Annotated in this window: 448 protein-coding genes, 8 tRNA genes, 2 other RNA genes, 4 pseudogenes and 1 riboswitch (2 of these 463 only partly in view); of the genes and pseudogenes, 198 read left to right on the top strand and 264 right to left on the bottom strand. The window is 56.0% G+C overall.

The window, feature by feature from the left end:
• The 7 genes from gudD to syd form a co-directional block, all read right to left on the bottom strand.
• Positions 1–1,165 carry the 5' portion of a glucarate dehydratase gene (gene gudD / locus F3J31_RS13890; protein ID WP_045908470.1) on the bottom strand. 176 nt of this gene lie to the left of the window's left edge, so the window shows 1,165 of its 1,341 coding nt (coding positions 1–1,165); its start codon is at positions 1,163–1,165; its stop codon lies beyond the left edge, outside the window.
• Between the two features lie 12 nt (positions 1,166–1,177).
• Positions 1,178–2,518, bottom strand: a complete 1,341-nt coding sequence (locus tag F3J31_RS13885; protein ID WP_045908469.1) for an enolase C-terminal domain-like protein — start codon at positions 2,516–2,518, stop codon at positions 1,178–1,180.
• Complete coding sequence (gudP, locus tag F3J31_RS13880) at positions 2,518–3,873, bottom strand: galactarate/glucarate/glycerate transporter GudP (RefSeq protein WP_032675441.1); 1,356 nt, start codon at positions 3,871–3,873, stop codon at positions 2,518–2,520. The genes F3J31_RS13885 and gudP overlap by 1 nt, the downstream gene beginning before the upstream one ends.
• 329 nt (positions 3,874–4,202) lie before the next feature.
• Positions 4,203–4,652 carry a flavodoxin gene (locus F3J31_RS13875; protein WP_023294459.1) on the bottom strand — a complete coding sequence of 150 codons (450 nt, stop codon included), beginning with the start codon at positions 4,650–4,652 and terminating at the stop codon, positions 4,203–4,205.
• Positions 4,653–4,676: 24 nt separating this feature from the next.
• The gene (gene truC / locus F3J31_RS13870) at positions 4,677–5,453 is read right to left on the bottom strand and encodes a tRNA pseudouridine(65) synthase TruC (protein WP_167213654.1); all 777 of its coding nucleotides are present in this window, start codon (positions 5,451–5,453) and stop codon (positions 4,677–4,679) included.
• Positions 5,450–5,779, bottom strand: a complete 330-nt coding sequence (locus F3J31_RS13865; protein ID WP_023309024.1) for a YqcC family protein — start codon at positions 5,777–5,779, stop codon at positions 5,450–5,452. Before F3J31_RS13865 ends, truC begins: the two co-directional genes overlap by 4 nt.
• Before the next feature lie 632 nt (positions 5,780–6,411).
• Positions 6,412–6,957, bottom strand: coding sequence for a SecY-interacting protein (gene syd, locus F3J31_RS13860; protein WP_045908467.1), 546 nt, complete (start codon positions 6,955–6,957; stop codon positions 6,412–6,414).
• Positions 6,958–7,026: 69 nt separating this feature from the next.
• Between syd and queF the strand changes: the two genes are divergently transcribed.
• The 5 genes from queF (at position 7,027) to xni (ending at position 13,462) form a co-directional block, all read left to right on the top strand.
• Positions 7,027–7,869 carry an NADPH-dependent 7-cyano-7-deazaguanine reductase QueF gene (gene queF / locus F3J31_RS13855; RefSeq protein WP_021241894.1) on the top strand — a complete coding sequence of 281 codons (843 nt, stop codon included), beginning with the start codon at positions 7,027–7,029 and terminating at the stop codon, positions 7,867–7,869.
• Positions 7,870–7,985: 116 nt separating this feature from the next.
• Entirely contained in the window at positions 7,986–9,350 is a 1,365-nt protein-coding gene (gene ppnN / locus F3J31_RS13850) for a nucleotide 5'-monophosphate nucleosidase PpnN (RefSeq protein WP_008499641.1), read from the top strand.
• Positions 9,351–9,865: 515 nt separating this feature from the next.
• The gene (locus tag F3J31_RS13845) at positions 9,866–11,161 is read left to right on the top strand and encodes an HAAAP family serine/threonine permease (protein ID WP_045908466.1); all 1,296 of its coding nucleotides are present in this window, start codon (positions 9,866–9,868) and stop codon (positions 11,159–11,161) included.
• 65 nt (positions 11,162–11,226) lie between these two features.
• Entirely contained in the window at positions 11,227–12,594 is a 1,368-nt protein-coding gene (sdaB, locus tag F3J31_RS13840; protein ID WP_008499643.1) for an L-serine ammonia-lyase II, read from the top strand.
• Positions 12,595–12,706: 112 nt separating this feature from the next.
• Positions 12,707–13,462 (top strand): flap endonuclease Xni, encoded by a 756-nt coding sequence (gene xni, locus F3J31_RS13835; RefSeq protein ID WP_021241892.1) that lies wholly within the window; start codon positions 12,707–12,709, stop codon positions 13,460–13,462.
• A 62-nt stretch (positions 13,463–13,524) separates the two neighbouring features.
• Here the strand turns inward: xni and rlmM are convergent, their stop codons facing one another.
• The 4 genes from rlmM to F3J31_RS13815 all read right to left on the bottom strand — a co-directional run bounded on the left by rlmM (position 13,525) and on the right by F3J31_RS13815 (position 16,547).
• Positions 13,525–14,625, bottom strand: a complete 1,101-nt coding sequence (rlmM, locus tag F3J31_RS13830) for a 23S rRNA (cytidine(2498)-2'-O)-methyltransferase RlmM (protein ID WP_048029185.1) — start codon at positions 14,623–14,625, stop codon at positions 13,525–13,527.
• On the bottom strand, positions 14,618–15,013 hold the full coding sequence (locus F3J31_RS13825; RefSeq protein ID WP_008499646.1) for a DUF423 domain-containing protein: 396 nt from the start codon (positions 15,011–15,013) through the stop codon (positions 14,618–14,620). The genes rlmM and F3J31_RS13825 overlap by 8 nt, the downstream gene beginning before the upstream one ends.
• Positions 15,014–15,052: 39 nt before the next feature.
• Positions 15,053–15,970 carry a glycine cleavage system transcriptional regulator GcvA gene (gene gcvA / locus F3J31_RS13820; protein ID WP_008499647.1) on the bottom strand — a complete coding sequence of 306 codons (918 nt, stop codon included), beginning with the start codon at positions 15,968–15,970 and terminating at the stop codon, positions 15,053–15,055.
• Positions 15,971–16,319: 349 nt separating this feature from the next.
• The gene (locus F3J31_RS13815) at positions 16,320–16,547 is read right to left on the bottom strand and encodes a YgdI/YgdR family lipoprotein (RefSeq protein WP_008499648.1); all 228 of its coding nucleotides are present in this window, start codon (positions 16,545–16,547) and stop codon (positions 16,320–16,322) included.
• 192 nt (positions 16,548–16,739) lie between these two features.
• On the opposite strand from F3J31_RS13815, the gene csdA reads away from it, so the two are divergent.
• Both csdA and csdE read left to right on the top strand, forming a co-directional pair.
• Positions 16,740–17,945 (top strand): cysteine desulfurase CsdA, encoded by a 1,206-nt coding sequence (csdA, locus tag F3J31_RS13810; protein WP_167213651.1) that lies wholly within the window; start codon positions 16,740–16,742, stop codon positions 17,943–17,945.
• On the top strand, positions 17,945–18,391 hold the full coding sequence (csdE, locus tag F3J31_RS13805; RefSeq protein ID WP_045908462.1) for a cysteine desulfurase sulfur acceptor subunit CsdE: 447 nt from the start codon (positions 17,945–17,947) through the stop codon (positions 18,389–18,391). The genes csdA and csdE overlap by 1 nt, the downstream gene beginning before the upstream one ends.
• Here csdE and tcdA read toward each other — a convergent pair.
• Both tcdA and mltA read right to left on the bottom strand, forming a co-directional pair.
• The gene (tcdA, locus tag F3J31_RS13800; RefSeq protein WP_006811804.1) at positions 18,382–19,188 is read right to left on the bottom strand and encodes a tRNA cyclic N6-threonylcarbamoyladenosine(37) synthase TcdA; all 807 of its coding nucleotides are present in this window, start codon (positions 19,186–19,188) and stop codon (positions 18,382–18,384) included. The genes csdE and tcdA overlap by 10 nt on opposite strands.
• A 75-nt stretch (positions 19,189–19,263) precedes the next feature.
• Entirely contained in the window at positions 19,264–20,361 is a 1,098-nt protein-coding gene (gene mltA, locus F3J31_RS13795; RefSeq protein WP_021241890.1) for a murein transglycosylase A, read from the bottom strand.
• A gap of 208 nt (positions 20,362–20,569) precedes the next feature.
• Here mltA and F3J31_RS13790 point away from each other — a divergent pair.
• The 3 genes from F3J31_RS13790 (at position 20,570) to F3J31_RS13780 (ending at position 20,888) form a co-directional block, all read left to right on the top strand.
• Positions 20,570–20,646, top strand: a tRNA-Met gene (locus F3J31_RS13790).
• Between the two features lie 44 nt (positions 20,647–20,690).
• A tRNA-Met gene (locus F3J31_RS13785) sits at positions 20,691–20,767 on the top strand.
• Positions 20,768–20,811: 44 nt separating this feature from the next.
• A tRNA-Met gene (locus F3J31_RS13780) sits at positions 20,812–20,888 on the top strand.
• A gap of 87 nt (positions 20,889–20,975) precedes the next feature.
• Here the strand turns inward: F3J31_RS13780 and amiC are convergent.
• Positions 20,976–22,229 (bottom strand): N-acetylmuramoyl-L-alanine amidase AmiC, encoded by a 1,254-nt coding sequence (gene amiC / locus F3J31_RS13775; protein ID WP_021242006.1) that lies wholly within the window; start codon positions 22,227–22,229, stop codon positions 20,976–20,978.
• A gap of 227 nt (positions 22,230–22,456) precedes the next feature.
• On the opposite strand from amiC, the gene argA reads away from it, so the two are divergent.
• The gene (gene argA / locus F3J31_RS13770; protein WP_167213648.1) at positions 22,457–23,788 is read left to right on the top strand and encodes an amino-acid N-acetyltransferase; all 1,332 of its coding nucleotides are present in this window, start codon (positions 22,457–22,459) and stop codon (positions 23,786–23,788) included.
• A 34-nt stretch (positions 23,789–23,822) separates the two neighbouring features.
• Here the strand turns inward: argA and recD are convergent, their stop codons facing one another.
• From recD to rppH, 12 genes are all read right to left on the bottom strand, one after another.
• The gene (gene recD, locus F3J31_RS13765) at positions 23,823–25,643 is read right to left on the bottom strand and encodes an exodeoxyribonuclease V subunit alpha (RefSeq protein WP_167213645.1); all 1,821 of its coding nucleotides are present in this window, start codon (positions 25,641–25,643) and stop codon (positions 23,823–23,825) included.
• On the bottom strand, positions 25,640–29,182 hold the full coding sequence (recB, locus tag F3J31_RS13760) for an exodeoxyribonuclease V subunit beta (protein WP_167213643.1): 3,543 nt from the start codon (positions 29,180–29,182) through the stop codon (positions 25,640–25,642). The genes recD and recB overlap by 4 nt, the downstream gene beginning before the upstream one ends.
• A complete protein-coding gene (gene ptrA / locus F3J31_RS13755; protein ID WP_167213640.1) occupies positions 29,179–32,061 on the bottom strand; it encodes a pitrilysin in 2,883 nt (960 codons plus the stop codon). The genes recB and ptrA overlap by 4 nt, the downstream gene beginning before the upstream one ends.
• Positions 32,062–32,200: 139 nt before the next feature.
• Positions 32,201–35,575: an exodeoxyribonuclease V subunit gamma gene (gene recC, locus F3J31_RS13750; RefSeq protein ID WP_167213637.1), complete on the bottom strand. Its 3,375-nt coding sequence runs from the start codon at positions 35,573–35,575 to the stop codon at positions 32,201–32,203.
• Between the two features lie 12 nt (positions 35,576–35,587).
• A complete protein-coding gene (locus tag F3J31_RS13745) occupies positions 35,588–35,911 on the bottom strand; it encodes a prepilin-type N-terminal cleavage/methylation domain-containing protein (protein WP_048029169.1) in 324 nt (107 codons plus the stop codon).
• The gene (locus tag F3J31_RS13740) at positions 35,896–36,297 is read right to left on the bottom strand and encodes a DUF2509 family protein (protein WP_167213634.1); all 402 of its coding nucleotides are present in this window, start codon (positions 36,295–36,297) and stop codon (positions 35,896–35,898) included. The genes F3J31_RS13745 and F3J31_RS13740 overlap by 16 nt, the downstream gene beginning before the upstream one ends.
• Positions 36,294–36,854 (bottom strand): prepilin peptidase-dependent protein, encoded by a 561-nt coding sequence (locus tag F3J31_RS13735; protein ID WP_167213632.1) that lies wholly within the window; start codon positions 36,852–36,854, stop codon positions 36,294–36,296. The genes F3J31_RS13740 and F3J31_RS13735 overlap by 4 nt, the downstream gene beginning before the upstream one ends.
• Positions 36,848–37,309, bottom strand: coding sequence for a prepilin peptidase-dependent protein (locus F3J31_RS13730; RefSeq protein WP_167213896.1), 462 nt, complete (start codon positions 37,307–37,309; stop codon positions 36,848–36,850). Before F3J31_RS13730 ends, F3J31_RS13735 begins: the two co-directional genes overlap by 7 nt.
• Positions 37,310–37,493: 184 nt before the next feature.
• On the bottom strand, positions 37,494–38,288 hold the full coding sequence (thyA, locus tag F3J31_RS13725; protein ID WP_014885081.1) for a thymidylate synthase: 795 nt from the start codon (positions 38,286–38,288) through the stop codon (positions 37,494–37,496).
• A 6-nt stretch (positions 38,289–38,294) separates the two neighbouring features.
• Positions 38,295–39,170: a prolipoprotein diacylglyceryl transferase gene (gene lgt / locus F3J31_RS13720; RefSeq protein WP_048224706.1), complete on the bottom strand. Its 876-nt coding sequence runs from the start codon at positions 39,168–39,170 to the stop codon at positions 38,295–38,297.
• Positions 39,171–39,374: 204 nt separating this feature from the next.
• Positions 39,375–41,621 (bottom strand): phosphoenolpyruvate--protein phosphotransferase, encoded by a 2,247-nt coding sequence (ptsP, locus tag F3J31_RS13715; RefSeq protein WP_167213629.1) that lies wholly within the window; start codon positions 41,619–41,621, stop codon positions 39,375–39,377.
• 12 nt (positions 41,622–41,633) lie between these two features.
• Complete coding sequence (gene rppH / locus F3J31_RS13710; protein ID WP_013098553.1) at positions 41,634–42,164, bottom strand: RNA pyrophosphohydrolase; 531 nt, start codon at positions 42,162–42,164, stop codon at positions 41,634–41,636.
• Between the two features lie 683 nt (positions 42,165–42,847).
• Between rppH and mutH the strand changes: the two genes are divergently transcribed.
• The 3 genes from mutH to F3J31_RS13695 all read left to right on the top strand — a co-directional run bounded on the left by mutH (position 42,848) and on the right by F3J31_RS13695 (position 45,059).
• Positions 42,848–43,540: a DNA mismatch repair endonuclease MutH gene (gene mutH / locus F3J31_RS13705; RefSeq protein WP_047747241.1), complete on the top strand. Its 693-nt coding sequence runs from the start codon at positions 42,848–42,850 to the stop codon at positions 43,538–43,540.
• 128 nt (positions 43,541–43,668) lie between these two features.
• Positions 43,669–43,887 carry a YgdI/YgdR family lipoprotein gene (locus F3J31_RS13700; RefSeq protein WP_008499668.1) on the top strand — a complete coding sequence of 73 codons (219 nt, stop codon included), beginning with the start codon at positions 43,669–43,671 and terminating at the stop codon, positions 43,885–43,887.
• A 131-nt stretch (positions 43,888–44,018) separates the two neighbouring features.
• Complete coding sequence (locus F3J31_RS13695; protein ID WP_048029159.1) at positions 44,019–45,059, top strand: NADP(H)-dependent aldo-keto reductase; 1,041 nt, start codon at positions 44,019–44,021, stop codon at positions 45,057–45,059.
• A gap of 92 nt (positions 45,060–45,151) precedes the next feature.
• On the opposite strand, the gene lplT is transcribed toward F3J31_RS13695, so the two are convergent.
• Positions 45,152–46,345, bottom strand: coding sequence for a lysophospholipid transporter LplT (gene lplT, locus F3J31_RS13690; RefSeq protein WP_167213627.1), 1,194 nt, complete (start codon positions 46,343–46,345; stop codon positions 45,152–45,154).
• A complete protein-coding gene (gene aas, locus F3J31_RS13685; RefSeq protein WP_167213624.1) occupies positions 46,338–48,497 on the bottom strand; it encodes a bifunctional acyl-ACP--phospholipid O-acyltransferase/long-chain-fatty-acid--ACP ligase in 2,160 nt (719 codons plus the stop codon). Before aas ends, lplT begins: the two co-directional genes overlap by 8 nt.
• Positions 48,498–48,922: 425 nt before the next feature.
• On the opposite strand from aas, the gene galR reads away from it, so the two are divergent.
• Entirely contained in the window at positions 48,923–49,939 is a 1,017-nt protein-coding gene (gene galR, locus F3J31_RS13680; protein WP_021242019.1) for an HTH-type transcriptional regulator GalR, read from the top strand.
• Here the strand turns inward: galR and F3J31_RS13675 are convergent.
• Complete coding sequence (locus F3J31_RS13675) at positions 49,900–50,385, bottom strand: GNAT family N-acetyltransferase (protein WP_048224712.1); 486 nt, start codon at positions 50,383–50,385, stop codon at positions 49,900–49,902. The genes galR and F3J31_RS13675 overlap by 40 nt on opposite strands.
• Before the next feature lie 220 nt (positions 50,386–50,605).
• Here F3J31_RS13675 and F3J31_RS13670 point away from each other — a divergent pair, with 220 nt between their 5' ends.
• On the top strand, positions 50,606–51,643 hold the full coding sequence (locus F3J31_RS13670) for a LacI family DNA-binding transcriptional regulator (protein WP_167213621.1): 1,038 nt from the start codon (positions 50,606–50,608) through the stop codon (positions 51,641–51,643).
• Here F3J31_RS13670 and lysA read toward each other — a convergent pair.
• Positions 51,613–52,875 carry a diaminopimelate decarboxylase gene (gene lysA / locus F3J31_RS13665; protein ID WP_045909895.1) on the bottom strand — a complete coding sequence of 421 codons (1,263 nt, stop codon included), beginning with the start codon at positions 52,873–52,875 and terminating at the stop codon, positions 51,613–51,615. The genes F3J31_RS13670 and lysA overlap by 31 nt on opposite strands.
• A gap of 121 nt (positions 52,876–52,996) precedes the next feature.
• Between lysA and F3J31_RS13660 the strand changes: the two genes are divergently transcribed.
• Positions 52,997–53,929 (top strand): LysR family transcriptional regulator, encoded by a 933-nt coding sequence (locus F3J31_RS13660; RefSeq protein WP_069720001.1) that lies wholly within the window; start codon positions 52,997–52,999, stop codon positions 53,927–53,929.
• Between the two features lie 19 nt (positions 53,930–53,948).
• Here F3J31_RS13660 and F3J31_RS13655 read toward each other — a convergent pair whose 3' ends face one another.
• Positions 53,949–54,500, bottom strand: coding sequence for a flavodoxin family protein (locus F3J31_RS13655; protein ID WP_173647440.1), 552 nt, complete (start codon positions 54,498–54,500; stop codon positions 53,949–53,951).
• Positions 54,501–54,687: 187 nt separating this feature from the next.
• Between F3J31_RS13655 and F3J31_RS13650 the strand changes: the two genes are divergently transcribed.
• Positions 54,688–55,080 carry a helix-turn-helix domain-containing protein gene (locus F3J31_RS13650; RefSeq protein WP_126534001.1) on the top strand — a complete coding sequence of 131 codons (393 nt, stop codon included), beginning with the start codon at positions 54,688–54,690 and terminating at the stop codon, positions 55,078–55,080.
• 14 nt (positions 55,081–55,094) lie between these two features.
• On the opposite strand, the gene F3J31_RS13645 is transcribed toward F3J31_RS13650, so the two are convergent.
• From F3J31_RS13645 to F3J31_RS13620, 6 genes are all read right to left on the bottom strand, one after another.
• The gene (locus F3J31_RS13645; RefSeq protein WP_167213893.1) at positions 55,095–55,787 is read right to left on the bottom strand and encodes an aspartate/glutamate racemase; all 693 of its coding nucleotides are present in this window, start codon (positions 55,785–55,787) and stop codon (positions 55,095–55,097) included.
• Between the two features lie 133 nt (positions 55,788–55,920).
• Positions 55,921–57,336 (bottom strand): sugar porter family MFS transporter, encoded by a 1,416-nt coding sequence (locus F3J31_RS13640; RefSeq protein ID WP_045909900.1) that lies wholly within the window; start codon positions 57,334–57,336, stop codon positions 55,921–55,923.
• Between the two features lie 313 nt (positions 57,337–57,649).
• The gene (kduD, locus tag F3J31_RS13635; RefSeq protein ID WP_048224726.1) at positions 57,650–58,411 is read right to left on the bottom strand and encodes a 2-dehydro-3-deoxy-D-gluconate 5-dehydrogenase KduD; all 762 of its coding nucleotides are present in this window, start codon (positions 58,409–58,411) and stop codon (positions 57,650–57,652) included.
• 63 nt (positions 58,412–58,474) lie between these two features.
• Positions 58,475–59,311 (bottom strand): 5-dehydro-4-deoxy-D-glucuronate isomerase, encoded by an 837-nt coding sequence (gene kduI, locus F3J31_RS13630; RefSeq protein ID WP_045909902.1) that lies wholly within the window; start codon positions 59,309–59,311, stop codon positions 58,475–58,477.
• A gap of 235 nt (positions 59,312–59,546) precedes the next feature.
• Complete coding sequence (locus tag F3J31_RS13625) at positions 59,547–60,725, bottom strand: acetyl-CoA C-acetyltransferase (protein WP_045415627.1); 1,179 nt, start codon at positions 60,723–60,725, stop codon at positions 59,547–59,549.
• A gap of 93 nt (positions 60,726–60,818) precedes the next feature.
• The gene (locus F3J31_RS13620) at positions 60,819–61,685 is read right to left on the bottom strand and encodes a LysR family transcriptional regulator (RefSeq protein WP_045909903.1); all 867 of its coding nucleotides are present in this window, start codon (positions 61,683–61,685) and stop codon (positions 60,819–60,821) included.
• Between the two features lie 105 nt (positions 61,686–61,790).
• On the opposite strand from F3J31_RS13620, the gene F3J31_RS13615 reads away from it, so the two are divergent.
• A complete protein-coding gene (locus tag F3J31_RS13615) occupies positions 61,791–62,252 on the top strand; it encodes a multidrug/biocide efflux PACE transporter (RefSeq protein ID WP_023333288.1) in 462 nt (153 codons plus the stop codon).
• A gap of 119 nt (positions 62,253–62,371) precedes the next feature.
• Entirely contained in the window at positions 62,372–63,601 is a 1,230-nt protein-coding gene (locus F3J31_RS13610; protein ID WP_045909904.1) for an amino acid permease, read from the top strand.
• A gap of 55 nt (positions 63,602–63,656) precedes the next feature.
• On the opposite strand, the gene F3J31_RS13605 is transcribed toward F3J31_RS13610, so the two are convergent.
• Positions 63,657–64,109: an Lrp/AsnC family transcriptional regulator gene (locus tag F3J31_RS13605; protein WP_021242030.1), complete on the bottom strand. Its 453-nt coding sequence runs from the start codon at positions 64,107–64,109 to the stop codon at positions 63,657–63,659.
• A gap of 116 nt (positions 64,110–64,225) precedes the next feature.
• Here F3J31_RS13605 and F3J31_RS13600 point away from each other — a divergent pair, with 116 nt between their 5' ends.
• Positions 64,226–64,837, top strand: a complete 612-nt coding sequence (locus tag F3J31_RS13600; RefSeq protein WP_167213618.1) for a LysE family translocator — start codon at positions 64,226–64,228, stop codon at positions 64,835–64,837.
• Between the two features lie 27 nt (positions 64,838–64,864).
• On the opposite strand, the gene F3J31_RS13595 is transcribed toward F3J31_RS13600, so the two are convergent.
• Together F3J31_RS13595 and yjdI are read right to left on the bottom strand one after the other, a co-directional pair.
• Complete coding sequence (locus F3J31_RS13595; protein WP_008499687.1) at positions 64,865–65,137, bottom strand: GNAT family N-acetyltransferase; 273 nt, start codon at positions 65,135–65,137, stop codon at positions 64,865–64,867.
• 10 nt (positions 65,138–65,147) lie between these two features.
• Positions 65,148–65,378: a 4Fe-4S mono-cluster protein YjdI gene (gene yjdI / locus F3J31_RS13590; RefSeq protein ID WP_008499689.1), complete on the bottom strand. Its 231-nt coding sequence runs from the start codon at positions 65,376–65,378 to the stop codon at positions 65,148–65,150.
• 176 nt (positions 65,379–65,554) lie between these two features.
• On the opposite strand from yjdI, the gene F3J31_RS13585 reads away from it, so the two are divergent.
• The 5 genes from F3J31_RS13585 to F3J31_RS13565 all read left to right on the top strand — a co-directional run bounded on the left by F3J31_RS13585 (position 65,555) and on the right by F3J31_RS13565 (position 72,044).
• Positions 65,555–67,195 (top strand): sensor histidine kinase, encoded by a 1,641-nt coding sequence (locus F3J31_RS13585; protein ID WP_167213615.1) that lies wholly within the window; start codon positions 65,555–65,557, stop codon positions 67,193–67,195.
• The gene (locus F3J31_RS13580) at positions 67,179–67,874 is read left to right on the top strand and encodes a response regulator (RefSeq protein ID WP_023326016.1); all 696 of its coding nucleotides are present in this window, start codon (positions 67,179–67,181) and stop codon (positions 67,872–67,874) included. The genes F3J31_RS13585 and F3J31_RS13580 overlap by 17 nt, the downstream gene beginning before the upstream one ends.
• Before the next feature lie 168 nt (positions 67,875–68,042).
• On the top strand, positions 68,043–69,131 hold the full coding sequence (locus tag F3J31_RS13575; RefSeq protein ID WP_167213611.1) for an ABC transporter substrate-binding protein: 1,089 nt from the start codon (positions 68,043–68,045) through the stop codon (positions 69,129–69,131).
• Positions 69,132–69,211: 80 nt separating this feature from the next.
• Positions 69,212–70,981: an iron ABC transporter permease gene (locus tag F3J31_RS13570; RefSeq protein WP_023294491.1), complete on the top strand. Its 1,770-nt coding sequence runs from the start codon at positions 69,212–69,214 to the stop codon at positions 70,979–70,981.
• Positions 70,974–72,044, top strand: a complete 1,071-nt coding sequence (locus F3J31_RS13565) for an ABC transporter ATP-binding protein (protein ID WP_039265500.1) — start codon at positions 70,974–70,976, stop codon at positions 72,042–72,044. The genes F3J31_RS13570 and F3J31_RS13565 overlap by 8 nt, the downstream gene beginning before the upstream one ends.
• Before the next feature lie 696 nt (positions 72,045–72,740).
• Here the strand turns inward: F3J31_RS13565 and F3J31_RS13555 are convergent.
• The 5 genes from F3J31_RS13555 to vapB form a co-directional block, all read right to left on the bottom strand.
• Positions 72,741–73,775 carry an Abi family protein gene (locus F3J31_RS13555; RefSeq protein ID WP_063622396.1) on the bottom strand — a complete coding sequence of 345 codons (1,035 nt, stop codon included), beginning with the start codon at positions 73,773–73,775 and terminating at the stop codon, positions 72,741–72,743.
• Positions 73,776–73,913: 138 nt separating this feature from the next.
• Positions 73,914–74,495 (bottom strand): hypothetical protein, encoded by a 582-nt coding sequence (locus tag F3J31_RS13550; RefSeq protein WP_063622397.1) that lies wholly within the window; start codon positions 74,493–74,495, stop codon positions 73,914–73,916.
• Positions 74,496–74,719: 224 nt separating this feature from the next.
• Entirely contained in the window at positions 74,720–75,463 is a 744-nt protein-coding gene (locus tag F3J31_RS13545; RefSeq protein WP_167213606.1) for a hypothetical protein, read from the bottom strand.
• A 21-nt stretch (positions 75,464–75,484) separates the two neighbouring features.
• On the bottom strand, positions 75,485–75,901 hold the full coding sequence (locus tag F3J31_RS13540; protein WP_167213603.1) for a type II toxin-antitoxin system VapC family toxin: 417 nt from the start codon (positions 75,899–75,901) through the stop codon (positions 75,485–75,487).
• A complete protein-coding gene (gene vapB, locus F3J31_RS13535; RefSeq protein WP_021312767.1) occupies positions 75,898–76,128 on the bottom strand; it encodes a type II toxin-antitoxin system VapB family antitoxin in 231 nt (76 codons plus the stop codon). The genes F3J31_RS13540 and vapB overlap by 4 nt, the downstream gene beginning before the upstream one ends.
• Between vapB and F3J31_RS13530 the strand changes: the two are divergent.
• A pseudogene (locus F3J31_RS13530) lies at positions 76,085–76,288 on the top strand (hypothetical protein); the annotation flags it as partial. The gene vapB and the pseudogene F3J31_RS13530 overlap by 44 nt on opposite strands.
• Before the next feature lie 1,900 nt (positions 76,289–78,188).
• Here the strand turns inward: F3J31_RS13530 and F3J31_RS13525 are convergent.
• The 4 genes from F3J31_RS13525 to actS all read right to left on the bottom strand — a co-directional run bounded on the left by F3J31_RS13525 (position 78,189) and on the right by actS (position 80,719).
• The gene (locus F3J31_RS13525; protein WP_063622400.1) at positions 78,189–78,545 is read right to left on the bottom strand and encodes a hypothetical protein; all 357 of its coding nucleotides are present in this window, start codon (positions 78,543–78,545) and stop codon (positions 78,189–78,191) included.
• Positions 78,546–78,700: 155 nt separating this feature from the next.
• Positions 78,701–79,276 carry a hypothetical protein gene (locus tag F3J31_RS13520; protein ID WP_154818063.1) on the bottom strand — a complete coding sequence of 192 codons (576 nt, stop codon included), beginning with the start codon at positions 79,274–79,276 and terminating at the stop codon, positions 78,701–78,703.
• Between the two features lie 545 nt (positions 79,277–79,821).
• Positions 79,822–79,895 (bottom strand) — tRNA-Gly (locus F3J31_RS13515).
• Positions 79,896–79,975: 80 nt separating this feature from the next.
• Positions 79,976–80,719 (bottom strand): amidase activator ActS, encoded by a 744-nt coding sequence (gene actS / locus F3J31_RS13510; RefSeq protein ID WP_205246253.1) that lies wholly within the window; start codon positions 80,717–80,719, stop codon positions 79,976–79,978.
• Positions 80,720–80,882: 163 nt separating this feature from the next.
• Here actS and idi point away from each other — a divergent pair, with 163 nt between their 5' ends.
• Positions 80,883–81,425 (top strand): isopentenyl-diphosphate Delta-isomerase, encoded by a 543-nt coding sequence (gene idi, locus F3J31_RS13505; protein WP_167213600.1) that lies wholly within the window; start codon positions 80,883–80,885, stop codon positions 81,423–81,425.
• Between the two features lie 38 nt (positions 81,426–81,463).
• Here idi and lysS read toward each other — a convergent pair whose 3' ends face one another.
• The 5 genes from lysS to xerD all read right to left on the bottom strand — a co-directional run bounded on the left by lysS (position 81,464) and on the right by xerD (position 87,557).
• Positions 81,464–82,981, bottom strand: a complete 1,518-nt coding sequence (lysS, locus tag F3J31_RS13500) for a lysine--tRNA ligase (protein WP_021242046.1) — start codon at positions 82,979–82,981, stop codon at positions 81,464–81,466.
• Between the two features lie 9 nt (positions 82,982–82,990).
• A protein-coding gene (gene prfB, locus F3J31_RS13495) for a peptide chain release factor 2 (protein ID WP_095908218.1) occupies positions 82,991–84,089 on the bottom strand; the annotation gives its coding sequence in 2 pieces (ribosomal slippage) (positions 82,991–84,013 and positions 84,015–84,089; 1,098 coding nt in all).
• Between the two features lie 90 nt (positions 84,090–84,179).
• The gene (gene recJ, locus F3J31_RS13490; RefSeq protein WP_167213598.1) at positions 84,180–85,913 is read right to left on the bottom strand and encodes a single-stranded-DNA-specific exonuclease RecJ; all 1,734 of its coding nucleotides are present in this window, start codon (positions 85,911–85,913) and stop codon (positions 84,180–84,182) included.
• A 5-nt stretch (positions 85,914–85,918) separates the two neighbouring features.
• Positions 85,919–86,632, bottom strand: a complete 714-nt coding sequence (dsbC, locus tag F3J31_RS13485) for a bifunctional protein-disulfide isomerase/oxidoreductase DsbC (RefSeq protein WP_023333302.1) — start codon at positions 86,630–86,632, stop codon at positions 85,919–85,921.
• A gap of 28 nt (positions 86,633–86,660) precedes the next feature.
• Positions 86,661–87,557 (bottom strand): site-specific tyrosine recombinase XerD, encoded by an 897-nt coding sequence (gene xerD, locus F3J31_RS13480; RefSeq protein ID WP_008499709.1) that lies wholly within the window; start codon positions 87,555–87,557, stop codon positions 86,661–86,663.
• Positions 87,558–87,658: 101 nt separating this feature from the next.
• On the opposite strand from xerD, the gene fldB reads away from it, so the two are divergent.
• A complete protein-coding gene (gene fldB / locus F3J31_RS13475; RefSeq protein ID WP_167213595.1) occupies positions 87,659–88,180 on the top strand; it encodes a flavodoxin FldB in 522 nt (173 codons plus the stop codon).
• Between the two features lie 6 nt (positions 88,181–88,186).
• Here the strand turns inward: fldB and F3J31_RS13470 are convergent, their stop codons facing one another.
• Together F3J31_RS13470 and sdhE are read right to left on the bottom strand one after the other, a co-directional pair.
• Positions 88,187–88,597, bottom strand: coding sequence for a protein YgfX (locus F3J31_RS13470; RefSeq protein WP_021242050.1), 411 nt, complete (start codon positions 88,595–88,597; stop codon positions 88,187–88,189).
• Positions 88,578–88,844, bottom strand: coding sequence for an FAD assembly factor SdhE (gene sdhE, locus F3J31_RS13465; RefSeq protein ID WP_006178375.1), 267 nt, complete (start codon positions 88,842–88,844; stop codon positions 88,578–88,580). Before sdhE ends, F3J31_RS13470 begins: the two co-directional genes overlap by 20 nt.
• Before the next feature lie 294 nt (positions 88,845–89,138).
• On the opposite strand from sdhE, the gene ygfZ reads away from it, so the two are divergent.
• A complete protein-coding gene (gene ygfZ / locus F3J31_RS13460) occupies positions 89,139–90,119 on the top strand; it encodes a tRNA-modifying protein YgfZ (protein ID WP_167213592.1) in 981 nt (326 codons plus the stop codon).
• Between the two features lie 84 nt (positions 90,120–90,203).
• Here ygfZ and F3J31_RS13455 read toward each other — a convergent pair whose 3' ends face one another.
• Positions 90,204–90,863 (bottom strand): hemolysin III family protein, encoded by a 660-nt coding sequence (locus tag F3J31_RS13455; RefSeq protein ID WP_045335239.1) that lies wholly within the window; start codon positions 90,861–90,863, stop codon positions 90,204–90,206.
• A 265-nt stretch (positions 90,864–91,128) separates the two neighbouring features.
• On the opposite strand from F3J31_RS13455, the gene F3J31_RS13450 reads away from it, so the two are divergent.
• Both F3J31_RS13450 and F3J31_RS13445 read left to right on the top strand, forming a co-directional pair.
• The gene (locus F3J31_RS13450) at positions 91,129–91,860 is read left to right on the top strand and encodes a MurR/RpiR family transcriptional regulator (RefSeq protein WP_021242053.1); all 732 of its coding nucleotides are present in this window, start codon (positions 91,129–91,131) and stop codon (positions 91,858–91,860) included.
• Between the two features lie 116 nt (positions 91,861–91,976).
• Entirely contained in the window at positions 91,977–93,410 is a 1,434-nt protein-coding gene (locus tag F3J31_RS13445) for a 6-phospho-beta-glucosidase (protein ID WP_048224765.1), read from the top strand.
• Between the two features lie 65 nt (positions 93,411–93,475).
• Here F3J31_RS13445 and F3J31_RS13440 read toward each other — a convergent pair whose 3' ends face one another.
• From F3J31_RS13440 to F3J31_RS13405, 8 genes are all read right to left on the bottom strand, one after another.
• Positions 93,476–94,219 (bottom strand): SDR family oxidoreductase, encoded by a 744-nt coding sequence (locus tag F3J31_RS13440; protein WP_167213589.1) that lies wholly within the window; start codon positions 94,217–94,219, stop codon positions 93,476–93,478.
• A gap of 70 nt (positions 94,220–94,289) precedes the next feature.
• Positions 94,290–97,163: an aminomethyl-transferring glycine dehydrogenase gene (gene gcvP / locus F3J31_RS13435; protein WP_048029111.1), complete on the bottom strand. Its 2,874-nt coding sequence runs from the start codon at positions 97,161–97,163 to the stop codon at positions 94,290–94,292.
• A 127-nt stretch (positions 97,164–97,290) separates the two neighbouring features.
• Positions 97,291–97,680 carry a glycine cleavage system protein GcvH gene (gcvH, locus tag F3J31_RS13430; RefSeq protein WP_008499718.1) on the bottom strand — a complete coding sequence of 130 codons (390 nt, stop codon included), beginning with the start codon at positions 97,678–97,680 and terminating at the stop codon, positions 97,291–97,293.
• A 23-nt stretch (positions 97,681–97,703) separates the two neighbouring features.
• A complete protein-coding gene (gcvT, locus tag F3J31_RS13425; protein ID WP_045910150.1) occupies positions 97,704–98,798 on the bottom strand; it encodes a glycine cleavage system aminomethyltransferase GcvT in 1,095 nt (364 codons plus the stop codon).
• Between the two features lie 397 nt (positions 98,799–99,195).
• Complete coding sequence (ubiI, locus tag F3J31_RS13420; RefSeq protein WP_048029109.1) at positions 99,196–100,398, bottom strand: FAD-dependent 2-octaprenylphenol hydroxylase; 1,203 nt, start codon at positions 100,396–100,398, stop codon at positions 99,196–99,198.
• Between the two features lie 12 nt (positions 100,399–100,410).
• Positions 100,411–101,589 (bottom strand): 2-octaprenyl-6-methoxyphenyl hydroxylase, encoded by a 1,179-nt coding sequence (gene ubiH / locus F3J31_RS13415; protein ID WP_048224774.1) that lies wholly within the window; start codon positions 101,587–101,589, stop codon positions 100,411–100,413.
• Positions 101,586–102,899, bottom strand: coding sequence for a Xaa-Pro aminopeptidase (pepP, locus tag F3J31_RS13410; RefSeq protein ID WP_086374948.1), 1,314 nt, complete (start codon positions 102,897–102,899; stop codon positions 101,586–101,588). Before pepP ends, ubiH begins: the two co-directional genes overlap by 4 nt.
• 31 nt (positions 102,900–102,930) lie before the next feature.
• On the bottom strand, positions 102,931–103,509 hold the full coding sequence (locus F3J31_RS13405) for a YecA family protein (RefSeq protein ID WP_024906571.1): 579 nt from the start codon (positions 103,507–103,509) through the stop codon (positions 102,931–102,933).
• A gap of 168 nt (positions 103,510–103,677) precedes the next feature.
• Between F3J31_RS13405 and zapA the strand changes: the two genes are divergently transcribed.
• The 3 genes from zapA to F3J31_RS13390 all read left to right on the top strand — a co-directional run bounded on the left by zapA (position 103,678) and on the right by F3J31_RS13390 (position 104,853).
• Positions 103,678–104,007: a cell division protein ZapA gene (zapA, locus tag F3J31_RS13400; RefSeq protein ID WP_006811891.1), complete on the top strand. Its 330-nt coding sequence runs from the start codon at positions 103,678–103,680 to the stop codon at positions 104,005–104,007.
• Positions 104,008–104,048: 41 nt separating this feature from the next.
• Positions 104,049–104,232, top strand: a non-coding RNA gene (gene ssrS / locus F3J31_RS13395) — 6S RNA.
• Between the two features lie 24 nt (positions 104,233–104,256).
• Positions 104,257–104,853 (top strand): 5-formyltetrahydrofolate cyclo-ligase, encoded by a 597-nt coding sequence (locus F3J31_RS13390; RefSeq protein WP_167213586.1) that lies wholly within the window; start codon positions 104,257–104,259, stop codon positions 104,851–104,853.
• Positions 104,854–105,007: 154 nt separating this feature from the next.
• On the opposite strand, the gene serA is transcribed toward F3J31_RS13390, so the two are convergent.
• Entirely contained in the window at positions 105,008–106,240 is a 1,233-nt protein-coding gene (gene serA, locus F3J31_RS13385; protein ID WP_021242062.1) for a phosphoglycerate dehydrogenase, read from the bottom strand.
• A 266-nt stretch (positions 106,241–106,506) separates the two neighbouring features.
• Positions 106,507–107,166, bottom strand: a complete 660-nt coding sequence (gene rpiA, locus F3J31_RS13380) for a ribose-5-phosphate isomerase RpiA (protein ID WP_014885151.1) — start codon at positions 107,164–107,166, stop codon at positions 106,507–106,509.
• A 127-nt stretch (positions 107,167–107,293) separates the two neighbouring features.
• Between rpiA and argP the strand changes: the two genes are divergently transcribed.
• Entirely contained in the window at positions 107,294–108,187 is an 894-nt protein-coding gene (gene argP, locus F3J31_RS13375) for a DNA-binding transcriptional regulator ArgP (RefSeq protein ID WP_008499727.1), read from the top strand.
• A gap of 43 nt (positions 108,188–108,230) precedes the next feature.
• On the opposite strand, the gene F3J31_RS13370 is transcribed toward argP, so the two are convergent.
• The 7 genes from F3J31_RS13370 to tkt all read right to left on the bottom strand — a co-directional run bounded on the left by F3J31_RS13370 (position 108,231) and on the right by tkt (position 116,597).
• The gene (locus F3J31_RS13370) at positions 108,231–108,962 is read right to left on the bottom strand and encodes an oxidative stress defense protein (RefSeq protein ID WP_167213583.1); all 732 of its coding nucleotides are present in this window, start codon (positions 108,960–108,962) and stop codon (positions 108,231–108,233) included.
• 91 nt (positions 108,963–109,053) lie between these two features.
• Positions 109,054–109,689, bottom strand: a complete 636-nt coding sequence (argO, locus tag F3J31_RS13365) for an arginine exporter ArgO (RefSeq protein WP_021242063.1) — start codon at positions 109,687–109,689, stop codon at positions 109,054–109,056.
• Positions 109,690–109,834: 145 nt separating this feature from the next.
• Positions 109,835–110,689 (bottom strand): small-conductance mechanosensitive channel MscS, encoded by an 855-nt coding sequence (locus F3J31_RS13360; RefSeq protein ID WP_039265487.1) that lies wholly within the window; start codon positions 110,687–110,689, stop codon positions 109,835–109,837.
• A gap of 186 nt (positions 110,690–110,875) precedes the next feature.
• Positions 110,876–111,955: a class II fructose-bisphosphate aldolase gene (gene fbaA, locus F3J31_RS13355; RefSeq protein ID WP_008499731.1), complete on the bottom strand. Its 1,080-nt coding sequence runs from the start codon at positions 111,953–111,955 to the stop codon at positions 110,876–110,878.
• 92 nt (positions 111,956–112,047) lie between these two features.
• The gene (gene pgk, locus F3J31_RS13350; protein WP_008499732.1) at positions 112,048–113,211 is read right to left on the bottom strand and encodes a phosphoglycerate kinase; all 1,164 of its coding nucleotides are present in this window, start codon (positions 113,209–113,211) and stop codon (positions 112,048–112,050) included.
• 49 nt (positions 113,212–113,260) lie between these two features.
• The gene (epd, locus tag F3J31_RS13345) at positions 113,261–114,280 is read right to left on the bottom strand and encodes an erythrose-4-phosphate dehydrogenase (RefSeq protein WP_039265486.1); all 1,020 of its coding nucleotides are present in this window, start codon (positions 114,278–114,280) and stop codon (positions 113,261–113,263) included.
• A 325-nt stretch (positions 114,281–114,605) separates the two neighbouring features.
• Positions 114,606–116,597, bottom strand: a complete 1,992-nt coding sequence (gene tkt / locus F3J31_RS13340) for a transketolase (RefSeq protein ID WP_045909923.1) — start codon at positions 116,595–116,597, stop codon at positions 114,606–114,608.
• A gap of 272 nt (positions 116,598–116,869) precedes the next feature.
• Between tkt and F3J31_RS13335 the strand changes: the two genes are divergently transcribed.
• Together F3J31_RS13335 and F3J31_RS13330 are read left to right on the top strand one after the other, a co-directional pair.
• The gene (locus tag F3J31_RS13335) at positions 116,870–117,628 is read left to right on the top strand and encodes a M48 family metallopeptidase (protein ID WP_021242066.1); all 759 of its coding nucleotides are present in this window, start codon (positions 116,870–116,872) and stop codon (positions 117,626–117,628) included.
• A 209-nt stretch (positions 117,629–117,837) separates the two neighbouring features.
• On the top strand, positions 117,838–119,106 hold the full coding sequence (locus F3J31_RS13330; protein ID WP_032653315.1) for an OprD family outer membrane porin: 1,269 nt from the start codon (positions 117,838–117,840) through the stop codon (positions 119,104–119,106).
• Between the two features lie 49 nt (positions 119,107–119,155).
• On the opposite strand, the gene speB is transcribed toward F3J31_RS13330, so the two are convergent.
• The 5 genes and pseudogenes from speB to F3J31_RS13300 form a co-directional block, all read right to left on the bottom strand.
• Entirely contained in the window at positions 119,156–120,076 is a 921-nt protein-coding gene (speB, locus tag F3J31_RS13325) for an agmatinase (protein WP_008499737.1), read from the bottom strand.
• 230 nt (positions 120,077–120,306) lie between these two features.
• A complete protein-coding gene (gene speA / locus F3J31_RS13320; protein WP_008499744.1) occupies positions 120,307–122,283 on the bottom strand; it encodes a biosynthetic arginine decarboxylase in 1,977 nt (658 codons plus the stop codon).
• An 8-nt stretch (positions 122,284–122,291) separates the two neighbouring features.
• Complete coding sequence (yqgB, locus tag F3J31_RS13315) at positions 122,292–122,423, bottom strand: acid stress response protein YqgB (RefSeq protein WP_127312443.1); 132 nt, start codon at positions 122,421–122,423, stop codon at positions 122,292–122,294.
• A 94-nt stretch (positions 122,424–122,517) separates the two neighbouring features.
• A pseudogene (locus F3J31_RS23510) lies at positions 122,518–122,607 on the bottom strand (hypothetical protein); the annotation flags it as partial.
• Between the two features lie 170 nt (positions 122,608–122,777).
• Entirely contained in the window at positions 122,778–122,948 is a 171-nt protein-coding gene (locus tag F3J31_RS13300; RefSeq protein ID WP_045335271.1) for a hypothetical protein, read from the bottom strand.
• 138 nt (positions 122,949–123,086) lie between these two features.
• Here F3J31_RS13300 and metK point away from each other — a divergent pair, with 138 nt between their 5' ends.
• The 8 genes from metK (at position 123,087) to ruvX (ending at position 130,239) form a co-directional block, all read left to right on the top strand.
• Positions 123,087–124,241 (top strand): methionine adenosyltransferase, encoded by a 1,155-nt coding sequence (gene metK / locus F3J31_RS13295; RefSeq protein ID WP_014885184.1) that lies wholly within the window; start codon positions 123,087–123,089, stop codon positions 124,239–124,241.
• A gap of 427 nt (positions 124,242–124,668) precedes the next feature.
• A complete protein-coding gene (gene galP / locus F3J31_RS13290; RefSeq protein ID WP_008499747.1) occupies positions 124,669–126,066 on the top strand; it encodes a galactose/proton symporter in 1,398 nt (465 codons plus the stop codon).
• Between the two features lie 58 nt (positions 126,067–126,124).
• Complete coding sequence (locus tag F3J31_RS13285) at positions 126,125–126,622, top strand: SprT family zinc-dependent metalloprotease (RefSeq protein WP_021242073.1); 498 nt, start codon at positions 126,125–126,127, stop codon at positions 126,620–126,622.
• Positions 126,623–126,716: 94 nt separating this feature from the next.
• Entirely contained in the window at positions 126,717–127,424 is a 708-nt protein-coding gene (endA, locus tag F3J31_RS13280) for a deoxyribonuclease I (RefSeq protein WP_021242074.1), read from the top strand.
• A 52-nt stretch (positions 127,425–127,476) separates the two neighbouring features.
• A complete protein-coding gene (gene rsmE, locus F3J31_RS13275; RefSeq protein WP_021242075.1) occupies positions 127,477–128,208 on the top strand; it encodes a 16S rRNA (uracil(1498)-N(3))-methyltransferase in 732 nt (243 codons plus the stop codon).
• 19 nt (positions 128,209–128,227) lie between these two features.
• Entirely contained in the window at positions 128,228–129,175 is a 948-nt protein-coding gene (gene gshB / locus F3J31_RS13270) for a glutathione synthase (RefSeq protein WP_063622415.1), read from the top strand.
• Positions 129,176–129,262: 87 nt separating this feature from the next.
• On the top strand, positions 129,263–129,823 hold the full coding sequence (locus tag F3J31_RS13265) for a YqgE/AlgH family protein (RefSeq protein ID WP_008499752.1): 561 nt from the start codon (positions 129,263–129,265) through the stop codon (positions 129,821–129,823).
• Positions 129,823–130,239 (top strand): Holliday junction resolvase RuvX, encoded by a 417-nt coding sequence (ruvX, locus tag F3J31_RS13260; protein WP_021242076.1) that lies wholly within the window; start codon positions 129,823–129,825, stop codon positions 130,237–130,239. The genes F3J31_RS13265 and ruvX overlap by 1 nt, the downstream gene beginning before the upstream one ends.
• Positions 130,240–130,249: 10 nt before the next feature.
• Here the strand turns inward: ruvX and F3J31_RS13255 are convergent, their stop codons facing one another.
• Complete coding sequence (locus tag F3J31_RS13255; protein ID WP_167213581.1) at positions 130,250–131,230, bottom strand: type IV pilus twitching motility protein PilT; 981 nt, start codon at positions 131,228–131,230, stop codon at positions 130,250–130,252.
• 17 nt (positions 131,231–131,247) lie between these two features.
• Between F3J31_RS13255 and F3J31_RS13250 the strand changes: the two genes are divergently transcribed.
• The 6 genes from F3J31_RS13250 to F3J31_RS13225 all read left to right on the top strand — a co-directional run bounded on the left by F3J31_RS13250 (position 131,248) and on the right by F3J31_RS13225 (position 134,988).
• Positions 131,248–131,949, top strand: a complete 702-nt coding sequence (locus F3J31_RS13250) for a YggS family pyridoxal phosphate-dependent enzyme (protein WP_167213579.1) — start codon at positions 131,248–131,250, stop codon at positions 131,947–131,949.
• A 21-nt stretch (positions 131,950–131,970) separates the two neighbouring features.
• The gene (locus tag F3J31_RS13245; protein ID WP_063622418.1) at positions 131,971–132,537 is read left to right on the top strand and encodes a YggT family protein; all 567 of its coding nucleotides are present in this window, start codon (positions 131,971–131,973) and stop codon (positions 132,535–132,537) included.
• On the top strand, positions 132,534–132,830 hold the full coding sequence (yggU, locus tag F3J31_RS13240; RefSeq protein WP_045909934.1) for a DUF167 family protein YggU: 297 nt from the start codon (positions 132,534–132,536) through the stop codon (positions 132,828–132,830). The genes F3J31_RS13245 and yggU overlap by 4 nt, the downstream gene beginning before the upstream one ends.
• A 3-nt stretch (positions 132,831–132,833) precedes the next feature.
• Positions 132,834–133,427: an XTP/dITP diphosphatase gene (locus F3J31_RS13235; protein WP_025912468.1), complete on the top strand. Its 594-nt coding sequence runs from the start codon at positions 132,834–132,836 to the stop codon at positions 133,425–133,427.
• Positions 133,420–134,562 carry a radical SAM family heme chaperone HemW gene (hemW, locus tag F3J31_RS13230; RefSeq protein ID WP_167213577.1) on the top strand — a complete coding sequence of 381 codons (1,143 nt, stop codon included), beginning with the start codon at positions 133,420–133,422 and terminating at the stop codon, positions 134,560–134,562. The genes F3J31_RS13235 and hemW overlap by 8 nt, the downstream gene beginning before the upstream one ends.
• Before the next feature lie 63 nt (positions 134,563–134,625).
• Positions 134,626–134,988, top strand: coding sequence for an endonuclease domain-containing protein (locus tag F3J31_RS13225; protein ID WP_167213574.1), 363 nt, complete (start codon positions 134,626–134,628; stop codon positions 134,986–134,988).
• Positions 134,989–135,063: 75 nt separating this feature from the next.
• On the opposite strand, the gene F3J31_RS13220 is transcribed toward F3J31_RS13225, so the two are convergent.
• From F3J31_RS13220 to trmB, 3 genes are read right to left on the bottom strand one after another with little or no spacing between them, the layout of a single operon-like run.
• Positions 135,064–135,780 (bottom strand): DUF2884 domain-containing protein, encoded by a 717-nt coding sequence (locus F3J31_RS13220; protein ID WP_008499762.1) that lies wholly within the window; start codon positions 135,778–135,780, stop codon positions 135,064–135,066.
• Between the two features lie 56 nt (positions 135,781–135,836).
• Positions 135,837–136,163, bottom strand: coding sequence for a YggL family protein (locus tag F3J31_RS13215; RefSeq protein ID WP_003862421.1), 327 nt, complete (start codon positions 136,161–136,163; stop codon positions 135,837–135,839).
• The gene (trmB, locus tag F3J31_RS13210) at positions 136,163–136,882 is read right to left on the bottom strand and encodes a tRNA (guanosine(46)-N7)-methyltransferase TrmB (protein ID WP_048224819.1); all 720 of its coding nucleotides are present in this window, start codon (positions 136,880–136,882) and stop codon (positions 136,163–136,165) included. The genes F3J31_RS13215 and trmB overlap by 1 nt, the downstream gene beginning before the upstream one ends.
• A 144-nt stretch (positions 136,883–137,026) precedes the next feature.
• Between trmB and mutY the strand changes: the two genes are divergently transcribed.
• From mutY to F3J31_RS13190, 4 genes are all read left to right on the top strand, one after another.
• On the top strand, positions 137,027–138,079 hold the full coding sequence (gene mutY / locus F3J31_RS13205; protein ID WP_205246251.1) for an A/G-specific adenine glycosylase: 1,053 nt from the start codon (positions 137,027–137,029) through the stop codon (positions 138,077–138,079).
• A gap of 25 nt (positions 138,080–138,104) precedes the next feature.
• Positions 138,105–138,377: an oxidative damage protection protein gene (locus tag F3J31_RS13200; RefSeq protein ID WP_008499765.1), complete on the top strand. Its 273-nt coding sequence runs from the start codon at positions 138,105–138,107 to the stop codon at positions 138,375–138,377.
• Positions 138,378–138,501: 124 nt separating this feature from the next.
• On the top strand, positions 138,502–139,578 hold the full coding sequence (gene mltC, locus F3J31_RS13195; RefSeq protein WP_014885201.1) for a membrane-bound lytic murein transglycosylase MltC: 1,077 nt from the start codon (positions 138,502–138,504) through the stop codon (positions 139,576–139,578).
• A gap of 218 nt (positions 139,579–139,796) precedes the next feature.
• Complete coding sequence (locus F3J31_RS13190; RefSeq protein WP_008499767.1) at positions 139,797–141,053, top strand: nucleoside permease; 1,257 nt, start codon at positions 139,797–139,799, stop codon at positions 141,051–141,053.
• An 80-nt stretch (positions 141,054–141,133) separates the two neighbouring features.
• Here the strand turns inward: F3J31_RS13190 and citG are convergent, their stop codons facing one another.
• The 8 genes from citG to F3J31_RS13150 are packed head-to-tail and all read right to left on the bottom strand — an operon-like array spanning position 141,134 to position 148,445.
• Positions 141,134–141,937: a triphosphoribosyl-dephospho-CoA synthase CitG gene (gene citG / locus F3J31_RS13185; RefSeq protein ID WP_167213567.1), complete on the bottom strand. Its 804-nt coding sequence runs from the start codon at positions 141,935–141,937 to the stop codon at positions 141,134–141,136.
• Positions 141,915–142,454 (bottom strand): citrate lyase holo-[acyl-carrier protein] synthase, encoded by a 540-nt coding sequence (gene citX, locus F3J31_RS13180; protein WP_167213563.1) that lies wholly within the window; start codon positions 142,452–142,454, stop codon positions 141,915–141,917. The genes citG and citX overlap by 23 nt, the downstream gene beginning before the upstream one ends.
• A complete protein-coding gene (citF, locus tag F3J31_RS13175) occupies positions 142,451–143,974 on the bottom strand; it encodes a citrate lyase subunit alpha (protein ID WP_167213560.1) in 1,524 nt (507 codons plus the stop codon). The genes citX and citF overlap by 4 nt, the downstream gene beginning before the upstream one ends.
• Before the next feature lie 10 nt (positions 143,975–143,984).
• On the bottom strand, positions 143,985–144,860 hold the full coding sequence (gene citE, locus F3J31_RS13170; RefSeq protein WP_023344877.1) for a citrate (pro-3S)-lyase subunit beta: 876 nt from the start codon (positions 144,858–144,860) through the stop codon (positions 143,985–143,987).
• The gene (gene citD / locus F3J31_RS13165) at positions 144,857–145,150 is read right to left on the bottom strand and encodes a citrate lyase acyl carrier protein (RefSeq protein WP_167213556.1); all 294 of its coding nucleotides are present in this window, start codon (positions 145,148–145,150) and stop codon (positions 144,857–144,859) included. Before citD ends, citE begins: the two co-directional genes overlap by 4 nt.
• Positions 145,151–145,166: 16 nt before the next feature.
• A complete protein-coding gene (gene citC, locus F3J31_RS13160) occupies positions 145,167–146,189 on the bottom strand; it encodes a [citrate (pro-3S)-lyase] ligase (protein ID WP_167213553.1) in 1,023 nt (340 codons plus the stop codon).
• Between the two features lie 13 nt (positions 146,190–146,202).
• Positions 146,203–147,066: a fumarylacetoacetate hydrolase family protein gene (locus F3J31_RS13155; RefSeq protein ID WP_045134818.1), complete on the bottom strand. Its 864-nt coding sequence runs from the start codon at positions 147,064–147,066 to the stop codon at positions 146,203–146,205.
• 17 nt (positions 147,067–147,083) lie between these two features.
• Positions 147,084–148,445: a 2-hydroxycarboxylate transporter family protein gene (locus F3J31_RS13150; protein WP_021242090.1), complete on the bottom strand. Its 1,362-nt coding sequence runs from the start codon at positions 148,443–148,445 to the stop codon at positions 147,084–147,086.
• Between the two features lie 344 nt (positions 148,446–148,789).
• Between F3J31_RS13150 and F3J31_RS13145 the strand changes: the two genes are divergently transcribed.
• Positions 148,790–150,415: a sensor histidine kinase gene (locus F3J31_RS13145; protein ID WP_167213550.1), complete on the top strand. Its 1,626-nt coding sequence runs from the start codon at positions 148,790–148,792 to the stop codon at positions 150,413–150,415.
• On the top strand, positions 150,405–151,097 hold the full coding sequence (locus F3J31_RS13140; RefSeq protein ID WP_045909944.1) for a response regulator: 693 nt from the start codon (positions 150,405–150,407) through the stop codon (positions 151,095–151,097). The genes F3J31_RS13145 and F3J31_RS13140 overlap by 11 nt, the downstream gene beginning before the upstream one ends.
• An 88-nt stretch (positions 151,098–151,185) precedes the next feature.
• On the opposite strand, the gene F3J31_RS13135 is transcribed toward F3J31_RS13140, so the two are convergent.
• Positions 151,186–153,321 carry an ornithine decarboxylase gene (locus tag F3J31_RS13135; protein ID WP_167213547.1) on the bottom strand — a complete coding sequence of 712 codons (2,136 nt, stop codon included), beginning with the start codon at positions 153,319–153,321 and terminating at the stop codon, positions 151,186–151,188.
• A gap of 181 nt (positions 153,322–153,502) precedes the next feature.
• On the opposite strand from F3J31_RS13135, the gene F3J31_RS13130 reads away from it, so the two are divergent.
• From F3J31_RS13130 to F3J31_RS13120, 3 genes are all read left to right on the top strand, one after another.
• Positions 153,503–154,216, top strand: a complete 714-nt coding sequence (locus F3J31_RS13130; protein WP_032653359.1) for a DUF554 domain-containing protein — start codon at positions 153,503–153,505, stop codon at positions 154,214–154,216.
• Positions 154,217–154,311: 95 nt separating this feature from the next.
• A tRNA-Phe gene (locus F3J31_RS13125) sits at positions 154,312–154,387 on the top strand.
• Between the two features lie 543 nt (positions 154,388–154,930).
• Positions 154,931–155,749, top strand: coding sequence for a DUF4225 domain-containing protein (locus tag F3J31_RS13120; RefSeq protein WP_167213543.1), 819 nt, complete (start codon positions 154,931–154,933; stop codon positions 155,747–155,749).
• Here F3J31_RS13120 and F3J31_RS13115 read toward each other — a convergent pair.
• Together F3J31_RS13115 and F3J31_RS13110 are read right to left on the bottom strand one after the other, a co-directional pair.
• Entirely contained in the window at positions 155,727–156,053 is a 327-nt protein-coding gene (locus F3J31_RS13115) for a hypothetical protein (protein WP_039265473.1), read from the bottom strand. The genes F3J31_RS13120 and F3J31_RS13115 overlap by 23 nt on opposite strands.
• A gap of 282 nt (positions 156,054–156,335) precedes the next feature.
• Positions 156,336–156,863 (bottom strand): LuxR C-terminal-related transcriptional regulator, encoded by a 528-nt coding sequence (locus F3J31_RS13110; RefSeq protein ID WP_045909946.1) that lies wholly within the window; start codon positions 156,861–156,863, stop codon positions 156,336–156,338.
• A gap of 672 nt (positions 156,864–157,535) precedes the next feature.
• Here F3J31_RS13110 and pgaA point away from each other — a divergent pair.
• From pgaA to pgaD, 4 genes are read left to right on the top strand one after another with little or no spacing between them, the layout of a single operon-like run.
• On the top strand, positions 157,536–159,974 hold the full coding sequence (pgaA, locus tag F3J31_RS13105; RefSeq protein ID WP_167213540.1) for a poly-beta-1,6 N-acetyl-D-glucosamine export porin PgaA: 2,439 nt from the start codon (positions 157,536–157,538) through the stop codon (positions 159,972–159,974).
• 2 nt (positions 159,975–159,976) lie between these two features.
• A complete protein-coding gene (gene pgaB, locus F3J31_RS13100; protein ID WP_167213537.1) occupies positions 159,977–161,932 on the top strand; it encodes a poly-beta-1,6-N-acetyl-D-glucosamine N-deacetylase PgaB in 1,956 nt (651 codons plus the stop codon).
• Positions 161,925–163,253 carry a poly-beta-1,6-N-acetyl-D-glucosamine synthase gene (pgaC, locus tag F3J31_RS13095; protein ID WP_048224868.1) on the top strand — a complete coding sequence of 443 codons (1,329 nt, stop codon included), beginning with the start codon at positions 161,925–161,927 and terminating at the stop codon, positions 163,251–163,253. The genes pgaB and pgaC overlap by 8 nt, the downstream gene beginning before the upstream one ends.
• Positions 163,253–163,684 carry a poly-beta-1,6-N-acetyl-D-glucosamine biosynthesis protein PgaD gene (pgaD, locus tag F3J31_RS13090; protein ID WP_048029043.1) on the top strand — a complete coding sequence of 144 codons (432 nt, stop codon included), beginning with the start codon at positions 163,253–163,255 and terminating at the stop codon, positions 163,682–163,684. Before pgaC ends, pgaD begins: the two co-directional genes overlap by 1 nt.
• Positions 163,685–163,736: 52 nt before the next feature.
• Here the strand turns inward: pgaD and gss are convergent, their stop codons facing one another.
• From gss to F3J31_RS13060, 6 genes are all read right to left on the bottom strand, one after another.
• Positions 163,737–165,599 (bottom strand): bifunctional glutathionylspermidine amidase/synthase, encoded by a 1,863-nt coding sequence (gene gss, locus F3J31_RS13085; protein ID WP_167213533.1) that lies wholly within the window; start codon positions 165,597–165,599, stop codon positions 163,737–163,739.
• 183 nt (positions 165,600–165,782) lie between these two features.
• Positions 165,783–166,760 (bottom strand): ABC transporter ATP-binding protein, encoded by a 978-nt coding sequence (locus F3J31_RS13080; protein ID WP_167213530.1) that lies wholly within the window; start codon positions 166,758–166,760, stop codon positions 165,783–165,785.
• Positions 166,757–167,734 carry an ABC transporter ATP-binding protein gene (locus F3J31_RS13075; protein ID WP_045909951.1) on the bottom strand — a complete coding sequence of 326 codons (978 nt, stop codon included), beginning with the start codon at positions 167,732–167,734 and terminating at the stop codon, positions 166,757–166,759. The genes F3J31_RS13080 and F3J31_RS13075 overlap by 4 nt, the downstream gene beginning before the upstream one ends.
• Positions 167,727–168,572 (bottom strand): ABC transporter permease, encoded by an 846-nt coding sequence (locus F3J31_RS13070; RefSeq protein WP_048029034.1) that lies wholly within the window; start codon positions 168,570–168,572, stop codon positions 167,727–167,729. Before F3J31_RS13070 ends, F3J31_RS13075 begins: the two co-directional genes overlap by 8 nt.
• A 5-nt stretch (positions 168,573–168,577) precedes the next feature.
• Positions 168,578–169,531, bottom strand: coding sequence for an ABC transporter permease (locus tag F3J31_RS13065; protein WP_008499794.1), 954 nt, complete (start codon positions 169,529–169,531; stop codon positions 168,578–168,580).
• 45 nt (positions 169,532–169,576) lie between these two features.
• Entirely contained in the window at positions 169,577–171,166 is a 1,590-nt protein-coding gene (locus F3J31_RS13060) for an ABC transporter substrate-binding protein (protein WP_167213527.1), read from the bottom strand.
• A 243-nt stretch (positions 171,167–171,409) separates the two neighbouring features.
• On the opposite strand from F3J31_RS13060, the gene yghU reads away from it, so the two are divergent.
• From yghU to F3J31_RS13040, 4 genes are all read left to right on the top strand, one after another.
• Positions 171,410–172,276, top strand: a complete 867-nt coding sequence (yghU, locus tag F3J31_RS13055) for a glutathione-dependent disulfide-bond oxidoreductase (protein WP_008499796.1) — start codon at positions 171,410–171,412, stop codon at positions 172,274–172,276.
• Positions 172,277–172,434: 158 nt separating this feature from the next.
• Positions 172,435–172,767 (top strand): glycine zipper domain-containing protein, encoded by a 333-nt coding sequence (locus F3J31_RS13050; protein ID WP_008499797.1) that lies wholly within the window; start codon positions 172,435–172,437, stop codon positions 172,765–172,767.
• A 192-nt stretch (positions 172,768–172,959) separates the two neighbouring features.
• Positions 172,960–173,292: a type II toxin-antitoxin system RelE/ParE family toxin gene (locus F3J31_RS13045; RefSeq protein WP_008499798.1), complete on the top strand. Its 333-nt coding sequence runs from the start codon at positions 172,960–172,962 to the stop codon at positions 173,290–173,292.
• Between the two features lie 12 nt (positions 173,293–173,304).
• On the top strand, positions 173,305–173,631 hold the full coding sequence (locus F3J31_RS13040) for a DNA-binding protein (protein WP_008499799.1): 327 nt from the start codon (positions 173,305–173,307) through the stop codon (positions 173,629–173,631).
• A 43-nt stretch (positions 173,632–173,674) separates the two neighbouring features.
• Here the strand turns inward: F3J31_RS13040 and F3J31_RS13035 are convergent, their stop codons facing one another.
• The 3 genes from F3J31_RS13035 to F3J31_RS13025 all read right to left on the bottom strand — a co-directional run bounded on the left by F3J31_RS13035 (position 173,675) and on the right by F3J31_RS13025 (position 176,077).
• Positions 173,675–173,947, bottom strand: a complete 273-nt coding sequence (locus F3J31_RS13035; protein ID WP_063622434.1) for a hypothetical protein — start codon at positions 173,945–173,947, stop codon at positions 173,675–173,677.
• A 202-nt stretch (positions 173,948–174,149) separates the two neighbouring features.
• Entirely contained in the window at positions 174,150–174,404 is a 255-nt protein-coding gene (locus F3J31_RS13030; RefSeq protein ID WP_048029030.1) for a hypothetical protein, read from the bottom strand.
• Between the two features lie 125 nt (positions 174,405–174,529).
• Positions 174,530–176,077 carry a methyl-accepting chemotaxis protein gene (locus F3J31_RS13025; RefSeq protein WP_167213525.1) on the bottom strand — a complete coding sequence of 516 codons (1,548 nt, stop codon included), beginning with the start codon at positions 176,075–176,077 and terminating at the stop codon, positions 174,530–174,532.
• Between the two features lie 219 nt (positions 176,078–176,296).
• Between F3J31_RS13025 and F3J31_RS13020 the strand changes: the two genes are divergently transcribed.
• Positions 176,297–177,337 (top strand): aldo/keto reductase, encoded by a 1,041-nt coding sequence (locus F3J31_RS13020; RefSeq protein ID WP_167213522.1) that lies wholly within the window; start codon positions 176,297–176,299, stop codon positions 177,335–177,337.
• Between the two features lie 62 nt (positions 177,338–177,399).
• Here the strand turns inward: F3J31_RS13020 and F3J31_RS13015 are convergent, their stop codons facing one another.
• On the bottom strand, positions 177,400–177,888 hold the full coding sequence (locus F3J31_RS13015) for a TIGR00645 family protein (RefSeq protein ID WP_008499805.1): 489 nt from the start codon (positions 177,886–177,888) through the stop codon (positions 177,400–177,402).
• 82 nt (positions 177,889–177,970) lie between these two features.
• On the bottom strand, positions 177,971–178,474 hold the full coding sequence (locus tag F3J31_RS13010; protein WP_045909961.1) for a hypothetical protein: 504 nt from the start codon (positions 178,472–178,474) through the stop codon (positions 177,971–177,973).
• A 103-nt stretch (positions 178,475–178,577) separates the two neighbouring features.
• Here F3J31_RS13010 and F3J31_RS13005 point away from each other — a divergent pair, with 103 nt between their 5' ends.
• Together F3J31_RS13005 and F3J31_RS13000 are read left to right on the top strand one after the other, a co-directional pair.
• Positions 178,578–178,982 (top strand): hypothetical protein, encoded by a 405-nt coding sequence (locus F3J31_RS13005; RefSeq protein ID WP_008499807.1) that lies wholly within the window; start codon positions 178,578–178,580, stop codon positions 178,980–178,982.
• Position 178,983: 1 nt separating this feature from the next.
• A complete protein-coding gene (locus F3J31_RS13000) occupies positions 178,984–179,430 on the top strand; it encodes a hypothetical protein (protein ID WP_045909962.1) in 447 nt (148 codons plus the stop codon).
• On the opposite strand, the gene F3J31_RS12995 is transcribed toward F3J31_RS13000, so the two are convergent.
• The 3 genes from F3J31_RS12995 to exbB form a co-directional block, all read right to left on the bottom strand.
• Positions 179,427–180,878, bottom strand: coding sequence for a methyl-accepting chemotaxis protein (locus tag F3J31_RS12995; protein WP_167213519.1), 1,452 nt, complete (start codon positions 180,876–180,878; stop codon positions 179,427–179,429). The genes F3J31_RS13000 and F3J31_RS12995 overlap by 4 nt on opposite strands.
• A 274-nt stretch (positions 180,879–181,152) precedes the next feature.
• Positions 181,153–181,578: a TonB system transport protein ExbD gene (exbD, locus tag F3J31_RS12990; protein WP_045909964.1), complete on the bottom strand. Its 426-nt coding sequence runs from the start codon at positions 181,576–181,578 to the stop codon at positions 181,153–181,155.
• Between the two features lie 4 nt (positions 181,579–181,582).
• Positions 181,583–182,314, bottom strand: a complete 732-nt coding sequence (gene exbB, locus F3J31_RS12985; RefSeq protein WP_021242115.1) for a tol-pal system-associated acyl-CoA thioesterase — start codon at positions 182,312–182,314, stop codon at positions 181,583–181,585.
• Positions 182,315–182,565: 251 nt separating this feature from the next.
• On the opposite strand from exbB, the gene metC reads away from it, so the two are divergent.
• The gene (gene metC / locus F3J31_RS12980) at positions 182,566–183,753 is read left to right on the top strand and encodes a cystathionine beta-lyase (protein ID WP_045909965.1); all 1,188 of its coding nucleotides are present in this window, start codon (positions 182,566–182,568) and stop codon (positions 183,751–183,753) included.
• Between the two features lie 143 nt (positions 183,754–183,896).
• Positions 183,897–184,556, top strand: coding sequence for a DedA family general envelope maintenance protein YghB (gene yghB, locus F3J31_RS12975; RefSeq protein WP_024906512.1), 660 nt, complete (start codon positions 183,897–183,899; stop codon positions 184,554–184,556).
• Positions 184,557–184,604: 48 nt separating this feature from the next.
• Here the strand turns inward: yghB and F3J31_RS12970 are convergent, their stop codons facing one another.
• Positions 184,605–185,504 carry an AraC family transcriptional regulator gene (locus tag F3J31_RS12970; protein ID WP_045909966.1) on the bottom strand — a complete coding sequence of 300 codons (900 nt, stop codon included), beginning with the start codon at positions 185,502–185,504 and terminating at the stop codon, positions 184,605–184,607.
• Between the two features lie 194 nt (positions 185,505–185,698).
• Here F3J31_RS12970 and yqhD point away from each other — a divergent pair, with 194 nt between their 5' ends.
• Both yqhD and dkgA read left to right on the top strand, forming a co-directional pair.
• Positions 185,699–186,862 carry an alcohol dehydrogenase gene (gene yqhD / locus F3J31_RS12965; RefSeq protein ID WP_167213516.1) on the top strand — a complete coding sequence of 388 codons (1,164 nt, stop codon included), beginning with the start codon at positions 185,699–185,701 and terminating at the stop codon, positions 186,860–186,862.
• Between the two features lie 105 nt (positions 186,863–186,967).
• On the top strand, positions 186,968–187,795 hold the full coding sequence (gene dkgA, locus F3J31_RS12960; protein WP_045909968.1) for a 2,5-didehydrogluconate reductase DkgA: 828 nt from the start codon (positions 186,968–186,970) through the stop codon (positions 187,793–187,795).
• A gap of 41 nt (positions 187,796–187,836) precedes the next feature.
• On the opposite strand, the gene F3J31_RS12955 is transcribed toward dkgA, so the two are convergent.
• The 6 genes from F3J31_RS12955 to F3J31_RS12930 form a co-directional block, all read right to left on the bottom strand.
• Positions 187,837–188,238 carry a carboxypeptidase-like regulatory domain-containing protein gene (locus F3J31_RS12955; protein WP_025912494.1) on the bottom strand — a complete coding sequence of 134 codons (402 nt, stop codon included), beginning with the start codon at positions 188,236–188,238 and terminating at the stop codon, positions 187,837–187,839.
• A 115-nt stretch (positions 188,239–188,353) separates the two neighbouring features.
• The gene (locus F3J31_RS12950) at positions 188,354–190,528 is read right to left on the bottom strand and encodes a YgiQ family radical SAM protein (protein WP_205246250.1); all 2,175 of its coding nucleotides are present in this window, start codon (positions 190,526–190,528) and stop codon (positions 188,354–188,356) included.
• A gap of 131 nt (positions 190,529–190,659) precedes the next feature.
• On the bottom strand, positions 190,660–192,072 hold the full coding sequence (gene ftsP, locus F3J31_RS12945) for a cell division protein FtsP (RefSeq protein ID WP_045909971.1): 1,413 nt from the start codon (positions 192,070–192,072) through the stop codon (positions 190,660–190,662).
• 58 nt (positions 192,073–192,130) lie between these two features.
• On the bottom strand, positions 192,131–192,868 hold the full coding sequence (gene plsC / locus F3J31_RS12940) for a 1-acylglycerol-3-phosphate O-acyltransferase (protein ID WP_024906505.1): 738 nt from the start codon (positions 192,866–192,868) through the stop codon (positions 192,131–192,133).
• Between the two features lie 163 nt (positions 192,869–193,031).
• A complete protein-coding gene (gene parC, locus F3J31_RS12935) occupies positions 193,032–195,290 on the bottom strand; it encodes a DNA topoisomerase IV subunit A (RefSeq protein WP_045909972.1) in 2,259 nt (752 codons plus the stop codon).
• A gap of 118 nt (positions 195,291–195,408) precedes the next feature.
• On the bottom strand, positions 195,409–195,810 hold the full coding sequence (locus tag F3J31_RS12930; protein WP_045334456.1) for a NirD/YgiW/YdeI family stress tolerance protein: 402 nt from the start codon (positions 195,808–195,810) through the stop codon (positions 195,409–195,411).
• 138 nt (positions 195,811–195,948) lie between these two features.
• Between F3J31_RS12930 and qseB the strand changes: the two genes are divergently transcribed.
• From qseB to F3J31_RS12910, 4 genes are all read left to right on the top strand, one after another.
• Positions 195,949–196,608, top strand: a complete 660-nt coding sequence (qseB, locus tag F3J31_RS12925; RefSeq protein ID WP_023326078.1) for a quorum sensing response regulator transcription factor QseB — start codon at positions 195,949–195,951, stop codon at positions 196,606–196,608.
• Positions 196,605–197,957, top strand: coding sequence for a quorum sensing histidine kinase QseC (qseC, locus tag F3J31_RS12920; RefSeq protein ID WP_167213514.1), 1,353 nt, complete (start codon positions 196,605–196,607; stop codon positions 197,955–197,957). Before qseB ends, qseC begins: the two co-directional genes overlap by 4 nt.
• Positions 197,958–198,062: 105 nt before the next feature.
• The gene (locus F3J31_RS12915; protein WP_024906501.1) at positions 198,063–198,644 is read left to right on the top strand and encodes an NAD(P)H-dependent oxidoreductase; all 582 of its coding nucleotides are present in this window, start codon (positions 198,063–198,065) and stop codon (positions 198,642–198,644) included.
• Positions 198,645–198,675: 31 nt separating this feature from the next.
• Complete coding sequence (locus tag F3J31_RS12910; protein WP_008502984.1) at positions 198,676–198,990, top strand: putative quinol monooxygenase; 315 nt, start codon at positions 198,676–198,678, stop codon at positions 198,988–198,990.
• Between the two features lie 96 nt (positions 198,991–199,086).
• On the opposite strand, the gene F3J31_RS12905 is transcribed toward F3J31_RS12910, so the two are convergent.
• The 5 genes from F3J31_RS12905 to F3J31_RS12885 are packed head-to-tail and all read right to left on the bottom strand — an operon-like array spanning position 199,087 to position 203,760.
• Complete coding sequence (locus tag F3J31_RS12905; RefSeq protein WP_039025548.1) at positions 199,087–199,974, bottom strand: MurR/RpiR family transcriptional regulator; 888 nt, start codon at positions 199,972–199,974, stop codon at positions 199,087–199,089.
• A complete protein-coding gene (locus F3J31_RS12900; RefSeq protein WP_167213884.1) occupies positions 199,971–200,921 on the bottom strand; it encodes an iron-siderophore ABC transporter substrate-binding protein in 951 nt (316 codons plus the stop codon). The genes F3J31_RS12905 and F3J31_RS12900 overlap by 4 nt, the downstream gene beginning before the upstream one ends.
• Before the next feature lie 9 nt (positions 200,922–200,930).
• Complete coding sequence (locus tag F3J31_RS12895; protein WP_167213511.1) at positions 200,931–201,971, bottom strand: iron ABC transporter permease; 1,041 nt, start codon at positions 201,969–201,971, stop codon at positions 200,931–200,933.
• Positions 201,968–202,951 (bottom strand): iron ABC transporter permease, encoded by a 984-nt coding sequence (locus F3J31_RS12890; protein WP_167213508.1) that lies wholly within the window; start codon positions 202,949–202,951, stop codon positions 201,968–201,970. Before F3J31_RS12890 ends, F3J31_RS12895 begins: the two co-directional genes overlap by 4 nt.
• Positions 202,948–203,760 carry an ABC transporter ATP-binding protein gene (locus F3J31_RS12885; RefSeq protein ID WP_045910158.1) on the bottom strand — a complete coding sequence of 271 codons (813 nt, stop codon included), beginning with the start codon at positions 203,758–203,760 and terminating at the stop codon, positions 202,948–202,950. Before F3J31_RS12885 ends, F3J31_RS12890 begins: the two co-directional genes overlap by 4 nt.
• A 382-nt stretch (positions 203,761–204,142) precedes the next feature.
• On the opposite strand from F3J31_RS12885, the gene F3J31_RS12880 reads away from it, so the two are divergent.
• Positions 204,143–206,284 carry a TonB-dependent siderophore receptor gene (locus tag F3J31_RS12880; protein WP_048224908.1) on the top strand — a complete coding sequence of 714 codons (2,142 nt, stop codon included), beginning with the start codon at positions 204,143–204,145 and terminating at the stop codon, positions 206,282–206,284.
• A 126-nt stretch (positions 206,285–206,410) separates the two neighbouring features.
• On the opposite strand, the gene parE is transcribed toward F3J31_RS12880, so the two are convergent.
• The 5 genes from parE to nudF are packed head-to-tail and all read right to left on the bottom strand — an operon-like array spanning position 206,411 to position 210,819.
• Entirely contained in the window at positions 206,411–208,303 is a 1,893-nt protein-coding gene (parE, locus tag F3J31_RS12875) for a DNA topoisomerase IV subunit B (RefSeq protein WP_014833290.1), read from the bottom strand.
• Positions 208,304–208,331: 28 nt separating this feature from the next.
• Positions 208,332–208,913 carry an esterase YqiA gene (gene yqiA / locus F3J31_RS12870; protein WP_008502976.1) on the bottom strand — a complete coding sequence of 194 codons (582 nt, stop codon included), beginning with the start codon at positions 208,911–208,913 and terminating at the stop codon, positions 208,332–208,334.
• Positions 208,913–209,740 carry a 3',5'-cyclic-AMP phosphodiesterase gene (gene cpdA, locus F3J31_RS12865; protein ID WP_045909978.1) on the bottom strand — a complete coding sequence of 276 codons (828 nt, stop codon included), beginning with the start codon at positions 209,738–209,740 and terminating at the stop codon, positions 208,913–208,915. The genes yqiA and cpdA overlap by 1 nt, the downstream gene beginning before the upstream one ends.
• 27 nt (positions 209,741–209,767) lie before the next feature.
• Positions 209,768–210,190 (bottom strand): DUF1249 family protein, encoded by a 423-nt coding sequence (locus F3J31_RS12860; protein WP_003862516.1) that lies wholly within the window; start codon positions 210,188–210,190, stop codon positions 209,768–209,770.
• The gene (gene nudF / locus F3J31_RS12855; RefSeq protein ID WP_024906492.1) at positions 210,187–210,819 is read right to left on the bottom strand and encodes an ADP-ribose diphosphatase; all 633 of its coding nucleotides are present in this window, start codon (positions 210,817–210,819) and stop codon (positions 210,187–210,189) included. The genes F3J31_RS12860 and nudF overlap by 4 nt, the downstream gene beginning before the upstream one ends.
• Before the next feature lie 204 nt (positions 210,820–211,023).
• Here nudF and tolC point away from each other — a divergent pair, with 204 nt between their 5' ends.
• The 3 genes from tolC (at position 211,024) to F3J31_RS12840 (ending at position 214,528) form a co-directional block, all read left to right on the top strand.
• Positions 211,024–212,502: an outer membrane channel protein TolC gene (gene tolC / locus F3J31_RS12850; protein WP_045909979.1), complete on the top strand. Its 1,479-nt coding sequence runs from the start codon at positions 211,024–211,026 to the stop codon at positions 212,500–212,502.
• Positions 212,503–212,696: 194 nt separating this feature from the next.
• Complete coding sequence (locus tag F3J31_RS12845) at positions 212,697–213,365, top strand: DUF1190 family protein (protein ID WP_048028997.1); 669 nt, start codon at positions 212,697–212,699, stop codon at positions 213,363–213,365.
• A gap of 2 nt (positions 213,366–213,367) precedes the next feature.
• Positions 213,368–214,528, top strand: a complete 1,161-nt coding sequence (locus tag F3J31_RS12840; RefSeq protein WP_048224912.1) for a glutathionylspermidine synthase family protein — start codon at positions 213,368–213,370, stop codon at positions 214,526–214,528.
• An 82-nt stretch (positions 214,529–214,610) separates the two neighbouring features.
• Here the strand turns inward: F3J31_RS12840 and ygiD are convergent, their stop codons facing one another.
• On the bottom strand, positions 214,611–215,399 hold the full coding sequence (gene ygiD / locus F3J31_RS12835) for a 4,5-DOPA dioxygenase extradiol (protein ID WP_032653440.1): 789 nt from the start codon (positions 215,397–215,399) through the stop codon (positions 214,611–214,613).
• A gap of 196 nt (positions 215,400–215,595) precedes the next feature.
• Between ygiD and zupT the strand changes: the two genes are divergently transcribed.
• The 5 genes from zupT to F3J31_RS12810 all read left to right on the top strand — a co-directional run bounded on the left by zupT (position 215,596) and on the right by F3J31_RS12810 (position 221,593).
• Positions 215,596–216,369 carry a zinc transporter ZupT gene (gene zupT, locus F3J31_RS12830; RefSeq protein ID WP_045909982.1) on the top strand — a complete coding sequence of 258 codons (774 nt, stop codon included), beginning with the start codon at positions 215,596–215,598 and terminating at the stop codon, positions 216,367–216,369.
• Between the two features lie 331 nt (positions 216,370–216,700).
• Entirely contained in the window at positions 216,701–217,261 is a 561-nt protein-coding gene (locus F3J31_RS12825) for a fimbrial protein (protein WP_045909983.1), read from the top strand.
• Positions 217,262–217,335: 74 nt separating this feature from the next.
• Positions 217,336–219,780, top strand: a complete 2,445-nt coding sequence (locus F3J31_RS12820; protein WP_167213505.1) for a fimbria/pilus outer membrane usher protein — start codon at positions 217,336–217,338, stop codon at positions 219,778–219,780.
• A 9-nt stretch (positions 219,781–219,789) separates the two neighbouring features.
• Entirely contained in the window at positions 219,790–220,548 is a 759-nt protein-coding gene (locus tag F3J31_RS12815) for a molecular chaperone (RefSeq protein ID WP_128301354.1), read from the top strand.
• Positions 220,532–221,593, top strand: coding sequence for a type 1 fimbrial protein (locus tag F3J31_RS12810; RefSeq protein ID WP_048224920.1), 1,062 nt, complete (start codon positions 220,532–220,534; stop codon positions 221,591–221,593). The genes F3J31_RS12815 and F3J31_RS12810 overlap by 17 nt, the downstream gene beginning before the upstream one ends.
• Before the next feature lie 44 nt (positions 221,594–221,637).
• Here the strand turns inward: F3J31_RS12810 and ribB are convergent, their stop codons facing one another.
• Positions 221,638–222,291, bottom strand: a complete 654-nt coding sequence (ribB, locus tag F3J31_RS12805; protein WP_028017147.1) for a 3,4-dihydroxy-2-butanone-4-phosphate synthase — start codon at positions 222,289–222,291, stop codon at positions 221,638–221,640.
• Positions 222,292–222,397: 106 nt separating this feature from the next.
• Positions 222,398–222,548: riboswitch (FMN riboswitch) on the bottom strand.
• A gap of 119 nt (positions 222,549–222,667) precedes the next feature.
• Between ribB and ubiK the strand changes: the two genes are divergently transcribed.
• Positions 222,668–222,964: a ubiquinone biosynthesis accessory factor UbiK gene (ubiK, locus tag F3J31_RS12800; RefSeq protein WP_008502963.1), complete on the top strand. Its 297-nt coding sequence runs from the start codon at positions 222,668–222,670 to the stop codon at positions 222,962–222,964.
• 116 nt (positions 222,965–223,080) lie between these two features.
• Here the strand turns inward: ubiK and hldE are convergent, their stop codons facing one another.
• From hldE to F3J31_RS12785, 3 genes are read right to left on the bottom strand one after another with little or no spacing between them, the layout of a single operon-like run.
• Positions 223,081–224,511 carry a bifunctional D-glycero-beta-D-manno-heptose-7-phosphate kinase/D-glycero-beta-D-manno-heptose 1-phosphate adenylyltransferase HldE gene (gene hldE / locus F3J31_RS12795; RefSeq protein ID WP_003862540.1) on the bottom strand — a complete coding sequence of 477 codons (1,431 nt, stop codon included), beginning with the start codon at positions 224,509–224,511 and terminating at the stop codon, positions 223,081–223,083.
• Positions 224,512–224,551: 40 nt separating this feature from the next.
• Positions 224,552–227,407 carry a bifunctional [glutamate--ammonia ligase]-adenylyl-L-tyrosine phosphorylase/[glutamate--ammonia-ligase] adenylyltransferase gene (glnE, locus tag F3J31_RS12790; protein ID WP_167213501.1) on the bottom strand — a complete coding sequence of 952 codons (2,856 nt, stop codon included), beginning with the start codon at positions 227,405–227,407 and terminating at the stop codon, positions 224,552–224,554.
• A gap of 21 nt (positions 227,408–227,428) precedes the next feature.
• Positions 227,429–228,730 (bottom strand): inorganic triphosphatase, encoded by a 1,302-nt coding sequence (locus F3J31_RS12785; RefSeq protein WP_069719951.1) that lies wholly within the window; start codon positions 228,728–228,730, stop codon positions 227,429–227,431.
• Between the two features lie 229 nt (positions 228,731–228,959).
• Here F3J31_RS12785 and F3J31_RS12780 point away from each other — a divergent pair, with 229 nt between their 5' ends.
• On the top strand, positions 228,960–229,580 hold the full coding sequence (locus tag F3J31_RS12780) for a TIGR04211 family SH3 domain-containing protein (RefSeq protein ID WP_025912514.1): 621 nt from the start codon (positions 228,960–228,962) through the stop codon (positions 229,578–229,580).
• A 60-nt stretch (positions 229,581–229,640) separates the two neighbouring features.
• Positions 229,641–230,882 (top strand): multifunctional CCA addition/repair protein, encoded by a 1,242-nt coding sequence (locus F3J31_RS12775; RefSeq protein ID WP_167213499.1) that lies wholly within the window; start codon positions 229,641–229,643, stop codon positions 230,880–230,882.
• A 10-nt stretch (positions 230,883–230,892) separates the two neighbouring features.
• Here the strand turns inward: F3J31_RS12775 and bacA are convergent, their stop codons facing one another.
• Together bacA and folB are read right to left on the bottom strand one after the other, a co-directional pair.
• Positions 230,893–231,714, bottom strand: a complete 822-nt coding sequence (gene bacA, locus F3J31_RS12770; RefSeq protein WP_023617357.1) for an undecaprenyl-diphosphate phosphatase — start codon at positions 231,712–231,714, stop codon at positions 230,893–230,895.
• 106 nt (positions 231,715–231,820) lie between these two features.
• Entirely contained in the window at positions 231,821–232,189 is a 369-nt protein-coding gene (gene folB / locus F3J31_RS12765; protein ID WP_167213496.1) for a bifunctional dihydroneopterin aldolase/7,8-dihydroneopterin epimerase, read from the bottom strand.
• 107 nt (positions 232,190–232,296) lie between these two features.
• Here folB and plsY point away from each other — a divergent pair, with 107 nt between their 5' ends.
• Complete coding sequence (gene plsY / locus F3J31_RS12760; RefSeq protein WP_008502955.1) at positions 232,297–232,911, top strand: glycerol-3-phosphate 1-O-acyltransferase PlsY; 615 nt, start codon at positions 232,297–232,299, stop codon at positions 232,909–232,911.
• Between the two features lie 90 nt (positions 232,912–233,001).
• Entirely contained in the window at positions 233,002–234,468 is a 1,467-nt protein-coding gene (locus F3J31_RS12755) for an MFS transporter (RefSeq protein WP_167213494.1), read from the top strand.
• Positions 234,469–234,506: 38 nt separating this feature from the next.
• Here F3J31_RS12755 and F3J31_RS12750 read toward each other — a convergent pair whose 3' ends face one another.
• Positions 234,507–234,929, bottom strand: a complete 423-nt coding sequence (locus F3J31_RS12750) for a MarR family transcriptional regulator (RefSeq protein ID WP_023617355.1) — start codon at positions 234,927–234,929, stop codon at positions 234,507–234,509.
• A gap of 148 nt (positions 234,930–235,077) precedes the next feature.
• Between F3J31_RS12750 and F3J31_RS12745 the strand changes: the two genes are divergently transcribed.
• The 9 genes from F3J31_RS12745 to ureG all read left to right on the top strand — a co-directional run bounded on the left by F3J31_RS12745 (position 235,078) and on the right by ureG (position 241,724).
• Positions 235,078–236,091 (top strand): alpha/beta hydrolase, encoded by a 1,014-nt coding sequence (locus tag F3J31_RS12745; protein ID WP_167213491.1) that lies wholly within the window; start codon positions 235,078–235,080, stop codon positions 236,089–236,091.
• A gap of 147 nt (positions 236,092–236,238) precedes the next feature.
• Entirely contained in the window at positions 236,239–237,066 is an 828-nt protein-coding gene (locus F3J31_RS12740) for an urease accessory protein UreD (RefSeq protein WP_167213488.1), read from the top strand.
• A 10-nt stretch (positions 237,067–237,076) separates the two neighbouring features.
• Positions 237,077–237,379: an urease subunit gamma gene (locus F3J31_RS12735; RefSeq protein ID WP_003862556.1), complete on the top strand. Its 303-nt coding sequence runs from the start codon at positions 237,077–237,079 to the stop codon at positions 237,377–237,379.
• A gap of 10 nt (positions 237,380–237,389) precedes the next feature.
• On the top strand, positions 237,390–237,704 hold the full coding sequence (locus F3J31_RS12730; RefSeq protein ID WP_167213486.1) for an urease subunit beta: 315 nt from the start codon (positions 237,390–237,392) through the stop codon (positions 237,702–237,704).
• On the top strand, positions 237,697–239,400 hold the full coding sequence (gene ureC, locus F3J31_RS12725) for an urease subunit alpha (RefSeq protein ID WP_024906477.1): 1,704 nt from the start codon (positions 237,697–237,699) through the stop codon (positions 239,398–239,400). The genes F3J31_RS12730 and ureC overlap by 8 nt, the downstream gene beginning before the upstream one ends.
• Positions 239,401–239,409: 9 nt before the next feature.
• The gene (gene ureE, locus F3J31_RS12720) at positions 239,410–239,874 is read left to right on the top strand and encodes an urease accessory protein UreE (protein ID WP_045909994.1); all 465 of its coding nucleotides are present in this window, start codon (positions 239,410–239,412) and stop codon (positions 239,872–239,874) included.
• Between the two features lie 9 nt (positions 239,875–239,883).
• A complete protein-coding gene (locus tag F3J31_RS12715; protein ID WP_023619349.1) occupies positions 239,884–240,423 on the top strand; it encodes a HupE/UreJ family protein in 540 nt (179 codons plus the stop codon).
• Positions 240,423–241,097: an urease accessory protein UreF gene (locus F3J31_RS12710; RefSeq protein WP_167213483.1), complete on the top strand. Its 675-nt coding sequence runs from the start codon at positions 240,423–240,425 to the stop codon at positions 241,095–241,097. Before F3J31_RS12715 ends, F3J31_RS12710 begins: the two co-directional genes overlap by 1 nt.
• A 9-nt stretch (positions 241,098–241,106) precedes the next feature.
• Entirely contained in the window at positions 241,107–241,724 is a 618-nt protein-coding gene (gene ureG / locus F3J31_RS12705; protein ID WP_061714451.1) for an urease accessory protein UreG, read from the top strand.
• An 85-nt stretch (positions 241,725–241,809) separates the two neighbouring features.
• Here the strand turns inward: ureG and tsaD are convergent, their stop codons facing one another.
• Positions 241,810–242,823: a tRNA (adenosine(37)-N6)-threonylcarbamoyltransferase complex transferase subunit TsaD gene (gene tsaD, locus F3J31_RS12700; protein WP_028014471.1), complete on the bottom strand. Its 1,014-nt coding sequence runs from the start codon at positions 242,821–242,823 to the stop codon at positions 241,810–241,812.
• 236 nt (positions 242,824–243,059) lie between these two features.
• Here tsaD and rpsU point away from each other — a divergent pair, with 236 nt between their 5' ends.
• The 3 genes from rpsU to rpoD all read left to right on the top strand — a co-directional run bounded on the left by rpsU (position 243,060) and on the right by rpoD (position 247,256).
• On the top strand, positions 243,060–243,275 hold the full coding sequence (gene rpsU / locus F3J31_RS12695) for a 30S ribosomal protein S21 (protein WP_001144069.1): 216 nt from the start codon (positions 243,060–243,062) through the stop codon (positions 243,273–243,275).
• Positions 243,276–243,389: 114 nt separating this feature from the next.
• The gene (gene dnaG, locus F3J31_RS12690) at positions 243,390–245,135 is read left to right on the top strand and encodes a DNA primase (RefSeq protein WP_167213480.1); all 1,746 of its coding nucleotides are present in this window, start codon (positions 243,390–243,392) and stop codon (positions 245,133–245,135) included.
• Between the two features lie 273 nt (positions 245,136–245,408).
• A complete protein-coding gene (rpoD, locus tag F3J31_RS12685; protein ID WP_025758549.1) occupies positions 245,409–247,256 on the top strand; it encodes an RNA polymerase sigma factor RpoD in 1,848 nt (615 codons plus the stop codon).
• A gap of 432 nt (positions 247,257–247,688) precedes the next feature.
• Here rpoD and mug read toward each other — a convergent pair whose 3' ends face one another.
• Positions 247,689–248,195 carry a G/U mismatch-specific DNA glycosylase gene (gene mug / locus F3J31_RS12680; RefSeq protein ID WP_008503183.1) on the bottom strand — a complete coding sequence of 169 codons (507 nt, stop codon included), beginning with the start codon at positions 248,193–248,195 and terminating at the stop codon, positions 247,689–247,691.
• Positions 248,196–248,319: 124 nt separating this feature from the next.
• Between mug and F3J31_RS12675 the strand changes: the two genes are divergently transcribed.
• Together F3J31_RS12675 and F3J31_RS12670 are read left to right on the top strand one after the other, a co-directional pair.
• Positions 248,320–248,395: transfer RNA gene (locus F3J31_RS12675), tRNA-Ile, on the top strand.
• Positions 248,396–248,561: 166 nt separating this feature from the next.
• Positions 248,562–249,056 carry a hypothetical protein gene (locus F3J31_RS12670; RefSeq protein WP_167213477.1) on the top strand — a complete coding sequence of 165 codons (495 nt, stop codon included), beginning with the start codon at positions 248,562–248,564 and terminating at the stop codon, positions 249,054–249,056.
• On the opposite strand, the gene F3J31_RS12665 is transcribed toward F3J31_RS12670, so the two are convergent.
• The 23 genes from F3J31_RS12665 to F3J31_RS12555 form a co-directional block, all read right to left on the bottom strand.
• A complete protein-coding gene (locus tag F3J31_RS12665; protein WP_167213474.1) occupies positions 249,012–249,350 on the bottom strand; it encodes a hypothetical protein in 339 nt (112 codons plus the stop codon). The two genes, F3J31_RS12670 and F3J31_RS12665, sit on opposite strands and share 45 nt — an antisense overlap.
• Before the next feature lie 616 nt (positions 249,351–249,966).
• Entirely contained in the window at positions 249,967–251,664 is a 1,698-nt protein-coding gene (locus F3J31_RS12660; protein ID WP_167213471.1) for a hypothetical protein, read from the bottom strand.
• 1 nt (position 251,665) lies between these two features.
• Positions 251,666–252,217 (bottom strand): hypothetical protein, encoded by a 552-nt coding sequence (locus tag F3J31_RS12655; protein WP_167213468.1) that lies wholly within the window; start codon positions 252,215–252,217, stop codon positions 251,666–251,668.
• Positions 252,189–252,902 carry a hypothetical protein gene (locus F3J31_RS12650; RefSeq protein WP_167213465.1) on the bottom strand — a complete coding sequence of 238 codons (714 nt, stop codon included), beginning with the start codon at positions 252,900–252,902 and terminating at the stop codon, positions 252,189–252,191. Before F3J31_RS12650 ends, F3J31_RS12655 begins: the two co-directional genes overlap by 29 nt.
• A complete protein-coding gene (locus F3J31_RS12645) occupies positions 252,892–253,290 on the bottom strand; it encodes a tail fiber assembly protein (protein ID WP_167213462.1) in 399 nt (132 codons plus the stop codon). The genes F3J31_RS12650 and F3J31_RS12645 overlap by 11 nt, the downstream gene beginning before the upstream one ends.
• Entirely contained in the window at positions 253,287–254,864 is a 1,578-nt protein-coding gene (locus F3J31_RS12640; RefSeq protein ID WP_167213460.1) for a phage tail protein, read from the bottom strand. Before F3J31_RS12640 ends, F3J31_RS12645 begins: the two co-directional genes overlap by 4 nt.
• Positions 254,865–254,872: 8 nt before the next feature.
• Positions 254,873–255,508: a phage tail protein gene (locus F3J31_RS12635; RefSeq protein ID WP_167213457.1), complete on the bottom strand. Its 636-nt coding sequence runs from the start codon at positions 255,506–255,508 to the stop codon at positions 254,873–254,875.
• Positions 255,501–256,685 carry a baseplate J/gp47 family protein gene (locus tag F3J31_RS12630; protein ID WP_167213454.1) on the bottom strand — a complete coding sequence of 395 codons (1,185 nt, stop codon included), beginning with the start codon at positions 256,683–256,685 and terminating at the stop codon, positions 255,501–255,503. The genes F3J31_RS12635 and F3J31_RS12630 overlap by 8 nt, the downstream gene beginning before the upstream one ends.
• A complete protein-coding gene (locus F3J31_RS12625) occupies positions 256,682–257,011 on the bottom strand; it encodes a DUF2590 family protein (protein WP_167213451.1) in 330 nt (109 codons plus the stop codon). Before F3J31_RS12625 ends, F3J31_RS12630 begins: the two co-directional genes overlap by 4 nt.
• On the bottom strand, positions 257,008–258,978 hold the full coding sequence (locus tag F3J31_RS12620) for a phage tail tape measure protein (RefSeq protein WP_167213448.1): 1,971 nt from the start codon (positions 258,976–258,978) through the stop codon (positions 257,008–257,010). Before F3J31_RS12620 ends, F3J31_RS12625 begins: the two co-directional genes overlap by 4 nt.
• Positions 258,979–259,165: 187 nt before the next feature.
• Positions 259,166–259,423 carry a putative phage tail assembly chaperone gene (locus tag F3J31_RS12615; protein WP_135346003.1) on the bottom strand — a complete coding sequence of 86 codons (258 nt, stop codon included), beginning with the start codon at positions 259,421–259,423 and terminating at the stop codon, positions 259,166–259,168.
• Positions 259,424–259,542: 119 nt separating this feature from the next.
• The gene (locus F3J31_RS12610; protein ID WP_167213445.1) at positions 259,543–259,911 is read right to left on the bottom strand and encodes a hypothetical protein; all 369 of its coding nucleotides are present in this window, start codon (positions 259,909–259,911) and stop codon (positions 259,543–259,545) included.
• Positions 259,911–260,252, bottom strand: a complete 342-nt coding sequence (locus tag F3J31_RS12605) for a M15 family metallopeptidase (protein WP_167213442.1) — start codon at positions 260,250–260,252, stop codon at positions 259,911–259,913. Before F3J31_RS12605 ends, F3J31_RS12610 begins: the two co-directional genes overlap by 1 nt.
• Positions 260,249–260,542 carry a phage holin family protein gene (locus F3J31_RS12600; protein WP_135345999.1) on the bottom strand — a complete coding sequence of 98 codons (294 nt, stop codon included), beginning with the start codon at positions 260,540–260,542 and terminating at the stop codon, positions 260,249–260,251. The genes F3J31_RS12605 and F3J31_RS12600 overlap by 4 nt, the downstream gene beginning before the upstream one ends.
• Before the next feature lie 9 nt (positions 260,543–260,551).
• Complete coding sequence (locus F3J31_RS12595) at positions 260,552–261,007, bottom strand: phage protein (protein WP_135345998.1); 456 nt, start codon at positions 261,005–261,007, stop codon at positions 260,552–260,554.
• Positions 261,004–262,131: a DUF2586 domain-containing protein gene (locus F3J31_RS12590; protein ID WP_167213439.1), complete on the bottom strand. Its 1,128-nt coding sequence runs from the start codon at positions 262,129–262,131 to the stop codon at positions 261,004–261,006. The genes F3J31_RS12595 and F3J31_RS12590 overlap by 4 nt, the downstream gene beginning before the upstream one ends.
• Positions 262,128–262,835 carry a phage virion morphogenesis protein gene (locus tag F3J31_RS12585; RefSeq protein WP_167213882.1) on the bottom strand — a complete coding sequence of 236 codons (708 nt, stop codon included), beginning with the start codon at positions 262,833–262,835 and terminating at the stop codon, positions 262,128–262,130. The genes F3J31_RS12590 and F3J31_RS12585 overlap by 4 nt, the downstream gene beginning before the upstream one ends.
• Positions 262,835–263,338 carry a phage tail protein gene (locus tag F3J31_RS12580; RefSeq protein WP_167213436.1) on the bottom strand — a complete coding sequence of 168 codons (504 nt, stop codon included), beginning with the start codon at positions 263,336–263,338 and terminating at the stop codon, positions 262,835–262,837. The genes F3J31_RS12585 and F3J31_RS12580 overlap by 1 nt, the downstream gene beginning before the upstream one ends.
• The gene (locus F3J31_RS12575; RefSeq protein WP_205246249.1) at positions 263,335–263,787 is read right to left on the bottom strand and encodes a head completion/stabilization protein; all 453 of its coding nucleotides are present in this window, start codon (positions 263,785–263,787) and stop codon (positions 263,335–263,337) included. Before F3J31_RS12575 ends, F3J31_RS12580 begins: the two co-directional genes overlap by 4 nt.
• A 98-nt stretch (positions 263,788–263,885) precedes the next feature.
• Positions 263,886–264,083: a hypothetical protein gene (locus F3J31_RS12570; RefSeq protein ID WP_167213431.1), complete on the bottom strand. Its 198-nt coding sequence runs from the start codon at positions 264,081–264,083 to the stop codon at positions 263,886–263,888.
• A gap of 2 nt (positions 264,084–264,085) precedes the next feature.
• A complete protein-coding gene (gene gpM / locus F3J31_RS12565; protein WP_167213428.1) occupies positions 264,086–264,790 on the bottom strand; it encodes a phage terminase small subunit in 705 nt (234 codons plus the stop codon).
• A gap of 3 nt (positions 264,791–264,793) precedes the next feature.
• Entirely contained in the window at positions 264,794–265,816 is a 1,023-nt protein-coding gene (locus F3J31_RS12560) for a phage major capsid protein, P2 family (RefSeq protein ID WP_044857489.1), read from the bottom strand.
• Positions 265,817–265,877: 61 nt separating this feature from the next.
• Complete coding sequence (locus F3J31_RS12555) at positions 265,878–266,675, bottom strand: GPO family capsid scaffolding protein (RefSeq protein ID WP_167213426.1); 798 nt, start codon at positions 266,673–266,675, stop codon at positions 265,878–265,880.
• A gap of 172 nt (positions 266,676–266,847) precedes the next feature.
• Between F3J31_RS12555 and F3J31_RS12550 the strand changes: the two genes are divergently transcribed.
• Genes F3J31_RS12550 through F3J31_RS12540 form a run of 3 tightly spaced genes read left to right on the top strand, consistent with a single transcriptional unit; the run spans position 266,848 to position 269,992 of the window.
• Positions 266,848–268,623, top strand: a complete 1,776-nt coding sequence (locus F3J31_RS12550; RefSeq protein ID WP_167213423.1) for a terminase family protein — start codon at positions 266,848–266,850, stop codon at positions 268,621–268,623.
• The gene (locus F3J31_RS12545) at positions 268,620–269,672 is read left to right on the top strand and encodes a phage portal protein (protein ID WP_167213420.1); all 1,053 of its coding nucleotides are present in this window, start codon (positions 268,620–268,622) and stop codon (positions 269,670–269,672) included. The genes F3J31_RS12550 and F3J31_RS12545 overlap by 4 nt, the downstream gene beginning before the upstream one ends.
• A complete protein-coding gene (locus F3J31_RS12540) occupies positions 269,669–269,992 on the top strand; it encodes an ogr/Delta-like zinc finger family protein (RefSeq protein ID WP_167213417.1) in 324 nt (107 codons plus the stop codon). Before F3J31_RS12545 ends, F3J31_RS12540 begins: the two co-directional genes overlap by 4 nt.
• Here the strand turns inward: F3J31_RS12540 and F3J31_RS12535 are convergent.
• From F3J31_RS12535 to F3J31_RS12495, 9 genes are all read right to left on the bottom strand, one after another.
• The gene (locus F3J31_RS12535) at positions 269,966–270,172 is read right to left on the bottom strand and encodes a hypothetical protein (protein WP_167213413.1); all 207 of its coding nucleotides are present in this window, start codon (positions 270,170–270,172) and stop codon (positions 269,966–269,968) included. The two genes, F3J31_RS12540 and F3J31_RS12535, sit on opposite strands and share 27 nt — an antisense overlap.
• A gap of 122 nt (positions 270,173–270,294) precedes the next feature.
• Entirely contained in the window at positions 270,295–272,316 is a 2,022-nt protein-coding gene (locus tag F3J31_RS12530) for a replication endonuclease (RefSeq protein WP_167213410.1), read from the bottom strand.
• A complete protein-coding gene (locus F3J31_RS12525; protein WP_167213407.1) occupies positions 272,313–273,164 on the bottom strand; it encodes a DNA adenine methylase in 852 nt (283 codons plus the stop codon). Before F3J31_RS12525 ends, F3J31_RS12530 begins: the two co-directional genes overlap by 4 nt.
• Positions 273,155–273,388: a DUF2732 family protein gene (locus F3J31_RS12520; protein WP_167213403.1), complete on the bottom strand. Its 234-nt coding sequence runs from the start codon at positions 273,386–273,388 to the stop codon at positions 273,155–273,157. Before F3J31_RS12520 ends, F3J31_RS12525 begins: the two co-directional genes overlap by 10 nt.
• Positions 273,389–273,454: 66 nt before the next feature.
• A complete protein-coding gene (locus tag F3J31_RS12515) occupies positions 273,455–273,856 on the bottom strand; it encodes a hypothetical protein (RefSeq protein ID WP_167213401.1) in 402 nt (133 codons plus the stop codon).
• Positions 273,856–274,293: a hypothetical protein gene (locus tag F3J31_RS12510; protein WP_044857842.1), complete on the bottom strand. Its 438-nt coding sequence runs from the start codon at positions 274,291–274,293 to the stop codon at positions 273,856–273,858. Before F3J31_RS12510 ends, F3J31_RS12515 begins: the two co-directional genes overlap by 1 nt.
• Complete coding sequence (locus F3J31_RS12505; RefSeq protein WP_044857843.1) at positions 274,283–274,477, bottom strand: phage filamentation protein Fil family protein; 195 nt, start codon at positions 274,475–274,477, stop codon at positions 274,283–274,285. The genes F3J31_RS12510 and F3J31_RS12505 overlap by 11 nt, the downstream gene beginning before the upstream one ends.
• 9 nt (positions 274,478–274,486) lie before the next feature.
• Entirely contained in the window at positions 274,487–274,990 is a 504-nt protein-coding gene (locus F3J31_RS12500) for a phage regulatory CII family protein (protein WP_013097411.1), read from the bottom strand.
• Positions 274,991–275,020: 30 nt separating this feature from the next.
• Positions 275,021–275,242, bottom strand: coding sequence for a hypothetical protein (locus tag F3J31_RS12495; protein ID WP_023136170.1), 222 nt, complete (start codon positions 275,240–275,242; stop codon positions 275,021–275,023).
• A gap of 143 nt (positions 275,243–275,385) precedes the next feature.
• On the opposite strand from F3J31_RS12495, the gene F3J31_RS12490 reads away from it, so the two are divergent.
• From F3J31_RS12490 to F3J31_RS12470, 5 genes are all read left to right on the top strand, one after another.
• Positions 275,386–275,967, top strand: coding sequence for a phage repressor protein CI (locus F3J31_RS12490; RefSeq protein ID WP_167213399.1), 582 nt, complete (start codon positions 275,386–275,388; stop codon positions 275,965–275,967).
• A gap of 1 nt (position 275,968) precedes the next feature.
• On the top strand, positions 275,969–277,006 hold the full coding sequence (locus F3J31_RS12485; RefSeq protein ID WP_167213396.1) for a tyrosine-type recombinase/integrase: 1,038 nt from the start codon (positions 275,969–275,971) through the stop codon (positions 277,004–277,006).
• Between the two features lie 811 nt (positions 277,007–277,817).
• On the top strand, positions 277,818–278,309 hold the full coding sequence (tssD, locus tag F3J31_RS12480) for a type VI secretion system tube protein TssD (protein WP_167213393.1): 492 nt from the start codon (positions 277,818–277,820) through the stop codon (positions 278,307–278,309).
• A gap of 10 nt (positions 278,310–278,319) precedes the next feature.
• Positions 278,320–278,688: a tlde1 domain-containing protein gene (locus F3J31_RS12475; protein WP_167213390.1), complete on the top strand. Its 369-nt coding sequence runs from the start codon at positions 278,320–278,322 to the stop codon at positions 278,686–278,688.
• A complete protein-coding gene (locus F3J31_RS12470; protein ID WP_167213387.1) occupies positions 278,685–279,134 on the top strand; it encodes a Shiga toxin A subunit in 450 nt (149 codons plus the stop codon). The genes F3J31_RS12475 and F3J31_RS12470 overlap by 4 nt, the downstream gene beginning before the upstream one ends.
• A gap of 180 nt (positions 279,135–279,314) precedes the next feature.
• Here the strand turns inward: F3J31_RS12470 and F3J31_RS12465 are convergent, their stop codons facing one another.
• The 9 genes from F3J31_RS12465 to F3J31_RS12425 form a co-directional block, all read right to left on the bottom strand.
• Positions 279,315–279,515: an ogr/Delta-like zinc finger family protein gene (locus F3J31_RS12465; RefSeq protein ID WP_048224951.1), complete on the bottom strand. Its 201-nt coding sequence runs from the start codon at positions 279,513–279,515 to the stop codon at positions 279,315–279,317.
• A gap of 67 nt (positions 279,516–279,582) precedes the next feature.
• A complete protein-coding gene (locus F3J31_RS12460; protein WP_167213384.1) occupies positions 279,583–280,737 on the bottom strand; it encodes a phage late control D family protein in 1,155 nt (384 codons plus the stop codon).
• The gene (locus F3J31_RS12455; protein WP_111967458.1) at positions 280,734–281,198 is read right to left on the bottom strand and encodes a phage tail protein; all 465 of its coding nucleotides are present in this window, start codon (positions 281,196–281,198) and stop codon (positions 280,734–280,736) included. Before F3J31_RS12455 ends, F3J31_RS12460 begins: the two co-directional genes overlap by 4 nt.
• A gap of 11 nt (positions 281,199–281,209) precedes the next feature.
• Complete coding sequence (locus tag F3J31_RS12450) at positions 281,210–283,471, bottom strand: phage tail tape measure protein (protein WP_167213382.1); 2,262 nt, start codon at positions 283,469–283,471, stop codon at positions 281,210–281,212.
• Positions 283,464–283,583 (bottom strand): GpE family phage tail protein, encoded by a 120-nt coding sequence (locus F3J31_RS12445; protein ID WP_023616176.1) that lies wholly within the window; start codon positions 283,581–283,583, stop codon positions 283,464–283,466. The genes F3J31_RS12450 and F3J31_RS12445 overlap by 8 nt, the downstream gene beginning before the upstream one ends.
• Before the next feature lie 32 nt (positions 283,584–283,615).
• Complete coding sequence (locus F3J31_RS12440; RefSeq protein ID WP_045910026.1) at positions 283,616–283,918, bottom strand: phage tail assembly protein; 303 nt, start codon at positions 283,916–283,918, stop codon at positions 283,616–283,618.
• Between the two features lie 56 nt (positions 283,919–283,974).
• A complete protein-coding gene (locus tag F3J31_RS12435) occupies positions 283,975–284,493 on the bottom strand; it encodes a phage major tail tube protein (RefSeq protein ID WP_045910027.1) in 519 nt (172 codons plus the stop codon).
• A gap of 11 nt (positions 284,494–284,504) precedes the next feature.
• Complete coding sequence (locus tag F3J31_RS12430; RefSeq protein WP_167213379.1) at positions 284,505–285,692, bottom strand: phage tail sheath protein; 1,188 nt, start codon at positions 285,690–285,692, stop codon at positions 284,505–284,507.
• Positions 285,693–285,750: 58 nt separating this feature from the next.
• The gene (locus F3J31_RS12425) at positions 285,751–286,344 is read right to left on the bottom strand and encodes a recombinase family protein (RefSeq protein ID WP_167213376.1); all 594 of its coding nucleotides are present in this window, start codon (positions 286,342–286,344) and stop codon (positions 285,751–285,753) included.
• A gap of 402 nt (positions 286,345–286,746) precedes the next feature.
• Between F3J31_RS12425 and F3J31_RS12420 the strand changes: the two genes are divergently transcribed.
• Complete coding sequence (locus F3J31_RS12420; protein ID WP_167213374.1) at positions 286,747–287,172, top strand: tail fiber assembly protein; 426 nt, start codon at positions 286,747–286,749, stop codon at positions 287,170–287,172.
• On the opposite strand, the gene F3J31_RS12415 is transcribed toward F3J31_RS12420, so the two are convergent.
• From F3J31_RS12415 to F3J31_RS12340, 17 genes are all read right to left on the bottom strand, one after another.
• A complete protein-coding gene (locus F3J31_RS12415) occupies positions 287,144–287,551 on the bottom strand; it encodes a tail fiber assembly protein (protein ID WP_167213371.1) in 408 nt (135 codons plus the stop codon). The genes F3J31_RS12420 and F3J31_RS12415 overlap by 29 nt on opposite strands.
• Complete coding sequence (locus tag F3J31_RS12410) at positions 287,551–288,453, bottom strand: phage tail protein (protein WP_240152763.1); 903 nt, start codon at positions 288,451–288,453, stop codon at positions 287,551–287,553. The genes F3J31_RS12415 and F3J31_RS12410 overlap by 1 nt, the downstream gene beginning before the upstream one ends.
• Positions 288,450–289,058, bottom strand: coding sequence for a phage tail protein I (locus tag F3J31_RS12405; RefSeq protein ID WP_167213368.1), 609 nt, complete (start codon positions 289,056–289,058; stop codon positions 288,450–288,452). Before F3J31_RS12405 ends, F3J31_RS12410 begins: the two co-directional genes overlap by 4 nt.
• A complete protein-coding gene (locus tag F3J31_RS12400; RefSeq protein ID WP_167213365.1) occupies positions 289,051–289,959 on the bottom strand; it encodes a baseplate assembly protein in 909 nt (302 codons plus the stop codon). Before F3J31_RS12400 ends, F3J31_RS12405 begins: the two co-directional genes overlap by 8 nt.
• 5 nt (positions 289,960–289,964) lie before the next feature.
• Positions 289,965–290,315 (bottom strand): GPW/gp25 family protein, encoded by a 351-nt coding sequence (locus F3J31_RS12395; RefSeq protein WP_023616182.1) that lies wholly within the window; start codon positions 290,313–290,315, stop codon positions 289,965–289,967.
• A complete protein-coding gene (locus F3J31_RS12390; protein ID WP_045910032.1) occupies positions 290,312–290,953 on the bottom strand; it encodes a phage baseplate assembly protein V in 642 nt (213 codons plus the stop codon). The genes F3J31_RS12395 and F3J31_RS12390 overlap by 4 nt, the downstream gene beginning before the upstream one ends.
• A gap of 112 nt (positions 290,954–291,065) precedes the next feature.
• Positions 291,066–291,533, bottom strand: coding sequence for a phage tail protein (locus F3J31_RS12385; protein WP_048028947.1), 468 nt, complete (start codon positions 291,531–291,533; stop codon positions 291,066–291,068).
• Positions 291,496–291,741 carry an Rz1-like lysis system protein LysC gene (gene lysC, locus F3J31_RS23430; RefSeq protein ID WP_229226321.1) on the bottom strand — a complete coding sequence of 82 codons (246 nt, stop codon included), beginning with the start codon at positions 291,739–291,741 and terminating at the stop codon, positions 291,496–291,498. The genes F3J31_RS12385 and lysC overlap by 38 nt, the downstream gene beginning before the upstream one ends.
• Positions 291,629–292,054: an Rz-like lysis system protein LysB gene (lysB, locus tag F3J31_RS12380; RefSeq protein WP_063622459.1), complete on the bottom strand. Its 426-nt coding sequence runs from the start codon at positions 292,052–292,054 to the stop codon at positions 291,629–291,631. The genes lysC and lysB overlap by 113 nt, the downstream gene beginning before the upstream one ends.
• Complete coding sequence (locus F3J31_RS12375) at positions 292,051–292,560, bottom strand: lysozyme (RefSeq protein WP_045910035.1); 510 nt, start codon at positions 292,558–292,560, stop codon at positions 292,051–292,053. Before F3J31_RS12375 ends, lysB begins: the two co-directional genes overlap by 4 nt.
• Positions 292,544–292,765: an HP1 family phage holin gene (locus tag F3J31_RS12370; RefSeq protein WP_023616187.1), complete on the bottom strand. Its 222-nt coding sequence runs from the start codon at positions 292,763–292,765 to the stop codon at positions 292,544–292,546. Before F3J31_RS12370 ends, F3J31_RS12375 begins: the two co-directional genes overlap by 17 nt.
• The gene (locus tag F3J31_RS12365; RefSeq protein ID WP_024906438.1) at positions 292,756–292,959 is read right to left on the bottom strand and encodes a tail protein X; all 204 of its coding nucleotides are present in this window, start codon (positions 292,957–292,959) and stop codon (positions 292,756–292,758) included. The genes F3J31_RS12370 and F3J31_RS12365 overlap by 10 nt, the downstream gene beginning before the upstream one ends.
• Positions 292,960–293,137: 178 nt before the next feature.
• Complete coding sequence (locus tag F3J31_RS12360) at positions 293,138–293,578, bottom strand: DinI-like family protein (protein WP_023616189.1); 441 nt, start codon at positions 293,576–293,578, stop codon at positions 293,138–293,140.
• Positions 293,579–293,687: 109 nt separating this feature from the next.
• The gene (locus F3J31_RS12355; protein ID WP_167213363.1) at positions 293,688–295,895 is read right to left on the bottom strand and encodes a replication endonuclease; all 2,208 of its coding nucleotides are present in this window, start codon (positions 295,893–295,895) and stop codon (positions 293,688–293,690) included.
• Positions 295,879–296,100, bottom strand: a complete 222-nt coding sequence (locus F3J31_RS12350; RefSeq protein WP_048028939.1) for a TraR/DksA family transcriptional regulator — start codon at positions 296,098–296,100, stop codon at positions 295,879–295,881. The genes F3J31_RS12355 and F3J31_RS12350 overlap by 17 nt, the downstream gene beginning before the upstream one ends.
• Positions 296,100–296,327, bottom strand: coding sequence for a DUF2732 family protein (locus F3J31_RS12345; RefSeq protein ID WP_023616297.1), 228 nt, complete (start codon positions 296,325–296,327; stop codon positions 296,100–296,102). The genes F3J31_RS12350 and F3J31_RS12345 overlap by 1 nt, the downstream gene beginning before the upstream one ends.
• Positions 296,328–296,395: 68 nt before the next feature.
• Positions 296,396–296,734, bottom strand: coding sequence for a DUF5347 domain-containing protein (locus F3J31_RS12340; RefSeq protein ID WP_048028937.1), 339 nt, complete (start codon positions 296,732–296,734; stop codon positions 296,396–296,398).
• Positions 296,735–296,961: 227 nt separating this feature from the next.
• Here F3J31_RS12340 and F3J31_RS12335 point away from each other — a divergent pair, with 227 nt between their 5' ends.
• Positions 296,962–297,537, top strand: a complete 576-nt coding sequence (locus F3J31_RS12335) for a phage repressor protein CI (RefSeq protein WP_048028935.1) — start codon at positions 296,962–296,964, stop codon at positions 297,535–297,537.
• Positions 297,538–297,592: 55 nt separating this feature from the next.
• On the opposite strand, the gene F3J31_RS12330 is transcribed toward F3J31_RS12335, so the two are convergent.
• Positions 297,593–297,940, bottom strand: coding sequence for a hypothetical protein (locus F3J31_RS12330; RefSeq protein WP_048028933.1), 348 nt, complete (start codon positions 297,938–297,940; stop codon positions 297,593–297,595).
• Positions 297,937–298,440 carry a hypothetical protein gene (locus F3J31_RS12325; RefSeq protein ID WP_080347321.1) on the bottom strand — a complete coding sequence of 168 codons (504 nt, stop codon included), beginning with the start codon at positions 298,438–298,440 and terminating at the stop codon, positions 297,937–297,939. The genes F3J31_RS12330 and F3J31_RS12325 overlap by 4 nt, the downstream gene beginning before the upstream one ends.
• Before the next feature lie 397 nt (positions 298,441–298,837).
• On the opposite strand from F3J31_RS12325, the gene F3J31_RS12320 reads away from it, so the two are divergent.
• Positions 298,838–300,007 carry a DNA repair protein gene (locus F3J31_RS12320; protein WP_167213360.1) on the top strand — a complete coding sequence of 390 codons (1,170 nt, stop codon included), beginning with the start codon at positions 298,838–298,840 and terminating at the stop codon, positions 300,005–300,007.
• Here the strand turns inward: F3J31_RS12320 and F3J31_RS12315 are convergent, their stop codons facing one another.
• Positions 300,008–300,772, bottom strand: a complete 765-nt coding sequence (locus F3J31_RS12315; protein ID WP_167213357.1) for a siderophore-interacting protein — start codon at positions 300,770–300,772, stop codon at positions 300,008–300,010.
• A gap of 147 nt (positions 300,773–300,919) precedes the next feature.
• Here F3J31_RS12315 and F3J31_RS12310 point away from each other — a divergent pair, with 147 nt between their 5' ends.
• Positions 300,920–301,414, top strand: coding sequence for a PadR family transcriptional regulator (locus F3J31_RS12310; RefSeq protein WP_045910044.1), 495 nt, complete (start codon positions 300,920–300,922; stop codon positions 301,412–301,414).
• On the opposite strand, the gene F3J31_RS12305 is transcribed toward F3J31_RS12310, so the two are convergent.
• Together F3J31_RS12305 and F3J31_RS12300 are read right to left on the bottom strand one after the other, a co-directional pair.
• Positions 301,411–302,970: a methyl-accepting chemotaxis protein gene (locus F3J31_RS12305; protein ID WP_167213355.1), complete on the bottom strand. Its 1,560-nt coding sequence runs from the start codon at positions 302,968–302,970 to the stop codon at positions 301,411–301,413. The genes F3J31_RS12310 and F3J31_RS12305 overlap by 4 nt on opposite strands.
• A 337-nt stretch (positions 302,971–303,307) precedes the next feature.
• A complete protein-coding gene (locus F3J31_RS12300) occupies positions 303,308–304,828 on the bottom strand; it encodes a PAS domain-containing methyl-accepting chemotaxis protein (RefSeq protein WP_167213352.1) in 1,521 nt (506 codons plus the stop codon).
• Between the two features lie 435 nt (positions 304,829–305,263).
• On the opposite strand from F3J31_RS12300, the gene ygjG reads away from it, so the two are divergent.
• From ygjG to F3J31_RS12255, 9 genes are all read left to right on the top strand, one after another.
• A complete protein-coding gene (gene ygjG, locus F3J31_RS12295) occupies positions 305,264–306,643 on the top strand; it encodes a putrescine aminotransferase (RefSeq protein ID WP_053076392.1) in 1,380 nt (459 codons plus the stop codon).
• 546 nt (positions 306,644–307,189) lie between these two features.
• On the top strand, positions 307,190–307,732 hold the full coding sequence (locus F3J31_RS12290; RefSeq protein WP_167213349.1) for a fimbrial protein BcfA: 543 nt from the start codon (positions 307,190–307,192) through the stop codon (positions 307,730–307,732).
• Between the two features lie 222 nt (positions 307,733–307,954).
• Positions 307,955–308,593: a fimbria/pilus periplasmic chaperone gene (locus tag F3J31_RS12285; protein WP_240152766.1), complete on the top strand. Its 639-nt coding sequence runs from the start codon at positions 307,955–307,957 to the stop codon at positions 308,591–308,593.
• Positions 308,594–308,640: 47 nt separating this feature from the next.
• Positions 308,641–311,259 carry a fimbrial biogenesis usher protein gene (locus F3J31_RS12280; protein ID WP_167213344.1) on the top strand — a complete coding sequence of 873 codons (2,619 nt, stop codon included), beginning with the start codon at positions 308,641–308,643 and terminating at the stop codon, positions 311,257–311,259.
• Positions 311,260–312,276, top strand: coding sequence for a fimbrial protein (locus F3J31_RS12275; RefSeq protein ID WP_167213341.1), 1,017 nt, complete (start codon positions 311,260–311,262; stop codon positions 312,274–312,276).
• Between the two features lie 10 nt (positions 312,277–312,286).
• The gene (locus F3J31_RS12270) at positions 312,287–312,829 is read left to right on the top strand and encodes a fimbrial protein (RefSeq protein WP_048028921.1); all 543 of its coding nucleotides are present in this window, start codon (positions 312,287–312,289) and stop codon (positions 312,827–312,829) included.
• A 9-nt stretch (positions 312,830–312,838) separates the two neighbouring features.
• Positions 312,839–313,369 carry a fimbrial protein gene (locus tag F3J31_RS12265; RefSeq protein WP_223539594.1) on the top strand — a complete coding sequence of 177 codons (531 nt, stop codon included), beginning with the start codon at positions 312,839–312,841 and terminating at the stop codon, positions 313,367–313,369.
• On the top strand, positions 313,335–314,072 hold the full coding sequence (locus F3J31_RS12260; protein ID WP_240152762.1) for a molecular chaperone: 738 nt from the start codon (positions 313,335–313,337) through the stop codon (positions 314,070–314,072). The genes F3J31_RS12265 and F3J31_RS12260 overlap by 35 nt, the downstream gene beginning before the upstream one ends.
• 32 nt (positions 314,073–314,104) lie before the next feature.
• Positions 314,105–314,731: a hypothetical protein gene (locus F3J31_RS12255; RefSeq protein ID WP_167213338.1), complete on the top strand. Its 627-nt coding sequence runs from the start codon at positions 314,105–314,107 to the stop codon at positions 314,729–314,731.
• Positions 314,732–314,784: 53 nt separating this feature from the next.
• On the opposite strand, the gene lsrG is transcribed toward F3J31_RS12255, so the two are convergent.
• From lsrG to lsrA, 6 genes are read right to left on the bottom strand one after another with little or no spacing between them, the layout of a single operon-like run.
• Complete coding sequence (gene lsrG / locus F3J31_RS12250) at positions 314,785–315,078, bottom strand: (4S)-4-hydroxy-5-phosphonooxypentane-2,3-dione isomerase (RefSeq protein WP_010435840.1); 294 nt, start codon at positions 315,076–315,078, stop codon at positions 314,785–314,787.
• Entirely contained in the window at positions 315,075–315,962 is an 888-nt protein-coding gene (lsrF, locus tag F3J31_RS12245; protein WP_032653516.1) for a 3-hydroxy-5-phosphonooxypentane-2,4-dione thiolase, read from the bottom strand. The genes lsrG and lsrF overlap by 4 nt, the downstream gene beginning before the upstream one ends.
• Before the next feature lie 11 nt (positions 315,963–315,973).
• A complete protein-coding gene (gene lsrB, locus F3J31_RS12240) occupies positions 315,974–316,975 on the bottom strand; it encodes an autoinducer 2 ABC transporter substrate-binding protein LsrB (RefSeq protein ID WP_167213335.1) in 1,002 nt (333 codons plus the stop codon).
• Position 316,976: 1 nt separating this feature from the next.
• Entirely contained in the window at positions 316,977–317,954 is a 978-nt protein-coding gene (gene lsrD, locus F3J31_RS12235; protein ID WP_167213333.1) for an autoinducer 2 ABC transporter permease LsrD, read from the bottom strand.
• Complete coding sequence (lsrC, locus tag F3J31_RS12230; RefSeq protein ID WP_167213330.1) at positions 317,955–318,986, bottom strand: autoinducer 2 ABC transporter permease LsrC; 1,032 nt, start codon at positions 318,984–318,986, stop codon at positions 317,955–317,957.
• Entirely contained in the window at positions 318,983–320,470 is a 1,488-nt protein-coding gene (lsrA, locus tag F3J31_RS12225) for an autoinducer 2 ABC transporter ATP-binding protein LsrA (RefSeq protein ID WP_167213873.1), read from the bottom strand. The genes lsrC and lsrA overlap by 4 nt, the downstream gene beginning before the upstream one ends.
• 215 nt (positions 320,471–320,685) lie before the next feature.
• Between lsrA and lsrR the strand changes: the two genes are divergently transcribed.
• The 3 genes from lsrR to F3J31_RS12210 all read left to right on the top strand — a co-directional run bounded on the left by lsrR (position 320,686) and on the right by F3J31_RS12210 (position 325,516).
• Positions 320,686–321,657 carry a transcriptional regulator LsrR gene (gene lsrR / locus F3J31_RS12220; protein ID WP_167213327.1) on the top strand — a complete coding sequence of 324 codons (972 nt, stop codon included), beginning with the start codon at positions 320,686–320,688 and terminating at the stop codon, positions 321,655–321,657.
• Between the two features lie 33 nt (positions 321,658–321,690).
• A complete protein-coding gene (lsrK, locus tag F3J31_RS12215; RefSeq protein WP_167213325.1) occupies positions 321,691–323,319 on the top strand; it encodes an autoinducer-2 kinase in 1,629 nt (542 codons plus the stop codon).
• Positions 323,320–323,494: 175 nt separating this feature from the next.
• A complete protein-coding gene (locus tag F3J31_RS12210; protein ID WP_167213322.1) occupies positions 323,495–325,516 on the top strand; it encodes an NADPH-dependent 2,4-dienoyl-CoA reductase in 2,022 nt (673 codons plus the stop codon).
• 90 nt (positions 325,517–325,606) lie between these two features.
• On the opposite strand, the gene rlmG is transcribed toward F3J31_RS12210, so the two are convergent.
• Positions 325,607–326,743 (bottom strand): 23S rRNA (guanine(1835)-N(2))-methyltransferase RlmG, encoded by a 1,137-nt coding sequence (rlmG, locus tag F3J31_RS12205; protein ID WP_063622490.1) that lies wholly within the window; start codon positions 326,741–326,743, stop codon positions 325,607–325,609.
• Positions 326,744–326,826: 83 nt separating this feature from the next.
• Here rlmG and F3J31_RS12200 point away from each other — a divergent pair, with 83 nt between their 5' ends.
• From F3J31_RS12200 to sstT, 4 genes are all read left to right on the top strand, one after another.
• A complete protein-coding gene (locus F3J31_RS12200; protein ID WP_024906411.1) occupies positions 326,827–327,330 on the top strand; it encodes a M48 family metallopeptidase in 504 nt (167 codons plus the stop codon).
• 70 nt (positions 327,331–327,400) lie between these two features.
• Positions 327,401–328,399 (top strand): Gfo/Idh/MocA family oxidoreductase, encoded by a 999-nt coding sequence (locus F3J31_RS12195; protein WP_045910061.1) that lies wholly within the window; start codon positions 327,401–327,403, stop codon positions 328,397–328,399.
• Between the two features lie 251 nt (positions 328,400–328,650).
• Positions 328,651–329,616 carry a TerC family protein gene (locus tag F3J31_RS12190; protein ID WP_021242367.1) on the top strand — a complete coding sequence of 322 codons (966 nt, stop codon included), beginning with the start codon at positions 328,651–328,653 and terminating at the stop codon, positions 329,614–329,616.
• A 227-nt stretch (positions 329,617–329,843) separates the two neighbouring features.
• On the top strand, positions 329,844–331,085 hold the full coding sequence (gene sstT, locus F3J31_RS12185; protein WP_048028904.1) for a serine/threonine transporter SstT: 1,242 nt from the start codon (positions 329,844–329,846) through the stop codon (positions 331,083–331,085).
• An 86-nt stretch (positions 331,086–331,171) separates the two neighbouring features.
• Here sstT and F3J31_RS12180 read toward each other — a convergent pair whose 3' ends face one another.
• Together F3J31_RS12180 and uxaC are read right to left on the bottom strand one after the other, a co-directional pair.
• On the bottom strand, positions 331,172–332,659 hold the full coding sequence (locus F3J31_RS12180) for an altronate dehydratase family protein (protein WP_167213320.1): 1,488 nt from the start codon (positions 332,657–332,659) through the stop codon (positions 331,172–331,174).
• 17 nt (positions 332,660–332,676) lie between these two features.
• Entirely contained in the window at positions 332,677–334,089 is a 1,413-nt protein-coding gene (gene uxaC / locus F3J31_RS12175; RefSeq protein ID WP_063622497.1) for a glucuronate isomerase, read from the bottom strand.
• A gap of 476 nt (positions 334,090–334,565) precedes the next feature.
• Here uxaC and F3J31_RS12170 point away from each other — a divergent pair, with 476 nt between their 5' ends.
• The 11 genes from F3J31_RS12170 (at position 334,566) to F3J31_RS12120 (ending at position 341,933) form a co-directional block, all read left to right on the top strand.
• Positions 334,566–335,864, top strand: a complete 1,299-nt coding sequence (locus F3J31_RS12170; protein ID WP_045910065.1) for an MFS transporter — start codon at positions 334,566–334,568, stop codon at positions 335,862–335,864.
• A 183-nt stretch (positions 335,865–336,047) separates the two neighbouring features.
• Positions 336,048–336,824: a transcriptional regulator ExuR gene (gene exuR / locus F3J31_RS12165; protein WP_023615584.1), complete on the top strand. Its 777-nt coding sequence runs from the start codon at positions 336,048–336,050 to the stop codon at positions 336,822–336,824.
• A gap of 344 nt (positions 336,825–337,168) precedes the next feature.
• A complete protein-coding gene (yqjA, locus tag F3J31_RS12160) occupies positions 337,169–337,831 on the top strand; it encodes a DedA family general envelope maintenance protein YqjA (RefSeq protein WP_023309289.1) in 663 nt (220 codons plus the stop codon).
• A 2-nt stretch (positions 337,832–337,833) separates the two neighbouring features.
• A complete protein-coding gene (mzrA, locus tag F3J31_RS12155; protein ID WP_167213317.1) occupies positions 337,834–338,217 on the top strand; it encodes an EnvZ/OmpR regulon moderator MzrA in 384 nt (127 codons plus the stop codon).
• Positions 338,218–338,360: 143 nt separating this feature from the next.
• The gene (locus F3J31_RS12150; protein ID WP_008503142.1) at positions 338,361–338,729 is read left to right on the top strand and encodes a DUF1090 domain-containing protein; all 369 of its coding nucleotides are present in this window, start codon (positions 338,361–338,363) and stop codon (positions 338,727–338,729) included.
• 29 nt (positions 338,730–338,758) lie between these two features.
• Positions 338,759–339,064, top strand: a complete 306-nt coding sequence (locus F3J31_RS12145; RefSeq protein ID WP_008503141.1) for a YqjD family protein — start codon at positions 338,759–338,761, stop codon at positions 339,062–339,064.
• A 1-nt stretch (position 339,065) separates the two neighbouring features.
• A complete protein-coding gene (locus tag F3J31_RS12140) occupies positions 339,066–339,464 on the top strand; it encodes a phage holin family protein (RefSeq protein ID WP_014885329.1) in 399 nt (132 codons plus the stop codon).
• The gene (locus F3J31_RS12135) at positions 339,461–339,757 is read left to right on the top strand and encodes a YqjK-like family protein (RefSeq protein WP_008503139.1); all 297 of its coding nucleotides are present in this window, start codon (positions 339,461–339,463) and stop codon (positions 339,755–339,757) included. Before F3J31_RS12140 ends, F3J31_RS12135 begins: the two co-directional genes overlap by 4 nt.
• Before the next feature lie 253 nt (positions 339,758–340,010).
• Positions 340,011–340,403 (top strand): DoxX family protein, encoded by a 393-nt coding sequence (locus F3J31_RS12130; RefSeq protein ID WP_014885331.1) that lies wholly within the window; start codon positions 340,011–340,013, stop codon positions 340,401–340,403.
• 71 nt (positions 340,404–340,474) lie between these two features.
• A complete protein-coding gene (locus F3J31_RS12125; protein ID WP_045910067.1) occupies positions 340,475–341,461 on the top strand; it encodes a glutathione S-transferase family protein in 987 nt (328 codons plus the stop codon).
• A 106-nt stretch (positions 341,462–341,567) separates the two neighbouring features.
• Complete coding sequence (locus F3J31_RS12120; RefSeq protein WP_023615581.1) at positions 341,568–341,933, top strand: DUF805 domain-containing protein; 366 nt, start codon at positions 341,568–341,570, stop codon at positions 341,931–341,933.
• A gap of 39 nt (positions 341,934–341,972) precedes the next feature.
• Here the strand turns inward: F3J31_RS12120 and yhaJ are convergent, their stop codons facing one another.
• Positions 341,973–342,875, bottom strand: coding sequence for a DNA-binding transcriptional regulator YhaJ (gene yhaJ / locus F3J31_RS12115; protein ID WP_008503135.1), 903 nt, complete (start codon positions 342,873–342,875; stop codon positions 341,973–341,975).
• A gap of 104 nt (positions 342,876–342,979) precedes the next feature.
• Here yhaJ and F3J31_RS12110 point away from each other — a divergent pair, with 104 nt between their 5' ends.
• Positions 342,980–343,681 (top strand): pirin family protein, encoded by a 702-nt coding sequence (locus F3J31_RS12110; RefSeq protein ID WP_167213314.1) that lies wholly within the window; start codon positions 342,980–342,982, stop codon positions 343,679–343,681.
• An 80-nt stretch (positions 343,682–343,761) separates the two neighbouring features.
• On the opposite strand, the gene F3J31_RS12105 is transcribed toward F3J31_RS12110, so the two are convergent.
• Positions 343,762–345,066, bottom strand: coding sequence for a serine dehydratase subunit alpha family protein (locus F3J31_RS12105; protein WP_167213311.1), 1,305 nt, complete (start codon positions 345,064–345,066; stop codon positions 343,762–343,764).
• Between the two features lie 20 nt (positions 345,067–345,086).
• Entirely contained in the window at positions 345,087–346,418 is a 1,332-nt protein-coding gene (locus F3J31_RS12100; RefSeq protein WP_167213308.1) for an amino acid permease, read from the bottom strand.
• Positions 346,419–346,766: 348 nt separating this feature from the next.
• Between F3J31_RS12100 and F3J31_RS12095 the strand changes: the two genes are divergently transcribed.
• The 3 genes and pseudogenes from F3J31_RS12095 to tssD (F3J31_RS12085) all read left to right on the top strand — a co-directional run bounded on the left by F3J31_RS12095 (position 346,767) and on the right by tssD (F3J31_RS12085) (position 348,043).
• The gene (locus tag F3J31_RS12095; protein WP_167213305.1) at positions 346,767–347,216 is read left to right on the top strand and encodes an STM2901 family protein; all 450 of its coding nucleotides are present in this window, start codon (positions 346,767–346,769) and stop codon (positions 347,214–347,216) included.
• A 2-nt stretch (positions 347,217–347,218) separates the two neighbouring features.
• Complete coding sequence (locus tag F3J31_RS12090; protein ID WP_167213870.1) at positions 347,219–347,536, top strand: DUF1493 family protein; 318 nt, start codon at positions 347,219–347,221, stop codon at positions 347,534–347,536.
• A 21-nt stretch (positions 347,537–347,557) separates the two neighbouring features.
• Positions 347,558–348,043, top strand: a pseudogene (gene tssD / locus F3J31_RS12085) (type VI secretion system tube protein TssD).
• Between the two features lie 75 nt (positions 348,044–348,118).
• On the opposite strand, the gene F3J31_RS12080 reads toward tssD (F3J31_RS12085), so the two are convergent.
• The 9 genes from F3J31_RS12080 to garL all read right to left on the bottom strand — a co-directional run bounded on the left by F3J31_RS12080 (position 348,119) and on the right by garL (position 358,386).
• Entirely contained in the window at positions 348,119–348,529 is a 411-nt protein-coding gene (locus tag F3J31_RS12080) for a hypothetical protein (RefSeq protein WP_167213303.1), read from the bottom strand.
• Between the two features lie 149 nt (positions 348,530–348,678).
• Positions 348,679–350,973 carry a formate C-acetyltransferase gene (pflB, locus tag F3J31_RS12075; RefSeq protein WP_167213300.1) on the bottom strand — a complete coding sequence of 765 codons (2,295 nt, stop codon included), beginning with the start codon at positions 350,971–350,973 and terminating at the stop codon, positions 348,679–348,681.
• A gap of 15 nt (positions 350,974–350,988) precedes the next feature.
• Positions 350,989–352,197, bottom strand: coding sequence for a propionate kinase (gene tdcD, locus F3J31_RS12070; protein ID WP_167213868.1), 1,209 nt, complete (start codon positions 352,195–352,197; stop codon positions 350,989–350,991).
• 30 nt (positions 352,198–352,227) lie between these two features.
• Positions 352,228–353,559 carry a threonine/serine transporter TdcC gene (gene tdcC / locus F3J31_RS12065; protein WP_045415282.1) on the bottom strand — a complete coding sequence of 444 codons (1,332 nt, stop codon included), beginning with the start codon at positions 353,557–353,559 and terminating at the stop codon, positions 352,228–352,230.
• A gap of 9 nt (positions 353,560–353,568) precedes the next feature.
• Positions 353,569–354,558 (bottom strand): bifunctional threonine ammonia-lyase/L-serine ammonia-lyase TdcB, encoded by a 990-nt coding sequence (gene tdcB / locus F3J31_RS12060; protein WP_167213297.1) that lies wholly within the window; start codon positions 354,556–354,558, stop codon positions 353,569–353,571.
• A gap of 100 nt (positions 354,559–354,658) precedes the next feature.
• Positions 354,659–355,579, bottom strand: a complete 921-nt coding sequence (tdcA, locus tag F3J31_RS12055; RefSeq protein WP_045910073.1) for a transcriptional regulator TdcA — start codon at positions 355,577–355,579, stop codon at positions 354,659–354,661.
• Positions 355,580–356,267: 688 nt separating this feature from the next.
• Positions 356,268–356,644: RNase P RNA component class A (gene rnpB / locus F3J31_RS12050), an RNA gene on the bottom strand.
• Between the two features lie 59 nt (positions 356,645–356,703).
• The gene (gene garR, locus F3J31_RS12045; RefSeq protein ID WP_167213293.1) at positions 356,704–357,594 is read right to left on the bottom strand and encodes a 2-hydroxy-3-oxopropionate reductase; all 891 of its coding nucleotides are present in this window, start codon (positions 357,592–357,594) and stop codon (positions 356,704–356,706) included.
• Between the two features lie 21 nt (positions 357,595–357,615).
• Positions 357,616–358,386 (bottom strand): 2-dehydro-3-deoxyglucarate aldolase, encoded by a 771-nt coding sequence (gene garL / locus F3J31_RS12040; protein WP_045910075.1) that lies wholly within the window; start codon positions 358,384–358,386, stop codon positions 357,616–357,618.
• Between the two features lie 374 nt (positions 358,387–358,760).
• On the opposite strand from garL, the gene garD reads away from it, so the two are divergent.
• A complete protein-coding gene (garD, locus tag F3J31_RS12035) occupies positions 358,761–360,332 on the top strand; it encodes a galactarate dehydratase (RefSeq protein WP_045415288.1) in 1,572 nt (523 codons plus the stop codon).
• A gap of 45 nt (positions 360,333–360,377) precedes the next feature.
• Here the strand turns inward: garD and F3J31_RS12030 are convergent, their stop codons facing one another.
• The gene (locus tag F3J31_RS12030) at positions 360,378–361,181 is read right to left on the bottom strand and encodes a DeoR family transcriptional regulator (RefSeq protein ID WP_045415290.1); all 804 of its coding nucleotides are present in this window, start codon (positions 361,179–361,181) and stop codon (positions 360,378–360,380) included.
• A 239-nt stretch (positions 361,182–361,420) separates the two neighbouring features.
• On the opposite strand from F3J31_RS12030, the gene kbaZ reads away from it, so the two are divergent.
• The 11 genes from kbaZ to F3J31_RS11975 all read left to right on the top strand — a co-directional run bounded on the left by kbaZ (position 361,421) and on the right by F3J31_RS11975 (position 373,514).
• On the top strand, positions 361,421–362,728 hold the full coding sequence (gene kbaZ, locus F3J31_RS12025) for a tagatose-bisphosphate aldolase subunit KbaZ (RefSeq protein WP_167213291.1): 1,308 nt from the start codon (positions 361,421–361,423) through the stop codon (positions 362,726–362,728).
• An 18-nt stretch (positions 362,729–362,746) separates the two neighbouring features.
• Complete coding sequence (gene agaV / locus F3J31_RS12020; RefSeq protein ID WP_167213288.1) at positions 362,747–363,220, top strand: PTS N-acetylgalactosamine transporter subunit IIB; 474 nt, start codon at positions 362,747–362,749, stop codon at positions 363,218–363,220.
• 10 nt (positions 363,221–363,230) lie between these two features.
• Positions 363,231–364,010, top strand: a complete 780-nt coding sequence (gene agaW / locus F3J31_RS12015; RefSeq protein WP_024906387.1) for a PTS N-acetylgalactosamine transporter subunit IIC — start codon at positions 363,231–363,233, stop codon at positions 364,008–364,010.
• Entirely contained in the window at positions 364,000–364,878 is an 879-nt protein-coding gene (gene agaE, locus F3J31_RS12010; RefSeq protein WP_167213285.1) for a PTS N-acetylgalactosamine transporter subunit IID, read from the top strand. The genes agaW and agaE overlap by 11 nt, the downstream gene beginning before the upstream one ends.
• Positions 364,879–364,894: 16 nt before the next feature.
• Entirely contained in the window at positions 364,895–365,329 is a 435-nt protein-coding gene (gene agaF / locus F3J31_RS12005) for a PTS galactosamine/N-acetylgalactosamine transporter subunit IIA (RefSeq protein WP_045355421.1), read from the top strand.
• Complete coding sequence (nagA, locus tag F3J31_RS12000) at positions 365,326–366,459, top strand: N-acetylglucosamine-6-phosphate deacetylase (protein WP_167213282.1); 1,134 nt, start codon at positions 365,326–365,328, stop codon at positions 366,457–366,459. Before agaF ends, nagA begins: the two co-directional genes overlap by 4 nt.
• A gap of 246 nt (positions 366,460–366,705) precedes the next feature.
• The gene (locus F3J31_RS11995; protein ID WP_167213279.1) at positions 366,706–367,851 is read left to right on the top strand and encodes an SIS domain-containing protein; all 1,146 of its coding nucleotides are present in this window, start codon (positions 366,706–366,708) and stop codon (positions 367,849–367,851) included.
• Between the two features lie 12 nt (positions 367,852–367,863).
• Positions 367,864–368,736 (top strand): tagatose-bisphosphate aldolase subunit KbaY, encoded by an 873-nt coding sequence (gene kbaY, locus F3J31_RS11990; RefSeq protein WP_167213276.1) that lies wholly within the window; start codon positions 367,864–367,866, stop codon positions 368,734–368,736.
• Between the two features lie 115 nt (positions 368,737–368,851).
• The gene (gene malX, locus F3J31_RS11985) at positions 368,852–370,423 is read left to right on the top strand and encodes a maltose/glucose-specific PTS transporter subunit IIBC (RefSeq protein ID WP_045415298.1); all 1,572 of its coding nucleotides are present in this window, start codon (positions 368,852–368,854) and stop codon (positions 370,421–370,423) included.
• A 12-nt stretch (positions 370,424–370,435) separates the two neighbouring features.
• Positions 370,436–371,608 carry a PatB family C-S lyase gene (locus tag F3J31_RS11980; protein ID WP_167213273.1) on the top strand — a complete coding sequence of 391 codons (1,173 nt, stop codon included), beginning with the start codon at positions 370,436–370,438 and terminating at the stop codon, positions 371,606–371,608.
• A gap of 16 nt (positions 371,609–371,624) precedes the next feature.
• Positions 371,625–373,514 (top strand): enterotoxin, encoded by a 1,890-nt coding sequence (locus F3J31_RS11975; protein ID WP_167213270.1) that lies wholly within the window; start codon positions 371,625–371,627, stop codon positions 373,512–373,514.
• 69 nt (positions 373,515–373,583) lie between these two features.
• On the opposite strand, the gene rsmI is transcribed toward F3J31_RS11975, so the two are convergent.
• Positions 373,584–374,447, bottom strand: a complete 864-nt coding sequence (gene rsmI, locus F3J31_RS11970; protein WP_048028870.1) for a 16S rRNA (cytidine(1402)-2'-O)-methyltransferase — start codon at positions 374,445–374,447, stop codon at positions 373,584–373,586.
• Between the two features lie 62 nt (positions 374,448–374,509).
• Between rsmI and F3J31_RS11965 the strand changes: the two genes are divergently transcribed.
• The 4 genes from F3J31_RS11965 to dolP are packed head-to-tail and all read left to right on the top strand — an operon-like array spanning position 374,510 to position 378,192.
• Positions 374,510–376,642 (top strand): penicillin-binding protein activator, encoded by a 2,133-nt coding sequence (locus F3J31_RS11965; RefSeq protein ID WP_167213267.1) that lies wholly within the window; start codon positions 374,510–374,512, stop codon positions 376,640–376,642.
• The gene (locus tag F3J31_RS11960) at positions 376,600–376,995 is read left to right on the top strand and encodes a YraN family protein (RefSeq protein ID WP_045910089.1); all 396 of its coding nucleotides are present in this window, start codon (positions 376,600–376,602) and stop codon (positions 376,993–376,995) included. The genes F3J31_RS11965 and F3J31_RS11960 overlap by 43 nt, the downstream gene beginning before the upstream one ends.
• Before the next feature lie 21 nt (positions 376,996–377,016).
• Positions 377,017–377,607, top strand: coding sequence for a DnaA initiator-associating protein DiaA (gene diaA / locus F3J31_RS11955; protein ID WP_003861754.1), 591 nt, complete (start codon positions 377,017–377,019; stop codon positions 377,605–377,607).
• 9 nt (positions 377,608–377,616) lie between these two features.
• The gene (gene dolP, locus F3J31_RS11950) at positions 377,617–378,192 is read left to right on the top strand and encodes a division/outer membrane stress-associated lipid-binding lipoprotein (RefSeq protein ID WP_024906379.1); all 576 of its coding nucleotides are present in this window, start codon (positions 377,617–377,619) and stop codon (positions 378,190–378,192) included.
• A 65-nt stretch (positions 378,193–378,257) separates the two neighbouring features.
• On the opposite strand, the gene F3J31_RS11945 is transcribed toward dolP, so the two are convergent.
• On the bottom strand, positions 378,258–379,295 hold the full coding sequence (locus F3J31_RS11945) for a permease (protein ID WP_167213264.1): 1,038 nt from the start codon (positions 379,293–379,295) through the stop codon (positions 378,258–378,260).
• A gap of 39 nt (positions 379,296–379,334) precedes the next feature.
• Positions 379,335–379,979, bottom strand: coding sequence for an NAD(P)H-binding protein (locus tag F3J31_RS11940; RefSeq protein WP_167213261.1), 645 nt, complete (start codon positions 379,977–379,979; stop codon positions 379,335–379,337).
• 128 nt (positions 379,980–380,107) lie between these two features.
• Between F3J31_RS11940 and F3J31_RS11935 the strand changes: the two genes are divergently transcribed.
• A complete protein-coding gene (locus tag F3J31_RS11935; RefSeq protein WP_023333577.1) occupies positions 380,108–380,626 on the top strand; it encodes a type 1 glutamine amidotransferase domain-containing protein in 519 nt (172 codons plus the stop codon).
• Here the strand turns inward: F3J31_RS11935 and F3J31_RS11930 are convergent.
• Positions 380,606–381,040 (bottom strand): YhbP family protein, encoded by a 435-nt coding sequence (locus tag F3J31_RS11930; RefSeq protein WP_008501485.1) that lies wholly within the window; start codon positions 381,038–381,040, stop codon positions 380,606–380,608. The two genes, F3J31_RS11935 and F3J31_RS11930, sit on opposite strands and share 21 nt — an antisense overlap.
• 14 nt (positions 381,041–381,054) lie before the next feature.
• On the opposite strand from F3J31_RS11930, the gene F3J31_RS11925 reads away from it, so the two are divergent.
• Complete coding sequence (locus F3J31_RS11925; protein ID WP_008501484.1) at positions 381,055–381,384, top strand: GIY-YIG nuclease family protein; 330 nt, start codon at positions 381,055–381,057, stop codon at positions 381,382–381,384.
• Here the strand turns inward: F3J31_RS11925 and F3J31_RS11920 are convergent.
• Together F3J31_RS11920 and F3J31_RS11915 are read right to left on the bottom strand one after the other, a co-directional pair.
• A complete protein-coding gene (locus F3J31_RS11920) occupies positions 381,371–381,874 on the bottom strand; it encodes an N-acetyltransferase (protein ID WP_045910092.1) in 504 nt (167 codons plus the stop codon). The two genes, F3J31_RS11925 and F3J31_RS11920, sit on opposite strands and share 14 nt — an antisense overlap.
• Positions 381,868–382,392: an SCP2 domain-containing protein gene (locus F3J31_RS11915; protein ID WP_045910093.1), complete on the bottom strand. Its 525-nt coding sequence runs from the start codon at positions 382,390–382,392 to the stop codon at positions 381,868–381,870. Before F3J31_RS11915 ends, F3J31_RS11920 begins: the two co-directional genes overlap by 7 nt.
• 211 nt (positions 382,393–382,603) lie before the next feature.
• Here F3J31_RS11915 and F3J31_RS11910 point away from each other — a divergent pair, with 211 nt between their 5' ends.
• From F3J31_RS11910 to F3J31_RS11900, 3 genes are all read left to right on the top strand, one after another.
• Positions 382,604–383,599, top strand: a complete 996-nt coding sequence (locus F3J31_RS11910) for a peptidase U32 family protein (protein WP_021242249.1) — start codon at positions 382,604–382,606, stop codon at positions 383,597–383,599.
• Positions 383,600–383,606: 7 nt separating this feature from the next.
• Positions 383,607–384,485: a U32 family peptidase gene (locus F3J31_RS11905; RefSeq protein ID WP_048028859.1), complete on the top strand. Its 879-nt coding sequence runs from the start codon at positions 383,607–383,609 to the stop codon at positions 384,483–384,485.
• A 78-nt stretch (positions 384,486–384,563) separates the two neighbouring features.
• Positions 384,564–385,571 carry a luciferase-like monooxygenase gene (locus F3J31_RS11900; RefSeq protein ID WP_167213258.1) on the top strand — a complete coding sequence of 336 codons (1,008 nt, stop codon included), beginning with the start codon at positions 384,564–384,566 and terminating at the stop codon, positions 385,569–385,571.
• Between the two features lie 84 nt (positions 385,572–385,655).
• Here the strand turns inward: F3J31_RS11900 and mtr are convergent, their stop codons facing one another.
• The 11 genes and pseudogenes from mtr to F3J31_RS11840 all read right to left on the bottom strand — a co-directional run bounded on the left by mtr (position 385,656) and on the right by F3J31_RS11840 (position 399,340).
• Entirely contained in the window at positions 385,656–386,900 is a 1,245-nt protein-coding gene (gene mtr / locus F3J31_RS11895; protein ID WP_167213255.1) for a tryptophan permease, read from the bottom strand.
• A 142-nt stretch (positions 386,901–387,042) separates the two neighbouring features.
• A complete protein-coding gene (locus tag F3J31_RS11890; RefSeq protein ID WP_048028855.1) occupies positions 387,043–388,938 on the bottom strand; it encodes a DEAD/DEAH family ATP-dependent RNA helicase in 1,896 nt (631 codons plus the stop codon).
• A gap of 180 nt (positions 388,939–389,118) precedes the next feature.
• Entirely contained in the window at positions 389,119–390,003 is an 885-nt protein-coding gene (gene nlpI, locus F3J31_RS11880) for a lipoprotein NlpI (RefSeq protein WP_008501476.1), read from the bottom strand.
• A 50-nt stretch (positions 390,004–390,053) separates the two neighbouring features.
• Positions 390,054–392,250: pseudogene (gene pnp / locus F3J31_RS11875) on the bottom strand (polyribonucleotide nucleotidyltransferase).
• 242 nt (positions 392,251–392,492) lie between these two features.
• Positions 392,493–392,762 carry a 30S ribosomal protein S15 gene (gene rpsO / locus F3J31_RS11870; protein WP_003861789.1) on the bottom strand — a complete coding sequence of 90 codons (270 nt, stop codon included), beginning with the start codon at positions 392,760–392,762 and terminating at the stop codon, positions 392,493–392,495.
• Between the two features lie 154 nt (positions 392,763–392,916).
• Positions 392,917–393,867, bottom strand: coding sequence for a tRNA pseudouridine(55) synthase TruB (gene truB, locus F3J31_RS11865; RefSeq protein WP_063622527.1), 951 nt, complete (start codon positions 393,865–393,867; stop codon positions 392,917–392,919).
• Positions 393,867–394,271, bottom strand: coding sequence for a 30S ribosome-binding factor RbfA (rbfA, locus tag F3J31_RS11860; RefSeq protein ID WP_003024988.1), 405 nt, complete (start codon positions 394,269–394,271; stop codon positions 393,867–393,869). Before rbfA ends, truB begins: the two co-directional genes overlap by 1 nt.
• A gap of 89 nt (positions 394,272–394,360) precedes the next feature.
• Positions 394,361–397,048, bottom strand: coding sequence for a translation initiation factor IF-2 (gene infB / locus F3J31_RS11855; RefSeq protein ID WP_045910098.1), 2,688 nt, complete (start codon positions 397,046–397,048; stop codon positions 394,361–394,363).
• A gap of 24 nt (positions 397,049–397,072) precedes the next feature.
• Positions 397,073–398,575, bottom strand: a complete 1,503-nt coding sequence (gene nusA, locus F3J31_RS11850; RefSeq protein WP_003861798.1) for a transcription termination factor NusA — start codon at positions 398,573–398,575, stop codon at positions 397,073–397,075.
• Positions 398,576–398,603: 28 nt separating this feature from the next.
• Entirely contained in the window at positions 398,604–399,056 is a 453-nt protein-coding gene (rimP, locus tag F3J31_RS11845) for a ribosome maturation factor RimP (RefSeq protein WP_014833432.1), read from the bottom strand.
• Between the two features lie 207 nt (positions 399,057–399,263).
• A tRNA-Met gene (locus F3J31_RS11840) sits at positions 399,264–399,340 on the bottom strand.
• 287 nt (positions 399,341–399,627) lie between these two features.
• Here F3J31_RS11840 and argG point away from each other — a divergent pair.
• Entirely contained in the window at positions 399,628–400,974 is a 1,347-nt protein-coding gene (argG, locus tag F3J31_RS11835; RefSeq protein WP_014833433.1) for an argininosuccinate synthase, read from the top strand.
• 189 nt (positions 400,975–401,163) lie between these two features.
• Here argG and F3J31_RS11830 read toward each other — a convergent pair.
• The 6 genes from F3J31_RS11830 to rlmE all read right to left on the bottom strand — a co-directional run bounded on the left by F3J31_RS11830 (position 401,164) and on the right by rlmE (position 406,756).
• Positions 401,164–401,250, bottom strand: a tRNA-Leu gene (locus tag F3J31_RS11830).
• A 9-nt stretch (positions 401,251–401,259) separates the two neighbouring features.
• Positions 401,260–401,592, bottom strand: a complete 333-nt coding sequence (gene secG / locus F3J31_RS11825; RefSeq protein ID WP_023309338.1) for a preprotein translocase subunit SecG — start codon at positions 401,590–401,592, stop codon at positions 401,260–401,262.
• Between the two features lie 223 nt (positions 401,593–401,815).
• On the bottom strand, positions 401,816–403,153 hold the full coding sequence (glmM, locus tag F3J31_RS11820) for a phosphoglucosamine mutase (RefSeq protein ID WP_021242257.1): 1,338 nt from the start codon (positions 403,151–403,153) through the stop codon (positions 401,816–401,818).
• Positions 403,146–403,994: a dihydropteroate synthase gene (gene folP, locus F3J31_RS11815; protein WP_045910100.1), complete on the bottom strand. Its 849-nt coding sequence runs from the start codon at positions 403,992–403,994 to the stop codon at positions 403,146–403,148. The genes glmM and folP overlap by 8 nt, the downstream gene beginning before the upstream one ends.
• Positions 403,995–404,092: 98 nt before the next feature.
• Positions 404,093–406,027, bottom strand: a complete 1,935-nt coding sequence (gene ftsH / locus F3J31_RS11810) for an ATP-dependent zinc metalloprotease FtsH (RefSeq protein ID WP_013098921.1) — start codon at positions 406,025–406,027, stop codon at positions 404,093–404,095.
• Between the two features lie 102 nt (positions 406,028–406,129).
• A complete protein-coding gene (gene rlmE / locus F3J31_RS11805; RefSeq protein ID WP_003861812.1) occupies positions 406,130–406,756 on the bottom strand; it encodes a 23S rRNA (uridine(2552)-2'-O)-methyltransferase RlmE in 627 nt (208 codons plus the stop codon).
• Positions 406,757–406,883: 127 nt separating this feature from the next.
• Here rlmE and yhbY point away from each other — a divergent pair, with 127 nt between their 5' ends.
• Positions 406,884–407,177, top strand: a complete 294-nt coding sequence (gene yhbY / locus F3J31_RS11800) for a ribosome assembly RNA-binding protein YhbY (RefSeq protein ID WP_003861814.1) — start codon at positions 406,884–406,886, stop codon at positions 407,175–407,177.
• Positions 407,178–407,328: 151 nt separating this feature from the next.
• Here yhbY and greA read toward each other — a convergent pair whose 3' ends face one another.
• Positions 407,329–407,805: a transcription elongation factor GreA gene (gene greA, locus F3J31_RS11795; RefSeq protein ID WP_014171793.1), complete on the bottom strand. Its 477-nt coding sequence runs from the start codon at positions 407,803–407,805 to the stop codon at positions 407,329–407,331.
• Positions 407,806–408,035: 230 nt separating this feature from the next.
• Here greA and dacB point away from each other — a divergent pair, with 230 nt between their 5' ends.
• From dacB to pmrB, 3 genes are read left to right on the top strand one after another with little or no spacing between them, the layout of a single operon-like run.
• Positions 408,036–409,469 (top strand): serine-type D-Ala-D-Ala carboxypeptidase, encoded by a 1,434-nt coding sequence (gene dacB / locus F3J31_RS11790; protein ID WP_021242259.1) that lies wholly within the window; start codon positions 408,036–408,038, stop codon positions 409,467–409,469.
• 2 nt (positions 409,470–409,471) lie between these two features.
• The gene (pmrA, locus tag F3J31_RS11785; protein ID WP_024906362.1) at positions 409,472–410,134 is read left to right on the top strand and encodes a two-component system response regulator PmrA; all 663 of its coding nucleotides are present in this window, start codon (positions 409,472–409,474) and stop codon (positions 410,132–410,134) included.
• Positions 410,131–411,174: a two-component system sensor histidine kinase PmrB gene (gene pmrB / locus F3J31_RS11780; RefSeq protein ID WP_167213252.1), complete on the top strand. Its 1,044-nt coding sequence runs from the start codon at positions 410,131–410,133 to the stop codon at positions 411,172–411,174. The genes pmrA and pmrB overlap by 4 nt, the downstream gene beginning before the upstream one ends.
• Positions 411,175–411,207: 33 nt before the next feature.
• Here pmrB and cgtA read toward each other — a convergent pair whose 3' ends face one another.
• The 4 genes from cgtA to rplU all read right to left on the bottom strand — a co-directional run bounded on the left by cgtA (position 411,208) and on the right by rplU (position 414,049).
• Positions 411,208–412,383, bottom strand: coding sequence for an Obg family GTPase CgtA (gene cgtA / locus F3J31_RS11775; protein WP_021242261.1), 1,176 nt, complete (start codon positions 412,381–412,383; stop codon positions 411,208–411,210).
• Between the two features lie 15 nt (positions 412,384–412,398).
• Complete coding sequence (locus F3J31_RS11770) at positions 412,399–413,364, bottom strand: DMT family transporter (protein ID WP_039260417.1); 966 nt, start codon at positions 413,362–413,364, stop codon at positions 412,399–412,401.
• Between the two features lie 96 nt (positions 413,365–413,460).
• On the bottom strand, positions 413,461–413,718 hold the full coding sequence (gene rpmA, locus F3J31_RS11765) for a 50S ribosomal protein L27 (RefSeq protein ID WP_004385076.1): 258 nt from the start codon (positions 413,716–413,718) through the stop codon (positions 413,461–413,463).
• Between the two features lie 19 nt (positions 413,719–413,737).
• A complete protein-coding gene (rplU, locus tag F3J31_RS11760; RefSeq protein ID WP_003025032.1) occupies positions 413,738–414,049 on the bottom strand; it encodes a 50S ribosomal protein L21 in 312 nt (103 codons plus the stop codon).
• A 257-nt stretch (positions 414,050–414,306) separates the two neighbouring features.
• Here rplU and ispB point away from each other — a divergent pair, with 257 nt between their 5' ends.
• Both ispB and sfsB read left to right on the top strand, forming a co-directional pair.
• Positions 414,307–415,278 (top strand): octaprenyl diphosphate synthase, encoded by a 972-nt coding sequence (ispB, locus tag F3J31_RS11755; RefSeq protein ID WP_048028845.1) that lies wholly within the window; start codon positions 414,307–414,309, stop codon positions 415,276–415,278.
• 229 nt (positions 415,279–415,507) lie between these two features.
• Entirely contained in the window at positions 415,508–415,795 is a 288-nt protein-coding gene (gene sfsB / locus F3J31_RS11750) for a DNA-binding transcriptional regulator SfsB (protein WP_048028843.1), read from the top strand.
• A 61-nt stretch (positions 415,796–415,856) separates the two neighbouring features.
• Here sfsB and murA read toward each other — a convergent pair whose 3' ends face one another.
• The 7 genes from murA to mlaF form a co-directional block, all read right to left on the bottom strand.
• A complete protein-coding gene (murA, locus tag F3J31_RS11745) occupies positions 415,857–417,116 on the bottom strand; it encodes a UDP-N-acetylglucosamine 1-carboxyvinyltransferase (RefSeq protein WP_045910105.1) in 1,260 nt (419 codons plus the stop codon).
• A 50-nt stretch (positions 417,117–417,166) separates the two neighbouring features.
• A complete protein-coding gene (ibaG, locus tag F3J31_RS11740; protein ID WP_008501458.1) occupies positions 417,167–417,421 on the bottom strand; it encodes a BolA family iron metabolism protein IbaG in 255 nt (84 codons plus the stop codon).
• 126 nt (positions 417,422–417,547) lie between these two features.
• Positions 417,548–417,841: a lipid asymmetry maintenance protein MlaB gene (gene mlaB, locus F3J31_RS11735; protein ID WP_048028841.1), complete on the bottom strand. Its 294-nt coding sequence runs from the start codon at positions 417,839–417,841 to the stop codon at positions 417,548–417,550.
• Positions 417,841–418,476: a phospholipid-binding protein MlaC gene (gene mlaC, locus F3J31_RS11730; RefSeq protein WP_045910107.1), complete on the bottom strand. Its 636-nt coding sequence runs from the start codon at positions 418,474–418,476 to the stop codon at positions 417,841–417,843. Before mlaC ends, mlaB begins: the two co-directional genes overlap by 1 nt.
• Positions 418,477–418,494: 18 nt before the next feature.
• Positions 418,495–419,043 carry an outer membrane lipid asymmetry maintenance protein MlaD gene (gene mlaD / locus F3J31_RS11725; RefSeq protein WP_008501455.1) on the bottom strand — a complete coding sequence of 183 codons (549 nt, stop codon included), beginning with the start codon at positions 419,041–419,043 and terminating at the stop codon, positions 418,495–418,497.
• A 4-nt stretch (positions 419,044–419,047) separates the two neighbouring features.
• Positions 419,048–419,830, bottom strand: a complete 783-nt coding sequence (mlaE, locus tag F3J31_RS11720) for a lipid asymmetry maintenance ABC transporter permease subunit MlaE (protein WP_167213249.1) — start codon at positions 419,828–419,830, stop codon at positions 419,048–419,050.
• Positions 419,831–419,837: 7 nt separating this feature from the next.
• Complete coding sequence (gene mlaF / locus F3J31_RS11715) at positions 419,838–420,650, bottom strand: phospholipid ABC transporter ATP-binding protein MlaF (RefSeq protein WP_167213246.1); 813 nt, start codon at positions 420,648–420,650, stop codon at positions 419,838–419,840.
• Positions 420,651–420,877: 227 nt separating this feature from the next.
• Here mlaF and F3J31_RS11710 point away from each other — a divergent pair, with 227 nt between their 5' ends.
• The 11 genes from F3J31_RS11710 (at position 420,878) to npr (ending at position 428,797) form a co-directional block, all read left to right on the top strand.
• Positions 420,878–421,855 (top strand): calcium/sodium antiporter, encoded by a 978-nt coding sequence (locus tag F3J31_RS11710; RefSeq protein WP_045334591.1) that lies wholly within the window; start codon positions 420,878–420,880, stop codon positions 421,853–421,855.
• Positions 421,856–421,868: 13 nt separating this feature from the next.
• Positions 421,869–422,855, top strand: a complete 987-nt coding sequence (gene kdsD / locus F3J31_RS11705; RefSeq protein WP_008501450.1) for an arabinose-5-phosphate isomerase KdsD — start codon at positions 421,869–421,871, stop codon at positions 422,853–422,855.
• 14 nt (positions 422,856–422,869) lie between these two features.
• Positions 422,870–423,436 (top strand): 3-deoxy-manno-octulosonate-8-phosphatase KdsC, encoded by a 567-nt coding sequence (kdsC, locus tag F3J31_RS11700; protein ID WP_048225116.1) that lies wholly within the window; start codon positions 422,870–422,872, stop codon positions 423,434–423,436.
• A complete protein-coding gene (gene lptC / locus F3J31_RS11695) occupies positions 423,433–424,008 on the top strand; it encodes an LPS export ABC transporter periplasmic protein LptC (RefSeq protein WP_024906353.1) in 576 nt (191 codons plus the stop codon). The genes kdsC and lptC overlap by 4 nt, the downstream gene beginning before the upstream one ends.
• Entirely contained in the window at positions 423,977–424,531 is a 555-nt protein-coding gene (lptA, locus tag F3J31_RS11690) for a lipopolysaccharide ABC transporter substrate-binding protein LptA (RefSeq protein WP_020883526.1), read from the top strand. The genes lptC and lptA overlap by 32 nt, the downstream gene beginning before the upstream one ends.
• Before the next feature lie 6 nt (positions 424,532–424,537).
• Positions 424,538–425,263, top strand: coding sequence for an LPS export ABC transporter ATP-binding protein (lptB, locus tag F3J31_RS11685; protein WP_008501446.1), 726 nt, complete (start codon positions 424,538–424,540; stop codon positions 425,261–425,263).
• A gap of 47 nt (positions 425,264–425,310) precedes the next feature.
• A complete protein-coding gene (rpoN, locus tag F3J31_RS11680) occupies positions 425,311–426,744 on the top strand; it encodes an RNA polymerase factor sigma-54 (RefSeq protein WP_167213243.1) in 1,434 nt (477 codons plus the stop codon).
• Positions 426,745–426,766: 22 nt separating this feature from the next.
• Positions 426,767–427,054 (top strand): ribosome hibernation promoting factor, encoded by a 288-nt coding sequence (gene hpf, locus F3J31_RS11675; RefSeq protein WP_013098943.1) that lies wholly within the window; start codon positions 426,767–426,769, stop codon positions 427,052–427,054.
• An 82-nt stretch (positions 427,055–427,136) separates the two neighbouring features.
• Entirely contained in the window at positions 427,137–427,628 is a 492-nt protein-coding gene (gene ptsN / locus F3J31_RS11670; protein WP_008501443.1) for a PTS IIA-like nitrogen regulatory protein PtsN, read from the top strand.
• 45 nt (positions 427,629–427,673) lie between these two features.
• Entirely contained in the window at positions 427,674–428,528 is an 855-nt protein-coding gene (gene rapZ / locus F3J31_RS11665; RefSeq protein WP_045910110.1) for an RNase adapter RapZ, read from the top strand.
• Positions 428,525–428,797 (top strand): PTS phosphocarrier protein NPr, encoded by a 273-nt coding sequence (gene npr / locus F3J31_RS11660; RefSeq protein WP_003861872.1) that lies wholly within the window; start codon positions 428,525–428,527, stop codon positions 428,795–428,797. The genes rapZ and npr overlap by 4 nt, the downstream gene beginning before the upstream one ends.
• 41 nt (positions 428,798–428,838) lie before the next feature.
• Here npr and mtgA read toward each other — a convergent pair whose 3' ends face one another.
• The 5 genes from mtgA to lptF form a co-directional block, all read right to left on the bottom strand.
• A complete protein-coding gene (mtgA, locus tag F3J31_RS11655) occupies positions 428,839–429,564 on the bottom strand; it encodes a monofunctional biosynthetic peptidoglycan transglycosylase (RefSeq protein WP_048225123.1) in 726 nt (241 codons plus the stop codon).
• Positions 429,561–430,214 carry an isoprenoid biosynthesis glyoxalase ElbB gene (elbB, locus tag F3J31_RS11650; protein WP_048029292.1) on the bottom strand — a complete coding sequence of 218 codons (654 nt, stop codon included), beginning with the start codon at positions 430,212–430,214 and terminating at the stop codon, positions 429,561–429,563. The genes mtgA and elbB overlap by 4 nt, the downstream gene beginning before the upstream one ends.
• Before the next feature lie 232 nt (positions 430,215–430,446).
• Positions 430,447–432,780, bottom strand: a complete 2,334-nt coding sequence (arcB, locus tag F3J31_RS11645) for an aerobic respiration two-component sensor histidine kinase ArcB (RefSeq protein ID WP_167213240.1) — start codon at positions 432,778–432,780, stop codon at positions 430,447–430,449.
• Between the two features lie 135 nt (positions 432,781–432,915).
• Positions 432,916–433,998, bottom strand: a complete 1,083-nt coding sequence (lptG, locus tag F3J31_RS11640) for an LPS export ABC transporter permease LptG (protein WP_045910114.1) — start codon at positions 433,996–433,998, stop codon at positions 432,916–432,918.
• Positions 433,998–435,098 (bottom strand): LPS export ABC transporter permease LptF, encoded by a 1,101-nt coding sequence (gene lptF / locus F3J31_RS11635; RefSeq protein WP_048028830.1) that lies wholly within the window; start codon positions 435,096–435,098, stop codon positions 433,998–434,000. The genes lptG and lptF overlap by 1 nt, the downstream gene beginning before the upstream one ends.
• A 266-nt stretch (positions 435,099–435,364) precedes the next feature.
• Between lptF and pepA the strand changes: the two genes are divergently transcribed.
• The 5 genes from pepA (at position 435,365) to F3J31_RS11610 (ending at position 442,024) form a co-directional block, all read left to right on the top strand.
• Positions 435,365–436,876: a leucyl aminopeptidase gene (pepA, locus tag F3J31_RS11630; protein ID WP_024906344.1), complete on the top strand. Its 1,512-nt coding sequence runs from the start codon at positions 435,365–435,367 to the stop codon at positions 436,874–436,876.
• Between the two features lie 119 nt (positions 436,877–436,995).
• The gene (gene holC, locus F3J31_RS11625; protein WP_150057417.1) at positions 436,996–437,439 is read left to right on the top strand and encodes a DNA polymerase III subunit chi; all 444 of its coding nucleotides are present in this window, start codon (positions 436,996–436,998) and stop codon (positions 437,437–437,439) included.
• Positions 437,439–440,294, top strand: a complete 2,856-nt coding sequence (locus tag F3J31_RS11620; RefSeq protein WP_167213237.1) for a valine--tRNA ligase — start codon at positions 437,439–437,441, stop codon at positions 440,292–440,294. The genes holC and F3J31_RS11620 overlap by 1 nt, the downstream gene beginning before the upstream one ends.
• A gap of 123 nt (positions 440,295–440,417) precedes the next feature.
• The gene (locus F3J31_RS11615; protein WP_111967955.1) at positions 440,418–440,921 is read left to right on the top strand and encodes a GNAT family N-acetyltransferase; all 504 of its coding nucleotides are present in this window, start codon (positions 440,418–440,420) and stop codon (positions 440,919–440,921) included.
• An 83-nt stretch (positions 440,922–441,004) separates the two neighbouring features.
• The gene (locus tag F3J31_RS11610; protein WP_045403564.1) at positions 441,005–442,024 is read left to right on the top strand and encodes an NAD(P)-dependent alcohol dehydrogenase; all 1,020 of its coding nucleotides are present in this window, start codon (positions 441,005–441,007) and stop codon (positions 442,022–442,024) included.
• 43 nt (positions 442,025–442,067) lie between these two features.
• On the opposite strand, the gene F3J31_RS11605 is transcribed toward F3J31_RS11610, so the two are convergent.
• Complete coding sequence (locus F3J31_RS11605) at positions 442,068–443,708, bottom strand: dihydroxyacetone kinase subunit DhaK (protein ID WP_167213234.1); 1,641 nt, start codon at positions 443,706–443,708, stop codon at positions 442,068–442,070.
• Positions 443,709–443,845: 137 nt separating this feature from the next.
• Between F3J31_RS11605 and F3J31_RS11600 the strand changes: the two genes are divergently transcribed.
• Positions 443,846–445,348 carry a helicase HerA-like C-terminal domain-containing protein gene (locus F3J31_RS11600; RefSeq protein ID WP_167213231.1) on the top strand — a complete coding sequence of 501 codons (1,503 nt, stop codon included), beginning with the start codon at positions 443,846–443,848 and terminating at the stop codon, positions 445,346–445,348.
• Here the strand turns inward: F3J31_RS11600 and F3J31_RS11595 are convergent.
• Positions 445,328–446,269: a TIGR01212 family radical SAM protein gene (locus tag F3J31_RS11595; protein ID WP_139125313.1), complete on the bottom strand. Its 942-nt coding sequence runs from the start codon at positions 446,267–446,269 to the stop codon at positions 445,328–445,330. The two genes, F3J31_RS11600 and F3J31_RS11595, sit on opposite strands and share 21 nt — an antisense overlap.
• Before the next feature lie 687 nt (positions 446,270–446,956).
• Here F3J31_RS11595 and gltB point away from each other — a divergent pair.
• On the top strand, positions 446,957–451,417 hold the full coding sequence (gene gltB, locus F3J31_RS11590) for a glutamate synthase large subunit (protein WP_048225139.1): 4,461 nt from the start codon (positions 446,957–446,959) through the stop codon (positions 451,415–451,417).
• A gap of 9 nt (positions 451,418–451,426) precedes the next feature.
• Positions 451,427–452,845 (top strand): glutamate synthase subunit GltD, encoded by a 1,419-nt coding sequence (gene gltD / locus F3J31_RS11585; protein ID WP_014833470.1) that lies wholly within the window; start codon positions 451,427–451,429, stop codon positions 452,843–452,845.
• Between the two features lie 65 nt (positions 452,846–452,910).
• Here gltD and F3J31_RS11580 read toward each other — a convergent pair whose 3' ends face one another.
• Together F3J31_RS11580 and F3J31_RS11575 are read right to left on the bottom strand one after the other, a co-directional pair.
• Positions 452,911–453,585, bottom strand: a complete 675-nt coding sequence (locus tag F3J31_RS11580) for a DUF1120 domain-containing protein (protein WP_167213228.1) — start codon at positions 453,583–453,585, stop codon at positions 452,911–452,913.
• Between the two features lie 185 nt (positions 453,586–453,770).
• Positions 453,771–454,234 carry the 3' portion of a hypothetical protein gene (locus tag F3J31_RS11575; RefSeq protein ID WP_048028813.1) on the bottom strand. 97 nt of this gene lie beyond the right edge of the window, so only the last 464 of its 561 coding nucleotides appear in the window; its start codon lies beyond the right edge, outside the window; the stop codon is at positions 453,771–453,773.

The raw sequence follows: 454,234 nt of genomic DNA, 5'->3' as shown, positions 1-454,234 counted from the left end.
TGCCACCTTTGATCTCAAACGGCTGCTTAGTCAGACGCTGATTACCTTCCTGCCAGATCCAGTGGGTGTCGATAGCGGTGATGGTGCCCGGCGCGGCGGCGGCGACGTGCGTGAACATCGCCAGAGAGATATCGAAGTGGTTGTTGGAGTGCGAACCCCAGGTCAGGCCAAACTCATGGCACATCTGTGCCACACGCACCGAGCCCTGCATCGTCCAGAAGTGCGGGTCAGCCAGCGGAATGTCGACTGACTGGAGGGATAAGGTATGCCCCATCTGACGCCAGTCGGTAGCAATCATATTGGTCGCGGTTGGCAGCCCTGTAGCGCGACGGAATTCCGCCATCACTTCACGGCCAGAGAAGCCTTGTTCAGCGCCGCATGGATCTTCCGCATACGCCAGCACGCCTTTCAGCTGCTTGCCGATCGCGATCGCTTCATCAAGCGACCAGGCGCCGTTCGGATCCAGCGTCACGCGCGCCTGCGGGAAGCGTTTTGCCAGCGCGGTGATGGCTTCCGCCTCTTCTTCACCGGCCAGCACGCCGCCCTTCAGTTTAAAATCGTTGAAGCCATATTTCTCGTAAGCGGCTTCCGCCAGGCGCACCACCGCATCCGGGGTCATTGCCTCGTCGTGACGAAGCCGGTACCAGTCGCATTGTTCTTCGGGCTGGCTCTGGTACGGCAGTGGCGTCAGCTTGCGGTCGCCGACAAAGAACAGATAGCCCAGCATTTCCACTTCGCTGCGCTGCTGCCCCTCGCCCAGCAGCGACGCAACGTTAACGCCCAGATGCTGACCCAGCAGATCCAGCATCGCGGCTTCAATTCCGGTCACCACGTGGATAGTGGTGCGCAGATCGAAGGTCTGCAGGCCCCGGCCCCCGGCATCGCGATCGGCAAAGGTATTGCGCACGGTGTTGAGGACATTTTTGTATTCGCCCAGCGTTTTGCCCACCACCAGCGGAATGGCCTCTTCCAGGGTTTTGCGGATCTTCTCCCCGCCCGGAATTTCGCCCACGCCGGTATGGCCAGCATTGTCTTTGATAATGACAATGTTGCGGGTAAAGAACGGCGCGTGCGCGCCGCTCAGGTTCATCAACATGCTGTCATGGCCCGCAACCGGAACGATCTGCATGGCGGTGACGACAGGGGTAGAAAAAGTACTCATCATTCAATCCTTTTATCAGTGACGTCCGAAAACAGGGCGCTTACGGTCAAATGTCCAGCCGGGAATAAGGTACTGCATCGGGCCCGCGTCGTTACGCGCGCCGCCCGGCAATTTTTTATACGCCTCATGGGCTTTCTGGATCCGATCCCAGTCCAGCTCCACGCCCAGGCCCGGCGCATCCGGTACGGCAATTTTGCCCTCTGTGATTTCCAGCGGATTTTTCGTCAGGCGGGCTTCCCCTTCCTGCCAAATCCAGTGGGTGTCGATGGCGGTCGGGTTACCCGGCGCTGCGGCGCCAACGTGGGTAAACATCGCCAGCGAAATATCAAAGTGATTGTTCGAGTGACAGCCCCAGGTGAGCCCCCAGTCATCGCACAGCTGGGCCACGCGCACTGCGCCGGAAAGCGTCCAGAAGTGCGGGTCCGCCAGCGGTATGTCGACGGCGTTCAGCATCACTGCGTGACCCATTTCGCGCCAGTTCGTGGCGATCATATTGGTCGCCACCGGCAGCCCGGTGGCACGACGGAACTCGGCCATCACTTCGCGGCCCGAGAAGCCCTGCTCCGCGCCACAGGGGTCTTCCGCATAGGTCAGGACATCCCCCAGCCCTTTGCACAGGCTAATGGCTTCATCCAGCAGCCATGCGCCGTTGGGATCGACGGTGATCCGTGCATCCGGGAAGCGCCTTTTCAGCGCCCGGGCCGTTTCAATCTCCTGCTCGCCGGGCAGTACGCCGCCCTTCAGCTTGAAATCCTTGAAGCCGTAGCGATCCTGCGCCGCCTCGGCCAGCCGCACCACCGCGTCGCTGGAGAGCGCCTCCTGGTGGCGCAACTGATACCAGTCGTGGTCGCCCGCGGTTCGGGCCAGATAGGGGAGATCGGTTTTATTGCGATCGCCAACGTAGAACAGATAGCCCAGCACGGTGACCGCATCGCGCTGTTTGCCGGGCCCCAGCAGTTCGCAGACCGGGACATTGAGCGCCTTCCCCAGTAAATCAAGCAGAGCCGCTTCCAGGGCGGCAACCGCGTTGACGCGCAGTTCAAACGTCCAGGCACCTTTTCCGAACGTCTCAAAGTCTGCCGACTGATTGCCCTTATGCACCCGCTGAACCACCTTGTTCAGGCGGGCAATCTCCTGCCCCACGACCTGCGGAATGGCATCGACCAGCGTCTGGTAAATCACCTCTCCGCCTGGCGCCTCGCCCACGCCGGTATTTCCTGCGCTGTCTTTCAGCACGACGATATTACGGGTAAACCAGGCGTTATGCGCACCGCCAATATTGAGCAGCATGCTGTCCTGCCCGGCCACCGGGATGACCTTCATCTCAGTGATGGTTGGGCTCGATTGCGTTGTCATCAGCCACGCTCCGCAACAGGTTTAAGTTCGACGCGTTTGATATCCCCCACCAGCACCAGGTAACTCAGCACCGCCACCAGCGCATGCACACCCACGTAGATTAGCGCACCGTTGAACGATCCGGTGGTGCCGACGATGTAGCCGATAGCGATGGGTGTAACAATCCCGGAGATATTGCCAAACATGTTGAACAGACCGCCGCTCAGGCCGCTGATCTCTTTCGGGGCCGTATCCGCCATCACCGCCCAGCCCAGCGCGCCAATGCCTTTGCCGAAGAAGGCCATCGCCATAAAGCCGATAATCATCCACTCGGCATTGACGTAGTTACAGAACACCATGGTCATGGAGAGCAGCATGCCGAGCACGATAGGCGTTTTACGCGCGATGTTCAGGGAACCGGTGCGGCGCATCAGCCAGTCGGAAATGACCCCGCCGAGCACGCCTCCCACGAAGCCGCAGATGGCCGGAACCGAGGCGACAAACCCCGCTTTCAGAATCGACATGCCGCGTGCCTGCACCAGGTAAACCGGGAACCAGGTGATGAAAAAGTAGGTCAAGGCGTTGATACAGTACTGGCCCAGATAGATCCCGATCATCATGCGCGAACCGACGAGCTGCCTGATCTGCGCCCATTTCTGGCTGAACGGGACTTTCGCCGTCGAGGATTTCTGATCCATGTTGATCAGCGCACCGCCTTCTGCAATGTACTCCAGCTCTTTTTTGTTTACGCCAGGATGCTGGTTGGGTTCGTGGATCACTTTCAGCCAGATAAAGCTGATGACGATCCCGAGTCCGCCCATAAAGAAGAACACGTGCGACCAGCCCACCTCATGGGTCAGCCAGCCCATAATGGGCGCAAAGATCACCGTCGCGAAGTACTGTGCGGAGTTAAAAATCGCTACCGCCGTTCCCCTCTCCTGCGCCGGGAACCAGGCCGCCACAATGCGGCTGTTGCCCGGGAAGGAAGGCGCTTCCGCTAACCCCACCAGGAAGCGCAGCGTGAAGAGCGCCACGATAATGCCGAAGCCGCTGAAGATATCGACGAAACCCTGCAGCAGGGTAAAGGCAGACCAGATGAAGATGGACCAGAAATAAACCCGTTTAGAGCCAAAGCGGTCCAGCAGCCAGCCGCCAGGAATTTGCCCGATGACGTAGGCCCACGAGAAGGCGGAGAAAACGTAACCCATGCCCACGGGATCGAGGCCGATATCTTTTGCCATTTCCGAGCCGGCAATCGACAGTGTGGCGCGGTCACCATAGTTAAAGGACGTGACGATAAACAGCATCACCACTATCCAGTAGCGGGCATTGGTGCGCTTTTCAGCGCTGCTCGCTGCGTGGCTTAATGAACTCATTGTTGCACTCCTGAAACATAGCTTTCGCCTGGTTCATTCTGTACAGCACCGGTAGGGTAAGCAGAATGAGATTGATTTTGTCGTTTTGGTACGGCCTGAAGCCGTTTTATCGTGACCGGAAAAGTATATGAAGGAGTGCCTCTTCACCTCACCGTGCAAAAACACAGTATTAAAGGGTGTGAGGGAGGTTGTTTAGGGCATAAGCCCAGAGGAGTGGAAGGTGGTTCACGGAAATGGCGTTGGGGGGGGTAATGCCGGGTGGCGGCTACGCCTGACCCGGCCTGGAAAACCCGTAGGCCCGCGCAAGCGAAGCGCCGCCGGGCAGAGTGTTATTTGAGAAGTGAGGCCCAGTTCTCCACCCACGGGTTTGATTCGCTTTCTGGCTCCGGGTGCTCACCCGCATCAATCAGCAGCATCTCGCCCACGCGCTGGGCGCTCTGCTCCTGCAGGAGCGCATCGAACTGCTTGCCGCCGCCGCAGAAGTTTGCGTAAGAGCTATCGCCGAGGGCGATGATGCCGTAGTGAACATCTGGCTGATAGCCAAGCTGGTCTTTAATGCCCTGGAACAGCGGCACGATGCTGTCCGGCAGATCGCCCTGCCCGGTGGTGGAGGTCACCACCAGAATGTATTTATCTTTATACTTTTCCCAGTCCGCCAGCTCCGGATCTTCATAGACCGTGGCTTTATGGCCCTGGCTTGCCAGAATCGCCTCCGCCTCTTCCGCGACCAGCAGCGAGTTGCCGTACATTGTGCCGACAAAAATGCCTACTTCAGCCATGCTATTTTCCCATATTGAATGCGCTTACTCTTCATCCTGAACGTTGCCCGATACAAACTCAACCCTTTCATTTTCGGGGAGTTGTCCGAGCCAGCCAAACTGTGACAGCGCCTGCATCCAGACGTCGTCCAGCCCCGCACGGATAGTCAGCGGCTCGCCGGTAAACGGGTGCGTCAGGCTGAGCTCGCTTGCGTGTAACATCAGACGATGGCAGCCAAAGTGCTCGGCCGCGCTGCGGTTCTGGCGCAAATCACCGTGTTTGCTGTCGCCAATAATCGGGTGGCGCAGATGCGCAAGATGGCGTCGCAGCTGGTGCTTACGCCCGGTTTTGGGCAGAAGCTCAACCAGGCTGTAGCGTGTGGTCGGAAATTTGCTGGTGGCCACCGGCATTTCCGTCGTCGCCATGCCGCGATAATCCGTCACGGCGGGCTGCGGGCCTTTATCATCGCGGGCAAATTTATCGGCGATTTTGTCCAGTTCCTCCACCAGCTGGTAGTCCAGGGTGGCAGACTCGGTCAGCCAGCCACGCACGACCGCGTGGTAGCGCTTCTGGATCTGGTGCTGTTCGAACTGCTGCGCCAGCAGACGGCCAGCTTCGCTGGAAAGCCCCATCAGCAGCACGCCGGAGGTCGGCCGGTCGAGGCGATGGGCGGTAAATACATGCTGACCAATCTGGTCGCGAACGGTCTGCATCACCACCACTTTCTCGTCGCGATCCAGCCAGCTGCGGTGCACCAGCCAACCTGACGGTTTATTCACCGCCACCAGCCACTCGTCCTGATAGAGGATCTCAAGCGTCATGCATCTTCACCGGCAAACAGGGCATCCAGTTTTTCCAGTTCGACCAGCATGACGTCGCGCGCAGGGTGCGTCGCTTCGAGCGCCATTTCATAATAGGGAGAGACAGCAAACGCCTGCGGCAAGGGGTGCCCCCCCTCAAGCAGGGCGTGCATGCGCGGAATTAACACCCACTGCAGCCACTCAAACGGGGCCAGCGTATCCAGGCAGAAGGGCTGGGTGCTGGCGAACGCTTCTGGCTGCGGCGCGGTCTCCTGCCACAGCTGATGTTGGCGCAAAAGGGCTTCGATGGCGTGCAACTGAGCACGAACGCTATCGTGTTGCGTCATAGTAACCTCAACTGAAAATGTGAACGGCGCGCAGCATAGCATTGCGAAAGGCAGAAATAAAAAAAGGGAGCACTGTAAAAACAGTGCTCCCGGTTCGTTCCGCAGCATTCCAGCTACAATTCGTGCTCCCTGCTCATCCGTGACAACTTTTCCTGAAGCCCGAAGGCCTGGTCATCCGTCTACCTTTCGCATCCTGCACACATCTTCCTGACGTGTTTGTTTCATCCTGAAACGTCCTGGCCTTCCTGACCCACCGACCATCCTGACCGGCTCTCGTTCTCCTTCCTGGAGGTGTCCCTTACGCATCCTGCGTTATCCACTTTGCTTCATCCTGAAGCCTTCCTGCAGCGCCATCCTGACGAGTCCTGTGTGAGAAACGCCATCATCCTGATGTTCGTTTCTCGTGTCGGCTTCCTGTCGACGGAGATAGAATCCGCTATTCCGCTTCGTCTTACAACCCACTCAGCCAGCGTTGTAAGACGCCGGGACTCCCTAAAAATAATAGGATGAACAACTAATCCATTGAAAAATAGAGTGATATTAATCTGAATTTAATGAGGTAATACTGAATGTTCCAGCGATCTCTCACAAACCTTGTAAGAGATCTCTCACACGCGCTGTAGCAGCATGGATTACAGAAGGGGCTCAAGTCGGGTGAGGAAATCCGCAAGAGAGGGGGCGAGAGTCTCGCGATTGCGGGTACCGATAGTCTCTTTAATCACTTCACCTGACAGGTTACAGACGGAGATAACGTCCAGCTCGCTGTCCAGCGTGGCGATAAAGAGCGTCGGAGAAAGCTTAAGGCGCTTTTGCGTGACCAGATGACCGATCAGGTTTTCCTGAACACGCTGCAGATCGTCTTCGCTCCAGGTCTGCAACAGCGTCAGCGTCATGTCCGCAAAGCGCGCAGGCATATCCCCTGCAAACTGCGTGGCATAAAACGCATGAACCGCTGGTTGTACCACAATGTCCATTGCCCGTTCAACCGCATTTACATTCTGCTCGCCGGTATTCGGCTTCGGCTGCCAGATCACGTAATCGTCAAGCGAAGAGATAATGCACGGCGAAGGGACGCCATATAAATCAGCACTTTGCGGCCACGTGCCCTGCTTTTCATGCCATGCATCGCAGTAGCGGGTCGTAAAGGTAGTGAGGGCATTTGCAGTTTCGATGTCCACCGATTTCTCTCTTCTTGTCAGACAGGATAAACTCAGGCCATAAGTGTACCTGTAAAGTGGCTATGAAACATGTCTTACGAAAATCATCAGGCGTTAACCGGCTTAACGCTGGGTAAATCGACCGATTACCGCGATACCTACGATGCAAGCCTGCTGCAGGGCGTGCCGCGTAGCCTGAACCGCGATCCTCTGGGACTGCACGCGGACGCCCTGCCGTTCGTGGGGGGCGATATCTGGACGCTGTACGAACTCTCGTGGCTCAACGCGCGCGGCCTGCCGCAGGTGGCGGTGGGTCACGTTGAGCTGGACTACGCCAGCGTGAATCTCGTCGAGTCGAAAAGCTTTAAGCTCTATCTCAACAGCTTTAACCAGACCAAATTCAACAGCTGGGACGACGTTCAGCACACCCTGGAACGTGATTTAAGCGCCTGCGCGCAGGGAAAGGTGAGCGTCTCACTCTATCGCCTGCACGAGCTGGAAGGCCAGCCGGTCGCCCACTTCAACGGAACCTGCATCGACGATCAGGACATCGAGGTGGAGAATTATGAATTCAGCGCGGACTACCTCGAAAACGCGGCAAGCGGCAAGGTGGTCGAAGAGACGCTGGTCAGCCATCTGCTGAAATCCAACTGTCTGATCACGCATCAGCCGGACTGGGGCTCGGTGCAGATCCAGTACCGAGGCCCGAAAATTGACCGGGAGAAGCTGCTGCGCTACCTGGTGTCGTTCCGCCATCACAATGAATTCCACGAGCAGTGCGTGGAGCGCATCTTTAGCGATATTCAGCGCTTCTGCCAGCCAGAAAAATTGAGCGTTTACGCGCGCTACACCCGCCGCGGCGGTCTGGACATTAACCCGTGGCGCACCAATACCGATTTTGTGCCGGCGACGGGCCGACTGGTGCGTCAGTAATATAAATATTTTCACAATATGCGCGGTATCTTCCGCGCTTTAGGTTGTGAAACGTCACGCGCCAGGGCTATTGTAATCAACAGGGAAAGACGATAATCGTCCCGTAAGGAGCTCACTTGATTACACATATTAGCCCGCTTGGCTCAATGGATATGTTGTCGCAGCTGGAAGTGGACATGCTTAAACGCACGGCCAGCAGCGATCTTTATCAACTGTTTCGTAACTGTTCACTTGCCGTTCTGAACTCCGGAAGCCTGACAGATAACAGTAAAGAACTGCTGTCCCGCTTCGAAAGCTTTGATATCAACGTGCTGCGCCGCGAGCGCGGCGTGAAGCTTGAAGTCATCAACCCGCCGGAAGAGGCGTTTGTCGACGGACGCATCATCCGTTCCCTTCAGGCTAACCTGTTTGCCGTGCTGCGTGACATCCTGTTTGTTAACGGGCAGATCCACAACGCAGGCCGTTTCCAGCATCTCGATCTGGAAAGCTCGGTCCATATCACCAACCTGGTGTTCTCCATTTTGCGCAACGCCCGTGCCCTGCACGTGGGTGAAGCGCCGAACATGGTCGTCTGCTGGGGCGGTCACTCCATTAACGAAACCGAATACCTTTATGCGCGTCGGGTGGGCACCCAGCTTGGCCTGCGCGAACTCAATATCTGTACCGGGTGTGGTCCGGGTGCGATGGAAGCGCCAATGAAAGGTGCCGCAGTGGGTCACGCGCAGCAGCGCTACAAAGAGGGACGGTTTATCGGCATGACCGAGCCGTCCATCATCGCCGCAGAGCCACCTAACCCGCTGGTTAACGAACTGATTATCATGCCGGATATTGAGAAACGTCTTGAAGCGTTTGTCCGTATCGCCCACGGCATCATCATCTTCCCGGGCGGCGTGGGGACAGCGGAAGAGCTGCTCTATCTGCTGGGTATTCTGATGAACCCGGCCAACAAAGATCAGGTTCTGCCGCTGATCCTGACCGGGCCAAAAGAGAGCGCCGACTACTTCCGCGTGCTGGACGAGTTTATCGTGCACACGCTGGGTGAAGCCGCGCGTCGTCACTATCGCATCATCATCGACGATGCTGCGGAAGTGGCGCGCCAGATGAAAAAAGCGATGCCGCTGGTGAAAGAGAACCGTCGCGATACCGGGGATGCCTACAGCTTTAACTGGTCAATCCGCATTGCACCGGATCTGCAGATCCCGTTCGAGCCTTCACACGAGAACATGGCGAACCTGAAACTCTACCCGGATCAGCCGGTGGAAGTCCTGGCCGCCGATCTGCGTCGCGCCTTCTCCGGGATTGTGGCGGGCAACGTCAAAGAGGTCGGTATCCGCGCCATTGAGCAGTACGGTCCGTACAAGATCCACGGCGATCCGGAGATGATGCGCCGTATGGATGACATGCTTCAGGGCTTTGTCGCCCAGCACCGCATGAAGCTGCCGGGCTCAGCCTATATTCCTTGCTACGAAATCTGCACCTAACGCTTAGCGATATCTCATCAAAGCCGGGGCGCCCTGTTGCGCGTCCCGGCTTTTTTTATTCCTGATGTAATTCATAGGCATCACTTATATCTTTTACAAAGTTGTCACATACGCAAACGATTACCTGCATTTTGCAACCGTAAATTATCAGCCTTAATCCAAATTACCTGCCAGAAAATACTAAAAACCCATTTCTTTACAGCGAAAGACACCTATATCACGGGGCGGTCTTTCAGCGCACATGTCGTTGGTGGTAGCCTTCGCGCCCGTAAATTCTCTTTGATGTTTTTTTAACAGATAAATGGTCTAAAGATGCCCACATCATAAGTGGATTATTGCATTTGGGATCACGATCACTGATAGATTCATAACTAGAATGTATCTTTCCGCCCGCCAATAGTTACGGGCAAAAATTATTAAAAAACCGTCACTGAACGAATTTCATATTACCGTCAGGCACTTTTTCATCGGATTTGACTAAAAACCTGACAATTCGCTTCCTCCAGGAGATACAGATGGAAACCACTCAAACCAGCACCGTTGCTTCGATTGAATCCCGAAGTGGTTGGCGCAAAACGGATACCATGTGGATGCTTGGCCTTTACGGCACGGCAATCGGCGCTGGTGTACTGTTCCTTCCTATCAACGCAGGCGTCGGCGGTCTGATCCCGCTGATCATTATGGCTATCATTGCTTTCCCGATGACCTTCTTTGCACACCGCGGTCTGACCCGCTTCGTGCTGTCCGGTAAAAACCCGGGTGAAGACATCACTGAAGTGGTTGAAGAGCATTTCGGCGTGGGCGCAGGTAAACTGATTACCCTGCTCTACTTCTTCGCGATTTACCCTATCCTGCTGGTTTACAGCGTGGCGATCACCAACACCGTTGAAAGCTTCATGCTGCACCAGCTGCACATGACGCCGCCACCGCGTGCCATCCTGTCTCTGATCCTGATTGTCGGCATGATGACCATCGTGCGCTTCGGTGAGCAGATGATTGTGAAAGCGATGAGCGTACTGGTGTTCCCGTTTGTGGCCGCACTGATGCTGCTGGCCTGCTACCTGATCCCACAGTGGAACGGTGCAGCGCTGGAAACCCTGTCCCTGAGCAGCGCGTCTGCGACCGGTAACGGCCTGCTGATGACCCTGTGGCTGGCGATCCCGGTAATGGTCTTCTCCTTCAACCACTCTCCTATCATCTCCTCTTTCGCCGTGGCGAAACGTGAAGAGTACGGTGATGGCGCAGAGAAGAAGTGCTCCAGCATTCTGGCACGCGCTCACGTCATGATGGTGCTGACCGTTATGTTCTTCGTCTTCAGCTGCGTACTGAGCCTCTCCCCGGCGGACCTGGCGGCAGCGAAAGAGCAGAACATCTCTATTCTGTCTTACCTGGCGAACCACTTTAACGCACCGCTGATTGCGTGGATGGCACCGATCATCGCGATGATCGCCATCACCAAATCCTTCCTGGGCCACTACCTGGGCGCACGTGAAGGCTTCAACGGTATGGTGATTAAATCTCTGCGCGGTAAAGGCAAGAGCATTGAAATCAACAAGCTGAACAAAATCACTGCACTGTTCATGCTGCTCACCACCTGGGCGGTAGCGACGCTGAACCCAAGCATCCTGGGCATGATTGAAACCCTGGGCGGCCCGGTAATCGCGATGATTCTGTTCCTGATGCCGATGTACGCGATTCAGAAAGTCCCGGCTATGCGTAAGTACAGCGGTCATGTCAGCAACGTCTTTGTGGTTATCATGGGGCTTATCGCTATCTCTGCGATCTTCTACTCCCTGTACACCATGTTCTGATTCTCACCCGCGCCGTCCCCGGACGGCGCACTCCCTCCTCTCTGACTGAAAGCAATGGACGCATCATGATTAGCGTATTCGATATTTTCAAAATCGGTATTGGTCCTTCCAGCTCTCACACCGTCGGACCGATGAAAGCCGGTAAGCAGTTCACGGATGACTTGATTGCACGCGGCATCTTGCACGACATCACCCGCGTGGTTGTCGATGTATACGGCTCGCTTTCCCTGACCGGGAAAGGCCACCACACCGATATCGCCATTATCATGGGCCTGGCGGGAAACCTGCCGGACACCGTTGATATTGATGCGATCCCTGGCTTTATCCAGGACGTGAACACCCACGGGCGCCTGCTGCTGGCGAACGGCGAGCATGAGGTTGAATTCCCGGTTGACCATTGCATGAATTTCCATGCGGACAACCTGTCGCTGCACGAAAACGGTATGCGCATCACCGCGCTGGCCGGCGACAAAGCGGTATACAGCCAGACTTATTACTCTATCGGCGGCGGTTTTATCGTCGACGAAGACCACTTTGGTCAAACCAGCACTTCCTCTGTCGAGGTGCCGTATCCGTACAAAACGGCGGCAGACCTCCAGCGCCACTGCCAGGAGACGGGCCTTTCCCTCTCCGGTCTGATGATGAAAAACGAGCTGGCGCTGCACAGCAAAGAGGAGCTGGAACAGCACTTCGCTAACGTCTGGGACGTGATGCGCGGCGGTATTGAGCGCGGGATCACCACCGAAGGCGTTCTGCCGGGCAAGCTTCGCGTACCGCGTCGTGCGGCAGCGCTGCGCCGTATGCTGGTGAGCACCGACAAAACGACAACGGACCCGATGGCCGTGGTGGACTGGATCAACATGTTCGCCCTGGCGGTAAACGAAGAAAACGCCGCAGGGGGCCGTGTGGTCACCGCGCCGACCAACGGTGCCTGCGGCATCGTTCCGGCGGTACTGGCGTACTACGACAAGTTTATCCGTGAAGTGAATGCGAACTCGCTGGCGCGCTACCTGCTGGTGGCCAGTGCGATTGGTTCTCTGTATAAGATGAACGCCTCCATTTCCGGTGCGGAAGTAGGCTGTCAGGGTGAAGTCGGCGTGGCGTGCTCCATGGCGGCAGCCGGTCTGGCGGAGCTCTTGGGCGCAAGCCCGGCGCAGGTGTGCATTGCTGCGGAAATCGGCATGGAACACAACCTGGGGCTGACCTGTGACCCGGTTGCCGGCCAGGTACAGGTTCCGTGTATCGAGCGTAACGCGATTGCCTCCGTGAAGGCGGTGAACGCGGCGCGTATGGCGCTGCGCCGCACCAGCGAACCGCGCGTCTGTCTCGATAAGGTTATCGAGACCATGTACGAAACCGGTAAAGATATGAACGCCAAATACCGCGAAACCTCTCGCGGCGGCCTGGCGATGAAGATCGTAACCTGCGATTAAGCCTCTCAGGAAGCCTCGTTTTGCGAGGCTTCTTCCTGTTTTCCCCACCATTCATAGTTTCATGCTACTGACAGTGTTACCCTTCTTGTATTAGATAGAAGGGAGATTATCTGTGGCCGTTCATTTACTTATCGTCGATGCACTTAACCTGATTCGCCGTATCCATGCGGTACAGGGGACGCCTTGTAAAGACACCTGCCTGCACGCGCTGGAACAGCTTATCCGCCACAGTGAACCCACCCATGCGGTCGCGGTATTTGATGACGAAGCCCGAAATACGGGCTGGCGGCACCAGCGTCTGCCCGACTACAAAGCAGGACGCGCACCGATGCCGGACGATCTTCACGCCGAATTGCCCATGCTGCGCGCCGCATTTGAACAGCGGGGCGTCCCCTGCTGGGGCGCACAGGGAAATGAAGCCGACGATCTCGCGGCCACCCTGGCCGTAAAGGTGGCGAGTGCCGGGCATCAGGCCACGATCGTTTCAACGGACAAAGGCTACTGCCAGCTGCTCTCCCCCACTATCCGCATTCGCGACTATTTTCAAAAACGCTGGCTGGATGCGCCGTTCATTGCCAGCGAATTTGGCGTATCGCCTGAGCAACTGCCGGATTACTGGGGCCTGGCAGGGATCAGCAGTTCTAAAGTACCGGGAGTGGCCGGGATTGGGCCGAAGAGCGCCGCGCAGTTGCTGACCGATTTTCAGAGTCTGGAAGGCATTTACGCCCGTCTGGATGAGGTGCCAGAAAAATGGCGCAAGAAGCTGGAGGCGCATAAAGAGATGGCGTTTATCTGCCGGGAAATCGCAACGCTACAGACGGATTTACAGCTGGACGGGAATTTACAGCAGTTAAGGTTAGAACGTTAAAACGACGACACGGTTTTGTAGGCCCGGTGAGCGCAGCGCCACCGGGCAAAACAAAGCACGTATTAGCGCTCGTCGCGACGCCCGCCTACGGCCGCCCACCAGCGACGAATATGCACCGTCACCTCTTCGCGGTCGTGATACAGCTGACGCGCCTGGATCTCCACATTAATCCCGTGTTCGTCCATCTGCTCCTGAATGTAGGCCAGGTTCTGCGACACTTCCTCATAGCGCTTTTTCATCGGCAGCTTGAGGTTGAAAATGGTCTCGCGACACCAGCCGTTTACCAGCCAGGAGGCCATCAGCGCGGCCACTTTCGCCGGTTTCTCAACCATGTCGCACACCATCCATGAGATGTTGTTACGGTTCGGGCGATAGCGGAAGCCGTCTTCACGCAACCAGGTGACCTGCCCGGTGTCCATCAGGCTTTGCGCCATCGGACCGTTATCGACGGACGATACCCACATGTTGCGTTTCACCAGCTGATAGGTCCAGCCGCCCGGGCACGCGCCGAGATCGACGGCGTACATGCCGTTTGCCAGACGCTCATCCCACTCATCCGCCGGGATAAAGACGTGGAACGCCTCTTCCAGCTTGAGCGTGGAACGGCTTGGCGCATCGGCCGGAAAGCGCAGACGCGGGATGCCCATAAAGAAAGGAGAGTTGTTGGTGGTGTACGAATAGCCCGTATAGCAGCAGCCCGGTGCGATAAAGAAGATATGCACCACCGGACGCTTCGGCGTTTCGTAGTTCGTCAGCACGCCCGCATCACGCAGCGCCGCACGCAGCGGAACGGTGAACTTACGGCAGAACTTCATCAGCTCTTTACTTTCGTTGGTATCCGCCACTTCAACGCGCAGATCGCCGCCCTTCTCCACCACGCCCTGCAGCATGCCGACAATGGGGGTGATGCGGTCTTCCGGGGGAAGATCCTTCAGCAGCTCACCCGCGACAAACATCTGGCGCGCAAAGATCAGCGAGCTGAACGGCAGCTCGCGTGCCAGCTTATCCGCATCTTCAGGCTGATAGCATTCAAAAACCACGTAGCCCGCGTTTTCTTTTACACGAGCAAAGCCGAAGATTTCGCGCTTCGCCGCTTTATCGGTAATTTCCGCGGCGCACTCTTTCTCAAACCCCGGGCGACAATATAAAACAACCTTATTCATGAACAACGCCCTTGCGTTTCAGACGGATAGCTCCGATAAACATTAATACCCAACCCGCCAGGAAGCTGACGCCGCCGACAGGTGTAACAAACGCCCACAGGCGTAAATGCGAAAGTGCCAGACAGTAGAGGCTGCCGCTAAAAAGCACCGTGCCCAGCGCCAGGAAGACGCTGCTCCAGTAAAACCAGATGCTGATACGGCGCTGCATCGCCACCGCCAGCCCAAAGATCGCCAGTGTATGGAACGCCTGATATTCAAGGCCGGTCTGGATCCAGCCCATCTCTACAGCGCCCAACGACTTGCTTAAGACATGTGCGCCGAAGGCGCCCAGTGCAACAAAAATAAAGCCACTCACCGCGGCAAAAATCAGCATGAATCGGCTGGTCATGTTTAAGTCCTGAATTAATGCGTGCCCGGCACACAAACGTTATTGTTCATACCTGAAGCGGAATTTTTCTTGCTCGCTTGCCGCTTTCGCCAGTATCCACTGCCGGAAGGCGGCTATTTTACCCAGTTCTGCCTGACTGTCATGACAAACCAGATAAAACGCATTCTTGCTGACCAGTACATCATTAAAAGGGCAGACCAGGCGACCTGCCTCAATTTCGGACTGCGCCATGACGTTATTCGCCAACGCCACGCCCTGCCCGTGAATGGCAGCCTGTAACACCATCGCGCTGTGGCTAAAGATGGGTCCCTGCTGCACGTTTATATGAGTAAGACCTAATTGACGGGTATAAGTTTGCCAGTCGCGTCGAGAGGCATCATGTAAAAGCGTATGCTGCGCCAGGTCAGCGGGGGACTTCAGCGCCTTGTCGCCCGTTAACAGCAGGGGAGAACAGACCGGCAGGAGATATTCTGCGTATAATTTCTCAACACGCAAGCCCGGCCAGTTACCGCGACCATAAAAAATCGCGACGTCCACGTCATCGGCCAGCTTGTCTTCCTGACGATCCACGGCCTGGATTCGAACGTCTATCCCCGGATAAGCTGAGTTAAAGCTTGAGAGTCTTGGCACCAGCCACTGAATGGCAAAACTGGGCAATAAACTGACAGTCAGGGCACCTTTTGCACTGCGGGCCTGTAGCTTACGCGTGGCTTCAGTGAGCTGCGAAAAAATCTCTTTAATATCCTGAAAATAGCTCTGCCCCTCTTCGGTCAACAGCAACGAGCGGTTGCGTCGACGAAACAGCTTAAGGCCCAGAAAATCCTCCAGAGACTTGATTTGGTGACTTACTGCGGCCTGTGTCACAAAAAGCTCATCGGCTGCGCGGGTGAAGCTCAGGTGACGTGCTGCTGCATCAAAAACACGTAATGCGTTGAGGGGGGGCAATCGCTTTGACATGGTTATCTGGCTTAGATGTTAACGGAATTTAACAAATAGGAAACAACGTTTAACCTATTAGTTTTTTTTATCTGAGCCATTATAATTTGTCCGTTGAGGAACTACCAGCAAATACCTATAGTGGCGGCACTTCCTGAGCCGGAACGAAGAGCTTTTTTCGGAATGCGTGTTCTGAAGGGCTTTTGGCTTACGGTTGTGATGTTGTGTTGTTGTGTTTGCAATTGGTCTGCGATTCAGACCACGGTAGCAACGCTACCAATTTTTCACTTCCTGTACATTTACCCTGTCTGTCCATAGTGATTAATGTAGCACCGCCAATTTGCGGTGCTTTTTTTTCGCCTGCGATCGGTTAATGCTCGATCTCTTTCATCTCTTTCACGTCCGTGCGGTTGATCTGCTGCTTGTTCCCGTTAGCATCTTTGTACGAAATCATCCCGGTATCGTTATCGGTTGTCGGTTTCCCTTCCGAAACGATGGAACGACCATCGTTGGTGTGCATCACGTAGTTGTTACCGGAACAGGCGCTCAGGGCAAAAGTAAACGCACAGGCAGAGATGATTGCAGCTGTCTTATTCATGATTATTCTCCTTTAGCAATTAATGCTATTCAAACCTCGATTTATAACAGGCTAAAACATCCGCCTAACACTATTTAGCATAACCTGCTTTTTTGGGGTCATCAGGATAAGCAGACAATTCCGATAGATATCAACCTCCTTGCCCTGCCGCTGAAATTGCGCGACGATCGTGATATTGAAATGAGGAATCCCATGAACGCTTTCAGTCCTGCGCAGTTCCGCGCACAGTTTCCGGCGCTGGCCGATGCCGGTATTTATCTGGACAGTGCCGCCACCGCCCTCAAGCCACAGGCGGTCATTGACGCCACGCAGCAGTTCTACAGCCTGAGCGCCGGGAACGTGCATCGCAGCCAGTTTGCCGAAGCGCAGCGATTAACCGCGCGCTATGAAGCGGCGCGCGATCGGGTTGCGCACCTGATCAATGCCGAAAGCGGGAAGAGCATCGTCTGGACGCGCGGCACCACCGAGGCCATCAATATGGTGGCCCAGTGCTACGCGCGCCCGCTGCTTCAGCCGGGCGATGAGATCGTCGTCAGCGAGGCGGAACATCACGCCAACCTGGTGCCGTGGCTGATGGTGGCCGAACAAACGGGTGCACGCGTGGTGAAGCTTCCGCTTGGCGCAGACCTTCTGCCCGATGTGGCCCGTCTCCCCGAGTTGATTACCCCCCGCAGCCGCATTCTGGCGCTCGGACAGATGTCCAACGTTACCGGTGGTTGCCCGGACCTGGCTCAGGCTATTCGGGTAGCCCATGCCAGCGGGATGGTGGTGATGGTCGACGGCGCGCAGGGCGTGGTGCACTTCCCGGCCGACGTACAAGCGCTGGATATCGACTTCTATGCCTTCTCAGGGCACAAGCTCTACGGACCAACCGGTATAGGGGCGTTGTACGGCAAGCCGGAACTGCTGGCAAAAATGACGCCGTGGCTCGGGGGCGGCAAGATGATCACCGAAGTGACTTTTGACGGTTTCAAAACGCAGGATGTACCTTACCGCCTGGAAGCCGGTACGCCGAACGTGGCGGGTGTCATTGGCCTAAGCGCGGCGCTGGAGTGGCTGGAAGAAACAGACGTTGTTCAGGCTGAAAGCTGGAGCCGGGGACTGGCGACGCTGGCAGAGGAAGAACTGAAGAAGCGCCCGGGTTTCCGCTCGTTCCGCGTTCAGGACTCAAGCCTGCTCGCCTTTGATTTTACGGGTGTGCATCACAGCGACATGGTGACGCTGCTGGCCGGGTATGGCATCGCCCTGCGCGCCGGGCAGCACTGCGCGCAGCCGCTGCTGGCGGCGCTCGGCGTGAGCGGTACGCTGCGTGCCTCGTTCGCGCCCTATAACACACAAAGCGATGTTGACGCGCTGGTCGCTGCCGTTGACCGCGCGCTTGAAATACTGGTGGATTAATGACTCACGCTGCTTTAGCCGGACATCCGTTTGGCACCGTCATCACTGAAGAGACGTTAAAACAGACCTTTGCCCCGCTTTCACAGTGGGAAGATAAATATCGCCAGCTGATTCTTCTTGGTAAGCAATTACCGACCCTCTCTGACGATCTCAAGGCGCAGGCGAAAGAGATCGCTGGCTGTGAAAACCGCGTCTGGCTGGGCGTAAGCGTTTCCGGCGAGAAACTGCACTTCTTCGGCGACAGTGAAGGCCGCATCGTCCGGGGCCTGCTGGCCGTATTGTTGACGGCAGTGGAAGGGAAAAGCGCGGCGGAACTGCTGGCGCACTCGCCGCTGGCGTTATTTGATGAGCTGGGGCTGCGCGCGCAGCTCAGCGCCTCGCGCGGTCAGGGGTTGATCGCGCTCAGCGACGCGGTACTGGACGCCGCCCGTCAGGCTCAAGCCTGACGTTCCGCCTTCGCCATCATCTTCTTCAGGGCGTGAGACACCGCCACAAAGCCGAAGGAAGCGGTCACCATGGTGGCCGCGCCAAAGCCTGAGGCACAATCCATTCTTTTTGGCCCTTCCGCCGTGCTTTTCATCGCACACACGGAGCCATCCGCCTGCGGGTAGACCAGCGCTTCGGTCGAGAACACGCAGTCAACGCCCAGCTTGCCTTTGCTGTTTTTCACAACATTAAAGTCGCTTTTCAGGCGTTCACGCAGCTTGGCGGCAAGAGGATCCTGAATGGTTTTCGCCAGATCGGCCACCTGGATCTGCGTCGGATCGATTTGCCCGCCCGCGCCGCCGGTCGTCACCAGTGGGACCTTGTAACGACGACAGTAGGCGATCAGCGCGGCTTTTGGACGCACGCTGTCGATGGCGTCAATCACATAGCTGTAGCCTTTGCTCATGTACTCCGCGACGTTATCTGCCGTCACAAAGTCGTCGATCACCGTCACGCGGCACTCCGGGTTGATCAAACGGATGCGCTCCGCCATGACCTCAGATTTTGCCAGGCCGACGTTATCACGCAGGGCGTGGATTTGACGGTTGGTGTTGGTGACGCACACGTCATCCATATCAATCAGCGTGATTGCGCCAATACCGGTTCTCGCCAGCGCTTCTGCGGCCCACGACCCCACACCACCAATGCCCACGACGCAGACATGCGCATCCGCAAACAGCTGCAGGGCTTTTTCACCATAGAGACGTGCCGTGCCGCCAAAACGCTGGCGCCAGGCATCGCTGATTACCACAGACATAACACCTCAGATGTAAAAAGGGTGAGGTTCTCCTCACCCTGAACAGTAATCCGTATTGCGCTCAGAATACCACAATCAGCCGCTGAATACGTTTCCGGCACCCGGTGCGGCCTTCAGTACCCACACGCGTCCGTAGTGGTTATACCAGCCTGCACGGTGGCCTGCATCCGGGCCAATGCCCTGATAGATATCGAAGTGCTGACCTTTGATCGCGCCGCCGACGTCCAGCGCCACCATCAGACGCAGCTCATACTGGCCGTTGAACTTGCCATTGTTGTCCAGCAGCGGGACCTCTGCCAGCAGCGTGGTGCCCGCAGGAATAATCGAACGATCCGATGCCACCGACGCACGGCCAATCAGCGGTACCGCACTCGCCCCTTTCACCGGCGCGAAGTTTTGCGGTTTAAAGAAGACAAACGACGGGTTCTGCTCCAGCAGCTCACGCACCTCGGCTTCGCTGTGCTTTTCGCCCCACTCGCGGATCGCCTGCATCGACATGTCTTCTTTCTTCACTTCGCCGCGGTCGATCAGCACCTTGCCAATACTGCGATAGGCGTGGCCGTTTTTACCGGAATAGCTGAAGAAGTTAAGCGGTGAACCGTCGCCAAAATCAATGTAGCCGCTGCCCTGAACGTCCATGATGAAGTTATCCATCAGGGAATTGCTGTAGGCCAGAACGTAATTTTCACTCAGCGCACCGGCGTAGATTTCGGCGCGCGACGGCAGACGACCGCGTTTTGGCGGCATACGGTAGATAGGATACTGGAATTCGCCCTGACGCGTGTGTCGCGCCTGGATAACCGGGGTGTAGTAGCCGGTAAACTGAACGTTGCCGTAGTTATCGGCCCCTTCCATCTGCCAGGCGTCGATACCAAACTGGCGCATGTTGCGCGTATCGCCGCCCGCCCGCAGCCAGTCCTGTACCGCGCTATAAACGTTATTCTGTGCGCTATATAAACGCGGTGACGCGTTGCGGATCTGGTAGACCTGCTCGGAGAAATCACCGGCATTAATCGGTGCGCCGACAGCATCAGGCTGATTAACTAAAGAGAAAGGCTGGGATAACTTCCCGTCTTTATACTGTTGACCGCGATCGGTCGGTTTGGAAGAACAGGCCGCAAGAATCGCTACCATTGCGCCCGCCATCAGATACTTCGCCCAACGTCCTTTCATTCTGTCTCGTCTTTAAGTTGCCCATTTCCGCGTGATGAAGATAACAAACCGCCAGGGCTAATGAAATGCGATCGCATGCCCTTTGGCAAATTTTGCGCAAAAAATAGTCCAAACAGCGCCATGTCGTTCAATTTGCATACAAAATCATGATAAATGTGAAAAAGGGGTTGCATCACAAACCTATCCGAGTATAGTGCGCATCCACGGACGCGGGGTGGAGCAGCCTGGTAGCTCGTCGGGCTCATAACCCGAAGGTCGTCGGTTCAAATCCGGCCCCCGCAACCAATTAAAATTTGATGAAGTATCTTCTACGACAGTAGAAAGACGGACGCGGGGTGGAGCAGCCTGGTAGCTCGTCGGGCTCATAACCCGAAGGTCGTCGGTTCAAATCCGGCCCCCGCAACCAATCAAATTTGAAGAAGTAAGCTTCTACAAGAGTAGAAAGACGGACGCGGGGTGGAGCAGCCTGGTAGCTCGTCGGGCTCATAACCCGAAGGTCGTCGGTTCAAATCCGGCCCCCGCAACCAACACTTCTAAAACAATAAACACCCTTAAGGGTGTTTTTTTGTATCTGTCGTTTGTGAATTTGCCGGGCGTAAACCCGGCCAAAAGATCTACCCGCGCCGCGCCAGCGTCGCCCCGTCAGAGAAATACGCACGAATCCCTGCCAGAATCGACTCCGCCACTTCCTGCTGGAATTTTGCCGTCTTGAGCTTACGCTCCTCTTCCACGTTACTGATAAACGCGGTTTCAACCAGGATGGACGGGATGTCCGGCGCCTTGAGTACCGCAAATCCGGCCTGTTCAACGCTGTTCTTATGCAGCTTATTGATGTTGCCCAGCTTGCCCAGCACCGCTTTACCAAACTTCAGGCTGTCGTTAATGGTCAGCGACTGCACCATATCGAACATGGTGTGGTCGACGTAGCGATCGCCGCTTTTGCTCACGCCACCGATAAGGTCCGAGGCGTTCTGAGTGTCCGCCAGGTATCGCGCGGCGGTACTGGTTGCGCCTTTGGTTGAGAGCGCAAACACCGACGAGCCGCTTGGCTGACGGCTGGTAAACGCATCCGCATGGATCGAGACGAACAAATCTGCGCGCTGCTTCTGCGCTTTCGCCACCCGAACCTTCAGCGGAATAAAGACGTCTTCATTGCGCGTCATATAGGCGCGCATATTGCCTTCTTTATCAATCAACGCCTTCAGACGACGGGCAATTTGCAGGACCACGTCTTTTTCGCGCGTGCGGTATTTCCCCACCGCGCCGGAGTCTTCGCCGCCGTGGCCTGGATCGAGCATGATCACAATCGGACGATCGCGCCCTGCTTTCCCCGGCTGCGGACCGCTTTGCGCCGGCGGAACCTGACGCTGCAGATCGCCCTTGTTGTAATCTTCCAGCAGGGCAAGAAGCGGATCCTGAATATCCGTCGCATTGGCCGGGTAGAGATCCATGACCAGGCGCTCTTTGAACGTCGCGACAGGCGCCAGGGCAAACAGCTGCGGCTTCACGTTCTGCTTCAGTTCAAACACCATGCGCACGGTTTGCGGATCGAACTGCCCGACGCGCGCCGATTTAATAAACGGATCGTCGCCGCGGATCTGCGCCGCCATCCCTTTCAGCACGGAGTTGAGGTTAACGCCTTCGAGATCCACCACCACACGTTCCGGGTTGCTGAGGGCAAATTGCTTATATTTCAGCACGCGATTGGACTCGACCGTCACGCGCGTATAGGTCGACGATGGCCAGACGCGCACCGCCACGACCTGACTGGTGGCGGCAAGACCGACCTGACTGACGCTAAGCAACCACATTGCCCCGGCCCCTTTTAACAAACGGCGGCGGCTTATTGCTGAATTGGATCCCGACATGCTTCTCCCGAGCAAGAACACTGACTGATATACAAAATGTCCAGATTGACCGAAAACTTTAACGAATGACGCATAAACTGTCATCTATAAAAGGGTAAACAATCATACGCTAACGCACGGATTACTTATCATTTTCTGTGGGTCGCGGAAAATTTGCGCTTGCACACGCGGCCACAATCGAATAAAAATACAGAAATTACGAATAAACATTCATTAAGGGTTGTGCCATGGTGAAGGAACGTAGAACCGAACTGGTCCAGGGATTCCGCCATTCTGTTCCCTATATCAACGCCCATCGGGGAAAAACGTTTGTCATCATGCTTGGCGGCGAAGCCATTGAGCATGAAAATTTTTCCAGCATCGTCAATGACATTGGCCTGCTGCACAGCCTGGGGATCCGCCTGGTGGTGGTCTATGGCGCGCGCCCGCAGATCGACGCCAACCTGGCCGCTCACCAGCACGAGCCGATTTACCACAAACATACCCGCGTCACCGATGCCAAAACCCTTGAACTGGTGAAGCAGGCGGCAGGTCTGCTGCAACTGGATATTACCGCTCGCCTGTCCATGAGCCTTAACAACACGCCGCTGCAGGGCGCGCATATCAATGTCGTGAGCGGCAACTTCATCATTGCCCAGCCGCTCGGCGTGGACGATGGCGTGGATTACTGCCACAGCGGCCGCATTCGTCGTATTGATGAAGAAGCCATACACCGCCAGCTGGACAGCGGAGCCATCGTCCTGATGGGCCCGGTCGCCGTTTCGGTGACCGGCGAAAGCTTTAACCTCACCTCAGAAGAGATCGCCACGCAGCTGGCGATCAAGCTGAAGGCGGAAAAAATGATTGGGTTCTGTTCCTCTCAGGGCGTCGTGAACGATGAAGGAACGATCGTGCCGGAACTCTTCCCGAATGAAGCCCAGGCCCGCGTGGAGGCGCTGGAAGCCGGAGGCGATTACTACTCCGGCACCGTCCGCTTCCTGCGTGGCGCCGTGAAGGCCTGCCGCAGCGGCGTGCGCCGTAGCCACCTGATCAGCTATCAGGAAGATGGCGCCCTGCTGCAGGAGTTGTTCTCCCGCGACGGTATTGGTACGCAGATTGTCATGGAGAGCGCGGAGCAGATACGCCGCGCCACCATCAACGATATCGGCGGTATTCTGGAACTGATCCGCCCGCTGGAACAGCAGGGTATTCTGGTGCGTCGTTCACGCGAGCAGCTGGAGATGGAGATCGACAAATTCACCATTATTCAGCGCGATAACCTGACCATCGCCTGCGCCGCGCTCTATCCGTTCCCGGAAGAGAAGATCGGTGAAATGGCCTGCGTGGCGGTGCATCCTGATTACCGTAGCTCTTCACGCGGTGAAATGCTGCTTGAGCGCGTGGCGGCACAGGCGCGCCAGATGGGGCTGAGCAAGCTGTTCGTCCTGACGACGCGCAGTATTCACTGGTTCCAGGAGCGCGGCTTCACGCCGGTGGATATTGATTCCCTGCCGGAAACGAAGAAAGAGATGTACAACTATCAGCGCCGTTCAAAAGTGCTGATGGCGGACCTGGGATGATACGACGCCCTCACCGTCCGGCGAGGGCGTTCGTTCAGAGGGATTCAAATATCGCGCCCAGCCCGCTTCGGCGTTCCGTGCGGGTGGCAATCGCCTGCACCAGCACGCGTTCATCGGTATACAGCGACAGGCGCTGACGCGCGCGCGTAATGGCGGTATAGATCAGCTCGCGGGTGATGACGGGGGAAAGCTGCGTGGGCAGGACCAGCGCCGCGTGGTTAAACTCGGAGCCCTGGGATTTATGCACCGTCATCGCCCAGGCGGTTTCATGCTCGGGCAAGCGGCTGGGCTGGAAAGACTTCACGCTCCCGTCCGGCATCTGGAACCAGACGCGCAGGCCCTGTCCGCAGTCGAGCGCAATCCCGATGTCCCCGTTAAAGAGCCCCAGCGCGCTGTCGTTACGGGAAATCATCACCGGCCGCCCTTCATACCAGCGCGAGTGCGGGGTACGGTTAATTTTACGCTTTTGCGCTAGCAGCTGTTCCAGCCTGTCGTTAAGACCCCGGACACCAAAGGGACCTTCCCTCAGCGCACAGAGCAGCTGATATTCACCAAACGCGGCAATGACCTGCTCCGGCGAACGCTGCTGTTGTACGCCCGTCAGAAAGTGCTGATACCCCTGCAGGGCATCATCCAGCATCGCCTGATACTCTTCCCCGGTCTGTAGCGATTTTTTCTCAATATCCGTAAAGGTGCCGTCAAACACCGCAGTGGTTGTGCGCCGGTCGCCCCGGTTCACGGCCGCCGCAAGTTGGCCGATACCGGAATCGCTGCCAAAACGGTAGCTTTTCTGCAGCAGACACAGGCTGTCGCGCAGCGCGCCCGCAAGCGAGTGGCTTTCAGAGGTGAGCGTACATCCGGTGAGACGGGCGAGCTCCTGGGCGCGTTCAGCAGTATACCCCAGGCTGGCATAGGTGCAGATATCGCCCAGTACGGCCCCCGCCTCCACGGAGGCAAGCTGGTCACGATCGCCGAGAAAAATGACGCGCGCGTGCGGCGGTAGCGCATCGATCAAACGCGACATCATCGTCAGGTCAATCATCGACGCCTCATCCACCACCAGCACGTCAAGGTGCAGCGGATTACCGGCATGGTAGCGCAAACGCTGGCTACCCGGCTGAGCGCCAAGCAAACGGTGCAGCGTGCTAGCTTCGTTGGGGAAAAGCGCAAGCTGCTCCCCGGTTAGCGGCAGCTTTTGCAGCGCGCCGCCTAACGACTCCGTCAGACGCGCCGCCGCTTTACCGGTGGGGGCCGCCAGGCGAATACGGCACTTTTGCTCACCCGAGAGCTGAATCAGCGCGGCAAGCAGTTTTGCCACGGTGGTCGTTTTCCCGGTGCCCGGACCGCCAGAAATCACCGAGATCCGTCGCGTTAAGGCCACGGCAGCCGCCACTTTTTGCCAGTCTGTCGCGTCGTCAGAGGTAAACAGCGCATCCAGCGTTTGCCGGAGCTGCGTTTCATCGCAGGGAAGCGGGGCGTTGGTCTCGCTGAAGAAGCGCGCCACCGTCAGTTCGTTACGCCACAGCCGGTTAAGATACAAACGCTCGCCGACCAGAATCATTGGCGTCCCGGTATCGGCTCCGCTCACGGCAGGCGAACGGCGTAGTATCGCCTGCCAGTCCACGGCATCACCCAGCAGCGCGAAACACGACTGTAAAGCCGGAGGCATTTTCTCATCCACCGCCAGACGCGACAGCGGCAGACATACGTGCCCCTCCCCCGCGTCTTTGCTCAGAATGGCGGCGGCAAGCATGACGGCAGGCTCCTCGCCTGCCACCATCATGGCAAACTGCACATCCAGGTGGCGCAGTAATCGTTGTTCAACCGCGTCCAGCAGTAGCGCCTGCATCGTCATGCCACCTCCTCCGTGCCTGCAGCAAACAGGTTATCCATTTTTTCAATCAGTTCCACAGCCGGACGCGTGCTAAAGACGCCGGAACGCGGGTCGTTGGCATCCACGCCGCGCAGGAACAGGTAAATCACGCCGCCAAAATGCGCGTCGTAACGGTAATCGGCAATACGATGGCGCAGGTAACGGTGCAGCGCCAGGGTATAAAGCTGGTACTGCAGATCGTAGCGATGCATTTGCATAGCCGACGCCATCGCCTGTTGGGTATAGGCTGTGCTGTCTTCGCCCAGCCAGTTCGATTTGTAATCCAGCAGGTAGTAGCGCCCGTCGTGGCGGAAAACGAGGTCGATAAAGCCTTTTAGCATCCCCTGCACCTGGCGGAAGTTCAGCGGCGGGCATCCGGCGGATAACGGATCGTACTCGCGGATCAACGCATCAAGCGCCTCGGCCCTGAGCGGGCTGGCGATGGGGAGGTAAAACTCCATCTCCACCTGCTTATCTTTGGCGGTCAACTGGCTAAGCGAGATCCCCTGTGCGGTGAGCGGAGCATGCAGAACCGCGCGGATCCAGTCGGTGAGAACCGGCTGCCATTGCGCGCCGTAACCACCGCTCTGTAACATCTTTAGCACCCACTCTTCGGAAACCGGCTGGGTAAAATCCAGTTCTTCAAACAGGCTGTGCAAAAACGTGCCCGGCGAGGCGCCGCGCGGGAACTGGTGCGGCGTCAGCACCGGCTCAACGGGTACGCTACCGGCGCCTGCGGCATCCACGTCCAGTTTTGGCATCAGATCCTGCGCAATACTCTGCCCGTGCTGTTGTAAGCCGGAGTAGCTGGTCACGCGCCAGTCGTCGGCAATCGTGCGTACCACCCGACGGGCATGGAGATCTGACTCGTGCGGCTCCGGCATGTGCCAGCGGCTGTTGTCGGGCAGCGAAGGAATATGCAGGGCAACATGCTCAGAGCAAAGGGATTCGATGCACTGGCGCAGGCCCGCCGCGTCTTTGGGTTCACCCTGCTGAATAAGCCGCCCCAGCGCGCTCAGATGAAAATCGCTCTCCCCGCTCTTTTCGCCCCGACGTCGGAACAGCGGCGCAACGCCCAGGCTGCAGTGCCAGACCGAGCGGGTCAGCGCCACGTAGAGCAGGCGTAAATCTTCCGCCAGACGTTCGGCCTCTGCCAGCTCAACGCTGGACTCCGCGTTGCTGAGATCGAGCACCGCCTCAAAAGACTCGCGATCGTGGTAAAAAGCCTGATCCTGCACGCGGTAATTGGCGATAAACGGCAGCCAGACCAGCGGATATTCCAGACCTTTCGACTTGTGAATGGTGACGATCTGCACCAGATGTTTATCACTCTCGAGGCGCATCTGCTGGCTGGAGGAATTGCTGTTCGGATCGGCAATCTGCTGCGCCAGCCAGCGCACCAGGGCGTGCTCGCTCTCCAGCTGCGTACCCGCTTCCTGCAAGAGTTCGCTGATGTGTAAAATATCGGTCAAACGCCGCTCGCCGCCTGCGGTAGCCAGCATATTCTCCGCAATGTGGCGCTGAGCCATGAGCTCGCGCACCATCGCCATCACGCCGCGCTTCTGCCATCTTTCCCGGTAGTGGACAAATTCCTCCACCACGGCATCCCACGCGGCTTCGTCATTGTTGAGGGTATCAATATCGCGCGCGTTTAGTCCGAGCATCGCGCTGGCTAATGCGCTACGCAGCGTGCTTTCCCGCTCCGGGGCCAGCACGGCCTGCAGCAGCCATAACATCTCCTGCGCCTCCAGCGTTTCAAAGACGCTGTCACGGTTCGAGAGGTAGACGGAGGGGATATTCAGTAACGTCAGGGCGTCGCGGATGAATGCGGCCTCCTGACGGCTGCGGACCAGCACCGTAATATCCGATGCCTTTACCGGGGTGGGGTTATCTCCCTTCCACAGCAGCGCCTCACCCCGCGCCCCGGCACTGAGCCAGTCACGGATTTGCGCGGCACAGTGCTGGGCCATGGCATTTTGATAGTCGGCAACGCCACAGCCTTCCCCATCCAGCAGCCAGAAGTTCATGGCAGGCTGCGTCACGCCGTTAAACTCGAAGCGCAACGAGGCATTTTTCGGGGCAAATTTTACCGGCTGAAACGGGATCTCCCGGAACATAAACGCCGTATCCATACGGCTAAACAGCGCGTTGACGCTTTCCACCATGCCGGGAGAGGAGCGCCAGTTAGTATCGAGCGTGTAGTGCGCGTCAACTTCGCTGCGGGCTTTCATATAGGTGAAAATATCCGCGCCGCGGAAGGCGTAGATGGCCTGTTTCGGATCGCCGATTAACAGCAGCGCGGTGTCGGGCTGCTGGCGCCAGATACGGCGGAAAATGCGGTACTGCTGAGGGTCGGTGTCCTGAAATTCGTCTATCATCGCCACCGGGAAGCGGGTGCGAATCGCGGCGGCAAGCGCTTCGCCATTCTCACTGCACAGCGCCGCATCCAGGCGGCTCAGCATATCGTCGAAACCCAGTTCACCCCGGCGGCGTTTCTCGCGCGCCACGGCTTCACGAATTTCGGTCATGGCACGGGTGATCATCAGATCGTTGAGCGTGAGGGGCTCCGCCAGCAGGGTTTCAATCGCCACAAACAGGGGATGCTCAGGCACAATGCCGTCGGCTTTGGTCCGCTCAGCCAGGAAACGTTGGGAGAATTTCTCCAGCGCATCCGGGAGCTGATAGCCCCGCGTCTCTTCCTGCGCCCAGGCGCTGACCTTGTCGATCCATTTTGCCTGATTGCCACGGTTGAACTTACGACGGTCAATCCCGGAATTTTCGATAATGGCGTCAATCTCGCCGACTGACTCCATCCATTTTTGCTTGATGTCCGCAATTTTCGCGATGATTTTTTCATGCCGTGAGGCCAGAGTTTCATCTGCCGGCGGCGGGGATTTAATGACCGGCGCTTCCCCCTGCAGATAACGATCGATCGCGCGCAGCAGCGCTTCCGGGCCTTTCCAGAGCGCATGTACCGCTTCGGCGATATCACGCTGTAAGGGGTAGCAGTGGCGACGCCAGAAATCCGCGCAGGCCTGATAGCGAAGCACGGATTCATCTTCAATGAGCTGCTGTTCGAACAGCATACCGGACTCGAACGCGTTCAGGCTCAGCATGCGCTGGCAAAAACCGTGAATGGTAAAGACGGACGCTTCATCCATCTGCCGTTCAGCGAGCAGCAGCCACTGGGCGGCCTGCTGCTTATCGGCAATCTCTTCCAGAAGGCTGGCGTAGAGGGGGTTATCCGTGCTCTGACGCAGACAGGCAATGCGCAGCTCGTGGATATTGGTACGAATACGGCCCCGCAGCTCCGCGGTAGCGGCCTCGGTGAAGGTGACCACCAGCAGCTCTTCCACGCTCAAAGGACGTGGAAAAGCAGCGTTGCCGCCAAGCCCTAACAGCAGGCGCAGATAGAGGGCGGCAATGGTGAAGGTTTTTCCCGTTCCCGCTGAGGCTTCAATCAATCGTTCACCCTGCAGAGGTAAACGTAAGGGATCAAGGGACTCAGCGGTATCGGTCATTCTTTCTTACTCCAGGGCATAGATTGCTGCAGCGCGCTGACACTCTTCCAGACTTTCCAGCCTTTCGGGTTTACGTACTCCGTTTTCCCGTTCTGGCTACCGGAAACCTGAGACAGTATGGTAATACCCTGCGGCTTAATGATCGCCTGATGGAAGAAGTCGGCAACCTTCTGCGGCGTCAGCTGTTTTATCTCGGCCACTACTTTATCACGCGAATCAAATTTCAGATTACCGCGATCGAAATCTTTGCTCAGCTGCGAGGCTTCTTCACCCAGCGTCTGCGGCGGCTGCATCACCTGCGCGATGACGGCCTGCTGGATCTGGGCAAACTCTTCCGGCTTCATGGCGCGCAGTTTTGCTTCTACCTGCGGGAAGAAAGCCTGGTAACGCTGCCAGAGATACGCCGGTTGTTTATCGCTGCTTTGCAGCAGGAAACCCAGCCCCCACTGACGACCGACGTTCATGGAGAAGGCAAACACCGCGTAGCCAAGCTGCTCCTCTGTGCGTAACTGGTTATAGAACCAAGGCTGAATAATCTGTCCCAGCACGGCGCTCTGCGCTGAACTGGCGAATTCATCATAGCCCGTTGGCACAAAGACCGCGGCCAGCGCGGAATCCGTGCTGTTACCCGCCTTTTCAAAAATCACATTCTGTTTTTTCTCAACCAGCACGTCCTGGTTGCGGCACCACTCGTCGCCTTTAGAGCCGAGCTGAGTGCGAACATTCTCCGCCAGGGTTTTGGCCTGCTCCTCACTCATGTTGCCGACGATCAGGAACTCCGGACGCGTGTTGCTTTTCAGCGCATCGCGGTACGCGAGCACGTCTTTTAAGGAGATGGAAGGCAGCAGCGTGCGGCGATCCTCACGCTGGAAATAAGGAACCTGCGACAGCATTTGCGCCGGCATAAGCGCCAGATCGTAAGCCTTGCCCTTCTCGGCAGAATCCATCATCTGGGCATACCAGGATTTAGCCTGCTCAAGCTGCTCCTCCGTCGGCGTGTAGCTGAAGTAGCCCTCCAGCAGAGCCTGGAACAGCTGAGGCAAGCGCTGGGTATAGCCGTTTGCATTAAGCATCAAACCGTTATTGGCGTTGGTGGAGAAGCTGATCCCGCCCACGGCGGCCTGGTTGCTGAGCTGATCGAGCGCGATACCGGCGAGATAGTCATTGAGCGCGAACATCACCTGATTTTTGGCGGTGTTCATGGCTTTCGGGTTACGCAGCACCACGCTGACATCGGCTTTAGGCTCACTGGCGAAATAGCGGCTTGGGGTATACACGACGCGCAGCGTTGGCTCATCAATGATGAGTTCCGGGTGCGGGTAATCTTTCGTCGTTTTGATCAGCGAGAAGTCATCCGGTATATAGGGGTTCAGCTCCGGCAGCTTCAACGCAATCTCCCCGGCCTTTTTCTGCCAGTCGGCGAAGGTCTGAGCGCTGATTTTATCCACCTGATAAGGGGCATCGACAAAATACGCCGTCTTGTTATGCGGTTCGTTCGGGCTGATGTACCAGATGCGGGCATTCTCCGGCGTCATCATCGCCAGGCGAGCTTTTACCGCCCCGGCATCGTACCGGTCGGCAATATTCACCGCGTCGAGAGTATGTTCCACCGGCACGCGGATCATGGTATCCGCCAGCCACTCCACATAATCCATGTCGCGGGTGATGGACGGGTAGCGGAAATCGAGATCCAGCACGTGCGCGAGTTCATCAAAATAGCGCTTATCGACGCCTTTCTCGCGCAGCAAAGCGAGGTAGCTAAAGATAGCCGCCACGACTTCATCGCGGTTGGCCTGTCCTTTGTCGGTCAGCGTCGCGGAGATCGCCAGCACGCCGCTATTGCCGTTCACAACCGGATCGGAGTCGGCGCGAATGCCTTCCGCCAGCCCCTGCTTTTGCAGCCAGTCAGACAGCGTACCCGGGCTACGGTTACCAATCAGGTAGGTGACCAGCTCATCGGTTTTACTGCGAAACTGTGCCGTGTTGTTATCAATGCGGAATTCCACGCGCAGCACTTTGCGCGGCATAGCAGGAACGTAGTGGATCACGATGCCTTTTTGCGCATCCGTGACCACCGGAACGGTGATTTGCGGCAGGTCGATATTTTTATTCGGCACCCGGCCAAAGGTTTTGGCCGCCATGGCTGCCAGCTCTGGCAACGGTTTATTGCTGTAGATGACCGCCTTCATCAGGTTGGCGGAGTAGTATTTATCGCGAAACGCGTGCAGGGCATCCAGCACCGGGCTGTTCGGTTTGTCGCTCAAGGTTTCCAGGTTACCCCCGGAGAAGCGCGAGCCCGGGTGCGCAGGGTTGATGGTTTCGGCGCTGACCTGCGCCATGCGCATACCGTCTCGGGTGCGGGCCATGGTCAGCTCGGCATTCACCGCATTGCGTTCACGCTCGGCGTATTTTTTATCCAGCAACGGCGCGGCGATGGAATCAGCGAGGCGATCGACCGCCCCTTCCAGCGCATCATTTTCGACTTCGAGATAAAAGGCGGTGCGGTACGGCGCCGTACTGGCATTGTGGCTGCCGCCATGCATCTTCAGAAATTCGGACAGGCTATCTGGCTGCGGGTATTTTTTTGACCCCATCAGCGTCATATGTTCCAGATAGTGTGCAAGCCCAGGATGAGCGTCAGGATCTTCCAGCGACCCAACCGGCACCACTAATGCCGACAGGGATTTCACCGCCTGCGGGTCGGAAACCAGCAGTACGGTCATCCCGTTATCAAGGCGAATAGCCTGATATTGACGGGTATCCTTTTCGCTCTTACGGATAGTTTCCTGAACGGGTTGCCAACCGGAGTCTGCGTGAGTGACGGGCGCCCAAAGGGCAATAAACAAAACAAACGCTTTAAACAAGGTGCTGCCTGGCATTACGACCTCTTTATCACGGCTACATCATTAACAAACTGCGTGCTGGACACGCCAACATCTCTTTCTTTGGGTACATCAGTCCGTGATAAGAAATGCATCATAAATGAACACCCTTATCTGCGCAATTTTTATACAGCACTCAGGACTGATTAAATTTAAACAACGGCAGCAGGTAGCGCTGCGCCTCTTCCGTGATAGCCTCCAGGTATTCTGGTTCGAGCGTTCGCCACAAACGCTGATACCAGACATCATCCCCTTCGCCCCGCACCATCATGTTTCCTTCGTAGGCCTGCATAAATTTGCTGCGTGCTTTCTGCAGCGAAGCCTCATCCGTTAACATCGCATCATTCTGCGCGTCATAACAGGCTTTTATCCAGGCGCCGCCACTTTCCGGCAGTAACAGGAGCGGTTTGTTCATTCCCTGGCGGTAGCCCTCAATGTACAAAGAGAGATACCCTAACGCCTGCTCGGCTTCCATCGGCGGGAAGCGCCACTCGCCCTCTTTGCGCACGAAAATCCGGCTTTCGCCTTTATGCCCACCCGCACTGTAGACAAGATGTTCGAGCCAGAGTTGCAAACCCTGGGAAACGCTGAGCATAGAGGGCCGCCAGCGCAGCAGCCCATCCGGCTGAACCTGGGTTAACCAGCCCGTGAGCTGTACCCCGTTGCAGTTGAGATCGATTTCAATACTTTTCCCTGGCTGTCGGCACGCTCGTACGCGCTCTGCCAGGGCGGTCATCTCCTGACACTGCGCCTCCCAGACGATCTCCCCAAACGCTCCGTAGGGCAGCTGACCTGCAGCACGGTAGCGGCGGTAAAGTTTGTCGGCATCTTCCTCTTCAACCAGCGCGTTCAGCAGCTGCAGATTTAACTGATAGCGTTCCAGACCTTCCAGCGTAAACGGCTCTGCCTCAGGAATTTCGCTCTCTTCAGAGCGGAAGTTGACCTGCAGTCGTTGCTGGAAAAAGGCGCGCACCGGATGCGCCCAAAACCGCTGAAGCTGCTCGAAGGTCAGAGTGTCGATAGGGCGCGGGTCAAGTTCCTGAATGAAATCGGTATGCGCATTCCCCTCCTTTTTCGCCGCCGGCAACCACTCAAGGGCGTAGCTCTGGCGCTCGCTGGCAATATAGTTCACCGGGTCAAACGGCATGCGGCTGTGGAAACAGGTGATATGGGCTTTCACCCTCTGCTCGCTCTCATCACAGTTGCGCTCCTCATCTCCCGGCAGGTAGTGGCTCTGGCCGATATAGTCCACCAGCTCCTGCACCAGCACGGAGGGGAAACGCTCGCTGTTGTCCTGAATGGAACGACCGATATAGCTGATATAGAGCTTACTCTGCGCGGAAATGAGCGCTTCCAGGAAGAGATAGCGGTCATCATCACGGCGGCTACGATCGCCCCGTTTTGGGTTTGCGCTCATCAAATCGAACCCCAGCGGCGGCAGCGCGCGCGGATACACACCGTCGTTCATGCCAAGCAGGCAGACTACCCTGAACGGGATAGAACGCATGGGCATCAGGGTGCAGATATTGACAGGACCCGCCAGGAAACGCTGGCTGATTCGCTCCTGGTCAAGCCGCTGCGTCAGCTCATCCCGCAATAGCGACAGCGGGATGGCCTCGTGGTAGTGAGAATTCACGCCTTCGTCGATGATAGCCTGCCACTGGGTTTCAATGAGCGCCATCGCCGCTTCGGTGTCATTGTCCGGCAGGAAGAAATCATTGAGTAACGCCCTGCAGACCGGGAGCCATTCTTCAAGTGGACGCGGCTGCAACAGCGCATATCGCCAGCGGTTAAGCTGCATTAATAGCGATGCTAAATGCCCCACCAGTTCAGCAATTAACCCGCTGGACTCATCGTAAGGCAGCACCTCATTCCACTCGCCCTGGCTGCTTTCCATGGCATAGCCCAACAGCATACGCGTCAGGCCAAATCGCCAGGTGTGCTGCCCGGTAGGGGGAAGCTCGAATTCCTGAACGTTATCGTCATCGATCCCCCAGCGTACGCCAGACTCGTTAACCCACTGACGAAGGTAGCGCAGGCCCTCTTCATTGATGTTGAAGCGTGCGGCCAGCACGGGAACATCCAGCAACGCCAGGACGTCTTCGGAGATAAACCGGCTATCCGGCAGTGACAGGAGAGTGATAAACGCCTGCAATACCGGATGCGACTGACGGGCACGACGGTCAGATATCGCGTAAGGCAGGTATCGCTCGCCCGTTGCGCTGCCAAAAACGGCCTGAATAAAGGGACTGTAGCTATCGATATCCGCCACCATCACCACGATATCGCGTGGCGTCAGGTCAGGATCTTCCTGCAGCATCGCCAGCAGCTGGTCGTGAAGCACTTCGACCTCACGCTGCGGGCTATGGCAAACGTGGAGCGTGATACTGCGATCGTCAGGATCGAGTTTTCGCTTATTGTCGCTGCGTTCGAACTCGTTCGCCGTCACGCCCATGACGGCACGGTTTTCCAGATCCAGAATATCTAACTGGATATTATGCAGCAGGCTGTCCGGGGCGATCTCAACAAAGGCATCCACGTCACCTTCCCCTGAGGAAGTGATGTCTGAAAGCATGTGAATGTAGTCACGTCCCAGCTTCCCCCATGAGGCAAGCAGCGGATTGGGCAGGTTCTGAATACCCTCTTCATCGAAAAGCTGCCCGGCCGTCGAGCCGTCTTTAAACAGCGGGATGGATCGTTCTTCAAAAAGGCGTTTTCGTTGGCGGGTCACCAGCCGCGCAAGCCAGCGTTCGTCGAGGATATCCCCCCAGTACTGTCGGCAAGGGTTGGTAAACAAAATATGGATATCAATATGTTTACCCAGCGCATTCAACGCTTTCAGATAGACAGGGGGTAATGCGGATATTCCGCAGATAAATACGCGTGACGGCAGTCGGGCCGGGCGCTCCGACGCATTTTCAAGTATCGAGATAAACCGATCGTAGAGATTGGCACGGTGCCACTTAGGCTGGCCCAGTTTCTCCGTATGCTCTACCAGCGCTTTCCACAGCGGGGCCTGCCATATTTGCGCCTCCGGCAGGCCTTCAACCAACTCGCCCGCTTCCCAACGAATTAACCAGTCAGAGCGATAAACAAGGTATTGGTCGTAGAGATCGGCGGTGCGCGACGCCAGCTGGAACAGCTTACGCTTGTCGGTATCGTCATTGAGGTAGTGACGCAGCATGGCAAATTCATCGTGCTGCAGCATTTCCGGCAGCAGCGCCATCAGCTTCCAGCTCATGGCCTGCTTGTTGAACGCGCTCTGCTCCGGGATATCCGGCAACACGCGGACAAACATCTCCCAGATGAAGCTCGCCGGCAGCGGAAAATCAATATTCGCGGCAATACCAAACTTGCGGGAAAGCGACATTTGCAGCCACTGTGCCATACCGGTGCTCTGCACCAGCACCATTTCAGGCTCAAAAGGATCGTCAAGCCGCTCGCGCTCAACGATAAACTCCATCAGTGCTTCCAGCACATCCAGACGATTTGAGTGGTAGACCCTTAACATAGACGCTCCCGACTACTGGCTAACCGGGCAATGCAGACGCGTTAACTCACCGCGCCGCCCCAGAGGAGAAATAAGTGTAACCGTGATGCTGACACATCCTGCGAGCGTTGTCTGCCCCCGACGGGCCTGCCAGCCTGCAGGAAGAACATTTGTTGAGAGCTGAGACTGGTTCCAGGCATGGTGCCAGAGCTGGCGATACTGATTAAATGCGGTGAACCGCGCCGCCAGTGCCCGGTGATACCCCGACAGTGCGGTCACGACCACCAGCAGCAGCATCATCGCCAGCAGGACCTCAACCATGCTAAACCCTTTTTCTCTGCTTACGGCAGCTGACATAACGCGCTCTCCTTAAGGGGACAAAAATCGCTCCAGCCGTGAGGCGAAAAGCGCACGTTCCCGTCGACGATCTCTCCTGCACGCCAGAGCAGCAGGTCGTTGCCGCTGGCTATCAGTAGTACACGCGCCTCACTCAGTTGACGCAAACACACTCGCCATGTCGATGTCGTTTTGCACTGGATTTGTAGCTCTGGCGCCCAGAGCTGAACACGTCCCCACTCAAGCGCGGACTGCGCCGTCGCCTGCTGCTGAAGCGAGCGGCTCTCACCGCCAACGAGCGCACTGAACGTTGTGACCTGCTGATTGAGCCCCGTCAGGATCAGGGTACCGAGCACCAGTAAAAGCAGAACCAGCGCCAGCGAAGACATCCCGCGTTGACGGCTCACAGGTTATACCCCGTGACCGAATACAACGCCTGCCAGGGTTTCCCTTTATCGCCTTTACGCCTCGCGGCCAGTTCGATAATTACCTCTGGCGCAAAACCGGCATGTTCCACTTTCCTCACGACAAAATGCGCGATCGCAAGCCTGTCCGGGTCCGTGAGCTTTTCCCACCCTTTTCCTTCACACGACGTCGCGCCACGCAGGGTTTCCAGCGCCCCCGATTCCAGACGAAAACCGGTGCTGTCATTTTCTGATGCGCTGCTATCCCAGCGACCGTTACTGTTGGCATCCCACCGCACAATGATGCAGCTCCCCTGCCTGCCGATCGCCAGCGCCTGTCCCTGGCAATTTCCCGCGCAGTACCCCGCACGCTGAAGCTGTTTGCCGAGGGCGAACAGGTGTTGCCAAACCTCTTCTTCCAGCTCTCGCTGGCCGGATTGCAGTAATACGGCCCGCTGTAGCCCGGGTAAAAAACGCGATGCGCTTATCAGCAAAAGGCTGCTCATCGCCGTGGCAATCAGCACTTCTGTTAGTGAGAAACCGCGCTGCCTCATCAACATGCACCTCCCTCAGAGACCTGACACATCCTGATGCGTCCTCCATTTGAGACCATAATCAGCCATTCTCCAGCACGGCTTTGAACGCGTATCCGCCCCGCCCATGCCGTATCCCGTAATCCATAGAACCCGAGGGACGGCGTGACCTCGCCGATCGTGACCTCAGGCCAGAGGGGTATCAGCACAAAGGGACTGTCCTTCTCACAGCCTTGCACGGCAGAGCTCGCCAGACAGTCCCGGTCCCCCGTCCGCTGACGGGTAATTTGATGGTCGCGGTTGTGGCGGTTGGCATGGTTGCGCAGAAACAGCAGGTAATCTCGCACCTGGCTGGCGGTTTGCCACAACCGCTGCTGCCGTTGCCAGCTGTCCCAGCCGTACAGGCCCGAGGCGCTAAGGATGACGACAAGCGAAACGGCGACCAGCGTTTCGATAAGCGTAAAACCGTTCTCTTTTTTCATACCGGGAGTGTGGCGAAGCGCCGTGGACATGACGAGCATCGGATCCTCGTTTTACGAGACGTCATCCGGAGAAGTGGGTGAGTTGCAGCGCGTTGCAGGCTTTCTGGATAGCGCTTCGGGAAACGGGAGAAAGGCGAAAAAAAACCGGCGCTAAACAGCACCGGTTGTGTCAGGCTTTATCGCATCAGATCGCGACGGGCGCTTTGATGCCCGGGTGCGGGTCGTAGCCCTCAATCTCGAAATCATCAAAGCGATAGTCGAAGATTGATGCCGGTTTGCGTTTGATAATTAGCTTCGGCAGCGCACGCGGTTCGCGGGTCAGCTGGAGATGCGTCTGTTCCATATGGTTGCTGTAGAGATGGGTATCCCCACCGGTCCAGACGAAATCGCCCACTTCCAGGTCGCACTGCTGCGCCATCATGTGAACTAACAGCGCATAGCTGGCAATGTTAAACGGCAGGCCGAGGAACACGTCACAGGAGCGCTGATAGAGCTGGCAGGAGAGCTTTCCATCCGCCACATAGAACTGGAAGAACGCGTGGCACGGTGCCAGCGCCATTTTATCCAGCTCGCCGACGTTCCAGGCGGAAACGATGATGCGGCGCGAGTCCGGATCGTTTTTCAGCTGGTTCATCACGGTGGTGATCTGGTCAATATGGCGGCCATCAGGCGTGGGCCATGCGCGCCACTGCTTGCCGTATACCGGGCCCAGATTGCCGTTTTCATCTGCCCATTCGTCCCAGATCGAGACGTTATTTTCGTGCAGATACGCAACGTTGGTATCGCCTTGCAGGAACCAGAGCAGTTCATGAATGATCGAGCGCAGATGGCAGCGCTTTGTCGTCACCAGCGGGAAACCTTCTTGCAGGTTGAAGCGCATCTGGTGGCCAAAAATGGAGAGCGTACCGGTGCCGGTGCGGTCGTTTTTCGGCGTGCCCTCATCGAGCACTTTTTTCATCAGTTCAAGATACTGTTTCATGGTTCCTCAGGAAATCTGTTGCTGTGGACGACGACGATACGCCCAAATCATCATAATGGCACCCGCGACAATCATCGGAATGGAGAGGATCTGCCCCATGCTGATGTACTGTACCCACTCGCCGGTAAACTGTGCGTCCGGCTGGCGGAAGAACTCGACGATAATACGGAATGCACCGTAGCCGATCAGGAAAAGGCCGGAGACAGCCCCCATCGGGCGCGGTTTGCGGATAAACAGGTTGAGGATGATAAACAGCACCACGCCTTCCAGCGCCAGCTCGTACAGCTGAGACATATGGCGCGGCAGCACGCCGTAGGTATCGAAAATGGACTGCCACTCAGGATGCGACGGCAGCAGCGCCATGTCTTCCGCGCGCGAGCCCGGGAACAGCATGGTAAAGGAAACGCTCGGGTCGACGCGGCCCCACAGCTCACCGTTGATGAAGTTGCCCAGACGGCCCGCCCCGAGACCAAACGGGATCAGCGGCGCGATAAAATCGGACACCTGGAAGAAGTTGCGTTTGGTGCGTTTGGCAAAAATCACCATCACCAGGATCACCCCAATCAGGCCGCCATGGAAGGACATGCCGCCGTCCCAGACGCGGAACAGATAGAGCGGATCGTTCAGGAATACCGGGAAGTTATAGAACAGCACATACCCAATACGGCCACCGAGGAATACGCCGAGGAAGCCCGCATACAGCAGGTTTTCAACTTCGTTTTTGGTCCAGCCGCTGCCAGGACGGCTGGCGCGACGGCCAGCGAGCCACATGGCAAAAATGAAGCCCACCAGGTACATCAGACCGTACCAGTGAAGCGAAACAGGTCCTACTGAGAAAATGACCGGATCAAATTCCGGAAAATGCAGATAACCACTGTTCATCTGTCACCACAAGATGTTGTTATTCCGCTGAAAGTGGACAGCGGTAGAAATGCGATTCTGCCGTAAGCAGAGGCTCCAAAGTTGCGAATCATAGCACAAGGCGGACGCGGAGGATGCGCCCGAGATGTAAAAGATGTGTATAGGGTTTTATGCGCGCTTGTGCCCTCACCTCGCCCCTCTCCCTGTGGGAGAGGGAGAAAGGCTTTAGCGGCCGCCGCGGATCAGACCGCCCATACCGCGTCGTTCCATAAACGCCGCGACCTGATGACGGACCTCCGCTGCCAGCTGCGCCTCAAGGCTGCGTTCTGCCAGCTCGCGGGCATCATCGATGTCGATATGCCGCAACAGGTATTTCACGCGAGCAACAGCGCGACCGTTCATCGACAGATGGCGGTATCCCAGACCAATCAGGATCGCAACGCACATGGAATCCCCGGACATTTCACCGCACAGGCGTAAATCAATGCCGTACTGCTCCGCTTCTCGGGCAATCATCGCTAAGGCGCGAATAATCGCCGGATGCAGGCTATCGTAGATACTGGCGACGCGGGTATTGTTACGGTCGACGGCCAGAATATATTGCGTCAGGTCGTTGGTGCCGACAGAGATAAAATCAACGCGGTTTGCCAGCTGCGGCAGCATAAAGACCATGGAGGGCACTTCAAGCATGACCCCAATCCGCGGTTTCGGGATCGCATAGCCGATCATCTCTTCCACTTCACGGCCAGCACGTTCGATCAGCCGCCGGGACTCGTCGATCTCATCAATGCTGGTGACCATCGGCAGTAAGATGCTGAGATTGCCCGTCGCCGCGTTGGCGCGCAGCATCGCGCGCACCTGGATCAGGAAGATCTCTGGCTGATCGAGCGTAATGCGGATCCCACGCCAGCCCAGGCACGGGTTTTCTTCGCTGATCGGCATATAGGGGAGCTGTTTATCCGCCCCGACGTCCAGGGTTCGCAGGGTGACTGGTTTGTCGTTAAACATTTGCAGCATCCCCTGATACTGCGCCACCTGTTCCTCTTCAGAGGGGAAACCGCTTTGCAGCATGAACGGGATTTCAGTACGGTACAGGCCAATGCCGTCGATGCGGCTGCCCAGCTTCTCTTCGTGCTCGGGGCTTAAACCGGCGTTGAGCATGACTTTGATCCGCTCACCGCTCTTAAGCTGGGCGGGCAGGTTAACGTCATCTTCCGCCAGCTTGCTTAATTCATTCTCTTCGCTGATAAGACGCTGGTATTCCTGGAGCAGAACCGGCTCAGGATCGACCAGCAGCTCACCGCGATAGCCGTCGACCACCAGCGTACGTCGGTGCAGCACCGACGGCTGAATGTCCGCCCCCATAACGGTAGGGATGCCCAGCGCGCGCACCATAATGGCGGCGTGTGAGTTGGCGGCACCATCGCGCACCACCACACCGGCCAGCCTGTCCTGCGGCAGTTCAGCCAGCGTCGTTGCCGAGAGTTCGTCGGCGACCAGAACAAACCGTTTTGGCCAGGCATTCGGGCCCTGAATGGTGTCATCAAGATGGAACAGCAGGCGCTGCCCCAGAGCGCGCAGATCCCCTGCCCGCTCTTTCAGGTAACCGTCGGTCAAAGCCGCAAACTGGTCGGCAAATTTTTCGATGACCTTCTTAACCGCCCACTCTGCGACCGAGCCTTTATCCACTTCCGCAAAAAGCTCACGACGCAGACGCGCATCGGAGAGCAGGTGCGAATAGAGGTCGAAGATAGCCGCCGTCTCTTTTTGCGCGCCTGCGGCAAAACGCTTGCTGTAACGACGAAATTCATTCGCTGCCTCTTCCAGCGCGGCGGTGAGACGCTCGCGCTCAAGCGCTTCATCAAGCGTTGAGGCTTCGTAAACCTGCTCCATTAACGGCAGCGTGGCGTCCATCCAGCCTTCAGCAATCGCCACACCTGGCGATGCCGGAAGGGCACGAATGCGCGTATGGCGATACTGACCAAAGAGCGCGGCAAGCTGAGACTGAGAGAGGATCGCCGCCATCTGCGTGGCCAGCGTGACGAGGAAAGACTCCTCGCTTTCGTCGTACTGACGTAGTTCACGCTGCTGGACAACCAGCACGCCGAGCAACTGGCGACGCTGGATAATCGGCACGCCAAGGAAAGCGCGGAAGCGCTCTTCTTTTACGGAAGGGATGTATTTAAAGCTGGGGTGTTTTTGCGCGTCAGCAAGGTTAATGGGTTCAGCCAGTCGCCCAACCAGACCCACGATACCTTCATCAAATGCGAGCGTAACGGTGCGTCCACGTGGTTTTTTCAAACCACGGGTCGCCATCAGGTAATAGCAGCGCCGATCGTGGTCGGCCAGATACACCGAACAGACCTCGGTCTCCATCGCAAGACAGATGTCGGTGACCAGAATATTCAACGCCTCGTTCAGACGCGGCGCGCTGGCCACCTTCTCGACTATTTCTCGCAAGCGGGTGAGCATGATTTGCGTAGCTTAACCTCTTTTACGTCGCCAGGCAGGTGCGCTCTGCGGCTTAGGCGGGATCTCCTGAAGCTGCATCACCACACTTGCAAACTCTTTCATCACCCTACGGTAAACATCGCGCTTAAATGACACGACCTGACGAACAGGATACCAATAGCTCACCCAGCGCCAGCCATCAAACTCCGGCGTACTGCTGGTTTGCATATTGATGTCTGAATCGTTGCCCACCAACTGCAACAGAAACCACTTCTGTTTCTGGCCGATACAAACCGGCTTTGTGTCCCAACGCACCAAACGTTTCGGTAACTTGTAACGCAACCAGTTGCGGGTCGAAGCCAGGATGCGAACATCTTTTCGGCTCAAACCGACCTCTTCAAAAAGCTCCCGGTACATCGCTTGTTCTGGGGACTCTCCCGGATTGATCCCGCCTTGCGGGAACTGCCAGGAGTGTTGACCATATCGACGGGCCCACATCACCTGGCCCTGACGATTACAAATTACTATTCCTACGTTCGGGCGGTAGCCATCGTCATCAATCACCGGACTACCCCAAACTAAACCTTATATATGAATGATTGTTTCACACTACAGGGAGGCGGTAAACCACTCTCTTACAGGCCTGCAACCTAATAACAATTGAATAACTCACAAATAAGTGTTGAGTTATAAACAGATGAGCGACAGTGAAGGGAATTTTATTCACCTTTTCTGTGGATATAGTTGTGAAGAAGTGTCTGATTACCGATGAACAACCTCAACGACCGCCGCACACCCTCTTTTGCTCTCATTCATTAACATGATTATATTCATATAGTTAGATGCATTTACGTAAACAAAAAACTGAATAGCGTGACGATCGTCACACCAGGGATCGTCGTGCTGATGAAAGATCGAACAGCGTCGGTTTTATCCACAGATTGTGCCAATAAGTTAGTCACAATTTGTGTGAAAATTCGATTTTCATCGCACGTCAAGGCTGTAAATTGAAACAGTAGTCAGGGTTATGCCCAGTTATCCCATTTTTCTGTGGATAACATGGTGTAAGATCCTGTTCATTGTCAGTGACCAGATTTGAACAACCGCTTTTTCCACCCAGGCGAAACGATTTCATACCAATAAAAAAACCTATAAATCATAGAGATGTCATATTGGTACAGAAAAAGTTAAACTCTATCCACAGGGGACAAATTCTTCGTTTATTTTTTAATCAAAAGGTTACCGTCATGCATCCGCTTACACCCTTGGGCTCACCACCGTCCAGCGAGAGCCAGTTGCTACTGCAGGCACAGCGTCTGGCCGGTTTTTCGCTTGGCGAGCTGGCAGCAATGGCCGGGCTGCCGATCCCGAAGGATCTGAAACGGGATAAAGGCTGGATCGGCATGCTGCTGGAGCTGTGGCTGGGTGCCAGCGCAGGGAGCAAACCTGAGCAAGATTTTGCAGCCCTTGGCGTGGAGCTAAAAACCATTCCTGTTGACCGCCAGGGCAAGCCGCTTGAGACCACCTTTGTCTGCGTTGCGCCATTAACCGGCAATACCGGCGTAACGTGGGAAACCAGCCACGTTCGTCACAAGCTGAAGCGCGTATTGTGGGTACCGGTTGAGGGTGAACGTCAGATTCCCCTGGCCGACCGTCGCGTTGGCGCGCCGCTGCTCTGGAGCCCGGACGAGGATGAGGAGCATCAGCTGCGTCTGGACTGGGAGGAGCTGATGGACATGATTGTTCTTGGGCAGGTTGAGCGCATCACCGCCCGACACGGAGAGGTATTACAGCTGCGCCCAAAAGCAGCCAACAGTAAAGCCCTCACCGAGGCAATCGGCGCGCAGGGTGAGCCGATACTGACGTTGCCGCGCGGTTTTTATCTCAAAAAGAATTTCACCGGCGCACTACTCGCACGTCATTTCCTGCTGAAAACATAGTTTTTTACTTATTTTGAGAGCTCTCAAACATAATCGACTGCTTTTTAAGATTTTACCGCTTCCTCAAGTCGCCATATCGGGTTAATACTAGATGATGATTTGATACAAGCCAGATGAGGACGATAACGATGAAAAAATGGGCAGTATTAGTGTCAGCAGTCGGTTTAGCGTTTGCCGTATCGGGCTGTAGCAGCGATTACGTCATGGCGACAAAAGATGGTCGAATGATCCTGACCGACGGTAAACCCGAAGTCGACGATGATACCGGTCTGGTCAGCTACCGCGACCAGGAAGGCAATAAAATGCAGATCAATCGCGACGAAGTATCGCAAATTATCGAGCGATAATCAGAGAGAGGTCAGTCGCTTGCTGGCCTTTTTGATTTTTTTCTTCCCCTTTTGCTTCCCCTCTGCCATGTTTATATTCCTTTGTCGGGTACGCCCTGACGCGGTTTATATGTCTACTGAGGAAGCCGGCTATGCATTATCACCGTATCCCCCACAGCGCACTGGAAATTAGCCAACTGGGGTTGGGCACGATGACATTTGGTGAACAAAACAGCGAAGCCGATGCCCATGCGCAACTCGATTATGCCGTCAGCCAGGGCATTAACCTGATTGATGTCGCAGAGATGTACCCTGTTCCGCCACGTCCTGAGACGCAGGGACTGACCGAAACCTACGTCGGTAACTGGCTGGCAAAACGCGGCAACCGTGAAAAGCTGGTGATTGCCTCCAAAGTCAGCGGCCCCGCGCGCAACAACGATACCGGGATCCGCCCGAACCAGATCCTCGATCGCAAAAATATCCGCGCCGCGCTGGACGCCAGCCTCAAGCGCCTGCAAACCGACTATCTCGACCTGTACCAGGTACACTGGCCGCAGCGGCCAACCAACTGCTTTGGCAAGCTCGGGTACAGCTGGAATGAGAGCGCCCCCGCGGTGACGCTGCTGGAAACGCTGGAAGCGCTGACCGAATGCCAGCGTGCGGGAAAAATCCGCTACATTGGCGTGTCTAACGAAACGGCCTTTGGGGTCATGCGCTATCTGCACCTGGCGGATAAGCACGATCTGCCGCGTATCGTGACTATTCAGAACCCGTACAGCCTGCTTAACCGCAGCTATGAAGTGGGCCTGGCCGAAGTGTCGCAGTATGAAGAAGTGGAACTGCTTGCTTACTCCTGTCTCGGCTTCGGCACCCTGACGGGGAAATACCTGAACGGCGCGAAACCGGCCGGGGCGCGTAACACCCTCTTTAGCCGCTTTACCCGCTACAGCGGCGAGCAGACGCAGAAAGCCGTTGCCGCTTATGTGGATATCGCGAAGCGTCACGGTCTTGACCCTGCGCAGATGGCGCTGGCCTTCGTGCGTCGTCAGCCGTTTGTTGCCAGTACCCTGCTGGGCGCAACCACGATGGAACAGCTGAAAACCAATATTGAGAGTTTCCACCTGAACCTGAGTGAAGAGGTGTTAGCGGAAATTGAAGCAGTGCATCAGGTTTATACTTATCCTGCACCATAGCCTGACGCTTTTGCCCGGTGGCGCGACGCTTACCGGGCCTACAGGTGCTCAAACCCAGGCTGGGTAAGGCGAAGCCGCCACACGGCTATATATCAACGGCGACGTTGCCAGAGCCATAATGCAGCAATCGCAATCGCAAACAGCCCGCCAAACCCGACACCAATCCCGACCACCGGCACACCCACTTTTACCGCCAGCGAGTAGAGCCCCAGCATTAACAGCATCGCCAGGTTTTCACCCAGGTTTTGTACCGCAATGGCATTGCCTGCCCCGACGGTCTGCTTGCCCCGCTCCTGCAGTAACGCATTCAGCGGCACCACGAAGAAGCCCCCCAGAATACCAATCAGGATGAGGAGGGCATACGCGGGCAATAACGCATGCTGCAGCGAGAAGATAAGCACCACGACGCCAATCAGGATCCCTGCGGGCATGCAGCGTGCGACCGTCTCCAGCGTGACCAGCTTCGCCGCCGCGCCCGCCCCAACCACAATGCCGATGGCCACCATCGCATTAAGATAGGTTGGCGTCGCGTTGTCCGTAATGCCCAGCGCCACCGGCACCCACAGGACCAGCAGGAAGCGCAGCGTAACGCCCGCGCCCCAGAACATGCTGGTCCCCATCAGGGAGAAACGCGTTTCACCGTTATGCCACAGCACGCGGCAGGCGGTAAAGAAACTGCCGGTCATCGGTTTAAATCGCCAGGATTGACCCGGGCGAGCCGCAGGCAGCTTCGGAATAAACAGGTTCGCCACGACCGCCCCGCCATACACCACTGCACACACGCCCAGTGCCGCCAGCACATGCCAGTCGGCCAGCACGCCGCCCGCAACGGAGCCAATCAGGATAGCGGCAATAGTGGATGACTCCATCAGACCATTGGCTTTCACCAGCTTATCCCCGGTGGTCAGCTCGCCGAGAATGCCGTACTTCGCCGGGGAGTAGGCAGCGGCGCCAATGCCCACCAGCGTGTAGCCAATAAACGAATTGAAGCCAAAGCAAATGCTGGCCGCCCCCAGCAGCTTGAGGCCGTTGGCAAACATCATCACCCGGCCTTTCGGGAAACTGTCCGCCACCTGCCCCACAAACGGAGCAAAAATAATGTAAGCGCCCACAAACACCATCTGCAGGATCGGCTGACTCCAGTCGGGGTAAAACTCGGCTTTCAGCAGCGCCAGCGTGGCAAACAGCAGCGCGTTATCACCGAACGCAGAAAGAAACTGCGCGGCGATTACGGCCATCATGCCTTTCGACCTGAGGGATGTGTTAGTGTGTACTGACTCACGCATTTTGCTGTTCCGCCTCTTCAACCATGCCTTTCAGGGTCACGAAATCGGGTTTTCCGCTGCCCAGTACCGGGAGCTGTTTCAGGTAGCGAATATCGCGCGGCACGGCCAGTTCAGGAATACCGTGTTCGCGTGCATAGCTCAGTAATCTGTCGCGCTTAAGCTCACTGTCGGTCGTAAAAAGCACCAGCGCCTCGCCTTTGCTGGCATCGCTCTTCACGACCGTGGCGTGCATCTTCTCGGCGGACACGGCCATCGCCAGTTGCTCCACCATTTCCAGAGAGACCATTTCGCCGGCAATTTTGGCGAAGCGTTTCGCGCGTCCCTGAATCTGTACAAAGCCCTGCTCATCGAAACGGACGATATCGCCGGTGTCGTACCAGCCGGTTTCAATCTCGCCGTTGACGTTTTCCGCCGTCGGCGCTTCCAGCACGCCCGGATTTTCCACGCGCAGATACCCGTTCATCACGTTTGGCCCTTTCAGCTGCAGGCGGCCACCGTCCTCAATGCCCGGCACCGCCAGCAGACGCGCGTCCATCCCCGGCAGAATTCGGCCAACCGTGCCCGGTTTCGCCGCCATCGGCACGTTAATCGAGACCACGGGCGCACACTCGGTAACGCCATAGCCTTCGAGAATGCGCAGGCCAAACTTGTCCTGCCAGATCTGGCGCGTGCTCTCCTGCAGTTTTTCCGCGCCAGCCACCACATACCGCACGCGATAAAAATCATACGGATTGGCGAAACGCGCATAGTTCCCCAGAAAGGTTGAGGTCCCGAACAGAACGGTACAGTTACGGTCATACACCAGCTCCGGCACAATGCGGTAATGCAGCGGGCTCGGGTAGAGGAACACTTCTGCGCCGGTCAGGAGCGGCGTGAACAGCCCCACCGTCAGGCCAAAAGAGTGGAACAGCGGCAGCGCCGACATAAAGCGGTCGTTCGCGGTAAAGTCGGCGATGCTTTTAATCTGCTCAACGTTCGCCAGAATGCTCTTGTGGCTGTGGACGACGCCTTTCGGGTTGCCCTCCGATCCCGACGTGAAGAGGATAATGGCGTCATCTTCCGGCTGCTGTTTGACCTGCGCCAGACGCGGCACCAGCAGATGCGCAAAAATCCACAGCTTGTCGCCGGTGGTCACGTCCGCTTTCAGATCCTCCAGGAAGACCCAGCGCACCTGGGTGAGCTGCTCGGGAAGGTGCCAGAGCTTGCCTTTGTCCAGAAACTGACGGGAGGTAAAGACGGTATTAATCTGAGCGGCAGTAATGGCGCTGGTCAGCCCCTTCACGCCCGCCGTGTAGTTCATCATCGCCGGGATCCGGCCCCGGGAAACCGCGCCGAAAATCACCGCCGCGCTGATGCCCGCGTTAGGCAGCATCAGGCCAATCTTTTCGCCCTTTTTGCTGTACTTCTCCAGAATACGGCCCACAAACAGGGTCTTGGTCAGCAGTTTGCGATAGGTATCCGGGGTAAAGTTGATGTCTTCGATGCAGTTTTTCTTCGCGCCATAGCGGTACTGCGCGGAAAGCAGGGATTCGTACAGCGTTTCGCGCGGGCGCACGGCCATACGCGCTTCCATCATAATCTGATGCAGCATTTCCCCGGCGATTTTACGGCGATCGCGGGCACGCGGCGCGTCTGGCATCGGTAACGACGTTGGCGGCAGGATATGCAGCGTGATTTTGGGGAACAGACGCTGCTTCACCAGCCCCTTGAGACGGCTGAAATGGGTCAGCTCCGCGCCTTCAATACGCAGCGGCACCACGGTCGCTTTTGACTTCGCCGCGACAAACCCCGCGCCGTCGTAGATTTTCATCAGCGAACCGGTCACGGAGATACGCCCTTCCGGGAAAATGACCACCGGGCGCCCCTGCTCGACCAGGCGTACCAGATGTTTAATCATCATCGGTTTTGTCGGGTCGAGCGGGACAAAATCAATCAACGGCGTGAGCCAGCGCATGTACCACTGCTGGCTGATGGAGGTATACACCGCAAACACCGGGCGCACGGGCAAAAACAGCGCCAGTAGAATGCCGTCTATAAAGGAAACATGGTTTGGTGTGATGAGAACGCGTTCGCCGCGCAGCGCCCGGGCATCGCCGGTGATGCGGATGCGAAACAGAATACGGAAAAGCGTACGGAAGAACCCAAATAGCATCTCAACTCCCTTTGCCAGCCAGTGTGGAGGGTCGATAGTAAATGGTGGCAGATTACACGAGAAGTGGTAAGGGAGCGACAGCAAAAGTGGAGGCGAAAAAAAACCTGCGCATCCGCGCAGGTTGGTGCAAGAGATGAGTACGAAACCGTACTAAGAATTCTCACCAATCAATACCTCTGGGATCTCAACTGTATCAACCTCTTTAACACCCTTGCTATCGGACAATCGCAACAGCCTGAGGCAAAGTGTAACTAAAGGTTCAGATTCACATTCTTCAGACATGACTGGGCGTGTAACGATTACACCGCCAGGGGTGTGCTACGTCACGTTTGTGGAGCGCTAAAATCCGCTCCCCTTGAATGCACGCCGCTTTTCCGCAACACTAATTGGTGTGTAAACGCTTACCCCCAATAAGAAGGTAATGAATGGCGACAATAAAGGATGTGGCCCGTCTGGCAGGCGTGTCGGTGGCAACCGTCTCGCGCGTAATTAATGATTCACCAAAAGCCAGTGACGCATCACGTCAGGCGGTACAAAGCGCCATGGAATCCCTGAATTATCATCCCAATGCCAATGCCCGCGCGCTCGCCCAGCAGTCTACAGAAACTATCGGGCTGGTGGTGGGGGATGTTTCCGATCCCTTTTTCGGCGCCATGGTGAAAGCGGTTGAACAGGTTTCTTATCAGACAGGCAATTTTTTGCTGATCGGCAATGGCTATCATAACGAACAAAAGGAACGCCAGGCCATTGAGCAGCTGATCCGTCACCGCTGCGCGGCGCTGGTGGTTCACGCCAAAATGATCCCGGATGCCGAACTGATTCATCTGATGAAGCAGATGCCGGGCATGGTGATTATCAACCGCATTATTCCCGGCTTTGAGAAACGCTGCGTGGCGCTCGACGACCGCTACGGCGCCTGGCTTGCCACGCGGCACCTGATTCAGCAGGGACATACCCGAATTGGCTATCTCTGTTCCAATCACCCGATTTCCGATGCGGAGGATCGCCTGCAGGGCTACTACGACGCCCTGCGTGAAAACGGGCTGCCGTGTAATGACCGGCTGGTGGCCTACGGCGAACCGGATGAGAGCGGCGGTGAGCAGGCCATGACCGAGCTGCTGGGTCGCGGACGGAATTTCACGGCGGTTGCCAGCTATAACGACTCCATGGCCGCAGGGGCGATGGGGGTGTTGAATGACAACGGGATTGAGGTACCGGCAGAAATTTCGCTGATTGGCTTCGATGACGTGCTGGTCTCCCGCTATGTTCGCCCGCGTCTGACCACCGTGCGCTACCCAATCATCACCATGGCAACGCAGGCCGCCGAGCTGGCACTCGCGCTGGCTGAACAGCGTCAGCCGCCGGAAATAACGCATCTGTTTAGCCCGACGCTGGTCCGTCGTCACTCCGTTGCGTCGCCTGCAGAAGCGCAGAGCGAATAACGGTAGAGGTGAACCCGCGTGTTGGGGTATTCCAGCCCATCACCGATATACTGCCAGCCGTAACGTTCGTAGAAGTCGCGGCAGGCAGACCAGAGATGGAGTTCCTCATACCCGGACTGTGCGGCGTAAGCGATAACATGCCGCTGAAGTTCTCCCGCCAGCCCCTTGCCTCGCGCCGCGTCGTCAACGTACAGCGCCGCCAGCCACGGACAGAGATCCTGTCGGGTGATCAAATCGCAGCGCCAGAGCCCCACCGTACCAAGAAGCTTTTCGTCCTCAACGGCAATAAACGTCAGCGGTAATGCCCCCGGCGTCTGGCTGTGCTCAACAATACTGTGGAAAAATTCCCGGGGAAGCCCTTCGCCAAAGGCCTGCCAGATCCAGTCGGTAACCTGCTCAGCATACTGCGGTGCATCGTAGAGCGGGAGGATAACTGTCTTTTTCACGTTTCACCTGCGTATTCTCATTAATGGGCTGGCCTGACGTCTCCAGCTCGATTGGCGATTATTTTACCAGAGTCAGACTATTTAGTTTGACTTCAGGCAGGCCTGACGAATCGTTACCAAAAAGCGTGATCGTGGCGGAATTTTTGCGCTTCCCGCATCGCTTATACGGCGTAAGCTCTGTGTTAAACTGCAGATCATTACGTGGAAGCAGGAATGTAGAATGGCAACAATGCTGGATGTCTCACTGCGCGCGGGCGTGTCGAAGGCCACGGTATCGCGCGTGCTGAACGGCACGGGTCAGGTTAAAGAGAGTACGCGTCAGCAGGTGTTTGCTGCGATGGAAGAGCTGGGCTATCGGCCGAACTTTCTCGCACGCTCGCTGGCTAACCAGACCAGCAACAGCATTGGTCTGGTCGTCTCGACCTTCGACGGCTTTTACTTTGGCCGCCTTCTTCAGCAGGCGTCGCGGCAGACGGAAACCCACGGGAAACAGCTGATCGTCACCGACGGTCACGACGCGCCGGAACAGGAAGAACAGGCGGTACAGATGCTGGCCGATCGCCAGTGCGATGCCATCGTGCTTTATACACGCTATATGAGCGAAAAAGCGATCATCAAACTGATGAACACCGTAAAAACACCGCTGGTGGTCATTAACCGTGAAGTGAGCCAGGCGCCGGATCGCTGCGTGTTCTTCGAACAGCAGGATGCCGCATTTAAGGCTGTGGATTATCTGATCGAACAGGGTCATCGGGAGATCGCCTGTATCACCGTCCCGATCCATACTCCAACCGGAAAAGCGAGGCTGATGGGCTATCGCAAGGCGCTGGAAAAGCACGGCATCCGTCTGGACGAGCGTCGGATTAAGTACGGCGATGCGGGAATGACCGGGGGATATGAGCTGTGCAAGGAATTGATTGCCGACGGTGTATCGTTTAGCGCCCTGTTTGCCTGTAACGACGACATGGCGCTGGGGGCGTCCAAAGCGTTACACCAGGCGGGGCTTAAAATCCCGCAGGATATTTCACTGTTCGGCTTTGACGATGCCCCTAGCGCGAAATGGCTGGAGCCTGCGCTCTCATCGGTTTATTTGCCCATCGACAATATGATTGTCACCGCCATCGATCAGGCGATCCGGCTGGCAAGAAACCAGCCGGTCGATGCCATCCCGCCGTTTACCGGCACGCTGGTCTTACGCGATTCGGTCACAACGGGGCCGTACTTTCATCAGATGAGTTCTAAAGCCAGCAGTTCCTGAATGGTCTGGCGACGGCGGATCAGCCGCGCCTTGCCGTTATCAAACAGCACTTCCGGCAGCAGCGGGCGGCTATTGTAGTTAGATGACATAGACGCCCCGTACGCGCCGGTGTCGTGCAGCACAAGGTAATCCCCCGGCTTGACCTCTGGCAGCGCGCGGGTCTCCACTTTGCCGCCTTCCTGCTGGGTAAACACGTCACCCGATTCGCACAGTGGCCCCGCAACGACCGTCTCAACGCGCGGCGCCTGCGTTAAATCGCGGCCGTCGGCAGCCAGGGCGGTAATGTGGTGATAGCTACCGTACATGGACGGACGCATCAGGTCGTTAAAGCCCGCGTCAATCAGTACGAAGTGGCGAGACCCCATCTCCTTCACGCTGCGCACCTGCGAAACCAGCACACCGGCTTCCGCCACCAGGAAACGGCCCGGCTCAATTTCCAGTTTTACCGCGTGGCCAAGATGCGCGGCGATTTGATCGCGCGCGGCGCTCCACAGACCGTAATAGTGATCGGTATCGATCGCCTCTTCCCCTTCGCGATAAGGAATGGAGAGACCGCCGCCCGCAGAGATCGCCTCCAGATCCTGACCGAAGTCGACAACCTGACGCACCATCGCGCCGCACACCTGCTCCAGGTGGCCGTAATCCACCCCTGATCCAATGTGCATATGAATCCCCACCAGCTTCAGGCTGTAGCGTTGTAATACCTCCAGCGCGGCAGGCATATCGGCATACCAGATCCCGTGCTTGCTGTTTTCGCCGCCGGTATTGGTTTTTTGGCTGTGGCCATGACCAAAGCCCGGGTTCACGCGCAGCCAGACGCGATGGCCGGGAGAAACCTGACCCAGCTGTTCCAGCATATCCACAGAACCGGCATTCACCGGGATCTGCAGCTCGTGAACGCGCGCCAGCGTCGCATCGTCGATCACATCGGCGGTAAAGACGATCGCGTCGCTGTCGGCTTTCGGATCGTATCCGGCCGCCAGCGCGCGCTCGATTTCGCCGAGTGACACGGAGTCCACCTTCACGCCCTGCTCGCGCATCAGGCGCAGAATATGAATATTGGAGCAGGCCTTCTGGGCAAAACGCACCACGTCGAACTGATGCAGGGCGGCGATCTTCTCGCGGACGATCTGCGCGTCGTAGACCCACACCGGGCAGCCAAACTCGGCAGGCAGGCGCAGCAGGTTGTCGGCGTTCAAATCGGTATCAGTCTGGTTCAGCGGGCGTGGCATGGTCTTCTCCGGATAAATGCGTTTTGATGATTACGCCACAGCGCAAAGAGAATAAAAAATATCGTTTTATCGCGAGTCTATGCAAAAATGATATGGACAGTTCTCTGCTTTCAGGTGCCCTATGCCCGCCGTCAATTTACGCCATATCGAGATTTTCCACGCCGTGATGACCACCGGCAATCTCACCGAAGCCGCACAGATGTTGCATACCTCGCAACCGACGGTAAGCCGCGAGCTGGCCCGCTTCGAGAAAGTGCTGGGGCTGAAGCTGTTCGAACGCACCCGGGGCAGGCTTCACCCGACGGTACAGGGGCTACGTCTGTTTGAGGAAGTCCAGCGCTCCTGGTACGGGCTGGACAGAATAGTGAGTGCCGCGGAAAGCCTGCGCGAGTTTCGCCAGGGCGAGCTGTCGATTGTCTGCCTGCCCGTCTTCTCGCAATCCTTTTTGCCGATGCTGCTCCAGCCCTTTCTGGCCCGCTATCCGGAGGTCAGCCTCACCATCGTGCCGCAGGAGTCTCCCCTGCTTGAAGAGTGGCTTTCGGCTCAGCGTCATGATTTAGGGATAACCGAGACCCTCTCCTCCCCAGCGGGCACGGCGCGCACGGAGTTGCTCTCATTAGATGAAGTGTGCGTTCTGCCCGCCGGACATCGGCTTGCCGGTAAGGCGGTACTCACGCCGGAAGATTTCCATGGGGAAAACTATATTAGCCTGTCGCAGACCGACAGTTATCGACAGCTGCTGGATACCCTGTTTGCAGAGCATCAGGTAAAACGGCGAATGGTGGTAGAAACGCACAGCGCGGCCTCGATTTGTGCGATGGTGCGCGCAGGCGTCGGCGTCGCGGTGGTGAATCCGCTTACGGCGCTGGACTATGCGGAAAGTGGAATTGTTGTGCGTCGGTTTAGCGTCTCGGTTCCTTTTACCGTGAGCCTAATCCGCCCATTGCATCGCCCGGCGTCGGCGCTGGTGGAGGCGTTCAGTGAGCATCTGCAAGGAGGGCTAAGTATGTTGACCGACCGGCTGAATAAGATGTTGAATCAGACGCCCCACTAAACAGCGGGCGCCTGAACACTCAGTTAAAACGTTTCGCAATAGCCGCTACACGCTCGCCGAATTTCACCGCGGTTTGCAGATCGCCGCTGGCAATGGCGCCAGCATCAGCATCTGAAGGAGACTGCACCAGTAAACCAACAGAACCGCCCAGATTATTAATGTCCTGACGGGTAGCGGCAAGCGTATTTGACGGCGGTAGCCCCAGACTCACCCAAATCCCACCGTGTTGAGAGGCCAGCGTTTGCAGGTATTGTAACGACACCTGCTTATCACCGTTCAGGCTGGCGCTGTTGCTGAAGCCCGCGAACACTTTGTCCTGCCAGCTACGCACGAACCAGGCTTTAGAGGTCGCATCAGCGAATTTCTTAAACTGCCACGGTACGCTTCCCATGTAGGTTGGCGCGCCAAAAATAATCGCTTTAGCATCGTTGAGTTTTTGCCAGTCGCTTTCCTGAATATCGCCATTGCTGTCAATGGCGATCAGCTCAGCCTGCGCGCCCTCGGCGACTGTTTCTGCAACGCGTTTAGTATGACCGTAGCCAGAATAATAGATAACTACAACGCTCATGATTTATCTCCTGATGCAATATTGCCTTGTGAGTCAAACGATTAAGACGATTTTAAAATTGCTCTGCGAGCCCGTTGCCATTTTCGGTTCCCTGGTATCAAATAGAAACCTTACGTCGTTTTATACACGCAAATATTCACGGGCGTAAGAAGGCACTTTTATCTCACCTGGTTACCTCGAGGGAACCACCATGACCCCTACAGCAGTATTGAAAAAGGAGATGCCTCCTTACAACGTGTTCGATGAGCGCTGCCCGACACGCGGCGTGCTGACGCGTATCGCCGATAAGTGGGCACTGTTAATCCTTGCGCGCCTTGAGAATGGACCGATGCGCTTTAATCATCTTCAACGCGATATTCAGCGAATCACCAAAAAGGTGCTGACCCAGTCTTTACGCAAGCTGGAACGAGATGGGCTGGTGTCGCGAAAGATATTCGCCACGGTACCTGTCACAGTCGAGTACAGCCTGACACCGCTTGGCCAGACGTTAACTGAAACGGTGACGGTGCTGGCGCACTGGGTGGAAAATAATATTGATGCTATTGTGGCGGCGCAATCCGCTTATGACGCCGCCAACATGTAACCAGAACCGGACGCTCAGGACAACATAAACGCCACGGCATCCGCAGCATGAATAGCGGTGGTATCAAATACCGGGAGAGGGCTTCGCTCAACGGGTACCAGCAAACCGATCTCCGTGCAGCCAAAGATCACCCCTTCGGCCCCCTGCTGCGCAAGTTTTTCGATGACGCTGACGTAGAAGGCGCGAGAGCTTTCGCTGAAGGTGCCAAGGCAGAGCTCGTCAAAGATAATCTGATTGATGCGCGCCCGGTCTTCTTCTTCCGGGATCAGACTTTCGATCCCAAACTCGCTGCGCAAGCGCCCGCGGTAGAAATCCTGCTCCATGGTGTAGCGTGTGCCCAGCAGCGCTACGCGGCGCATCCCGGATGCCGCAATTGCGCGCCCGGTCGCGTCAGCGATATGCAGGAACGGCAGCGAGCAGCGGTTCTCAATATGCGACGCCACCTTGTGCATGGTATTGGTACACAGCACTATCCCCTCGGCGCCGGCCCGCTCAAGCCCGAGCGCCGCCTGGGCCAGGATCTCCCCGGCTTTATCCCACTCGCCGCTCGACTGGCAGGCTTCGATTTCATGGAAATCCACGCTGTGCAGGAGCAGGCTTGCGGAGTGCAGACCACCCAGACGCTGCTTCACCCCTTCGTTAATCAGGCGATAATAAGGGATTGTCGATTCCCAGCTCATTCCACCTAACAGGCCGATCGTTTTCATCATCCCTCCTTTTCGTTGATTTCTTCTTTTAACACAACCGATGCCAATAAAAAAAGGCGCTCTGTTCAGCGCCTTGTTAAACCAATATCGGTTATCGCCTGCATACGCTGGAATACGTAAACAGGCAATACGATCACACGCCGATGTTTCGCAGCTTCTCCCCGGCCATCAGCTTGCGCTCGATGTGTTCCAGCGTCACGCCTTTAGTCTCCGGGATCAGCCAGAACGTGATGCCAATAAACGCCACGTTCAGCACCGTATAGAGCCAGAACGTTCCCGCTGCGCCAATCGCGTCCAGCAGCGTCAGGAACGTCGCGCCGATGATCATGTTCGACACCCAGTTGGTGGTCGTGGAGCAGGTGATGCCAAAGTCACGGCATTTAAGCGGCTGGATTTCGGAGCACAGGATCCACACTACGGGCGCGGCGCTCATCGCGTAGCCTGCGATACACATCATGGTCATCCCGACAGAAAGCCAGGAAAGTCCGCTGGAGGCCGTGCCGTTATCAAACTGCATCAGGCAGTAGCCGAGGATCAGCGTGCCGAGCGCCATCACGCTGAAGCCAATTTTCAGCGCCGGTTTGCGGCCCGCCTTGTCCACGGTGAATACGGCAATAAAGGTGGCGAACATGAAGGTCAGCCCGACCACCAGGGTGGCGATCATCTGCTGTTCCGTGGTGGTGAACCCGGCCATTTTGAAAATGCGCGGCGCGTAGTACATGATGATGTTCATGCCGGTGAACTGCTGCATCGCCTGCAGCAGCATGCCGAGGAAGACCGCCCGGCGCACGTTGCGGTTGATTTTAAACAGCGCCCAGCCCCCCTGTTTGAGCTTCAGGCTTTCGCGGATCTCGTTCAGCTCTTCGCGGGCTTTTTCGGAGGTATCGCGCAGCATGCGCAGCACCTCTTCTGCCTCCACGTGGCGCCCTTTTTGCGCCAGCCAGCGCGGGCTGTTCGGCAGGAAAATCACTAAGACAATCAGCACCACCGCTGGCAGCGCCAGCACGCCAAGCATTGCGCGCCAGTTGCCGCTGTAGCTGAAGTACGTGTCAGACAGGAACGCCAGCACAATACCCAGCGTGACCATCAGCTGATACATGCTGATCATCTTCCCGCGCACGTTCTCACTCGCCATTTCGGAGAGATAAAGCGGTGCCGTATAGGAGGCAATCCCCACCGCCACGCCCAGCAGCACGCGGGAAAGCAGCAGAACCTCAACGTTTGCGGCAAACGCGGAGCCAATGGAGCCGGCGACAAACAGAATCGCCCCGGCCATCAGGCTGTATTTGCGTCCCAGACGAAACGAGAGCCAGCCGTTGAACAGCGCGCCGATGGCCGCGCCCAGCATCATGCTGCTCACCACCCACTCCTGCAGGCGGCTGCTCAGGGTAAAGTGATCGGTAATAAACGGTAATGCACCGGCAATGACGCCAATATCCAGTCCAAATAACAGGCCCGCCACGGCAGCGGCAATGGAGACAAACTGGTTCATGCGCCGGGTATCGCGCAGCGCAGCGGGCATTAGGGTAGAGTCATTTATAGATGTCATATTTTTCCTGCCTCAACAGCAAAATTCGTTAAATGAAATTACGAGATAGTGAAGAAAAGTGTCAGGCGGGAATTCGTGAAGATATGGATTATTTCGCTATGGCATCACGATCTGTGATGGACATTACAATTTCAACTAATGCTGAAATCGCAACGTTTTTTATTAATTACCTAATATTTAAGCGATAAAACTGTGATACGCGTCATTTATGAATTTTCAGTATGGATTTTTCATCTTATGTCATATGGATAATGGCAATTTTTAGCCAAAAAAAACCTCCACCCGAGGGCAGAGGTTCGTCATGCAGGTGGAATTAACGTGCCAGCCAGCCGCCATCGACCGCCACGGTGTAGCCGTTGATATAGTCCGATGCCGACGAGGCCAGAAAGACCACCGGCCCCATCAGATCGCGCGGAAGCCCCCAGCGCCCCGCCGGAATGCGGTCGAGGATTTCCGCGCTGCGCTGCTCGTCTGCACGCAGCTGCTGGGTGTTGTTGGTCGCCATGTAACCCGGCGCAATGGCATTCACATTAATATTATGCTTCGCCCACTCGTTTGCCAGCAGGCGGGTCACGCCCATCACGGCGCTTTTGGACGCGGTGTAAGACGGCACGCGGATACCGCCCTGGAACGAGAGCATGGAGGCAATATTCACGATCTTGCCGCCGTTCCCCTGGGCGATAAAGTGCTTTGCCGCCGCCTGGGACATGAAAAATACGCTCTTGATGTTCAAATCCATCACGTCATCCCAGTCGCGTTCGCTGAAGTTGATCGCATCTTCACGGCGAATCAGCCCGGCGTTGTTGACCAGAATGTCGATATGGCCGAATTCCGCCACCGCGCGATCCAGCAGTTCAGGAATGGCATCGATTTTACGCAGGTCGGCGGTCAGGCTCAGGAAACGACGACCCAGCGCCGTCACGCGTTCGATGGTTTCCGTCGGTTCAACGATATTAATCCCGACGATATCGCAGCCCGCTTCCGCCAGGCCTAACGCCATCCCCTGACCCAGCCCGGTGTCACATCCGGAAACCACCGCCACTTTCCCCTGCAGAGAGAATGCATCCAGAATCATGTTTATTCCTTACTCTTTCAGAGCCTGTCACTCACAGGCAGGTTTATGCTTCACTGCCCGCGACTAGCGCAGATCGCTGACCGCAACATGGTCCATATCATCAAAGACCTGGTTTTCGCCCACCATTCCCCAGATAAAGGTGTAGGCTTTTGTCCCAACGCCGGAGTGAATAGACCAGCTCGGTGAAATCACCGCCTGCTCGTTGTGCATCACGATATGGCGCGTTTCCTGCGGCTGTCCCATCATGTGGAACACACAGGCGTCTTCATCCATATTGAAGTAGAAGTAGACTTCCATGCGGCGCTCGTGGGTATGGCACGGCATGGTGTTCCACAGATTCCCTGGCGCAAGCTCGGTCAACCCCATGCTGAGCTGACAGGTCTCCAGCACGTCCGGCACGAAGTATTTATTGATGGTGCGGCGGTTGCTGGTGAGGTTGTCGCCCAGCGTCACGGGCGCGACGTCTGCCGTGGTCACTTTTTTGGTTGGACAGGTGGTGTGAGCCGGCGCGCAGTTGTAGTAAAACTTCGCAGGCTTGCTGGCGTCGATGCTGGCAAAGACCACGTCTTTCGCCCCTTTACCTACGTACAGTGCCTCGCGATGGCCAATCTCATAGCACTGTCCGTCTACGGTGATGGTGCCCGGTCCGCCGATGTTAATCACCCCCAGCTCGCGACGCTCGAGGAAATAATTCACGCCCAGCTGTTTACCGACCTCGCCGCCCACGGAGACGGTTTTCGTGACGGGCATAATGCCGCCCACAATAATGCGGTCGATATGGCTGTAAACCATGGTGTACCTGTCGGCCTCGAATATCTGCTCGACTAAAAATGCCTTGCGCAGCCCCTGAGTATCCAGCGTTTTGGCGTGCGCGCTGTGGATGCTTTCTCTGACGTCCACGGTAACCTCCAGATGTGGTCATGCCCGAAGGCGGGAAGTAAAACGAAACAGCGTTCCGTTTTTCATAATAAGCACATACTATCGGCATAAAGTGAGCTTTTCAATTACATTTAAAACAACGTTTCATTTTTTATTTTTGTTTATAACGGAAATGATGTTCGGATCACAATTAAACCGACGGGAGAAAAAGGGCACAAAAAAACCTCCCGGAGGAGGTCTTTTCAATAAGGAAAGGTTAGCGTTCGATGGCCAGCGCCACCCCTTGCCCGCCGCCGATACAAAGCGTGGCAATCCCTTTGCGGGCATTGCGCTTTTTCATTTCGTGGACCAGCGAAACCAGGATCCGGCAGCCGGACGCCCCAATCGGGTGCCCCAGCGCGATCGCCCCACCGTTCACGTTAACCCGCAGCGGATCCCACTCCAGCATTTTTCCGACGGAGATCGCCTGCGCAGCATAGGCTTCGTTCACTTCGATCAGATCCACATCAGAAAGCTGCCACCCCGCACGCTCCAGACAGCGACGGGTGGCGTAGACCGGCGCGATCCCCATTAGCGCAGGATCAACCCCCACGCTGGCGAATGCCTTAATGCGGGCCAGCACGGGAAGATCGAGTTCGAGGGCTTTGCTTTCGCTCATCATCATGACGGCGGCAGCGCCGTCGTTAATGGAAGAGGCGTTTCCCGCCGTCACCGAGCCCTGCATTTCAAAAGCAGGATTCAGCCTGGCCAGCCCTTCAGCGCTGGCGTCGGTGCGCGGCTGTTCATCGGTATCCACAACCATCACCTCGCCGTTCTGACGCAGCGCGCTGACCGGGACAATTTCGTCGCGAAAACGACCGGAATCAATCGCCGCACGCGCTTTTTGCTGCGAGCTCAGCGCATAGGCATCCTGCACCTCACGGCTGATACCGTACTCGCGCGCCAGATTTTCCGCCGTCACGCCCATATGATAGTCATTGAAGGCATCCCACAGGCCGTCATGCACCAGGCTGTCGAGCAGCTGACTGTTGCCCAGCTGTGCGCCGGTGCGGCTGTCGGTCAACACGTGCGGCGCACGGCTCATATTCTCCTGCCCGCCCGCAATGATCACGTCCGCCTCACCACACTGGATGGCCTGCGTCGCGAGATGCAGCGCTTTTAATCCTGAACCACAGACGTCGTTGATGGTGATAGCGGAGACGGTATTGGGCAGCCCGCCCTTCAGCGCCGCCTGACGCGCAGGGTTTTGCCCGGCACCGGCCGTGAGGACCTGTCCCAGAATCACCTCGTCAACTTCATGTGCTGCGATCCCGCTACGTTCCACGAGCGCTTTCACCACCACGCTCCCCAGGTCAACCGCCGAGTGACGCGCAAGCGCTCCCTGAAAACAGCCGATAGCTGTACGCAACGCACCCACTATTACGACATCTTTCATCACGACCTCTGTGTTAAATGACATGACGATAGTAGAGGATTGTTACTGGCAATTATCTTAATTGTTTAAAAATAGTGAGTTTAATCACAAGGATCAGCGTGCATCCTGCAGATACTGTCGCAGCCAGCTTCCGGCAACACCGGGAGGGGATCGTTTATTCCACAGCAGATCGATGCCGATCGCCCGCGGCCAGCCGGGAACATTGAGCTGTACCAGGGATTTCGCGGCGGCAAACTCATCCACCAGCGCGCACGGCAAGACGCACCAGCCAAATCCCTGTACCGCCATACTCAAGAGTAACAGGTAATTCGGGGCTGACCAGACGGGCCCGCGCGCGATCTCCGCCTCGCGCTCAAGATAGGTGCTCAGCCGCAGCTCTCGCCAGCCGTGCAGCTCGTCACGCTGAACATCATGTTGTCCGGCGAGCGGATGCGTGGTCGCGACATAGATCGCCATGCGGGTCTGCATCGGCAGCCGGATAGCGCCGATATCCGTAGGATAACCGTCTCGCGCCTCGGTGAGGCCAATCTGCGCGCGCTCCTTTTGCAGCAGATCGATCACGTCCTCCTCCTCGCCAATCAGACATTCGAATTCCGTATGGGGAAAGCGCGCGTCAAACTGTTTCATCATCTCTTCCAGCACGTCCGGGTTGAGGGTATCGGAAAGGACAAACGTCAGACGCGCCTCCGTTTGCGCCGATAGCGACACCGCCAGCTCATCCAGCCGCGTGCTGGCGGCGAGAATAGCCTGCACATAGCCCAGCACCTGTTCCCCCTGGGCCGTTAACACCGGCTGGCGTGCCGAGCGGTCAAACAGCTCAAAGCCCAGATCGGCTTCAAGATGGGCAATGGACGTGCTGACCGTCGACTGGCTTTTACGCAGCCGGCGTGCAGCCGCAGAGAAAGAGCCTGCCGCAACGGTCTCGACAAACGCGGTAAGGGCTTCGGGTGAATAGCGCATAACCTATCTACTTTAGCGATGGATACTATCTTTAATATATCAGCTTTAGCGATGAAAATAGGCCACATCAACGCCCATACCGGCGAATTAACGAGGTCTATCGCTATGCAACATCAGGATGCACTCCAACGTAAACTGCCGGAGCGGATCTTTCATGCAGTTTGTTTTGAAGGAATTGCGACGGCGATCCTCGCCCCTACGGCGGCGTGGCTCATGCAGCGTTCCGTGGTGGAAATGGGTGGGTTGACCATTATTCTGGCGACCACCGCCATGCTGTGGAACATTATTTATAACTTCGGCTTCGACCGTTTCTGGCCCGTTCAGCGCGTCAAACGTACGGCAAAAGTGCGTGCGTTGCATGCGCTGGGGTTCGAATGCGGGTTTATTGTGATTGGCGTGTCGATTGTCGCCGCCGTGCTGGGCGTCACCCTGCTGCAGGCATTCACACTGGAAATAGGTTTCTTCCTGTTCTTCCTGCCGTACACCATGTTCTATAACTGGGCGTACGATTGCCTCCGCGAGAAATTTCTTAAGCGCCGCCAGCAACGACGTGCCCTGGCAGGCTAAACGCCTTCTGGCCGGACGTCCGTTCCGGCCAAACGCCTTCGAAGCAACTGCGCTCTCCGTGCATAACTATGGTAAATTGCACTCCATTCTGATGGTTTGATAGTTGATACGTTGCTCTAATGTCGAAAATTTGGTCAAAAGATGAGACTCTCTGGAGTTTCGCTCTCTACGGCACGGCCGTGGGCGCAGGAACGCTCTTCCTGCCCATTCAGCTGGGCTCCGCAGGCGCAATCGTCCTGTTTATTACCGCCCTCGTGGCCTATCCCTTAACCTACTGGCCGCACAAAGCGCTGGCGCAATTTATCCTCTCGTCGAAAACGAAAGGCAACGAAGGGATCACCGGCGCCGTTTCGCACTATTACGGCCGGAAGATCGGCAACCTGATCACCACGCTCTATTTCATCGCCTTCTTTGTGGTGGTGCAGATTTATGCGGTGGCCATCACCAACTCGTTAACCGAGCAACTGGGAAAACACCTGACGGTGGATACCGCTGTTCGCGTGCTGGTCAGCCTGGGCGTGGTGCTGGTCCTGAATCTGATCTTCCTGATGGGACGGCATATCACGATAAAAGTGATGGGCTTCCTGGTGTTTCCGCTGATTGCCTATTTCCTGTTTGTCTCGCTCTATCTGATCGGCAGCTGGCAACCCTCGCTGCTGACCAGCCAGATGGCCGTCGATCGCCACACGCTGCACCAGGTCTGGATTTCGATTCCGGTGATGGTGTTTGCGTTCAGCCATACCCCGATTATCTCCACGTTTGCCGTTGACCGTCGCGAGAAATTTGGCGACGGCGCCATGGATAAATGCAAGAAAATCATGAAGGTGGCGTATCTGATTATCTGCCTGAGCGTGCTGTTCTTTGTCTTCAGCTGCCTGCTCTCTATTCCGCCGTCGTACATTGTGGCCGCCAAAGAGGAAGGGGTGACGATCCTGTCCGCGCTGTCGATGATGCCTTCTTCACCGGCGTGGCTGGGAATTTCCGGGATTGTCGTGGCGATAATTGCGATGTCGAAATCGTTCCTCGGCACCTATTTTGGGGTGATTGAAGGGGCGACGGAGATCGTGAAGTCGTCGCTGAATCAGGTGGGGGTGAAAAAGAGCCGCGCCTTTAACCGCGCGATTTCCATTATGGGGGTGTCGTTAATCACCTTTGCCGTCTGCTGCATTAACCCGAACGCCATTTCGATGATTTACGCCATCAGCGGCCCGCTTATCGCCATGATCCTGTTTATCATGCCGACGCTGTCGACGTATCTGATCCCCTCCCTGAAACCGTACCGTTCCATTGGCAACCTGCTGACGCTGATCGTCGGGGTGCTGTGCGTGTCGGTGATGTTTGTCGGCTAATTCCCTTTCCTGCCCGGCGCGCTGCCGGGCAGGCCATCCACTCCCGGCCTCCTGCTTACAGCGGAAAAGGCCTGTCCTGCACCACCGTTTTCATGACAAGCGTTGAGCGAAGATGCTGCACGCCGGGCATGGCGGAGAGCTTCTCGTCGTAAAGCTTCTGGAAAGCGGAAAGGTCGCGGGTCACGACGTGCATCAGATAATCAGGATCGCCAAACAGGCGCTGGGCCAGCACGATCTGCGGGATCTCTTCCACCGCCTCTTCAAACGCGCTGACCGCCTTGCGGTCACCCTCTTTCAGCGTCGCGAACACTATCGCCAGGAAATTAAACCCCATTTTGGCGGGGTCGAGGCTGGCACGATATCCCGTTATGGCCCCGCTTTGCTCCAGCGCCCGCACGCGACGATGGCACGGCGAAAGGCTCAGATTCACCCGCTCAGCCAGTTCGGTAAGCGACAGGCGGCCGTCAGACTGCAGCTCAGCAAGAATTTTTCTATCGATGCTATCCATGTGGAAGATTTTCTCATTTTCACCGTGTTATGAGCATAACATTGAAAGCCTATTTCGCAGTGTTAGCGATATTCTTTTTCGCAACGTATAACGCACTGCGGGAGTATTTCAGGACGATGGAAATGAGTATTGTGGCCGGCTTTTGGGTGGTTTCGTTTCTGCTCATCATGACCCCGGGGGCCGACTGGGCCTACGCTATTAGCGCCGGAATTAATGGACGCCGCGTGGTCCCGGCGGTGATGGGGCTGATGTCCGGGCATCTGCTAGCCACATTGATTGTGGTGGCAGGCGTGGGGGTATTGATTGCTCAACATCCGCTGGCGTTAGCCGGGCTGACCGTGGCGGGGGCCGCGTATCTCCTGTGGCTCGGCATCGGACTGTTGCGTCACCCTGCCGCCCCGGAAAAGGCCAGCCACCACGCGGGAAACTGGCGACAGTGGGCGGTGAAAGGGCTCTGTATTAGCGGCCTTAACCCGAAGGTTTTTTTGCTGTTCCTGGCCCTGCTCCCGCAGTTTACAGACCCAACCGGAAGCTGGTCGATAGCGATGCAGATGTCCGCGCTTGGGATGATGCACCTTATTACCTGTACCCTGGTCTATCTGCTGGTGGGGTATGGTTCGAAAGCGGTGCTGGCGACCCGGCCACAGGCGGCGCGTCGGGTGAGCATGGCATCTGGAGGGATAATGGTGCTGATCGCGATGGTATTGCTGCTTGAGCAGGTAAGATAAAAAAACACCGGCCATCGCCGGTGTTATTTACGCCCGAATATCGTCATATTCCCGCGTTTTATCAAACTCATGTTTCGCGAACGGGCACAGCGGAATAATTTTGCGGTTCTCACCGCGCATCTTCTCCACCACTTTCGCCACCAGCTGTTTACCGACGCCCTGCCCTTTCAGGCTCTCATCCACATCGGTGTGCTCGATAATGCTCAGGTGCTCGCCGGTCGGCACGAAGACAATCTCCGCGACCTGGTTGCCGTTCGCATCATTCACGTAAAACTTGTTATGGCCTTCCAGAATATCCATGGTTCCTCGCTTATTTTTGGCGATACTTCAGCGCACCGCTCGGGCAGGTATCAATCACGCGGACAACCGTTTCAACGTCCACTTCATCGGGAATAATCCACGGTTTACGTTTCAGATTAAACAGCTTTGCGCTGCCACGCACGCAGTTACCGGAGTGTTTGCAGATCCCGGTGTTGAAGTAAACGTCAATTTTCTCGCCGGTATAGGCCCGGTAACCCGCATCCAGTAGCTCTTTATCCATGACATTGCCTCTGTAATTATTATCGTGCTGAATGAAGAATAGCCTGACGGGATCCTGATGGCTATAACGCCGAAAACGAAAAGCCAGGTCACAACTCTTTTCTTGCCAGATTGCGTCCGCTATTTGCCCATGTCAGGCTCGGCAAATGTCACTTTTACATAACATCCGCAGGTTGAATGAAACGCAGACTCTCTTTTCAGGTAAAGCTATTTTTAGCGCTGGTGTGCTTCTCCTGCCTGCTGTTAGTTCTGCTGGGAACGATCCTGTTTCATTTTATTGACCGGCAGCTCCATCACGATCTCGGCCAGCGTGCCCGGGTTCAGGCCAGCCAGATCGCGCTGATGCCGGGTCTGGCGGCAAAGGTGGCGGCCAGAGATATCCCCGGCATCGCCCGGTTAATCCAGCCGCTGCGCGCCGAAAGCGATGCCAGCTACATTGTGATTGGCGATACCGAGGAACAGCACCTCTATCATTCGGAATCCCCGGAGCGGATTAATTTACCGATGATCGGCGGAGATAATGCGGAGGTATTAAAGGGCAAAACCATTATTTCCGTGCGCCAGGGCGGGATTGGGGTTTCACTGCGCAGCAAAGCGCCGATCTTTAACGCACAGCACCAGGTGATTGGTATTGTCTCGGTCGGCTATCTGACCTCCTATATTGCCAATATTAATGCCCGCATTCTCTGGCAGTCCGGGCTGTACGGCGCGGCTCTTCTGCTGCTGCTGTTTATGTTCTCCTGGCTGTTTACCCGCAATCTCAAAAAACAGATGTTCCGACTGGAGCCGAAAGATATCGCTCAGCTGGTTTTGCAGCAGCGCGCGCTATTAGAAGCCATGTATGAAGGGGTATTTGCCGTCAATGAAGAGAAGCAGCTGATTTTAATTAACCGCGCCGCACGAGAAATGCTGGATATCCGGCAAAGTGAGAAAGCGCTTATCGGCAAACCGCTGGAAGACGTTCTGCAGACGTCGCCGGGCTTTTTATCCCAGCGCTACGCCTCGGTGAGCGCTGGCCGCCACGACCAGATTGCCGTGCTGAACCAGCGCGAGGTGATCGTCAACCGGGTGGCGATTGAGGTCGAACCCGGCGTTGAAAGCGGCTGGGTCTACAGCTTTCGCGACAAAAATGACATCAACACCCTCAGCAGCCAGCTCAGTCAGATCAAGCGCTATGCCGATAACCTGCGCATTATGCGCCACGAGCAGCTGAACTGGACCGCCACGCTGGTGGGCTTGCTGCAGATGAAACACTATGACGAAGCGATTCGTTACATCCAGGTGCAGTCCGAAGGCGCGCAGCGGGTGCTGGACTTTGTCTCCGCCCGTTTTTCCTCTCCCGCGCTGTGTGGGCTGCTGTTAGGAAAATACGTCAGCGCGCGCGAAAAAGGCATCGAGCTGCTGTTTGATCCCGCTTGCCAGCTCACCCGCATGCCTGCCACGCTCAACGAAACGGAGCTGATGTCCATTATTGGTAACCTGCTGGATAACGCGGTAGACGCGACCCTTAAGGCACCGGTCCCCGCGCCGGTGGAACTCTACATTTCTGACCGTAACCAGGAGCTGCTGATCGAGGTGGCCGACCGGGGCTGTGGGGTGGAGGATGCGATGAAGCCGCATATTTTCCGCCAGGGATTCAGCAGCAAACCGGAACGTGAAAACGACATTGTGGGCACCGAGCACGGTATTGGCCTGTATCTGGTGGCAGGATATATCGATAAGGCTGGCGGCAGTATTGAGATTGCCGACAACACGCCACAAGGGACTATTTTTTCTGTGTTTATTCCGAATGGGCTAAAGCATGACCCGAGCACTTGATGTTGTGATCGTTGAAGATGAGCCGCACCTGGCGGAGCTGCATCGCGAGTATATCGAGCAGAATTTTCATTTACGCGTGGTGGGTATCGCCGCGTCGATTGAGCAGGCATGCAGCCTGATTCGTCAGCATCAGCCGCGGCTAATCCTGCTGGACAACTATCTTCCGGACGGTAAAGGCGTGGAGCTCATCGATAACCCGCTGCTGAAAAGCTATGAGTGTTCGGTGATCTTCATCACCGCCGCCAGCGATATGCAGACCTGCAGCCACGCCATGCGCAGCGGCGCGTTTGATTACCTCATCAAGCCCGTCTTTTTCCAGCGCCTGCACGCCTCGCTGGAGCGGTTTATGCGCTTCATCCACACCGTGCAGCAGGTGAAGGTGGTCGACCAGCATGCGCTGGATCGCCTGTTTCATCTGCCTGCCGCGGAAGCCTCCGTTACGCCGTCCACAAAGGGCATTGAGCCCCAGACGCTGGAGCGGATTAAACGCCTGTTCGCCGAGCATCCCGACAGCGCGATGTCGGTTGAGGAGGTGGTGGAAAACGTGGGGATCAGCAAAACCACGGGGCGCCGCTATCTCGAATACTGCGTGGAAAGCGGGTTAATCAGCGTTGAAATGCTGTACGGCAATATTGGTCATCCTCGCCGGTTATACCGCAAAGCCCCCGATAAACCGTGATCCGCAACCGTTCGTTGGCTAACGTTCGCGGATTTTATGGTGTTAATTGCTGAAACGACGGCGACAATCACACTTCGGAATCATTGCCCTCGCCTCCCTATTGTCGGAGGCGCGCTTTACGCTATGTTGACAATTAGTTCCTCAAATGTAACTAAAAGGTTAACTATAATGTCGAACACGTTCCGAATTTCTCTGCTTACCGCTACCGTACTGTTCTCTGCTTCTGCACTGTCTTCCCTGCCGCAGGGTTATCCTGCTGAGTATCAAAAAGTGGTTGATGCCGCCACGAAAGAGGGCAAGGTTGTCATCTATTCCACCACCGACATCAAAGCTGCCGGCCCGCTGATCCAGGGCTTCGAAAAAACCTACCCGGGCATTAAAGTCGAATACAACGACATGAACAGCACCGAGCTGTACAACCGTTTCATCAGCGAACAGGCTTCCGGCGGCGTGAGCGGCGACGTGGTCTGGAGCTCCTCGATGGACACCGGCCTGAAGCTCGCCACCGACTACGCCATGGAGTACAAATCTCCGGAGCAAAGCCAGCTGCCGAAATGGGCGGTCTGGAAAGATAAGGCCTACGGCACCACCTATGAGCCGGTGGTCTTTATCTACAACAAGCGTCTGATCCCGGCTGGCGACGTGCCGGATTCTCACGCCGCGCTGGCGAAGCTGATTGCCAGCCAGACGGACAAATTCAAGAACAAAGTCACCACCTACGATATCGAAAAATCGGGTCTGGGCTTTATGCTCTCGGTGCAGGATCACAACGCCGATCCGAACTACTTTAAGACCCTGGCCGACGTCGCCAAAGGGGGCCTGTCGGTGCAGTCGTCTACCGGCACCATGATGGAGCGCGTCTCCTCCGGTGAAAACCTGATCGGCTTCAACATCCTCGGTTCCTATGCGGAAGCGCGTGCGAAGAACGATCCGTCACTCGGCATTGCCTATCCGAAAGATTACACCCTGGTGCTGTCGCGCGTGTCGTTCATCAGCCAGCAATCGCAAAACAGCAATGCCGCGAAGCTGTGGCTGGACTACGTGCTCTCTGAACAAGGGCAAAACATTCTGGCCAATCAGGCGGACATCCCCTCCATTCGTAACGATATCGAAGGCAAGAACGATATCGACGGCCTGACCAAAATCCTCGGCAACGCGCTGAAGCCGATCCCGGTTGATCAAACGCTGCTGGAATACCTGCAGCCGAAAAAACGCCTCGAGTACATCAAAGAGTGGCGTACCGCCGCCGCTAAATAAGCGTCTGAGCGCGGCGCTGGCCGCCGCGCTCCCTTATCGACTGAGTTCGTTTTTCTGGGCTGCAACACCAGGGATACCCCATGAATACATTACGCAGAAAGTGGCAAAGCCTGCCGCGAGGCATCGTCGTGCTGATAACCGCCCTGGTTATCTACACGCCGCTGTCGTTTATCGTGATCCAGAGCTTCCTGTCCGCGCCGTTCTTTTCGCCGTCAAAAGAGTGGAGCTTTGAATCATTTGATTTTATTTTCACCGACCCCGATTTTTATAAGGCCCTGAAAAGCGGCTTTATTCTGGCTTTCGGGCTGGTCTTTATCTCTATCCCGCTGGGCGGCGTGCTGGCGTTTCTGATGGTGCGTACCGACCTGCCCGGTCGCCGGCTGATTGAGCCGCTGATCCTGGTCCCGATTTTCGTGTCACCGATGGTGCTGGGCTTCGGCTACGTGGTGGCCGCCGGTCCGGTGGGCTTTCTCTCCCAGTGGGCCGAGGCGCTGATTGGCTTTGTGCCGTGGAACATCTACGACATGTCGAGCATTGTGGTCATTGCCGGCCTGACGCACGTCCCGCACGCCTATCTGTATATCTCGTCAGCGCTGCGCAGCGTGGGCTCCGACGTGGAAGAAGCCGCGCGCACCGCGGGCGCGTCGCCCTGGCAGGTGATGACCTCCGTCAGCCTGCCGATGGTACGCCCGTCCATTCTGTACGCCACCGTGCTGCTGTTCTTCCTCGGGCTGGAAGTGTTCGGCCTGATGCTGGTCCTCGGCGACCCGGAAGGCAACATGGTGCTGGCGACCTATCTCTATAAGCTGACGAACAAGATGGGTACCCCATCCTATAACCTGATGGCGGCGGTTGCTGTGGTGCTGATCTGCATCACCATCCCGCTGGTGATGCTCCAGCGTCGCCTGATGCGCACCGCCAACCGCTTCGTCACCATGAAGGGCAAGGCCTCGCAGGCCCGCGCGCTACCGCTGGGTAAATGGCGCTGGGTGGCTGGCGCGGTGATTGCCTTCTGGCTCACCGTCACCATCGGCGTTCCGCTGCTCGGCGTGGTGCTGCGCGCGTTTATCTCCAACTGGGGCGTGGGCGTTTCGCTGTGGGACGAGCTTTCTCTGAACACCTTCCGCACCATCTGGGCGCAGCCCAACCTGCTGCGCGCCATCGTCAACTCCATGGCGATTGGCGTCATTGGCGGCGCGCTGGCCGTGGTGTGCTACCTGTTTGTCGGCATTGCCATGCACCGTAAGCCGGACAACACCACGCGTTTCCTGGACTACAGCGTGCTGGTGCCGCGCGCCGTGCCTGGCCTGCTGGCGGGTCTGGCCTTCCTGTGGGTGTTCCTGTTCCTGCCGATGTGGCTGGATAACTCGCTGAAATCCGGCTGGCTTTCCGGGTTTGCCTGGACCGACTGGATGCGCGAAAACGTCATCGTCTGGCTGCGTTCGCTGCGCAGCACCATTTTCAGCGTCTGGCTGGCCTATACCGTGGTGTGGATGGCTTACGGGCTGAGGCTTATCTCTTCCACGCTGCTGCAGGTAGGGCCGGAGCTTGAAGAAGCCGCGCGCAGCACCGGGGCAACGCGCGGGCAGATCACCCGCCACGTCACTATTCCGCTCTCCCGCTACGGTCTGATCGGTTCGTGGCTGCTGATGTTCCTGATCTTTGAACGCGAATACTCAACGGGTGTGTACCTGCTTTCACCCGGCACGGAGACCATCGGCTCGATGCTGGTTTCCCTCTGGGCCGCGGGTGCCATTGATATCGTGGCGGCGCTCTCTTTCATTAACATCCTGCTTGTCGTGGTAGGTCTGGGCATTGCCCTTCGTTTCGGAGTGAAAATACATGATTGAATTAGCGGTTGACGATCTGCACTTAACCTACGGCGACAATCCTGTTTTAAAAGGTGTCTCCATGAACCTGAAGCGCGGCGAAGTGGTCTCCTTGTTAGGCCCCTCCGGCAGCGGCAAAACCACCCTGCTCCGCGCCGTCGCGGGTCTGGAAAAACCGACCCAGGGCTCGATTGTGATTGGCAACAATAAAGTTTACGACGGCACGCCGCGCAGTGAGGTCCCGGCGGAAGAGCGTAACCTGGGGCTGGTATTCCAGTCCTACGCCCTGTGGCCGCACAAAACCGTGTTTGAGAACGTGGCCTATCCGCTCAAGCTGCGCAAAGTCCCGGCCAAAGAGATCCAGCAGCGCGTGCAGGACGTGCTGGACCAGCTTGGTCTGGGCCATCTTGGCAAACGTCACCCGCACCAGCTCTCCGGTGGGCAGCAGCAGCGCGTGGCGATTGGCCGCGCGCTGGTGTACAACCCGCCGGTGATTTTGCTGGACGAGCCGCTTTCCAACCTCGACGCCAAGCTGCGCGAAGAGGCCCGCGTGTTCCTGCGCGAGCTGATTATCAAGCTCGGGCTGTCCGCGTTGATGGTGACGCACGACCAGAACGAAGCGATGTCCATTTCCGACCGTATCCTGCTGCTCAACAACGGCAAAATTGAGCAACAGGGCACGCCGCAGGAGATGTACGGCTCGCCGAAGACGCTATTTACCGCCGAGTTTATGGGCAGCAACAACCGCCTGCACGGCAAGGTCACCGAAGTGCGCGACGGCAGAGCGCGTATCGAAGGCAAAGGCTGGGTGCTGTGGGGCCAGGCGGGCGAAGGGGTACAGAGCGGTAATGACGCCACGGCGGTGATCCGCGTCGAGCGCGTCGCGGTGGTCGAGGGGCCAGGGGAAAATCAGCTTGAGCTGCCGCTGCTCACCAGCATGTATCTCGGCGACCGCTGGGAATACCTGTTCCGCACGGTGGGGGATGATTTTGTCATTCGTGCGTATGGGCATGAGGTTCGGGATCCGCAGCACTGCCATCTTTCGCTGCCGGAGAAGCATGTTTGGGTGTTCCCGAAAGGGTGAGTGTGAGAGGAAAAGGCTGCGGGATGCGGCCTTTTTTGTTGGTGTATTATGAGTGCACGCAATCTATCTTATGTTAAATTTATTGTTTTTATTACACATCATTCCCTCAATCACCATCAGAATGATCAAATCCTACTTGATTAACTCTCTTGTTCATTGAGTAATCCATACAGCTTCCAATGGACGTACCGAATAATAAGCCAATGCCTATATAGAGTGTTCGGCCCTGATGCAGAAGATATTCAGGGATATGCACAACTTACATCTCCCAAGAACGACCGCTGAACAAATCCGTAAAGGGACCAGTGTGGCGCGCGGGCATCTTAAAACCGGTGATTTGGTATTTTTCCGTTCAGGAGTGACTCAGCGCCATGTGGGGGTATACCTCGGAGAGGACAGGTTCATGCATGCTTCAGCCAGTGAGGGGTCACGATTTCATCGCTGCGTAACCCGTACTGGGACAAACGCTATCTGGCAACCAGAAGAGTGATGGTCTGAAGTCAGCAAACCGGGCGACAGGCCTGTTACCTGACATGTGACATGGACGGTCAGTGGTGCTGCGCCCCTTCAGACACAGTATTTGCATTGGGGGATGCCATACCTTTCCGGACATCTCTTTTTCTCCGCTGAGATCCGAAAAGGAGCCACACTCGGAACCTGCCGGGCGCAGCGGATGATGAATGAACGCAACTGCAGTCAGGGAATGGCGACAGAATTATCCGCACCGATGGTGAGTACTGTCTGCCCCTCCTTCACGATGCGGATAAACTCATTTTTTTCGAGGATCCTGATTAACCTGCTGATACCTTTACCACCACGTGAAACTTTAATCTGTGCCTTAATTTTTTCCGGGGCTATGTAGCTGTTCAGACCGTCCACCGAGCACAGGGCATAGAACCGAAGACTGGATGAATGATTCAGGAAATTAGCTTTCCGGTCGGGACTCATCCAGCCAATCATTTCAATCATGTCGTCATAATGTTTCCTGAGCAGGCTGCAGCTCGCCTGGGCGCCATAAACAGGATTGTTGTAATCCGGCTTATTTGTGGCTGGATCATCATAGTGAAATTTCCACATAGCTTCATGGTGGGACAGGCGATTGCGCAGGTCCTTGATCCTGAAAAATGCATCACATATTTTCTCCCTGTCCCATCCGGGCGGCGCATGTGGAAAAACGACGTGAGTCAGATGAGGCCACAACAGATTATGGCTCTGGCCTGGTGTATTTTCATAGTGGCGCGTCAGGAGCTGCGTCCAGAATCCAAATGAAAGCCCCGAAATAACGCGCCCGGGAGTCAGCGTTTTGTTCAGCCGTGCAATCTCGGACTTGGCATTATCCACCATCGTCTCCACGGAAATTTTTCGGGCGATGATCCGTTTCCCGTGCGCATCAAGTGCAAAACCATGGACGTCCCGTGCTTCACCTCTGCGAGCCAGCCTGTAACGTTCATTAGCCCGCCGGAAAGTGCGGTTTCCCATATAGCGAGGGAGTGTAAAAATCCAGTTGTGGTTTGTTTCGTAAAGGCCGGTAGCCGCAGGCGGGGGAAAACTTCGGATCCCCGTGTCGATGGCATTACGTAACGTGATTTCCAGGCACTGGAGTGCAGGCAGCATAGCGCCCGCGAGAGCCTTGTTCCAGTGGTATGCTGCCATGACCTGGTCGGGCTTCACTTTCAGGTGTTTTTCATAGATATCCAGCCTGTCGCTGGTGATCAGTTGCTGAGCCGTCATATTTCTTTCCTGAAAAACCGTTGACACACGTGGCGTGTGTATGGCGTAATAGCCCCATCAAAGCGGAGTCGCCTTGCAAAAGGTCTCACGCGGCAATAGTAGTCCGGAAAAGCCACCTTCAGGGTGGCTTTTCTCGTTTCAGAGCCCGTCCACGGGCTCAAGTTTCATCGCGGCACGGATGGCGTTAATGTCGCTGTAAAACTTCTCGGCACCGGCCAGATAAAAAATCTCCCCGAAGACCCGGTTAATCGTCCCCGCATCCCGGCTGGCAATTTCATTAAAAAGTGAAAATGTCAGGGACAGGCCCCGGGGAATATAGGCGAAGTGGCTGTGCAGCACCTGGCTTGCCCGCAGGTGCAGCCAGGGCATGTTCCTCATCATGACCTGCTGTAAATCATCATGCGTGCCCAGCTTCAGCAGCATCCTGTACCTGTGATTGCTGGCGGTGATCATCTCATTCTCAAACCAGTGGTCTGCGACTTTTACACCGTACTGCCTGCCAAGCTCCTCATCCATCAGGCTGACAAGCGGACTGGTCCGGCTGAAGTTCTTGATCAGGTCCTCAAACTCCTGTGTCAGCAGCTCTTTCAGAAAATCGCTTTTGGACTTCCCGGCGATGCTGGCTTGCACCGTAATCATAGCATCAACATCAAGCGGGATATTTCGCACCGTAAGCGTTGCTGTTTTGTTTACGTCTGGTTCCTGTTCCTGAAATGTCATAATGATGCCCTGTGATGCTGAAGCAGTGATATACCTTAATCCTGACGCACATAATCTCAAATGAATCATTAAATGTCAAATGAATCACAATCATTAATTTGCATCACAAGGCGCCGTGTGACTTTTCGTGACGATCTGTCATTGTGATGCAGATCCGAAAAATACCAAAGCCGGAAGTACTGACTATCTGGAACGCCCTTAATTCAGGGCGTCAGAGATAGATATTATTTACTGAGTAGGCTGAGTGCCGTTTGAATTGCAGCAGGAAGGGATGGTAACGCACCGGCCACGGTCACGACATTTGCCACATCCCCAAGCAGAGAGGATATTCTGTCGCCAAACTGGCTTCCTGAACCTGATTTAATCTCCTGTTTGTACTCAGGATCAATGACGGCAAGTCCCAGGGTGGACTGAACGGCATCCATGACGGGTTCGATACCAGAAATACTGTACGATTCCAGCGCTTCCTGAATCTGAAATAGTTGCCTGAGGAGCATGGTTTTCATCGTGAGAGGGAGTTCAGCACTGCGTATCTCCCCGCGAAGTTCTGTAATTCTTACTAGCAGTGATTCGATTTCGTCTGTAGCAATGCCTGCGTGAGTACCCCGTGTTTCAAAAACATCAGACAACAGGCTCAGCTCGGACAGGGTTCTTTCATCTATGTGGTTTCGAAACGTATCCCAGCGCCCATTCAAAGACTGTGAGGTAAATGCACTTTCGACCTGACCTCTCCAGTAGGTAGATTTATTCCTGAGTGAAGAAAAATGGTCTTCCCTCACCTGTTCTATTCGCTCCGGAAGTTCCATGACTCGTGCCAGCCGGGAAAGCAACTGATGCTCAGACAGATTCTGTGCCAGCAGTAATGTTTTCCAGACTTCACGACATGAAGCTGAGGCCTGATGACGTTTGCCTTGTTCAAGGATGTCGAGCAGTCGCAGAGCCGGGTTGTCAATTTTCAGTTCACTCATAACTTAATTCCTTTCATTTTTCTATTTAACCCAGTCTTCCAGCACCAGACCCGGCACCCGCTCAAACTCTCTCACATTATTGGTCACCAGCACGGCGCCGGCGGCGATGGCGTGTCCGGCAATCGCCGTGTCGTTCGGGCCTATCGGCGTCCCGGCGAGGCGCAGCGCCACCTTTATCTCCGTGGTCGCATCCACCGCAGCGCGGTCCCAGGGCAGGATGGCATCGAGGCGGGTGCAGAACGCGTCAACCAGCTCAATGTGGCGCGGCGAGGCCTTCGGGCCGGTGGCGCCGAAGCTCATCTCGGAGTAGGTGATGGCCGAAACCACAATGCGGTGACCGCGCAGCACAGCCTGCTCCAGACGCTTCAGCACGGCTTCCGGCTGCTCGCGCATGATGAACGAGCAGATGTTCGTGTCGAGCATATAGATCTTGTTCACAGGTTAAATCGTCCTTCGTCGCTGACAACATCCTCGCGCTCCGCCATAAAGTCCGGGTCTGCTTTTTCCAGCTGCGCGAACGAGCCCCAGGTCGGCCGGACGGGACGCAAAATAATGCTGTCCCCTTCCCGGACGATCTCCAGCTCGCTCACCCCCTCAAAATCCAGATCGCGGGGCAGACGAATGGCGCGGTTATTGCCGTTTTTAAAAATGGATACGGTTCTCATCATTTCCTCCTGGCCGACCGGCCTGTATGACTATGTTCAGTATATGCAGATGCAAAGCATATGTATAGTTATAGCATATGCAGATGTTAGGCATATGGATATGTTTAACATATGTTGTATTTTCTCTTTTTTCCGGTCAGATCCGAAAAAAGTAAATTCGGATCTCAATGAAATCGCGTGGAATTTGAGCAATATCCATTACCCTTCATCTTCAACGTGCTATCTATAAAGGTTGATACATCTCACTTAGTCCGGAGGTTGTTATGAGCGTCAAAATCACAGGTTTAGACAAAATGCAGAAACAGCTAAAAGAGGTTGAGAGAGCAACAGAGGCATTCAGTTTACACCCCTCCTCATTTCAAGCCGGAAAAAAATTTCTTAGCAAAAACAATGAAAAACCGTCCATTTCTAGGCCTGTAAGAGCCTCTCAGAGGGGGGCCGTGCTATCGGTGTGTCAGTCACAGTTGTGTGGAGATAACGCCGCTACGGGATTCTGGTGAAGCGTAGAAGGGATTGGCGGGAATGCATACGCTGGTGTGGAAAAAGGTACGTATCCGTGACCTGCTAGGGCGGGAAAATTTCGCCTAATGATGGTAGGCCTTCAGCCCGTTGTGGTAACGTCGCCGTAGTAGCCTTATCACTGCTGATGAAGAGAAAAATGCACTTTCCTCGTGTTTGGTTCGCTGGCAGCTTCAAAGGGCTAAAACCTGAAATTGTGTGATGACCAGACAAACTCATCCAAAATCCTTGAACAAGAGGACTCACCTCAACTCCTCCGAATGCTTTCCTTCTGTTGATGAAATCGCTGTTGTGTACCCAGCTTCGCGTCAACGTTCCGAAAAGCAATACCCGACTATTCCAGTCAAGTACTTATAAGAACCATTATGTTAAATAGAACAGAAAACGAACAGTAAAATGCTCTGTTGTGGCAAATTTTCCATGTTGTGATGGCCTATGGGATTAAATGGTGAAGTGCATTGCTGGGAGTGTCGGCTGTAGGATATTTGGTGAACATTCTGGTTTTTTACGGAGGGTCTGGGCTGGCGGTCTAACAGATCACCAAAAGTTCCGTGCCTGATTATTTTAAGCACCAGAGACGAATACTCAATCGTGTGTTTTTCACATAGTTACCAGTAACATGAATCCACATACTCAAAACCATGTTGAAGAAATCAGCACTCGATCAAATTTTGAATTTTTTTTCTTAATTATTGACATATCTTCCAGGCCTTACGGTACGAGGACTTAGCCTTTTTTACCCTTTCGCAGCCTTAACTTAACGTCAAAATAAACCCTTGTGCACAAAAGAATCATCTCTAAAATATCGACTATGTGGGGCCGCCATTGATTGACCACCCCCACATGTAGTGCTGCGCCTGAATTTTAGGCATAAAAAAACCGGATTCATTTGCATGAACCCGGCTTACAAAGCATGACCAATACGAGTCGCCAAACCCGTATGAATCTTAGCCTTGCCTTCATTTCTGACGGCTTGATTGTGCCAGGCAAAGAGGATCATGTAAACCATAAAATGACGCTCATAAGGAGCATTGCATGACCATTTGTAAACTGTCACACCGTTACAATACTCTTTTCATCAGCTTACCTCACGATCAAGGTGGTGAAGGTCGCCATAAATGTTGCGGCTGCGCTTACGATCAGGGTTACCGTGCAGGCTTGGCTCGCACAGGGCAAGTTTGGGTAGACTTAGCCGCCTTACCTGATAGCCAGGCGGGAACCGTTCGCCACAAAAGTCCTCAGGCAGCGTTTGCTGATGGTTATCGTGATGGTGTGCGTGAATCCTACCGTCACGCTGGTTAATGTAGACTGAAGGGGCTTCATTGCCCCTTCCTTTTCAAGGGATAAAACGCCCCAATTTTTTGTAAGATTGACTTTTTCGGATTTAGAGCAATTCCGACGAACAAGAGTTAGAGGGCGGGAAGAGGCTGTGTACTTACGAAAACAGCATATACTTGTTCATATTGGTGACTAGATCACAAACCAGTCCTTATATCCGAACGTTCGATGCAGCAGACAATCAAAATAATTCCTAATATTTGCTAATGGGGTGCCCTACAAATCATTTCCTTTAGATTTTTGAAGCGTTCTTTAATTATTCTTCCATTCTCGGCTAAACGATTCGCTTCAAACGCAGTGAATTGAGCAATATTTTCTATTTCTTCGCGGCTGATGCTCATAAAATTCTCATCAAGTTTAGAGAGCATATTTGTGACACCTTGTCTACTTTGTGTAAAGAAACCAAGGTTATCTCTGACACCCTTAAGAAGTTCCTTCTTACCATAAGGGTTCATATTTGTACTCATTTCTATAGACTTGATAAGTTCTTCCGTATCACTACATATTCCACGATAAACCAGTTCAACTTCACGAAGTTCTTTCACTGTATCAATTTTCATTTTTCTTAAGGACTCATGCTCAGCATTTTTCCTTTATCGATAGGTGTTATACAGAGCAGTTATGCTGACAATAAGAGCAATGAAGGAGAGTAGAGCGCTAAAGATAGACAGTAATTCTTTTGACATTTTTCACTCCAAATTTATCAGTCTCGAAATTAACCTCTAAATTTTTGATAACAACGTCTATCAATCTCTTCTGCTAATCTTGTATGCATCTCTCCATAGCTTAATCGTTCCATATCTGAAGATATTTTCCAACCACAACCTTTGAAATTACACTTGATAATAGGATATGGAACATAGTTATAGTAATCAACGCTGGAGTGTTGGCTTAGAAGGCCTCCACATTTAGGGCATCTCATGTGAAGATTTCTTAACGAGTATCCGCGATCTCCTAATGCTTTAATCCATTCCCAAGAAACTATCATTTCATAAATATTATCCGAAGTATAATGCAAAAAACTGCCCTCTTGTCCTGTAGGTTTCGCTGCAATACGACGGCGCATTACAAATCCGACAGTAGGTAAAATTGCCAATAATAAGATCGATAAAATGAGGAGCATCCATAAGGGCATTGTTACTGGGAAGGTAAGGATGTCCATTAACCAATGGAAGAACTGCTTAATGTAATTCCATAGCCACACAACGACGGCGATCCCACTTCCGCCAGTGACAAGTGCAACGATAACGCCCGATATGCTGTCTTTGCTAAGGTCTTTCAACCATGCCATAGAAATTCTTCTTATTAAGCTATTCTTTATGCTCAATTTTACAGCGAACCAGATTTTTGACAATAGAAGCCATAAAGCCCCGTTAGTGGTACAAGCAACAAGCGGAGCATAGCGACTGCATCAGGCCAACCTGGTTGGTTTCGCTTTGCGAAAGTCACCAGTGACCTAATCAGATTGTCAGAGGGATCACACCTTATGAGGGTGCTCGTGTACCTTTCGGAGCGTGAGCGAAGCGCTGGAAGGGCCTGCATATCGTTTGCAGGTACGTTTCACCTGTTTACGTGGCTCATAGGGCCACACATCGGGCTTAAATGCGTATGATCAACCTGTTCGGGAGTTATGCCAGATATGCGGCTTTTTGTTCGTTGTTTTGCTGTCGCGGTAAGAACCTGAACCACCGCCAGCGTGATGATATGCTCCCTTGTACCACAGACCAATCACGCGACAGGTGCGGGCGTAGAACAATGGGTAGTTTAAGTTGTACCTGCTAAAGCGGGGCAACGTAACCAACTGCTAAATCATAACTTATTGATTTATCAGGAGATTGGAGCGGGCGAAGGGAATCGAACCCTCGTATAGAGCTTGGGAAGCTCTCGTTCTACCATTGAACTACGCCCGCTTTGAGGTGCGTAAGGCATTATAGACCTTACGCACCTTCATACAAGCCTCTTCACAACTAACCGGCGATTAAATAATCACTTAGCACTTCGGTTTGCTGCCGGGCGCAGGAAGATAGCGCTGCGGATCGATGGCCGTCGCCTTATAGCGGATCTGGAAATGCAGCTTCACTGAATCCGTACCGGTGCTACCCATGGTGGCAATCTTCTGTCCGGCTTTGACGTTCTGCCCGTTGTTGACCAGCATCGTGTCGTTGTGCGCATAGGCCGTGATGTAGTCTTCGCCATGCTTAATCATGATCAGGTTACCGTAGCCACGCAGCTGGTTACCGACGTAAACCACCTTCCCCGCGCCGGAGGCATAAACCGGCGTACCGCGCGCAGCGGCGATATCAATACCCTTGTTGCCACCTTCAGAGAGTGAGTAAGGGGTGACCACTTTACCGCTGGCAGGCCAAATCCAGCAGCGCTGTCCAACCGGCGGCCATGACGATTGCGGCACCTGATAGGACGGCGTCACTTTGGCGGTTTTACCTTTCGAAGAGGACTTTTTGCCCGCGGACGATCCGCCGCTAACCTTCAGCTGCTGCCCCACCTCGATGGTGTAGGGCGGCGAGAGGTTATTCAGCCGAGCCAGATCCTTCACGCTGGTTCCCGTTGCGCGCGAAATCCGGTACAGGGTGTCCCCGCGTTTGACGGTGTAGACCGAACCGGAATAGCTTCCCGTATCCGAAGATTTGCTCCCTGAACAACCCGCCAGTAATAGCGTCAGCGTCAGGCAAAAAATAGCGGTAAGGGGTTTTCTCGTCAGGCTTCCTGCAAACAAAACAGATCCTCGGTCAGCGTGAATGGCGCACTATGATAACAGCCAAAACGAACAGGGGTCATGCCCTTTTCCGCTCTACGAGCCAAACCGTTCGTATAAGAATGCAGTATAATGCTTCGGCTGATGGTGCTGAACCACTCGGCAATTTGGCACTGGAGCATCAATGAGTATTCAAGAACACGTTATTTTGGTAAACGACCAGGGAATGGTGATTGGCACTCAGGAAAAATATGCCGCGCACACGTTACATACCCCGCTGCATCTGGCGTTCTCTTCCTGGCTTTTTAATGCAAAAGGCGAATGTCTGATCACCCGACGCGCCTTAAGCAAAAAAGCCTGGCCCGGCGTCTGGACCAACTCCGTCTGCGGCCACCCGCAGTCGGGCGAAGAGACAGTCCAGGCGATAATCCGCCGCTGCCGCTTTGAAGTGGGTGCGGAGCTGAGCGATATCACCGCCGTCGCCCCTGAATTTCGCTATCGGGAAACCGACCCGTCCGGGATCGTGGAAAACGAAATTTGCCCGGTGTTCGCCGCCCGCATCACCAATGACGTGACGATAAACGAAGATGAAGTGATGGACTATCAGTGGGTTGAGCTGGACGCGCTATTCCGCGCGCTGGACGCGACGCCCTGGGCCTTTAGCCCGTGGATGGTCATGGAAGCGACAACCGCCCGCGAAAAACTCAAAGCCTTCGCGGCGCAATAAAAAAGCCCCTTTCGGGGCTTTTTTTACATCTTAACGCCTTACTTCACCGGGCGCATCGCCGGGAACAGGATCACGTCGCGGATGGTGTGGCTGTTGGTGAACAGCATCACCATACGGTCGATACCAATCCCCAGACCCGCCGTTGGTGGCAGGCCGTGCTCCAGCGCGGTCACGTAGTCTTCGTCGAAGAACATCGCTTCGTCGTCGCCTGCCGCTTTCGCGTCAACCTGGTCCTGGAAGCGCTGAGCCTGGTCTTCCGCATCGTTCAGCTCGCTAAAGCCGTTGCCGATTTCACGGCCGCCGATGAAGAATTCGAAGCGGTCAGTGATTTCCGGGTTCTGGTCATTACGACGCGCCAGCGGAGAGACTTCAGCCGGGTACTCGGTAATGAAGGTCGGCTGAATCAGGTGCGCTTCGGCCACTTCTTCGAAGATCTCGGTCACGATACGGCCCAGACCCCAGCTCTTCTCAACCTTGATACCGATGCTTTCGGCGATCGCTTTCGCAGAATCGAAGTTATCCAGATCCGCCATGTTGGTTTCCGGACGGTACTTCTTGATCGCTTCGCGCATGGTCAGTTTTTCGAACGGCTTGCCGAAGTCGAAGACTTCTTCACCGTAAGGAACCTGCGTGGTGCCCAGAATATCCTGCGCCAGCGTACGGAACAGGGATTCGGTCAGTTCGATCAGATCTTTGTAATCCGCGTACGCCATATAGAGTTCCATCATGGTGAACTCTGGGTTATGACGAACGGAGATCCCTTCGTTACGGAAGTTACGGTTGATTTCGAACACGCGGTCAAAACCACCAACCACCAGACGCTTCAGGTACAGTTCCGGCGCGATACGCAGGTACATGTCCAGGTCCAGGGCGTTGTGATGGGTGATGAACGGACGCGCAGACGCGCCGCCCGGGATCACCTGCATCATTGGGGTTTCCACTTCCATAAAGTCGCGGTTCACCATGAACTGGCGGATACCGGCCATGATCTGGGAGCGAATTTTGAAGGTCTTGCGGGATTCATCGTTAGAGATGAGATCCAGGTAGCGCTGACGATAGCGCGCTTCCTGATCCTGCAGGCCGTGGAATTTGTCCGGCAGCGGGCGCAGGGCTTTGGTCAGCAAACGCAGCTCGGTGCAGTGGATAGACAGTTCACCGGTCTTGGTTTTGAACAGTTTACCTTTTGCGCCCAGGATATCGCCCAGGTCCCACTTCTTGAACTGCTCGTTGTAGATGCCTTCCGGCAGATCGTCACGGGAAACGTACAGCTGGATACGGCCGCCAACGTCCTGCAGGGTCACGAAGGAGGCTTTACCCATGATACGACGGGTCATCATGCGGCCCGCAACGGCCACTTCAACGTTCAGCGCTTCCAGCTCTTCGTTCTCTTTCGCGTCGAAGTCAGCGTGCAGTTGGTCTGAGGTGTGGTCACGACGAAAATCGTTCGGGAACGGCACGCCCTGCTCGCGCAGCGCTGCCAGCTTCTCGCGGCGGGTTTTCAGTTCGTTGTTAAGATCGACTACCGCGTCAGCGCCCTGTGCTTGTTGTTCAGACATGTTGGTTCCTCATAACCCTGCTTTCAAACTTGCTTCGATAAATTGGTCCAGGCTGCCGTCCAGCACCGCCTGCGTGTTACGGGTTTCAACCCCGGTACGCAGGTCTTTGATGCGGGAGTCATCAAGGACGTAAGAACGGATCTGGCTGCCCCAGCCGATGTCAGACTTGTTGTCTTCCATCGCCTGTTTCTCAGCATTTTTCTTCTGCATCTCCAGCTCATAAAGCTTCGCTTTCATCTGCTTCATGGCCTGGTCTTTGTTCTTATGCTGGGAACGGTCGTTCTGGCATTGCGTGACCAGCCCGGTTGGAATGTGGGTAATACGCACCGCCGATTCCGTACGGTTAACGTGCTGGCCGCCCGCGCCGGATGCGCGATAAACGTCGATACGCAGGTCCGCCGGGTTAATTTCGATATCGATATCTTCATCAACTTCCGGGTAAACAAACGCGGAGCTGAAGGAGGTATGACGACGGCCGCCGGAGTCGAACGGGCTCTTACGCACCAGGCGGTGAACGCCGGTTTCAGTGCGCAGCCAGCCGTAGGCGTAATCACCGATGATCTTGATGGTGACGGATTTAATACCGGCCACTTCACCTTCAGACTCTTCGATAATTTCGGTTTTGAAGCCGCGCGCTTCGGCCCAGCGCAGATACATGCGCATCAGCATGCTGGCCCAGTCCTGCGCTTCGGTACCGCCAGAACCTGCCTGAATATCGAGATAGCAGTCAGCGCTGTCGTATTCGCCGGAGAACATGCGACGGAATTCAAGCTGCGCCAGCTTCTCTTCCAGCACGTCGAGTTCTGCTACGGCTTCGTTAAAAGTTTCTTCGTCGTCGGCTTCGACGGCCAGCTCCAGCAAACCGGAAACATCTTCCAGCCCCTGGGCCATTTGATCCAGCGTATCTACGATAGCTTCGAGAGAGGAACGCTCTTTACCCAGCGCCTGTGCGCGTTCAGGTTCGTTCCAGACGTCCGGCTGTTCCAGCTCGGCGTTTACTTCTTCAAGACGCTCTTTCTTGGCATCGTAGTCAAAGATACCCCCTAAGAACGTCAGAGCGCTCCGTGAGGTCCTGAATACGGTTTTTTACCGGATTAATTTCAAACATGGTCTGTTTTCTTTTATGGACTTGTCAAAATGCGGTGATAAGAGCGGGATTGTACCGAATCCACGCCCTTTTTTATAGAGATTACTGCCGCTAAATTGGCCAGATATTGTCGATGATGATTTGAAGGGTGCGGTTACCGCGAAACTCGTTGATGTCCAGTTTGTACGCCAGCTCGACCTCGCGCACGCCGTTGTCCGGCCATACCGCCGTGTCAACGTTAAAGGCAATGCCATCCAGCAGCGGGCCGCCGCCGACCGGTTCCACCATCACCTTCAGATGACGCTCGCCGACGATGCGCTGCTGCAGCAGGCGGAAACGGCCGTCGAACAGCGGTTCCGGGAACATCTGTCCCCATGGACCGGCATCGCGGAGCATTTGCGCCACGTCCATCGTCATCTCAAGCGGTGAAAGCTCGCCATCGGACACCACTTCACCCTGCAGCAGGGACGGGTCAATCCAGTCGGTGACCAGCTCGCCGAACAGGCGCTGGAACTCGTCGAATTTCGCCTCTTCCAGCGACAGGCCAGCCGCCATCGCATGGCCGCCGAACTTGATCATCAGGCCCGGATACAGCGTATCGAGACGCTCCAGCGCGTCGCGCATATGCAGGCCCTGAATCGAGCGGCCAGAGCCTTTCAGCGTGCCGTCGCCCGCGGGGGCGAAGGCGATCACCGGGCGGTGGAAGCGCTCTTTGATGCGCGACGCCAGAATGCCGACCACGCCCTGATGCCACTCGGGATGGTACATCGCCAGGCCGCCCGGCAGCGTATCGCCGCTGCGTTCAAGCTTTTCACACAGGGTCAGCGCTTCGGCCTGCATCCCCTGCTCAATCTCTTTACGTGTCTGATTCAGGGCGTCCAGCTCGTTGGCCAGCACGCGCGCTTCACCGATGTTGTCGCACAGCAGCAGCGCGACGCCAACGGACATATCGTCCAGTCTTCCGGCCGCGTTCAGGCGCGGCCCAAGGGCAAAGCCTAAATCGCTTGCCGCCAGCTTGAGCGGGTCGCGGTTGGCGATTTCCAGCAGCGCCTTGATCCCCGGACGGCACTTGCCTGCCCGGATACGGCTTAAGCCCTGCCAGGTCAAAATACGGTTATTGGTATCGAGCGGGACCACGTCAGCGACGGTACCCAGTGCCACCAGATCGAGATATTCGGCCAGGTTCGGTACGGCAATACCGCGGGATTCGAACCAGCCCTTATCGCGTAACAGTGTACGCAGCGCCAGCATCAGATAAAACGCCACACCTACGCCCGCAAGGGATTTCGACGGAAAATCACAGTCGCGCAGGTTGGGGTTAATAATCGCCTCGGCGGCAGGCAGCGTTTCACCGGGGAGATGGTGATCGGTAACCAGCACCGGGATCCCCAGCGCGTGGGCATGATCGACCCCCGCATGGGAAGAGATCCCGTTATCGACGGTCATGATCATCTGCGCACCGCGGGCGTGGGCCTGATCGACCACTTCCGGGCTGAGGCCGTAGCCGTCTTCAAAACGGTTCGGCACCAGATACGTAACGTTATCGCAGCCCAGCGCGCGCAGGCTGAGCACGCTCAGCGCGGTGCTGGTGGCGCCGTCGGCGTCGAAATCCCCTACTACCACAATACGCGTGTTCTCACGCAGCGCGTTGTAGAGCATTTCAGTGGCTTTTTCGATGCCGTTCAGCTGCTGCCAGGGCAGCATCCCTTTCACGCTGCGTTCAAGATCTTCAGCGCGACGCACGCCGCGGCTGGCGTAGAGGCGCTTCAGCAACGGCGGGAGATCGTCCGGTAAATCAACCGGTTCAACCGCCTCGCGGCGGCGCAATTTTATCGGGGCTTTCACGCGGATTATTTACCACTAACCTGTTTCTGGTGCGCGTCGAGGAACTCTTTCATCTCTTTTGGTCCCTGATAGCCCGGAACGACATACCCGTTGCTCAGGACAATCGCTGGCGTACCGCTCACGCCAAACTGCACGCCCAGCGCGTAGTGGTTAGCAATGTCGATATCGCAGGAGGCTGGCTTAACCTCTTTTCCGCTCATCGCATCATCAAAGGCTTTGTTGCGGTCTTTCGCACACCAGATGGCCTTCATGTCCTGCTCTGGCTGGCTCTGTACGCCCGCGCGCGGGAAGGCCAGATAGCGCACGGTAATACCCAGCGCGTTGTAATCTTTCATCTCTTCATGCAGCTTGTGGCAGTAGCCGCAGGTGATGTCGGTGAAGACGGTGATGACGTGTTTTTCCTGCGCCGCCTTATAAACGATCATCTCTTTTTCGAGCGCATTCAGGTTTTTCATCAGCAGCTGGTTGGTCACGTTGACCGGCTGCGCGCCGCTCACGTCGTACATTGGCCCCTGAATAATGTGTTTACCGTCTTCGGTGACGTACAGCACGCCGCTGTTGGTCAGTACCGTTTTCATTCCGGCGACCGGTGCTGGCTGAATATCGCTGCCGGTGACGCCAAGCTTAGCGAGCGACTGTTTGATAGCGGCGTCGTCAGCATGGGCGAAACCGGTAAAGGAGGCTGCCAGCAGGGTGAACAGCGCGAAACTCTTTTTCATAGTTGATCCTGTTACAATTCGTCGGCACTCACGCACGAGGGTGGTGCTGTTGGTGTAGCTGCCGCAGGCGTTCCGTCGCGACATGGGTGTAAATTTGCGTCGTGGAAAGATCGCTATGTCCCAGCAGCATCTGCACCACGCGTAAATCCGCGCCGTGGTTGAGCAGATGCGTCGCGAAGGCATGACGCAATACGTGCGGCGAAAGCTTTTCACTGTCGATACCGGCCAGTGTGGCGTAATGCTTGATGCGATGCCAGAACGTTTGCCGCGTCATCTGCTGTGCGCGCTGGCTCGGAAACAGAACGTCGATAGACGCGCCGTTGAGCAGCCACGGGCGACCGTGCTCCAGATACGTTTCCAGCCAGTAAACCGCCTCTTCGCCCAGCGGAACCAGCCTTTCCTTGTTTCCTTTACCGATGACGCGCACCACGCCCTGACGCAGGCTGATGTCGCTCATCGTCAGGCCAACCAGTTCCGAAACGCGCAGGCCGGTAGCATACAATAGCTCAAGCATGGCTTTATCGCGTAACTCCAGCGGCAGGTCAACTGCCGGTGACTGTAATAATCTCTCAACTTGTGCTTCGCTGAGATCTTTCGGCAGACGCTGCGGAAGTTTTGGGGATGCCAGCAGCGCGCTGGGATCGTCTTCGCGGATCTTCTCACGGTAGAGATGCTGGAACAGCCGACGCATGGCGCTGAGCAAGCGCGCAGAACTGGTCGCTTTGTAGCCCCCTTCTACACGTTCACCGAGCAGTGCCTGCAGGTCGTCGCTTTGCGCGCTCGCCAGCGAGAGCTGCCGACGGGCCAGCCACTCCACCAGCATGGTAAGATCGCGCCGATAGGCGCTGAGCGTATTCTCGGCCAGATTTTTTTCCAGCCACAGCGCGTCGAGAAACTGTTCAACGAGTGCGAGATCCTTTTCCACATCAGCCCCTTTGATTCTGCAGTCAGGTCATTATGCCTGATTGTGACCGGTTTCTGGTACACTACGCGCAAAGTCAACGCAAGAATTGAGATAGTTACGCGATGAATATTGGTCTGTTCTATGGTTCCAGCACCTGCTACACCGAAATGGCGGCAGAGAAAATTCGCGACATCATTGGCCCGGAACTGGTGACGTTGCATAACCTGAAAGATGACGCGGTCGCGCTGATGGAACAGTACGATGTACTGATCCTGGGCATCCCAACCTGGGATTTTGGTGAGATACAGGAAGACTGGGAAGCCATCTGGGCTCAACTCGACTCAGTCAATCTCGACGGTAAGATTGTTGCCATGTACGGGATGGGAGATCAGTTGGGTTACGGGGAGTGGTTCCTGGACGCGCTCGGCATGCTGCACGACAAGCTGGCGCCGAAAGGGGTGTCGTTCATCGGCTACTGGCCAACCGAAGGTTACGAGTTCACCAGTAAAAAGCCGATTATTGCCGACGGCGAGCTGTTTGTTGGGCTCGCGCTGGATGAAACCAACCAGTACGATCTTAGCGATGAACGCCTGCAAAACTGGTGCGAGCAGATTCTGGGCGAAATGGCAGAAAAGTTTAGCTAACGCGCATTACCCCTGCGTCGTCTGTTGCAACAGCATCCGGCGCAGGTCTCGCCACTCGGCAGCATCCATACTGTCAGCCGCCAGCCAAAGATGCTGGCAACGCCCGCCGTCCACCTTGCGTAACCGTAACATCATGCCGCAGTTGAGCATCCAGGGCATACCGAGAATATCCCACTCTTTTCCCTGCCAGCGCAGGCGGGAATCCATCAGTAGCTTGATCTCTCCCTGACGGGCATTAATGCGACGCTGGCTGCGTACGCTGTCAAACACGACAAACGAGAGTAACAGCAGCCACAGCGGCGTATAGCTCAGCGGCCACGGCATCAGTAACACAAAGGCCGCAACCAGGCCGTGGAGCAACAAAGACATCCACTGCGAGCGCCACGAGACGCGAAGATCAGATTGCCACAGGACCACGTTCCCGATTCCGTGTTTGAATTAATTGCACCATCCGTTGCAACTCGGTGTCGGCGGGTTTGCCGTGGTTCATCAGCCAGTTGAATAAATCCGGATCGTCAGACTCAAGCAGGCGAACAAACAGACGCTTATCATCGTCGCTTAAGGTGTCATACTCATATTCGAAGAAAGGCATGATGGAAATATCAAGTTCACGCATGCCGCGACGGCACGCCCAGTGAATACGGGCCTTGTTGTTAATATCCATGTTCAGTTTCCTGCATTACGTTTGGCACAGTCGGTACCCCATTCAGTGTTCTTTATTTCTCTACGGGGACACCAGCTAGTGTAACGTGTTTTTGAGCGTTTCATTACTGGAATATTGCGATCGACGAACAGGCTTCCAGAATAATCCCTACAAAGACAGAGGATTACATTATTTTGCGTGGTGTTACGCACAACCGGTTTATGGCACAAATGGCCTGTTGAAAGCGCTTGCATTGCCTGCAGGCTCTTTTACCATTAGGCATTATCAAAGCGTTAAGCAATTCAGGATATCGTTATGGCCTTTACACCATTTTCTCCTCGCCAGCCCGCCGCCTCTGCGCGTCTGCCGCTGACGCTTATTTCTCTTGACGACTGGGCGCTGGCGACGCTCACCGGTGCCGACGCCGAAAAATATCTGCAGGGCCAGGTGACCGCCGACGTCAGTCAGATGACAGAACACCAGCACCTGCTGGCCGCCCATTGCGACCCAAAAGGTAAAATGTGGAGCAACCTGCGTCTGTTCCGCCGTCAGGACGGTTTTGCCTTTATTGAGCGCCGCAGCCTGCGTGACGCCCAGCTCAAAGAGCTGAAAAAATACGCGGTCTTCTCCAAAGTCACTATCGCCCCGGACGACGAACATGTCCTGCTGGGTGTGGCTGGCTTCCAGGCGCGTGCGGCGCTGAAAAATCTGTTCAGCGAACTGCCGGATGCCGAAAAGCAGCTCGTCAGCGAAGGCACGACCTCCATCTTGTGGTTTGAACACCCGGCAGAGCGTTTTCTGTTAGTCACCGATGCTGAAACCGCCGAGCGCGTCACCGAGGCGCTGCGCGGCGAAGCGCAGCTTAACAACAGTCAGCAGTGGCTGGCGCTGAACATCGAAGCGGGTCTGCCGATTATTGACGCCGCAAACAGCGCGCAGTTTATTCCTCAGGCAACGAACCTGCAGGCGCTGGGCGGCATCAGCTTTAAAAAAGGCTGCTACACCGGCCAGGAGATGGTCGCACGTGCGAAATTCCGCGGGGCAAACAAACGCGCGCTATGGACACTCGCGGGCCATGCCAGCCGCGTACCTGAAGCAGGGGAAGATTTAGAGCTGAAGATGGGTGAAAACTGGCGCCGTACCGGCACCGTATTAGCCGCCGTACAGCTGGATGATGGACGTCTTCTGGTGCAGGCCGTTATGAACAACGACATGGAAGCGGACAGCGTGTTCCGCGTGCGCGACGATGTGAACACACTGAGCATCGAGCCTCTGCCCTATTCACTGGAAGAGTGATGCTGTATCGCCCGGTGGCACTGCGCTTACCGGGCCTACTAATCCCGTAGCTCGGGTAAGGCGAAGCCGCCACCCGACAAAAAACTACGCCTGCCCCACATACAAATAAATCGCCAAAAAGTGGCACACGCTGCCGCCCAGCACAAAGCCGTGCCAGATGGCATGGTTGTACGGAATCCGCTTGCAGACGTAGAAAATGACGCCGAGCGAATACACCACGCCGCCTAAGGCCAGAAGCGTGACGCCCCCTATCGACAGTTTGATTGCCAACTGGTACACCACGATCAGCGACAGCCAGCCCATGGTCAGATAGGTGACCAGCGACAGCACTTTAAACCGGTGCGCAATGGTGAGCTTAAACAGGATCCCGAGCAGCGCCAGGCTCCAGATAACAATCATCAGGCCGCGCGACAGCGGTGAGTTGAGCCCCACCAGCAGAAACGGCGTGTAGGTGCCTGCAATAAGAAGGTAGATAGCGCAGTGGTCAAACTTCTTGAGCCACATCTTGGCCCGCTGATGCGGGATCGCGTGATACAGCGTCGAGGCCAGAAACAGCAGGATCATGCTCCCGCCATACAGGCTGTAGCTGGTAATAGCCATTGCGCTGGCATTGGCATCGACCGCCTGCACCAGCAATAACACTAAACCGACAATCCCAAACACCAGGCCAATGCCGTGGCTGATGCTGTTGGCTATTTCCTCAGCCAGCGAATATCCCTGTGCGATTAATGGTCTACTCACCATACAAAACTCCGGGAAAACAAAAGATGATTATTCATCGCATCACTATGCTAACTGAGAATGATTCCAGTGAACACCTGTTAGCTAAAATAATTTCACTTCAGGATTTATACCTAAAAATCATAGGCATAAATGAATTTTTCATCTAACATTTGTTCACATTAAAATTTAACCATTAAGAATCAAGAGCATAAAAATGGATCCTGCCGTCTGGCCGCATGTTATGATGGATATATGAGGTCTGAATAAGAGTTATGCCATTGTGAGTATGTTTACCCACTCCGCCATTGCCAGTCTCAATAACCTGGAGATGATGGTCTACAACTATGTCATTAAAAACCGTGACAAAGTCATGTACATGACCATCCGCGAGCTGGCGGATGCAGCGGGTGTCTCGACGACCACTATCCTGCGCTTTTGCCGCAAGCTTAACTGCGAAGGCTACTCGGAGTTTCGCGTACGCTTTAAGCTTTATCTTGAACAGAACGAGCCCCAGCAGGCGAACTTCGGCGCCAGCGAAATTATCAGCTTCTTTAAAAGCGTAAATAATGAAGAGTTCGACGCGTTATTAGATAGTGCGGTCGATATTATTTTATCGTCGGAACGCATTATATTTGTCGGCGCAGGAACGTCAGGCTCGCTGGCAAAATATGGCGCACGTTTCTTTTCTAATATCGGAAAATTCAGTAACCATATTGATGACCCTTATTTTCCGGTCACCAATGACATGGCGAAAAATGCGCTGGCGATTGTGCTCTCCGTCTCGGGTGAGACCGAGGAGATCCTGCGCTTCGCCAGCCAGTTTAGCCTGCATCACTGCAAGGTGCTCTCCATTACCAGCCACGAGCACTCGCGTCTCGCAAAACTGGCCGACTTTAATCTCTCCTGGCACGTTCCCCAGACGCGTATTGCAGGCGTCTACGATATCACCACGCAAATTCCCGTCATCTATATTCTGGAATCTCTCGGCCGTAAGCTGGCGAAGAAACTTGCAGAATAAAACATCCTGTTTTTTTGATGTAACAAATCACATTATGCCCAATTTGTTATATCGTGACATTTAATTTCGCTTTGCTAGACTCGATGCCAATAAGCCATTTATTGAGAATAGCAGCGATGAAAAAATTGACCTTACCAAAAGATTTTTTATGGGGTGGCGCGGTTGCCGCTCACCAGGTTGAAGGCGGCTGGAACAAAGGCGGCAAAGGGCCAAGCATTTGCGACGTATTAACCGGCGGCGCACACGGCGTACCGCGCGAAATCACGCAGGACGTGGTGCCGGGGAAATATTATCCCAATCATGAGGCGATTGATTTCCACGGCCATTACAAAGAAGACATTAAGCTTTTTGCCGAGATGGGCTTCAAGTGTTTCCGCACCTCGATTGCCTGGACGCGTATCTTCCCGAACGGTGACGAAACGCAGCCAAACGAAGAAGGGCTGAAGTTTTACGACGACATGTTCGATGAGTTGCTGAAATACAACATCGAACCGGTGATCACCCTCTCCCACTTCGAAATGCCGCTGCACCTGGTGAAGGAGTACGGTAGCTGGACCAACCGTAAAGTGGTCGATTTCTTTGTGCGCTTCGCGGAAGTGGTCTTCGAGCGCTACAAAAACAAGGTCAAATACTGGATGACCTTCAACGAAATCAACAACCAGCGTAACTGGCGCGCGCCGCTGTTCGGCTACTGCTGCTCGGGCGTGGTCTATACCGAACATGAAAATCCGGAAGAGACCATGTATCAGGTCCTGCACCACCAGTTTGTGGCCAGCGCCCTGGCGGTGAAAGCCGCGCGCCGCATCAACCCTGAGATGAAAGTCGGCTGCATGCTGGCGATGGTGGCGCTCTATCCGTTCTCCTGCAAACCGGAAGACGTGATGTTCGCCCAGGAATCAATGCGCGAGCGCTACGTCTTTACCGACGTCCAACTGCGCGGCTACTACCCGTCCTACGTGCTGAACGAATGGGAGCGCCGCGGGTTCTCCATTAAAATGGAAGCGGATGACGAGCAGATCCTGCGTGAAGGCACCTGCGACTACCTGGGCTTCAGCTATTACATGACCAACGCGGTGAAAGCGGAAGGCGGTACCGGCGATGCCATTTCCGGTTTCGAAGGCAGCGTACCGAACCCGCACGTGAAGGCCTCCGACTGGGGCTGGCAGATTGACCCGGTAGGCCTGCGCTATTCCCTGTGCGAACTGTACGAGCGTTACCAGAAGCCGCTGTTTATCGTGGAAAACGGCTTCGGCGCCTACGACAAGGTGGAAGAAGACGGCAGCATTAACGATGACTATCGCATCGACTACCTGCGTGCCCACGTGGAAGAGATGATCAAGGCCGTCACCCACGATGGCGTGGATCTGATGGGCTATACGCCATGGGGCTGTATCGACTGCGTGTCGTTCACCACCGGCCAGTACAGCAAGCGCTACGGCTTTATCTACGTGAACAAGCACGACGACGGCACGGGCGACATGTCGCGTTCCCGTAAGAAGAGCTTCGAGTGGTATAAGGGCGTGATTGCCAGCAACGGCGAGGCGCTGTGATTTTTTGCCCGGTGGCGCTGCGCTTACCGGGCCTACACACATAATAGGCCGGGTCGCCACCCGGCTTATTTCCCGCCCGCCAGCTCTATAAAACTCCCCGTTACGTACGACGCCTTTTCGCTCAGCAGCCAGACAATCGCCTGGGCGACCTCTTCCGGCTGGCCGCCGCGCTGCATCGGCAGTAACGATTTTACGCGATCCACTCGCCCCGGCTCTCCGCCGGAAGCATGGATATCGGTATAGATCAGACCCGGACGGACGCAGTTAACGCGAATGCCCTGCGCTGCGACCTCCAGCGATAAACCCGTTGTCAGCGAATCCACCGCCCCCTTGGACGCAGCGTAATCCACATATTCACCCGGCGCGCCCAGACGGGACGCCGCGGAAGAGACATTTACTATCGCCCCGCCCTTGCCGCCATGTTTGAAGGACATGCGTTTTACCGCTTCCCGGCAACAGAGGAAGTAGCCCGTGACGTTGGTCGCCAGGACACGGTTAATGCGCTCGGCCGAAAGATTCTCGATGGTGGATTGCTCAAACAGGATCCCCGCATTATTGACCAGCGCGCTCAGCGGCTCGCCTTCACGATCGAGGCTTTCAAACATCGCCAGCACCTGAGCTTCATCGCTGATGTCTGCACGTACAGCAAAGGCTTGACCACCCGCATCCACAATCTGCCTGATGACGTCCTGCGCGGCGTTAATGTTGTGATGATAGTTCACCGCCACGGTGTAGCCTTCGCGAGCCAGCTGCAGCGCGGTGGCTTTCCCGATGCCGCGGCTGGCGCCGGTGACCAGTGCAATTGCCATTATCTTCTCCCAATAAAAAAGCCGGGTGGCGGCTTCGCCTTACCCGGCCTACGTTACTACAGCAGCAATGTTACTGGTATTCGCTCATCGGCACGCAGGAGCAGAACAGATTACGGTCGCCGTAGACGTCATCGAGACGCTTCACGGTCGGCCAGTACTTGTTCGCCACACCTGCCGGGAAGACCGCCAGCTCGCGGGAATAACCGTGGTTCCACTCCGCCACCATCTCGTGCTGGGTGTGCGGGGCGTTAACCAGCGGGTTATCTTCCAGCGTCCACTCACCGTCCTGTACGCGGTCGATCTCCATGCGGATGGCCAGCATCGCGTCGATAAAGCGGTCCAGTTCGGCTTTGCTTTCGGACTCCGTTGGCTCCACCATCAGCGTGCCCGCAACCGGGAACGACATGGTAGGCGCGTGGAAGCCGTAGTCGATCAGACGCTTGGCAATGTCCAGCTCGCTAATGCCGGTCTGCTCTTTCAGCGGACGAATATCGAGGATGCACTCGTGCGCCACGCGACCGTCGCGGCCGGTATAGAGCACCGGGAAGGCAGACTTCAGGCGCGTCGCAATATAGTTGGCGTTCAGAATGGCCACCTGGCTCGCCTGCTTCAGCCCTTCCGCGCCCATCATGCGGATATACATCCAGCTGATTGGCAGGATAGAGGCGCTACCGAACGGTGCCGCAGAAACCGCGCCCTGACGGGTCAGCATGCCTTCAATCTGAACCACGCTGTGGCCCGGCACAAACGGCGCCAGGTGCGCTTTCACGCCGATAGGCCCCATGCCCGGGCCGCCACCGCCGTGCGGAATACAGAAGGTTTTGTGCAGGTTGAGGTGCGATACGTCCGCACCGATAAAGCCCGGCGAGGTAATGCCCACCTGCGCGTTCATGTTTGCGCCGTCGAGGTATACCTGACCGCCGAACTGGTGCACCACGTCGCACACTTCACGGATGGTCTCTTCGTACACGCCGTGGGTGGACGGATAGGTCACCATGATGCAGGAGAGTCTGTCGCCCGCCTGCTCGGCTTTCGCGCGCAGGTCAGCCAGGTCGATGTTGCCGTTTTTATCGCACGCCACAACCACCACTTCCATGCCCGCCATCTGGGCAGAGGCCGGGTTGGTGCCGTGGGCGGAGCTTGGGATCAGGCAGATATCGCGATGGCCTTCGTTACGGCTTTCGTGATAGTGACGGATTGCCAGCAGGCCCGCATATTCACCCTGCGCGCCGGAGTTCGGCTGCATGCAGAGCGCGTCGTAGCCGGTCAGCTTCACCAGCCAGTCGGAAAGCTGGTTGATCATCACGTGATAACCTTCCGCCTGCTCCGGCGGGCAGAACGGGTGCAGCTCGGAGAATTCAGGCCAGGTGATCGGGATCATCTCTGCCGCGGCATTCAGCTTCATGGTGCAGGATCCCAGCGGGATCATCGCCTGGTTCAGCGCCAGATCCTTGCGCTCCAGAGAGTGCATGTAACGCATCATCTCGGTTTCGCTGTGGTAGCGATTAAAGACCGGGTGCGTCAGGATGGCGTCGTTACGCAGCATGCTGTCCTGAATGGAGCGGCTGTCGAGCGCAACTTCTTTGTCGAGCGCATCAATGTCCAGACCGTGCGCGTCACCCAGCAGCACGCTGAACAGGTTCAGGATATCGTCGCGGGTGGTGCTTTCATCCAGCGTAATGCCGACGGCGTTGTGGATGTCGCTGCGCAGGTTGATCTTTGCCGCGTCCGCGCGGGCCAGCACGGCGGCCTTGTCCGCCACGTCCACGCACAGGGTGTCGAAGTAGTGGGCATGGCGCAGCTTAAGACCTTTTTGCTGCAGGCCGCAGGCCAGGATATCGGCCAGGCGGTGAATGCGGCTGGCAATGCGTTTCAGACCAGCCGGGCCGTGGAACACGGCGTACAGGCTGGCGATGTTAGCCAGCAGCACCTGTGAGGTACAGATGTTGGAGTTCGCTTTCTCGCGGCGGATATGCTGCTCGCGGGTCTGCATCGCCATGCGCAGCGCGGTATTACCGGCAGCATCTTTGGAGACGCCGATAATACGGCCAGGCATGGAACGTTTGAATTCATCTTTCGCGCCGAAGAACGCCGCGTGCGGGCCGCCGTAGCCCATCGGTACGCCGAAGCGCTGTGCTGAGCCGAATACGATATCCGCGCCCTGTTTGCCCGGCGCCGTCAGCAGCACCAGCGCCATAAAATCGGCGGCAACGCTCACAACCACCTTGCGGGATTTCAGCTCGGCAATCAGCGCGCCGTAGTCGTGAACTTCACCGGTGGTGCCCACCTGCTGCAGCAGCACGCCAAAGACGTCCTGATGATCCAGCACTTTGTCAGCGTCGTCGACAATCACGTCAAATCCGAAGGTTTCCGCACGGGTGCGCACCACGTCCAGCGTCTGAGGATGCACGTCCGCCGCCACGAAGAAGCGGTTAGCGTTTTTCAGCTTGCTCACGCGCTTAGCCATCGCCATCGCTTCGGCGGCAGCTGTCGCTTCATCCAGCAGAGAAGCGGAGGCGATATCCATGCCGGTCAGGTCCAGCGTCACCTGCTGGAAGTTCAGCAGCGCTTCCAGACGGCCCTGGGAGACTTCTGGCTGATACGGCGTATAGGCGGTGTACCAGCCCGGGTTTTCCAGCATGTTGCGCAGGATCACCGGCGGCAACTGCACGTTGGTGTAGCCCATGCCAATGTAAGACTTATAGCGCTTGTTCAGGCCGGCGATGGCCTTCAGCTCCGCCAGCGCGGCGAATTCCGTAGTGGCTTCCCCCACCTGAGGCGGCGTGGCAAGCTGGATGTCTTTTGGCACAATCTGGCCGATCAGTGCGTTTAATGAATCCGCGCCAACTGTCTTTAGCATCTCCTGCTGTTGCTGAGCATCCGGCCCAATGTGACGTTCGATGAAGGCGCCACGGTTTTCAAGCTGGCTTAAAGTCTGTGTCATGAGCGATGGTTCCTGAAACGTGCAGTGAATCGTAGTTATCTGTAACGCTGTTGCCCGGTGGCGCTAACGCTTACCGGGCCTACGTTGATCTCCAGGCCGGATAAGCGCAGCGCCATCCGGCACAACGTTATTCGTCTTCCAGTAGTGCTTCGTATGCGGTCGCATCCAGCAGCGCGGCAACCTGGGATTCGTCGCTGGCTTTGATCTTGAAGATCCAGCCGCCTTCATAAGGCTCGCTGTTGACCAGTTCTGGCGAATCGCTCAGCGCGTCGTTGACGGCAACAATTTCACCACTTACCGGCGCGTAGATATCGGATGCTGCTTTTACGGACTCCGCCACGGCGCAGTCGTCGCCCGCGCTCACGGTCGTGCCCACGTCAGGCAGGTCAACAAACACCATGTCGCCCAGCAGCTCTTGCGCGTGCTCGGTGATCCCTACGGTGTAAGTGCCGTCCGCCTCTTTGCGCAGCCACTCGTGTTCTTTGCTGTATTTCAGTTCTGCTGGCACATTGCTCATTGAAGTTCTCCTGATAAAAATGATTAGGCGACCGGCTTACCGGCGCGAACAAAAATCGGTTTGGTCACGTTGACCGGCATTTCGCGGTTGCGGATTTGCACCACCGCCGTTTCGCCAATCCCCGCCGGCACGCGTGCCAGTGCAATACTGTAGCCCAGCGTCGGAGAGAAGGTTCCGCTGGTGATCACGCCTTCGCGAGGATTGCCGTCAGCATCGGTAAAGCGCACCGGCAGTTCGCCGCGCAGCACACCCTTCTCGGTCATCACCAGGCCCACCAGTTGTTCAGTGCCCTTCTCGCGCTGCATCTCCAGCGCTTCACGGCCAATAAAGTCACGGTCAGCCGGTTCCCACGCGATGGTCCAGCCCATGTTGGCAGCCAGTGGAGAGACACCTTCGTCCATCTCCTGACCGTAGAGGTTCATGCCCGCTTCCAGACGCAGCGTATCGCGCGCGCCCAGACCCGCAGGCTTCACGCCCGCTTCTACCAGCGCACGCCAGAAATCAGCGGCCTTCTCGTTTGGCATCGCAATTTCGTAGCCCGCTTCACCGGTGTAGCCGGTGGTGGCGATAAACAGATCGCCCGCCTGCACGCCAAAGAACGGCTTCATGCCAGCGGTGGCGTTGCGCTGCTCGTCGTTAAACAGAGAGGCGGCTTTCGCCTGCGCGTTTGGTCCCTGCACGGCGATCAGCGACAGATCGTCACGGACGGTGATGTCGATGGCATAAGGTTCGGCGTGTTGGGTGATCCAGGAGAGGTCTTTTTCGCGGGTGGCGGAGTTTACAACGAGGCGGAAGAAATCTTCAGTGAAGTAATAGACGATAAGGTCATCAATCACGCCGCCCGAGGCATTCAGCATGCCGGTATAGAGCGCTTTACCCGGCGTCTTCAGTTTGGCGACGTCGTTTGCCAGCAGATAACGCAAAAACTCCCGGGTGCGGCTACCGCGCAGATCGACAATTGTCATGTGGGACACGTCGAACATACCGGCATCGGTGCGCACCGCGTGGTGCTCATCAATCTGCGAGCCGTAGTGCAGCGGCATCATCCAGCCATGGAAGTCCACCATGCGAGCGCCGCATAACACGTGTTGTTCGTACAAAGGAGTCTGTTGAGCCATCTTGTCCTCGTTGAAAAATTCACCGTGAAACCCGGTATCGGCCCCGCGTTCGGGCACCGACGCAAACGTTCTCTTTTACCTGAACTTACCACCGAAACCGGCGGTTAACCATAAGGCAAAATGGGTCATCACATTAGCTTATGACCAAAAATCGCTAAAAAGCCTACAGAGTTATTCACTGGAAAAATGCGATTAACCCCGCACAAAATTAACAATGATCTAACAGGATTTAGCACATGGTGATATTTCGTGCGGAAAATCGGGCCGAATTTCCGTAACGAGAAAAATGCGACATTAGATTATCTAATGCGAAAAATGACGTGAAATTAGAATATTTCAAACGAGGGGATTTCCCCGGCGCAGAGGCCGGGAAAATAAAGTGTGACGGGGATCTAAGTTAACGCAGCCAGTCAGGGAGATCGTTAAGACCCATCGCCTGACGGAGGAGTTGAGGTTTAACGCCCGGAAGGGTGTCTGCAAGCTTGAGTCCGATATCGCGCAGCAGTTTTTTCGCCGGATTTGCCCCGGCAAACAGCTCGCGGAAGCCCTGCATCCCAGCCAGCATCATAGCCGCACTGTGCTTGCGGCTGCGCTCGTAGCGACGCAGGTAGAGATGCTGGCCGATGTCTTTTCCTTCGCGATGCAGGCGACGCAGCTCCTCGACCAGCTCCGCCGCGTCCATAAAGCCAAGGTTAACGCCCTGCCCGGCCAGCGGATGAATGGTATGCGCCGCATCCCCCACCAGCGCCAGACGGTGCGCCGCAAACTGACGCGCGTAGCGGCCGGTTAACGGGAACACCTGACGCTCGCTCTCAAGCGTGCACAAGCCAAGGCGGTTATCAAAGGCCACGCACAGCGCCTGGTTAAAGGCCTCCGGCGTCGCCTCATGCATCTGCCGGGCTTTGTCCGGCACCAGGGACCAGACAATCGAGCACAGGTGCGGATCGGCAAGCGGCAGGAACGCCAGTATGCCGTCGTTGTGGAAAATCTGGCGCGCCACGCCGCCGTGCGGCTCTTCGGTGCGGATCGTCGCGACCAGAGCGTGATGACGATAGTCCCAGAAGGTCAGGGGGATATCGGCTTTATTACGCAGCCAGGAGTTGGCACCGTCAGCACCGACCACCAGGCGCGCGGTCAGCATGTCGCCGCTCTGCAGGGTGATAAACGCCTCGTTTTCGCCCCACGCCACCTGCTGGATCTGCGCAGGCGCAATCAGCGTCACGTCGCTGCACTGCTGTGCTTTCTGCCACAGCGCGTGGTGGATCACCGCGTTTTCAACGATGTGGCCCAGATGGCTATAGCCCATGCTTTCATCATCAAAAGCAATATGGCCAAAGCTGTCTTTATCCCACACCTCCATGCCGTGATAGCAACTGGCGCGGTTCGCCACAATATCTGACCAGACGCCAAGGTGCGTCAGCAGCTTTTCGCTGGCCGCATTAATGGCCGAGACGCGGAGTTCCGGCGGCGCATCCGGGGCAACGGGCTGGGGCTGTTTTTGCTCCAGTACCGCCACGCGCAGGCCGCTGCCCTGTAATCCACAGGCCAATGCCAGTCCGACCATTCCGCCGCCAACGATGGCGACATCAACATTTTGCACGGTGATAACTCCTTAACGCGCAACCCAACCCAGGGTCCGCTGCGCCAGCACGTCACGTGCCGGAATGAATAGTTCCATCGCCATCAGCCCGAGATTGCGGCCCGCAACCAGCGGTGCCCAGCGATTGGCAAAAAGATGGACCAGGCCATCGGTCACACCGATGGTGGCCTCTTTATCCGCCTGACGGCGCTTCTGGTAATGACTCAGCACCGAATACGCCCCGCAGTCTTTTTGCTCGCCCCATGCCTGCGCCAGTGATTCGGCCAGGCTCATGACGTCGCGTAAGCCAAGGTTAAAGCCTTGCCCCGCGATGGGGTGCAGCGTCTGTGCAGCGTTACCGACAAGCGCCAGACGATGGGAGATGGACTGAGATGCCGTGGTCAGCGAAAGCGGATAGACCGTCCGCTTGCCGGCATGGGTAATACGCCCCAGCCGCCAGCCAAAGGCTTTCTGCAGCTCGGTACAAAAACGTTCGTCGGACCAGGCCTTCACCTCTTCAGCCTTATCCTGCGGATGGCACCAGACCAGGGAACAGCGCCCGTCCGACATCGGCAGCATCGCCAGTGGGCCATGCTGCGTAAAGCGCTCAAACGCCCTGCCGTTGTGGTCAGCTGCGGTAGCGACGTTCGCAATGACCGCCACCTGGCCGTAAGGCTGCTGGCGCCACTCCACGCCGCACTGGGTGCCGAGCGAGGAGCGCGAACCGTCCGCAGCGACCAGAAGCTGGCCTTCAAGGACGGTGCCGCTTTCCAGCGTCACGCTGACCGACGCTTCACTTCGGCTCACGCTGGCCACGCGCGCGGGGCAATGCAGCGTGACGCCCGGCGCGTCCTGGAGCAGGCGGAACAGACGCAATCCGACGTCGTGTAGCTCAACAACCTGACCCAGGGCATCAATCCGGTAATCCTGCGCGTCCAGCGTGACAAAGCCCGCATGGCCGCGATCGCTGACGTGAACGGTCCCGATCGCCGTAGCACGGTCGGCAATTGCCTGCCAGATCCCAATGCGGGAAAGCTGCTGGCAGGTACCCTGCGCCAGCGCAATGGCGCGGGCATCAAAACCGGGGTGGTTGGACGCCTCTGGCGCAACGGCTTCCACCAGGTGCACCGGAAGCTGCCCCTGCGTCAAATGCGAAATGGCCAGCGCCAGCGTGGCCCCGGTCATGCCGCCGCCAACGATAATCACGCTCATGCGCGCGCCGCTGCCATCAGCGCCTCGATATCGTCAGCGTTTTTCACGACGCTGGCGGTCAGGTTTTCGTTACCGGTCTCGGTAATCACGATGTCATCTTCAATACGAATACCAATCCCGCGGTACGCTTCAGGCACGTCGGCATCCGGCGCGATATACAGACCCGGCTCCACGGTTAACACCATGCCCGGCTCCAGCACGCGGGAACGGTCGGTGCCGTAGGCGCCAACGTCATGCACGTCCAGCCCCAGCCAGTGGCTCAGGCCGTGCATAAAGTACGGTCGATGCGCATTTTCAGCAATCAGGGTATCTACGTCCCCTTTCAGGATACCGAGCCTGACCAGACCGGTAATCATGATGCGCACCACTTCGCCGGTCACTTCCTGGATGGAGGTACCTGGACGATACAGCCTGAGCGCCGTCTCAAGGGATTCGAGAACAATGTCGTAAATCGCGCGCTGTGCCGGCGAGAATTTACCGTTCACCGGGAAGGTCCGGGTGATGTCCCCCGCATAGCCCTGATATTCGCAACCGGCGTCAATCAGCACCAGATCGCCATCGCGCAGCGCGCTTTCGTTTTCGGTGTAGTGCAGAATGCAGCCGTTTTCCCCGCCGCCAACAATGGTGTTGTAGGAGGGATAGCGCGCGCCGTGGCGGTTAAATTCGTGGTGAATTTCGCCTTCCAGCTGGTATTCGAACATCCCGGGACGGCATTTCTCCATCGCGCGGGTATGCGCCAGCGCGCTGATTTCGCCCGCGCGGCGCATCACGTTCAGCTCTTCTTCAGACTTGAACAGGCGCATCTCATGCACCACCGGACGCCAGTCCGTCAGCGTGGCCGGTGCGGACAGGTTCTGCCGCGAGCCTTTGCGCAGCTTATCCAGCGCGGTGAAGACAATCTCATCGGCGTAAGCATATTCGCCCTGCGCGTGATAGAGCACGTCGAGGCCGTTAAGCAGCTGGTAGAGCTGCTGGTTGATTTCGCTAAACGCCAGCGCACGGTCGACGCCCAGCTTTTCCGGTGCGGCCTCTTGCCCTAAGCGGCGACCAAACCAGATTTCGGCCGTCAGATCGCGCACGCGGTTGAAAATCACGCTGTGGTTGTGGGTGTCATCGCTCTTAATCAACACCAGTACCGCTTCCGGCTCGTTAAAGCCGGTGAAGTACCAGAAGTCGCTGCTCTGGCGATAGGGATATTCGCTGTCGGCGCTGCGCGTCACTTCAGGCGCGGCAAAAATCAGCGCGGCGCTGCCCGGCTGCATTTTTGCCAGCAGCGCCTGACGGCGGCGCGAATACTCTTGACTCGAGATAACCATGACACCCTCCTGTGCGTTATTTTTCTTAATGTAAGGTTGGCTTGCGGACTTCCGGCGCAGTCGGCTGTGAGCGCGTAAAGTTGTCGTGGCACAGCAGTGCCGCCACGCGCACGTACTCGATGATCTCTTCGAGAGACATTTCCAGCTCTTCCTGGTCTTCGTCTTCATCGTAGCCAAGCTGGGCGATGTTGCGCAGATCGTCGATCGCTTCACCCGCTTCGCCGGTGACTTTATCCAGTTTAGGCTGCGTGACGCCCAGACCCAGCAGATAGTGATTTACCCACCCCGCCAGTGCATCGGCGCGATCGAACACGCTGACGTCGTCGCCTTCAGGCAGATAAAGCTGAAAAAGGAAGCCATCGTCTTCCAGCGAATCACTGATGGCGGCATGCATTTTACGCAGCGCTTCCGCCAGCTCGTGACCAAACGCCAGCCCTTCATTCGTGAGGTCGTGGATCAGCGGCTGCCATGAGCTGTCGCTGTTTCCGCCGCACAGCATGCCACTGATCAGACCGTGCATTTCGGCAGGGGTTAAACCGACTCCCTGCTGGTTCAGTAACTGGTTTAAATCCTTGTAACCAGGCATTTCGTTCTGTATAGACATGCGCATTCGTCATCATTGGGGGGAAGTTTCATGATATGCTACCACTTTGGACCCTGGTGATACCAGAAAAGGGCTTGTATCTTCACATCAGGGTAGCTATAGTGTCGCCCCTTCGCAGCCCCCGGGGCATCAGGCGAAGGCAGCGCAGTCAATCAGCAGGAAGGTGGCATGTCTGCACAACCCGTCGATCTCCAGATTTTTGGCCGTTCACTGCGAGTGAATTGTCCGCCTGAACAAAGGGATGCTTTGAATCAGGCTGCGGACGATTTGAATCAGCGGTTGCAAGATCTAAAAGAACGCACTAGAGTCACAAATACTGAGCAGCTGGTTTTCATCGCCGCGTTGAACATCAGCTATGAACTGACTCAGGAAAAAGCGAAGACCCGCGACTACGCGGCAAGCATGGAGCAGCGCATTAAAATGCTCCAGCAGACCATAGAACAGGCATTGCTTGATCAAGGTCGCAATCCCGAAAGACCGGGACCCAAGTTTGAATAACACTTCTCAGTTGACTATGGTAGAGTAACTGTGAAGACAAAATTTCTCTGAGATGTTCGCAAGCGGGCCAGTCCCCTGAGCCGATATTTCATACCACAAGAATGTGGCGCTCCATGGTTGGTGAGCATGCTCGGTCCGTCCGAGAAGCCTTAAAACTATGACGACACATTCACCTTGAACCAAGGGTTCAAGGGTTACAGCCTGCGGCGGCATCTCGGAGATTCCCTCTCTTTTCTTCTACCGACTACCATGACTCAATTCCCTGAAGTTTCGGCTTCACGCCAGGACATTCGTCAGCTCATTCGTCAACGCCGTCGTGCGTTAACCCCCGTTCAGCAAGCGCATTTTGCCCAGCAGGCCGCCGCCCGTATGATGGCGTATCCCCCTGTCGTGATGGCGCGCACGGTTGCCCTGTTTCTGTCGTTTGACGGCGAGCTGGACACCCAACCGCTGATAGAGCAGCTCTGGCGCGCCGGGAAGAAGGTATACCTACCGGTGCTGCACCCGTTCAGTGAAGGCAATCTGCTGTTTTTGCACTATCACCCGCACAGCGAGCTGGTGGTGAATCGTCTGAAAATCACTGAACCGAAACTCGACGTGCGCGACGTGCTCCCGCTGCCACAGCTGGATGTACTGATTACGCCGCTGGTCGCGTTTGATGAGCAGGGACAGCGCCTGGGAATGGGCGGTGGTTTTTACGACCGGACGCTGCAAAACTGGCAGCAGTATGGATTGCAGCCGGTGGGCTACGCGCATGATTGCCAGGGCGTGGAGGCGTTGCCGGTAGAAAAATGGGATGTGCCGTTACCGGCGGTGGTGACGCCCAGTAAAACCTGGACCTGGTAGAATAAAGCCGGGTGGCGGCTACGCCTTACCCGGCCTACATAAATCCTCGAACATTGTAGGTCGGGTAAGCGTAAGCGTCACCCGACACACAGACCGCACGACCGTTGTAGGTCGGGTAAGGCGCAGCCGCCACCCGACACCACAGACCGCACCATCAGTACAGCAGACGCGCGCGAATCGTCCCCGGAATGGCCTTCATGCTCAGCAGCGCTTTCTCGGCCACATCGTCATCCGCTTCGATATCAATAACCACATAGCCCATCTGCGAGTTGGTCTGCAGATACTGCGCGGCAATGTTAACGCCCTGCTCGGCAAAGATCTGGTTAATCGCGGTCAGCACGCCTGGACGGTTTTCGTGGATGTGCAGCAGACGACGGCCACCGTGCAGCGGCAGCGACACTTCCGGGAAGTTCACCGCAGAGAGCGTAGAACCGTTGTCGGAGTATTTACTCAGCTTACCCGCCACTTCAAGACCGATATTCTCCTGCGCTTCCTGCGTAGACCCGCCGATGTGTGGCGTCAGGATCACGTTGTCGAACTCGCACAGCGGAGAGGTAAACGGATCGCTGTTGGTCGCAGGCTCCGTCGGGAAGACGTCGATGGCGGCGCCCGCCAGGTGCTTACGCTTCAGCGCATCGCACAGCGCAGGGATATCGACAACCGTGCCGCGCGCGGCGTTAATCAGCAATGAGCCCGGCTTCATCAGCGCCAGCTCTTCTGCACCCATCATGTTTTTGGTGGACGCATTTTCCGGCACGTGCAGGCTCACCACGTCACTCATGTTCAGCAGGTCAGACAGGTGTTGAACCTGGGTGGCATTGCCCAGCGGCAGCTTGCTTTCGATATCGTAAAAATAGACATGCATACCGAGAGATTCCGCCAGAATCCCCAGCTGGGTACCGATGTGGCCATAGCCGATGATACCCAGTTTTTTTCCACGGGCTTCGTAGGAACCCGCAGCCAGTTTGTTCCAGACGCCGCGGTGTGCTTTGGCGTTAGCCTCCGGAATGCCGCGCAGAAGCAGCAGCAGTTCGCCAATGACCAGCTCCGCCACGGAACGGGTGTTGGAGAATGGGGCGTTGAAGACAGGAATACCGCGTTTCGCGGCAGCATTCAGGTCAACCTGGTTGGTACCGATGCAGAAGCAGCCGATAGCCACCAGCTTTTCCGCCGCGGCAATCACATCTTCAGTCAGGTGAGTACGGGATCGCAGGCCAATGAAGTGGGCATCACGGATGGACGCTTTCAGCTCTTCGGTATCGAGCGCGCCTTTGTGAAATTCGATGTTGGTGTAACCTGCCGCACGAAGGCTATCGATTGCTTTTTGATGCACGCCCTCGACCAGCAGGAATTTAATCTTGTCTTTCTCCAGTGATACCTTTGCCATTTACCCGACCCTGTTTTTGTCTGAACTGATGTTGTGCTGGATATAAATCCGCTGTAGCCAACATATCAAAAAAAACTATTGCAGCAATATGAACGTTTGCGTCGGCACGCTGAAGGAAAGTCATACAGCGCTAAATGGCAGAGGAAAATGCTATGGAAATTTACAAACGCGGAAGGATCGGCAAAAGAGGCATAAAAACGTGACACAAGTCACCGAATTTAGCGTATCAAAAATTTTTTAGCGGGGGGAGGACTCCCCCCGTCAGATCATTTTACGATGGTTTTCACGCCGTCAGCGGTGCCGATCAGCGCCACATCCGCGCCACGGTTGGCGAATAGCCCTACGGTCACGACGCCAGGAATGGCGTTGATGGCATTTTCCAGCGCAATCGCGTCGAGAATTTCCAGACCGTGAACGTCGAGGATCACGTTACCGTTGTCGGTCACTACGCCCTGACGATATTCCGGGCGACCGCCCAGCTTCACCAGCTGACGGGCAACCGCGCTGCGGGCCATCGGGATCACTTCAACCGGCAGCGGGAAATTCCCCAGAATGTCCACCTGCTTGGAGGCGTCCGCGATGCAGATAAACTTGTCCGCAACGGAGGCGATGATTTTTTCACGCGTCAGCGCCGCGCCGCCGCCTTTGATCATCTGCATGTGGCCGTTGATTTCATCCGCACCATCAACGTAAATCCCCAGACGATCCACTTCGTTGAGATCGAAAACGGTAATGCCGAGGCTTTTCAGCTTTTCCGTGGAAGCATCAGAGCTGGAAACCGCGCCCTCGATCTGCCCCTTCATCGTGCCCAGCGCATCGATAAAGTGTGCCGCGGTTGATCCCGTACCGACACCGACAATGGTACCCGGCTGTACGTACTGGAGAGCGGCCCATCCTACTGCTTTTTTCAGTTCATCCTGCGTCATGATCGTTTTGCCTGTGGTGTGAAAACTCAGGGCGCATTATAGAACACGTCGAATGGAATTCGTCTGCCACAAAGGGAAAATTGTGTCATAGTGCAGAATAAGCAAAATTAAGGAGCCAGCCAGAGCAATGAAACGTCCGGACTACAGAACACTACAGGCACTTGATGCAGTTATTCGTGAACGAGGTTTTGAGCGCGCGGCGCAAAAGCTTTGCATCACGCAGTCCGCCGTCTCTCAGCGTATCAAACAGCTTGAAAATATGTTCGGCCAGCCGCTGCTGGTACGTACCGTACCGCCACGTCCAACCGAGCAAGGACAAAAGCTCCTCGCCCTGCTGCGCCAGGTTGAACTGCTGGAAGACGAGTGGCTGGGTGACGAGCAAACGGGCTCTACGCCGCTGCTGCTCTCTCTGGCGGTCAACGCCGACAGTCTGGCAACCTGGCTGCTGCCGGCCCTTGCGCCGGTTCTCGCGGACTCCCCTATCCGCCTGAATTTGCAGGTTGAAGACGAAACCCGCACCCAGGAGCGCCTGCGTCGCGGTGAGGTAGTTGGGGCGGTCAGTATCCAGCCTCAGGCGCTGCCAAGCTGTCTTGTCGATCAGTTAGGCGCCCTGGATTACCTGTTTGTGGGTTCAAAAGCCTTTGCCGAGCGCTACTTCCCGAACGGCGTCACCCGCGCTGCGCTGCTGAAAGCTCCTGCCGTGGCGTTCGACCATCTGGACGATATGCATCAGGCGTTCCTGCAGCAAAACTTCGACCTGCCGCCGGGCAGCGTGCCGTGTCATATCGTTAACTCGTCTGAAGCCTTCGTGCAGCTTGCGCGCCAGGGCACGACCTGCTGCATGATCCCGCACCTGCAGATTGAGAAAGAGTTGAAAAGCGGTGAGCTGATTGACCTGACGCCGGGGCTGTATCAGCGCCGGATGCTCTACTGGCACCGTTTTGCGCCGGAAAGCCGGATGATGCGCAACGTCACCGACGCGCTGCTGGCCTACGGGCATAAGGTATTGAGACAGGATTAAAAAGAAAAGCCGGGTGGCGGCTACGCCTTACCCGGCCTACAGATTACTGAGCCGGTTTCGGCTGTGCTGCAACGGGTTCCAGCTGGAAGACCACATCCACCTGATCGTCGAACTGAATGGTTGGCTGCTCGTAAGTTTCCTGAGCGGATACCGGGGCTGCATCAGCCTTCATCATACGAACCATCGGGCTTGGCTGGTAGTTAGAGACGTGGTAACGCACGCTGTAAACCGGACCGAGCTTGCTCTTAAAGCCAGAAGCCAGCTGTTCCGCCTGGTGAATAGCATCATCGATCGCCGCTTTACGCGCTTCGTCTTTGTATTTCTCCGGTTGCGCAACGCCCAGCGACACGGAACGGATCTCGTTCAGGCCCGCCTTCAGCGCACCGTCCAGCAGCGAGTTAAGCTTATCCAGCTGACGCACGGTCACTTCAACGGTACGCACGGCACGGTAGCCTTTCAGGATGCTTTTGCCATTCTGGTAGTCGTAATCGGGTTGAGTACGCAGGTTCGCAGAGTTGATATCTTTTTTACCGACACCGTTCTGCTCGAGGAAAGAGAGGTATTGCGCAACGCGATCGTCAGCCTGCTTCTTGGCCGTCGCCGCATCTTTCGCCGCCACATTCACCTCAATTGCCAGGGTTGCAACATCGGGTACCGCGTCCACGCTTGCGGTGCCTGACGTGACGATGTGCGGGCCATCCGGCAATTCGTTTGCCTGCACCGACACCGCACCGAAACTTACTAATGCCGCCAGGGCCATCACCTTAAACTTCACTGTTATTCCTCCATGTTGCGAAGAGTGCCCAATAACAGGGCGCATGCCAGCAAGCTTAGCGGGTCTTATTCAGTTGTCCATAAGACAAGGATTAGTTGAACAATTCCTGGACATGATGAATCCCCTCTTTCGCCAGCTGGAAAGCGATAAACCACATCACCAGGCCGACCAGGGTATTAATGATGCGCTGGGCTTTGGCCGTACGCAGACGAGGAGCCAGCCATGCCGCCAGAATGGCGAGACCGAAGAACCACAGGAAAGAGGCGCTGACCGTGCCGAGCGCAAACCAGCGTTTCGGTTCAACGTCCAGTTGACCGCCCAGGCTGCCCAGCACGACGAAGGTGTCGAGATAGACATGAGGGTTTAGCCAGGTCACCGCCAGCATGGTGACGATAATCTTCCAGCGGCCCTGCTTCATGACCTCCGCGCTCGCCAGTTCGAGGTTGCTGCTCATCGCCGTTTTCAGCGCGCCGAAGCCGTACCAGAGCAGAAACGCCACGCCGCCCCAGGTGACCAGCGCCAGCAGCCACGGAGACTGCATCAGCAGCGCGCTGCCGCCAAAAATCCCGGCGCAGATCAGCAGTAAATCGCTTACCGCGCACAGCAGGGCAATCATCAGATGGTACTGGCGGCGAATGCCCTGATTCATCACGAACGCATTTTGCGGCCCGAGCGGAAGGATCATGGCTGCACCTAAGGCAAGCCCTTGAAAATAATAAGATAGCATGACGATTTTCTCGCAGTGTTGTTCTGGAAGCCGACTATACTGCGCGAATCACATAAGAGGAAATGGATAATATTAATTGGGTATTAGCGGAGCTTATGAAAGTAAAGCCCGGTGGCGCTAGCGCTTACCGGGCCTACGGGTGACGTTATTCTGCTTCTTTGACTTTTTTGACGTTTACGTCCATCTGCGGGTACGGGAAGCTAATGCCGTTGGCGTCGAAGTCGCGCTTAATGCGTTCCAGCACGTCCCAGTACACGTTTTGCAGATCGCTGCTTTTGCTCCAGATACGCACCACAAAGTTAATGGAGGAAGCGCCAAGTTCATTCAGGCGAACCGTCTGCTCTTTGTCTTTCAGGATACGATCGTCTGAAGCAATGATGTTGGTAATCAGCGACTTCACCTGATCGATGTCGGAGTCGTATGCCACGCTGATAATCAGTTCGTTACGACGCACCGGCTCACGGGAGAAGTTAATGATGTTGCCCGCGATAATTTTCCCGTTCGGCACGACCACGATGCGGCCATCGACGGTGCGCATGGTCGTTGAGAAAATTTGTACCTGCAGCACGGTTCCGGCAATGCCGCCAAGGTCAACGTACTCGCCGGAGCGGAACGGACGGAAGGTCACCAGCAGAACGCCTGCCGCCAGGTTTGAAAGCGAGCCCTGCAGCGCCAGACCAATAGCCAGACCGGCGGCACCGAGAACGGCGATGACGGAGGCGGTTTGCACCCCAACACGGCCCAGCGCGGCAATCAGCGTAAAGGCGATAATGCCGTAACGCACCAGTGCGGAGAGGAAGTCAGCCACCGTGGCATCAATGTGACGGGCCAGCATCACGCGGTTAACCGTATTCGAGACAATACGCGCCACGATCATCCCGACGATGATGATGGCAATCGCCGCGACGATGTTCACGGCATAGCTCAGCAGCAGGGCCTGGTTGCGCACCAGCCAGTTACCGGCGTTATTGATGCTGTCTACAACATCGAGTTGTTCCATTTATTCTTCCTTTTGTTAAACCAAAACACAAAATCCATCCCCCATGGAGACAGGCAGGTCTGTAAAGGGTAAACAAAAAGCACCGGTTTTGCCAAACAGATCACAAAAGCAGGTCTGGCAGGGTATTGAAAAAGCATAAAAAAAGGCCCGCATTTGCGGGCCTTCTGATGCTGCTAGCAGCTCAAATTACAGAACGTCGATCGCGTTCAGTTCTTTGAAAGCCTGCTCCAGACGGGTCACCATGGACGTCTGCGCTGCGCGCAGCCATACGCGTGGATCGTAGTATTTCTTGTTCGGCTGGTCTTCGCCTTTCGGGTTGCCCAGTTGGCCCTGCAGGTAAGCTTCGTTCGCTTTGTAGTACTGCAGGATACCGTCCCAGGTTGCCCACTGGGTGTCGGTATCGATGTTCATTTTCACAACGCCGTAGCTTACGGAGTCTTTGATTTCCTGAGCAGAAGAACCGGAACCGCCGTGGAAGACGAAGTTCAGGCTGTTGTGCGGCAGGTTGTGTTTCTTGGAAACGTATTCCTGAGAATCACGCAGGATGGTTGGGGTCAGAACCACGTTACCTGGTTTGTAAACGCCGTGTACGTTACCGAAGGACGCTGCGATGGTGAAGCGTGGGCTGATTTTGCTCAGCTCGGTGTAAGCGTAATCAACGTCTTCTGGCTGGGTGTACAGTGCAGAAGCGTCCATGTGGCTGTTGTCCACGCCGTCTTCTTCACCGCCGGTGCAACCCAGTTCGATTTCCAGGGTCATGTCCATTTTGGCCATGCGCGCCAGGTACTTAGAGCAGATTTCGATGTTTTCGTGCAGTGACTCTTCAGACAGGTCGATCATGTGAGAAGAGAACAGTGGCTTACCGGTTGCCGCGAAGTGTTTTTCACCCGCGTCCAGCAGACCGTCGATCCACGGCAGCAGTTTCTTCGCGCAGTGGTCAGTGTGCAGGATAACTGGAACACCGTAGTGCTCAGCCATCTGGTGAACGTGGTGCGCACCAGAGATAGCGCCCAGGATTGCAGCACCCTGAGGAATGTCAGTTTTCACGCCTTTACCTGCGATGAACGCAGCGCCACCGTTAGAGAACTGAACGATAACCGGTGCTTTAACTTTTGCAGCGGTTTCCAGTACGGCGTTGATGGAGTCGGTACCCACGCAGTTAACTGCTGGCAGAGCGAAGTTGTTTTCTTTAGCTACCTGGAACACTTTCTGTACGTCATCACCAGTGATAACGCCAGGTTTTACGAAATCAAAAATTTTAGACATGTTGCTTAGTCCTGTATCTTCGGCCGTTAGAAAAGGTGCGAGCTCTTAAAAGCGCGCTGAAAATTGGGCAGGTTTCCCTGCCCTTGAATGGCTTACTTCTTAGCGCGCTCTTCGAGCATTGCTACTGCTGGCAGTACTTTGCCTTCCACGAATTCGAGGAATGCGCCGCCACCAGTGGAGATGTAGGAGATTTTGTCAGCGATACCGAACAGGTCGATTGCTGCCAGGGTGTCACCACCGCCTGCGATAGAGAACGCTTCGCTGTCTGCGATAGCGTTAGCAACGATTTCAGTCCCTTTGCGGAAGTTCGGGAATTCGAACACGCCAACCGGACCGTTCCACAGGATAGTTTTTGCGTTTTTGAGGATTTCAGCCAGTTTCTGTGCAGAAACGTCGCCCAGATCCAGAATCTGCTCTTCGTCTTTGATGTCGTTGACAGACTTCAGAGTCGCGGTTGCGGTTTCGGAGAACTCGGTCGCGACGCGAACGTCAGTTGGAACCGGGATATCACAGGTACCCAGCAGGCGTTTGGCTTCGTCAACCAGGTCTGCTTCGTACAGGGATTTACCCACGTTGTGGCCCTGAGCGGCAACGAAGGTGTTCGCGATACCACCACCAACGATCAGCTGGTCAGCGATTTTAGACAAGGAATCCAGAACGGTCAGTTTGGTGGAAACTTTAGAACCACCAACGATAGCGACCATTGGACGAGCAGGTTCTTTCAGTGCTTTACCCAGCGCTTCCAGTTCGTCAGCCAGCAGAGGACCGGCACACGCTACGTCTGCGAATTTACCGATACCGTGGGTAGACGCCTGAGCACGGTGCGCCGTACCGAAGGCATCCATCACGAACACGTCGCACAGTGCAGCGTATTTTTTGGAAAGGGTTTCGTCGTCTTTCTTCTCGCCTTTGTTGAAGCGAACGTTTTCCAGAACAACCAGTTCACCGGCTGCTACGTCAACGCCATCCAGGTAATCTTTCACCAGGCGAACCGGGTTGGACAGTTTGTCTTTCAGGTAATTAACCACTGGCAGCAGAGAGAACTCTTCGTTGTACTCGCCTTCAGTTGGACGACCCAGGTGGGAGGTGACCATCACTTTCGCGCCCTGCTTCAGAGCCAGCTCGATGGTTGGCAGAGATGCACGGATACGCGCGTCGCTGGTCACTTTGCCATCTTTAACCGGTACGTTCAGATCGGCACGGATGAAAACGCGTTTACCAGCCAGATCCAGATCGGTCATCTTAATTACAGACATGGTGAATCCTCTCGTTGATTCTTAAAGTTTTGCAGACGCACGATGCGTCTTACCTGAAACCTTGAGCAGCCATTGCTAACGTGGTGTCGAGCATTCGGTTAGCAAAGCCCCATTCGTTATCACACCAGACCAGCGTCTTGATAAGGTGTGCGCCACTGACCCTCGTTTGCGTGCCATCGACGATGGCGCTGTGCGGGTCGTGGTTAAAATCTACTGAGACCAACGGTAATTCCGTATAGTCAACTATACCATGAAATGCCCCCTGTGCCGCTTTTTGCAGCAACAGGTTGACTTCACAGGCTTTTACCGGTTTTTTCACCGTTACGCTAAGGTCGATTGCGGTGACGTTGATCGTTGGGACGCGCACGGCAATCGCTTCAAAACGGTCATTGAACTGCGGAAAAATTCGGGTGATCCCTGCCGCCAGTTTCGTATCCACCGGAATGATTGACTGGCTCGCTGCACGCGTGCGCCGTAAATCCGGGTGGTAAGCGTCAATGACCTGCTGATCGTGCATGGCGGAGTGAATCGTGGTCACGGTGCCGGACTCAATGCCATACGCATCGTCTAACAGTTTGATGACCGGAATAATGCAGTTGGTGGTACAGGAGGCGTTGGAAACAATGCGGTGTTCGGCCCGCAGCTCATGCTGGTTGACGCCAAACACGACGGTCGCGTCGAGGTCGTTACTGCCGGGATGAGAAAACAGAACTTTTTTCGCGCCGGCTGTCAGATGCGCTTCGCCATGTTCGCGATTGCCATACACACCGGTACAGTCAAGTACGACATCCACACCCAGTTCACGCCAGGGTAGCCCGGAGATGCTGTTCTCATGCAGCACACGAATCGCGTCATCACCCACAAAAAGCTGATCTCTTTCCTGGCGCACGTCCCAGGCAAAGCGTCCGTGGCTGGTGTCATACTTCAATAAATGCGCCATGCCCGCAGCATCCGCCAGTTCATTGATTGCCACCACGGTTATTTCCGCCCGACGTCCGGATTCATACAAAGCACGAACCACATTACGCCCGATGCGACCGAAGCCATTAATCGCTACGCGTACGGTCATAGATCTCCTGCAAAGCAATCCCTGAGTGTGAGGTGGCTGAAAGAGTAATCCAGCTACGCCCGAAGGGGAATCCTTGCTGTCACAAACTGCGATTGATTGGTCAATTGTCGAACATTTAATCGACTGAAACGCTTCAGCAAGAATAAGCGAATCGGGGAATAAAAGGAATGTCTGTCCAGATGAATAAGCGAGCTATATGACTTGCGTCACATTTTCGGTGGAATAATGACGCAAAAAAAGCCGGGTGGCGCGCTAGCGCTTACCCGGCCTACTTTCGAGCCATTTGTAGACCCGGTAAGCGTAGCGCCACCGGGCAAAACGGCGATTACAGCAGTTCTTTCGCTTTCGCGACAACGTTCTCAACGGTGAAGCCGAACTCTTCGAACAGCTGCTCTGCCGGAGCAGACTCACCGAAGGTGGTCATGCCGACGATAGCGCCGTTCAGGCCCACGTATTTGAACCAGTAGTCAGCGATACCCGCTTCCACTGCCACGCGAGCGGAAACCGCTTTAGGCAGTACGGATTCACGGTAAGCGGCATCCTGCTTGTCGAACGCGTCGGTAGACGGCATGGAGACCACGCGCGCCTTCACGCCTTCGGCAGTCAGTTTTTCCCATGCGGCAACAGCCAGCTCAACTTCAGAACCGGTAGCGATGAAGATCAGCTCTGGCTGGCCCGCGCAATCTTTCAGCACGTAGCCACCGCGAGCGATGTTCGCCAGCTGCTCTGGCGTACGCTCCTGCTGTGCCAGGTTCTGACGGGAGAGGATCAGCGCGGTAGGACCGTCCTGACGCTCAACGCCGTATTTCCACGCTACCGCGGATTCCACCTGGTCACACGGACGCCATGTGCTCATGTTCGGGGTCACGCGCAGGGAAGCCACCTGCTCTACCGGCTGGTGAGTTGGACCGTCTTCGCCCAGACCGATGGAGTCGTGGGTGTAAACCATCACCTGACGCTGTTTCATCAGCGCCGCCATACGCACGGCGTTACGCGCATATTCGACGAACATCAGGAAGGTAGAGGTGTACGGCAGGAAACCACCGTGCAGGGAGATACCGTTGGCAATCGCAGTCATACCGAATTCACGTACACCGTAATGGATGTAGTTACCGGCAGTGTCTTCGTTGATTGGCTTAGAACCGGACCACAGGGTCAGGTTAGATGGCGCCAGGTCAGCGGAGCCGCCGAGGAATTCCGGCAACAGAGGACCAAACGCTTCAATGGCATTCTGAGACGCTTTACGGCTCGCGATTTTAGACGGGTTCGCCTGCAGCTTAGCGATGAACTCGTTCGCTTTCGCGTCGAAGTCAGACGGCATGTCACCTTTCATACGACGGGTGAATTCAGCCGCTTCCTGTGGGAAGGCTTTCGCGTAAGCCGCGAACTTCTCGTTCCACGCCGCTTCTTTCGCCTGGCCTACTTCTTTTGCATCCCACTGAGCATAGATCTCAGATGGGATTTCGAATGCAGGGTATTTCCAGCCCAGCGCTTCGCGGGTCAGTGCGATTTCCGCGTCGCCCAGCGGCGCGCCGTGGGAGTCGTGCGTACCCGCTTTGTTCGGAGAACCGAAGCCGATGATGGTTTTGCACATCAGCAGGGACGGTTTGTCCGTCACAGCGCGCGCTTCTTCTACTGCACGTTTAATCGAGTCAGCATCGTGACCATCAACGCCACGCACAACGTGCCAGCCGTAGGCTTCGAAACGTGCAGCGGTGTCGTCAGTGAACCAGCCTTCAACGTGACCGTCGATGGAGATACCGTTGTCGTCATAGAACGCAACCAGTTTACCCAGCTTGAGGGTACCTGCCAGGGAGCACACTTCGTGAGAAATGCCTTCCATCATGCAGCCGTCGCCCATGAACGCGTAGGTGAAGTGGTCAACGATGTCGTGGCCAGGACGGTTGAACTGCGCCGCCAGGGTCTTCTCAGCGATCGCCATACCCACAGCGTTAGCAATACCCTGACCCAGCGGGCCGGTGGTGGTTTCTACGCCAGCGGTGTAGCCCACTTCCGGGTGACCTGGAGTTTTGGAGTGCAGCTGACGGAAGTTTTTCAGCTCTTCGATAGGCAGATCGTAGCCGGTGAGGTGCAGCAGGCTATAGATCAGCATAGAGCCGTGGCCGTTAGACAGTACGAAACGGTCGCGGTCAGCCCATGACGGGTTCTGCGGGTTGTGGTTCAGGAAATCGCGCCACAGGACTTCGGCGATATCAGCCATACCCATAGGGGCCCCTGGGTGGCCGGATTTGGCTTTCTGTACTGCGTCCATGCTCAGCGCACGAATAGCATTAGCAAGCTCTTTACGTGAGGACATTTTAACTCCAGATCGGACTGTTAAAGGCCATGCCCTTGACGACAGCGCGTTTTGGGCTACGCCGGAAAAAAGTGCCAACAATGTAACCCAAGCGGCATGCCATGTACATGGACCATTCTTTTGCAGCTTAAGAAATCTCTGGATCATGCTCGCATGTTGCGCAATCTGCTCGCCCGGCCCTGTAGATATTCCTTATACTTAGCCCGACACCGGCTTCGCTGACGGTGCACTTTTCGGATTTTATTCAGATTAACGAGTACGGAAGCAACCTCATGAAAATGCGTGCAATAGTGCTGGCCCTGGGTACAACGCTCCTGCTGAGCGGCTGTCAGAATATGGATTCTAACGGCCTGATGACCTCAGGCGCAGAGGCCTTTCAGGCCTATTCCCTGAGCGATGCGCAGGTAAAAGCGCTGAGCGACCAGGCCTGTAAAGATATGGACGGAAAAGCCACGCTTGCGCCGGCTAACAGTACCTACACGCAGCGTCTGAATAAGATTGCTTCCGCGCTGGGCGATAACATCAACGGCCAGCCGGTGAACTACAAGGTTTACATGGCGAAAGACGTCAACGCCTTCGCGATGGCGAACGGCTGTATCCGCGTTTACAGCGGCCTCATGGATATGATGACCGACAACGAAGTGGAAGCCGTCATCGGCCATGAAATGGGCCACGTTGCGCTGGGCCACGTGAAGAAAGGGATGCAGGTTGCCTTAGGCACCAATGCCATCCGCGCAGCGGCGGCCTCAGCAGGCGGTATCGTTGGCAGCCTGTCCCAGTCACAGCTTGGCGACGTGGGTGAAAAACTGGTGAACTCCCAGTTCTCCCAGCGTCAGGAGTCCGAAGCGGATGACTACTCCTACGATCTGTTGCGCAAACGCGGCATTAATCCATCCGGTTTAGCCACCAGCTTTGAAAAACTGGCCAAACTGGAAGCAGGACGTCAAAGCTCAATGTTTGACGATCACCCTGCCTCAGAAGAGCGCGCACAGCATATTCGCGACCGTATGGCCGCAGACGGAATTAAATAATTTCAGAAGGAGGCAGTTTTGCCTCCTTTTTATTTCGCATGAATTGTTAACTTAACAGCACGTATCGATAACACCTCTGAAAGCCCCGCCAAATCTGCCCTGTTACATTGAAATGTCTGGTCACATAATTATTGCAAAGGTCACTTTTTCCGGTAATTATCACCCCTGCAGTTATTCAATTAATATATCCAGACAGAGACGTTCCCTCCGTGAAAAAAGAATTATCATTAATTGCTTTAAGTTTATTTTCCGCATTACCTGCCGCTGCAAGCCAGCAATCCGACAGCCAGGGTTTTATTGACGACAGCCATCTGGACCTGTTTTTACGCAATGCGTATATCAGCCGTGATTATCATCAGGGCCAGCAGGACAAAGCAGAATGGGGTCAGGGGATCATCGCCACGTTTGCATCCGGCTATACCGAAGGGCTGGTGGGCTTTGGTGTGGACGGCATTGCTCAATACGGCGTGCGCCTGGACGGCGGTCGCGGCAAGAGCGGCGCAGGCGGCATCGACTTCTTTAAGCAGGAAGACGACGGCCGGGCAAAATCCGATCTGGCAAAGTTTGGCGCAACCGCCAAAATGCGCATCTCGAATACCGTACTGAGCTACGGGAATCAGCGTCCTGAGCTGCCCATCGTCAATGCCGACAGCTCTCGCCTGCTCTTTGAAAGCTACACCGGCACCATGCTGACCTCAAAAGAGATCGACGGTCTGGAAATCAACGCCGGTTATTTCACCGACGAGCAACGTAAAAGTGACGACCGCCACGACAGCGGGCTGAAGAGCCTCTCCTTCGGCGGCGCGAGCTACCAGTTTAACGATCAGTTCAGCGGCGCGTTTTACGCCTCTCACAATGAAGAGGTGATGAACAAGCAGTATCTGGGCCTGAACTTCAAACAGCCGTTCAGCACCGGGCAGCAGCTGGTGCTCGACTTCAACGGCTATAACTCCCGTCTCGACCAGAGTTACGCGGACAGCCTCGATACGGGCCGCAGCAACGCTATCTGGAGCCTGGCGGCGAGCTACATCTGGGATATTCACACGTTCAAAGTGGCGTACCAGCAGAGCAGCGGCAGCACCGGCTACAACTACGGCGGCTACCGCGACCAGGGCGGCGTGGGTGATGGCGGTAACACCATCTGGCTGGCAAACTCCTACTGGTCTGATTTTAACGGCGAAGATGAACGTTCCTGGCAGGCATCTTACGGTCTGGACTTTGGCGGCCTTGGCCTGCCGGGTCTGAGCTGGACCACCGCCTACGTGCGCGGGGACAACATCAAAACCGCGGAAACCAGCAACGGCAAAGAGCACGAGTGGTTTAACCAGATCCAGTACCAGGTGCAGGATGGCCCGGCGAAGGATCTGAAACTGAAACTGCGCTATTCCGTGCTGCGCGTCTCCAGCAACGCCAGCGACTATAACGTGGGCGGGGACGAGATCCGCGCTTACGTGGAATACCCGTTTAACGTGTTCTAAAGGCAATAAAAAACCTCTCCAGGGAGAGGTTTTTTACGTCAGAAGAGGCTTATTCGCCTTTTTTGGCTGCCTGGATGTAGAGCATTTCCAGTGCCAGGGTCGCTGCGGCCAGCGCAGTGATCTCGGACTGGTCATACGCAGGCGCCACTTCCACCACGTCCATCCCGACAATGTTGAGATCCTTCAGGCCGCGCACCAGCTTGATGGCGCGGTCTGAGGTCAGGCCGCCGATCACCGGCGTACCGGTACCCGGTGCAAATGCCGGATCCAAGCAGTCGATGTCGAAGGTCAGATACACGGGCATATCACCCACGATCTGCTTCACCTGCGCGAGGATGTCATCCACGCCGCGGTCGTTAACCTGACCCGCATCCAGCACGGTGAAGCCGTTATCTTTGTCGAATTCAGTGCGAATACCGATCTGCACGGAGTGGTTCGGGTCGATCAGACCTTCGTTCGGCGCGGTAAAGAACATGGTGCCGTGGTCAAACTCACAGCCGTTCGCGTAGGTGTCGGTATGCGCATCAAAGTGTACCAGCGCCATTTTACCGAAGTGCTTCGCGTGGGCGCGCAGCAGCGGCAGGGTCACAAAGTGGTCGCCGCCGAAGGAGAGCATGCGCTTACCGGCAGCCAGCAGCTTCTCGGCGTGGGCCTGCAGCTTTTCGCTCATCTCACGCGCATCACCAAAGGCATACACCAGGTCACCGCAGTCCACCACGTTCAGGCGCTCGCGCATGTCGAAGTTCCACGGGAAACGGTTGTGCTCCCAGGCCAGGTTAGTGGAAACCTGACGGATCGCCGCCGGGCCATGACGCCCACCCGCACGGCCTGACGTTGCCATGTCGAAAGGTACGCCGGTGATCACCCAGTCCGCGTCACTGTCGTACGGCTGGAAGTTCATCGGAAGGCGTAAAAAACCAAACGCGTTAGATACCAGAGAGTTATCGTACTGATGACCTAAAGTGCTCATGTCCTGACCTCTTTTAAAGTCGATACATTAAAAACAGATGAAAAAAAATCCCCTCCGCGTCGTTAAACCCGACGAGGAAGGGATTGATTCGTAAATCGCTAATTGAGGCGAATTATCGCCGGTAATGCACACGGGTTCAAGAGAGTATAGCATTCTGCCGGATGGCGGCTTCGCCTTATCCGGCCTACATTCGTAGGCCCGGTAAGCGCAGCGCCACCGGGCATCAGCGACTATTCGTCTTCCAGGTACGTATAACCGTACAGACCCGCTTCAAACTCTTCCAGGAACTGCTGCTGCAGCGCATCGTCCAGCCCGGTGTTTTTCACCTGGTCGCGGAACTGCGTCAGCAGGGTTTTCGGATCGAGCTGAACGTATTCCAGCATGTCCGCCACGGTATCCCCTTCGTCAGACAGCTCAACTTCCACGCTGCCGTCAGGGAAGACAAACACGTCAACCGCCTCGGTATCACCGAACAGGTTGTGCATGTTGCCGAGGATCTCCTGGTACGCGCCGACCATAAAGAAGCCCAGCATCGGCGGGTTCTCCGGGTCGTACTCCGGCATTGGCATCGTCGTTGCGATACCGTCGCCATCAACGTAGTGGTCGATTGCGCCGTCAGAGTCACAGGTGATGTCCAGCAGCACCGCGCGACGTTCCGGGGCGTGGTTCAGCCCTTCCAGCGGCAGAACCGGGAACAGCTGATCGATACCCCAGGCATCCGGCATCGACTGGAACAGCGAGAAGTTGACGTAGATCTTATCCGCCATTCGCTCCTGCAGCTCGTCGATAATCGGACGGTGCGCACGGTTGCTCGGGTCGAGCTGTTTCTGCACTTCATGACACATGTTCAGATAGAGCTGCTCCGCCCACGCGCGCTCCTGCAGGCTGAAGGTGCCTGAAGAGTAGCCGACGTGAATGTCGTGCAGGTCCATCTGGCTGTCGTGCAGCCATTCGCGCAGGGAACGACGCGTGCCCGGCTCGTGCATCTCCTGCCAGGTTTCCCACATGCTCTGCAGGGAACGCGGCGCATCGTCTGCCGGCGGCGTCGCTTCGGTGGTTTCGCTGCGCTCAACGCCGATGATGTTTGAGACCAGCACCGTATGGTGCGCGGTGACCGCGCGACCGGATTCGGTGATCACCGTCGGGTGCGGCAGGCCGTTCTCTTCACAGGCATCGCCGATCGCCCAGATAATGTTGTTCGCGTATTCGTTCAGGCCGTAGTTCACGGAGCAGTCAGACTGCGAGCGGGTCCCTTCGTAGTCCACGCCCAGGCCGCCGCCCACGTCGAAGCACTGAATATTCACGCCAAGCTTGTGCAGCTCAACGTAGAAACGCGCTGACTCACGCACGCCGGTCGCGATGTCGCGAATGTTGGCCATCTGCGAGCCGAGGTGGAAGTGCAGCAGCTGAATGCTGTCCAGACGCCCACGCTCGCGCAGGATCTCCACCAGCTGCAGCACCTGGTTCGCCGCCAGGCCGAACTTGGATTTTTCGCCGCCGGAGGACTGCCATTTTCCGGAACCCTGTGACGCCAGACGCGCACGCACGCCAAGGCGTGGCACCACGTTCAGACGCTCGGCCTCTTCCAGCACGATGGCGATTTCAGTCATCTTCTCGATAACCAGATAGACCTTGTGGCCCATCTTCTCGCCAATCAGCGCCAGACGAATGTATTCACGGTCTTTATAGCCGTTACAGACGATCACTGAACGGGTCATGCCCGCATGGGCCAGAACCGCCATCAGCTCCGCTTTGGAGCCGGCTTCCAGACCCAGCGGCTCGCCGGAGTGGATCAGAGATTCGATCACGCGGCGGTGCTGGTTTACCTTGATGGGGTAAACCAGGAAGTAGTCGCCTTTATAGCCGTAGGATTCACGCGCGCGCTTGAACGCGGCGTTAATAGAACGCAGGCGATGTTGCAGGATCTGCGGGAAGCAGAACAGTGCAGGCAAACGCTGGCCCTGAGCTTCACGGGCTTTCACCAGTTTAGCGAGATCCACGCGCGCTTCAGGGACGTCCGGATCCGGGCAGACGCTGATGTGGCCCAGTTCGTTGACGTCGTAGTAGTTATTGCCCCACCAGGCAATATTGTAAGTGCGCAGCATCTTGCTGGCTTCCTCGGAGCTCATCGCAACCTCCTGCATAGAACGTAGTACACCCTGTTCGCCCGCTGACGAAGGCGAAAAAGAAGACATGTCGTCAGACATAGCGAACCTCAACTCTTTGTATTAAGTGTAAAACAGTTGACTACTATCGCAGCGTTATACGGCGATAACAACCCATAAACGGCTCCGTTTCCCAGCAGAGTATGCTGAAATCCAGACCGTGCGACCGGTTTCTTATTCATATCATTGTAAAACACGTATCCGAACTCTGTATGACAAGGTTCGGCGAAACCACGAGAAAACTCTTGTATTAACAAGAGCGCCCTTGTTCAGTTTTCACAAAGCGTGACCGGCCCTGGAATCCTGAGAAGCGCCGAGATGGGTATAACATCGGCAGGTTTGCAGACTAGAAATGCGGGTTGCGGGAATCAAATGCGCGCCAGAACGGCTGCGCTGAATTAGCGGAAAACGATGGTTCATTATCTCGTATCACCTCCACGGCCGCCTCTGCTGAAACGGACCCCAAGCCAAAGCTAAAAGTTCACTGCTTTACCCGGCTGGAAGTGGCGACACGATGAGTTCATCGAGCGCTTATTTTATATGAGCCGCGCGCCGCGTTTTATACCGAGAAGGGGGCTAAAAAGCAAAACAAAAATGCGCGTGTTGCCAGCACCGTCAGGAATTTTTGCCAGCAGCAATTTCAACTGAGTGAGAGATGAGTCAAAAAAAACTGGAAATCGGGTGAAGAAGTGACCTAAAATAGCCATCCAGATGTTAATCCATCTATACTGATTAACACTCATACTGCCAGTGTCAAAAACCTGCAGGCCTTGGTAGAATTATCTCCTTTGGCTATTCCACACAGCAGCTTGAGCTAACCAAATTCCTCTTAGGTGAAATAAAACATGGCAAAACACCTGTTTACGTCCGAGTCCGTATCAGAAGGACATCCTGATAAAATTGCTGACCAAATTTCCGATGCGGTGCTGGATGCGATCCTCGCGCAGGATCCAAAAGCGCGCGTCGCGTGTGAAACCTATGTCAAAACCGGCATGGTTCTGGTTGGCGGTGAAATCACCACCAGCGCATGGGTTGATATCGAAGAGATCACGCGTAACACGGTGCGTGAGATCGGTTATGTGCATTCTGATATGGGCTTTGATGCCAACTCCTGCGCGGTACTGAGCGCGATTGGCAAACAGTCTCCAGACATCAACCAGGGCGTTGACCGTGCCGATCCGCTGGAACAGGGCGCGGGCGACCAGGGCCTGATGTTCGGCTATGCAACCAACGAAACCGACGTGCTGATGCCAGCGCCGGTCACCTACGCACACCGTCTGGTGCAGCGTCAGGCTGAAGTGCGTAAGAACGGCACCCTGCCGTGGTTGCGTCCGGATGCAAAAAGCCAGGTCACCTTCCAGTACGACGACGGTAAAATCGTCGGTATTGATGCGGTCGTTCTGTCCACCCAGCATTCCGAAGAGATCGATCAGAAATCCCTGCAGGAAGCAGTGATGGAAGAGATCATCAAGCCGGTTCTGCCAACCGAATGGCTGAGCAGCGCCACCAAATTCTTCATCAACCCAACCGGACGCTTTGTGATCGGCGGCCCAATGGGTGACTGCGGTCTGACCGGTCGTAAAATTATCGTTGATACCTACGGCGGCATGGCGCGTCACGGTGGCGGCGCATTCTCCGGTAAAGATCCATCAAAAGTGGACCGTTCTGCAGCGTACGCGGCACGTTATGTGGCGAAAAACATCGTGGCTGCCGGCCTGGCTGACCGCTGTGAGATTCAGGTTTCCTATGCTATCGGCGTGGCTGAACCCACCTCCATCATGGTTGAAACCTTCGGTACTGAGAAAGTGCCTTCAGAACAGCTGACCCTGCTGGTGCGCGAGTTCTTCGACCTGCGTCCATACGGCCTGATTCAGATGCTGGATCTGCTGCACCCAATCTACAAAGAAACCGCTGCATACGGTCACTTTGGTCGTGAACATTTCCCATGGGAAAAAACCGACAAAGCCGCTCTGCTGCGTGAAGCTGCCGGTCTGAAGTAATCGACTGACATCGCTTTTAAAAGGCCAGCCTTCGGGCTGGCCTTTTTTTTGTCGGGTGGCGGCTACGCCTTACCCGACCTACGGGGTATGGAGCTTCTGTAGGCCGGGTAAGGCGCAGCCGCCACCCGGCTGAAAGGCGCACCGTTTGGAACCGATTACACCGCAGCGGATGTCTTCCGCTTTCAGAATATTCTCTTTGCGTGATCGCCTTTCTTCTGCTGTTACATTCCCTTTCAGTTAAGTCTGAAATGTGTCCTTTCGCGATGCGCATCACCTCATTTACCTCTATATTTTCAAAGCCTTAATTTTATTTACGGTTACACACGAGTGTAACCGATTACACCAATGTGATTAATCTCACATATTTTTACGGGTCGCTCACCTACCCTTAACATCAATAAAACTGATAACCCAACTGGAGGGCATAATGCCTGACAATAAAAAACAGGGGCGTACGTCCAACAAGGCGATGACATTCTTCGTCTGTTTCCTCGCCGCCCTGGCAGGATTACTTTTTGGCCTGGATATCGGCGTGATTGCCGGTGCATTACCTTTCATCACTGACGAGTTCCAGATCAGCGCTCACACTCAGGAATGGGTGGTGAGCTCCATGATGTTTGGCGCGGCCGTCGGGGCCGTCGGCAGCGGCTGGCTCTCCTTCAAGCTCGGACGTAAAAAGAGCCTGATGATCGGCGCGATCCTGTTTGTTGCCGGCTCACTCTTCTCTGCCGCAGCGCCTAACGTTGAGGTCCTGCTGGTTTCCCGCGTGCTGCTCGGTCTGGCCGTGGGCGTGGCGTCCTATACCGCCCCGCTTTACCTGTCTGAAATTGCGCCGGAGAAAATCCGCGGCAGTATGATTTCGATGTACCAGCTGATGATCACCATCGGTATCCTGGGCGCGTACCTTTCCGATACGGCGTTTAGCTACAGCGGCGCATGGCGCTGGATGCTCGGCGTGATCATCATCCCTGCAGTTCTGCTGCTGATTGGCGTCTTCTTCCTGCCGGACAGCCCGCGCTGGTTCGCTGCAAAACGTCGATTCCACGATGCCGAACGCGTGCTGATGCGCCTGCGCGATACCAGCGCAGAAGCGAAAAACGAGCTGGAAGAGATCCGCGAAAGCCTGAAGGTCAAACAGTCCGGCTGGGCGCTGTTTAAAGAGAACAGCAACTTCCGTCGCGCCGTTTTCCTTGGCGTGCTGCTGCAGGTGATGCAGCAGTTCACGGGGATGAACGTCATCATGTACTACGCGCCAAAAATCTTTGAGCTGGCGGGTTATACCAACACCACCGAGCAGATGTGGGGGACCGTCATCGTGGGTCTGACCAACGTGCTGGCGACCTTTATCGCCATCGGTCTGGTTGACCGCTGGGGACGTAAGCCAACCCTGACGCTGGGCTTCCTGGTGATGGCGGCCGGTATGGGCGTCCTCGGTACCATGATGCATGTGGGCATTCACTCCCCAACAGCCCAGTACTTTGCGGTAGGCATGCTGCTGATGTTTATCGTCGGGTTTGCGATGAGCGCCGGTCCGCTGATCTGGGTGCTGTGCTCTGAGATCCAGCCGCTGAAAGGGCGTGATTTTGGTATCACCTGCTCTACCGCAACCAACTGGATTGCTAACATGATCGTCGGCGCAACGTTCCTGACCATGCTCAATACTCTGGGTAATGCCAATACCTTCTGGGTCTACGCCGGTCTGAACATCTTCTTTATTGTGCTGACCATCTGGCTGGTTCCAGAAACCAAACACGTGTCTCTGGAACATATTGAACGTAACCTGATGAAAGGTCGTCCTCTGCGTGAAATCGGCGCCCACGACTGATCCTCTTACGGGAGGCGCCTCTTGCGCCTCCCCGCTTCGCGCTTTATGCTCTGCCCCTATGAAAGCACCCCGTCTCCCCATCGCCATTCAGCAGGCCGTTATGCGCAGCCTGCGGGAAAAACTCGCCCAGGCGAACCTGAAGCTCGGTCGCAACTACCCTGAACCCAAACTCGTCTACCAGCAGCGTGGCACCTCGGCCGGTACAGCCTGGCTTGAGTCGTATGAGATCCGCCTTAACCCGGTGCTGATGATGGAAAACCAGCAGGCGTTTATCGATGAAGTGGTGCCGCACGAGCTGGCGCATCTGCTGGTGTGGAAACACTTTGGCCGCGTCGCGCCGCATGGAAAAGAGTGGAAGTGGATGATGGAGGCGGTGCTCGGCGTTCCGGCCCGCCGCACGCATCAGTTCGAGCTGGAATCGGTACGCCGCAATACCTTCCCCTACCGCTGTCAGTGCCAGCAGCACCAGCTTACCGTCCGCCGCCATAATCGCGTGGTGCGCGGCGAGGCGACCTACCGCTGCGTCAAATGTGGCGAGCCGCTGGTGGCGGAATAATTATCTGAACTTTCAGGAACTTTCCTGATCTGACTGATTGCATACAGGAACAACATTCGTTACGTTGCGGGCTCGTTTTGACACGGAGTGTAAGATGTCCCGTAATTTTTCTCTTGCGGTCGCCTTTTTGACGACAGCGCTCTCAGGCCACGCCCTGGCCGACGGTATCAACAGTTTCTCTCAGGCCAAAGCGGCCGGTGTTAAGGTCAACGCCGACGTGCCGGGCGATTTCTACTGCGGCTGTAAAATTAACTGGCAGGGTAAAAAAGGGGTCGTTGACCTTGAATCCTGCGGCTACAAGGTGCGTAAAAACGAAAACCGCGCCAGCCGTATTGAATGGGAACATGTCGTTCCGGCATGGCAGTTTGGCCACCAGCGCCAGTGCTGGCAGGATGGCGGACGTAAAAACTGTGCCAAAGACCCGGTTTACCGCCAGATGGAAAGCGATATGCATAACCTGCAGCCAGCCGTGGGCGAAGTGAACGGCGACCGGGGTAACTTCATGTACAGCCAGTGGAACGGTGGCGAAGGCCAGTACGGCCAGTGCGGTATGAAGATTGATTTTAAAGAGAAAGTCGCCGAGCCCCCTGCCCGCGCGCGCGGCAGCATTGCCCGCACGTATTTCTATATGCGTGACCGTTACGATCTCAACCTTTCCCGCCAGCAGACGCAGCTGTTCAACGCCTGGGACAAGCAGTACCCGGTGACGGAGTGGGAATGCCAGCGCGACGAACGTATCGCCAGAGTCCAGGGGAATCACAACCCTTACGTCCAGCGGGCTTGCCAGGCGCAAAAGAGCTAACCTACACTAGCGGCAATTCGCTTACATCGTATGAGACACGGAATTTCTGACTATGCGCATTCCCCGCATTTACCATCCTGAACTGATTACCGCAGGCCGCGAAATCGCCCTGTCTGATGACGCCGCCAACCACGTTGGCCGCGTGCTGCGCATGGGCGCCGGTCAGGCAATACAGCTGTTCGACGGCTCCAACCAGGTTTTCGACGCCGAAATTACGCGGGCCGATAAAAAAAGCGTACACGTGAACGTCCTGCGCGGTGAAGTGGATGACCGGGAATCACCGCTGCACATCCATCTGGGCCAGGTGATGTCGCGCGGCGAGAAAATGGAGTTCACGATCCAGAAATCCATTGAACTGGGTGTAAGCCTCATTACGCCACTTTTTTCTGAGCGCTGTGGCGTTAAACTGGATGCGGAACGTCTGAACAAAAAGATCCAGCAGTGGCAGAAAATTGCCATCGCGGCTTGCGAACAGAGTGGCCGCAACCGGATTCCGGAGATCCGCCCGGCGATGGATCTGGAGGAGTGGTGTGCTGAAGAGGACAGTGGGCTGAAGCTCAATCTTCATCCGCGCGCCAGCGCCAGCATCAATACGCTGCCGCTGCCCGTTGAGCGCGTTCGCCTGCTGATTGGTCCCGAAGGCGGCCTGTCGGCGGACGAAATTGCGATGACGGCACGTTACCAGTTTACTGATATTCTGTTGGGACCACGCGTTCTGCGCACTGAGACAACGGCACTCACGGCCATTACCGCGCTACAGGTACGGTTTGGCGATCTGGGTTGACGCATTATTGGAGAGAAAGATGATCAAGCTCGGCATCGTGATGGACCCCATCGCAAACATCAACATCAAAAAAGATTCCAGCTTCGCCATGCTGCTGGAAGCGCAGCGTCGCGGCTATGAACTCCACTATATGGAGATGAACGATCTTTACCTGATCAATGGTGAAGCCCGCGCCCGCACACGCATCGTTAACGTCGAGCAGAACTACGACAAATGGTATGAGTTCGGCACCGAGCAGGACATTGCGCTGGCCGATCTCAACGTCATTCTGATGCGTAAAGATCCGCCGTTCGACACCGAGTACATCTACTGCACCTATATTCTCGAACGTGCAGAAGAGAAAGGCACGCTGATCGTCAACAAGCCGCAGAGTCTGCGCGACTGTAACGAGAAGCTCTATACCGCCTGGTTCTCTGACCTGACGCCGGAAACCCTGGTGACCCGCAACAAAGCCCAGTTGAAAGCATTCTGGCAGAAGCACGGCGACATCATCATGAAGCCGCTGGACGGCATGGGCGGCGCGTCGATTTTCCGCGTGAAGGAAAGCGATCCGAACATTGGCGTGATTGCCGAAACGCTGACCGAACTGGGGACGCGTTACTGCATGGCGCAGAACTATATTCCGGCGATCAAAGACGGCGACAAACGCGTTCTGGTGGTGGATGGCGAACCGGTCCCTTACTGCCTGGCGCGTATCCCGCAGGGCGGTGAAACCCGTGGTAACCTGGCGGCCGGTGGCCGTGGTGAGCCGCGTCCGTTGACCGAAAGCGACTGGGAAATTGCCCGCCGCGTTGGTCCTACGCTGAAAGCCAAAGGCCTGATCTTCGTCGGACTGGATATCATCGGCGATCGTCTGACCGAAGTGAACGTCACCAGCCCGACCTGCATTCGTGAAATTGAGGCGGAATTCCCTGTCTCAATCACCGGCATGCTGATGGACGCTATCGAAAAACGTTTACAAAAATAACCTAACAATACTATTAGTGACAGCGCCTGAGTTTGTCCCCATACTGGGCGCTGTCGCTTTTTAAACCAGGAAACAGTACCTCTGACAATGAATTTACAGCATCACTTTCTTATTGCCATGCCTGCTCTCCAGGACCCGATTTTTCGCCGCGCCGTGGTTTATATTTGTGAATACAATGAAGACGGCGCGATGGGCATTATCATTAATAAACCGCTGGAAAATCTTCAGGTTGAAGGGATTCTGGACAAGCTGAAAATCCCGGCTGAAGCGCGACTGCCGGAAATCCGGCTTGATAAGCCCGTGATGCTGGGTGGACCTCTCGCAGAAGATCGCGGTTTTATCCTGCATACGCCGCCAGTATTCTCTTCCAGCATTCGCATCTCCGACAATACCGTTATCACGACCTCGCGTGACGTGCTCGAAACCCTGGGCACCGCTGAGCAGCCTTCTGAAGTGCTGGTGGCGCTGGGCTATTCGTCGTGGGAGAAAGGCCAGCTTGAGCAGGAGATCCTCGATAACGCCTGGCTCACCGCGCCTGCGGACATGAATATCCTGTTTAAAACGCCGATAGCCGATCGCTGGCGCGACGCGGCGAAACTGATTGGTATTGATATTCTGACCATGCCTGGCGTAGCGGGGCACGCCTGATGAGCGGAACGCTTCTGGCCTTCGATTTTGGTACCAAAAGCATCGGCGTCGCCGTGGGGCAGCGCATCACCGGTACCGCGCGCCCGCTTACGGCCCTGAAGGCCAACGACGGTACGCCGGACTGGAACCTCATTGAGCGCCTGCTCAAGGAGTGGCAGCCGGATGACGTGATTGTTGGGCTGCCGCTCAACATGGACGGTACCGAACAGCCGCTGACCGCCCGGGCGCGTAAGTTTGCCAATAAAATCCATGGCCGCTTTGGCGTCTCCGTGAAGCTGCACGACGAGCGTCTGAGTACCGTCGAAGCGCGCGCGGGTCTGTTTGAGCACGGCGGCTTCCGGGCGCTGAACAAAGGCAGCGTCGACTCCGCTTCTGCCGTCATCATCCTCGAAAGCTATTTCGAGCAGGGCTTTTAAGCACAGGGGCCTACAGCCGCCCCTGCGCCCGTCTCTCCGCCAGGCTCTGGTCAAAGTTCTGCATGCCTGCCTGCTGACCGGTTTGAATGATGCCGGGAAGTTGCCACGTTTTCCCTTCACGAATGAGATTCGCCGCCGCGGCGGTATTCACCAGCAGTTCATACAGCGCGACGCGCCCGCCCTGAAGATCGGGAAGCAGTTTCTGCGCCAGCACCGCCCGCAGGCTGCCGGCCAGCTGGCTACGCACCGGATCTTTCTCCTGCGCCGGGAACGTATCGACCAGCCGCTCAATCGCCTGCGATGCCCCGCGCGTATGCAGGGTCGCCAGCACCAGATGCCCGGTCTCTGCTGCCGTTAGCGCCAGACGGATCGTTTCGCTGTCGCGCAGCTCCCCGAGCAGAATCACGTCAGGATCCTGGCGTAAGGCGCTGCGCAGCGCGTCGGCAAATGACGGGCTGTGCTGACCAATCTCCCGCTGCTGGATCAGGCAACGCTCGCTCTGGTAGATAAATTCCACCGGATCTTCGAGCGTGAGGATATGGCGGTCAGTGTGGTGGTTGAGAAAATCAACCATCGCCGCCAGCGTCGTGGATTTGCCGCTGCCGGTCGCCCCCGTCACCAGAATCAACCCGGACTCATTGGTTAACAGTTCCGGGATGGCCCTCGGCGCACCCAGTGAAGCGAGCTGCGGACAGGTACGCGGCAACAGCCGCAGCGTCACAGAGACACCGCGCATCTGCTTAAAGGCACTGCCGCGCAGGCGCTGACCTCCCGACACCGTCGCGGCAAAATCCACCTGCCCGCTGGCCCACCATATGCCCTGCTGCTCATCGTTGAGCCACGCTTTTAACAACGCCCCGACGTCGGGAGGAGGAAACGGTGCCGGTTCAAGGCGGCCCGTTCTGCGCCAGCGGGGTGGCGAATCACTGCACAGGTGTAGATCGGAGACGTTATGCTTTACACTAAGGGCCACAATTTCTTCCACATCCATAGACTACTCCTCGGAAAATGAACGACATTGCGCATAACCTGGCACAGGTCCGGGACAAAATCTCAGCCGCCGCAGCGCGTTGCGGCCGGGCTTCAGAAGAAATTACGCTGCTTGCAGTCAGCAAAACCAAGCCTGCGAGCGCCATCGCAGAAGCCATTGACGCAGGCCAGCGGGCGTTTGGTGAAAACTACGTGCAGGAAGGCGTAGATAAAATTCGCTACTTCCAGGAACAGGGGAAGACGGATCTGCAGTGGCACTTTATTGGCCCACTGCAGTCGAACAAAAGCCGTCTGGTGGCAGAGCACTTCGACTGGTGTCACACCATTGACCGCCTGCGTATTGCTACGCGTCTGAACGACCAGCGTCCGGCAGAGATGCCAGCGCTTAACGTGCTGATTCAGATCAACATCAGTGACGAAAACAGCAAGTCCGGCATTGCACTGAGCGAGCTGGATGCGCTGGCAGCCGAAGTGGCCGAACTGCCGCGCTTAACCCTGCGCGGGCTGATGGCAATCCCGGCGCCTGAGTCAAGTTATGAAAGGCAGTTTGCCGTGGCACAGCAAATGGCTGTAGCATTTGAGGCGCTTAAAGCGCGCTATCACACGGTAGACACGCTTTCTCTGGGCATGTCGGATGATATGGAAGCCGCCATTGCGGCAGGCAGCACGATGGTGCGCATCGGCACGGCAATTTTCGGTGCGCGTGACTACTCAAAATAATAAGGAAACCTGAGGAACGCCATGAAGACGTTGACTTTCCTGCTCTCAACGGTCATTGAGCTGTACACGATGGCGCTTTTGCTGCGCGTCTGGATGCAGTGGGCCCGCTGTGATTTTTACAATCCGTTCTCGCAGTTTGTCGTGAAAATCACGCAACCTGTTGTCGGACCGCTGCGCCGTATTATCCCGGCCATGGGTCCCATCGACAGCTCGTCTCTGCTGGTGGCGTTTATTCTGAGCGTTATCAAAGCGATCGTGCTGTTTATGGTCATCACCTTCCAGCCGATTATCTGGATTGCCGCCGTTCTGATTCTGATCAAAACCGTCGGCCTGCTGATTTTCTGGGTGCTGCTGGTTATGGCGATCATGAGCTGGGTCAGCCAGGGCCGTAGCCCGGTAGAGTATGCCTTGATTCAGCTGGCCGAGCCGCTGCTGCGTCCAATCCGTAACCTGCTTCCGTCTATGGGCGGCATCGATTTTTCGCCGATGATCCTGGTTCTGCTGCTCTATGTGATCAACATGGGGATCGCTGAACTGCTGCAGTCCACGGGCGATATGCTGCTGCCGGGGCTGTGGATGGCGCTATGAGTGCAGTAAGCACCTGCGCTGACGGGCTGGTTTTACGGCTGTATATTCAGCCGAAAGCCAGCCGTGACAATATTGTTGGACTGCATGGCGACGAGTTAAAAGTCGCCATCACCGCCCCGCCGGTTGACGGCCAGGCGAACGCGCATCTGACCAAATATCTGGCAAAACAGTTTCGCGTCGCCAAAAGCCAGGTCATCATTGAAAAAGGCGAACTGGGGCGACATAAACAGGTAAAAATCCTTAATCCGCAATCTATCCCGACGGAAGTCGCGGCTCTGACAGAACAGGACTAAACCATGCAGAAAGTTGTTCTCGCGACCGGCAACGCCGGTAAAGTGCGCGAGCTGGCCTCGCTATTAAATGATTTTGGTCTGGACGTGGTCGCCCAGACCGATCTTGGCGTGGATTCCGCCGAAGAGACGGGGCTGACGTTTATCGAAAACGCGATCCTCAAAGCACGCCATGCCGCGCAGATTACGGGCCTGCCCGCGATTGCCGACGACTCCGGCCTGGCCGTAGACGCCCTCGGCGGCGCGCCGGGGATCTATTCCGCGCGCTATTCCGGCGTTGACGCTACCGACCAGCAGAATCTGGAAAAGCTGCTTGTCGCCCTGAAAGACGTTCCGGACGAGCAGCGCACCGCGCAGTTCCACTGCGTGCTGGTCTATCTGCGTCACGCGGAGGACCCGACGCCGATCGTCTGCCACGGCAGCTGGCCGGGGGTGATTACCCGTGAAGCGGCTGGCAACGGCGGCTTTGGTTATGACCCGATTTTCTTTGTCCCTTCCGAGGGCAAAACCGCTGCGGAACTGACCCGCGAAGAGAAAAGCGCGATTTCCCACCGTGGACGCGCGCTGAAACTGTTACTGGAAGCACTGCGTAATGGCTAATTTGCCGCCTCTGAGTCTTTATATTCACATCCCGTGGTGCGTGCAGAAATGCCCGTACTGCGATTTCAACTCGCACGCGCTGAAGGGCGAAGTGCCGCACGATGACTACGTTGCGCATCTGCTGGCCGACCTGGACGCCGATGTACCTTACGCACAGGGACGTGAAGTTAAGACCATTTTCATTGGTGGCGGTACGCCGAGCCTGCTGTCAGGCCCGGCGATGCAAACGCTGCTGGACGGCGTGCGTGCGCGCCTGAACCTGGCAGCGGATGCTGAAATTACGATGGAAGCCAACCCCGGCACCGTTGAGGCCGACCGTTTTGTCGACTATCAGCGCGCGGGCGTGAACCGCATCTCCATCGGCGTGCAGAGCTTTAGCGAGCCGAAACTGAAGCGCCTGGGACGTATTCACGGCCCGGAAGAGGCGAAGCGCGCGGCAAACCTGGCGACCGGGCTTAATCTTCGCAGCTTTAACCTCGATTTGATGCACGGCCTGCCGGATCAGTCGCTGGACGAGGCGCTGGACGATTTGCGCCAGGCCATTGCGCTGAACCCGCCGCACCTGTCGTGGTACCAGCTCACCATCGAGCCCAACACCCTGTTTGGCTCGCGTCCGCCGGTGCTGCCGGATGACGACGCGCTATGGGATATCTTCGAGCAGGGTCACAGGCTTTTAACCGCTGCGGGCTATCAGCAGTACGAAACGTCGGCGTATGCGAAGCCGGGCTACCAGTGTCAGCACAACCTGAACTACTGGCGTTTTGGCGACTATCTCGGGATTGGCTGCGGCGCGCACGGTAAGGTGACTTTCCCGGACGGGCGCATTCTGCGCACCGCCAAAACCCGTCACCCGCGCGGGTATATGGAAGGCCGCTACCTGGAGCGTCAGCACGACGTCGAGGCGGCGGATAAACCGTTTGAGTTCTTTATGAACCGCTTCCGCCTGCTGGAAGCCGCGCCGCGCGCGGAGTTTGCGCTGTACACCGGGCTGCCGGAATCGGTGATTCGCCCGCAGATCGACGAGGCGCTGGCCCAGGGATATCTCACGGAATGTGATGATTACTGGCAGATCACCGAGCACGGCAAACTGTTCCTCAATTCCCTTCTTGAGCTGTTCCTCGCCGAAGATTCCTGAAGGCTGATTCAGGATTTTGCATCCCGCTCTGCCGGCTGAGGGAAAGGCTGGCAGAGTGTGGGGATGGAAATTACGCGTTCATATGCAAAACAGCTCAGACGCGAGCTGACAACGGAAGAAAGGCGGCTTTGGTATCAACTGCGCAGCCGCCGTTTCGAAAATTATAAATTTCGCCGACAGCATCCGGTAGGAAACTACATACTGGATTTCGCCTGCTGCGAAGCACGTCTGGCAGTTGAGCTGGATGGCGGACAGCATGATGAAAATCAGGAATACGATCATCAAAGGACGTTGTGGTTAAACCAAAAGGGCTGGCACGTTATTCGATTCTGGAACAACGAACTTTGGAATAATGAAGAGGCTGTGTTGGAAAAGATCCTTGAGACACTGCAAATGCTGCAACCCTCACCCCGGCCCTCTCCCTGAAAGGGAGAGGGAGCAAACCATCCCCTCGCCCCTTTGGGGAGAGGGTTAGGGTGAGGGGCCCAGCGCGCAGAGACCTTACTTCAGCGTCCCCACCAGCGCCTTCCGGCTGTCTTCCAGCGACACCACGCGTTTACACACGTCTTTGCCGAACTGCTGGAAATCATCTTCCTGGTTTTTCCACTCATTCTGAATGGAGGTTTGCAGGCCGCCCAGACTGCCCAGCACGCCCTGCAGCGGGTTACCGCCGCCTTTCAGCACCGCTTTGGCACCCATCTCGTTGATGCTGTCCTGCAGGATGCCGCCCATCGCCTGGTTCACCAGTTGCTGCCCGTCGGCACGGACCTGATCAATCGCCTTGTAGTGGAACGTCAGGCCGTCGGAGCGCGTCTCGATAATCCGGTTCATCTGTTCTTTAAGCTGCTTGTCCAGCTTCGTCAGGCGGGTGCGCATGTTGCTGCTCTCTCCCACCTCTTTGGTGATGATCTTATCCAGCGCCACGCGGCTCTTTTCGACGCGCGTCAGGGCACCTTCATTAATCCACGGCAGCGCGGTACGCAATTCGGACTGGTAGTCTTTCGCCTGCTCGCGCTGTGCGGCAGTCAGGTTGTACTGCTTGCCGTTATAGGTGACGTTCCCTTCTGGCGTAATCACCAGATTGCCGTTCTCGCCTTTGACCTGCACGGTTTGCGGGCTTAACACCACGTCATCACGCGGGGTGACGCTACATTGATAATCCGCATGGGCGGTGAATCCGGTTGCCATTAAAGCAACTGCCAGCAACGTTTTGCGCATCTTAAACACTCCCTCAGACAAAACGGGCCAGCTAATGCTGGCCCCTTACTGCTTAATTAGTCCCACCAAACGTCGAAAAGTTCGCTGACGCGGACATCTTCGAGCTTGTGGTCTTCAAGCCATTTACGGACCAGAGCCTGATGTTCTTCGGTGCATTTACCCACTTCCTGGGTGCAGATCAGACCTTCCCAGGCCAGATAGCCGCTACCGTCGAAGGCCAGTTTGTTTGGCTCGATCACCTCGTTGATGAATGCATCCACGTCCTGATCGATCTGCTCAACGCTGGTGCCTTCCGGGAAACGCCACGCAACGGAGAAGCCCACTTCCTGGAATTCTTCGATGTGCATCTTTTTACGCAGACGACGGCTACGATTCTTTGCCATTATTTCACCCTCTCGAACATTAAGTCCCATACACCGTGACCAAGACGATGGCCACGCTGTTCAAATTTCGTTACCGGACGCGATTCCGGACGCGGTACATAGTCGTTGCTCGCAGACTGGTTTTTGTAACCGTCCAGCGACGACATTACTTCCAGCATATGTTCCGCATACGGTTCCCAGTCGGTCGCCATATGGAAGACACCGCCCAGCTTCAGCTTGCTTTTAACCAGCTCGGCAAACGGCGCCTGAACGATACGGCGTTTATTATGACGCGCTTTGTGCCACGGGTCAGGGAAAAAGAGCTGAACCATGGTTAAAGAATTGTCAGGAATCATTTTGTGCAGCACTTCCACCGCGTCGTGACACATCACGCGCAGGTTCTCAACGCCCTCTTCATGGGCCGTTGCCAGACACGCACCAACGCCCGGGGAGTGGACTTCGATACCGAGGAAGTTCTGCTCCGGGCGCGCTTTCGCCATGGTCACCAGCGAGGCGCCCATACCGAAGCCAATTTCCAGCGTGATCGGCGCGTCGCGACCAAACAGCTCGGCAAAATCCAGAGGCTGCTCGCTGAACTCAACGCCCATCACCGGCCAGTAGTTGTCCAGCGCGTGTTGCTGACCTTTTGTCAGGCGGCCCTGACGACGGACAAAGCTGCGAATACGGCGCAGCGGGCGACCGTTTTCATCAAATTCCGGTGAAATGACGTCGTTTTTCATAAAAGAGTTGTCTGCTTGTGAGAATGTTCGGGAAACGGGCATTATCCAAAGTTAAGGCTTCTATGCAAGCATGGGAAAGATCCGGTTTACAGCAGATTGACGCTGTGCTGCAATCTGCGTCCCTGATTATGCGAATCGATGACCATGCAAGCCTCTCAATTTTCAGCCCAGGTGCTGGACTGGTACGACAAATACGGGCGTAAAACCCTGCCTTGGCAAATTGAAAAAACGCCTTACAAAGTATGGCTCTCCGAGGTGATGTTGCAACAAACGCAGGTCGCCACGGTAATCCCTTACTTCGAGCGTTTTATGGCGCGCTTCCCGACAGTGACCGACCTGGCCAACGCCCCGCTGGACGAGGTGCTGCACCTGTGGACCGGTCTTGGCTATTACGCCCGCGCGCGTAATCTTCACAAAGCCGCTCAGCAGGTTGCGACGCGCCACAACGGGAAATTCCCGGAAACCTTCGATGAGGTGGCCGATCTCCCCGGCGTGGGACGCTCAACCGCAGGCGCTATTCTCTCCCTGTCTTTAGGCAAGCATTTCCCGATCCTCGACGGCAACGTAAAGCGCGTGCTGGCACGCTGCTATGCCGTTGACGGCTGGCCGGGGAAGAAGGACGTTGAAAAACGCCTGTGGGAAATCAGTGAGGCGGTCACTCCTGCCAACGGCGTCGAGCGCTTCAACCAGGCAATGATGGATCTTGGCGCGATGGTCTGCACGCGCTCAAAGCCCAAATGCGAACTCTGCCCGGTGAGTAACCTCTGCGTGGCGTATGCCAACCATTCCTGGGCGCAGTATCCGGGTAAGAAACCCAAACAGACGCTGCCGGAGCGCACCGGCTATATGCTGCTGATGCAGCAGGGTGATGAGGTCTTCCTGGCCCAGCGTCCGCCGAGCGGTCTGTGGGGTGGTCTATACTGCTTCCCACAGTTTGAAGATGAAGACTTGCTGCGTGAATGGCTTAAACAGCGTGGAATTGCTGCCGATAACCTGACGCAGCTGACCGCGTTTCGCCACACCTTCAGCCATTTCCATCTGGATATTGTGCCGATGTGGCTTCCCGTGTCCTCCTTCGCCTCGTGCATGGATGAAGGCACCGCTCTCTGGTATAACTTAGCGCAACCGCCATCAGTCGGGCTGGCGGCTCCCGTGGAGCGCCTGTTACAGCAATTACGTGCCGGTGCAATGGTTTAGCATCGGTCAAAAAAGAGGAATGAGTATGGCCAGAACGATTTTTTGTACTTTCCTGCAGCGTGACGCTGAAGGCCAGGATTTCCAGCTTTATCCGGGCGAGCTGGGTAAACGCATCTACAATGAAATCTCCAAAGAAGCCTGGGGACAGTGGCAGAAAAAGCAGACCATGCTGATCAACGAGAAGAAACTCAGCATGATGAACCCAGAACACCGCAAGCTGCTGGAGCAGGAGATGGTGAGCTTCCTGTTCGAAGGTAAAGACGTGCACATCGAAGGCTATACGCCACCGGAAAAATAATATCGAGCGGCTGTTGCCGGGTGGCGCTACGCTTACCCGGCCTACAAAACCGTAGGCCCGTGCAAGCATAGCGCCGCCGGGCAACAGCAACGACCAGGCAAACACAACACGCACTCCCGGAATGATGAAAAAACTTTTAGCGCTAGCCCTTGTTGCGCCGTTGCTGGTCTCGTGTTCGTCAAAAAAAGGCGATGATTACAACGAGGCCTGGATCAAGGACACCAACGGTTTTGACATTTTGATGGGGCAGTTTGCCCATAACATCGAGAATATATGGGGATTTAACGAAGTTCTTATTGCCGGACCTAAGGACTACGTTAAGTACACCGACGCCTATCTGACCCGTAGCCACATCAACTTTGATGAGGGGACGATCACGATTGAGACCATCGCAGGCACAGACCCTGCGGCACGACTCCGTCAGGCGATTATCAAAACCCTGCTGATGGGTGACGATCCGGGCTCTATCGATCTCTACTCCGATGCCGACGATATCACCATCTCGAAAGAGCCGTTCCTGTATGGTCAGGTTGTCGATCAGACCGGTCAGCCGATCCGCTGGGAAGGTCGCGCCACGAAATTTGCCGACTACCTGCTGCAGACGCGCCTGAAGAGCCGCTCTAACGGTCTGAAGATTATCTACAGCGTCACCATCAACCTCGTCCCGAACCACCTCGACAAGCGTGCGCATAAGTATCTGGGCATGGTGCGTCAGGCCTCGCGTAAGTACGGCGTGGATGAGTCGCTGATCCTGGCGATTATGCAGACCGAATCCTCGTTTAACCCGTATGCGGTAAGCCGTTCCGACGCCCTGGGGCTGATGCAGGTGGTGCAGCACAGCGCCGGGAAAGACGTCTTCCGCGCGCAGGGGAAATCCGGCACGCCGAGCCGCAGCTATCTGTTCGACCCGCAGAGCAACATTGATACCGGCACCGCCTATCTGGCGATGCTGAACAATGTGTACCTCGGCGGTATCGATAACCCAACGTCGCGTCGCTATGCGGTGATCACCGCCTATAACGGCGGCGCGGGCAGCGTGCTGCGCGTCTTCTCGAATGACAAAGTGCAGGCCGCGAACATCATCAACAGCATGGCGCCGGGGGATGTTTACTCCACCCTCACCACCCGCCACCCGTCTGCGGAATCCCGCCGGTACCTGTATAAGGTGAATACGGCGCAGAAAAACTATCGTCGTCGATAATCAACACACCTTCTCCTGCAAGGAGAAGGTGTTCTGCTTCCCCCCACCCATACGAAAATGTTATTTGCATCACAATCCAAACTGCAAATTAATGTGGATTGCATTTTTTTGCGGGAGGTAACAAAACATATCGTTGCCAACTGATAGAATTGCATCAAATAACAACCCTGAATGTTCCTATAACAACATATCTCCCGCTCACTTGTGAGGAAAGTAACATGAACCTTAAGCTGCAGCTTAAAATATTGTCGTTTCTGCAGTTCTGCCTGTGGGGTAGCTGGCTGACTACACTCGGCTCCTATATGTTTGTGACGCTCAAGTTCGATGGTGCGTCAATCGGTGCCGTATACAGCTCGCTCGGTATTGCGGCGGTCTTCATGCCGACGCTGCTGGGGATCGTGGCGGATAAATGGTTAAGCGCCAAATGGCTGTACATGCTTTGCCATCTGGTGGGCGCGGGGACGCTGTTTATGGCGGCTCAGGTGACCACGCCGGGGGCAATGTTCATGGTGATCCTGCTTAACTCGCTGGCCTATATGCCAACGCTTGGGCTGATCAACACCATCTCCTACTACCGCCTGAAGTCTGCGGATATGGATATCGTGACCGATTTCCCGCCAATCCGTATCTGGGGCACCATCGGCTTTATCATGGCGATGTGGGGCGTGAGCTTCGCGGGCTTCGAACTGAGCCATATGCAGCTCTATATCGGTGCGGCGCTCTCCGTGCTGCTGGCGATCTTCACCCTGACGCTGCCAACCATTCCGGTGTCTAACCAGCAGAAAAACCAGAGCTGGAGCACCATGCTCGGCCTGGATGCCTTCGCGCTGTTCAAAAACAAACGCATGGCGATCTTCTTTATCTTCTCCATGCTGCTGGGCGCGGAGCTGCAGATCACCAACATGTTCGGCAACACCTTCCTGCACAGCTTCGATAACAACCCGCTGTTCTCCGGCAGCTTTATCGTTGAACATGCGTCGGTGATGATGTCCATCTCTCAGATCTCTGAGACGCTGTTCATCCTGACCATCCCGTTCTTCCTGAGCCGCTACGGCATCAAGAACGTCATGCTGATCAGTATCGCGGCGTGGATGTTGCGCTTCGGTCTGTTCGCCTACGGCGACCCAAGCCCGTTCGGCACCGTGCTGCTGGTGCTGTCGATGATTGTTTACGGCTGCGCCTTCGACTTCTTCAACATCTCCGGTTCGGTGTTTGTGGAAAAAGAAGTGAAGCCTGAAATCCGCGCCAGCGCGCAGGGTATGTTCCTGATGATGACCAACGGCTTCGGCTGTATTCTGGGCGGCGTGGTGAGCGGTAAAGTGGTTGAGATGTACACCACCAACGGCATCACCAACTGGCAGCCGGTGTGGCTGATCTTCGCGGCGTACTCGCTGGTGCTGTTCTTCGCGTTCATCGCGCTGTTCAAGTACAAGCACGTGCGTGAACCGCACGGTGCGCAGCCGATCGCGCATTGATTGTTGTGCCCGGTGACGCTAACGCTTACCGGGCCTACAAAACCAGACCGTAGGCCGGGTAAGGCGAAGCCGCCACCCGGCTATTTTATTCCAGACAGCACCCACCCCACCGACAGTAAATCCGCGCTGCCGCCCGGGCTCAAGTTCCGTTCAATCAGTGCGTTATCCATTCTAAGCAACGCCTCGCGGTCCCAGCCGTTAGCCAGCAGTTCCCGCGCGTAGCCCTGAACGTAGCGCAGCCCTTCCATGCCGCCGCGAGATACCAGATTGCTGTCCTGATTGACGGCCATCAGGCGTAACAGCAGGCCGTGAAGTGAATGTCCATTCCACTGCGCCAGCGCCTTACGCACCGTCGCAAAGCCGCTCTCCGCCTCACCGCGCGCGCCGGTTAAGCCGTACTGCTGGAACTGTCGCTCGCCCGCCGTCGCCTGTCCGCTGCGTGCGGCCAGCTCCCGCGATACCAGCCCGCTGCAGATGTTACTCACCTCACAACAGAGGCTCTCTGCGGAGATATTTTTCACACGCCCGGCGGCGAAGCACAGTAAACCCAGGGCAAAAATCCCGCCTTTGTGGGTGTTCACCCCGTTCGTCGCGGCATACATCGCCTGCTCGCAGGCCATCCCCATCGGGCGGATAATCCTTAACTGTTCGGCAGCAGGTTTATCCGCATGCGCGCTGCCCAGCTCGGCAAAGCGCGAAAACCATGGCGTAATCGCCGCAATGCTGCGGACAAACAGCGCGTGGTCCATATCGCGATGGGAACCGTTGTTGAGCTTATCCACCAGCCCCGGCTTGGGCGTGAGATCCAGCTCCTGCCACAGCGCCGCTTCGGCAAACGCAGGCACGTCAGCCGGGCGCGGTTTAGTCGCGAGCAAACCAGTCATCGATCGTCTTCTCCACGCGGGAAACCACCTGCTCAACGGGGTGGTTGCGCGAACGGGAACAGGCGTGGGCGGGCGCGTCGCAGATCAGGCAGCGCCTGAGATTCGCCCCCAGCGACTGACGCCCGACGTGGCCGTGCTGAGGACAGATCACGTCCAGATCCCACAGCCTGCCGAGCGGGTGCGTCTGCTCCAGATCCGCACAGTGCGCTTTGATTTCCACCGCCGGATGGGCCACGCACCAGAGGGCTTCAGGTCCGGTCGGGAGCCACAGCACCTGACGGTCCAGCACCTGCCAGCGGTTTTCCCACAGCAGCTGGTCGCACATCTGCAGCGCCACGCCCATGGTATTGCGGTAGCGCAGGCTGTCCTTGATCTCCCCTGGCGTGACCAGCGTGAGGGAAATCACCGGTTGTTGATAGTGCTCAAGCATGTCAGCCTGGCGCTTTGCGCGGCGCTCTTTCGCCGCCAGCAGTTCGTCAAGGCTGACACCCGCCCGCACGGGTGTCGCTAAAGTCATACTTCCTCCTTCACCTGTCGCACGGTGTCGATCACGCTGCCGTCGCGGTAGCGGATCACCCCGACGATTTTGTCGGTAAACTCAATCGGTTTCGGGACGCCGGTCAGGGAGATCGCTCGCTCGTACAGCGCGTTGATATCCACAACCTTCAGCCCGGCTTCCAGCAGCCGCTCGCGGATTTCCGGGCGCGCCGGGTGGACCGCGATGCCGTGATCGGTAACCAGCACGTCGATGCTTTCGCCCGGCGTGAGGCGCGTGGTAACCCGCTTCACGACAGTCGGAATGCGGCTGCGCAGCAGAGGGGCAACGACGATGGTCAGGTTCGCCGCGGCGGCCACGTCGCAGTGCCCGCCGGACGCGCCGCGCATCACGCCGTCGGATCCGGTGATGACGTTGACGTTGAACTCGACGTCGATTTCCAGCGCGCTGAGGATCACCACGTCGAGCTGATCGCAGCTTGCCGCCTTGCTGCCGGGGTTGGCGTAAACGTTGGTGGAAATCTCCACGTGATTCGGGTTGCGCGCCAGCGAGGCCGCCGCCTGACCGTCAAAGCACTGGGTATCGAGCAGCTTTTCGATGAGCCCCTTCTCGTGCAGATCCACCAGGCTGCCGGTGATGCCGCCGAGCGCAAAGCGCGCCTTCACGCCGCTGCGCTCCATCTTCTCTTCCATAAAGCGGGTGCAGGCCGTAGCCGCCGCGCCGGAGCCGGTCTGCATCGAGAAGCCCGGCTTGAAGTAGCCGGAATGCTCGATCACGTCCGCCGCATAGCGGGCGATCATCAGCTCGCGCGGGTTGCTGGTGACGCGCGCCGCGCCGACGCTGATTTTCGCCGGGTCGCCCACGCTCTCAACCTGCACGATGTAGTCCACCTGGTCCTGCACCAGGCTGGCGGGCATATTGGGGAACGGCACCAGTTCTTCAGTCAGCAGCACAACCTTGTGGGCAAAATGCGCGTCCACCATGGCGTAGCCCAGGGAACCGCAGCACGATTTTCCGTGCGTCCCGTTGGCGTTGCCAAACTCATCGCTGCACGGCACGCCGAGAAATGCCACGTCGATATTCAGCTCGCCGTCCTGGAGCAGCTTCACGCGCCCGCCATGGGAGTGAATTTGCACCGGCTCGTCCATCAGCCCGTGGGAGATGGCGTCCGCCAGCCTGCCGCGCATGCCGGAGGTGTAAATCCGGGTGATGACGCCGCTTTCGATATGCTCAATCAGCGCGTCGTTGCAGGTCATCAGCGAGCTGGAGGCCAGCGTCAGGTTTTTGAAGCCCATTCGCGCCAGCAGCGCCACGACGGTGTTGATCACCCGGTCGCCTTCGCGAAACGCATGGTGGAAGGAGATGGTCATCCCGTCCTGCAGGCCGCAGCGCTTAACCGCCTCTTCAACAGAGGCGCAGAGCTTGCGGCTGTGCTTCGCATCGCTGTCCGCCAGCCACGGCGTGGTGCTGTGGGCGGTATCAAAGGGTTTTAAGTCCCGCAGATGGGGAAAATTCACATGAAGAAGTTCAGTCTGATTCATTGTCTTATCCTTACCGACGCACGCCGGAAGCCGCAGCGCGCTCCAGCACCACCTGCGCGTGGTTAATAATCGGTGCATCCACCATTTTGCCGTTAAGCGACACCACGCCCAGGCCGTTACGCTCGCCCTCTTCTGCCGCCTCAATCACCCTTCTGGCGTGATCCACCTCTTCCTGCGTCGGGGCGTAGGCGTTGTGCAGCAGGTCAATCTGGCGCGGGTTGATCAGCGACTTGCCGTTGAAGCCCATCTTGCGGATCAAATCGACCTCGCGCAGGAACCCGGCCTCATCGTTAACGTCTGACCACACCACGTCGAAGGCATCGATACCCGCCGCGCGGGCGGCGTGCAGCACGGCGCAGCGGGCGTAGAACAGCTCGGTGCCGTCGCCGCGCTCGGTCTGCATGTCCATCACGTAGTCGAAGGCGGCCAGTGCAATGCCGATGAGGCGCGGAGAGCTGCGGGCAATCGCCACGGCGTTGATGACGCCAATGGCCGACTCAATCGCCGCCATCACGCGGGTGGAACCGATCTCGCGGCCGCACGCCTGCTCGATGCGCTCGAGGTGGCCCTCCAGCTCGTAGATGTCGTCCGGGGTATCGGTTTTCGGCAGACGAATCACATCCACGCCTGCCCGCACGGCGGCTTCCAGATCAAGCAGGCCAAACGGCGTGCTCAGCGGGTTAATGCGCACCACGGTTTCGATATCCTGATACATCGGGTGCTGCAGCGCGTGGAACACCAGCATGCGCGCCGTATCCTTCTCGCGCAGGGCAACGGCGTCCTCCAGGTCAAACATGATGGAGTCGGGACGATAGATAAAGGCGGTGGAGAGCATGGCGGCGTTGGCGCCCGGCAGGAACAGCATGCTGCGGCGGAGTTTGCTCATTTCAGCGCCTCCCAGTTGATGGCCTGTTCATCGGCGGCACGCATCAGCGCGCTTTGCAGACGGGCGCGAATCACACAGTCCAGCGCCCCTTTGTCTTCAATAATGATTAATCCCTGGTGCACGTTCATGGCGCGCAATGTGTCGTTGACCACCTGGCGAATGTGCTCGCCAAACTGCTTAATCACTTCGCTGTGGATGACGATCTCCAGCTCGCCGTGAGCGGGCGCGATTTTCACCATCAGGTCGCTGGACTCCTGCGTTCCGGCCAGCGCCTCCCTTACAATTTTCATGATAAATTCCTGGTAGTTAAGCGACTTCCGCACTCGCACGGTAATGCGTTTCGAGATGCGCGAAGGTGGAGTCCGGGACAATCTCCCGGATCCGGGAAAACTGCTGTGTCTTCAGTAATCGGCGCACTTCGGACGCCGATATGGCGTTGCCGGTGGCCTTGATGCGCGGCATTTCCACCACCTCGATATGCGAGGCCAGCAGGTCGTGCAGCGTCTGGTTGTACTGGCGGGTGATATCGCAGAACGGCTCCGAACCGATGAAGCGGTGCGTAATGCCGAGCGCCGGGGCGATAAAATCCCGGAAGATCAGCACGTCGATCTCGCTCCACGCCTGCTGCACTTTGCCGGTCTCCTTCAGGAAGTAGGCCGGAAACGTGGCGCGAGAGATGATGTACTGCGAGCCTTCATGCACCACTACGTTCGACAGATGCGCCACGCCCGCGCGCACCATCTCGAGCCGCGCGCTGAACGGGAAGAACGAGGCGTCTTCACGCACCACGAACAGGTGCAGGGCGTCGCACTGCGCCGCCGCCTGCTCCACCAGATGGCGGTGGCCGAGGGTGAACGGATTGGCGTTCATCACGATGGCGCCAATCTTCTCCCCGCTCGTGCGGTTCGCGCGCAGAGAACGGCAGTAGCGCGCGATCCCCTGCGGGGTGTTCTCCATCAGCACGGCGTTGTTCCCGCTCTGGGCAATCGGCCAGAAGCCGCTGCGGGCAAAGCGCTCCCGGTTGCACGGACGGGTGCAGAGGAAGAGGTGAAAATGGCCGCGCTCCAGCGCCGCATGTTCCACCTCTGCCAGCAGCCGCGCGCTGAGGTTCTCGCCGCGAAGCTGCTCGTTAACCGCCACGCACTTGATGACGTTGGCGGCAAGCCCTGCGCAACCCACCAGCTGCGAGCCGGACCAGGCTTCGACGAACAGCGTGATGTCGTTGTCCAGGCCAAGGCCGCTGTCTGCCAGCAGATAACGGATCTGACTTAAGCGTTCCGGATGTTTCGCCACCAGCGTGTGGCGAAAATCGATGAGTTGCGAGTGCATGCTGCCGCCTTACTTAGTGAGCTGCCGCAAGCCCGACGGCTGGCGCTTCCACGATCACGTTGCTCAGATGACCGATATGCTCGATCTCCACCTCAATGCGATCGCCCTCTTTCATAAACAGCGGCGGGTTACGCTTTTTACCCACCCCGCCCGGTGATCCGGTGATGATCACATCGCCAGGACTTAAGCGGGTGAAGGTGCTGATGTACTCGATCAGCTCCGCAACCTTGTGGATCATGCTGCTGGTGTTGTCTTCCTGCACCATGCGGCCGTTCAGCCAGGTGCGAATCGCCAGTTGGTGCGGATCGGGGATCTCATCCGCCGTCGCCATCCACGGACCAAACGCGCCGGTCTGACGCCAGTTTTTACCAGCGGTGAACCAGGTGTGCTGCCAGTCGCGGGCGGAGCCGTCCATGTAGCAGCTGTAGCCAGCGACGTGGCGCAGGGCGTCGTCGCGGCTGATGTTCTCCCCGCCTTTACCGATGATCACCGCCAGCTCGCCTTCGTAGTCGAATTCGCTGGAGTGGCGCGGCTTCAGCACCGGCTCGTTGTGGCCGGTCTGTGAATCCGGGAAGCGGACAAACAGCGTCGGGGCCGGGTTGTGCTGGTCAAACTCCTTGCGCTTGTCGGCGTAGTTCATGCCCACGCAGAGGATTTTTTCCGGCTGCTCAATCACCGGTAAGAAGGTGATGGCGCTCATCGGCACGTCCACGGCATCGTTCAGGTAGCGGGTGGCCTGCGCCAGCCCGTTGCCCTGCAGCAGCGCCTTGAGGTCGCTGTAGCGGTCGCCCAGACGGCGGCCTAAATCAATCACGCCGTCGGCCTGCACGATGCCGTAGCTGCGTTTTCCCTGGTATAAAAAGCTTGCGAGTTTCATTGTTCTTTCCTGAAAACTTAAACGAGGAAGTTGCCCAGAATCAGCAGTGAGATGGAGACGTTAATCGCCCCGCCGATACGGGTAGCAATCTGGGCGAACGGCATCAGGCTCATGCGGTTGCCTGCGGTCAGGATCGCCACGTCGCCGGTACCGCCCTGTCCGCTCTGGCAGCAGGAGACGATGGCGACATCAATCGGGTGCATACCAATCTTTTTGCCGACGAAGAACCCGGTCGCCACCAGCGCGGAGACGGTGCTGATAATCACCAGCAGGTTGGTCAGCGTGAAGGCGGCCACCAGTTCATGCCATGGGGTGATGGCCACGCCAACGGCAAAGAGAATCGGGTAGGTCACAGAGGTCTGGAAGAATTTGTACACCACCTGAGAGCCTTCCAGCAGGCGCGGAGAGGCGCCGTTGCAGAGCTTCACCAGCACCGCCATAAACAGCATGCCGACCGGCGCAGGCAGGCCAATCAGCTTGTGGCCGAGCATGCCCAGCATGTAGAGCAGCACCGCCAGCAGCGCGCCGGAGGCGATCGTGGTCACGTCCGCTTTGCCGGAGAATGCAGGCTGAGAGACGGTGGCATCGGCATTGGCGCGGTTAGGCATCAGCTGGCCTTCACCGGTCAGATGCGGGTAGCGTTTACCAAGCTGGTTCAGGCAGCCGGAGATGATGATCGCCGTCAGACCGCCGAGCATGACCATCGGCAGCACGCGACCGAGCGCCACGCCCTGGTCCATATGCAGCAGGGTGGCATAGCCGATGGAAAGCGGGATCGCCCCTTCCCCAACACCGCCCGCCATGATTGGCAGGATGATAAAGAAGAAGATCTGGAATGGCTCAAGACCCAGCGCCAGGCCGACGCCCATCCCCACCAGCATGCCGACGATTTCGCCGCACAGCATCGGGAAGAAGATGCGCAGGAAGCCCTGAATCAGCACCGTGCGGTTCATGCTCATGATGCTGCCGACAATAATGCAGCAGATGTAGAGGTAGAGAATGTTGGTGGATTTGTAGAACTTAGTGGTGGACTCGACCACCACGTCCGGCAGCAGGCCGTAATAGACCAGCGCGGAAGGGATAAAGGTGGCGCAAATCGCCGCCGCGCCGAGCTTGCCGACAATCGGCAGGCGTTTGCCAAACTCGCCGCAAGCAAAGCCGAAGAAGGCCAGCGTCGCCACCATCACCACGATATCGCTCGGCAGTTTTCCGCCCAGGCAATCAATCGCGATCAGTGCCCCCGCCAGAACGAACAGCGGCAGAGGAATAATCCCGATTTTCCAGGTATCCATAATATGCCACCAGCGCTCTTTGAGCGAAGGTCGCTGAATTTCAATCGGGTCGTGGGTAACAGAGAAAGAATCGTCAGTTGTGCTCATAATAAGCCCCTTGGTTATTTTGTGCGTTCAGCTTAGAGTCACAAAGGCTTACTTTATGTGAGGAATGGCATATTAAAAGCGAAGTTTTAATGGCAGCTATGGTTTTAATGGTTTCTTTTATTTAATGTGATTTATGCCTTATTTATGGTCGTGGTTTTTATGGTTTCTTTTCTGAATTGAACAAACAAATAACATTTATTCGTGCAGCCAGAGGCCACCCGTCTTTGGGATAACGCTTTTACAGCGCCCGCTGTGCAAGGGATCACAAGTTTTCGGCAAAGCGGGCGCCCACGTGAAAAAAGATGATATATTGGCGATCTTTGTCGCTACCTTGCGTGATAGTTATGAAAGTCTCTTTCCAGATCAAGCTGTTTATTTCGCTGGTTGCCTTTTTCTCAGTGCTTTTTGCGTTACTGGGCGGATATTATTATGCCGACGTCGGAAAACAGCTTTATCAGGAAATGAGCACACGCGCAAAAATACAGGCTGAAGAGATTGCGCTTATTCCAACATTGCGACATGAAGTTGAACAAAAGAATATCAGCGCCATCCATGATTTTATGCAGAAGATGTCTGCGCACAGTGACGCCAGCTTTATTGTGATTGGCGATAATAAGGGCCAGCATCTTTTTCACTCCGTCTTCGCCGACAGAGTGGGCACCACGCTGGTAGGCGGTGACAACGACGCCGTATTGCAGGGTAAAAGCACCACCACCATCCGCAAAGGCGGGTTGGGCATTTCGCTGCGCAGTAAGGCCCCCATTTTCAACGCTGCCGGACAGGTGGTCGGCATTGTTTCGGTCGGCTATCTCACCAGTTACCTGGACACCATTACCGTCAGTAAAGTGGTCAATATCCTGATTGCCGCCGTACTGCTGCTGATTGCTCTCTTTATCTTCTCCTGGTTCTTTACCCGCAGTATTAAGAAGCAGATCTTCTCCCTTGAGCCGCGCGAGATCGGCCTGCTGGTGCGCCAGCAGAAGGCGCTGATGGAGTCTATTTATGAAGGCGTAATTGCCATTGACGATCAAAGGCGGATTGAAGTCATCAACCAGGCGGCGCGCAAGCTGCTGGGGCTGAGCCAGCCGGCCCGCGAGCTGCGCGGGCAGCTGATAAGCCAGGTGATCGATCCGGTTCCGTTCTTCGACACGCAGACGATGCTGGCGAAAGATACCCATGACGAGATTTGCCGTTTTAACGATCTGACGGTGATTGCCAGCCGGGTCCACATCATGCTTGAGGGGTCGCTGCAGGGCTGGGTGATCACCTTCCGCGATCGCAACGAGATCGACTCGCTGAGCGCCCAGCTTAGCCAGGTCAAACGCTATGTCGATAACCTCCGCATAATGCGTCATGAGCAGCTAAACCGGATGACCACCCTCTCCGGCCTGCTGCACATGGGCCGCTATGAAGAGGCGATTGGCTACATTCAGGCGCAGTCTGAACACGCCCAGGAGCTGCTGGACTTTATCTCTTCGCGCTTTAGCTCCCCGACCCTGTGCGGTCTGCTGCTGGGCAAAGCCGCCCGTGCGCGGGAGAAAGGGGTCGAACTGAGTTTCGACCCGGCATGTCGGCTGGACAGGCCGTTCCTGCCGCTGGGGGAGCAAGAGTTGATTTCGATTATTGGCAACCTGCTGGATAACGCCATCGAAGCGACACAGCGGTCGCCGCTTCCCCACGCGCCGGTGGAGGTGCTGATAAAGCTCAGCGAACAGGAGCTGATCATTGAAGTGGCCGACCAGGGCGTGGGCATCAAGCCGGAGATCCGTGAGCGGATCTTTGAGCGCGGCATCACCACCAAAACACGCGGCGATCATGGGATTGGTCTGTATCTGATCGAAAGCTATGTCACACAGGCTGGCGGCGCGATAGAAGTTGCCGATAATACGCCGCGCGGCGCCATTTTCTCCCTGTTTATCCCGGCCACGGGAACCGCCCGGCAACTGGAAGACACCGACTATGCAACATGAACTTATCGACGTACTGATTGTTGAAGACGAGAACGAACTGGCGCAACTGCACGCGGAGCTGATAGGCAAACATCCGCGTCTGAGGCTGGTGGGTATTGCCTCGTCGCTGGCTGCGGCCCAGGCAGAGCTTGCAAACAAACAGCCGCAGCTGGTGCTGCTGGATAACTATCTGCCGGACGGCAAAGGGATCTCACTGATCAATAACCCCATGCTGGCCCGCGCCAACTGCTCGGTGATTTTTATCACTGCCGCCAGCGATATGGACACCTGCAGCCAGGCGATCCGCAACGGCGCGTTCGACTACATCCTCAAGCCCGTCTCCTGGAAGCGGCTTAGCCAGTCGCTGGAGCGCTTCGTGCAGTTTGCCGAACAGCAGAGGGTCTGGAAGATTGTCGACCAGCAGAACGTGGATTCGCTGTATCAGCTTCAGGCGAAAAACTACCGCCAGGACAACGGCAGCAAGGGCATTGAGGAAAACACGCTGGCGCGGGTGCAGTCGCTGTTTAACGACAAGGCCACGCACTGCTTTACCGTGGATGAGGTGGTGAGCGAGACGGGATTGAGTAAAACCACCACCCGTCGCTATCTGGAGCACTGCGTAGAGACGGGGTTTCTCAGCGTGGAGATGCTGTACGGCAAGATTGGGCATCCGAGGAGGATGTACCGCCGCGCAGAAGCCTGAAGCTGTATTGTAGGCCCGGTAAGCTTGCGCCACCGGGCAAGTCGCCGGGTGACGCTGACGCTTACCCGGCCTACGTTCGGGGGAGAGTCTACTTCAACACATATCCATATAGCCGCTTAATCCCGTCGGCATCCTTCTCGCTGTAAACGCCCTGCAGTTCCGGCGAGAAGCCCGGCAGCAGGTTGATGCCCTCCTCCAGCGCCAGGAAGTAACGCTGTACCGCCCCGCCCCAGACTTCACCCGGGACCACGCACAGTACGCCCGGCGGATACGGCAGCGCCCCTTCGGCCGCAATTCGCCCTTCGGCATCCCGTATGCGAACCAGCTCCACGTCTCCGCGAATATATGCCTGGTTGGCATCCTGCGGGTTCATCACCACCTCAGGCAGGCTCTCCTTGCGGAACATCGCCTTCTGCAAATCCTTCACGTCAAAGCTGACGTAGAGATCGTGCATCTCCTGGCACAGCTGGCGAAGGGTATAATCCCGGTAGCGCACCGGGTATTTCTGGAAGATCGTCGGCAGCACGTCCGCCAGCGGCGTATCGTCTTCAATATGCTGTTCAAACTGCCCCAGCATCGCCACCAGCTGCGCCAGCTTCTCGCTGCTTTCGGCAGGCGTCAGCAGGAACAGAATCGAGTTAAGGTCGCATTTTTCCGGCACGATGCCGTTTTCACGCAGGTAGTGCGCCAGAATCGTTGCCGGGATCCCGAAATCGGTGTACTCCCCCGTCTCGGCATCGATGCCCGGCGTGGTCAGCAGCAGCTTGCACGGGTCGACAAAGTACTGCTCGCTTGCATAGCCCTCAAACCCGTGCCATTTGGCCCCCGGCTCGAAGCTGAAGAAGCGCAGCTCGCTGGCAATGGCGTGCGTCGGATGATCCTGCCACGGCCGCCCCGCCACCACCGGTGGGATAAACGGTTTGATCATATGGCAGTTGGCAATGATCGCCTTGCGCGCCTCAATGCCCAGCTCGACGCACTCCGCCCACAGCCTGCGTCCGCTCTCCCCTTCATGTATTTTCGCGTTGACATCCAGTGCCGCAAATAGCGGGTAAAACGGGCTGGTGGAGGCATGCAGCATAAAGGCATTGTTCAGCCGCTTGTGCGGGCAGAAACGCGCCTGACCACGAATGTGATTATCCTTTTTATGGATCTGCGAGGTTTGCGAGAATCCGGCCTGCTGTTTGTGCACCGACTGGGTCACGAAAATCCCCGGATCGTTCTCGTTCAGCTCCAGTAACAGCGGGGATGTTTCCGCCATCATCGGAATAAACTGCTCGTAGCCCACCCAGGCGGAGTCAAAGAGGATGTAGTCGCACAGATGGCCGATCTTGTCGATCACCTGACGGGCGTTGTAGATCGTCCCGTCGTAGGTGCCTAGCTGAATGATCGCCAGGCGGAACGGACGCGCCTCGTCGGCCTTCTCCGGCGCCGTCTCGCGGATCAGATCCCGCAGATACGCGTCATCAAAGCAGTGGTCGTCAATCCCGCCAATAAAGCCAAACGGGTTACGCGCGGCCTCAAGGTAAACCGGCGTGGCACCCGCCTGGATCAGCGCTCCGTGGTGGTTAGATTTATGGTTGTTGCGGTCAAACAGCACCAGATCGCCGCGGGTGAGCAGCGCGTTAGTTACCACCTTGTTGGCCGCCGACGTCCCGTTCAGCACGAAGTAGGTTTTATCCGCGTTGAACACTTTAGCCGCGAATTTTTGCGCATGCTTGGCGGACCCTTCGTGGATCAGCAGATCGCCCAGCTTCACGTCGGCATTGCACATGTCGGCGCGAAATACGTTCTCACCGAAGAAATCATAGAACTGCCGCCCTGCCGGGTGTTTTTTGAAAAAGGCGCCGTGCTGGTGGCCCGGACAGGCGAAAGTGCTGTTGCCCATCTCCACATACTGACTCAGGGTGTCGAAAAAGGGCGGCAGCAGGTTCTCTTCGTAACGGCTGGCAGCAGTTTCCAGCTCCAGAAACTCCTGAGCTTTACCCGAGATGACCGCGGTGGCGCCATCGGGCACCTCCGTTGGCTCCTGCGAGAAAATAAACACCGGTAAATGAAAGCCCGTGCGTTTCAGCAATGCAAGGATGCCGCTGCGACTCTCTGTCGTCGTCATGACGACGGCTGCCACATCGGTGAAATCCGTGCTGTCCAGCGTCACCTTTTCGCGGTGCGTAGACACAGTTGAGAGCAGCTCGCGGCTGACGGCGATTTTCATGGTTTTCATAAGCGCAATTACCCTCACCGAACGGTGAGACAGGGAGGAGAAAATTCGCGCAATAATGTCACCTTTTATTTTGAGGTGCAAGAAGGAATCAGTATGCACGAAACCACCCAAAGCTAAGGCCCGCGCAGCGCTGACGTGCCATAATAATGCAATATCAATGATTAAATAACAGGAGTTAAGCGTGGTTATCGGGCCATTTATCAACGCAGGAGCCGTATTGCTGGGCGGCGTACTCGGCGCAGTGCTAAGCCAGCGGCTGCCGGAGCGTATTCGCACCTCCATGCCCTCAATATTCGGCCTGGCATCGTTAGGGATCGGTATTCTGTTGGTGGTCAAATGCGCCAACCTGCCGGTGATGGTGTTGGCCACCCTGCTCGGCGCGCTGATTGGCGAATTTTGCTATCTGGAAAAAGGCATTAACAGCGCGGTGAGCAAAGCCAAAAACCTGATAGCCCGACCGGGCAAGGCGAAACACGGCACGCACGAGACGTTTATTCAGAACTATGTCGCCATCATTATTCTGTTTTGCGCCAGCGGCACCGGGATTTTCGGTTCGATGCAGGAAGGGATGACGGGCGACCCGAGCATTTTGATTGCAAAAGCGTTTCTTGATTTCTTCACCGCCACTATTTTTGCCACCACGCTCGGCATTGCCGTGGCGGCGATTTGCGTCCCGATGCTGCTGATCCAGCTGGCACTGGCTACCTGCGCCACGTTAATTCTCCCGCTCACTACGCCGGCGATGATGGCAGACTTTACCGCCGTCGGCGGCCTGCTGCTGCTGGCTACCGGGCTGCGCATCTGTGGGATCAAGATGTTTGCCGTGGTGAACATGCTGCCCGCACTGCTACTAGCTATGCCGCTCTCCGCGCTCTGGACACACTTTTTCGCTTAAGGATGCGGCGAAATGGTGAGAGATTGCGCAGTCTGTAACGAAAACAACATTTTTCGTTGACGCCACCGGGCAGATCGGGTTTAATGCGCCCCGTTGCCCGGATAGCTCAGTCGGTAGAGCAGGGGATTGAAAATCCCCGTGTCCTTGGTTCGATTCCGAGTCCGGGCACCACTATTTAAAGAACCCGCCCTCGTGGCGGGTTTTTGCTTTCTGAGTCAACAACTTGTTGGTTTATCAGTAGTTACCCCTCTTATCTTTCCTCCGGCCCCGCTTCCCGGTGGTACAAAATGGGCATTATGATAAAGCCTACCAAAGACCGAAACGGCACCTACTATACAGTGGACACATACCGGATTGCTCAGGGCTTCCGAAAACGTCCAGTCGTGCTGCACATCCGGCCTGATTGATGGTGAAATTCCCGACAAAAACGGCTGGCTTTCTGCTGGTGTTGCCCTTTCCCTACTACAGCGGCCACTCAAGCCAGAACGGGCTTCTCATTGATGCCATTCAGCAAAAATCTGGCCTGATACTTCCGGTGATGCCCGGTGAAAGCCGTCTAGTAGGCCGAGATGTGTAGCTGCAAAAAGCGACTTCTGCTTCTGACCCCGTAACCACATTGCTACTATATTGTGCATGCGTTGGCACGCATGGCTGTCAGAGGGAGCCTTTTATCAGTCTAAACAGACGCCGGTAAAGCAATTGAGAGGAATTACAATGGATGCAGCATTGCTTAACATGATGCAATCAGGTGGAAGAAATAAAGCCTGGGCGGAAACGATGGTGAATATGGAAGCCAGGAAACTGGTAAATACAGCCAACACTCTGTCGGCTTTTCATCTCAGCGATGGTCTGACTCGAATGAAGTTCATTCAGGAAATTCGGGACCTCATAGAACAACAGTTTACGCTAGCTCGTCAGGCTAAATCAGATAAAGAATGCATGGACTGCGTTAAAATACTTAGAGAAGAAAACTATAACCTCCTGGAACAAGCTCGTTTATTACGAACGAAGGCAGCGAAGCTTTACGCGAAAGTCGAGTTCATCCGAGAGAATAACAAAATTGTTGGGTATGTTATCTCGGCAGTTAGTGTTGTCCTGGCCGGTGCTGAAATAGCCGCAGGATTTACACTGATTGGCACGATGACCCCTCTCGGAGTTCTTGCTGGTGCGATTCTGGTTACTGACGGGGCAAACAGCATCAGTAAAGAAGTGGCTCGCTACGCAACGAACAACACTACCAGTGAAGGGCTGGTCGCGAATGCCGCGATGTCTACAGCTGAGTTTATGGGCTTTAGTCGTGAGAATGGTTTAGGTGTCTACAAATCAATCTCACTGGCCGCTAATGCGTATACCATTTTTGGCTTGTTACGGCGACCTGGTACCTGGCGACTGTTTCGTTATCTACCCACAGACTATTACCGAAAGGTGAGCACATTGAGCCGCCCGCAGCTTACATTGAAAATAGCGGGTTACGGCGTGAAAGCTAAGATTATTTTTGATCTGTTGTCCGTCAGCGACCCGTCTCAGAATTAGTCAGCATTTTACGGTAACGCCAGGATTTGTAGCCAAGTTTTGCTGGCGTTATATACCAGATAAAAGGTAGTACAATCAATAACGTGAGCGCAAGTGTCAGACTTGTATCCCTGGATGCAAGTAAAAGAGTTAAAGCCAGTATGATAAAGGCAATAATAGTTATCCACTTCATTGCCTTAAAACGATTGGCCAGATCATGAGTTACGCTATCAAACGAACCACCGTAATTCTCGATATTGTTTTTAAGCTTTTGAAGATCTCGTTTACTAAAACCTGATTTTAAAAGTGCTTCTTCGCTGGTCATTCTACTAACCGTCCCATAACTCACTGAAACATGTGACGAAGTTTAACTGAATTTGACGGATAAATCGCTACCTGACGATATTTGTCAAATTTATATTTATATCAAATAGTTGAAGATATCTTACAGTGGCGGTGACCAGACTCTTCAATCGTGTCCATGACAACGTCCTTGTGTCGTTTTGAGCCAGAGTAAATCCAAACCCAAGGCCAGGAAGTTGTCCTCATCCAGCGTTCTCAAACCTCAGAATACCGCCCGCAATTATGCTTTTGTTCTCTCCCCAACCTAGGGATCGTTCCCACCAGTGCCCAGCAGTTTGTTTTTGAAGATAAACAAACACGCCTCATTAAAGTTCTCCGCCCCTAGCCGTTCCGAGAGCGCCGTCCGTTTGCGATAGAGGCTTTTCACCGACGTATTCAGCTCGCCTGCAATCTCCTCCATTGACATCCCTGCTCTCAGCAACCGCAACATGATCGTTTCATGCGTGCTCAGCCGTAAATTCAGCAGCCACTTCGTGGTCAGGCGACGGCCCTTCATATTGAGCACCAGGTTAAACAGCGAGGCCATATCCGGCGCCGTCAGCGACGTATTCATAAACAGCTTCATACTGAGCAGATTCTCCTCGCGGTGGCGCATATCAAGCATAACGCAGCAGATCGTTTTTCTCGTTCTGGCCGGATGGCGTATCAGGTAATCATATAAACGGAGCGGACAACGACTATCAATCAATACAGAATATTCATCTGCACCGTTATCAAATATGTTTCTGTCAATCGAATCGAGCAGGATAATATCCGGAAAAAATATCCGCATGCCCCTGACAAGGTAGCGATCCTGAGTCACTAACACTATTGAAGTTGCCACTAACCATCCCTTTTAGATTAAAGCAAGAACGATCCTGCGAAAAGAAGACCGCCTTCGTTTTATAGCGCTGTTATATTAACGATAAATGTATTCTGGCTTTGGACATCCCTCAATACACACATTGATGAGTAAGACTTCCTGTAGACTATCATTCAATGGCTGCCATTAATTATAAATAAAAAACAATCGCAGAAAAGTCACTTCTCTAAACATTAAGAATTTTTGTCATGAAACTTCCCAAACATGCACCAGAAAGTACTTTAATTGAGGCAGATACGCGTCATTAAAAATATATACAAAACTGTCATAATAAAAATAAAACCATTATATTTCAATGCATTACAATTAATCACTCAATTCAAAATAAACACAAAAAACTGCTCATTACAGAATTATCTCAAAACTACGCAGCCGCTTTTCAGCATATTTATCCGGCAACATATCAGGTGTACATTACCTCCCATCCAGTCTACTGAGATGAGGATCCATAATTACCTTTAAGTAAGTACCCCGTAACATCACTGCATTCAGATTAAATGTTCTCATTTATGGCCTTTTACGCTGAGCTTAAAGGCGGCCGTGTTATGCAATGGATTCATGAAAAACAAATGGCAAATAGATATGGAAAGATCACTTAGCTTCAGTACATTATTCTTTTATCGCACCCCAACATTATTGTTTCTGTTATTACTCTTTCCTGTTCTGGTTCAGGCTACGGAATCCGTTTATGAGCAACAGATTCAACAGGCGCGTAACGGTAATTACACGTCGTTTCTCGATTATCTTCAGCGTTATCAGCAGCAGCATGCCCTGACGCCTGAACACGTTGCGGACTGGTTACAGGTGGCGGCCTGGGCAGGCCATGATGACGAGGTTATTCAGGTCTGGCAGCGCTACAGCATTTATATGCCGCTGCCCGCCCGCGGCGTTGCGGCTGTCGCACAGGCCAGGCGAAATCAAAAAGCGTGGCAGCCCGCTCTGGCGCTCTGGAAAGAAGCGCGCAGCCTTGCGCCGGATAACGACGATTATCGTATCGGCTATATCAAAACCCTGGCCGATGCCCGTAAAGATACAGTTGCCCTGCAGGAAGCCCGACAGCTGGTGGCGGAGGATCCCTCGCAGGCGCATCTCCAGACGCTGGCGTACGTCTGGCAACGCCAGGGAAAAAGCTGGGATCGGCTTTTAGCCGACACGCGCGCACTGGATATCGCGCCAGAAAATCACGCGCTTCTTCGCGAGCTGATCGACGCGCTAACGGATAACCGGGTCAATACCCCCGCGCTCCTGCTTTCACAAAAGGTGGCGCTGTCCCCCGCGGAGCGTCGTCGCCTTGAGCTGAATGCCGCAGCCGAAAGCGTGCGCCTTGCAGATGTGCCAGGCAGAACAGAAAAAGAGCGCCTGCAGCTTGCGCAATCTGCGCTGAATCGTTACGACGTGCTGCTGTCTCGCTGGCAAGGCGAGCCACAGGCGGCGGAAGACATCGTCCTTGCGCGTATCGACCGGCTCGGCGCGCTCTACGCTCATGCCGATTACCCGCGGGTCATCAGCGAATATCAGGATCTGACGGCAGCCCGGCATCCGTTGCCGGGCTGGGCAATCGGCTGGGTGATCTCCGCATATCTGCAGGAGAAAAACGCTGCCGCCGCCTTCGCGCTTCTGCAACGCTATCCGCAATACGCATCTGACCCGCAGGACGAAGAGCACGCGCTTTTCTACGCCTGGCTGGATACGGGACAGTATCCGTCCGCCCGCCGGTATGCAGAGCGCCAGACCCGCAACGTTCCCTGGACCCGTTACGATTTCGGCTCCCCTACTCCTCAGCCGAACGATCGATGGCTTACCGGTCAGTCGCTCCGTTTTAACTATTTGCTGGCGACGAATGCCCTGCCGGAAGCCGAAAAGCTTGCGCGACGTCTGGCGACAACGGCGCCGGGCAATCAGGGATTGCAGATTGACTACGCCACGCTGCTTCTGGCGCGAGGCCTGCCGCGCGCGGCCGAGCAAACGCTGAAAATGGCGGAGGCGCTGGAGCCCTCGAATCTGGAGCTTGAGCAGCAGCAGGCTTACGTCGCCATGGATCTGCAGGAGTGGCGGCAGATGGATTTACTGGCTGACGACGTCATTGCCCGCGCGCCGCGCGATCGCAGTGCCAGGCGTCTGGACAGGCTCCGCACCGTCCACCATATGTCCGAGCTGCGCCTCAACGCGAGCAAGGGTTTGCACTCCGATAACCCCGTCAGCGGGACACACGACCTCAACTGGGACGCCACGCTCTATGGCCCGCCCGTAGCGGATAACTGGCGGCTGTTTGCCGGCACCCGCTATGCAGAGGGTAATTTCGATGAAGGCAAAGGCACCAGCCGCCACCTGTTGGGCGGTATCGAATGGCGGCCACGCGATCTCCAGCTCGAAGCCGAGCTCTCCAGCAACCGCTATCACGGGGCGAACAAGCCGGGCGCTCGCCTCTCAACAACGTACTTTGTCACCGACAACTGGCAGGTCAGCGGCAGCCTTGAGCGCCTGTCGCGCACCACGCCCCTGCGGGCGTTACGCAACGGGATCAGCGCCAACCGGGGAGAAGGTGGCGTGCGCTGGTATCAAAACGAGCGTCGCGAATATCAGTTCAACGCCGCCCTCAGCCGCTTCTCGGACCATAACCGCCGACAGGAATACACCCTCACGGGTAAGGAGCGTCTCTGGCAGACCCCGTCCCTGACGCTGGATCTCGAACCGGGGATCGCTGCCAGCAAAAACAGCCTGCGGGACACCCTCTATTACAACCCGGCGCGGGATCTCTCCGTGACGGCCGCCCTGGCCGTTGACCATGAGATGCTCCGCCATTACGACACCCTCTGGAGCCAGCAGTTCGTGGCGGGAGGCGGCCGCTACTGGCAGAAAAATCAGTCCGCTGGCGCCATCGCCCTGCTGGGTTACGGACAACGCGTTCAGTGGAACAACGTCATGGATACCGGCGTGATGCTGAACTGGGACAAGCGCCCTTACGACGGCAAACGCGAGAGCAACCTCTCCGTCACGTTTGATGCGACTTTACGCTTTTAAGGATGATGATAATGAACACACGTTTTTCCGCAAGCCTGATACTCATCGGCTGGCTCTGCCTCAGCGCGAGCGTCTGCGCGCAGGCATTTTCGTTTATTGCGCCCAAAGATCGGCAGCAGCTGGAGGCGAGCAAACCCTGGCCGCAGAACCAGTTTCTGGTGCTGGCCTACCACGACGTCGAAGACGATGCCGCCGATCAGCGCTACCTCTCCGTGCGCACCAGCGCGCTAAACGAGCAGATAAGCTGGCTGCTGCACAACGGGTATCACGTCATCAGCGTGCAGGACATTCTCGATGCCCATGACGGAAAAAAAACGCTGCCGCCCAAAGCCGTTCTGCTCAGCTTTGACGATGGCTACAGCAGCTTTTACACCCGCGTCTGGCCACTGCTTCAGGCGTGGAACGTTCCTGCGCTGTGGGCGCCGGTGGGCAGCTGGGTGGATACGCCGGAAAATCAAAAAGTTAACTTCGGCGGCCTGATGACGCCCCGCGATCGCTTCGCGACGTGGGACATGGTGCGCGAGCTCAGCCGGTCTCCGCTGATTGAGATCGGATCGCACACCTGGGCCTCGCATTACGGCATCCCGGCTAACCCGCAGGGCAGCCGCGAACCGGCCATCGCCAACCGCTTTTATGATAAAGCGACGGGCCGCTATGAAACCGATCGGCAGTTCAGCCAGCGGATCGGCGATGACGTTCGCAAAGTGACAGACAAAATCACGCAGGTAACGGGCAAGGCGCCGCGCGCCTGGGTCTGGCCCTATGGTGCGGCCAACGGCACGTCGCTTGCCATCGCCAGACAGCAGGGTTATCAGCTGGCCTTTACCCTTGAGGACGGGCTGGGGAACGTGCAGGAGCTGGGCAATATCCCCCGTCTGCTGATCGCCGGCAATCCCTCGCTTAAGGCATTTGCCAGTACGGTCAGCCAGGTTCAGGAGCGCGAACCCGTGCGCGTCATGCACGTCGATCTCGACTACGTTTACGATCCCGATCCGGCCCAGCAGACCCAAAATATCAACAGGCTGATCCAGCGGGTCTACGACATGAAAATCAGCCATGTTTTCCTGCAGGCGTTTGCCGACCCGCAGGGCGACGGCAGGATCAAGGCGCTCTATTTTCCCAACCGCCAGCTGCCGGTCCGGGCCGATCTGTTTAATTTTGTCTCCTGGCAGCTGCAAACCCGCGCGGGCGTGAAAGTCTTCGCGTGGATGCCGGTGCTCTCGTTCGATCTCGATCCTGCCCTGCCGCGCGTGCAGCGTCGGGATCGTCAGACCGGCCGGTTAAGCGATGCCACCGAGCCCTATATCCGGCTTTCTCCGAGGAACCCGCAGGTGCGCCAGCAGGTGACGGACATCTATGAAGATCTGGCCCGCTATGCCAGCTTCAACGGGATCTTGTTCCATGACGATGCGGTGCTGACCGACGTGGACGATGGCGGGCAGGACGCCGCTCAGAACACCACGCGTCAGAAAAGCCAGCTGCTGATTGGGTTTACCCACGCCCTGAGCCTGGCGGTGAAGCACATCCGCGGCCCGCAGATAAAAACCGCCCGCAATATGTTCGCCTTACCCATTCTGCAGCCCGAAAGCGAAGCGTGGTTCGCGCAGAATCTTGACGATTTTCTGGCGGAGTATGACTGGACGGTGCCGATGGCCATGCCGCTGATGGAGTCCGTCCCGGCAGACGAAAGTGATGCCTGGCTGGCGCGTCTGGTGAAAGCGGTCGCCACGCGTCCCGGCGCGCTCGATAAAACCATTTTTGAACTGCAGGCCAGGGACTGGGATCGGAAACCGCAGCGCGCCGTTTCCGACAGCCAGCTGGCACAGTGGATGCGCGTGCTCCAGCTGAACGGCGTCAAAAACTACGGTTACTACCCCGATGATTTCATCAACAACCAACCTGATATCTCACGCATCAGGCCTGTATTTTCTTCGTACTGGTACCCTGACAATGACTGATCGCATTATCGCCTTTTCCATTTTATGTCTGGTATTCGGGTTGCCGTTAGGCGTGGCCGCCCTCTTTACCGGCGAGCTGATTCTGGATTTTGTGTTCTTCTGGCCGCTGTTCATGTCCGTGCTCTGGATAACCGGCGGGCTCTATTTCTGGTTTCAGCTTGAACGCCACTGGTCGTGGGATAAAGAGACGCCCGCCCCGACGCTCGCCGGTGAGCCGCTCATCTCCATTCTGATCCCCTGCTTCAACGAGGAACGAAATGCCCGGGAGACGATTAGCGCCGCGCTGGATCAGCGGTATGAAAATATCGAGGTTATCGCCATCAACGACGGCTCGTCTGACAACACCGCGCAGGTGCTGCAGGCGCTGGCGCAGGAGCAGCCACGCCTGCGGGTGATTAACCTCGCGGAAAACCAGGGAAAAGCGCTGGCGCTCAAAGCCGGGGCAGCGGCGGCCCGGGGCGATCTGCTGGTCTGCATTGACGGTGATGCCCTTCTCGATCGCGATACGGCAGCGTATCTGGTGGCGCCGCTGATTCAGTATCCCCACGTCGGGGCGGTCACCGGGAATCCGCGTATTCGCACGCGCTCCACGCTGATCGGCCGCATTCAGGTGGGCGAGTTCTCATCGATTATCGGGCTCATCAAGCGGACGCAGCGGATCTATGGCCGGGTCTTTACCGTCTCGGGCGTCATCGCCGCCTTTCGCCGACAGGCGCTGGCGGACGTCGGGTACTGGAGCCCGGACATGATCACCGAAGACATCGACATCAGTTGGAAGCTGCAGCTGCGCCACTGGGATATTTTTTTCGAGCCGCGGGCGCTGTGCTGGATCCTGATGCCGGAGACGCTCAAGGGCCTGTGGAAACAGCGTCTGCGCTGGGCCCAGGGCGGCGCGGAGGTGTTTCTGGTCAACCTTCGCAGGATTGTGCGCTGGGAGCATCACCGCATGTGGCCCCTGTTTCTTGAGTATGCCCTGTCAACGCTGTGGGCCTTCGCCTACGCGATGACGGTGCTGTTATTTATTCTCAGCCATATCGCTCCTGTTCCTGCCAGACTGACCGTGGAGAGCCTTTTTCCACCAGAGTTTACCGGGCTGCTGCTGGGCGTGATGTGCCTCCTGCAGTTCCTCGTCAGTTTGTACATCGAACGGCGCTATGAACGGAAGGTGGCCAGCTCGCTTTTCTGGGTGATCTGGTTTCCGATGGTGTACTGGATGATCGGCCTGTTCACCACCCTTGTCGCATTTCCAAAAGTCATGCTTAAACGCCAGCGCGCCCGCGCGCGCTGGATCAGTCCGGACCGGGGAAAAGGACGCATTTAATGAACGAAAATACCTTAATTCTGACCGAACATCGGCTGCTGCCACGTCTTTTCGATGCCGCGTTAACGCTGGTGGCGTGGGGAGGCTTTCTGTTTTTCCTGTATGCCCGGCTCTGGATGCAGGTCACCGATGAGAGCGACCACCGCTGGGGCGTCATTATTGCGTCTTTTAATACGGTGTTGCTCTACCTGCTGTTTGCCGCGCTCAACGGCTGGCTGCTGATTTTGTGGTATCAGTACAATCGCCGTCGGGCCCACGTGAGGCGGCGTCAGCCGGGCTATTTTCACCAGGAGGAGCTGGCCCGCAGCTTTAATGTTTCACCGCAGATCATCTCCGAGATGAGCCAGTACAACCTGCTGACGGTCTATCATGACCAGATTGGCCGCATCATCGATCTGAAGATCAACGGGCAGGAAGAGGAAGAACAGTAACAAAAAGCCCCCGCAGGATGTCCTGCGGGGGCTTTTTTATTGCGGGTAAAAGCTACTTATCTTTAACCACGATTAGCGGCTCAATATCGCTCTCTTTCTTCACCACCAGCGAGTCATCTCCACGCAGGCAGGTCCCACCGTAGTTACCGCCCACGGTAAAGGTACAGACCTGAATGTACTTTCCGTCGACGTTTGGCAGGCACCACAGCTGCTGGTAGATGTTTTTACGGTCGACAAACTTGCCGCTGGATTTATCCAGCAGTTCGTCCTGGGCGCTGATCAGGTCGATATTGCTGCCGCAGCGCCCGGCAATCGGCTTGACGGCGTATCCGGTCTGCTTCAGCAGATCGTTGACCTCAAAATCGGTGTCGAGCAGGTAACGGTGATTCGGGAACAGTTGCCACAGCACCGGAAGAATCGCCTTGTTGCCGGGAATGACGGTCCACAGCGGTTCAAAGACCAGCACCTCCGGGCGCAGCAGGACGTCAATCAGGCGCACTTCGCCTTCAGGGTGTCCAGTGCGGATCGGCACGGCGGCATATTCGGTTTCGCTGACCTCGCGGATCTGCTCTATCGCCGTCTCCCACGCCCAGGTTTTCCACACGCAGTTGACGTGGCGACCTTCGTCGTCAATCAGCTGTCCGGCGGCATCCCAGCTGAGCGCCCCCAGCCCGTGGAGGATTTTGGTCTCGAACCCGGCCTGCATCAGCGAACGCTGAATAAAGAGCGCGTGATAGTCCTCTTCGACATCATTGTCCTGCATGATGTGGACAAACGGCCGCGCGTGGCTGTGCTTCCAGGCGCCGGTCAGCTCTTCCAGCAGCCCTTCCGCCGGGTTATGCCCGTTGCCGCGAAAGCCGTTTTTCACCCACTCTTCGAGAATCAGCCCACCCTCGGTATGGCAGGAGGCGGAGTCGGCGTTGTACTCGTAGACCTTGATGCCGCGCTCATCCATGCAGAAATCCATACGACCGGTGATCATATGGTGACGACGCCACTGCCAGGAGAGGCGCAGGCGCGGCCAGAGGATTTTCGGGATGTCGAAAAGCGCCAGCAGGCTGTCGTCTCTCAGCACCTTGTCCGTGGCGTGCAGATACATCAGGTGCAGCTCGTTGGTGGCTTTGATCAGCTCCTGTTCCGCGCTTTCGGTAATGGTGAAGTACTGGCAGGGATCTTTGTTGATCACGTGACCGTTGGCGCGAATATACGCCTGCTGCAGCGCGTCATTTTCGTTGAGCCATTTTCCGTCGAACTGACGCCTATTTTTCAGCCGCGCGCCGCTGATTTTCAGCAGTTCGCCGTCGATTTCCGGCTGGGGAATGCTGTGTTCCGTATCGTCGGTCTGGATCATCCAGCCGAGAATTTCCGTGTCGTTGAAGGTGTCATGGAGGGTATAACGCCCATTCTCCACGCTCAGGCGCAGTTCGCGCGTCCACTGCTGCCCGAGCGGCAGCGGAGAGTGGATGACGTTCTGCTCCGCAATTCGCACCTTATCGTCCAGAAGCTGGGTGATCACCGCCACGTGGCCGGTCTCATGAAACTCGCCGCCCTTTTGCCAGATCAGCAGCGCTCCGGCGCGCGGCGCGCGTTTTGAGCCGTTGGCAAAAGCCTGAAGGGGCAGAATGTTATCGTTCACCACCTGACGCAAAAAGCGCAGAGAGAAAATTTCCCACGCCATACCGACGTCGGTAAACACGAAGCCATAGTTGAGAAACAGGAAACGGCGGGCAAACTCAACGCACTGCCACTTGTGGCCCATGTATTCGTTGCCGATGTAGCTGCGAAAATCCGCATCTTCCGGGTAGTTGCGCGGGTCCAGACTGCCGTAATTTGAAGAGTAAATCGCCACGCCACCGGGCGCATAGCCTAACAATGTCCCGAATGGCGCATCACTGCTTAACGTTCCTTTACGCATGTATCCAACCTAAAACAGGCAGGCGGCAATTTTTATAGGTTGTCGTCGTCTGCACGTTGTAATTAACCTGACAGAGGAGCGTTTATCATACACCTGCGTGGTAAATAATTCGCCTTACCCGGCCGACAAAACACAAACCCCTCTAGGTCGGGTAAGCGAAGCGCCACCCGACACGTTTAAGGCTCACATCTTAAACAACCAGCACGCCGCAAAATGTCCTGGCGCGATCTCCTGCATCGCTGGCTCCTGTGTCTGGCAAACCGGCATGGTATGCGGGCAGCGGCTGCAGAACTTACAGCCCGGCAGCGCGGACGTAGGGCCGGGCATTTCGCCGCGCAGGGTTGCGTCTTCGAGGTTGCGAATGCGCGGGTCGGGCTGGGGAACCGCCGCCAGCAGCGCGCGGGTATAAGGGTGCGCCGGACGCTGATACAGTTCATTCGCCGGGGCCACCTCCACCAGCTTACCGAGATACATCACCCCAATGCGGCTGGAGATATGACGCACCATCGAGAGATCGTGGGCGATGAATAGATAGGTCAGCCCCAGCTCCTGCTGCAGATCCTGCAGAATATTCACCACCTGCGCCTGCACCGAGACGTCCAGCGCCGAGAGCGGCTCATCGCACAGCACAAATTCAGGACGCACGGACAACGCGCGGGCAATACTGATGCGCTGGCGCTGCCCGCCGCTGAACTCATGCGGGAACCGCTCAAGGTGCTCCTGCTTCAGCCCGACTTTGTAGAGCAGCGTTTCCGTCCGTTCGCGCTGTTCTTCACGGCTGTAGCCGTGGATCTGCATCGGCTCGGCCACCAGCTGTCGTACCGTCATGCCGGGGTTAAGCGAGGAGTAAGGGTCCTGAAAAATCGCCTGCATCCTCTTACGCAGCGGCTTGAGCTCTTTTTCGCGGGCGTGGGCAATCGCCTGTCCGGCAAAGTGGATTTCGCCCGCGGTGATATCGAAGAGGCGCAGGATGGCGCGCCCGAGAGTGGATTTCCCGCAGCCTGACTCCCCCACCAGGCCAAACGTCTCGCCGGGCTGGATATCAAAGCTCACGCCATCAACCGCCTTCACGGCCGCGCCTTTACGCAGCAAACTGCCGTTAAGCGGATAGTGTTTGCGCAGATCGCGCACGCTCACTAATGGCACCTGTTGTTCACTCATGCCTGCATCTCCTTATCGGCCCATAGCCAGCAGGCGGCGCGATGGCCCTCTCCCATGGCGTAAAAAGCGGGCTGCCGTTCACACTGGGGCATGCGTTTCGGGCAGCGTTCGGCGAAGGGACAGCCCGGCGGCGGGTTAAGCAGGCCAGGCGGTGCGCCTTCAATGGGCGATAAACGTTGATTAACCTCATCCGGACGCGGCAGCGAGGCCAGCAGCCCCTGGGTGTAAGGATGCGCAGGGCGATAAAAAATGTCTTCCACGCTCCCCTCTTCCATTACCAGCCCGCCGTACATCACCACCACGCGGCTGCAGACCTGCGCCACCACGCCGAGATCGTGGGTGATCAGCAGAATCGCGGTTTGGGTCTGCTGTTGCAGGCTTTTCAGCAGACGCAGGATCTGCGCCTGAATGGTGACGTCCAGCGCGGTGGTCGGCTCATCGGCAATAAGCAGCTTAGGGTTGCAGGAGAGCGCAATGGCGATCATCACCCGCTGGCGCATCCCGCCGCTAAACTCGTGGGGATACTGGTCGTATCGGCGTTCCGCCTCAGCAATCCCCACCTGTTCCAGCATGGCGATCGCCGCCGCTTTGGCCGCTTTTTTGGTCAGTCCTTTATTGCGCATCAGGATCTCTGCCATCTGTTTGCCGATGGTCAGCACCGGGTTCAGGGCGGTCATCGGATCCTGGAAAATCATCGCGATCTCGTTGCCGCGAATGGCGCGCATCTGCGCAGGGGTTTTCTGCGCCAGATCGTCATTCTGGAAGCGAATGCTGCCGCCGGTTATCCGTCCGTTGTTTCCCAGAAGCTGGATAATCGACTTACAGGTGACGCTTTTCCCGCAGCCCGACTCGCCAACAATGCCGACAAGTTCGCCCGGCTGCACCTGAAAGCTCACGCCGCGCACCGCGTGAACCTCGCCCTCGCGGGTGCGGAAGGTGGTTTGCAGGTTCTCAAGCGCTAACAGGTTACTCATCGCGATTCGCTCCTGGCTCAAAGGCGGTACGGAAGACATCTCCCAGCACATTAAAGCTGAACACCGTCAGCAGGATCAGAATACCGGGGAACATCGCCAGCCACGACGCTTCGCCAATATAAGACTGGGCGTTGTTGAGCATGCTTCCCCACGACGCCGCCGGTGCCTGCACGCCGAGCCCAAGGAAGCTGAGCGTCGACTCCATCAGAATGGCCGAGGCGATATTGAGCGTGGCGGCCACGATAATGGTCGGCAGCACGCCGGGAATAATGTGGCGCACGATAATGCGCAGCGGGTTTTCCCCCGACGCGCGGGCATAAAGCACATACTCGCGCTCTTTCACCGATAAGGTTTCTGCGCGTACCAGCCGCGACATGTTCATCCACGTCAGCAGGCTGATGATCAGAATGATGTTATCCACACCCGGCTTGAGGTACGCATTCACCACCAGCAGCAGGAAGAAGGCCGGAATGGCCATCAGGATATCCACGGCGCGCATCATCAGGTTATCCAGCCAGCCGCCAAAATAGCCGCTCACCGTTCCCACCACCGTACCGATAAGCGTGGAAAAGAGCATGGCGAGAAAACCGACCATCAGGGAGATCTGTCCGCCATACAGCGCGCGGGTGAAGTAGTCGCGTCCATACTCGTCGGTGCCGAACCAGTGTGCGGCATCCGGCGGTAGCGTGCGTGCGCCGAGCGCCATCCGATCCGGATCGTACGGACTTAACCCCGCACAGAGCGCGGCGACAACGAAAATAAAAAGCACAAACAGGGAGAACTGCGCCGGACGATTGCGGCGCAGCTGGTGACGAACCTGCAGCCAGCGTCTGCTCATCCGGGTTACCTCAGCGTACGAATGCGGGGATCGGCGAAGCGATAAAGCAGATCGGCGATCAGGTTACCGACGATCAACATCATCGATGAGAGCATGATGATCGCCATGATCAGCGGGTAGTCCAGCGAGGCGATCGACTGGATCCCAAGCAGCCCCATCCCCGGCCACGAGAAGACGCTTTCCGTCACATAGGCCCCCACGATCAGCTCACCAAACGACAGGCCGAACAGGGTGATCACCGGCAGCAGCACGTTTTTCAGCACGTGGCGGAAAAGAATACTGGAACGCGTGGCGCCGTAAGCCAGCTGGGTCTGCACGTAGTCGGCCGAGAGCTGCGAGATGGTGTTGGAGCGGATGTAGCGCACGTAGCTGGAAAGGTTATAAAACGTGAGGGCAATACACGGCAGCACGCCGTGACGCAACACGTCCAGCGCATTATCTTCCATACCGATGGTGCGCATCCCCATGCTGGGGAACCAGTTAAGCTGCACGGCAAAGACCGTAATGAGCAAGATGCCGAACCAGAAAATCGGCACCGAGATGCCGATATAGGCGAACAGGTTCAGGAGATGATCCAGCCAGCGGTGCTTAAATGCCCCCGCCAGCAGGCCGAGCGGGATGGCCAGCACGATCGCCAGCAGCAGCGACGCGCCCATCAGCCCCAGCGTGGCCGGAATGCGTTCGCCGATCATCTCCAGCACCGGACGGTGGTAGATCAGCGAATAGCCGAGATCGCCCTGCAGGACGTTTTTCAGCCACAGGACGTACTGCGTGACCAGGGGCTTATCCAGCCCCAGGCTCTGGCGGATACGTTCGATATCTTCCGGAGCCATACGCGGCGTAATGTACGCCGCCACCGGATCGCCGGGCGCGAGTTTGACCAGCAAAAACGCCACCAGTGAAATAAAGAACAGCATCGGCAGCAGCTGCAGCAGCCGACGCGTGAGAAGTGTGTTCACGACATGCCCTTACCAAGGCCCCGACCCGACGGTCGGGGCAATCGCTTATTTCTGATAGATTTTTGACAGATCCTGGAACAGATAGACCGGTTTCGGCTCTGCTTCCTCGGTACCGCCAAAACGCTTGTCCACCGCGACGGTCGCATTGGTATAGGCGATCGGGTAGTAGGTCATGTCGTTCGCCACGGTCTGCTGAATGTGCTTGTAGATATCAGCCCGTTTCGCGGCGTCAGTTTCCACGGCGCCTTTATCCCACAGGGCATCAAACTGCGGATTTTTGTAGTGCGCGTAGTTATAGGCTTCGTTGCTCATGAACAGCGATTTGTAGCCGTCCGGCTCGGAGCCCATGATGTAGCCGCCCAGGTTGAGCTCCCACGCGGTATTGTTCATATCGAGGCTGCGCTGGGACATGGCGTTGGAATCAAGCGGCATCAGCTCTACGTTCACCCCAATGCCCTTCAGCGCCTGCTGAATATAGAGCGCCATGCTCTCCTGGGTTTTGTTGGTGTTCACATACGCCAGGCGCAGCTTGAGGTTGTCCGGCGCGCCGGACGCTTTAAGCCGCTCTTTGGCCTTTTGCAGATCGAATGTGTACTGTTCAACGTCATCCGTTTTGTAAAGCGTATCGGGCGTCAGGAACGAGGTCGCCGGTTTGGCGTAGTCCAGCGAGGTAAAGGCGGTCTGGGTCAGCTCGTCTTTGTTGATGGCGTAAGCAATGGCCTGACGGAGTTCTTTGCTCTTCATCACCGGCACGTTCTGGTTGAACGTCATATAGGCCAGGCGGCCTTCCGGATAGACCACGAAGTCAAACTTACCGGTATTTTTCAGGCGGTTCACATCCTGCGGGTCAACCATCTTGAGGTTGATTTCACCGTTTTGCAGCGCAAGGTTGGCGGCGTTACTGTCTTTGGCGAAACGGTAGGTGACCGAATCGAGCTTCGCTTTGCCGTTCCAGTAATCGTCAAAACGGGTCAGGGCGTAGTACTGCCCGGCGCGGTACTCTTTAAATTTGAACGGCCCGGAGCCGACCGGTGCATCGTTTTTGCTGCTCTTTTCCAGGTCGCCTTCGCTGGCGAACACGTGCTGCGGGATCGGGTAGATCTGTACCAGCGTGCCGGTAAAGGCCGCGCTGACCTGCGGTAAGGTGAACTTAACGGTGCGGTCGTCAACCTTGCTTACCTGTACTGGCTTGCCGCCGTAGGTGAACATGCTGCGGAAGAAGCTGTGCTGTTTGGCATCCAGCAGCTTATTGAACGTAAAGACCACGTCGTCCGCCGTCAGCGGCTGTCCGTCCTGCCATTTCAGGTTGGGTTTTAACGTCAGGGTGTAGCTCAGGTTGTCGGCGGAGGGCGTCAGGCTTTCCGCCAGGCCCCACTCAATCTTACCGTTGTTGAAGCTATAGAGCGGGGCATAGAGCGCCTGCATGATGGTTAACGTGGTACGGTCGCTGGCATAGAGCGGATTCACGGCTAACGGATCGCCGGAGGTAATCCCGATAATCAGCGAACCGCCCGCTTTTGGCGCGTCGCTTTTTGCCGCAGGGGGCGTATTGGTCTCTTTATTTTTCGCATCATCACAGCCCGCCAGGCCTAACGCGATCGAAACGACCACTGCCGATAACAGAAGCTTGCGCATCTCACTAACTCCTTGCCTTATAAAGTGTTTATGACTGCATCTTTTATTTATGTTGAAGCATCATATGCAGCTTTATCCATTAACGCATTAGTTATGAAAATGCGATTTTCGATTAAGCTTATGCCGGATTTGATATATAAGCAGCAGAAGGAATAGCGGTTAATTGCTTGCGCTCACAACGTTAAACGGTTCACAAATCTCCTGCTACACTGCCTCAACACATCACAAAAAAGGCAGGCCAACATGTCAGACAACACCTATCAGCCACCCAAAGTGTGGGAATGGAAAAAGAACAACGGCGGCGCGTTCGCCAACATCAACCGCCCCATTTCCGGCGCGACCCATGAGAAAGATCTTCCTGTCGGTTCTCACCCGCTGCAGCTCTACTCGCTGGGCACACCGAACGGCCAGAAAGTGACGATCATGCTTGAAGAGCTGCTGGCGCTGGGCGTGACGGGCGCGGAGTACGACGCGTGGTTGATCCGCATCGGCGAGGGCGATCAGTTCTCCAGCGGCTTCGTTGAGGTGAACCCGAACTCGAAAATACCGGCGCTGCGTGACCACTCCACGAACCCGCCAACGCGCGTCTTTGAATCCGGCAATATTCTGCTCTATCTGGCAGAGAAATTCGGCCACTTCCTGCCGAAAGATCCCGCGGGACGCACCGAGACGCTGAACTGGCTGTTCTGGCTGCAGGGCGCGGCGCCGTTCCTCGGCGGCGGTTTTGGTCACTTCTACAACTATGCCCCGGTGAAAATCGAGTACGCGATTGACCGCTTCACCATGGAAGCTAAACGCCTGTTCGACGTGTTGGATAAACAGCTGGCGCGCGGTCGCTACGTGGCGGGTGAGGAGTACACCATCGCGGATATCGCCATCTGGCCATGGTTCGGCTGCGTGGCGCTGGGCAGCGTGTACAACGCCGCCGAGTTCCTGGATGCAGAGAAGTACACCAACGTGCAGCGCTGGGCGAAAGACGTGGCGAATCGCCATGCCGTTAAGCGCGGACGTATCGTTAACCGCACCAGCGGCGAGCTGAACGAGCAGCTCCACGAACGCCACGCGGCGAGCGACTTCGAGACCAATACGGAAGATAAGCGTCAGGCGTAATGTTCTGCCGGGCGGATCGCCGCCCGGCAACAGAGATCCTTGCTCAGGGCATGATTGGCCTAAAGGTTGAGCCGGTATTGCTGGCACTATCTGTGCGTTTTTCTCACCTCAGAGTGAGAAGTGACGTATCAACCGACAGCAGTCACAAAGGATCTGTTATGAAACTGATTAAAACAACGCTGGTTATCAGCGCCCTCATTTTTTCCACCTCGGGAATGGCCATCGATAAAACCGCCGCTGGCGCGGTAGCAGGCGCTGCCATTGGCGCGGCCACGGGCAAAGATCTGAAATCCACCGTTGGCGGTGCCGTTGTTGGCGCAGGCACGGGTGCCATGTTCAAAAACGGCGACAAAGGTAAAGCCGCGCGTAAAGGTGGCGCCGTAGGGGCTGCCGTGGGCGCAGGTGCCGCGGCGGTTACCGGCAAGAGCGTGCTGAAAGGTGCAGCCGTTGGCGCAGGCACGGGCGCGCTGATTGGTGAAGCGACGCACTGATAAATTTCGCCGGGTGTCGCAGCGCGTGCCCGGCCTCATTACTGTTCAGTAATAACCCCACCCCCAATCTCGCATTTTTGCGAGCCGTTTTCCGAAATAGCATTTCCCCTCTGTCGCAGCGATGTTAACAATTGCCAGTCGTAGCCTGAAGATTACAATACATTTGCTTATCGTAAACTACAGGCTACAATAATGGCTAAGGTTAAACACTACATCACAGCTGACGGGTATGACCCTTTTGATGCCTATCTAAGAAGTGTGAAAGATCCCATAGCAAAAGCCATGATTGCCACGCGTGTCGCCAGAATGTCAACGGGTAACTATGGTGATTGTAAACCATGCAGAGAGAGCGTTTCAGAGCTCAGAATTAACCAGGGGCCGGGTTACCGTGTCTATTTCAGCGAAGTCTCCGATCCGGCAGATGGCGCAGTGAGTCTGGTGCTACTGACTGGAACGAAAAAAAAGCAAAGTGCAGATATTGAAAGAGCCGTTGAGTACCTCAACGACTACAAGCGCAGGATATAAAAGGAAATCGCAATGGCTAAATCAGTACTCCATGATGACGCAATGGTACAACTCCTGAAAGATTCTCCGGATTTCGCGCCCGTATATCTTCATCAGGCTTTCATTGAAATTGACGAGCCCGGAGGCTATGAGGCATTCATGCTGGCTTTACGGCATGTTATAGAAGCCTCCGGCGGGATGACTGTCATTGCAAAACGCGCAGGCATTTCTCGCGAATCACTCTACAAATCACTATCACCAAACGGTAATCCCTCATTTAAGCGTATCGCCGAAGTGGCATCTGCAACGGGATACCCAATATCCCGAATTGCAACAGCAGGATTAAACACAACAGCGTGAGAGCCACTCCAAAATAGGCCGGATGTGCGACCCGGGCAATGCATCAATGGTGATCGTCATACTGATGCTCAATCACCATCCCTTCCGCCACGCTCGCCACATGGCGTGCACGCGGATGATAGACCGGTGCAGGGGCGGCATATGTTGTTTGTGCAGGTGCAGGCGCAACGCTTACCGCCTCAGGAACCGTAGCTGACTGCGGAACAATCACGACCTTATACCCGGTAGGAACATCGACCGTGACGCTCTGGGCCATCGCTGTATTGACCACGGCAAAACCTGCCAGGGCAGTAAATAAAATAATACGGTTTTTCATAAATTGAATTATTTCCGGTATCAAGAAGATAATTCATTATGTCGACTGAATCTTAAGACAATATTAATTTTCATGTTCTGGAATGTGCAGAAAATGCCAAATACATTGTTACAAGCAAATAATTAAATATTTAAAAAATATTGACTTACGTTTTTTAAAAAGGCGGCAAGAAATACGCTTGCATGCCGCCTCACCTGTTATGTTAATACTTAATATCCCGCGCTTTTTGCCGTCCGGCCTGTTTCATCTGACGCTTGTCCTGGCGGCAGTCGTGATTACTCTGGTTATTGTTCGCCACGCAGGTCTGCTTCACCTGCCGTGACGCATCGCGGGTTTCCTGCCTGACATCACGCGCTACGCGCCGTTCTTGCGCCTGCTGGGTCGCACTGGCGGAAACCGAGAAAAGCGTCAGAAAAATGAGAGAAAGGACAGGGATAAAAGATAACGATCTGTTCATAGCAACACCTCGTAGAAGAGAGCCCAGAACGTCAGGGGTTAGCAAAAGAATAGCAGTTTCAGCGCCGCTGAATGAGGAAGGCGTTAATAATATAAGGCCGCACAAGGCGGCCTTATCACGTTGCGTTATGCCGTCAGGCGGAACTTCTGCACCGAGCGCTGAAGATCTTCGGTCTGACGCTCAAGCGCCGCCGCCGCCGCGGAAACCTCCTCCACCAGCGAGGCGTTTTGCTGGGTAACACCGTCCATCTGGGTAATGGCAATTCCGACCTGCGAAATGCCCTTACTCTGCTCCTCAGAGGCCGAGGCAATTTGCTTCATAATGGTCGTCACTTCCGTCACGTCCCGCAAAATCGCATCCATGGTGGTGCCGGTATCGCCCACCAGCTTCGCCCCCTGCTCGACGCGGGACACGGAGTCGGTAATCAGCCCTTCAATCTCTTTTGCCGCGTTGGCGCTGCGGCTTGCCAGGTTGCGAACTTCGCCTGCGACGACGGCAAAGCCTCGGCCCTGTTCACCCGCGCGTGCGGCTTCAACCGCCGCGTTGAGTGCCAGAATATTGGTCTGGAAGGCAATGCTGTTAATGACGTTGGTGATTTCAGCAATTTTCTTCGAGCTTTCCGAAATACCGCTCATGGTGGTCACCACCTCAACCACCAGCGAGCCGCCGCGGCTGGCGGTGGTTGAGGCCACATCGGCCAGCTGGCTTGCCTGGCGCGCACTCTCCGCGTTCAGCTTCACCGTGGCGGTCAGCTGTTCCATGCTGGCAGCCGTCTCTTCCAGCGCCGCCGCCTGCTCTTCGGTACGGGAGGAGAGATCGTTGTTACCGCTGGAAATCTCCGTCGCGCCGCGCCAGATATTCTCACTGCCGGAGCGGATCGTGCTGACCGCTTCGCGCAGGCTGTCCTGCATGGCGCTCAGCAGCGGCACCAGTTGGCCCACGCAGTTGCGGCCGAACGGCTCGATGGGCTGGCTGAGATCGCCCTGGGCAATCTGGCGGAACTGCTGGCGAATGCGATCCAGCGGTTTAACCAGCATCGCCACCAGATAACGGTCGGTGAAGAGCAGGATCAGCAGGCCGACGATCGTGGCGATGATAATCACCGTGCGGGTCATGCTGGTCAGGCCGTCCACCACCACGCGGGTACTGTCGAGCGACTTCGCGGCAGCATTGTTAAACTCTTCAGCCGCCGCACCGAACGCGCGGCTCAGCGGTGGGGTGACGTTGTTGGCCTGCTGACGATAGCCGTCCAGCGCGCCCAGTTTCGCCTGCTGCATTTGCGGCGTCACGCCCTGTTCGAGCAGCGCCTGCCAGGCACCGATCACCCGTGAAGAGACCTGCTCATCCATTGGGCCTGGAGAAATGGCTTTCATCTCAGCCAGCTTCTTGCCCATGTTATCCAGCGCCTGCTGGGCAGAGGCGAGATCCGGCGTGCCGCCTGCGGCTTTGACTTCCATTGCGCGGCTCAGGCGGGTCACAAAGCGGAAATACTGATCGTTGCCCTGGCTGAGCACCGTCATCTGCTTGACCAGCTGGCGGTCCACCTCGTTGCCATCTGAAACGCGAGACAGGGACCAGGTGCTGTACAGCCCCACACCCGCCCACATTACACAAAAGATCCCGAGAATCGCCAGCATGACGAAACGGATCGTGAAATTACGGAGCATATTCATAAGTCTTCCTTGCCGTGAGGGTGAATTCGCCCAGAGGCGAGTACTTCTCTCGTTATCGGCAGGAAAGAGGGAAATTATAACGTTTTGTGATCATTTTTAATTAGCGTGGCTTCACTGGTCGCACAGCCGCCGTTAACCATTATCTTCGCGCTTACTGATGTGATAAGTTCAGAATGAAAACGACGTTTCAAAAAATTATCGATAAGAAAAGGAGACATCATGTCCTGGTACCCTGCCCCTGACCGCTACGAGAATATGCAGTACCGCCACTGTGGCAAGAGTGGCCTGCGCCTGCCCGCGCTGTCGCTGGGACTGTGGCACAGCTTCGGCCATGTCCAGCCTCTTGAAGCCCAGCGGGCGCTGCTGCGCAAAGCCTTCGACCTCGGCATCACCCATTTCGATCTGGCCAATAACTACGGACCTCCGGCGGGTAGCGCGGAAGAGAATTTCGGCCGCCTGCTGCGGGAAGACTTTGCCGCGTACCGCGACGAGCTGGTGATCTCCACCAAGGCCGGTTACGACATGTGGCCGGGGCCATATGGTTCGGGCGGGTCACGCAAATATCTGCTCGCCAGCCTCGATCAGAGCCTGAAGCGCCTGGGCGTCGAATACGTGGATATTTTCTATTCCCACCGCGTGGATGAAAACACGCCGATGGAAGAGACAGCCTCTGCGCTGGCACAGGCGGTGCAGAGTGGGAAAGCGCTGTATGTGGGCATTTCCTCCTACTCAACCGGGCGCACGCAAAAAATGGCCGAGCTGCTGCGCGAGTGGAAGATCCCCCTGCTGATCCACCAGCCGTCCTATAACCTGCTCAACCGCTGGGTCGATAAGACCGGTTTGCTGGATGCGCTGGCAGCAAACGGGACCGGGTGTATCGCCTTTACCCCGCTGGCGCAGGGGCTGCTGACCGGAAAATACCTGAACGGTATTCCTGAAGATTCTCGCATGCAGCGTGAAGGCAAGAAAGTCCGCGGTCTGAACGAAAAAATGCTGACCGAAGCCAACCTGAACAGTCTGCGTTTGCTGAGTGAGATGGCGCAGGCGCGGGGTCAGACCATGGCGCAGATGGCGTTGAGCTGGTTGCTGAAAGACGCGCGCGTGACGTCAGTGCTGATTGGCGCAAGCCGCCCGGAACAGATTGAGGAGAACGCCCGGGCGCTGGATAACCTGCACTTTACTGAGGATGAACTCAAGCGGATTGACCAGCATGTCGCGGATGGAGAGTTGAATCTGTGGCAGGCGTCGTCGGATAAATAGTGCGGTCTGATGCCCTCACCCTGGCCCTCTCCCACAGGGAGAGGGAGCTTAAGTGAGGGGAATTACTTCTTACTGATCTTATCCAGATACCCCATCACAAACGCAGACAGCACAAACGTCAGATGGATAATGACATACCACATCAGTTTGTTATCCGGCACGTTCTTCGCGTCCATAAACACGCGTAACAGGTGGATAGAAGAGATCGCCACAATCGACGCGGCCACTTTATTCTTCAGCGACGAGGCATCCATTTTGCCCAACCAACTGAGCTTCTCTTTACGCTCGTCGATATCCAGCTGGGAGACAAAATTCTCGTAGCCGGAAAACATCACCATCACCAGCAGTCCGCCCACCAGGGTCATATCCACCAGCGACAGCAGAACCAGTATCAAATCCGCCTCGGCAATAGAAAAAATGTTCGGCAGAACGTGCAGGATTTCCTGAAAGAACTTAATCGTCAGCGCGATAAGCGCCAGCGAAAGGCCAAAATAGACGGGGGCCAGTATCCAGCGAGAGGCGTACATGGCGTTTTCAAAAAAGCGTTCCATAAAGTCCTGTTTGCAAAAGAAACCAGCGCCCAGTATATCCCAATGGCGCTGACTGTTTGCAATAACTCACCAGTCTGGTGACTCAGACGTTGTCGGGGTTAACTTCCGGACGGGCATACTCCGGCCAGACCAGCACCACCAGCTCCGGGTAGGCTTCCAGGCTGAACTCACGAAAACACTGACGCAAATTTAATACGTCCAGATCGGAATAAGAGACCTTCTCGCCGTTAAGGCAGCGTTTTTTGATATTGTCATAATATTTATACACGGCTGAATTCAGGTCGCTACAGCGACGCTGTGCCTCAAACAGTCCTGGCGTGTCATTAATTTCCGACATTTTCATGCGTTTAATTGTCGCGTGTAAAAAGTCGATATATTCATGGTTCACCCGCCAGTACCAGACAGGCGTAACGGAGTTCATCAATACAGAGAAATGGTCTTCTCCTTCCTCTTTTGTCATGAGTTCCGGTTGCGGCGGTTCACTGGCGTCTTTCGACACTTTCGTTTTATTGAACTCCTGCATCAATAAAAGCACACCAGCGGTCAGTAATAGTAATGTGATGACCGTAAAAAAGATGCTGTTCATGGGTAGGCTCCATTTTTTTTGATTTTAAATTTGCCTCATGATATTGTCAACGAATCTCACGCCTTTACCAACCCCACCCTGTTGAAATTAAAGGAAATTAAAAATGCTGCCCGACTATCTCGTCCCGGCTAAGTACCACATTACGCCTGTGGAACAGCAACCGACGGAAGCAGAAAAAGAGGTCAGTTTCACTCAGGGGAAAAGAAAGCTCTCTGATTTCGAGCCTGATATATTAATTGGTGTTTCCCGCACCGGCAAATCCCGTAATATGTTGCTGGAAGAGCACGATCGCCATATTAAAGACCGCTTATTTCGCGCCATAAAAATTGAAGCCTTCGTCCACCTGCTGAACGATCTGCAGGCCGAAGGAGAAATAGATGCCCAGAAACTAAGTCAAATATTGGCCGAAAAAACCAAAGAAATTAACGAAGCGGGCAATGAAATTTGGCTTAACTTAATTACGCGTGAAAAAAACAACCCAATTTTTTATAGCCTGGGGGAGGATTAACGTGAAGGAAGTTAAAAACAACGACGTTTATTTGACTTTAGATGATAAGAAAAGTGATGAATTTATCTTAAAGCAAAATCTCGATGCGCTGCGAAACACAAAAAATGACGAGATGACGCGTATTACCCAAGACCTGGTATCGATCCCGGCAACGCTGGTGCGGCTGAAATGGCAGAATCGCCGTGAAATTTATCCGCTACAGGTCAAAGAAGAAATTTACGGTGCCGTGATGAACGCCATCATGGAACAGCGGCCAGAGCTGAAAGAGAAGCTTCTGGGTCGCCTCGAGGCCAATTACCAGTATCTGCTTGCCAGAGAAATCGCCACTCTGCGTCTGACGCGCAAACTGTCAGACGGTGAGTACCGCACCTCAAACGTCACCTGCGTTGCGCTTGATGAGGACGCGCTGGCGTCTGGCGCCAGCGCCCCTTCCGAACCGCAACGCTAATTAAATCTGAATACGGCAATCGCCTCTTTTAACTGCCCCGTCTGCTGCCGCTGCGCTTCAGCCACCTGCAGCGTTTGCGCTACGTGACGCACGTTCTCCTGCACGCTGGCATCGATGCTGGCAATACTGTCGTTCATCTGCGCAATGCTAGCCCGTTGCTGCTCGCTCATCTGCGACAGCTCCTCCAGAAGCGAGCGGAGCCCTTCAATGCTCTCAATGATCGACTTCATTGTCATACCGGCCTGCTCAACCTGCTCGACGCCCTGCAGCGTGGTTGCCTGCGATGCGGTCAGCAGTTGGCGAATGTCTTTTGCAGCCCCCTCGCTGCGCTGGGCCAGCACGCGCACTTCCGAGGCAACTACCGCGAAGCCTTTGCCATGTTCCCCCGCTCTGGCAGCCTCGACCGAGGCGTTGAGCGACAGGATATTGGTCTGGAACGCAATCCCGTCGATCAGCTCCAGAATGGCGTAAATGCGCTGCGACTCCTCGCGAATGTGCTCCATCGCCGCAATCGCCTGCCGTACGTTATGGCCTCCCTGCTCCGCCACGTTACTGGTACTGAATGCCACCTCCCGAACCTGGCGGGCTTTTTCACTGGTCAGGGTGGCGACAGCCCTCAGTTGTTCCATCGCACTGGCCGCCGTCGCCAGCGAACTTGCCTGGTGATCGGTACGTTCCGACAGCGCGCTGTTGCGTTGCCCTAACGCGCGGGATGCCTCCAGCAGTTGCCCAATATTGGCGCTGACCTGCTCAAGCGTGGCGCGCATGGTGCCCAGCGTCAGGCTGAACGTACGGGCAAAGGGAGACTCTGCGGGTGCCGCATCGACGGCCAGCGTGAGGTACCCCGGTTCGCGGTTGATCACCCCCGCCAGCCTTGCCACCTCGCTCGCCGAGCGAGCGTCCTGCTCCATACGAATCGCCAGCAGAACCAGGATCGCGGTCTGGACCACCACAAACAGCCCGTGGAAAACCAACATATGAAAGCCGGTGTGCATGAACACCACGACGCCGTACAGGTCGTTTTCCTGCAGATAGTTGAACACCAGGTGATGTAATGCGATGACCGCCGCCCCCATCACCAGCGGGCGCCAGTCTCGCCAGGCAAGGAGCGCGGAAAGCAGGACGAAAACCGAGAAATGGTATTCGGTTTCACCTTCGCCCAGATGAATCAGCAGCGCGGAAAATGCCATTAGCACACACGCAGAGCTCAGGCGGAGCAACAGCGCGCCGGGGAACACCAGCGTCAGCAGCGTCGATAAACAGGCCAGTGAAGTGCCGACAATCGCCCCCTGAATGATGTTTTCGTTGATATAGCCCACGCCCAGCGAGATGGCCCACAGCGACCAGATGAGCACCAGTATTAGCCTGTCGGCGCGTCGTCGAATGGCAGAAAGCGAAAACAGATCGTTTTGAGGCGCGTGCGGATACAGCCATGTCATCGTAGCCATAGGGAGTCTCTTGCTGTGCAGGTGAAAAGATCCTTCGAAGAAGGACTGTTTTTATTATCTTTTTTTAAGCGTAGTGGGGATATTCCACGACGCCATTTCAGCAAAAGATATATTTTAATGGCGCAGCCGAATACTGATATTTACTTAACTATCAACACATTATTAACGTTGGCTTTATTGATAAAGAAATATGAAGAATGGGGATATACAGCAGAAAATAATAACGATGTTGCGTGGCAGAAAACAAAAAAGCTGGCTTTCGCCAGCTTTCGTTCTATTTTTTGGCCGCTTTCTCTTCGCCGACCAGCCCAATCTTCAGGTAACCCGCCTGATGCAGCGTGTCCATTACCTTCATCATGGTTTCATAATCTACGGTTTTATCCGCACGGAAGAAGACCGTAGTGTCTTTCTTACCGCCGGTAAGCTGATCCAGCGCCGGGATGACAGAGTCGGCCGTTACCGGGTCATTGCCAAGGAACATGGATTTATCGGCCTTCACGGACAGATAGACAGGCTTTTCCGGACGCGGCTGCGGCTGGCTCGACGAGGCCGGCAGATTCACCTTCACGTCGACCGTGGCCAGCGGCGCGGCCACCATGAAGATAATCAGCAGAACCAGCATGACGTCGATAAACGGCGTCACGTTGATCTCATGCATTTCGCCGTTATCGTCCAGATTTTCGTTTAGACGCATCGCCATAATATCAACCCACGCGCAGTTTGGACGCCGCGTGCACCGGCTTAACGGCGCTGGCATTCAGGTCGAGATCGCGACTCTGCAGCAACAGTACCTGCGCGGCAACGTCACCGAGCGTCGCTTTGTAGCTGCCAATCATACGCGCGAAGATGTTGTAGATAACCACCGCCGGAATCGCCGCGACCAGACCAATCGCCGTCGCCAGCAGCGCTTCTGCGATACCCGGGGCTACAACCGCCAGGTTGGTGGTTTGAGTCTGCGCGATACCGATAAAGCTGTTCATGATGCCCCAGACCGTACCGAACAGACCGATAAACGGTGAGATCGCGCCGATGGTCGCCAGATAACCATTACCGCGCCCCATGTGTCGGCCAACGGCCGCCACGCGACGCTCCAGACGGAAACCGGTACGTTCTTTGATGCCTTCGTTATCTTCACTGCCCGCGGAGAGTTCCAGCTCGTTCTGTGCTTCATTCACCAGCAGGGTAGTCAGGCTTTTCGCGTGGAAGGATGAGGTCATATCTGAAGCCTGATCCAGAGAGCGGGCTTCTGCCAGCTGTTGCTGTTCCCGCTTGAGGCGACGCTTCTGCGAAAGCAGCTCGGCGCTCTTGCTGAAGAAGATAGCCCAGGTGACAACGGACGCCAGAATCAGGCCGATCATCACAATCTTAACCACGATGTCAGCATGCTGATACATGCCCCAAACGGAGAGATCCGCCTGCATCAAATTATTACCCACTCTGTATCTCCAGGACGCAAATCACAAAATCTGAACGTAATAATATCAAAACGTCGTCGAATTGATAGTAGTTCTCATTAGTATTTGCATAGTGCCGCAATTTTCGTTCACTTTCCTTGCGCTTACGCAGTAAAAATTTCTTATGCGGTTTTTTGCTAATATTTTCTGCTTATTCGATAAGCCTGCGGGTGCAGTTTTTTCCAATCGTGGTAGTCTGGACGTCCAGACGTATAAAAACAGGGTTAGCGAACATGACAACGAAGCATCTTGATACCACGCTGGTACAGGCAGGACGCAGCAAAAAATATACCCAGGGATCGGTTAACAGCGTGATTCAACGCGCCTCCTCGCTGGTGTTTGACACCGTTGAGGAGAAAAAAATCGCCACGCGCAACCGCGCAAAAGGCGGGCTGTTTTATGGCCGTCGCGGCACGCTAACCCATTTTTCTCTGCAGGAAGCGATGTGCGAGCTGGAAGGCGGCGCAGGCTGCGCGCTGTTCCCGTGCGGGGCGGCAGCGGTCGCCAATACCATTCTGGCGTTTGTGGAACAGGGCGATCACATCCTGATGACCAACACCGCCTACGAGCCCAGCCAGGACTTCTGTACCAAAATCCTCAGCAAGCTCGGCGTGACGACCGGCTGGTTCGACCCGCTGATTGGTGAAGGTATTGCCGAACTTATTCAGCCAAACACGCGCATTGTGTTCCTGGAATCGCCGGGGTCACTCACCATGGAAGTCCACGACGTGCCGGCTATCGTGAAGGCCGTGCGCAGTAAAGCGCCAGAGGCGATCGTTATGATCGACAACACCTGGGCGGCAGGCGTGCTGTTCAAAGCGCTGGACTTCGACATTGATATTTCGATTCAGGCGGCGACGAAGTACCTGATTGGCCACTCTGACGGGATGATTGGCACGGCGGTCTCCAACGCGCGCTGCTGGGATCAGCTGCGTGAAAATGCCTACCTGATGGGCCAGATGGTGGATGCCGACACGGCCTACATGACCAGTCGCGGACTTCGCACGCTGGGCGTTCGCCTGCGTCAGCACCATGAAAGCAGCCTGACGGTGGCCGAATGGCTGGCGCAGCATCCGCAGGTTGAGCGCGTGAATCACCCCGCGCTACCCGGCAGTAAAGGCCATGAGTTCTGGCAGCGTGACTTTACAGGCAGCAGCGGGTTGTTCTCGTTCGTGCTGAAAAAACGGCTGAATAATGACGAGCTGGCCAGCTATCTGGATAATTTTACCCTCTTCAGCATGGCCTACTCGTGGGGCGGTTTTGAATCCCTGATCCTGGCTAACCAGCCGGAACAGATTGCGGCCCTGCGCCCCGGTGGCGACGTGGACTTCAGCGGTACCCTGATTCGACTGCATATTGGTTTAGAAAATGTTGACGATCTGATTGCGGATTTAGCAGCAGGGTTCGAGCGTATCGTGTAGAGTGCTGGCTGAAAATGTACTCCCTGGACGCTTTTGTGGACACCGCAAGCGGAAAAGTCTGCATGAGTTGCGCCCGGGATCAAACCCGACGGGCGAATAAGGGAGTACAATAGCGCTATATCTGCTGTTCCACAGGAAAGTCCATGGCTGTTATTCAAGATATTATCGCGGCGCTCTGGCACCACGATTTTGCCGCGCTGGCGGATCCTCACGTCGTCGGTATCGTCTATTTCGTGATGTTCGCAACTCTGTTTCTGGAAAATGGATTACTGCCAGCCTCGTTTTTACCCGGTGACAGCCTGCTTTTACTTGCCGGGGCGTTAATCGGTAAAGGCGTCATGGACTTCACGCCAACGATGGTTATCCTGACCTCCGCTGCCAGCCTGGGCTGCTGGCTGAGCTATCTGCAGGGCCGCTGGCTGGGGAACACGCGCGTCGTCAAAAGCTGGCTGGCGCAGCTGCCGCATAAATATCATCAGCGCGCGACCTGCATGTTTGACCGGCACGGCCTGCTGGCGCTGCTGGCCGGACGTTTCCTCGCGTTCGTTCGCACCCTTCTGCCGACGATGGCGGGCATTTCCGGTCTGTCGAACCGCCGCTTCCAGTTCTTCAACTGGCTGAGCGCCCTGCTGTGGGTTGGCGTGGTCACAACGCTCGGCTACGCGCTGAATATGATCCCCTTCGTGAAACACCACGAAGATCAGGTGATGACCTTCCTGATGGTGCTGCCGATGTTCCTGCTGGTGGCGGGTCTGGTGGGAACCATCGCGGTGGTGATTAAGAAGAAGTACTGCAGCGCATAATTCAACTAAGCCGGGTGGCGCTATCGCTTACCCGGCCTACGTTTTTCGTCAGACTCCCTGCATCGTTCTTATACGTGACGCATCCTCTCCCGGCGTGACGCCGAAATAGCGCTTAAACTCCCGACTGAACTGCGAGGCACTTTCATAGCCCACCCGCATCGCCGCCGCGCTGGCCTTCATGCCGTCGTGGATCATCAGCATCCGCGCCTTATGCAGCCGGTAGGTTTTGAGGTACTGCAGCGGCGAAGTGCTGGTCACCGATTTAAAGTTATGGTGAAACGCCGAGACGCTCATGTTCGCTTCCGCCGCCAGCTGGTCGACGCTGAGGTTTTCCGTGTACTGGCTTTCGATACGCTTGAGCACGCGGCTTATCAGGCTGAAGTGGGTTTGTCGGCTCACCAGAGCGAGTAACGCGCCGCCGCCCGGGCCCAGCAGCACGTGGTAGAGAATCTCGCGGACGATCTGCTTGCCCAGAATGCGCGCGTCCAGCGGCCTCTCCATCACATCCAGCAGACGCTCAATGGCGCAGAGGATCTCTTCCGACAGCGTCGCCGAGTTAATCCCGCTCGACGCCATAGAAGGCTGGAAGAGTTCATCTTCGCCAATCTCCATCAGCAGCTCCTGCAGTTGAAGGATGTCGACATTGACGCGAATACCCGCCAGCGGAACCGCCTCTGTCGCGAAGGTTTCACATTCAAAGGGTAAAGGTACCGTCAGAAGCAGATATTCATTGGTGTCGTAGCGGAACACGCGCTCGTTGATATAGCCAATTTTATGGCCCGAGAAGAGAAAAACGATGCCCGGCTGGTACATGACCGGCGTGCGCGTCCCCGGCTGCGTGCCATAGAGCAGGCGAATGTCCGGCAGCAGCTCGCTGGCACGATTTTCATTATCTATCAATCTCTTAATCTGCACAGTGAGCTGCTGGCAGATAGCCTCACGGTTCATCTTGCGTTACTCCGGGTGCGGTTTTCGACGTTGACAGTGTGCGTTGTTTTCCGCGCTTTCTCCAGCGCTCTGTAGAAATGGGCAAGACATCGGCAGGAATGTGCATTGAGGGCGTAGCCCCGGATCGCCACAATGAGCAGCATCAGGTCGCCCTCTGCGCACCACGGTTTTTCACCCACTAAAGGGAACGAGCAATGAACAACTTTAATCTCCACACCCCAACCCGCATTCTGTTTGGTAAAGACGCTATCGCTGACCTGCGCGCACAGATCCCTGCTGACGCCCGCGTGCTGATCACCTACGGTGGCGGCAGCGTGAAAAAAACCGGCGTGCTGGATCAGGTTTACAGCGCGCTGGACGGTCTGGACGTGCGTGAGTTCGGCGGCATTGAGCCAAACCCGTCCTACGAAACGCTGATGAATGCGGTAAAAATCGCCCGCGAAGAAAACATCACCTTCCTGCTGGCGGTCGGCGGCGGCTCCGTGCTGGACGGTACCAAATTCATCGCCGCTGCGGCGCACTACGCTGACGGCATCGATCCGTGGCACATCCTGGAAACCCGCGGCAGCGATATCAAAAGCGCCATCCCGATGGGATCCGTGCTGACCCTGCCAGCGACGGGTTCTGAATCCAACAAGGGCGCGGTGATCTCCCGTAAAACCACCGGTGACAAGCAGGCCTTCATGAACGAACACGTTCAGCCTGTGTTCGCCATTCTGGATCCGGTTTACACCTACACCCTGCCAGCGCGTCAGGTGGCGAACGGCGTGGTCGATGCCTTTGTACATACCGTTGAGCAGTACGTCACGTATCCGGTGAATGCCAAAATTCAGGATCGCTTCGCGGAAGGCATTCTGCTGACGCTCGTCGAAGAGGGTCCGAAAGCGCTGAAAGAGCCGGAAAACTACGACGTTCGCGCCAACGTGATGTGGGCGGCTACACAGGCGCTGAATGGCCTGATCGGCGCTGGCGTGCCGCAGGACTGGGCGACCCACATGCTGGGCCACGAGCTGACGGCGATGCACGGTCTGGATCATGCACAAACGCTGGCCGTTGTGCTGCCTGCACTGTGGAACGAAAAACGCGACACCAAACGCGCCAAGCTGCTGCAGTACGCCGAGCGCGTGTGGAACATTACCGAGGGTTCTGACGACGCGCGCATTGATGCTGCCATCGAAGCAACCCGCAGCTTCTTTGAAGGTCTGGGCGTGCCAACGCGTCTGTCTGGCTACGGCCTCGACGGCAGCTCCATCCCTGCCCTGCTGGCGAAACTTAAAGAGCACGGCATGACCCATCTGGGCGAGCACGGCGACATCACGCTGGACGTCAGCCGTCGTATTTACGAGGCGGCACGCTAAGCGTTTTTGTCCCCCCGACTTTCGTTTTTTGACATTTCGTCCAGACTTAATGCACACCCCATCGCCGGAGTCTCCCTCCGGCGATGCGCACCTGAAGGAGGAAAAATGGCAAACCAAACCGTAATCAAGCTGCAGGACGGCAACGTGATGCCCCAGTTGGGGCTAGGTGTATGGAAAGCCGGTAACGACGAGGTCGTCTCCGCCATTCATAAAGCCCTGGAAGTCGGCTACCGGTCGATTGACACCGCCGCCGCGTACAAAAACGAGGACGGCGTAGGTACCGCACTGGCCAGCGCCGGTGTCCCTCGCGATGAGTTGTTCATCACCACGAAACTGTGGAATGACGATCAAAAGCGTCCCCGCGAAGCCCTGCAGGAGAGCCTGGAGAAACTCCAGCTCGATTTCGTCGACCTGTATCTGATGCACTGGCCGGTTCCGGCCATCGACCATTACGTTGATGCCTGGAAAGGGATGATTGAACTGCAGAAAGAGGGGCTGGTGAAAAGTATCGGCGTCTGTAACTTCCAGGTTCATCACCTGCAGCGGCTGATTGACGAGACGGGCGTCGCGCCCGTCATTAACCAGATCGAGCTGCACCCGCTGCTGCAGCAGCGGCAGCTTCATGCCTGGAACGCCACGCATAAAATCCAGACCGAATCCTGGAGTCCGCTGGCGCAGGGTGGCCAGGGCGTGTTCGATCAAAAAATTATCCGTGAACTGGCGGATAAATACGGCAAAAGCCCGGCGCAAATCGTCATTCGCTGGCATCTGGACAACGGCCTGGTGGTGATCCCGAAATCGGTCACGCCATCGCGCATCGCCGAGAACTTCGACGTCTGGGATTTCCGGCTGGACAAAGATGAGCTGGGCGAGATTGCGAAGCTGGATAAGGGCAAGCGTTTAGGGCCAGACCCGGATCAGTTTGGCGGATAATACTTAAAACGAGCCCGGTCTTCCGCCGGGCTCGTTTTAATTTATAAACCGGACTGACATCTCGCTTCTCCGGGAAGATCAGGTAATGTGCAAATAACGTTGTACGCTTTCCCTTCCAGTTTATGTGGCCCACCGAGACCACCGCCTACTTCTGCACCATATTCCTTTCCGTTGACGCTTATCTGGAGCGGGGTGTGATAAATCCAGTCCATCGGACCTATTGGCAGAAAAAAGATCCATTCATGCTGGCTCTGAAAAGCAAAACGACCGTTGTCGTCAGAAAGCGTTTGCTCCCTCTCTAATGTTATTTTAGCGCCCGGGACTGGCTTACCTGCACTGTCGATTAGACGTCCTTCCACTTCTGGCTGTGTCTGGCGGTGCATTACACAACCGCATAACGTAAGGCCAATCAGCATCGCTCCTGTTAACTTCCTAATTTTCATTTTGGGCCTCCTACCCTTATGCAGAAAAAAGCCGGGTGGCGGCTGCGCCTTACCCGGCCTACGCGCTGACCTGTAGGCCCGGTAAGCGCCAGCGCCACCGGGCTTTGTTACAGGTTTAACCGATCTTACGTTTTACGTTCTTCTTCATTCCCGCTCCACCGTTCGAACGCTGATGCACAATCGGCGTGTGCTTGGTCAGCGCCGGGCGCGTATTGCGGTTCTGACGACGCGCTTCGCGCATCTCCTCCAGCGTCGGGGCCGGTACCAGACAGTCGCGGCGCGAGCCGATCAGGTGTTTTTTACCCATCTCTTCCAGCGCCTGGCGGATCAGCGGCCAGTTTTTCGGATCGTGGTAACGCAGCAGCGCCTTGTGCAGACGACGCTGTTTATCCCCTTTCGGCACCACCACCTCTTCACTCTTGTAGCCAATCTTACTCAGCGGGTTCTTGCCGGTGTAATACATGGTCGTCGAGTTGGCGAGCGGTGACGGATAGAAGTTCTGCACCTGATCCAGGCGGAAGCGGCGCTGCTTCAGCCACAGCGCCAGGTTGACCATGTCCTCATCACGCGTGCCCGGGTGCGCGGAGATGAAGTACGGGATCAAATACTGCTCTTTGCCCGCCTGCTTCGAGTAGGTGTCGAACAGCTCTTTAAAGCGGTCGTAGCTGCCCATGCCCGGCTTCATCATCTTCGACAGCGGGCCTTCTTCGGTATGCTCCGGCGCAATCTTCAGATAGCCGCCGACGTGGTGCGTCGCCAGCTCTTTGATGTAGCGCGGATCTTCCACGGCAATGTCATAACGTACCCCGGACGCGATGAGGATCTTCTTGATGCCCTTCAGATCGCGCGCGCGTCGGTAGAGGTTAATCGTTGGCTCGTGGTTGGTATCCATGTGCTCGCAAATGCTCGGATAGACGCAGGAGAGACGGCGGCAGGTTTGCTCCGCGCGCGGCGACTTGCAGCGCAGCATATACATGTTCGCGGTTGGACCGCCAAGATCGGAAATCACGCCGGTAAAGCCCGGTACGGTGTCGCGAATGGCTTCGATCTCGTTGATGATCGACTCTTCCGAACGGCTCTGAATGATACGCCCCTCGTGCTCGGTAATGGAGCAGAAGGAGCACCCGCCGAAGCAGCCGCGCATGATGTTGATCGAGAAGCGGATCATCTCATACGCCGGGATACGGGCGTTGCCGTACGCCGGGTGCGGCACGCGCTTGTACGGCAGCGCAAAAACGCTGTCCATCTCTTCGGTGGAGAGCGGGATGGCCGGCGGGTTGATCCAGATAAAGCGCTCGCCGTGCTTCTGCATCAGCGCGCGGGCGCAGCCAGGGTTGGTTTCATGGTGCAGAATACGGGACGCATGGGCGTAGAGCACCTTGTCGGCTTTCACCTTCTCATAGGACGGCAGCAGCACGTAGGTCTTTTCCCATGGCTTCGGGCGCGGCGGCTGCACGACGATAGCCTTCGCTTCCGCTTTCTTTGGCTCTACCGGTTTGTTATCCGCACACGGCAGATCGTCGCCATACGGGTGTGGGATCGGGTCGATTTTGCCCGGCATATCGATGATGCGGGAATCCACGCCGCGCCAGCCCGGCAGCGCCTCTTTTACCATGAGCGCGGTATTGCGCACGTCGCGGATGCTGCTCACCGGCTCGCCCTGCGACAGACGGTGCGCCACTTCCACCAGCGGACGCTCGCCGTTTCCGTAAATCAGCATGTCGGCTTTGGAATCCACCAGCACCGAGCGGCGCACGGTATCAGACCAGTAATCGTAGTGCGCGGTACGGCGCAGGCTCGCCTCAATGCCGCCCAGGATCACCGGGACGTCTTTCCAGGCTTCTTTGCAGCGCTGGGTATAGACGAGGGTCGCGCGGTCCGGACGTTTGCCCGCCACGTTATCCGGCGTGTAGGCGTCGTCATGACGCAGCTTACGGTCGGCGGTATAGCGGTTGATCATCGAGTCCATGTTACCTGCGGTCACGCCGAAGAACAGGTTGGGTTTACCCAGACACATAAAGTCGTCTTTGCTGTTCCAGTCAGGCTGGGAGATGATCCCCACGCGGAAGCCCTGCGCTTCAAGCATACGGCCACAGATGGCCATGCCGAAGCTCGGGTGGTCAACGTAGGCATCGCCCGTGACCAGAATGATGTCGCAGCTGTCCCAGCCCAGTTGGTCCATCTCTTCCCGGGACATCGGCAGGAACGGCGCCGGTCCAAAGCAGGCCGCCCAGTACTGGGGCCAGGAGAAGAGGTCACGATCCGGCTGGATCAGGGAAATTGCGCTCATAATGCTTCCGAAGAAAAAATAGACAAAAGGGCGGGGATTATACGCTGGATCATTGTGGGAAATGAAGGGGTATTATGCGGGCTGTTGCCCTCACCCCAACCCTCTCCCACAGGGAGAGGGAGAAAAGCATTTTACGGTGCCGGGTTGACCAGCATTTGACCCACCGACCCCCTGTCCATCATCTCCAGCGTCTGGCTGTGGAACAGGAACGGGAAGTGCGGCCACGAAGGCTGGCCGTAGTAGACGAGCAGCTCAACCTGGCCGTCCACCCAGACGGTATCTTTCCAGCCGCGATCTTCCGGGAACGGCATCGCGCCGTTGACGTTGCGGATCAGGAACGACACCCCTTCAATATGGAACGACTGCGGCATATCTGAACGCACCGTCCAGCGCTCCCAGGTGCCCTGCTGCGCGGTGATATCAATGCGGTTGACGTCCCACAGCGCGCCGTTGATGCCCGGGTCGTCGCCCAGGCTGATATCACGGCTGCGCACCGGCGAGCCGCTCATGATCTCCTGCGGCAGCAGACGCATGGGCAGGCTGTCGGTCACCAGCGGCAGCAGGCCGGTTGGGCGCAGGGTCAACACCAGGGTGGAGACAAGTATGCTCGACGGTTCAAAGAACCCGCGAATGCGGTCGACAATGCTGGCCGCTTCACCGCAGGTGACAGAGACTTCATCCCCGTTGGTCATATCAATGAGAATTTCGCGACGCTCACCCGGCGCGAGCGCCAGCTGTTTGACGGACACCGGCGCCGGTAAAAAGCCCTGATCGCCGGATATGACGTGCAGCGGACGGCCATCGCTCATCTGCAGCTGATAGCGGCGCGAGTTAGACGCGTTGAGCAGGCGCAGGCGCACCCAGCCACGGGACACTTCGACATACGGGCTCTGCGCGCCGTTAACCAGCAGCGTATCGCCGACGAAGCCACCGCTGCCCGGCTCGCTGTATTCCGGCGTGCCGAAATTATCCAGACGTTTGTCCTGGATGATAATCGGGAAGTCATCCACGCCGTAGTGGTTCGGGATCGGCAGGGATTTGCTGACTTCATCTTCCACCAGCCACATGCCGGCCAGGCCGTTATAGACCTGCTGCGCCGTGCGGTTAGGCGTGTTGGCGTGATACCACAGGGTTGCCGCACTCTGGCGAATCGGCAGAACGGGCGCCCAGTCGGCGCTGGGTGACATCATGCGCGCCGCGCCGCCAATCAGCGGGCCAGGCACCTGAAGGCCGCTGATGGTCATGGCGACATTTTCAGGGGTACGGTTACTGTAGATGAGCTTAACGTCATCGCCATTCCACACGCGTATGGTCGGCCCAAGGTAACGTCCGTTAATGCCCCAGACCGGCGCACGCGTCCCCTGGGTAAAGGACCAGTGGCTGCGCTGCAGCGTCAGGAAAAGCGGCTGACCGCGACGGGATTCAATGAGTGGCGGAATAGGCAGCGGCTGTTGCTGCCCGGCGGCGCTGGCTGTCAGCGGCATCGCACCCGCACAAAGGGCGATCCCCGAAGCCTGAATAAACTGACGCCGACTGAGTGACATATAAGCTCCATCTGAAACGACTAACAACGCGGGAATTCGTTTTCCCTTCAACGCCGGATTAAATCTTACCGGCGGCTTCTCTCTCTGCGACTTCTTTGTCGAGCAGCGCAATATGCTCAGCCATCAGATCACGGCAGTGCGCAGCCAGCTCGCGCACCTGATCTTTACCGTATTTGCTGGTATCGACGGGTGGCAGCATTTCGACAATCACCAGCCCGTTATTCAGGCGGTTAAGATTAATCTTATTCGAAGTATTGGAAACGCACACAGGAATAATTGGAACACCTGCCGCAATTGCGGCATGAAACGCACCGGTTTTAAACGGCAGCAGGCCGCGGCCACGGCTACGCGTCCCTTCCGGGAACATCCAGATTGAAATTTTGCGCTTTTTAAAATGATTCACCACTTCCGCAATGGTGCTGTGCGCTTTTGCACGGTTATTACGGTCGATCAGCAGGTTACCGGTCAGCCAGTACAGCTGACCAAAAAACGGGATCCACAGCAGGCTTTTTTTGCCCACCGTCACGGTCGGTGGAAGCACGATATTAGAGGCCGTCACCATATCGTAGTTGTTCTGATGGTTGGCGATATAGATGGCGTTACCGAAATTCTCCGCCCCTTCCGGCAGACGTTTTTCAACCTTCAGACCAAACAGCGGCGCAAGGCGCCCGAACATATGGCCAAAAGTGGCGACATGCTTCGGATTACGCGGGCTGAACAGGCAATAAATAGAGCCGAAAATACAGACCAGAATGCAGTAGATAACGGTAAGAATAAGACGAACAATATATAGCATAGCGACCTCTGAAGCCCTAACAGCTGACAATTATACTTCACCTGTGGCCAGGTAAGGACTTTATTACGAGCGCGTATTGTTAATCGCAACGCACGAATTAACAACGATTTTACGGGAAATTTTATTGAAATTCCCCCTCCGGACAGAGGGGGATATCACGACATTACTCTTCGCTGTCACCCGCAGCGCTGCGTGCAGGAGAGTCAATCTCCACGCGATCGATACGCTGCAGACCGCGCATCAGCGAGCCGCGGCGACCGCGCTCACCCACCACCTTCTGCAGCTCTTCCGGACGAAGCTTGATTTTGCGCTTGCCGACGTGAATGGTCAGGGTGCTCTGCGGCGGCAGCAGGAAGAGGTGCGCCAGGCCATCTTCGCCTTTCGCGGCCTCCGCCGACGGGATGTTGATGATCTTGTTGCCCTTGCCTTTTGACAGCTCAGGCAGATCGCTGACCGGGAACATAAGCATGCGTCCGGCGGTGGTGATCGCCAGCAGCATGTCGCTTTCGTTCTCGATCACCAGCGGTGCCATCACGTGAGCGTTGTCCGGCAGGCTAATCAGCGCCTTACCGGCACGGTTGCGGGAAACCAGATCGTTGAAGGTACAGATAAAGCCGTAGCCCGCATCAGACGCCAGCAGCAGCTTCTGGTCATCGGCTTCCATCAGCATATGGTCAACCGTCGCGCCCGGCGGCAGCGTCAGCTTACCTGTAAGCGGCTCGCCCTGCCCACGCGCGGAAGGCAGCGTGATCGGGTCTATGGCGTAGCTGCGCCCGGTGGAGTCGATAAACGCCACCGGCTGGTTGCTCTTGCCTTTCACCGCCGCTTTAAAGCTGTCGCCCGCTTTGTAGCTGAGCCCCGGCGCGTCGATATCATGGCCTTTGGCGCTGCGCACCCAGCCGCTCTGCGACAGGACAATGGTCACCGGCTCGGACGGCTGCATGTCGTGCTCGTTCATCGCCTTCGCTTCTTCGCGCTCGTGCAGCGGAGAACGACGGTCGTCGCCAAACGCGTCGGCATCGGCCTGCAGCTCTTTCTTCAGCAGGGTGTTCATCTTGCGTTCGGACGCGAGGATCGCCTGCAGCTGATCGCGCTCTTTTTCCAGCTCGTTCTGCTCGCCGCGGATCTTCATCTCTTCCAGTTTGGCGAGATGGCGCAGCTTCAGCTCAAGGATCGCTTCGGCCTGGGTTTCGCTGATGCCAAAGCGCGACATCAGGGCGGGCTTCGGCTCGTCCTCGGTACGGATGATCTCAATCACCTCGTCGATATTGAGGAACGCCACCAGCAAACCTTCAAGGATATGCAGGCGCTTAAGCACTTTCTCGAGACGATGGTTCAGACGACGGCGTACCGTATCGCGGCGGAACGTCAGCCATTCGGTGAGGATCTCCAGCAGGTTTTTCACCGCCGGGCGTCCGTCGAGGCCGATCATGTTCAGGTTGATGCGGTAGCTTTTTTCCAGATCGGTGGTGGCAAACAGGTGGTTCATCACCTGCTCCATGTCCACGCGGTTGGAGCGCGGCACAATCACCAGACGGGTCGGGTTCTCGTGGTCCGATTCATCGCGCAGGTCATCCACCATCGGCAGCTTTTTATTGCGCATCTGGGAGGCGATCTGCTCCAGCACTTTGGCACCGGAAACCTGATGCGGCAGCGCGGTGATGACCACGGCGCCGTCTTCTTTATTCCACACCGCACGCATGCGTACGGAGCCGCGACCGTTCTGGTAGATTTTGCGGATTTCCGCGCGCGAGGTGATGATTTCGGCTTCGGTCGGGAAATCCGGACCCTGCACGATATCCAGCAGATCGTCGAGCGAGGCTTTCGGCTGCTCAATCAGGGTGATGGCGGCTTTCGCCACTTCACGCAGGTTGTGCGGCGGAATGTCCGTCGCCATACCGACCGCAATCCCGGTGGTGCCGTTCAGCAGGATGTTCGGCAGACGCGCAGGCAGCATCTTCGGCTCCTGCAGCGTACCGTCGAAGTTCGGTACCCAGTCAACGGTCCCCTGCCCCAGCTCGCCCAGCAGCACTTCGGCATATTTAGAGAGGCGGGATTCGGTATAACGCATCGCCGCGAAGGATTTCGGATCGTCCGGCGCACCCCAGTTCCCCTGACCATCCACCAGCGGGTAGCGGTAAGAGAACGGCTGGGCCATCAGCACCATCGCTTCATAACAGGCGCTGTCGCCGTGCGGATGGTATTTACCCAGCACGTCACCGACGGTACGGGCGGATTTCTTGAACTTGGCGGTGGCGTTCAGCCCCAGTTCGGACATCGCATACACGATGCGGCGCTGAACGGGCTTCAGGCCATCCCCGATAAACGGCAACGCCCTGTCCATGATGACGTACATGGAGTAGTTCAGGTAGGCGTTTTCCGTGAATTCATGTAGCGCGAGGCGCTCTGCCATATCGCTCATTACGTGTGATTCCTCAACTCAGAAACCGAAGGGTTTCAGGCAATATTGCCGCAGATACTACCCTATCTGACGAGTTGAGTCACAAAGAAAAAGGGCCGCTTATGCGGCCCTTTCCGGGTTATTTGTTCAGCTTAATGACCTGCTTCACGTCGATTTCAAAATCGTTCCACTCTTTATCGACCTTGCCCTGGATTTCCACTTTATCCTGAGGGCTGACGGTCACGCCGTTCCAGCGCTTGTGGTCAATTTCCACGTTCACCGTGCCGGTCTCATCGCGGAAGGTGTAGCGGTCATCGGACAGGCGCTGGGTGATGTTCCCGCGCAGCTTCACCCAGCTGTCGTCCTTCATCTCTTTTACCTTCACCGCGGTGGTGAGGTTGGCGTCGTTATCGACAAAACCGCCTGCCTGCGTTTGGGTCTGGGTCTGTGCGGCAGACGGGCCGTTAAATCCGCCCTGCGCGGCAAAAACGGGGGCAGTGGTCATCATCATGATGGCGGCAATAGCAGCGAATTTTTTCATATTAACTCTCCCTTTAATCTGGTTTCGCAGTCCATTAAACAGGGTAATCCTTAACAACTTCTTAAGGGAAAAATTTATTTATTATTGCTGTACAGCAGGCGCTTACAGAGGGTTTACTGACGACATCAAGGAGGGAATATGCGCATTTTACTGGTAGAAGACGACACGTTAATCGGCGACGGTATCAGGGCGGGTTTAAGCAAAATGGGCTTTAGCGTGGACTGGTTTACCGACGGCAAAACCGGTCAGGCCGCGCTCGCGTCTGCGCCCTACGATGCCGTGGTGCTGGATCTGACGCTGCCGGAAATCGACGGTCTGGACATCCTGCGCGCGTGGCGCGAAAGCGGGCGCAGCGAGCCGGTATTGATCCTGACCGCGCGGGATGCGCTTAACCAGCGCGTGGAGGGGCTGCGTCTTGGCGCGGATGATTATCTCTGCAAGCCGTTCGCGCTGATTGAAGTGGGCGCCCGCCTTGAGGCGCTGGTCCGCCGCAGCCACGGCCAGACGCATAGCGAGCTACGCCACGGCAAGGTCACGCTCGATCCGACCCGACTCGTCGCCACGCTGGACGGTGAACCGCTGACGTTGAAGCCGAAAGAGTTCGCGCTGCTGGAACTGCTGATGCGCAATGCAGGCCGCGTGCTCCCTCGCAAGACGATTGAGGAAAAACTGTATACCTGGGATGACGACGTCTCCAGCAACGCGGTAGAAGTCCACGTTCATCACCTGCGCCGCAAGCTTGGCAGCGAGTTTATCCGCACCGTGCACGGCATCGGCTATACCCTGGGTGACGCATGAAGCTGACGCAACGCCTGAGCCTGAAGCTGCGCCTGACGCTCCTCTTTTTAGCGCTCTCCCTGACGGCATGGTTTGCCGCCAGCCTGGTGGCCTGGCAGCAGACCACCCACAAGCTGGATAAGCTCTTCGACACGCAGCAGATGCTGTTTGCCAAACGGCTGCTGACGATGGATCTTGACGAGATCCGCGCCCCCGAACGGATGCGCGAGATCCCGAAAAAAGTAGTGAAGCATGGCCGTCTCGATGACGACGCGCTGGCTTTCGCCATTTACGCCGTCGACGGCAAAATGCTGCTAAACGACGGCGAGAACGGGCGCGATATTCCGTACCACTATCGCCGCGACGGATTTGCTAACGGGCAGCTCCAGGACGATAACGACGAATGGCGTTTCCTGTGGCTGACCTCACCCGACGGGAAGTACCGCGTGGTGGTCGGTCAGGAGTGGGAGTACCGCCAGGATATGGCGCTGGACGTGGTCAGCTCGCAGCTCACGCCCTGGCTGGTAGCGCTGCCCGTGATGCTGCTCTTGCTGATTCTCCTCCTGAGCCGGGAGCTGAGGCCGCTGAAAAAGCTGGCGCAGACCCTGCGCTCCCGCTCGCCGGATGCGACCGAGGCGCTTGTGCTTCAGGGCGTCCCCACGGAAGTGCGCCCCCTGCTCGACTCGCTGAATCACCTCTTCGCGCGTACCCAGGAGATGATGACGCGCGAGCGCCGCTTTACGTCCGACGCGGCCCACGAGCTGCGCAGCCCGCTGGCGGCCCTGAAGGTGCAAACTGACGTGGCGCAGCTCTCGCAGGACGATCCACAGGCGCGGGAAAGAGCGCTGGCGCAGCTGCATGCGGGCATCGACCGCGCTTCCCGGCTGGTGGACCAACTCCTCACGCTGTCGCGTCTGGACTCGCTGGACAACCTGGACGATGTCGAACCGATAACGCTTGCCGATTTACTGCAGTCGGCGGTGCTGGATATCTGGCATCCGGCGCAGCAGGCAGGGATTGATATTCGCCTCAACAACCATGCCCCGCAGGTCAAGCGTCAGGGACAGCCCCTGCTGCTCAGCCTGCTGGTGCGCAACCTGCTGGACAATGCCATCCGCTACAGTCCGCGCGGCAGCGTGGTGGACGTTACGCTGGACGTGCGTAGCTTTAGCGTGCGCGACAACGGTCCCGGCGTTGACCCCGAGGTGCTGACGCGCATCGGCGAGCGTTTTTATCGTCCACCGGGCCAGAACGCCACGGGCAGCGGGCTGGGACTCTCTATCGTCAGGCGCATTGCCGCGCTGCACGGAATGCGCGTCTCGCTGAGCAATGCGGCGGAAGGCGGCTTTGAGGTGAAAGTCAGCTGGTAACGGATTATTGCATCTCCAGCAAAAGACTTTGCACATTTTGCTCATTTTTCCGCTCCGTCCTCGCGCGTAGAATACCCGGCATACTCTCATCGTCGAGGACAAAAAATGAGCAACATTCTGATTATTAACGGTGCAAAAGAATTTGCGCACTCTAAAGGCCAGCTGAATGACACCCTGACCGAGGTCGCGGATGGTTTCCTGCGCGACGCCGGGCATGATGTTAAGGTCGTGCGCGCAGACAGCAACTACGACGTGAAAGCCGAAGTGCAGAACTTCCTGTGGGCTGACGTGGTGATCTGGCAGATGCCAGGCTGGTGGATGGGCGCGCCGTGGACCGTGAAAAAATACATGGACGACGTGTTCACGGAAGGTCATGGCTCTCTGTATGCCAGCGATGGCCGCACCCGCTCTGACGCGTCCAAAAAATACGGTTCAGGCGGCCTGATTCAGGGCAAAAAATATATGCTGTCACTAACCTGGAACGCCCCGCTGGAAGCCTTCACCGAGAAAGATCAGTTCTTCGAAGGCGTGGGCGTGGACGGCGCGTACCTGCCGTTCCACAAGGCGAATCAGTTCCTGGGCATGGATCCGCTGCCGACCTTTATCGTCAACGATGTGATTAAAATGCCTGATGTCCCGAGCTATATCGCAGAATATCGCAAGCATCTCGCGAAAATTTTTGCTTAACTGGTAGCCTGGAATTAAAGGAGTAGTAAACATGCTTACCGTTATCGCAGAAATCCGTACTCGTCCAGGTCAACATCACCGCCAGGCGGTGCTGGATCAGTTCGCGAAAATTATCCCGACCGTACTGAAAGAAGAAGGCTGCCACGGCTACGCGCCGATGGTGGATGCCGCCACTGACGCCAGCTTCCAGGCAACCGCGCCAGACTCAATCATCATGGTTGAGCAGTGGGAAACCGTCGCGCATCTTGAAGCGCATCTGCAGACCGCGCACATGAAAGCGTGGAGCGACGCGGTGAAGGGCGACGTGCTGGAAACCCACATCCGCATTCTGGAGCAAGGGGTTTAAGTTCGTGGAATTTGCCGGGTGGCACTGCGTTTACCCGGCCTACAAAAACTGAACCGTAGGCCCGGTAAGCGCTAGCGCCACCGGGCTTTGTTGTTTTTAGCTGCTTTTCTTCCCCGGTTTTAACCCGCGATGGAGCTCGTTGATGCGCTTCATGGACTTGATGGTGCGCTGCGGCTCGGTAGAAGCGACGGACAAAATGATCATCTCCAGACAGAGCAGCACCGTGCCGTGGAGCGGGATTTTGCCCTTTTCGCCACCGCGCGGAACGTGGATCACCACGCTGGCCTCCTTACTGAAACGCGAATCAAGGGCGTTGGTCAGCAGGATGGTGGGAATGCCCAGACGCTTTGCTTCACGCAGGGTGGTTTGCCCCTCCCGGTGCGCGGATTTCTGCGCCATCATCACCAGCACGTCGCCGCGCTGAAGCGCAATCAGCTGTTCAGCAAGCCCGATCCCGGTACGGTTGAGCGGCGTGGCGGGTAACCCCATACGGCTGAACAGCCTGGCGGTGTACTCGGCCAGAATGCCGGAGGCGCCAATGCCAAATATGGCGACCTGCCTTGCCTGTGCCAGCAGTGAGACCGCCTGCGCCATCGCGTAGCGGTTGTGGGGCTCAGATAACACCTCGCAGGTGTGCTGATGTCCCTCCAGCACGAAATCAATGCTCGCGTTAACGTCGCTGGCGAGCGTGTTCACCGTGGTGGACATCTTTTCGCTGGAGGTGACCACCGGGCCAAACCACTGCTCCAGCGTCTGCTTGAGATCGCGCAGCCCGGCGAAACCCAGCGCCTGTATGGCGCGGACCACCGTGGCATCCGAGGTTTTCACTACGGCAGCAATCTCCATGGCGGTCTGCTCCATCACCGCCTCGCGGTTGTCATGGATATAGCGTGCGACCTGCAGCAGACGCGGCGTTAGCTGATGCGCCCGCGCGCGAAAGCGGTCGCCATAGACATCCACGCGCCCTTTCTCTTTGCGGATCACCGTGACGCCTCCGGCAGCGGACGCCCGGCAATCTGCGACTGCACCTGCGCGGCCATCAGCCCTAATGACGCGAACGAATTCGAGATCGCCTCTTCACGCGAGATCAGCACGTAGTGCCCGGTTCGGCAGGCAGTCAGGAACTGACACCAGCCCGGCATGACAGCCTCCATTGCCGCCAGCTCGTCCTGCGGTTTACCGCCCGTATCCCCGCGCCAGGTCGCGAAGACGAAATCGGCATCCAGCTCCGGCAGGCGCTCGGCGCTGACGTCAATCCGTCCCCCTTCCGGGATGGCCTCAATCAGCGGCGGGAAGGTGAAACCCGCATCACGCAGCACGCGGCCCAGCGAGTGGTAGCTGTGCATGGCGTTGATTTTCCCCTGATTGGCCTGAATCACCGACACGGTGATTTTGCGCGTGTCGATGGTCGCCTTCAGCGCCTTGATTTGCTCCTGATATCGCCGTTCCAGAATGTTTAGCCTTGCCTGCGTGCCCGTGAGCTGCGCCAGCTTGCGGTAGATTTCCGGCGCGCCGCCGTCGAGATGATCGATGCTCACCGTCGGGGCAATTTTTGCCAGCTGTTCCACCGGGGTGTTGCGGGTCGGTTCGGTAACGATCAGGTCAGGTTTTGCGGCGGCGATGGCTTCGATGTCGATATCGGCCGTGCCGATAAATTTGATATCGGAATTATCGAAGTCGACGCCGGTTAACATGCCGCTGGAGCGCAGAAAGTGGCTGCCGTCCGGCCGCGTGCGGCCATGGCTCGCCACCGGCGGCACGCCAAGCTCAATCAGCGGAATGGTGATATCCAGATCGTGTAATGAAACAATCCGCTTCGGATGAACCGGCACAACGACCTTGCGTCCCAGATCGTCGGTAAATACCTGCGTCGGCTCCGCGGCGCTCACCGCGAACCCCACCAGCAACAGCATCGAAAACAGTACGCGCATCATAGTCCCCTAAAATCTGTCCCGACGCTGCCAGAGCAGCAGCAGGAAAAACGGTCCGCCAATCAATGAAATCACAATTCCCGCCGGCAGCTGCAGCGGGAGGAATGCCAGACGGCCGACGTTATCCGCCAGCAGCACCAGCAGCGCCCCCAGCACGGCGCTTCCCGTCAGGAGCGCGGTTTGCCCACCGCGCAGCAGCAGGCGCGCCATGTGCGGGGCAATCAGCCCCACGAAGCCAATGCTGCCCACGCAGGAGACGCAGGCCGCCGTCAGCACCACCGGAGCGAGAACCCGCAGCAGCGCCAGCCGGGTTGTGCGCACGCCAAGGCCCGTAGCGGCCTGATTGCCGAGCAACGCCACGTCCGCGGCCCGGGCGGTAAACAGCAGCAGCGCAAACGCGGGGGCGGCCCAGAGTGCGGCCAGGCCCACCAGCGTCCAGTTTGCCGCATGCAGGCTTCCCGCCAGCCACAGCATCGCCGTCTGCACGTCACGCACGTCGGCGGTGGTCATAAAGACGCCCATCGCCGCGGCAAACGCCCACGACACGCCGATGCCGATCAGGATGAACCGCGGGCGCGAGATATCGCGCGCCAGGACGATCACCAGCAGCGCGGTGAGCAGCCCACCGGCCATGCCGACCAGCGGACGCCAGGCCAGGCTCAGCGCCGGGAACTGAAAAATCAGCAGCAGTACCGCCGCGCTGCAGCCCTCCTTCACGCCGATAAGCCCCGGGTCAGCCAGACCGTTGCGGGTGATGGACTGCATCGCCGCCCCCGCCATGCCGAGCATCGCGCCGCACAGCACCGCCATCAGCAGGCGCGGCAGGCGGATATCCATCACGACGTAGCGCGTCTCCGTCGTCAGACTTTCAGGCGAAAACAGCGCGCGCCCGATGGCGGAGGTTGGAATGGGCAGAGAACCGTGCGTCAGGCCAAAGCCCAGCAGGCTTAGCGCCGCCAGCACGAAAAGCGACAGGTACGCCAGCGCTTTCGGGCGAATCAGCGCCGACAGGTGGCCAACGCGGATCGCGCGGAGTCCGGCCCGGTTCATTTGAACATCCTCGACGCCATAAAGATGAACACGGGCGCGCCGACCAGGGCCGTCATGATGCCGGTTGCCAGCTCCCAGGGGGTAAACAGCGTGCGGGCAGCGATATCCGCCAGCAGCAATACCAGCGCGCCGCACAGGGCCGACAGCGGCACCATCACGCGCAAATCGACCGACACCAGACGGCGGATGAGCTGCGGCACCACAAGGCCGATAAAGCCAATCGGTCCGGCGAGGGAGACGGCCGCGCCGCAGAGCAGCGCGATGGCCAGCAAGGCAAGAAGGCGGGTTTTCAGCAGCGACACGCCAAGCCCCTGCGCCATTCTGTCGCCCAGCGCCAGCATGTTGAGCGAGGGCGACAACCCGATAGCAAGAATAAAACCGGCTGCTGCAGCCCACAGGGCACTCTGGAGCATCTGCGCGTTGACTCCGGCGATATCACCTGCCAGCCAGGTGCGCAGAGAGAGCAGCGTCTGTTCATCCAGGATTAACACCGCGGCGGTAATCGACGAGGCAAACGCCGACATCGCCACGCCGCACAGGGTGACCTTCATCGGCGTGAGCCCGATGCGACCGGTCGAGGAGAACATCAGCACCAGCAGAAACAGCGCGGCGGCACCGACGGCGGCAATCAGCGGGCGACCAAACGGCAGCGAAAGCCCAAGCGCGCTGGCGATCACCACCGCCAGCGCTGCCCCGGCGTTGAGCCCCAGAATATGCGGCTCGCCGAGCGGGTTGCGGATCACGGACTGCAGCAGCACGCCCGCCACGCCGAGCGCGGCGCCTGTCACCATTGCGGCGCAGAGGCGCAGCAGCCGTAGTCTGATGATGATGTTATGGTCGAAATTGCGCGGATCGAAGTGAACGAATGCCTCGACTACCGTTCGGGGAGAGATAAACCGCGCCCCGATGCCAAGATGCACAATCGCGCCCAGCGCCAGCAGTAATGTAAAAATCAGGAAGGCGAGAGAAGCGCGCATCATGGCTGTTCAAGGCTCTGGCGAAACGGCATAAAGAACGGTTTTCCGGTCAGGGGGTTGATGGACATATGCACGTCCACATCAAACACCGCTTTGATCAGCTCCGGCGTGCAGGCATCGCCCTCATGCAATACGCCTTCAACTTTCCCCTGGCGTAAAAAGACCAGCGAATCGCCGTAGTTCACGGCAAAGTTAAGATCGTGCAGCACCACCACCACGGTACGCCCGTGCTGGCGGGTCAGGGCGTGCAGCAGTTCCAGGATCTCCACCTGATAGCGAAGATCGAGGTACGTCGTCGGCTCGTCAAGCAGGATATACGGCGTTTGCTGCGCCAGCGCCATGGCGATCCAGCAGCGCTGACGCTGGCCGCCGGATAAGCTTTCCACCGGCATATGGGCAAACTCTGCCGTGCCGGTCAGCCGCAGGGCCTCTTCCACCGCCCGCTCGTCCTCGTCGCTCCACTGACGCATAACGTTTTGCCAGGGAAAACGCCCGCGCGAGACCAGTTCAAAAACGGTTAACCCTTCCGGCAGCAGCGGCGACTGCGGGAGAATGCCAAGCTGACGGGCAACCGCTTTGGTGGGCTGCTCATGAATGGCTTTACCGTCCAGCAGCGCGGTTCCCCCAAGCGGCTGCAGCAGCCGCGCGATAGTGCTCAACAGCGTGGATTTTCCACAGCCGTTCGCCCCGACCAGCACCGTCATTTTCTGCTGAGGGATCGCAAGGGAGATATCATCAACGATGATTTTTTTCTGATAGCCCGCAGAGAGGTTCTCCAGAACCAGACCCGGTTTGTGTGTGTTGTGAGCCACGTGAACGCCAACGTAATGAAAAACCAACAAATAAAAATAAAACTCATTCTCTTTTGAGAGTTTGACGCCGCGCCATGTAGTAGTCAAGCGAAGAAACACCCTGGAAAAACCAGGGTTAAACCTGAGAGAAAATGAATCCAGCAAGGCTGATAAAAACATTTATTTCAACGAGTTAAATATCAACCCGCTGCGCTTACGCACGCGGTTAACTGCTGTAGTCGATTTTTTCTTTTTTCCATTTACTACTACATTCCCTCATGATTGAATGATTCTCAATTACATGTCCGATGCCACTTCCGGCTAACGGACAGACCATAAAGGGCAATGACTCACACAGTTTGCCGCGAACGCATTCGCGGGATATTTCGGGATAACAGATGTAATGGCTACGTTCACACCTTCACTCTCAGGGATAAAAGGGCGCGCGCTCTTTTCACTGCTGTTTATGGCGCCGCTGGCGCAGGCAGCAGACACCACCGCGGCTAAAGACGGCGAAACGCTTACCGTCACCGCCGATCCAAATACTCCGGCGGAAGCCACCAACGGCTACCAGCCGCTGAACACCTCCACCGCAACGCTGACCAACATGCCGATGCTGGATATCCCGCAGGTGGTCAATACCGTCAGCGATAACGTGCTGGAGGATCAGCACGCCACCACGCTGGATGAAGCGCTCTATAACGTCAGCAACGTGGTGCAGACCAATACCCTGGGCGGTACGCAGGATGCCTTTGTGCGCCGCGGGTTTGGCGCGAACCGCGACGGGTCAATCATGACCAACGGCCTGCGCACCGTCCTGCCGCGCAGCTTTAACGCCGCCACCGAGCGCGTGGAAGTGCTGAAAGGCCCGGCCTCCACGCTGTACGGCATTCTCGATCCGGGCGGCCTGATTAACGTCGTCACCAAACGCCCGGAGAAGACCTTCGGTGGTTCAATTTCTGCCACTTCTTCCAGCTTTGGCGGCGGTACCGGACAGGTCGATGTGACCGGCCCGATCGACGGCACGCGTCTGGCGTATCGCCTCACGGGTGAGTATCAGGACGAAGATTACTGGCGTAATTTTGGCAACGAACGCAGCACCTTTATCGCCCCGTCGCTCACCTGGTTCGGCGATGATGCCACCGTGACCGTGCTCTATTCACATCGCGATTATAAGACGCCGTTCGATCGCGGTACGATCTTCGATCTCAACACCAAAAAGGCCGTTGATGTCGATCGCAAAACCCGCTTTGACGAACCGTTTAACATCACCGACGGGCAGTCCGACCTCGCTCAGCTCAACGCGGAATACCGTCTTAACAGCCAGTGGACCGCGAAGTTCGACTACAGCTATAGCCAGGACAAATACAGCGATAACCAGGCCCGCGTGATGGCCTACGATGCAAAAACCGGCAACCTGACCCGCCGTGTGGATGCGACCCAGGGCTCGACCCAACGCATGCACAGCACCCGCGCGGATCTGCAGGGGAATGTGGATATTGCGGGCTTTTACAATGAGATCCTGACCGGCGTGTCGTATGAGAATTACGATCTGTTGCGCACGGACATGATGCGCTGTAAAAACGTCAAGGATTTCAATATCTATCACCCGACGTATGGCCATCTCGGCAAATGCACCACCGTGTCGGCGTCCGACAGCGACCAGACGCTCAAGCAGGAAAGCTACTCTGCGTACGCGCAGGATGCCCTGTACCTGACCGATAAGTGGATCGCCGTCGCCGGGATGCGCTATCAGTATTACACCCAGTACGCGGGCAAAGGCCGCCCGTTCAACGTCAACACTGACAGCCGCGACGAACAGTGGACGCCGAAGCTGGGGCTGGTCTATAAGCTCACGCCATCCGTCTCACTGTTTGCCAACTACTCGCAGACGTTTATGCCCCAGTCGTCCATTGCGAGCTACATCGGCGACCTGCCACCGGAAACCTCAAATGCCTACGAAGTGGGCGCTAAGTTCGACCTTTTCGATGGGGTTACCGCCAATATCGCGCTGTTTGATATTCACAAACGCAACGTGCTGTACAACGAAAGCGTGGGGGGTGAAACCATCGCCAAAACGGCGGGCCGCGTGCGCTCCCAGGGCGTGGAGGTGGATCTTGCCGGATCGCTGACCGAGAACACCAATATCATCGCCAGCTACGGGTATACCGACGCGAAGGTGCTGGAAGACCCGGACTACGCGGGCAAACCGCTGCCGAACGTGCCGCGCCATACCGGCTCACTGTTCCTGACCTACGACATTCATAATGCGTTTGCCGGGAATACCCTGACGCTGGGCGGCGGGGGGCACGGCGTGAGCCGTCGTTCCGCAACCAACGGTGCGGATTATTATCTGCCGGGCTATTTTGTGGCGGATGCATTTGCGGCGTATAAGATGAAGCTGCAGTATCCGGTGACGCTGCAGGTGAACGTGAAGAACCTGTTTGATAAGACCTACTACACGTCGTCCATTGCGACCAACAACCTGGGCAACCAGATTGGCGACCCGCGCGAAGTGCAGTTTACGGTGAAGATGGAGTTTTGATGTCCGTGCGGGGTGTTCCCCTCACCCTAACCCTCTCCCCAAAGGGGCGAGGGGATCGATCGTAGGCCCGGTAAGAGCAGCGCCACCAGGCAAAAAAAAGCCCTGCATCGCAGGGCTTTTTCAGCATCAGGCCTCAATATCCGCCATATCGCCTTTCTCCTGCAGCCAGTTACGACGGTCTTCCGAACGTTTCTTGGCAAGGAGCATATCCATCATAGCGTTGGTCTGCTGTTCGTCTTCGTCGCTGATCGTCAGCTGCACCAGACGGCGCGTGTTCGGATCCAGCGTCGTTTCGCGCAGCTGCATCGGGTTCATCTCGCCCAGCCCTTTAAAGCGCTGCACGTTAGGCTTACCCTTCTTACGCTTCAGCTGTTCCAGCACGCCCGCTTTCTCTTCTTCCGTCAGTGCGTAGTAAACCTCTTTGCCGAGATCGATACGGTACAGCGGCGGCAGCGCCACATAGACGTGACCGTTTTTCACCAGCGTGCGGAAGTGCTTCACAAACAGCGCGCACAGCAGCGTGGCGATGTGCAGACCATCGGAGTCCGCATCCGCGAGGATACAGATCTTGCCGTAGCGCAGCTGGCTCAGATCGTCGCTGTCCGGATCGATGCCGATCGCGACCGAGATATCGTGGACTTCCTGCGAGGCCAGCACTTCATCAGACGAGACCTCCCAGGTGTTCAGGATCTTACCCTTGAGCGGCATGATCGCCTGATATTCACGATCGCGCGCCTGCTTGGCCGACCCGCCCGCCGAGTCCCCTTCCACGAGGAACAGTTCGGTACGGTTGAGATCCTGCGCGGTACAGTCTGCCAGCTTGCCCGGCAGCGCAGGGCCGCTGGTCAGCTTTTTACGCACCACTTTCTTCGCGGCACGCAGACGACGCTGGGCGCTGGAAATCGCCATTTCAGCCAGCATTTCTGCCGCCTGAACGTTCTGGTTCAGCCACAGGGTAAACGCATCTTTCACCACACCGGAAACGAACGCCGCGCACTGGCGTGACGACAGGCGTTCTTTGGTCTGACCGGCAAACTGCGGATCCTGCATCTTCACGGAGAGCACATAAGCGCAGCGGTCCCAGATATCTTCCGCCGACAGCTTCACGCCGCGCGGCAGGATATTGCGGTATTCGCAGAATTCGCGCATCGCATCCAGCAGCCCCTGACGCAGGCCGTTGACGTGGGTACCGCCGAGCATGGTGGGGATCAGGTTAACGTAGCTTTCGGTCAGCAGCTCGCCGCCTTCCGGCAGCCACAGCAGCGCCCAGTCCACCGCTTCGGTGTCGCCGGTGAAATTGCCGACGAACGGTTTTTCCGGCAGCGTCGGCAGGCCGTTTACCGCTTCGCACAGATAGTCATTAAGGCCATCTTCGTAGCGCCAGGTCTGCTCGGTGTTGTTAACGTTATCCTTAAAGGTAATTTCCACGCCCGGGCACAGCACCGCTTTGGCTTTCAGCAGGTGCGTCAGGCGGGAAACGGAAAAGCGCGGGCTGTCGAAGAAACTCTCGTCAGGCCAGAAGTGAACGCTGGTGCCGGTGTTGCGTTTGCCACACGTCCCGACAACCTGCAGATCCTGCACCTTCTCGCCGTTTTCAAACGCGATGTTGTACACCTGACCATCGCGACGGACGTTCACTTCCACGCGTTTGGACAGGGCGTTGACGACGGAAATCCCCACGCCGTGCAGGCCGCCGGAGAACTGGTAGTTTTTGTTGGAGAACTTACCGCCCGCATGCAGACGACAGAGGATCAGCTCAACGGCAGGGACGCCCTCTTCCGGGTGGATATCCACCGGCATGCCGCGCCCGTCGTCAATGACTTCCAGCGACTGATCGGCGTGCAGGATGACGTCAACGCGTTTGGCATGGCCCGCCAGCGCTTCGTCCACACTGTTATCAATAACTTCCTGGCCCAGATGGTTTGGGCGCGTCGTATCGGTGTACATCCCCGGGCGGCGGCGAACCGGCTCAAGCCCGGTGAGGACCTCAATGGCATCAGCGTTATAGGTTTGCGTCATGATTTAAACTAGCAATTCGCATTGATTGTCAGTGGCTGTGCAGTCCAAGAAAATCGACAATCTGGGTGAAATGATTCTCAAAGCCCGTGAAAGCATGGTTTCCGCCCTCTTCTATAGTCTGGCGGCAGGAGGCGTAATACGCCACTGCCTGGCGGTAATCCAGCACTTCATCTCCCGTCTGCTGCAGCAGCCAGATGAGATCCGGCGCCTCGAGCGGGTCGACCTGCATAACTTTGAGATCGTAAATATGGCGTGACTCTAGCACATATTGCTGGCCGGTGTAGGGGTTCTCGTTTTCGCCAAGAAAGTCCCGCAGCAGCTCAAATGGCCGTACCGCCGGATTAACCACCACGGCGGGCAGCATAAAGCATTGCGAGAGCCAGGTGGCGTAATACCCGCCCAGCGATGAACCGACCACACCGAAGGTTTCGCCGCCGTGCGCAAGCACAATGGATTCCAGCATCTCCGCGGCTTCTGCCGGGTAAGGCGGCAGCTGAGGGATAATCATCTCAACGTCGGGGTGATGCTCGCTCAGCCACTGGCGAAACTGTGTCGCTTTTGCGGAGCGCGGCGAGCTGTTGAATCCGTGCAGATAAAGGAGCGTAGACATCAATAGCCTTCTGAAGCGGTGTCCGGGCGGAATTGTGCGCCGGTCAAACGGCAGACTTCCGTGGTCAGCGTGCCGTCGGCATGCAGTTCCAGCCAGCGCCAGCCTGGCGCGATGGTATCCAGCGTAAAGTTGGCGCAGTGCGGCTTAAACTGAACGCAGGTAGACGGCGTCGCCAGCATTCGGCGCCCGTTCCAGTCGAGATCCTGCTCCTGGTGAATATGCCCACACAGCAGATTTTTCACCCGCGGGAACTTCGCCAGCACGCGATCCAGCGCTGCGGAGTTGCGCAGACTGTGCTGATCGAGCCAGCTGCAGCCCGCCGGCAGAGGATGATGATGAAGCAACAGCAGCGTGTGACGTTCAGGTTCAGCAGCCAGTTTGGTCTCCAGCCAGTCGAGCTGAAACTCGCTTAACTCACCGTGCGGGACGCCAAACACCTGGCTATCCAGCAGCAGGATCTGCCACTGGTCACCCGCAAAAACACATTTCGCCGGAGAAATCCCCGCATCCTGAAGAGAACTGTACATGGCGGGCTGGAAATCGTGGTTGCCTGGCAGCCAGACGCAGGGCACGCTAAAGCTCGCGATGCCTTCAGCAAAATGCTGGTAGGCCGCGGAAGATTGATCCTGCGCCAGATCGCCCGTTGCGACAATCAGATCGCATGCACGGTTTTCAGCGTGAATGGCGCTCAGTACCGCCTGATAACTCTCCCAGGTGTTCACCCCCAGCAGCGTTTCATGCTTTTCGGCAAAAAGGTGGGTATCGGTGATTTGTAATATCCTGACTGGCGCCCCACCAGCAACAGTCAGGTTCAACAGGCTTTCCAAATGGTGTCCTTAGGTAGGTTTATGACGCTAACAAACCGGAATCGCCATTGCTCCATGTGCTAAACAATATCTTAGCCAGTCGGCTAAAAACTGGTTAATTTGATGCTTTTCGTCGCGTTGATGCAACTTTTTATTCGGGTAATCATACCGCGCCTTGAAGCGAAAGATCTGCTGGCTTGAACACACTTCAGCGACCATCGCGTCGTGATAGAGGCGTACCGTCATCGACGGCAGGCTCCAGTAGCTAATGCTGGGAGCCGTTTGCTCAATTTCCACCAGCGTAGTGTAGCGCGTTGATTCTGTTATCGTTAATCGATACTGCGCGTTGCTCACCTGATAGCTTACCGTTTCGCCGGGTGCGTCGTTTCTCGGCAGCAGGCGGCGCAATTGTGCGAAATTGGTTTCGCACAGGCGCATCATTTCTGGGAAGTCAGGCGTATAGCGCTTCATTTTTTCCACTCGTTTCGTAATGTCTGATAATGCAGCTGCAGCCATTGCAGGGCGATGACAGACGCTGCGTTGTCGATTTTCCCCTCTTCTACCCACTGGTAAGCCTGTTCCCGGCTTACCACATGAACCCGAATATCTTCGTTTTCATCAGCCAGACCGTGAATGCCTTCTGCGGTCGTGGCGTCCACTTCGCCCACCATTATGGATAAGCGTTCGCTGGTGCCTCCCGGGCTTGCCAGATAGCTCAGCACCGGTTTTGTGCGGCCGACCACCAGCCCCGCCTCTTCCAGCGCCTCGCGTCGGGCGACGTCCTCAACCGACTCGCCTTCTTCGATCATCCCGGCCACCATCTCCAGCAGCCACGGGCTCTCACTGACGTCATAAGCGGCGATGCGGATCTGCTCCACCAGCACAACTTCGTCACGCACTGGGTCAAAGGGTAGCAAGACTGCCGCATGCCCGCGCTCAAAAATTTCGCGTCTGATTTCGCCGCTCATTTCCCCGTTAAACAGGCGATGCCTGAAACGGTAAAGATCCATTGAAAAAAAACCGCTATAAAGCGTTTCTCGTGCAATAATTTCTACATCGTTTTTGGCGAAAGTCACGGGCAACTTATCTGGTTTTTGCATGAGTCGAGTCCTGGTAGCAATGGTGATGAAATTGTGAATTTCAAGGCTGTTTGGCTGCCGTTTGTAAGGCTATATGGTAGATTGGTGCAAATTACCGCCAGATGGCACGTAACGCCAACCTTTTGGTGTGGATGATTCTGTTAGAATCGGCAATTATTTTTTAATTAGATCAGCGCTAATACTGCTTCACAACAAGGAATGCAAATGAAGAAATTGCTCCCCATCCTTATCGGCCTGAGCCTGACGGGCTTCAGTGCAATGAGCCAGGCGGAAAACCTGTTACAGGTCTACCAGCAGGCACGTCTGGGCAACCCTGATTTACGTAAATCAGCGGCCGATCGTGATGCTGCGTTTGAAAAGATTAACGAAGCGCGTAGCCCCTTGCTGCCACAGTTAGGGTTAGGTGCAGATTATACCTACAGCAACGGTTTCCGCGACGCTAACGGCGTAAACTCCAATGCTACCAGCGCCTCACTGCAATTAACACAGACGCTGTTTGATATGTCCAAATGGCGTGCCCTGACCCTGCAGGAAAAAAGCGCAGGCATCCAGGATGTGACCTATCAGACCGACCAGCAGACGCTGATCCTGAACACGGCCACGGCGTACTTCAACGTGCTGAGCGCCATTGACGCGCTCTCCTACACCGAAGCGCAGAAACAGGCCATTTACCGTCAGTTAGATCAAACCACCCAGCGCTTCAACGTGGGTCTGGTGGCGATCACCGACGTGCAGAACGCCCGTTCACAGTACGACACCGTGCTGGCCAACGAAGTGACCGCGCGTAACAACCTCGACAACGCGCTGGAATCCCTGCGTCAGGTTACCGGGAATTACTATCCTGAGCTGGCCTCCCTGAACGTCGACAGCTTCAAAACGGATAAGCCGCAGGCCGTTAACGCCCTGCTGAAAGAGGCGGAAAACCGCAACCTGACGTTGCTGCAGGCGCGTCTGAGCCAGGACCTGGCCCGCGAGCAAATTCGTCAGGCGCAGGACGGCCATCTGCCAACCCTGAGCCTGAGCGCCTCTACCGGCATCTCTGACACCACTTACAGCGGTTCTAAGACCAACTCTGCCCAGTATGACGACAGCAATATGGGCCAGAACAAGGTGGGCCTGAGCTTCTCCCTGCCGCTGTATCAGGGCGGTCAGGTCAACTCCCAGGTGAAACAGGCGCAGTACAACTTTGTTGGCGCGAGCGAGCAGCTGGAAAGCGCCCACCGTAACGTGGTGCAGACCGTACGTTCATCCTTCAACAACGTGAACGCCTCAATCAGCAGCATCAACGCCTACAAACAGGCCGTTGTGTCGGCACAGAGCTCCCTGGACGCGATGGAAGCGGGTTACTCGGTCGGTACACGTACTATCGTTGACGTGCTCGACGCGACCACCACGCTGTACAACGCGAAACAGCAGCTCTCCAGCGCGCGTTATCAGTACCTGATTAACCAGCTGAACATTAAGCAGGCTCTGGGTACGCTGAACGAGCAAGACCTGCAGATGCTGAACAGCGCACTGGGCAAGCCGGTCTCTACCTCTCCTGACAGCGTTGCGCCGGAGAACCCGGAGCAGGTTGCCGCGGTTGATAACTTCAACGCTAACGGCACGACCCCTGCTGCACAGCCTGCTGCCGCGCGCACTACCGCGCCTGCCAGCAAGAGCAATAATCCGTTCCGTAACTAAGCATTGCCCGATGGCGCTTCGCTTATCGGGCCTACTGAATCGTAGGCCGGGTAAGCGCAGCGCCACCCGGCGCAAAATCACATCCGAACGTAAGCCAACGTAAAGATCCCCCTGATTCCGCCCCTCTTCGCTTCATTTTCAACCACTCATCCTCTATCCTGAGCGTTATTACCACTGGGTCCTGGAAGACAAATATGAAACGGACAAAAACGATCAATCACGCGTCGTTCCGCAAGAGCTGGAACGCACGTCACCTCACCCCTGTCGCGCTAGCGGTTACCGCTGTCTTTATGCTGGCAGGCTGTGAGAAAAACGATGAAACGGTTTCGCTGTATCAAAACGCGGACGACTGCTCTGCCGCCACCGGTAAAGCGGCCGAATGTAAAACGGCCTACACCAGCGCGCTGAAAGAAGCGGAACGCACCGCGCCGAAATATGCCTCACGCGAAGACTGCGTAGCGGAGTTTGGCGAAGGTCAATGCCAGCAGGCACCGGCTCAGGCCGGCACTGCGCCAGAAAATCAGGCGCAGGCGCAGTCCAGCGGCAGCTTCTGGATGCCGCTGATGGCCGGTTACATGATGGGCCGTCTGATGGGCGGCGGTGCAGGCTACCAGCAGCAGCCGCTGTTTAGCTCGAAAAACCCGGCCAGCCCGGCTTACGGTCAATATACCGATGCCAGCGGCAAAGGCTACGGCGCAGCCACCCCTGGCCGCACCGTGACGGTACCGAAAACGGCAATGGCGCCGAAGCCTGCGACCACCAGCACCATCACCCGCGGCGGGTTCGGCGAGTCTGTGGCGAAACAGACCAGCATGCAGCGCAGCGCGACAGGCACCTCTTCTACTCGCTCAATGGGCGGCTGATCATGGAACGAGTCAGTATTACCGAGCGTCCGGACTGGCGTGAAAAAGCCACCGAGTACGGCTTTAACTTCCACACCATGTACGGCGAGCCGTACTGGTGTGAAGACGCTTACTACAAGCTCACGCTGGCCCAGGTTGAGAAGCTGGAAGAGGTAACGGCCGAGCTGCACCAGATGTGCCTCAAGGTCGTGGAAAAGGTCATCGACAGCGACGAGCTGATGGCCAAGTTCCGCATTCCAAAGCACACCTGGAGCTTTGTCCGCCAGTCGTGGAAAACGAATCAACCTTCGCTTTACTCTCGCCTGGATCTGGCGTGGGACGGCAAAGGCGAGCCTAAGCTGCTGGAAAACAACGCCGATACCCCAACGTCCCTGTACGAGGCGGCGTTCTTCCAGTGGATCTGGCTGGAAGACCAGGCCAATGCTGGCAACCTGCCGGAAGGCAGCGACCAGTTCAACAGCCTGCAGGAGAAGCTGATCGAGCGCTTCGCCGAGCTGCGCGAGCAGTTTGGCTTTAACCTGCTGCATCTCGCCTGCTGCCGCGACACGGAAGAAGACCGTGGCACGGTTCAGTATCTGCAGGATTGCGCCGCCGAAGCGGAGGTGGCGACCGAGTTCCTCTATATCGAGGATATCGGCCTGGGTGAAAAAGGTCAGTTCACGGACATGCAGGATCAGGTGATCAGCAACCTGTTCAAGCTCTACCCGTGGGAGTACATGCTGCGCGAGATGTTTTCCACCAAGCTGGAAGACGCGGGCGTACGCTGGCTGGAACCGGCCTGGAAGAGCATTATCTCCAACAAGGCCCTGCTGCCGATGCTGTGGGAAATGTTCCCGAATCACCCGAACCTGCTGCCAGCGTACTTTGCGGAAGATAATTACCCGCAGATGGAGAAATACGTCGTTAAGCCGATCTTCTCCCGCGAAGGCGCGAACGTGTCGATTATCGAAAACGGTAAAACGCTGGAAGCGGTTGAAGGGCCGTACGGCGAAGAAGGGATGATCGTCCAGGCGTTCTATCCACTGCCGAAGTTTGGCGACAGCTATACGCTGATTGGCAGCTGGCTGATCAACGATCTGCCTGCCGGAATTGGCATTCGCGAAGATCGCGCGCTGATCACGCAGGATCTGTCACGGTTCTATCCGCATATTTTTGTGGAGTAAGACTTGCCCGGTGGCGCTGCGCTTACCGGGCCTACGCTCGACCTGTAGGCCGGGTAAGGCGAAGCCGCCACCCGGCATATTTTCACCCCACCTGCACCGACAGCATACTCAGGCTTCCCATCTCAATTCCGTCGACCGGGATCGTAACCGGCTCCTGGCCATCCCACGCGCCAAGCACGTACAGCAGCGGCAGGAAATGCTCCGGCGTCGGGTTAGAGAGCGAACCGCCCTCATGATCCAGATAGTTCACCAGCGGATGTGCCTCAGCCGGACCCTGCCAGGTCAGGTTCGCTTTAACGTAGTCGTTAAAAGCGGTCGCCCACGGGTAAGGCGTATTCTCACCGTGCCAGCGTGCCGTGCGCAGGTTGTGCACCACGTTGCCGCTTGCCACCAGCATGATGCCTTCATCACGAAGCGTTGCCAGCTTACGGCCCATCTCCAGATGCCAGGCGGCCGGTTTGGTGCTGTCGATGCTCAGCTGCACCATCGGGATATCCGCATCAGGATACATTTTAATCAGCACGCCCCACGAGCCGTGGTCAAAACCCCAGGCTTCTTTATCCAGCGCAACCGGAACAGGCGCCAGCAGTTCCACCAGCCTTTGTGCCAGCTCAGGCGAGCCGGGGGCCGGATAGTGCGTGTCATACAGCGCCTGCGGGAAGCCGCCAAAATCATGAATGGTCTTTGGCGCCTCCATGGCGGTCACGCCCGTGCCGCGGGTGAACCAGTGCGCGGATACCACCACAATCGCTTTTGGACGCGGCAGCGTCTCGCCCAGGCTACGCCATGCGCGGGTATAGACGTTGTCTTCCAGAACGTTCATTGGGCTGCCGTGGCCTAAAAACAGGGCTGGCATACGGGAAGAAGTCATGATGATATCCTTACAGAAGGTGTCAATTTAATGGTGCTACATTACGCGCAATCCGGCAAAGATGAACGCAGATAAGCGTGAAGATCATCATCAGGAAATTTGAATGTAAGGAATGTGTAAAGCCGGGGTTGGCCCCTCGCTTTGCCAGAAATGAATCATTTATATTAATGAGAATCATTATCATAAGGAGCAATGCATGTCAGTCCCTCTGATCCTGACCATACTGGCGGGCGCCGCGACGTTCATCGGCGCGATCCTCGGCGTGCTTGGTCAAAAGCCATCAAACCGCGTGCTGGCCTTCTCACTGGGCTTTGCTGCCGGGATCATGCTGCTCATCTCCCTGATGGAGATGCTCCCTGCGGCGCTGGGCACGGAAGGCATGTCTCCGCTGCTGGGCTACGGCATGTTTGTCGTTGGCCTGCTGGGATACTTCGCGCTCGACCGCATGTTGCCCCACGCGCACCCTCAGGACTTAATGCAAAAAAACGTAGCGCCCGCGCCGCGCAACATTAAGCGCACCGCCATTTTGCTGACGCTCGGCATAAGCCTGCACAACTTCCCGGAAGGCGTGGCGACGTATGTCACCGCCAGCAGCAACCTGGAAATGGGCCTCGGCATCGCCCTGGCGGTGGCGTTGCACAATATTCCTGAAGGACTCGCGGTGGCCGGTCCGGTCTATGCCGCTACGGGCTCAAAGCGCACGGCAATCTTCTGGGCCGGGATATCCGGCATGGCGGAAATTCTTGGCGGCGTGCTGGCCTGGCTCATCCTCGGTAGCCTGGTTTCGCCGGTCGTCATGGCTGCCATTATGGCCGCGGTTGCGGGGATTATGGTTGCGCTGTCGGTAGACGAGCTGATGCCGCTGGCGAAAGAGATCGATCCAAACAACAACCCAAGCTATGGCGTCCTGTGCGGGATGTCGGTGATGGGGCTAAGTCTGGTCTTACTTCAGGCCGCAGGCATTGGCTGACGTGACGGGCGCCTCCTGAAACGGAGGCGCCTATTATTTGTTAAAGGAATAACTTTTTACGGAATATACGCCCCGCCTCCTTCCTTATAAAAAAATCAAGTTTTTTATTGAACATTACTGTGCGTAATAACACTAAACAATGCATCCGGCATTATAATTTACACTTCTTGAAATTCATCCAGTTACAATAACCCATATTTATATTTTAATTATATCTACAATGATTTTTAAGCGTGGTTAATCGCATTGCCCATCCGGAGATCGGTATACTTTCCTGGCAATATTCTGATTAATATTCAGGATATGAATTCAACTGAAAAAGGATATTTTCATGTTTACAGGAAAAAAAGCGCTTTTAGCCGTGGCAATGGCCACGCTTATTTCTGGATCGGCATTGGCTGCAGAACAAGGCTCAGGCAAGATCAAATTCAAAGGGGTGGTGATTGATGCGCCGTGCAGCATTGCTCCTGATAGCGTTGATAAAGAAGTCGATCTGGGTGAAATTACGACTGCCGTTATTAATGCCAATAAAAAATCGTCTCCCGTTGCGGTAGATATCAACCTGGAAAACTGCCAGCTGGACGATCCAGGCGATGAAACCGATACCCCAATCACCAAGGTTGACGTCACGTTCACCAGCTCCGCCACAGATACAACGGATACCAGCCTGATGACCAACACGTATGCCAGCGGCGCGCAGAACGTGGGCGTCCGCCTGCTGGATAATGCGGAAGCGAACATTACCCTGGGTAGCGCCAGTGAAGTTACCCTGCTGGCAGGCTCCGCCACCCAGACGCTGCACTTTAAGGCGCAGATGGAAGTGCTGAGCGGCAAAACGGCAACGCCGGGTCAGGTTGAAGCCACCGCAAACTATGTGCTGGCGTATAAATAATTCGAATTTACCTCGTTATCTACCGACTGGCTCGTTATGCCAGTCGGCATTTTATATTTACCTTGAGCAACAGGATGATGAAACATAAATCAACATGCATAATCATCATTACCGCCCTGTTAATGACGAAAGTCGCCTCTGGTACCGAATTTAATATTAATGCCATCGATAAAGATCAGCGCAACAGCGTCGATTTAACTCAATTTAAAGATCGCGCTTCCGTCGTCCCCGGTCGTTATTTTGTTACGGTTTCAATTAATGACACCCCCTTAACAAACGGCTGGCAGTTAACGTGGAAAAAAGTGAATGATGCAGTTCAGGTCTGTATTCCCGCCGAACTGGCCGACACGTTCGGCCTGCAGGATAAAATACGGGAATCGCTCACTGAAAAAGAGGGCTGTATAGACTTCGCCCCGCTGCCGGACATTCATTTTACCTTTGAACAAGCAAGCCAGACGCTAAACGTGTCCATTCCCCAGGCGTGGCTGCAGTACCGTTCTGCCGACTGGATGCCCCCGTCAACCTGGGATAACGGCGTGGCGGGCATCCTGCTGGACTATAATCTTTTTGCCAGCCACTACCAGCCCAACAGTGGCAGCAGTTCAGATAATGCCAACACTTACGGCACGGCGGGCGCGAACGTCGGCGCCTGGCGGCTGCGCAGCGATTATCAATACAACCAGACGCACGCGGACGGCGGTTCAGAGCATAACGGGCGCTTCTCGCGCGTTTATATGTTCCGCCCCCTCCCCACCATGGGCGCAAAGCTGACGCTCGGCGAGACGGATTTCCAGTCGTCGATTTTCGACGCCTTCACCTACACCGGCGCGTCGCTTATCAGCGATGAGCGCATGCTGCCGTGGTCACTGCGCGGCTATGCGCCACAAATCTCCGGTATTGCCCAAACCAACGCGACGGTCACCGTAAGCCTCGCCGACAGGGTCATCTATCAAACAAAAGTCCCGCCGGGCCCGTTCATCATTCAGGATCTCAACCAGTCGGTGCAGGGCACGCTCGACGTGAAGGTGACGGAAGAAGATGGCCGGGTGAGTACGTTCCAGGTCTCCGCCGAATCCGTTCCCTTCCTGACGCGTCAGGGCCAGGTTCGCTACAAGCTGGCGGCAGGCAAGCCGCGAAAGGACGCATCGCATGACGTTGAGGACAGCACCTTCATGAGCGGCGAGTTTTCCTGGGGTATGCTGTCGCAAACTTCGCTCTATGGCGGAACGCTGGCCGATGGTGACCACTACCGCGCCCTGGCCGCCGGGCTGGGACAAAACATGGCGTATCTGGGCGCGCTCTCGTTTGATATCACCCGGGCCACCAGCCAGCTGCCGGGCGCGGATCCGCAGGCGGGCTACAGCTACCGTTTTAACTACAGTAAACGGTTCGACACCACCGGTAGCCAGCTTACGCTGGCGAGCTACCGCTACTCGGACCGTCAGTTCCTGAGCTATGCGCGCTATCTGGATAACGACAACAGCGACAGCCAGACGGAAAAACAGACCCTCAGCGTCACCGCCAGTCAGTACATATCGGCCCTCTCGCTAAACCTTTATCTGAGCATGCTGCGCCAAACCTGGTGGGACGACTCGCCTTCCACGACCGGCAGCGTCACCGCAGGATATAACTTCGACCTTGGCCGCTGGAAAAACCTTGGCCTGACCCTGTCGCTGAGCAGAACCCATTACGAAGATGATGAAGAGGACGATAACCAGTTTTATCTCTCGCTGAGCGTGCCGCTCGATCCTGACCATCGCCTGAACTACGACCTGCGCAACGGCGACAGCCTGAGCCAGAGCGTCTCCTGGTACGATACCTCTGACCGGAACAATACCTGGGGCGTTTCTGCTGGCACCGAGAGCGAAAAAGCCGATGCGGGCGCACAGTTCAGCGGAAACTATCAGCACTATTCTTCGCTGGGGGATCTCAACGTCTCGGGCAGCTATAAGGCGAATGAGTACAACTCAATGAGCGCCAGCTGGAACGGATCGTTTACCGGGACGGCGAAAGGGTTTGCCCTGCACCGTCGCAGCTACGGCAATGAGCCACGCATCATGGTCAGCACTGACGGCGTGGGCCATATCCCGCTGAACGTATCGCATGACGAAACCAACGCGTCGGGTATCGGCGTTCTGCCGTCGTTTTCCAGCTATACCCCGGCCAGCGTGCGGGTCAACATGAACAATTTGCCTGACGGCGTTGACGTCGATACGCGGGTGGTCACTTCCACCTGGACAGAAGGTGCCATCGGCTATCGTCAAATCGCGACCCGAGCCGGTAACGATATTGCCGGCATTTTGCGAACGCCTTCCGGGACACCGCCGCTCGGCGCCCTGGTCCGCCTGCAGGATAACGGCCTGCAGGTCGGCATGGTCGCCGAGGAGGGCCGCGTCTGGCTGGGCGCCGTCCAGCCTGAGCAACAGTTCCTGGTCACGTGGGGAGACAACCAACAGTGTCGCTTCTCGTTACCTTCTCACCTTGAAAACAGTATGCAGCTCATGCTGCCTTGCCAGTAAGAAACCATGATGAAACTCACCCCACTCAAGGCCCTGAGCCTGATGTTGCTCGGCACCGCACTGAACGCGCATGCCGCCATTAACCTGGACCGCACGCGGATCGTTTTTCCCGAAGTGGACAAGGCAAGCAGCCTGAAAGTCGATAACCAGAGCAAAACCTTACCCTACCTGGCGCTTTCCTGGATTGAAGACGAAAACGGGCGCAAAGAGGACAGCCACTTCATGGCGCTGCCGCCCATTCAGCGTATTGAAGCGGGCGCGTCATCGCAGGTCAGAATTGTGAAGCAGGCGGCGGTTGGGCAGTTGCCGAAGGACAGAGAGTCGCTGTTTTACTTCAACCTGCGCGAAGTTCCGCCCAAAAGCGGCGCCAGCGAGGCGCGCAGCGTTATGCAGGTGGCCATGCAGAGCCGCATTAAGCTGTTCTGGCGGCCAAAAGCCATCACCAAAAAGCCGGGTGATCAAAGCGAAATGCGCATGGAAATTACCGCCACCGCAACGGGGCTCAGCGTGCATAACCCCACGCCCTATTACATCACCCTTGCGTGGCTGAGTAAAAATGCGAAAACCCAGCTGCCGGGCTTCGACAGCCTGATGATTGCTCCATTTGCCACAGCGTCCACCTCTACCGGCGACTACCACGGGAGCTACTACAGCGTGGGTTACATTGATGATTACGGCGCGCTGAAAAAAGTGGACGTTACCTGTGCAGGTAAGGCGCCATGCCAGCTCAGCGAGCGGAAGGGTCAAAACAATGCGCAAGCTCGTTAATTGTCTGTTTTTGCTGCTGTTCGCCCTTCTGCCCGTCAGAGAGGCGCTGGCGCTTGACTGCTATCTCGGCGTTTCCGGCGGGCCCGTCGAGGAGACAAAAACGATCTCGCCTTTTGCCATTCCCAGCAACGCGCAGGTGGGGGAAAAGATATGGGAATCTGACGATATCAAAGTCCCTGTGACCTGCGACCACAACACCACCAGTAATTTTGAAAAAGAGGACATCTACGCCTGGGTTAACCCCTACCCGTCGGCGTCCGATCCCTACTACGAACTCGGCGTAACCTATGAAGGGATTGACTACGATGCGACGGGGCAACCCAACGGGGTCGATACCTCCCAGTGCCTTGATAACAAACAGATCACTATCTATACCCCCGCCCAAATCCAGCAAATGGGCTGGGAGAACCGCATCTGTTCCGGCAATGCGAACGACATTCACACCTCACGCACGTTCATCGTGCGCTTTCGTCTGTACGTCAGAATCAAGGTCATGCCGCCGCACGGCTACGTCAGCACGCTCGGGGACTATATCGTGGTGCAGTTCGACGGCAAGGGCGGCGTCAACCAGATGTCCGACGCGAAAAACCTGAAGTATCATATTAATGGCCTGAACAATATCACCGTGCTGGACTGCGGGGCGACCTTCAGCATCTATCCGGAAAATCAGGAGATTGATTTTGGTACGTTCAGCGCTCGCGACATAATGAATCAGGGAAAGCGAACGCGCACGTTCTCGGTCAGAACGACCAAGATACAGGACGCCGAGTGTTCCGATGGGTTTAAAATGGATTCGTCGTTCTATACGAACGAGACGCTGAGCGAAGAAGATACCGCCCTGCTCATCGGTAACGGCCTGAAATTACGCATCCTTAACGGAACGCAGCCCTACACCTTTAACCGATACGAAGAGTATGCCGATTTTACCGGCAGTACGTTGCAGTACGAACAGACCTATACCGCTGAGCTGACGCCGGTGCCGGGAAAGGCGATCCAGTCCGGACCATTTGAAACCGTGGTGCTGTTCAAAATTAACTACCACTAAACGTAAAAAAGCCGGGTTTCCCCGGCTTTTTTACATCAGCAGTTTCAGCTGGCTTTGCGCTCGTGCGCCTGGCGGTACTCGACCAGATCTTCAATCGTGACCACCGGCATGTTGTGCAGACGCGCAAAGGTGATGCACTCCGGCGCGCGCGCCATGGTGCCGTCATCGTTGGTCAGTTCACACAGCACGCCCGCAGGTTTGAAGCCCGCCAGCGTCACCAGATCGATGGTCGCTTCGGTGTGGCCGCCGCGGGTCAGGACGCCGCCAGCCTGCGCGCGCAGTGGGAAGACGTGGCCTGGACGATGCAGATCGGAGGGCTTCGCATCATCAGCAATGGCGGCACGTACGGTGGTCAGACGGTCAGCCGCAGACACACCGGTGGTCACGCCATGCGCCGCTTCAATGGTCACGGTAAAACCGGTACCAAAGGCGCTGGTGTTGTTTTCGACCATCATTGGCAGCTCAAGCTGCTTACGACGATCTTCGGTAATACACAGGCATACGATGCCGCTGCCGTGACGGATGGTCAGCGCCATCTGTTCAACGGTCATGTTTTCGGCGGCGAAAATCATGTCGCCTTCGTTTTCACGGTTTTCATCGTCAAGCACCATCACACCGCGGCCTTCGCGCAGTGCATCCAGTGCATGTTCAACACGTTGAGTTGAAGTGCCAAAAGAGGAAAGTAGCGTCTGATTCATGGTAAAAAAACCTCATTAACATTATGGTTACCAGAATCAGGGCAGTCTTAGGAGCGCCGTATAAGCGGCAAAAAGATAACGTGAGCGGGCCCATGCCCGACTGGATCGTTACTCTCTCCCATCCGGACTCTAACCGTCGGCCCCGGAATTACACCGGATCTGCTGACCTTTGAGAATTCACCCAAAGCGCTCGCGGGCTTTCAGCGTTAAGCTGATTTACCGCCGGTGGGGAATTTCGCCCCGCCCTGAGAATAAGCGAGATAACTATAACGCTATTGATTATCCTGGGCAATGCATAAGCATCAAACAATTTTGTTTACCCCGGGCATGACGCGCTACAATGGACACTGACACCTTTCCATCAAGGGAAACGACAATGATTGACCCGAAGAAAATTGAGCAAATTGCGCGTCAGGTTCATGAATCCATGCCGAAAGGCATTCGTGAATTTGGTGATGACGTTGAGAAGAAAATCCGCCAGACGCTGCAGGCGCAGTTGGTTCGCCTTGATCTAGTCAGCCGCGAAGAGTTTGATGTGCAGACGCAGGTTCTGCTGCGCACCCGCGAGAAGCTGGCACTGCTGGAACAACGTCTGACCGAGCTGGAAAACCGCAATGCGCCGGAAGAAGTGAAGCCAGCGCCGGCCATTCCGCCGGTGGATAACCAGGAGTAAGTGCGGCCTGTTGTGCCCGGTGGCGGCTACGCCTTACCGGGCCTACATGAACGCGTAGGTCGGGTAAGGCGCAGCCGCCACCCGACATAAAAAAACGGGCCAACAGGCCCGTTTTTTTACTGACTGTCTTTCTGGATCTTCTTGATGATGTTGGTGGTGGAACACCCGTCCTCAAAGTTGAGCACCATCACCTCGCCACCGTTGGCCCAGACTTCTTCGCTGCCTGCGATTTGCTCCGGCTTGTAATCCCCGCCTTTCACCAGCAGGTCCGGCAGAATACCGGCAATCAGGCGCTGCGGCGTGTCTTCTTCAAACGACACCACCCAGTCCACGGCTTCCAGCGCGCCGAGCACGATCATACGCTGCTCCAGCGGGTTCACCGGACGCGTTTCACCTTTCAGACGTTTGGTCGACGCATCGCTGTTCACTGCCACAATCAGACGATCGCCCAGCTTGCGCGCATTCGCCAGATAGGAGACATGGCCCGCGTGCAGAATGTCGAACACACCGTTGGTCATTACCACTTTCTCACCGCGCTTGCGCGCGGCGGCGACAGCCACTTTAAGCTCGTCTTCGGTCATCACACCGAAACCGGTGTCAGCACGGCCGCGCACCGCGTTTTCCAGCTCGATTGGGGACACGGTTGAGGTACCGAGTTTACCGACGACCACACCCGCCGCGGCGTTAGCGAAGTAGCACGCCTCTTCCAGGGAGTTACCCGCGGCCAGCGTCGCCGCCAGCACGCCGATCACCGTATCACCAGCACCGGTCACGTCATACACTTCCTGCGCCTGGGTTGGCATATGCAGCGGCGCCTTGCCCGGCTGCAGCAGCGTCATCCCCTGCTCGGAGCGGGTCACCAGCAGCGCAGAGAGCTCGAAGTCAGCAATGATCTTCATGCCGCGCTCAACCAGCTCTTCCTCGGTTTTGCATTTGCCCGCCACCGCTTCAAACTCGGAGAGGTTTGGCGTCAGCAAGGTTGCGCCGCGATAGCGCTCAAAGTCGGTGCCTTTCGGGTCGATCAGCACCGGTACGCTGGCCTTACGCGCCAGCTGGATCATCGTCTGCACGCTGGCCAGCGCGCCTTTCGCGTAGTCGGACAGCACCAGCGCGCCGATATTGCCCAACGCCTGGTTAATGCGCTCGTGCAGCGGCTCGGGATCAACGCCTTCGAACCCTTCTTCAAAGTCGAGGCGGATCAGCTGCTGGTTGCGTGACAGCACGCGCAGCTTGGTGATGGTCGGGTGGGTTGGAACCGAAACGAAGTCGCACTTCACGTTCACGTCCGCCAGCGACTTGCTCAGCGCGCGCGCCGCATCGTCGATACCGGTCAGGCCAACCAGACGCGAGTGCGCGCCCAGAGAGGCTATGTTCATCGCCACGTTTGCCGCGCCGCCGGGACGCTCTTCAATGGTGTCTACCTTAACCACCGGTACCGGTGCTTCCGGAGAGATGCGGCTGGTCGGTCCATACCAGTAGCGATCCAGCATCACATCCCCAACAACCATTACTCCAGCACGTTCAAACTCTGGCAGTGTTACTTTCATTCCTGACTCCAGAAAGATTCACAATTTGCGCGCGATAATATCACACTTGATTTGTTACGCACGGTTCCACCAGCCACTTCTGCCAGCTGGCCGTTACCTGAGCGCGTTCTGCGACAAAACAGTCCAGCGCCACGTGGCCCGGCTGCTCCTGCAGCGCCAGATGATGAAGCTCGTCACGCAGCGTCGTGTAGGCGCGGGTTAAGGCCTGCGCCTCCTGCTCGTCCATGATGTCGTTTTGCGCCAGCAGTTCCAGAATGCGCACGTTATCGGACCAGCGGGTCAGCTTCGGCTTGTCGTGCGCGTGGAGCAGCACCAGATACTGGGTAATGAACTCAATATCGGTAATCCCGCCCTCGTCGGCTTTGATATCAAAGCGATCGCGGTGTTTATTACCCAGGTGTGCGCGCATTTTCTCGCGCATCTCGCGCACTTCGGTCTGCAGCGTACTGCCCTCGCGCGGGGTGGTCATGACGTCCTTACGAATGGCATCGAACTGCGTTTTGAGTTGCGGATCGCCATACACCACGCGGGCGCGCACCAGCGCCTGATGCTCCCATGTCCAGGCTTCATTCTTCTGGTAATCGGCGAAGGATTCCGTTGAGGTGACCAGCATGCCCGCCGCGCCGGACGGACGCAGGCGCGCATCGACTTCATACAAAATGCCCGACGAGGTGCGGGTGCTGAACAGGTGCATAATGCGCTGGGCCAGGCGCAGATAGAACTGACGCCCGTCAATCTCACGCTCGCTGTCGGTCATCACGTCAACCGGGCAGTCGTGCAGGAAGATTAAATCCAGATCGGAGCTGTATCCCAGCTCCCAGCCGCCGAGCTTGCCGTAACCGACCACGGCAAACCCTCGTCCCTCGCGGTCAGCAAGGTGCTTCGGCTGGCCATAGCGGGCCACCATCTGCACCCACGCCTGCTGCACGACCGCGTCGATGATCGCCTCTGCGAGCCAGGTTAAGTGATCGCTCACTTTCATCACCGGCAGCGTTCCGGCGATGTCCGCCGCCGCCACGCGCAGCATCTGCGCCTGCTTAAACTGACGCAGCGCCTCCAGCTGCTGCTCTTCGTCCTCTTCCGGCACGCGCAGCAGATACTGACGCAGCTCGTCACGGTAGGCATCCGTCGCCGTGGGTTGATACAGGGTATTCGGGTCGAGCAGTTCATCCAGCAGCAGCGGATAGCGCGCCAGCTTGTTGGCCACCATCGGGGAGGCGGCGCAGAGCGTAATCAGGTGCTTGAGTGCCCCCGGAAACTCGCTCAAAAGCTCCAGATACGTGGTGCGCGTGATGATCCCGCTCAGCAGCGGCATCATGCGCGACAGCGGCACCGGCGCATCCGCCCGCGAGCAGACCTCGCTCAGCAGGTGCGGCATCAGGTGATCCAGCACCTGTCGACCGCGCGGGCCGATGGCGCGCTTGTTCAGCTCAAGACGGAAATCGGCAATCAGCGCCACCACGCGATGGCGCGCGTCGTCGGTTAAATGCGTCAGCACCGGCGTGGTGTCATCTTCCTGGAGCGCGTCCTGCCACAGCTCGCGCCAGTGCTCGGAAAGCGCATCGTCCTGCGATTCACTTTCATCATCACCAATCAGTTCGTTAAAGATGCGGCGCACGCCTGCCATGTGGGCATCGAGCCGTTCGGTCAGCGTTGACCAGTCATCCACGCGCATGCCCCAGGCCAGACGCGCCCGGTTAAGGTCATCCCCCGGCAGGGTCTGGGTCTGTTCGTCGTTGATGCTTTGCAGCAGGTTTTCCAGACGACGCAGGAACAGATAGGCCTCGCGCAGGGTTTGCGCGTCGCCGTCCGGCAGCAGGTGAAGCTGCTCGATGGCGCTCAGCGTCGGGAGCAGCGAGCGGGATTGTAGCGACGGCTCGCGCCCGCCGCGAATCAGCTGGAAGACCTGGACGATAAATTCGATTTCGCGAATACCACCCGCGCCAAGCTTGATGTTGTCCTTCAGCCCACGACGGCGAACCTCACGGGCAATCATCCCTTTCATATTGCGCAGGGACTGGATGACGCTGAAGTCGATATAGCGACGGAACACGAACGGGCGCAGCATGGCACGCAGCTCGTTGGCGTAGGCGTCATCGCTGTCGCCCATGATCCGCGCTTTGACCATCGCATAACGCTCCCAGTCGCGCCCCTGTTCCTGGTAGTAGTCCTCCAGCGCGGCAAAGCTCAACACCAGCGGCCCGCTATCGCCGAACGGACGCAGGCGCATGTCCACGCGGTAGACAAAACCATCCTGCGTCGGCTGATCCAGCGCCTTAATCAGGCGCTGACCGAGACGGGTAAAGAACTGGGCGTTGTCCAGCTCGCGACGGCCGCCGCGCGTGGAGCCGTTCTCAGGCCAGGCGAAAATCAGGTCGATATCGGAGGAAAAGTTCAGCTCGCAACCGCCCAGCTTGCCCATCCCCAGAATCAACAGCGGCTGAGGAACCCCTTCCTCGCTGCACGGCGTGCCCCACTCTTTACAGCAGGCGGCGTAGAGCCAGTCGCGCGCGGCGACAATCAACGTCTGCGCCAGCTCGCTTAACTGCTGCAGCGTACTCTCTTCACTCACCAGCTCCAGCGCCTGCGCCCAGGCAATGCGCACCATCACACGACGGCGGAACTGACGCAGGACGCGCATCAGCGTCGCCTCATCCGCGACGTCTTCAAGCGCGGCCTGCAGCCAGCCGGCATAATGCCGCCACTCGTCCGCCTGCGGCGGTGCGTTCTCAAGCTCCGCCAGCCAGTCCGGGTAGACGGCGATGCTTTCCTGCACAAAATCACTGAAGACGAGCACGCTTTTCGCCTGCTCGCTTAACGATGACGCCAGTAATGACTCAGGCAGACGTTCGCAAACGGTCTGCCACTGCTGCTGTAACGGTGAAGAAAGCGGCATTCTAGGGGTTCCTTGCCAGAGTTAACGTTTTCCGCTGTGCAGCCAGTACGGCTCCTGCGAAATGGCCTCATTACGGAAATGCTCAATTTCAATATGCTGACGGGTTTCGATGGCATGCTTCAGCCCCTGCCAGTTTTCCAGCCACGCCTGCGCCTGTGGCCCGTCGTAGGCACCGGAAAGGAGCAGCATGCTGTCGATGTTGCGCGAAAGACGGGGAAGCTGATCGCCATACTTATCGCCGAGCGGATACGCAAAGGTGCTCTTCAGTTCAGCGGCATGACGGGAAAGATGAATGTCCGCGAAACGCTTAAAGTTTTCCGCGATTTTGGCCTCGGCTTTCGCATCCAGGAACGCGCGCCAGCCGCGCGTGACCAGAAACTCGGTCAGCGCCAGTTTTGCCGAAGCGGCTTGCGGGCTGTAAATTGCCGTTTGCGCCGAGACGTCCGAGAGCATCAGCGTTTCGGTTTGCGTCAGCAGATCACGTAAGTGAGCGCTCGCTTTGCGAGGAACGATACCGCCGAACAGCGCCAGGGTATGGCGCACCAGGGCAATCGCCGCGAGCACGTGGGATTTGGCGTTTTTCACATTTCGCACCCACAGCTCTTCGTGGTACTGCCACTGCGAAAGCGCCAGCTCCAGCGCGGCTTCCAGCCCCTGCTCAACGCTGGCTTTCGGCGCAACGCGCAAAATGGTCGTCTCTTTCAGGACGCGCGGCGCATTTCCGGCCGCCAGATGGTAACCCCGCGCGGCTTTACTCAGGCTTCCCTGACGCAGTCCGGACTGGCTCACCAGCCTGCGCGCCAGCTTCAGCACGTCATTTGCGTCCCCTTCCAGCAGTTCAAGCTCCAGTTCACAAATGGGTTCCTGGAACTCCCCCGCCTTCACCTCACCGAGATCGAGAGCGATTTCGATGCGGCTTTTACCTTCCGTCACCAGCCATTTCTCGCGCCAGAAATCGGTGCTGAACAGCGGCTGCACCTGTTCTGCCAGCGTGGCAGGCAGCTCGCCTTCAGGCCAGACGTCCGTCGGGAAGCGTTCGAGCTCAAGTTCTGGCTGACTGATGTCGATATTGTATTCCGGACGCTGATGTAACCCGCCGACCACGCGGCCGGCAATTTTCATTGTCATCTCGTAGCGCCCGCTCGCGCCACGGATGCGCAGCCCCATATCGTGACGGCGCAGCCAGTTGTCCGGCGTTTCGTAATAGATATTAAGCAGTTGTACCGGTGCATGGTGTTCGCCGGAGAGCGTATGCAGATGCTGGCGGAGTGCGTCAACGCTGTCTTTTTCGACGATAAATTTTAATTCGATTTCCTGAGCCATAGCCTTGTACTTTTGCGGGCGTCACAGACGCGTCAATGAGGGCGAACTTCCTCGCCATTTGTTTGTCAGTACATAGTATTTTGCGCCAAATTGCCATGCAATGAGCAATTTGTCGGGCGTAAATGTCCAGAGTCGTGACACAGATGATTCTGATTGCTGACGAATGCTTTGCGTAGAGACACTGTTGCCACTACTATCGTTCCACTATTTATGAAAATAACGACTAATGATGCTTAAATTACGCCTGATTGGACTTACTTTACTCGCTTTTAGCGCCGCAACAGCCGTGCACGCTGAAGAGAAGCGTTACGTTTCTGACGAACTGAACACCTGGGTACGCAGTGGCCCCGGAGATAATTATCGCCTCGTGGGCACGGTCAATGCCGGCGAGGAAGTCACCCTGTTACAGACCAACGCGGACACCAACTACGGTCAGGTTCGCGACAGCTCTGGCCGTACGTCCTGGATCCCGCTGAAAGAGCTGAGCACCGTGCCAAGCCTGCGCACCCGCGTGCCGGATCTGGAAAATCAGGTGAAAACCCTGACCGACAAGCTGAACAACATCGACGGAACCTGGAACCAGCGTACCGCCGAAATGCAGCAGAAAGTGGCGCAGAGCGACGGTGTGATTAACGGGCTGAAAGAAGAGAACCAGAAGCTGAAAAACGAGCTGATTGTCGCGCAGAAGAAAGTGAATGCCGCCAACCTGCAGCTCGATGACAAACAGCGCACCATCATCATGCAGTGGTTTATGTATGGCGGCGGCGTGCTGGGCGTCGGTCTGGTGCTGGGTCTGGTTCTGCCGCACCTGATCCCAAGCCGTAAGCGTAAAGATCGCTGGATGAACTAATTCGTCTTCTCTGCCAGACTTACGTATCATTCTGGAAAAGAGAAAACGGGAGTGTCAGGCGTGAAGAGTTATCTGGTCGGTGGTGCGGTTCGTGATGCGTTGTTAGGTCTGCCGGTCAAAGATAAAGACTGGGTGGTGGTGGGCGCCACCCCGGAAGAGATGCTCGACGCGGGCTACCAGCAGGTAGGCCGCGATTTTCCCGTGTTCCTGCACCCGAAAAGCCGCGAAGAGTATGCCCTGGCGCGTACCGAGCGGAAATCAGGTTCGGGCTATACGGGCTTCACCTGCTATGCCGCGCCTGACGTCACGCTGGAGGAAGATCTCCTGCGTCGCGATCTGACCATTAACGCGCTGGCGCAGGACGAGCACGGCCAGATTGTTGACGCTTATGGCGGCCAGGACGATCTGCGCAACCGTCTTTTACGCCACGTCTCCCCGGCGTTTTCTGAAGATCCGCTCCGCGTGCTGCGCGTGGCGCGTTTTGCCGCGCGTTACGCCCATCTCAGCTTCCGTATTGCCGATGAGACAATGGCGCTGATGACCGCCATGACCGGGGCGGGCGAGCTTGAACACCTGACGCCAGAGCGCGTCTGGAAAGAGACGGAGAATGCCCTCACCACGCGTAACCCGCAGGTCTTTTTCCAGGTCCTGCGCGACTGCGGCGCGCTGAAGGTGCTTTTCCCGGAAATAGACGCGCTGTTTGGCGTCCCGGCTCCGGCGAAATGGCACCCGGAAATTGATACCGGCGTGCACACGCTGATGACCCTGAGCATGGCGGCCATGCTCAGCCCTGACGTGGACGTGCGTTTTTCCACCCTGTGCCACGATCTGGGCAAAGGCTTGACGCCAAAAGAGCTCTGGCCTCGGCATCACGGGCACGGTCCGGCCGGGGTGAAGCTGGTCGAGGGGCTGTGCCAGCGTCTGCGCGTGCCGAACGAAATCCGCGATCTGGCGAAACTGGTGGCCGAATTCCACGATCTGATCCACACCTTCCCCATCCTGAAACCGGCCACCATCGTTAAGCTTTTCGATAACATCGACGCCTGGCGCAAACCCCAGCGCGTGGCGCAAATCGCACTGACCAGCGAAGCTGACGTGCGCGGGCGTACCGGGTTTGAAGCGTGCGACTACCCGCAGGGACGTTTACTGCGTAAAGCCTGGGAGGTAGCGAAAGCGGTGCCGACGAAGGACGTCGTCGAGGCGGGATTCAAAGGACCGGAAATTCGCGAAGAACTCACGAAACGGCGAATTCAGGCGGTCTCTGACTGGAAGGAAAAGCATTGCCCTCAGCCAAAAGACTGAGGGCCATCGGTCAGAAGAAGACCACGTATACCGCAGCGGCAACGATGAAGCGATAGATCGCGAACGGAATGAACGAGATACGCTTAATCAGCTGCAGGAAGGTTTTGATGGCAATCAGCGCCACGATAAACGCGGTGATGAAGCCAACGGCGAACATGGGAATGTCGCCCGTGGTGAGGAAACCGATGCTTTTATAGAGGTCAAGCGCGGTGGCACCCATCATCATCGGCACCGCCAGCAGGAACGAGAACTCTGACGCGGCGTAACGGCTTACGCCCATCAGCATCCCGCCGGAGATGGTTGCGCCTGAACGCGAGAAGCCCGGCCACAGCGCCAGACACTGGAAGCAGCCAATGATAAACGCCTGACGATACGTCATATCGTCCAGCCCTTCCGCGCGCGGCGTTTTTGGCTTCAGCACTTCCGCGGCGATCAGCAGGAAGCCGCCCACCACCAGCGCGTACATCACGTTAATCGGGTTAAACAGCGATTTGATGGCGTCGTGGAAAACCAGCCCCAGCACCACTGCCGGGACCATCCCAAGCAGAATATGGATCAGCGACAGGCGGCCTTTACTCATCCCTTCGTGCTGCGGCGGACGGCCAAAATGGATACCGATCAGGCCAAACAGACGGCGCCAGAACATCACCACCACCGCCAGAATCGAACCCAGCTGGATAACCACTTCGAACGTTTTGGCGGTATCGCCTTCAAAGCCCAGCAGATGGCCAACGATAATCATATGGCCGGTACTGGAAACCGGTAAAAACTCCGTCAATCCTTCGACCACACCCAGTATTGCCGCCACCAGCAGCGAGTGCATATCGCTCATCTATAAACCCCTAAAAAAATATAAAAAAAACGGTCGCCCCAACGGCTACCGTGAAAGATACAGCTATAAGACAGATATAACCTAAAAGGGTTTAGCTATTATGACGTTAAATCTTGCCTTTCAGATTTGTGCCACGCTCGATGATGACGCCAACGTTGGCGGCGCGCGCCACCGCGCCCGGCTTGCTCAGCTTGATGCGCACCCACGGTGAGTTGAATTTTTTCAGCAGCAGTTCTGCGACTTCTTCCGCCACCCGTTCGACCAGCGCAAAACGTTGCCCTTCAACGTGGGCGATGACCGTTTCACTGATATCGGCGTAGCTCAGACAGTCATTCACGTCATCACTTTTTGCCGACTTGCGGTTATCCCAGCCCATTTCGATATCGAACACCAGCTTCTGCTCGATGGTCTGTTCCCAGTCGTAAACACCAATAGTGGTGATTACCGAAAGTTGCTTTATAAATACAATGTCCATCACGACCTGCCTGCTTTTTGGCTAAACCGGATACCACTTCCGGCGAATTATGCGTATTATCCACAGATGCTGAGAATACAGATACATTTTCAAAACGGAACAGCGTTATGAGTGCAATCGCGCCTGGAATGATCCTCCTCGCCTATCTTTGCGGCTCAATCTCCAGCGCCATTCTGGTCTGCCGCATCGCCGGGTTACCTGACCCGCGTGAAAGTGGTTCCGGGAATCCGGGAGCGACCAACGTACTACGAATTGGCGGCAAGGGAGCAGCCGTAGCGGTTTTGATTTTTGATGTTCTGAAAGGAATGCTACCCGTCTGGGGCGCGTATGCGCTGGGCGTCACGCCGTTCTGGCTGGGGCTTATTGCGATTGCTGCCTGTGTCGGCCACATCTGGCCCGTATTCTTCGGTTTTAAAGGCGGCAAAGGTGTGGCGACCGCCTTTGGTGCCATTGCGCCCATCGGCTGGGACCTGACCGGCGTGATGGCCGGGACCTGGCTACTGACCATTCTGCTGAGCGGCTATTCGTCGCTGGGCGCCATCGTCAGCGCGCTGATCGCGCCGTTCTACGTCTGGTGGTTCAAGCCCCAGTTTACCTTCCCGGTGTCGATGCTCTCCTGCCTTATCCTGCTGCGTCATCACGATAATATTCAGCGCCTGTGGCGTCGTCAGGAGACAAAAATCTGGACGAAGCTCAAGAGGAAGAAAAAAGACGCCCCGTAAGGTTAGTTATGCCTTATAGCCAAATGTGATTTTGGTCACCTTCTGCCTGTGGTAACTGTTAATGACACAACACAACCACATCAGAAGAAAATGGCAGAAATCACAGAAACCACTCCCCTTTCAACGGCAGGAAAACACCCCGATGGCGACATCCAGTGGGTGCGCAGCGCCTCGGATGTCTCACGCCTCGTTAATGACGGTTCTCAGGGTCGGGCCAACGCCCGTATCGTGGTCGGTATCGCGCTGGGCGGGATTTTCCTCGATGCCTACGATCTGGGCGCGCTGGCCTTCGGCATTAAAGACATCACCCGCGAATTTAACCTGACGCCCGCCGGTACCGGCATGGTGGCCTCGGCCATTACCTTTGGCGCCATTGTCGGGGCGCTGCTCGGCGGTTATCTCACGGATAAAATCGGGCGCTATCGCGTCTTTATGGCTGATATGGTGTTCTTCGTCGTAGCGGCTATTGCCTGTGCGCTGGCTCCGAACGAATATGTGCTGGCGGGTGCCCGCTTTGTCATGGGGCTTGGCGTTGGGATCGACCTTCCCGTGGCGATGGCGTTTTTAAGCGAGTTCGCCAGGCTGAAAGGCCCCGGCAATAAGGCCTCCAGCGTCGCCATGTGGTGCCCCACCTGGTATGCCGCCATCAGTATCTCCTACCTGCTGGTGCTTTTCTTCTACGCCGTACTCCCGGAAAGCCACAGCGACTGGCTGTGGCGTTTGATTCTCGGCTTTGGCGCCGTGCCGGCGCTGGTGATTATTGCCATCCGCAGCCGCTATATGAGCGAATCGCCGGTCTGGGCGGCAAATCAGGGCAACCTGAAGGAGGCAGCGTCCATTTTACGCCACTCATACAACATCAATGCCCACGTACCGCAGGATGCGCTGAGCCAGCCAGCCCCCGTCGTGAATAAAGCGAAATGGTCAAACTACCTGAACCTGTTCCGCGGGATCTACTTGCGGCGCACCACGCTCGCCACGCTGCTGTCCGTCGTCTCCTCGTTCGCCTATAACGCGGTGGCGTTTGGTCTGCCAGTGATCATCTCCAGCTTCTTTGTCCAGTCGATGCTGACCACCATCCTGATATCTCTGGCGCTTAACCTGCTGTTTGCCTTCGTTGGCGGACTGCTGGCGGTACGCTACGTGCCGCGCTTCGGCGCATGGCGAATGTCGCTGGCGGGTTACGCCTGCCAGCTGGCCGCGCTGCTGGGCCTGGGGCTGATTGGTCGTCCGGAAGGCGCCACCGAAGGCGTGCTTGCCGTGGCGATGCTGGCGCTCTTCCTGTTCGGCCAGGGCTTCGGCCCGGGCGCACATACCATGACGTTTGCCTCGCTGAGCTACCCGACCTCGCTGCGCGGCGTTGGCGTGGGCCTTAACCAGACGCTGATGCGCAGCAGCTCGACGCTGTCGCTGTTCCTGTTCCCGCTGCTGGTCGCCTCGCTGGATACCGCCGTGTTCTGGGTAATTGCGCTGGCGCCGTTTATCGGCCTGGCCTCGCTGCTGGCGATACGCTGGGAGCCATCGGGGTATGATGTGGATGCGGAGGATTACCGCTAATGACCTCGCTTCGGTGGGTTAACCCCACCGAAGGATTCTTACAAATCATCCAGCAGCGTTCGGGAAAGTTTTTTCAGCATCTCAAGCTCTTCATCATTCATCCGCATGCTGCAACGTATCTGGTCCGGCAGCGCCATCACCTGCTTTTTCAGTGCGTTAGCCTTCTCCGTCAGAACGACATTTTTCATTCTTTCGTCACCCACAACCGCGATACGGTTGAGAAACCCTTTTGCCTCAAGCTTTTGCACCAGCGGAGTCAATGTACCCGAATCAAAAAACGTCTTATCGCTGAGATCGCGAAGTGGAATGTTGTCTTTCTCATAAAGCGCCATCAAAACAACAAATTGCGGATAGGTAAGATCCATTTCCTGCAATAAGGGACGATATTGCCGAACGAACGCGTTGGTGACCGAGTACAGTGAGAAGCAAAGTAAATCATCTAACGTCTTGTTTTCTTTCATTTCTCTTTCAACCCTTAGTCAGTTTTATAAAAAAATTATAAATAAAGTTTGACTAAAAGTATCTTGCGCGCAAGTATTACAGCAACAACTTAATAGCGCACTACTTAAATAACGTTACTGTCTAACACTCGCTTAAAGAGGTACTACCATGAAAACATTAGCCGCCATCCTGGTTTCTTCCGTGTTCGCGTCTGCTGCAGCGTCCGCTCACACCACCAATACCCCTACCCCGACCGCAGGCGTACAGGCATTTCTTAATGTTCTGAATTCGGGCAAGGGTAAGCCAATGGAACAGATGACCCCGCAGGAAGCCCGTCAGGTACTGATCGGCGCACAGCAAGGCGCAAAACTGCCGCCCGCTCAGGTTTCAGAAAAAACGATCCAGGTAAATGGTCAGGCGATCAAACTGAAAATAGTGAAACCTGAAAACGCGACCGGCACGCTCCCGGCATTTATGTTCTTCCACGGCGGCGGCTGGGTGCTGGGTGATTTCCCAACCCACGAACGCTTAATCCGAGATCTGGTTCGCGCGTCAGGTGCCGCAGCGGTTTACGTTGATTACACGCCGTCACCTGAGGCCCATTTCCCGGTGGCCATTCATCAGGCCTTTGAAGCGACAAAATGGGTAGCCGAGCACGGTCAGGAAATTGGCGTGGACGGTAGCCGTCTGGGTCTGGTCGGTAACAGCGTGGGCGGCAATATGGTGGCTTCCGTGGCGCTGCAGGCAAAACAATTTAATGGGCCAAAAATTCGCTACAACGTCATGCTCTGGCCTGTGACCGATGCGAATTTTGATACTGCCTCGTATAACCAGTTCGAGAACGGCTATTTCCTGTCGAAAAACATGATGAAATGGTTCTGGGATAACTACACCACCAACGCGGCCGATCGCAAGAATATCCTTGCCTCTCCGCTTCGCGCCAGCGCCGCGCAGTTGAAAGGCTTCCCGGAGACGCTGATTCAGACAGCAGAGCTAGACGTTCTGCGGGATGAAGGTGAAGCATTCGGGCGTAAGCTGGATGCGGCTGGCGTCCCGGTGACCGTCACGCGCTATAACGGCATGATCCACGATTATGGCCTGCTCAATCCACTGAGCGAAGAGCCTACGGTCAAGGTTGCCCTGGAGCAGGCTGGCGCAGCGCTGCATGAGCACCTGAAATAACGGCATCGCGATGTTTGTCAGACAGCACGCCCTCCGGGCGTGCTTTTTTGTTTCGTCTTAACCGCCATCCATAAGCGACTCATATGACAGCCTTCATTTCTGCCAGGGCATACTGAAACGACCCGATGATGAGCAGATGGATGCAGCATGTTAGCAGCTCAGGTCACTGATAATTCATACAAAGGCTGGCAGGCGTCGCTTGCCCTGCAGTTTTGTCACACCCCTGAGAAAACCCTCCTGCACTCCGCTCATCACGTCGGGCCGCTTACCGTTCAGCGTCCATTTTATCCCGAAGGCGAGACCTGCCACCTCTATCTTCTGCACCCGCCGGGCGGGGTTGTGGGCGGGGATACGCTGGATATTACCGTGCGTCTGGACGCCAAAAGCCATGCGCTTATCACCATGCCCGGCGCCAGCAAGTTCTATCGCAGCAGCGGCCCGCAGGCTCGCCTGCATCAGCACTTTTATCTCGATGAGGGATCCACGCTGGAGTGGCTGCCGCAGGACACCATTATCTTCCCCGGTGCGAATGCCGCGCTGCGCTCCGTCTTCCACCTGAAGGCCTCCAGCACGCTGCTGGCGTGGGAGCTGTACTGCCTGGGACGACCGGTAATCAATGAGACCTTCAGCCACGGCACGCTGGAGAGCCGCCTTGAAGTCTGGGTTGAGGACGAGCCACGCCTGATTGAACGTCAGCACCTTGCCGACGGCGATCTCACGCCCGTCGCCGGGCATCCGTGGATTGGCACGCTGCTGTTCTACCCGGCCAGAGAAGGACATCTCGACGCGGCGCGTGCGCTGCTCGCCCCGCTGGATACGTTTGCGGGCGCCACGCTCGCAGACGATCTCATGTCGGTGCGCTTTCTCTCCCACGATAACCTGATTTGTCAGCGGGTGATGCGCGACGTCTGGCAGTCGCTTCGCCCGCTTCTCACCACCAAAACCGCCTGTTCGCCGCGTATCTGGCAGACATAAGAGAAACGTTATGGAACTGACCCCCAGAGAAAAAGACAAGCTGTTGCTGTTCACCGCCGCGCTGGTTGCCGAACGCCGCCTTGCGCGCGGGGTAAAGCTCAATTACCCGGAATCGGTCGCGCTGATCAGCGCCTTCATCATGGAAGGCGCGCGCGATGGTGAAACCGTCGCCTCGCTGATGGAGGCAGGCCGCCACGTCCTGACCCGCGACCAGGTAATGGAGGGCGTGCCGGAGATGATCCCGGATATCCAGGTGGAAGCCACCTTCCCGGACGGGTCCAAGCTCGTCACCGTCCACAACCCGATCGTCTAAGGAGCGCGTGATGATCCCTGGCGAATACCAGATCCAGCCCGGCGCGATTGCGATCAACATCGGGCGCGAAACCCAAACCGTGATTGTCGAAAATCACGGCGACAGGCCGATCCAGGTCGGATCGCACTATCACTTTCACGAGGTCAACCCGGCGCTGAAGTTTGACCGTGAGGTGACCCGGGGCTACCGGCTGAACATCCCGGCAGGCACCGCCGTGCGCTTTGAGCCCGGCCAGAAGCGCGAAGTGACGCTGGTTCAGGTCACGGGGGCGCAGCGCATTGTCGGCTTTCGCGGCGAGGTAATGGGCGAGGTGAAACATGGCTGAGATTTCGCGCCAGGCCTATGCCGATATGTTCGGCCCCACCACCGGCGATAAAGTGCGGCTGGCCGACAGCGAGCTGTGGATTGAAGTGGAAGACGATCTCACGATCTACGGCGAAGAGGTCAAGTTCGGCGGCGGGAAGGTGATCCGCGACGGCATGGGCCAGGGGCAGATGACCGCAGACGACTGCGTGGATCTGGTGCTGACCAACGCGCTGATCGTCGATCACTGGGGGATCGTGAAAGCCGATATCGGCGTCAAGAACGGGCGGATTTTTGCCGTCGGCAAAGCCGGCAACCCCGACATTCAGCCCGGCGTGACGATCCCGATTGGTGCCGCAACCGAAGTCATCGCCGCCGAAGGGAAGATCGTCACCGCAGGCGGGATCGACACCCACATCCACTGGATCTGCCCGCAGCAGGCGGAAGAGGCGCTGGTCTCCGGCGTCACCACCATGATCGGCGGCGGTACCGGACCCGCGGCGGGCACCAACGCCACCACCTGCACGCCGGGGCCGTGGTATATCGCCCGCATGCTGCAGGCTGCCGATACGCTGCCGGTGAATATCGGCCTGCTCGGCAAAGGTAACGGATCCAATCCGGACGCCCTGCGCGAGCAGATTGCCGCGGGCGCCATCGGGCTTAAGATCCACGAAGACTGGGGCGCGACGCCTGCGGCGATCAACTGCTCGCTGGAGGTGGCCGAAGAGATGGACATTCAGGTGGCGCTGCACAGCGACACGCTGAACGAGTCCGGGTTTGTCGAAGATACGCTGGCCGCCATTGGCGGGCGCACCATCCACACCTTCCACACCGAAGGGGCGGGCGGTGGCCACGCGCCGGATATCATCACCGCCTGCGCACACCCGAATATTCTGCCCTCCTCCACCAACCCGACGCTGCCCTACACGGTCAATACCATCGACGAGCATCTCGACATGCTGATGGTTTGTCATCACCTCGACCCGGATATCGCCGAGGACGTGGCGTTTGCCGAATCCCGCATTCGTCGGGAGACCATCGCCGCCGAAGACGTGCTGCATGACATCGGCGCGTTCTCGCTCACGTCGTCAGATTCGCAGGCCATGGGCCGCGTCGGGGAAGTGATTATCCGTACCTGGCAGGTGGCGCACCGCATGAAGGTCCAGCGCGGCGCGCTGCCGGAAGAGACCGGCGAGAACGACAATTTCCGCGTGAAGCGCTACGTCGCCAAATACACCATTAACCCGGCGCTGACCCACGGTATCGCCCATGAAGTGGGCTCGATTGAGGCGGGCAAGCTGGCAGATCTGGTGGTCTGGTCCCCGGCGTTCTTCGGCGTAAAACCCGCCACCATCGTCAAAGGCGGGATGATCGCCTGCGCGCCGATGGGTGACATCAACGCTTCGATCCCCACACCGCAGCCGGTCCATTACCGCCCAATGTTTGGCGCGCTGGGCGCCGCGCGCCACGCCACGCGGCTGACGTTTGTCTCGCAGGCGGCTCACGCGAACGGCATCCCCCAGCAGCTCAACCTGCAGAGCGCCACGGCGGTGGTGAAAGGCTGCCGGACGGTGAAAAAGGCCGACATGATCCACAACGCTCTGCAGCCGAACATCACCGTCGATTCGCAAACCTACGAGGTGCGCGTCGACGGCGAACTGATTACCAGCGAACCGGCTGACGTTCTGCCGATGGCGCAACGCTATTTCCTGTTTTGAGGAGTGATGATGATTTATCTGACCCAACGCCTGGACCATGCGCATCAGACTACCGCCAGCGTCACGCTGCCGATTGACGTGCGGGTGAAAAGCCGCGCCCGCGTGGCGCTTAACGACGGCCGCGAAGCCGGGCTGATGCTGCCGCGCGGCCTGCTACTGCGCGGGGGCGACCTGCTGACCACCGACGACGGCAGCGAAGTGATCGAAGTGATCGCCGCCCCGGAGTCGGTCTCCGTGGTGCGCTGCGCCGATCCGTTCCTGCTCGCCCGCGCCTGCTACCACCTGGGCAACCGCCACGTGCCGCTGCAGGTCATGCCCGGCGAGCTGCGCTATCACCACGATCACGTTCTCGACGACATGCTGCGCCAGTTTGGGCTGGAGGTAACCTACGCCAGCCTGCCGTTTGAACCGGAAGCGGGCGCGTACGCCAGCGATGCCCACAGCCATAGCCACGCTCATACCCATTCACATTAAGGATCCATCATGCGCAAGTTACTTCCCCTGTTACTGCTGGCCTTTTCCGTTCCCGCGCTCGCGCATCCCGGCCACGGCGCCGACAGCTTTCAGGCCGGTTTTTTCCATCCGCTGACCGGGCTCGATCATCTCCTGATGCTGACCGGTGCAGGCGTGCTTTCAGCGCTGAGCGGCCGCAAGCTCCTGCTGCCGTTTGCCACCCTCGGGATGATGCTTGTCGGTGCCGTTGCGGGCAGTCTGCTCGGCGGCTTTAGCGGCATGGAGATGCTGATTATCGCCTCGCTGGCGGTCAGTGGCGTGATGATGTTTAAAACCGAAAATCGCCTGCTGCTGGCGGTGCCTGCCCTGGCGATGTTCCACGGCTGGGCGCACGGCGTGGAGATGTCCGGCCATAACTTCTGGCTCTTCACCAGCGGGTTTATGTTCGCCAGCGCCACGGTGCTGTGCGCCAGTTTCGCCGCAGGATTGCTGCTGCGCCGTCACGACGGGCTGCGTAAAACCTTTGGCGGCGGGCTGATTGTTTCCGCCCTGCTGGCGCTGATGAGCTGATGGAGCACGCCCGCCAGAGGCTGCGCCTGATGCAGCTCTCCAGCAGCAGCCTGCCGGTCGGGTCGTTTACCTGGTCGCAGGGGCTGGAGTGGGCCGTTGAGGCGGGCTGGGTCACGGACGCCGACGCCTTTAAACGCTGGCAGATCCAGCAGATGGAGCAGAGCTTTTTCTGCGTCGATCTGCCGCTGTTTCACCGTCTCTGTCAGGCCTGCGATCGGCACGATCTGGCAACGGCCAGACGCTGGACGGCATACCTGCTCGCCTGTCGGGAAACGCGCGAGCTGCGCGAAGAAGAATGCAACCGCGGAGCGGCCTTTACGCGCCTGATTAAAAGCTGGGAGCCGGACTGCCCGGCAGAATGGCTGGCGCTGTGCAGGCAAAGCCAGCTCTGCGGCATGGCGTGGCTCGGCGTGCGATGGGGCATTGACGTGCGCGAGCTGGCCCTGAGCCTGGGATACAGCTGGATTGAGAGCGCAGTCATGGCGGGCGTTAAGCTGGTGCCGTTTGGGCAGCAGGCCGCGCAGCAGCTGATTATCGAACTGAGCGACCATTTTGCCGCCGGGCTTGAACAGGCCTTTTTACGTCGCGACAACGCGCTGGGCGCAGCAACGCCGCTGTCCGCCATCGCCTCCGCGCGCCACGAAACCCAATATTCACGACTATTCCGTTCCTGAGGAGTCAACATGGCTGATTACAAACATCCCCTGCGCGTGGGCGTGGGTGGCCCGGTAGGGTCGGGCAAAACCGCGCTGCTGGAAGCGCTCTGCAAGGCGATGCGCGATACCTACCATCTTGCGGTGGTAACCAACGATATCTACACCAAAGAGGATCAACGCATCCTGACCGAAGCGGGCGCGCTGGCGCCGGAGCGCATTGTGGGCGTGGAGACCGGCGGCTGCCCGCATACCGCCATCCGCGAAGATGCCTCAATGAACCTGGCGGCGGTGGAAGCGCTCAGCGAGAAATTCGGTAATCTGGACCTGATCTTCGTGGAAAGCGGCGGGGACAACCTGAGCGCGACGTTCAGCCCGGAGCTGGCGGATCTGACCATCTACGTGATCGACGTGGCCGAAGGGGAAAAAATTCCGCGCAAGGGCGGGCCGGGGATCACCAAATCCGATTTTCTGGTGATCAACAAAACCGATCTTGCGCCGTACGTCGGCGCCTCGCTGGAGGTGATGGAGCGCGATACCAACCGCATGCGCGGCGATCGTCCATGGACCTTTACTAACCTGAAGGCGGGTGACGGCCTGGGGACGATTATTGCGTTTCTGGAAGAGAAAGGGATGCTGCGGGTGTAGTGCGGTTTATTGCCCGGTGGCGCTGCGCTTACCGGGCCTACAAAACCGTAGGCCGGGCAAACGACGTGCCGCCCGGCAAAAAAACTCACGCCTCAGGCAGTTCCGCCAGCGGCCAGCGCGGACGCACGGACACGCTCAGGTCAGACGTTGCGCCAGCGTTCAGGCGCACCATCCCCGCGTAGGCGATCATCGCCCCGTTATCGGTGCAGAATTCCGGACGCGCGTAGAACACTTCTCCGCGACGCTTTTGCATCATCTCGGCGAGCTTCGCGCGCAGCGTGCGGTTGGCGCTGACGCCGCCCGCCATCACCAGACGCTTGAAGCCGGTCTGATCCAGCGCGCGCTTGCACTTGATCATCAGCGTATCCACCACTGCATCTTCAAACGCGCGGGCGATATCGGCGCGGGTCTGATCGCTGTCGTCGTTATTGCGGATCGTGTTGGCTGCGAAGGTTTTCAACCCGGAGAAGCTGAAGTCCAGCCCCGGACGGTCGGTCATCGGACGCGGGAAGACAAAGCGCCCTTCCGTTCCCTGCGACGCCATTTTGGACAGCATCGGACCGCCTGGGTAATCGAGTCCCAGCAGCTTGGCGGTTTTGTCGAACGCTTCACCGGCGGCGTCGTCGATCGACTCGCCCAGCAGCTCGTACTTGCCAATCCCCGTTACGCTAATCAGCTGCGTATGGCCGCCGGAGACCAGCAGCGCCACAAACGGGAATTCAGGCGGATTCTCTTCCAGCATCGGCGCCAGAAGGTGCCCTTCCATATGGTGAACCGGGATGGCCGGCACGTCCCACGCGAAGGCCAGCGAACGGCCAACCGTTGCGCCGACCAGCAGCGCACCGACCAGGCCCGGACCGGCGGTATAGGCCACTGCATCAATATCGGTTGAGCTCAACCCGGCCTCTTTCAGCGCCGCCTGAATCAGGGGAACCGTTTTACGCACGTGGTCACGAGAGGCCAGTTCAGGCACGACGCCGCCGTAGTCAGCGTGCAATTTCACCTGACTATACAGTTGGTTGGCCAGAAGCCCTTTTTCGTCGTCGTAAATGGCGATGCCGGTTTCATCGCAGGATGTTTCAATACCCAGTACACGCATGACTTGTTTTACCTCGTTTCAATACCGCGCAGTGTAGAGCCTGGGCGGGTTGATGTAAAACTTTGTTCGCCCCAGGAAGAAGGCTCGTGTATACTCCTCACCCTTATTAAAGTCCCTTTCAAAATCGCATCGGTGCTTTACAAAGCAGCAGCATTTGCAGTAAAATTCCGCACCATTTTGAAATAAGCTGGCGTTGATGCCAGCGGCAAACCGAATTTATTAAAGGTGAGAGTTACATGCCGGTAATTAAAGTACGTGAAAACGAGCCGTTCGACGTAGCACTGCGTCGCTTCAAACGTTCATGCGAGAAAGCAGGTGTTCTGGCTGAAGTTCGTCGTCGTGAGTTTTATGAAAAACCAACGACCGAACGTAAGCGCGCTAAAGCTTCCGCTGTGAAACGTCACGCGAAGAAACTGGCTCGCGAAAACGCACGCCGTACTCGTCTGTACTAATTGGTTGAGGGCCTCAGCCCTCAATTGACAGACAGAGTAATAGTCGTAAGGCCGTGCTTCCGGAAGGAATGCGCGGCTTGTTTTCGTTTATAAGTCGCTTAAATTTTGGGGCATATGGCCGGAAGAATCCCACGCGTTTTCATCAATGACCTGCTCGCCAGAACCGACATCGTCGATCTCATCGACGCGCGGGTAAAGCTGAAAAAGCAGGGCAAGAATTACCATGCGTGCTGTCCGTTCCATAACGAAAAAACCCCCTCCTTCACCGTAAACGGTGAAAAGCAGTTTTACCATTGCTTCGGCTGTGGTGCTCACGGTAATGCCGTTGATTTTTTAATGAACTACGACAAGCTCGAGTTCGTTGAAACCGTCGAAGAGCTGGCGGCAATGCATAACCTTGAAGTGCCGTATGAAGCAGGCAGTGGGCCAAGTCAGATCGAGCGCCATCAACGGCAAACGCTGTATCAACTGATGGATGGCCTGAATTCGTTTTACCAACAGTCTCTTAAGCACTCTGCGGCTGAGCCTGCGCGTCAGTATCTGAACAAGCGCGGACTGAGCGACGATGTCATTGCGCGTTTCGCTATTGGCTACGCCCCGCCCGGCTGGGACAACGTGTTAAAGCGTTTTGGCGGCAATAGCGAAGATCGTAAATCTCTCATCGATGCAGGCATGCTGGTCACCAACGACCAGGGACGAAGCTACGACCGCTTCCGCGAACGGGTGATGTTCCCAATCCGCGACAAGCGAGGCCGGGTAATTGGTTTTGGTGGTCGCGTGCTGGGTGATGCCCTGCCGAAGTACCTCAACTCCCCGGAAACCGATATTTTCCATAAGGGCCGCCAGCTTTACGGTCTTTATGAGGCGCAGCAGGATAACGCGGAACCTCCGCGTCTTCTGGTCGTCGAAGGTTATATGGACGTCGTTGCGCTGGCGCAGTACGACATCAACTACGCGGTGGCGTCGTTAGGAACGTCCACGACAGCGGATCACATTCAGCTGCTGTTCCGCGTGACCAACAACGTGATTTGTTGTTACGACGGAGACCGCGCCGGACGCGACGCCGCCTGGCGCGCGCTGGAAACCGCGCTACCCTATATGACCGACGGGCGTCAGCTGCGCTTTATGTTCCTGCCCGACGGTGAAGACCCGGATACGCTGGTGCGTAAAGAGGGTAAAGCGGCGTTTGAAGCGCGGATGGAGCAGGCTCAGCCGCTCTCCACGTTTTTGTTTAACAGCCTGATGCCGCAGGTCGATTTGAGTACCCCTGACGGGCGCGCGCAGCTCAGCACGCTGGCGCTGCCGTTAATCAGTCAGGTGCCCGGCGAAACGCTGCGCATCTATCTGCGTCAGGAGCTAGGCAACAAGCTCGGCATTCTGGATGACAGCCAGCTTGAACGTTTAATGCCTAAACAGGCTGAAAACGGTGCGGTTCGCCCCGCGCCTCAGCTAAAACGCACAACCATGCGTATACTGATAGGGTTACTGGTCCAAAACCCCGAGCTGGCGCCACAGGTGCCGTCGCTGGCGGGTTTGAACCACGAAAAATTGCCCGGACTTGGCTTATTTTCAGAACTGGTCAACACGTGTTTGTCTCAGCCAGGTCTGACCACCGGACAACTTTTAGAGCATTATCGCGGCACAAAAGAGGCCGCTACCCTTGAAAAATTGTCGATGTGGGACGATATAGCAGATAAGGACATTGCAGAAAAAACGTTCACCGACTCACTCAACCATATGTTTGATTCGATGCTTGAGCTGCGCCAGGAAGAGTTGATAGCTCGCGAGCGCACACACGGTTTAAGCAGCGAAGAACGCCGGGAACTCTGGATGATTAACCAGGAACTGGCAAGAAAATAAGTGAAAGACAAAATCATTCGCGTTGTATCAAGGCAGCAAGCGAACGAAGTCCTGGAGTGTACATAAACACATGACCAGGATGAGAGAACGCAGCTAACGCAGAGACAACGTGAAGGATGAAGTATTTAACGGCTTAAGTGCCGAATATCGATCGGGAAGCCCCCGGCAGCCGCACTGAGAGGCAGCGGCAAAAATATAAGTACGCCCTCGCTTTAAAGGTTGGCAGCCCCATCGCCGACACCAATCAAACGAATTAAGTGTGGATACCGTCTTATGGAGCAAAACCCGCAGTCACAGCTGAAACTTCTTGTCCAACGTGGTAAGGAGCAAGGCTATCTGACCTATGCCGAGGTCAATGACCATCTGCCGGAAGATATCGTCGATTCAGATCAAATCGAAGACATCATCCAAATGATCAATGACATGGGCATTCAGGTGATGGAAGAAGCACCGGATGCCGATGATCTGTTGCTGGCTGAAACCTCCAACAACACTGACGAAGATGCGGAAGAAGCTGCTGCACAGGTACTGTCCAGCGTGGAATCTGAAATCGGGCGTACCACTGACCCGGTCCGCATGTACATGCGCGAAATGGGTACCGTTGAACTGTTGACCCGCGAAGGCGAAATTGACATCGCAAAACGCATCGAAGACGGGATCAACCAGGTTCAGTGCTCTGTTGCCGAGTACCCGGAAGCGATCACCTATCTGCTGGAGCAGTACGATCGCGTTGAAGCGGAAGAAGCGCGCCTGTCTGACCTGATCACCGGTTTTGTCGACCCGAACGCTGAAGAAGATATGGCGCCTACCGCCACTCACGTCGGTTCTGAACTGTCTCAGGAAGAGATGGATGACGACGAAGACGAAGATGAGGAAGAGAGCGACGACGACACCGCGGACGATGACAACAGCATCGACCCGGAACTGGCACGCGAGAAGTTTGCCGAGCTGCGTACCCAGTACGAAGTGACGCGTGACACCATCAAAGCGAAAGGCCGCAGCCACGCTGCCGCTCAGGAAGAGATCCTGAAGCTGTCTGAAGTGTTCAAACAGTTCCGCCTGGTGCCAAAACAGTTCGACTACCTGGTGAACAGCATGCGCGTGATGATGGATCGCGTACGCACCCAGGAACGTATCATCATGAAGCTGTGCGTTGAGCAGTGCAAAATGCCGAAGAAGAACTTCATCACCCTCTTCACCGGCAACGAAACCAGCGAAACCTGGTTCAACGCGGCTATTGCGATGAACAAGCCGTGGTCTGAAAAACTGCACGACGTGAAAGAAGACGTGTATCGCGGCCTGCAGAAGCTGCAGCAGATTGAAGAAGAGACCGGCCTGACCATCGAGCAGGTTAAAGATATCAACCGTCGCATGTCCATCGGGGAAGCGAAAGCCCGCCGTGCGAAGAAAGAGATGGTTGAAGCGAACTTGCGTCTGGTTATCTCTATCGCCAAGAAATACACCAACCGTGGTCTGCAGTTCCTGGATCTGATTCAGGAAGGCAACATCGGTCTGATGAAAGCGGTAGATAAGTTTGAATACCGTCGTGGTTACAAGTTCTCCACCTACGCAACCTGGTGGATCCGTCAGGCTATCACCCGCTCTATCGCGGATCAGGCACGCACCATCCGTATTCCGGTGCATATGATTGAGACCATCAACAAGCTCAACCGTATCTCCCGCCAGATGCTGCAGGAGATGGGCCGCGAGCCGACGCCAGAAGAGCTGGCCGAGCGCATGCTGATGCCGGAAGACAAAATCCGTAAAGTGCTGAAGATCGCCAAAGAGCCAATCTCCATGGAAACACCAATCGGTGATGATGAAGATTCGCATCTGGGTGATTTCATCGAGGATACCACCCTCGAGCTGCCGCTGGACTCTGCCACCACCGAGAGCCTGCGTGCCGCAACGCACGACGTCCTGGCTGGCCTGACCGCCCGTGAAGCAAAAGTCCTGCGTATGCGTTTCGGTATCGATATGAACACCGACCACACGCTGGAAGAAGTGGGTAAACAGTTCGACGTTACCCGCGAACGTATCCGTCAGATCGAAGCGAAGGCGCTGCGTAAGCTGCGTCATCCAAGCCGCTCTGAAGTGCTGCGTAGCTTCCTGGACGACTAACCTGTCCTGACCGTGAAAAAGCTCCCTTCGGGGAGCTTTTTTTATTCCCTCTTCCTGTGGGCTGTGGGCTCCCCAGTAATTTATAAGCAGAAGCAATAACCTTGTTTCAGAACGAGTGAAGACTTTCAGCGATGCTCTGGTCCGGCTGTAAATCGCTGAGGCGTTTCCTGCAGGCCGGGGCGAGGCGCATGGATGCGCCGAGAGGGCGGGTCGCCAGGGTGGTGGCGACTGAGCCATCCTGGCACGTTCACAGGTCATGTCGTGACAGAGTAGCAAGGAACATAAAGTGAACGGAATGACCACCACGGCCGTATATTCCCCTCACCCAAACCCTCTCCCCGGAGGGGCGAGGGGACTGTTCCGTGCTGCCATAATGTTGTGGGGATCCCTCAGTCATGTGGGGAGAGGGTGAGGGCATCAGGCCGCAGAGGCTTAAAGCCCCCGCACCATCAGCGCCTCATCCAGCTCCCGATACGCCTCTACCAGCTTGTCCAGCGTCGCCCTGTTGAGCCCGCTCGGGTTCGGCAACACCCACACCTGCGTCACGCCAATCATAATGCTCTGCTTACCCCACTTAGCCCCGCGCTGGCTAAATGCCTGCTCGTAGGCCTGCTTGCCGAGGATCGCCAGCGCGGCAGGCTGGTAGTCTTCAATCTTCTTCACCAGCTCCCGCCCGCCGCTGCGCAGCTCATGCAGGTTGACCTCGCTTGCCTGCACCGTCGGCCGCTCGACCAGCATAGTTATGCCGCAGCGCGTGTCCAGCAGGTGCTGCTCCTCTTCAGGCTTGAGTAACCTGTCGGTAAACCCGGCCTGGTAGATCACCTTCCAGAAGCGATTGCCCGGATGGGCAAAGTGAAAACCGGTGTGCGCCGAGGACTTGCCCGGGTTAATTCCGCAGAACACCACCCGCAGGCCAGGGGCCAGAATATCGTTGATCATCTTTACTCCCGCTGATACATCGTTATGGAAGTATAAAGGATTGATTATGCGTTGTTTATAAAAACAGCAGGCAGGTGTGAATGGCTGGATTGCTGCGGGGAGTTACTTTATAATTCACCGCCACGGCCCCTTAGCTCAGTGGTTAGAGCAGGCGACTCATAATCGCTTGGTCGCTGGTTCAAGTCCAGCAGGGGCCACCAAATTTTAGCTTTAAAATCATATAATTAAGCCACTCTACCGAGTGGCTTTTTTATTGCTATCTCCTTGAGTGTCGCAAAAGTGTCGCGCTAATTCGTAACAATGTCTTTTGTGTCACGCACTTTTGAGCTTTATCATTTTGCCTTTGAGACAAATAGGACGTTACTTATGGCCTTAACTAAATGTAAAGAATGCAAAAAAGAAGTCTCCACAGCTGCAAAAACTTGCCCGCACTGTGGCGTTAAGAATCCAGGCGTGACAGCAAAACAGACTCTAGGCGGTTGCCTGGTACTGATTGTTCTGGCTGTTGGGTTTGGTGTTTACATGGCGTCTGGCGATGATGAACAGGCGAAGGCCGCACAGAACTGCTCAAACACAGACACGCAGTGTAATTTCGATCAGAACCTTGTAGACGCTGTGACCAAATGCAAGCCATTAATCCAACAGGCTGCAAAATACGAATATGAATGGACAGACAGCCTTGTGGACACGATTTTCTCTCATGGCCGTATTGATTCAAAAAAAAATCAGCTCACTTACATAGGCGATAAAGTTAGATTCACCAACGGCTTTAATGCAAAGGTCAACATGACCTATGCGTGCACTATGGATCTGAAGTCAAAAGAAATTGTTGGCCTCAAGGTGACTGAAGGGAAACTCTGACAGGTAATCGTCATGTTTTATCGGCGGCGCGGTTTTTTTACTTCGATTCATCCAGTGCTCATATGCTGCTTGCCATGCTTCCGCCTCATCGGCAAACAGCGTTTTCGTTATCGGTAGCCATTCCACCCCCTCAGCGCCAAACACCAAATAACGCACGTCCCACCCTTCCCCGCGCGGCCATAAAACATATTTACTGTCCGGCAGTGAGTTGGAGGGGAGCCAGTCCGAATCCTTAAGCTTTTCACGTCTGGCCATGAAGATAAAAACCGCGCCGTTGATTGAAACTTTCCGCATTGACTTAACCTCTCCCAAAAACAAATACTGTATTTATAACCAGTATTATAGTGCGTAACTTTTTCAGTTTGCCAGCGCCTTTGTGTTTGCTTGTGTGCCGCGCCAGCTCTGGTGTCAGCTTTGCCACGCCGGGATTGTCCAGGAAAGCGAAACGATCCTGCCCTATCACATAAAACTAAAATTACCATTATTTATCTGATAGTTATGGTTTTCATTCGATCCTCCGCAGATCCATAAAAATGAAAAATACTGAAATTCTTTTCAATCTTTTCAGTTTCGGTTTTCCGCAAAGCCGCCAGCACTGGCGCGGTCTGGCGGTCAGGTTTGAAGAAAAATAAAACTGAAAAATTTTTATGATCCAAAAACCGCAGGCGGGTGCGGTGTAGCGCCGTTTTGGTCTGCGATGTGATTATTTTGTTGGGCTGAGAATGCGCCAGCGCTTCAGCACTGAAAAGATCTCTTAGATGGGTTGTGTGGTTACTACATGGGGAATGCGTGGCGTGTTGCGCGTCCTGCGGCCTCTGGTGTGAAACCCCCGCCAAGGAATAATGAAAGGGCTATACCCAACAGGAGATACAGGGCATAAAAAAACCCGCACGGGGCGGGTTCGCTTGGGTCAGGCAATAATGTCCTGGTACTTTTTCCGGGTCTGCCCGGCCTTTGTTTGCGTTCGGGTAAAGTCGCTCGCGTTGTTCGGCGCTCCAGTGCCCGGATGTGTATGCGCGGCGCACTGCTGCGCCAGCTCTGCCAGTAAATCAATAGTGTCCAGCAACATGGCCAGGGTGTTTGTGGTGTCATTCCCTATATGCACCGTCCCGCCAATAATCTGCTGTGCCGCTGCAATGGACTTACGCTGGGCGGCAATTTTCTCCGTCAGCACCCCCATCGTTTCAGTAGTGATATTACCGGCCACCTTTGTGGACTGCTGCCCTTCAATATCCGTTTCGGCATTACCCGCAACGCTGGCCAGATAATTGCCCCCGGTTGCCAGCGTATAATCCCCGGTAGCGACCTGCTGAATGGCTCCGGCCAGTAACGTGGCCTTTCCCAGCACCGTTGTTTTATCCGTAGCCTTAATCGTCGTTTCACGCGTAACCAGCTCGCGGTATTCAGTATCGGCCTTAACGTCGCGCGACATCGATGTTTCGCGGATAACCTGATCCGTCTGGCGCTCCCAGTCTCCCGCCTGGGTCACTCGCTGTGATACCCCTTCCCGCTGCTGTTGCAGCTGTTCGCCGGGCTTCACGTCTGGCAGGCTCGTCCCTTCCGGCACGCTCTGACGGATAAACGGCTTGTCAGGCCGACCATCTGTAAAACCGATCTCAACCTTTGTCCCCTCATGCGGAAACTGGAACATCCCGGAATCATTCCCCGCCATAGGAACAGGAAGTGGCACGGCGGAATAAATCGGCGTTCTGCCATCCGGGTTGCCGTTCGCGTCAAGCAACTGCACGTCCACGGCATAGCGCGGGCGGAATGGATCAGCAAAATTGCCGCTGGCCACTGGCTCACTGTGCGCCACCACGCGGGCAAATTTTGGCAGATGTAACCCGCTGGCCAGCTCCGGGAAATGGCTTTCAATCTGGCGCTGTGCCGGGCTTTTCTGTAACGGCTCACCTGTTGTTTTATTTCGCGGCGTCCAGGTCACCGTCATGCTGTCACCGGACAGCTGCACTTTCGTAAGGCGCTGACCGTTCATCTCCACGCCCGGGCGCAGCGACTGAACAAGTGGAATGGTCATGATGTTACCGCCCGCCGACTCCTGGCTAAATTCAGCTGGAATGTCTACCGGACGCCCGGCAAACAGGGATTTTTCAGCCCCACCAACATATAACGAACCGTCCGGCAGCTGATACCAGACGTAATCCGGCACGCTGAAAGCCCGCCCCAGATTGTTAAGCAACTGCATCCCGCTGCCGGAATGAGTTAAGTGCGGAATAGGTTTATCGCTGTAATCTGCATCCGGCACAGAAATGGAGATACCGCTTTGCTCGGTCAGCCAGGCCGCGGCATCCCGCAACGTGGGGTGTTGAAACGAACAAGGCCAGCTCTTTTCAAACACTCCTGCCAGTTCCCGTACGAACAAACGCACAAAACCTTTATCCGCTGGCTGTGATCGCTCCACATACCCGGTAAACCAGCGCAGAAGCAGATCACTGTAACCCACATCGAGACGCACCATTTTTCCCGTATAGTCCTGATCCGTCTGCGCGGTCACAAAGCCTCTGCCGCAGCTGTTCAGCTCCAGCACCATATTCACATCAGCAACATGCACCTCATCGCCGGACAGGTACAGGCGTTTAATCGGTTTCACTTTACCCCAGCGCCTCGTTTACTGGCTTCAGCACTTTGCGCTCAAACCACGTCATTTTTTCATCATCTTCAGCGGCATTAGCCTGACTGCCCCCCCCTCCGGCTTTCCCTCCGCCAGTCTGCGCTTTGCTGACCTTTTTCCCGTTGGCCACAGCCTCTTTTTTCTCAGCCACACTCAGCTTTTCGCCCAGGGTAAACGTCACCAGCCAGGACATACGCCCGTCCTGCTGCGGTGCATCCAGCGTTCCGGTGAACGTTGCCTCGCGCAGATTGACCGCACGCGCCGTGCTGTTGGCCACACGGTAAACCACGCGATTACCGCCCGCATCCGTGGCATTAGCCAGCTGGAAAAGGCGGGTCAGTACATCCACATTTTTAAAAGGGATCTCACCGGATACGCGCAGCTCTTTTCCCTTTGCGCCCTTTTCAGCCTTACTGGTTGAACTGGTGTCGCCTGACTGGTCTTTATCGGGAAACTGCTGTGTAAGCGTCACCCGCATGTTTTTCAGCGTGATGGCTTCGCCGTTAAGCGCCAGCATTACTGTCGAAGTCATGAATCATTCCTCTGATACTGCTCAGATCGCTGCCGACCATCATCATGGCCGCACTGTAAACTGACGAAAGTGACGGGATGTTGGCGACCAGATTACGCACGATACCCGCCGCATTGCCGCTGGAAGTAAACACCCACGCCCGCGCTTCTTTCCCGACAATTTCCCCCGCACCGTCTGCAATGCTGGCCAGCATCCCGTCGCGCTGTGAAGCAAATGCCGCAAGGCTCGCTTTCAGCGTGGCCATGCTGGAGACTTCCGGCAAAGCTGCGCTGGCGGCTGCACTGGTCACTGTTCTGGCTGTATGGACTGAAAGCGGGATCGCAGCGGGCAGACCGTTTAACGGCTTTGCGGGTTTCTGCATTTTCTCAACAGCCAGCTGCGCCGCCGATTCGGCAAGGCGCTTCACCTGGGTAAACGCGGGCGCGGGAAATACACTCACCAGCGGTTCGAGAGCCGACAAAAAATCACCGTGCGTTGCTCCCGCTGCCATAAACACAACCACATCCATTTCCCCTGTCGCGCTTGCCAGCTTTTCAGCGAGCCACGCCACTGCATTGGTCGGGCTGAGATATGCGCCATTTTCGGTCTGCTGGCCAAGCCCGTACACCCACGGATGCGCGGCAACCACAGAACATTTCACCGGACTGAACCCCTCCGGCAGTGCCAGGATTGCATCACGCCACATCAGGTGGCTCCGGCCAGCTAATTTCTGCACCATCTGAAATGGTCATAGCTTCCAGCGCCTTAATGTACCCGCGCCACGCAATCAGCTTTGTTTTATCTTCGTCGCTCAGCGTACCCAGCAAAAGATCGGTTTGCCAGTCAGCTACTTTCAGTCGGGCATCGCTCAAAAGCGCCTGGCGCAACTCTTCAGCCTGGTGAATATCATCATTGTCGCCAGACTGGCCAGCAGGCTTAAAAAATGTTTTCCCGTCGTAAAGCCAGCCCTTTGAAACCATACCATGCACCTGCACAGCCTCCCCGATCTCAGGTTGCCAGTATCCCTTTCCGTCCCAGGCAACGAGGTTAACTACCACGCCATCATTTACCACTGCATAAATACTGTTCATCATCCCAGCTCCACAACCAGACAACACCCGTCAGCCCCGCGGCCTGAACGAGACTGTGCCAGCGAAATTCCCGCACCTCCCGACCCCGGAGAACGTCCATCATGCAATGCCGCATCTGTTGCCGGACCAACACCGCCCCCACCCCAGAATGACGCACCACCTCCCGTGTAGGTCGCCTGGTTGGAACCAATCGTGCCGCAGCCCCCATCAAACCCGAACCCCAACCCCTCCGTCCCCCCGCCCAGACTATTTACGGTTCCGCCTTTCGCAGTCAAAAGACTCCCAAAGGTTGAATCTCCACCAGGATTCCCTGGATGAGCGTAAGTTGTTGTCGGAGCAAGAGACAAACCGCCAGCACCAATAGTGATTTGCACTTCTTCAAGATTGCTCGCATCGATCAGTGCAAACCGCGTTCCGCCCGCACCGCCAGAGCGTGCGTACAGGGAATTGCCGACCTGAGTACCCCCGCTGGCTCCGCCTCCGGTAATGATCACAAAGTATTTTTTTACCCCAGGCGAGCGGGTGATTTTCTTCGACGCCTGGTAAAAGTTAACGCTGACAATACGTCCAACAAATCCGGCAGCGTCAGCAAGACCAAGCGCCTTAACAGCACTTGCTGCGGTATCTATGGCTAGAAACTGACGCATAAATTCAGCCAGTGGAGACAACGCCAGTTTTGAATCGCCATCAAACTGGATCAGGCTGCTGGCTTCGGGTTTCAGTCCCGCAAGCGCTGTCACGTTACTGGTGTTTCGCAAGTCTTTTACTGCCCCCGTCGCGTCAATCTCTGCTAACGCGAAAACGTAATGCTGCACGCCGCTTTCGTTGTAATTAACCAGATCCGGCGCAACGGTAATTTTACTGACAGACGCCCAGGCGCTGGTTAGCGTCCCACGCCAGCACACGTCCACCCAAATTTTGGTCGGTTTCGCATTGACGGTAATTTCCTGGCTTGCCAGAAGTTCTGCACGCAAACCCGCGATATAGCCAACACCAGACTGCACGCTGAATTTTGTGCTGCTCTTTTTGGTGACAAGCCAGCCATTACCCAGGAAAGCCGCAGCGCCGTAAACGTCGATGTTTTCCTGGCGCTGTCGCTCATCGACACCACCCAGGCGGGCAGTAAAATCAATCTGCCAGGTATCGACTGGCGTAATAATCTGGGTCTGCTGTGATGCGCCGTCATACTCCATCAGGAAAGAACGGGTCAGCACGTTGCCCTGTTGGCCTGACGCCGTTTTGATTTTCTTCTGTAACGGGGCATGGACAATCATCGCCACCGTATTGCTGGCTTTATTGATTAACCCCACCCAGTTAAAGTCAAAATCGCCTACGTCAGCGCCAAGAACCACGGAGTAAACAACTGCGTTGTTGTTGACCATGCCCGTTTTGGACACGGCCTGGCGATGCACAATCTGGCTTGCCGCTGGCCATGACTCTGCGCGGTCAATCGGATCAGTAATATTCAGATTAGGGATGTTGGCAAACACAAACTCGTCCAGCGTCAACACACCGCCATTTGCTGCCTGTTGCGCCTTTAGTTGTTCAAATGCCGTTGTAATGACACTCTGGCTCATAAAACACCTTATAATTTTGCGCCAAAGACGGCGCTGGTCTGGTTTTCTTCGCTGGCGTAAAAGGTAAGGTACTCCCCCACTTTCACTTCGCCGCGCATATTATTTCCGGCGCTGTAACAGATATATTCCCCGCTCTCAGAACCGCCATTAATGAAGAGTTTCAGATTGGTCAGCACTTCAAACTGATAGCGGCGGCAGGTTCGCCCGTACTGCCGAATTATCTGCAACATCAGCTCAGGATTGGCCGCAAGCTGACTATCCGACACGCGCACAATGATCACATCCCAGTCGATATCCGGCTGACGCTCCAGCAATTCGACGTAGCCGATCCCCAGTCGCTCGAATATGGCAATAAAACCCGCAATCGAACCCGCATCCCGCGCATTAATAAAGGCGTAAGCCACGCGCTTGCGAAACAGGGAAAGTGGCTCGTTGTTGAAACGGGTAATGTCCCGGTCATACGCCATCAGGTTGAGCAGCGGCTCAGGGCAGGTCAGCGGATCAAACTGATTAACCGGCCATGTCACCCAACTGTAAACCGCCGCCCAGAACTTACGCGCCGCCGCCAGAATCGTTTTCGGTTCGCCGACATCCATCCAGAACGGCAGCGCCAGCCTGGACAGTTTTTTGATAAATTCAGGCATCTTCAATCCTCACATTCAGTGACGCCAGACGCGGCACGCTCAAATCACTGACGATATCGACCAGCGAAAAGGTAAGAGAATCGATCAGGGGAAACGTGCGGTGCAGCTCCTTGCCCAAATTAGAGAACGAGAAGCGCGACCATGGCCACGTCCGTTTCACTTCAAAATCACTGTTTTCCCTGAATGCACAACGGATCAGGTTTTCAGCCCCGGTCTTTAGCGCGGCCAGATCGTCAACAGACAGGTTCGCTTTGTTTTTCACATACACCACCACTTCCAGATCGTGGCGCGTTTCCGGCATAGGGAAACACTGCATATCATCACCGTGTCCATGGTGGCCTTGCGTGTTCACGTAGTCATTGACGGCAGCAATAAACGGCTCGGACGTCACTCCGGTATCAAGCAGTAAATAGGCGTTAGCTGTACCAGGACCACGGGGCGCATCGTGTTCGAAAAAAATGCGCTCAATGGACAGTCCGGCCACGCCCGCAATCATCGATCGGTAAACCGCATCAGTGTGGTAGTTGCCTACCAGGTTAAACTGGTTGCGGCAGCGCTCGCGTAATTCGTCGTCGCTTTCCTCATCTGCGCCCGGAGTGGTCAGCCAGTCCTCTTCATTCACCACATGACTGATACCAGCCACAGCAAGCGGTAAGATGCGGTAATAACCGGGGGCAAGGTTATAAGCACCGCCAGTCCCAACCGCCACGACGGCGATCAGCGCACTTTCCACATTGGCGTTTATTGTCGTGTCACTGACCACGGCCAGTTCATAAACGATACCGTTAATCCTTTCGGTCTGGATAATCGTTCCCGCTTTGACTGTAACCACTGCTGCCGCACTGTTTTTGAAGAAACGGATCACCCCATGCGCCGCGCTGGCTGGTTTCGGTGTTACACGTACCGCCCAGGCAAGGAGACGTAACAACTGGCCGGATGCCGTGGCCACAAACATATTGGCCAGCACGGTAGTCACCAGTACATCCTTTAGCCACAGCACTGGCGTGGTGACGATGGCGGTAATTAATCGCCAGAACGGAGACATTCGGGAGGTATTAGTAATAATTCCCTCTTCTTCCGCGATGGCGTTAAACCGGGTGCGCAGTTCGTCCTGGGTTGTCGGCATCCCGGATTCTTTAAGCACCTCTTCAAAATCGACCTGCGGCTTTTCTGTCATAAATCAATCCTTGTCGAAATCGAACCAAATTCCCATGTGCTGGCGGTGATCCACAGGCGTTTCAAACTTTCCTCCGAAATAACCACCGTTCCCGGTTCAATGCGCTCATCACTTTCAATCAGCAATTCCAGTCTGGTGAGAATATCGCCGCGCATAGTAGGGCTTCTTTCCGCAATTAACTCTGTTGCCAGACCACTTTCCAAAATTGAATGGACAATATCCTGCCCGATGCTTTTACTGTTATTGCACAATAAAGGTTCATTACCGGAATTAAGAACGAAGTTTCGCCCCTCGATCAGCAAATCAATATATAAAAGGTCACTCATAACCCCAGCTCCTGCCATTCTGCCAACTGTCCCGGTGTCATAGGTTGTTGCGAATAAAGATTTATTTCCCCAATATGCTGACTTTTATCTGTGTTGGATGAAGAACTGGCTGCAATGGTTTTACTGATACCGCCCTTATCAATATTTTTAAGAGAACCACCTGTTGAAAGGCTATTTCCTGAAACGGTTGAATCCATTCCCTCACCCGCCATAGAAATATCCACGCCGGGGATTTTATTGAGTTTTCCGACAATCCAGTTCCAGGAATTAAGGAATGTCCCTTTAATCGTGTTCCAGATATTGTCAAACATCCCGACAATCCCGCTGGCCATACCTGACAGCGCATCAGCCGGAGAAAATCCCATCAGCAAAGCAACAAAGTTATTCCAGCCGTCAGCGATAAATTGCCAGGCGTCTGAGAATACACCAGCAACCCATTTAACCGTTGCGGCTACGGCCTCAAACGCGGCGGTATTCATCACGGCTGACTTGATTGCATCCCAGTGCGTGATCAGCAGGTAACACCCGGCAACCAGCAACGCAATTGCACCCACGATCAGCAGAACCGGCCAGCTCATCAGATTAATTCCGATACCCGCCATGATCGCAGCCATTCTCACAGCCAGCAGGACACCGCGCAGCACCTTAAGCCCGGTATTCCATACCATCACCGCTTTGGTAGACAGCCATACCGCAGCGGTGTAGAGCTTCGTCACGGAGGTAAGCGCCACCCAGAGTCCGCGCAGCCCTGTCATAACAAAGAGCGAGACACCCATTGCGATATTGGCAAGCGCCCCCGCCCCGGCCAGACTCAGCAAGGCGAGCACTACATACCCCACCACCCGCGCGATGTTGGGAAACATCTGCATCCATTTTGCAAACGTAGCCCCCATATCAGCCAGGCGATTAAGCACCGGGTACAGCACCGGGATCAGCGTCAGACCAATAGTGGTTTTAATCGCCGTCAGGATGGCAATGAACCGTTCCCACGGTTTCACCTGCTTTTGCGCCATTTCCTGTGTGCGCCGCAATCCGTCCGAACCGCCCAGCTCGGTGATGTTGCGTTGCAGACTGCTGACGTTGCCATAAAGTTGCTTAATCACTGCCGAGCTGTCACCAAAGGCATCATCCAGCTCCTTTTGGGCTTTCAGATTACCCTCCAGGCTCTTTCCGTATTTACCCTGCAACTTCATCAGTATTTCAGGCATACCGAGGATGTTTCCCTGTGCATCCTTGAAGGACAGCCCCAGCTTTTTGCCCCCGTCTATGGCTTTAGTCATAAACTGCTCATAGGCGCTGGAGGCTTCTGTACCCAAAGTCCGGCTAAGTTCACCCAGCACGGCCAGCTGTTCATCAATGCCGATATTGAAGTTATTCCCGACGCCGCGCGCCCCTTCCATCAGGTCTTTAATCACGCCCATTTCAGTGCCAAATTTCTGGCGCATAAACGTCATTTTTCCGGCCAGCTGTTCGGCAAACTGCACCTTGCCCAGCCGTTCCGCTTCGCTGTGAAAGTTTCCGAACATCTGGCGCATAAACTCCGCCGTATCTTCGCTAGTTGCTTTCATCGCAAACGCCAGCGTGTTGGCAACCTTCGTTACCTTCGGCAGTTCGTCGTTATTCAGTCCGTCGATGGCCGCGTTGATTTGCGCAGTGGATTTCACAAAATCCAGCGCACTCGCCCCGTAAGTCACGCTAAATCGCGTGGCATCCCTGCTTACCTGATCCAGCGCCGTGCTGTCGATGCCGTTGGCAGAGGCTTCGCTTAACGCGTCATACATCTCAATTGCAGGAGAAAGCGCAGCGTGTACCGCCGCGCCCACGCCAAAGAGCGCCAGCCCACCCGCGCCGATTTTTTTAAAGGCTGTGCCCGATTTTTCTGCAAAGCCTTTAACAGACTGCTGCGCCTGTTTTAGCGGGCGCGTCAGCTTGTCGATCAGGCTTAATGTAAAATCCAGCTGTTTCATCACGAACCTTTAAATGCTGTGCCAATACCGTTGGCGATCGCCACGGACATATATTCCCAGTAGCGGTTATCCAGCCATACGGCGGCAGCAATATCATCAATATTATCCTGCCCGACTGGCAGATAATGACGGCGTAAAATTAAATACTGGTCGAGTCCATTTGATTCAATCGCCTGAACCCGGCGTTCTAGTTTTTTACTTCGATTTCCAGTTCAGGCGCGAAAATCTCGTTAATCTTCCCCACCAGTTGAAGGGCAGCACCTGGGCGCTTAATAATATCCGCCAGTGCTTCTTTACTGTCAGCGGAAACAATACGATTCAGATAAGCCACAGCCGGAGCCACTTTATTATCCATTGACATATCGTTAATGAATTTATTGTATGCCGTGGTATTTGGTTCAAACACCAGTTCAACACCCGATACTGCCAGTTTAATTTTTTCCATTTAATAAACTCTCTCTTTTAAAGATTTCGTCAATGAGCGCATTATGCCGCGCTGCGCACACAGAATATAAATCCCGATATTCAATTGCCGGGGAAGCGATATCCGCTCCGGTGTTACCCTTAATACGCGGAAGATTTTCCGTTGGACACTTTCGCTTCAGGTTTTCCTGATAGGGCACGTTCGGTGTTTTCGACGGTTGCGTTGAACATCCTGATAAAATCATCAGACACGCAAACGTTAGTGAAAACCGGCTTAATAATTTCCGTCCTGATTTCTTTCGGCTGGCCACGTTGCAGCGCCTCCAGTTGTTCTTCAAGTCCCCTGGCGGAATCGCTGGCAATGTCCTGCATTTCCTTACGCGATTTGTCACCCGCCACCTGCGCGGCCGTATTGATCGCCAGCTCCAGGCTGTCCCGCTTCCAGTCCGAAGTAAGCCAGCCCCAGACAAACGCCAGCGCCACCACGATAAGCCACTGGCCGTTCGTCATTACCGCACCCCGTTGTGTTCAAGGCTAAAGTGATTGCCGTCAGGACTGGACTTAAAGCGCCCGCCCCATGCACCGCCCAGCGATTCCCAGTATTCCCCCAGGGGCAAATAGGCTTCGGTTTTCGTCTGGTACACACCGTTGATGAACAGATTGAAATCCACAGCCAGACGCTGAGTGTGGAGGCTGTTCGAAATACCTGTGCCTTTTTTGGCATTCAGTGCAGCCTGTTCCGGCGTGCGGTACGCCTCGCCAAACGTCAGGCGGTAGCCCTTCGAACCAGCCCATTGGATTAGATCCGCAATTAATACGGTAAACAGCTGCTGTTTTTCACTTAACGTCACTTTGTTTCACTCCTGCTGGCTTTTCCGGCTGCGCGACGGCGCAACCACACTTCCACGGCCTGATAACCTGCAATACCAAGCCCCGCCCCCAGTCCCTGAATAGCCAGTGGGCTGGCATCCGGGATTTGAATCAGTGCCGCCCCGGCGATCACGGAAACAAAGCTCCCAAGTATTACGCGACTGACAAACAAACGCGGCGTGATGGGGTCGTTACTGGCCAATACTTTGCCGATGGCGATCAGTGCGCCCATCAGCAATAGCGTGTACAGGCTCTTTTCATGTTCCTGCATCCCTGCCCCTTAACCGATCAGGTTTTCTGTGGCTTCCGCTTCCAGATACGGGATGCCGTCGATGTTGATAAAACGCGGGTCTGTCACGATAAATTTAAACTTGCGTGTTGCCACCGCCCCACCTTTCGGATCGATATCCAGCAGACCGGAGAGATTCAGCTTGCAGCCGAAAGCTTCAATTTTCGATTCTTCATTCCCCGCTTTGGCGTAGAACAGAAAATCAACTGCCGGAATACCACGCCATGATCCGTACTGGCGCGCCAGCTGCTTCAGGGCGCCGACTGCTTTGATTGATAGCTCAATCTCGCCCTCGGCCGATACATCCCCGTCCACGTAACCATCCGGCACACCGTGGGTCTGGGCGGCTGCCGTGTTATCGGTAATGTCCAGAGTGACTTTTTCCACATGCACAAGCGTGCTATCCAGATAAAAGTCATAGGACATACCGGAAATACGCTTTGTCATGCCGTGGCCTCCAGCTTCTGATCCAGTAACAGGCTGATAGAAATTTGCAGCGGTACTTCAAAAATGCGCACCACAATGTAAATCTCGACGCGTTTATTCGTTTTCCAGACGATTTTCACATCGCCATCCTGTGGCGGTTTCACCTCGCCGGGGAATGTCACCCCGTTGATTTCTACCGCCTTTGACATTTCACGCAGCGGGCGGGCAAACAGCGATTCGTGCGCAGCAACACTGCCCGGCGTACTGTTCAGCGAACGATCCCCGATTTTTGAGATAGCCAGCAGACGCACGCGGCGGGCAACCTTATCGGCAATGCGCACCGTCTCAATTGACTGATAATCCCCGCCCTCCACGTCCAGCGTGCGGCCATCAGCCCAGTAGATACCGTCATAGTCTGGATACCACATTGGGACGCTGAATCGCTGCGCCTCCAGCGCCTTGAGCGTGGCAATCTCCAGCTGCGCGCCCGTTCCATCAACCGGAATCTCGTCACTGCCAATATCCAGCACCGCCCCCGTTTTCACCCGCGCCGGGCTGTCAGCAATGGTCACGGCACGATTGCACAGCCGTCCCGCCAGCACGCCAGGCTCATTTCCCCAAAGGCAGGGGATCAGATGAACCGCTTTTTCTGCAATGCCCTGCTGAAGAACAGACAGACGCGCCAGATAGTCGGCCTGCGGCTCGTCAGCGTCGAAACCGGACACCGCCAGCCCGAACCAAACCCAGCGGCCAAACTTTGAAATCAGCGTGGATCGCAGCGTGACTGCCTGGCTAATTTCCGCTTTGCCTGTGACGGCATCGCACAAAATGACACCCTCAACAGAGCAAGACGTCTGCGCGGCAATAACCGCCTTTGTCCATGCATCTGCTTCCGCATCATCAGCAAGCACATGCACGAACGCCCACCAGTTCTGGCCAGCATTGGCCTGTGCCGCTTTCAGGAATTTTTTCAGCGTTGTTTCTGGCTCACCCAGCAACGCATCAAAATCTGTCTGGGAATCCACCGCTTGGGTTTTACCCACACCAGCGCCCCCCTTACCGATAAACAGCACTGTGCGCTCAACTTCCGACACTTCGCCCAGTAGCTGGTTTACCTGGTTTACATCCACTAATGGCCAGGTCATGTTTTCCCCTTGATATCCTGCGCATTTACATCCCAGCCAAACCCGATGGCCTGAAGCTGACGTGCCAGCGCTTTATTAAATTCGTCGTCACTCATACCGAGGAACGCACGAGCCGGAAGGTCAATCGTCCAGCTCGTCTTTACTGCCTGTCCGCTCAGCTTGCGGATCAACAATCCGGCCTGTGCGTAGGGCATGGATGCAGTAATTTCGGCAAAGGTAGGCTTTTTCCACCTAGCCCCTTTTCTCACCCGATACCCCAGCGCCCGCAGCTTTTTCGCCTGGGCTTTTGTAGCCATCTTTCCGGCCTCTGCCTGTCCGGTTCGCCCGCTGCGGCTCACCCGCGCAGTCATGCCGTTTTGCTGTGCGTAGCCCACCACACCCGCAGGAACCGGGCTTTCACCGTTGCGATACCCGCCCCCCTGCAAATAAATCCGTACGGCATCCAGCTCCGGCATTTCGCGGATATGCAGCAGTTTCGGCATGTTGCGCAGCATCTTTCCCTTGCGCTTCGTTTTACGCCCTGGCCACGGCGTCCCGTCCGGTTCAGCCTGGTTTCGCACGTTGCGCTTTGCTGCGGCAATCAGCCCGTATTTCGCCAGCCGCCACAAAAGCCGCTGGCGCTTGCGGGGCGGCAAATCAAGACTGGCCAGCGCTTCACGTAGTGCTGAAAGCTGTTTTTTATTCAGCTCGCCGCCGACAATCATCACTCGTCACCCACTGGTGCACCTGTGGCATCACTGCCGTATACTGCGCCGTTTTGTGCCGTCCAGATTTCAGGATCGACCAGCCGCCAGCGCGTACCCTGCCAGGGGATTTCCCCATTCTCGTCCTCAACCACCACCAGTTCTTCAAGCAGCGGCATAGTCAGCACAACAGTGGCCGTCTCTTCACTTTCTACCGACACATCCCAGTCAGGATCAGCGTCCGTTATACCCACTTCATCCATCACCGGGTTACCGTGGTCGTCCAGCCAGGCTTCCAGCAATGCAAACAGCAGCTGCGGGGCGCAAAGCCGGTAAGGAAATCTTTCCCATGACAGCAGCGCGTTGTAACGAATCACCGCCATGCGGTACTGCCCCTGGCCGTAATCTTTTGCAGCAGGAACCACCTGCATATCGTCGATCACACTGTCAAAAGACTGCTGCGCACGGGCTGGAACGTTCTGCCGGAAAAACTCGGTCAGTGACTGTAGTTGCGTCTGGCTCATACTTTTTTCACCGTCGCTCGTTTCAGTCCCTTCATTCGTCGGATTACAACGGACGCCTCTGCCAGCAGTCCGGCGCGGGTTTCCATACTTTCCTGTCCGGGATGAGATTCACGTCGCCCTACAGTGGCAAACTCTCCCAGCAAGTCCGCTTTAGCCCTGGCGAAAACCGCCTTTATGTATTGCGCTGAGAGGGTGTTTAACTCCCCCATTCGTGCCCCCGGCGCGTCCCCTGCGCTCAGCACCCCTTTTGCCTTCCAGCTGGCTTCCACTTTTTCCAGCTCCGCATTCACTTCAGCCACAGCCGCCAGCAGCGCCTGGGCAACAGTGTCCGCGTCAACGTCAGCCGGGATAGCTCGCTGTGCCTGAAAGTCCTTCAGGTTCAGGTCTGGCCAGAATCCTTCGTTTTTTAGCGGCTCATCCTGATAATCAAGCGGCTTTCCACTAAACATGGCTCCCCCGAATAAATAGACGGGCTGTCCGGTTTCCACGGCGCAGTTTCACATCGTGTTGCTGCCCTCCACCGCGCCCGTCTGGCTTGCGGTAGTCATTAAGGCTGAGAGGGTGTCAGCTCGCTTTCATCAAACCAGGAGTCCACTGCGCGGCCATCAGCGGCCAGATAATGGATCAGGTACTGATTAGTGAAATTGGCGTATTCCGCACGGGCTTTTACGTGTCCCGTTTCACCACTAATTGCGACTTTCACCTGTTGCTTAAGCCCATATTTGAACTTGATCACTGTTGCCATTTTTATGCCCCACTCTCCAGGCGTCGAATGCGCGCGGCGATGGTCTGCCGGACAGTTCGCACGCCGATTTTTAAATAATGCTTTTCAGCAATGGCCAGCAGACCATCGGCTTTTTTCAGCGTGTCAATATCGTCAACGCTTGCCGCAGTTTTCTGACCGCTTTCATTACGCAGCAACTCCAGCCCGGCGAACTTGAACCACTTTGCTGTCACCTGCTCATGCAGCCGCCATTTGGTGGCCACGTTCTCAAACGTACGAGAGAAATACGGCTCAATGCTTTCTCCGCGCCCGGCAGTCTCCTCCGCCCAGGCCAGCATCGTATCGGCCACAAACGTGGGAAAATTGCTGCGCAGCCGTTCCGGCGTGGCCTGTTGCTGGGCAATAGCGATATCAGCCCATTCCAGTGCCTTATCCAGATCGCCCACATCAAACAGCCAGATCACGCACCACGCCAGAACCGGATTGGCATACACCTGGCCGCTGGCCAGATACGCTTCCACTGTCGGAACCCATTTAGGCAGCAGAACATTGCGCTTATGCTCAACGCGATCGGCAATTAGCGGCAGGCTTCGCACCTGTTCCACGTCTGTTTCAAGCGCCTTAATCAGCAGGTGCATGCTTTCCGTGGTGCCAACGGCCAGGCTTTGCTTCAGCTTTTGTTCCATCGCAATGCGCTGGTTATGACGCTGCGCGGGAGAAAGAGACATTGATTAACCCTCCACAGGCTCAGACGGTTTGCCGATGGTCACGGCATTTTCATCAATGGCCGCGTACAGCTCCGGCACTTCAACCGCATAGCCTTCGTTGCGCAGATATTTGTTTTCAAACTGTTTGCGATCCTCCACAAACTCAGCCTTACGCATACGGGTGTTGCGCTGGGTGTATATGTGCAGGTTTTTCAGCGGAGTAACCACCATGCGTTTACCCGGCATGAACGGCGGAATGATTGCCGGACGGCCAGCAATAGTGCTTCCCAGCATCTGCGCCGCGATTTTCTCCGTTGGGCGATCAGCGGCCTGATACAGTCGGTACTGTTCGGCGGCCACCAGGTCAGCACCTACCAGCACCACCAGGCGCGGGTCATTACGGAACTGTGCCGGGATTTTGGCGTTAATCAGATCGGAGGCCATCGCATCCAGCGATTTGTAATCCCCCGCTTCATCCAGAACAACCGGATCGGTCATAATCTGATTGCCACCCAACAGCGTTTTCATACGCTCATGCCAGCCAATGTTCACATCTTCGCCGTTCGGGTTAGCGGTAGGGTCAGTGGTTTTAGCGCGGCTCTTCCCGTTGAAACCAATGCGCAGCATATCCAGTGCGAATGCCTGGGTAGTGAAAGCCTGAACCAGGTTGTAAAACTCGTTTTCGTCTTTGCCAGCATTAGCCCAGACGGAAAGCAAATCCCAGCGCAGCGCCGCACAGCTGTCCGTTTCAACCAGCGAATAATCATTACCGTCAACGCCTACCTGACGGACAAATCGGCCGTTCTCACTGCGCCCGGTGTGAAGAACAGATGAACCAACAGAGATCACCTGGCCACTCAGCTGGTCAACGTCCAGGCATGTGAGCATGTCCAGGAACTCTACCGACTCCAGCAGCGCCAGACGCAGCGCATTTTCCTGCGGGTCATTCAGGGAAAAATAGCGACTGGTATCACGTGCGCCGAACTGCTGCGCCATTCCAGCCGTATATTTATCCAGTAAATCCCGCCCACGGTTATTAAGGTGCATAAAACTCCCTCGCATTTACGCGATTATTTAACTTGTTTTTACTTTTTTGCTTTTATGCAAATTACAGGAAATTGAATTTCCCGGATTTGGACTGAACCTGGCGCTGTTTGCGCTGACCACCTTTATTACCCAGATCGTTAAAACGGGTAACAATCTCTTTTGCATTGTCACGAATAGCGGCAAATTCTTCCGTATCCACAACTTCGGCGATAGTGTCAACATCGTCCTGCACGGAATTAAGCTGGGTTTCAATTGCACCCACACGCGCTTCCAGATCGTTTACTGCACTGGCCAGCGCCTGTAATTTATCATCACCCGCTGGCGGGTTATCCTGCGTGTCTTGTTCTTCAAATTTCGGTTTCAAGCCAAAATATTTTTGCCAGCCTTTCATATTTCCTTCCTGTGTAATTTTACCGTTTCGGGAAATCACACAACTGTAATATCCCTGTTTGTTTAATTTGCGCCGACTAAAGCGCAGCCGTGTAGTTCCTACACTTGCCGGGTTGTCAGTAACAGCCAGCCCCTTCAGATATGTACGATCCCCTCCGCGCCAGTTCAGCTCCGGCTCTACAGAGAAATAAAGCAACTGGCCTTCGTCGTTTGCATAAATCAGGCGCTTATTCGGGCACAGGCTGACATACAGCCGCGCCAGCCCGTCATCACCGTCCTGCCACATCGCTTCCAGCACTTCTCCAAAGTTTCCGGCGTAGCGCTCGTGTTCTGGCCATAGTAAGGCTGCGTAATGGTTTGGGTCATAGGTTTCCCCCATGTCGATAATCCATTGCCGTTCCAGCACACGTCCATCAACCGTATCGCCTTCAGTAGCAACACACAGCCAGCCAGTTTTTAAATGCGACACATATTTCCCCCTCTGTCGATTAACTGTTTCCCTTGCTGTGGATTTGATTATTGCTAATTAAACACATCCCCGCATTACGCTTTATTCTGGACAGTTCGGTTATAAGCCATTACCGAACAGCCCCGAATTAACCCCGCCGTTTTTTCATCAGCACCACGGCATAATTAAATCTATGGCTAAATACTCAGACGAACTAAAAGGCGTTGTCCGCGCGCTTTACCTGCGCCGATACACGCCTAAAGAAATTGCATCAGAATTAAATCTGCCGAATGCGCGGATCGTTTACTACTGGGCGGAAAAATATAAATGGGCTGACCTGCTCAGTTTCGAAAGTACAGAGGAAGCAATAGAACGCCGTTACCAGCTGTTAGCTGGGCGCGACAATAAAACAGATCTGGATTTAAAAGAAATGGATTTGCTTATTGCTCACGCCACAAAGCTGCGTGCCCAGAGCAATAAACATAAAGAAAAGCTGGCCTCCTGCCAGGGGGAACGGCAAGCAGCTGCGCGAGGGGAAAGCGAGGACGAACCCCGCAGCAAACGCAAGTACAAGAAAAACGATATTTCATCACTGACTCAGGATGATTTTGACACCTGGGCGGATGAGCATCTTTTCGAATATCAGAAACACCTGCGCCGCAACATAGGCCAGCTGGTCAGGAACATCCTGAAAAGCCGCCAGATCGGTGCAACCTGGTACTTTGCGTTTGAGGCGTTCGAAAATGCAGTAATGACGGGCGATCCGCAAATCTTCCTGTCCGCGTCTAAAGCCCAGGCGGAAGTGTTCCGGTCTTACATCGTCAACATTGCAGAACAGTATTTTGGTATCACGCTGACCGGGAACCCGATCCGCTTAAGTAACGGCGCAGAGCTGCGCTTCCTGTCTACCAACAAAAACACCGCCCAGTCATACAGTGGCCATCTTTACTGTGACGAATATTTCTGGGTTCCTAACTTCGCAAAATTGAACGAGGTGGCCAGCGCAATGGCCACCCATGACAAATGGCGTACCACCTACTTTTCCACCCCATCGGCCAAAACACACCAGGCGTACCCGTTCTGGACGGGTGAAGAGTGGAAACAGGGCAGCAAGAAACGCGCGGCTATTAAATTTCCCCTGTTTGATGAAATGCGGGACGGTGGCCGGCTCTGTCCGGATGGCCAGTGGCGATACGTCATCACGATGGAGGATGCCATTGCGGGCGGCTTCAACCTGGCCAACATCGAGAAGCTGCGAAACCGCTACAACACTGCCACATTCGACATGCTTTATATGTGCGTGTTCGTGGACAGCAAGGATTCCGTTTTCAGCTTTTCCGACCTGGAAGCGTGCGGAGTGGAGGTGGACACCTGGCAGGATCATAACCCGGATGCAAAACGGCCGTTTGGAGACAGGCCAGTCTGGGGCGGCTTTGACCCGGCACGCAGCGGCGATTTGTCGTGTTTCGTGATTGTCGCCCCGCCGATGTTCGCCGTTGAAAAATTCCGCGTGCTGAAGGTGATTTACTGGAAGGGCATGAACTTCCGCTACCAGGCAAAGCAGATCGAAAAGCTGTTCGACCAGTACAACTTCACTTATCTGGGCGTGGATGTAACCGGGATCGGCCAGGGAGTTTTTGACAACATACAGCACTTTGCCATGAAGGTTGTCGTGCCGATTCGCTATGACATGAACACCAAAAACCAGCTGGTACTGAAAGCAGCGGACGTGGTGGAAAGCCAGCGTATCGAGTGGGACAAAAACCTGAAGGAAATCCCCGCCAGCTTTATGTCAGTACGGCGCACTACCACCCAGAGCGGTAACGCAATGACCTTTGTTGCAGACCGCAGCCAGGACACTGGCCACGCAGAGGCATTCTGGGCAATCACCCACGCCCTGCATAACGAACCACTCAACTATGAAAACAAACCAAAATCCCGTTGGGGTGTAAGGAAACAGGCAGCATGAGCAAAAAGAAACGTTTTGTGAAGCGCGAACAGCGCGGCGATAAGTCCAAAAAAATGAGCATTATCAGCTTCGGCAAGCCGGAACCGGTACTGACAACCGGAACCGATTACCGGGAAATCTGGTATGACAACGCCGCCGATCACTACACCCAGCCGATTGACCGCCTGGCGCTGGCGCAGCTTATCAACCTGAACGGCCAGCACGGCGGGATTATCCACGCCCGTAAAAACATGGTCACGGCAGACTATCAGGGCGGCGGCCTCACGTTCGACGAACTGGAAGCCGCTGTGTTTGATTACCTGACTTTCGGGGATATTGCCGTGGCAAAAGTCCGTAATGGCTGGGGAGACGTGATCGGGCTTCAGCCACTGCCGGGGCTTTACCTGCGCCGCCGTAAGGAGAAAGAAAACTCGGAGACTGTGCCAGGGGATTACGTGGTTTTACAGGAGGGTGAGCCGCTGACGTATCCGCCTGAAGATATCATTTTCATCAAAATGTACGACCCGCAGCAGCACATCTATGGTCTGCCGGACTATATCGGCGGCGTTCACTCCGCCCTGCTGAACAGTGAGGCGGTCATTTTCCGCCGTCGCTACTACCACAACGGCGCACACACGGGCGGTATTCTCTATACCCGTGACCCCAGCATGACGGACGAAATGGAGGAAGAAATTGAACAGCAACTGCGGGACAGCAAGGGGATCGGCAACTTCTCCACCATCCTGGTGAACATCCCTGGCGGTGATGGGGACGCGATCAAGTTTATTGAGATGGGGGATATTTCGGCCAAAGATGAATTTGCGAGCGTGAAGAACATCAGCGCCCAGGACATTCTGAACGCACACCGTTTCCCGGCCGGGCTGGCGGGTATCGTTCCGCAGAACACTGCCGGACTGGGTGACCCGGAGAAAGTTGAACGCACCTACAAAAAGAATGAAGTGGTGCCCATTCAGCGCCGCCTGGCGGCCGCCATCAAAGACGATACGGAAATCCCGCCGCATCTGCATTTAAATTTTGATTTTGAAACAGCAGATAAGGGTGCGGCATGAGGCTAAAAAGGCTAAAATCCAGGCATTATTTAACAGCTGGAGAGCGGAATATGAGAGTCCTGAAAATTGAATGCCCTGAATGTGGCTCAAAGGCTGTGATTCGCAAGACCAACCGGAAACACCGCCAGATTGCAGATATTTACTGCGCCTGCGCTGACGTGGAGTGTGGGCACACCTTTGTTATGAATTTGACGTTTTCCCATACCCTCAGCCCCAGCGCTAAAACAGGTGACGCTCTGGTGCAAACCTTGCTCAAAAACCTGTCACCCGACCAAAAGCAAATGGCTCTGGATTTATTGAAGGCTGCGCCCGCTGCCTGAAATGCCCCCGTTCTGGGGGTTTTTTATTTCCCCCCTGACCACGTTTCGCATCTCTTCAGCAATTTCACCAATCCAGGTTAAGGCAATAGTCTTTTCCTTCGCGCTTATCTCACTTACATGGGCTATTTTTGCCAGCAGTTCGATGCGCTCCAGCTTTACTGATGCCTCTAAGATATCCATGCAGCCTCCACAAAATCACAAAATACTGTACGAACATACAGTACACCTAAAAGCACGATATGTGAAATAATTATTCATTCAAGTAATGACTTTGCTATTAAATATCACACACTTACAGACCATTACTGCCAGCCTGGCCATTGTTCCTCTTCCGGATTATTCCGCTTCTCCTGCAACCGCCCCTCTCTGTAAATCAGGGCAGAACGGCCAAATTTAAGACCACCGCCACGCCTCAGAATGTCGATTTCGTCATCCGTTCCGGCAAAACCTCGCTGGTTAAGTTCCAGTTTTAACCGTCTCCGGGTTCCACCCTCCGTACAGTTATTGACAGAACTCCAAGGGGCGGCGCTGCCGCCAGAAAAACCCGCCTCCGCTGACGCTTCGGCCAACTTCGCAACCTTCTGCCACTTGACCAGACGGGTGCAAACTTCAGAATCCGGGATCAAAGGCGAATAGATACCCTGCACACGCTGAACATCTTCGGCGTACTCGTTACCCTGCTCTGTGATTTCATACGCCAGGCGAACAACCAGATCACGACGCGCAACCAGTGCGCCACCCTGCAACTGGGTATAGGCAGCCCAGTCCCCAACATCTGCCGCCGCCAGCACCGCATCCATGCGGCTATCAGTCAGGCGCTGATCGCCCAGGCGGCGCAGCTCCCGCCAGACAGTCACTGGCGCACCACCAATTTGCTGAAACTGACGAATACGCCAGCGGGATGCCCAGGCTGATACGGATTTGGCCATATCTCGCAGGTTTTCCCCGGTTTCTTCATCCTGCTCGCCATCGAGCGCAAAGCCGTCGATATTTTTTGAGATGTATTTAGCGATATAACCTGTTGCCGACCCTTTAGCGGGATCGATAGGCTCAACGTGAAAACGCGCCTTAAGCGCGTTGGGTGTCTGTAGCTCTTCTGAATCGGCAATCCTGGCGTGATAGCAAAGAATATCGCGCACCGCCTCAACGTCATGCGGCTGCATAAACAGCAGCATATGCCAGTGCGGTGTCCCGTCGTGGTGTGGCTCCACCACGCGAAAACCAAAAACATGAATACCGGCACGGGAGATCGCCGCGCGTGCTTTTGCCCAGACGTTGCATAAATAACGCTGCGTGTCCCGTGGGCTTAATCCGTTCCACTGAGACACAAAGCCGCCTTTGCTGTGTACCGCGTGATAACGTGAAGGCGCAGTGATTGTGTAAAACTCGCCAGCCAGCCCCTGTTCATTGGCGATATCTTCAAACCCGCGCATACGCACCATCAGTTCACAGCGACGAATGGCCGGGTTAGCAACGCTGCGGTGTACCATGCTGTCCAGCGCAATGCGGTTGCCCTCTTCGTCCATCAGATCAAACTTTTTGAAGAACTCCAGATTTCGTTTTTTCTGCTCTATCCATTCGCCCAGGGTTTTACGTGATACGTAGGCGCTGGCAGATTTCTGCACCTGGCCAACGGCGATGGCCAGATGTTCACGTTGCAGGTCACGGGCACGCTTCAGACGCTGATACCACCATTCCGGCGCCATGAGACGCAAAATACCGGACTCCGCCTTTCGGGTTTCCAGGTGGCCTTCATTGGCTTCATGCTCTGCCCAGTACGGCGGCTGATTGTTCAGCATGAGAGAAAGCGAACAAAGGTTGCGGTAAGCCTCCAGCGTGCGCTGGCGCATTTCTCTTTCGTCTTTTGGTTTGCCCTTCAGCGTGTCGGTGAAGTCATAAAACATCTGAGCGATCCAGCCAGATATCTGGCCAGACAGCTTTTTGAGATCGGTGCGGTCAAGCGACGGCAAGCGTTGCAATGACTTTCCGAATGGGAGATCGCTTACATCAGCGGCCAGCTGGTAACGCGCAGCCACTTTCCGCAGACGTGGCAATACATTCTCACCGATAGTTTTGCGCAGGAATGTATTGGCACGGCGGCGGCCGTCACGGCCAGCGAACAGCTTTTCGTAACGGTTGCCAAAATACCCGGCTAACCAGTCGGGTATCTCGTGAAGAAACTGTGAACGCCATTCGTAGTCCTGTGGGTTAACTGCCCACAATCGGCGCTCTGTGATCGTCGCGTTCGCTGGCGTTCCGGGCGCAAAGGTATCACGCCGCCAGATATCTACGGCGTGATGCTGGCCATTAGCAACGAGCGTCATGCGCGAGCCTTTGCACGGGACGGGGATTTCAGGATCAGCTCAGCGGCAGATTTCTGGCTTGCAGCTGCGGCACCAACACTGCGGGGCGCATTGACCTTCACTGCCTCAAATCCGGCGTAAAGGTAATGCACCATTTCCAGATCGCTGTTTGACGCGACAACACTCACGCCCTTTTCAGCAAGACGGCGCAGCTTTCTGGCCAGCCGCCCCTGATCAAGATGTGAAAAACCGCTTTCAGTGTATGAGGTGAAATTTCCAGATTCCGTCAGGTATGGCGGATCGCAATAGACCACATCCCCGGCACGAACCAGCGCAAGCGTTTCGGAGTAATGCGCTGCAATGAAGGTTGCACGCTTTGCCTTCTCAGCAAATGCACGGACTTCTTTAAGCGGAAAATAATTTTTTTTGTACTTCCCGAACGGGACATTGAACTGGCCACGGCGATTGTAACGGCAAAGCCCATTAAAGCCGTGGCGGTTTAGGTACATGAAACGGGCAGCGGCTTCAACACTTTCCGCCCCAATCCCCTTTCCGGACAAATTGAACGCGCCCCGGACGGCATAGTAAAAAATAGCGCGGCTCTCCTGTTCACCCAACGCACCGGCAGAAAACAGGGCTTCAAGCTCCATAAGAAACGCGTCGGTATGGTAGGCCATCGCCTTATACAGATTGACTAAATCCGGGTTCAGGTCAGCGATCAGGTATTCGTCATAGTCCGTATTCATCATGACGGCGCAGGAACCCGCAAAGGGTTCAACCAGGCGCTTGCCTTCCGGCAAGTAGTCACGCAGCTGCGGCATGAGGCGGACTTTGCTGCCCACCCATTTAAGAGGCGTTTTTACTGCCATGCTTCACCACCTTTACTGCAAATGGCCGCAGCTTCTTCACGGATCAGCTCTACGATTTCGGCAGCGCTCAAACCTTCGTTCGCGGCATACGCGGCCAGCTTATCCAGACGGGCAGAACACAGATCTGCGGAGGCCGCTTTACCTTCCTCAGTAGCTTTTTCCAGCATTGCCAGCAGGTCAGTACCGGATTGGCTGGCGGGTAAAAACATGCGTGTTGTTTGCATTTTGGTTTCCTCAGGGCAAAAGAATCCCCGGCCACCGCAGGGATGGCCAAAAATTCAGGCAGTTAATTAGTGGAAAGAGACGGTAACGGGCGCGGCTGAATAGCTCGGCGCGGGTACTTTGTGCAGCTCGTAGGTATTGCGCCACCACTCCTGGATCAGTGCTTTGACTTCCCCTGCACCCAATGACCCGGCGATGTAATACATGGAACGAATGCTGGCCAGCGCTTCAACCTGCTGGTATTGGCTTTCCGCTTCACGATAGACACAGCACCAGTACGCAACATTAACGGCCAGCCAGTGGCGTTTGTTTGTCATGTGCTCGGTGTCGTTAAAGAAAAACGGATGTAAGGCCACACGGCCATTTTTAACGGTACTTTTCGCCAGAAAGAGAATGGCGTAATTATGTGGAACACCCCACGCGGCCAACTCTCGCCCCAGTTCTTTGGCATTTACAGAGATAATGGACATCAGTGATTCTCCTGCTGTTGCAACAATTGCATTTTGCTAACGAATTGAGGTGCCACAACCATCTGCACCCCGTTACTGCTGTAAATCGGATTAACCACCTTTGCCGGGCGATTGGCGGTGCGCCGGGAAAAATCGCTGTCACGCAAACTCCCGAACCCCTCAAACGTTAACCGGGCGCGGGAAATACCTTGTTTCAGTTGAATCATTTCCCGGTAGTTCAGGCGCGCATACAGCTCATGCCAGCAGCATTTACACAGGTGGGCTTTGAAAACGTCCGAACCGGAATTTACTGCGGCTGCATGTAAAACAACCCCTCGCCATTCAGGTGTTAATTTGTCCCACCATTCGGCGGCTTCGCTTTTTTCACTCCAGTATTTACGGCGCATATACTCCAGCCACTTCAGGCCGATCTCCTGCTGTTCTGAGCTAATGGCCATAACGCCCCCGGAACAATCCCATCAGGCGATGCCACCAACGGCGGCACGGTTGATGCGCAGTAAATTTATGTACGTGGCCAGGATTCCAGCGTTGGCCATTGGGCAGCTCAATCCATCCAGTGGAGCCGCTTGCCAGTTGCATGGCCGGAGATTCTTTTTTCAGGTAGGTAACGAAAGCTTTCATGGTTATCCCTCACATCATGCCGCTGGCGCTGGTAGTCACGATATCGACGGCAGCAGCAAGAACCGGCGCAGACTGGAGGCGGCTTTCAACGGTGTAAGCCAGAACGGAAAGGGAACGGATGGCATCACGGGCACGATCAAGAATTTGCGTTCGGCGCGCGGCGGTCATGTGCTCAGTTGATACGGCTTCCCCAGCGATCGCACCCACGTTTGCGGTGGCGCTTAATGCGCAAAACTGCATGTTCGCTTCAGTGGCGTTATTGACCGGAACGGATGGGAGGCAGTTAATCTGCCCCAGCATCCCATCCAGTAAACGCGCATCTTCGGTGTAATCGGTAATAGCCAGTAGCTCGTCACAGGTCAGGCGATGCGGTTGAATCGGGTTCAATTTATTGCGCAGAATCTGGGGACGCATACCAACGGCAGCAGCGACATCTTCCAGATTGTGCGACAGCGCAAACGCTCGGCAAGCTGCATCAAAGTGAGCATGTTTAGAAGTCTGATAATCAAACATTGTTAGCTCCTCCCTAATCCGTACGATGAGTTACGCGTTAAGCGAAACATCACATTCGCTTAACGCCATTACGGTTAAGGCGGCCATGTTCACTTCAACCAGCCCTTTTTTCTGTGCTCCTTTAGGCTTGATAGGAAGTTTTCCGTATGAAATCAGATTCTCAGCAGTGCTTTTGGACATGCCCGTACGGCGGCAATATTCATCAAGAGGGATATATGGATCGGGGATCACGATTGTAATGTTGGGACGCATAATGCAAACTCCTCCGGTTGTGGATACGCCAATATCCACCTTTATCAACCAATATTCGTAAAAAACTACAGCGAGGAGAGGCTAGATCGTATTAAGCGACAAATCAACATAATTTTCGCATTTTACGAATGGCAGGCTAAATTATGAGCAAATTCTCTTACGGACAAATAAGCCACAGTAGCGAAGTGCTTGATCGCATCATTGATGCCTATGGTTTTACTTCGAAGCTGATGCTGGCAGACCATTTTGATATGGCATCCAGTAGCTTGGCTGGACGTTACAAGCGCGGTGGATTTCCTGCTGACATGGTTGTGCGATGTGTTGCAGAAACAGGAGCATCCTTAGAATGGATTGCAACTGGGCAAGGCAGGAAGTTTGATGATGAAGAATTAGACATTTTAAAGATGCCGCGGCGTAAGATCGTTGATGGTCTGATTTATGAAGCAGGGATGTACATGTTGGATAAGGTATCTTTTTTACCGGGCGTTCCTTTGCCTACCTCTCCAATATGTGTGCTTGAAGGTACTAACCAATTTATCGTTGATACTTCATTTACAGAGGTTTATGACGATCAATGGCTTGTAGAGATCGAGGGTAAAACGAGTATCCGTACCCTTACGCGCATTCCAATTAAGAAAGTAAGAGTGAGCGGCGTAGGTATGGCTTTTGATTGTGGTATCGACGACATAACCGTGATTGGGCGTGTTGTCCTGACGATTCATTAACATGACCGTAAGAAAACTCAGCAATGGCCAATGGCTTGCCGACTTCTACCCCATCAACCGTAGCGATGGCAAGCAAGGGAAGAGAATCCGCAAAAAGTTCGCGACTAAAGGCGAGGCGTTAGCATTCGAAAACTACACCCTGCAAAAAGTTGAGGACACGCCCTGGCTTGGTCAAGGAAAAGATAAACGTCGCCTTTCAGATCTAATACATCTCTGGTTTGAGCGTCACGGGATAACCCTGCGCGATGGTGAAAAGCGTAAAAGCTCCATGCTATGGGCTGATGAGTGTATGGGTTCTCCTATGGCTACTGAGTTCACCGCGCAGCTGTTCACCGCTTATAGGGCTAAAAGGTTGGATGGCCACTTTGCCAGGACTAAACGCGTCACTCAGGTTTCGCCGCGCACCATGAACCTGGAACACGCTTATTTCCTCGCTGTATTTAATGAATTAAAACGTCTCGGTGAATGGGACGCGCCTAACCCGTTAGAGAACGTTCGCCAGTTCAGAACAGAAGAAAGTGAGATGGCCTATCTTACTGGAGAGCAGATAGACAGGCTCTTAGAAGAAAGCCGCCACAGCTCTGCTAAAGATTTGGAGATGATTGTCAGGATTTGCCTGTCTACTGGCGCTCGCTGGGGAGAGGCTGAGAAATTGAAGCGCAGCCAAATCGGTGCTGGGAAGGTCACATTTATAAAAACGAAAGGTAAGCGCAACCGCACAATACCATTAGACCCAGCAATAATAGCTGAACTGCCAAAAAAGAATGGTGCGCTTTTTAGTCCGTGTTATTACGCTTTTAGATCTGCCCTGGAAAGAGCGGGAATTGAATTACCGGCCGGGCAGTTGACGCACGTTCTCCGACATACCTTTGCATCCCATTTTATGATGAACGGCGGCAACATATTAGTCCTTCAAAAAATCCTCGGGCACACCGATATCAAAATGACAATGCGTTACGCTCATTTCGCGCCGAACCACTTAGAGGAGGCGTTGAAGCTCAACCCTCTCAAATGTCGCAAAAGTGTCGCACAAACTTAAGAATATTGGCTCTTATTGGTGGATATTGGTTTTGCAACTGCTTGATTTTTATCTAAGTTATTGTTTTTGCTTTGGCTGTTATGGTTCTCATAATCGCTTGGTCGCTGGTTCAAGTCCAGCAGGGGCCACCAGATACAGCAAGGGCTGGCGCTAAAAGCGCTGGCCCTTTGTTTTTTCCGGGGATATACCGGGGATATTTCAGAAAAGTAGCCATAGTGATTTATGGTTAATTTATGACCACTCACACCATCTGCCCCCTACCTCCAGCGCTGTGGTTCCCAATTAACCTGCCAGTCCATACACAATGAAAACGCATATATAGACACAGAAAAATGTCGGTTCAGTTGGTTCACAGTTCTGTAAGCCACGCTAGCAATGAATTTATTCGAACCAACATACGGCAAAATGAGGTTAGTTCAGCCCCGCAAAAAGTTACTGGTGGCACAGATAGATTGAGCCAAAAAGTCATTAAATCACGCCGAATTCACAATTATCTACCAGGTGCTGTCCTCTAATTCTCGGAGGGAAAATCCCTGAGGGAAATTTTCGCCTGTTATTTTTGGTTTTTTCATGGATGTAATCATGCGTGCTTCTGGTAGTGGCCGTAAGCTCACCAGACTTTACGTAATGCGGTTAATCAACTAATAACTCAAATCAAGAATGAATTAAACCGATTCACTGAAATTATTATTTATATTCATTTATAAAAAAAACAAATATAGGTAACAATGGTGATATAAAAACTTACAACCAGAAAAATAATGAAGGAGTATTGTTTGGTTAATTTGTCAACTAAATGGAGTTAATTAGCATGGCTATACCCATTTATCTCCTGCTTTGCAACGATGAAGGGAAACAGATAAAAGGTGGCTCTGATGTTCGTGGCCGGGAAGGCAGCATTGAAGTAGTAGGTATGCAGCACGATTTGTTTATTCCTGCCGATAACATGAGTGGAGCATTAACCGGAACGCGACAGCATGAGGCGTTTACATTTGAAAAAGAGATAGACCCATCAACCCCACTTCTTTACCGGGCCTTAACTACAGGTCGGACCCTGGCAAAAGCCGAATTCAAACTTTACCGCATCAATAATAACGGCATGGAAGAAGAATATTTCAATGTCGTGCTGGAGAACGTGAAGGTGTGCCACGTTGTGCCAATTATGTTTGATACCAAAGATCCCGATTTCGAAAAACACGGGCATATAGAGCATGTAGGCCTGCGTTACGAAAAAATCACGTGGAGCTATGTCGATGGCAACATCCAGCACGCCGATAGCTGGAAAGACCGTAAAACAGCATAAGGAGATCACCATGGCTAAATGGCTTTATAAGCAAAGCACCGGCGAACTGTTTAAAGATGGAAAACTGATTGAAACAGGTTACTCCGGCGCCCTCACCAATAAAAATAATCCAGACCGTGAGCATGTTCGCGGTATGGGGCCAATTCCACGCGGTATATGGAAAATCGGTAGTTCCGGCACCAGCAAAGGACCGCTGACAATTAAACTGAAACATATTAGCGGCAATTCATACGCGCGTGACATGCATTCTTTCCGTATGCACGGTGATAAGCGCATCGGTATACCCGGATACGCATCTGAAGGCTGTATTATTATGAGTTCTTCAACCCGTCTACTTGTGGGCAATGATATAGGCGCATTGCTGGAGGTTGTACGATGATCCGCATAATTGCAATTTCCATCGTATTGTTGCCTGTGTGTGCAATGGCAGCTTCTACGGGTGGTGAATGTGCAGCACCCGGTCATTATATCGAAGGTATGCTGCTAACCAGCATTAAGAACGAGCTCGGCATTGATCTGACGTCTATCCAGTACAGCAAAACAACAGTGGAAGTGCTTGATGTGCTGCCAGTGTCAGATGTATTCGCCAGAAAAATGGCGATTGCAGATAGCCAGGCAGATTTAGAGAAATCAGCTGATATCAGGCTTTCTGAGAATGATTATTACAATATGTATCACGACAGGCATGTACTGACCGTGACGGCAAAATATACTTTTACGGACAAAAAAGGCAAACGTAGTGAATTCATTTCTTCAGCGTTCGTCAACGATGATGAATGCTCAGTACGGTACAATGGTTTTTTGACTTTATCGCGCGAATTTTGAATAGCAAAATCCAGGCATAAAAATGAGCATTACGCAAAACCCGACGAAAGGCAGTTTTTTCCGCCTTCAAAAAGTGATGTTGCCTTTTGGTGTCTGGTCGTAATCCTCCGTTGGGTCTGCTGGCTTCATATAATTAAGCCACTCAATTGAGTGGCTTTTTTATTGTTTTTTTTAAACCCGCTAACCCTGGCTCAGCGAAGCCGCCTGGACACGTCCAGAGGCACCAGGGGTCGCAATCAGACGCTCTACGGACTCCATCGTCACGAACGTACAGCTGCAGTCCACATTGGTGCACTGGTGATAGCGCTCTTTGGTATTTTCACTTAGATAGCGACTGGTACGCGCATGCGCAGAGTGCTTGCACTTAGGACAATGAAACATGTACCCCTCCACTTAATTCACATTTTGTGAATCAATAATACCCAAAATAAAACCAATAGCAACTACATTACTCACTATCAACAGTAAATTTTTCGTCGCTGACGTTCAGCTCAAGCTTAAGCTGCGTGGTAAATCCGCTATCGTTGAGAGTATGCACCACTTCGCTGATGATCCACGCCTGCTCGTCGATGACGCGTTTAAAACCGTTTACCAGCACCGGCGTTTCGGGGAACAGATCGGCGCGTCCCAGGGCAAGCTGGATGGAAAACTCTACGGTTCCCCGCTGAAGCGCGCGCCACTTAGCCTCTGCGGCCCTGAGCGCCTGCTCTTCAGAGGCATAAACCGTGGTGAGCTCAAATACGTTCTCCGCCGATCCCACCAGCCTCTCTTGCGGCTTCTGCTCCTTGCCTCCTGTTTCCGCTACCGGTGCGACGGCATCCGGGTGCTGCAGTGCTCCTGTCGGCTGTACGCTTGATTGGCGTGAAATACTCAATTGAGTATTTTGTTGCTTTGGGTCGCGCGTTTGCAGCCATTTGGCCGTCACGCCGGAATAATTTTCACGGTCAGCGACGGAAAAAAGGTGCTTATCGCCATCCCCACGCTCAATCATCATTAAGGGAATCGGCGTGCCGCTGGCCGTCACGGCCTGGCCCGCTTTCATAAAGATAATCTTCCCGGCTTTGATTGAAACAAATGCTCCATTACGTTCAGCAAGGCGGGAGAGGAACGCCGCGTCTGTCTCCTGAGACTGGTCAATATGAGAGATGGCGATGGATGCAAGCCCCGACGCGACGCTGGCGGTCAACTGGTTACGCTGAGCGATGGTATCGACTATCGCGCCAATCGTCGTGTCATGCCACGACTGTTCGCGCCGCACGTTTAGCTTTCCACGAAAATCTGCGCTGAATCCCCGGATGGTCAGCGTGTCCGGCGCGCCCCGGAATTGAATCGCATCAATCGTAAAGTCCCCTTTCTCCTCGAGCGGGGTTCCCTCCCATCCCAGCCATAAGGAGAGCCTTGCCCCCCGGGCCGGCAAGTCTAGCAGCCCGTCGGAATCATCCAGTTGAATATCCAGCTGATCGGCTTCCAGCCCACGTTTGTCGATCATGCTAAGACTGATAAGACGGTGGCTGAAATTCTGTGTGACATCGCGATCGTCAAGCTTAAGCATAAAATCAGGGGCGATTTTCCCACCCGCCCGGATATTCATTTCGGTGATCATCCCACCAGCCCTCCAATGCTATTACGTGCGCTCGTCACCAGCTCTTCGGCCTGGGTTCTCAGATCGCCAAACATCGTCATCAGCGATTCGTCCACGCGTTTCAGTTCCAGCGTAAAATTAATTTTTCGGGCGGTACCGTCACTGTAAAAATCCGAATGCGTATGCGTGACTTTTTCAATGATAAACATGCCGTGAATGATGCCGGTACCGTCTATCAACGGCCATGCCCGCCCCTCATTCGCCATCAGCTCAACCGCCTTGAGGGAAAGCCGCCCTCCCGTGAGTTCCGGGTAAAGCAGTCCGGAGAGGGTAAAAGATGTCTCGCCTTCGCCAAGGTACTGCCAGGCTTTAGGTTTCCCGATCCGATCGTTGGACGCCCAGCGGTAATCCTTTGTAAACTGCATTGTCTGATAGGGTAAGGTTCGTCGTTCAAAGACAAACAGACCCAGCACCATTAACATTTTATCTCTCCTCAACCATACATTAAGCTGGATTGCTGCCGTCTCGCTTTATCCTGTTCAATGCTATCTATTGTCTCCCGGATTTGACGCGTCAGATCCGTTGCGGAGGCCGTGCCCCCCTGCAGCGTGATGTGATATTCGCTTTTACTCTGATCAACGTAAGAGCGTCCTCCCGGCACGAGGGTTGGCTGATACCCCTGGCCGACGCCAGAGATCCCCGCCACCGGAATGGACGAACTGCCCGCAGGAGAGGATGTCGCGTCTGCTTTTGCCGCTGCGGCGTCGAGATGACCCGACTCGTTTTTGATAAGACCGAGTTTCTCCAGCAGCCAGCTGGCCTTGCCGCTCAGGCTGTTAAAGAGATTAAGCGGTGCCATTAACGCATCACCCAGCGCCTGTCCAAAAATCACGCCAGCGTTTTTACAGCCATCCAGCGTTTCCTGCGTCGCCTTGATCGGCGTAATCAAGTCGGTGAACCATTGCCAGATACCGCCCAGCTTCTCCGAGATAGCGTCAAATACCGCCATCACCGGTGAGAACAGCGCACCCAGCGGTGCGAAAGCCGTTGAAAGCCCTTCCATCACCCCGCCAAAGAAGGCGCTGATGGGCTCCCAGTATTTGAAAATCAGCAAAGCACCGGCGGCAATCGCCGCGCCAAGGGCTATCACCGGCCAGCTAAGGGCGCCCAGCACCGTCATGATGGCGCCGCCCACCACGCTGAATACCGTTCCTAACATCCCGGCCGCGGTAATAACTATATTGATGCCCGTCAGAACCGGACCAATAACCGTGCCTACGCCACCCAGTACCCCAGCAAACGCCTGCGCGCCGACAACAATGCTGGCAAGGGTCTGCGTCAGCTCAGGGTTGGCATTCACCCACAGGGAGGCCGTGCCAAGCCAGCCGGTTGCGGTTGTTATCAGGTTGCGCAAAGCGCCATCTGCTTTATCAAATACGTCAATCTTCAGCCCGCTCCACGCGGCCTGGAATTTGCTGATATCGCCGTCAAGATTGTCGGTCTGCACGGTAGCCACGAGCGCGGCACTGCCCGTTGCCCCCTGCAGCTGCTGGCGTTTTTTATCAAGCGCGCCGTTACCCGCGGCTGAGCGCAGTGCATCCGGAGCCTGGGGCTGTCGCAGCATCGCGCTGAGCGCGTCCCCGGCGGCGGCACCGTTCATTCCCTTTTCCGTCAGAACGCCAAGCTGCGCGATTGTCTCTTCAAGACCCATACCGGTCGCATCCGCAGCGGGCGCAGCGGAGGTGACGGCCGCCGCCATCTCAACGAGACTGGTGTTCGAAGAGGTAAACCCGCGGGTAAGTAAATCTGCGATGCGTCCCGCATCCGTATCGGTCAGGTTATAGGCGGCCTGCGTGCTGGCGATCATATCGGCCGCTTTAGCCGCGTCGACATTCCCCGCCAGGCTGAGGTTAACCGTGGGTACAGTGGCAGCAATAACCCCATCGGCGTCGTAGCCTGAACGAGCCAGTTCGGTTTGTGCACGGACGACCGTATTTGCGGGTACTCCGGTCCTGGCACTGACCTCTCGGGCCTGCTGGCGAATGGCCTCAAGCCGGGCGTCGCCCTTCTCCAGACCAAGGCTTGCCTGAATAGTCGACATCTGTTTTTCAAAACTGATGCCAGGCGCCATAAACCGGGACGTCTGATCAAAGCCCGCTTTGGCCATGCCCACGCCCGCATTAGCCAGCTGATGCACCCGCGCGGCAGCGCGTTTGCCTGACTCGTAGCGATTCTGAACGGTACTCAGCTGCGCCTGCTGCTGATTGACGCGGGCCAGCGCATCCCGCTGTCGGTTAAGCTGCTGCGTTTTTTCGCCGATCTGACTTTTTAAACGACGCTCATCCGACGAAAGCGTTCGCGTGTTGATTCCCGCCTGAGCGAGTTCAGTCCGCTGACGCTGTACCGAGTAACGTAAGCTGTTGTACTCAAGCTTGAGGTTGGCTGCCGATTTTCGGGCTGCGGACAGCGCATCAGCCTGTGCCTGAGTAGGGTTTTGTGTGTTTTTAAACTGCAACGCCAGCGCCGCCGCCTGCTGTTTCGCCTGAGCAAGCGACTGCTCCGTCGTGGCGAGCTGGGCATTTGCTTTTCTGAAGCCGTTAATGCGCCCCGCCTGCTCGTCGAGCGCCCCCAGCGCCGTCTGCGAATCATGGATATCGCTCGCGAGAGTCTGGCTGGCGTTGTGAAGAGCGTTAAGCGGTCGGCTTGCACGATCAACTGCCTTAAGCAGCTCCTGAAGACTGACATTATTACTCATGGTGGTTTCCGCTTCGCTGCAGCGCTTTTTCGCGCCATAAGAGGAGTTCGGTCACGCTAAGGGAGTACAGTTCTGACGGCGGCCAGTGAAAAATCACCGCGATATCCGCCATCAGATCGTCGACCGACAGGTTTTCGGGAAATCTCAGCGAGCCGAAGCCGGTGACAAAAAACCGATCACCTTACCGGCAAAAGAGAGCAGATCGCAGGCATCCAGACGCGCAACTTCATGCTCGGTCAGAGCCGGCGAGGTCATTCGCGGCAGCACCTTGATCAGCGCATCAACGTCGGATTGCGCCAGCGAGGCCAGCGAGATCCCACGCAGAGTCCCGGCATTCGGTTTGGAGACCGTCACCTGTTCAATTTTTTGCTCGCCGCGCTGAACGGGGCTATCAAGCGTGACGATGTATGAGCTGTTGTTCATGGCGTTCTCGTTGCTATTTTCCATTTCATTACTCTTCTGAAAGTTAGCTTACCGGCCGGCTATCCCGGCCGGTTAAAGGGTTACAGGCCGATGGCCTTACGGTGTTCAGCCAGACGATCGACGCCGTCGACTTTCAGCACCATGTTGATGATGTCGATCTCGATGATCTCTTTGCCATCAATGGTCAACTGGTAGTACGCGCACTCGGTGGACATCTTGGTGGTGCCGCTTTCGCCCTGCTTGTTCTCGCCGCCATCAAACTCTTTATGACGGCCGCGCATGACGATTTCGACGGCGGAGATTTCGCCGGTATCATCACGCTGGAAAGAGCCGGTAAAGCGCAGCGGCACGCTGTCCGCGCCCGGAGAGGCGTACTGTGCCCACAGCGCGGCGTCCGGCAGACCGCCAACGGTCCACTCCAGCGCCAGGGCATCATCATCCAGACCGAGATCGACAGAGACCGAGCCCGGCATACCGCCGCCACGATACTTCTCCAGCTTGCGGGTAAGCTTCGGTAGGGTCACTGACTCAACAACGCCCATATAGCTCAGGCCATCGTTGAACATATTCAGGTATTTAAGTTTGCGTGGTAACGCCATGCTTCAGCTCCTTAGCTATTAACCGAATCTGACAGGTCTGCCAGATAGGTATCGGTGATGCGCTGGCGCAGGGTCAGATTTTCCAGCGGCGGGACAGGGGTGTAGTCGTAATCGATATACAGTTTCCCCGCTTTCAGGGTGGTTGCGTCGTTCGACTCAGGGTCATACCAGCAGGAGCCGTCGACGATATAGCCGTTGGTTTTCAGCTCGCGGAACTTGGCATTAATACCGGAAACGATGTCGCGGATAAGCGTTGGCGTGATGGGTTTATCCATCGCCCACGCGTGCGCTTCCGCCATGGTATCGGCCAGCACCTGCGCGGTACGGGTATAGTTTTCAAAGACGAATAACGGGTCGTCAGAGCAGGTACGGTTACCCCAGAATTTGAAGCCGTCGTTGCGAATCAGCGTGGTGACGCCAGCCTGGTTAAGCAGGTTCGCATCGGTAGCCTGTTCCTGCAGATCCCAGGAGACAGAAGCGCTTACGCCCGTGACGCCGTTGACGCCAACGTTTGACAGGGTTTTATGCCAGCCGATGGTCTGGTCGATTTTGGCGCGCAGGCCAAGCGCGCGAGCGGTTGCCCAGGCCGTCGTCGTTGCGTTCGTGGTGGTATCCCATGCCAGAAAATCAGGGTGGATAACCATCAGCTCGCGCTGGCTGAAGTTCTTGCGGTAGTCGATCGCCTCAGAAATGGTTTTACATCCCCATGCGCTGACATAGCCGAACGCGCGCAGGCTCTGGCACATCGCGGCCAGCGCGGTTGCCACTTCCTGAGAATCCAGCCCCGGCACGCCGAGAATACGTGGCTTAACGCCGGTTACCGTTTTCGCCGTGAGAAGCGCCTTCAGGCCGGTATATTTACCGTTTTCATCGGTGGTACCGATGATGTTGGAAACGGTCTGTTTGCGCGCCTCTTCCGGGGTTTCAGCGGTGCCTTCAGCCACGCGAACAACAACGACAACCGGTTTACACTGGTCAGCAATCGCCTGCAGAGAAGCGGACAGCGTCCCCGCCTTGCCGGCTTTCGCAATCGCAGTTTGCACGTTGGTAATGAGCACAGGCTCGTTTAAAGGAAATGTCTTGTCGTCAGCATCGCTGGCCGTACAGACCATACCGATGATTGCCGTCGAGACGGTGGAAATGGTGCGGGTGCCATCGTTGATTTCGATAACTTCCACGCCGTGGTGAAAATCACTCATCCGTTTAACTCCTTGGTTAGTTGGTGAGTGATATTGTCGCGGCTGGAGTTGTTATGAGCTAACTGTCACCGTCCAGCGATGACTGACACAACGATTGTCCGATTACCGTGGCGGGGAATTTTTTATAAAGCGTGGAAATACCCACATCAAAAATTAACGCAACGCGCTGCCGGGATTCTCCGGCAACAATCAGTCTTCCAGCCTGAGCCCATTCCTCCTGCGTCAATTTAGGGCGTCTGCCACCAATTCGCCCCTGTTCCCGCGCTGCGGCCAGCCCGGCGCACGTCCTCTCGACAATGAGCTCACGCTCCATTTCAGCAAGCGCCCCCATGATATGGAAGAAGAAACGCCCCATTGGCGTTGAGGTATCAATGCTGTCAGTCAAACTGCGGAAATTAATGTTTCGCTGGCGTAGTTCCTCGGTCATTGAAACAAGGTGGCGCATACTGCGCCCGAGCCGATCGAGTTTCCATACAACGAGAGTATCGCCCGCATTCAGTTGTCTGAGGGCACGATTGAGTCCCGGTCTGTTTGTCGATTTACCGCTGATTTTATCTTCAAAAATGAGCTCACATCCTGAACGCTGCAGCGCGTCACGCTGTAAGGCGGTGTTTTGTTCATTTGTTGACACGCGTATGTATCCAATAAGCATGGAATTTCTCTCCGTCAAAACCGGAAATCATGCCACTTAATTGATAAACACGCATTTTCGAAAACCTTGGTTTGGGAGAGGCAGCAAAATTACCTGCAGCGAGTGGCAGTTTATCTGCCAATGGATGGTGCAAAATACCACTGACAAAAGGATACACACTCATCCTCCAGTGGGGACAGGCTGAGATTAAAGCGCAGGGTCAGGTCGCTATGTTACCCATTGCATTTCCTGCCGGAATGTTTCAGGTCGTAAGCTGTGACAGCGGTGGTGGCGCATATTCTGTCGGTGTAACAGCAGCCGGTAACACGGGTATTACCTTCCGTATTGATGGCTTGCGTTATCAGGATGGGGTGTCTGTTGTGTGTCGCTATATCTCTATTGGTTTCTGAGAAAAGAGGTTTTATGAGTTATTTATATTCACCCTCGACTAATTCTTTTTACGCCCAGATTCTTTTGAATGAATATCGCAATGCAGGAACATTACCTGATGATTGTATTGCTGTAGAGGATTCTGATTATTATCAATATGCCGGTGAGCCACCTAAAGGGAAAACTCGTGGGGTGATTGATGGCCTGCCTGGATGGGTGGATCTGCCAACGCCGACACATCAAGAGATGATCGTGGCAGCAGACCAGCAGCGGCAGAACCTGATAGATTCCGCAATGCAGTCAATCAGTGTAATCCAGTTGAAGTTGCAGGCCGGAAGAAAGCTAACCACGGCAGAGACCGAAAAACTTAACAACACGCTGGACTATATCGACGCGGTGACGGCAATAGATACCGCTACCGCGCCAGATATTAACTGGCCTGAGCGTCCGGCTGTGTAGGCCATTCGATGACTGGGGCTTTTGATGTATCAACACGCATCAGCAGCACCCGGTACCTTTTCCACTCCGCAAGCGCGGCGGTTTCTCCCGCCGTGGCTATCCCTGCATCAACAGCGTCCTGCCGCCATGAAATTTCTGCATCAGCGGTCAGGCGAAGCGAGTTTTTCACCTGCTGTGCCTGTGCGGCATAATCAATCACTGGCTCGGTAAGTACGGGACCGCCATCAGCGCCTGGTGTTATCTCCATTCCGTTTTGTTGTGCCTGAATAAGTTGGCAATATTCGCTTTCATCAATTTCAACGGCATCGGCAGGGTATTCTTTATGAATCTGTGATTGATAAAATCCGCGCGTTGACGGGGAGTAATAATATTTATTCATCAGTTAATCGTCCCAATTGATAGCCACATAACACCCGTCACGCTCTGCGTGTTGGTAGATGCCAGGGTGATATTTGTGTTTGTAGAGGTCGCGACCCCTACGCGGTAGTTATTTATTGACGAAACATCAACCGGCGTACAGAACTGTGCCAGACCCGCGTTGAGCGCCAGTTGATAAGTGGCAGAGGCTGACCCGGCAGTCGGTACAGTTACCGATCCCCACTGGATCACCAGCTTTTTCGTCCCTAGCGGAATAACCGCATAACCAGGTGAAGTTAGCGATCCTACAAAACCAAGGTTTTTGAGAACCTCAGCACTCAACCCTGCATCGGCAATTTCTTTTAACGCATTGGCGATTAAAGGGTACTGTTTATGCGGATTATCAGCAGCAATATGCTTTTTCATCTGATCATCAGCGTAGCCCTTTACCTCAATAACTTTATCGTCAACATACTGCCGCGTTGCCAGCACAACCGATGGATCAATTTTCAGGGAAATTGACGACGTGCTCGACACAATCAGAATCATGCGAATGGTCTGCGTGCGGCCACTGCCTTCCTGCAGCTGAGGCTTATAAGTCTCCGGGCAGTTAGCCACGGCGATCAGAATGCCGTCGTCGTCATAGAGACCGATCTCTCGGATCCAGAAACCGCCCTCATTCTCGGGAATAATCTGTTCCGCGATGATCTGACTGGTATTATTAGGGTCAACAGCGAGCAGGTTCAGCGGTGCTATGCGTTTTTGGTTGACGAGCTTCGTCTGCGCCGGATCGGGGGTTGGCAACGTTCCGTTAGCGTCGCCTACCGCCATTTGCGTCAGATTGAGTTTTGTACCAAGTGCCGTCGCGTTAGCTAGCCGCGCCGCGCCCTGATTAGTCAGTATGGCAAAATATTTTGCGGTCATGCGTTCACTCTCAGGTTATCAATCAAATGGATGGCCGAGGCCGGGTAATAATCACCACCGACAATAAGTTCCTCAGTGGTATAGGGGTAAACAGCCAGCGCATCGCCGTGATAGCATCCTGCGCCGACATAAAACTCTCCCGTTGAGCTCAGGCTGATAGCCAGCCCGGTCATGTGTCTACTTGCCGGTTTGGCATCTTCAATTAGCCGTTCAAGCTCCTGATACATTTCGTCAGTGATGCCGTTATCAAGCACACCGACAACCAGACGGAATGTGCCTGGCTCCTCATCGAGCTGCCACCACTCGCGCACCTCTATCAAAAAGCCAAGCGGTTCCACCACACGACGCAATGCGCTGATGGTTCCTTTGTGCTGATGGACGAAAAACGAGGACATAATGACGCTGCGTTTAGTGCTCTCCGGCCACGCCTCATCCCAACGGTCTACCGACAGCGCCCATGCCAGGTAGGGAAGTAAATTCACCGGGCACGCGCTGGGGTTCCATAACGTGCGTAGCGGTACCGGCACACGCTCAATATTCGAGAGCGCAGCGGCAGCAGCGATTTCCAGCGGTGAGGACCCAACGGGTAATAGCCTGTCACTCATCCGAACCCCCGATAGTTATCTGATACGAGGTACAGTTCGATGCCTGCGACTTAGTCAGCACAATGTCAGACTGGGGAGATATCAGTTCAACGCGCTGCACACCTTCAACGTGAAGTGCTGCATAAATGGCCGACAGGCGGATATCGCGTCCAAGGCGATGCTGTGCGCTGATATAATTTTGCAGTTTCTGCTCTGCTGCTTGCCTGATAGGTTCAGACTCTGGTCCGGGATAAACGTAGAGCGTTGCGTTTATCTTGTAAGGCACAATTTCTGCTGACTGAACTGTCACACGATCGCCAACCGGGCGGACGGTTTCAGCGTTAAGCGCTTTTTCAACAACCGCCAGTAGTTCAGGACGAGCGGTGCCATCACCCTCACGGGATAACACCGAAATCGTCACGTATGCAGGCTGAGGGCTATCAACCGAAACGTCAGCGACCCGTCCGTCGGCACTTCGACCATGATATTCATAGGCTCCAACCGGACCCGCGACGCTCAATCCTTCAAATGCTTGCTGGGCGCGCAGTCGAAGGTCAGCATCAGACTCCATGACGGCAGCCGTTGGCGGAATGGTAGTGTCATCTCCCGGGGTGATGGTCAGGCGTTCGGTATTATTGTTTCCCGCGATAACATCAAGGTCGTGACCGGCAGAATAGGCAAGCGTCACAGCCAGCGCAGCCTCATTAACCCGCTGGCGCCAGATAACTTCCCGGTAAGCATTCTCTTGCAGAAGCTTCACAATCGGCTCGGATTCCAGCGTCAGCGTCCGTGCAATCGCCTCTCGCTCCTCTTCCGGATAGAGGGAGACAAAGGTGGCCTTTCGTTCTGCCAACAGCGTTTCATAATCCACCTCCTCCACGACATCAGGCGCGGCGAGCTGGCTCAGATCAACAATAGCCATAGCGTTTAACTCAGTGAAATGGTGATAGAAAAGGATTGTCCGGAGGTCGGACGCGTGCCGGTGATATCGACATACAACGTCCCGTCGTTCTCCGAACGTTCGAAAGTGATGGCCGTCAGGCTTATCCGCGGCTCCCATTTCTGGATGGCGGAATAACAGGCGGCCATGATCTGCAGGCGCAGCGCCGGGCTCTGCGGCCTGTCTATCATCGCCGCCAGCAGCGAGCCGTAATCCCGGCGCATGACCCGCGAGCCAATCGGCGTAACCAGAATGTCGCGCACGCTCTGCCGGATGTGGTCAGCCTCTGAAAGGCTTAGCCCGGTCTGCCTGTTCATTCCCCTGTAACGCACCGTCATTGTGTCCCCTTAGTCCAGCTTCCGCCGCTTTGCACACTGCCGTGCGCGTGGTTGTCCACCTGCACCCCGTTGGAGGTCAATTTACCGCCGGAGTGCTCAATATTTCCGGTCATCACCCCGCCCTTCTGCACTTCCAGCGAGGCGGTAATTAACTTGTTGGTACACACCACTTCAGGCGTATCCAGCGTGATGCGGGACGTTGAGATCACCCGCACCTCCGGCACGGTGGCGGTCAGCGATTCAGAAGCGGAGATGTCGGCTGTTTTAATACCTGAAACCGTCAGCGCCCCGCGTCCGGGTTCGTACTCGATCACCGCGCCGTCAGGGAACGCGACGTGGAACGCGTCAGGCGACCCGGACGGCGCCGGATGGTCGTCAGAGAAAATGCCGGGCAGCACAAAGGCGGTATCCAGCTCACCGCCGATGGCCAGCAGCAGCACCTGCTCTCCCTCGGAAGGGGCCCACCACACGCGCGAACGTCCCGCACGGCAGGTTAGCCAGTTCAGCCAGGTGGTTTTCATCCCGCCGGTCTGGACACGACAAAGCCCTCTGTTGAGGTCAACGTCGGTCACAACACCGATACGAATCAGATTGCGGATCGCGCGAGCGATACCGTGCATGGAAGTTAATGTATTCATGAGAAGAGAATGCCGTTCAGGAGGAACGGCAGCAACGAGACGGGGTTTTCTGCGGGATGATACAACAAGCGGTCCAGACAGCTGGCGGCTGGCGGCCTTCAGCGTGGGGAGCTTAGTCCTCCCACTGGCTGACCAGCTCACCGTTGATGTACAACGCCTTCGGACGCGTGACGGGCTCCGGCAGCGGCGGCTCCGGGGAATAGGTCGTGTGCAGAACGCCCTGTTCCTCGGAAACAAGAATGCGCTCGGTTAATTGCATGCTGATGCTGATATCCATCGTAGCGTCATCGTTTAAAACGATCGCGAAGGTGTATCCGTTTTTGCGTCCGTCATCGAGAGTAAAAATGTCCGGCTGGTTTTCCCGCAGCCAGGCCAGTACCGGGACAAAAAACCCCTCGCTGTCGCCGGTGAAACCGCTAACCTTCGCGTTCAGCACATACCGTTTTTCAAAGGAGAGCGAGGAGGCCAGGCGGGCGTCTATATTGCCGCTGCCGACCGACATCTGCAGGCGCTCCGGGTTGGTATTCAGTTGGGGGATCGCGTCAATTAATGCCTGACGCAGGCTCTTGAGTTTGTGCATCGAGTTTATCCTGACAGTCTTTAATGGTTTCAACCTGCAGCGCGCAGGCGATAAGGGCGTACTCAAGCCTGCGTATATCGGCGCTGAGATCGCCGTTAGTGGCGGGTTCGCTTCCCGGCATCGGGCAGCGGCTCACCTTCGGGCAGGCGTTGTAAACAATGGGCTGCGGAGGCGCAGGCGGTGCGGGTGTGCAACCTGCGGACAGCATCAGGCAACTGAGCGGTATACCAGCGGCGTAACGCTTCATTTTCATTGAGTAATCTCCCGATAGTCGCTTCCCGTCTTGCCCTCTCCTCGCCCGCAGCGACAAGCTCTTCACGGAGCCTGACCTGGGCGTTTTCGTTTGCTCTGGCCATCCGTTGCGACTGGGACAGCTGATGGTTAAGCGTGGCGAGGGCATTTTTTTGTTCGCTGGCGACACGGTTGGCCGTGGCTAAGGAACGGGACAGGGTCTGGTTGTCATGACGAAGCCACAGCGCGATCGCCAGCAGTCCGGCCAGCATCAGCATGAGGACTCTCATGGCAGCCCCTTCATGCACCAGGCCTTCTCGCGGACACGGCGGTTTTCCAGACCGGTGTTTTTGACGCCGTTGACGTACACCCAGCGGGTAAGCTCGCCGCATGCCTGCGACCACTGTTTACGCTTAATAAAAGACACCAGAGTCGAACGGCAGGCGGCGCCTGCGCCAACATTAAAGGTAAAACTCACCAGCGCGTCGTAGACACGCGGCGGCATCTCCACCGGCGCGCACGCCGTCAGCCGTCGCTCAACGTTGAGCACATCAGCAACCAGATTTACCGCGGCCTCACGCTCGGTAATGTCCCGCGTCGGCACAACGTTTGCCGTGTGGCCAATGCCTGACGTCCATACCCCAGCGCTGCACCGATAGGGCGAGAGGCGACAACCTTCGAGATCGGCAATCAGCGCCAGCCCCTCAGGGGACGTTTTCAGTAATCGAAAATCGGGCATCAGCACCGCCAGAGCCAGCACGCCGGCGACGCTGCAACGCTTAATGATTGAGTTCACGAATGCTCTTCTTATCGAGGCCCAGCGACTGGAGATAGCGCCAGGTTTTTCGCTTAAACCAGTAGTTCGTCAGCGCGGTAAAAATGGCGCAAACACTCCCCACGTACAGCGCGACCTTTTCAGGCGACATCGCCCCGAACCAGGCCAGCGCCACGGCCAGCCAGTAGGCGATAAACGTGGTGATTTTCTCCAGGCTCAGTCCCATAGATTTACGGATTCTTTGGTGGGGGCGCTATTTACCTCCGGCATCTCTACCGGCGTGCCGTGAGGCAAGATAACGCCTGACTCCGCGAGGCCAGGATTGGCCTTCAGAACGGCTTCTACGACGCCAGCCGTGCGCCCATAATAGCGGGCGCAAACGGCATCAAGCGTGTCCCCCTGCATTGCATAGATCTTCATCAGACGCTCCCAACATCCGGTTACCAGGTACTGTAGAGTTTCCCGGGCTGGCGGCCTTTTCGCTATCGCTGAAGGATGGACAATCGCGGACACAACAGACCGTCCACATGCAGCGAAGCGTGGGTCAACGAAAGCGCAAAATCTGAATGAGGGCGTGCGTTCGGGTAATGACGCTGGGCTAGCGCCAGCTCTCGTCTTCCCAGACTTCCCGGAGAATATTATCCAGCATCTCGCGATCAGCTTCTCCTTCGAGCCCCTGGAGCTCTACTCCCGTCATCGATCCTATTTTCACGGTCACCCGCGATGACGGGAACAGGGATCTTATTCGGCGGGTCAGTTCGTTCTGGAAGGCCTCGACGACGCCATGGCCAATCTGCTGGTCTTTATCGAGCGTAATGTTCACCCGAACGTTACCCTCTTTTTTGATGCGTTCCGGAACAGGCGATGCTGAGAAAACAACGGTAAACGCGTTGTTTTTGATTAAATTTCCCCGCGCAATCTCAGCAATCAAATTCAGGGCAATCTCACGATCTCTTTCCTGACATGTTCCTTCTGTCGTCAGTCGAGCAATCATCTCGACGCGTTCAATCATGACCTGCTCGTTCAACTCTCTGTCCACACAACCTCCACCACGAGATACTGTATAAACATACAGTAGCACGTATTCATAAAAAGAGTGAAGCGAAAAATCAGAACTCTTCACGGTATGTACATGATATCGATGGAGATTAGCGTGCTCTCAGAGCGAACAGATCCGATAAATGCCCAATACGTTCAAGGATTTTCCGCGCCTTGTGCTGATAAGAACGCGCTGCCGGAAAGAGCGTTCCGTCAACTGCGCCTCTGCACCATTTGTCGTTAAAACGGCTGACGCCGCCCGCCATAAGATGCAGGGCCTCTGCGCGGCTGATGGCGATTCCGGTGGCGAGCCGAACTTCATCAATCACCTTCTCCGGGACCCCGTTCTGCGGATCCCGCTCGTAGACAAAGGGCGCCGCTGCGCCGGGCCGGATGTGCCTGATACGCTCGGTTAATGCCCGTCTCGCACGCCGGTTAAGGGGTTGAGAGAGATCGCTCAGCGTACAGTTATTGACAGAACTCCAAGAAGACGCAGATACATCCTCAGGCTCCTGGGCCCGCTTCGGCACAATTTTCCACTGCGTGAGCCGGGTTAAAACCGGGCTGCCCGCGCCGACGGCGGAATCGTACACGCCGCGGATGCGGACCGTTTCTTCGCCGTACTGGTTAAACCCGGTACCCGGCTCATACAGCGTGCGCACCTGTAAATCATCGCGACGCACAAACGGGCCACCCTGTGCAGTGACGTAACCCGCCCAGTCACCGGCGTCGGCAGCTTCATGGACGGCAGCAAACTCGACGCTCAGACCACGCGCGGTCTCTGCGTCTGCCAGTCGGCGCAGCTCGCGGTAGACCGTTACCGGCGCGCCGCCGATGAACTGAAACTGGCGAATGTGCCAGCGCCCTGCCCAGGCCGATACGGCGGACGCCGTCTCCTTTAGCAGGCCGCCGCTTTCGTTATCGGTCTCGCCATCGAGCGCATAGCCGTCGATATTCTTTGAGATGTATTTGGCGATATAGCCGGTAGCGCTGCCTTTCTGCGGATCGATCGCGTCCGCGTGAAAGCGAGCCTGTCTGGCGCTTTCGCTCTGCAGCTCAGCGGCATCCTCCTCCCGGGCGTAGTCCCCTATAATCCGGCGAACGCATTCGACGTCTTCCGGCCGCATAAACATCAGCATGTGCCAGTGGGGCGTACCGTCGTGATGGGGTTCCGCGACGCGGATACCAAAGATACGGCGACCTTCCCGGTGCAGCTTTGCGCGGATGCGCGCCCACACCCGGGTGAGGTAGCCTTGCGTATCCGCCGGGCTGGCCCCGTTCCACTTCGCGTTGGGGTAGCCCGATTTCACGGTCGCGTGATACTGTGCGGGGGCGGTTAAGGTATAGAATTCGCCCACATAGCCCAGCGCCTGGCAGATATTTTCAAACCCGCGAATGCGGGTCATCAGCTCACAGCGACGTATCGCCGGGTTGGCCACCGAGCTATCGTATTTTTCAATCAGGCTAATGCGGTTGCCCTCTTCATCTTCCAGCTCCATGCCCTTGAGAAATTCACGAGTGCGGCGCTTCTGCTCGCGCCACTCGGTCACGCAGCGTTTGCTCGCGTACGCCCTTCTCTTTTTGCTGACGTTGCCGAGAGCAATCTGCAAATGCTCGCGCCAGGCAGCCGCGATCCGACGTAAACGCCCGCGCCACCACGCCTCGGAAAACATCCGCATCACCGCGGCGGCAACATCGTCTTTGTTGAAAAATGTCTTCGACACCCGCTCCCAGTGCGGAGGCGACACGTTGAACTGCCGGGCGATCAGTCCGGCGCGCTGATACCAGATGAAGAGCGTCTGGTATTCGCCCATATCAGCATCGTTAATATTTGCCAGCTCGCCGCGAATAAAGCTGGCGATATCGGCGGCCAGCAGGTCGATATCCGCGCGGGACATATCCGGCAGACGGTTATAGCGGGCAACCAGTTCAACCATTCGCGAGGCAAGGTACTGCAGAAGCTGGGTATCGAAATGGCCTTTAAACACGGCTCGGGAGACTGCGTCATGCAAACCTGCGCAGGCATAGCGTTCAGAGACCCGCCGCAGGCGGGGCAATATCCTGTTGCAGAAGCGGATCAAAAAGGCGTTAGCCTGCGGGCTGCCACGATGCTGTTCGAGGGCGTCAACCGCGCGCCAGACCTCAAAACGCACGCAGTCAGGCTGCTGTGAGAGGGCCATTCTTGCCTGCTGCAGCGTCGCGAAGAAGCGATCGCGACGCTGCTGCTGGGCATGGGTAAGATAAGGGCTGGCAATGGCCGACCGCGGTGCATTCCACGGATAAGCAAATGACGTCGCCAACTTATCCTCCCCGGACATGTTTATTTTTCATCTCCGCGATCTCCTGACAGGTGACGCACAGGGCCACGCCGGGCACCGCCATACGGCGCGCCTGCGGTATTGGAGCCTCACACTCCTCGCAGAAGAAACGTGAAGGCGATGCGGGTCGTCTGCGGGCGCTATTAATGTGGCGCTCTCTGTCTTCCTGCTCGCGCGCCTGGGCAAGATCGATAAAATCGGCCATCAGTGCAGCTCCTGGGATTCACGCTCGTAGCGGGCCGCTTCGTGGCACAGCAGTTCGGCAACGTCTTCCCCGCTCATGCCGGTTTTGTAGATCTGGCTCGCCAGCGCCTCCAGACGCAGGGAGACCGCAAGGGCGCGCGCGCATCGTTCCTCTGTTTTTGCCTCCATCAGCAGGCGTTGCAGTTCTTCACTTCCGATCGGATAAGGGCGGTTTTCACTGTGTCGCATTACGCGTTCTCCTTAAATTCAGGCAACAGGGTGCCCGGCGGGTTGACGCCATTCGTTTTTGGGTTGGGTTACAACGGCATGGTCAGCCGTTCAGGAAATAAACTCACAACAGCACGAAAATGATTCATCGCGGTAATTAGCGCTCTTTTCTCCTCTGTGGTCAGCTCGCTGATATCGCACTCATGACGGGCGACGGGTAATCTCGCCAGGAAAAAGAGAGCGGCCAGCGCCCTGCTGTTCTCCTCAAAAAAGGGATCGCGCTTATCGCGCATGTCAGCCATAAACCGTGCCAGCTCTTTCCCGCTATCGCTCCCGTAGCGGGCGCGCAGTTCAGCGATGTGGTTAAGCCCGCTAAGACGCGCCCCCACGCTTAGTGGAACCCTTGCACAGGCAGCTTCTATCGCCATATCTCCCCTCGCATAAATGTATGCACGCTAATGCGTTCAAAACGGGCAGAGCACGGCTTTTTCCGCCGTTTGAGGATTGCGATTTCGGAAGCCATGCTGCATGATTCCCATTTTGATAATGCCTGCAATCATTAGCCTCAGTTTGCCAACGTCTGCCGCTGATTGCCCGAATTTGTAATGATACTAATACCCAAGTGAGTATTAGTAAACACCCAAAGGAATATATTTTGATACTAGATTCTCAAGTGAATAATGAAGAATTGCTCGATAGAATCTGTCAGGTATATGGTTTCACGCAGAAAATCCAGCTGGCCCGACACTTTAATATCGCCGCCAGCTCGCTTCAGAACCGCTACGCGCGCGGTACCATCTCTTACGACTTTGCGGTTCAGTGTGCGCTGGACACTGGCGCCAGCCTCCGCTGGCTGATGACCGGCCAGGGTGCGCAGTTTGCAGGAAACCCCGCACCGGGCGATCCCGTTTCGGTTTCGACATTCACACTCAGTGATGGGAGACTGGAAGAAAATTCCATTTTGAGTATCGACGCTGCTTTCTTTAGCAAACCGCTGACGCGCGGCATCGCCGTCCGGGCAGAGGGGAAGCTGCACTTTATTGAAAAAGAGGCGTCGTTAACCGACGGCCTGTGGCTGGTTGAGATTGAAGGCACCGCCAGCATCCGCGACCTGACGCTGCTGCCGGGGAAAAAACTTCACGTGGCGGGCGGCAAGGTTCCCTTTGAATGCGGTATCGACGAGATAAAAACGGTGGGGCGCGTGGTAGGGATCTATAGCGAAGTAAGCTGAGGATACTAAATCCAAGGCTGACGAGATTCGCCAGCCTTTTGGTTGATTTTAAACGCTATTTTTCGATGTAGTTGTAAGAAGTCAGAATTCCTTTGTCAGAAAAATCGACGGACAGGTGCTGCTTTCGATCCAGATTAAGAGGAATGATGAGATAGATACGACGATCGATGATCTGCGACGTATACTCCCAGTGGCGCGTATTATTGTAGTCAGCCGTATTTGCTGGTACGCCAAAAGCAATCAGCACATCTTTGCGGGTCGTGACCTCTGGGATCAGCTTCTGCTTTATCTCTTTTTCCGAATACTGAGCCAGGCTTGTCGCCTTGGTTCCGTCGTAGTTCGATGCACATGAGGCGCTCAGGAGACAGGCTAACGCCACGCCTAAAAAGTTAATGGCTTTCACTGTACAAAATCCTTTTCAACATAAATGCCATTGACGGTATCAAGCGCGACTTCTTTCATATAAAGCACGCAATATCCCGTTTTATCGCTATAGCTAATATGCCCTTCGTAGATCTTTTTCTTTTCTGGCGTGAAAGTCAGCGATACATTACACCCCTGATATAAAGCGTGCTGGATAGTGGTTTTTTCATCTGGCACAATCAACGTTTCGAAATAGTCTTTATCGTATTTCTTCCCCGTGACTTTAGGGAGACCAATATCTTTCGTCGACCCAAGGAAAGGGTTCAAATAACGATTGTGCTTAAGTACCCACCCACCTGTTTCTTTACCAGATTTATCATACTGATAGATGCCATAACTCATCGGCGGCCCAATGAGACGAAGCTTAGCGACATCCTCGCTACTCGGCGGTGGCGTGTACATTTTCGGCTCAGGAAAGAAAGTACTGCAGCCAGAAAGACTCACTATTGCTGGAATAATTATATATTTTAAAAATCGCATACCTTTACCTTTATATATATCCTTGCTTATTTTTCAGAGAGACACCCCGAGGCATTAACATCCCTGAATGCTATTAACAAATCACTCATAGATATAAAGGTCAACTAAAAAAAATAAATTTAGGTTTAGTGTAATAAAAATGCGCGTGCCGTTGGATTTTGAGGAGTTTATTAATACTTTTTGAACAACGAATCGCCAATGTTGGCTCACTCTTCAAGCTTGGCAACACTGGCAGAGCGGGAACCGTAAACACAAACCCTCCTGTTCCTTTACTCACAAACTGCAAAACTAAAGAAATCCCCCATCGCGCCGATCATCATCCGTGTGTATTATTTCCTGTAGCTTTTACAACAACTAACCTTAACTCAAATACTTAAGCGCCAAAGCGAAAGGCATCATGAGCACACCGATCAAACGGCTAGAAATCATTAAAAATGCCATTGAACTGGAAGATGACGACATCATCCAGAGCCAGCTGACACGCCTGAAAAATGAAGCGTTTGACGATGAGCTACAGGCAATCGTCGTGGCGCTCGAGGAGAAGAACTACACCGCGGCCATGGCGGCCATTACCGCCTGGCTGCAGGGCCAGCGCGCCGTGACCCCGTGGCGCGATCCGCAGGTGGCGGCCAGCAAGCTGGAGCTGAAGGCGCTGGAAGAGCGTCTGCGCGATCTGATTGACCGCCGCAACGCGCGGGTGCAGCAGCTTGATGAGTTCAACGATCTCTATTTCTCACGCCTCGGGCCGCTGATGCAGCAGATCCTCGCCCTGCGTAAAACGCTGGCGGAGCTGAACCTGCGTCGTCAGCAGGCGGAAGCGCGTCGTCGCGAGGAGGATTACCGTCGCTGCCAGCACTATATGGCGCAGGCGGTAGAGGTGCTGGCGACGCTCACCCAGCGCTGGCGCGATCTCCCGGCTGACTCCGTCCAGGCCGCCGAGGCGCGTAAGCATCTGGAGCAGCAAAGCAATCTGATTGCCAACCTGTTGGCCGAAGCGCAGGAGCTGGAGAGCGGCTTAACGCGCGAAGAGGAGCCTGCGCGTCAGGCTCGCGACGAGGCCAACGAAGAGTACGAGAAGTATCGCGAACAGCATCACGATGCCGAAGTGCGGCTACGCAAAGGTAAGCATCTTTCGCAAGAGGACCAGAACGAACTCAAGCGTCTCTGGCGACAGGCGAGCAAGCTCTGCCACCCGGATCTGGTGGCGGACGATCTGAAAGAAGAAGCCAACAACATGATGGTGCAGCTTAACCAGGCGAAGCAGCGCGGCGATGTGAAAGCCATTCGCTCGCTGGTGGCCCGCCTGCAGCAGGGCTTCGAGCCATTGATGGCCAGCGACAGGCTGAACGATCTGGAACGTATCCGCAAAAAAATGACGCAGGTCCGCGAGCAGATCGACACCTTAGTGAACGAGCTGGCGGAGCTGGAGAAAGAAGAGTCCTGGCTGCTGGTCTCCTCGCTGAGCAATATGGAAGCGTACTTTGCTCAGCAGGAGAAAGCGCTGCACGAGGTCCGCGCCTCGCTCGAACATCAGGTGAGCGAAGCGCAGCTGGATTCGGCAGCCTGATTATTTGGCGTGCCAGTATGCGCTGGCACGCACCAGCTGCGGGTCAATGGCGTCGGCTTCAAACTGACGGCTCAGGCTTTTCACCACCTTCCCTTCCCCGGTTAGCCAGATAAAGTAATCGTCCCCCGGAACGGTCAGCGTCGCCAGATGGTCCGCGACGGCCTGCTCGCTGTGGCCCACCACCCAGGTGATGTTGAATGCGCTCAGGTGCGCCAGATAGTCCTTATACGATTCATCCCCAACCGTCACGACCGCCTGCACGTCCGGGCGAACCGTCAGTTGCGCAATGCTCTCTAAGCGTCGACGCAGCGCGGGCATGCCGGACTCGTCGCACACGTACAGCTGCCAGGCGTAATCCTCCGGCACCACCAGCGAACCGCGCGGGCCGCCGATGGTCAGCTTATCGCCTACCTTCGCCTGTAGCGCCCATCCGCTGGCTATGCCGCCGTCATGAATAAAGAAATCCAACGCCAGCTCATGACGGGCCTCATCGTAGAGCGGCGTATAGTCGCGCGCCTGCGGACGCACGCCGTCACCCCAGTCGATGCCTTCATCGGTGACTACCGGCGGCGTAAACGTCGTCCCGGGTGCCGGGAAAAAGACTTTGGTATGGTCGTCGAAACCGCGGGAGCTAAAGCCCTCCAGCGCCTCGCCACCTAGCACAATACGCTGGAAACCCGCGCTGACGCGCTCAACGCGGAGCACCGTCAGTTCGCGAAAACGCAGGTCATTACGAACACGCTGTGGATAACGGGTAGATGCCATTTTTAGACCCTTTTCTGGTGAATACGATATATCTAAATCAATTTTCAAATGATAATGATTACTAATAAGGAAAAATGCAAGATCTTTTAGATTGCATCTGAATATATCTTAGATATAGTTTAGATATATCAAAATGAAGGGCATATTATGCGACACGAACACGATGGCGGCGGACGTAGACCGCGCTTTTTCGGCCACGGCGATCTGCGGCTGGTGATTCTGGATATCCTGACCCGCAGCGCGAGCCACGGCTACGAGCTGATCAAAGAGATCGAGAACCTGACGCAGGGGAACTACACCCCGAGCCCGGGCGTCATCTATCCCACCCTGGATTATCTGCAGGATCAGACATTTATCACCATTACGGAAGAAGAAAACGGGCGTAAGCGCATTGCGATTACCGCTGAAGGACAACGCTGGCTGGATGAAAACCAGGAACAGCTGGAACAGATCCAGGTGCGTATCAAAGCGCGCAGCGTCGGCTTTCAGCTACGCAAAAACCCGCAGATGAAGCGGGCGCTGGATAACTTCAAAGCGGTACTGGACCTGAAGGTAAATCAGGGAGAGCTCAGCGACGCGCAGCTTAAGCAGATCATCGGCGTGATTGACCGCGCGGCGCTGGAGATCTCCCAGCTGGATTAAGCCGGTGCGTGCTCGCTCACGCGGAAGACGCGTACCAGCTCTTTCAGGTGCATCGCCTGTTCATTAAGCGATGCCGCCGCCGCGACGGACTCCTCCACCAGCGCGGAGTTTTGCTGGGTGGTGGCGTCAATCAGACCAATCGCGCTGTTGATCTGCGAGATCCCCTCCGTCTGCTCATGGCTGGCCTGACGGATCTCACGCAGGATCGCATCCATCTCCTCCACGTTGCCGACCATGCCGTTAATCAGCCCACTCGCTTTTTCGACCAGGTTCATCCCGTCCTGGGTCTGGCTGGTGGAGCTCTCAATCAGCTCCCGGATTTCGCTCGCAGACGACGCGCTCTTCTGGGCAAGCTGGCGCACCTCTCCGGCGACCACCGCAAAGCCGCGGCCATGCTCACCGGCGCGCGCCGCTTCCACCGCCGCGTTCAGCGCCAGAATGTTGGTCTGGAATGCAATGGCGTCGATCAGGTCGATAATGTCGGACATCCGGTTGGAGGTCTCGTTAATCAGGCGCATTTTGCTGGTCACCTGCTTCATCATCTCACCGTTGTTTTTGACCACCGTGGCGGCATCGGCAGAAAGATTGGTCGCTTCACCGGTATGCGAGGCGGTATTTTTCACCGTCGCGGTGATCTGCTCCATCGAGGCGGCAGTCTGTTCAACGGAGCTGGCCTGCTCTTCCGTGCGTGCGGCCAGATCCTGGTTACCGGCGACAATCTGCGCGGCTGCGCTGGAGATATTCTCCGAGCCGGTCTGCACCTGCTGCACAATGTCCAGCAGACGCGTCTTCATCTCCATCAGCGCATGCAGCAACATGCCCGTTTCGTCTTTGCCGTGCGGCGTGATGCTGCCCGTCAGATCGCCCTCTGAAATCGCTTTTGCAAAATTCACCGCCTCACCGAGCGGGCGGGTGATAGCGCGCACGATAAACCAGCCAATCAGGCTGCCTGCCGCAACGCTAAAGAGCGTGAGCAGGATCAGCAGCAGACGGTTAGACCTGAAATCCCCTTCCACCTGCGTACCCGCACGCTGCATCTCGCTGTTCTGAATGGCAATCAACTCCTTCACCTTCGCTTTATAAGCCTGCTGCACGGCAAGGGTGGTGGTCATCATCTCCTGAATGGCGCCCGCACGGTTGTTGTTCTGCACTGCCTGCAAAATACGATAGCGCGAATCCAGATACTGCTGGCGCACGCTGCGGATATCCGCCAGCACCTGCTGAGACTTTTGATCCTGCAAGGCGTTGTTCAGCTCGCCCAGAATCACCGTAATATGCTCGCTGATCTCTTTCAGGCGCTGCTGAGATTGCCCCGTGTAAGTACCCTGCTCGTCCAGCAGCATCAGCTGTTGAGTGCTAATAAATTCCTGGAAGTTATCGATTAACTGGTTCGCTTTTACCGTGGTCGGATAGTCATGGGTAATAATGGATTGCATCCCATTATTTGCCCGGTTCAGGCTCAGCAAAGACACACTTGCGCTGATCGCCATCAGGACAATAAAGAACCCAAACGCCAGAAATAATTTCGTGCCGATCTTTACGTCATGTAAGAACATATTTACTCCATCGATGTGATTATTTCTCAGACGATCGCTGTTATCGGTAACGGATTGGCTAACTTTATGACTTTGATCGTTTTTTTATTTCATAACCCTCACAATGCATAGGTGTAGGCTATTAATATTGCTTCATCGATCGTTACCAGACCGTCAAACGGGGTATTTTTGAAACAGGATTCTGAAGAACTGACTTAGGCAGGAATAAATAACTGAGGCACTTTCTTTAGTTATTTAATATTAAATTAACAATAAACCACATTAATAGTCACAATGGGAAAAATAAAAAGCCGTTTATTCCTTATGGTATAAACGGCTTTTTTGGAACATGACTGACTCAATGGAGCACGGTCACCGCATCCTTAAGACGTCCGGCGCGATGCTTCACCATGGCAGAAATGTGCGCGCTCTCCTCAACCAGGTCGGCATTCTTCTGCGTGATGCTGTCAAGTTCAGCCACCGCGCGGGTTAACTCTGATAACCCGGTTGCCTGCTCGGAGGTCGCGTGGCTGATCTGGGCGATAAGCTGCGTCACGTTTTTCACCTGCACAACGATATCATCCATCGTACGGCCCGCAGCGTGTACCTGCTCAGAGCCGGACTGCACCTTGCTGGCGCTGGCATCAATGAGTTTACGAATATCATTCGCTGCACTGGCGCTGCGGCTGGCAAGATGGCGGACTTCGCCCGCGACCACGGCAAACCCTTTACCCTGCTCGCCTGCCCTTGCCGCTTCAACTGCCGCGTTCAGCGCCAGAATATTGGTCTGGAAAGCGATATCGTTAATCAGAGAGGTAATAGAGCCAATTCGCTGCGTGCTGTCGGCAATGTCATCCATCGTTTTAACGACGGTCTGCATCGCATTGCCCCCTTTCGTTGCCGCGCTGCTCGCGGCCACGGAGAGTTTGTCCACCTCGGCGGCGGTTTCGGAGTTACTCTGAACGGACGCGGCCATCTGGTTCATTGTCGCGACGGTCTGCTGCACGTTCGCGACGGTCTGACGCGTACGATCGTTCAGATCTTCATTTCCCTGCGCCAGCCTGTCGCTGCCGTCACGGACGCTCACCACCTGGCTCGACACGTCATTGATCAACCAGCGGCACATCAGGCCAAGCTGCCCTACCGCGCGCAGCGTCAGGCCCAGCTCGTCGCTGCGGTTCAGGTGCTGCACGCTATTGCGCTCGCCGGTGGCGACCTTCAGCGCCTGTCGCGCCACATTCTCGATCGGGCGGACAATCTGTTGCTCAAACAGCAGCGTTCCCAGCAGCATCACCACCGCAGCCGCAGCGAGCGGTGTCCAGCCTGCGGAGGTCGCGGCCAGCGTGGCGGCGAGTACGGCAAAGAGCACCGCCATCACGCTGCGCACGCGCCAGCGCAGCGGCATGGCCGGCAGTTTACCCAGCCAGCTCTTTCCCACCACCAGCCCTTTGTGAATACGTTTTTTACAGCGCCCGTCGTTCAGCGCCCGGTAGAGCGGCTCCACGGCGGCGATCTCTTCCGCTGTGGCTCTGGTGCGAATCGACATATAGCCCGTCACCTGCCCGCGGCGCACCATCGGCACCGCGTTAGCACGCACCCAGTAGTGGTCACCGTTTTTGCGCCGGTTTTTGACAATCCCGCTCCACGGCTCGCCCTGCTGCAGCGTGTACCACATATCGGCAAACGCGGCTTTTGGCATATCGGGATGGCGCACCATATTGTGCGGCTGGCCCGTCAGCTCATCGAGCTGGTAACCGCTCACCTGCACAAAGGTGTCGTTGGCGTGGGTAATGTAGCTGTGGATGTCTGTGGTAGACATTAAGGTGGTGTCATCGTCCAGAGGATATTCATTCTGGGTGACATAGGTTGGAGAGGACATGGCGTGCATCCCTTGCAGGTTATTTGAATGTTAATTTTGTGGGTCATTGTTTTTTCGGCGGTAAACAATTTATCTTTAGTTGTTAAACTTGATGGAGATCGCAGATTTGACTTAAACCATACTTTTTGTGCGATTTTTTAATCCATTGATTTCAAATACTTTCGCAGAGAAATTACCCACAAAGCATGACTCGTTAATGCCCGCTTAAGTCGCAGCGTATGCACTTCTTTAGTGCAGCGGCGCTTTTACCCCCTTCCTTATACTCTCTGCCCCGTACCGCTAAATCTCGTTTGGCTTCTATCGGCATGATTAAATATTGTGCAACATTATTTTAACCTGGCGTTTATCCCGATTTTCGTTAAGGCATCTGAAGTGGCGTAATCCCTGCAATACTTAAACCAGTATCATGTGATACGCGATCCCCGGGAGCACATTTTGAACAGGTTACCTTCCAGCGCCTCGGCTCTTGCCTGTACCGCGCACGCACTGAATCTCATTGAGAAGCGAACGCTTGATCATGAGGAGATGAAACAACTTAACCGAGAGGTCATCGATTACTTTAAAGAGCATGTCAATCCAGGGTTTCTGGAGTATCGCAAATCTGTTACCGCCGGCGGGGATTACGGAGCCGTAGAGTGGCAAGCGGGAAGTCTGAACACGCTTGTCGACACCCAGGGACAGGAGTTTATCGATTGCCTGGGAGGTTTTGGAATTTTCAACGTGGGGCACCGTAATCCAGTTGTGGTTTCCGCCGTACAGAATCAACTTGCGAAACAACCTCTCCATAGCCAGGAACTGCTCGACCCGCTTCGCGCCATGCTCGCGAAAACGCTGGCGGCCTTAACGCCCGGCAAACTGAAATACAGCTTCTTTAGCAACAGCGGCACGGAATCGGTCGAAGCGGCGATTAAGCTCGCCAAAGCGTACCAGTCGCCGCGCGGGAAATTCACCTTTATCGCCACCAGCGGCGCGTTCCACGGTAAATCCCTGGGCGCACTGTCGGCGACCGCGAAATCCACGTTCCGCAAACCGTTTATGCCACTGCTGCCGGGCTTCCGCCACGTGCCGTTCGGTGACATTCACGCCATGCGCACCGCACTGAGCGAATGCCGTAAAACCGGCGATGACGTGGCGGCGGTGATCCTGGAGCCGATCCAGGGTGAAGGCGGCGTGATCCTCCCTCCGCAGGGCTATCTGCCTGCCGTGCGTCAGCTGTGCGATGAGTTTGGCGCGCTGCTGATCCTCGACGAAGTCCAGACCGGGATGGGGCGCACCGGCAAGATGTTTGCCTGCGAGCACGAGAACGTTCAACCGGACATTCTGTGCCTGGCGAAAGCGTTGGGCGGCGGCGTCATGCCGATTGGCGCGACGGTGGCTACCGAAGAGGTGTTCTCGGTGCTGTTCGACAATCCGTTCCTGCATACCACCACCTTTGGCGGTAACCCGCTGGCCTGTGCGGCGGCGCTGGCGACCATCAACGTCCTGCTGGAGCAAAACCTGCCTGCGCAGGCGGAGCAAAAAGGCGACATGCTGCTGGATGGCTTCCGCCAGCTGGGCCGTGAATTCCCGGATTTGATCCAGGATGCGCGCGGCAAAGGGTTGCTGATGGCCATTGAGTTTGTTGACAACGAAATCGGCTACAGCTTCGCGAGCGAGATGTTCCGCCAGCGGGTGCTGGTGGCCGGCACGCTCAACAACTCAAAAACCATCCGCGTGGAACCCCCGCTGACGTTGACGATTGAGCAGTGTGAGCAGGTGCTGAAAGCGGCGCGTAAAGCGCTGGTGGCGCTGCGGGTAAAAGTGGAAGAAATATAATTATTCCTCTTTTCTTTTGTACGGTCCGGGAACAGAGTTGACAGATATTGACTTCATTCCCGGACCGTACAGCTTTCGCAAGAAGAGGTGACGTTAGCGCCGACGCGAATCATTTCAATTTGTAATCAAGTATTCCATAATGAAAATGAATAGCCTCTTCCCTTGACGTATAATTTCCGCCCGATGCTAAATATTAAATCAATGCAGTAAGACGGTGCTTAATAATCCATCCCAATTATCAATCCCAGCGATACAAACCCGCAAAATTTCACCGCAGCGAGTATTTAATGCACTTAACCATTCTAAGAATTAATAAAGATATAATTAAAGATATATTTAGAATTTCTAATTTAAAATCAGAAACCAACAGATTGATATAATATTTATCAGCACATAAAATAATTCCCCGAAACATCATGAGAATGTGCGAAACATATTTACTGTATAATGCTGTATATCAAGGCTTTTTAAACCAGCATTATTTGATTCAGGTATTTACAATTTTGTTTCAACTTGACAGAGAACTGTTTATTTAAAAGGATTTGTATGAAAAAGCATGTCTTAGCAATGGTTGTTGCTGCCACAATGGCAAGCGCTGTAACCATGAATGCACAAGCGGAAAGCACAACGGTAAGTGGCGGTAGTGTTAACTTCGTAGGTCAGGTTGTGAATGCAGCGTGTTCAGTCGCTGCAGACTCCGTCGACCAGACCGTAATTCTTAGCCAGGTTCGTACCGTAAAACTGACTGAAAGCGGAATGCTGGCCAATCAGAAAGAAGATTTCCACATCAAGCTGGAAGACTGCGACACGTCCGTGAGCCAAAATGCAGCCGTCATTTTTAACGCCCAGCAGGATGCCACTCAGCCGGGTGCGATGGCGAATACTGCGGGTGCAGGGTCTGCGCTGAACGTTGCTCTGCAACTGTTTGGCCCTGACGGTAAAAAACTTGACCTGGGAACCACGTCTTCAGCGATCGGTCTGATTAACGGTGAAAATATCATTCCACTGAGCGTTGACTATATCGCAACTGGCGCGGCAACACCGGGTAACGTAGCGTCAACGGCAACCTTCCAGATGGTTTATTCCTGATCTGGACGGAAGGTTGTTGAACCTCCTTCACGCCCCGGTGTGAAGGAGGTTTTTTCAATGTAAACACGCATTTTATATGTATTGAATACAGAGGATTAAACGAAATACGGTGTCCTGTGTATTCAGTTATATATTTAAGAAAGTGAAATATAAATGACACGAATTACTCCAGCAACTTTTATCAGCCAGCTGATTACTCATTGTTTCTTATTAGCCGCTTCAATGCTGACTATGGCTCACGCTGGTGGTATCGGCCTTGGCGCAACGCGAATCATTTATCCGCAAGGTGATAAGCAGATTTCATTGCCTGTTACGAATACTTCCGAGAGCAATGCCTTTTTAGTGCAATCCTGGGTAGCAAATGCTGACCAGTCTAAATCTCAGGATTTTATTGTTACTCCCCCACTTTTTGTGATGCATCCAAAAAAAGAAAACACTGTGCGAATAATGTACGCTGGACCGGATCTGCCTTCGGACAGAGAAAGCGTCTTTTTTTTCAACAGTAAAGCCATCCCGGCGGTCGATAAAAGCAAGTTGCAGGGAAACACGCTGCAGATTGCGACCCAAAGCGTTATTAAGCTTTTTATTCGTCCTAAAAAGTTACCGACGCCGTCCATTGATGCGCCAAAGACGCTGCGTTGCGCGCTGGCTAACGGCAAACTGACCATCAAAAACCCATCGCCTTATTACGTTTCTCTGGTTCAACTCAAAGTCGGAAGCGCGAAATTAACAAACACAATGGTTTCGCCCATGAACAGTCTGGTCATTGATCTCCCGGCAGGAAGCGGGAGCCAGGTGAGTTTCCAGACGGTTAATGATTTTGGTGCTACCACACCTGTTCAGTCATGCCCTGGAGCATAACGTTCCCGAAAAAACACGAACATAGCGCGTTGAAGCAGGCAGGAAAAATGAAGTGTCGTAAGTATCAGACAAGGATTGTCATTCATCGTTTGGCCCCTCTCACACTGGCCATGCTCGGTGCCTTATCATCCGTTAGCGCGGATGCAAACTATTATTTCAACCCTGCCTTCCTCTCAAGCGATCCTGCTGCGGTTGCGGATTTATCCCGTTTTAGTACTTCAGGTCAGGCGCCCGGGGTTTACCGCGTAGACGTCTGGCTGAATGACAATTTTATCGCCACGCGCGACATCACCTTTAATATTCGTAAGGTGTCAAAACCCACAGATGATGATACAGGGCTCGCGCCCTGTTTATCGCTCAAATCACTGGATGCAATGGGCGTTAATGTCGATGCATTTCCAGGCTTGAAAGACGAAAAAGAGAGCCAGTGTGCGGACTTACCTTCTGCCATCCCTGCGGCCAGCACCCTTTTTGATTTTGAACGGCAACGCCTGGATATCAGCATCCCGCAAGCTGCACTGCGTAATAACGCACGTGGTTATATTCCTCCAGAACAATGGGATGAAGGGATCAATGCCCTGTTGCTGAATTACGACTTTACGGGTTCACACAGCCGTAATAGCGGCGATCATAGTTCGACAACCGACAACTACTTTTTGGGAATGAACAGTGGGTTTAACCTGGGTCCCTGGCGACTGCGGGATTTTTCCACATGGAACTACAGCAGCAGCGGTTCAGAGACTTACACAGACTGGCAGCACATTAAAACCTACGTTGAACGTGCCGTTATCCCACTGAAGAGCAAGCTCACAATAGGTGAAAATTACACAACGTCGGATATTTTCGATAGCCTGCCGTTTCGGGGAGTGCAGATCAATTCGGATGAAAACATGCTGCCGGATAGCATGAAGGGTTTTGCCCCCACCATTCGCGGGATCGCGAAATCCAATGCGCAGGTGACGGTTAAACAAAACGGTTACACCATCTATCAAAGCTATGTCCCGCCAGGCGCATTTGCGATTACCGATCTTTACCCCACCTCATCCAGCGGCGATTTGAATGTCGAGGTAAAAGAATCTGACGGTACGATCAACAGTTACTCTGTGCCCTATTCTGCGGTTCCGGTTTTACAGCGTGAAGGTAGCGTAAAATATTCCGCTACCGTTGCCCGTTATCGCAGTAGCAGCGATCAGCAAGAAGACGTGAACTTTATCCAGGGGACGCTCATCTGGGGTTTACCCAAAGGGTTTACAGTTTATGGCGGTTCTCAGCTGACGGAAAAATACGCCGCCTTTGCCGCCGGTTCCGGCGTGAACCTGGGTAACTTTGGTGCCGTCTCGGCCGATTTCACCCATGCCCAAAGCGAACTGAGCGACGGTAGCTCACACAGCGGGCAATCAATACGTTTTTTATATGCAAAATCGCTGAACAGCGTTGGAACCAACTTTCAGCTGTTAGGTTATCGCTACTCAACATCCGGTTTTTATACGCTGGATGAAACCACCTATAAGCAGATGAAAGGGTATATCGGCCAGGACGATCCGAATAACGGCACCGAAGACCATGAGCCCGTGTGGACTGATTATTACAATCTCTACTACACCAAACGCGGTAAGTTACAGGCCAATATTTCCCAGCAATTGGGTCAGGCCGGGTCGATTTTCCTCAACGGCAGTCAGCAAACCTACTGGCATACCGATGAAAAAAACACGCTTCTGCAGCTAGGCTATAGCGGAACGGCAGCAGGCGTGAGCTATAACCTGACGTATAACTACAATAAAGCGCCAGGCATGAGCAACAGCGATCGCATTTATTCGTTAACGCTCTCATTCCCGCTTAATCTCTGGCTCCACCCGGGTGGAGACGTGACCAAACGTTTAAACAGCATTTATACCACTTACGGCATGAGCGCCGATGATAATGGTAGGGTCACCAACACAGCGGGCGTTAACGGAACGCTGCTTGAGGATAATAACCTGAGCTACAGCGTTCAGCAGGGTTATCAAAATCAGCATGCCGGTGCCAGCGGTAGCGTCAGCGCGGAATATGATAGCGCCTACGGTAATGCGAACCTGGGGTACAACTACAGTAATAACGGCGATTATCAACAGATTAACTATGGCCTCAGCGGTGGTATTGTCGCCCACCGCAATGGCATTACCTTGAGCCAGCCGTTGGGCGATACCAATGTCCTGATCGCAGCGCCTGGCGCAAGCAACGTTAAGGTTGAAGACGGACCCGGGATCCACACTGACTGGCGAGGCTATGCCGTTGTGCCGTACGCCAGCGCATACCACCGTAACCGTATGGCGCTGAATACCAACTCCCTGAGCGACGACCTGGACATTGACGAGGCCGTTACCCAGGTTGTTCCCACCCAGGGTGCCCTTGTACGCGCGACCTTCAAAGCCCGCTCCGGCAATCGTGCCATGATCTCATTAATTCATCACGGTCAACCGGTACCCTTTGGTGCCATTGTCACACGCAGTGATGAAGGGGGAGACACGATTGTAGGCGAGAACGGCGAAGCTTATCTGTCAGGGCTGGGCTCAACAGGAACCCTGACGGCGCAATGGGGCGACACCCGCGATAAAAAATGTATTGCGATCTATAAGCTAACTGAAACAAAGCAGTCCCTCGTGCGTTTAAAAGCGGAGTGCCGATAGGTGAAATTACGTATTTTTATTTTATTACTGAGTCTTGTCACATCAGCGAAAAGCCTGGCGGTGATCTGCCATAACTTTTCAAATAGCATTACGGTTGTAAATTACGATCTGACAACGACGTTAACCAAAGAAGAAAACCAGCAGGGAAAGGCTGTTGAATTGATTAAATCACAGGATGTGGGCGTTGAAGCCATATGCGCGTTACATCCTGATGGGGATTCTCGAACCTATCGTTCATACCGAAGCCCCTTTCCGGTCATCTTCACAGAAGATCAGTGGAAATATATGAGCCTCGATCCAACCTATATCGCGGGCGCGATGCGCATTACCGATTCAGATATTGGTGATTATTATCCCCCTGGGGATTATATCCATATGGGGAAAGACTGGAGGGTGGATCAAGAAGATCTTAATGAACCTTTCCCTGTATATGATTCCAATCTGGTGTTCAGAATAAAGATTGTCAAACCTTTTATTGGTACGGTCATCATCCCCAATAAAGTGATGTTCAATGTTTATGTTACAACAACGAACACTGACCCGCTGAATACTATTGTTTATCAAATTACGTACAACGGCGCCGTAACCGTGCCGCAAAACTGCGTCATTAATGCGGGGCAGGTGATCACTGTTGACCTGGGAAAACTAAACAGTTCTTCCTTCACGACCGTCGGTGAGAAGCCGTATAACGCGCCGGTAAAAACCTTTAACGTTCCTGTCGAATGTAATGCGGACGTGATATCACCCGCGCATCTCACGCTTCGACTGGTGGCAACAGCAGACACACACGTTAGTCAGGCGCTTGCAACCGATAATAAAGATGTTGGCGTCGTGGTAACCAACGAAAATGGCACCGTCATGATCCCTAACGACACGTCCAGTGTCGCTGATTTTATTACTGATGATAAGGGCCATGCCGATGTAACGTTAAAAACCTACCCTATCAGCACCACAGGCAATGCTCCAGCAGAAGGTGTTTTCACAGCTCTGGCATGTTTACGTATCGATTTTGCGTAAGGGGTGAATAATGAAAATCGTTTATTTTTTCCCGCTGGCGATGCTGTTTTCCGGAATGCCGGTCACCTATGCGGATGATGGCGCGTCAATTAACCTCCAGATATTCGGCACCATTATTGGTGAGTCTTGTGATGTTGATGTGAACAGTAAAGAACAAACGGTTGATCTGGGCGACTTTGACGCATCGGAGTTTCCAGTACCTGGAACAACGTCGCCAGAAAAAGCGTTTACCATCGACCTGAATAATTGTTCACGTGCCATCCAGGGAACAAAAGTCTGGTTCAGCGGTACGCCCGATAGTAATAATCCCGATCTGTTAGCCCTGAGCGACACGGGTAAAGGCACGGCCACCGAAATGGCGACCGGCGTTGGCGTGGAGCTTCTTAATGCCGAACTGAATCCAATCAAGATAAATAATGTGGAATCAGCAATCTATCCGTTAAAGCAAGGCGATAATAGCCTGACGTTTAATTTACGGTATAAATCCACTCTGCCAGCGGTTACGCCTGGGAATGCAACGGCCATTATGTATTTTGATTTGCTCTATCAGTAGGATGCGGAAATGAAAAAAAAATTAACAATGATATTCACCGCGCTTTTTCTGGTGGCATTGTTTTCTGAATGTACACTGGCGCACGACGGTACAATTTATATCACTGGCGTTATCCATAAAAAGACGTGCACTATCGCGCCTGACTCACAGACGCTGACGGTCCCAATGGACAGCGTTCAAAGCCTTTACTTCACCCAACCGGGTATGGGGGCCGATTATCACCCGTTTGCCATTAATGTGGAAAACTGTGCCGGAACAGAAGGCTCCGTCAGTATTACCTTTGATGGTACACCCGACACGGTAAACCCCGATTTGCTCACGCTCATCGGCGGTGAAGGCTATGCGACGGGCATCGGTGTAGGTATTTACAATCAGGACAAATCGCTGATTTCCATCGGAAGTAAAAGCCAGGATATCTTGATTATCCCTCATCAAAGCGACGCCATTCTGCATTTTTACGCCCGCTACATTGCCACTGCCAGTACCGTCACCACGGGGACGGCAAATGCGACGACGACATTTATTCTTAATTATGCGTGAACGTTTATTCCCGGCGACGATGCTGCTTCTCTTTTTATTCTCGATGACCGTGCCCCAGGCAAGGGCAGGGGTCACGATCGGTGGAACACGTTTTGTCTATCCGGAACGAGAGAAATCAATCAGTTTTTCTGTCCGTAACCCTTCTGACGCTTCTTACCTGATCTACACCAAAGTCGAGCCAGGCGGCCTCTGGTCAGGTTCTGATATTCCGTCTGGGTTGCAATCGGCATTTGTCGCCACGCCACAGCTGTTTTCATTGCATCCTGAACGTGAAAACACGGTTCGCCTGATATTTACGGGAGGCGTCATACCTGAAGATCGCGAAACGCTATTCACGTTAAGCGTTTCGGCCATTCCTTCTGCGAACAAGCACTCCGCAGGCGTTCAGACTGCAGTGCGTTCACGCTTTAAACTTTTTTATCGCCCCGCCGGGCTCACCGGTCATCCTGATGATGCTTATCAGGCTCTACGCTGGTCGCGAAGCAAAAGTAAGGTCGTCGTGTATAACCCGACGCCTTATTACATCACGCTTTATCAGCTCAGCCTCGGGGGGAAAAACATACCCGACGGCGGCGTTGTCGCCCCTTTTAGCAAGCGCGAGCTCGAAGGCTGTAAAGACGCCGCGCTGTGCCAGGTACGCTGGCAAACGATTAATGACTATGGCCGCATTATGCCTGTTCGAATGCAAACACTTTTGCCGTAGTCCAGTTCTTACTCTTTTTACGGAATAATAGTATGAAAGTCCCTACCGTCCTTTGTCGCCTTTCAGTCCCCCTTGCTGCGGCACTTGTTTTCTCCACCGCAACGCAGGCAGAGCCCGCCACGCCCCAGCAGATCGAGCAAACAGGAAAAGCGGCAGAAGCCTATTTCGCTGCACATCCTGAAAAAATAGGGGAAATTGTCTCGACCTATCTTGCCGAGCATCCTGAGTTTTTGGTTGCGGCGGGCGAAAGCCTTCGCCAGCGTCAACAGATAGCCCAGCAGCAAGCCATGGTGCAAAATGCCGTGATCCATCGCGATCGGTTACTTGCCGCCGGCGATCCCGTCGTCGGCCCCGTTGACGCAAAAGCCGCCGTGGTGGCTTTCGTGGAGGAAAACTGTGTGAACTGCAACATCACACAAGAGCTTATCCATGCCAATCCGGATGTGCGTTTTATCTTTAAAAAATTGCCTTCAGCCGGGTCGGCAAACATAGCATTACAGGAAAACGTGACGCTAGTGAAGCAGATCGGTTTTACCAACATGCCAGCGTTTGTCGTTTTGCCTCAGGAAAAAGATCCTGTCATTCAGCGCATTAGCGTTATGTCCGGCAATGTTTCTGCTGATGCATTAATCATGGCGATTCAGAAAGCCAAAGGATAGCCCGAACGCTTTTCTTTCCGATGACGCGCAAAAGCACGTCATCGGACACGAGGTTACTCCGGCAAAAGCCCGACGAAACTGCGCTTTTTGCGCGGCTCCGACATCAGCTCCTCAAGTTTATCCACGCACGCCAGATAGTGTGGCGTTTGCTTATGCGCCAGCACCGCCTCTTCGTCTTTGTAGGCCTCGTAGATAAAGAACCGGGTTTTCACGCGTGGGTCCTGCAGCACGTCAAAGCGCAGGTTCCCCGGCTCCTTGATTGCGCCTTCGTGGTTGGCGCGAAACACGTCCAGAAACTCGTCTACCCGCTCGGGCTTAATGTTGATCTCCACCAGCGTCACGTTCATTTTGCTTCTCCCTGTTTCTCTTCCTGCCAGAACTGGAACGCATCGCGGGCATTCCAGTTCTCGTGAACCACTTTTTTCACCGCCTTCAGCATGGCGAGCGGCGCGCTGGACTGGAAGATGTTGCGCCCCATGTCCACGCCGGATGCCCCCTGGTCAATCGCGCGCCAGCACATCTCCAGCGCCTCGTGCTCCGGCAGCTTTTTGCCCCCGGCGATGACAATCGGCACCGGACAGCTGGCGGTCACTTTTTCAAAGCCTTCATCCACGTAGTAGGTTTTGACGAACTGCGCCCCCATTTCGGCGGCGATGCGGCTGGCAAGCGAGAAATAGCGCGCGTCCCGCGCCATCTCTTTCCCCACGCCCGTCACCGCCAGCGTCGGCATGCCGTAGCGCGCCCCCGCGTCCACCAGCTTGATGATGTTATTAATCGACTGATGCTCAAACTCGCTACCGATATAGACCTGCGCCGCCACGGCGCAGACGTTCAGGCGCAGGGCATCTTCCATCGCCACCGCCACGCATTCATTGGACAGCTCGCCCAGAATCGAGTTACCACCGGAGGCGCGCAGCACGACCGGTTTATTGGTCGCAGCAGGCACCTGGCTCCTGAGGATGCCGCGGGTACACATCAGCACGTCGGTTTCACCAAACAGCGGCGCAATGGAGAGATCGATACGCTCAAGGCCGGTGGTCGGCCCCTGAAAGTAGCCATGGTCAAAGGCCAGCATCACCGTACGGTTGCTCTGCGGGTTGAAGATGCGTGCCAGGCGGGACTGCATGCCCCAGTCCAGCGAGCCACAGCCCTTCAGCGTGAACGGCACATTCTGCTGCGGCGTGCCGATGCCAAAATCCTTACCGTCTTTGATATCGTCTAAATCAGCCATTTGCTCCCCCGTCAGAAATCGTATTTGCTGATGTTCTCTTTGGTGAACACCACCCGCTCCGGCAGCAGCACGATGCCGTTGCCCTTCGCCTCATACTGGTAGCCCTGCACGCTGTTCGGCTCGACCTTCAGCGCCCCGATGTTTTTTACGTCCACGCTGTCGCCGACGTTAAGATCGCCTTTTTTCAGCAAACGATCGGCGACATTGACCGCAATTTTGCCCTGTTGCACCACGTCCCAGAGGCCAAAGGCCTTCACCGTGCCGCGCTCAACGTACGGGCGCATCACGTTTGGCGTGCTGAAGCCGACAATCGCCACCCCTTCCCGCTTCAGGTTTTCCGCCGCCTGCGCCGCGGCAGGCAGGGCGTTGGCGTCCGGGGCGATGATCGCATCCAGATCCGGATACGCTTTTAAGATCCCCTCGGCGGTCTGCAACGATTTGGTGGCGTCGTTATAGCCAAACTGGGTGGTGACGACCTCCCACTGCGGATGATCTTTCTCGATTTTGGCCTTCGCCTCTTTCACCCACTGGTTCTGGTCGGTGACGGTCGGGCTGGAGTAGAAGAACGCCACTTTGGCATTCGGTTTGGTGACCTGCTTGCCCGCCATGTCCACCAGCAGGCCGCCCAGCTGTTCCGGCGTCCCCTGGTTGATGTAGATGCTGCGGCACTCCGGTTTGGTGTCGGAGTCCCAGGTCAGAACCTTAACGCCGCGCTGCATCGCGCGCTTCAGCGCCGGACACAATCCGTCCGGCGACACGGCGGAGACGATGATGGCGTTATAGCCCTGGTTGACGAAGTTATTGATGAGCTGCACCTGGCCGGAAACGCTCGGCTCGGTCGGACCGTCATAGGTGACGTCCACGCCAAGATCTTTTCCCGCCTCTTTCGCGCCGTTGCCGCCGCTGGTGAAGAAGCCGACGCCCACCAGCTTCGGGATAAAGGCAATGCGGTCCGCCGCCTGCGCCGAGGCGAAGCTGAGGGCCATTGCCAGGACGAACAGTTTTGTTTTCATCTTACGCTCCGGATAGTTTTCTAAAGAGAGATCGCACCCATTCACGGTGCAGACTCAGCGAACGCCCCATCACCACCACAACCAGCAGCGCCCCTGACAGCGCGCTCGATACCTGGTTGGGGATGCCGACCATCTGTAACCCCTGCTGCAGGTAGCCCACCAGCAGCGCCGCCAGCGCCGTACCGACAACCGAACCTGACCCGCCGTAGATATTGGCCCCGCCGAGCACGGCGGCGGTGAGCGCGGGCATCAGTAAATCGCGCCCCAGATCCGAACGCGCGGAGCCGAAATAGGAGACCATTACCAGCGCGGCAATCGCGGAGGCTACGCCCACCAGGCCGTACAGCGCGTAGGGCATGCCGTTCACCGACAGCGCCGCATAGCGCGCCGCGCGCGGGTTCTGCCCAATCAGGAACAGATGGCGCCCAAAGCGCCCGCGGTGGGTAATGAGCCAGAAGAAGACGGTGATAGCCGCGAACAAGACCAATGGGATCGGCAGGCCAAATACCGTGAGGTTAGCGAAGGCGGTAAAGCTGTCCGGGAAGCCGCCGATGCCCTCGTAGCCCGTGGCCCCCGCCATGCCGGAGAGCAGCAGCGCCCCGCCGCCGTAGAGGTAGAGCGTGCCGAGGGTAATCACCAGCGGGCTGATGCCGGTGTAGTGGATCAGCGCCGCGTTTACCAGCCCGCACAGCAGTCCCAGCAGCAGCGTCAGCGGAACGGCGACCGCCATCGGCCACCCGGCCTGCATCATCACCCCCAGCGCAATCGCGCACAGGCCGATGGTCGAGCCGAGGGAGATGTCGATCCCGCCGCTGATAATCACCAGCGTCAGCGGCAGCGCCACGATGCCAATGCAGATAAAATCGCTGGTGCTGAACAACAGCATGTTGATGTCGAGCATGCGCGGGTTGATGGCGCCGAAAAGCAGGATCTCCAGCACCAGCAAAATGAGCAGTGCGCTTTCCCAGTTAAGCCTCATTTACGCCACCTCTTTTTTGCGTTTGGGAAACGGTGTGACGTGCTTTCCCCCTTTGTTGCCCGGCTGGAAGCGACCGTACTTCAGCGCCCGCTGATGCCGCGCCAGCGCCTGGCGCAGACGCCCGTCGAGCACCAGCACGCCCAGCAGCACCAGCCCGGCGATAAAGTCATTCCACCAGGCAGGAAGCCTGAACAGCACCAGCACGGTGTCGATTTGGGTGAGGAAGAACGCACCGAGCAACGCGCCGATCAGCGTGCCCGTGCCGCCCAGCAGTGAAATGCCACCCAGTACGCAGGCGGCGATGGCCTTCATCTCCAGCCCGCTGCCGGTCTGGTTGGGCACGAAGCCAATCTGTGCGGCAAAGACAATCCCGGCGCAGGCCGCCAGCATGCCGTTGAGGGTAAAGGCGATCATGCGGGTCCGGTTCACCGCTACGCCCAGCTGCCGCGCGGCGGCGAGGTTATCCCCCACCGCGTAGAAATCACGCCCGAACGCGGTGCGCGACAGCGTCCACGCGCCGGTGACCACGATAATCAACACCACCATGCCAAGGGGCGACACGCCGATGGCCGCAGGCTCAGAGAGAGATTTCAGCCCCGGCGGCAGCCCCTCAATCCACTTCCCGCCGGTCCAGAGCAGCATCGCTCCACGGTACAGCCCCAGCGTGCCGAGGGTGGCGACAATCGCCGGGATGCGCAGCCCCACCACCAGCAACCCGTTGAACGCCCCGGCCAGCGCGCCAACCATGAGCGCGAAGAGGATGGAAACCGGCAGGCTGTAGCCGCTGTTGAGCGCCACGCCGACGGCGATGGCGGACAGCCCGACGGTCGACCCCACGGAGACGTCGATATTGCGCGTCAGCATTACCAGCGCCGCACCGATGGCCAGCAGGATCAGGATCTGCGAGCTGGCGAAAATCATCCCCAGCGTCTGCAGGCTGAAGTAAGAGGGATTAAGCGCCACTAGCACGGCGAACAGCGCCAGAATGGCGAGAAACGCGCTTAGCTCGCGGTTTTTCAGTAAGATCTTCATGCTTGCCCTCCGAACGCCAGCGCCATCATGCGATCGAGGCTGACGGCATGGCGCGGCAGCTCGCCGCTGAGCACGCCCTGGTGCATCACCAACACGCGGTCCGCGAGGCCAGGAAACTCATCGAGATCGCTTGAGATCATCAGCACCGCCACGTTTTGCGCCGCCACGCTTTTGATGAGCTGGTAGATATCGGCGCGCGCCGAGACGTCCACGCCGCGCGTCGGTTCATCGACGATCAGCAGTAAAGGATTGGCCTCCAGACAGCGCGCCAGCAGCACCTTCTGCTGGTTGCCACCGGAGAGCGTGCGCACGGTTTGATCCGCATGGTTGAGCTTGATCCCCAGCGCCCGGTGATAGCGCTCCACGACCGCAGACTCCCGCTTGCGCTGCTGCCAGAACGACGGCTCGTTCAGCGCCACGGTGTTCCAGCGGATCGGCGCGTCGAGGAACAGGCCGGACACCTGCCTGTCTTCCGGCAGGTAGACCAGGCCTCTGTTTAGTCGCGAGCGCACCGGCTCGTTGGCGATCTCCTGGTTCTCCAGCCAGATGCGTCCCCCGCGTACCGGCCGCAGGCCGTAGAGGGTTTCGGCAAACTCGGTACGTCCGGATCCCACCAGCCCTGCAAGGCCGACGATCTCTCCAGCGTAGATCTCAAGGCTCAGATCGATAAACCCTTCCCCGGTGAGATCCTCCACCCGCAGCACCGGAAAGTCCTGCGGCTGGGTGCGACGGTTGCCCGGCAGCGCCAGCCACAGCTTTTGCGTATCACTCAGGGATTTCTCCCGGCTCACCGGCGTCATGGCGGTAATCAGGGCGTTATCGTCGAACTGCGCGGTTTCCCCGCTCAGCACTACCGTGCCGTCGCGCATCACCGAGACGTGGCTCGACAGCACGCGAATTTCCGGCAGCTTATGGGAGATAAACACGATCCCGACGCCGAGCGCCTGCAGGGCGCGGATCTGGCGGAACAGCCGTTCGGTTTCGCCCGGCGTGAGGGAGGCCGTAGGTTCGTCGAGGATCAGGATCCGGGCGTTGCGCATTAATCCGCGCAGGATCTCCACCATCTGCTGATCCGCCACTTCCAGGGTGCTGGCGGCGGCGTCGAGGTTGAGCTGGCACTGCAGCTGCTCAAGTTTTTCCGCCAGCCGCTTTTCCCGATCGCGCTCGCGCGGCAGGCGGAACAGGATATTTTCCCGCACCGTCAGGTTAGGGAACAGCAGCGGCTCCTGCGGCACCAGGTAAATGCCGAGCCTGTGCGCCTGCACGGGCGTCAGCCGCGCATATGACTGCCCCTCGACGGAAAGTTCACCGCCGTCCGGCGTCTCGACCCCGGCGATGATCTTCATCAGCGTCGATTTTCCCGCGCCGTTTCCGCCCATCAGCGCGTGCACCTGGCCCGCAAGCAGCGTGAAATCAATGCCTTTTAGAACCGGCACGCCTGAGAACTGCTTGCTGATATTCCGCGCGTCGAGAAGTGAGGTCATCATCGCTCCGCTATTGAACAAATGATTTTTAGATTTAATAATGTTCAAAAGCGTAGACGGTGAACTATATTTACAACCGTGCAGGGATCACAGTTTTATCGATTGAGATTCAGATAAACCAGAAACGATCGAAATGATCCGTTTTGTCGCGTGGCTCACACTTTCCCTTCGCGCCATCACGAACATATGATCTAAATTTTTATAAGAGTTCAACTATGAGCGATAAACGCACTGCGGAAGAAGGACGGTTTGCCGGGCTGGCGCTGGCGGAAGAGGAGCTGGTGGCGCGCGTGGCCTGGTGTTACTACCACGACGGGCTGACCCAGAACGATATCGGCGAACGCCTCGGGCTGCCGCGATTAAAAATCTCCCGCCTGCTGGAGAAAGGCCGTCAGTCCGGAGTGATCCGCGTGCAGATCAACTCCCGCTACGAGGGCTGTCTGGCGCTGGAAACCGAGCTGCAGCAGCGCTTTGGCCTGAAGCTGGTGCGCGTGATGCCTGCCTTAAATACGCCGCCAATGAACGTGCGGCTGGGCATTGGCGCAGCGCAGTCGCTGATGGGCGTGCTGGAACCCGGCCAGCTGCTGGCGGTGGGGTTCGGTGAAACCACCATGAGCAGCCTGCAGCACCTGAGCGGATTTATCAGCTCACAGCAGATCCGCCTGGTGACGCTCTCCGGCGGCGTCGGGCCGTACATGACCGGTATCGGCCAGCTGGATGCGGCCTGCAGCGTCAGCATGATCCCCGCCCCGCTTCGCGTGTCATCCGCAGAGGTAGCCGGGATCTTAAAACGCGAAACCAGCGTGCGGGACGTGATCCTCGCGGCCACCGCCGCCGACGTCGCGGTGGTGGGTATTGGTTCAGTGAACCAGCGCCGCGATGCCACGATCCTGCGCTCCGGCTACATCAGCGAAGGTGAACAGCTGATGTACGCCCGAAAAGGCGCGGTCGGCGATATTCTCGGTTATTTCCTCAATACCGAAGGGGAGTGCGTCGAGGAGCTGGAGATCCATAAAGAATTACTCGGCGTCTCGCTCGATGAGCTGGCGCAGCTGCCCACCATCGTTGGCGTGGCCGGAGGGGAAGAGAAAGCCGATGCGATTTATGCCGCACTGAAGGGTCGCCGTATCAATGGCCTGGTGACGGAGGAGACGACAGCCCGCGCGGTGCTGGCTCTGGCCAAGTGAGAGCCCGCCCTGCGCTAACAGCGAGGCAAGCTCATGAGTTACCTTTTAGCATTAGATGCAGGGACCGGCAGCGTTCGCGCCGTGATTTTCGATTTGCAGGGCAACCAGATTGCCGTCGGCCAGGCCGAGTGGAAGCACCTGAGCGTGGAGAACGTGCCGGGCTCGATGGAGTTCGACCTCGACACCAACTGGCGGCTGGCCTGCCAGTGCATTCATCAGGCGCTGACGCGCGCGAATCTGGGCGCGGCGGATATTCAGTCCGTCGCCTGCTGCTCCATGCGCGAAGGGATAGTGCTTTACGACCGAAACGGCGAGGCCATCTGGGCCTGCGCCAACGTTGACGCCCGCGCCAGCCGCGAGGTGGCCGAACTCAAAGAGATCCACGACAACCGATTTGAATCCGAAGTGTATGACGTCTCCGGCCAGACGCTGGCGCTGAGCGCGATGCCGCGCCTGCTGTGGCTGGCACACCATCGTCCGGATATTTACCGCAGCGCCGCCACCATCACCATGATCAGCGACTGGCTGGCAGCGAAACTCTCCGGCGAGCTGGCGGTCGACCCGTCTAATGCGGGCACCACCGGCATGCTGGATCTCTTCTCCCGCGACTGGCGTCCGGCGCTGCTGGACATGGCCGGGCTGCGTGCCGATATTCTCTCCCCGGTAAAAGAGACCGGCACCGTGCTGGGCGCTATCACCCGAGAGGCCGCACAGCAAAGCGGTCTGCGCGAAGGCACGCCGGTCGTCATGGGCGGCGGCGACGTGCAGCTGGGCTGTCTGGGTCTGGGGGTAGTCCGCGCCGGACAAACGGCGGTGCTGGGCGGGACCTTCTGGCAGCAGGTCGTGAACCTGCCGCAGGTGCGCACCGACCCTGGCATGAACATTCGGGTGAATCCACACGTGATTCCCGGCATGGCGCAGGCGGAGTCGATCAGCTTCTTTACCGGGCTGACCATGCGCTGGTTCCGCGACGCATTCTGCGCCGAGGAAAAGCTGATTGCCGAGCGGATGGGGATGGACACCTATTCTCTGCTGGAAGAGATGGCCAGCCGGGTGCCGGCGGGCTCCCACGGGGTGATGCCAATCTTCTCCGACGCCATGCATTTTAAGCAGTGGTACCACGCCGCGCCGTCGTTTATTAACCTCTCCATCGACCCGGAAAAATGCAATAAAGCGACGCTGTTCCGCGCCCTGGAGGAGAACGCGGCGATCGTCTCGGCCTGTAACCTGGCGCAGATTTCCCACTTCTCCGGCGTGACGTTTGAAAGCCTGGTCTTTGCGGGCGGGGGCTCGAAAGGTGCGCTGTGGAGTCAGATTTTAAGCGACGTCTCCGGCCTGCCGGTGCGCGTGCCGGAGGTCAAAGAGGCCACGGCGCTGGGCTGCGCCATTGCGGCAGGCGTTGGCGCAGGGCTGTTTGCCGATATGGCCTCGACGGGCGAGCGGCTGGTGAAATGGAGCCGCGAATTCACGCCAAACCCGGTACATCGCGAACTGTACGACGGCATGATGCAGAAATGGCAGGCGGTATATGCAGACCAGCTCGGGCTGGTGGACAGCGGATTGACGACGTCGATGTGGCAGGCGCCGGGGTTATTAAAAACCCATACACCTCACCCTGCCCCCCTCCCCATAGGGGAGAGGGAAAAAACCAGATCGAGCTGATTCTTTAAGGCCGCACCGGCCAGTCCCCTCTCCCCTCCGGGGAGAGGGTTAGGGTGAGGGGAAGTTCTTTGAGATCTATCACAATCATTCGATCCCGCTTTTACCTTTCCGCTGCCGCTGGCTAAATTAGTAACTCATCCGACCACATAACAATAATTTTACACTGGAAGAGACTATGAGCCGCTACCCGTCGTTATTCGCCCCTCTCGATCTGGGGTTCACCACACTCAAAAACCGCGTGTTGATGGGCTCGATGCACACCGGGCTGGAGGAGCATCCGGACGGGGCCGAGCGTCTGGCAGCCTTCTATGCCGAACGCGCCCGCCATGGGGTAGCGCTGATCGTCACCGGCGGCGTGGCCCCTGCCCCTTCCGGCGTCGGCATGGAGGGCGGCGCGGTGCTGAACGATGCGTCACAGCTGCCGCACCACCGCATTGTGACCGACGCGGTACACAACGAGGGCGGTAAAATCGCCCTGCAAATTCTGCACACCGGACGCTACAGCTATCAGCCGAATCTGGTCGCGCCATCGGCCATTCAGGCGCCAATTAACCGCTTCACTCCGCATGCCCTGAGCCACGACGAGATCCTGGCGCTGATTGACGACTTCGCCCGCTGCGCGGCGCTGGCGCGCGAAGCGGGCTACGACGGCGTTGAGGTGATGGGGTCTGAAGGCTATCTGATTAACGAGTTTCTGGCCGCCCGCACCAACCAGCGCGACGACGAATGGGGCGGCGACTATGCCCGCCGGATGCGCTTTGCTGTAGAAGTCGTGCGCGCCGTGCGCGAACGTGCGGGCGCGGATTTTATTATCATCTTCCGCCTGTCGATGCTCGATCTGGTGGAGGGCGGCGGCACGTTTGACGAAACCGTGCAGCTGGCGCAGGCGATAGAAGCCGCGGGGGCCACCATTATCAACACCGGCATCGGCTGGCACGAGGCGCGCATCCCGACCATCGCTACGCCGGTGCCGCGCGCGGCGTTCAGCTGGGTAACGCGCAGGCTAAAAGGGAAAGTGTCTGTTCCGCTGGTCACCACCAACCGCATTAACGATCCGCAGGTGGCGGACGATGTGATTTCACGCGGCGATGCCGACATGGTCTCGATGGCGCGCCCGTTCCTGGCCGATGCCGAGCTGCTGTCCAAAGCACAAAGCGGCCGTGCGGATGAGATCAACACCTGCATCGGCTGTAATCAGGCGTGCCTGGATCAGATCTTCGTCGGGAAAGTGACCTCCTGCCTCGTCAACCCGCGCGCCTGCCACGAAACCAAAATGCCGGTGATCCCGGCGACAGCGAAAAAACGCCTGGCGGTTGTCGGCGCAGGACCTGCGGGCCTGGCGTTTGCGGTCAATGCCGCCTCGCGCGGGCACGGCGTGACGCTGTTTGATGCGCTGGGGGAGATTGGCGGGCAGTTTAATATCGCCAAACAGATCCCCGGCAAAGAGGAGTTCTACGAAACGCTGCGCTACTACCGCCGGATGATCGAGCTGACGGGCGTCGAGCTGCGGCTTAACCAGTTTGTCCACGCGGCGGATCTGACTGATTTCGATGAGGTGATCCTGGCGAGCGGGATCGTACCGCGCACGCCTGCGATCGAGGGTATCGATCATCCAAAAGTGCTGAGCTATCTCGACGTGCTGCGTGACAAAGTACCGGTTGGCGAGAAGGTGGCGATTATCGGCTGCGGCGGGATCGGCTTTGATACCGCTATGTATTTGAGCCAGCCGGGCGAGGCGACCAGCCAGAACATTGCCGAGTTTTGCGTCGAATGGGGCATTGATACCAGCCTCAGCCAGTCCGGCGGACTGCGCCCCGAAGGGCCGCAGCTGCCAAAAAGCCCGCGTCAGATCGTGATGCTGCAGCGTAAAGCCAGCAAGCCGGGCGAAGGGCTGGGCAAAACCACCGGCTGGATCCACCGCGCTACCCTGCTCTCACGCGGGGTGAAGATGATCCCGGCGGTCAGCTACCAGAAGATCGACGACGAAGGGCTGCACGTCACGATCGGCGGCGAGCCGCAGCTGCTGCGCGTGGATCATGTGATTTTATGTGCCGGGCAGGAGCCGAAGCGCGATCTGGCCGATCCGCTGCGCGAGGCCGGTAAAACGGTGCATCTGATTGGCGGGTGTGACGTGGCGATGGAGCTGGATGCGCGGCGCGCGATTGCGCAGGGGACGAAATTAGCTCTGATGATCTAGAACATTGCCGGGCGGCGCTGCGCTTGCACGGCCTACGGGTCCGAGGCCATTGTAGGCCCGGTAAGCGAAGCGCCACCGGGCAAAACAATCTTAACGACGACGTCCCAGCTTCACCGACTTCAGCACCACAAACTTATTGTTCGTCGCAATGGTGACGCAGTTACCGAAAATCTTCTTCAGCTTGTGGAAGTAGTCCAGGTGGCGATTCGCCACGATGTACAGCTCGCCGTTGATTTTCAGGCAGCGGCGCGCGTGGTGGAACATCTCCCACGCGACGTTATCCGTCAGGGCGTGCTTCTGGTGGAACGGCGGGTTGCAGAACACAGCGTTGAAGCGGAACGGCTCTACCCCCGACAGCGCGTTGTTGATCATAAACTCGCAGCGGTCCAGCGCGTCCGGCAGGTTGGTTTCTACGTTCAGACGGCTGGAGGCCACCGCCATCGGCGATTCGTCGCTGAACACCACGCTGGCTTCCGGGTTCTTCGCCAGCAGCGTCAGGCCAATCACGCCGTTGCCGCAGCCAAGATCGACAATCTCACCTTCCAGATTTTCCGGCAAATGTTCCATAAAGAAGCGCGCGCCGATATCCAGACCGGTGCGGGAGAAGACGTTCGCGTGGTTATGGATGGTCCAGTCGGTCCCTTCCAGCTTCCAGCTCAGCGTTTCTGGCGCGTCGGCCAGCTCAGGGGCGGCGAACGTACAGTTGATCAGGCGCGCTTTTTTCCAGGCCAGCGTGGTGGTGGTCGGGCCAAGGACTTTCTCGAACAGCTCCAGCGTCGAAGTATGAATATCGCGCGCTTTGGCACCCGCGATGATGCGGGTTTCTGGCGTGACGACCTTACGCAACGCGCGCAGCTGCTGCTCCAGCAGCGCCATGGTTTTTGGCACTTTGATCAGCACCACGCCCGGCGCCTGCGGGTAGTCTGCGGTGCTGTCGAGGAACTTCACGCTGGACTCTTCGATGTCGTTATGGCGAAGGTTTTCACGCGTCGCCAGCTCGCTCAGGTAGGAGTCGCCGATACTGTACGGCGTGTGTTCCGCCAGCGCACAGCCCAGGGCGCCAAACGCGTCATTCAGGATCAAAACCGGGCCGCGGATTTCAGTGTCATCCAACTGCTGCAGCAGATATTCATCCGCCGCTTCCCACGCCTGAAGCGGGTTAACGTCGTCCGTCTCCGGGAAACGTTTAAGGTTGAGTGAACGGAAACCGTTGTCTAAGTGGCTCATCGGCCCTCCTGAATGGTAAAATTTGGCGTATCCCTGAAAAGGGTGCGTGAGTATACCCGTTTTATTGTCGATTTGGGGCGTTGATGAACCAACTTACTTATCTCCAGGGCTACCCGGAGCATTTACTCACTCAGGTTCGCAGCCTGATTGCCGAGCAGAAGCTGGGCGCGGTGCTGGAAAAACGCTACCCCGGCACCCACGATTTCGCGACCGATAAGGCCCTCTGGCAGTATACGCAGGATCTGAAAAACCGGTATCTGAAGAGCGCCCCGCCGATCAACAAGGTGATGTACGACAACAAGATCCACGTGCTGAAAAACGCGCTCGGCCTGCACACCGCCGTCTCCCGCGTGCAGGGCGGCAAGCTGAAGGCAAAGGCCGAAATCCGCGTCGCGACGGTTTTCCGCAACGCGCCGGAAGCCTTTCTGCGGATGATCGTCGTCCATGAGCTGGCACACCTGAAAGAAAAAGAGCACGACAAAGCGTTCTATTCCCTGTGCTGCCATATGGAGCCGCAGTACCACCAGCTGGAGTTTGATACCCGGCTGTGGCTTACGCATTTATCGTTAAAAGGTAATGCGGAATAGCGCACGCGAATTGTCATGATGACGTGCTACAGTGGCTAAAGGTTCCCCGCTACGGAGTACGTAAACGTTTATGATACGTTTCGCAGTCATTGGAACGAACTGGATTACGCGCCAGTTCGTCGACGCCGCCCACGAAACCGGCAAACTGAAACTTACCGCAGTCTATTCCCGCAGCCTTGAGCAGGCGCAGAGTTTTGCCAACGACTACCTCGTCGAGCATCTCTTCACCTCGCTTGATGAGATGGCGCAAAGCGACGCCATTGACGCGGTCTATATCGCCAGCCCGAACTCCCTGCACTTCCCGCAAACGAAGCTATTCCTCAGCCATAAAAAGCATGTGATTTGCGAGAAGCCGCTGGCGTCGAACATCGATGAAGTCGAAGCCGCCATTGCGCTTGCCCGCGAAAACCAGGTGGTGCTGTTCGAAGCCTTCAAAACCGCCAGCCTGCCGAACTTCCTGCTGCTGCAGCAGTCCCTGCCGAAGGTGGGCAAAGTGCGTAAAGCCTTTATCAACTACTGCCAGTACTCGTCGCGCTACCAGCGCTATCTCGACGGCGAGAACCCGAACACCTTTAATCCGGCCTTCTCTAACGGCTCGATTATGGATATCGGTTTCTATTGCCTGGCCTCTGCCGTGGCCCTGTGGGGCGAGCCGCACGGCGTCACGGCCACCGCCAGCCTGCTGGAGAGTGGCGTGGATGCGCACGGTGTCGCGGTGCTGGATTACGGTGATTTCAGCGTGACGCTGCAGCACTCCAAGGTGAGCGACTCTGTCCTGCCGAGCGAAATTCAGGGCGAAGCGGGCTCGCTGGTCATCGAGAAGATCTCCGAGTGCCAGAAGGTGAGCTTTGTGCCGCGCGGCGGCAAAGCCCAGGAGCTGACGCAGCCTCAGCATATTAACACTATGCTCTATGAGGCAGAGGTCTTCGCCCGTCTGGTGGAAGACAACGAAGTGAATCACCCAGGCCTTGCGGTGAGCCGCACCACGGCGAAGCTGCAAACGGAGATCCGCCGTCAGACCGGCGTGGTGTTCCCGGCAGACGGCGTGAGCGCGGAAGTTATCGCGTAAAGCTGTGTAATGAAACGGCGCAGACCATTGACGAAACCAATGGTCTGACATATTTTGTTACCTGCAAAGGGGAGTAACTTCTTCGTCGGTGGATCGTCATTACGATGCGTGCAATACCGCATCCGGTCGCCGGGCAACCCTCGTGGTTGTAAGTGAGACCTTGCCGGAAGGCGAGGTCTATGCATAAAAAGCTAACGGCTATCGTCTTCTGACCATGGCCGTTTTTGTTTTTTATGTGTAAGGAAAATAGTATGCATTCTGTCGGCACTCCCATGTTGTGGGGCGGATTCGCGGTTGTCGTGCTCATCATGCTGGCGATCGACCTCTTTTTACAGGGGCGTCGCGGCGCGCACGGCATGACCATGAAACAGGCTGCGGCCTGGTCGCTGGTGTGGGTCACCCTCTCCCTGCTCTTCTGTGCCGCCTTCTGGTGGTATCTGGCTTCGACCGAAGGCCGCGCGGTGGCCGATCCTCAGGCCCTCGCCTTCCTCACTGGCTATCTGATTGAAAAAGCCCTGGCGGTCGATAACGTCTTCGTCTGGCTGATGCTGTTCAGCTACTTCGCCGTACCTGCGGCCCTGCAGCGCCGCGTGCTGGTCTACGGCGTGCTGGGCGCGATTATCCTGCGTACCATCATGATCTTCGCTGGCAGCTGGCTGATAACCCAGTTCGAATGGCTGCTGTACGTCTTCGGCGCGTTCCTGCTGTTCACCGGGGTCAAAATGGCGCTGGCGAAAGAGGACGGCTCTGCGATAGGCGATCGCCCGCTGGTGAAGTGGATCCGCGGCCATCTGCGCATGACCGACAAGATCGAGAGCGAGCACTTCTTCGTGCGCAAGAACGGCCTGCTGTTTGCCACCCCGCTGCTGCTGGTGCTGATCCTGGTTGAGCTGAGCGACGTGATTTTCGCCGTGGACAGCATTCCGGCCATTTTTGCGGTGACCACCGACCCGTTCATCGTCCTGACCTCTAACCTGTTCGCCATCCTCGGCCTGCGCGCCATGTACTTCCTGCTGGCAGGCGCGGCGGAGCGCTTCTCAATGCTGAAGTACGGCCTGTCGGTGATCCTGGTGTTTATCGGTATCAAAATGCTGATCGTCGATTTCTACCATATCCCGATCGCCATTTCGCTCGGCGTGGTGTTTGGCATTCTGATCGTGACGTTGATTATCAATACCTGGGTTAACCGCCAGCACGATAAGAAGCAACAGGCTTAGTGCTTTTTGCCCGGTGGCGCTGCGCTTACCGGGCCAACAACGCCACCCGGCACTTTCGTTAATCAATAGTTAAAAAACATGACGCAACACGTAAAATCCAGCATTTTACGCTTCCCTCCGCAGACGCTTTCCCTATACTCGACCAGGCAAACATTTACTTACATCCGGACATAAATGTGACTAAGAGCACATCCGGGATGGAACGCAATTTCACTTAAGGAACATTCATGACGACAACCTCATCGGGCCTGCTTGCGCGCCTGTCGCGCGGCAGCCTTGTTAAGCAAATACTGGTTGGACTGGTGCTCGGCGTCGCGCTGGCACTGATCTCAAAACCTGCCGCCGAGGCCACTGGTCTGCTCGGCACACTGTTCGTCGGCGCACTGAAAGCGGTCGCGCCGGTTCTGGTTTTGACGCTGGTGATGGCCTCAATCGCCAACCACCAGCAGGGGCAGAAAACTAATATTCGCCCGATTCTGTGGATGTATCTGCTGGGGACGTTCTCGGCTGCGCTGACGGCGGTTGTCGTGAGCTTTATCTTCCCGTCCACGCTGCAACTGACCACCGGCGCGACCGACATTACGCCGCCCGCGGGTATTGTTGAGGTGATGCACGGCCTGCTGATGAGCATTGTCGCCAACCCGATCCATGCGCTGATTAACGCGAACTACATCGGGATCCTGGTATGGGCCGTCGGTCTGGGCTTCGCTCTGCGCCACAGCAACGACACGACTAAAAACCTGGTTAACGACCTTTCTCACGCCGTGACCTTCATCGTGACGGTGGTCATCCGCTTTGCGCCGATTGGTATTTTTGGCCTCGTGGCATCCACGCTGGCTACCACCGGTTTCGGCGCGCTGTGGGGCTATGCGCAGCTGCTGCTGGTGCTGATTGGCTGTATGGCCGTCGTGGCACTGGTGATTAATCCGTTGCTGGTGTTTCTGCAGACCCGTCGTAACCCGTACCCGCTGGTGCTGATGTGCCTGCGCGAAAGCGGTGTGACCGCCTTCTTCACCCGCAGCTCGGCGGCAAACATTCCGGTCAACATGTCCCTGTGTGAGAAGCTGAATCTGGACCGCGATACCTACTCCGTATCCATTCCGCTGGGTGCGACCGTCAATATGGCGGGAGCGGCCATCACCATCACGGTGCTGACGCTGGCCGCGGTGCATACGCTGGGTATTCCGGTGGATCTGCCAACTGCGCTGCTGCTGAGCGTGGTGGCCTCGCTGTGTGCCTGCGGCGCATCCGGCGTGGCGGGCGGTTCCCTGCTGCTGATCCCGCTGGCATGTAATATGTTCGGCATCCCGAACGAGATCGCCATGCAGGTGGTTGCGGTAGGCTTTATCATCGGCGTGCTGCAGGATTCCTGCGAAACCGCGATCAACTCCTCCACCGACGTGATGTTTACCGCCGCCGTGTGCCAGGCGGAAGACGCGCGTTTAGCGAAGAACGCCCTGCGCAGTTAAAAAGAAAAGCCCGGTGGCGGCTACGCCTTACCGGGCCTACAGGGTTTAGTAGGTCGGGTAAGCGCTAGCGCCACCCGACAAAGTACTTAAAGCGTCACACCGCTCTTAAAGATCGCCAGCTCGCGGAAATCGTTCTTCTCGTTGCAGGTCTGCCTGCCGTTGGCAAATTCCACAATCGCGTCCACGAATTCCGTCAGCAGCTGCGGCATCGCCTTGCCGTGGATAAGCTGCCCGGCATCGAAGTCGATCCAGTGCTTTTTCTTCGCCGCCAGCTCGCTGTTGGTGGCGATTTTCACCGTCGGCACAAAACCGCCGTACGGCGTGCCGCGACCGGTGCTGAACAGCACCATATGGCAGCCGGCTCCCGCCAGCGCGCTGGTGGCGACCGCATCGTTACCCGGCGCGCTCAGCAGGTTCAGACCGTGCGTTTTCAGGCGCTCGCCGTAACGCAGAACGTCAACCACCTGGCTCGTGCCCGCTTTCTGGGTGCAGCCAAGGGATTTCTCTTCCAGCGTGGTGATCCCACCCGCTTTGTTACCCGGAGACGGGTTCTCATAAATGGGCTGATTGTGGGCAATGAAGTACTGTTTGAAGTCGTTCACCATGGTGACGGTTTTTTCAAACGTCTCCTCGTCGCGGCAGTGGCTCATCAGAATACGTTCCGCGCCGAACATCTCCGGCACCTCGGTCAACACCGTCGTGCCGCCGTTAGCGATCACATAGTCCGAGAAGCGGCCCAGCATCGGGTTGGCGGTGATACCGGACAGACCGTCAGACCCGCCGCACTCCAGCCCAAACTTCAGCTCGCTCAGCTTGCCCGGCTCGCGCTTGTCGTGGCGCATCACGTCATACAGCTGATGAAGCTGCTCAACGCCCGCCTCCACTTCGTCATCCTGGTGCTGACACACCATAAAATGCACGCGCTCAGGGTCAAACTCGCCCAGCGTGTCGCGGAAGGCATCAACCTGGTTGTTCTCGCAGCCCAGGCCAATCACCAGCACCGCGCCCGCGTTCGGGTGACGCACCATGTTTTGCAGCATGGTGCGGGTGTTAATGTGGTCATCCCCCAGCTGGGAGCAGCCGTAGGTGTGGCTGAACAGATGCACGCCGTCGGTGCCTTCGGCATTGTTGGTCTCTTTCAGGAAGCGCGTCTGGATCTGACGCGCAATCCCGTTCACGCAGCCGACGGTCGGGAGGATCCACAGCTCGTTGCGGATCCCCACGTCGCCGCTGGCGCGGCGGTAGATCTGCACGTCACGATCCGCCGCCTGCTCTTGCGCCCCAGGTAAATCAGGTTGATAGCTGTACTCGTCCAGATCGCTCAGATTGGTGCGGGTATTATGGGAATGAAGATGTTCACCCGGCACGATATCCGCCAGCGCATGCCCAATCGGAAGACCGTACTTAATGACGTTGTCCCCTTTCGCGAGAGGCTTCACGGCAAACTTGTGTCCGCGAGCAATCGCCTGACGCAGGGTGACGCTCTGGTTATCAACGGTCACCACGTCGCCTTCAGCGAGATCCGTCAGCGCGACGGCCACGTTATCCAGCGAATGGATTTTGATGTATTGCATATCAACCTCAAACGGCCTTAGTTCAGTTCAATGCCGAAGTAGTCACGCGCATTGTTAAAGCAGATGTTTCTCACCATGTCGCCCAGCAGCTGGATATCCGCCGGCGCTTCGCCTGCGTGCACCCAGCGGCCAATCATCTGGCACAGAATGCGGCGGAAATATTCATGACGGGTATAGGACAGGAAGCTGCGGCTGTCGGTCAGCATGCCGACAAAGCGGCTCAACAGGCCAAGCTGCGCCAGCTGCGTCATTTGACGTTCCATGCCGTCTTTCTGATCGTTGAACCACCAGCCGGAACCGAACTGCATCTTGCCCGGCATCCCTTCGCCCTGGAAGTTACCCACCATGGTGCCCAGCACTTCGTTATCGCGCGGGTTCAGGCAGTAGAGAATGGTTTTCGGCAGCAGGTTTTGCTCATTCTGTTTGCTCAGCAGTTTTGACAACTCTTCCGCCAGCGGACGGTCGTTGATGGAGTCAAAGCCCACGTCCGCGCCAATCAGTTTGAACTGGCGCTGGTTGTTATTGCGCAGCGCACCGATGTGGTACTGCTGTACCCAGCCGCGACGCGCGTATTCCGCGCCGAGGAACACCAGTACCGCCGTTTTGAACTGCGCCACTTCGTGCTCGCTAAGCGATTCACCGGACAGGCGACGCGCCAGAATGCTGTCCAGCTCGGCCTCGTTTGATTCCGCGAACAGCACGACGTCCAGCGCGTGGTCAGAGACTTTACAGCCGTGCGCCGCGAAGTGATCCAGACGTTTGGTCAGCGCGGCCTGGAGATCGGCGAAACGACGGATGTCGGTATCGGACACTTCCGCCAGCTTCGCCATGTAGTCGTTAAACGTGGCCTGCTCAATGTTAAAGGCTTTGTCCGGGCGCCAGCTTGGCAGCACTTTGATATCAAAAGAAGTGTCTTTGGCGACAACGGCATGATGCTCCAGGGAGTCGATCGGGTCGTCGGTGGTGCCCACCATCTTCACGTTCATCTGCTTCATGATGCCGCGCGCGGAGAAGTTCTCCTCAGCCAGCAGCGCATTGCACCGCTCCCAGATTTCATCGGCGGTCGTTGGGGAGAGCAGTTTACCGGTGATGCCAAACGGGCGACGCAGCTCAAGGTGCGTCCAGTGGTAGAGCGGGTTACCGATGGTGTGCGGGACGGTCGCCGCCCAGGCATCAAACTTCTCGCGGTCGGTGGCGTCACCGGTACACAGGCGTTCCGCCACACCGTTGGTGCGCATGGCGCGCCATTTGTAGTGGTCACCCTTCAGCCAGATATCATACAGGTTTTTGAAACGATAATTTTCGGCAACCTGCTGCGGCGGCAGATGGCAGTGGTAGTCGAAAATTGGCTGGTCTTTTGCGTAGTCGTGGTACAGGCGGCGAGCAAATTCGGTATCTAACAGAAAATCGTCGGTCATAAACGGCGTCATTATCGTCTTCCTCATTACGGGAGCGTCAGAAAGCGTATGTTCATATGCTGCAAAGTTATCACACCAATTTCCAGCCACCGAAGCTTTTTTCGTGAGTGAGATCAATAAACGCTAACAAATAAATTACCCTCTAAGGCGTAAACCCTTCTACAGACCGCGCCATTACTGGCTTTGCGTGCAGCGATTAATGCCCCTACAAAGAATCATACATTTGTGATGTCACTCACCTTTTAAAGTTGTATGACAAGTTATCTTTTCGCCGTCGCAAACGCTAAGCCGACGGAATGCATTACCGGTGTGAGAGGCATCGGGTTTAACGGTACGGATACCGACTTATGCACGCTTACTTATGGCAAGGTTCGGGCCGTTCCGGGACATGCTTCCGGCTACGCCCCTCCCGTTACACAACTGCTCCCGGAAACGGTTGAGAAGTTGCCGTGCTCTGGCGCGGACATAACATAACGATGAGGTTTTAGATGCGTAAAATTAAAGGGTTACGTTGGTATATGATCGCACTGGTGACGTTAGGCACCGTGCTGGGCTACCTGACACGTAACACCGTGGCAGCCGCAGCGCCGACGTTAATGGAAGAGCTGCATATCTCCACACAGCAATACTCCTACATCATTGCCGCCTATTCCGCGGCGTATACCATCATGCAGCCAGTTGCAGGCTATGTGCTGGATATCCTCGGTACCAAAATCGGTTATGCCTTCTTCGCCATCGCCTGGGCGGTGTTCTGCGGAGCCACCGCGCTGGCGGGAAGCTGGGGCGGCCTGGCGCTGGCGCGCGGTGCGGTCGGTGCGGCAGAAGCTGCGATGATCCCGGCGGGCCTGAAAGCCAGCTCCGAGTGGTTCCCGGCAAAAGAGCGCTCTATCGCTGTTGGCTACTTCAACGTGGGCTCGTCCATCGGGGCAATGATTGCGCCACCGCTGGTGGTGTGGGCTATCGTGATGCACAGCTGGCAGATGGCCTTCATTATCTCCGGCGTGCTGAGCTTCGCCTGGGCAATCGCGTGGCTGGTTTTCTATAAGCACCCACGCGATCAGAAAAAACTCTCCGAAGAAGAACGCGAGTACATCATTGGTGGTCAGGAAGCACAGCATCAGACCAACAACGGCAAGAAAATGACCGTCTGGCAGATCCTGGGCACCCGTCAGTTCTGGGGTATCGCCCTGCCGCGCTTCCTGGCAGAACCGGCCTGGGGAACCTTTAACGCGTGGATCCCGCTGTTCATGTTTAAAGTCTACGGCTTTAACCTGAAAGAGATCGCGATGTTCGCCTGGATGCCCATGCTGTTCGCTGACCTGGGCTGTATCGTGGGCGGCTACCTGCCACCGCTGTTCCAGCGCTGGTTTGGGGTGAACCTGATTGTTTCCCGTAAGATGGTAGTCACCATGGGCGCCCTGCTGATGATTGGCCCGGGCATGATCGGCCTGTTCACCAGCCCGTACGTCGCGATTGCCCTGCTGTGCATCGGTGGCTTTGCGCACCAGTCCCTGTCCGGCGCGCTGATTACGCTCTCGTCTGACGTCTTTGGTCGTAACGAAGTGGCCACCGCCAACGGCCTGACCGGGATGGCCGCCTGGACCGCGAGTACGATGTTTGCGCTGGTCGTCGGCGCGCTGGCAGATACCATCGGCTTCAGCCCGCTGTTCGCCGTGTTGGCTATCTTCGACCTGCTGGGCGCGGTGGTGATCTGGACGGTGCTGAAGAGCAAATCGGCAGAGGAGCTGGCGAAAGAGTCGCTCGGGAAACCGGCGACGCAGAGTTAGCAACCATTTTCCCGCCGGGAGGCGCTACGCTTACCCGTCCTACAAAACCCGTAGGCCCGTGCAAGCGAAGCGCCGCCGGGCATTTAAAGGCCGCTCAGTAGCGGCTTTTTTAATGGCAAATCTGGAGAGTGGCACGCAAAAGTGGTATAACAAATCATCTGCCGTACCCTGCCTGGAGCGCATATGGAAATCACCGAACCACGTCGTTTATATCAACAACTTGCTGCAGAGCTGAAAGATCGCATCGAGCAAGGGGTCTATCTTGTCGGTGATAAACTGCCCGCCGAGCGCTTCATCGCGGATGAAAAAAGCGTCAGCCGCACCGTGGTGCGCGAAGCGATCATCATGCTGGAAGTGGAAGGCTACGTTGAGGTACGCAAAGGCTCCGGCATTCACGTCATTTCCAATCTGCCGAAACACTCTCCCGTCGCGGACGAAAGTCTGGAATTTGCCAGCTATGGTCCGTTTGAGCTGCTCCAGGCTCGCCAGCTGATTGAAAGCAACATTGCCGAATTTGCGGCGACGCAGGTGACCAAGCAGGACATCATGAAGCTGATGGAAATCCAGGAGAATGCCCGTAAGGAAAAATGTTTCCGCGATTCAGAGTGGGATCTGCAGTTCCACGTCCAGGTCGCCCTGGCAACCCAGAATACGGCGCTGGCGGCAATCGTTGAGAAAATGTGGACTCAGCGCGTTCACAACCCGTACTGGAAAAAACTGCACGACCATATCGATTCCCGTACCGTCGACAACTGGTGTGACGATCACGACCAAATCCTTAAGGCGCTGATTCGTAAAGATCCGCATGCCGCTAAGCTGGCGATGTGGCAGCACCTGGAAAACACAAAGCAGATGCTGTTCAATGAAACCAGTGACGACTTCGAATTTAACGCTGACCGCTACCTTTTCGCCGATAATCCCGTTGTTCATCTCGATACGGCCCCCAGTGCCGCAAAATAGATGACCTTCCCGCTGGCAGGCGCCTCGCTGCGCCTTCTGGCTTCAGTGGGTAAGCAAAACATATATAGTGTCAGCCTTTGTAAATCCCCTCGCTCACTTCCTGGGCTTACGCCAAAATCAACTCACGCCTGCAAATTCTGTGACGCAGAACGTTGGGCTTTGTTACAATTGGATTCACTTCGTTATTTTGTAAGTTAGTGCTTGCTAACCAGCCAATTAACAGGGAACCGTGTTGGCCACACCGCAATGTGTCCGCGAGCGACCATAATGAAATCACAACAATATCGCCGTGCTGTTTGCCCCGGATAACAGGCGTGACGTTAACCGATTTCCAGGAACACTGAATGGAACTTTTGACCCAACTACTGCATGCCCTCTGGGCGCAGGACTTTGAAACGCTGGCCAACCCTTCCATGATTGGCATGCTCTATTTCGTCTTGTTTATGATCCTGTTCCTTGAGAACGGTTTGCTGCCTGCAGCCTTCCTGCCTGGTGACAGTTTGCTGGTGCTCGTCGGCGTGCTGTGTGCCAAAGGGGCGATGGCGTTTCCGCACACCATTTTATTACTGACCGTCGCGGCCAGCCTCGGCTGCTGGGTGAGTTACATCCAGGGAAGATGGCTGGGCAATACCCGGATCGTCCAGAACTGGCTCTCGCACCTGCCTGCACATTATCATCAGCGGGCGCACCACCTTTTCCATAAGCACGGGCTTTCCGCGCTGCTGATTGGCCGCTTTATCGCGTTTGTACGTACCCTGTTGCCGACCATTGCCGGTCTGTCGGGGCTGAGCAGCGCGCGCTTCCAGTTCTTTAACTGGATGAGCGGTCTGTTATGGGTGCTTATTCTGACGACGCTCGGCTATGCCCTGGGTAAAACGCCGGTCTTTATGAAATATGAAGATCAGCTGATGTCCTGCCTGATGCTGCTGCCCGTTGTGCTGCTGGTCTTCGGCCTGATCGGCTCTCTGGTCGTGCTGTGGAAAAAGAAATACGGAGCCAGAGGCTAACGATGGCTATCTCACCGCTCGCCCTGCGCCGTTTTGCCTGTGCCGTGATGACGCTGGTGGTGCTCAGCGCCATACTGCTGGTATGGAGCGCGCTTTCGCACCAGGAATCCACGCTGGCCATACGCCCGGTGAACCAGGGTGCCAGCGTGCCTGACGGTTTTTCTGTCTGGCATCATCTGGATGCGAACGGGATACGTTTTAAGAGCATCACCCCGCAGGACGATGTTTTACTGATCAAGTTTGATTCCCGTGCGCAAAGTGCCGCCGCAAAAGTGGTTCTCGACCGTACGCTGCCGCAGGGGTATATCATTGCTCAGCAGGAAGATGACAGCCAGCCAGCAGCCTGGCTGTCGCTGATTCGCGATACGTCGCATCGATTTGGATAATTACCAGGATTCCGAATCTTTTCACTCACTTTGGTGAATCCCCCGTTTACTTACTATGCTTAAGTACGCGGAGCACCCCTCGACTGTACTCCGCATAACTTTGGATAGCGGCTTACGCCGCAACACAATGGAAGGTTTCGATAATGAAATTCCGCATGACTCTGGCTCTGGCCCTTTTTTCTTTAAGCACAGCATCCTTCGCCAATTCTCTCTGTCAGGAGAAAGAACAGGATATTCAGCGTGAGATCGGTTATGCCGAAAAGCATAACAATCAGCACCGTGTTGATGGTCTCAAAAAAGCGCTGAGCGAAGTGAAAGCGAACTGTTCAGACAGCAAGCTTCGTGCCGACCACCAGAAGAAAATCGCTGAACAGAAGGACGAGATAGCCGAGCGCCGTCGCGACCTGCAGGAAGCGAAAGAGAAAGGGGATGCGGAAAAAATTGCTAAGCGCGAGAAGAAGTTGAAAGAAGCGCAGGACGACCTGAAAGCGCTGGAAGCTCGCGATTATTGAGTTAACGGAAATCTCAACAGGAGAGAATCATGTCAAAAGATACGACGTCTGAACATCTGCGCGCTGAACTGAAATCCCTGGCCGATACCCTTGAAGAGGTGCTGAACTCCTCTGCTGACAAGTCAAAAGAAGAGGTCAGCAAGCTGCGCAGCAAGGCGGAGCAGGCGCTCAAGGAGAGCCGCTATCGCCTGGGTGAAACCGGTGATGCACTGGCAAAACAGACCCGCGAAGCGGCCGCGCGTGCGGACGAATACGTGCGTGATAATCCATGGACGGGCGTAGGGATTGGTGCCGCAGTCGGTGTGGTACTGGGTGTCCTGCTGACGCGTCGTTGATATGGAAGATCCTCGTCACGCACAAGGGCCTGCTAACAACGTCCTCGGCATCGGCCAGCGTATTTTAACGACGCTGGTCGGGATTGCCGAAACGCGCGTCCGGCTGGCAGTGGTCGAGCTGGAAGAGGAGAAAGCCAACCTCTTCCAGATGCTGCTGATGCTCGGACTGACCATGCTCTTCGCCGCGTTTGGTCTGATGAGCCTGATGGTGTTAATCATCTGGGCCATTGACCCGCAGTATCGTCTTAACGCGATGATTGCCACCACCGTCGTTCTGCTGGTCGCCGCGTTGATTGGCGGTATCTGGACGCTGCGTAAAGCGCGTAAATCCACGTTCCTGCGCCATACGCGTCAGGAGCTGGCTAACGATCGCGCCCTGCTGGAGGATGACAAGCCGTGAGCGGTAAAGCCGAACGTCAAAAGCGAAAAGCGTACCTGCTAAGCCAGATCCAGCAGCAACGGCTGGATCTGTCGGCGAGCCGCCGCGACTGGATTGACGCGACGCGACGGTTTGACCGGGGCTGGAACACCTTCCTGAGCCTGCGTTCATGGGCGCTGGTCGGCAGCAGCGTGATGGCTATCTGGACGGTTCGTCATCCAAATATGCTGATCCGCTGGGCGCGCCGTGGATTTGGTGCCTGGAGCGCCTGGCGTCTGGTGAAAGCCACGATTCGTCAGCAGCAGTTGCGGTAGCCTTCTCGCCGGGTGGCGGCTACGCCTTACCCGGCCTACTTGCACGCGTAGGCCGGGTAAGCGCAGCGCCTCCCGGAAAAATCCTCTCCCCCTCCCTTACTCAATATCTTTGAAGGAGATTGACAGTTTTCCTTGCTAACAATCGCCCACCGTCACGTTTATGATGCTCTCCATCGACAGCAACGACGCGGTATCTACCCGGAATTGCAGACAAATAACGTTCAGCCGCTGATGTGGTTTCCTGGAGAGTAAAATGAAAAAATTAGAAGATGTTGGTGTACTGGTAGCGCGTATTCTGATGCCAATTCTGTTCATCGTGGCAGGTTGGGGAAAAATCACCGGTTATGCAGGTACCCAGCAGTATATGGAAGCCATGGGCGTTCCGGGGTTCCTGTTGCCACTGACCATTCTTCTTGAGTTCGGCGGCGGCCTGGCAGTCCTGTTCGGCTTCCTGACCCGCACCACCGCGCTGTTTACTGCAGGCTTCACCGTGCTGACAGCGTTCATCTTCCACAGCAACTTTGCGGAAGGCGTGAACTCTCTGATGTTCATGAAAAACCTGACCATCGCGGGTGGCTTCCTGCTGCTGGCCGTTACTGGCCCGGGCGCATACAGCATCGACCGTCTTCTGAATAAGAAATGGTAAGCACGCTATACTGAATAAACACAAAGCGAGGAGACATCTCCTCGCTTTTGCTATCTGACGGAGGAGAAAAAATGGGACAACTCGTAGACGGCGTCTGGCAGGATGTCTGGTATGACACCAAATCCACCGGAGGTCGCTTTAAGCGCTCTGTTTCGGCCTTCCGTAACTGGCTGACCGCCGACGGTGCACCAGGCCCAAGCGGCGAAGGCGGCTTCGCGGCTGAGAAAGATCGTTATCATCTTTATGTTTCCCTCGCCTGCCCGTGGGCCCACCGCACGCTGATCGTGCGCAAGCTGAAAGGTCTCGAATCCTTCATTCCGGTTTCCGTCGTCAACCCGCTGATGCTGGAAAATGGCTGGACGTTTGACAGTGATTTCCCTGCGGCAACCGGCGACGAACTGTATCACCACGATTTCCTGTACCAGCTCTATCTGCGCGCCGATCCGCATTACACCGGTCGCGTGACCGTGCCGGTGCTGTGGGACAAGAAAAACCAGACGATTGTCAGCAATGAGTCTGCGGAAATCATCCGCATGTTCAATACCGCATTTGATGCCCACGGTGCCCGCGCCGGGGATTACTACCCGGTTGAACTGCGCGATAAGATTGATGAGCTGAACAGCTGGATTTACGACAACGTCAACAACGGTGTCTATAAGGCCGGTTTCGCCACCAGCCAGGAAGCGTATGACGAAGCGGTCGGGAAGGTGTTTGAATCACTGGAACGCCTGGAACAGATCCTGGGCCAGCATCGCTACCTGACGGGCGATCGCCTGACGGAAGCAGACATTCGCCTGTGGACCACGCTGGTTCGCTTTGATCCGGTCTATGTCACCCACTTTAAGTGCGATAAACACCGCATCAGCGACTACCTGAACCTGTATGGTTTCCTGCGCGACATCTACCAGATGCCGGGCATCGCGGAGACGGTCGACTTCGACCATATTCGCACCCACTATTTCCGCAGCCACAAGACCATCAACCCGACGGGCATTATCTCCATCGGCCCTTGGCAGGACCTGGATGAACCGCACGGGCGCGACGTCCGTTTTGGATAAATAGTAAGGGCATCACCAGATGCCCTTTTTTAATTCACAATCTCCATCTATCCTTACCTCGATCGCTTAGAAAACAAGTGATTGACTGACTAATGAGGCAAGGAAAATGGACTGGTATTTAAAAGTACTGCGCAACTACATTGGATTTGGTGGCCGCGCCCGCCGCAAAGAGTACTGGATGTTCGTTCTGGTGAACTTCGTCCTGATTATGGTGCTGGGCATCGTGGATAAAATTCTCGGCTGGGAGCGGGCTGGCGGTGAAGGCGTACTGACCACCATCTATGGCCTGTTAGTCCTGCTGCCATCATGGGCGGTACTGTTCCGTCGGCTGCACGATACCGATCGTTCGGCGTGGTGGTTACTGCTGCTGCTGATTCCGATCGTGGGCTGGATCGTGATTTTGATCTTCAACTGTCAGAGTGGGACGCCGGGCGAAAACCGCTTTGGTCCGGATCCTAAGATCGGCGCATAAAAAATGCCCGGTGGCGCTTCGCTTACCGGGCCTACACGCTTATTTGTTGTGGTGCGCAAACAGCTTTGGAATTTCACGCAGGCACCACGATTTGGCTTCACCCATGCTGTCGCGACGCCACGCCATAATGATATCCACTTCGCTGGTGTACTCCGGACTCACGACCCGCAGCCGCCCTTCCGCAATATCTTTTTCCACAAACGGGTACGGCATCGTCGCCACGCCCAGACCGGCCAGCAGCGCCTGCCGTTTGTCTTCCAGTGAGGTCACCGTCAGACGAGGCTGTTTATCCAGCAGCTGCACCGTCAGCACCGGACGCTCGCGCGCGGTATCCGCGACCGCCACGCCGCGATACTTCACGCGTGTGACTTCAGAGAGCGGCTCCGGCTCCTGGTGAATCGGGTGGTTGGGGGCGGCAACGTAGACGTTCATGACGCTGTAGAGCTTGCGCGAGTTGATTTCTGACGATGAGCGGAAGTGCATGTCCGGTGCAATAACGATATCCGCCCTGCCCGTCTCCAGACGTTCCCACGCCCCTGCCAGCACCTCGGTGATGATGGACAGCTGCGTATTGGCCTTCGCCGCCAGGCGATCCACCAGCGGGAACAGCGCTTCGGTCGGGACCAGCGCTTCGGTAACTAACGTCAGATGCGTTTCCCAGCCGCGCGCGAGCGCTTCGGCGTCTGTCGTCAGCTTATCCGCCGCTTCCAGCAGCACGCGGCCGCGCTCCAGCAGCATTCGGCCCACGTTGGTGAATTTTGTTCGATGACCGGAGCGGTCAAAAAGCACCACGTCCAGCTCTTCTTCCAGCTTCTGCATGGTGTAGCTCAGCGCAGACGGAACGCGCCCCAGTTCATCGGCCGCCGCCGCAAAACTGCCGCGCCGGTCAATCGCGTCCATGACGCGAAGCGCCTCAAGCGTCAATGCTCTCTCTTTAGCCATCTCGTTCTCATTCAGGAAATTTGAACATACCAGGCAGAATATCTGGCTAACAATGAAGCGTCCATACCTTTACCATTGTTTTAGTGTAAAGAGAGGTCAAGTTTATGATTACGACAAGAACAGCTAAACAGTGCGGACAAGCCGATTTCGGTTGGCTGCAGGCCCGCTACACCTTTTCCTTTGGACACTACTTTGACCCTAAACTCCTCGGTTACGCTTCACTGCGCGTGTTGAACCAGGAAGTGCTCGCCCCGGGTGCCTCCTTCCAGCCGCGTATGTACCCGAAAGTCGATATCCTGAACCTGATCCTGGAAGGCGAGGCAGAATACCGCGATAGCGAGGGCAATCATGTCCAGGCAAAGGCTGGCGAAGCGTTGTTAATTTCCACGCAGCCGGGCATCAGCTACAGCGAGCATAACCTCAGCAAAGACAAAACGCTGACGCGCATGCAGCTGTGGCTCGACGCCTGCCCTGAGCGTGAAAATCCGCTGGTACAGAAGTTAGATTTAATGGGCGATAAGCAGCAGTTGATTGCATCGCCGGATGGCAGCAAAGGGAGCCTGCAGTTGCGTCAGCAGGTGTGGCTGCATCATATCGAGCTGAAAAAAGGTGAACAGGCAAGCTTCCAGCTTCATGGTCCGCGCGCCTATCTGCAGTCCATTCACGGTACGGTGCATGCGGTGACGCACACGGAAGAGAAAGAAGCCCTCACCTGTGGCGACGGGGCGTTTATTCGTGATGAAGCGAATATCACCCTGGTGGCGGATACGCCACTGCGCGCGCTGCTGATTGATTTGCCGGTTTAAGATAAACACGCCCCATCGCTCGATCGGTTCCCTCTCCCAGTGGGAGAGGGTTAGGGTGAGGGGTAACGGGTGGGATTAAATCACGACACCTTACTCGCCATAATCTCAATAATCTGCCGGTCCGTTGCCTGCATCGAGCGGCACGCCAGCGCGCACAGGTTCGCGATCGACTGCTCCACATCGTGCGCGACAATCCCCTCGTTGCCCGTTACGCCCGACTCATCCAGCGCCATCATCACCGCTTTCCAGGCGCTACTGACGCTGGTAGAGACCTTCATGGCGCAGCTGTTTGACGCGCCGTCGCAAATCATCCCGCTGACGTCGCCGATCATACTGCCGATCGCCATCGCGATGGTCTGGTAACGGCCACCCATCAGCCACGCCATTCCCGCCGCAGCGCCCATCGCCGCCGTTGTCGCCGCACACAGTGCGGACAGGCGTGGAAGCTGATAATGGATATAGATCGCCGACAGATGCGACAGCATCAGCGCCCGCGCCAGCCGTTCGTCACCGGCCTGAAGATGCTCAGCCACAACAACGACGGGCATGGTGGCGGTGATCCCCTGATTACCGGAGCCCGAATTGCTCATCGCCGGCAGCGTTGCGCCCCCCATCCGGGCATCCGAGGCGGCACTGGTGCGAATAACAATGTCTGAACCCAGATCCTGCGCCAGCCATCCGCGCGAGCGCTGCTTATCAAGCGTTGCGCCAATATGCAGCCCCCACTTCCCACTGAGCCCTTCGCGAGAGAGCGCATCGTTCAGTTGTCCTGCTTCCAGGATGAAGCGGATGGCCTCAAATGGCACCTGCTCGACAAATCCCAGGATCTGCGACAGCGTAGCGTGCGACAGTACCGCCAGCGGGTCGTCATCCGCCTCGGTCACGGGCTTATCCAGCGTAAAGCGCGTTTCCCCCTGGCAAACCACTTCCACCACCCGGGTATGCCCGCCCGCGATGGTCACCATCGCCGAGATATCCCCGGCATAAACGCAGGCCCGGGAATAGAGGATCTCATCACAGGGCTGCTGCAGTTTTACCTGCACTTTCCCAGCCTCAAGCAGGGCTTTGGCGCGGACCAGTGCATCGGCGGTGGCATCTTTCAACACCTCCAGTCCGGCGTGCGCGTTACCGCCAATTGCGCCCAGCGCCGCCGCAATCGGTAACCCGACCATGCCGGTACCCGGCACCGTCACGCCCAGTCCGTTTTTCATCAGGTTCGGCGAGACCCACGCCTCAATCCGTGTGACCTCCCCCGGCAGAAAGTCTGCGGCAATCGCACAGGCCAGTGCCAGAGAGACGGGTTCGGTACACCCAAGGGCAGGCTTCACTTCTTCCTGCACCGCGCGAATAAATTGATTCCATAAAGGATGAGTTTGCTCAGACATCGTTACGACCTTAATTACCCTCAGGAGAATGCGAGGAAAGGGGAAACACAAAGCAGCAGTCCGGTGATGATGATTATCACCAGCGATACGCCTTTATATTTATGCAGCGCCGGTACCTTGTAGACCAGCCATGCCGGGATCAGACAGCCCACCATGCCGAAGATGGGGCTGCAAATGGAGGTGAAGCTCAACACCGGCGCGTTCAGGACTATCGCGCTCCAGGCCAGCAGAATGGCGAACAGCATAATGCCGCGCTGGACGGCGTTTTCATTGATTCTTTCTGCCGGCATTTTGCGGCGCAGGATGTTCATGACGATACCCTGCGTAGCCTCGCGGAAGCCGAGGTAGACGCCGAAGAACGCGGTCATCACGGCGAAGATATTGAGGATCACGCTGACGATTTTGACCCAGCCCGCGCCGTCGCCGCTGATAAACTGCGCAGCAATCGCCAGGGCAGAGATATTCTGCTCGTAGGCTTTGACCGCCTCATCGTGCCCCATCGCCAGAGTGAAGGAGACGGCGTAGAAGAAGACCGTCACAAAAAGGATGCCAAAGGCAATGTTCATCGCCCGCAGTGCCTTATGACGCGCCACCTCCACCGATTTTTCACGTGAACGGTACGAGATCACCATCGGGCTCAGGGTCTGAATAAAGAGAATGGAGGTTAAGGTAAAGGGCAGCGTAATGATGGCGTTTTTAATCAGCAGCCCCAGCGGCGGCAGCATGCCCACGTTGGCTAAATGCCAGAGGCCAATCATTGACAGCCCCAGCGCCGCAACGACAAACAGCTTGGTAAGCACCATCAGGCTGGACACTTTAAACAGCAGCTTTTCACCGCGTGAAGAAATCGCGACCAGAATGCAAATCAGAAATAAACCGTAGAACGGATTTTCCGAGAGCAAACCGTCGGTCACGCCGAAGGTGTGCAAATACGAGGCGCTGTCGTTGGTAATGGCCGTGGAATAGACAAACATCCAGATCACCAGCATGACGAAATAGAGCGCACCTAATAAAATGCCCCAGTTTTTGCCCAAATACCCGCTAATCACGCTCGGGTAGTCTTTACATTCCGGGGATTCCGCCAGCGTGTTAATAAACAACCGCTGGAATAAATACATGGCGGGATAACCAATAATGGAGGAGAGCAAAAATACCCACAGCCCCATTAATCCGACCTGCACGGGGAGAAAAACAATCCCCGCGCCGATAGCCATCCCAATACTCATGATGACCCAACCCGTGTCGGTGCCGTCGAATTTAATCGCCTCTCGCCACTCGCTTTCACTCATTCCCGCCCGCCTTGCCGCGGGGGAATCATTCACAATGACACTGCTGTTTGTTGCCGTATCCATGGGGCACTCGCTTATTTTGTAGGGTAAACAGTTGTTTTTATAGGGTTCCGATCGCCAGCGATTGCGATTCAGATGGCAGCAGGTGCTTGTTATTGGTGTGAGAAAATCTTAACCGGAGCGAGGGAGAAAAAAGTCACAACTTTTATGAGAGTTTTCCGCATTAAGAGTAAGAAATTCTATTAAACCATAAAAAACAGATAACATTTTCCAAAAGTGATGCAGTTCAAAAAATCATATCATCATTAAAACGAGAATATTTCAGAATTTATAAAGATGAAAGCCCTACTCTCCGCCTTTTCTTTTTTATAGGATGATATTTCAACAAACCACCGGATGATTACGGTTACTATGGACAGCGTTGAAGAACTCAATGGAACATACTTTTATAAAGGAGTATGTAACATCTCAGCATCTGAGTTATTTTTTTGGATTTTTCTGGATGCCACCGATGAACAGTTCGGCGGATTAAAGGATGTCGTAATGATGGCCACTATGGTTCTTGGTTTACCGATACTTGAAACCAGAACAAAGCCAGAAACGGCTACAATAGGCACATCTGTAGCATCTAAATACCTGCGAGATCTACTGAATGTACCGCTACCACACCGACTACCTACAATTACACTTGCAAGCTTCAGATACCGAAAACCAATGTATACAAAAAACTTAGGTGCATTCATCGGTAGATGGATACCGGCATTAGGAATAACCATACTTACTGCAGATGTTGCAATGATAAGTTACAAAACGCTCTCACGCTATAATACAATTGCTCATTCTAAAGATCGGATTTGGTGAATATGACTAGTGAAACGGATGTTTTGAAATTCTTCAGAGATATTTTACCAGAACAAGGAACATTTACTGGCAAGCGAATCCCACTTGAGATGGATGATGTTCTACAGGATTACACCGATCTGGATGATGTTGTATATGCCATTGAGAGATTTGAAAAAGAGTACCTTATCGACGTTAACACTGAAAATTATTTCCCCTGGACTCAAACCTGGTTTTTCAGGAAATGGTTTACTAAAGAACCGGTTAAGCAAATATCAAAGCCATTGACGGTAAGAATGTTTGCCGAAGCGGTTAAAGCAGGTAAATGGATACACGATTGATATTTAGAAGGAGTATTTATAATGGCCGTACCTGTTCACATTTGGTTCTATGACGATGGTGGCTCACTCATTAAAGGTTCATGTGATGTTCAGGATCGTGAAGGGAGTGTTGAAATTAGAGGTTTAACCCATAATGTGAGTATTCCAACCGATCCACTCTCCGGAAGATTAACCGGGACGAGGAAACACGCTCCTTTTCTTTTCGAGAAGGAAATTGATAGCTCATCTCCCTATCTTTATAAGGCGGTAGCGACAGGACAAAACCTTAAGAAAGTTGAGATTAGATATTACCGAATTAATGATGCAGGTCTGGAGGTAGAATATTTTAAAACTGAGCTGGACAGTGTGAAAGTTGTCTCTATCTCCCCAATTGTTAACGATACTCGTCACTGTCCTGGTACTGGCCACCTTGAATCTATTTAATTGCGCTACGAAAAAGCGACCTGGACCTATTGCGACGGGAACATTCAATTCTCAGATGCATGGAATGAACGGGCATCAGCATGAAAGTCTGTATCGTTCCTCACAGAATCTATTTAAAGCGATTCTGTGAGGTCTCATTTCTAATGAATGATTTCAGGATTACTCAGCCAGCGCGTTAGCCATATCCGTTCTAATCTGTTTGCGCTGTTCCGGCGTTAACACCTGGCTGACGTCGAAGTAATATTTCACGCGGTAATAGCGGGTCTGCTCTTCAATTTTGCTGAATGCACTAAGCTGGCTTTTCACCGTGCTTTCGTCCCATTTACCCGCCTGGAACATGTCGATCAGCGCGCCGTCCTTCACGCCCGTCATTGGGATCTTGCTGACATTTTGTTCCAGCTGCTTATGCAGATCTTCAATCTTCTTAACCTGCTCATTGCTGAGCTTCAGGTGCTGAACCAGCGGATCCTGCGATGGAGACGGAGCAGCCTCAACGTTAGCGGCCTGTGCCGTAAAACTGCACACGGCCAGCGTGGCGGCGGCCAACGCAATACGGGTCATTTTCATCATCTTACTGTCCTTACATTCTGTTATAGGGGAAAGCAGGCGTATTGTTTTTCAAGAGCGGATGAATATGTGTGAGTAATTATATAAACAATTTTGTATGTTTAGCGGGCAAAAAAATGCCCCCCGCGTTGAGGGGGCATGAGAACTCACATTTAGATAGATTGGGTAAACGTTCGCGAAATCACATCCTGCTGCTGCTCGCGCGTCAGGGCATTAAACCGCACCGCATAGCCCGAGACGCGGATGGTCAGGTTCGGGTAGTTCTCGGGATGCGCAATGGCATCGAGGAGCATCTCCCGGTTCATCACGTTAACGTTCAGGTGCTGCCCGCCCTCAATAGACGCTTCGTGATGGAAGTACCCGTCCAGCAGCCCTACCAGGTTGGTTTTGCGCACCAGCTCATCTTTGCCCAGCGCCTGCGGCACGATGGAGAAGGTGTAGGAGATGCCATCTTTGGCATAGGTGAACGGCAGCTTGGCGACCGACGTTAACGAGGCCACCGCCCCTTTTCTGTCGCGCCCGTGCATTGGGTTCGCGCCTGGGGCAAACGGCGTGCCGCCGCGTCGTCCGTCCGGCGTGTTCCCTGTCTTCTGCCCGTAAACCACGTTGGAGGTGATGGTCAGGATCGACTGAGTCGGTACCGCGTTGCGGTAGGTTGGCAGCGCCTGAATTTTCTTCATAAAGCGCTCCACCAGATCGCAGGCGATGCTGTCCACGCGATCGTCGTTGTTGCCGTACTGCGGATAGTCCCCTTCTATCACGAAATCGACCGCCAGACCGGTATGGTCGCGCACCGGTTTCACCGTGGCGTATTTAATGGCCGACAGGGAGTCCGCCGCTACCGACAGCCCGGCAATGCCGCAGGCCATGGTGCGGTAAACGTCCCGGTCGTGTAGCGCCATCAGCGAGGCTTCGTAGCTGTACTTATCATGCATGTAGTGAATGAGATTCAGCGCGCTGATGTACTGCACCGCCAGCCAGTCCATAAAGTGATCGAGGCTCGCCATCACGGTGTCGTAATCCAGCACGTCGTCCAGCAGCGGCTCGGTTTTCGGGCCGACCTGGATCTTCAGTTTCTCGTCCACCCCACCGTTGATCGCGTACAGCAGCGTTTTGGCGAGGTTGGCGCGCGCGCCAAAGAACTGCATCTGCTTGCCGATCACCATCGGGCTAACGCAGCAGGCAATCGCGTAGTCGTCGCTGTTGAAGTCGGCACGCATCAGGTCGTCGTTTTCATACTGCAGCGACGAAGTAACGATCGACACCTGCGCGGCGTATTTCTTGAACGCGATCGGCAGCTGTTCTGACCAGAGGATCGTCAGGTTCGGCTCCGGCGCGGGTCCCATGGTGTGCAGCGTGTGCAGATAGCGGAAGCTGTTTTTGGTCACCAGCGTGCGGCCGTCCAGCCCCATGCCGCCGATCACTTCCGTGGCCCAGATCGGATCGCCGGAGAAGAGCGTGTCGAATTCCGGCGTGCGCAGGAAACGCACCATGCGGATCTTCATGATGAAGTGGTCGATCAACTCCTGGGCCTGCACCTCATTCAGGCGTCCCGCCTGCATGTCGCGTTCGATGTAGATATCGAGGAACGAGGCCGTGCGCCCCAGCGACATGGCTCCGCCGTTCTGGGATTTCACCGCTGCCAGGTAGGCAAAATAGAGCCACTGCACCGCTTCCTGGGCATTCATCGCCGGGCGTGAGATATCAAAGCCATAGTTCGCCGCCATCTGCTGGATCTGCAGCAGCGCGCGCTTGTGCTCCGCAAGCTCTTCGCGCAGGCGGATCGTCGCCTCCAGATCTTCGCCGCGCTCCAGCCTGCCCTGCAGATCGGCGAACTGAAGTTCACGCTCGCGTACCAGATAAGCGATCCCGTACAGCGCCACGCGGCGATAGTCGCCGATGATGCGCCCGCGCCCGTAGCCGTCTGGCAACCCGGTCAGCACGCCGGATTTGCGGCAGCGCATCATCTCCGGCGAATAGACGTCAAACACCCCCTGGTTGTGGGTTTTGCGCAGCTCGGTAAAGAGATATTCAAACTGCGGATCCATCTCCCGCCCGTAGGCCTCAAACGAGCTGCGGATCATGTTGATCCCGCCGTACGGATGCAGGGCGCGCTTGAGCGGCTTGTCGGTTTGCAGGCCGACGATCGTCTCCAGATCCTGATCGATGTAGCCCGGCCCGTGGGCCGTAATGGTGGTGGCAATGTTGGTGTCAAAATCCACCGGGGCGTGGGTGGCATTCTCCTGACGAATACCGACCATCACCTTCTGCCACAGCGCCGTCGTTGCTGGCGTCGCCTGCGCGAGGAAAGCTTCATCGCCGTCGTAAGGGGTGTAGTTATGCTGAATAAAATCGCGCACGTTGACGGCGTTTTTCCATTCTTCACCGCGAAACCCGGCCCATGCGTCGCTGTAGGGGGCGACGCCCGTATCGATTGTTACGTTCATGTGATTCTCGCTTTATCAGGCGTAAGCCGCAGCCGGGGTAACCTTCCCAAGACGGAGGGCGTCCAGCGCGATCATTTTTTCTTCGTTGGTAGGGATCACCGCGCAGGCCACGCGGGACGAATCGGTGCTGATGACGCGCTCACCCGCGCTGCCCGGCAGGGAGTTTTTGGCGTCGTCGAGGATGACGCCAAACACCTTCAGGCGTTCAGCCACCAGGGCGCGAATCAGCGTTGAGTTTTCGCCGATGCCGCCGGTAAAGACCACCGCATCCAGGCGGTGCAGCGACGCCGCGTGCCCGGCAATGTGTCGCGCAATGCGGTGAACGAAGGTCTGGATCGCAAGCACAGCCCGCTCGTTGCCTTCATGCCAGGCTTTCTCCAGCGCCCGCAGGTCTGAAGAGATGCCGGAGATCCCCAGCAACCCGGACTCTTTGTTGACCACGCGCTCCAGATCCTCAAACGACTGACCGGTCTGCTGAGCAATCCACGCCATCGCGCCAAAATCCACGTCGCCGCAGCGCGTACCCATCATCAGTCCTTCCAGGGGGGTCATCCCCATGGAAGTATCCACGCTTTGGCCGTTGCGCACCGCGCAGATGGACGCCCCGTTGCCGAGATGGGCGATCACCAGGCCGCTGTCATCGGGGGACAGCCCGAGAAGCGAATGTGCCTGCGCGGCCACATAGCGGTGAGAGGTGCCGTGGAAGCCGTAGCGGCGCACGCCCAGGGCTTCAAAATAGCGGTACGGCAAACCGTACAGATACGCCTGCGGCGGCAGCGTCTGGTGGAAGCTGGTATCAAATACCGCGACCTGCTGCACGCCCGGGAACAGACGCTCTGCGGCTTCCACGCCGCTCAGGTTGGCGTAGTTGTGCAGCGGCGCCAGCGGAGAGACCTGGCGGATCTGCTCAATCACCTCTTCCGTAATCAGGGTCGACTCGCTGAAGAGGTCGCCACCGTGCGCAATGCGGTGGCCAATTAAGGCCACGCTGCTCATCAGGTCACGCTTCTCCAGCTCCAGGGCGATGGCAGCCAGCGCCCCTTCGTAGTCCTGGTGAGCCAGTCTGGCTGGCTCACCCCCGTTCACGGAAATAAAGGCCTTTTCAGTGTTGATGCCGTCAGCAATGCCCGTCATCAGGGCGTCGCAACTGCTGGCGTCGAGCACCGAAAACTTAACAGAGGACGAACCGCAGTTAATTACCAGTACAACCGGAAACTCAATCATCATGTGACTCCGCTCTTCCTGAGCAATGGTTTAGAACAGTTTGTAAACGATATTCAGAATGGTCAGCAGGCCCACAACCGTGACGAAGATGTTCTCGGGTTTGCCCTTATATTTCGCCATGGCTGGCGCTTTGCGGATGGCGTACATCGGCAGCAGGCACAGCAGAGAGGCGATAATTGGCGCGCCCATGGCTTCGATAAGGTCGAGAATATTCGGGTTGGCGTACGCCACAATCCAGGTGGAGCCCATGATGAACACCATGCTGATGGTGTTCAGTTTGCCGACAGAGACCTTCTTCTTATCGCCTTTGTAGCCGAACTTGAGGATCAGGCCATTCAGCCCTTCCAGCGTGCCCAGGTAGTGGCCAAAGAAGGATTTGAAAATAGCGACTAAAGCAATAATGGAAGCGCCGTATTCCAGTACCGTCGCAAACGTCGATTTGGTACCGGACATCGAGGCAAAGTGGTTCGCCAGGTAAGAAAGCACCGGGATGTTCTGCGCTTTGGCATCCGCCATGTTCTGCGGAGAGAGCGTAAACAGGCAGCTAAAGGCGAAGAACATCACCACGGCGACCATCAGCATGCTGGCGCGACCGATGATTTTGGAACATTTCTGCTCGGTGAATTCTTTACCGAACTCCGGCTCGTACTCTTCGCGCTTGGAAACCACAAACGAGGAGACGATAGGCGAGAAGTTGAAGGAGAAGACCATGATGGAGATCCCCAGCCACACCGTGACCAGGATGCCGTCATGGCCGGTGAAGGCGATATCGCTCAGGTTGACCTGGTCGATCACCGCGGAGTTCCAGTAAGGGATCAGCGACAGCGAAATCAGCACCAAACTGGCAATAAACGGGAATACAAGGAAGCTCATCACCTTCACCATCAGGTCCTTACCGAACCAGATAACAAAAGCCATCAGTAGCAGCAGGAACAGCGCCACCACGCCGCGGTTCAGCGCAGGCAGCTGGAGCTGGTTTTCCCAGAAGGTCATGAAGGTGTTAGTAATGGTGACGCCGTAAATCCACAGCAGCGGGCAAATGGCAAAGAAGTAGAGGAACGTGATAACCACCCCGCCGGTTTTACCGAAATGCTCTTCCACCGTTTCGGTAATGTTGCCGGAGACGTTGCTGCCGGACAGGCAGAGGCGCGCCAGCGCGCGGTGGCAGTAAAACGCAATCGGGAACGCGAGAACCAGCATCAGCAGGATAGGGATTAATCCGCCAAAGCCTGCGCGAATGGGGAAGAACAGCACGCCTGCGCCAATGGCGGTACCAAACAGGCCAAGCGTCCAGGTGGTATCAGACTTACGCCAGGAGGACGTTTTTGTCTGGCCAACGATAATGCTTTCTGTGTTGCTCATAGGTCACCTTTATGCGTCAACGAAGCCGGTAATTTGGGAAACACGGGAGAGATCGATATTGCCGCCGGAAATAATGCAGACGGTTTTGCGGCCCTGAATATAGTGATCCAGTTTGCCGCTTAATAACGCCGCGCAGGCCAGTGCGCCAGCGCCTTCCGTCACCACTTTATTTCGCTGAATAAGGGCAATCATGCTGTTGCGAATATCGTCTTCGCTCACCAGCACAATGTCATCGACCAGTTCACGAACGATTTCGAAGGTTAATTTGCCCGGGCGAGAGACGTCGCAGCCGTCGGCTAACGTGCCGGTGACGCGATGGTTGGTTATTTCTCCTGCCTGCCAGGAGGCTGCCATTCCGTGCACGTTTTCAGACTGTACGCCGATAATATTAATGGTCGGGTTGATGGATTTAATCGCCGTTGCAATACCGGCAATTAAACCGCCGCCGCCGATAGGGACAATCACGTTATCCACGTCATATAAATCTTCGAGAATTTCCAGGCCGATGGTGCCCTGCCCGGCAATCACTTTGGCGTCATCGTAAGGCGGGATAAAAATGCGCCCTTCCATCTCGACGATTTCGCTGACTTTGGCGATGGTGTCGTTAAAGTTCTCACCGTGCAGCACCACTTCCGCCGAGTAGTCGCGCGTCGCGGCCACCTTGGATTTTGGTGCGCCGATTGGCATCACCACTTTGCCATCGATGCCGAGCATGGCGCAGGAAAGGGAAACCCCCTGCGCGTGGTTTCCCGCTGAGCAGGCGACCACGCCTTTGCGTTTTTCAGCATCGGTCAGCGAGCTTAATTTATTAAACGCGCCACGAATTTTGAACGAGCCGGTACGCTGCATGTTCTCAAACTTCAGGAATATTTCGCCCTTACAACGTTCGCTGAGATAATTCGAGCGTGGCATACCGGTTTTATATATCTTGCCTGCCAGGCGTTTTCTGGCATCCTGAATATCTTCAATGGTTACAGGGAGATCGTAAGTAATATGCATAATATCCTCGTTATAATAATTCATTCTTTTCAGGCAAAGTCAGGGTGTCAGAGCGTTAATGCGTTAAGCTCTGGGTATTTTTAAAATAGAAACTTATTATTTATCGTCGTCTTTCGACATTCATCGACGAATATTGTTTTGCCAGCTCAACTAATACGGACGCCGATTTTTTAATTCTGTAATTTTTAGACCACACGGCGGCATAACGCGCCACGGGTAATTCATCTTCCACAGGCAGCACAATAAATTGATCCGAACCGAATGGGGCGATCATGTCGCGGGGAATCACCGTCAGATAATCGGCATTCAGGACAAGGTTATAAATGGTGACGACCGAATCGGTCTGGACGATGTTTTCGATGCTGATGTGGTTGTCTTGCAGAGTAGTCAGGAGTTCTTTGTAGTAGCCCATATCGGTTTGCGGCATCACCCATTGCTCATGCGTGAGCGATGCCAGTGTCGTCGGGCCGGTACACGTTCGCGTTTTGCTGGCAACCAGCACAAACTCGGACTCAAACAGCGGTTCGACGTGCAGATCCTGCAGCAGCATTTCGTCGCTCAGCGTACCGATGGCAAAATCCAGACGACCGTCGCGAATGGCCGGGAGGAAAGAGGAGAGCTGGGCTTCATACATTGAGACGCGCGCTTTCGGGAACACTTCCTTAAATTTTTTGATCATCCCGGACAGGAAGGTAAAGCCGATCAGTGACGGGTAGCCAAAGGAGACATCCATAACGGTACTGAAGCTCAGGCTGTTGATTTCGCTCACCATGTTTTTCATTTCGCGGGTGATCGACTCTGAGTACGAGAGCAGAACCTGGCCCGCGGCGGTCAGTTTCACGCCGGTGTTTTTGCGCACCATCACTTCCACGCCGAAGTAGGACTCAATATCGCTGATAATTTTGCTGACGGCGGGTTGCGTCAGGCCCAGCTGCCTTGCTGCAGAACCTATGGAGCCACTTTTAATGACTTCCTGAAATACCACGAGGTGCTGTGTTTTCGGTAGAATAATAGTGTTCATAATATTCTGCGCTTATTTCCCTATGACGGGGTGAATTCTACTCAATAATGTTTAAAGGGGTATGTGCTGTTACTCACAATTTGCTTTTCAGCCCTTTTAACCCACCTCTCAAAAACCCATTAAAAATCTTATAAATCAACAAAATAGAAACATAAAAATACGCTATAACGCTGATATTGATCAACAAAAATAGCGGTAATAAATTTATTTTATGGCGATAACCCGGATTAATTCCACCGTTCTTAAAAAATCAATAAAGACGATATTTCAGGCAATTAAAGACCAATAAATAACCGTTATTTGTTTGAAACATTCTTTCAATTTATCAATTTTTTACGGCGTGAATTTTCAGACTTCAGAAAAAGAGTGGAATACGTCACACATTCATGGGAGAAATGTATTTGATTTCAATATGTGCATATCAAACGAGAAAAGATTTGCGATCATTAAGCTAACAATAATAACAAATTATCAATACTACAGATCGTCGGTTTTTTGGATTTAAATTTTGTGATGTCGATCGTATGCAGATGCCGGGTTGGAATTGATAAGGGAAAAACAGTGAAATGTGCTTAATGTCGCAAATATGAGAATTGATGTCGTTTGTGTGGTTGCCGGGTGGCGCTGCGCTTACCCGGCCTACAACACTCAGAAAGCAAAAACCCCGCCGAAGCGGGGTTCTCTAAGAAGTTGAAGCTGACCGATAAGCCGGGTTCTGTCGTGGACAGTCATTCATCTAGGCCAGCAATCGCTCACTGGCTCAAGCAGCCTACCCGGGTTCAGTACGGGCCGTACCATGTGAACCCCTATTTGGCCTTGCTCCGGGTGGAGTTTACCGTGCCACGGACTGTTACCAGCCGCGCGGTGCGCTCTTACCGCACCCTTTCACCCTTACCTGATCCCACTTGCGCGGGCCATCGGCGGTTTGCTCTCTGTTGCACTGGTCGTGGGTTTCCCCCCCAGGCGTTACCTGGCACCCTGCCCTATGGAGCCCGGACTTTCCTCCCCTCCGCCCGTCTCCCCCGAAAGGGACGACGACGAAGCGGCGACTGTCTGGTCAGCTTCGGCGCGCAGTATAGAGGGTTTGCGCGCCGCTGTCACCCTCAGGTATGGGCAAGGCGTGATTAACGCGCCACTTCCACCTTCGCCAGTTTTTCGTAGTAGCATGCAATTGCACTGTGATCGGCCGTGCCCAGGCCATCGGCACGCAGCGCCTGCATCATCTCCATGACCGCCGCGGTCAACGGCAGCTGCGCGCCCACGCCGTGTGACGTATCCAGCGCGTTGGCCAGATCTTTGATATGCAGGTCGATGCGGAAACCGGGTTTGAAATTACGATCCATGACCATGGGCGCTTTGGCCTCCAGCACGGTACTGCCCGCCAGACCACCGCGAATGGCCTGATAGACCAGGTCCGGATTGACGCCCGCTTTGGTTGCCAGCGTCAGCGCTTCGGACATGGCGGCAATGTTCAGCGCCACAATCACCTGGTTTGCCAGCTTGGTCACGTTACCCGCCCCGATATCCCCGGTATGCACCACGGAGCCCGCCATCGCTTTCATCAGGTCGTAGTATCTATCGAAAACGGCTTTATCACCGCCGACCATCACCGACAGCGTGCCGTCTATCGCTTTCGGCTCACCGCCGCTGACCGGCGCGTCCAGCATATCGACGCCCTTTGCTTTTAGCGCCTCACTGATTTCACGGCTTGCAAGCGGTGCGATAGAGCTCATATCGATCAGCACCAGGCCAGGCTTCGCGCCGTCAATAATGCCGTTTTCACCCAGCGCAACCTCTTTAACATGCGGGGAGTTTGGCAGCATGGTGATGATGACATCGCACTGCTCGGCAATCGCTTTCGCGGTGGTGGCCATTTCTGCTCCCGCCGCCATCACCTCAGCCACGGCCTGTGGATTATGATCGGATACCACCAGTGAGTAACCCGCTTTGATGAGGTTCTTACTCATTGGTTTACCCATGATCCCCAGGCCAATAAAGCCCACTTTCAGCGTCATAATCTGTTTCCTCAATGATGGTTATTTTTTAAAAGCGTCCGCTAATTTCTGCGTAGCCGAGCGGAAAACGCCGAGGTCGCTGCCGACGGCAACAAACGTGGCTCCCCACTCCAGATAGCGGCGTGCGTCAGCCTCAACCGGCGCCAGAATGCCGCACGGTTTACCGTGTACTTTGGCGCGGGCAAAGATGTGCTGGATCGCGCGCTGCACGTCAGGGTGGCTGGCGTTGCCCAGATGGCCAAAGGCAGCAGCCAGATCGCTTGGACCGACGAAGATACCGTCCACGCCGTTTGTGGCGGCAATCGCGTCGACGTTATCAACGCCCTGCTGGCTCTCGATCTGAACCAGAATGGTGATGTTGCTGTTGGACTGCGCGAAATAGTCCGGGACGGTGCCAAACATATTGGCGCGGTGTGAAACGGAGACGCCGCGGATCCCTTCCGGGGGGTAGCGCGTTGACGCAACGGCCAGCGCCGCTTGCTCTTCCGTCTCCACAAACGGGATCAGGAAGTTGTAGAAGCCGATATCCAGCAGACGCTTGATAATCACTGGTTCGTTGGTGGGGACACGCACCACCGGAGCGCTGTGGCTGCCTTTAAGCGCCATCAGCTGCGGAATAAAGGTGCTGATATCGTTCGGCGCATGCTCGCCGTCCAGCACCAGCCAGTCGAAACCGGCCAGGCCCAGCACTTCGGTGCTGATGGGATTTGCCAGCGCGGACCAGCAGCCAATCTGAATCTGGTGCGCCGCGAGAGCCGCTTTAAATTTATTCGGGAAGATCGCGTTATTCATCGTATTTACCTTTTTTATTCAGCAGCCTTTTTCAGCATCATTTTATTTATTCAGACACCGCACCAGCATGATATTTATTATTTTGCCGTATTCTGGCGTGATAAAAACGTCATTCAGTATAAGACGCTATCCGCGACCGCACATTGTTTTAATGCTCAGGTATTACGGTATATTTTGATAAAAATTTTTGCATATGCACAAAGCACTGGGCGCTAATGCACAGAATCAAGGATTACGGGTTCTGAAGCGATCGGGATCACATTTTGCTATTCATTCTGCTGACATGCTTTATTTCTGAAAGCCGCGTATTTATTTCTACCATTAGAAAAATGGCTGAATTTATTATCAGAGTTTTTGCTGGAGAATACTGAACAATGGCCGACATTGAAATTCGACAGGCACCGCCGACGGCGTTTTATATAAAAGTGCACGACGCCGATAACGTTGCGATTATCGTCAACGACAATGGCTTAAAAGCGGGAACCCGCTTTCCGGACGGGCTGGAACTGATTGAGCATGTTCCGCAGGGACATAAAGTCGCCCTGGTGGATATCCCTGTTAACAGCGAAATCGTGCGTTACGGTGAAGTCATCGGCTATGCCGTTCGTTCGATACCGCAGGGAAGCTGGGTGGAGGAGTCGCTGGTGGCGCTGCCAGAAGCGCCGCCGCTGAATACGCTTCCGCTGGCAACCCGCGTGCCGGAACCGCTTCCCCCACTGGAAGGCTATACCTTTGAAGGCTATCGCAATGCGGACGGCAGCGTCGGCACCAAAAATCTGCTCGGCATTACCACCAGCGTGCACTGCGTGGCGGGCGTAGTGGATTACGTGGTGAAAATCATCGAACGCGATCTGCTGCCAAAATACCCGAACGTCGACGGCGTGGTGGGCCTGAACCACCTCTACGGCTGCGGCGTGGCGATTAACGCCCCTGCTGCCGTGGTGCCTATCCGGACCATCCACAATATCGCCCTGAACCCGAACTTTGGCGGCGAGGTGATGGTCATTGGCCTCGGCTGTGAAAAATTGCAGCCAGAACGTTTGCTTCAGGGGACCGAGGATGTCAAAGCCATCCCGGCAGACGAGGCCAGCATCGTGCGCCTGCAGGACGAACGCCACGTCGGTTTCCGCTCAATGGTCGACGATATTTTACAGGTAGCAGAACGCCATCTGGACAAGCTCAACCGCCGCCAGCGCGAAACGTGCCCGGCCTCTGAGCTGGTTGTGGGTACCCAGTGCGGCGGCAGCGATGCCTTCTCCGGCGTGACGGCCAACCCGGCGGTGGGCTTTGCATCCGATCTACTTGTTCGCTGCGGCGCCACGGTAATGTTCTCCGAGGTGACCGAAGTGCGAGACGCCATCCATCTGCTGACGCCGCGCGCGGTTAATGAAGAGGTCGGCAAGCGCCTGCTTGAGGAGATGGCCTGGTACGATAACTATCTCGATATGGGCAAAACCGACCGCAGCGCCAATCCCTCCCCCGGGAACAAGAAAGGCGGCCTGGCAAACGTGGTGGAAAAAGCCCTCGGCTCTATTGCCAAATCCGGGCAGAGCGCCATTGCAGAGGTGCTCTCTCCGGGACAGCGCCCGACGAAACGCGGGCTGATCTACGCGGCAACGCCGGCCAGCGATTTTGTGTGCGGCACGCAGCAGGTAGCATCCGGCATTACAGTGCAGGTCTTTACCACCGGGCGCGGCACGCCGTACGGCCTGATGGCGGTGCCGGTGATTAAAATGGCGACCCGAACCGCGCTGGCGAACCGCTGGTATGACTTAATGGATATCAACGCGGGAACCATCGCCACCGGAGAAGAGAGCATTGAGGACGTGGGCTGGAAGCTGTTCCACTTCATTCTCGATGTCGCCAGCGGGCGGAAGAAAACCTTTTCGGATCAGTGGGGATTACACAACCAGCTGGCGGTGTTTAACCCGGCACCGGTGACGTGACTTTCTCTCACTCTGCCCTCTCCCCCAGGGAGAGGGTAAAAAAATTTAAACCAACACCACCTCAATCCCGCTTTTCCGTAATCCTTCCAGACTCTCCGCCGGAATACCTTCATCGACAATAATCATATCAATCCTTTGCGTATCAATGATTTTATGCAGGCTTGAGCGGTTAAATTTGCTGGAGTCAGTAACAACGATAATACGCTCCGCCACCTCGCACATTTTGCGATTCAGACGGGCTTCGTCTTCGTTATGCGTACTCACGCCCCGATCGAGATCGATGGCATCGACGCCCAGGAACAGCAGGTCAAAATGGTAATTCTGTAGCGACTGCTCGGCCTGGTCACCGTAGAAGGATTGCGACTGACGACGCAAATGCCCGCCGGTCATCAGCAACTCCACCCCATCAGCTTCCAGCAGCGCATTCGCCACGTTCATGCCGTTAGTCATCGCAATCACATCCGTGTGCTGACGCAGCATGCGGGCGATTTCAAACGTCGTGGTACCCGAATCCAGAATGATGCGGTGCCCGGGTTTGACCAGCGCGGCAGCGGCCTGGGCGATGCTGCGCTTCACCGCCGTATTTAGCGAGCTTTTATCTTCCACGGAAGGCTCAGCGCCCGGCACATTACCTTCACAAATCAGTGCCCCGCCGTAGGCGCGAACGGCAATGCCCTGCTTCTCAAGAAAGGCGAGGTCATTGCGGATCGTCACCGTCGAAACGCCGTACAGATGAGACAGATCGTTAACCTGCACGCTTCCCTGCGCCCGCAACCGCTGAATGATCTGCTCTCGCCTTTCACTGGTGCCGGTGATGCGCTTTTCTGCGGATGAATCGGTGCTGCTCATACGAGCTCCTTAATCAATATTCTTTCGTTTCATTTCGTTTTGCCTATTAAGGCCTTTCCTTTACGGGAATGCAAGCCCTGCATGGTGACGATACGCAAGCTGGCATCACGCTGAAACCTTTCATTATGTTTCTTTTGTGAAACAGATCGGAAAACCATTATCTTTCGTTTTATTTTTATATCACCATGATGCAGGATTAAATGAAACAAAACGAAAGATAAATATCATTACCATCCGAAATGGAGAGGAAAGTGAAACATCTGACAGAAATGGTGGAACACCATAAACGGGGGAATTCAAACGGGATTTACGCCGTCTGCTCCGCGCATCCGCTGGTACTGGAAGCGGCAATTCGTTATGCGCATTCGCATCAGTCGCCGCTGCTGATCGAGGCCACCTCCAACCAGGTGGATCAATTTGGCGGCTATACCGGCATGACGCCCGCTGATTTTCACGGGTTTGTCTGCAAGCTTGCCGAGTCGCTCGGTTTCCCGACGTCGCAGCTGATCCTCGGCGGCGATCATTTAGGCCCCAACCGCTGGCAAAATCTCCCTGCGGAACAGGCGATGGCCAACGCAGACGATCTGATCAAAAGCTATGTTTCTGCCGGATTCAAAAAGATCCACCTCGACTGCAGCATGTCCTGTGAGGACGATCCGGTTCCCCTGACCGATGCGATCGTCGCCGGACGCGCCGCACGCCTGGCGAAGATTGCCGAAGCGACCTGTCGCGAGCAGTTTGGTGTAACCGATCTGGTCTACGTTATCGGCACGGAAGTACCGGTTCCCGGTGGCGCGCACGAGACGCTCACCGAACTTGAAGTCACCACGCCGGACGCGGCCCGCGCCACGCTTGAAGCGCACCGTCATGCATTCGAAAAGGAAGGCTTAACCGACATCTGGCCGCGCATTATTGGTCTGGTCGTCCAGCCCGGCGTGGAGTTCGACCATGCGCACGTCTGCGACTATCAGCCGCAGAAAGCCGTCGCCCTGAGCAAAATGGTTGAAGCCTACGACACGCTGGTGTTTGAAGCGCACTCCACCGACTACCAGACGCCGCAGGCGCTGCGAAAGCTGGTCAACGATCACTTTGCGATTCTGAAAGTTGGCCCCGGCCTGACCTTCGCCCTGCGCGAAGCGCTCTTCGCGCTGGCCGCCATCGAAGAGGAACTGCTGCCAGCGAAAGCCGTTTCTGGCCTGCGTCACGTGCTGGAAAACGTCATGCTCGATCGCCCGAAATACTGGCAAAGCCATTACCACGGTGACGGCAACGCGCGTCGCCTGGCCCGCGGCTACAGCTACTCTGACCGCGTGCGCTATTACTGGCCAGACAGCCAGATTGACGACGCTTTTGAACGGCTGGTGCGCAACCTGGCAGACGAGCCCATTCCGCTGCCGCTGATCAGCCAGTACCTGCCGCTGCAGTACGGCAAAGTTCGCGAGGGCGCTCTCAAGTCAACGCCACGGGAACTCATCATCGACCACATTCAGGACATACTCCAGCAGTACCACGCCGCCTGCGAAGGTGTAACAACGCAAAACGCATAATAAAAAGAGGAAAGCGCTATGCCAAACATTGTCTTATGCCGCATTGATGAACGTCTGATCCACGGTCAGGTGGGCGTGCAGTGGGTGGGGTTTGCGGGGGCAAACCTGGTACTCGTCGCCAACGATGAGGTGGCTGACGATCCGGTTCAACAGAGCCTGATGGAGATGGTGCTCGCGGAAGGGATCGCCGTGCGCTTCTGGTCACTGCAAAAAGTGATCGACAACATTCACCGCGCCGCTGACCGCCAGAAAATCCTGCTGGTCTGCAAATCACCCGCTGATTTTCTGAAGCTGGTTGAGGGCGGCGTGCCCATCACCCGTATCAACGTAGGAAACATGCACTACGCCAGTGGCAAACAACAAATTGCCAAAACGGTCTCTGTCGACGCGAAAGATATCGCCGCGTTCAACGGCCTGAAAGCGGCCGGGGTGGAATGCTTCGTTCAGGGCGTTCCAACAGAAACTGCTTTGGATCTCTTTAAACTGCTCTGAGGGATTCACAATGGAAATCAGTCTGTTGCAGGCGCTGGGGTTGGGCATTCTCGCCTTTATCGCCGGTCTGGATATGTTTAACGGGTTAACGCACATGCACCGCCCGGTGGTGCTCGGGCCGCTGGTCGGCCTGATTCTGGGCGACCTGCATACCGGTATTTTGACCGGCGGCACGTTAGAGCTGGTCTGGATGGGGCTGGCGCCGCTCGCCGGTGCCCAGCCGCCGAACGTCATTATCGGCACCATTGTGGGTACCGCATTTGCCATCAGCACCGGGGTGAAGCCAGAAGTTGCCGTTGGCGTCGCCGTGCCGTTTGCCGTCGCGGTACAGATGGGAATTACGTTCCTCTTCTCGGTGATGTCCGGCGTGATGTCACGCTGCGATCGCATGGCGGCCAATGCAGATACTCACGGTATTGAACGGGTGAACTATCTTGCGCTGCTGGCGCTCGGCATCTTCTATTTTCTGTGCGCCTTCCTCCCGATCTACTTCGGTGCGGAACATGCGAAAACCGCCATTGATGTTCTGCCGGCACGGTTGATTGACGGCCTCGGCGTCGCGGGCGGCATCATGCCTGCCATCGGCTTCGCCGTGCTGCTGAAGATCATGATGAAAAACGTCTACATCCCTTACTTCATTATCGGTTTTGTCGCCGCCGCCTGGCTCAAGCTTCCGGTGCTGGCGATTGCGGCCGCCGCGCTGGCCATGGCGCTGATCGACCTGATGCGTAAATCACCTGAACCGACGGCTCCTGCGGCCCAGAAAGAGGAATTCGAAGATGGCATCTAATCAAACAACGTTACCGGGCGTGTCTGAATCCGAAGAGACGCTGCTGACCGGCGTCAACGAAAACGTCTACGAAGACCAGAGCATCGGTGCCGAACTGACGAAAAAAGATATTAACCGCGTGGCCTGGCGTTCAATGCTGCTGCAGGCCTCGTTTAACTATGAACGTATGCAGGCCTCCGGTTGGCTGTACGGGCTGCTGCCCGCGCTGAAAAAGATCCACACCGACAAGCGAGACCTGGCGCGGGCGATGAAAGGCCATATGGGCTTCTTTAACACCCACCCGTTCCTGGTGACCTTTGTTATCGGCATCATTCTGGCGATGGAGCGCTCCAAGCAGGATGTGAACAGCATCCAGAGCACCAAAATTGCCGTCGGCGCGCCGCTCGGCGGTATCGGCGACGCCATGTTCTGGCTAACCCTGCTGCCCATCTGCGGCGGTATCGGCGCCAGCCTGGCGCTGCAAGGGTCGATTCTGGGGGCCGTGGTCTTTATCGTGCTCTTTAACGTGGTGCACCTCGGCCTGCGTTTTGGTCTGGCGCACTACGCATACCGGATGGGCGTGGCGGCCATTCCGCTGATCAAAGCCAACACCAAAAAGGTCGGTCACGCGGCGTCTATCGTCGGGATGACGGTGATTGGCGCGCTGGTGGCAACCTATGTCCGACTCAATACGACACTTGAAATTAAGGCGGGTGATGCCGTCGTCAAACTGCAGGCCGACGTTATCGACAAGCTGATGCCCGCGTTCCTGCCGCTGGTCTACACCCTGACCATGTTCTGGCTGGTGCGCCGCGGTTGGAGCCCGCTGCGGCTGATCGGTATCACCGTGCTGCTGGGCGTAGTCGGTAAGTTCTGTCACTTCCTGTAAAAGCAAAGAGGTTGCGATGTTAGGCATTATTTTGACGGGTCACGGCGGTTTTGCCAGCGGGCTTGAGCAGGCGATGAAGCAGATCCTCGGCGAGCAGCCGCAGTTTATCGCCATCGATTTTCCTGAAACATCCACCACCGCGCGACTGACCGCTCAGCTTGAGCAGGCAGTGAGTGAACTCGATGCAGAGCACGATATTGTGTTTCTCACCGATTTGCTCGGCGGCACGCCGTTTCGCGTGGCATCGACGCTCGCCATGCAACGGCCGGGCAGCGAAGTGATCACCGGGACCAACCTGCAGCTGCTGCTGGAGATGGTGCTGGAGCGCGACGGATTAAGCAGCGAAGCGTTTCGTCTGCAGGCGCTGGAGTGCGGGCACCGCGGCCTGACGAGCCTCGTAGACGAACTGGGACGTTGTCGCGAGGAAGCCCCTGCCGAGGAAGGGATATGAGGCAGCTGCTGCGCGCGAGGCGGGTGCTTACCGAACAGGGCTGGCTGGATGACCACCAGCTACGCATTGAAAACGGCGTGATTGCGGCTATTGAGCCTGTCCCAGCGGGCGTGACGTCGCGCGATGCGGAACTGCTCTGCCCGGCGTATATCGATACGCACGTCCATGGCGGCGCGGGCGTGGACGTGATGGATGATCCGCCTGACGTGCTGGATATTCTCGCGATGCATAAAGCGCGCGAAGGCGTGGGCGCCTTTTTACCCACTACCGTTACCGCGCCGCTGGAGGCTATCCACGGCGCGCTCGCGCGAATCGCCCGTCGCTGTCAGTCGGGCGGCCCCGGCGCGCAGATCCTGGGCAGCTACCTGGAAGGACCGTACTTTACGCCGCAGAACAAAGGGGCGCATCCGCCTGACCTGTTCCGGGAACTGGATATCGCCGAGCTGGACAGCCTGATTGACGTTTCACTGAGCACGTTACGGGTGGTGGCGCTGGCGCCGGAAAAACCTGGCGCGTTGCTGGCGATTCGCCATCTCAAACAGCGCGGAATACGCGTGATGCTGGGCCACAGCGCCGCTACGTTCGATCAAACCCTCGCCGCGTTTGACGCGGGTGCCGATGGGCTGGTGCACTGCTATAACGGCATGACGGGACTGCACCACAGGGAACCCGGCATGGTCGGCGCAGGGCTGACGGACAAACGGGCGTGGCTGGAGCTGATTGCCGACGGCCACCATGTCCATCCGGGAGCCATGCGGTTATGCCGTTGCTGCGCAAAAGAACGCCTGGTGCTGATCACCGATGCCATGCAGGCAGCCGGTATGCCGGACGGTCGGTATACGCTCTGCGGTGAAACGGTCACGATGCAAAACGGCGTGGTTCGAACCGGTTCCGGCGGGCTGGCCGGGAGCACGCTCTCGCTGGATGCCGCTGTACGCAATATGGTGGAACATACAGGTATCACTGCCGAAGACGCCATTCATATGGCCTCGTTGCATCCCGCCCGCCTGCTGGGCATGGATAATCAACTCGGTTCGTTAGCGCCGGGTAAACGCGCGAATCTCAACGCGCTGAACGGGGGTTTACACATCCAGCAGATCTGGATTCAGGGCCAGGCTCTCCCCCTTTAGCCCTTTCATTGTATCTCCTTTTGGCTTTACGGCCTGAAACCGTAAGGCCTTTCTTTTCCTTTCCTTTAATCTGCCTCTTCCTTTCACGATCACACTTTTCGTTTTATTTCTTTTCTTTCGTTGAAGTTTCGATTTCTTTTCTATAGATTTTATTTAACTGCTAAAGTGAACAAGTGAAACGAAACGAAAGATAGCGACACGATTGCCAGCGTCTGATGTGGAATTCACACGACTAAGGATTGAGTTATGCCACAAACTACCACCGCCACAACCGGCACCTGGACCGAGGAAGAGATCCGCCAGCAGCCTGCCAGCTGGATCCGCTCGCTCAACAATATCGATAGCCTGCGTTCTTCGATCGACAGCTTCCTGACGCCGCTGCTGCGCAAGCACGATCTGCGGATCGTCCTGACCGGCGCGGGAACGTCCGCGTTTATCGGCGATATCATTGCGCCATGGCTTGCGAGCCACACCGGGAAAACTATCTCCGCCGTCCCGACCACTGACCTGGTCACAAACCCGATGGATTACTTCAGCCCTGCGCATCCGCTGCTGCTGGTTTCGTTTGCCCGATCCGGCAACAGTCCGGAAAGCGTCGCAGCCGTTGAACTGGCCAATCAGTTCGTACCGGAGTGCTACCACCTGTCGATCACCTGTAACGAGGCCGGAAGCCTGTACCAGACCGCCGTCGACAGCGATAACGCTTATGCCCTGCTGATGCCTGCCGAAACGCACGATCGCGGGTTCGCGATGACCAGCAGCATCACCACCATGATGGCGAGCTGTCTGGCCGTATTCGCCCCGGAAACGATCAACAGTCAAACCTTCCGCGACGTGGCCGATCGCTGTCAGGCGATCCTCACCTCGCTCGGCGATTTCAGCCATGGCGTCTTTGGCAGCGAACCGTGGAAACGGATCGTGTATCTGGGAAGCGGCGGTCTGCAGGGCGCGGCGCGCGAATCGGCGCTGAAGGTGCTGGAGCTGACGGCGGGCAAGCTGGCGGCATTCTACGACTCCCCCACCGGTTTCCGTCACGGGCCGAAGTCGCTGGTGGATAACGAAACGCTGGTGGTGGTGTTCATCTCCAGCCATCCGTATACGCGCCAGTACGATCTGGATCTGCTGGCCGAACTGCGCCGCGATCGCCAGGCCCTGCGCGTCGTCGCCATCGCCGCTGAAAACGATCCGGCCATTGAAGCGGGGCCGCATATTCTCCTCCCGCTTTCCCGTCCGTTTAACGATATGGAACAGGCGTTCTGCTTCCTGATGTATGCGCAGGTCTTTGCCCTTACCCAGTCGCTCAGCGTAGGCAATACGCCCGATACGCCATCCGCCAGCGGGACGGTCAACCGCGTGGTGCAGGGCGTTGTTATTCATCCGTGGCAGGCTTAAGAGGAACTGATTATGAGTATTATCTCGACCAAATATCTTCTCCAGGACGCGCAGACAAAAGGCTATGCCGTTCCGGCGTTCAACATCCACAACGCGGAGACGATCCAGGCGATCCTAGAAGTGTGCAGCGAAATGCGATCGCCAGTGATCCTCGCGGGCACGCCGGGAACCTTTAAGCATATTGCGCTGGAAGAGATTTACGCCCTGTGCAGCGCCTACTCCCTCACCTACGACATGCCGCTGGCGCTGCACCTCGATCACCACGAATCGCTGGACGATATTCGCCGCAAGGTCAACGCGGGCGTGCGCAGCGCGATGATCGACGGCAGCCACTATCCGTTTGAACAGAACGTGAAGCTGGTGAAGTCGGTGGTCGATTTCTGCCACCTCAACGACTGCAGCGTCGAAGCCGAACTGGGCCGCTTGGGCGGCGTGGAAGATGACATGAGCGTGGACGCCGAAAGCGCGTTTCTCACCGATCCGCATGAGGCGAAACGCTTTGTCGAACTGACCGGCGTCGACAGCCTTGCCGTCGCCATCGGCACCGCACACGGCCTGTATACCAAGCGCCCAAAAATCGACTTCCAGCGGCTGGCCGAGATCCGTGAAGTGGTCACCGTGCCGCTGGTGCTGCACGGCGCGAGCGATGTGCCGGATGAGGATGTGCGTCGCACCATCGAACTGGGCGTGTGCAAAGTTAACGTGGCAACCGAGCTGAAAATCGCCTTCTCTGACGCGGTGAAAGCCTGGTTTGCCGACAACCCGCAGGGCAACGATCCGCGCTTCTATATGCGGGTCGGCATGGACGCCATGAAAGAGGTGGTCAGAAGCAAAATCACCGTTTGCGGCTCCGCAAACCGGCTGCTGCTTCCAGCGGAAGCCTGATCCCATCGCGCATTACGTCAGTACTTAAAAATAACTATAAGCCTCGCAAATATGAAGGCGCGTCCTTAAGCCGGACAGCGCCTTCCATTATCCTAAAAATCCGAGGAGTCCCTACATGACACAGGAAAAGTCGTTTAAATCGAAAGCGTGGGAATTTTTCCAAAGCCTGGGAAAGACCTTTATGTTCCCGGTCTCCCTGCTGGCCTTTATGGGGTTGCTGCTGGGGATCGGTAGTTCCGTCACCAGCCCTTCCACCATTAAAAGCTTTCCCTTTCTGGGCGGCGAGTTAACGCAGTTAACCTTTGGCTTTATCGCCATGGTGGGCGGCTTCGCCTTTACCTATCTGCCGCTGATGTTCGCCATGGCGATCCCGATGGGCCTCGCGAAACGCAACAAGGCCGTGGGCGCTTTTGCCGGGTTCGTTGGCTACATGCTGATGAACATGAGCATCAACTACTACCTGACCGCCACCCACCAGCTTGCCGATGCCGCGACCATGAGACAGGTGGGACAATCGATCGTGCTGGGGATCCAGACCCTGGAGATGGGCGTGCTGGGCGGCATCGTGGTGGGGGTGATTACCTATTTCCTGCACGAGCGTTTTCAGGACACGGTCCTCCACGACGCCTTTGCCTTCTTTAGCGGCATCCGTTTTGTACCGATTATCACCGCCCTTACCCTTTCACTGGTCGGGCTGTTCATTCCCCTGCTGTGGGAATACGTGGCGCTGGGGATTGCCGGGATTGGCCATATTATCCAGAGCACCAGCGTTTTCGGCCCCTTCCTTTACGGCGTGGGCGTGCTGCTGCTTAAACCCTTCGGCCTGCACCACATTCTGCTGGCGATGGTGCGCTTCACGCCAGCAGGCGGGATTGAGATGGTCAACGGCCATGAAGTGGCCGGCGCGCTGAATATCTTCTACGCCGAGCTGAAAGCCGGACTGCCGTTTAGCCCGCACGTTACCGCGTTTCTGTCACAAGGGTTTATGCCGACCTTTATCTTTGGCTTACCTGCCGTGGCCTACGCCATCTACCGCACCGCGCGTCCGGAAAACCGCCCGGTGATTAAGGGACTGCTGCTTTCCGGCGTGCTGGTGTCCGTCGTTACCGGTATTTCAGAGCCGATTGAATTCCTGTTCCTGTTTATCGCCCCTGCGCTTTACGCCTTCCATATCGTGATGTCGGGCCTGGCGCTGATGGTGATGGCCCTGCTGGGGGTAACCATCGGCAACACCGACGGTGGGATTCTGGATCTGCTGATCTTTGGCGTGATGCAGGGGATGTCGACCAAATGGTATCTGCTGTTCCCGGTCGGTATCGCCTGGTTTGCTATCTACTTCGTCGTCTTCCGCTGGTACATCCTCAAACACGATATCAAGACGCCGGGACGTGAAGTGGATGTACAGGCTGCACAGCAGGCTGTCGAAGCCAACACCCGCGCGCGTGGAAAATCGAAATACGATCATGGGCTTATCCTGCAGGCGCTCGGTGGCAAAGAGAACATCGAGTCGCTCGACAACTGCATCACCCGCTTGCGTCTGGTGGTGAAAGAGATGGGCCTTATCGATCAGCAGGCGCTGAAAGCAGCGGGTGCCCTGTCGGTGGTGGTGCTGGATGCTCACAGCGTACAGGTGATCATCGGCCCGCAGGTGCAGAGCGTCAAAACCGGCATTGAAGCCTTAATTTAACAGGGGGTCGTTGTGTTTGATTTCGACAAAATCATCGAGCGTAAAAGCGATAAGTGCCGTAAATGGGACCATGCGTTTGTCTGCTCACGCTTTGGTGATGTTCCGGAGGGGTTTATTCCGCTGTGGATCGCAGATATGGATTTCACCTCACCGCCCGCAGTTATTGAAGGCTTCCAGCGCATCGTGGAGCACGGCACCTTTGGCTATACGTGGTGTTTCGACGAATTCTACGACGCGACGATCGCCTTTCAGCGCACGCGTCATCAGGTTGAGGTAGACAGGTCGTGGATCACGCTGACCTACGGCACCGTGTCCACACTGCACTACACGGTTCAGGCGTTCTGCACGGCTGGCGACAGCGTGATGATGAACACCCCGGTCTACGACCCGTTTGCAATGGCGGCACAGCGCCAGGGCGTTAAGGTCCTCGCTAACCCGCTTCGCGTGGAGGAAAACCGCTATCAGCTGGATTTTCATCTGATTGAAGATCAGCTCAAAACCCACCGTCCAAAACTGTGGTTCTTCTGCTCGCCGCATAATCCTTCGGGCCGAATCTGGCGCGCAGATGAGATACGGCAGGTGTCCGCTCTCTGTAAGCGCTACGGCACGATTCTGGTGGTTGATGAGGTTCACGCCGAGCACATTCTGGACGGTACATTCGTCAGCTGTCTGACTTCGGGCTGTGCCGCGCAGGACAACCTGATCGTGCTGACGTCGCCCAATAAAGCCTTCAATCTGGGCGGGCTGAAAACGTCTTATTCGATGATCCCGGACGATTCGCTGCGCCAGCGCTTCCGCCAGCAGCTTGAGAAGAACTCGATTACTTCCCCCAATATGTTCGGCGTATGGGGGATTATCCTCGCCTATCAACACGGTCTGCCGTGGCTCGACGCGCTGAACGGGTATCTGCAAGGCAACGCGCGCTACCTTGCAGACGCGATTCAGACCCACTTCCCGGCGTGGAAGATGATGAACCCGGAATCGTCGTATCTGGCCTGGATAGACGTGAGCGCCGACGAGCGCAGCGCCACCCAGTTAACCCAACATTTTGCCCGGCAGGCGGGCGTGGTCATTGAAGACGGCAGCCACTACGTGCAAAACGGCGAAAACTACCTGCGGATTAACTTCGGCACCCAGCGCTACTGGCTGGAGCAGTCCATCACCCGAATGCTGAAGCATTACTGATAAGGATCTAAACCCGATGAAAAAAGTGCTCACTCTTTCGCTGCTGGCTCTCTCTGTTTCTCACGGCGCGGCGGCCGCCAACTACGCGCTCAATAACGACAATATTGCCCTTTCGTTTGATGATGCAAACGCAACGGTAGTAGTGAAGGACAGCAAGGCTAACCATCCGCTCACGCCCCAGGAGCTGTTCTTTCTGACGCTGCCGGATGAGACAAAAATCCACGCCGCTGATTTCTCAATCAAGCATGTCGAAAAGCGGGACAACGCGATTGTCATCGACTTTACGCGCCCGGATTTTAACGTAACGGTGAAGCTGAATCTGGTGAAGGATAAGTATGCCAGTATCGATTACACCCTCGCGGCTGTTGATAAGTCGCGAGACGTGGCGAAAATCACCTTCTTCCCGACAAAAAAACAGTCTCAGGCACCGTATGTTGACGGGGCCATTAACAGTTCGCCGATCGTGGCTGATTCGTTCTTTATTCTGCCGGATAAACCGATCGTGAATACTTACGCCTATGAAGCGACGACCAACCTCAACGTCGAGCTGAAAACCCCCATTCAGCCTGAAACGCCGGTCAGCTACACGATGTATTTCGGCACCTTCCCGGAAACCAGCCAACTGCGCCGCAGCGTGAACCAGTTTATCGATGCCGTGCGCCCCCGTCCGTATAAGCCTTACCTGCACTACAACAGCTGGATGGATATCGGCTTCTTTACACCTTACTCCGAGCAGGATGTGCTGGGGCGGATGGACGAGTGGAATAAGGAATTTATCACCGGACGCGGCGTGGCGCTGGACGCGTTCCTGCTGGACGACGGCTGGGACGACCTTACCGGGCGCTGGCTGTTTGGTCCGGCATTCAGCAACGGTTTTGGCAAGGTACGGGAAAAAGCCGACAGCCTGCACAGCTCGGTTGGGCTGTGGCTCTCACCGTGGGGAGGCTACAACAAGCCCCGCGACATTCGCGTCTCGCATGCAAAAGAGTATGGATTCGAAACCGTCGACGGGAAGCTGGCGCTGTCAGGGCCGAACTACTTTAAGAACTTCAATGAGCAGATCGTTAAGCTGATCAAAAACGAACATATTACCTCGTTCAAACTTGATGGGATGGGAAACGCCAATTCGCATATTAAGGGCAGTCCGTTCGCCTCGGATTTTGACGCCTCTATCGCCCTGCTGCATAACATGCGCAGCGCTAACCCAAACCTGTTTATCAACCTGACCACCGGGACCAACGCCAGCCCGTCCTGGCTGTTCTACGCTGATTCGATCTGGCGCCAGGGGGACGACATCAACCTGTACGGCCCCGGCACGCCGGTGCAGCAGTGGATGACCTACCGCGATGCGGAAACGTACCGCTCGATTGTGCGCAAGGGCCCGCTGTTCCCGCTGAACTCCTTGATGTACCACGGGATCGTCAGCGCGGAGAATGCCTACTACGGTCTGGAGAAGGTACAAACGGACAGCGATTTTGCCGACCAGGTCTGGAGCTATTTCGCGACCGGTACGCAGCTGCAGGAGCTGTATATCACCCCGTCAATGCTGAATAAGGCGAAGTGGGACACCCTGGCACAGGCGGCGAAATGGTCCCGGGAAAACGCCAGCGTGCTGGTGGACACCCACTGGATAGGCGGCGACCCAACGGCGCTGCAGGTTTACGGCTGGGCGTCATGGAATAAAGACAAAGCGATTCTTGGCTTGCGTAACCCGTCGGATAAGCCGCAAAGCTACTACCTGGATTTGACGAGAGATTTCGAAGTCCCGACAGGAAACGCGGCGCGGTTTAGTCTGAAGGCGGTGTATGGCCGTAATTCAACCGTACCGGAGGCGTACAAAAACGCCGTGGTGATTACGCTGCAACCGCTGGAAACGCTGGTATTTGAGGCGATACCTGCTAGCTAAAAGACGCTTAAAGATCTGTAGGCCGGGTAAGGCGAAGCCGCCACCCGGCAAAAACGGGCAGGAGATGCCTTACTCCCCCTGCTGCTCCAGCGCATACTTATACAGCGCATTTTTCTTCACGCCGTGAATTTCTGCCGCCAGCGCAGCGGCTTTCTTCAGCGGCAGTTCCGCCTGCAGCAGCGCCAGCGTACGCAGCGCGTCGGCAGGAAGCGCGTCTTCTTCCGCCTTGTGCCCTTCGACAATCAGCACCATTTCACCCTTGCGGCGGTTTTCGTCTTCCTTCACCCACGCCAGCAGTTCACCTACCGGCGCTCCGTGGATGGTTTCCCAGGTTTTGGTCAGCTCGCGCGCCAGCACCACGTAGCGGCCTTCCCCCCAGACGGTCACCATATCTTCCAGGCTCTCCAGCAGGCGGTGCGTAGATTCGTAGAAAATCAGGGTACGCGGTTCCGCTTCCAGGTCTTTTAAGACGTCGCGGCGGCCTTTGGATTTAGCGGGCAGGAAGCCTTCATAGCAGAAACGGTCAGACGGCAGACCTGCGGCGCTTAACGCAGCAATCGCGGCGCACGGTCCCGGCAGGGGTACCACGCGAATACCGGCTTCGCGACAGGTACGCACCAGGTGATAGCCCGGATCGTTGATCAGCGGCGTACCGGCATCGGAGACCAGGGCAATGTTTTGCCCCTCTTTCAGTTTGGCCACCAGCGTTTCGGCTTTTTGTTGCTCATTGTGATCGTGCAGAGCAAACAAACGGGCGTTAATCGCGAAATGTTGCAGCAGTAAGCCGGTATGGCGGGTGTCTTCAGCAGCAATTAAATCAACAGCTTGCAGTACGGTCAGCGCACGTTGGGTAATATCAGACAAATTCCCGATAGGAGTAGGTACAATATAAAGCTGGCCTTGAGAATTATCTGCCGTTTCGTGTTGTTTCATTGTTTCGTCCGTATTGCCGATTTAATATTGAGCATTGCGTAAAAAAAATCACTGGATACAGTATGGTACCGTTAACGTTTCTTCGAAAAAAAGCCACGCGCAGCGTGCCGCTTCTGCTGGCAGCCCTGATCTTTGCAGGCTGTGGCACCCAGGCACCTGACCAGAGCACCGCCCATCTCCAGGGTTCTGCTCAGGCTGATTCTGGCTTTTATCTGCAACAAATGTCGCAGAGTTCAAATGATACCAAGACCAACTGGCAATTACTCGCCATTCGTGCACTGCTGAAAGAGGGTAAAACCCAGCGGGCAGCCGAACTGTTTAACCAGTTGCCAAAAGATCTTAACGATGCCCAGCGTCGTGAGCAGAGCCTGCTCTCTGCCGAGCTGAAAGTTGCGCTGAAAGATTACGCCGCCGCGAAGAAGATCCTCGGTGATATCGACGTGAGCGCGCTGGATAAAAACCAGCAGGCGCGCTTCTGGCAGGCGGGCATTACCTCTGAGCAGGGACGCCCTTCCCTGACGTTGCTCCGCGCGCTCGTCGCGCAAGAGCCGCTGCTTGGCGGTGCTGATAAGCAGAAAAATATTGATGCCACCTGGCAAGCGCTGGCGTCGATGACGCAGGAACAGGCGCAGGCGCTGGTCATCAATGCGGATGAAAACGTCCTGCAGGGCTGGCTGGATCTGCAGCAGATGTGGTTTAACAACCGCAGCGATCCTAAGATGTTGAAAGCCGGCATTACGGACTGGCAGACGCGCTACCCGCAAAACCCGGGCGCGAAAATGCTGCCAACCCAGCTGGTGAACGTGCAGAACTTTAAGCCTGCCTCGACCAGCAAAATCGCCCTCCTTCTGCCACTCAACGGCCAGGCGGCGGTGTTTGGACGCACCATTCAGCAGGGCTTTGAAGCGGCGAAAAACGGCACGACGGCGGTCACCGGCAGCGCCGTTCCCGCACAGGCGGCCCAGGCGGCTAACGTGAATGATGTTGTCAGCCCATCCGCCGCAGAGACCAGCGACCTGACCACGGCGCAAGCGCCAGCGCAGGGCACGATGCAAAACCCGGTGACGGCCCCGACGACGCCGGCACCGGTGCCAGCAACTCCGGCTCCAGCCGCTGTTCCAGCTCCTGCCACAACAGCAGAACAGCCTCAACAGCCGCCTGCACAGCCAACTGCTCAACCTGCCGCGCAGCCGCAGTCCGTGGCAACCACCAGCGCCAACCCGGGCGCTGAATTGAAAATCTACGATACCAGTTCGCAGCCGCTGGACCAGGTTCTGGCGCAGGTTCAACAGGATGGCGCGAGCATCGTTGTCGGTCCGCTGCTGAAAAACAACGTGGAAGAGCTGATGAAGAGCAATACCACGCTGAACGTGCTGGCGCTCAACCAGCCAGAGCAGGTTCAGAACCGGGCCAATATCTGCTACTTCGCGCTCTCTCCGGAAGATGAAGCCCGCGATGCGGCGCGTCATATTCACGAGCAGGGTAAGCAGGCGCCGCTGTTGCTCATCCCACGCAGCGCGCTGGGCGATCGCGTGGCCAATGCCTTTGCCGATGAGTGGCAGAAGCTGGGCGGCGGCGTGGTACTGCAGCAGAAATTCGGTTCCGTCTCTGAACTGCGCGCGGGCGTCAACGGCGGGGCGGGTATCGCGCTTAACGGTAGCCCGGTCACCGCGAGCCTGCCACAGCAGCAGGGCGTGACGATTGGCGGCCTGACGATCCCTGCACCGCCAACCGACGCGCAGATTAGCGGTGGCGGTAAAGTGGATGCGGCCTATATCGTTGCCACACCGCAGGAGATCGCCTTTATCAAACCGATGATTGCAATGCGTAACGGCAGCCAGAGCGGCGCAACGCTTTACGCCAGCTCCCGCAGCGCACAGGGCACCGCAGGCCCGGATTTCCGTCTGGAAATGGACGGTCTGCAGTACAGCGAAATCCCGATGCTGGCTGGCAGCAATCCATCCCTGATGCAGCAGGCGCTGAGCGCGGTGCGTAACGATTACTCTCTGGCGCGTCTGTATGCGATGGGGGTTGATGCGTGGGCGCTGGCGAACCACTTTACCCAGATGCGTCAGGTGCCGGGCTTCGAGCTTAACGGCAACACCGGCGATCTGACCGCCACTCAGGATTGTGTGATTAACAGGAAGTTATCATGGCTCAAATACCAGCAGGGGCAGATCGTCCCGGCCAGTTAAGCCGTAAACAGACCGGCGATGCGTGGGAGTTAAAGGCGCGTCGCTGGCTTGAAGGCAAAGGACTGCATTTCATCGCCGCCAACGTCCGCGGGCGTGGCGGCGAAATCGACCTGATCATGAAAGACGGTCAGGTCATCGTGTTTGTAGAAGTGCGCTTTCGACAGTCCTCCCGTTTTGGCGGTGCTGCCGCCAGCGTGACGCTCGCCAAACAACATAAATTATTACAGACTGCCCACTTGTGGCTTGCCCGCCATAATGGGAGTTTTGATACTGTGGATTGCCGGTTCGATGTGATAGCCTTCACCGGAAATGAGATCGAATGGCTTAAAAACGCTTTTGGCGAAGACGCATAATTAAGATTTAAAAGGGATAACGTGCTCGAAAGAATTAAAGTGTGCTTCACAGAAAGCATCCAGACTCAGATTGCCGCGGCGGAAGCCCTTCCGGATGCTATCTCGCGTGCCGCAATGACGCTGGTGCAATCCCTGCTAAACGGCAACAAAATCCTCTGTTGTGGCAACGGCACGTCAGCCGCCAACGCACAGCATTTTGCTGCCAGCATGATCAATCGTTTTGAAACAGAACGCCCGAGTTTACCTGCCATTGCACTTAATACCGATAATGTGGTCTTAACGGCGATTGCTAACGATCGTCTGCATGACGAAATTTACGCAAAGCAGGTGCGAGCCTTGGGTCATGCCGGAGATGTGCTGCTGGCCATCTCCACGCGCGGCAATAGCCGGGATATTGTCAAAGCCGTTGAAGCCGCCGTCACCCGCGACATGACTATCGTGGCCTTAACCGGCTATGACGGGGGTGAGCTGGCGGGTCTGCTTGGGCCGCAGGATGTGGAAATCCGCATTCCGTCTCACCGGAGCGCACGTATTCAGGAAATGCATATGCTCACGGTGAACTGCTTATGTGACTTGATCGATAACACGCTTTTCCCTCACCAGGATGATTAAGGAGTTCTTATGAAGGCTTTATCGACCCTCGCAGTCCTTATGTCTGCATTACTGCTTCAGGGATGTATCGCTGCGGCCGTTGTGGGTACCGCCGCAGTAGGCACCAAAGCGGCAACCGATCCGCGCTCTGTGGGGACACAGGTGGATGACGGTACGCTGGAGCTGCGCGTCAACAGTGCGCTGTCGAAAGACGAACAGATCAAGAAAGAGGCGCGTATCAACGTGACGGCTTACCAGGGCAAAGTGCTGCTGGCAGGCCAGGCGCCGAATATGGAACTCGCCTCGCGTGCGAAACAGATTGCGATGGGCGTTGAAGGGACCACAGAGGTGTTTAACGAAGTGCGTCAGGGCAAGCCAATTGGCCTGGGTGATGCTTCTTCCGATACCTGGATCACCACCAAAGTGCGTTCCCAACTGCTGGGTTCGGACCAGGTGAAATCTTCCAACGTGAAGGTGACGACGGAAAACGGTGAAGTGTTCCTGCTGGGTCTGGTGACCGACCGTGAAGGGAAAGCGGCGGCCGATATTGCCAGCCGGGTGAGCGGCGTGAAGCACGTCACCACCGCGTTTACTTACATTAAATAAAAAAATCCCCTCAAGTGAGGGGATTTTTTTGTAGGCCCGGTAAGCGTAGCGCCACCGGGCGTTTTTCACAGAAGCGCAATACTCCCCACCAGCACCCCACTCAACGCCACCAGCCCTGCGGTGAGCCACAGCGCTTTCGCCGGGAATGACTTACGCAGCATAATCAGCGACGGCAGGCTGATGGCAGGCAACGTGATGAGCAACGCCAGCGCCGGTGCGGTGCCCATGCCGGCCAACATCATGGTCTGAACAATGGGAATTTCTGCGGCGGTAGGGATCACAAACAGGCAGCCTGCAACGGCCATCGCAATGACCCACAACAGCGTGTTGTCGATAGCGCCATCCGCATGCGGGAAGAGCCAGACGCGCGCCGCCCCGAGAACCAGCACCGCCAGGATATAGACCGGGATGGTGCTCCAGAAAAGCTGCCATAGCGCCCTGCCCCAGCGGGCAAAGAACCCGCCCTGCGGCTCGCTGACGTCCAGCTCAATAGACGCGGACTCTGGCGTCTTATCCTTCACCAGATTTTGCACCAGCGTCGCCACCACCAGCACGGTCAGCAGTCCGGCCACCAGACGAATGAACGCGAAATGCCAGCCCAGGACAAAGCCCATAAACACCAGCGTCGCCGGATTGAGCAGCGGGTTGCCCATCCAGAACGCCAGTGCGCCGCCCATTGATACGCGCTGGCGTCGCATCCCTGCCGCCACGGGTGCAGCACAGCAGGAGCACATCATCCCCGGCAGGGAGAAGATCGTTCCCAGCAGCGTCCCCTGAAAGCGCGGCTGTCCGAGGGTTTTCACCAGCCAGTTGCGCGGGATCAGCACCTGAATCAGTGAGCCCAGGATCACGCCCAGGACGGCAGCCTTCCAGACGGCAAGGAAGTAGACCATGGCATAGTCCCACGCCGCCTGAAGCGGGCTGGCATCAGCCTGAGCGAGAATAGATTTACCGATGCTGTGCGTTTCGGCGGCGGTGAAGGCTTTGCCGTAGTACGGCTGCCATTTCACGTACCAGAGGCCAATAATGACCACGAGAAAGAAGAGTGCGGGCTTCCACCATTGAACAGGTGTTGCCGCCTGAGATGAAGACTGACCAGTCATAGCATTCCCCGGAGAGTATGAGTAATTAGCCGGGGGAGTTTACGCCTCGCCCTGCGCGATTTCACGCAGTTTTGCCGAAGGGATAATGTTTACGCCCGCTTTTGACGGGGCCAGTCCCTCTTTTAACATCGCCCGCGCGACATCCCGCGCCTCGATGGCTTTCCAGTTGCCGGGAAGGATCCGAAACAGCGGGGCCAGCATCGACTCGTTAAAGCGGCGCTCGTCGCGGTGGCCGATCAGCATCGAGGGGCGCACAATCGTCAGTTGCTCCCATTTCTGCGCAATCAGTGCATCCTCCATCTTGCCCTTCACCTTGTTGTAGAAGAAAGGCGATCCGGCACTGGCGCCCAGCGCGCTGACCACCAGAAAATGTCTGGCCCCCAGCTTTTTCGCCGTAAGCGCGGTGTCCACCACCAGCGTATAGTCGGCGTGGATAAATGCCTCTTTGCTCCCCGCCTCCCGCCGCGTGGTGCCCAGACAGCAAAACGCGATATCAATGGGATCCTGCACCTGCGCCAGCGCATCCGTCAGTTGAGGATCGTGCGGATTAAAGACGCCGGAGATGTCCGCCAGCGGTCGACGCGTCGGGGCGGCGATGTAGTTCACGCGGCGATCCTGAATCAGCAGCCGCAGCAGATGATCGCCCACTAGCCCGGTAGCCCCGGTAATCAGTACCTGACTCATCGTATCCCCTTTACAGAATTGTCCGTTTGCGAACTCAGCGTCGTCGACCACACTTAGAAGTCTGTTACAGGTAAGTATTTACCACAAGCGGAGAAAAATCAGTCTGAAGCCAAAACAACGGAGGAAGCATGGGCAAGAAAATCGCAGTCTTGATTACCGACGAGTTTGAAGATTCAGAATTCACCTCTCCTGCAGAGGCGTTCCGCAAGGCGGGACATGAGGTCATCACCATCGAGAAAGAAGCGGGCAAAACGGTGACAGGTCATAAGGGCGAGGCAACCGTAACCATTGATGAGACCATCGATAACGTTAGCCCCTCCGATTTTGACGCACTGCTATTACCCGGCGGCCATTCACCGGATTCCCTGCGCGGAGACGAGCGCTTCGTGACCTTCACCCGGGACTTTGTCTCTACCGGCAAACCGGTCTTTGCCATCTGTCACGGCCCGCAGCTGCTCATCAGCGCGGAGGTTGTCCGCGGGCGTAAGCTCACGGCGGTGAAACCGATCGTTATCGATCTGAAAAATGCGGGCGCCGAATTTTACGATCAGGAGGTGGTCAACGACAAAGACCAGCTGATCACCAGCCGGACCCCGGACGATCTCCCGGCGTTTAACCGCGAAGCGCTACGCCTGCTCGGCGCGTAGCCAGTGCAGCTTCTTGCCAAAGCCCAGGGTGTTGTCGGTAAATTTCAGCTCATCGAGGCGGATTTCCCACACCGGGGCTTTTAGCGCAGCGGCAACCGGAAAGCGGCGCGTGTAGTGCTTACGACGCGCGTCGCTCTCTTCTCCGTCCAGACGACGGATTTCCCCTTTAAACTGTACTCCACGGATCAGCGCGACCGTTTTCGGCTGGCCATTCACCGTGCCCGCGACCTTCGCCTGCTGGCCGGTCATCTGCGCATGACGCGTTTTGTCTTCACTCATGACATAAAACGCGACGCGCTCCGGATCGTAGTAGTAAAACGCGTTTGCGCACCACATCTCACCCTCGCTGTAGACGCACCAGGTGACGACGTGCTGCTTCGCCAGCCAGCGGTTGATGGCTGCCAGTGTTTCCATTTTCGTTCTCTCTCATGCTATGGTGCGTTCACCTTAACATACTGAATCTGTTTACCGTGTGCTGGTTTCTCTATCTTGTCCGAACCGCTGATAACGCACTCTACACCGGGATAACCACCGATGTGGCGCGGCGTTTTTTACAACATCAAACGGGGAAAGGGGCAAAAGCGCTGCGGGGGAAAGGGGAATTACAGCTCGCCTTTTCGGCGCCCGTCGGTGACCGATCGCTGGCCCTCAGGCTGGAATACCGCATCAAACAGCTGACGAAGCGCCAGAAAGAGCGCCTCGTGACCGGAGACGGCTCCTTTGAGGCGCTACGCGAGAGCCTGATTAAAAGCGATTGAAATGGTCGTGGTACTCGACCAGGCCATTGACGCCGTTGAGCGCGTCGTCCGCCAGACGGTGCACCTGGAACGCGGATTCCGTACCCGGCCAGCGGCAGCGCAGATCGTAATGCGCGGCCTGCTCGAAGCCTAAACGGCCATAGAACGCCGGATCGCCCAGCGCAACAACGGCCGCATAACCGAACTCATTGAGCGAATCCAGTCCTTCATAGACCAGCTGACGCGCCAGCCCCTGCCCGCGATAGTTTTCATCCACCGCCAGCGGCGCCATACCGACCCACTGCAGCTCTTCGCCCTGAACGGTGACCGGACTGAAGGCAACATAGCCCACCACCTGACCTTCGTCATCGGTGGCGACCAGCCCCAGCGTAATCAGACCGTCTTCGCGGAGATCGTGGACCAGCTGGGCTTCGGCATCGCTCGCGAAAGCACGGCGCAGCAGCGCATCGATCCCCGGCGCATCAATCCCTATTTCGACTCGAATCAGCATGGCTCACCTACTGAAGTGTGTTTACTGTCCGGCGGGGCTTTCAGCCCAGCCTCAACGAAATCTGCCATTTGCATCAACATCACGCGCAGCGCTTTCGGCATCTGCTCCAGCTCAATGGCATCCATTAAATTCTTCACGTACAGGCCCAGCTCCGTGTCGCCTTCAATCACCAGACGGCGCTGGAAGAAGAGCGTATCCGGATCCTGTTTACGCGCGGCGATCATCAGCAGATCGCTGGCGTTGGCGCTAAAGCTCACGTCCGCCTCGGCGGTTTCGCGGACGATCAGCTGGTCATTCTCAACGGAGGTAAACCAGCGCAGCCCGATGTCACGCACCTCAATGCTCAACCAGCGGCCTTCCAGGAATTCCAGCTCGCCATCCTGCAGCGCCTGGCGGAACTGCCAGCTCAGAACCTGCTCCAGCACCTGACGTTTAAGCGCGAACGGCGCCAGCTTGACCGGCACGCTCAGCATTGATGGGCCAAATTGTACGAGACGTGAACGCAGTTTATCCAGCACGAGCTTTACTCCCTGATATCTATAGTCCTGCTATTTTGCCATATCCGACGCACAACATAGCGGCGTAAATCAACAAACCGTCGTCCGGACAACCTCATTATTGGTGCCATCAATACGCCATTAGCTGCCTTAAATCAAAAATTGTCGCGTATGGGTTAATTAAAATCCCAGCTCGTTAACATTTTTGCGATCGACAACATCAGGATAAATTATGGAGCTGCTCTGCCCTGCCGGAAACCTTCCGGCGCTTAAGGCGGCCATCGAAAATGGGGCCGATGCGGTCTATATCGGGCTGAAAGATGACACCAATGCCCGCCATTTTGCTGGCCTCAACTTTACGGAGAAAAAGCTTCAGGAAGCCGTTAACTTCGTTCACCAGCACCGCCGCAAGCTGCATATCGCCATCAATACCTTTGCTCATCCTGACGGGTACGCCCGCTGGCAACGCGCGGTGGATATGGCGGCACAGCTGGGTGCCGATGCGTTGATTCTGGCCGACCTCGCCATGCTTGAGTATGCGGCAGAACGCTATCCCCATATTGAGCGCCACGTCTCTGTTCAGGCATCTGCCACCAACGAAGAGGCCGTGCGTTTTTATCACCGAAACTTTGACGTGGCCCGCGTGGTGCTGCCGCGCGTGCTCTCTATCCATCAGGTTAAGCAACTCGCACGCGTCACGCCAGTGCCGCTGGAAGTTTTTGCCTTTGGCAGCCTGTGCATTATGGCCGAAGGCCGTTGCTATCTTTCCTCGTATCTGACCGGCGAGTCGCCAAATACCGTCGGGGCCTGCTCCCCTGCCCGCTTTGTCCGCTGGCAGCAAACGCCGCAGGGGCTGGAATCCCGCCTGAATGAGGTGCTGATCGACCGCTATCAGGACGGTGAAAACGCCGGTTATCCCACCCTGTGTAAAGGCCGCTATCTGGTCGACGGCGAGCGTTACCACGCCCTGGAAGAGCCCACCAGCCTCAACACGCTGGAGCTGCTGCCGGAACTGCTGGCGGCCAATATTGCCTCGGTGAAAATCGAAGGTCGCCAGCGTAGCCCGGCCTACGTGAGCCAGGTGGCGAAAGTGTGGCGTCAGGCCATCGACCGCTGCATGGCAGACCCGCAGAACTACGCTCCGCAGCAGGCCTGGATGGAGACGCTCGGATCGATGTCCGAAGGCACGCAAACCACGCTGGGCGCGTATCACCGTAAATGGCAGTGAGAAAATCATGAAATATTCATTAGGACCGGTGCTTTACTACTGGCCAAAAGAGACGCTGGAAGATTTTTACCAACAGGCCGCCACCAGCAGCGCCGATGTGATTTACCTCGGTGAAGCGGTGTGCAGCAAGCGCCGCGCCACCAAAGTGGGCGACTGGCTGGAGATGGCGAAAAGCCTGGCCGGCAGCGGCAAGCAGGTCGTGCTCTCCACCCTTGCGCTGGTGCAGGCGTCTTCCGAACTGGGCGAGCTGAAACGCTACGTAGAGAACGGCGAGTTCCTGCTGGAAGCGAGCGATCTCGGCGTGGTGAACATGTGCGCCGAACGCAGGCTGCCGTTTGTCGCGGGTCATGCCCTGAACTGCTACAACGCCGTGACCCTGCGCCTGCTGCTCAAACAGGGCATGACGCGCTGGTGCATGCCGGTTGAACTCTCCCGCGACTGGCTGGCAAACCTGCTCACGCAGTGCGAAGAGCTGGGCATTCGCAACAAGTTTGAAGTGGAAGTGCTGAGCTACGGGCATCTGCCGCTGGCCTATTCCGCCCGCTGCTTTACCGCGCGCTCGGAAGACCGTCCGAAAGACGAGTGCGAAACCTGCTGCATTAAGTACCCGAACGGGCGCAGCATGCTGTCGCAGGAGAACCAACAGGTGTTTGTTCTCAACGGTATTCAGACCATGAGCGGCTATGTCTATAACCTCGGCAACGAGCTGGCGTCGATGGACGGGCTGGTAGATATGGTGCGCCTGTCGCCGCTCGATACCGGCGTGTTCGCGATGCTGGACGCCTTCCGCGCTAACGAAAACGGTGCCGCTCCGCTGCCGCTGACGGCGAACAGCGACTGTAACGGCTACTGGAAGCGTCTGGCCGGGCTGGAACTTCAGGCCTAAAAAAGGCTCACTTTGTTAACAACGGTTATCATTTTTTAATGCAGTATTAAAGATTCACCGTCGACAAAGTGAGCTGTTATGACTGACAAAACCCTTCCGTTTTCGGTGCTGGATCTGGCGCCGATCCCACAAGGCTCCTCGGCGAGAGAAGCCTTTTCGCACTCTCTGGATCTGGCTCAGCTGGCCGAAAAGCGTGGCTATCACCGCTACTGGCTGGCCGAACACCACAACATGGTGGGCATTGCCAGCGCCGCCACCTCGGTACTGATTGGTTATCTGGCGGCAAATACCACCACGCTGCACCTGGGCTCCGGCGGCGTGATGCTGCCGAACCACGCCCCGCTGGTGATCGCCGAGCAGTTCGGCACGCTGAATACCCTCTATCCGGGCCGTATCGATTTAGGGCTTGGCCGTGCGCCGGGCAGCGATCAGCCGACCATGCGCGCCCTGCGTCGCCATATGAGCGGCGATATTGATAACTTCCCACGCGACGTGGCCGAACTGGTGGACTGGTTCGACGCGCGTGACCCGAACCCGCACGTGCGCCCGGTACCGGGTTACGGCGAGAAGATCCCGGTATGGCTGTTGGGCTCAAGCCTCTACAGCGCGCAGCTTGCCGCCCAGCTGGGGCTGCCGTTTGCGTTTGCCTCCCATTTCGCGCCGGATATGCTGCATCAGGCGCTGCATCTTTACCGTACGCACTTCAAACCGTCCGAGCGTCTGGAGAAACCGTACGCGATGGTGTGTATCAACATCATTGCTGCCGACAGCAATCGCGACGCGGAATTCCTGTTCACCTCCATGCAACAGGCGTTTGTGAAGCTGCGTCGCGGGGAGACGGGCCAGCTTCCGCCACCGGTGGAGAATATGCATCAGCTGTGGTCAGCTTCAGAGCAGTATGGCGTTCAGCAGGCGCTGAGCATGTCGCTGGTAGGCGATAAAGCGAAAGTGCGTCACGGGCTGGAGGCGGTACTGCGTGAAACGCAGGCGGATGAAATTATGGTTAACGGCCAGATTTTCGATCACCAGGCGCGTTTGCACTCGTTTGAGCTGGCCATGCAGGTGAAAAAGGAGTTGGTGGGGTAGTTTTTTGCCGGATGGCGGCTACGCCTTATCCGGCCTACGCGATCCCTGTAGGCCCGGTAAGCGTAGCGCCACCGGGCTTTGCATTTACTGATAGACAGGCAACAGATTAAAACTCGACAGCACGTGTACCAGGGCATTGCCCGCGCCGAACACCAGGATCAGCGTAATCATCGGCTTACCGCCCCAGACGCGGAATTTCGGGCTGCCGAAGCGTTTACGTGATTTACGCGCCAGCAGCGCGGGCACTATTGCCGCCCAGATGGTTGCCGCCAGTCCGGCATAGCCGATGGCGTACAGGAAGCCGTTCGGCCACAGCAGGCCGCCCACAATCGGCGGCAGGAAGGTCAGCAGCGCGGTTTTGAAGCGCCCCATCGCAGAATCATCAAAGCCAAACAGATCCGCCAGGTAGTCAAACAGGCCCAGCGTCACGCCGAGGAAAGAGCTTGCCACCGCGAAGTTAGAGAAGATGACCAGCAGCAGATCCAGGCTGCGGCTGTTCAGCACGCCGCTCAGCGCCTGCACCAGCACGTCAATGTTACCGCCCTTATGCGCAATACCGATAAATTCCGGGCGCGGGATGTTGCCCATCGTTCCGAGCAGCCAGATGACGTACAGCGCCAGCGCCAGCAGCGTGCCGTAGACCAGACACTTCACAATGGTGCGCGGATCTTTGCCGTAGTACTTCATCAGGCTCGGCACGTTGCCGTGGTAGCCGAACGACGCCAGACAGAACGGCAGCGTCATCAGCAGGTACGGCGTATAGGAGGTATTCACTTCGGCAACGTTAAACAGCGTGGCGGGCGTCACGTGCCCCAGCAGGCTGCCGAAGGTCAGGAAGAAGGTGATGACCTTCGCGCCCAGTACGATTGCCGTCATCCGGCTTACCGCTTTGGTACTCATCCAGACGATAAACGCCACGCCCAGCGCAAAGCACAGCCCGGCCAGACGCGCCGGAACGTTCAGCGACATCTCAGAGAAGGTGTGATGCAGAATCGAACCGCTTGCCGAAATATATGCGTAGGTCAGGATATAGAGCACAAAGGCAATGGACAGACCGTTCACCAGGTTCCAGCCTTTGCCCAGCAGGTCTTTGGTGATGGTGTCGAAGCTCGCGCCAATGCGGTAGTTCAGGTTGGCTTCGAGGATCATTAGCCCGGAATGGAGCATACAGAACCAGGTAAAGACCAGCGCGGCCAGCGACCAGAAGAACCACGCACCGGACATGACCACGGGCAGGGAGAACATCCCGGCACCTATAATGGTTCCGCCGATGATCACCACGCCGCCAAGCAGCGAAGGTGACGTTTGGGTGGTGGTTAGTGTCGCCATACAGCCTTTTCTCCAGTCAATCATGCGGTTCTGCATTTTAATGTGACGCACTGTACCAGTACAAGAGTACAAAGGGAATAAAAAAAGCCCCGATAGCATGTATCGGGGCTGTATATTTTACTTTACGTCAGAAGCGTAAGGCTTACGCGTCACCGAAACGACGACGGCTGGTGCCTTCTTCACGACGTGGACCACGGCTTTCGCGGCGCTCGCCGGAGAAACGACGGCCTTCACCACCGCGACCTTCGCTGCGGCCGCCTTCACGACGCTCGCCGCCGAAACCGCGACCACCGCCACGACGTTCGCCGCCACGGTCAGGACGTGGCTGTGCATCGCCCAGCAGCTGCATGTTCATCGGCTTGTTCAGGATGCGGGTACGCGTAAAGTGCTGCAGTACTTCACCCGGCATGCCTTTTGGCAGCTCGATGGTTGAGTGGGATGCGAACAGCTTGATGTTACCGATGTAACGGCTGCTGATGTCGCCTTCGTTAGCGATCGCGCCAACGATGTGACGAACTTCAACGCCATCATCACGGCCCACTTCAATGCGGTACAGTTCCATGTCACCTGCGTCGCGACGTTCACGACGTGGACGGTCTTCACCACCACGCTCTGGACGGTCACCACGTGGGCCACGATCGTTACGGTCGCCACGACGTTCGAAGCGATCGTCACGGTCACGGAATTCACGTTTAGGACGCATCGGCGCATCTGGTGGCACGATCAGGCTACGTTCGCCCTGAGCCATTTTCAGCAGTGCTGCAGCCAGGGTTTCCATGTCCAGCTCTTCGCCTTCAGCAACAGGCTGAATCTGCGACAGCAGCGCGCGGTACTGATCCAGATCGCTGCTTTCCAGCTGCTGCTGTACTTTGGCGGCGAATTTTTCCAGACGGCGTTTGCCCAGCAGCTCTGCGTTTGGCAGGTCCGCTTCTGGAATGGTCAGCTTCATGGTGCGTTCGATGTTACGCAGCAGACGACGCTCGCGGTTCTCAACGAACAGCAGCGCACGGCCAGCACGACCCGCACGACCGGTACGGCCGATACGGTGAACGTAAGACTCGGAATCCATCGGGATGTCGTAGTTAACAACCAGGCTGATACGCTCAACGTCCAGACCACGTGCTGCCACGTCGGTTGCAATCAGGATATCCAGACGACCGTCTTTCAGACGCTCCAGAGTCTGCTCACGCAGGGCCTGGTTCATGTCACCGTTCAGCGCTGCGCTGTTGTAGCCGCTACGCTCCAGGGCTTCAGCCACTTCCAGGGTCGCGTTTTTGGTACGAACGAAGATAATCGCCGCATCAAAATCTTCCGCTTCCAGGAAACGTACCAGCGCTTCGTTTTTACGCATGCCGTACACAGACCAGTAGCTCTGGCTGATGTCCGGGCGAGTGGTTACGCTGGACTGAATACGCACTTCCTGCGGCTCTTTCATGAAGCGGCGGGTAATGCGACGGATAGCTTCCGGCATGGTTGCAGAGAACAGCGCGGTCTGATGACCGTCCGGGATCTGCGCCATAATGGTTTCAACGTCTTCGATGAAGCCCATACGCAGCATTTCATCTGCTTCATCCAGTACCAGACCGCTCAGTTTAGAGAGGTCCAGGGTACCGCGCTTCAGGTGATCCAGCAGACGGCCCGGCGTACCGACAACAATCTGTGGGCCCTGGCGCAGGGCGCGTAACTGCACGTCATAACGCTGGCCGCCGTACAGGGCAACCACGTTTACGCCGCGCATATGTTTAGAGAATTCCGTCATGGCTTCTGCAACCTGAACAGCCAGTTCACGGGTTGGAGCCAGAACGAGGATCTGCGGTGCACGCAGGTCCGGATCAATGTTGTTCAGCAGCGGCAGCGAGAACGCTGCAGTTTTACCGCTACCAGTCTGGGCCATGCCCAGCACGTCACGACCAGAAAGCAGGTGTGGGATACACTCAGCCTGGATCGGAGATGGTTTTTCGTAACCCAGATCGTTAAGGGCTTCAAGGATAGGAGCCTTCAGGCCCAGATCTGCAAAAGTGGTTTCGAATTCAGCCATGTAGTACGAGTGCCTCAATGTCAATGGCGGCCAGTCTACTTAGCTCATCGTGAAAATGATTAGCAATTTTCATTGAAAAGTGTGAACCGGCTCAAAGTAGGTGTATTGACGAACAACAACGCCCTCACCAGTTAAGGTGATGGCAATCAAAAGATTACGGGCTGATGTTTATGTCGTCAGCTATTGCTGGTCCGATTCTGCCAGGTCGTCTTGCTCCTGGCCCAAGAGCGATAATTCCAACAATGCATAACGGTGCTCAACGAAGTTGTGTACGTTGTTAGCAACCGCTAATTTGAACAGTGCCGTAGCGCTGTCCTTATCCCCCAGACTTAGGTAGTACTTACCTAAATAGAAGTTGGTTTCACTGAGATGCTCAGCGAGCGAGGTGTTATCCGTTGCGTCCGCCTTGAGGCGTTCCATCAGCGTTGCTTCGCTAATGTTGCCCAGGTAGAACTCGACAATGTTCCATCCCCACTGTTCCTTGTCCGATTTATCGAAGCGCTGTTTCAGTGCCTCTTTTGCCTGCTTCTCATCGAGCTTCCGCTCAACGATGTAAAGCCACAGGCTACGGAAAGGATCATTAGGATCGTCTTGATAAAACGCCAGCAGATCATCTTGCGCTAACTTGTCACGACCGCCGTAATACAATGCGATACCGCGATTCAAGTGCGCGTAGTTGTAAGTTGGATCAAGCTCAAGTACAGAATCAAACGCTTCATAGGCAGCATCAAAATTGCCTGCCTGCGTTAAATAAATGCCTAAGTAATTGAATACTTCAGGCATATCAGGTCGGATAGCCAGCGCTTGTGAAAAATCATTTCGCGCCAATGCCCTCAGACCGAGACTATCATACAACACTCCGCGCTCATATAAAAGCTGTGCGCGTTCGTCATCGGTTAAAGCCCGACTGGCAAGTATTTGTTCCATGCGTGCCAGGATCACTTCCTGCTGCAAAGTCGGTTGCAATGGCACTGCGAGGACTTCGCTCTTACGCCAGGCAGAGTTGCTGCATCCTGCCAGCGTTAAAGCTGTCGCAACGAAACACCAGCGCAAAAAAGGCTTCATTTCCCACTCCCGAAGACAACTATTGGATGAACGTCCTGTCCCCCGGCGGCTTAACAAGGCGTCCTGCCTGATAATAGGCCCTCCGCAAAGCGGAGGGCAAATGGCAACTTACTCGCCTTGCTGTTCTGCGGCCTGTGCTTCTGGCGCAGCAGCTGGCTGAGACTGCTCGGTTGCTTCTTTAATGCTCAGACGGATACGGCCCTGGCGATCAACTTCCAGAACTTTAACCGGTACTTCCTGACCCATCTGCAGGTAATCGGTCACTTTCTCAACGCGCTTGTCAGCGATCTGAGAGATGTGAACCAGACCTTCTTTACCGCCACCGATGGCAACGAACGCGCCAAAGTCAACGATACGGGTCACTTTACCTGCATAGACGCGGCCCACTTCGATTTCTGCAGTGATTTCTTCGATGCGACGGATCGCGAATTTCGCTTTCTCGCCGTCGGTTGCTGCGATCTTCACAGTACCGTCATCTTCGATTTCGATGGTGGTGCCAGTCTCTTCGGTCAGCGCACGGATTACGGAACCGCCCTTACCGATAACATCTTTGATCTTGTCTGGATTGATCTTGATGGTGTGAATACGCGGTGCGAATTCAGAGATATCACCGCGTGGCGCGTTGATAGCCTGTTCCATCACGCCCAGGATGTGCAGACGCGCACCTTTAGCCTGGTTCAGAGCAACCTGCATGATCTCTTTGGTGATACCTTCAATTTTGATATCCATCTGCAGCGCAGAGATACCGTCGCGGGAACCCGCCACTTTGAAGTCCATATCGCCCAGGTGGTCTTCGTCGCCCAGAATGTCAGACAGAACAACATAGTTGTCGCCTTCTTTCACCAGGCCCATTGCGATACCCGCAACGGCGGCTTTGATTGGCACGCCTGCATCCATCAGCGCCAGAGAGGCACCACACACGGAAGCCATAGAAGAAGAACCGTTGGATTCGGTGATTTCAGACACCACACGTACGGTGTACGGGAATTTGTCTGCTTCTGGCATGACTGCCAGCACGCCGCGCTTCGCCAGACGACCGTGACCAATTTCACGACGCTTCGGCGAGCCAACCATACCGGTTTCGCCTACGGAGTACGGAGGGAAGTTGTAGTGGAACAGGAAGCTGTCAGTACGCTCGCCCATCAGTTCGTCGATGATCTGTGCGTCACGTGCCGTACCCAAGGTCGCGGTAACCAGCGCCTGCGTTTCGCCACGGGTGAACAGCGCGGAACCGTGAGTACGTGGCAGCACGCCAGTACGCACATCCAGACCACGGATCATGTCTTTTTCACGGCCATCGATACGCGGCTCGCCTGCCAGAACGCGGCTACGAACAACGTTTTTCTCGATAGCGTGCAGAATTTCGCTCAGCTCGTTAGCATCCAGCGTTTCGTCTTCAGCAACCAGCGTTGCGATAGTTTCAGACTTGATCACGTCAACCTGAGCGTAACGCTCCTGTTTGTCAGTGATGCGGTACGCATCGCTCAGACGAGATTCTGCCAGAGCTGCAACGCGTGCATTCAGTGCGTCGTTAGCTGCTTCTGGCTGCCAGTCCCAACGTGGTTTACCGGCTTCTTTCACCAGATCGTTGATGTTCTGGATAACAACCTGCTGCTGGTCATGGCCGAAGACCACAGCACCCAGCATCTGGTCTTCGCTCAGCAGTTCAGCTTCGGATTCAACCATCAGCACAGCGGCTTCAGTACCCGCAACCACCAGGTCCAGCTTACTTTCTTTCAGCTCTTCCTGAGTTGGGTTCAGCACGTACTGGTCATTGATGTAACCGACGCGCGCGGCACCGATTGGGCCATTGAATGGAATACCAGACAGTGACAGGGCAGCGGACGCACCGATCATCGCCACGATGTCCGGGTTAACCTGTGGGTTAACGGAAACAACGGTCGCGATAACCTGTACTTCGTTAACGAAGCCTTCCGGGAACAGCGGACGAACCGGGCGGTCAATCAGACGCGCGATCAGGGTTTCGCCTTCGCTTGGACGGCCTTCACGACGGAAGAAGCCACCCGGGATTTTACCGGCAGCGTAGGTACGCTCCTGGTAGTTAACGGTCAGCGGGAAGAAGTCCTGACCTGGTTTAGCTTTTTTCTGGCCCACAACGGTAACGAATACCGCGGTGTCATCCATGCTTACCATAACGGCAGCAGTAGCCTGACGTGCCATCATGCCGGTTTCCAGCGTGACGGTATGTTGACCATACTGGAATTTACGAACGATCGGATTCAGCAAAGTTCTGTCCTTTCTTAAATGTTTGACAGCACACCACCGGTGTGCTGTCGATTTGACCCGACCTTCTTCGCATCCTCGCGACTAATGACAACCAACACCCCCCTGGGTGAAGCCTCTCATTAGCCGCGCGAACCTCTGCAATGAAGATCATTTATAGCAACAATACAATAGTTTCCAGTGAATTGCTGCCGTCTGCTTGAAAAAAGGGGCCATCAGGCCCCCTTTTCTGAAACTCGCAAGACTTAGCGACGCAGACCCAGACGCTCGATCAGCGCGGTGTAGCGTGCAACATCTTTACGTTTCAGGTAGTCGAGCAGTTTACGACGCTGAGAAACCATACGCAGCAGACCACGACGGCTGTGGTGATCTTTTTTGTGCTCTGCAAAGTGACCCTGCAGGTGGTTAATCTGTGCAGTCAGCAGTGCAACCTGAACTTCGGTAGAACCGCTGTCGTTAGTACCACGACCAAACTCAGAAACGATTTTAGCTTTAGCTTCAACGCTTAGAGACATTTTCAAACTCCAAAGTATAAAGAATGTAAGGATGCCGATCTCTAATTCAGCAATCCCATGTACGCCCCGCAGATTGTTAAACAATTTACCAGGCGTTAAGCGGCGATATTCTACTCGTCTCCCCTGCTTATCGCAAGGTGAGCCGTTATCACCGTCACGCGTCGACCGGATATTCGACGACCAGACGACGCGGCGCAACGCGCCCTTCGCCATCCATTTCGCCCATCCCGATGAATTTCCCTTCGTCACCTTCGGTCACGCGCACCAGGCCTTCCAGCGGCGCTTCCGCCGTACGAACCGGGTTGCCGTTCTTAAAGTAAACGGACGATGTTAAAGGAAGATTAACAACCGGGAAGTCCGCAGCCGGACTGTCCATCGGCATCAGCAGCGGATCCAGCAAATCTGCCGGCGCGATCCCCTGCGCTTCAGCCTGTTCAACCAGCTCGCGCAAATGTTCCAGGGTCACCATCCGCTCCACCGGGTACTTGCTCACCGCCAGACGACGCAGGTAAATCACATGCGCGCCGCAGCCCAGTTTTTCACCGAGGTCGTCGATGATGGTGCGAATATAGGTCCCTTTCGAACAGTGCACTTCCAGCTCCAGCTCATCGCCTTCATGGCGAATAAAGAGCAGCTCATACACGGTAATCGGACGGGCTTCACGCGGGACCTCAATGCCCTGGCGCGCATATTCGTAGAGTTTTTTCCCCTGATACTTCAGTGCCGAATACATCGACGGTACCTGCATCGTATCCCCACGGAAGCTCTCCAGCGCCGCATCAAGCTGCTCCGCGCTGAACGTCACCGGACGCTCCTCCACGACCTGACCATCCGCGTCGGAGGTATCCGTGCGCTGGCCCAGCTTAGCGATAACGCGATAACGCTTATCGGAGTCGAGCAGGTACTGGGAAAACTTTGTCGCCTCTCCCAGACAGACCGGCAGCATGCCGGTTGCCAGCGGGTCGAGCGCGCCGGTGTGGCCCGCACGGTTGGCGTTAAAAATACGCTTCACTTTCTGCAGCACGTCGTTGCTGGAAGCGCCCTGGGGTTTATCCAGCAGCAGCACACCATGCACGTCGCGACCACGACGACGAGGACGACTCATCAGTCCTCCTTGCTGTCGTCCGCCGGGTTAACACGACGCTCATCGTCATGTTTAACCACGCTGGTCACCAGGTTGGACATACGCATACCTTCGACCAGCGAGTTGTCGTAGAAAAAGGTCAGTTCAGGCACGATACGCAGGCGCATCGCCTTACCGAGCAGAGAGCGGATGAAACCAGACGCTTCCTGCAGCGCTTTGATGCCGTTTTTCACTGCGGCTTCGTCCTGATCGTTCAGGAAGGTGACAAACACTTTGGCATAGGCCAGGTCACGGGACATTTCCACACCGGAAACGGTGGTCATCATGCCGACGCGTGGGTCTTTAATTTCACGTTGCAGAATGAGTGCGATCTCTTTCTGCATTTCCTGCGCTACGCGCTGAGGGCGACCAAATTCTTTCGCCATAATAAATTCTCCAGACAAAAAAGGGGCTAAAGCCCCTTTTTGAAATTATTGCCGGGTGGCGCGAGGCGATCCCGGCTTACAATCGGTAATTAAGCGATGGTACGCTGAATTTCGATGATCTCGAACACTTCGATCATATCGCCAACGCGAACGTCGTTGTAGTTCTTCACGCCGATACCACATTCCATGCCGTTACGGACTTCGTTAACGTCATCTTTGAAGCGGCGCAGGGATTCCAGCTCGCCTTCGTAGATAACCACGTTGTCACGCAGTACGCGGATTGGGTTGTGACGCTTGATGTTACCTTCGGTAACCATACAGCCCGCGATCGCACCGAATTTCGGTGATTTGAACACGTCACGTACTTCAGCCAGACCGATGATCTGCTGTTTCAGCTCAGGAGACAGCATGCCGCTCATCGCTGCTTTCACTTCGTCGATCAGGTTATAGATGACGGAGTAGTAACGCAGATCCAGACTTTCGGATTCAATCACTTTACGCGCAGACGCATCCGCACGAACGTTGAAGCCAACCAGGATAGCGTTGGACGCAGCAGCCAGGGTTGCGTCGGTTTCGGTGATACCACCTACGCCAGAACCGATGATCTTCACTTTCACTTCGTCGGTAGACAGTTTCAGCAAGGAGTCGGAGATCGCTTCCACAGAGCCCTGAACGTCGGCTTTCAGCACAATGTTCACTTCGTGAACTTCGCCCTCGGTCATGTTGGCAAACATGTTCTCGAGTTTAGATTTCTGCTGACGAGCCAGTTTAACTTCACGGAATTTGCCCTGACGATACAGTGCCACTTCACGCGCTTTCTTCTCGTCACGCACAACGGTCACTTCGTCACCGGCAGCCGGAACACCGGACAGACCTAGGATTTCCACTGGAATGGACGGACCCGCTTCCAGCACTTCCTGACCCAGTTCGTTACGCATCGCACGAACGCGACCGTATTCGAAACCGCACAGAACGATATCGCCTTTATGCAGCGTACCTTCACGAACCAGAACGGTAGCAACCGGGCCACGTCCTTTATCCAGGAAGGATTCGATAACCGCACCGCTCGCCATACCGTTACGGATGGCTTTCAGCTCCAGAACTTCGGCCTGCAGCAGGATCGCGTCCAGCAGTTCGTCGATACCGGTACCCGCTTTCGCAGACACGTGTACGAACTGGCTTTCGCCGCCCCACTCTTCCGGCAGGATACCGTACTGGGAGAGTTCGTTTTTAACACGATCGGGATCCGCTTCTGGCTTATCGATCTTGTTCACGGCAACCACAACCGGCACACCGGCTGCTTTCGCGTGCTGGATAGCTTCGATGGTCTGCGGCATGACGCCGTCGTCCGCCGCAACAACCAGAACAACGATATCCGTCGCCTGAGCACCACGAGCACGCATAGAGGTAAACGCGGCGTGGCCCGGGGTATCCAGGAAGGTAATCATACCGTTGTCAGTTTCTACGTGGTATGCACCGATGTGCTGGGTAATACCACCCGCTTCGCCAGAGGCAACCTTGGTAGAGCGAATGTAGTCAAGCAGAGAGGTCTTGCCGTGGTCAACGTGACCCATGATGGTCACTACCGGTGCGCGCGGTTCTGCCGCAGCACCAGTGTCACGGTCGCTCATTACTGCTTCTTCCAGCTCGTTTTCGCGACGCAGGATAACTTTGTGGCCCATCTCTTCCGCAACCAGCTGCGCAGTTTCCTGATCGATCACCTGGTTGATGGTTGCCATCGCGCCCAGCTTCATCATCGCTTTGATGACCTGAGAGCCTTTAACCGCCATCTTGTTCGCCAGTTCACCAACGGTAATGGTTTCGCCGATCACAACGTCACGGTTAACGGCCTGAGCCGGCTTCTGGAAGCCCTGCTGCAGAGCGGAACCTTTACGCTTGCCGCCTTTACCACCGCGAACAGCCGCGCGTGCTTCTTCACGGTCAGCTTTGGATTCAGCGTGCTTGTTACCTTTTTTCGCCGGACGCGCTGCTTTTGCATTACGACCACGGCCACGGCCGCCTTCTACTTCACGGTCGTTATCATCTTCAGCCTGACGTGCGTGCTGAGAAGTGGTCACGTGATAATCGCTGGTGTCTTCAGACTGCTCAGCGGTATCAACACCGTTCTTCTCATTTTCTTCAGCCATACGACGCGCTTCTTCGGCGACGCGGCGAGCTTCTTCTTCCAGCTTACGGCGGGCTTCTTCTTCCGCTTTACGCTTCAGCTCGGCAGCTTCATTTTCACGGCGGGCTTTTTCAGCCTGGGCGGTTTTGGTCATTTCGTCTGTCTGTTGATTGCTCACTTTGTCTTTTTCCGCAGCGTCACGCTTCACTTTATCACTTGCGTCGCGTTTCGCTTTTTCTGCGGCCTCACGTTCAGCTTTTAATTCTGCTTCACGTTTGGCGGCTGCTTCCGCCTCACGCTGAGCTTGTTCTTCCGCTTCACGCTGTGCCTGCTCTTCCGCAGCAAGGCGTTCTGCCTCTTGCGGATCACGTTTTACAAAGGTGCGCGTCTTGCGGACTTCAATTTGTACCGATTTGCTTTTGCCACCGGTACCAGGGATGTTTAACGTGCTACGCGTTTTGCGCTGCAGCGTTAACTTGTCAGGCGTAGAGCCGTGTTCACGGTTCAGGTGCGTTAACAAGGTTTGTTTTTCTTGCGCGGTCACCGAGTCATCAGCGGACTTCGGGATCCCTGCATCAGCAAATTGCTGTACCAGGCGGTCCACGGAGGTCTGAATCTCAGCAGCCAGCGATTTTACAGTTACATCAGTCATGCTGTTCCTTCCTGCTACAGTTTATTACGCTTCGTCGCCGAACCAGCAAATATTACGTGCGGCCATGATGAGCTCGCCGGCTTTCTCGTCGGTTAAACCTTCGATATCAGCCAGGTCATCAACGCCTTGCTCAGCGAGATCTTCCAGCGTACAAACACCACGGGCAGCCAGCTTGAACGCAATCGCACGATCAAGACCTTCCAGATTCAGCAGGTCATCAGCCGGCTTCTTATCGCCAAGGCTTTCTTCCTGAGCCAGTGCCAGGGTGGTCAGTGCGTTTTTAGCGCGTTCACGCAGGGCTTCAACGGTTGGTTCATCCAGACCGTCAATTTCCAGCAGCTCTTTCATTGGCACATAGGCCAGTTCTTCCAGCGTAGAGAAACCTTCTTCAACCAGAACAGTGGCGAAGTCTTCGTCAATATCCAGGTATTTCGTGAAGGTATCGATCGCAGCATGGGCTTCAGCCTGATGCTTAGCCTGCAGGTCATCAACGGTCATGACGTTGAGTTCCCAGCCGCTCAGCTGTGACGCCAGGCGTACGTTCTGGCCGTTACGGCCGATTGCCTGCGCCAGGTTGCCCGCTTCAACAGCGATATCCATGGTGTGTTTGTCTTCGTCAACAACGATAGACGCCACATCAGCCGGAGCCATTGCGTTGATCACGAACTGCGCCGGGTTGTCATCCCACAGAACGATATCAATACGTTCGCCGCCCAGCTCAGTAGAAACTGCCTGGACACGCGCACCGCGCATACCGACGCAAGCACCGACCGGGTCGATACGCTTGTCGTTGGTTTTCACCGCAATTTTCGCACGGGAGCCCGGATCGCGAGCCGCCGCTTTAATCTCAATAACTTCTTCACCGATTTCCGGTACTTCGATACGGAACAGTTCTACCAGCATTTCTGGTTTAGAACGGGTCACGAAGAGCTGTGCACCACGCGCTTCAGGGCGAACGGCGTACAGAACGCCGCGAATACGGTCGCCTGGGCGGAAGTTTTCACGCGGCAGCATATCTTCACGCAGGATCACGGCTTCAGCGTTACCCGGCAACCCTTCGGATTTGATCTCCAGGGAGATGTTGTCGCGGTTCACTTTCTTCACCACGCCGGTGATGATTTCGCCTTCCTGATCGCGGAACTGATCGACAACCAGCGCGCGCTCGGCTTCGCGCACTTTCTGCACGATAACCTGTTTAGCGGTCTGGGTGGTGATACGGTCGAAGGTCACAGATTCAATCTGATCTTCAACGTAGTCACCCACGTTCAGACTTTCGTCTTCAAAACGGGCGGCTTCCAGCGTGATCTCTTTGGTCGGCTGGGTCACTTCTTCAACGATTACCCAACGACGGAATGTATCGAAGTCACCGCTTTTACGATCGATTTCTACGCGAACATCGATCTCTTGTTCATATTTTTTCTTGGTTGCTGTAGCCAGTGCACTTTCCAGCGCTTCAAAAATCTTCTCACGCGGCAGTGATTTCTCGTTGGAGACGGCTTCAACAACAGCCAAAATTTCTTTGTTCATCGCGGGCTTTTCACCTCAATCCAGACTGTTAAAAGTGGGGAACCAGGTTCGCCTTCTGGATATTACTCAGCGCGAACACTTCATCTTTGCCTTCGACTGTCACCGTGATCATTTCACCATCAACGGCTTTGATAATTCCCTGCCATTTACGGCGGTTCTGTACGGCCATACGCAGAACGAGAGCCACTTCTTCACCGGTAAAGCGCACATAGTGCTCGGCCGTGAACATCGGGCGATCGAGGCCAGGTGAGGAAACTTCCAGGTTGTACGCAACGGTAATTGGGTCTTCAACATCAAGAACCGCACTCACCTGGTGGCTGACATCAGCACAATCATCAACATTGATGCCATCTTCACTATCAATATAGATGCGCAGCGTCGATGTACGGCCGCGAACGAATTCGATGCCGACCAGTTCGTAGCCCAGTGCTTCGACCGGTGCAGTAATCATCTCTGTTAATTTTTGCTCTAATGTGGACAAGCCCACCCCCAAGACATAAAAAAAGGGCGTAAAGCCCAGTTATTCTGTAGTCAGATAACAAAAAACCCCGATAAATCGGGGCTTTAGATAACTGAACCCTGTAGCCACAACTGTGGCCTGGAGCACTTTCCTAAAGAATTTTTTCAAATCCAGCTACGAAGGCTCTAAGTCTTCACAGTATATTTGAAAAAGAACTTTATGGGAAAGTGGTTGCGGGGGCCGGATTTGAACCGACGACCTTCGGGTTATGAGCCCGACGAGCTACCAGGCTGCTCCACCCCGCGCCTGAAACGTGGCAAATTCTACGCGTTTTGGACAGAATTTGCAAATAATGCTGGGATTTGGTACCGAAGACGGGACGTAAAATCGGCGTTTAGTATATTGATAGTTGACCCCACCTGTCAAGGCGACTTCCGCCAGATCGATCAGACCAAAATTTTTACAAAAAACGCACGAGTCTCTTCCGGTCTTCGCCAAAAGATGATTAAATGAATACTCACTTATTTTGCATAAAAATGCACAAGAGAGCGAAAGCGGTCTCTAATCAGTCAATCAAGCAGGGTTTTATTCTATGACGACGATTCTCAAGCATCTTCCGGTAGGACAACGTATTGGCATCGCTTTCTCAGGTGGCCTGGATACCAGCGCTGCACTGCTGTGGATGCGCCAGAAGGGAGCGGTTCCGTATGCCTATACTGCGAACCTGGGTCAGCCGGATGAGGACGATTATGATGCCATTCCTCGTCGCGCGAAAGAGTATGGTGCAGAGAACGCGCGCCTGATTGACTGCCGTAAGCAACTGGTCGCGGAAGGTATCGCGGCGATTCAGTGTGGTGCATTCCATAACACCACCGGCGGCCTGACCTATTTCAACACCACTCCGCTGGGCCGTGCGGTGACCGGCACCATGCTGGTTGCCGCCATGAAAGAAGACGGCGTTAACATCTGGGGTGACGGCAGCACCTATAAAGGAAACGATATCGAACGTTTCTATCGTTATGGCCTGCTGACCAACGCCGAACTGCAGATTTATAAACCGTGGCTGGATACCGACTTCATCGACGAGCTGGGTGGTCGTCATGAGATGTCCGAGTTTATGATCGCCTGCGGTTTTGACTATAAGATGTCAGTCGAGAAAGCTTACTCCACCGACTCCAACATGCTGGGTGCGACGCACGAAGCGAAAGACCTGGAATTCCTGAACTCCAGCGTGAAGATCGTTAACCCAATCATGGGCGTGAAGTTCTGGGACGAGAACGTGAAGATCCCGGCAGAAGAAGTGACCGTACGTTTCGAACGCGGTCATCCGGTTGCGCTGAACGGCAAAACCTTCTCTGACGATGTGGAGCTGATGCTGGAAGCAAACCGCATCGGCGGTCGTCATGGTCTGGGCATGAGCGATCAGATTGAAAACCGTATCATCGAAGCAAAAAGCCGTGGTATCTATGAAGCCCCGGGGATGGCGCTGCTGCACATCGCTTACGAGCGTCTGCTGACCGGCATTCACAACGAAGACACCATTGAGCAGTATCACTCTCATGGCCGTCAGCTGGGCAAACTGTTGTATCAGGGCCGCTGGTTCGATCCGCAGGCGCTGATGCTGCGTGATGCGCTGCAGCGTTGGGTGGCAAGTGCAATCACCGGTGAAGTGACCCTGGAACTGCGTCGCGGTAACGACTACTCCATTCTGAACACCGTGTCTGACAACCTGACCTATAAAGCAGAGCGTCTGACCATGGAGAAAGGTGAATCCGTGTTCTCACCGGACGATCGTATTGGCCAGCTGACCATGCGTAACCTGGACATCACCGATACCCGTGAGAAGCTGTTCAACTATGTTGAGAACGGTTTGCTGTCAGCCAGTTCAGGTAACGGCCTGCCGCAGGTTGAAAACCTGGAGCACAGCGATAAGAAATAATCGCTGATGTAGCATGCAAAAGGCGTCCTGGGGACGCCTTTTTTATTTGGACTTTCGTAGGGCGGGTAAGCGCAGCGCCACCCGCCATTTTGCCCGATGGTGGCGCTGCGCTTACCGGGCCTACGAAAAACAACACATAATCTACAGACGAAAAAAAAGACGTCTTTCGACGTCTTTCTTCTGGAATATTGGTACCGAGGATGGGACTCGAACCCACAAGCCCGTTAGGGCACTACCACCTCAAGGTAGCGTGTCTACCAATTCCACCACCTCGGTACAGAATACTTAGTGCGGGATATCGCTGGTTGGCTTAGCCGGTGCAGCTGGCTGAGTCTGCTCAGTTTTTGCTGGCGCGCTCAGGTTTTCCCACTCGCTTCCTTTGCTGGTCTTGTTGCTGTTGATATTGCCAAGCACCAGGCTGATGATGAAGAACAGCGTAGCCAGAATCGCCGTAGTGCGGGTCATGAAGTTCGCAGAACCACTTGAACCAAACAGCGTACCGGAAGCGCCTGCTCCGAAGGAGGCTCCCATATCAGCGCCTTTACCTTGCTGCAGCATAATCAGCGCTACGAGAGCGATGGCCACAATAAGGAAAACAACTAAAAGAGCTTCGTACATAATCAACCTGTTCCTTGCGGATTTGCCGCATACCAATGCTTCGACCAATTAGCAGGATTTTTGTTTCCCACTGAAGCGGGTGTGAATACTAACCAAAGCGAATCACCTTCGCAAGGGCATTTTCGACGCATTGTATCAACTGCGGAAAAAAACAGCAAAAAGCCATTAATTGCTTAAAACAAAGGCGGCAAACGCCGCCTTTTTAAACATTTAGCGTGCAAGATTATGCAGCTTTTACGGCATCCGCAATACGGTGCGCAAATTCGGTTACCTGCGCTTCGTCTTCGCCTTCCACCATTACGCGGATCAGCGGTTCGGTACCAGACTTACGCAGCAGCACGCGTCCACGGCTGCCGAGGGCCGCTTCAACGTCAGCCATCACCGCTTTCACGTTCTCATTTTCCAGCGGGTCGCCTTTGCCGGCAGTGAAACGTACGTTGACCAGAATCTGTGGGAACATTTTCATGCCGCTGCACAGATCGTGCAGGCTCATATGGTTGCGCGCCATCGCGGCAACCACCTGCAACGCGGCCACAATACCGTCACCGGTGGTGGTTTTGTCGAGCAGGATCACGTGACCTGAGTTCTCCGCGCCGATACGCCAGCCCTTCTCCTGCAATTTTTCCAGTACATAGCGGTCACCCACTTTCGCGCGAACGAACGGAATACCGAGCTGTTTCAGCGCCAGTTCCAGGCCCATGTTACTCATCAGCGTCCCGACCGCACCGCCGCGCAGCTGACCCTGACGCAGACCTTCACGCGCAATAATGTAGAGGATCTGGTCGCCGTCGACCTTGTTACCTTCGTGATCAACCATGATCACGCGGTCACCGTCGCCGTCCAGCGCAATGCCCAGATCGGCTTTTTCTGCCAGAACGCGCGCCTGCAGGGCACGAACATCCGTCGCACCGACCTGCTCGTTGATGTTCAGACCATCCGGCTCACAGCCAATGGCGATCACTTTCGCACCGAGCTCGCGGAAGACATTCGGGGCGATGTGATAGGTCGCGCCATTTGCGCAGTCCACCACAATTTTGAGGTGCGCCAGGCTCAGCTCATTCGGGAAGGTGCCTTTACAGAATTCGATATAGCGACCCGCCGCATCAACGATACGGTTCGCTTTACCCAGTTCGGCGGAATCAACACAGGTGATCTCTTTTTCCATTTCAGCTTCAATGGCTTCTTCCACCTCATCCGGCAGCTTGGTGCCATCAATAGAGAAGAATTTAATGCCGTTGTCGTAGAACGGGTTGTGAGAGGCCGAGATGACAATCCCCGCTTCCGCACGGAAGGTGCGCGTCAGATACGCGACCGCAGGCGTTGGCATTGGGCCTGTAAAAGAAGCGGACAGTCCAGCCGCCGCCAGACCCGCTTCCAGCGCGGATTCCAGCATATAGCCGGAAATACGGGTGTCTTTACCGATGATAATTTTACGTGAGCCATGACGCGCCAGAACCTTACCGGCAGCCCAGCCGAGCTTCAGGACAAAATCAGGGGTGATGGGAGCATCGCCTACGCGCCCGCGGATACCGTCGGTACCAAAATATTTACGATTACTCATAGCGTTTGTTTTCCTTCGCTGCCAGTGTGGCTTCCACCACACGCATGGCTTCTACTGTTTCTTTGACGTCATGGACACGAATGATGTGCGCACCCTGCATCGCCGCAATCACCGCGCAGGCCAGGCTGCCGCTCAGGCGTTCGCTCGGGCCTACATTCAGCAACTGGCCAATCATCGATTTCCTCGACATCCCCACCAGCAGCGGCAGGCCAAAGTGATGAAATTCCGATAAGCGCGCAAGCAGCGCATAGTTGTGGGAGAGATTTTTACCGAAACCGAACCCCGGGTCGAGCAGCAATTTCTCTTTTGGGATACCTGCACGTTCACAACGTTCGATATGCTCAATAAAGAAGCGGTTTACGTCGGCGAAGACATCGTCATACTTCGGCGCGTCCTGCATGGTTTTCGGCTGCCCCTGCATATGCATCAGGCAAACCGGCAGCCCGGTTTCCGCAGCCGCCTCAATCGCCCCCGGTTCGGTAAGTGAACGAATATCATTGATAATGTGAGCGCCCACCCTCGCTACTTCACGGATCACTTCCGGTTTGGAAGTATCAACGGAGATCCACACTTCAAACCGCTGCGCGATAGCTTCAACGACCGGCACCACGCGCGCCAGCTCTTCTTCCACAGACACGTCCGCCGCACCGGGACGCGTCGATTCGCCGCCAACATCAATGATGGTGGCACCCGCATTGATCATTAAATTCGCGTGCTTAACCGCCTCGATAAGCGTGTTATGCGTGCCACCGTCAGAGAAGGAGTCAGGGGTAACATTCAGGATCCCCATCACATGGGGATGTGAAAGATCGAGATGCGAGTCCTGAGCGAATAATTTCATGGCGAAATCCCTGATATCTAAATGGTTAAACAGAAATGAAAAACCCCGGAGCAAGCTCCAGGGTTTGAGTTACAGACAAACGCTTCAACAGCAGTGACTTACTTATCGCCCAACTGTTCTGACATGGTGTTGCCCGGGTTTGGCGTACGCGGTTCATCAACCGGACGCGGCGCACGCGGGGTGCCATTGTTGTCAGAGTTATTGGAAGCGCCTGGGTCTTCCCAGCCTGCTGGCGGACGCACTTCGCGGCGCGCCATCAGGTCGTCAATCTGCGGTGCATCGATGGTCTCATATTTCATGAGCGCATCTTTCATGGAATGCAGAATGTCCATGTTGTCATTCAGGATCTGACGCGCGCGACCGTAGTTACGTTCAATCAGCGCTTTCACTTCCTGGTCGATGATACGAGCCGTTTCATCGGACATATGTTTCGCTTTTGCCACGGAGCGGCCCAGGAACACTTCGCCCTCTTCCTCTGCATAGAGCAGTGGACCGAGTTTGTCGGAGAAGCCCCACTGCGTCACCATGTTACGCGCCAGGTTTGTCGCCACTTTAATGTCGTTCGACGCACCGGTAGAAACATGTTCCGGACCGTAGATAATCTCTTCGGCCAGACGACCGCCGTACAGGGTTGAGATCTGGCTTTCCAGCTTCTGACGGCTGGCGCTGATCGCGTCGCCTTCAGGCAGGAAGAAGGTCACACCCAGCGCACGACCGCGCGGAATAATCGTCACTTTATGCACCGGATCGTGTTCCGGCACCAGACGACCAATAATCGCGTGACCGGCTTCGTGGTAAGCCGTGGACTCTTTCTGCGCTTCCGTCATCACCATGGAGCGACGTTCCGCACCCATCATGATCTTGTCTTTCGCTTTCTCGAACTCCACCATCGACACGACGCGCTTGTTACCGCGAGCGGCAAACAGTGCAGCTTCGTTGACCAGGTTAGCGAGATCCGCACCGGAGAAGCCCGGAGTACCGCGCGCAATGATTGCCGCGTCGATGTCGGGTGCCAGCGGTACGCGACGCATGTGAACTTTCAGAATCTGTTCACGACCGCGAACATCCGGCAGACCGACAACAACCTGACGGTCGAAACGGCCTGGACGCAGCAGCGCCGGGTCAAGAACGTCCGGACGGTTAGTCGCCGCGATAACGATGATACCTTCGTTACCTTCGAAGCCGTCCATCTCAACCAGCATCTGGTTCAGCGTCTGTTCACGTTCATCGTGACCGCCACCCAGGCCTGCGCCACGCTGGCGGCCTACGGCGTCGATTTCATCGATGAAGATAATGCACGGTGCTGCCTTCTTGGCCTGCTCGAACATGTCACGCACACGAGATGCACCAACACCCACGAACATTTCGACGAAGTCAGAACCTGAAATAGTAAAGAACGGCACCTTCGCTTCACCCGCGATGGCTTTCGCCAGCAGGGTTTTACCGGTACCCGGAGGGCCAACCATCAGCACGCCTTTCGGGATTTTACCGCCCAGTTTCTGGAAACGGCTCGGCTCACGCAGGTATTCAACCAGTTCACCGACCTCTTCTTTCGCTTCGTCACACCCGGCAACGTCCGCAAAAGTGGTCTTGATCTGATCTTCCGTCAACATACGCGCCTTGCTCTTACCGAACGACATGGCACCTTTGCCACCGCCGCCCTGCATCTGGCGCATAAAGAAGATCCAGACGCCGATAAGAAGCAGCATCGGGAACCAGGAAATGAAGATAGAAGCCAGCAGGCTTGGCTCTTCTGGCGGCTCACCTACCACCTTGACGTTTTTAGTCAGAAGGTTATCAAGCAGCTTAGGATCGTTCACCGGGATGTAAGTCGTGTAACGGTTACTATCTTTCTTGGTAACGTTGATCTCACGTCCGTTGATACGCGCTTCGCGAACCTGGTCCTGATTGACCTCCTGCAGGAAGGTAGAATAATCCACCTTGCGGCCATTCGACTCGCTGGGCCCAAAGCTCTGGAATACTGACATCAGCACAACGGCAATGACCAGCCAGAGTATTAGGTTTTTCGCCATGTCACTCAAGGGATTAACCTCATATTACAACTGTGTTAAAAACAGCGTCAGGATACTCTATATCCAGTTTCATTCAAACTTTCGTCTGAAATCTCCCGGTTATCATTTTCGCCCGGTCGCTACAATATACACTTCACGGGAACGGGCCCGGGAAGAGTCCGGCTTACGAACTTTGACCTTCGCAAACAGGGAGCGAATTTCCTTAAGATACTCCTCGAAACCTTCGCCCTGAAACACCTTCACAACAAAACTACCACCAGGCGCTAGTACATCACGACACATTTCTAACGCTAGCTCCACCAGATACATGGCGCGGGGGATATCCACCGCCGGTGTTCCGCACATATTTGGTGCCATATCTGACATGACAACCTGGACCTTACTGTCACCTACACGATCAAGTAACGCTTTCAGCACTAATTCATCACGAAAGTCGCCCTGAAGGAAGTCGACACCGACGATGGGATCCATTGGTAAAAGATCGCACGCGATGATTCGGCCCGTTCCGCCGATCTGCGTTACCGCATACTGAGACCATCCGCCAGGTGCCGCACCGAGGTCAACAACCGTCATCCCCGGCTTAAAAAGTTTGTCACTTTGCTGTATTTCATCAAGTTTAAACCAGGCACGGGAACGCAACCCCTTTTTCTGTGCCTGTTGAACATATTTATCGCTAAAGTGTTCCTGGAGCCAGCGGCTGGAGCTGGCAGAACGCTTTTTACCTGTCATTTAACATTTCCGTCCTGGTTCATCGTTGCTTGCCTGTGACGTAAATTTCTACGCAGCTATTTGGCGATATAAGGGAGATGGCGGTAGAATGAACCGTTTTCAATCCCAACGTAAGCAAAAATATACGATGAATCTGAGTACTAAACAAAAACAGCACCTTAAAGGTCTGGCACATCCGCTCAAGCCTGTAGTGATGCTTGGCAACAATGGTTTGACCGAAGGGGTGCTTGCCGAGATTGAACAAGCGCTGGAACACCACGAGCTGATCAAGGTGAAAATCGCCTCTGAAGACAGAGACACTAAAAACCTGATCGTGGAAGCCATCGTGCGCGAAACCGGCGCCTGTAATGTACAGGTCATCGGTAAAACGCTGGTGCTCTACCGCCCGTCTAAAGAGCGTAAAATCTCGCTGCCACGTTAAGGATATCCTGAATTAAACACATTTTCTGTGTGAAACGAGGGATTTCTGTCAGCAGGCGAGCAAAATGCCATGCTCCTTGAGTTGATAAAAGGCCGCTACGCGGCCTTTTTCTTTTCTTTACAATGTATCAACATCTTAGTAGAGAAGCGAATTACAGGTATTCAACCTTAATAATTTCGTATTCTACTTCACCGCCAGGGGTGCGGATGGTGACAACATCGTCCTGCTCTTTGCCAATCAGGCCGCGAGCAATCGGCGAGTTCACCGAAATCAGGTTCTGTTTGAAATCAGCTTCATCATCACCCACGATGCGATAGGTCTGCTCTTCGTCGTTGTCCAGGTTCAGCACGGTAACGGTAGAACCAAAGATCACACGGCCATTATTCGGCATCTTAGTGATATCGATAACCTGTGCATTGGACAGCTTTGCTTCGATATCTTTAATACGCCCTTCACAGAAACCCTGCTGCTCACGCGCGGCGTGGTATTCAGCATTCTCTTTCAGGTCGCCATGCTCGCGCGCATCCGCGATAGCGGCGATGATTTCAGGACGACGCACGGATTTCAGGAAATCCAGCTCTTCGCGCAGTTTTTCGGCACCACGTAAGGTCATCGGAATAGCTTGCATTTGTTATACCTCTTAAACATTCCTGTTGGGAGCAGTGTTCCCTGCTCCTGCCCCCCTTTAAGCGGGCAAGAAGCAAAAAGAAAACCGACCCGGGAGCGATGCCCCAGGTCAGCAGCAATTTTTCAATTTGATACGCATTTTACCGCGAAGTTCACTATGGGTCATCGTTTACTTTGCAGTGCCATGCACCGTAGTATGACGGTTTGTTTTCGGGTTGTTAGCGCGAGATTATGCGATTTTCCAGTTTTATCATCGGATTGACTACCAGTATAACGTTCACCGCTCAGGCCGCGAATGTTGATGAGTACATTAATCAGCTTCCCGCAGGCGCGAACCTCGCCCTGATGGTGCAGAAGGTTGGCGCACAGGCTCCCGAGATTGACTATCACAGTCAACAGATGGCGCTGCCTGCCAGTACCCAAAAGGTGATCACCGCCCTCGCCGCCCTGCTCCAGCTCGGGCCTGACTTCCGTTTTACGACCACTCTTGAAACCAAAGGTAACGTCGAGGGTGGCGAACTTAAAGGCGATCTTATCGCCCGTTTTGGCGGCGATCCGACCTTTAAACGCCAGGATATCCGCAATATGGTTGCGGTGCTGAAAAAAACCGGCGTGCAGAAAATTGACGGCAATGTGCTGATCGATACCTCCATCTTTGCCAGTCACGATAAAGCCCCCGGCTGGCCGTGGAACGACATGACGCAGTGCTTTAGCGCCCCGCCCGCCGCCGCGATTGTTGACCGCAACTGCTTCTCGGTTTCGCTTTACAGTGCGCCAAAGCCGGATGATTTAGCGTTTATCCGCATAGCGTCCTACTACCCGGTCACCATGTTTAGTCAGGTCCGCACGCTGGCCAAGGGCTCTCCTGATGCACAGTACTGCGAACTGGATGTGGTGCCAGGCGATCTTAACCGCTTCACGCTGACCGGCTGCCTGACGCAGCGCGCCGATCCGCTGCCGCTGGCCTTTGCGATACAGGATGGCGCAAGCTATGCAGGCGCCATTCTGAAAGATGAGCTGAAACAAGCGGGAATAACCTATTCCGGTACCCTGCTTCGTCAGACGCAGGTCAACCAGCCCGGCACGGTCATCGCCAGCAAACAGTCTGCGCCGCTGCACGATTTACTGCGAATAATGCTGAAAAAGTCGGACAACATGATTGCCGATACGGTGTTCCGCATGATTGGTCACGCCCGTTTCGGCGTGCCGGGAACCTGGCGCGCGGGTTCAGACGCGGTTCGGCAGATCCTGCGCCAGCAGGCGGGGATCGATCTGGGTAATACCATCGCCGTCGATGGCTCCGGACTATCGCGCCATAATTTGATCTCTCCGGCCACGATGATGCAGGTGCTTCAGTACATTGCACAACATGACACTGAGCTAAACTTTATTTCAATGCTGCCGCTGGCCGGGCATGACGGTTCACTGCAGTACCGCGCAGGGCTTCACGCCGCGGGCGTGGATGGCAAAGTCTCCGCGAAAACAGGCTCACTGCAGGGGGTTTATAACCTTGCAGGCTTCATCACTACCGCCAGCGGACAGCGCATGGCATTCGTGCAGTATCTTTCCGGCTATGCCGTCGAACCGACCGACCAGCGCAATCGTCGTATTCCGCTGGTTCGCTTCGAAAGCAGGCTTTATAAGGACATCTACCAGAATAACTAGCGATGAAACTACTTATAGTTGAAGACGATCTGTTATTGCAGGAAGGGCTGGCGCTGGGGCTGGCCAATGAAGGGTATGCTCTCGACTGTGCAGGCACGGCAGCAGAGGCGGATGCCCTGATCCAGAGCGGCGAATACAGCCTGGTGATCCTCGATTTGGGCTTGCCGGATAAAGACGGCGCCACGCTGCTCAGCCAGTGGCGACGTCGCGGCATCGCCAACCCGGTATTGATCCTGACGGCACGTGATGCCATTGAAGACCGTATCACCGGCCTCGATGCAGGCGCAGACGATTACCTGGTGAAGCCTTTTGCGCTCGCGGAGCTGCAGGCTCGGGTACGAGCGTTGATTCGCCGCTATCAGGGCCATAGTGATAACTTACTGACCGACGGCGATATTACGCTGAATTTGCAAACCCAGCAGGTGCTGCGTCAGGATCAGGCCGTAGAGGTGACGCCAAAAGAGTTCGCCTTGCTTACGCGTCTGATCATGCGCAGCGGGCAAACGGTACACAGAGAAACGCTCCAGCAGGATATCTACTCCTGGCAGGACGATCCCGGGTCAAATACCCTTGAGGTCCATATTCATAACCTGCGGCGTAAGCTCGGCAAAGACAGGATCAAAACCGTTCGCGGCGTCGGCTACCGTCTGGAGAGCCAGAAATGAACAGCATGCGTCGGCGTTTGATGGTGCTGCTGGCGGTCATTCTGTTATTTTTCCAGCTGATAAGCGTCATCTGGCTGTGGCATGAAAGCCGTGAACAGATTGGTTTTCTGGTCAACGAAACGCTGTCAGCGAAAGCACGCAATAATCACGTTGAGAAAGAGATCCGCGAAGCGATTGCCTCGCTGCTGGTCCCTTCTCTGGTGATGGTCGGCTTTACCCTGCTCTTCTCCTTCTGGGCCGTCACCTGGATAACCCGGCCGCTGAATAAGCTCCGCGACAGCCTTGCTAACCGCTCAGCCGATAACTTAACCCCGCTTCCTATGTATTCCGACATGGAAGAAATTGGCGCGGTGACGACCTCCCTGAACCAGCTGCTGGCCCGACTGGATAGCACCATCCAGCAGGAGCGTCTCTTCACCGCAGACGCCGCACACGAGCTGAGAACGCCTCTGGCCGGTATCCGGCTCCATCTGGAGCTGATGTCGCAGTCAGGTGCGCCTCAGGCCGCCACGCTGGTTAGCCGTATCGATCAGCTCATGCATACCGTCGAACAGCTGCTGATGCTGGCCCGTGCCGGACAGGCAATGGCGAGCGGCCACTACGAAACCGTGAGCTGGACGGAAAATATCATCGAACCTCTCGGCCTTGGGCATGAAGCCAAAGAGCATACGGTGATTTGGCCCGCTAAAAGCGCGCTCACGGTTCAGGGAGACGCCGTTCTCCTGCGCCTGATGCTGCGCAACCTGCTGGAGAATGCCGGGCGCTACAGCCCGACAGGGACAACGATTACAGTGACATTAACCGAGGTCGACGGCGGGACGCAGATCAGCGTTATCGATCAGGGCCCGGGGATTGATGAAGCGCACCGGCAGTCCATTACCGAGCCATTCCGCCGTCTTGACCAGCGCTACGGAGGCAGCGGTCTGGGCCTGAGTATCGTACAGCGCATCCTCCAGCTCCACCACGGCAGGCTGACGCTTGAGAATGGCGCTGAAGGCGGTTTAATCGCCAGTTGCTGGCTGCCCGCAACGCTGGAATAAAAAAGCCCCCATAACGGGGGCTTTGAACAGCAATTAGTGCTTGTAGATGAACTCGACGCCTTCTTCGTCGTCTTCATCCCAGTCATCGTCCCAGTCTTCATCGTCTTCTTCCGCTTCCAGCTCTTCGAGCTGCTGGCGGTGGTAGTCATCCCACATGAATTCGACTTTTTCAGGCTGTTTGACTTCTTCCGCCTGAACAATTGGGTTCTCAATGATGAAGGTCATCACATCCCAGCACAGATCTTTCACGCCGACCTGGCTTGCTGCAGAGATCAGGTAGTATTTATCTTCCCAACCCATCGCTTCAGCAATGGCTTTCGCTTTTGCTTCCGCTTCGGCTTTGTCCATCAGGTCGATCTTGTTGAAGACCAGCCAGCGTGGTTTGTTCGCCAGTTTCTCGCTGTATTTTTCCAGCTCGCCAACGATGATACGGGCGTTTTCAACCGGATCGGAACCGTCGATAGGATCGATATCGATAAGGTGCAGCAGCACGCGGCAGCGCTCAAGGTGTTTCAGGAAGCGAATACCCAGACCCGCCCCTTCCGCGGCGCCTTCAATCAGACCCGGAATATCGGCAACCACAAAGCTCTTCTCGTTATCCATACGGACAACGCCCAGGCTTGGTACCAGCGTGGTAAACGGATAGTCCGCAACTTTTGGCTTGGCCGCGGAGACGGCGCGAATAAACGTCGATTTACCCGCGTTTGGCATACCCAGCATGCCCACGTCAGCCAGAAGCATCAGCTCCAGCTGCAGGTCGCGCTTATCGCCCGGCGTACCCATCGTTTTCTGACGCGGCGTACGGTTAACGGAGGATTTGAAACGGCTGTTACCCAGACCGTGCCAGCCGCCTTTCGCCACCATCAGGCGCTGACCGTGTTTGGTCATGTCACCCATGGTTTCACCCGTCCCCTGGTCAATCACACGCGTACCGACCGGCACTTTAATGGTGACGTCTTTACCGCGTTTCCCGGTACAGTCACGGCTCTGGCCGTTCTGACCACGTTCAGCGCGGAAGGATTTTTCGAAACGGTAGTCGATCAGCGTGTTGAGGTTCTCATCCGCCTCCAGCCACACGTCACCACCATCCCCACCGTCGCCGCCATCAGGACCGCCACGAGGGATATACTTTTCACGGCGGAAGCTCACGCAACCGTTGCCGCCATCACCAGCCACGACCAGGATCGTCGCTTCATCAACAAACTTCATTTTACTCTCCGTAACTCATTCGCCTGAGCGGGGGACTACTACAACCGCTTCATTTTTGCGCCAACGTCCCCAGAGACGATGACCAATGGCGGAATACATCGCGCCCGCAACCACGACAAACGCACCGAGATAACCCAACAGGTTGAGCATCGGTCTGACGAAGACATCGGGCCAGGCCATTGATAACAAATCTGAAAATAACAGCGTAAACAGCGGGGTAAGCGTGATCAACGCGCTCACCTGTGCTGCCTGCCAGCGCGCCATCGCTTCGGCCAGCGCGCCATAACCGACCAGCGTGTTCAGCCCACAAAAAATGAGGCACGCCAGTTGCCAGTCGCTAAGCTGGGAAATTACGCCCGGCTTCGCTAATGGCAGCAATGCTATTGTACACAAAGTGTACAGCAAAAAGAGGATCTGCTGTGAGGCAAGCCGACGCAATAACACCTTTTGCGCGACACCATAGCTCACCCAGACCGTTGCTGCCCCCACACCGAAAATGACACCCCATGTGTAATCCGTCAGGCGGGTAAAAATCTCGATCAGACTGGTGTTGAAGAACATCACCAGACCGCACAACAGCATGCTCGCCCCGATAATCTGCGTACCGCGCATCTTCTCCTTGAGGATAAAGACGCTGGCGACCATCATGCCCACCGGCGAAAGCTGACCAATCACCTGCGACGCCGTGGGGCTGAGATATTGCAGGGAAGAGCTGAACAGGATGAAGTTACCGAACAGACCGCCCGTCGCGATAGCCAGCAGCACCAGCCAGCGCGGTTTACGGAAGAGCCGCAAGGGTGGAAGCTTACCTTTGACGGCCAGAATCGCCCCGAGGCCGATGCTTGCCATCAGAAAGCGATAAAAGACCACCGTAGGCGGCTCCATCACTTCCAGTACCTGCTTCATTGCAATTGGCAGCGCACCCCAGCACATTGCGGTTGTGAGCGCCAAAAGAATTCCTATGCCGGCCTGCTGCTTCATGCCCGTTTTCCCTACAGAAAAAATTACCGGGTTTCCAATGTAAAAAGCCCCGCAACAGGTTGCGGGGCTTTAATCCGTTACCGGACCGAGAAAACCTTACTCAGCAACGATGCTGATGTATTTACGGTTGTTCGGGCCTTTAACTTCAAATTTCACTTTACCGTCTGCTTTAGCAAACAGAGTGTGGTCACGACCGCAACCTACGTTGTTGCCAGCGTGGAATTTGGTACCACGTTGACGAACGATGATGCTACCCGCCAGAACGGATTCGCCACCGAAACGCTTAACGCCCAGGCGTTTAGCTTCTGAATCGCGACCGTTACGTGTGGAGCCGCCAGCCTTTTTATGTGCCATTTAAATCTCTCCTCAGGTCTTAGGCGCTGATGCCAGTAATTTTCACATCAGTGAACCACTGACGGTGGCCCTGCTGCTTACGGTAGTGCTTACGACGACGAAACTTAACGATTTTAACTTTCTCGCCACGACCGTGTGCAACAACTTCAGCTTTGATAACGCCGCCATCAACGAAAGGAACGCCGATTTTGACTTCTTCACCGTTTGCGATCATCAGAACTTCTGCGAACTCAACAGATTCGCCAGTTGCGATGTCCAGCTTTTCCAGGCGAACGGTCTGACCTTCGCTTACTCGGTGTTGTTTACCACCACTTTGGAAAACCGCGTACATATAAACTCCGCTTCCGCGCACGTCCTCGTATGAATCAGAGTGCGCTATAAATATTCACAATAGGGCGCGAATATTACGCAAAACGCGAGCCTTTGACAAGTGCTACCGTCAATACATGAAGAAAAAAAACACAACACGTACGGTAACGTTTATCTGAGCCGTTTTTTCAGTACAATCAGCACTACTATTGATAAACCGAAACCCTTCGTTACCCCATTGAAGATGGGATCAACAGGATAAAAAGCCCGGCTTTTGCGATGAATTTAGAAAAAATCAACGAGTTAACCGCGCAAGATATGGCGGGTGTGAATGCAGCAATCCTGGAGCAACTCAACTCTGACGTTCAGCTGATCAATCAGTTGGGCTATTACATTGTCAGTGGCGGCGGTAAACGCATTCGTCCGATGATTGCCATTCTGGCTGCCAGAGCCGTTGGTTATCAGGGAAATGCTCACATCACTATCGCAGCGCTCATCGAATTTATCCACACGGCGACGCTTCTGCACGACGATGTGGTGGATGAATCGGATATGCGTCGTGGCAAAGCCACGGCTAACGCCGCGTTCGGGAACGCCGCCAGCGTCCTGGTGGGGGATTTTATTTATACCCGCGCCTTCCAGATGATGACCAGCCTGGGTTCCCTGAAAGTGCTGGAAGTAATGTCTGAAGCCGTTAACGTCATCGCTGAAGGCGAAGTGCTGCAGCTGATGAACGTCAACGACCCGGACATCACCGAAGAAAACTACATGCGCGTCATCTACAGCAAAACCGCGCGTCTGTTTGAAGCGGCGGCCCAGTGTTCCGGCATTTTGGCTGGCTGTACCGAAGCACAGGAAAAAGGCCTGCAGGACTATGGCCGCTATCTGGGCACAGCCTTCCAGCTGATTGACGATCTGCTGGACTACAGTGCGGACGGCGAGACGCTCGGCAAAAACGTTGGCGATGACCTGAACGAAGGCAAACCGACCCTGCCGCTGCTCCACGCCATGCGTAACGGAACGGCCGATCAGGCGAAAATGATCCGTGAAGCGATTGAGCAGGGAAATGGCCGCCATCTTCTGGAACCCGTGCTGGAAACCATGGCGATCTGCGGCTCGCTGGAATGGACGCGTCAGCGTGCGGAAGAAGAAGCCGACAAAGCCATCGCAGCACTCCAGGTCATTCCCGACAGCCCATGGCGCGAGGCACTGATTGGTCTTGCCCACATCGCCGTTCAGCGCGACCGTTAATCTTGCTTTCTCTCCCCGCGTTCCTGGCGGGGAGATTCCAGTACACACCCGTAAATTCCGCATTCACGTAAATTCATCGGTTTAGAGACCGCATGAATAAAGCCGTGTCTTATTCTGAATATTCCTTCAAGTAACGCGAACTTTTTAGAACAAGAGTTCGAAATGGGTATAGTAAACCCGTCGTTTCAGAAGAAACGGCGTAGGTGAATCCGAACTTAAGGACGGCGTTATGGATACGAAATTTATCGACTGGCACACGGCGGATATTATTGCCGCACTGCGCAAAAGAGGCACTTCACTGGCAGCAGAGTCCCGCCGCCATGGACTGAGTTCTTCAACTCTGGCAAACGCCCTCACCCGCCCCTGGCCAAAAGGAGAATTAATTATCGCGACGGCGCTGGATACGCATCCGTGGGTGATTTGGCCTTCGCGCTACCACGATCCCGTTACCCATGAATTTATCGACAGATCGCGCATGATTCGCCAGAGAAAAGTAAAAAAAGAACCGCAGGAATAACGCGTTTTTTGACAGGAACAGCAACCCCCCGGTCATGTCTGGCAGGGGGCTGCCGGAACGATTACTCGCCCTTCACACGCTCGATATTGGCACCCAGCGCGCGCAGTTTATCTTCGATACGCTCATAGCCACGATCGATGTGATAAATACGATCCACGATCGTTGTACCTTCCGCGATACAACCCGCCAACACCAGGCTGGCAGACGCACGCAGATCGGTTGCCATCACCTGAGCGCCGGACAGTGTCTCAACGCCATGGCAAATCACGGTATTACTTTCGATCTCAGCACGGGCACCCATACGGATCAGCTCCGGTACGTGCATAAAGCGGTTCTCGAAAATGGTTTCAGTGATGAAGCCAGTCCCTTCGGCGACCAGGTTCAACAAGGTGAACTGCGCCTGCATGTCCGTTGGGAACGCCGGGTGTGGCGCCGTACGCACATTGACCGCTTTTGGACGCTGTCCATGCATATCGAGGCTGATCCAGTCTTCACCAATTTCGATATCCGCTCCCGCATCACGCAGTTTCGCCAGCACCGCATCCAGCGTATCAGGCTGTGCGTTGCGACAAACAATCTTCCCGCCAGAGATCGCGGCAGCGACCAGGAAGGTACCGGTTTCGATACGGTCCGGCAGTACGCGATAGACACCCCCGCCCAGACGCTCAACGCCTTCGATGGTGATACGGTCGGTACCCTGACCGGAGATCTTCGCGCCCAGTGCCACGAGGAAGTTAGCGGTATCCACAATTTCCGGTTCACGCGCGGCGTTTTCGATGATAGTGGTCCCTTCTGCCAGCGTTGCCGCAGACATAATGGTTACCGTTGCGCCTACGCTCACTTTGTCCATAACAATGTGCGCGCCTTTCAGACGACCATTGACGGACGCTTTAACGTAGCCTTCTTCCAGCTTGATCTCTGCGCCCAGTTTTTCCAGACCAAAGATGTGCAGGTCAACCGGACGCGCACCGATGGCGCAGCCACCCGGCAGCGAAACCTGACCCTGACCGAAACGCGCCACCAGCGGGCCAAGCGCCCAGATGGAAGCACGCATGGTTTTCACCAGATCGTAAGGGGCAGAGAAGTTGTTCACCTTGCTGGCATCGATCCAGACGGAACCGTTACGCTCGACTTTCGTGCCCAACTGGGTGAGCAGCTTCATGGTGGTGTCGATATCTTTCAGCTTCGGTACGTTCTGAATCTCTACCGGCTCTTCCGCGAGCAGCGCAGCAAAGAGGATGGGCAGCGCGGCGTTTTTCGCGCCAGAAATTGTGACTTCGCCCTGGAGACGCGTTGGCCCCTGTACACGAAATTTATCCATTGTGTGCTCTCTTATAAATTCAACCGTGCTGCGGGCCTGTCGCCCTCAGCTCAAAAACCGTTTAGTTTGCGATCGCGTGCCCACTCTTGCGGGGTGAACGCTTTAATCGACAGGGCGTGGATGCGGTTATCCGCAATATATTCCATCAGCGGCGCGTACACAGCCTGCTGTTTCTTCACACGGCTCATACCGTCGAACATCTCACCCACAGCAATAACCTGGAAGTGACTGCCATCGCCAGTGACGTGGGCTTCCTGAAGGGAGAGTGCATTCATCAGCACTGTCTGGATTTCATGATTTTCCATGGGTTCTTAATCATCTGATAGTGAAAACAAGCCCAACATCTTAGAGCAAAGTGGCGTCGTCTTAAACAAGCAAAAAGCCCCGACGATGAAACTGTCAGGGCTTTCGGAAGTAACGCACTGAAAATATTAACGAGGCAATACGTCCTGAGGGAGATTGTAGAGCTGCGCAAGGGTCACGACATTCTCGCTCGCGCCGCGAAGCGTGACGCTCGCCCCTTGCTTTTTCCCTACTGCAACCAGATGGGCAAGCAGCGCAACGCCTGCCGTATCCACCCGCGTGACGTCAGTTAAGTCAATGAGCGTCACGCCCTGCATGGCCTCATGGCGTTTATCCCATAAGGGGTTCAGCAGATCCTGATCCAGCTCACCGGACAGCTTTAATGTCTCGCCTTCACGCGACCAGCTGAGTTGCTGTGACATTACTTCTTCTCGTCCAGCGTGATTTTCTGACGAGCAATGGACTGCAGCTGCGCGGTCAGGCCATCAATCCCCTTGGTGCGCAGCAGGTCACTCCACTCGTTCTGTTTGGTGGTGATCATGCTTACGCCTTCGGCAATCATGTCATACGCCTGCCAGTGGCCGGTCTGGCTGTTTTTACGCCACTGGAAATCCAGACGCACCGGCGGACGGCCGTTAGGATCGTTGATCGTTACGCGAATAGGGACGATGGTCGCATCACCCAGCGGCTGCTCCGGGGCGATCTGATAGGTCTGACCGTGGTACATCGCCAGCGCCTGACCATAAGCCTGCTTCAGGTATTCACGGAAAGCGGCAAAATAGGCTTCACGCTGCGCCGGGGTCGCGTCTTTGTAATAGCGGCCCAGCACCAGCGCTCCCGCATATTTAATCTGCACGTACGGCAGCAGCTCCTGGTCAACCACGTCACGCAGGTAATCAGGATTAGCACGAATCTTAGGCTGCTCGTTTTTAAGACGATCGAAGGTTTTCTTCGCGGCCTCGTCCATCAGTTTGTACGGGTTACTCTGATCCGCCGCGTGCACCGCGGTGAGAGGGGCGATGACCAGCATGGCAACCATTAACAGTCGTTTAAACATGAATGACTTCTCCTGATATTAATTCGCAGCACCTGGGGTCGGCGCGGCATTGGTATGGTCTTCACTCTGCGCAGGGGCATTGTCAGACTTTTTATCATCCCCTTTACTGTTGTAAAGGAACTGACCAATCATATCTTCCAGCACCATGGCGGACTTGGTGTCCTGGATCACGCTCCCGTCTTTAAGGATAGTCGTTCCCAGCTCGGGGTCTTCAAAACCGACGTTAAGCGCCAGATATTGTTCGCCCAGCAGACCGGAAGTTCGGATAGACAGGGAGCTGGTGTCCGGAATGTGGTTGTAACGCTCTTCGATATCCATCGCGACGCGCGGCAGATAGGTCTTCTCATCCAGCGTAATGTCAGATACGCGGCCGATCACCACGCCGCCAATACGGACCGGTGAACGCGCCTTCAGCCCGCCGATGTTATCGAAGGTGGCATAGATGCGATACGTCGGCTCGGTGCGTACAGACGTGATATCTGCCGCTCTCAGGCAGATAAACAACGCGGCCAGCAGCGCCAGCAGCAGGAATACACCGACCCAAATTTCATTTTTTCTCGTTTGCATGAACTCAATTCCCAAACATCAGTGCGGTGAGCACAAAATCCAGACCCAGTACGGCCAGCGACGAATGAACGACTGTACGTGTAGTAGCGCGGCTAATGCCCGCCGACGTCGGAATCGCATCGTAACCATTAAACAATGCAATCCAGGTAACCGTAATGGCAAATACCAGGCTCTTAATCAGGCAGTTAACCAGATCCATTCGCAGGTCAATGGCGTCCTGCATGGCAGACCAGAAGAAACCGGCGTCAATGCCTTTCCAGTGCACGCCAACCAGCGAACCGCCCCAGATACCCACGGCGACAAACAGTATCGTCAGCAGCGGTAAAGAGATAACCCCCGCCCAGAAACGCGGCGAGATCACGCGACGCAGCGGATCGACCGCCATCATCTCCATGCTGGAGAGCTGCTCAGTCGCGCGCATCAGGCCAATTTCAGCGGTTAAGGCTGACCCCGCGCGCCCGGCGAACAACAGCGCCGCCACAACGGGCCCCAGTTCACGCAGCAGCGAGAGCGCCACCAGCATCCCGAGGCTGGTTTCCGCACTGTAGGTTGTCAGCACCAGGTAGCCCTGCAGACCCAGCACCATCCCGATAAACAGACCGGAGACAATGATGATGAGCATCGACAGCACGCCGACATTATAAAGCTGCCGCACCAATAGCGGCGCGTGCTTACGGAATTCCGGTTTGCCGACCAGCGCGTTGAATAACATCAATCCGGCACGCCCGAACGTCCTGATGGTTTTTATGCCACGGTGTCCGAGAGCGGCCAACGCATTTAACAGCATGAGTGGCTTAACTCCCTATTCCCAGTAAATCGTCACGATAGTCGCCCGCCGGGTAGCGGAACGGCACAGGGCCATCGGCAATACCGTCAAGGAACTGCCGCACGCGTGGATCGCAATTTTCCTGCAGCGCCTGGGCGCTACCGTGTGCGACGATCTTTTTGTCCGCTACGATGTAGGCGTAATCGGCAATGCTCAGCACTTCAGGTACATCGTGAGACACCACAATGCAGGTGACGCCAAGCGCGCTATTCAGTTCAGAGATGAGCTTCACCAGCACGCCCATCGTGATGGGATCCTGCCCGACAAACGGTTCGTCGAACATGATTAAATCAGGTTCTAGTGCGATGGCGCGCGCCAGCGCGGCACGACGCGACATCCCGCCGGACAGCTCCGAAGGCATCAGTTTCGCGGCGCCCCGCAGCCCGACGGCTTCAAGCTTCATCATCACCGTGCTTTTCAGCAGCGCAGGCGGCAGGCTGGTATGCTCGCGCAGCGGATAGGCCACGTTATCAAAGACGTTCATGTCGGTGAACAAGGCCCCCGACTGAAAGAGCATGCTCATGCGTTTGCGAACAGTATACAGGCGCGAGCGCGACATCTCCGGGATGTTTTCGCCATCAAAGAGGATCTCACCGCTATCCGGTGGGATCTGCCCGCCAATAAGGCGAAGTAGGGTCGTTTTACCGATCCCGGACGGCCCCATGATGGCAGTGATCTTGCCACGCGGCACGGTCAACGAAATATCATCAAATATCAATCTGTTGGCGCGAGAAAAACTCACCCCGCGGACATCGACTAAATTCGCCATGGTTTGGCTCATTTATGGTTCCTTTCTTATCCTGCTCACGTTAAGGCATGTAGCCTGAATCAGCCCTAAACTCAGCATTTTTACAGAATAATAACCGTAGAGGTTAGCGAAAGCTGGCATTTGTTTTACTTTTCCGGCGCATAAAGTCAAAATTAGGAATTCGTTACGCCTCAGACTGTATGCAGTCCAGCCATTCCCGAGCAATGGACCGACGAGTATACCTGAAGAAAGGACTTTTGATGCTTTTAGCAACAGCACTGTTAATAATTGGTTTACTGTTGGTGGTCTACAGTGCTGACCGTTTAGTGTTTGCTGCATCTATCCTGTGTCGCCTGAGTGGCGTACCGCCTGTCGTCATCGGGATGACCGTGGTCAGCGTAGGAACGTCACTTCCTGAAATCATCGTCTCTGTCTCGGCATCGCTGCATGGCCAGGTAGACCTGGCAGTCGGCACCGCGATTGGCTCTAACATCGTCAATATTTTATTGATTTTGGGCCTGGCCGCGCTGCTCCATCCATTTCGCGTGCATTCTGATGTTCTGCGCCGTGAATTGCCGCTAATGTTACTCGTAAGCCTGCTGGCAGGGTGCGTATTTTACGATGGCGTACTGAGCTACAGCGACGGCATTTTCTTGCTGGCGCTGGCCGTTATTTGGCTGCTGTATAGTGTTAAAATCGCCCGTCAGGCTGAAAAGCAGGGTCAGGATAGCCTCACGCGTGAGCAGGTCGCCGAGCTTCCACGAGAAGGCACGCTGCCTGTTGCCCTGCTCTGGCTGGGCGTCGCGCTGATCATCATGCCGATGGCAACGCGCATGGTCGTGGATAACGCGACGGTGCTGGCGAACTATTTTGCCATCAGCGAGCTGACCATTGGCCTGACGGTGATTGCCATCGGCACCAGCCTGCCGGAGCTGGCCACCGCCATTGCGGGGGCCCGTAAAGGTGAGGATGACATTGCCATTGGTAATATCATCGGCTCTAACATTTTTAATATCGCCATTGTGATGGGCCTGCCAGCCCTGATTTCGCCAGGGCCCTTTAATCCCCTGGCGTTCTCACGTGATTACGGCGTGATGTTGCTGGTCAGCGTGATTTTTGCCTTGCTCTGCTGGCGGCGGCAACGACAGATCGGTAAAGGCGCAGGCGCGCTGCTGACGGGTGGATTTATCGTATGGATGGCGATGCTGTACTGGCTCTCGCCTCTTCTCTCTGGGTAAACGGAAACGCATTATGTCGCAAATAGAATTGCAGCCGGGTTTTGACTTTCAGAAAGCAGGCAAAGACGTTCTGGAGATTGAACGTGAAGGTCTGGCGCAGTTAGATCAGTACATAAATCAGGATTTTAGTCTGGCATGTGAGAAGATATTCTACTGTGCCGGCAAAGTCGTGGTGATGGGGATGGGCAAGTCCGGCCACATTGGACGCAAAATGGCGGCAACCTTTGCCAGTACCGGCACCTCGTCCTTCTTTGTCCACCCGGGGGAAGCCGCGCACGGGGACCTGGGTATGGTCACGCCGCAGGATATCGTCATCGCACTCTCCAACTCCGGTGAGTCCAATGAAATCCTGGCGCTGATCCCGGTACTGAAGCGACTGCAGGTGCCGCTGATTTGCATGACCAGCCGTCCGGAAAGCAGCATGGCGCGCGCAGCCGATATTCACCTGTGCGTGAAGGTTCCCAAAGAGGCCTGTCCGCTCGGCCTGGCGCCGACCTCCAGCACCACCGCGGCACTGGTTATGGGCGATGCCCTTGCCGTTGCGCTGCTGGAAGCCCGTGGCTTTACGCCGGAAGATTTCGCGCTGTCCCACCCGGGCGGCGCGCTGGGGCGCAAGCTCTTGCTGCGGGTAAACGATATTATGCACACCGGGGATGAGATCCCTCACGTCAGTAAAGAAGCCTCCCTGCGTGATGCGCTGCTGGAAATCACCCGCAAGAATCTGGGGATGACGGTCGTGTGCGACGATCTGATGAAAATTCAGGGGATCTTCACCGATGGCGACCTGCGTCGCGTGTTCGATATGGGTGTCGATGTCCGCACGCTCGGTATTGCCGATGTAATGACGCCCGGCGGCATCCGCGTGCGTCCGGGTACGCTGGCCGTGGACGTGCTGAACCTGATGCAGTCCCGCCATATCACCTCCGTTATGGTTGCCGATGGCGACCAGTTGCTGGGTGTGGTACATATGCATGATCTGCTGCGCGCAGGCGTAGTGTAATGAAGGATAAGACAATGAGTAATGCGGGTGCATCCCTTGCAACCTGTTATGGGCCGGTCAGTACACAGATGATGGCAAAGGCGAAAAACATTCGTCTGCTGATCCTGGATGTGGATGGGGTCCTCTCCGACGGCCTGATTTACATGGGCAATAATGGTGAAGAGCTGAAGGCGTTCAACGTTCGCGATGGCTACGGTATCCGCTGTGCGCTCACCTCGGGGATTGAGGTGGCGATCATCACCGGACGAAACGCTAAACTGGTAGAAGACCGCTGTGAAACCTTAGGTATTACCCATCTGTATCAGGGCCAGTCCGATAAGATGGCAGCGTTCAATGATTTACTGGGTAAACTGGCTATCGCGCCGGAAAACGTGGCCTACGTCGGGGACGACCTGATTGACTGGCCGGTGATGGCTGAAGTTGGGCTGAGCATCGCCGTTGCCGATGCGCATCCGCTGCTGATCCCGCGCGCCGACTACGTTACCCACATCAACGGTGGCCGCGGCGCTGTCCGTGAAGTCTGCGATCTGCTTCTGCTGGCGCAGGGCAAGCTTGATGAGGCCAAAGGGCAATCGATATGAGTAAAACCAGACGTTGGATTATCATTTTGCTTTCGCTTGTCGCACTGGTATTGATTGGCGTGAACCTTGCCGATCGCGACGATACGCAAACGGAAGTGATCAACAATAACGATCCAACCTATAAAAGCGATCACAGCGACACCGTGGTCTACAGCCCGGAAGGCGCGCTGAACTATCGCCTGATTGCCCAGCATGTTGAATATTTTTCAGATGACGGTATTTCGTGGTTTACCCAGCCTGTCATGACCACCTTTGATAAGGACAAAGTGCCGACGTGGTCAATTAAGTCAGATCGGGCAAAACTGACAAATGACCGTATGCTTTATCTGTATGGTCACGTTGAAGTCAACGCCCTGACCGCCGACTCGCAACTGCGAAAAATTACGACGGATAATGCCCAGATCAACCTGGTAACCCAGGACGTGACGTCGCAGGATCTGGTCACACTGTATGGCACAACATTTAATTCCAGCGGTTTGAGAATGCGCGGGAACTTACGCAGCAAGAACGCCGAGCTGATTGAAAAGGTTAGAACCTCCTATGAAATTCAAAACAAACAAACTCAGCCTTAAAGTAATTATCGCCAGCGCGATGCTGGCGACCAGTCTCCCCGCGCTTGCTGTAACGGGCGATACCGACCAGCCGATCCATATCGAGTCCGACACCCAGTCTCTCGATATGCAGGGTAACGTCGTCACCTTCACGGGTAACGTCGTCATGACCCAGGGCACCATCAAAATCAACGCTGATAAAGTGGTCGTGACCCGTCCGGGTGGCGAGCAGGGCAAAGAGATTATCGATGGCTATGGTAATCCGGCGACCTTCTACCAGATGCAGGACAACGGCAAGCCGGTGAAAGGCCGCGCCACGCACATGCACTATGAGCTGGCGAAGGACCTGGTCATCCTGACCGGCAATGCCTATCTGGAACAGCTGGACAGCAACATTACCGGCGACCAGATTACCTATCTGGTTAAAGAGCAAAAAATGCAGGCCTCCAGCGAGAAAGGCAAACGCGTCACCACCGTTCTGGTTCCGTCGCAGCTGCAGGATAAAGGCAAGGGCCAGGCCCCGGCACAGAAGAAGAGTAACTAATTCGTTATGGCAACATTAACTGCAAAAAATCTCGCGAAGGCCTATAAGGGCCGCCGTGTCGTAGAAGATGTCAGTCTGACCGTTAACTCCGGCGAAATCGTGGGGCTGCTTGGCCCGAACGGTGCGGGTAAAACGACAACCTTCTACATGGTCGTGGGTATTGTGCCGCGCGATGCCGGCAACATTATCATTGACGATGAAGACATCAGCCTTCTGCCGCTCCACGCGCGCGCGCGTCGCGGGATCGGCTATCTGCCGCAGGAAGCCTCCATTTTCCGTCGTCTCAGCGTTTACGACAACCTGATGGCGGTCCTGCAAATTCGTAACGATCTGACCAACGAACAGCGTCAGGATCGTGCCAACGAGCTGATGGAAGAGTTCCACATCGAGCATCTGCGCGACAGCCTCGGTCAGGCACTCTCCGGGGGCGAACGCCGTCGTGTTGAGATTGCGCGTGCGCTGGCCGCAAACCCGAAATTTATCCTGCTGGATGAACCGTTTGCGGGCGTTGACCCCATCTCCGTTATCGACATCAAACGTATCATTGAACACCTGCGCGACAGCGGGCTTGGCGTACTGATCACCGACCACAACGTGCGTGAAACGCTGGCCGTGTGTGAACGCGCCTATATTGTGAGCCAGGGCAATCTGATCGCCCACGGTACGCCGCAGCAGATCCTCGAAGACGATCATGTTAAGCGCGTCTATCTTGGGGAAGACTTCAGACTCTGATAGGGTAGAGGTAACGTAACGCCGAACCGGAGAAAAATGCTCTGAACATGAAGCAAGGTTTGCAATTAAGGCTCAGCCAACAACTGGCGATGACGCCGCAGCTACAGCAGGCAATTCGCCTGTTGCAACTGTCCACGTTAGAACTTCAGCAGGAGCTCCAGCAGGCGCTGGACAGCAACCCCCTGCTGGAACAAACCGATCTTCATGACGAGGTAGATACCCAGCAATCGCAGGATACAGAAGCGCTCGATACCGCAGATGCACTCGAACAAAAAGAGATGCCCGACGAGCTTCCGCTGGATGCCAGCTGGGATGAAATCTACACCGCCGGCACCCCTTCCGGTACGCGTGCAGACTACCAGGACGATGAGCTACCGGTCTATCAGGGAGAAACCACCCAGTCGCTGCAGGATTACCTGATGTGGCAGGTGGAACTCACCCCCTTCTCCGATACTGACCGCGCGATTGCCACGTCAATTGTCGATGCCGTTGACGACACCGGCTATTTGACCGTCACGCTGGACGATATTCTGGAAAGCATGGGCGACGACGAGATTGAGCTTGAGGAAGTTGAAGCCGTTCTGAAGCGCATCCAGCGTTTCGATCCGGTAGGCGTAGCCGCAAAAGATCTGCGCGACTGCCTGCTGATCCAGCTTTCTCAGTTCAGCAAAGAGACGCCATGGCTCGACGAGGCGCGCCTAATCATCAGCGATCACCTGGATCTGCTGGCGAACCACGATTTCCGCACCCTGATGCGCGTCACGCGCCTGAAAGAAGAGGTGCTGAAAGAAGCGGTGAATCTGATCCAGTCGCTCGATCCGCGCCCCGGTCAGTCTATCCAGACCAGCGAACCCGAGTACGTGATCCCGGATGTGTTGGTCAGAAAAAATAACGGCCGCTGGGTCGTTGAACTGAACTCTGACAGTATCCCTCGCCTGCAAATCAACCAGCAGTATGCCTCCATGTGCACCAGCATGCGTAACGACTCCGACAATCAATATATTCGTAGCAATTTGCAGGAAGCGCGATGGCTGATCAAAAGTCTGGAGAGCCGAAATGATACGCTGCTACGCGTCAGCCGCTGCATTGTCGAACAGCAGCAGGCGTTCTTTGAGCAGGGTGAAGAGTATATGAAACCGATGGTGCTGGCGGATATCGCCCAGGCCGTCGAGATGCATGAATCAACCATTTCCCGTGTCACCACGCAGAAGTATCTGCACAGTCCACGCGGTATTTTTGAGCTTAAGTATTTCTTCTCCAGCCATGTGAATACCGAGGGCGGCGGCGAAGCGTCGTCCACGGCCATCCGTGCCCTGGTGAAGAAGTTGATCGCCGCGGAGAACCCCGCGAAGCCGCTAAGCGACAGTAAGTTAACCACCATGCTGTCCGATCAGGGTATTATGGTGGCACGTCGTACTGTTGCGAAGTATCGAGAGTCTTTATCCATTCCGCCGTCCAACCAGCGTAAACAGCTGGTCTGACACAACCGATAAGGAAGACACTATGCAGCTCAACATCACTGGACAAAACGTCGAAATTACTGAGGCTTTACGCGACTTTGTGAACACGAAGTTTGCAAAACTCGAGCAGTATTTCGAAAGGATCAATCAGGTCTATATTGTGTTGAAAGTGGAGAAAGTGACTCATATCTCGGATGCCACCCTGCATGTTAACGGGGGTGAACTGCATGCCAGTGCGGAAGGGCAAGACATGTACGCTGCTATCGACGGCTTGATTGATAAGCTTGCGCGACAGCTCAATAAACATAAAGATAAACTGAAACAACACTAATTGTCCGGGCAGTTAACGGGTGCAGGACGGCCTGTTGTGAAACACAACAGGCCATTTGTACAGTTAGCGCTTAGGTGAAATTATGATGAACAACGATTCCGCTCTTCAACTGAGCAATGTCCTTAACCAGGAATGTACCCGCAGTGCGGTTCACTGCCAGAGCAAAAAACGTGCGCTGGAGATCATCAGTGAACTGGCCGCAAAACAGCTGGGCCTGCCGCCGCAGGTGGTGTTCGAAGCGATTCTGACCCGTGAAAAGATGGGCAGTACCGGTATCGGCAACGGCATCGCGATCCCGCATGGCAAACTGGAAGAGGATACCCTGCGTGCCGTCGGTGTGTTTGTGCAGCTTGAAACACCGATCGCCTTCGATGCCATTGATAACCAGCCCGTCGATCTCCTCTTCGCGCTGCTGGTGCCTGCTGACCAGACGAAAACCCATCTGCATACGCTGTCGCTGGTCGCCAAGCGTCTGGCTGACAAAACCATTTGCCGTCGACTGCGCTCGGCTCAAAGTGATGAAGAGCTCTATCAAATTATCACTGAAGCAGAAGGCAATCAGGATGATGCATAACCAGGAGATGGCCTTCACATCTGTTGTCCTGAGGAGAAACGGAACATGGTGCTGATGATTGTCAGTGGCCGTTCAGGGTCGGGGAAATCCGTTGCTCTGCGCGCGCTGGAAGACATGGGTTTTTACTGCGTCGATAACCTGCCGGTCGTGTTGTTGCCCGAACTGGCCCGTACGCTGGCGGAGAGACAAACCTCGGCCGCCGTCAGTATCGACGTTCGTAACATGCCTGAATCGCCAGAGATCTTCGAACAGGCCATGAGTAACCTGCCCGACGCATTCTCGCCGCAACTGCTGTTCCTTGATGCAGACCGTAATACCCTGATCCGCCGCTACAGCGATACCCGTCGTTTGCACCCGCTTTCCAGTAAGAACCTCTCTCTGGAGAGTGCTATCGATGAAGAGAGCGATCTGCTGGAGCCGCTGCGTTCTCGTGCCGACCTGATTGTCGACACCTCTGAGATGTCCGTTCACGAGCTGGCAGAAATGCTGCGTACCCGGTTGTTGGGTAAGCGCGAGCGCGAACTGACGATGGTGTTCGAATCCTTTGGCTTTAAGCACGGTATCCCGATTGATGCGGATTATGTTTTCGACGTGCGCTTCCTGCCGAACCCGCACTGGGATCCGAAACTGCGTCCCATGACCGGTCTGGATAAACCCGTTGCGGCCTTCCTCGACAGGCACACAGAAGTTCACAATTTTATCTACCAGACGCGAAGCTACCTTGAGCTATGGTTACCTATGCTGGAGACAAACAATCGTAGCTACCTGACGGTAGCGATTGGCTGTACCGGCGGTAAACATCGTTCGGTTTATATCGCCGAACAGCTGGCCGACTATTTCCGCTCGCGCGGGAAGAACGTTCAGTCCCGTCATCGCACGCTGGAAAAACGTAAAACATGACCGTAAAACAGACCGTTGAGATCACCAATAAGCTGGGCATGCATGCGCGCCCGGCGATGAAGCTGTTTGAGCTGATGCAGGGTTTCGATGCAGAAGTTCTGCTGCGGAATGACGAAGGTACCGAAGCGGAAGCGAACAGCGTGATCGCGCTGCTGATGCTGGATTCCGCCAAAGGGCGTCAGATTGAAGTCGAAGCCACCGGCCCTCAGGAAGAGGAAGCGCTGGCAGCGGTGATTGCGCTGTTTAACGCAGGGTTCGACGAAGATTAAGGTCTCTCCCCTTCAGGCGGGTGGCGCTGCGCTTACCCGCCCTACATAAGTTTGTTGCTCTCCATAAACCCTTCTCCTCCCAACTGACGCATCTGGCGCATAATCCACGCCTGACGGCTACGCACGTATCCTGATGGGGCACTGGCTTTAAAACGGATGGGATTCGGTAAAACAGCGGCCAATAGCGCTGCTTCAGACATGCTCAGACGGCTGGCTGGCTTATTGAAATAACGCTGCGCGGCAGCTTCTACGCCAAATACCCCGTCGCCAAACTCGGCAACGTTGAGATACACGGTCAGAATGCGCTTTTTGCTCCAGACCGTTTCCATGCCCAGGGTTAATCCTGCTTCCAGCCCCTTTCGCACCCAGCTGCGGCCGTCCCACAGAAACAGATTTTTGGCCGTCTGCTGCGACAACGTTGACGCGCCGCGCACGCGGTTTTCATGACGTTCGTTATGCGCCAGTGCCTTCTCAATCGCGGCCACATCGAATCCCCAGTGCTCCGGGAATTTCTGGTCCTCCGCTGCGATGACCGCCAGCCCCATGAACGGCGAGATCTCGTCCATGCTTACCCAGTCAGAATGGGCAACATAGCCGAAATCACCGCTGAGCCACGCACCAAGCTGACGCTCAACCATCACGGCGGAGAACGGGACCGGCATAATGCTGAACAGGGCGAGTCCACCGCCCCAAAACACCGCCAGCACCAGAACGATGCGCAATAAAGTACGTTTTACCCACGCACCTGCGCCGGATTGACGACTCATTCAGCCAGCACCAGCACGCGGGCGACCAGCTTTTCGATTCCCGTGGCCGCTTCTGCAATATTCTGCGCCAGCATATAGGCCGGCGTGGTGACAATTTTATTATCTTCATCAACCACAATGTCATCCACCGGGCACGGAACGTGTTCGCCCCCCATTTCCTCGACGATCTCCGCGGTATCAATATCCGTCCCGATGGTCAGGCGCAGCGGGAAATCAAAAATCTTAGGCAACATCGCCGGTGCGATACAGATAAAGCCCAGCGGTTTCCCTGCCGCATGCATGGCCTGCGACAGCGCTTTGAGATGAGGATCGATCTGACACTCCGCGCCCTGCGCAGCAAAGGTACTGAGATTTTTGGCCGCGCCAAATCCACCCGGGACAATGAGCGCATCAAGCTCTGCGGCGTCTGCCTGAATAAGAGGATGGATGTCACCTCGCGCAATACGTGCGGCTTCAATCAGCACGTTACGGGTTTCCGCCATTGGTTCACCGGTCAGATGGTTAATCACATCCGCCTGATTTTTGTCTGGCGCAAAACAAATCACCTCTGCTCCCTGCTTAGCCAGGGCCAGCAGCGTAATGACGGCTTCGTGTATCTCAGAACCATCGTAAACACCACATCCGCTGAGCACGACACCAATCTTTTTCATCATGACAATCCTTTTCTGCAACTGGCTGAAGCACATTAATAATTTTGATTAAAACGCTATGCTTCACACATTTCACTGATTCATGTAACAAACCATTTAAGATTTGCTATCTTATCTGCGTGCGGCCTAAATTTTTCAGGCAGCGCCCTTTCGAAAATAACGTTTAAAAACAGGCGCAGCCACGATTTCCCTGGTGTTGGCGCAGTATTCGCGCACCCCGGTTAATCCGGGGTCATTTTTTTCTGGCGTCAACCCAGGCTTTAAGCACCGCAACATCGTTTTGCCACTCTTGCTTCATCTCTTCAACCCAATCACCCACGTTATCTTCCCATGCAGGTAAATCAGGCGACTGAATCTGTTGTCCCAGCTGCTGCAGGTGGCGTAAGCCAACCGAGCCGGCTGCACCTTTGATTTTATGTCCTTCTTCCACGATCCCCTTCTGGTCACGGGCCGTCAGGTTGGATTCCAGCACGCTCAGATAGCCCGGCATCATTTTTTCGAACACGGCCAGACCGTCGGTAATCAGTTTCGGCCCCACCAGATCGATATACTGCTCCAGCATCGCGGTATCGAGTATCGTTTGGGCTTTTGCGCTATCAACAGGCGTCATGGTGCTCTCCTCTTCATCATGGGTATCCCAGAACTTTTTGATCATAGCGGTCAGAGCAGGCACCGCCAGCGGCTTGCTGAGTACATCGTCCATACCGGCATCGAGATACTCTTTTTTATCTTTCAGCACGTTCGCCGTCAGGGCAACCAGCGGCGGCAGTTCGTCGGCCGCGTACTGACGCGTCAACTCGCGCGAGATATCCAGCCCGGTCATATCCGGTAATTGAATATCCAGCAGAACAAGATCGTATTCGCCGGGTTTAAACATCTCCAGCGCGGCTTTGCCGGTCATCGCGACATCCACGCTGTTGCCCAGTTTTTCCAGCACCGAGCGCGCCACGATCACGTTCAGCTCAATGTCTTCCACCAGCAGGACGTGCAGGGCAGGCAGCGGCATATCGTCATTTTCAAAGGTATCTTCTACCTCTTCCGCCACCGCTGGCGCATGGACCGTCAGCGTGAAGGTTGACCCTTTGCCCGGCTGGCTGGCTACGGTGATATCACCGCCCATACTCTTCGCCAGACGTTTAGAGACCGCCAGGCCAATGCCTGTTCCGGTCGCCGGTTTCCCGCCGTTGCTGTCTTTCACCTGGTAGTACATGGCAAAGATCTTGTCCTGCTCCTCCTGCGGAATACCAATTCCGGAGTCCTCTACCTCGAAGTGCAGCATGTCGCCTTCGTCATAGCGGATACGCACCGCCACCTGCCCCTTCTGGGTGAATTTCACCGCGTTGCTGATCAGGTTCCACAGGATCTGGCGCAGTCGCGTGCCGTCAGTCACCACCTTATGCGGCAGCGGCAGGGTGGGCTCCATAACAAAGCTCAGGCCCTTCTGCTGCGCCTGCAGGCCGGACAGGTTTTCCAGATCGGCAAGGAAGCTGGTGAAATCAACCGGCTGGTTATCAAGCTGAACTTTACGGCGCTCCATCTTATCCATATCAATAATATCATTGAAGATATTACCCAGCGTGACCGCTGAGACATGGATAGTCTTGAGGTATTTTTCCTGCTCTGCGGTCAGGTCGGTATCCAGCAGAATACGGCTCAACCCGACGATGCCGTTAAGCGGCGTACGCAGCTCGTGGCTGATGGTGGAGATAAAGGTGGTCTTGTCGCGGCTGGCGCGCTCCAGGGCATCCTGATAGCGCTTACGCTCGGTGATGTCGCGGCCAAAGCCCATCAGGCCGTGGCGTTTGCCCACGCGGTCATAGTAGGGCACCTTACGGATCTCAAAGCAGGCTTTGCGTCCGTCCGGGTAGTCCAGCCACTGTTCATAGGTCAGCGAGACGTTATGACGGAAGACTTTTTCGTCGGTCTCCATGACCTTGGCCGCCGCCTCTTCAGAGTAAACGTCCTGCGGCTTCAGGTGAATCAGCTGCTTCTCGCTTTTCCCGGTAAGCAACTCCATCGCCCGGTTACAGCCGGAAAATTCTTTATCTTCATTACGGTAGAACACCAGATCCGGCGACGCATCCAGGAACGACCGCAGGAAGGAGGATTGCTGCTCAAGCTGGATCTGCGTGACCTCGCGCTCTTTCATTTCGATTTTCAGCTGCTCCAGGGTGGCCTGACGCTCGGCCTCCGCCTTCTCACGATCTGAAATCTCCTGATTCAGCTGCGCAATGTTGTCTTTGAGCTGGACGTTGAGCTTGAGGTCGCGCTCGCGCATCTCTTCCAGTTTATCCACCAGCTTAGATAAACGCTGACGGGACTCTTCCAGCTGTTCAACCACTACGGAAAGGAAATAGACCGCCCAGGGCGTAATGAGCAAGCCAAAGAAGATGGAGCGGATGACGTCAATACTCTCGACCTGACCATGCAGAACCATGGTAACCGCCATTTGCACGACAATGGCCAGAACGACCAGCGCCAGCGCAAGCAGCATGGAAAAACGCACCAGCCCAAGCTTCATCATCAGGTCGACGTAATACTGGGCAAGCATTCGAATTTGCTTCATAGAGGATCCCTTCACGACGTTATCGCTCAATAATACTCAAATTCGCGGCGGGACGTTGAAGGTTGTGAGAAAAAGTGCGGGGTGAAACAGGAGATTAGCCTCGCTCCCGGGTAACCGGAAGCGAGGTAAGGTCAATCAGGAGCGTTTCAACAGCAGCCAGAGACTGATCAGGAGGAAGCTGGCGCTTGGCAGCAGCGCACCGATAATCGGCGGAATGCCATAAACCAGCGTCAGCGGACCGAAGATCTGATCGAGCACGTAGAACACAAAGCCGAAGCTGATGCCGGTCACGACGCGAACCCCCATCGGCACGCTGCGCAACGGGCCGAAGATAAACGACAGCGCCATCAGCATCATTACCGCCACGGACATCGGCTGGAAGATTTTACTCCACATGTTGAGCTGATAGCGTCCCGCATCCTGTCCGCTCGACTTCAGGTATTTCACATAGTTGTGCAAACCGCTGATGGAGAGCGCGTCAGGATCCAGCGCCACGACGCCGAGCTTATCGGGCGTCAGGTTGGTTTTCCACGTACCGGTTACCGTCTGAGAACCCGTAATCTGTTTCGGATCGGTCAGGTTAGATTCATCAACCTGGGACAACCGCCACTGCTTATGTTCGGCGTCAAACTTCGCCGAAGAGGCATGGCGAACGGACTGCAGACGGCGCTGGTCATCGAAAGCGTAGATGCTCACTCCGCCCAGTTCATCATTCCCCTTCACCCGTTCGATGTAGACGAAGTTTTTACCGTCTTTCGCCCATAAACCTTGCTGAGTCGAGAGCAGTGAGCCGCCGTACATCGCCTGAGCACGATAGTTACGCGCCATCTGTTCGCCCTGCGGCGCGACCCACTCGCCAATCGCCATGGTCAACAGCACCAGGGGGATGGCGGTTTTCATTACCGACAGCGCAACCTGCATGCGGGTAAAACCCGAGGCCTGCATAACGACCAGCTCGCTGCGCTGCGCCAGCATCCCCAGCCCCAGCAGCGCCCCCAGCAGGGCCGCCATCGGGAAGAAGATCTGCACATCTTTCGGCACGCTGAGCAGGGTATACATCCCCGCGCCCAGCGCGTCATAGCTCCCCTGCCCGGCTTTTTTCAGCTGATCGACAAATTTGATAATGCCGGAGAGCGACACCAGCATGAACAACGTCATCATGATGGTGGTAAAAATGGTTTTACCGATATAGCGATCAAGAACGCCAAACGCCTGCATTAGATGGCTCCTTTACGCGAGAATCGGGCACGTATGCGGCGCACAGGCACCGTATCCCACAGGTTTAACCCCAGCGCCAGTAAGATGTACAGGCTGTTGACGAACCACGTCCAGATCATGGGATCCAGCTTGCCCTTCGCGCCGTTGGAGCGAATCGAGGTTTGCAGCAGGAAATAGATCAGGTAAAGCAGCATCGCCGGAAGCATAGAGAGCACGCGTCCCTGACGCGGGTTCACCACGCTCAGCGGAACGACAATCAGCGCCATCATAAACACGGTGAAGACAAGCGTAATACGCCAGTGGAACTCAGCGCGCGCGCGGTTGGTATCGGTATTCCAGAGGGTACGCATGTCCATTTGCTCGGTATCCGTTGGATCGAGCGACACCGTCTGATGGCCGATAATGGCCTGATAGTTCTGGAAATCCGTAATGCGGAAGTCACGCAACATCGCGGTGCCTTCGAAACGGGTGCCTTTGTTCAGCGTCACGACCTGAGAACCATCTTTGCGCTGAGCCAGCTGACCGGAATCTGCCACCACCACGGAAGGACGCGCGTTACCTTTAGGACGCAGCTGCGCCAGGAAGACATCGTTGAATTTACTGCCGTCAACGCTCTCAATAAACAGCACGGAGTTTCCGTCGGTTGCCTGCTGGAACTGCCCCTGGGCTAACGCCGCCATGCCGGGGTTGGCTTTCGCTTCGGCCAGCACTTCGTCCTGATGGCGGGAAGACATGGGGCCCGCCCACATCACATTCACCGCCGCAACGATACCCGTGAACAGCGCCAGTATCATGGCGGCTTTCACCAGGACCGCTTTGCTCAGGCCACAAGCATGCATCACCGTGATTTCACTCTCGGTATAGAGTTTCCCAAGCGTCATGAGCAGGCCAAGGAAAAGACTTAGCGGCAGGATAAGCTGCGCCATTTCCGGGATCCCTAAACCAAGCAGGGAAAGCACCAGATTTGTTGGAATTTCGCCGTCAACGGCCGCACCGAGGATCTTAACCAGCTTCTGACAGAAAAAAATCAGCAGCAGGATGAAGAGGATCGCCAGTTGGCTTTTGAGCGTCTCCCGCACCAGATATCTTATGATTATCACTTTAAATACGCCCGTAAAAACCCGTCTCTTTGCTGGAAAATCGCTTGTTTCATGGCTTAAACGTCATTTATTCTCTTGAGTCGTCGAAATCATCGCTAAGATTAAAACATCCGGCGGATTCACGCTTCAGGACTTTTTCTGACGTGTCGAAACCGTAGTAACGTAAGATTAACACGAAGTCACCACAACAGCGGACATGAGTTACGAAAGGTTTCAATTCTATCCGTAGCAGCCGCCGTTGTCTTTAAGATTCAGGAGCGTAGTGCATGGAGTTCAGTGTAAAAAGCGGTAGCCCGGAGAAACAGCGGAGTGCCTGCATCGTTGTGGGCGTCTTTGAACCACGCCGACTCTCCCCGATCGCCGAGCAACTCGATAAAATCAGTGACGGCTATATTAGCGCCCTGCTGCGCCGCGGCGAACTGGAAGGCAAACCTGGGCAGACGCTGTTACTGCACCATGTTCCGAACGTACTCTCAGAGCGCATTCTGCTGATTGGCTGCGGCAAAGAACGCGAGCTGGATGAACGTCAGTATAAGCAGGTGATTCAGAAAACAATCAATACGCTGAATGATACCGGTTCAATGGAAGCCGTCTGCTTCCTGACCGAGCTGCACGTTAAAGGGCGTAACACCTACTGGAAAGTGCGTCAGGCGGTCGAAACGGCAAAAGAGAGCCTGTACAGCTTCGATCAGCTGAAGACCAATAAAAGCGAGCCGCGTCGTCCGCTGCGTAAAATGGTCTTCAACGTGCCAACCCGCCGCGAACTGACCAGCGGCGAACGCGCGATCCAGCACGGTCTGGCGATTGCTGCCGGCATTAAAGCGGCTAAAGATCTCGGCAACATGCCACCCAACATCTGTAACGCGGCCTACCTGGCCTCTCAGGCACGTCAGTTGGCCGACGCCTACAGCAAAAACGTCATTACCCGCGTCATCGGCGAACAGCAGATGAAAGAGCTGGGAATGCACTCCTACCTGGCAGTCGGTAACGGCTCGCAGAACGAATCCCTGATGTCCGTCATCGAGTACAAGGGCAACCCGGCCGAAGACGCGCGCCCTGTCGTGCTGGTCGGTAAAGGCCTGACCTTCGATTCCGGCGGTATCTCCATCAAGCCTGCCGAAGGCATGGACGAGATGAAGTACGACATGTGCGGCGCGGCGGCGGTTTACGGCGTCATGCGCATGGTCGCGGAACTTCAGTTGCCCATCAACGTGATCGGCGTTCTGGCGGGCTGCGAGAACATGCCTGGCGGTCGCGCTTATCGTCCGGGTGACGTCCTGACCACCATGTCCGGCCAGACCGTTGAAGTACTGAACACCGACGCCGAAGGCCGTCTGGTACTCTGCGATGTGCTGACCTACGTTGAGCGCTTCGAACCTGAAGCGGTCATTGACGTCGCCACGCTCACCGGTGCCTGTGTGATTGCGCTGGGCCACCACATTACCGGCCTGATGTCGAACCACAATCCACTGGCGCACGAGCTGATTGGCGCCTCGGAGCAGGCCGGTGACCGCGCATGGCGTCTGCCGCTGGGTGACGAATATCAGGAGCAGCTGGAGTCTAACTTCGCGGATATGGCGAACATCGGCGGACGTCCTGGCGGGGCGATCACCGCGGGCTGCTTCCTGGCGCGCTTCACCCGTAAGTACAACTGGGCGCATCTGGATATCGCGGGTACTGCATGGCGCTCCGGCAAGGCCAAAGGCGCAACCGGTCGTCCGGTGGCGCTGCTGTCGCAGTTCCTGCTCAATCGCGCGGGTTTTAACGGCGACGAATGATATAAAATGCCGGGTGGCGGCTTCGCCTTACCCGGCCTACAACGTCATTCAACCGTAGGCCGGGTAAGCGTAGCGCCACCCGGCTTTGCATTTGAATCCAAAACTAAGAAGCCCCATATATGAAGAATGCAACGTTCTACCTTCTGGACAACGACACCCATCAGAATGGCCTCAGCGCCGTCGAACAGCTGGTGTGTGAAATTGCCGCAGAACGTTGGCGCGCAGGCAAACGCGTGTTGATCGCCTGTGAAGATGAGCAGCAGGCCATTCGTCTCGATGAAGCGCTGTGGGCTCGCCCGCCGGAGAGTTTTGTTCCGCATAACCTGTCAGGCGAAGGGCCACGCGGCGGAGCACCGGTTGAAATTGCCTGGCCGCAAAAGCGCAACAGCAGCGCGCGCGACATTCTGATTAGCCTGCGGATAGATTTTGCAGATTTTGCCACCGCTTTCACAGAAGTGGTAGACTTTGTCCCTTACGAAGAATCTTTGAAACAACTGGCGCGCGAACGCTATAAAGCGTACCGCCTGGCTGGTTTTAACCTGAATACGGCAACCTGGAAATAATGGAAAAGACATATAACCCACGCGATATCGAACAGCCGCTTTACGAGCACTGGGAACAGCAGGGCTATTTCAAGCCTAACGGCGACGAAAGCAAAGAGTCCTTCTGCATCATGATCCCGCCGCCGAACGTCACCGGCAGTTTGCATATGGGTCATGCTTTCCAGCAGACCATCATGGACACCATGATCCGCTACCAGCGCATGCAGGGTAAAAACACCCTGTGGCAGGCGGGGACTGACCACGCGGGTATCGCGACCCAGATGGTGGTTGAGCGTAAAATTGCCGCTGAAGAAGGGAAAACCCGCCACGACTACGGTCGCGACGCGTTCATCGACAAAATCTGGCAGTGGAAAGCGGAATCCGGCGGCACGATTACCCGCCAGATGCGCCGCCTCGGCAACTCCGTGGACTGGGAGCGCGAGCGCTTCACCATGGACGAAGGCCTCTCCAACGCCGTGAAAGAAGTCTTCGTCCGTCTGTACAAAGAAGACCTGATTTACCGTGGCAAACGCCTGGTCAACTGGGATCCGAAACTGCGCACCGCAATTTCGGACCTGGAAGTGGAAAACCGCGAGTCCAAGGGCTCCATGTGGCATATCCGCTATCCGCTGGCCGACGGCGCAAAAACCGCCGACGGTAAAGATTACCTGGTGGTCGCGACCACCCGCCCGGAAACCCTGCTGGGTGATACCGGCGTGGCCGTTAACCCGGAAGATCCGCGTTATAAAGATCTGATTGGCAAATTCGTGGTGCTGCCGCTGGTAAACCGCCGTATTCCGATTGTGGGCGACGAACACGCCGACATGGAAAAAGGCACCGGCTGCGTGAAAATCACCCCGGCGCACGACTTCAACGACTATGAAGTGGGTCGTCGTCACGCCCTGCCGATGATCAACATTCTGACCTTCGACGGCGATATCCGCGAAAGCGCAGAAGTGTACGACACCAAAGGCAACGAATCCGACGTTTATTCCAGCGACATCCCGGCCGAGTTCCAGAAGCTGGAACGCTTTGCCGCGCGTAAAGCGATTGTGGCTGCCGTTGACGCACTGGGCCTGCTGGAAGAGATCAAGCCTCACGACCTGACCGTGCCGTACGGTGACCGTGGTGGCGTGGTTATCGAGCCAATGCTGACCGACCAGTGGTACGTACGCGCCGACGTGCTGGCGAAACCGGCTGTGGAAGCGGTTGAAAACGGCAGCATTCAGTTCGTACCGAAGCAGTACGAAAACATGTACTTCTCCTGGATGCGCGATATTCAGGACTGGTGTATCTCCCGTCAGCTGTGGTGGGGTCACCGTATCCCGGCATGGTACGACAACGACGGCAACGTTTACGTTGGCCGCAGCGAAGATGAAGTGCGTCAGGAAAACAACCTGAGCGCTGACGTTGCCCTGCGTCAGGACGAAGACGTGCTGGATACCTGGTTCTCCTCCGCGCTGTGGACCTTCTCCACCCTCGGCTGGCCAGAAAACACCGACGCGCTGCGTCAGTTCCACCCAACCAGCGTGATGGTGTCCGGCTTCGACATTATCTTCTTCTGGATTGCCCGCATGATCATGATGACCATGCACTTCATCAAAGATGAAGACGGCAAGCCGCAGGTTCCGTTCCACACCGTCTACATGACCGGTCTGATCCGCGACGACGAAGGCCAGAAGATGTCCAAATCCAAGGGTAACGTCATCGACCCGCTGGATATGGTTGATGGTATCTCTCTGGAAGAGCTGCTGGAAAAACGCACCGGCAACATGATGCAGCCGCAGCTGGCGGAGAAAATCCGCAAGCGCACCGAGAAGCAGTTCCCGAACGGGATTGAGGCTCACGGTACCGACGCCCTGCGTTTCACCCTGGCGGCGCTGGCCTCAACCGGTCGTGACATCAACTGGGACATGAAACGTCTGGAAGGTTACCGTAACTTCTGTAACAAGCTGTGGAACGCCAGCCGCTTCGTGCTGATGAACACCGAAGATCAGGATTGCGGCTTCAATGGCGGCGAGATGACCCTCTCCCTGGCTGACCGCTGGATCCTGGCGGAATTCAACCAGACGGTGAAAGCGTTCCGCGAGGCGCTGGACAGCTACCGCTTCGACATCGCGGCGGGCATTCTGTATGAATTCACCTGGAACCAGTTCTGTGACTGGTATCTGGAACTGGCGAAGCCGGTCATGAACGGCGGCACTGAGGCAGAGCTGCGCGGCACGCGCAACACGCTGATTACCGTTCTGGAAGGCCTGCTGCGCCTGGCGCACCCGGTTATTCCATTCATCACCGAGACCATCTGGCAGCGCGTGAAGGTGATTGCTGGCATCAACGCAGACACCATCATGCTGCAGCCGTTCCCGGCATTCGATGCGGCGAAAGTCGATGAAGCGGCATCTGCGGATACCGAGTGGCTGAAGCAGGCGATTGTTGCAGTACGTAACATTCGTGCTGAAATGAACATCGCCCCGGGCAAACCGCTGGAGCTGCTGCTGCGCGGCTGCAGCGAAGCGGCCGTTCGTCGCGTCACCGAGAACAACACCTTCCTGAAAACCATGGCGCGTCTGGAAAGCATCACCGTGCTGCCTGCGGATGATAAAGGTCCGGTTTCCGTGACCAAAATCATCGACGGTGCCGAGCTGCTGATCCCAATGGCGGGTCTGATCGACAAAGACGCCGAGCTGGCTCGTCTGGCGAAAGAAGTGGCGAAAGTCGACGTGGAAATTGGCAAAATCGAAAGCAAACTGGCGAACGAAGGCTTTGTTGCCCGCGCGCCGGAAGCGGTCATCGCGAAAGAGCGTGAGCGTCTGGTTGCCTTAGCCGATGCGAAGACCAAGCTGATTGAGCAGCAGGCGGTTATCGCTGCCCTGTAATGCTTTTACCCCTTACGCTTCAGGGCGTAAGGGGTAACCTTCCTGAAAACTCCTCGCTTGCACTCCCCTTTCTGCGGTGCTATTAACAGCAGTTATGTGTCAATTTTTGTAATGAGTAATGCTATGAGCGTGATTACCCCCGTCGCGACGACGATGCGTCGGATCACTGAGCAGGATAATCCGGCTATCGCCGCCGTTATTCGCACCGTTTCTGCCGAATATGGCCTGACGGCTGACAAAGGCTACACGGTTGCCGACCCGAATCTGGACGCGCTTTTTCAGCTTTACAGCCAGCCAGGACATGCCTACTGGGTAATCGAGCAGAACGGCCAGGTTGTGGGCGGTGGCGGCGTGGCGCCCCTCAGCTGCAGCGAGCCGGATATCTGCGAACTGCAAAAAATGTATTTCCTGCCAACGGCACGCGGACAAGGACTGGCAAAAAAGCTGGCGCTGATGGCGCTGGACCACGCGCGCAAGCAGGGCTTTACCCGCTGCTACCTGGAAACGACCGCCTTCCTCAAAGAGGCCATCGGCCTGTATGAACATCTGGGCTTTGAGCATATCGATGCGCCGCTGGGCTGTACCGGCCACGTTGATTGCGAAGTCAGGATGCTGAAAAGTCTGTAACTTTCGTTCCTGCCCTCTTCTGTTAAGCGGCTGTAAACTGAATGCTCTACACTCTCAGTTCACACCACAACGGGGGAAACACGATGTCGAAGATAAAAAGCTACGCCGCACCGCAGGCGGGTGCAGAACTTGAGCTGTACGAGTACGATGCGGGCGAACTAAAAGCAGAAGACGTCGAAGTACAGGTTGATTACTGCGGGATCTGCCACTCGGATCTCTCGATGATCGATAACGAATGGGGCTTCTCCAGCTATCCGCTGGTTGCCGGACACGAAGTCATTGGCCGCGTCGTGGCGCTCGGTAGCGCCGCGCAGGACAAAGGGCTGAAAGTGGGCCAGCGCGTAGGCATTGGCTGGACAGCGCGCAGCTGTGGTCACTGCGATGCCTGTATCAGCGGCAATCAGATCAACTGCCTCGAAGGCGCCGTTCCCACCATTCTGAACAAAGGCGGTTTTGCCGATAAACTGCGCGCCGACTGGCAATGGGTCATCCCGCTGCCGGAAAGCATTGATATCGAATCCGCCGGTCCGCTGCTGTGTGGTGGTATCACCGTCTTCAAACCGCTGCTGATGCACCATATCACCGCCACCAGCCGCGTCGGCGTCATCGGTATCGGCGGACTGGGGCATATTGCCATTAAGCTGCTGCACGCGATGGGCTGTGAAGTCACGGCGTTCAGCTCGAACCCGGCGAAAGAGAAAGAAGTGCTGGCGATGGGGGCGGATAAAGTGGTGAACAGCCGCGATCCGCAAGCGCTGAACGCGCTGGCGGGCCAGTTTGACCTGATCATCAACACCGTTAACGTCGATCTCGACTGGCAGCCGTACTTTGAAGCGTTGGCCTACGGCGGTAACTTCCACACCGTGGGTGCGGTGATGAAGCCGCTGCCGGTTCCGGCGTTTACCCTGATCGGCGGGGATCGCAGCATATCCGGTTCTGCAACCGGTACGCCGTACGAGCTGCGCAAACTGATGAAATTCGCCGGACGCACCAAAGTGGCGCCGACCACCGAACTGTATCCGATGTCGAAAATCAACGAAGCGATCCAGCACGTGCGCGACGGCAAAGCCCGTTACCGTGTGGTGTTGAAAGCAGATTTCTGATGTGACAGTGCCGGGTAATGGCTTCGCCTTACCCGGCCTACTTTCACTGCTGCGCCAATACGTTAAATACTTCCGCTACCGCGACCGCTCCCGGATCCATCACCCCATCCAGGTTCTCTTTATTGACATACGACGAGCGTCCCGCGCCGGCTTTCGCCATTTTTGCCGTTGCTTCTGCGCCCTGCTGCGCGGCCTGCGCTGCCGCCTGAATATTGCCTTTCTGTAACGCCTCCAGCGCCGGTTGCAGCGCATCGATCAGCGTGCGATCGCCAAGATCCGCTCCGCCGTACTGCTTCATCTGCGCAAGTCCGCTGAGCAAGGCCTCCGGGAGCGTCTGACCATCGTGAAGCTTTTGCCCGGCCGCGGTAAAGAAGATCGACATCAGCACCCCGCTCGACCCGCCCATCACCGTAGCCAGCCGCTCGCCAACCAGCAGTAGCAGCTTAGACACGTCATTAAGCGGGAGCGTGTTCTCCTCCAGGCGCTGCGCAATATCCCGCGCCCCTTGCGCAAAGGTAGAGCCGGTATCGCCATCTCCCACCCTGGCATCCAGCGCGTTCAGGCGGTTTTCCAGTTGGATCAGCGTTGTCGACACGGAGGAGACAAACGCACGCACCTGCGGATTGTCAGAGGGGGTATACTCCACACGGTCATGAATGGCGCTATGCGCCACGGTGCGCAGTGGCGCAAACGCGACGGGCTTCTGCCAGCCGAGCGTCTCGACGTCGGCGTGAATCGCCTTTTCGAAGAAATCGTTGAGCTTCAGCAGCGTCAGAGAAAAGCCTTTCATATCCAGCGCGCTGACCAGCGGCGCAGGGCCAATCAGGTACGCGATACTCTCTTTCAGCGCCGAATGCGCCAGCTCTTTGGTCAGCAGCGCCATCTCCAGCGCCGATACGCCGCCAAGATTGTTAATCAGCACCGCAAAACGCCCCTCACCCGCCTGCGCGCTTAACGGCGTCACCAGGGTGTCGATAATGGCTTTGCTGTTTTGCGTATCCACCACGGAAGCCCCGGGCTCGCCGTGAATGCCCAGGCCCAGCTCGACATGGCCTTGTTTAATGCGCCCCTCTTCATCGTCGCTGCCCGGCAGGTTGCAGGTTTGCATCGCCACGCCCAGGCTCCAGAGGTTATCGCAGGCCTGTTGCGCAATATCCCGCACCTCGCTCAGCGATTTCCCCTGCTCCGCCGCGTAGCCCGCAATCTTGTGCACCAGTGCCGTACCGGCAATACCGCGCGGCTGCTTGTTATCCGGCAGCGCGATGTCGTCTGCCACAATCACCATCTCCACCTTCAGGCCGTAGCGTTTGGCCTTCTCGGCCGCCAGGCCAAAGTTCAGGCGGTCGCCGGTGTAGTTTTTGACGATCAGCAGACAGCCGCGATCGCCCGTGACCGCGACAATGGCATTCAGCACCGCATCCACGCTCGGCGAGGCAAACAGATCGCCGCACACTGCCGCCGTCAGCATCCCTTTGCCGACAAACCCGGCGTGTGCGGGTTCGTGGCCTGAGCCGCCGCCCGAGATCACCGCCACGCGGCTTTTGTCCCAGTCGCCGCGTGCGACGATCCTGATGGCCGGATCGATATCAAGCTTGACGAGATTGGCATGTGGCGCAGAAAGCAGTATGCCTTCAATGGCATCGTTGACCAGCTGTTTGCGATCGTTAAAGAAGAATCTGGACATAGTTTCCCACTATTTTGTGAACCGTATGCAAAAGCATAGTCCGCGCTGGATAATGCGCCGCAAAGTCAGGAATTTACTCAACCAAATTGCTATCAGGTTGCCTATACTCCACCCAGGACTAAGAGAGGAAGCGCATCATGAGTACACCATTGTTAATTGCCCGGACGCTGGAAAAAGAGCTCTATTTACTGCCCGCGATGGCGAACCGCCACGGTCTGATCACCGGCGCGACCGGGACGGGGAAAACCGTCACCCTGCAAAAGCTGGCGGAGTCGCTTTCGGAGATTGGCGTACCGGTCTTTATGGCTGACGTAAAAGGCGATTTAACCGGTGTGGCTCAGGAAGGAGCGGCCTCTGAAAAACTGCTCGAGCGGCTGAAGAATATTGGCATCACGGACTGGACGCCGCACGGTAACCCGGTGGTCGTGTGGGACATCTTCGGTGAAAAGGGCCACCCGGTACGCGCCACGGTATCCGATCTCGGCCCGCTGCTGCTGGCCCGTCTGCTTAACCTCAACGACGTGCAGTCCGGCGTGCTGAATATTATCTTCCGCATTGCCGATGACCAGGGGCTACTGCTGCTTGATTTCAAAGATCTGCGCGCCATTACGCAGTACATCGGCGATAACGCCAAATCCTTCCAGAACCAGTACGGCAACATCAGCAGCGCCTCGGTGGGCGCTATTCAGCGCGGGCTACTGACGCTTGAGCAACAGGGCGCTGAACATTTCTTTGGTGAACCCATGCTGGATATCAAAGACTGGATGCGCACCGACAGCAGTGGCAAAGGCATTATCAACATCCTGAGCTCAGAGAAGCTCTACCAGATGCCGAAACTTTACGCCGCCAGCCTGCTGTGGATGCTCTCCGAACTCTATGAACAATTACCTGAAGCAGGCGATCTGGAAAAACCGAAGCTGGTCTTCTTCTTTGACGAAGCGCATCTGCTGTTTAACGATGCACCTCAGGTCCTGCTGGATAAGATCGAACAGGTTATCCGCCTGATCCGCTCCAAAGGCGTCGGCGTCTGGTTTGTCTCGCAAAACCCGTCGGATATCCCCGACAACGTGCTCGGGCAGCTCGGCAACCGCGTGCAGCATGCCCTGCGCGCCTTTACGCCGAAAGATCAGAAAGCGGTGAAAGCCGCCGCGCAAACCATGCGCGCCAATCCTGCCTTTGATACCGAAGCGGCGATTCAGGCGTTAGGCACCGGTGAAGCGCTGATCTCGTTCCTCGATCCGAAGGGCAGCCCGTCCGTAGTGGAACGTGCCATGGTCATTGCGCCTTGCTCGCGCATGGGGCCGGTGACCGACGATGAGCGCAACGGCCTGATTAACCACTCTCCGGTTTACGGGAAATATGAAGACGAGGTGGATCGCGAGTCCGCGTTCGAGATGCTGCAAAAAGGGGTCCAGGCGACAACGGAATCGCAGGATGCACCTGCCGCTAAAGGGCAATCAGTCGCCGTGGATGACGGCATTCTCGGTGGACTCAAAGACATCCTGTTCGGCAGCACCGGGCCGCGCGGTGGCAAACGCGACGGCGTAGTGCAGACCATGGCGAAAAGCGCAGCCCGACAGGTCACCAATCAGATCGTGCGCGGCATGCTGGGGAGTTTGTTAGGCGGCCGTCGCCGGTAGACGCGGAACCCACGGGCGGCCCAGCGCCGAACCCTGAACGCCGTTCTCCTGCAGGTAGCGGTCTATTTCCACCATCCCCGTCCAGCGGTTCTCACACCACAGCGGTGCCAGAAGCGTTGGACGGCGGGCGCTGGCCGAGATGCGGTGGTAGACAATCTCCGGTGGCGTGTGGCGAATCATCTCCCCCGCCGTCACCGTATAGTCCTCAAGCTCGATACCGCTTAACCGCCCGGCCTCCCAGGCTTTCGCCATAATGCTGCCTTTCACGATATGCAGCGGATGCAGCTTGATGCCGTCCACGCCGGTTTCAACGACCCTTTCCAGCGTTTCAAGGCCATGCTGTTGACCTTCGCCGGGTAACCCAACAATCAGGTGCGAACAGACCTTCAGCCCGCGCTCGCGGGCCAGGCGCGTGGTGCGCTGGTAGCAGGCAAAATCATGCCCACGGTTAATGCGGTGCAGCGTTTTGTCATGTGCCGTTTGCAAGCCCAGCTCCAGCCAGATCTCGTAGCCTTGTTCTTTGTACTCGCTGAGCAGGTCCAGCACCGCGTCCGGTACGCAGTCCGGGCGCGTTCCCACGCACAGCCCAACGATACTGGCCTGGCTGACGGCCTGCTGATACATCGAACGCAGTACCTGCACCTCCGCCCACGTGCTGGTATAAGCCTGAAAATAGGCCAGGTACTGCTTCGCGCGGTTCACCAGGCTGGCCTGGTGGGCAAGCTGCTCAGCGATAGAATGGTGCTGCTGCGCTTCATCGGCAAACGACGCAACGTTACAGAAGGTGCAGCCGCCGCGCCCGATGGTGCCGTCGCGATTCGGGCAGCTAAACCCGCCGTGCAGCGTCAGCTTATGAACCTTTTGCCCGTACCGCTGCAAAAGATCCCCACCAAACATATTGACTAATTTCTGTAACTGCATAATCTGATAGACCGTCCCGGAGAAAGGGGACAAGCCTGCCATTTTTAGCCTCTGTCGGCGATGACCTGGATCAATCGCCCTGGACGGCCTTTATCTATATGAATAAATACTCAGGATTACTGCAATTTCATTCACGCCGTACGTGATTACTTTTCCTTATGTTCTGATTGTTTTTTTCATTTATAGCGCCAGCACTGAAAAACAGTGTGTTTATGCGGGTTTGCAGACAATTCCAGATTATTATTCTGCTATAAAACCGCTATTCAGCACGCTACATTGATAATACCGCTTTCATATAGTGAGTCAGATCACACTCCGCTGCGCTCTTTCAGGGCATTCAATCAATGTAAAACTAGTTAAATAACCTTTAAATACAATTAGATAATCTCTCTTTAGCACATTTTTGTATAAATAAGATTGCCATTTGACCTGTGTACCAATTCCCGATAAGTTGGAAATCCGCTGGAAGCTTTCTGGATGAGCGGCCTGCTCATCATATTTATGCAGTAATTGAGATTCCCTCTGAAGCAAGTCCTCAAACTTGTTTACCTGCGCGAAAGGATGAAAAAGAGGGCGAATGCGAGGTCCGCGTATGAAACGCAAACCCCGTCGCCATGCTCTTTCTGTGCCTGTGCGCCACGGTAAAGTTCAGTGGGAAGCCCGACGAGCCTGGGGAGGTTCACTGATATGTTGTACGATAAATCCCTTGAGAAGGATAACTGTGGTTTCGGCCTGATCGCCCACATAGAAGGCGAACCTAGCCACAAGGTAGTGCGTACTGCTATTCACGCACTGGCCCGTATGCAGCACCGTGGCGCCATCCTTGCCGATGGTAAAACCGGCGACGGTTGCGGTCTGCTGCTGCAAAAACCGGATCGTTTCTTCCGCATCGTGGCGGAAGAGCGCGGCTGGCGTTTAGCCAAAAACTACGCTGTCGGCATGCTGTTCCTGAATCAGGATCCTGAAAAGGCTGCCGCCTCACGCCGCATCGTCGAAGAAGAACTTCAGCGTGAAACCCTGTCGATTGTCGGCTGGCGCGATGTGCCAACCAACGAAGGGGTGCTCGGTGAAATCGCCCTCTCCTCGCTGCCTCGTATTGAACAGATTTTCGTCAACGCGCCTGCGGGCTGGCGTCCGCGTGATATGGAACGCCGTCTGTTTATTGCCCGCCGCCGCATTGAAAAACGTCTCCAGGACGATAAAGAGTTCTACGTCTGTAGCCTCTCTAACCTGGTGAACATCTATAAAGGTCTGTGTATGCCGGCTGACCTGCCGCGCTTCTACCTGGACCTGGCGGACCTGCGTCTGGAATCGGCCATTTGCCTGTTCCACCAGCGCTTCTCCACCAACACCGTACCACGCTGGCCGCTGGCTCAGCCGTTCCGCTACCTGGCGCACAACGGCGAGATCAACACCATCACAGGTAACCGCCAGTGGGCCCGCGCCCGTACCTATAAATTCCAGACGCCGCTGATCCCCGATCTGCACGATGCTGCGCCGTTCGTGAACGAAACCGGCTCGGACTCCAGCTCGATGGATAACATGCTGGAACTGCTGCTGGCGGGCGGGATGGATATCGTGCGTGCTATGCGTCTGCTCGTGCCGCCGGCCTGGCAGAACAACCCGGATATGGATCCTGAGCTGCGCGCGTTCTTCGACTTTAACTCCATGCACATGGAGCCGTGGGACGGTCCGGCGGGCATCGTCATGTCCGACGGTCGTTTTGCCGCCTGTAACCTGGACCGTAACGGCCTGCGTCCGGCGCGCTACGTCATCACCAAAGACAAGCTCATCACCTGTGCCTCTGAAGTCGGCATCTGGGATTACCAGCCAGACGAAGTGGTCGAGAAAGGCCGCGTCGGTCCGGGCGAGCTGATGGTGATCGACACCCGCGGTGGGCGCATCCTGCACTCCGCCGAAACCGACAACGATCTGAAGAGCCGCCACCCGTACAAAGAGTGGATGGAGAAAAACGTTCGTCGTCTGGTGCCGTTTGAAGATCTGTCGGACGAAGAAGTGGGCAGCCGCGAGCTGGACGATGACACCCTCGCCAGCTACCAGAAGCAATTTAACTACAGCGCGGAAGAGCTGGACTCCGTCATCCGCGTGCTCGGTGAAAACGGCCAGGAAGCGGTCGGCTCGATGGGTGACGATACCCCGTTTGCCGTGCTCTCCAGCCAGCCGCGCATCATCTATGACTACTTCCGTCAGCAGTTCGCGCAGGTGACTAACCCGCCAATCGATCCGCTGCGTGAAGCACACGTGATGTCGCTGGCCACCAGCATCGGTCGCGAGATGAACGTCTTCTGCGAGGCCGAAGGCCAGGCGCACCGTCTGACCTTTAAATCGCCGATCCTGCTGTACTCCGATTTCAAACAGCTCACCACCATGAAAGAGGAGCATTACCGCGCCGACACGCTCGACATTACCTTCGACGTGAACGAAGCGAGCCTCGAAGAGACGGTGAATGCGCTGTGTGACAAAGCCGAACAGATGGTGCGTAACGGTACCGTGCTGCTGGTATTGTCCGACCGCAACATCGCGAAAAACCGTCTGCCGGTACCGGCCCCGATGGCGGTGGGCGCTATCCAGACGCGTCTGGTCGATAAGAGCCTGCGCTGCGACGCCAACATCATTGTTGAAACCGCAAGCGCGCGCGATCCGCACCACTTTGCCGTGCTGCTGGGCTTTGGCGCGACGGCGATCTATCCGTACCTGGCCTACGAAACGCTGGCCCGTCTGGTAGATACCCGCGCGATCGACAAAGATTACCGCGCGGTGATGCTGAACTACCGTAACGGCATCAACAAAGGTCTGTACAAGATCATGTCCAAAATGGGCATCTCGACCATTGCCTCCTACCGCTGCTCGAAGCTGTTTGAAGCGGTCGGCCTGCATGACGAGGTCGCCAACCTCTGCTTCCAGGGCGTGGTCAGCCGCATCGGCGGCGCCGGTTTTGCTGACTTCCAGCAGGATCTAGTGAACCTGTCCAAACGCGCCTGGCTGGCACGTAAGCCGCTAGATCAGGGCGGTCTGCTGAAATACGTTCACGGCGGCGAATACCACGCCTACAACCCGGACGTGGTGCGCACGCTGCAGCAGGCGGTTCAGAGCGGTGAATACCGTGATTATCAGCAGTATGCTGAGCTGGTGAACAACCGTCCGGCGGCAACGCTGCGCGACCTCATTGCCCTGAATCCGGGTGATGAAGCGGTCAGCATTGACGACGTTGAGCCAGCATCCGAACTGTTCAAACGCTTCGATACCGCGGCGATGTCCATCGGTGCCCTGAGCCCGGAAGCCCACGAAGCGCTGGCGGAAGCCATGAACAGCATCGGCGGTAACTCTAACTCCGGCGAAGGCGGTGAAGATCCGGCCCGTTACGGCACCAACAAGGTGTCCCGTATCAAGCAGGTGGCATCCGGCCGCTTTGGCGTGACGCCAGCGTACCTGGTCAACGCCGACGTGATTCAGATTAAGGTCGCTCAGGGTGCAAAACCGGGCGAAGGCGGTCAGTTACCGGGTGATAAAGTCACGCCGTACATCGCCAAACTGCGCTACTCGGTACCGGGCGTGACGCTGATCTCCCCGCCGCCGCACCACGATATCTACTCTATCGAGGACCTGGCGCAGCTGATTTTCGACCTGAAGCAGGTCAACCCGAAGGCGATGATCTCCGTGAAGCTGGTTTCCGAACCGGGCGTCGGCACCATCGCGACCGGCGTGGCGAAGGCCTATGCGGACCTTATCACCATCGCCGGTTATGACGGCGGTACCGGTGCAAGCCCGCTCTCCTCCGTGAAATACGCGGGCTGTCCGTGGGAGCTTGGCCTGGTGGAAACCCAGCAAGCGCTGGTGGCTAACGGTCTGCGTCACAAGATCCGTCTGCAGGTGGATGGCGGTCTGAAAACCGGCCTCGACATCATCAAGGCGGCGATCCTCGGTGCGGAAAGCTTCGGCTTCGGTACCGGTCCAATGGTCGCGCTGGGCTGTAAATACCTGCGTATTTGCCACCTGAACAACTGCGCAACCGGCGTTGCAACCCAGGACGAGAAGCTGCGTAAGAACCACTATCACGGCCTGCCGTTCAAAGTGACTAACTACTTTGAGTTCATCGCCCGCGAAACCCGCGAGCTGATGGCGCAGCTGGGCGTGAAGCGTCTGGTAGACCTTATTGGCCGCACCGACCTGCTGAAAGAGCTGGAAGGTTTCACCGCCAAGCAGCAGAAGCTGGAGTTGAGCAAGCTACTGGAAACCGCGCAGCCGCATCCCGGCAAAGCGGTCTACTGCACCGAGAACAACCCGCCGTTCGATAACGGCGTGCTGAACGCGCAGCTGTTGCAGCAGGCGAAGCCGTATGTGGACGACAAGCAGAGCAAAACGTTCTGGTTTGATATCCGCAACACCGACCGTTCCGTGGGTGCCTCCCTCTCCGGTTACATCGCGCAGACGCACGGTGACCAGGGGCTGGCGGCCGATCCGATTACCGCGCACTTCAGCGGTACCGCGGGTCAGAGCTTCGGCGTGTGGAACGCAGGCGGCGTTGAGCTGTATCTGACCGGCGATGCCAACGACTACGTCGGCAAAGGCATGGCGGGTGGTCTGCTGGCGGTGCGTCCTCCGGTCGGCTCAGCCTTCCGCAGCCATGAAGCCAGCATTATCGGTAACACCTGCCTGTACGGCGCGACCGGCGGTCGTCTGTTCGCAGCAGGTCGTGCGGGCGAGCGTTTTGCGGTGCGTAACTCCGGTGCCATCACCGTGGTGGAAGGCATTGGCGATAACGGTTGTGAATACATGACGGGCGGGATTGTTTGCGTTCTGGGTAAAACCGGCGTGAACTTCGGCGCAGGCATGACGGGTGGTTTTGCCTACGTCCTGGATGAAGACGGTGAGTTCCGCAAACGCGTGAACCCGGAGCTGGTGGAAGTGCTGGACGTTGACACGCTGGCTATCCACGAAGAACACCTGCGCGGTTTGATTACCGAACACGTGCAGCATACCGGTTCTTCGCGCGGCGAAGAGATCCTGGCGAACTGGCCGGCGTTCTCTGCGAAATTCGCGCTGGTTAAGCCGAAGTCCAGCGATGTTAAAGCCCTGTTGGGTCACCGTAGTCGTAGCGCAGCAGAGCTGCGCGTGCAGGCGCAGTAAGGAATTCAGATGAGCCAGAACGTATACCAGTTTATCGACCTGCAGCGTGTTGATCCGCCAAAGAAACCGCTGAAGATCCGTAAAATTGAATTTGTTGAAATCTACGAGCCGTTTTCAGAAGGCCAGGCCAAAGCACAGGCAGACCGCTGCCTGTCCTGCGGTAACCCTTACTGCGAATGGAAATGTCCGGTACACAATTACATCCCGAACTGGCTGAAGCTGGCCAACGAAGGACGTATTTTTGAAGCCGCCGAGCTCTCTCACCAGACCAACACCCTGCCGGAAGTGTGCGGCCGCGTGTGTCCTCAGGATCGTCTGTGCGAAGGTTCCTGTACGCTGAACGACGAGTTCGGCGCGGTGACCATCGGCAACATCGAGCGCTACATCAACGATAAAGCGTTTGAGATGGGCTGGCGTCCGGACATGACAGGCGTGAAGCAAACCGACAAGCGCGTGGCGATCATCGGCGCGGGCCCGGCGGGCCTGGCCTGTGCGGACGTGCTGACCCGCAACGGCGTGAAGGCGGTGGTCTTTGACCGTCATCCGGAGATCGGCGGCCTGCTGACCTTCGGTATCCCGGCATTCAAGCTGGAAAAAGAGGTCATGACCCGTCGCCGCGAAATCTTCACCGGCATGGGCATTGAGTTCAAACTGAACGTGGAAGTGGGCCGCGACGTGCAGCTCGACGACCTGCTGAAGGATTACGACGCCGTGTTCCTGGGCGTGGGCACCTATCAGTCCATGCGCGGCGGTCTGGAGAACGAAGACGCGCCAGGCGTGTACGACGCGCTGCCGTTCCTGATTGCCAACACCAAGCAGATCATGGGCTACGGCGAAACCGCCGATGAGCCTTTCGTCAGCATGGAAGGCAAACGCGTGGTGGTGCTGGGCGGCGGTGATACCGCGATGGACTGCGTGCGTACCTCCATTCGTCAGAATGCGGCACACGTAATCTGCGCCTACCGTCGTGACGAAGAGAACATGCCGGGCTCCAAGCGCGAAGTGAAAAACGCGCGTGAAGAGGGCGTGGAGTTCCAGTTCAACATCCAGCCTCTGGGTATTGAAGTGAATGCCAACGGCAAAGTGAGCGGTGTGAAGATGGCGCGTACCGAGATGGGCGCACCGGATGCGAAAGGCCGTCGTCGCGCCGAGATCGTGGCCGGTTCTGAACATGTCATTCCGGCCGACGCCGTGGTGATGGCGTTCGGTTTCCGTCCTCACAGCATGGAATGGCTGGCGAAGCACAGCGTTGAGCTGGATTCACAGGGCCGTATTATTGCGCCAGAAGGTAGCGATAACGCGTTCCAGACCAGCAACCCGAAAATCTTCGCCGGTGGAGATATCGTTCGCGGTTCCGACCTGGTGGTGACGGCGATTGCCGAAGGCCGCAAGGCGGCTGACGGGATACTGAATTACCTGGAAGTGTAAGAAAAAAAGGGAATAAACCTTCCGGTTTATTCCCTTTGCTAAATAAAGCGTAATTAAAAAATAAATTACAGATATTTCAGCGTGAAAGTTGCCTGCCCATCAATGCTAGTATCATCGGTAATTGCCAGCGTCGTGGTGTCCTGAATCGCAAGTGAAATAGCCATTGGCACAACGGCCTGAGTAAAGGCCAGTGGTGCCGTTTCTCCGGTGGTTGCGACAGTCACAATTTCACTGGCGTTGTTCTGCATCAGCGAACCTACGTTAGACCAGGACGCCCCATTATCAGAGCTGTAGGTCGCCCCTACTGCTTTACCATCTGCCGTTACGCTGTCGGTTTTAACAAACATACTGTAGTTGCCAATCTTCACATTGCCTGCCGTGGTATTCACGCCAAACAGGTTTACTGGCTGGAGGACGTCAACACCGGCTACGGTACCGTTTTTAACGACCACATTCGCCGCCGTGCCGCTACGGTCATCATTCACGCTAAAGCCCACTTTGACAGGCGCCTGGCAGGTAATCGTCAGGGAGAAATCTTTTTGTCCCAGTTGGTTAACTGCGGTGGCGCTCAGCGAGCCCAGATTGACGGTGCCGTAGTCAATGGTGCCGCCGCCGCTCAGCGTTGGGGTACAGGACGCATTAGTTAACGTACCTTTTAACTTCAAAACGGCGCTCGGGTCAGCTGCAAATGCAGAAGAGACACAAAGAGACAGAACAGTTGCAAGCCATACTTTTTTCATTCGTTAATCCTTAACGTTTAATCTATTTATAACAAACCAATTACGGCATTCATGCCGTTAAATGAATATATATCTTTCCTCCCAACGCATTCACTTATCAGAAAGGATAAAAATATTCATTTCATCGACGATAAAAATAATGAAGCTTATTTTCTCTTCATTATTTTTATTTATTACCCGAACCGCTACTTCGTCAGCAGGGTCCAGGTTAAATCACTTTCCAGTGCGGTTTGATCGGTGATGCGGCTAAACGCATTGTCATCCAGCACGGGTGATAGCGTCACCCGGAAATTCATCTGCTGACCTGAAGGCACCTGATTATTATCAACCGCAATAACCGCTTCATTATTACGCACATAAAACGGCGAAGGCGTGCCGCTTTGCGGAGTAAAATTGAGCTGGTCGACCGTTTTACCGACGGTATAATTTTTACCGTCGACGGTCATCTCATCGATTTTCACCGCCATTCCGCCAGACTGGCCGAATGTGAAGCGCCCTTTATCGCCTGCCGTCCCCTGCAGCAACACCGCCATTTGCTGCGGCTGCGGACAGTAAACGTTAACGTTGAGGGTCCGGTCCGCCATTTTGTGCCAGTTCTGCTGGGTTTTATCGATATTATCTCGACGCATTTCGTGGTAATCCACCACCG

This window comes from Enterobacter sp. Acro-832, assembly GCF_011752745.1.
GTDB classification, from domain to species: domain Bacteria; phylum Pseudomonadota; class Gammaproteobacteria; order Enterobacterales; family Enterobacteriaceae; genus Enterobacter; species Enterobacter quasiroggenkampii.
Note: the sequence above shows the minus strand (reverse complement) of the source record. Positions and strands in the feature narration are given on the sequence as shown.

What these genes read in the sequence shown, in the direction of transcription:
- F3J31_RS13885 (WP_045908469.1), bottom strand. Translation starts at nt 2,518, where the DNA reads ATGACAACGCAATCGAGCCCAACCATCACTGAGATGAAGGTCATCCCG.
- gudP (WP_032675441.1), bottom strand. Translation starts at nt 3,873, where the DNA reads ATGAGTTCATTAAGCCACGCAGCGAGCAGCGCTGAAAAGCGCACCAAT.
- F3J31_RS13875 (WP_023294459.1), bottom strand. Translation starts at nt 4,652, where the DNA reads ATGGCTGAAGTAGGCATTTTTGTCGGCACAATGTACGGCAACTCGCTG.
- truC (WP_167213654.1), bottom strand. Translation starts at nt 5,453, where the DNA reads ATGACGCTTGAGATCCTCTATCAGGACGAGTGGCTGGTGGCGGTGAAT.
- F3J31_RS13865 (WP_023309024.1), bottom strand. Translation starts at nt 5,779, where the DNA reads ATGACGCAACACGATAGCGTTCGTGCTCAGTTGCACGCCATCGAAGCC.
- queF (WP_021241894.1), top strand. Translation starts at nt 7,027, where the DNA reads ATGTCTTACGAAAATCATCAGGCGTTAACCGGCTTAACGCTGGGTAAA.
- F3J31_RS13845 (WP_045908466.1), top strand. Translation starts at nt 9,866, where the DNA reads ATGGAAACCACTCAAACCAGCACCGTTGCTTCGATTGAATCCCGAAGT.
- sdaB (WP_008499643.1), top strand. Translation starts at nt 11,227, where the DNA reads ATGATTAGCGTATTCGATATTTTCAAAATCGGTATTGGTCCTTCCAGC.
- rlmM (WP_048029185.1), bottom strand. Translation starts at nt 14,625, where the DNA reads ATGAATAAGGTTGTTTTATATTGTCGCCCGGGGTTTGAGAAAGAGTGC.
- F3J31_RS13825 (WP_008499646.1), bottom strand. Translation starts at nt 15,013, where the DNA reads ATGACCAGCCGATTCATGCTGATTTTTGCCGCGGTGAGTGGCTTTATT.
- gcvA (WP_008499647.1), bottom strand. Translation starts at nt 15,970, where the DNA reads ATGTCAAAGCGATTGCCCCCCCTCAACGCATTACGTGTTTTTGATGCA.
- F3J31_RS13815 (WP_008499648.1), bottom strand. Translation starts at nt 16,547, where the DNA reads ATGAATAAGACAGCTGCAATCATCTCTGCCTGTGCGTTTACTTTTGCC.
- csdA (WP_167213651.1), top strand. Translation starts at nt 16,740, where the DNA reads ATGAACGCTTTCAGTCCTGCGCAGTTCCGCGCACAGTTTCCGGCGCTG.
- csdE (WP_045908462.1), top strand. Translation starts at nt 17,945, where the DNA reads ATGACTCACGCTGCTTTAGCCGGACATCCGTTTGGCACCGTCATCACT.
- tcdA (WP_006811804.1), bottom strand. Translation starts at nt 19,188, where the DNA reads ATGTCTGTGGTAATCAGCGATGCCTGGCGCCAGCGTTTTGGCGGCACG.
- mltA (WP_021241890.1), bottom strand. Translation starts at nt 20,361, where the DNA reads ATGAAAGGACGTTGGGCGAAGTATCTGATGGCGGGCGCAATGGTAGCG.
- amiC (WP_021242006.1), bottom strand. Translation starts at nt 22,229, where the DNA reads ATGTCGGGATCCAATTCAGCAATAAGCCGCCGCCGTTTGTTAAAAGGG.
- argA (WP_167213648.1), top strand. Translation starts at nt 22,457, where the DNA reads ATGGTGAAGGAACGTAGAACCGAACTGGTCCAGGGATTCCGCCATTCT.
- recD (WP_167213645.1), bottom strand. Translation starts at nt 25,643, where the DNA reads ATGACGATGCAGGCGCTACTGCTGGACGCGGTTGAACAACGATTACTG.
- recB (WP_167213643.1), bottom strand. Translation starts at nt 29,182, where the DNA reads ATGACCGATACCGCTGAGTCCCTTGATCCCTTACGTTTACCTCTGCAG.
- ptrA (WP_167213640.1), bottom strand. Translation starts at nt 32,061, where the DNA reads ATGCCAGGCAGCACCTTGTTTAAAGCGTTTGTTTTGTTTATTGCCCTT.
- recC (WP_167213637.1), bottom strand. Translation starts at nt 35,575, where the DNA reads ATGTTAAGGGTCTACCACTCAAATCGTCTGGATGTGCTGGAAGCACTG.
- F3J31_RS13745 (WP_048029169.1), bottom strand. Translation starts at nt 35,911, where the DNA reads ATGTCAGCTGCCGTAAGCAGAGAAAAAGGGTTTAGCATGGTTGAGGTC.
- F3J31_RS13735 (WP_167213632.1), bottom strand. Translation starts at nt 36,854, where the DNA reads ATGTTGATGAGGCAGCGCGGTTTCTCACTAACAGAAGTGCTGATTGCC.
- F3J31_RS13730 (WP_167213896.1), bottom strand. Translation starts at nt 37,309, where the DNA reads ATGAAAAAAGAGAACGGTTTTACGCTTATCGAAACGCTGGTCGCCGTT.
- thyA (WP_014885081.1), bottom strand. Translation starts at nt 38,288, where the DNA reads ATGAAACAGTATCTTGAACTGATGAAAAAAGTGCTCGATGAGGGCACG.
- lgt (WP_048224706.1), bottom strand. Translation starts at nt 39,170, where the DNA reads ATGAACAGTGGTTATCTGCATTTTCCGGAATTTGATCCGGTCATTTTC.
- ptsP (WP_167213629.1), bottom strand. Translation starts at nt 41,621, where the DNA reads ATGCTCACCCGCTTGCGAGAAATAGTCGAGAAGGTGGCCAGCGCGCCG.
- mutH (WP_047747241.1), top strand. Translation starts at nt 42,848, where the DNA reads ATGCATCCGCTTACACCCTTGGGCTCACCACCGTCCAGCGAGAGCCAG.
- F3J31_RS13700 (WP_008499668.1), top strand. Translation starts at nt 43,669, where the DNA reads ATGAAAAAATGGGCAGTATTAGTGTCAGCAGTCGGTTTAGCGTTTGCC.
- F3J31_RS13695 (WP_048029159.1), top strand. Translation starts at nt 44,019, where the DNA reads ATGCATTATCACCGTATCCCCCACAGCGCACTGGAAATTAGCCAACTG.
- lplT (WP_167213627.1), bottom strand. Translation starts at nt 46,345, where the DNA reads ATGCGTGAGTCAGTACACACTAACACATCCCTCAGGTCGAAAGGCATG.
- aas (WP_167213624.1), bottom strand. Translation starts at nt 48,497, where the DNA reads ATGCTATTTGGGTTCTTCCGTACGCTTTTCCGTATTCTGTTTCGCATC.
- galR (WP_021242019.1), top strand. Translation starts at nt 48,923, where the DNA reads ATGGCGACAATAAAGGATGTGGCCCGTCTGGCAGGCGTGTCGGTGGCA.
- F3J31_RS13670 (WP_167213621.1), top strand. Translation starts at nt 50,606, where the DNA reads ATGGCAACAATGCTGGATGTCTCACTGCGCGCGGGCGTGTCGAAGGCC.
- lysA (WP_045909895.1), bottom strand. Translation starts at nt 52,875, where the DNA reads ATGCCACGCCCGCTGAACCAGACTGATACCGATTTGAACGCCGACAAC.
- F3J31_RS13660 (WP_069720001.1), top strand. Translation starts at nt 52,997, where the DNA reads ATGCCCGCCGTCAATTTACGCCATATCGAGATTTTCCACGCCGTGATG.
- F3J31_RS13650 (WP_126534001.1), top strand. Translation starts at nt 54,688, where the DNA reads ATGACCCCTACAGCAGTATTGAAAAAGGAGATGCCTCCTTACAACGTG.
- F3J31_RS13645 (WP_167213893.1), bottom strand. Translation starts at nt 55,787, where the DNA reads ATGAAAACGATCGGCCTGTTAGGTGGAATGAGCTGGGAATCGACAATC.
- F3J31_RS13640 (WP_045909900.1), bottom strand. Translation starts at nt 57,336, where the DNA reads ATGACATCTATAAATGACTCTACCCTAATGCCCGCTGCGCTGCGCGAT.
- kduD (WP_048224726.1), bottom strand. Translation starts at nt 58,411, where the DNA reads ATGATTCTGGATGCATTCTCTCTGCAGGGGAAAGTGGCGGTGGTTTCC.
- F3J31_RS13625 (WP_045415627.1), bottom strand. Translation starts at nt 60,725, where the DNA reads ATGAAAGATGTCGTAATAGTGGGTGCGTTGCGTACAGCTATCGGCTGT.
- F3J31_RS13620 (WP_045909903.1), bottom strand. Translation starts at nt 61,685, where the DNA reads ATGCGCTATTCACCCGAAGCCCTTACCGCGTTTGTCGAGACCGTTGCG.
- F3J31_RS13615 (WP_023333288.1), top strand. Translation starts at nt 61,791, where the DNA reads ATGCAACATCAGGATGCACTCCAACGTAAACTGCCGGAGCGGATCTTT.
- F3J31_RS13610 (WP_045909904.1), top strand. Translation starts at nt 62,372, where the DNA reads ATGTCGAAAATTTGGTCAAAAGATGAGACTCTCTGGAGTTTCGCTCTC.
- F3J31_RS13605 (WP_021242030.1), bottom strand. Translation starts at nt 64,109, where the DNA reads ATGGATAGCATCGATAGAAAAATTCTTGCTGAGCTGCAGTCTGACGGC.
- F3J31_RS13600 (WP_167213618.1), top strand. Translation starts at nt 64,226, where the DNA reads ATGGAAATGAGTATTGTGGCCGGCTTTTGGGTGGTTTCGTTTCTGCTC.
- F3J31_RS13595 (WP_008499687.1), bottom strand. Translation starts at nt 65,137, where the DNA reads ATGGATATTCTGGAAGGCCATAACAAGTTTTACGTGAATGATGCGAAC.
- yjdI (WP_008499689.1), bottom strand. Translation starts at nt 65,378, where the DNA reads ATGGATAAAGAGCTACTGGATGCGGGTTACCGGGCCTATACCGGCGAG.
- F3J31_RS13585 (WP_167213615.1), top strand. Translation starts at nt 65,555, where the DNA reads ATGAAACGCAGACTCTCTTTTCAGGTAAAGCTATTTTTAGCGCTGGTG.
- F3J31_RS13580 (WP_023326016.1), top strand. Translation starts at nt 67,179, where the DNA reads ATGACCCGAGCACTTGATGTTGTGATCGTTGAAGATGAGCCGCACCTG.
- F3J31_RS13575 (WP_167213611.1), top strand. Translation starts at nt 68,043, where the DNA reads ATGTCGAACACGTTCCGAATTTCTCTGCTTACCGCTACCGTACTGTTC.
- F3J31_RS13570 (WP_023294491.1), top strand. Translation starts at nt 69,212, where the DNA reads ATGAATACATTACGCAGAAAGTGGCAAAGCCTGCCGCGAGGCATCGTC.
- F3J31_RS13565 (WP_039265500.1), top strand. Translation starts at nt 70,974, where the DNA reads ATGATTGAATTAGCGGTTGACGATCTGCACTTAACCTACGGCGACAAT.
- F3J31_RS13555 (WP_063622396.1), bottom strand. Translation starts at nt 73,775, where the DNA reads ATGACGGCTCAGCAACTGATCACCAGCGACAGGCTGGATATCTATGAA.
- F3J31_RS13550 (WP_063622397.1), bottom strand. Translation starts at nt 74,495, where the DNA reads ATGACATTTCAGGAACAGGAACCAGACGTAAACAAAACAGCAACGCTT.
- F3J31_RS13545 (WP_167213606.1), bottom strand. Translation starts at nt 75,463, where the DNA reads ATGAGTGAACTGAAAATTGACAACCCGGCTCTGCGACTGCTCGACATC.
- vapB (WP_021312767.1), bottom strand. Translation starts at nt 76,128, where the DNA reads ATGAGAACCGTATCCATTTTTAAAAACGGCAATAACCGCGCCATTCGT.
- F3J31_RS13525 (WP_063622400.1), bottom strand. Translation starts at nt 78,545, where the DNA reads ATGAAAATTGATACAGTGAAAGAACTTCGTGAAGTTGAACTGGTTTAT.
- F3J31_RS13520 (WP_154818063.1), bottom strand. Translation starts at nt 79,276, where the DNA reads ATGGCATGGTTGAAAGACCTTAGCAAAGACAGCATATCGGGCGTTATC.
- idi (WP_167213600.1), top strand. Translation starts at nt 80,883, where the DNA reads ATGAGTATTCAAGAACACGTTATTTTGGTAAACGACCAGGGAATGGTG.
- lysS (WP_021242046.1), bottom strand. Translation starts at nt 82,981, where the DNA reads ATGTCTGAACAACAAGCACAGGGCGCTGACGCGGTAGTCGATCTTAAC.
- dsbC (WP_023333302.1), bottom strand. Translation starts at nt 86,632, where the DNA reads ATGAAAAAGAGTTTCGCGCTGTTCACCCTGCTGGCAGCCTCCTTTACC.
- fldB (WP_167213595.1), top strand. Translation starts at nt 87,659, where the DNA reads ATGAATATTGGTCTGTTCTATGGTTCCAGCACCTGCTACACCGAAATG.
- sdhE (WP_006178375.1), bottom strand. Translation starts at nt 88,844, where the DNA reads ATGGATATTAACAACAAGGCCCGTATTCACTGGGCGTGCCGTCGCGGC.
- ygfZ (WP_167213592.1), top strand. Translation starts at nt 89,139, where the DNA reads ATGGCCTTTACACCATTTTCTCCTCGCCAGCCCGCCGCCTCTGCGCGT.
- F3J31_RS13455 (WP_045335239.1), bottom strand. Translation starts at nt 90,863, where the DNA reads ATGGTGAGTAGACCATTAATCGCACAGGGATATTCGCTGGCTGAGGAA.
- F3J31_RS13450 (WP_021242053.1), top strand. Translation starts at nt 91,129, where the DNA reads ATGTTTACCCACTCCGCCATTGCCAGTCTCAATAACCTGGAGATGATG.
- F3J31_RS13445 (WP_048224765.1), top strand. Translation starts at nt 91,977, where the DNA reads ATGAAAAAATTGACCTTACCAAAAGATTTTTTATGGGGTGGCGCGGTT.
- F3J31_RS13440 (WP_167213589.1), bottom strand. Translation starts at nt 94,219, where the DNA reads ATGGCAATTGCACTGGTCACCGGCGCCAGCCGCGGCATCGGGAAAGCC.
- gcvP (WP_048029111.1), bottom strand. Translation starts at nt 97,163, where the DNA reads ATGACACAGACTTTAAGCCAGCTTGAAAACCGTGGCGCCTTCATCGAA.
- gcvH (WP_008499718.1), bottom strand. Translation starts at nt 97,680, where the DNA reads ATGAGCAATGTGCCAGCAGAACTGAAATACAGCAAAGAACACGAGTGG.
- gcvT (WP_045910150.1), bottom strand. Translation starts at nt 98,798, where the DNA reads ATGGCTCAACAGACTCCTTTGTACGAACAACACGTGTTATGCGGCGCT.
- ubiH (WP_048224774.1), bottom strand. Translation starts at nt 101,589, where the DNA reads ATGAGCGTGATTATCGTTGGCGGCGGCATGACCGGGGCCACGCTGGCG.
- F3J31_RS13405 (WP_024906571.1), bottom strand. Translation starts at nt 103,509, where the DNA reads ATGTCTATACAGAACGAAATGCCTGGTTACAAGGATTTAAACCAGTTA.
- zapA (WP_006811891.1), top strand. Translation starts at nt 103,678, where the DNA reads ATGTCTGCACAACCCGTCGATCTCCAGATTTTTGGCCGTTCACTGCGA.
- F3J31_RS13390 (WP_167213586.1), top strand. Translation starts at nt 104,257, where the DNA reads ATGACTCAATTCCCTGAAGTTTCGGCTTCACGCCAGGACATTCGTCAG.
- serA (WP_021242062.1), bottom strand. Translation starts at nt 106,240, where the DNA reads ATGGCAAAGGTATCACTGGAGAAAGACAAGATTAAATTCCTGCTGGTC.
- rpiA (WP_014885151.1), bottom strand. Translation starts at nt 107,166, where the DNA reads ATGACGCAGGATGAACTGAAAAAAGCAGTAGGATGGGCCGCTCTCCAG.
- argP (WP_008499727.1), top strand. Translation starts at nt 107,294, where the DNA reads ATGAAACGTCCGGACTACAGAACACTACAGGCACTTGATGCAGTTATT.
- argO (WP_021242063.1), bottom strand. Translation starts at nt 109,689, where the DNA reads ATGCTATCTTATTATTTTCAAGGGCTTGCCTTAGGTGCAGCCATGATC.
- F3J31_RS13360 (WP_039265487.1), bottom strand. Translation starts at nt 110,689, where the DNA reads ATGGAACAACTCGATGTTGTAGACAGCATCAATAACGCCGGTAACTGG.
- fbaA (WP_008499731.1), bottom strand. Translation starts at nt 111,955, where the DNA reads ATGTCTAAAATTTTTGATTTCGTAAAACCTGGCGTTATCACTGGTGAT.
- pgk (WP_008499732.1), bottom strand. Translation starts at nt 113,211, where the DNA reads ATGTCTGTAATTAAGATGACCGATCTGGATCTGGCTGGTAAACGCGTT.
- epd (WP_039265486.1), bottom strand. Translation starts at nt 114,280, where the DNA reads ATGACCGTACGCGTAGCGATTAATGGCTTCGGTCGCATCGGGCGTAAT.
- tkt (WP_045909923.1), bottom strand. Translation starts at nt 116,597, where the DNA reads ATGTCCTCACGTAAAGAGCTTGCTAATGCTATTCGTGCGCTGAGCATG.
- F3J31_RS13335 (WP_021242066.1), top strand. Translation starts at nt 116,870, where the DNA reads ATGAAAATGCGTGCAATAGTGCTGGCCCTGGGTACAACGCTCCTGCTG.
- speB (WP_008499737.1), bottom strand. Translation starts at nt 120,076, where the DNA reads ATGAGCACTTTAGGTCATCAGTACGATAACTCTCTGGTATCTAACGCG.
- speA (WP_008499744.1), bottom strand. Translation starts at nt 122,283, where the DNA reads ATGTCTGACGACATGTCTTCTTTTTCGCCTTCGTCAGCGGGCGAACAG.
- yqgB (WP_127312443.1), bottom strand. Translation starts at nt 122,423, where the DNA reads ATGAATAAGAAACCGGTCGCACGGTCTGGATTTCAGCATACTCTGCTG.
- F3J31_RS13300 (WP_045335271.1), bottom strand. Translation starts at nt 122,948, where the DNA reads ATGGCTATTTTAGGTCACTTCTTCACCCGATTTCCAGTTTTTTTTGAC.
- metK (WP_014885184.1), top strand. Translation starts at nt 123,087, where the DNA reads ATGGCAAAACACCTGTTTACGTCCGAGTCCGTATCAGAAGGACATCCT.
- galP (WP_008499747.1), top strand. Translation starts at nt 124,669, where the DNA reads ATGCCTGACAATAAAAAACAGGGGCGTACGTCCAACAAGGCGATGACA.
- F3J31_RS13285 (WP_021242073.1), top strand. Translation starts at nt 126,125, where the DNA reads ATGAAAGCACCCCGTCTCCCCATCGCCATTCAGCAGGCCGTTATGCGC.
- endA (WP_021242074.1), top strand. Translation starts at nt 126,717, where the DNA reads ATGTCCCGTAATTTTTCTCTTGCGGTCGCCTTTTTGACGACAGCGCTC.
- rsmE (WP_021242075.1), top strand. Translation starts at nt 127,477, where the DNA reads ATGCGCATTCCCCGCATTTACCATCCTGAACTGATTACCGCAGGCCGC.
- gshB (WP_063622415.1), top strand. Translation starts at nt 128,228, where the DNA reads ATGATCAAGCTCGGCATCGTGATGGACCCCATCGCAAACATCAACATC.
- F3J31_RS13265 (WP_008499752.1), top strand. Translation starts at nt 129,263, where the DNA reads ATGAATTTACAGCATCACTTTCTTATTGCCATGCCTGCTCTCCAGGAC.
- ruvX (WP_021242076.1), top strand. Translation starts at nt 129,823, where the DNA reads ATGAGCGGAACGCTTCTGGCCTTCGATTTTGGTACCAAAAGCATCGGC.
- F3J31_RS13255 (WP_167213581.1), bottom strand. Translation starts at nt 131,230, where the DNA reads ATGGATGTGGAAGAAATTGTGGCCCTTAGTGTAAAGCATAACGTCTCC.
- F3J31_RS13250 (WP_167213579.1), top strand. Translation starts at nt 131,248, where the DNA reads ATGAACGACATTGCGCATAACCTGGCACAGGTCCGGGACAAAATCTCA.
- F3J31_RS13245 (WP_063622418.1), top strand. Translation starts at nt 131,971, where the DNA reads ATGAAGACGTTGACTTTCCTGCTCTCAACGGTCATTGAGCTGTACACG.
- yggU (WP_045909934.1), top strand. Translation starts at nt 132,534, where the DNA reads ATGAGTGCAGTAAGCACCTGCGCTGACGGGCTGGTTTTACGGCTGTAT.
- F3J31_RS13235 (WP_025912468.1), top strand. Translation starts at nt 132,834, where the DNA reads ATGCAGAAAGTTGTTCTCGCGACCGGCAACGCCGGTAAAGTGCGCGAG.
- hemW (WP_167213577.1), top strand. Translation starts at nt 133,420, where the DNA reads ATGGCTAATTTGCCGCCTCTGAGTCTTTATATTCACATCCCGTGGTGC.
- F3J31_RS13225 (WP_167213574.1), top strand. Translation starts at nt 134,626, where the DNA reads ATGGAAATTACGCGTTCATATGCAAAACAGCTCAGACGCGAGCTGACA.
- F3J31_RS13220 (WP_008499762.1), bottom strand. Translation starts at nt 135,780, where the DNA reads ATGCGCAAAACGTTGCTGGCAGTTGCTTTAATGGCAACCGGATTCACC.
- F3J31_RS13215 (WP_003862421.1), bottom strand. Translation starts at nt 136,163, where the DNA reads ATGGCAAAGAATCGTAGCCGTCGTCTGCGTAAAAAGATGCACATCGAA.
- trmB (WP_048224819.1), bottom strand. Translation starts at nt 136,882, where the DNA reads ATGAAAAACGACGTCATTTCACCGGAATTTGATGAAAACGGTCGCCCG.
- mutY (WP_205246251.1), top strand. Translation starts at nt 137,027, where the DNA reads ATGCAAGCCTCTCAATTTTCAGCCCAGGTGCTGGACTGGTACGACAAA.
- F3J31_RS13200 (WP_008499765.1), top strand. Translation starts at nt 138,105, where the DNA reads ATGGCCAGAACGATTTTTTGTACTTTCCTGCAGCGTGACGCTGAAGGC.
- mltC (WP_014885201.1), top strand. Translation starts at nt 138,502, where the DNA reads ATGAAAAAACTTTTAGCGCTAGCCCTTGTTGCGCCGTTGCTGGTCTCG.
- F3J31_RS13190 (WP_008499767.1), top strand. Translation starts at nt 139,797, where the DNA reads ATGAACCTTAAGCTGCAGCTTAAAATATTGTCGTTTCTGCAGTTCTGC.
- citG (WP_167213567.1), bottom strand. Translation starts at nt 141,937, where the DNA reads ATGACTGGTTTGCTCGCGACTAAACCGCGCCCGGCTGACGTGCCTGCG.
- citX (WP_167213563.1), bottom strand. Translation starts at nt 142,454, where the DNA reads ATGACTTTAGCGACACCCGTGCGGGCGGGTGTCAGCCTTGACGAACTG.
- citF (WP_167213560.1), bottom strand. Translation starts at nt 143,974, where the DNA reads ATGAATCAGACTGAACTTCTTCATGTGAATTTTCCCCATCTGCGGGAC.
- citE (WP_023344877.1), bottom strand. Translation starts at nt 144,860, where the DNA reads ATGAGCAAACTCCGCCGCAGCATGCTGTTCCTGCCGGGCGCCAACGCC.
- citD (WP_167213556.1), bottom strand. Translation starts at nt 145,150, where the DNA reads ATGAAAATTGTAAGGGAGGCGCTGGCCGGAACGCAGGAGTCCAGCGAC.
- citC (WP_167213553.1), bottom strand. Translation starts at nt 146,189, where the DNA reads ATGCACTCGCAACTCATCGATTTTCGCCACACGCTGGTGGCGAAACAT.
- F3J31_RS13155 (WP_045134818.1), bottom strand. Translation starts at nt 147,066, where the DNA reads ATGAAACTCGCAAGCTTTTTATACCAGGGAAAACGCAGCTACGGCATC.
- F3J31_RS13150 (WP_021242090.1), bottom strand. Translation starts at nt 148,445, where the DNA reads ATGAGCACAACTGACGATTCTTTCTCTGTTACCCACGACCCGATTGAA.
- F3J31_RS13145 (WP_167213550.1), top strand. Translation starts at nt 148,790, where the DNA reads ATGAAAGTCTCTTTCCAGATCAAGCTGTTTATTTCGCTGGTTGCCTTT.
- F3J31_RS13140 (WP_045909944.1), top strand. Translation starts at nt 150,405, where the DNA reads ATGCAACATGAACTTATCGACGTACTGATTGTTGAAGACGAGAACGAA.
- F3J31_RS13135 (WP_167213547.1), bottom strand. Translation starts at nt 153,321, where the DNA reads ATGAAAACCATGAAAATCGCCGTCAGCCGCGAGCTGCTCTCAACTGTG.
- F3J31_RS13120 (WP_167213543.1), top strand. Translation starts at nt 154,931, where the DNA reads ATGGATGCAGCATTGCTTAACATGATGCAATCAGGTGGAAGAAATAAA.
- F3J31_RS13115 (WP_039265473.1), bottom strand. Translation starts at nt 156,053, where the DNA reads ATGACCAGCGAAGAAGCACTTTTAAAATCAGGTTTTAGTAAACGAGAT.
- F3J31_RS13110 (WP_045909946.1), bottom strand. Translation starts at nt 156,863, where the DNA reads ATGCGGATATTTTTTCCGGATATTATCCTGCTCGATTCGATTGACAGA.
- pgaA (WP_167213540.1), top strand. Translation starts at nt 157,536, where the DNA reads ATGGAAAGATCACTTAGCTTCAGTACATTATTCTTTTATCGCACCCCA.
- pgaB (WP_167213537.1), top strand. Translation starts at nt 159,977, where the DNA reads ATGATGATAATGAACACACGTTTTTCCGCAAGCCTGATACTCATCGGC.
- pgaC (WP_048224868.1), top strand. Translation starts at nt 161,925, where the DNA reads ATGACTGATCGCATTATCGCCTTTTCCATTTTATGTCTGGTATTCGGG.
- pgaD (WP_048029043.1), top strand. Translation starts at nt 163,253, where the DNA reads ATGAACGAAAATACCTTAATTCTGACCGAACATCGGCTGCTGCCACGT.
- gss (WP_167213533.1), bottom strand. Translation starts at nt 165,599, where the DNA reads ATGCGTAAAGGAACGTTAAGCAGTGATGCGCCATTCGGGACATTGTTA.
- F3J31_RS13080 (WP_167213530.1), bottom strand. Translation starts at nt 166,760, where the DNA reads ATGAGTGAACAACAGGTGCCATTAGTGAGCGTGCGCGATCTGCGCAAA.
- F3J31_RS13075 (WP_045909951.1), bottom strand. Translation starts at nt 167,734, where the DNA reads ATGAGTAACCTGTTAGCGCTTGAGAACCTGCAAACCACCTTCCGCACC.
- F3J31_RS13070 (WP_048029034.1), bottom strand. Translation starts at nt 168,572, where the DNA reads ATGAGCAGACGCTGGCTGCAGGTTCGTCACCAGCTGCGCCGCAATCGT.
- F3J31_RS13060 (WP_167213527.1), bottom strand. Translation starts at nt 171,166, where the DNA reads ATGCGCAAGCTTCTGTTATCGGCAGTGGTCGTTTCGATCGCGTTAGGC.
- yghU (WP_008499796.1), top strand. Translation starts at nt 171,410, where the DNA reads ATGTCAGACAACACCTATCAGCCACCCAAAGTGTGGGAATGGAAAAAG.
- F3J31_RS13050 (WP_008499797.1), top strand. Translation starts at nt 172,435, where the DNA reads ATGAAACTGATTAAAACAACGCTGGTTATCAGCGCCCTCATTTTTTCC.
- F3J31_RS13045 (WP_008499798.1), top strand. Translation starts at nt 172,960, where the DNA reads ATGGCTAAGGTTAAACACTACATCACAGCTGACGGGTATGACCCTTTT.
- F3J31_RS13040 (WP_008499799.1), top strand. Translation starts at nt 173,305, where the DNA reads ATGGCTAAATCAGTACTCCATGATGACGCAATGGTACAACTCCTGAAA.
- F3J31_RS13035 (WP_063622434.1), bottom strand. Translation starts at nt 173,947, where the DNA reads ATGAAAAACCGTATTATTTTATTTACTGCCCTGGCAGGTTTTGCCGTG.
- F3J31_RS13030 (WP_048029030.1), bottom strand. Translation starts at nt 174,404, where the DNA reads ATGAACAGATCGTTATCTTTTATCCCTGTCCTTTCTCTCATTTTTCTG.
- F3J31_RS13025 (WP_167213525.1), bottom strand. Translation starts at nt 176,077, where the DNA reads ATGAATATGCTCCGTAATTTCACGATCCGTTTCGTCATGCTGGCGATT.
- F3J31_RS13020 (WP_167213522.1), top strand. Translation starts at nt 176,297, where the DNA reads ATGTCCTGGTACCCTGCCCCTGACCGCTACGAGAATATGCAGTACCGC.
- F3J31_RS13015 (WP_008499805.1), bottom strand. Translation starts at nt 177,888, where the DNA reads ATGGAACGCTTTTTTGAAAACGCCATGTACGCCTCTCGCTGGATACTG.
- F3J31_RS13010 (WP_045909961.1), bottom strand. Translation starts at nt 178,474, where the DNA reads ATGAACAGCATCTTTTTTACGGTCATCACATTACTATTACTGACCGCT.
- F3J31_RS13005 (WP_008499807.1), top strand. Translation starts at nt 178,578, where the DNA reads ATGCTGCCCGACTATCTCGTCCCGGCTAAGTACCACATTACGCCTGTG.
- F3J31_RS12995 (WP_167213519.1), bottom strand. Translation starts at nt 180,878, where the DNA reads ATGGCTACGATGACATGGCTGTATCCGCACGCGCCTCAAAACGATCTG.
- exbD (WP_045909964.1), bottom strand. Translation starts at nt 181,578, where the DNA reads ATGGCGATGCGTCTAAACGAAAATCTGGACGATAACGGCGAAATGCAT.
- metC (WP_045909965.1), top strand. Translation starts at nt 182,566, where the DNA reads ATGACAACGAAGCATCTTGATACCACGCTGGTACAGGCAGGACGCAGC.
- yghB (WP_024906512.1), top strand. Translation starts at nt 183,897, where the DNA reads ATGGCTGTTATTCAAGATATTATCGCGGCGCTCTGGCACCACGATTTT.
- F3J31_RS12970 (WP_045909966.1), bottom strand. Translation starts at nt 185,504, where the DNA reads ATGAACCGTGAGGCTATCTGCCAGCAGCTCACTGTGCAGATTAAGAGA.
- yqhD (WP_167213516.1), top strand. Translation starts at nt 185,699, where the DNA reads ATGAACAACTTTAATCTCCACACCCCAACCCGCATTCTGTTTGGTAAA.
- dkgA (WP_045909968.1), top strand. Translation starts at nt 186,968, where the DNA reads ATGGCAAACCAAACCGTAATCAAGCTGCAGGACGGCAACGTGATGCCC.
- F3J31_RS12955 (WP_025912494.1), bottom strand. Translation starts at nt 188,238, where the DNA reads ATGAAAATTAGGAAGTTAACAGGAGCGATGCTGATTGGCCTTACGTTA.
- F3J31_RS12950 (WP_205246250.1), bottom strand. Translation starts at nt 190,528, where the DNA reads ATGAGCGCAATTTCCCTGATCCAGCCGGATCGTGACCTCTTCTCCTGG.
- ftsP (WP_045909971.1), bottom strand. Translation starts at nt 192,072, where the DNA reads ATGTCACTCAGTCGGCGTCAGTTTATTCAGGCTTCGGGGATCGCCCTT.
- plsC (WP_024906505.1), bottom strand. Translation starts at nt 192,868, where the DNA reads ATGCTATATATTGTTCGTCTTATTCTTACCGTTATCTACTGCATTCTG.
- parC (WP_045909972.1), bottom strand. Translation starts at nt 195,290, where the DNA reads ATGAGCGATATGGCAGAGCGCCTCGCGCTACATGAATTCACGGAAAAC.
- F3J31_RS12930 (WP_045334456.1), bottom strand. Translation starts at nt 195,810, where the DNA reads ATGAAAAAATTCGCTGCTATTGCCGCCATCATGATGATGACCACTGCC.
- qseB (WP_023326078.1), top strand. Translation starts at nt 195,949, where the DNA reads ATGCGCATTTTACTGGTAGAAGACGACACGTTAATCGGCGACGGTATC.
- qseC (WP_167213514.1), top strand. Translation starts at nt 196,605, where the DNA reads ATGAAGCTGACGCAACGCCTGAGCCTGAAGCTGCGCCTGACGCTCCTC.
- F3J31_RS12915 (WP_024906501.1), top strand. Translation starts at nt 198,063, where the DNA reads ATGAGCAACATTCTGATTATTAACGGTGCAAAAGAATTTGCGCACTCT.
- F3J31_RS12910 (WP_008502984.1), top strand. Translation starts at nt 198,676, where the DNA reads ATGCTTACCGTTATCGCAGAAATCCGTACTCGTCCAGGTCAACATCAC.
- F3J31_RS12900 (WP_167213884.1), bottom strand. Translation starts at nt 200,921, where the DNA reads ATGCGCGTACTGTTTTCGATGCTGTTGCTGGTGGGGTTCGCGGTGAGC.
- F3J31_RS12895 (WP_167213511.1), bottom strand. Translation starts at nt 201,971, where the DNA reads ATGAACCGGGCCGGACTCCGCGCGATCCGCGTTGGCCACCTGTCGGCG.
- F3J31_RS12890 (WP_167213508.1), bottom strand. Translation starts at nt 202,951, where the DNA reads ATGATGCGCGCTTCTCTCGCCTTCCTGATTTTTACATTACTGCTGGCG.
- F3J31_RS12880 (WP_048224908.1), top strand. Translation starts at nt 204,143, where the DNA reads ATGGCTACGTTCACACCTTCACTCTCAGGGATAAAAGGGCGCGCGCTC.
- parE (WP_014833290.1), bottom strand. Translation starts at nt 208,303, where the DNA reads ATGACGCAAACCTATAACGCTGATGCCATTGAGGTCCTCACCGGGCTT.
- yqiA (WP_008502976.1), bottom strand. Translation starts at nt 208,913, where the DNA reads ATGTCTACGCTCCTTTATCTGCACGGATTCAACAGCTCGCCGCGCTCC.
- F3J31_RS12860 (WP_003862516.1), bottom strand. Translation starts at nt 210,190, where the DNA reads ATGAAGCGCTATACGCCTGACTTCCCAGAAATGATGCGCCTGTGCGAA.
- nudF (WP_024906492.1), bottom strand. Translation starts at nt 210,819, where the DNA reads ATGCAAAAACCAGATAAGTTGCCCGTGACTTTCGCCAAAAACGATGTA.
- tolC (WP_045909979.1), top strand. Translation starts at nt 211,024, where the DNA reads ATGAAGAAATTGCTCCCCATCCTTATCGGCCTGAGCCTGACGGGCTTC.
- F3J31_RS12845 (WP_048028997.1), top strand. Translation starts at nt 212,697, where the DNA reads ATGAAACGGACAAAAACGATCAATCACGCGTCGTTCCGCAAGAGCTGG.
- F3J31_RS12840 (WP_048224912.1), top strand. Translation starts at nt 213,368, where the DNA reads ATGGAACGAGTCAGTATTACCGAGCGTCCGGACTGGCGTGAAAAAGCC.
- ygiD (WP_032653440.1), bottom strand. Translation starts at nt 215,399, where the DNA reads ATGACTTCTTCCCGTATGCCAGCCCTGTTTTTAGGCCACGGCAGCCCA.
- zupT (WP_045909982.1), top strand. Translation starts at nt 215,596, where the DNA reads ATGTCAGTCCCTCTGATCCTGACCATACTGGCGGGCGCCGCGACGTTC.
- F3J31_RS12825 (WP_045909983.1), top strand. Translation starts at nt 216,701, where the DNA reads ATGTTTACAGGAAAAAAAGCGCTTTTAGCCGTGGCAATGGCCACGCTT.
- F3J31_RS12820 (WP_167213505.1), top strand. Translation starts at nt 217,336, where the DNA reads ATGATGAAACATAAATCAACATGCATAATCATCATTACCGCCCTGTTA.
- F3J31_RS12815 (WP_128301354.1), top strand. Translation starts at nt 219,790, where the DNA reads ATGAAACTCACCCCACTCAAGGCCCTGAGCCTGATGTTGCTCGGCACC.
- F3J31_RS12810 (WP_048224920.1), top strand. Translation starts at nt 220,532, where the DNA reads ATGCGCAAGCTCGTTAATTGTCTGTTTTTGCTGCTGTTCGCCCTTCTG.
- ribB (WP_028017147.1), bottom strand. Translation starts at nt 222,291, where the DNA reads ATGAATCAGACGCTACTTTCCTCTTTTGGCACTTCAACTCAACGTGTT.
- ubiK (WP_008502963.1), top strand. Translation starts at nt 222,668, where the DNA reads ATGATTGACCCGAAGAAAATTGAGCAAATTGCGCGTCAGGTTCATGAA.
- hldE (WP_003862540.1), bottom strand. Translation starts at nt 224,511, where the DNA reads ATGAAAGTAACACTGCCAGAGTTTGAACGTGCTGGAGTAATGGTTGTT.
- glnE (WP_167213501.1), bottom strand. Translation starts at nt 227,407, where the DNA reads ATGCCGCTTTCTTCACCGTTACAGCAGCAGTGGCAGACCGTTTGCGAA.
- F3J31_RS12785 (WP_069719951.1), bottom strand. Translation starts at nt 228,730, where the DNA reads ATGGCTCAGGAAATCGAATTAAAATTTATCGTCGAAAAAGACAGCGTT.
- F3J31_RS12780 (WP_025912514.1), top strand. Translation starts at nt 228,960, where the DNA reads ATGCTTAAATTACGCCTGATTGGACTTACTTTACTCGCTTTTAGCGCC.
- bacA (WP_023617357.1), bottom strand. Translation starts at nt 231,714, where the DNA reads ATGAGCGATATGCACTCGCTGCTGGTGGCGGCAATACTGGGTGTGGTC.
- folB (WP_167213496.1), bottom strand. Translation starts at nt 232,189, where the DNA reads ATGGACATTGTATTTATAAAGCAACTTTCGGTAATCACCACTATTGGT.
- plsY (WP_008502955.1), top strand. Translation starts at nt 232,297, where the DNA reads ATGAGTGCAATCGCGCCTGGAATGATCCTCCTCGCCTATCTTTGCGGC.
- F3J31_RS12755 (WP_167213494.1), top strand. Translation starts at nt 233,002, where the DNA reads ATGGCAGAAATCACAGAAACCACTCCCCTTTCAACGGCAGGAAAACAC.
- F3J31_RS12750 (WP_023617355.1), bottom strand. Translation starts at nt 234,929, where the DNA reads ATGAAAGAAAACAAGACGTTAGATGATTTACTTTGCTTCTCACTGTAC.
- F3J31_RS12745 (WP_167213491.1), top strand. Translation starts at nt 235,078, where the DNA reads ATGAAAACATTAGCCGCCATCCTGGTTTCTTCCGTGTTCGCGTCTGCT.
- F3J31_RS12740 (WP_167213488.1), top strand. Translation starts at nt 236,239, where the DNA reads ATGTTAGCAGCTCAGGTCACTGATAATTCATACAAAGGCTGGCAGGCG.
- F3J31_RS12735 (WP_003862556.1), top strand. Translation starts at nt 237,077, where the DNA reads ATGGAACTGACCCCCAGAGAAAAAGACAAGCTGTTGCTGTTCACCGCC.
- F3J31_RS12730 (WP_167213486.1), top strand. Translation starts at nt 237,390, where the DNA reads ATGATCCCTGGCGAATACCAGATCCAGCCCGGCGCGATTGCGATCAAC.
- ureC (WP_024906477.1), top strand. Translation starts at nt 237,697, where the DNA reads ATGGCTGAGATTTCGCGCCAGGCCTATGCCGATATGTTCGGCCCCACC.
- ureE (WP_045909994.1), top strand. Translation starts at nt 239,410, where the DNA reads ATGATTTATCTGACCCAACGCCTGGACCATGCGCATCAGACTACCGCC.
- F3J31_RS12715 (WP_023619349.1), top strand. Translation starts at nt 239,884, where the DNA reads ATGCGCAAGTTACTTCCCCTGTTACTGCTGGCCTTTTCCGTTCCCGCG.
- F3J31_RS12710 (WP_167213483.1), top strand. Translation starts at nt 240,423, where the DNA reads ATGGAGCACGCCCGCCAGAGGCTGCGCCTGATGCAGCTCTCCAGCAGC.
- ureG (WP_061714451.1), top strand. Translation starts at nt 241,107, where the DNA reads ATGGCTGATTACAAACATCCCCTGCGCGTGGGCGTGGGTGGCCCGGTA.
- tsaD (WP_028014471.1), bottom strand. Translation starts at nt 242,823, where the DNA reads ATGCGTGTACTGGGTATTGAAACATCCTGCGATGAAACCGGCATCGCC.
- rpsU (WP_001144069.1), top strand. Translation starts at nt 243,060, where the DNA reads ATGCCGGTAATTAAAGTACGTGAAAACGAGCCGTTCGACGTAGCACTG.
- dnaG (WP_167213480.1), top strand. Translation starts at nt 243,390, where the DNA reads ATGGCCGGAAGAATCCCACGCGTTTTCATCAATGACCTGCTCGCCAGA.
- rpoD (WP_025758549.1), top strand. Translation starts at nt 245,409, where the DNA reads ATGGAGCAAAACCCGCAGTCACAGCTGAAACTTCTTGTCCAACGTGGT.
- mug (WP_008503183.1), bottom strand. Translation starts at nt 248,195, where the DNA reads ATGATCAACGATATTCTGGCCCCTGGCCTGCGGGTGGTGTTCTGCGGA.
- F3J31_RS12670 (WP_167213477.1), top strand. Translation starts at nt 248,562, where the DNA reads ATGGCCTTAACTAAATGTAAAGAATGCAAAAAAGAAGTCTCCACAGCT.
- F3J31_RS12665 (WP_167213474.1), bottom strand. Translation starts at nt 249,350, where the DNA reads ATGCGGAAAGTTTCAATCAACGGCGCGGTTTTTATCTTCATGGCCAGA.
- F3J31_RS12655 (WP_167213468.1), bottom strand. Translation starts at nt 252,217, where the DNA reads ATGACTTCGACAGTAATGCTGGCGCTTAACGGCGAAGCCATCACGCTG.
- F3J31_RS12650 (WP_167213465.1), bottom strand. Translation starts at nt 252,902, where the DNA reads ATGTGGCGTGATGCAATCCTGGCACTGCCGGAGGGGTTCAGTCCGGTG.
- F3J31_RS12645 (WP_167213462.1), bottom strand. Translation starts at nt 253,290, where the DNA reads ATGATGAACAGTATTTATGCAGTGGTAAATGATGGCGTGGTAGTTAAC.
- F3J31_RS12640 (WP_167213460.1), bottom strand. Translation starts at nt 254,864, where the DNA reads ATGAGCCAGAGTGTCATTACAACGGCATTTGAACAACTAAAGGCGCAA.
- F3J31_RS12635 (WP_167213457.1), bottom strand. Translation starts at nt 255,508, where the DNA reads ATGCCTGAATTTATCAAAAAACTGTCCAGGCTGGCGCTGCCGTTCTGG.
- F3J31_RS12630 (WP_167213454.1), bottom strand. Translation starts at nt 256,685, where the DNA reads ATGACAGAAAAGCCGCAGGTCGATTTTGAAGAGGTGCTTAAAGAATCC.
- F3J31_RS12625 (WP_167213451.1), bottom strand. Translation starts at nt 257,011, where the DNA reads ATGAGTGACCTTTTATATATTGATTTGCTGATCGAGGGGCGAAACTTC.
- F3J31_RS12620 (WP_167213448.1), bottom strand. Translation starts at nt 258,978, where the DNA reads ATGAAACAGCTGGATTTTACATTAAGCCTGATCGACAAGCTGACGCGC.
- F3J31_RS12615 (WP_135346003.1), bottom strand. Translation starts at nt 259,423, where the DNA reads ATGGAAAAAATTAAACTGGCAGTATCGGGTGTTGAACTGGTGTTTGAA.
- F3J31_RS12610 (WP_167213445.1), bottom strand. Translation starts at nt 259,911, where the DNA reads ATGACGAACGGCCAGTGGCTTATCGTGGTGGCGCTGGCGTTTGTCTGG.
- F3J31_RS12600 (WP_135345999.1), bottom strand. Translation starts at nt 260,542, where the DNA reads ATGCAGGAACATGAAAAGAGCCTGTACACGCTATTGCTGATGGGCGCA.
- F3J31_RS12595 (WP_135345998.1), bottom strand. Translation starts at nt 261,007, where the DNA reads ATGACAAAGCGTATTTCCGGTATGTCCTATGACTTTTATCTGGATAGC.
- F3J31_RS12590 (WP_167213439.1), bottom strand. Translation starts at nt 262,131, where the DNA reads ATGACCTGGCCATTAGTGGATGTAAACCAGGTAAACCAGCTACTGGGC.
- F3J31_RS12585 (WP_167213882.1), bottom strand. Translation starts at nt 262,835, where the DNA reads ATGATTGTCGGCGGCGAGCTGAATAAAAAACAGCTTTCAGCACTACGT.
- F3J31_RS12580 (WP_167213436.1), bottom strand. Translation starts at nt 263,338, where the DNA reads ATGAGCCAGACGCAACTACAGTCACTGACCGAGTTTTTCCGGCAGAAC.
- F3J31_RS12575 (WP_205246249.1), bottom strand. Translation starts at nt 263,787, where the DNA reads ATGTTTAGTGGAAAGCCGCTTGATTATCAGGATGAGCCGCTAAAAAAC.
- F3J31_RS12570 (WP_167213431.1), bottom strand. Translation starts at nt 264,083, where the DNA reads ATGGCAACAGTGATCAAGTTCAAATATGGGCTTAAGCAACAGGTGAAA.
- gpM (WP_167213428.1), bottom strand. Translation starts at nt 264,790, where the DNA reads ATGTCTCTTTCTCCCGCGCAGCGTCATAACCAGCGCATTGCGATGGAA.
- F3J31_RS12560 (WP_044857489.1), bottom strand. Translation starts at nt 265,816, where the DNA reads ATGCACCTTAATAACCGTGGGCGGGATTTACTGGATAAATATACGGCT.
- F3J31_RS12550 (WP_167213423.1), top strand. Translation starts at nt 266,848, where the DNA reads ATGGCTAAATACTCAGACGAACTAAAAGGCGTTGTCCGCGCGCTTTAC.
- F3J31_RS12545 (WP_167213420.1), top strand. Translation starts at nt 268,620, where the DNA reads ATGAGCAAAAAGAAACGTTTTGTGAAGCGCGAACAGCGCGGCGATAAG.
- F3J31_RS12540 (WP_167213417.1), top strand. Translation starts at nt 269,669, where the DNA reads ATGAGGCTAAAAAGGCTAAAATCCAGGCATTATTTAACAGCTGGAGAG.
- F3J31_RS12535 (WP_167213413.1), bottom strand. Translation starts at nt 270,172, where the DNA reads ATGGATATCTTAGAGGCATCAGTAAAGCTGGAGCGCATCGAACTGCTG.
- F3J31_RS12530 (WP_167213410.1), bottom strand. Translation starts at nt 272,316, where the DNA reads ATGACGCTCGTTGCTAATGGCCAGCATCACGCCGTAGATATCTGGCGG.
- F3J31_RS12525 (WP_167213407.1), bottom strand. Translation starts at nt 273,164, where the DNA reads ATGGCAGTAAAAACGCCTCTTAAATGGGTGGGCAGCAAAGTCCGCCTC.
- F3J31_RS12520 (WP_167213403.1), bottom strand. Translation starts at nt 273,388, where the DNA reads ATGCAAACAACACGCATGTTTTTACCCGCCAGCCAATCCGGTACTGAC.
- F3J31_RS12515 (WP_167213401.1), bottom strand. Translation starts at nt 273,856, where the DNA reads ATGTCCATTATCTCTGTAAATGCCAAAGAACTGGGGCGAGAGTTGGCC.
- F3J31_RS12510 (WP_044857842.1), bottom strand. Translation starts at nt 274,293, where the DNA reads ATGGCCATTAGCTCAGAACAGCAGGAGATCGGCCTGAAGTGGCTGGAG.
- F3J31_RS12505 (WP_044857843.1), bottom strand. Translation starts at nt 274,477, where the DNA reads ATGAAAGCTTTCGTTACCTACCTGAAAAAAGAATCTCCGGCCATGCAA.
- F3J31_RS12500 (WP_013097411.1), bottom strand. Translation starts at nt 274,990, where the DNA reads ATGTTTGATTATCAGACTTCTAAACATGCTCACTTTGATGCAGCTTGC.
- F3J31_RS12495 (WP_023136170.1), bottom strand. Translation starts at nt 275,242, where the DNA reads ATGCGTCCCAACATTACAATCGTGATCCCCGATCCATATATCCCTCTT.
- F3J31_RS12490 (WP_167213399.1), top strand. Translation starts at nt 275,386, where the DNA reads ATGAGCAAATTCTCTTACGGACAAATAAGCCACAGTAGCGAAGTGCTT.
- F3J31_RS12485 (WP_167213396.1), top strand. Translation starts at nt 275,969, where the DNA reads ATGACCGTAAGAAAACTCAGCAATGGCCAATGGCTTGCCGACTTCTAC.
- tssD (WP_167213393.1), top strand. Translation starts at nt 277,818, where the DNA reads ATGGCTATACCCATTTATCTCCTGCTTTGCAACGATGAAGGGAAACAG.
- F3J31_RS12475 (WP_167213390.1), top strand. Translation starts at nt 278,320, where the DNA reads ATGGCTAAATGGCTTTATAAGCAAAGCACCGGCGAACTGTTTAAAGAT.
- F3J31_RS12470 (WP_167213387.1), top strand. Translation starts at nt 278,685, where the DNA reads ATGATCCGCATAATTGCAATTTCCATCGTATTGTTGCCTGTGTGTGCA.
- F3J31_RS12465 (WP_048224951.1), bottom strand. Translation starts at nt 279,515, where the DNA reads ATGTTTCATTGTCCTAAGTGCAAGCACTCTGCGCATGCGCGTACCAGT.
- F3J31_RS12460 (WP_167213384.1), bottom strand. Translation starts at nt 280,737, where the DNA reads ATGATCACCGAAATGAATATCCGGGCGGGTGGGAAAATCGCCCCTGAT.
- F3J31_RS12455 (WP_111967458.1), bottom strand. Translation starts at nt 281,198, where the DNA reads ATGTTAATGGTGCTGGGTCTGTTTGTCTTTGAACGACGAACCTTACCC.
- F3J31_RS12450 (WP_167213382.1), bottom strand. Translation starts at nt 283,471, where the DNA reads ATGAGTAATAATGTCAGTCTTCAGGAGCTGCTTAAGGCAGTTGATCGT.
- F3J31_RS12445 (WP_023616176.1), bottom strand. Translation starts at nt 283,583, where the DNA reads ATGGCGGATATCGCGGTGATTTTTCACTGGCCGCCGTCAGAACTGTAC.
- F3J31_RS12440 (WP_045910026.1), bottom strand. Translation starts at nt 283,918, where the DNA reads ATGGAAAATAGCAACGAGAACGCCATGAACAACAGCTCATACATCGTC.
- F3J31_RS12435 (WP_045910027.1), bottom strand. Translation starts at nt 284,493, where the DNA reads ATGGCGTTACCACGCAAACTTAAATACCTGAATATGTTCAACGATGGC.
- F3J31_RS12430 (WP_167213379.1), bottom strand. Translation starts at nt 285,692, where the DNA reads ATGAGTGATTTTCACCACGGCGTGGAAGTTATCGAAATCAACGATGGC.
- F3J31_RS12425 (WP_167213376.1), bottom strand. Translation starts at nt 286,344, where the DNA reads ATGCTTATTGGATACATACGCGTGTCAACAAATGAACAAAACACCGCC.
- F3J31_RS12420 (WP_167213374.1), top strand. Translation starts at nt 286,747, where the DNA reads ATGAGTTATTTATATTCACCCTCGACTAATTCTTTTTACGCCCAGATT.
- F3J31_RS12415 (WP_167213371.1), bottom strand. Translation starts at nt 287,551, where the DNA reads ATGAATAAATATTATTACTCCCCGTCAACGCGCGGATTTTATCAATCA.
- F3J31_RS12410 (WP_240152763.1), bottom strand. Translation starts at nt 288,453, where the DNA reads ATGACCGCAAAATATTTTGCCATACTGACTAATCAGGGCGCGGCGCGG.
- F3J31_RS12405 (WP_167213368.1), bottom strand. Translation starts at nt 289,058, where the DNA reads ATGAGTGACAGGCTATTACCCGTTGGGTCCTCACCGCTGGAAATCGCT.
- F3J31_RS12400 (WP_167213365.1), bottom strand. Translation starts at nt 289,959, where the DNA reads ATGGCTATTGTTGATCTGAGCCAGCTCGCCGCGCCTGATGTCGTGGAG.
- F3J31_RS12395 (WP_023616182.1), bottom strand. Translation starts at nt 290,315, where the DNA reads ATGACGGTGCGTTACAGGGGAATGAACAGGCAGACCGGGCTAAGCCTT.
- F3J31_RS12390 (WP_045910032.1), bottom strand. Translation starts at nt 290,953, where the DNA reads ATGAATACATTAACTTCCATGCACGGTATCGCTCGCGCGATCCGCAAT.
- F3J31_RS12385 (WP_048028947.1), bottom strand. Translation starts at nt 291,533, where the DNA reads ATGCACAAACTCAAGAGCCTGCGTCAGGCATTAATTGACGCGATCCCC.
- lysC (WP_229226321.1), bottom strand. Translation starts at nt 291,741, where the DNA reads ATGCTGTCCGCAGGTTGCACACCCGCACCGCCTGCGCCTCCGCAGCCC.
- lysB (WP_063622459.1), bottom strand. Translation starts at nt 292,054, where the DNA reads ATGAGAGTCCTCATGCTGATGCTGGCCGGACTGCTGGCGATCGCGCTG.
- F3J31_RS12370 (WP_023616187.1), bottom strand. Translation starts at nt 292,765, where the DNA reads ATGGGACTGAGCCTGGAGAAAATCACCACGTTTATCGCCTACTGGCTG.
- F3J31_RS12365 (WP_024906438.1), bottom strand. Translation starts at nt 292,959, where the DNA reads ATGAAGATCTATGCAATGCAGGGGGACACGCTTGATGCCGTTTGCGCC.
- F3J31_RS12355 (WP_167213363.1), bottom strand. Translation starts at nt 295,895, where the DNA reads ATGTCCGGGGAGGATAAGTTGGCGACGTCATTTGCTTATCCGTGGAAT.
- F3J31_RS12350 (WP_048028939.1), bottom strand. Translation starts at nt 296,100, where the DNA reads ATGGCCGATTTTATCGATCTTGCCCAGGCGCGCGAGCAGGAAGACAGA.
- F3J31_RS12345 (WP_023616297.1), bottom strand. Translation starts at nt 296,327, where the DNA reads ATGCGACACAGTGAAAACCGCCCTTATCCGATCGGAAGTGAAGAACTG.
- F3J31_RS12340 (WP_048028937.1), bottom strand. Translation starts at nt 296,734, where the DNA reads ATGGCGATAGAAGCTGCCTGTGCAAGGGTTCCACTAAGCGTGGGGGCG.
- F3J31_RS12325 (WP_080347321.1), bottom strand. Translation starts at nt 298,440, where the DNA reads ATGCGATTTTTAAAATATATAATTATTCCAGCAATAGTGAGTCTTTCT.
- F3J31_RS12320 (WP_167213360.1), top strand. Translation starts at nt 298,838, where the DNA reads ATGAGCACACCGATCAAACGGCTAGAAATCATTAAAAATGCCATTGAA.
- F3J31_RS12315 (WP_167213357.1), bottom strand. Translation starts at nt 300,772, where the DNA reads ATGGCATCTACCCGTTATCCACAGCGTGTTCGTAATGACCTGCGTTTT.
- F3J31_RS12310 (WP_045910044.1), top strand. Translation starts at nt 300,920, where the DNA reads ATGCGACACGAACACGATGGCGGCGGACGTAGACCGCGCTTTTTCGGC.
- F3J31_RS12305 (WP_167213355.1), bottom strand. Translation starts at nt 302,970, where the DNA reads ATGTTCTTACATGACGTAAAGATCGGCACGAAATTATTTCTGGCGTTT.
- F3J31_RS12300 (WP_167213352.1), bottom strand. Translation starts at nt 304,828, where the DNA reads ATGTCCTCTCCAACCTATGTCACCCAGAATGAATATCCTCTGGACGAT.
- F3J31_RS12290 (WP_167213349.1), top strand. Translation starts at nt 307,190, where the DNA reads ATGAAAAAGCATGTCTTAGCAATGGTTGTTGCTGCCACAATGGCAAGC.
- F3J31_RS12285 (WP_240152766.1), top strand. Translation starts at nt 307,955, where the DNA reads ATGCTGACTATGGCTCACGCTGGTGGTATCGGCCTTGGCGCAACGCGA.
- F3J31_RS12280 (WP_167213344.1), top strand. Translation starts at nt 308,641, where the DNA reads ATGAAGTGTCGTAAGTATCAGACAAGGATTGTCATTCATCGTTTGGCC.
- F3J31_RS12270 (WP_048028921.1), top strand. Translation starts at nt 312,287, where the DNA reads ATGAAAATCGTTTATTTTTTCCCGCTGGCGATGCTGTTTTCCGGAATG.
- F3J31_RS12265 (WP_223539594.1), top strand. Translation starts at nt 312,839, where the DNA reads ATGAAAAAAAAATTAACAATGATATTCACCGCGCTTTTTCTGGTGGCA.
- F3J31_RS12260 (WP_240152762.1), top strand. Translation starts at nt 313,335, where the DNA reads ATGCGACGACGACATTTATTCTTAATTATGCGTGAACGTTTATTCCCG.
- F3J31_RS12255 (WP_167213338.1), top strand. Translation starts at nt 314,105, where the DNA reads ATGAAAGTCCCTACCGTCCTTTGTCGCCTTTCAGTCCCCCTTGCTGCG.
- lsrG (WP_010435840.1), bottom strand. Translation starts at nt 315,078, where the DNA reads ATGAACGTGACGCTGGTGGAGATCAACATTAAGCCCGAGCGGGTAGAC.
- lsrF (WP_032653516.1), bottom strand. Translation starts at nt 315,962, where the DNA reads ATGGCTGATTTAGACGATATCAAAGACGGTAAGGATTTTGGCATCGGC.
- lsrB (WP_167213335.1), bottom strand. Translation starts at nt 316,975, where the DNA reads ATGAAAACAAAACTGTTCGTCCTGGCAATGGCCCTCAGCTTCGCCTCG.
- lsrD (WP_167213333.1), bottom strand. Translation starts at nt 317,954, where the DNA reads ATGAGGCTTAACTGGGAAAGCGCACTGCTCATTTTGCTGGTGCTGGAG.
- lsrC (WP_167213330.1), bottom strand. Translation starts at nt 318,986, where the DNA reads ATGAAGATCTTACTGAAAAACCGCGAGCTAAGCGCGTTTCTCGCCATT.
- lsrA (WP_167213873.1), bottom strand. Translation starts at nt 320,470, where the DNA reads ATGACCTCACTTCTCGACGCGCGGAATATCAGCAAGCAGTTCTCAGGC.
- lsrR (WP_167213327.1), top strand. Translation starts at nt 320,686, where the DNA reads ATGAGCGATAAACGCACTGCGGAAGAAGGACGGTTTGCCGGGCTGGCG.
- lsrK (WP_167213325.1), top strand. Translation starts at nt 321,691, where the DNA reads ATGAGTTACCTTTTAGCATTAGATGCAGGGACCGGCAGCGTTCGCGCC.
- F3J31_RS12210 (WP_167213322.1), top strand. Translation starts at nt 323,495, where the DNA reads ATGAGCCGCTACCCGTCGTTATTCGCCCCTCTCGATCTGGGGTTCACC.
- rlmG (WP_063622490.1), bottom strand. Translation starts at nt 326,743, where the DNA reads ATGAGCCACTTAGACAACGGTTTCCGTTCACTCAACCTTAAACGTTTC.
- F3J31_RS12200 (WP_024906411.1), top strand. Translation starts at nt 326,827, where the DNA reads ATGAACCAACTTACTTATCTCCAGGGCTACCCGGAGCATTTACTCACT.
- F3J31_RS12195 (WP_045910061.1), top strand. Translation starts at nt 327,401, where the DNA reads ATGATACGTTTCGCAGTCATTGGAACGAACTGGATTACGCGCCAGTTC.
- F3J31_RS12190 (WP_021242367.1), top strand. Translation starts at nt 328,651, where the DNA reads ATGCATTCTGTCGGCACTCCCATGTTGTGGGGCGGATTCGCGGTTGTC.
- sstT (WP_048028904.1), top strand. Translation starts at nt 329,844, where the DNA reads ATGACGACAACCTCATCGGGCCTGCTTGCGCGCCTGTCGCGCGGCAGC.
- F3J31_RS12180 (WP_167213320.1), bottom strand. Translation starts at nt 332,659, where the DNA reads ATGCAATACATCAAAATCCATTCGCTGGATAACGTGGCCGTCGCGCTG.
- uxaC (WP_063622497.1), bottom strand. Translation starts at nt 334,089, where the DNA reads ATGACGCCGTTTATGACCGACGATTTTCTGTTAGATACCGAATTTGCT.
- F3J31_RS12170 (WP_045910065.1), top strand. Translation starts at nt 334,566, where the DNA reads ATGCGTAAAATTAAAGGGTTACGTTGGTATATGATCGCACTGGTGACG.
- exuR (WP_023615584.1), top strand. Translation starts at nt 336,048, where the DNA reads ATGGAAATCACCGAACCACGTCGTTTATATCAACAACTTGCTGCAGAG.
- yqjA (WP_023309289.1), top strand. Translation starts at nt 337,169, where the DNA reads ATGGAACTTTTGACCCAACTACTGCATGCCCTCTGGGCGCAGGACTTT.
- mzrA (WP_167213317.1), top strand. Translation starts at nt 337,834, where the DNA reads ATGGCTATCTCACCGCTCGCCCTGCGCCGTTTTGCCTGTGCCGTGATG.
- F3J31_RS12150 (WP_008503142.1), top strand. Translation starts at nt 338,361, where the DNA reads ATGAAATTCCGCATGACTCTGGCTCTGGCCCTTTTTTCTTTAAGCACA.
- F3J31_RS12145 (WP_008503141.1), top strand. Translation starts at nt 338,759, where the DNA reads ATGTCAAAAGATACGACGTCTGAACATCTGCGCGCTGAACTGAAATCC.
- F3J31_RS12140 (WP_014885329.1), top strand. Translation starts at nt 339,066, where the DNA reads ATGGAAGATCCTCGTCACGCACAAGGGCCTGCTAACAACGTCCTCGGC.
- F3J31_RS12130 (WP_014885331.1), top strand. Translation starts at nt 340,011, where the DNA reads ATGAAAAAATTAGAAGATGTTGGTGTACTGGTAGCGCGTATTCTGATG.
- F3J31_RS12125 (WP_045910067.1), top strand. Translation starts at nt 340,475, where the DNA reads ATGGGACAACTCGTAGACGGCGTCTGGCAGGATGTCTGGTATGACACC.
- F3J31_RS12120 (WP_023615581.1), top strand. Translation starts at nt 341,568, where the DNA reads ATGGACTGGTATTTAAAAGTACTGCGCAACTACATTGGATTTGGTGGC.
- yhaJ (WP_008503135.1), bottom strand. Translation starts at nt 342,875, where the DNA reads ATGGCTAAAGAGAGAGCATTGACGCTTGAGGCGCTTCGCGTCATGGAC.
- F3J31_RS12110 (WP_167213314.1), top strand. Translation starts at nt 342,980, where the DNA reads ATGATTACGACAAGAACAGCTAAACAGTGCGGACAAGCCGATTTCGGT.
- F3J31_RS12105 (WP_167213311.1), bottom strand. Translation starts at nt 345,066, where the DNA reads ATGTCTGAGCAAACTCATCCTTTATGGAATCAATTTATTCGCGCGGTG.
- F3J31_RS12100 (WP_167213308.1), bottom strand. Translation starts at nt 346,418, where the DNA reads ATGGATACGGCAACAAACAGCAGTGTCATTGTGAATGATTCCCCCGCG.
- F3J31_RS12095 (WP_167213305.1), top strand. Translation starts at nt 346,767, where the DNA reads ATGGACAGCGTTGAAGAACTCAATGGAACATACTTTTATAAAGGAGTA.
- F3J31_RS12090 (WP_167213870.1), top strand. Translation starts at nt 347,219, where the DNA reads ATGACTAGTGAAACGGATGTTTTGAAATTCTTCAGAGATATTTTACCA.
- F3J31_RS12080 (WP_167213303.1), bottom strand. Translation starts at nt 348,529, where the DNA reads ATGATGAAAATGACCCGTATTGCGTTGGCCGCCGCCACGCTGGCCGTG.
- pflB (WP_167213300.1), bottom strand. Translation starts at nt 350,973, where the DNA reads ATGAACGTAACAATCGATACGGGCGTCGCCCCCTACAGCGACGCATGG.
- tdcD (WP_167213868.1), bottom strand. Translation starts at nt 352,197, where the DNA reads ATGATTGAGTTTCCGGTTGTACTGGTAATTAACTGCGGTTCGTCCTCT.
- tdcC (WP_045415282.1), bottom strand. Translation starts at nt 353,559, where the DNA reads ATGAGCAACACAGAAAGCATTATCGTTGGCCAGACAAAAACGTCCTCC.
- tdcB (WP_167213297.1), bottom strand. Translation starts at nt 354,558, where the DNA reads ATGCATATTACTTACGATCTCCCTGTAACCATTGAAGATATTCAGGAT.
- tdcA (WP_045910073.1), bottom strand. Translation starts at nt 355,579, where the DNA reads ATGAACACTATTATTCTACCGAAAACACAGCACCTCGTGGTATTTCAG.
- garR (WP_167213293.1), bottom strand. Translation starts at nt 357,594, where the DNA reads ATGACGCTGAAAGTGGGCTTTATTGGCCTGGGGATCATGGGTAAACCA.
- garL (WP_045910075.1), bottom strand. Translation starts at nt 358,386, where the DNA reads ATGAATAACGCGATCTTCCCGAATAAATTTAAAGCGGCTCTCGCGGCG.
- garD (WP_045415288.1), top strand. Translation starts at nt 358,761, where the DNA reads ATGGCCGACATTGAAATTCGACAGGCACCGCCGACGGCGTTTTATATA.
- F3J31_RS12030 (WP_045415290.1), bottom strand. Translation starts at nt 361,181, where the DNA reads ATGAGCAGCACCGATTCATCCGCAGAAAAGCGCATCACCGGCACCAGT.
- kbaZ (WP_167213291.1), top strand. Translation starts at nt 361,421, where the DNA reads ATGGAGAGGAAAGTGAAACATCTGACAGAAATGGTGGAACACCATAAA.
- agaV (WP_167213288.1), top strand. Translation starts at nt 362,747, where the DNA reads ATGCCAAACATTGTCTTATGCCGCATTGATGAACGTCTGATCCACGGT.
- agaW (WP_024906387.1), top strand. Translation starts at nt 363,231, where the DNA reads ATGGAAATCAGTCTGTTGCAGGCGCTGGGGTTGGGCATTCTCGCCTTT.
- agaE (WP_167213285.1), top strand. Translation starts at nt 364,000, where the DNA reads ATGGCATCTAATCAAACAACGTTACCGGGCGTGTCTGAATCCGAAGAG.
- agaF (WP_045355421.1), top strand. Translation starts at nt 364,895, where the DNA reads ATGTTAGGCATTATTTTGACGGGTCACGGCGGTTTTGCCAGCGGGCTT.
- nagA (WP_167213282.1), top strand. Translation starts at nt 365,326, where the DNA reads ATGAGGCAGCTGCTGCGCGCGAGGCGGGTGCTTACCGAACAGGGCTGG.
- F3J31_RS11995 (WP_167213279.1), top strand. Translation starts at nt 366,706, where the DNA reads ATGCCACAAACTACCACCGCCACAACCGGCACCTGGACCGAGGAAGAG.
- kbaY (WP_167213276.1), top strand. Translation starts at nt 367,864, where the DNA reads ATGAGTATTATCTCGACCAAATATCTTCTCCAGGACGCGCAGACAAAA.
- malX (WP_045415298.1), top strand. Translation starts at nt 368,852, where the DNA reads ATGACACAGGAAAAGTCGTTTAAATCGAAAGCGTGGGAATTTTTCCAA.
- F3J31_RS11975 (WP_167213270.1), top strand. Translation starts at nt 371,625, where the DNA reads ATGAAAAAAGTGCTCACTCTTTCGCTGCTGGCTCTCTCTGTTTCTCAC.
- rsmI (WP_048028870.1), bottom strand. Translation starts at nt 374,447, where the DNA reads ATGAAACAACACGAAACGGCAGATAATTCTCAAGGCCAGCTTTATATT.
- F3J31_RS11965 (WP_167213267.1), top strand. Translation starts at nt 374,510, where the DNA reads ATGGTACCGTTAACGTTTCTTCGAAAAAAAGCCACGCGCAGCGTGCCG.
- F3J31_RS11960 (WP_045910089.1), top strand. Translation starts at nt 376,600, where the DNA reads ATGGCTCAAATACCAGCAGGGGCAGATCGTCCCGGCCAGTTAAGCCGT.
- dolP (WP_024906379.1), top strand. Translation starts at nt 377,617, where the DNA reads ATGAAGGCTTTATCGACCCTCGCAGTCCTTATGTCTGCATTACTGCTT.
- F3J31_RS11945 (WP_167213264.1), bottom strand. Translation starts at nt 379,295, where the DNA reads ATGACTGGTCAGTCTTCATCTCAGGCGGCAACACCTGTTCAATGGTGG.
- F3J31_RS11940 (WP_167213261.1), bottom strand. Translation starts at nt 379,979, where the DNA reads ATGAGTCAGGTACTGATTACCGGGGCTACCGGGCTAGTGGGCGATCAT.
- F3J31_RS11935 (WP_023333577.1), top strand. Translation starts at nt 380,108, where the DNA reads ATGGGCAAGAAAATCGCAGTCTTGATTACCGACGAGTTTGAAGATTCA.
- F3J31_RS11930 (WP_008501485.1), bottom strand. Translation starts at nt 381,040, where the DNA reads ATGGAAACACTGGCAGCCATCAACCGCTGGCTGGCGAAGCAGCACGTC.
- F3J31_RS11925 (WP_008501484.1), top strand. Translation starts at nt 381,055, where the DNA reads ATGCTATGGTGCGTTCACCTTAACATACTGAATCTGTTTACCGTGTGC.
- F3J31_RS11920 (WP_045910092.1), bottom strand. Translation starts at nt 381,874, where the DNA reads ATGCTGATTCGAGTCGAAATAGGGATTGATGCGCCGGGGATCGATGCG.
- F3J31_RS11910 (WP_021242249.1), top strand. Translation starts at nt 382,604, where the DNA reads ATGGAGCTGCTCTGCCCTGCCGGAAACCTTCCGGCGCTTAAGGCGGCC.
- F3J31_RS11905 (WP_048028859.1), top strand. Translation starts at nt 383,607, where the DNA reads ATGAAATATTCATTAGGACCGGTGCTTTACTACTGGCCAAAAGAGACG.
- F3J31_RS11900 (WP_167213258.1), top strand. Translation starts at nt 384,564, where the DNA reads ATGACTGACAAAACCCTTCCGTTTTCGGTGCTGGATCTGGCGCCGATC.
- mtr (WP_167213255.1), bottom strand. Translation starts at nt 386,900, where the DNA reads ATGGCGACACTAACCACCACCCAAACGTCACCTTCGCTGCTTGGCGGC.
- F3J31_RS11890 (WP_048028855.1), bottom strand. Translation starts at nt 388,938, where the DNA reads ATGGCTGAATTCGAAACCACTTTTGCAGATCTGGGCCTGAAGGCTCCT.
- nlpI (WP_008501476.1), bottom strand. Translation starts at nt 390,003, where the DNA reads ATGAAGCCTTTTTTGCGCTGGTGTTTCGTTGCGACAGCTTTAACGCTG.
- rpsO (WP_003861789.1), bottom strand. Translation starts at nt 392,762, where the DNA reads ATGTCTCTAAGCGTTGAAGCTAAAGCTAAAATCGTTTCTGAGTTTGGT.
- truB (WP_063622527.1), bottom strand. Translation starts at nt 393,867, where the DNA reads ATGAGTCGTCCTCGTCGTCGTGGTCGCGACGTGCATGGTGTGCTGCTG.
- rbfA (WP_003024988.1), bottom strand. Translation starts at nt 394,271, where the DNA reads ATGGCGAAAGAATTTGGTCGCCCTCAGCGCGTAGCGCAGGAAATGCAG.
- infB (WP_045910098.1), bottom strand. Translation starts at nt 397,048, where the DNA reads ATGACTGATGTAACTGTAAAATCGCTGGCTGCTGAGATTCAGACCTCC.
- nusA (WP_003861798.1), bottom strand. Translation starts at nt 398,575, where the DNA reads ATGAACAAAGAAATTTTGGCTGTTGTTGAAGCCGTCTCCAACGAGAAA.
- argG (WP_014833433.1), top strand. Translation starts at nt 399,628, where the DNA reads ATGACGACGATTCTCAAGCATCTTCCGGTAGGACAACGTATTGGCATC.
- secG (WP_023309338.1), bottom strand. Translation starts at nt 401,592, where the DNA reads ATGTACGAAGCTCTTTTAGTTGTTTTCCTTATTGTGGCCATCGCTCTC.
- glmM (WP_021242257.1), bottom strand. Translation starts at nt 403,153, where the DNA reads ATGAGTAATCGTAAATATTTTGGTACCGACGGTATCCGCGGGCGCGTA.
- folP (WP_045910100.1), bottom strand. Translation starts at nt 403,994, where the DNA reads ATGAAATTATTCGCTCAGGACTCGCATCTCGATCTTTCACATCCCCAT.
- ftsH (WP_013098921.1), bottom strand. Translation starts at nt 406,027, where the DNA reads ATGGCGAAAAACCTAATACTCTGGCTGGTCATTGCCGTTGTGCTGATG.
- rlmE (WP_003861812.1), bottom strand. Translation starts at nt 406,756, where the DNA reads ATGACAGGTAAAAAGCGTTCTGCCAGCTCCAGCCGCTGGCTCCAGGAA.
- yhbY (WP_003861814.1), top strand. Translation starts at nt 406,884, where the DNA reads ATGAATCTGAGTACTAAACAAAAACAGCACCTTAAAGGTCTGGCACAT.
- greA (WP_014171793.1), bottom strand. Translation starts at nt 407,805, where the DNA reads ATGCAAGCTATTCCGATGACCTTACGTGGTGCCGAAAAACTGCGCGAA.
- dacB (WP_021242259.1), top strand. Translation starts at nt 408,036, where the DNA reads ATGCGATTTTCCAGTTTTATCATCGGATTGACTACCAGTATAACGTTC.
- pmrA (WP_024906362.1), top strand. Translation starts at nt 409,472, where the DNA reads ATGAAACTACTTATAGTTGAAGACGATCTGTTATTGCAGGAAGGGCTG.
- pmrB (WP_167213252.1), top strand. Translation starts at nt 410,131, where the DNA reads ATGAACAGCATGCGTCGGCGTTTGATGGTGCTGCTGGCGGTCATTCTG.
- cgtA (WP_021242261.1), bottom strand. Translation starts at nt 412,383, where the DNA reads ATGAAGTTTGTTGATGAAGCGACGATCCTGGTCGTGGCTGGTGATGGC.
- F3J31_RS11770 (WP_039260417.1), bottom strand. Translation starts at nt 413,364, where the DNA reads ATGAAGCAGCAGGCCGGCATAGGAATTCTTTTGGCGCTCACAACCGCA.
- rpmA (WP_004385076.1), bottom strand. Translation starts at nt 413,718, where the DNA reads ATGGCACATAAAAAGGCTGGCGGCTCCACACGTAACGGTCGCGATTCA.
- rplU (WP_003025032.1), bottom strand. Translation starts at nt 414,049, where the DNA reads ATGTACGCGGTTTTCCAAAGTGGTGGTAAACAACACCGAGTAAGCGAA.
- ispB (WP_048028845.1), top strand. Translation starts at nt 414,307, where the DNA reads ATGAATTTAGAAAAAATCAACGAGTTAACCGCGCAAGATATGGCGGGT.
- sfsB (WP_048028843.1), top strand. Translation starts at nt 415,508, where the DNA reads ATGGATACGAAATTTATCGACTGGCACACGGCGGATATTATTGCCGCA.
- murA (WP_045910105.1), bottom strand. Translation starts at nt 417,116, where the DNA reads ATGGATAAATTTCGTGTACAGGGGCCAACGCGTCTCCAGGGCGAAGTC.
- ibaG (WP_008501458.1), bottom strand. Translation starts at nt 417,421, where the DNA reads ATGGAAAATCATGAAATCCAGACAGTGCTGATGAATGCACTCTCCCTT.
- mlaB (WP_048028841.1), bottom strand. Translation starts at nt 417,841, where the DNA reads ATGTCACAGCAACTCAGCTGGTCGCGTGAAGGCGAGACATTAAAGCTG.
- mlaC (WP_045910107.1), bottom strand. Translation starts at nt 418,476, where the DNA reads ATGTTTAAACGACTGTTAATGGTTGCCATGCTGGTCATCGCCCCTCTC.
- mlaD (WP_008501455.1), bottom strand. Translation starts at nt 419,043, where the DNA reads ATGCAAACGAGAAAAAATGAAATTTGGGTCGGTGTATTCCTGCTGCTG.
- mlaE (WP_167213249.1), bottom strand. Translation starts at nt 419,830, where the DNA reads ATGCTGTTAAATGCGTTGGCCGCTCTCGGACACCGTGGCATAAAAACC.
- mlaF (WP_167213246.1), bottom strand. Translation starts at nt 420,650, where the DNA reads ATGAGCCAAACCATGGCGAATTTAGTCGATGTCCGCGGGGTGAGTTTT.
- F3J31_RS11710 (WP_045334591.1), top strand. Translation starts at nt 420,878, where the DNA reads ATGCTTTTAGCAACAGCACTGTTAATAATTGGTTTACTGTTGGTGGTC.
- kdsD (WP_008501450.1), top strand. Translation starts at nt 421,869, where the DNA reads ATGTCGCAAATAGAATTGCAGCCGGGTTTTGACTTTCAGAAAGCAGGC.
- kdsC (WP_048225116.1), top strand. Translation starts at nt 422,870, where the DNA reads ATGAGTAATGCGGGTGCATCCCTTGCAACCTGTTATGGGCCGGTCAGT.
- lptC (WP_024906353.1), top strand. Translation starts at nt 423,433, where the DNA reads ATGAGTAAAACCAGACGTTGGATTATCATTTTGCTTTCGCTTGTCGCA.
- lptA (WP_020883526.1), top strand. Translation starts at nt 423,977, where the DNA reads ATGAAATTCAAAACAAACAAACTCAGCCTTAAAGTAATTATCGCCAGC.
- lptB (WP_008501446.1), top strand. Translation starts at nt 424,538, where the DNA reads ATGGCAACATTAACTGCAAAAAATCTCGCGAAGGCCTATAAGGGCCGC.
- rpoN (WP_167213243.1), top strand. Translation starts at nt 425,311, where the DNA reads ATGAAGCAAGGTTTGCAATTAAGGCTCAGCCAACAACTGGCGATGACG.
- hpf (WP_013098943.1), top strand. Translation starts at nt 426,767, where the DNA reads ATGCAGCTCAACATCACTGGACAAAACGTCGAAATTACTGAGGCTTTA.
- ptsN (WP_008501443.1), top strand. Translation starts at nt 427,137, where the DNA reads ATGATGAACAACGATTCCGCTCTTCAACTGAGCAATGTCCTTAACCAG.
- rapZ (WP_045910110.1), top strand. Translation starts at nt 427,674, where the DNA reads ATGGTGCTGATGATTGTCAGTGGCCGTTCAGGGTCGGGGAAATCCGTT.
- npr (WP_003861872.1), top strand. Translation starts at nt 428,525, where the DNA reads ATGACCGTAAAACAGACCGTTGAGATCACCAATAAGCTGGGCATGCAT.
- mtgA (WP_048225123.1), bottom strand. Translation starts at nt 429,564, where the DNA reads ATGAGTCGTCAATCCGGCGCAGGTGCGTGGGTAAAACGTACTTTATTG.
- elbB (WP_048029292.1), bottom strand. Translation starts at nt 430,214, where the DNA reads ATGAAAAAGATTGGTGTCGTGCTCAGCGGATGTGGTGTTTACGATGGT.
- arcB (WP_167213240.1), bottom strand. Translation starts at nt 432,780, where the DNA reads ATGAAGCAAATTCGAATGCTTGCCCAGTATTACGTCGACCTGATGATG.
- lptG (WP_045910114.1), bottom strand. Translation starts at nt 433,998, where the DNA reads ATGCAGGCGTTTGGCGTTCTTGATCGCTATATCGGTAAAACCATTTTT.
- pepA (WP_024906344.1), top strand. Translation starts at nt 435,365, where the DNA reads ATGGAGTTCAGTGTAAAAAGCGGTAGCCCGGAGAAACAGCGGAGTGCC.
- holC (WP_150057417.1), top strand. Translation starts at nt 436,996, where the DNA reads ATGAAGAATGCAACGTTCTACCTTCTGGACAACGACACCCATCAGAAT.
- F3J31_RS11620 (WP_167213237.1), top strand. Translation starts at nt 437,439, where the DNA reads ATGGAAAAGACATATAACCCACGCGATATCGAACAGCCGCTTTACGAG.
- F3J31_RS11615 (WP_111967955.1), top strand. Translation starts at nt 440,418, where the DNA reads ATGAGCGTGATTACCCCCGTCGCGACGACGATGCGTCGGATCACTGAG.
- F3J31_RS11610 (WP_045403564.1), top strand. Translation starts at nt 441,005, where the DNA reads ATGTCGAAGATAAAAAGCTACGCCGCACCGCAGGCGGGTGCAGAACTT.
- F3J31_RS11605 (WP_167213234.1), bottom strand. Translation starts at nt 443,708, where the DNA reads ATGTCCAGATTCTTCTTTAACGATCGCAAACAGCTGGTCAACGATGCC.
- F3J31_RS11600 (WP_167213231.1), top strand. Translation starts at nt 443,846, where the DNA reads ATGAGTACACCATTGTTAATTGCCCGGACGCTGGAAAAAGAGCTCTAT.
- F3J31_RS11595 (WP_139125313.1), bottom strand. Translation starts at nt 446,269, where the DNA reads ATGCAGTTACAGAAATTAGTCAATATGTTTGGTGGGGATCTTTTGCAG.
- gltB (WP_048225139.1), top strand. Translation starts at nt 446,957, where the DNA reads ATGTTGTACGATAAATCCCTTGAGAAGGATAACTGTGGTTTCGGCCTG.
- gltD (WP_014833470.1), top strand. Translation starts at nt 451,427, where the DNA reads ATGAGCCAGAACGTATACCAGTTTATCGACCTGCAGCGTGTTGATCCG.
- F3J31_RS11580 (WP_167213228.1), bottom strand. Translation starts at nt 453,585, where the DNA reads ATGAAAAAAGTATGGCTTGCAACTGTTCTGTCTCTTTGTGTCTCTTCT.